Annotated in this window: 413 protein-coding genes, 5 tRNA genes, 3 rRNA genes, 1 other RNA gene, 1 pseudogene and 2 riboswitches (2 of these 425 running past the window's edge); of the genes and pseudogenes, 177 read left to right on the top strand and 246 right to left on the bottom strand. The window is 64.3% G+C overall.

Annotated elements, in window-relative coordinates:
• From ribD to glyA, 9 genes are all read right to left on the bottom strand, one after another.
• A protein-coding gene (ribD, locus tag ACEN9F_RS28245; RefSeq protein ID WP_413425566.1) for a bifunctional diaminohydroxyphosphoribosylaminopyrimidine deaminase/5-amino-6-(5-phosphoribosylamino)uracil reductase RibD crosses the window boundary here: on the bottom strand, positions 1 to 130 show its 5' end (the start). It extends 986 nt beyond the left edge of the window; only the first 130 of its 1,116 coding nucleotides appear in the window; it begins with the start codon at positions 128 to 130; its stop codon lies beyond the left edge, outside the window.
• Entirely contained in the window at positions 117 to 668 is a 552-nt protein-coding gene (locus ACEN9F_RS28240) for a GspH/FimT family pseudopilin (protein WP_413425564.1), read from the bottom strand. The genes ribD and ACEN9F_RS28240 overlap by 14 nt, the downstream gene beginning before the upstream one ends.
• Entirely contained in the window at positions 665 to 1,120 is a 456-nt protein-coding gene (locus ACEN9F_RS28235) for a type IV pilin protein (RefSeq protein WP_413425563.1), read from the bottom strand. The genes ACEN9F_RS28240 and ACEN9F_RS28235 overlap by 4 nt, the downstream gene beginning before the upstream one ends.
• Entirely contained in the window at positions 1,117 to 3,201 is a 2,085-nt protein-coding gene (locus ACEN9F_RS28230; RefSeq protein WP_413425561.1) for a pilus assembly protein, read from the bottom strand. Before ACEN9F_RS28230 ends, ACEN9F_RS28235 begins: the two co-directional genes overlap by 4 nt.
• An 11-nt stretch (positions 3,202 to 3,212) precedes the next feature.
• Positions 3,213 to 3,815 carry a pilus assembly protein gene (locus tag ACEN9F_RS28225; RefSeq protein ID WP_413427200.1) on the bottom strand — a complete coding sequence of 201 codons (603 nt, stop codon included), beginning with the start codon at positions 3,813 to 3,815 and terminating at the stop codon, positions 3,213 to 3,215.
• A 3-nt stretch (positions 3,816 to 3,818) separates the two neighbouring features.
• Positions 3,819 to 4,769, bottom strand: coding sequence for a PilW family protein (locus tag ACEN9F_RS28220; RefSeq protein WP_413425559.1), 951 nt, complete (start codon positions 4,767 to 4,769; stop codon positions 3,819 to 3,821).
• Positions 4,766 to 5,332, bottom strand: a complete 567-nt coding sequence (gene pilV / locus ACEN9F_RS28215) for a type IV pilus modification protein PilV (protein WP_413425558.1) — start codon at positions 5,330 to 5,332, stop codon at positions 4,766 to 4,768. Before pilV ends, ACEN9F_RS28220 begins: the two co-directional genes overlap by 4 nt.
• Before the next feature lie 104 nt (positions 5,333 to 5,436).
• Entirely contained in the window at positions 5,437 to 5,907 is a 471-nt protein-coding gene (gene nrdR / locus ACEN9F_RS28210) for a transcriptional regulator NrdR (RefSeq protein ID WP_413425556.1), read from the bottom strand.
• Between the two features lie 115 nt (positions 5,908 to 6,022).
• Positions 6,023 to 7,270 carry a serine hydroxymethyltransferase gene (gene glyA, locus ACEN9F_RS28205; RefSeq protein ID WP_413425554.1) on the bottom strand — a complete coding sequence of 416 codons (1,248 nt, stop codon included), beginning with the start codon at positions 7,268 to 7,270 and terminating at the stop codon, positions 6,023 to 6,025.
• Between the two features lie 97 nt (positions 7,271 to 7,367).
• Positions 7,368 to 7,491: riboswitch (ZMP/ZTP riboswitch) on the bottom strand.
• Positions 7,492 to 7,645: 154 nt separating this feature from the next.
• Between glyA and ACEN9F_RS28200 the strand changes: the two genes are divergently transcribed.
• The 10 genes from ACEN9F_RS28200 to ACEN9F_RS28155 all read left to right on the top strand — a co-directional run bounded on the left by ACEN9F_RS28200 (position 7,646) and on the right by ACEN9F_RS28155 (position 14,104).
• Positions 7,646 to 8,395 (top strand): SDR family NAD(P)-dependent oxidoreductase, encoded by a 750-nt coding sequence (locus ACEN9F_RS28200; protein WP_413425552.1) that lies wholly within the window; start codon positions 7,646 to 7,648, stop codon positions 8,393 to 8,395.
• A gap of 263 nt (positions 8,396 to 8,658) precedes the next feature.
• A complete protein-coding gene (ybgC, locus tag ACEN9F_RS28195) occupies positions 8,659 to 9,081 on the top strand; it encodes a tol-pal system-associated acyl-CoA thioesterase (RefSeq protein ID WP_413425550.1) in 423 nt (140 codons plus the stop codon).
• A gap of 12 nt (positions 9,082 to 9,093) precedes the next feature.
• Positions 9,094 to 9,786: a protein TolQ gene (tolQ, locus tag ACEN9F_RS28190; RefSeq protein WP_413425548.1), complete on the top strand. Its 693-nt coding sequence runs from the start codon at positions 9,094 to 9,096 to the stop codon at positions 9,784 to 9,786.
• A gap of 15 nt (positions 9,787 to 9,801) precedes the next feature.
• Positions 9,802 to 10,239 (top strand): ExbD/TolR family protein, encoded by a 438-nt coding sequence (locus ACEN9F_RS28185; RefSeq protein WP_413425547.1) that lies wholly within the window; start codon positions 9,802 to 9,804, stop codon positions 10,237 to 10,239.
• 14 nt (positions 10,240 to 10,253) lie between these two features.
• Positions 10,254 to 11,162, top strand: coding sequence for a cell envelope integrity protein TolA (tolA, locus tag ACEN9F_RS28180; RefSeq protein ID WP_413425545.1), 909 nt, complete (start codon positions 10,254 to 10,256; stop codon positions 11,160 to 11,162).
• A gap of 1 nt (position 11,163) precedes the next feature.
• Positions 11,164 to 12,438 carry a Tol-Pal system beta propeller repeat protein TolB gene (tolB, locus tag ACEN9F_RS28175; protein WP_413425543.1) on the top strand — a complete coding sequence of 425 codons (1,275 nt, stop codon included), beginning with the start codon at positions 11,164 to 11,166 and terminating at the stop codon, positions 12,436 to 12,438.
• 27 nt (positions 12,439 to 12,465) lie between these two features.
• Complete coding sequence (gene pal, locus ACEN9F_RS28170; RefSeq protein ID WP_413425541.1) at positions 12,466 to 12,996, top strand: peptidoglycan-associated lipoprotein Pal; 531 nt, start codon at positions 12,466 to 12,468, stop codon at positions 12,994 to 12,996.
• Positions 12,997 to 13,105: 109 nt separating this feature from the next.
• On the top strand, positions 13,106 to 13,864 hold the full coding sequence (gene ybgF / locus ACEN9F_RS28165; RefSeq protein ID WP_413425539.1) for a tol-pal system protein YbgF: 759 nt from the start codon (positions 13,106 to 13,108) through the stop codon (positions 13,862 to 13,864).
• A 58-nt stretch (positions 13,865 to 13,922) separates the two neighbouring features.
• Positions 13,923 to 13,998 (top strand) — tRNA-Lys (locus ACEN9F_RS28160).
• Positions 13,999 to 14,028: 30 nt separating this feature from the next.
• Positions 14,029 to 14,104 (top strand) — tRNA-Lys (locus ACEN9F_RS28155).
• A gap of 156 nt (positions 14,105 to 14,260) precedes the next feature.
• On the opposite strand, the gene ACEN9F_RS28150 is transcribed toward ACEN9F_RS28155, so the two are convergent.
• Complete coding sequence (locus ACEN9F_RS28150; RefSeq protein WP_413425537.1) at positions 14,261 to 14,722, bottom strand: hypothetical protein; 462 nt, start codon at positions 14,720 to 14,722, stop codon at positions 14,261 to 14,263.
• Positions 14,723 to 14,830: 108 nt separating this feature from the next.
• Here ACEN9F_RS28150 and ACEN9F_RS28145 point away from each other — a divergent pair.
• The 5 genes and pseudogenes from ACEN9F_RS28145 to ACEN9F_RS28125 form a co-directional block, all read left to right on the top strand.
• A pseudogene (locus ACEN9F_RS28145) lies at positions 14,831 to 15,157 on the top strand (helix-turn-helix domain-containing protein); the annotation flags it as partial.
• Positions 15,111 to 16,097, top strand: coding sequence for an FRG domain-containing protein (locus tag ACEN9F_RS28140; protein WP_413425536.1), 987 nt, complete (start codon positions 15,111 to 15,113; stop codon positions 16,095 to 16,097). The pseudogene ACEN9F_RS28145 and the gene ACEN9F_RS28140, both read left to right, overlap by 47 nt.
• A gap of 684 nt (positions 16,098 to 16,781) precedes the next feature.
• Positions 16,782 to 17,039, top strand: a complete 258-nt coding sequence (locus ACEN9F_RS28135; protein WP_413425534.1) for a hypothetical protein — start codon at positions 16,782 to 16,784, stop codon at positions 17,037 to 17,039.
• A 162-nt stretch (positions 17,040 to 17,201) separates the two neighbouring features.
• A complete protein-coding gene (locus ACEN9F_RS28130) occupies positions 17,202 to 17,723 on the top strand; it encodes a hypothetical protein (protein WP_413425532.1) in 522 nt (173 codons plus the stop codon).
• 76 nt (positions 17,724 to 17,799) lie between these two features.
• Entirely contained in the window at positions 17,800 to 18,309 is a 510-nt protein-coding gene (locus ACEN9F_RS28125) for a hypothetical protein (RefSeq protein ID WP_413425530.1), read from the top strand.
• On the opposite strand, the gene chrA is transcribed toward ACEN9F_RS28125, so the two are convergent.
• Positions 18,298 to 19,626, bottom strand: a complete 1,329-nt coding sequence (gene chrA / locus ACEN9F_RS28120) for a chromate efflux transporter (RefSeq protein WP_413427198.1) — start codon at positions 19,624 to 19,626, stop codon at positions 18,298 to 18,300. The two genes, ACEN9F_RS28125 and chrA, sit on opposite strands and share 12 nt — an antisense overlap.
• Positions 19,627 to 19,658: 32 nt before the next feature.
• Positions 19,659 to 20,600, bottom strand: a complete 942-nt coding sequence (locus ACEN9F_RS28115) for a chromate resistance protein ChrB domain-containing protein (protein WP_413425528.1) — start codon at positions 20,598 to 20,600, stop codon at positions 19,659 to 19,661.
• Positions 20,601 to 20,776: 176 nt separating this feature from the next.
• Between ACEN9F_RS28115 and ACEN9F_RS28110 the strand changes: the two genes are divergently transcribed.
• The 3 genes from ACEN9F_RS28110 to ACEN9F_RS28100 all read left to right on the top strand — a co-directional run bounded on the left by ACEN9F_RS28110 (position 20,777) and on the right by ACEN9F_RS28100 (position 24,135).
• Positions 20,777 to 22,240, top strand: coding sequence for an oligosaccharide flippase family protein (locus ACEN9F_RS28110; protein ID WP_413425526.1), 1,464 nt, complete (start codon positions 20,777 to 20,779; stop codon positions 22,238 to 22,240).
• Between the two features lie 8 nt (positions 22,241 to 22,248).
• The gene (locus ACEN9F_RS28105; RefSeq protein WP_413425524.1) at positions 22,249 to 23,178 is read left to right on the top strand and encodes a glycosyltransferase; all 930 of its coding nucleotides are present in this window, start codon (positions 22,249 to 22,251) and stop codon (positions 23,176 to 23,178) included.
• A 108-nt stretch (positions 23,179 to 23,286) separates the two neighbouring features.
• Positions 23,287 to 24,135 (top strand): substrate-binding periplasmic protein, encoded by an 849-nt coding sequence (locus ACEN9F_RS28100; RefSeq protein WP_413425522.1) that lies wholly within the window; start codon positions 23,287 to 23,289, stop codon positions 24,133 to 24,135.
• A gap of 71 nt (positions 24,136 to 24,206) precedes the next feature.
• Here the strand turns inward: ACEN9F_RS28100 and ACEN9F_RS28095 are convergent, their stop codons facing one another.
• Both ACEN9F_RS28095 and ACEN9F_RS28090 read right to left on the bottom strand, forming a co-directional pair.
• Complete coding sequence (locus ACEN9F_RS28095; protein WP_413425520.1) at positions 24,207 to 26,954, bottom strand: TonB-dependent receptor; 2,748 nt, start codon at positions 26,952 to 26,954, stop codon at positions 24,207 to 24,209.
• 279 nt (positions 26,955 to 27,233) lie between these two features.
• On the bottom strand, positions 27,234 to 28,328 hold the full coding sequence (locus tag ACEN9F_RS28090; RefSeq protein ID WP_413425518.1) for an acyltransferase family protein: 1,095 nt from the start codon (positions 28,326 to 28,328) through the stop codon (positions 27,234 to 27,236).
• A 314-nt stretch (positions 28,329 to 28,642) separates the two neighbouring features.
• Here ACEN9F_RS28090 and ACEN9F_RS28085 point away from each other — a divergent pair, with 314 nt between their 5' ends.
• From ACEN9F_RS28085 to ACEN9F_RS28075, 3 genes are all read left to right on the top strand, one after another.
• Positions 28,643 to 29,164, top strand: coding sequence for a hypothetical protein (locus ACEN9F_RS28085; RefSeq protein WP_413425517.1), 522 nt, complete (start codon positions 28,643 to 28,645; stop codon positions 29,162 to 29,164).
• 166 nt (positions 29,165 to 29,330) lie between these two features.
• Complete coding sequence (locus ACEN9F_RS28080) at positions 29,331 to 29,666, top strand: hypothetical protein (protein WP_413425515.1); 336 nt, start codon at positions 29,331 to 29,333, stop codon at positions 29,664 to 29,666.
• 83 nt (positions 29,667 to 29,749) lie between these two features.
• On the top strand, positions 29,750 to 31,741 hold the full coding sequence (locus ACEN9F_RS28075; protein ID WP_413425513.1) for a DUF945 family protein: 1,992 nt from the start codon (positions 29,750 to 29,752) through the stop codon (positions 31,739 to 31,741).
• A 6-nt stretch (positions 31,742 to 31,747) separates the two neighbouring features.
• On the opposite strand, the gene ACEN9F_RS28070 is transcribed toward ACEN9F_RS28075, so the two are convergent.
• Positions 31,748 to 33,268: a helicase HerA-like C-terminal domain-containing protein gene (locus ACEN9F_RS28070; protein WP_413425511.1), complete on the bottom strand. Its 1,521-nt coding sequence runs from the start codon at positions 33,266 to 33,268 to the stop codon at positions 31,748 to 31,750.
• 54 nt (positions 33,269 to 33,322) lie between these two features.
• Positions 33,323 to 35,305 carry a helicase-related protein gene (locus tag ACEN9F_RS28065; RefSeq protein WP_413425509.1) on the bottom strand — a complete coding sequence of 661 codons (1,983 nt, stop codon included), beginning with the start codon at positions 35,303 to 35,305 and terminating at the stop codon, positions 33,323 to 33,325.
• A 124-nt stretch (positions 35,306 to 35,429) separates the two neighbouring features.
• On the opposite strand from ACEN9F_RS28065, the gene ACEN9F_RS28060 reads away from it, so the two are divergent.
• Positions 35,430 to 36,026 carry an IMPACT family protein gene (locus tag ACEN9F_RS28060; RefSeq protein WP_413425507.1) on the top strand — a complete coding sequence of 199 codons (597 nt, stop codon included), beginning with the start codon at positions 35,430 to 35,432 and terminating at the stop codon, positions 36,024 to 36,026.
• A gap of 77 nt (positions 36,027 to 36,103) precedes the next feature.
• On the opposite strand, the gene ACEN9F_RS28055 is transcribed toward ACEN9F_RS28060, so the two are convergent.
• The 3 genes from ACEN9F_RS28055 to ACEN9F_RS28045 form a co-directional block, all read right to left on the bottom strand.
• A complete protein-coding gene (locus ACEN9F_RS28055) occupies positions 36,104 to 37,264 on the bottom strand; it encodes a DUF418 domain-containing protein (RefSeq protein WP_413425505.1) in 1,161 nt (386 codons plus the stop codon).
• A gap of 237 nt (positions 37,265 to 37,501) precedes the next feature.
• Positions 37,502 to 39,046: a methyl-accepting chemotaxis protein gene (locus ACEN9F_RS28050; RefSeq protein ID WP_413425503.1), complete on the bottom strand. Its 1,545-nt coding sequence runs from the start codon at positions 39,044 to 39,046 to the stop codon at positions 37,502 to 37,504.
• Positions 39,047 to 39,058: 12 nt separating this feature from the next.
• A complete protein-coding gene (locus tag ACEN9F_RS28045) occupies positions 39,059 to 39,850 on the bottom strand; it encodes a transporter (RefSeq protein WP_413425501.1) in 792 nt (263 codons plus the stop codon).
• Positions 39,851 to 39,934: 84 nt separating this feature from the next.
• Here ACEN9F_RS28045 and ACEN9F_RS28040 point away from each other — a divergent pair, with 84 nt between their 5' ends.
• The 7 genes from ACEN9F_RS28040 (at position 39,935) to ACEN9F_RS28010 (ending at position 47,826) form a co-directional block, all read left to right on the top strand.
• The gene (locus ACEN9F_RS28040) at positions 39,935 to 40,471 is read left to right on the top strand and encodes an N-acetyltransferase family protein (protein WP_413425499.1); all 537 of its coding nucleotides are present in this window, start codon (positions 39,935 to 39,937) and stop codon (positions 40,469 to 40,471) included.
• A 148-nt stretch (positions 40,472 to 40,619) separates the two neighbouring features.
• Positions 40,620 to 41,867, top strand: a complete 1,248-nt coding sequence (locus ACEN9F_RS28035; protein ID WP_413425497.1) for an efflux RND transporter periplasmic adaptor subunit — start codon at positions 40,620 to 40,622, stop codon at positions 41,865 to 41,867.
• 25 nt (positions 41,868 to 41,892) lie between these two features.
• Positions 41,893 to 42,555, top strand: a complete 663-nt coding sequence (locus tag ACEN9F_RS28030; RefSeq protein WP_413425495.1) for an ABC transporter ATP-binding protein — start codon at positions 41,893 to 41,895, stop codon at positions 42,553 to 42,555.
• A gap of 9 nt (positions 42,556 to 42,564) precedes the next feature.
• A complete protein-coding gene (locus ACEN9F_RS28025; RefSeq protein ID WP_413425493.1) occupies positions 42,565 to 43,803 on the top strand; it encodes an ABC transporter permease in 1,239 nt (412 codons plus the stop codon).
• Positions 43,803 to 44,999, top strand: coding sequence for an ABC transporter permease (locus tag ACEN9F_RS28020; protein WP_413425491.1), 1,197 nt, complete (start codon positions 43,803 to 43,805; stop codon positions 44,997 to 44,999). Before ACEN9F_RS28025 ends, ACEN9F_RS28020 begins: the two co-directional genes overlap by 1 nt.
• 14 nt (positions 45,000 to 45,013) lie before the next feature.
• Positions 45,014 to 46,474, top strand: coding sequence for a sigma-54-dependent transcriptional regulator (locus tag ACEN9F_RS28015; protein WP_413425489.1), 1,461 nt, complete (start codon positions 45,014 to 45,016; stop codon positions 46,472 to 46,474).
• Positions 46,471 to 47,826, top strand: coding sequence for a sensor histidine kinase (locus ACEN9F_RS28010; protein ID WP_413425487.1), 1,356 nt, complete (start codon positions 46,471 to 46,473; stop codon positions 47,824 to 47,826). The genes ACEN9F_RS28015 and ACEN9F_RS28010 overlap by 4 nt, the downstream gene beginning before the upstream one ends.
• Here the strand turns inward: ACEN9F_RS28010 and ACEN9F_RS28005 are convergent.
• Together ACEN9F_RS28005 and ACEN9F_RS28000 are read right to left on the bottom strand one after the other, a co-directional pair.
• Positions 47,819 to 48,268, bottom strand: a complete 450-nt coding sequence (locus ACEN9F_RS28005; protein WP_413425485.1) for a hypothetical protein — start codon at positions 48,266 to 48,268, stop codon at positions 47,819 to 47,821. The two genes, ACEN9F_RS28010 and ACEN9F_RS28005, sit on opposite strands and share 8 nt — an antisense overlap.
• 32 nt (positions 48,269 to 48,300) lie before the next feature.
• Positions 48,301 to 49,896 carry a methyl-accepting chemotaxis protein gene (locus ACEN9F_RS28000; protein WP_413425483.1) on the bottom strand — a complete coding sequence of 532 codons (1,596 nt, stop codon included), beginning with the start codon at positions 49,894 to 49,896 and terminating at the stop codon, positions 48,301 to 48,303.
• Between the two features lie 272 nt (positions 49,897 to 50,168).
• On the opposite strand from ACEN9F_RS28000, the gene ACEN9F_RS27995 reads away from it, so the two are divergent.
• Together ACEN9F_RS27995 and ACEN9F_RS27990 are read left to right on the top strand one after the other, a co-directional pair.
• Positions 50,169 to 51,569, top strand: a complete 1,401-nt coding sequence (locus tag ACEN9F_RS27995) for an L-cystine transporter (RefSeq protein WP_413425481.1) — start codon at positions 50,169 to 50,171, stop codon at positions 51,567 to 51,569.
• A gap of 68 nt (positions 51,570 to 51,637) precedes the next feature.
• Positions 51,638 to 51,886: a hypothetical protein gene (locus tag ACEN9F_RS27990; RefSeq protein WP_413425479.1), complete on the top strand. Its 249-nt coding sequence runs from the start codon at positions 51,638 to 51,640 to the stop codon at positions 51,884 to 51,886.
• Positions 51,887 to 51,934: 48 nt separating this feature from the next.
• Here ACEN9F_RS27990 and ACEN9F_RS27985 read toward each other — a convergent pair whose 3' ends face one another.
• Positions 51,935 to 53,356: an OmpP1/FadL family transporter gene (locus tag ACEN9F_RS27985; RefSeq protein ID WP_413425477.1), complete on the bottom strand. Its 1,422-nt coding sequence runs from the start codon at positions 53,354 to 53,356 to the stop codon at positions 51,935 to 51,937.
• A gap of 171 nt (positions 53,357 to 53,527) precedes the next feature.
• Positions 53,528 to 54,412: a transcriptional regulator GcvA gene (gene gcvA / locus ACEN9F_RS27980; protein ID WP_413425475.1), complete on the bottom strand. Its 885-nt coding sequence runs from the start codon at positions 54,410 to 54,412 to the stop codon at positions 53,528 to 53,530.
• Positions 54,413 to 54,540: 128 nt separating this feature from the next.
• Here gcvA and ACEN9F_RS27975 point away from each other — a divergent pair, with 128 nt between their 5' ends.
• The gene (locus tag ACEN9F_RS27975) at positions 54,541 to 55,941 is read left to right on the top strand and encodes an amidase (protein ID WP_413425473.1); all 1,401 of its coding nucleotides are present in this window, start codon (positions 54,541 to 54,543) and stop codon (positions 55,939 to 55,941) included.
• A gap of 1 nt (position 55,942) precedes the next feature.
• Complete coding sequence (locus ACEN9F_RS27970) at positions 55,943 to 57,184, top strand: MCT family MFS transporter (RefSeq protein WP_413425471.1); 1,242 nt, start codon at positions 55,943 to 55,945, stop codon at positions 57,182 to 57,184.
• Between the two features lie 92 nt (positions 57,185 to 57,276).
• Here the strand turns inward: ACEN9F_RS27970 and ACEN9F_RS27965 are convergent, their stop codons facing one another.
• The 3 genes from ACEN9F_RS27965 to ACEN9F_RS27955 all read right to left on the bottom strand — a co-directional run bounded on the left by ACEN9F_RS27965 (position 57,277) and on the right by ACEN9F_RS27955 (position 62,324).
• Complete coding sequence (locus tag ACEN9F_RS27965) at positions 57,277 to 60,495, bottom strand: efflux RND transporter permease subunit (protein WP_413425469.1); 3,219 nt, start codon at positions 60,493 to 60,495, stop codon at positions 57,277 to 57,279.
• Positions 60,496 to 60,510: 15 nt separating this feature from the next.
• Entirely contained in the window at positions 60,511 to 61,689 is a 1,179-nt protein-coding gene (locus ACEN9F_RS27960) for an efflux RND transporter periplasmic adaptor subunit (RefSeq protein WP_413425467.1), read from the bottom strand.
• A 212-nt stretch (positions 61,690 to 61,901) separates the two neighbouring features.
• On the bottom strand, positions 61,902 to 62,324 hold the full coding sequence (locus ACEN9F_RS27955) for a divergent PAP2 family protein (protein WP_413425465.1): 423 nt from the start codon (positions 62,322 to 62,324) through the stop codon (positions 61,902 to 61,904).
• Between the two features lie 108 nt (positions 62,325 to 62,432).
• Here ACEN9F_RS27955 and ACEN9F_RS27950 point away from each other — a divergent pair, with 108 nt between their 5' ends.
• From ACEN9F_RS27950 to ACEN9F_RS27940, 3 genes are all read left to right on the top strand, one after another.
• Positions 62,433 to 63,491: a DUF475 domain-containing protein gene (locus tag ACEN9F_RS27950; RefSeq protein WP_413425463.1), complete on the top strand. Its 1,059-nt coding sequence runs from the start codon at positions 62,433 to 62,435 to the stop codon at positions 63,489 to 63,491.
• A gap of 35 nt (positions 63,492 to 63,526) precedes the next feature.
• Positions 63,527 to 63,898: a hypothetical protein gene (locus tag ACEN9F_RS27945; protein WP_413425461.1), complete on the top strand. Its 372-nt coding sequence runs from the start codon at positions 63,527 to 63,529 to the stop codon at positions 63,896 to 63,898.
• An 89-nt stretch (positions 63,899 to 63,987) separates the two neighbouring features.
• The gene (locus ACEN9F_RS27940) at positions 63,988 to 64,932 is read left to right on the top strand and encodes a hypothetical protein (protein WP_413425459.1); all 945 of its coding nucleotides are present in this window, start codon (positions 63,988 to 63,990) and stop codon (positions 64,930 to 64,932) included.
• A 108-nt stretch (positions 64,933 to 65,040) separates the two neighbouring features.
• Here ACEN9F_RS27940 and ACEN9F_RS27935 read toward each other — a convergent pair whose 3' ends face one another.
• Both ACEN9F_RS27935 and ACEN9F_RS27930 read right to left on the bottom strand, forming a co-directional pair.
• A complete protein-coding gene (locus ACEN9F_RS27935; protein WP_413425458.1) occupies positions 65,041 to 67,323 on the bottom strand; it encodes a hypothetical protein in 2,283 nt (760 codons plus the stop codon).
• A gap of 115 nt (positions 67,324 to 67,438) precedes the next feature.
• On the bottom strand, positions 67,439 to 68,521 hold the full coding sequence (locus ACEN9F_RS27930; protein ID WP_413425456.1) for a serine/threonine protein kinase: 1,083 nt from the start codon (positions 68,519 to 68,521) through the stop codon (positions 67,439 to 67,441).
• A 61-nt stretch (positions 68,522 to 68,582) separates the two neighbouring features.
• Between ACEN9F_RS27930 and ACEN9F_RS27925 the strand changes: the two genes are divergently transcribed.
• The 5 genes from ACEN9F_RS27925 to ACEN9F_RS27905 all read left to right on the top strand — a co-directional run bounded on the left by ACEN9F_RS27925 (position 68,583) and on the right by ACEN9F_RS27905 (position 74,917).
• On the top strand, positions 68,583 to 69,278 hold the full coding sequence (locus ACEN9F_RS27925) for a UPF0149 family protein (protein WP_413425454.1): 696 nt from the start codon (positions 68,583 to 68,585) through the stop codon (positions 69,276 to 69,278).
• A 4-nt stretch (positions 69,279 to 69,282) separates the two neighbouring features.
• On the top strand, positions 69,283 to 70,122 hold the full coding sequence (locus tag ACEN9F_RS27920) for a dienelactone hydrolase family protein (RefSeq protein WP_413425452.1): 840 nt from the start codon (positions 69,283 to 69,285) through the stop codon (positions 70,120 to 70,122).
• A gap of 139 nt (positions 70,123 to 70,261) precedes the next feature.
• Positions 70,262 to 72,163, top strand: a complete 1,902-nt coding sequence (locus tag ACEN9F_RS27915; protein ID WP_413425450.1) for a DUF1800 domain-containing protein — start codon at positions 70,262 to 70,264, stop codon at positions 72,161 to 72,163.
• A 13-nt stretch (positions 72,164 to 72,176) separates the two neighbouring features.
• The gene (locus ACEN9F_RS27910) at positions 72,177 to 73,532 is read left to right on the top strand and encodes a DUF1501 domain-containing protein (protein ID WP_413425448.1); all 1,356 of its coding nucleotides are present in this window, start codon (positions 72,177 to 72,179) and stop codon (positions 73,530 to 73,532) included.
• A 53-nt stretch (positions 73,533 to 73,585) separates the two neighbouring features.
• The gene (locus ACEN9F_RS27905; RefSeq protein WP_413425446.1) at positions 73,586 to 74,917 is read left to right on the top strand and encodes an Nramp family divalent metal transporter; all 1,332 of its coding nucleotides are present in this window, start codon (positions 73,586 to 73,588) and stop codon (positions 74,915 to 74,917) included.
• A 104-nt stretch (positions 74,918 to 75,021) separates the two neighbouring features.
• Here the strand turns inward: ACEN9F_RS27905 and orn are convergent, their stop codons facing one another.
• Positions 75,022 to 75,618 carry an oligoribonuclease gene (gene orn / locus ACEN9F_RS27900; RefSeq protein WP_413425444.1) on the bottom strand — a complete coding sequence of 199 codons (597 nt, stop codon included), beginning with the start codon at positions 75,616 to 75,618 and terminating at the stop codon, positions 75,022 to 75,024.
• A gap of 66 nt (positions 75,619 to 75,684) precedes the next feature.
• Here orn and ACEN9F_RS27895 point away from each other — a divergent pair, with 66 nt between their 5' ends.
• The 15 genes from ACEN9F_RS27895 (at position 75,685) to ACEN9F_RS27825 (ending at position 94,447) form a co-directional block, all read left to right on the top strand.
• Positions 75,685 to 76,956, top strand: coding sequence for a M48 family metallopeptidase (locus ACEN9F_RS27895; RefSeq protein WP_413425442.1), 1,272 nt, complete (start codon positions 75,685 to 75,687; stop codon positions 76,954 to 76,956).
• Positions 76,953 to 77,297, top strand: a complete 345-nt coding sequence (locus ACEN9F_RS27890) for a 4a-hydroxytetrahydrobiopterin dehydratase (protein ID WP_413425440.1) — start codon at positions 76,953 to 76,955, stop codon at positions 77,295 to 77,297. Before ACEN9F_RS27895 ends, ACEN9F_RS27890 begins: the two co-directional genes overlap by 4 nt.
• Positions 77,294 to 78,208 (top strand): ribosome small subunit-dependent GTPase A, encoded by a 915-nt coding sequence (gene rsgA, locus ACEN9F_RS27885; protein ID WP_413425438.1) that lies wholly within the window; start codon positions 77,294 to 77,296, stop codon positions 78,206 to 78,208. The genes ACEN9F_RS27890 and rsgA overlap by 4 nt, the downstream gene beginning before the upstream one ends.
• Before the next feature lie 76 nt (positions 78,209 to 78,284).
• Positions 78,285 to 81,119, top strand: a complete 2,835-nt coding sequence (locus ACEN9F_RS27880) for an ATP-binding protein (RefSeq protein WP_413425436.1) — start codon at positions 78,285 to 78,287, stop codon at positions 81,117 to 81,119.
• 137 nt (positions 81,120 to 81,256) lie between these two features.
• Positions 81,257 to 82,183, top strand: a complete 927-nt coding sequence (gene argF / locus ACEN9F_RS27875) for an ornithine carbamoyltransferase (RefSeq protein WP_413425434.1) — start codon at positions 81,257 to 81,259, stop codon at positions 82,181 to 82,183.
• Positions 82,184 to 82,246: 63 nt separating this feature from the next.
• Positions 82,247 to 83,479 carry an argininosuccinate synthase gene (locus ACEN9F_RS27870; RefSeq protein ID WP_413425432.1) on the top strand — a complete coding sequence of 411 codons (1,233 nt, stop codon included), beginning with the start codon at positions 82,247 to 82,249 and terminating at the stop codon, positions 83,477 to 83,479.
• A gap of 103 nt (positions 83,480 to 83,582) precedes the next feature.
• Complete coding sequence (locus ACEN9F_RS27865; protein ID WP_413425431.1) at positions 83,583 to 85,397, top strand: methyl-accepting chemotaxis protein; 1,815 nt, start codon at positions 83,583 to 83,585, stop codon at positions 85,395 to 85,397.
• A 42-nt stretch (positions 85,398 to 85,439) separates the two neighbouring features.
• Positions 85,440 to 87,254, top strand: a complete 1,815-nt coding sequence (locus ACEN9F_RS27860; RefSeq protein ID WP_413425429.1) for a methyl-accepting chemotaxis protein — start codon at positions 85,440 to 85,442, stop codon at positions 87,252 to 87,254.
• A gap of 12 nt (positions 87,255 to 87,266) precedes the next feature.
• Positions 87,267 to 87,713: a chemotaxis protein CheW gene (locus ACEN9F_RS27855; protein WP_413425427.1), complete on the top strand. Its 447-nt coding sequence runs from the start codon at positions 87,267 to 87,269 to the stop codon at positions 87,711 to 87,713.
• Positions 87,710 to 88,978 carry a CheR family methyltransferase gene (locus ACEN9F_RS27850; RefSeq protein ID WP_413425425.1) on the top strand — a complete coding sequence of 423 codons (1,269 nt, stop codon included), beginning with the start codon at positions 87,710 to 87,712 and terminating at the stop codon, positions 88,976 to 88,978. The genes ACEN9F_RS27855 and ACEN9F_RS27850 overlap by 4 nt, the downstream gene beginning before the upstream one ends.
• 12 nt (positions 88,979 to 88,990) lie before the next feature.
• Positions 88,991 to 89,677, top strand: coding sequence for a chemotaxis protein CheW (locus tag ACEN9F_RS27845; RefSeq protein WP_413425423.1), 687 nt, complete (start codon positions 88,991 to 88,993; stop codon positions 89,675 to 89,677).
• On the top strand, positions 89,674 to 91,995 hold the full coding sequence (locus ACEN9F_RS27840; RefSeq protein WP_413425421.1) for a hybrid sensor histidine kinase/response regulator: 2,322 nt from the start codon (positions 89,674 to 89,676) through the stop codon (positions 91,993 to 91,995). The genes ACEN9F_RS27845 and ACEN9F_RS27840 overlap by 4 nt, the downstream gene beginning before the upstream one ends.
• Positions 91,992 to 93,038: a chemotaxis-specific protein-glutamate methyltransferase CheB gene (gene cheB, locus ACEN9F_RS27835; RefSeq protein ID WP_413425419.1), complete on the top strand. Its 1,047-nt coding sequence runs from the start codon at positions 91,992 to 91,994 to the stop codon at positions 93,036 to 93,038. The genes ACEN9F_RS27840 and cheB overlap by 4 nt, the downstream gene beginning before the upstream one ends.
• Before the next feature lie 18 nt (positions 93,039 to 93,056).
• A complete protein-coding gene (locus tag ACEN9F_RS27830) occupies positions 93,057 to 94,124 on the top strand; it encodes a diguanylate cyclase (protein ID WP_413425417.1) in 1,068 nt (355 codons plus the stop codon).
• A gap of 8 nt (positions 94,125 to 94,132) precedes the next feature.
• On the top strand, positions 94,133 to 94,447 hold the full coding sequence (locus ACEN9F_RS27825) for a pyrimidine/purine nucleoside phosphorylase (protein WP_413425415.1): 315 nt from the start codon (positions 94,133 to 94,135) through the stop codon (positions 94,445 to 94,447).
• Positions 94,448 to 94,551: 104 nt separating this feature from the next.
• On the opposite strand, the gene murB is transcribed toward ACEN9F_RS27825, so the two are convergent.
• Positions 94,552 to 95,574, bottom strand: coding sequence for a UDP-N-acetylmuramate dehydrogenase (gene murB / locus ACEN9F_RS27820; protein ID WP_413425413.1), 1,023 nt, complete (start codon positions 95,572 to 95,574; stop codon positions 94,552 to 94,554).
• A 151-nt stretch (positions 95,575 to 95,725) separates the two neighbouring features.
• Here murB and ACEN9F_RS27815 point away from each other — a divergent pair, with 151 nt between their 5' ends.
• Positions 95,726 to 96,211, top strand: a complete 486-nt coding sequence (locus tag ACEN9F_RS27815) for a YajQ family cyclic di-GMP-binding protein (RefSeq protein ID WP_413425411.1) — start codon at positions 95,726 to 95,728, stop codon at positions 96,209 to 96,211.
• A gap of 157 nt (positions 96,212 to 96,368) precedes the next feature.
• Positions 96,369 to 97,625 (top strand): nitronate monooxygenase, encoded by a 1,257-nt coding sequence (locus ACEN9F_RS27810; protein WP_413425409.1) that lies wholly within the window; start codon positions 96,369 to 96,371, stop codon positions 97,623 to 97,625.
• 32 nt (positions 97,626 to 97,657) lie between these two features.
• Here the strand turns inward: ACEN9F_RS27810 and ACEN9F_RS27805 are convergent, their stop codons facing one another.
• The 6 genes from ACEN9F_RS27805 to ACEN9F_RS27780 all read right to left on the bottom strand — a co-directional run bounded on the left by ACEN9F_RS27805 (position 97,658) and on the right by ACEN9F_RS27780 (position 103,860).
• Positions 97,658 to 98,593, bottom strand: a complete 936-nt coding sequence (locus tag ACEN9F_RS27805; RefSeq protein ID WP_413425407.1) for an exopolyphosphatase — start codon at positions 98,591 to 98,593, stop codon at positions 97,658 to 97,660.
• 162 nt (positions 98,594 to 98,755) lie between these two features.
• A 5S ribosomal RNA gene (gene rrf / locus ACEN9F_RS27800) occupies positions 98,756 to 98,868 on the bottom strand.
• Positions 98,869 to 98,994: 126 nt separating this feature from the next.
• Positions 98,995 to 101,869 (bottom strand): 23S ribosomal RNA (locus ACEN9F_RS27795).
• A gap of 216 nt (positions 101,870 to 102,085) precedes the next feature.
• A tRNA-Ala gene (locus tag ACEN9F_RS27790) sits at positions 102,086 to 102,161 on the bottom strand.
• A 12-nt stretch (positions 102,162 to 102,173) separates the two neighbouring features.
• A tRNA-Ile gene (locus ACEN9F_RS27785) sits at positions 102,174 to 102,250 on the bottom strand.
• An 81-nt stretch (positions 102,251 to 102,331) separates the two neighbouring features.
• A 16S ribosomal RNA gene (locus tag ACEN9F_RS27780) occupies positions 102,332 to 103,860 on the bottom strand.
• Together the 16S, 23S and 5S rRNA genes with 2 tRNA genes alongside form the textbook arrangement of a ribosomal RNA operon.
• A 537-nt stretch (positions 103,861 to 104,397) precedes the next feature.
• On the opposite strand from ACEN9F_RS27780, the gene ACEN9F_RS27775 reads away from it, so the two are divergent.
• The 3 genes from ACEN9F_RS27775 (at position 104,398) to ACEN9F_RS27765 (ending at position 107,776) form a co-directional block, all read left to right on the top strand.
• Positions 104,398 to 105,705, top strand: coding sequence for a sensor histidine kinase (locus ACEN9F_RS27775; RefSeq protein ID WP_413425405.1), 1,308 nt, complete (start codon positions 104,398 to 104,400; stop codon positions 105,703 to 105,705).
• A 69-nt stretch (positions 105,706 to 105,774) separates the two neighbouring features.
• Entirely contained in the window at positions 105,775 to 106,536 is a 762-nt protein-coding gene (locus ACEN9F_RS27770) for a LytR/AlgR family response regulator transcription factor (protein ID WP_413425403.1), read from the top strand.
• An 82-nt stretch (positions 106,537 to 106,618) separates the two neighbouring features.
• Positions 106,619 to 107,776 (top strand): PAS domain S-box protein, encoded by a 1,158-nt coding sequence (locus ACEN9F_RS27765; RefSeq protein ID WP_413425401.1) that lies wholly within the window; start codon positions 106,619 to 106,621, stop codon positions 107,774 to 107,776.
• Between the two features lie 6 nt (positions 107,777 to 107,782).
• On the opposite strand, the gene ACEN9F_RS27760 is transcribed toward ACEN9F_RS27765, so the two are convergent.
• The 3 genes from ACEN9F_RS27760 to ACEN9F_RS27750 form a co-directional block, all read right to left on the bottom strand.
• Complete coding sequence (locus ACEN9F_RS27760) at positions 107,783 to 108,844, bottom strand: porin (protein ID WP_413427196.1); 1,062 nt, start codon at positions 108,842 to 108,844, stop codon at positions 107,783 to 107,785.
• Between the two features lie 180 nt (positions 108,845 to 109,024).
• Entirely contained in the window at positions 109,025 to 109,678 is a 654-nt protein-coding gene (locus tag ACEN9F_RS27755; RefSeq protein ID WP_413425399.1) for a class I SAM-dependent methyltransferase, read from the bottom strand.
• Between the two features lie 17 nt (positions 109,679 to 109,695).
• Positions 109,696 to 110,637, bottom strand: a complete 942-nt coding sequence (locus ACEN9F_RS27750) for a CysB family HTH-type transcriptional regulator (protein ID WP_413425398.1) — start codon at positions 110,635 to 110,637, stop codon at positions 109,696 to 109,698.
• Between the two features lie 149 nt (positions 110,638 to 110,786).
• Between ACEN9F_RS27750 and ACEN9F_RS27745 the strand changes: the two genes are divergently transcribed.
• The 8 genes from ACEN9F_RS27745 (at position 110,787) to ACEN9F_RS27710 (ending at position 118,400) form a co-directional block, all read left to right on the top strand.
• Entirely contained in the window at positions 110,787 to 112,481 is a 1,695-nt protein-coding gene (locus ACEN9F_RS27745; protein WP_413425396.1) for a nitrite/sulfite reductase, read from the top strand.
• Positions 112,474 to 113,073 carry a DUF934 domain-containing protein gene (locus ACEN9F_RS27740; protein ID WP_413425394.1) on the top strand — a complete coding sequence of 200 codons (600 nt, stop codon included), beginning with the start codon at positions 112,474 to 112,476 and terminating at the stop codon, positions 113,071 to 113,073. The genes ACEN9F_RS27745 and ACEN9F_RS27740 overlap by 8 nt, the downstream gene beginning before the upstream one ends.
• A 10-nt stretch (positions 113,074 to 113,083) precedes the next feature.
• Entirely contained in the window at positions 113,084 to 113,800 is a 717-nt protein-coding gene (locus tag ACEN9F_RS27735; RefSeq protein WP_413425392.1) for a phosphoadenylyl-sulfate reductase, read from the top strand.
• 29 nt (positions 113,801 to 113,829) lie between these two features.
• Entirely contained in the window at positions 113,830 to 114,759 is a 930-nt protein-coding gene (gene cysD / locus ACEN9F_RS27730; RefSeq protein ID WP_413425390.1) for a sulfate adenylyltransferase subunit CysD, read from the top strand.
• Positions 114,759 to 116,066: a sulfate adenylyltransferase subunit 1 gene (locus tag ACEN9F_RS27725; RefSeq protein WP_413425388.1), complete on the top strand. Its 1,308-nt coding sequence runs from the start codon at positions 114,759 to 114,761 to the stop codon at positions 116,064 to 116,066. The genes cysD and ACEN9F_RS27725 overlap by 1 nt, the downstream gene beginning before the upstream one ends.
• A 12-nt stretch (positions 116,067 to 116,078) precedes the next feature.
• Positions 116,079 to 116,840 (top strand): uroporphyrinogen-III C-methyltransferase, encoded by a 762-nt coding sequence (gene cobA / locus ACEN9F_RS27720; protein WP_413425386.1) that lies wholly within the window; start codon positions 116,079 to 116,081, stop codon positions 116,838 to 116,840.
• A 61-nt stretch (positions 116,841 to 116,901) separates the two neighbouring features.
• Positions 116,902 to 117,633, top strand: a complete 732-nt coding sequence (locus ACEN9F_RS27715) for a hypothetical protein (protein WP_413425384.1) — start codon at positions 116,902 to 116,904, stop codon at positions 117,631 to 117,633.
• Positions 117,630 to 118,400 carry a glutaminyl-peptide cyclotransferase gene (locus ACEN9F_RS27710; RefSeq protein WP_413425382.1) on the top strand — a complete coding sequence of 257 codons (771 nt, stop codon included), beginning with the start codon at positions 117,630 to 117,632 and terminating at the stop codon, positions 118,398 to 118,400. Before ACEN9F_RS27715 ends, ACEN9F_RS27710 begins: the two co-directional genes overlap by 4 nt.
• Here ACEN9F_RS27710 and ACEN9F_RS27705 read toward each other — a convergent pair.
• Positions 118,378 to 119,244 (bottom strand): LysR family transcriptional regulator, encoded by an 867-nt coding sequence (locus ACEN9F_RS27705; RefSeq protein WP_413425380.1) that lies wholly within the window; start codon positions 119,242 to 119,244, stop codon positions 118,378 to 118,380. The genes ACEN9F_RS27710 and ACEN9F_RS27705 overlap by 23 nt on opposite strands.
• Before the next feature lie 97 nt (positions 119,245 to 119,341).
• Between ACEN9F_RS27705 and ACEN9F_RS27700 the strand changes: the two genes are divergently transcribed.
• Complete coding sequence (locus ACEN9F_RS27700) at positions 119,342 to 119,833, top strand: lipocalin-like domain-containing protein (protein ID WP_413425378.1); 492 nt, start codon at positions 119,342 to 119,344, stop codon at positions 119,831 to 119,833.
• Here ACEN9F_RS27700 and ACEN9F_RS27695 read toward each other — a convergent pair.
• Genes ACEN9F_RS27695 through lptF form a run of 3 tightly spaced genes read right to left on the bottom strand, consistent with a single transcriptional unit; the run spans position 119,810 to position 122,475 of the window.
• Positions 119,810 to 120,199, bottom strand: a complete 390-nt coding sequence (locus tag ACEN9F_RS27695) for a sirohydrochlorin chelatase (protein WP_413425377.1) — start codon at positions 120,197 to 120,199, stop codon at positions 119,810 to 119,812. The two genes, ACEN9F_RS27700 and ACEN9F_RS27695, sit on opposite strands and share 24 nt — an antisense overlap.
• Entirely contained in the window at positions 120,200 to 121,369 is a 1,170-nt protein-coding gene (gene lptG / locus ACEN9F_RS27690) for an LPS export ABC transporter permease LptG (protein ID WP_413425375.1), read from the bottom strand.
• Entirely contained in the window at positions 121,369 to 122,475 is a 1,107-nt protein-coding gene (lptF, locus tag ACEN9F_RS27685; RefSeq protein ID WP_413425373.1) for an LPS export ABC transporter permease LptF, read from the bottom strand. The genes lptG and lptF overlap by 1 nt, the downstream gene beginning before the upstream one ends.
• 153 nt (positions 122,476 to 122,628) lie before the next feature.
• Here lptF and ACEN9F_RS27680 point away from each other — a divergent pair, with 153 nt between their 5' ends.
• On the top strand, positions 122,629 to 124,122 hold the full coding sequence (locus ACEN9F_RS27680) for a leucyl aminopeptidase (protein WP_413425371.1): 1,494 nt from the start codon (positions 122,629 to 122,631) through the stop codon (positions 124,120 to 124,122).
• Here the strand turns inward: ACEN9F_RS27680 and ACEN9F_RS27675 are convergent, their stop codons facing one another.
• Genes ACEN9F_RS27675 through ACEN9F_RS27665 form a run of 3 tightly spaced genes read right to left on the bottom strand, consistent with a single transcriptional unit; the run spans position 124,123 to position 125,251 of the window.
• Positions 124,123 to 124,572 (bottom strand): hypothetical protein, encoded by a 450-nt coding sequence (locus ACEN9F_RS27675; protein WP_413425369.1) that lies wholly within the window; start codon positions 124,570 to 124,572, stop codon positions 124,123 to 124,125.
• A 60-nt stretch (positions 124,573 to 124,632) separates the two neighbouring features.
• A complete protein-coding gene (locus ACEN9F_RS27670; RefSeq protein WP_413425367.1) occupies positions 124,633 to 124,827 on the bottom strand; it encodes a DUF1653 domain-containing protein in 195 nt (64 codons plus the stop codon).
• Between the two features lie 13 nt (positions 124,828 to 124,840).
• Positions 124,841 to 125,251: a hypothetical protein gene (locus tag ACEN9F_RS27665; RefSeq protein ID WP_413425365.1), complete on the bottom strand. Its 411-nt coding sequence runs from the start codon at positions 125,249 to 125,251 to the stop codon at positions 124,841 to 124,843.
• 422 nt (positions 125,252 to 125,673) lie between these two features.
• Between ACEN9F_RS27665 and xth the strand changes: the two genes are divergently transcribed.
• Entirely contained in the window at positions 125,674 to 126,438 is a 765-nt protein-coding gene (gene xth / locus ACEN9F_RS27660; RefSeq protein WP_413425363.1) for an exodeoxyribonuclease III, read from the top strand.
• Here the strand turns inward: xth and ACEN9F_RS27655 are convergent.
• The 6 genes from ACEN9F_RS27655 to prpB form a co-directional block, all read right to left on the bottom strand.
• Entirely contained in the window at positions 126,435 to 130,064 is a 3,630-nt protein-coding gene (locus tag ACEN9F_RS27655; protein WP_413425361.1) for an EAL domain-containing protein, read from the bottom strand. The two genes, xth and ACEN9F_RS27655, sit on opposite strands and share 4 nt — an antisense overlap.
• Before the next feature lie 157 nt (positions 130,065 to 130,221).
• The gene (locus ACEN9F_RS27650) at positions 130,222 to 132,111 is read right to left on the bottom strand and encodes a propionate--CoA ligase (RefSeq protein ID WP_413425359.1); all 1,890 of its coding nucleotides are present in this window, start codon (positions 132,109 to 132,111) and stop codon (positions 130,222 to 130,224) included.
• Between the two features lie 21 nt (positions 132,112 to 132,132).
• A complete protein-coding gene (gene prpF, locus ACEN9F_RS27645) occupies positions 132,133 to 133,323 on the bottom strand; it encodes a 2-methylaconitate cis-trans isomerase PrpF (RefSeq protein WP_413425357.1) in 1,191 nt (396 codons plus the stop codon).
• A gap of 47 nt (positions 133,324 to 133,370) precedes the next feature.
• Entirely contained in the window at positions 133,371 to 135,968 is a 2,598-nt protein-coding gene (acnD, locus tag ACEN9F_RS27640) for a Fe/S-dependent 2-methylisocitrate dehydratase AcnD (protein ID WP_413425355.1), read from the bottom strand.
• The gene (gene prpC, locus ACEN9F_RS27635) at positions 135,968 to 137,113 is read right to left on the bottom strand and encodes a 2-methylcitrate synthase (protein ID WP_413425353.1); all 1,146 of its coding nucleotides are present in this window, start codon (positions 137,111 to 137,113) and stop codon (positions 135,968 to 135,970) included. Before prpC ends, acnD begins: the two co-directional genes overlap by 1 nt.
• Before the next feature lie 58 nt (positions 137,114 to 137,171).
• On the bottom strand, positions 137,172 to 138,059 hold the full coding sequence (prpB, locus tag ACEN9F_RS27630) for a methylisocitrate lyase (protein WP_413425352.1): 888 nt from the start codon (positions 138,057 to 138,059) through the stop codon (positions 137,172 to 137,174).
• Between the two features lie 154 nt (positions 138,060 to 138,213).
• Between prpB and prpR the strand changes: the two genes are divergently transcribed.
• The 3 genes from prpR to ACEN9F_RS27615 all read left to right on the top strand — a co-directional run bounded on the left by prpR (position 138,214) and on the right by ACEN9F_RS27615 (position 141,721).
• The gene (gene prpR, locus ACEN9F_RS27625) at positions 138,214 to 139,857 is read left to right on the top strand and encodes a propionate catabolism operon regulatory protein PrpR (protein ID WP_413425350.1); all 1,644 of its coding nucleotides are present in this window, start codon (positions 138,214 to 138,216) and stop codon (positions 139,855 to 139,857) included.
• Between the two features lie 122 nt (positions 139,858 to 139,979).
• Entirely contained in the window at positions 139,980 to 141,014 is a 1,035-nt protein-coding gene (locus ACEN9F_RS27620; protein ID WP_413425348.1) for a sensor histidine kinase, read from the top strand.
• Positions 141,014 to 141,721 carry a LytR/AlgR family response regulator transcription factor gene (locus ACEN9F_RS27615; RefSeq protein WP_413425347.1) on the top strand — a complete coding sequence of 236 codons (708 nt, stop codon included), beginning with the start codon at positions 141,014 to 141,016 and terminating at the stop codon, positions 141,719 to 141,721. The genes ACEN9F_RS27620 and ACEN9F_RS27615 overlap by 1 nt, the downstream gene beginning before the upstream one ends.
• A 94-nt stretch (positions 141,722 to 141,815) precedes the next feature.
• Here the strand turns inward: ACEN9F_RS27615 and ACEN9F_RS27610 are convergent, their stop codons facing one another.
• The 5 genes from ACEN9F_RS27610 to clpS form a co-directional block, all read right to left on the bottom strand.
• Positions 141,816 to 144,260 carry an FtsX-like permease family protein gene (locus ACEN9F_RS27610; RefSeq protein ID WP_413425345.1) on the bottom strand — a complete coding sequence of 815 codons (2,445 nt, stop codon included), beginning with the start codon at positions 144,258 to 144,260 and terminating at the stop codon, positions 141,816 to 141,818.
• 137 nt (positions 144,261 to 144,397) lie between these two features.
• Entirely contained in the window at positions 144,398 to 147,700 is a 3,303-nt protein-coding gene (locus tag ACEN9F_RS27605) for a S41 family peptidase (RefSeq protein ID WP_413425343.1), read from the bottom strand.
• A gap of 13 nt (positions 147,701 to 147,713) precedes the next feature.
• Positions 147,714 to 151,022: a S41 family peptidase gene (locus ACEN9F_RS27600; RefSeq protein ID WP_413425341.1), complete on the bottom strand. Its 3,309-nt coding sequence runs from the start codon at positions 151,020 to 151,022 to the stop codon at positions 147,714 to 147,716.
• Positions 151,023 to 151,177: 155 nt separating this feature from the next.
• Positions 151,178 to 153,484, bottom strand: coding sequence for an ATP-dependent Clp protease ATP-binding subunit ClpA (clpA, locus tag ACEN9F_RS27595; protein WP_413425339.1), 2,307 nt, complete (start codon positions 153,482 to 153,484; stop codon positions 151,178 to 151,180).
• Positions 153,481 to 153,783 (bottom strand): ATP-dependent Clp protease adapter ClpS, encoded by a 303-nt coding sequence (clpS, locus tag ACEN9F_RS27590; protein ID WP_008446470.1) that lies wholly within the window; start codon positions 153,781 to 153,783, stop codon positions 153,481 to 153,483. Before clpS ends, clpA begins: the two co-directional genes overlap by 4 nt.
• 324 nt (positions 153,784 to 154,107) lie before the next feature.
• Between clpS and ACEN9F_RS27585 the strand changes: the two genes are divergently transcribed.
• Positions 154,108 to 154,311, top strand: coding sequence for a cold-shock protein (locus ACEN9F_RS27585; protein WP_010395943.1), 204 nt, complete (start codon positions 154,108 to 154,110; stop codon positions 154,309 to 154,311).
• A 180-nt stretch (positions 154,312 to 154,491) separates the two neighbouring features.
• Here ACEN9F_RS27585 and icd read toward each other — a convergent pair whose 3' ends face one another.
• On the bottom strand, positions 154,492 to 155,745 hold the full coding sequence (gene icd / locus ACEN9F_RS27580; protein ID WP_413425335.1) for an NADP-dependent isocitrate dehydrogenase: 1,254 nt from the start codon (positions 155,743 to 155,745) through the stop codon (positions 154,492 to 154,494).
• A 110-nt stretch (positions 155,746 to 155,855) separates the two neighbouring features.
• Between icd and ACEN9F_RS27575 the strand changes: the two genes are divergently transcribed.
• Both ACEN9F_RS27575 and ACEN9F_RS27570 read left to right on the top strand, forming a co-directional pair.
• Complete coding sequence (locus ACEN9F_RS27575) at positions 155,856 to 156,416, top strand: pseudouridine synthase (RefSeq protein ID WP_413425333.1); 561 nt, start codon at positions 155,856 to 155,858, stop codon at positions 156,414 to 156,416.
• Positions 156,417 to 156,477: 61 nt separating this feature from the next.
• Complete coding sequence (locus ACEN9F_RS27570) at positions 156,478 to 157,800, top strand: HD-GYP domain-containing protein (protein ID WP_413425331.1); 1,323 nt, start codon at positions 156,478 to 156,480, stop codon at positions 157,798 to 157,800.
• A gap of 74 nt (positions 157,801 to 157,874) precedes the next feature.
• Here ACEN9F_RS27570 and rpsT read toward each other — a convergent pair whose 3' ends face one another.
• On the bottom strand, positions 157,875 to 158,141 hold the full coding sequence (gene rpsT / locus ACEN9F_RS27565) for a 30S ribosomal protein S20 (protein WP_413425329.1): 267 nt from the start codon (positions 158,139 to 158,141) through the stop codon (positions 157,875 to 157,877).
• Between the two features lie 191 nt (positions 158,142 to 158,332).
• Between rpsT and murJ the strand changes: the two genes are divergently transcribed.
• Positions 158,333 to 159,877: a murein biosynthesis integral membrane protein MurJ gene (gene murJ, locus ACEN9F_RS27560; RefSeq protein ID WP_413425327.1), complete on the top strand. Its 1,545-nt coding sequence runs from the start codon at positions 158,333 to 158,335 to the stop codon at positions 159,875 to 159,877.
• Positions 159,878 to 159,891: 14 nt separating this feature from the next.
• Here murJ and ACEN9F_RS27555 read toward each other — a convergent pair whose 3' ends face one another.
• The 32 genes from ACEN9F_RS27555 to ACEN9F_RS27400 form a co-directional block, all read right to left on the bottom strand.
• Entirely contained in the window at positions 159,892 to 160,602 is a 711-nt protein-coding gene (locus ACEN9F_RS27555; protein WP_413425325.1) for a type II secretion system protein, read from the bottom strand.
• Positions 160,602 to 160,982: a type II secretion system protein gene (locus ACEN9F_RS27550; protein ID WP_413425323.1), complete on the bottom strand. Its 381-nt coding sequence runs from the start codon at positions 160,980 to 160,982 to the stop codon at positions 160,602 to 160,604. Before ACEN9F_RS27550 ends, ACEN9F_RS27555 begins: the two co-directional genes overlap by 1 nt.
• A complete protein-coding gene (locus ACEN9F_RS27545) occupies positions 160,976 to 161,452 on the bottom strand; it encodes a type II secretion system protein (RefSeq protein WP_413425322.1) in 477 nt (158 codons plus the stop codon). Before ACEN9F_RS27545 ends, ACEN9F_RS27550 begins: the two co-directional genes overlap by 7 nt.
• A 4-nt stretch (positions 161,453 to 161,456) precedes the next feature.
• On the bottom strand, positions 161,457 to 163,421 hold the full coding sequence (locus tag ACEN9F_RS27540; protein WP_413425320.1) for a secretin N-terminal domain-containing protein: 1,965 nt from the start codon (positions 163,419 to 163,421) through the stop codon (positions 161,457 to 161,459).
• A complete protein-coding gene (locus ACEN9F_RS27535) occupies positions 163,421 to 163,972 on the bottom strand; it encodes a hypothetical protein (protein WP_413425318.1) in 552 nt (183 codons plus the stop codon). The genes ACEN9F_RS27540 and ACEN9F_RS27535 overlap by 1 nt, the downstream gene beginning before the upstream one ends.
• Positions 163,969 to 164,544 (bottom strand): hypothetical protein, encoded by a 576-nt coding sequence (locus ACEN9F_RS27530; protein WP_413425316.1) that lies wholly within the window; start codon positions 164,542 to 164,544, stop codon positions 163,969 to 163,971. The genes ACEN9F_RS27535 and ACEN9F_RS27530 overlap by 4 nt, the downstream gene beginning before the upstream one ends.
• The gene (locus tag ACEN9F_RS27525) at positions 164,529 to 165,074 is read right to left on the bottom strand and encodes a hypothetical protein (protein WP_413425314.1); all 546 of its coding nucleotides are present in this window, start codon (positions 165,072 to 165,074) and stop codon (positions 164,529 to 164,531) included. The genes ACEN9F_RS27530 and ACEN9F_RS27525 overlap by 16 nt, the downstream gene beginning before the upstream one ends.
• A complete protein-coding gene (locus tag ACEN9F_RS27520) occupies positions 165,071 to 165,826 on the bottom strand; it encodes a hypothetical protein (protein ID WP_413425312.1) in 756 nt (251 codons plus the stop codon). Before ACEN9F_RS27520 ends, ACEN9F_RS27525 begins: the two co-directional genes overlap by 4 nt.
• Before the next feature lie 16 nt (positions 165,827 to 165,842).
• The gene (locus ACEN9F_RS27515; RefSeq protein WP_413425310.1) at positions 165,843 to 167,519 is read right to left on the bottom strand and encodes a GspE/PulE family protein; all 1,677 of its coding nucleotides are present in this window, start codon (positions 167,517 to 167,519) and stop codon (positions 165,843 to 165,845) included.
• Positions 167,516 to 168,712 carry a type II secretion system F family protein gene (locus ACEN9F_RS27510; protein ID WP_413425308.1) on the bottom strand — a complete coding sequence of 399 codons (1,197 nt, stop codon included), beginning with the start codon at positions 168,710 to 168,712 and terminating at the stop codon, positions 167,516 to 167,518. The genes ACEN9F_RS27515 and ACEN9F_RS27510 overlap by 4 nt, the downstream gene beginning before the upstream one ends.
• 21 nt (positions 168,713 to 168,733) lie before the next feature.
• Entirely contained in the window at positions 168,734 to 169,177 is a 444-nt protein-coding gene (gene gspG, locus ACEN9F_RS27505; RefSeq protein ID WP_413425306.1) for a type II secretion system major pseudopilin GspG, read from the bottom strand.
• 78 nt (positions 169,178 to 169,255) lie between these two features.
• A complete protein-coding gene (epsA, locus tag ACEN9F_RS27500; protein WP_413425304.1) occupies positions 169,256 to 170,056 on the bottom strand; it encodes an XrtB/PEP-CTERM-associated transcriptional regulator EpsA in 801 nt (266 codons plus the stop codon).
• 2 nt (positions 170,057 to 170,058) lie between these two features.
• Positions 170,059 to 170,766: a phosphate regulon transcriptional regulator PhoB gene (phoB, locus tag ACEN9F_RS27495; RefSeq protein ID WP_413425302.1), complete on the bottom strand. Its 708-nt coding sequence runs from the start codon at positions 170,764 to 170,766 to the stop codon at positions 170,059 to 170,061.
• Between the two features lie 136 nt (positions 170,767 to 170,902).
• Positions 170,903 to 171,541 carry an NF038129 family PEP-CTERM protein gene (locus ACEN9F_RS27490; protein ID WP_413425300.1) on the bottom strand — a complete coding sequence of 213 codons (639 nt, stop codon included), beginning with the start codon at positions 171,539 to 171,541 and terminating at the stop codon, positions 170,903 to 170,905.
• 12 nt (positions 171,542 to 171,553) lie between these two features.
• On the bottom strand, positions 171,554 to 174,589 hold the full coding sequence (locus ACEN9F_RS27485) for an ExeM/NucH family extracellular endonuclease (protein WP_413425298.1): 3,036 nt from the start codon (positions 174,587 to 174,589) through the stop codon (positions 171,554 to 171,556).
• 116 nt (positions 174,590 to 174,705) lie between these two features.
• Entirely contained in the window at positions 174,706 to 175,725 is a 1,020-nt protein-coding gene (locus ACEN9F_RS27480) for a TIGR03790 family protein (protein ID WP_413425296.1), read from the bottom strand.
• 92 nt (positions 175,726 to 175,817) lie between these two features.
• Positions 175,818 to 176,309 carry an FxDxF family PEP-CTERM protein gene (locus ACEN9F_RS27475; RefSeq protein WP_413427194.1) on the bottom strand — a complete coding sequence of 164 codons (492 nt, stop codon included), beginning with the start codon at positions 176,307 to 176,309 and terminating at the stop codon, positions 175,818 to 175,820.
• A 395-nt stretch (positions 176,310 to 176,704) separates the two neighbouring features.
• On the bottom strand, positions 176,705 to 177,202 hold the full coding sequence (locus ACEN9F_RS27470) for an FxDxF family PEP-CTERM protein (protein ID WP_413425294.1): 498 nt from the start codon (positions 177,200 to 177,202) through the stop codon (positions 176,705 to 176,707).
• A 267-nt stretch (positions 177,203 to 177,469) separates the two neighbouring features.
• The gene (locus ACEN9F_RS27465) at positions 177,470 to 178,162 is read right to left on the bottom strand and encodes a hypothetical protein (protein ID WP_413425292.1); all 693 of its coding nucleotides are present in this window, start codon (positions 178,160 to 178,162) and stop codon (positions 177,470 to 177,472) included.
• Entirely contained in the window at positions 178,143 to 179,561 is a 1,419-nt protein-coding gene (locus tag ACEN9F_RS27460) for a mannose-1-phosphate guanylyltransferase/mannose-6-phosphate isomerase (protein WP_413425290.1), read from the bottom strand. Before ACEN9F_RS27460 ends, ACEN9F_RS27465 begins: the two co-directional genes overlap by 20 nt.
• A gap of 18 nt (positions 179,562 to 179,579) precedes the next feature.
• The gene (locus tag ACEN9F_RS27455) at positions 179,580 to 180,737 is read right to left on the bottom strand and encodes a sugar phosphate nucleotidyltransferase (RefSeq protein WP_413425288.1); all 1,158 of its coding nucleotides are present in this window, start codon (positions 180,735 to 180,737) and stop codon (positions 179,580 to 179,582) included.
• A 39-nt stretch (positions 180,738 to 180,776) separates the two neighbouring features.
• On the bottom strand, positions 180,777 to 182,099 hold the full coding sequence (locus ACEN9F_RS27450; protein ID WP_413425286.1) for a UDP-glucose dehydrogenase family protein: 1,323 nt from the start codon (positions 182,097 to 182,099) through the stop codon (positions 180,777 to 180,779).
• 62 nt (positions 182,100 to 182,161) lie between these two features.
• Positions 182,162 to 183,430: a lipopolysaccharide biosynthesis protein gene (locus ACEN9F_RS27445; RefSeq protein WP_413425285.1), complete on the bottom strand. Its 1,269-nt coding sequence runs from the start codon at positions 183,428 to 183,430 to the stop codon at positions 182,162 to 182,164.
• On the bottom strand, positions 183,427 to 185,397 hold the full coding sequence (locus tag ACEN9F_RS27440) for an acyltransferase family protein (protein WP_413425283.1): 1,971 nt from the start codon (positions 185,395 to 185,397) through the stop codon (positions 183,427 to 183,429). The genes ACEN9F_RS27445 and ACEN9F_RS27440 overlap by 4 nt, the downstream gene beginning before the upstream one ends.
• Positions 185,398 to 185,423: 26 nt before the next feature.
• On the bottom strand, positions 185,424 to 186,386 hold the full coding sequence (locus ACEN9F_RS27435; protein ID WP_413425281.1) for a glycosyltransferase family 2 protein: 963 nt from the start codon (positions 186,384 to 186,386) through the stop codon (positions 185,424 to 185,426).
• 29 nt (positions 186,387 to 186,415) lie between these two features.
• Positions 186,416 to 187,747: an O-antigen ligase family protein gene (locus ACEN9F_RS27430; RefSeq protein ID WP_413425279.1), complete on the bottom strand. Its 1,332-nt coding sequence runs from the start codon at positions 187,745 to 187,747 to the stop codon at positions 186,416 to 186,418.
• 49 nt (positions 187,748 to 187,796) lie between these two features.
• Positions 187,797 to 188,798 carry an NAD-dependent epimerase/dehydratase family protein gene (locus ACEN9F_RS27425; protein WP_413425277.1) on the bottom strand — a complete coding sequence of 334 codons (1,002 nt, stop codon included), beginning with the start codon at positions 188,796 to 188,798 and terminating at the stop codon, positions 187,797 to 187,799.
• 32 nt (positions 188,799 to 188,830) lie between these two features.
• The gene (locus tag ACEN9F_RS27420; RefSeq protein ID WP_413425275.1) at positions 188,831 to 189,871 is read right to left on the bottom strand and encodes a glycosyltransferase family 2 protein; all 1,041 of its coding nucleotides are present in this window, start codon (positions 189,869 to 189,871) and stop codon (positions 188,831 to 188,833) included.
• A gap of 132 nt (positions 189,872 to 190,003) precedes the next feature.
• Positions 190,004 to 191,089 carry an acyltransferase family protein gene (locus ACEN9F_RS27415; protein ID WP_413425273.1) on the bottom strand — a complete coding sequence of 362 codons (1,086 nt, stop codon included), beginning with the start codon at positions 191,087 to 191,089 and terminating at the stop codon, positions 190,004 to 190,006.
• A 97-nt stretch (positions 191,090 to 191,186) separates the two neighbouring features.
• Positions 191,187 to 192,359, bottom strand: a complete 1,173-nt coding sequence (locus ACEN9F_RS27410) for an acyltransferase family protein (protein ID WP_413425271.1) — start codon at positions 192,357 to 192,359, stop codon at positions 191,187 to 191,189.
• 63 nt (positions 192,360 to 192,422) lie between these two features.
• Positions 192,423 to 193,379: a glycosyltransferase family 2 protein gene (locus tag ACEN9F_RS27405; protein ID WP_413425269.1), complete on the bottom strand. Its 957-nt coding sequence runs from the start codon at positions 193,377 to 193,379 to the stop codon at positions 192,423 to 192,425.
• Positions 193,380 to 193,468: 89 nt separating this feature from the next.
• Entirely contained in the window at positions 193,469 to 194,560 is a 1,092-nt protein-coding gene (locus ACEN9F_RS27400) for an acyltransferase family protein (RefSeq protein WP_413425267.1), read from the bottom strand.
• A 1-nt stretch (position 194,561) separates the two neighbouring features.
• On the opposite strand from ACEN9F_RS27400, the gene ACEN9F_RS27395 reads away from it, so the two are divergent.
• On the top strand, positions 194,562 to 194,831 hold the full coding sequence (locus tag ACEN9F_RS27395) for a hypothetical protein (protein ID WP_413425265.1): 270 nt from the start codon (positions 194,562 to 194,564) through the stop codon (positions 194,829 to 194,831).
• Positions 194,832 to 194,859: 28 nt separating this feature from the next.
• Here ACEN9F_RS27395 and ACEN9F_RS27390 read toward each other — a convergent pair whose 3' ends face one another.
• From ACEN9F_RS27390 to ACEN9F_RS27330, 13 genes are all read right to left on the bottom strand, one after another.
• Positions 194,860 to 195,915 carry a family 16 glycosylhydrolase gene (locus ACEN9F_RS27390; RefSeq protein WP_413425263.1) on the bottom strand — a complete coding sequence of 352 codons (1,056 nt, stop codon included), beginning with the start codon at positions 195,913 to 195,915 and terminating at the stop codon, positions 194,860 to 194,862.
• A 375-nt stretch (positions 195,916 to 196,290) separates the two neighbouring features.
• Complete coding sequence (locus tag ACEN9F_RS27385) at positions 196,291 to 196,962, bottom strand: acyltransferase (RefSeq protein WP_413425261.1); 672 nt, start codon at positions 196,960 to 196,962, stop codon at positions 196,291 to 196,293.
• On the bottom strand, positions 196,959 to 198,146 hold the full coding sequence (locus ACEN9F_RS27380; RefSeq protein ID WP_413425259.1) for a glycosyltransferase: 1,188 nt from the start codon (positions 198,144 to 198,146) through the stop codon (positions 196,959 to 196,961). The genes ACEN9F_RS27385 and ACEN9F_RS27380 overlap by 4 nt, the downstream gene beginning before the upstream one ends.
• Positions 198,147 to 198,200: 54 nt before the next feature.
• Positions 198,201 to 198,905, bottom strand: a complete 705-nt coding sequence (gene epsI, locus ACEN9F_RS27375) for an exosortase-associated protein EpsI, B-type (protein ID WP_413425257.1) — start codon at positions 198,903 to 198,905, stop codon at positions 198,201 to 198,203.
• Positions 198,902 to 199,831, bottom strand: coding sequence for an exosortase B (xrtB, locus tag ACEN9F_RS27370; RefSeq protein WP_413425255.1), 930 nt, complete (start codon positions 199,829 to 199,831; stop codon positions 198,902 to 198,904). The genes epsI and xrtB overlap by 4 nt, the downstream gene beginning before the upstream one ends.
• Before the next feature lies 1 nt (position 199,832).
• Positions 199,833 to 200,729 carry a chain length determinant protein tyrosine kinase EpsG gene (gene epsG / locus ACEN9F_RS27365; protein ID WP_413425253.1) on the bottom strand — a complete coding sequence of 299 codons (897 nt, stop codon included), beginning with the start codon at positions 200,727 to 200,729 and terminating at the stop codon, positions 199,833 to 199,835.
• A 13-nt stretch (positions 200,730 to 200,742) separates the two neighbouring features.
• Positions 200,743 to 202,146 carry a chain length determinant protein EpsF gene (gene epsF, locus ACEN9F_RS27360; RefSeq protein ID WP_413425251.1) on the bottom strand — a complete coding sequence of 468 codons (1,404 nt, stop codon included), beginning with the start codon at positions 202,144 to 202,146 and terminating at the stop codon, positions 200,743 to 200,745.
• 34 nt (positions 202,147 to 202,180) lie between these two features.
• Complete coding sequence (gene epsE / locus ACEN9F_RS27355) at positions 202,181 to 202,969, bottom strand: polysaccharide export protein EpsE (RefSeq protein ID WP_413425249.1); 789 nt, start codon at positions 202,967 to 202,969, stop codon at positions 202,181 to 202,183.
• Positions 202,970 to 203,016: 47 nt separating this feature from the next.
• Positions 203,017 to 203,925, bottom strand: coding sequence for an EpsD family peptidyl-prolyl cis-trans isomerase (locus ACEN9F_RS27350; RefSeq protein ID WP_413425247.1), 909 nt, complete (start codon positions 203,923 to 203,925; stop codon positions 203,017 to 203,019).
• Between the two features lie 149 nt (positions 203,926 to 204,074).
• Positions 204,075 to 205,460 (bottom strand): undecaprenyl-phosphate glucose phosphotransferase, encoded by a 1,386-nt coding sequence (locus tag ACEN9F_RS27345; protein ID WP_413425245.1) that lies wholly within the window; start codon positions 205,458 to 205,460, stop codon positions 204,075 to 204,077.
• A 3-nt stretch (positions 205,461 to 205,463) separates the two neighbouring features.
• Positions 205,464 to 206,705: an XrtB/PEP-CTERM-associated polysaccharide biosynthesis outer membrane protein EpsL gene (epsL, locus tag ACEN9F_RS27340; RefSeq protein WP_413425243.1), complete on the bottom strand. Its 1,242-nt coding sequence runs from the start codon at positions 206,703 to 206,705 to the stop codon at positions 205,464 to 205,466.
• A 49-nt stretch (positions 206,706 to 206,754) separates the two neighbouring features.
• Entirely contained in the window at positions 206,755 to 207,417 is a 663-nt protein-coding gene (locus ACEN9F_RS27335; RefSeq protein ID WP_413425241.1) for a CAAX prenyl protease-related protein, read from the bottom strand.
• 4 nt (positions 207,418 to 207,421) lie between these two features.
• On the bottom strand, positions 207,422 to 209,323 hold the full coding sequence (locus tag ACEN9F_RS27330; RefSeq protein ID WP_413425239.1) for an ATP-binding cassette domain-containing protein: 1,902 nt from the start codon (positions 209,321 to 209,323) through the stop codon (positions 207,422 to 207,424).
• A 147-nt stretch (positions 209,324 to 209,470) separates the two neighbouring features.
• Here ACEN9F_RS27330 and ACEN9F_RS27325 point away from each other — a divergent pair.
• Positions 209,471 to 209,545 (top strand) — tRNA-Arg (locus tag ACEN9F_RS27325).
• Positions 209,546 to 209,567: 22 nt separating this feature from the next.
• On the opposite strand, the gene ACEN9F_RS27320 is transcribed toward ACEN9F_RS27325, so the two are convergent.
• The 18 genes from ACEN9F_RS27320 to ACEN9F_RS27235 form a co-directional block, all read right to left on the bottom strand.
• On the bottom strand, positions 209,568 to 211,484 hold the full coding sequence (locus ACEN9F_RS27320) for an acyltransferase family protein (protein WP_413425237.1): 1,917 nt from the start codon (positions 211,482 to 211,484) through the stop codon (positions 209,568 to 209,570).
• 188 nt (positions 211,485 to 211,672) lie between these two features.
• The gene (locus tag ACEN9F_RS27315) at positions 211,673 to 212,389 is read right to left on the bottom strand and encodes a PEP-CTERM sorting domain-containing protein (RefSeq protein ID WP_413425235.1); all 717 of its coding nucleotides are present in this window, start codon (positions 212,387 to 212,389) and stop codon (positions 211,673 to 211,675) included.
• Positions 212,390 to 212,586: 197 nt separating this feature from the next.
• The gene (locus ACEN9F_RS27310; RefSeq protein WP_413425233.1) at positions 212,587 to 212,982 is read right to left on the bottom strand and encodes a RidA family protein; all 396 of its coding nucleotides are present in this window, start codon (positions 212,980 to 212,982) and stop codon (positions 212,587 to 212,589) included.
• Positions 212,982 to 214,142 (bottom strand): acyl-CoA dehydrogenase family protein, encoded by a 1,161-nt coding sequence (locus ACEN9F_RS27305; RefSeq protein WP_413425231.1) that lies wholly within the window; start codon positions 214,140 to 214,142, stop codon positions 212,982 to 212,984. The genes ACEN9F_RS27310 and ACEN9F_RS27305 overlap by 1 nt, the downstream gene beginning before the upstream one ends.
• On the bottom strand, positions 214,142 to 214,996 hold the full coding sequence (locus tag ACEN9F_RS27300; protein WP_413425229.1) for an enoyl-CoA hydratase family protein: 855 nt from the start codon (positions 214,994 to 214,996) through the stop codon (positions 214,142 to 214,144). The genes ACEN9F_RS27305 and ACEN9F_RS27300 overlap by 1 nt, the downstream gene beginning before the upstream one ends.
• A 10-nt stretch (positions 214,997 to 215,006) precedes the next feature.
• Entirely contained in the window at positions 215,007 to 215,498 is a 492-nt protein-coding gene (locus ACEN9F_RS27295; protein ID WP_413425227.1) for a MarR family winged helix-turn-helix transcriptional regulator, read from the bottom strand.
• A gap of 9 nt (positions 215,499 to 215,507) precedes the next feature.
• The gene (locus ACEN9F_RS27290; RefSeq protein ID WP_413427192.1) at positions 215,508 to 216,290 is read right to left on the bottom strand and encodes an SDR family NAD(P)-dependent oxidoreductase; all 783 of its coding nucleotides are present in this window, start codon (positions 216,288 to 216,290) and stop codon (positions 215,508 to 215,510) included.
• A 94-nt stretch (positions 216,291 to 216,384) separates the two neighbouring features.
• Complete coding sequence (locus tag ACEN9F_RS27285) at positions 216,385 to 218,766, bottom strand: bifunctional salicylyl-CoA 5-hydroxylase/oxidoreductase (RefSeq protein WP_413425225.1); 2,382 nt, start codon at positions 218,764 to 218,766, stop codon at positions 216,385 to 216,387.
• On the bottom strand, positions 218,763 to 220,388 hold the full coding sequence (locus ACEN9F_RS27280; protein WP_413425223.1) for an AMP-binding protein: 1,626 nt from the start codon (positions 220,386 to 220,388) through the stop codon (positions 218,763 to 218,765). The genes ACEN9F_RS27285 and ACEN9F_RS27280 overlap by 4 nt, the downstream gene beginning before the upstream one ends.
• Before the next feature lie 100 nt (positions 220,389 to 220,488).
• Entirely contained in the window at positions 220,489 to 221,205 is a 717-nt protein-coding gene (locus tag ACEN9F_RS27275) for a response regulator (RefSeq protein WP_413425221.1), read from the bottom strand.
• A gap of 111 nt (positions 221,206 to 221,316) precedes the next feature.
• Complete coding sequence (locus ACEN9F_RS27270; RefSeq protein WP_413425219.1) at positions 221,317 to 226,269, bottom strand: two-component regulator propeller domain-containing protein; 4,953 nt, start codon at positions 226,267 to 226,269, stop codon at positions 221,317 to 221,319.
• 51 nt (positions 226,270 to 226,320) lie between these two features.
• Positions 226,321 to 227,496 carry a patatin-like phospholipase family protein gene (locus ACEN9F_RS27265; RefSeq protein ID WP_413425217.1) on the bottom strand — a complete coding sequence of 392 codons (1,176 nt, stop codon included), beginning with the start codon at positions 227,494 to 227,496 and terminating at the stop codon, positions 226,321 to 226,323.
• A gap of 49 nt (positions 227,497 to 227,545) precedes the next feature.
• Positions 227,546 to 229,324, bottom strand: a complete 1,779-nt coding sequence (gene ggt, locus ACEN9F_RS27260; RefSeq protein WP_413425215.1) for a gamma-glutamyltransferase — start codon at positions 229,322 to 229,324, stop codon at positions 227,546 to 227,548.
• Positions 229,325 to 229,418: 94 nt separating this feature from the next.
• On the bottom strand, positions 229,419 to 230,177 hold the full coding sequence (locus ACEN9F_RS27255) for an SDR family NAD(P)-dependent oxidoreductase (RefSeq protein ID WP_413425214.1): 759 nt from the start codon (positions 230,175 to 230,177) through the stop codon (positions 229,419 to 229,421).
• A 97-nt stretch (positions 230,178 to 230,274) separates the two neighbouring features.
• On the bottom strand, positions 230,275 to 230,640 hold the full coding sequence (locus ACEN9F_RS27250; protein WP_413425212.1) for a hypothetical protein: 366 nt from the start codon (positions 230,638 to 230,640) through the stop codon (positions 230,275 to 230,277).
• Between the two features lie 30 nt (positions 230,641 to 230,670).
• Positions 230,671 to 231,507 (bottom strand): lipase family protein, encoded by an 837-nt coding sequence (locus ACEN9F_RS27245; RefSeq protein WP_413425210.1) that lies wholly within the window; start codon positions 231,505 to 231,507, stop codon positions 230,671 to 230,673.
• 100 nt (positions 231,508 to 231,607) lie between these two features.
• A complete protein-coding gene (locus ACEN9F_RS27240; RefSeq protein ID WP_413425208.1) occupies positions 231,608 to 232,249 on the bottom strand; it encodes an NrsF family protein in 642 nt (213 codons plus the stop codon).
• The gene (locus ACEN9F_RS27235) at positions 232,246 to 232,830 is read right to left on the bottom strand and encodes a sigma-70 family RNA polymerase sigma factor (protein WP_413425206.1); all 585 of its coding nucleotides are present in this window, start codon (positions 232,828 to 232,830) and stop codon (positions 232,246 to 232,248) included. Before ACEN9F_RS27235 ends, ACEN9F_RS27240 begins: the two co-directional genes overlap by 4 nt.
• A gap of 122 nt (positions 232,831 to 232,952) precedes the next feature.
• Between ACEN9F_RS27235 and ACEN9F_RS27230 the strand changes: the two genes are divergently transcribed.
• From ACEN9F_RS27230 to ACEN9F_RS27220, 3 genes are all read left to right on the top strand, one after another.
• A complete protein-coding gene (locus ACEN9F_RS27230; RefSeq protein ID WP_413425204.1) occupies positions 232,953 to 233,555 on the top strand; it encodes a cytochrome b/b6 domain-containing protein in 603 nt (200 codons plus the stop codon).
• Positions 233,556 to 233,579: 24 nt separating this feature from the next.
• Positions 233,580 to 234,362, top strand: a complete 783-nt coding sequence (locus ACEN9F_RS27225; RefSeq protein ID WP_413425202.1) for a molybdopterin-binding protein — start codon at positions 233,580 to 233,582, stop codon at positions 234,360 to 234,362.
• 74 nt (positions 234,363 to 234,436) lie between these two features.
• Positions 234,437 to 234,697 (top strand): pentapeptide MXKDX repeat protein, encoded by a 261-nt coding sequence (locus ACEN9F_RS27220; protein ID WP_413425200.1) that lies wholly within the window; start codon positions 234,437 to 234,439, stop codon positions 234,695 to 234,697.
• A 111-nt stretch (positions 234,698 to 234,808) separates the two neighbouring features.
• On the opposite strand, the gene ACEN9F_RS27215 is transcribed toward ACEN9F_RS27220, so the two are convergent.
• The 12 genes from ACEN9F_RS27215 to ACEN9F_RS27160 form a co-directional block, all read right to left on the bottom strand.
• Positions 234,809 to 235,378, bottom strand: a complete 570-nt coding sequence (locus ACEN9F_RS27215; protein WP_413425198.1) for a hypothetical protein — start codon at positions 235,376 to 235,378, stop codon at positions 234,809 to 234,811.
• Between the two features lie 203 nt (positions 235,379 to 235,581).
• Positions 235,582 to 236,742 (bottom strand): IS30 family transposase, encoded by a 1,161-nt coding sequence (locus tag ACEN9F_RS27210; RefSeq protein WP_413425196.1) that lies wholly within the window; start codon positions 236,740 to 236,742, stop codon positions 235,582 to 235,584.
• 78 nt (positions 236,743 to 236,820) lie between these two features.
• On the bottom strand, positions 236,821 to 237,357 hold the full coding sequence (locus tag ACEN9F_RS27205; protein WP_413425194.1) for a hypothetical protein: 537 nt from the start codon (positions 237,355 to 237,357) through the stop codon (positions 236,821 to 236,823).
• A gap of 848 nt (positions 237,358 to 238,205) precedes the next feature.
• Positions 238,206 to 238,625 carry a hypothetical protein gene (locus tag ACEN9F_RS27200; protein WP_413425192.1) on the bottom strand — a complete coding sequence of 140 codons (420 nt, stop codon included), beginning with the start codon at positions 238,623 to 238,625 and terminating at the stop codon, positions 238,206 to 238,208.
• A 102-nt stretch (positions 238,626 to 238,727) separates the two neighbouring features.
• Positions 238,728 to 239,021: a hypothetical protein gene (locus tag ACEN9F_RS27195; RefSeq protein ID WP_413425190.1), complete on the bottom strand. Its 294-nt coding sequence runs from the start codon at positions 239,019 to 239,021 to the stop codon at positions 238,728 to 238,730.
• The gene (locus ACEN9F_RS27190; protein WP_413425188.1) at positions 239,011 to 239,316 is read right to left on the bottom strand and encodes a hypothetical protein; all 306 of its coding nucleotides are present in this window, start codon (positions 239,314 to 239,316) and stop codon (positions 239,011 to 239,013) included. Before ACEN9F_RS27190 ends, ACEN9F_RS27195 begins: the two co-directional genes overlap by 11 nt.
• A gap of 60 nt (positions 239,317 to 239,376) precedes the next feature.
• Complete coding sequence (locus tag ACEN9F_RS27185) at positions 239,377 to 239,805, bottom strand: hypothetical protein (RefSeq protein ID WP_413425186.1); 429 nt, start codon at positions 239,803 to 239,805, stop codon at positions 239,377 to 239,379.
• 54 nt (positions 239,806 to 239,859) lie between these two features.
• Complete coding sequence (locus tag ACEN9F_RS27180) at positions 239,860 to 240,105, bottom strand: hypothetical protein (protein ID WP_413425184.1); 246 nt, start codon at positions 240,103 to 240,105, stop codon at positions 239,860 to 239,862.
• Positions 240,106 to 241,616: 1,511 nt separating this feature from the next.
• Positions 241,617 to 241,982 (bottom strand): DUF4844 domain-containing protein, encoded by a 366-nt coding sequence (locus ACEN9F_RS27175; RefSeq protein ID WP_413425182.1) that lies wholly within the window; start codon positions 241,980 to 241,982, stop codon positions 241,617 to 241,619.
• A gap of 67 nt (positions 241,983 to 242,049) precedes the next feature.
• Complete coding sequence (locus ACEN9F_RS27170; protein ID WP_413425180.1) at positions 242,050 to 242,511, bottom strand: hypothetical protein; 462 nt, start codon at positions 242,509 to 242,511, stop codon at positions 242,050 to 242,052.
• A gap of 25 nt (positions 242,512 to 242,536) precedes the next feature.
• Positions 242,537 to 243,310, bottom strand: coding sequence for a hypothetical protein (locus ACEN9F_RS27165; protein WP_413425178.1), 774 nt, complete (start codon positions 243,308 to 243,310; stop codon positions 242,537 to 242,539).
• Between the two features lie 16 nt (positions 243,311 to 243,326).
• A complete protein-coding gene (locus ACEN9F_RS27160; protein WP_413425176.1) occupies positions 243,327 to 243,734 on the bottom strand; it encodes a hypothetical protein in 408 nt (135 codons plus the stop codon).
• Positions 243,735 to 243,891: 157 nt separating this feature from the next.
• On the opposite strand from ACEN9F_RS27160, the gene ACEN9F_RS27155 reads away from it, so the two are divergent.
• Positions 243,892 to 244,266, top strand: coding sequence for a nuclear transport factor 2 family protein (locus ACEN9F_RS27155; protein ID WP_413425174.1), 375 nt, complete (start codon positions 243,892 to 243,894; stop codon positions 244,264 to 244,266).
• Positions 244,267 to 244,270: 4 nt separating this feature from the next.
• Here the strand turns inward: ACEN9F_RS27155 and ACEN9F_RS27150 are convergent, their stop codons facing one another.
• Positions 244,271 to 245,221 carry a hypothetical protein gene (locus ACEN9F_RS27150; protein ID WP_413425173.1) on the bottom strand — a complete coding sequence of 317 codons (951 nt, stop codon included), beginning with the start codon at positions 245,219 to 245,221 and terminating at the stop codon, positions 244,271 to 244,273.
• A 284-nt stretch (positions 245,222 to 245,505) separates the two neighbouring features.
• Between ACEN9F_RS27150 and ACEN9F_RS27145 the strand changes: the two genes are divergently transcribed.
• Positions 245,506 to 245,973, top strand: coding sequence for an OsmC family protein (locus tag ACEN9F_RS27145; protein ID WP_413425171.1), 468 nt, complete (start codon positions 245,506 to 245,508; stop codon positions 245,971 to 245,973).
• A 3-nt stretch (positions 245,974 to 245,976) separates the two neighbouring features.
• Here ACEN9F_RS27145 and ACEN9F_RS27140 read toward each other — a convergent pair whose 3' ends face one another.
• From ACEN9F_RS27140 to ACEN9F_RS27100, 9 genes are all read right to left on the bottom strand, one after another.
• On the bottom strand, positions 245,977 to 246,423 hold the full coding sequence (locus ACEN9F_RS27140) for a hypothetical protein (RefSeq protein ID WP_413425169.1): 447 nt from the start codon (positions 246,421 to 246,423) through the stop codon (positions 245,977 to 245,979).
• A complete protein-coding gene (locus tag ACEN9F_RS27135) occupies positions 246,420 to 246,818 on the bottom strand; it encodes a hypothetical protein (RefSeq protein ID WP_413425167.1) in 399 nt (132 codons plus the stop codon). Before ACEN9F_RS27135 ends, ACEN9F_RS27140 begins: the two co-directional genes overlap by 4 nt.
• 84 nt (positions 246,819 to 246,902) lie before the next feature.
• Positions 246,903 to 249,116, bottom strand: coding sequence for a sodium-translocating pyrophosphatase (locus tag ACEN9F_RS27130; protein ID WP_413425165.1), 2,214 nt, complete (start codon positions 249,114 to 249,116; stop codon positions 246,903 to 246,905).
• Between the two features lie 188 nt (positions 249,117 to 249,304).
• Positions 249,305 to 249,961, bottom strand: a complete 657-nt coding sequence (adk, locus tag ACEN9F_RS27125) for an adenylate kinase (RefSeq protein ID WP_413425163.1) — start codon at positions 249,959 to 249,961, stop codon at positions 249,305 to 249,307.
• A gap of 186 nt (positions 249,962 to 250,147) precedes the next feature.
• Positions 250,148 to 250,897, bottom strand: a complete 750-nt coding sequence (gene kdsB / locus ACEN9F_RS27120) for a 3-deoxy-manno-octulosonate cytidylyltransferase (protein ID WP_413425161.1) — start codon at positions 250,895 to 250,897, stop codon at positions 250,148 to 250,150.
• Between the two features lie 13 nt (positions 250,898 to 250,910).
• Positions 250,911 to 251,087 carry a Trm112 family protein gene (locus ACEN9F_RS27115; protein WP_008446346.1) on the bottom strand — a complete coding sequence of 59 codons (177 nt, stop codon included), beginning with the start codon at positions 251,085 to 251,087 and terminating at the stop codon, positions 250,911 to 250,913.
• The gene (gene lpxK / locus ACEN9F_RS27110; protein ID WP_413425159.1) at positions 251,068 to 252,123 is read right to left on the bottom strand and encodes a tetraacyldisaccharide 4'-kinase; all 1,056 of its coding nucleotides are present in this window, start codon (positions 252,121 to 252,123) and stop codon (positions 251,068 to 251,070) included. Before lpxK ends, ACEN9F_RS27115 begins: the two co-directional genes overlap by 20 nt.
• Complete coding sequence (locus ACEN9F_RS27105) at positions 252,110 to 252,544, bottom strand: ExbD/TolR family protein (RefSeq protein ID WP_413425157.1); 435 nt, start codon at positions 252,542 to 252,544, stop codon at positions 252,110 to 252,112. The genes lpxK and ACEN9F_RS27105 overlap by 14 nt, the downstream gene beginning before the upstream one ends.
• Before the next feature lie 19 nt (positions 252,545 to 252,563).
• Positions 252,564 to 253,169, bottom strand: a complete 606-nt coding sequence (locus tag ACEN9F_RS27100) for a MotA/TolQ/ExbB proton channel family protein (protein WP_413425155.1) — start codon at positions 253,167 to 253,169, stop codon at positions 252,564 to 252,566.
• Positions 253,170 to 254,509: 1,340 nt separating this feature from the next.
• Between ACEN9F_RS27100 and xseA the strand changes: the two genes are divergently transcribed.
• Entirely contained in the window at positions 254,510 to 255,871 is a 1,362-nt protein-coding gene (gene xseA, locus ACEN9F_RS27095) for an exodeoxyribonuclease VII large subunit (protein WP_413425153.1), read from the top strand.
• Here xseA and ACEN9F_RS27090 read toward each other — a convergent pair.
• On the bottom strand, positions 255,868 to 256,860 hold the full coding sequence (locus tag ACEN9F_RS27090) for a glucokinase (RefSeq protein WP_413425151.1): 993 nt from the start codon (positions 256,858 to 256,860) through the stop codon (positions 255,868 to 255,870). The two genes, xseA and ACEN9F_RS27090, sit on opposite strands and share 4 nt — an antisense overlap.
• 250 nt (positions 256,861 to 257,110) lie before the next feature.
• On the opposite strand from ACEN9F_RS27090, the gene ACEN9F_RS27085 reads away from it, so the two are divergent.
• The 4 genes from ACEN9F_RS27085 (at position 257,111) to mgrA (ending at position 260,767) form a co-directional block, all read left to right on the top strand.
• On the top strand, positions 257,111 to 258,091 hold the full coding sequence (locus ACEN9F_RS27085) for a LacI family DNA-binding transcriptional regulator (protein WP_413425149.1): 981 nt from the start codon (positions 257,111 to 257,113) through the stop codon (positions 258,089 to 258,091).
• A gap of 132 nt (positions 258,092 to 258,223) precedes the next feature.
• Positions 258,224 to 258,802, top strand: coding sequence for a superoxide dismutase [Fe] (sodB, locus tag ACEN9F_RS27080; RefSeq protein ID WP_413425147.1), 579 nt, complete (start codon positions 258,224 to 258,226; stop codon positions 258,800 to 258,802).
• Between the two features lie 199 nt (positions 258,803 to 259,001).
• Positions 259,002 to 259,682: a phage tail tip lysozyme gene (locus ACEN9F_RS27075; protein ID WP_413425146.1), complete on the top strand. Its 681-nt coding sequence runs from the start codon at positions 259,002 to 259,004 to the stop codon at positions 259,680 to 259,682.
• A 44-nt stretch (positions 259,683 to 259,726) separates the two neighbouring features.
• A complete protein-coding gene (gene mgrA / locus ACEN9F_RS27070; RefSeq protein ID WP_413425144.1) occupies positions 259,727 to 260,767 on the top strand; it encodes an L-glyceraldehyde 3-phosphate reductase in 1,041 nt (346 codons plus the stop codon).
• Here the strand turns inward: mgrA and ACEN9F_RS27065 are convergent, their stop codons facing one another.
• The gene (locus ACEN9F_RS27065; RefSeq protein WP_413425142.1) at positions 260,768 to 261,268 is read right to left on the bottom strand and encodes a hypothetical protein; all 501 of its coding nucleotides are present in this window, start codon (positions 261,266 to 261,268) and stop codon (positions 260,768 to 260,770) included.
• Positions 261,269 to 261,368: 100 nt separating this feature from the next.
• Here ACEN9F_RS27065 and ACEN9F_RS27060 point away from each other — a divergent pair, with 100 nt between their 5' ends.
• Positions 261,369 to 262,271 carry a LysR substrate-binding domain-containing protein gene (locus tag ACEN9F_RS27060; RefSeq protein WP_413425141.1) on the top strand — a complete coding sequence of 301 codons (903 nt, stop codon included), beginning with the start codon at positions 261,369 to 261,371 and terminating at the stop codon, positions 262,269 to 262,271.
• Here the strand turns inward: ACEN9F_RS27060 and ACEN9F_RS27055 are convergent.
• Positions 262,243 to 262,620, bottom strand: coding sequence for a hypothetical protein (locus ACEN9F_RS27055; RefSeq protein ID WP_413425139.1), 378 nt, complete (start codon positions 262,618 to 262,620; stop codon positions 262,243 to 262,245). The genes ACEN9F_RS27060 and ACEN9F_RS27055 overlap by 29 nt on opposite strands.
• Before the next feature lie 179 nt (positions 262,621 to 262,799).
• Here ACEN9F_RS27055 and ACEN9F_RS27050 point away from each other — a divergent pair, with 179 nt between their 5' ends.
• From ACEN9F_RS27050 to ACEN9F_RS27025, 6 genes are read left to right on the top strand one after another with little or no spacing between them, the layout of a single operon-like run.
• Complete coding sequence (locus ACEN9F_RS27050; RefSeq protein ID WP_413425137.1) at positions 262,800 to 263,120, top strand: DUF4148 domain-containing protein; 321 nt, start codon at positions 262,800 to 262,802, stop codon at positions 263,118 to 263,120.
• Between the two features lie 23 nt (positions 263,121 to 263,143).
• Complete coding sequence (locus ACEN9F_RS27045; RefSeq protein ID WP_413425135.1) at positions 263,144 to 264,592, top strand: efflux transporter outer membrane subunit; 1,449 nt, start codon at positions 263,144 to 263,146, stop codon at positions 264,590 to 264,592.
• A 49-nt stretch (positions 264,593 to 264,641) separates the two neighbouring features.
• A complete protein-coding gene (locus ACEN9F_RS27040; protein ID WP_413425133.1) occupies positions 264,642 to 265,139 on the top strand; it encodes a MarR family winged helix-turn-helix transcriptional regulator in 498 nt (165 codons plus the stop codon).
• Between the two features lie 14 nt (positions 265,140 to 265,153).
• Positions 265,154 to 267,301, top strand: coding sequence for an FUSC family protein (locus ACEN9F_RS27035; protein ID WP_413425131.1), 2,148 nt, complete (start codon positions 265,154 to 265,156; stop codon positions 267,299 to 267,301).
• On the top strand, positions 267,279 to 267,491 hold the full coding sequence (locus ACEN9F_RS27030) for a DUF1656 domain-containing protein (RefSeq protein ID WP_413425129.1): 213 nt from the start codon (positions 267,279 to 267,281) through the stop codon (positions 267,489 to 267,491). The genes ACEN9F_RS27035 and ACEN9F_RS27030 overlap by 23 nt, the downstream gene beginning before the upstream one ends.
• A gap of 19 nt (positions 267,492 to 267,510) precedes the next feature.
• Entirely contained in the window at positions 267,511 to 268,371 is an 861-nt protein-coding gene (locus ACEN9F_RS27025; protein WP_413425127.1) for an efflux RND transporter periplasmic adaptor subunit, read from the top strand.
• 94 nt (positions 268,372 to 268,465) lie between these two features.
• Here the strand turns inward: ACEN9F_RS27025 and ACEN9F_RS27020 are convergent, their stop codons facing one another.
• From ACEN9F_RS27020 to ACEN9F_RS27000, 5 genes are all read right to left on the bottom strand, one after another.
• The gene (locus tag ACEN9F_RS27020; protein ID WP_413425125.1) at positions 268,466 to 269,212 is read right to left on the bottom strand and encodes an SDR family oxidoreductase; all 747 of its coding nucleotides are present in this window, start codon (positions 269,210 to 269,212) and stop codon (positions 268,466 to 268,468) included.
• 47 nt (positions 269,213 to 269,259) lie between these two features.
• Positions 269,260 to 269,592 (bottom strand): hypothetical protein, encoded by a 333-nt coding sequence (locus ACEN9F_RS27015; protein WP_413425123.1) that lies wholly within the window; start codon positions 269,590 to 269,592, stop codon positions 269,260 to 269,262.
• A gap of 25 nt (positions 269,593 to 269,617) precedes the next feature.
• A complete protein-coding gene (locus ACEN9F_RS27010) occupies positions 269,618 to 270,280 on the bottom strand; it encodes a thiol:disulfide interchange protein DsbA/DsbL (RefSeq protein WP_413425122.1) in 663 nt (220 codons plus the stop codon).
• Between the two features lie 67 nt (positions 270,281 to 270,347).
• Positions 270,348 to 271,229, bottom strand: coding sequence for a cobalamin-binding protein (locus ACEN9F_RS27005; protein WP_413425120.1), 882 nt, complete (start codon positions 271,227 to 271,229; stop codon positions 270,348 to 270,350).
• Positions 271,229 to 273,211 (bottom strand): TonB-dependent receptor family protein, encoded by a 1,983-nt coding sequence (locus tag ACEN9F_RS27000; protein WP_413425118.1) that lies wholly within the window; start codon positions 273,209 to 273,211, stop codon positions 271,229 to 271,231. The genes ACEN9F_RS27005 and ACEN9F_RS27000 overlap by 1 nt, the downstream gene beginning before the upstream one ends.
• A gap of 72 nt (positions 273,212 to 273,283) precedes the next feature.
• Positions 273,284 to 273,457, bottom strand: a riboswitch (cobalamin riboswitch).
• Between the two features lie 104 nt (positions 273,458 to 273,561).
• Between ACEN9F_RS27000 and ACEN9F_RS26995 the strand changes: the two genes are divergently transcribed.
• A complete protein-coding gene (locus ACEN9F_RS26995; protein WP_413425116.1) occupies positions 273,562 to 274,365 on the top strand; it encodes a DODA-type extradiol aromatic ring-opening family dioxygenase in 804 nt (267 codons plus the stop codon).
• Between the two features lie 99 nt (positions 274,366 to 274,464).
• On the opposite strand, the gene ylqF is transcribed toward ACEN9F_RS26995, so the two are convergent.
• A complete protein-coding gene (gene ylqF / locus ACEN9F_RS26990; RefSeq protein ID WP_413425114.1) occupies positions 274,465 to 275,415 on the bottom strand; it encodes a ribosome biogenesis GTPase YlqF in 951 nt (316 codons plus the stop codon).
• A gap of 133 nt (positions 275,416 to 275,548) precedes the next feature.
• Here ylqF and ACEN9F_RS26985 point away from each other — a divergent pair, with 133 nt between their 5' ends.
• From ACEN9F_RS26985 to ACEN9F_RS26970, 4 genes are all read left to right on the top strand, one after another.
• A complete protein-coding gene (locus tag ACEN9F_RS26985) occupies positions 275,549 to 277,534 on the top strand; it encodes an OPT family oligopeptide transporter (protein WP_413425112.1) in 1,986 nt (661 codons plus the stop codon).
• A 56-nt stretch (positions 277,535 to 277,590) separates the two neighbouring features.
• A complete protein-coding gene (locus tag ACEN9F_RS26980; protein ID WP_413425110.1) occupies positions 277,591 to 279,600 on the top strand; it encodes an alpha/beta hydrolase family protein in 2,010 nt (669 codons plus the stop codon).
• Between the two features lie 78 nt (positions 279,601 to 279,678).
• Positions 279,679 to 281,664 carry an alpha/beta hydrolase family protein gene (locus ACEN9F_RS26975; RefSeq protein ID WP_413425108.1) on the top strand — a complete coding sequence of 662 codons (1,986 nt, stop codon included), beginning with the start codon at positions 279,679 to 279,681 and terminating at the stop codon, positions 281,662 to 281,664.
• A gap of 100 nt (positions 281,665 to 281,764) precedes the next feature.
• A complete protein-coding gene (locus ACEN9F_RS26970) occupies positions 281,765 to 282,934 on the top strand; it encodes a zinc-dependent alcohol dehydrogenase (RefSeq protein WP_413425106.1) in 1,170 nt (389 codons plus the stop codon).
• A 10-nt stretch (positions 282,935 to 282,944) separates the two neighbouring features.
• Here ACEN9F_RS26970 and ACEN9F_RS26965 read toward each other — a convergent pair whose 3' ends face one another.
• Positions 282,945 to 283,871 (bottom strand): histone deacetylase family protein, encoded by a 927-nt coding sequence (locus tag ACEN9F_RS26965; RefSeq protein WP_413425104.1) that lies wholly within the window; start codon positions 283,869 to 283,871, stop codon positions 282,945 to 282,947.
• 77 nt (positions 283,872 to 283,948) lie between these two features.
• Between ACEN9F_RS26965 and ACEN9F_RS26960 the strand changes: the two genes are divergently transcribed.
• The 5 genes from ACEN9F_RS26960 (at position 283,949) to ACEN9F_RS26940 (ending at position 289,804) form a co-directional block, all read left to right on the top strand.
• Positions 283,949 to 284,869 carry an AAA family ATPase gene (locus ACEN9F_RS26960; protein WP_413425102.1) on the top strand — a complete coding sequence of 307 codons (921 nt, stop codon included), beginning with the start codon at positions 283,949 to 283,951 and terminating at the stop codon, positions 284,867 to 284,869.
• A 6-nt stretch (positions 284,870 to 284,875) separates the two neighbouring features.
• A complete protein-coding gene (locus ACEN9F_RS26955) occupies positions 284,876 to 285,871 on the top strand; it encodes a DUF58 domain-containing protein (protein WP_413425100.1) in 996 nt (331 codons plus the stop codon).
• Complete coding sequence (locus ACEN9F_RS26950) at positions 285,868 to 287,889, top strand: DUF3488 and DUF4129 domain-containing transglutaminase family protein (RefSeq protein WP_413425098.1); 2,022 nt, start codon at positions 285,868 to 285,870, stop codon at positions 287,887 to 287,889. The genes ACEN9F_RS26955 and ACEN9F_RS26950 overlap by 4 nt, the downstream gene beginning before the upstream one ends.
• Complete coding sequence (mltB, locus tag ACEN9F_RS26945) at positions 287,880 to 289,010, top strand: lytic murein transglycosylase B (protein WP_413425096.1); 1,131 nt, start codon at positions 287,880 to 287,882, stop codon at positions 289,008 to 289,010. The genes ACEN9F_RS26950 and mltB overlap by 10 nt, the downstream gene beginning before the upstream one ends.
• Before the next feature lie 455 nt (positions 289,011 to 289,465).
• On the top strand, positions 289,466 to 289,804 hold the full coding sequence (locus ACEN9F_RS26940) for a hypothetical protein (RefSeq protein ID WP_166107892.1): 339 nt from the start codon (positions 289,466 to 289,468) through the stop codon (positions 289,802 to 289,804).
• 65 nt (positions 289,805 to 289,869) lie between these two features.
• Here the strand turns inward: ACEN9F_RS26940 and cysM are convergent, their stop codons facing one another.
• Positions 289,870 to 290,772 carry a cysteine synthase CysM gene (gene cysM, locus ACEN9F_RS26935; protein ID WP_413425094.1) on the bottom strand — a complete coding sequence of 301 codons (903 nt, stop codon included), beginning with the start codon at positions 290,770 to 290,772 and terminating at the stop codon, positions 289,870 to 289,872.
• A 160-nt stretch (positions 290,773 to 290,932) separates the two neighbouring features.
• Between cysM and ACEN9F_RS26930 the strand changes: the two genes are divergently transcribed.
• On the top strand, positions 290,933 to 292,669 hold the full coding sequence (locus ACEN9F_RS26930) for an FAD-dependent oxidoreductase (protein WP_413425092.1): 1,737 nt from the start codon (positions 290,933 to 290,935) through the stop codon (positions 292,667 to 292,669).
• Here the strand turns inward: ACEN9F_RS26930 and ACEN9F_RS26925 are convergent.
• On the bottom strand, positions 292,666 to 294,054 hold the full coding sequence (locus ACEN9F_RS26925) for a carboxymuconolactone decarboxylase family protein (RefSeq protein WP_413425091.1): 1,389 nt from the start codon (positions 294,052 to 294,054) through the stop codon (positions 292,666 to 292,668). The genes ACEN9F_RS26930 and ACEN9F_RS26925 overlap by 4 nt on opposite strands.
• Before the next feature lie 11 nt (positions 294,055 to 294,065).
• Complete coding sequence (locus tag ACEN9F_RS26920; protein WP_413425089.1) at positions 294,066 to 294,917, bottom strand: aldo/keto reductase; 852 nt, start codon at positions 294,915 to 294,917, stop codon at positions 294,066 to 294,068.
• A gap of 111 nt (positions 294,918 to 295,028) precedes the next feature.
• Between ACEN9F_RS26920 and ACEN9F_RS26915 the strand changes: the two genes are divergently transcribed.
• Positions 295,029 to 295,973 (top strand): LysR substrate-binding domain-containing protein, encoded by a 945-nt coding sequence (locus ACEN9F_RS26915; protein ID WP_413425087.1) that lies wholly within the window; start codon positions 295,029 to 295,031, stop codon positions 295,971 to 295,973.
• A gap of 238 nt (positions 295,974 to 296,211) precedes the next feature.
• Here the strand turns inward: ACEN9F_RS26915 and ACEN9F_RS26910 are convergent, their stop codons facing one another.
• The 3 genes from ACEN9F_RS26910 to ACEN9F_RS26900 all read right to left on the bottom strand — a co-directional run bounded on the left by ACEN9F_RS26910 (position 296,212) and on the right by ACEN9F_RS26900 (position 300,472).
• Positions 296,212 to 297,525: an MBL fold metallo-hydrolase gene (locus ACEN9F_RS26910; RefSeq protein ID WP_413425085.1), complete on the bottom strand. Its 1,314-nt coding sequence runs from the start codon at positions 297,523 to 297,525 to the stop codon at positions 296,212 to 296,214.
• Positions 297,526 to 297,530: 5 nt separating this feature from the next.
• Positions 297,531 to 298,895, bottom strand: coding sequence for a M28 family peptidase (locus tag ACEN9F_RS26905; protein ID WP_413425083.1), 1,365 nt, complete (start codon positions 298,893 to 298,895; stop codon positions 297,531 to 297,533).
• An 80-nt stretch (positions 298,896 to 298,975) separates the two neighbouring features.
• The gene (locus tag ACEN9F_RS26900) at positions 298,976 to 300,472 is read right to left on the bottom strand and encodes an FAD-dependent monooxygenase (protein WP_413425082.1); all 1,497 of its coding nucleotides are present in this window, start codon (positions 300,470 to 300,472) and stop codon (positions 298,976 to 298,978) included.
• A 43-nt stretch (positions 300,473 to 300,515) separates the two neighbouring features.
• On the opposite strand from ACEN9F_RS26900, the gene ACEN9F_RS26895 reads away from it, so the two are divergent.
• Positions 300,516 to 301,163: a TetR/AcrR family transcriptional regulator gene (locus ACEN9F_RS26895; protein ID WP_413425080.1), complete on the top strand. Its 648-nt coding sequence runs from the start codon at positions 300,516 to 300,518 to the stop codon at positions 301,161 to 301,163.
• Positions 301,164 to 301,241: 78 nt separating this feature from the next.
• On the opposite strand, the gene ACEN9F_RS26890 is transcribed toward ACEN9F_RS26895, so the two are convergent.
• The 15 genes from ACEN9F_RS26890 to gyrA form a co-directional block, all read right to left on the bottom strand.
• On the bottom strand, positions 301,242 to 301,586 hold the full coding sequence (locus tag ACEN9F_RS26890) for a ComEA family DNA-binding protein (protein ID WP_413425078.1): 345 nt from the start codon (positions 301,584 to 301,586) through the stop codon (positions 301,242 to 301,244).
• A 101-nt stretch (positions 301,587 to 301,687) separates the two neighbouring features.
• Positions 301,688 to 302,635, bottom strand: a complete 948-nt coding sequence (gene rfaE1, locus ACEN9F_RS26885) for a D-glycero-beta-D-manno-heptose-7-phosphate kinase (protein ID WP_413425076.1) — start codon at positions 302,633 to 302,635, stop codon at positions 301,688 to 301,690.
• Between the two features lie 3 nt (positions 302,636 to 302,638).
• Positions 302,639 to 304,006 carry a UDP-glucose dehydrogenase family protein gene (locus ACEN9F_RS26880; protein WP_413425074.1) on the bottom strand — a complete coding sequence of 456 codons (1,368 nt, stop codon included), beginning with the start codon at positions 304,004 to 304,006 and terminating at the stop codon, positions 302,639 to 302,641.
• 13 nt (positions 304,007 to 304,019) lie between these two features.
• Positions 304,020 to 305,195, bottom strand: coding sequence for a lipopolysaccharide assembly protein LapB (gene lapB, locus ACEN9F_RS26875; RefSeq protein ID WP_413425072.1), 1,176 nt, complete (start codon positions 305,193 to 305,195; stop codon positions 304,020 to 304,022).
• A gap of 9 nt (positions 305,196 to 305,204) precedes the next feature.
• Positions 305,205 to 305,507 (bottom strand): LapA family protein, encoded by a 303-nt coding sequence (locus ACEN9F_RS26870; protein WP_413425070.1) that lies wholly within the window; start codon positions 305,505 to 305,507, stop codon positions 305,205 to 305,207.
• Positions 305,508 to 305,634: 127 nt separating this feature from the next.
• Positions 305,635 to 305,940, bottom strand: coding sequence for an integration host factor subunit beta (locus tag ACEN9F_RS26865; RefSeq protein ID WP_072787195.1), 306 nt, complete (start codon positions 305,938 to 305,940; stop codon positions 305,635 to 305,637).
• Positions 305,941 to 305,950: 10 nt separating this feature from the next.
• Entirely contained in the window at positions 305,951 to 307,630 is a 1,680-nt protein-coding gene (gene rpsA / locus ACEN9F_RS26860; RefSeq protein ID WP_413427190.1) for a 30S ribosomal protein S1, read from the bottom strand.
• A gap of 105 nt (positions 307,631 to 307,735) precedes the next feature.
• Positions 307,736 to 308,404 (bottom strand): (d)CMP kinase, encoded by a 669-nt coding sequence (cmk, locus tag ACEN9F_RS26855; RefSeq protein ID WP_413425068.1) that lies wholly within the window; start codon positions 308,402 to 308,404, stop codon positions 307,736 to 307,738.
• A 5-nt stretch (positions 308,405 to 308,409) separates the two neighbouring features.
• Entirely contained in the window at positions 308,410 to 309,723 is a 1,314-nt protein-coding gene (aroA, locus tag ACEN9F_RS26850; protein ID WP_413425066.1) for a 3-phosphoshikimate 1-carboxyvinyltransferase, read from the bottom strand.
• Positions 309,724 to 309,840: 117 nt separating this feature from the next.
• Positions 309,841 to 310,743: a prephenate dehydrogenase gene (locus ACEN9F_RS26845; protein ID WP_413427188.1), complete on the bottom strand. Its 903-nt coding sequence runs from the start codon at positions 310,741 to 310,743 to the stop codon at positions 309,841 to 309,843.
• A gap of 7 nt (positions 310,744 to 310,750) precedes the next feature.
• A complete protein-coding gene (hisC, locus tag ACEN9F_RS26840; RefSeq protein ID WP_413425064.1) occupies positions 310,751 to 311,860 on the bottom strand; it encodes a histidinol-phosphate transaminase in 1,110 nt (369 codons plus the stop codon).
• Positions 311,861 to 311,883: 23 nt separating this feature from the next.
• Positions 311,884 to 312,957: a prephenate dehydratase gene (pheA, locus tag ACEN9F_RS26835; RefSeq protein ID WP_413425062.1), complete on the bottom strand. Its 1,074-nt coding sequence runs from the start codon at positions 312,955 to 312,957 to the stop codon at positions 311,884 to 311,886.
• Between the two features lie 9 nt (positions 312,958 to 312,966).
• Positions 312,967 to 314,064 (bottom strand): 3-phosphoserine/phosphohydroxythreonine transaminase, encoded by a 1,098-nt coding sequence (gene serC, locus ACEN9F_RS26830; RefSeq protein ID WP_413425060.1) that lies wholly within the window; start codon positions 314,062 to 314,064, stop codon positions 312,967 to 312,969.
• A 20-nt stretch (positions 314,065 to 314,084) separates the two neighbouring features.
• The gene (locus tag ACEN9F_RS26825; RefSeq protein ID WP_413425058.1) at positions 314,085 to 314,645 is read right to left on the bottom strand and encodes a DUF2059 domain-containing protein; all 561 of its coding nucleotides are present in this window, start codon (positions 314,643 to 314,645) and stop codon (positions 314,085 to 314,087) included.
• A 113-nt stretch (positions 314,646 to 314,758) separates the two neighbouring features.
• Positions 314,759 to 317,404, bottom strand: a complete 2,646-nt coding sequence (gyrA, locus tag ACEN9F_RS26820; protein WP_413425056.1) for a DNA gyrase subunit A — start codon at positions 317,402 to 317,404, stop codon at positions 314,759 to 314,761.
• 447 nt (positions 317,405 to 317,851) lie between these two features.
• On the opposite strand from gyrA, the gene ompA reads away from it, so the two are divergent.
• The 5 genes from ompA to ACEN9F_RS26795 all read left to right on the top strand — a co-directional run bounded on the left by ompA (position 317,852) and on the right by ACEN9F_RS26795 (position 322,585).
• Complete coding sequence (ompA, locus tag ACEN9F_RS26815) at positions 317,852 to 318,565, top strand: outer membrane protein OmpA (protein ID WP_413425054.1); 714 nt, start codon at positions 317,852 to 317,854, stop codon at positions 318,563 to 318,565.
• 94 nt (positions 318,566 to 318,659) lie between these two features.
• Complete coding sequence (gene ubiG, locus ACEN9F_RS26810) at positions 318,660 to 319,355, top strand: bifunctional 2-polyprenyl-6-hydroxyphenol methylase/3-demethylubiquinol 3-O-methyltransferase UbiG (RefSeq protein ID WP_413425052.1); 696 nt, start codon at positions 318,660 to 318,662, stop codon at positions 319,353 to 319,355.
• A 12-nt stretch (positions 319,356 to 319,367) separates the two neighbouring features.
• Positions 319,368 to 320,057, top strand: a complete 690-nt coding sequence (locus ACEN9F_RS26805; protein ID WP_413425050.1) for an HAD family hydrolase — start codon at positions 319,368 to 319,370, stop codon at positions 320,055 to 320,057.
• A gap of 200 nt (positions 320,058 to 320,257) precedes the next feature.
• Positions 320,258 to 321,301, top strand: a complete 1,044-nt coding sequence (locus ACEN9F_RS26800) for a hypothetical protein (RefSeq protein WP_413425049.1) — start codon at positions 320,258 to 320,260, stop codon at positions 321,299 to 321,301.
• A gap of 126 nt (positions 321,302 to 321,427) precedes the next feature.
• Positions 321,428 to 322,585, top strand: coding sequence for a hypothetical protein (locus ACEN9F_RS26795; RefSeq protein WP_413425047.1), 1,158 nt, complete (start codon positions 321,428 to 321,430; stop codon positions 322,583 to 322,585).
• Here ACEN9F_RS26795 and ACEN9F_RS26790 read toward each other — a convergent pair.
• The 7 genes from ACEN9F_RS26790 to ACEN9F_RS26760 form a co-directional block, all read right to left on the bottom strand.
• The gene (locus ACEN9F_RS26790; RefSeq protein ID WP_413425045.1) at positions 322,575 to 325,736 is read right to left on the bottom strand and encodes an efflux RND transporter permease subunit; all 3,162 of its coding nucleotides are present in this window, start codon (positions 325,734 to 325,736) and stop codon (positions 322,575 to 322,577) included. The two genes, ACEN9F_RS26795 and ACEN9F_RS26790, sit on opposite strands and share 11 nt — an antisense overlap.
• Positions 325,733 to 326,905: an efflux RND transporter periplasmic adaptor subunit gene (locus tag ACEN9F_RS26785; RefSeq protein WP_413425043.1), complete on the bottom strand. Its 1,173-nt coding sequence runs from the start codon at positions 326,903 to 326,905 to the stop codon at positions 325,733 to 325,735. The genes ACEN9F_RS26790 and ACEN9F_RS26785 overlap by 4 nt, the downstream gene beginning before the upstream one ends.
• Complete coding sequence (locus tag ACEN9F_RS26780) at positions 326,902 to 327,312, bottom strand: ExbD/TolR family protein (RefSeq protein ID WP_413425041.1); 411 nt, start codon at positions 327,310 to 327,312, stop codon at positions 326,902 to 326,904. Before ACEN9F_RS26780 ends, ACEN9F_RS26785 begins: the two co-directional genes overlap by 4 nt.
• Positions 327,312 to 328,046 (bottom strand): MotA/TolQ/ExbB proton channel family protein, encoded by a 735-nt coding sequence (locus ACEN9F_RS26775; protein WP_413425039.1) that lies wholly within the window; start codon positions 328,044 to 328,046, stop codon positions 327,312 to 327,314. Before ACEN9F_RS26775 ends, ACEN9F_RS26780 begins: the two co-directional genes overlap by 1 nt.
• A 24-nt stretch (positions 328,047 to 328,070) precedes the next feature.
• Complete coding sequence (locus ACEN9F_RS26770; RefSeq protein WP_413425037.1) at positions 328,071 to 328,847, bottom strand: energy transducer TonB; 777 nt, start codon at positions 328,845 to 328,847, stop codon at positions 328,071 to 328,073.
• 164 nt (positions 328,848 to 329,011) lie between these two features.
• Positions 329,012 to 329,704 carry a cytochrome b/b6 domain-containing protein gene (locus ACEN9F_RS26765; protein WP_413425036.1) on the bottom strand — a complete coding sequence of 231 codons (693 nt, stop codon included), beginning with the start codon at positions 329,702 to 329,704 and terminating at the stop codon, positions 329,012 to 329,014.
• 9 nt (positions 329,705 to 329,713) lie between these two features.
• Positions 329,714 to 330,142 carry a rhodanese-like domain-containing protein gene (locus tag ACEN9F_RS26760; protein WP_413425035.1) on the bottom strand — a complete coding sequence of 143 codons (429 nt, stop codon included), beginning with the start codon at positions 330,140 to 330,142 and terminating at the stop codon, positions 329,714 to 329,716.
• Positions 330,143 to 330,445: 303 nt separating this feature from the next.
• On the opposite strand from ACEN9F_RS26760, the gene ACEN9F_RS26755 reads away from it, so the two are divergent.
• The 11 genes from ACEN9F_RS26755 (at position 330,446) to groL (ending at position 343,189) form a co-directional block, all read left to right on the top strand.
• Positions 330,446 to 333,268, top strand: coding sequence for a TonB-dependent receptor (locus ACEN9F_RS26755; protein ID WP_413425033.1), 2,823 nt, complete (start codon positions 330,446 to 330,448; stop codon positions 333,266 to 333,268).
• A 195-nt stretch (positions 333,269 to 333,463) separates the two neighbouring features.
• Positions 333,464 to 335,779 carry a DUF1549 and DUF1553 domain-containing protein gene (locus ACEN9F_RS26750; RefSeq protein WP_413425031.1) on the top strand — a complete coding sequence of 772 codons (2,316 nt, stop codon included), beginning with the start codon at positions 333,464 to 333,466 and terminating at the stop codon, positions 335,777 to 335,779.
• Positions 335,780 to 335,810: 31 nt separating this feature from the next.
• A complete protein-coding gene (locus ACEN9F_RS26745; protein WP_413425029.1) occupies positions 335,811 to 337,256 on the top strand; it encodes a DUF1501 domain-containing protein in 1,446 nt (481 codons plus the stop codon).
• 15 nt (positions 337,257 to 337,271) lie between these two features.
• Entirely contained in the window at positions 337,272 to 337,685 is a 414-nt protein-coding gene (locus ACEN9F_RS26740; RefSeq protein ID WP_413425027.1) for a CHRD domain-containing protein, read from the top strand.
• A gap of 96 nt (positions 337,686 to 337,781) precedes the next feature.
• Entirely contained in the window at positions 337,782 to 338,075 is a 294-nt protein-coding gene (locus tag ACEN9F_RS26735; RefSeq protein WP_413425025.1) for a hypothetical protein, read from the top strand.
• A gap of 33 nt (positions 338,076 to 338,108) precedes the next feature.
• The gene (locus ACEN9F_RS26730; protein ID WP_413425023.1) at positions 338,109 to 338,699 is read left to right on the top strand and encodes a c-type cytochrome; all 591 of its coding nucleotides are present in this window, start codon (positions 338,109 to 338,111) and stop codon (positions 338,697 to 338,699) included.
• A 25-nt stretch (positions 338,700 to 338,724) separates the two neighbouring features.
• Positions 338,725 to 339,306, top strand: coding sequence for a peroxiredoxin (locus ACEN9F_RS26725; protein ID WP_413425021.1), 582 nt, complete (start codon positions 338,725 to 338,727; stop codon positions 339,304 to 339,306).
• Positions 339,307 to 339,317: 11 nt separating this feature from the next.
• On the top strand, positions 339,318 to 340,322 hold the full coding sequence (locus ACEN9F_RS26720) for an SMP-30/gluconolactonase/LRE family protein (RefSeq protein ID WP_413425019.1): 1,005 nt from the start codon (positions 339,318 to 339,320) through the stop codon (positions 340,320 to 340,322).
• A gap of 38 nt (positions 340,323 to 340,360) precedes the next feature.
• Positions 340,361 to 340,828 carry a c-type cytochrome gene (locus ACEN9F_RS26715; protein ID WP_413425017.1) on the top strand — a complete coding sequence of 156 codons (468 nt, stop codon included), beginning with the start codon at positions 340,361 to 340,363 and terminating at the stop codon, positions 340,826 to 340,828.
• 2 nt (positions 340,829 to 340,830) lie between these two features.
• Entirely contained in the window at positions 340,831 to 341,559 is a 729-nt protein-coding gene (locus tag ACEN9F_RS26710) for a lectin (protein ID WP_413425015.1), read from the top strand.
• Positions 341,560 to 341,563: 4 nt separating this feature from the next.
• Positions 341,564 to 343,189: a chaperonin GroEL gene (gene groL, locus ACEN9F_RS26705; RefSeq protein ID WP_413425013.1), complete on the top strand. Its 1,626-nt coding sequence runs from the start codon at positions 341,564 to 341,566 to the stop codon at positions 343,187 to 343,189.
• On the opposite strand, the gene ACEN9F_RS26700 is transcribed toward groL, so the two are convergent.
• Genes ACEN9F_RS26700 through ACEN9F_RS26655 form a run of 10 tightly spaced genes read right to left on the bottom strand, consistent with a single transcriptional unit; the run spans position 343,190 to position 350,605 of the window.
• Positions 343,190 to 343,843 (bottom strand): tetratricopeptide repeat protein, encoded by a 654-nt coding sequence (locus ACEN9F_RS26700; RefSeq protein ID WP_413425011.1) that lies wholly within the window; start codon positions 343,841 to 343,843, stop codon positions 343,190 to 343,192.
• Positions 343,840 to 344,244, bottom strand: coding sequence for a cytochrome c-type biogenesis protein CcmH (locus tag ACEN9F_RS26695; RefSeq protein ID WP_413425009.1), 405 nt, complete (start codon positions 344,242 to 344,244; stop codon positions 343,840 to 343,842). The genes ACEN9F_RS26700 and ACEN9F_RS26695 overlap by 4 nt, the downstream gene beginning before the upstream one ends.
• The gene (locus ACEN9F_RS26690; RefSeq protein ID WP_413425007.1) at positions 344,237 to 344,764 is read right to left on the bottom strand and encodes a DsbE family thiol:disulfide interchange protein; all 528 of its coding nucleotides are present in this window, start codon (positions 344,762 to 344,764) and stop codon (positions 344,237 to 344,239) included. Before ACEN9F_RS26690 ends, ACEN9F_RS26695 begins: the two co-directional genes overlap by 8 nt.
• A 16-nt stretch (positions 344,765 to 344,780) precedes the next feature.
• A complete protein-coding gene (locus ACEN9F_RS26685; protein ID WP_413425005.1) occupies positions 344,781 to 346,760 on the bottom strand; it encodes a heme lyase CcmF/NrfE family subunit in 1,980 nt (659 codons plus the stop codon).
• Positions 346,757 to 347,200 carry a cytochrome c maturation protein CcmE gene (gene ccmE / locus ACEN9F_RS26680; RefSeq protein WP_413425003.1) on the bottom strand — a complete coding sequence of 148 codons (444 nt, stop codon included), beginning with the start codon at positions 347,198 to 347,200 and terminating at the stop codon, positions 346,757 to 346,759. Before ccmE ends, ACEN9F_RS26685 begins: the two co-directional genes overlap by 4 nt.
• Positions 347,197 to 347,355 carry a heme exporter protein CcmD gene (gene ccmD, locus ACEN9F_RS26675; RefSeq protein ID WP_413425001.1) on the bottom strand — a complete coding sequence of 53 codons (159 nt, stop codon included), beginning with the start codon at positions 347,353 to 347,355 and terminating at the stop codon, positions 347,197 to 347,199. The genes ccmE and ccmD overlap by 4 nt, the downstream gene beginning before the upstream one ends.
• Positions 347,352 to 348,134, bottom strand: a complete 783-nt coding sequence (gene ccmC, locus ACEN9F_RS26670) for a heme ABC transporter permease CcmC (RefSeq protein ID WP_413424999.1) — start codon at positions 348,132 to 348,134, stop codon at positions 347,352 to 347,354. Before ccmC ends, ccmD begins: the two co-directional genes overlap by 4 nt.
• Positions 348,135 to 348,153: 19 nt before the next feature.
• Positions 348,154 to 348,822: a heme exporter protein CcmB gene (ccmB, locus tag ACEN9F_RS26665; protein WP_413424997.1), complete on the bottom strand. Its 669-nt coding sequence runs from the start codon at positions 348,820 to 348,822 to the stop codon at positions 348,154 to 348,156.
• Positions 348,816 to 349,466: a cytochrome c biogenesis heme-transporting ATPase CcmA gene (ccmA, locus tag ACEN9F_RS26660; protein ID WP_413424995.1), complete on the bottom strand. Its 651-nt coding sequence runs from the start codon at positions 349,464 to 349,466 to the stop codon at positions 348,816 to 348,818. Before ccmA ends, ccmB begins: the two co-directional genes overlap by 7 nt.
• Positions 349,466 to 350,605, bottom strand: coding sequence for a sigma-54 interaction domain-containing protein (locus tag ACEN9F_RS26655; RefSeq protein WP_413424994.1), 1,140 nt, complete (start codon positions 350,603 to 350,605; stop codon positions 349,466 to 349,468). The genes ccmA and ACEN9F_RS26655 overlap by 1 nt, the downstream gene beginning before the upstream one ends.
• Positions 350,606 to 350,831: 226 nt before the next feature.
• On the opposite strand from ACEN9F_RS26655, the gene ACEN9F_RS26650 reads away from it, so the two are divergent.
• Positions 350,832 to 351,719: an RNA polymerase sigma-70 factor gene (locus ACEN9F_RS26650; RefSeq protein WP_413424992.1), complete on the top strand. Its 888-nt coding sequence runs from the start codon at positions 350,832 to 350,834 to the stop codon at positions 351,717 to 351,719.
• 6 nt (positions 351,720 to 351,725) lie between these two features.
• On the opposite strand, the gene ACEN9F_RS26645 is transcribed toward ACEN9F_RS26650, so the two are convergent.
• Entirely contained in the window at positions 351,726 to 352,733 is a 1,008-nt protein-coding gene (locus ACEN9F_RS26645) for a dienelactone hydrolase family protein (protein ID WP_413424991.1), read from the bottom strand.
• Between the two features lie 109 nt (positions 352,734 to 352,842).
• On the opposite strand from ACEN9F_RS26645, the gene ACEN9F_RS26640 reads away from it, so the two are divergent.
• The 3 genes from ACEN9F_RS26640 (at position 352,843) to ACEN9F_RS26630 (ending at position 354,906) form a co-directional block, all read left to right on the top strand.
• Positions 352,843 to 353,541 carry a choice-of-anchor J domain-containing protein gene (locus tag ACEN9F_RS26640; protein WP_413424989.1) on the top strand — a complete coding sequence of 233 codons (699 nt, stop codon included), beginning with the start codon at positions 352,843 to 352,845 and terminating at the stop codon, positions 353,539 to 353,541.
• A gap of 97 nt (positions 353,542 to 353,638) precedes the next feature.
• Positions 353,639 to 354,103, top strand: coding sequence for a carboxymuconolactone decarboxylase family protein (locus ACEN9F_RS26635; protein ID WP_413424987.1), 465 nt, complete (start codon positions 353,639 to 353,641; stop codon positions 354,101 to 354,103).
• 158 nt (positions 354,104 to 354,261) lie between these two features.
• Positions 354,262 to 354,906, top strand: a complete 645-nt coding sequence (locus tag ACEN9F_RS26630; protein ID WP_413424985.1) for an FxDxF family PEP-CTERM protein — start codon at positions 354,262 to 354,264, stop codon at positions 354,904 to 354,906.
• 56 nt (positions 354,907 to 354,962) lie between these two features.
• Here the strand turns inward: ACEN9F_RS26630 and ACEN9F_RS26625 are convergent, their stop codons facing one another.
• From ACEN9F_RS26625 to clpP, 6 genes are all read right to left on the bottom strand, one after another.
• A complete protein-coding gene (locus tag ACEN9F_RS26625) occupies positions 354,963 to 356,060 on the bottom strand; it encodes a HupE/UreJ family protein (protein ID WP_413424983.1) in 1,098 nt (365 codons plus the stop codon).
• A gap of 6 nt (positions 356,061 to 356,066) precedes the next feature.
• A complete protein-coding gene (locus tag ACEN9F_RS26620) occupies positions 356,067 to 358,157 on the bottom strand; it encodes a DUF3500 domain-containing protein (protein ID WP_413424981.1) in 2,091 nt (696 codons plus the stop codon).
• Between the two features lie 206 nt (positions 358,158 to 358,363).
• Positions 358,364 to 358,702 carry a PIN domain-containing protein gene (locus ACEN9F_RS26615; RefSeq protein WP_413427186.1) on the bottom strand — a complete coding sequence of 113 codons (339 nt, stop codon included), beginning with the start codon at positions 358,700 to 358,702 and terminating at the stop codon, positions 358,364 to 358,366.
• A 79-nt stretch (positions 358,703 to 358,781) separates the two neighbouring features.
• Complete coding sequence (locus tag ACEN9F_RS26610) at positions 358,782 to 359,117, bottom strand: hypothetical protein (protein WP_413424979.1); 336 nt, start codon at positions 359,115 to 359,117, stop codon at positions 358,782 to 358,784.
• A 99-nt stretch (positions 359,118 to 359,216) separates the two neighbouring features.
• On the bottom strand, positions 359,217 to 360,110 hold the full coding sequence (locus ACEN9F_RS26605) for a PEP-CTERM sorting domain-containing protein (RefSeq protein WP_413424978.1): 894 nt from the start codon (positions 360,108 to 360,110) through the stop codon (positions 359,217 to 359,219).
• Between the two features lie 130 nt (positions 360,111 to 360,240).
• Positions 360,241 to 360,855 carry an ATP-dependent Clp endopeptidase proteolytic subunit ClpP gene (gene clpP, locus ACEN9F_RS26600; protein ID WP_413424976.1) on the bottom strand — a complete coding sequence of 205 codons (615 nt, stop codon included), beginning with the start codon at positions 360,853 to 360,855 and terminating at the stop codon, positions 360,241 to 360,243.
• 162 nt (positions 360,856 to 361,017) lie between these two features.
• Between clpP and ACEN9F_RS26595 the strand changes: the two genes are divergently transcribed.
• Positions 361,018 to 361,710, top strand: a complete 693-nt coding sequence (locus ACEN9F_RS26595) for a sigma-70 family RNA polymerase sigma factor (protein WP_413424974.1) — start codon at positions 361,018 to 361,020, stop codon at positions 361,708 to 361,710.
• A 353-nt stretch (positions 361,711 to 362,063) separates the two neighbouring features.
• Here the strand turns inward: ACEN9F_RS26595 and ssrA are convergent.
• Positions 362,064 to 362,423, bottom strand: a transfer-messenger RNA (tmRNA) gene (ssrA, locus tag ACEN9F_RS26590).
• Positions 362,424 to 362,608: 185 nt separating this feature from the next.
• Positions 362,609 to 363,220 (bottom strand): hypothetical protein, encoded by a 612-nt coding sequence (locus ACEN9F_RS26585; protein ID WP_413424972.1) that lies wholly within the window; start codon positions 363,218 to 363,220, stop codon positions 362,609 to 362,611.
• 187 nt (positions 363,221 to 363,407) lie between these two features.
• On the opposite strand from ACEN9F_RS26585, the gene ACEN9F_RS26580 reads away from it, so the two are divergent.
• The 3 genes from ACEN9F_RS26580 to ACEN9F_RS26570 are packed head-to-tail and all read left to right on the top strand — an operon-like array spanning position 363,408 to position 364,719.
• On the top strand, positions 363,408 to 364,052 hold the full coding sequence (locus tag ACEN9F_RS26580) for a TetR/AcrR family transcriptional regulator (protein WP_413424970.1): 645 nt from the start codon (positions 363,408 to 363,410) through the stop codon (positions 364,050 to 364,052).
• Positions 364,053 to 364,079: 27 nt separating this feature from the next.
• On the top strand, positions 364,080 to 364,379 hold the full coding sequence (locus ACEN9F_RS26575; RefSeq protein WP_413424968.1) for an antibiotic biosynthesis monooxygenase family protein: 300 nt from the start codon (positions 364,080 to 364,082) through the stop codon (positions 364,377 to 364,379).
• A gap of 37 nt (positions 364,380 to 364,416) precedes the next feature.
• Positions 364,417 to 364,719, top strand: coding sequence for a hypothetical protein (locus ACEN9F_RS26570; protein WP_413424966.1), 303 nt, complete (start codon positions 364,417 to 364,419; stop codon positions 364,717 to 364,719).
• Here the strand turns inward: ACEN9F_RS26570 and ACEN9F_RS26565 are convergent.
• The 4 genes from ACEN9F_RS26565 to ACEN9F_RS26550 all read right to left on the bottom strand — a co-directional run bounded on the left by ACEN9F_RS26565 (position 364,716) and on the right by ACEN9F_RS26550 (position 369,800).
• Positions 364,716 to 366,995 (bottom strand): putative bifunctional diguanylate cyclase/phosphodiesterase, encoded by a 2,280-nt coding sequence (locus ACEN9F_RS26565; RefSeq protein WP_413424964.1) that lies wholly within the window; start codon positions 366,993 to 366,995, stop codon positions 364,716 to 364,718. The two genes, ACEN9F_RS26570 and ACEN9F_RS26565, sit on opposite strands and share 4 nt — an antisense overlap.
• 1 nt (position 366,996) lies before the next feature.
• Positions 366,997 to 368,190 (bottom strand): nicotinate phosphoribosyltransferase, encoded by a 1,194-nt coding sequence (gene pncB / locus ACEN9F_RS26560; protein ID WP_413424962.1) that lies wholly within the window; start codon positions 368,188 to 368,190, stop codon positions 366,997 to 366,999.
• Positions 368,187 to 369,095 carry a cysteine hydrolase gene (locus tag ACEN9F_RS26555; RefSeq protein WP_413424960.1) on the bottom strand — a complete coding sequence of 303 codons (909 nt, stop codon included), beginning with the start codon at positions 369,093 to 369,095 and terminating at the stop codon, positions 368,187 to 368,189. Before ACEN9F_RS26555 ends, pncB begins: the two co-directional genes overlap by 4 nt.
• Before the next feature lie 93 nt (positions 369,096 to 369,188).
• Positions 369,189 to 369,800: an FMN-dependent NADH-azoreductase gene (locus tag ACEN9F_RS26550; protein WP_413424958.1), complete on the bottom strand. Its 612-nt coding sequence runs from the start codon at positions 369,798 to 369,800 to the stop codon at positions 369,189 to 369,191.
• 111 nt (positions 369,801 to 369,911) lie between these two features.
• On the opposite strand from ACEN9F_RS26550, the gene ACEN9F_RS26545 reads away from it, so the two are divergent.
• A complete protein-coding gene (locus ACEN9F_RS26545) occupies positions 369,912 to 371,000 on the top strand; it encodes a LysR family transcriptional regulator (protein ID WP_413424956.1) in 1,089 nt (362 codons plus the stop codon).
• Here ACEN9F_RS26545 and ACEN9F_RS26540 read toward each other — a convergent pair.
• From ACEN9F_RS26540 to ACEN9F_RS26530, 3 genes are all read right to left on the bottom strand, one after another.
• A complete protein-coding gene (locus ACEN9F_RS26540) occupies positions 370,978 to 371,286 on the bottom strand; it encodes a MerR family transcriptional regulator (protein WP_413424954.1) in 309 nt (102 codons plus the stop codon). The genes ACEN9F_RS26545 and ACEN9F_RS26540 overlap by 23 nt on opposite strands.
• Positions 371,287 to 371,303: 17 nt before the next feature.
• Positions 371,304 to 372,239, bottom strand: a complete 936-nt coding sequence (locus tag ACEN9F_RS26535; protein WP_413424952.1) for a DnaJ C-terminal domain-containing protein — start codon at positions 372,237 to 372,239, stop codon at positions 371,304 to 371,306.
• A 73-nt stretch (positions 372,240 to 372,312) separates the two neighbouring features.
• Positions 372,313 to 372,648, bottom strand: coding sequence for a beta/gamma crystallin-related protein (locus ACEN9F_RS26530; RefSeq protein WP_413424950.1), 336 nt, complete (start codon positions 372,646 to 372,648; stop codon positions 372,313 to 372,315).
• A gap of 100 nt (positions 372,649 to 372,748) precedes the next feature.
• Between ACEN9F_RS26530 and ACEN9F_RS26525 the strand changes: the two genes are divergently transcribed.
• Together ACEN9F_RS26525 and ACEN9F_RS26520 are read left to right on the top strand one after the other, a co-directional pair.
• Positions 372,749 to 374,152 carry an MATE family efflux transporter gene (locus ACEN9F_RS26525; protein ID WP_413424948.1) on the top strand — a complete coding sequence of 468 codons (1,404 nt, stop codon included), beginning with the start codon at positions 372,749 to 372,751 and terminating at the stop codon, positions 374,150 to 374,152.
• 97 nt (positions 374,153 to 374,249) lie between these two features.
• Positions 374,250 to 376,463 carry an alpha/beta fold hydrolase gene (locus ACEN9F_RS26520; RefSeq protein ID WP_413424946.1) on the top strand — a complete coding sequence of 738 codons (2,214 nt, stop codon included), beginning with the start codon at positions 374,250 to 374,252 and terminating at the stop codon, positions 376,461 to 376,463.
• Between the two features lie 61 nt (positions 376,464 to 376,524).
• Here the strand turns inward: ACEN9F_RS26520 and ACEN9F_RS26515 are convergent, their stop codons facing one another.
• On the bottom strand, positions 376,525 to 376,716 hold the full coding sequence (locus tag ACEN9F_RS26515) for a CsbD family protein (RefSeq protein ID WP_413424945.1): 192 nt from the start codon (positions 376,714 to 376,716) through the stop codon (positions 376,525 to 376,527).
• A gap of 119 nt (positions 376,717 to 376,835) precedes the next feature.
• A complete protein-coding gene (locus ACEN9F_RS26510) occupies positions 376,836 to 377,456 on the bottom strand; it encodes a class I SAM-dependent methyltransferase (RefSeq protein ID WP_413424943.1) in 621 nt (206 codons plus the stop codon).
• 217 nt (positions 377,457 to 377,673) lie between these two features.
• Here ACEN9F_RS26510 and ACEN9F_RS26505 point away from each other — a divergent pair, with 217 nt between their 5' ends.
• Positions 377,674 to 378,501: an HDOD domain-containing protein gene (locus tag ACEN9F_RS26505; RefSeq protein WP_413424941.1), complete on the top strand. Its 828-nt coding sequence runs from the start codon at positions 377,674 to 377,676 to the stop codon at positions 378,499 to 378,501.
• 168 nt (positions 378,502 to 378,669) lie between these two features.
• On the top strand, positions 378,670 to 378,948 hold the full coding sequence (locus ACEN9F_RS26500) for a flagellar protein FliT (RefSeq protein WP_413424939.1): 279 nt from the start codon (positions 378,670 to 378,672) through the stop codon (positions 378,946 to 378,948).
• 58 nt (positions 378,949 to 379,006) lie between these two features.
• Here the strand turns inward: ACEN9F_RS26500 and ACEN9F_RS26495 are convergent, their stop codons facing one another.
• Positions 379,007 to 380,233: an aminotransferase class I/II-fold pyridoxal phosphate-dependent enzyme gene (locus ACEN9F_RS26495; protein ID WP_413424937.1), complete on the bottom strand. Its 1,227-nt coding sequence runs from the start codon at positions 380,231 to 380,233 to the stop codon at positions 379,007 to 379,009.
• An 86-nt stretch (positions 380,234 to 380,319) separates the two neighbouring features.
• A complete protein-coding gene (locus ACEN9F_RS26490) occupies positions 380,320 to 380,568 on the bottom strand; it encodes a hypothetical protein (RefSeq protein WP_413424935.1) in 249 nt (82 codons plus the stop codon).
• Positions 380,569 to 381,133: 565 nt separating this feature from the next.
• Between ACEN9F_RS26490 and ACEN9F_RS26485 the strand changes: the two genes are divergently transcribed.
• Positions 381,134 to 382,045, top strand: coding sequence for a hypothetical protein (locus ACEN9F_RS26485; protein WP_413424933.1), 912 nt, complete (start codon positions 381,134 to 381,136; stop codon positions 382,043 to 382,045).
• A gap of 124 nt (positions 382,046 to 382,169) precedes the next feature.
• Entirely contained in the window at positions 382,170 to 383,567 is a 1,398-nt protein-coding gene (gene fumC / locus ACEN9F_RS26480; protein ID WP_413424931.1) for a class II fumarate hydratase, read from the top strand.
• On the opposite strand, the gene ACEN9F_RS26475 is transcribed toward fumC, so the two are convergent.
• Entirely contained in the window at positions 383,568 to 384,482 is a 915-nt protein-coding gene (locus ACEN9F_RS26475) for a hypothetical protein (protein WP_413424929.1), read from the bottom strand. It abuts the gene before it with no gap.
• A gap of 183 nt (positions 384,483 to 384,665) precedes the next feature.
• On the opposite strand from ACEN9F_RS26475, the gene ACEN9F_RS26470 reads away from it, so the two are divergent.
• On the top strand, positions 384,666 to 384,884 hold the full coding sequence (locus ACEN9F_RS26470) for an RNA-binding S4 domain-containing protein (protein WP_413424927.1): 219 nt from the start codon (positions 384,666 to 384,668) through the stop codon (positions 384,882 to 384,884).
• 158 nt (positions 384,885 to 385,042) lie between these two features.
• Positions 385,043 to 385,336: a DUF883 family protein gene (locus ACEN9F_RS26465; protein WP_413424925.1), complete on the top strand. Its 294-nt coding sequence runs from the start codon at positions 385,043 to 385,045 to the stop codon at positions 385,334 to 385,336.
• Here ACEN9F_RS26465 and ACEN9F_RS26460 read toward each other — a convergent pair whose 3' ends face one another.
• The 6 genes from ACEN9F_RS26460 to ACEN9F_RS26435 all read right to left on the bottom strand — a co-directional run bounded on the left by ACEN9F_RS26460 (position 385,337) and on the right by ACEN9F_RS26435 (position 389,337).
• Positions 385,337 to 387,019 (bottom strand): DUF692 family multinuclear iron-containing protein, encoded by a 1,683-nt coding sequence (locus ACEN9F_RS26460; protein WP_413424923.1) that lies wholly within the window; start codon positions 387,017 to 387,019, stop codon positions 385,337 to 385,339.
• Positions 387,020 to 387,042: 23 nt separating this feature from the next.
• Positions 387,043 to 387,300 carry a DUF2282 domain-containing protein gene (locus ACEN9F_RS26455; RefSeq protein WP_413424921.1) on the bottom strand — a complete coding sequence of 86 codons (258 nt, stop codon included), beginning with the start codon at positions 387,298 to 387,300 and terminating at the stop codon, positions 387,043 to 387,045.
• A 182-nt stretch (positions 387,301 to 387,482) separates the two neighbouring features.
• Positions 387,483 to 387,683 (bottom strand): YjfB family protein, encoded by a 201-nt coding sequence (locus tag ACEN9F_RS26450; RefSeq protein ID WP_413424919.1) that lies wholly within the window; start codon positions 387,681 to 387,683, stop codon positions 387,483 to 387,485.
• A gap of 52 nt (positions 387,684 to 387,735) precedes the next feature.
• Positions 387,736 to 388,281 carry a molybdopterin-guanine dinucleotide biosynthesis protein B gene (gene mobB / locus ACEN9F_RS26445; RefSeq protein WP_413424917.1) on the bottom strand — a complete coding sequence of 182 codons (546 nt, stop codon included), beginning with the start codon at positions 388,279 to 388,281 and terminating at the stop codon, positions 387,736 to 387,738.
• Between the two features lie 71 nt (positions 388,282 to 388,352).
• Positions 388,353 to 388,547: a hypothetical protein gene (locus ACEN9F_RS26440; protein WP_413424915.1), complete on the bottom strand. Its 195-nt coding sequence runs from the start codon at positions 388,545 to 388,547 to the stop codon at positions 388,353 to 388,355.
• A 67-nt stretch (positions 388,548 to 388,614) separates the two neighbouring features.
• Positions 388,615 to 389,337: a general secretion pathway protein GspB gene (locus tag ACEN9F_RS26435; RefSeq protein ID WP_413424913.1), complete on the bottom strand. Its 723-nt coding sequence runs from the start codon at positions 389,335 to 389,337 to the stop codon at positions 388,615 to 388,617.
• A 65-nt stretch (positions 389,338 to 389,402) separates the two neighbouring features.
• On the opposite strand from ACEN9F_RS26435, the gene ACEN9F_RS26430 reads away from it, so the two are divergent.
• Positions 389,403 to 389,750, top strand: coding sequence for a GFA family protein (locus ACEN9F_RS26430; RefSeq protein WP_413424911.1), 348 nt, complete (start codon positions 389,403 to 389,405; stop codon positions 389,748 to 389,750).
• Here ACEN9F_RS26430 and ACEN9F_RS26425 read toward each other — a convergent pair.
• The 3 genes from ACEN9F_RS26425 to ACEN9F_RS26415 are packed head-to-tail and all read right to left on the bottom strand — an operon-like array spanning position 389,747 to position 392,100.
• Positions 389,747 to 391,387 carry an AAA family ATPase gene (locus ACEN9F_RS26425; RefSeq protein WP_413424909.1) on the bottom strand — a complete coding sequence of 547 codons (1,641 nt, stop codon included), beginning with the start codon at positions 391,385 to 391,387 and terminating at the stop codon, positions 389,747 to 389,749. The genes ACEN9F_RS26430 and ACEN9F_RS26425 overlap by 4 nt on opposite strands.
• Positions 391,388 to 391,411: 24 nt before the next feature.
• Complete coding sequence (locus tag ACEN9F_RS26420; RefSeq protein WP_413424907.1) at positions 391,412 to 391,915, bottom strand: hypothetical protein; 504 nt, start codon at positions 391,913 to 391,915, stop codon at positions 391,412 to 391,414.
• Positions 391,915 to 392,100, bottom strand: a complete 186-nt coding sequence (locus tag ACEN9F_RS26415; RefSeq protein ID WP_413424905.1) for a hypothetical protein — start codon at positions 392,098 to 392,100, stop codon at positions 391,915 to 391,917. Before ACEN9F_RS26415 ends, ACEN9F_RS26420 begins: the two co-directional genes overlap by 1 nt.
• Before the next feature lie 253 nt (positions 392,101 to 392,353).
• On the opposite strand from ACEN9F_RS26415, the gene ACEN9F_RS26410 reads away from it, so the two are divergent.
• A complete protein-coding gene (locus ACEN9F_RS26410; protein WP_413424903.1) occupies positions 392,354 to 393,481 on the top strand; it encodes a GIN domain-containing protein in 1,128 nt (375 codons plus the stop codon).
• Positions 393,482 to 393,532: 51 nt separating this feature from the next.
• Here the strand turns inward: ACEN9F_RS26410 and ACEN9F_RS26405 are convergent, their stop codons facing one another.
• The gene (locus ACEN9F_RS26405) at positions 393,533 to 393,802 is read right to left on the bottom strand and encodes a hypothetical protein (RefSeq protein ID WP_413424901.1); all 270 of its coding nucleotides are present in this window, start codon (positions 393,800 to 393,802) and stop codon (positions 393,533 to 393,535) included.
• Positions 393,803 to 394,077: 275 nt separating this feature from the next.
• Between ACEN9F_RS26405 and ACEN9F_RS26400 the strand changes: the two genes are divergently transcribed.
• From ACEN9F_RS26400 to ACEN9F_RS26350, 11 genes are all read left to right on the top strand, one after another.
• Positions 394,078 to 394,947, top strand: coding sequence for a BadF/BadG/BcrA/BcrD ATPase family protein (locus ACEN9F_RS26400; protein ID WP_413424899.1), 870 nt, complete (start codon positions 394,078 to 394,080; stop codon positions 394,945 to 394,947).
• A gap of 3 nt (positions 394,948 to 394,950) precedes the next feature.
• Positions 394,951 to 395,685 carry a GntR family transcriptional regulator gene (locus ACEN9F_RS26395; RefSeq protein ID WP_413424897.1) on the top strand — a complete coding sequence of 245 codons (735 nt, stop codon included), beginning with the start codon at positions 394,951 to 394,953 and terminating at the stop codon, positions 395,683 to 395,685.
• Complete coding sequence (gene nagA / locus ACEN9F_RS26390) at positions 395,682 to 396,779, top strand: N-acetylglucosamine-6-phosphate deacetylase (RefSeq protein ID WP_413424895.1); 1,098 nt, start codon at positions 395,682 to 395,684, stop codon at positions 396,777 to 396,779. The genes ACEN9F_RS26395 and nagA overlap by 4 nt, the downstream gene beginning before the upstream one ends.
• Before the next feature lie 5 nt (positions 396,780 to 396,784).
• The gene (locus ACEN9F_RS26385; protein WP_413424893.1) at positions 396,785 to 397,798 is read left to right on the top strand and encodes an SIS domain-containing protein; all 1,014 of its coding nucleotides are present in this window, start codon (positions 396,785 to 396,787) and stop codon (positions 397,796 to 397,798) included.
• An 88-nt stretch (positions 397,799 to 397,886) separates the two neighbouring features.
• Positions 397,887 to 399,119 carry an ABC transporter substrate-binding protein gene (locus tag ACEN9F_RS26380; RefSeq protein ID WP_413424891.1) on the top strand — a complete coding sequence of 411 codons (1,233 nt, stop codon included), beginning with the start codon at positions 397,887 to 397,889 and terminating at the stop codon, positions 399,117 to 399,119.
• A 1-nt stretch (position 399,120) separates the two neighbouring features.
• Positions 399,121 to 400,086 carry a carbohydrate ABC transporter permease gene (locus ACEN9F_RS26375; RefSeq protein WP_413424889.1) on the top strand — a complete coding sequence of 322 codons (966 nt, stop codon included), beginning with the start codon at positions 399,121 to 399,123 and terminating at the stop codon, positions 400,084 to 400,086.
• Positions 400,083 to 400,886 carry a carbohydrate ABC transporter permease gene (locus ACEN9F_RS26370; RefSeq protein WP_413424887.1) on the top strand — a complete coding sequence of 268 codons (804 nt, stop codon included), beginning with the start codon at positions 400,083 to 400,085 and terminating at the stop codon, positions 400,884 to 400,886. The genes ACEN9F_RS26375 and ACEN9F_RS26370 overlap by 4 nt, the downstream gene beginning before the upstream one ends.
• The gene (gene nagZ, locus ACEN9F_RS26365; RefSeq protein WP_413424885.1) at positions 400,883 to 402,379 is read left to right on the top strand and encodes a beta-N-acetylhexosaminidase; all 1,497 of its coding nucleotides are present in this window, start codon (positions 400,883 to 400,885) and stop codon (positions 402,377 to 402,379) included. Before ACEN9F_RS26370 ends, nagZ begins: the two co-directional genes overlap by 4 nt.
• Positions 402,380 to 402,418: 39 nt before the next feature.
• On the top strand, positions 402,419 to 403,741 hold the full coding sequence (locus tag ACEN9F_RS26360) for an MFS transporter (RefSeq protein ID WP_413424883.1): 1,323 nt from the start codon (positions 402,419 to 402,421) through the stop codon (positions 403,739 to 403,741).
• A gap of 6 nt (positions 403,742 to 403,747) precedes the next feature.
• On the top strand, positions 403,748 to 404,869 hold the full coding sequence (locus ACEN9F_RS26355; protein ID WP_413424881.1) for an ABC transporter ATP-binding protein: 1,122 nt from the start codon (positions 403,748 to 403,750) through the stop codon (positions 404,867 to 404,869).
• A gap of 105 nt (positions 404,870 to 404,974) precedes the next feature.
• Positions 404,975 to 406,288, top strand: coding sequence for a hypothetical protein (locus ACEN9F_RS26350; protein ID WP_413424879.1), 1,314 nt, complete (start codon positions 404,975 to 404,977; stop codon positions 406,286 to 406,288).
• A 33-nt stretch (positions 406,289 to 406,321) separates the two neighbouring features.
• Here ACEN9F_RS26350 and ACEN9F_RS26345 read toward each other — a convergent pair whose 3' ends face one another.
• On the bottom strand, positions 406,322 to 407,578 hold the full coding sequence (locus tag ACEN9F_RS26345; protein ID WP_413424877.1) for a glycoside hydrolase family 18 protein: 1,257 nt from the start codon (positions 407,576 to 407,578) through the stop codon (positions 406,322 to 406,324).
• 14 nt (positions 407,579 to 407,592) lie between these two features.
• Positions 407,593 to 408,333: a GntR family transcriptional regulator gene (locus tag ACEN9F_RS26340; RefSeq protein ID WP_413424875.1), complete on the bottom strand. Its 741-nt coding sequence runs from the start codon at positions 408,331 to 408,333 to the stop codon at positions 407,593 to 407,595.
• Between the two features lie 458 nt (positions 408,334 to 408,791).
• Here ACEN9F_RS26340 and ACEN9F_RS26335 point away from each other — a divergent pair, with 458 nt between their 5' ends.
• From ACEN9F_RS26335 to ACEN9F_RS26305, 7 genes are all read left to right on the top strand, one after another.
• Positions 408,792 to 411,533, top strand: coding sequence for a TonB-dependent receptor (locus ACEN9F_RS26335; RefSeq protein ID WP_413424873.1), 2,742 nt, complete (start codon positions 408,792 to 408,794; stop codon positions 411,531 to 411,533).
• 74 nt (positions 411,534 to 411,607) lie between these two features.
• Positions 411,608 to 412,570, top strand: coding sequence for a cupin-like domain-containing protein (locus ACEN9F_RS26330; RefSeq protein ID WP_413424871.1), 963 nt, complete (start codon positions 411,608 to 411,610; stop codon positions 412,568 to 412,570).
• A 121-nt stretch (positions 412,571 to 412,691) separates the two neighbouring features.
• Entirely contained in the window at positions 412,692 to 413,891 is a 1,200-nt protein-coding gene (locus ACEN9F_RS26325) for an efflux RND transporter periplasmic adaptor subunit (RefSeq protein WP_413424869.1), read from the top strand.
• Between the two features lie 2 nt (positions 413,892 to 413,893).
• On the top strand, positions 413,894 to 417,088 hold the full coding sequence (locus ACEN9F_RS26320; RefSeq protein WP_413424867.1) for an efflux RND transporter permease subunit: 3,195 nt from the start codon (positions 413,894 to 413,896) through the stop codon (positions 417,086 to 417,088).
• A gap of 1 nt (position 417,089) precedes the next feature.
• The gene (locus tag ACEN9F_RS26315; RefSeq protein WP_413424866.1) at positions 417,090 to 418,589 is read left to right on the top strand and encodes an efflux transporter outer membrane subunit; all 1,500 of its coding nucleotides are present in this window, start codon (positions 417,090 to 417,092) and stop codon (positions 418,587 to 418,589) included.
• 95 nt (positions 418,590 to 418,684) lie between these two features.
• Complete coding sequence (locus tag ACEN9F_RS26310; protein WP_413424864.1) at positions 418,685 to 419,116, top strand: Rrf2 family transcriptional regulator; 432 nt, start codon at positions 418,685 to 418,687, stop codon at positions 419,114 to 419,116.
• The gene (locus tag ACEN9F_RS26305; protein ID WP_413424862.1) at positions 419,113 to 419,544 is read left to right on the top strand and encodes a MarR family winged helix-turn-helix transcriptional regulator; all 432 of its coding nucleotides are present in this window, start codon (positions 419,113 to 419,115) and stop codon (positions 419,542 to 419,544) included. Before ACEN9F_RS26310 ends, ACEN9F_RS26305 begins: the two co-directional genes overlap by 4 nt.
• Before the next feature lie 4 nt (positions 419,545 to 419,548).
• On the opposite strand, the gene ACEN9F_RS26300 is transcribed toward ACEN9F_RS26305, so the two are convergent.
• On the bottom strand, positions 419,549 to 420,484 hold the full coding sequence (locus ACEN9F_RS26300) for an NAD(P)/FAD-dependent oxidoreductase (RefSeq protein ID WP_413424860.1): 936 nt from the start codon (positions 420,482 to 420,484) through the stop codon (positions 419,549 to 419,551).
• Positions 420,459 to 420,923: an Rrf2 family transcriptional regulator gene (locus ACEN9F_RS26295; RefSeq protein ID WP_413424859.1), complete on the bottom strand. Its 465-nt coding sequence runs from the start codon at positions 420,921 to 420,923 to the stop codon at positions 420,459 to 420,461. Before ACEN9F_RS26295 ends, ACEN9F_RS26300 begins: the two co-directional genes overlap by 26 nt.
• 108 nt (positions 420,924 to 421,031) lie before the next feature.
• Between ACEN9F_RS26295 and ACEN9F_RS26290 the strand changes: the two genes are divergently transcribed.
• Positions 421,032 to 422,057 carry a glycosyl hydrolase gene (locus ACEN9F_RS26290; RefSeq protein ID WP_413424857.1) on the top strand — a complete coding sequence of 342 codons (1,026 nt, stop codon included), beginning with the start codon at positions 421,032 to 421,034 and terminating at the stop codon, positions 422,055 to 422,057.
• Here the strand turns inward: ACEN9F_RS26290 and ACEN9F_RS26285 are convergent.
• Positions 422,029 to 422,991, bottom strand: a complete 963-nt coding sequence (locus ACEN9F_RS26285; protein ID WP_413424855.1) for a hypothetical protein — start codon at positions 422,989 to 422,991, stop codon at positions 422,029 to 422,031. The two genes, ACEN9F_RS26290 and ACEN9F_RS26285, sit on opposite strands and share 29 nt — an antisense overlap.
• 9 nt (positions 422,992 to 423,000) lie before the next feature.
• The gene (locus ACEN9F_RS26280) at positions 423,001 to 423,282 is read right to left on the bottom strand and encodes an acylphosphatase (protein ID WP_413427184.1); all 282 of its coding nucleotides are present in this window, start codon (positions 423,280 to 423,282) and stop codon (positions 423,001 to 423,003) included.
• A gap of 167 nt (positions 423,283 to 423,449) precedes the next feature.
• On the opposite strand from ACEN9F_RS26280, the gene ACEN9F_RS26275 reads away from it, so the two are divergent.
• Complete coding sequence (locus ACEN9F_RS26275) at positions 423,450 to 424,055, top strand: hypothetical protein (protein ID WP_413424853.1); 606 nt, start codon at positions 423,450 to 423,452, stop codon at positions 424,053 to 424,055.
• Between the two features lie 77 nt (positions 424,056 to 424,132).
• A complete protein-coding gene (locus ACEN9F_RS26270) occupies positions 424,133 to 424,756 on the top strand; it encodes a LysE family translocator (protein WP_413424852.1) in 624 nt (207 codons plus the stop codon).
• Between the two features lie 20 nt (positions 424,757 to 424,776).
• Here the strand turns inward: ACEN9F_RS26270 and ACEN9F_RS26265 are convergent, their stop codons facing one another.
• From ACEN9F_RS26265 to rpsP, 8 genes are all read right to left on the bottom strand, one after another.
• Positions 424,777 to 427,539 (bottom strand): M16 family metallopeptidase, encoded by a 2,763-nt coding sequence (locus ACEN9F_RS26265; RefSeq protein WP_413424850.1) that lies wholly within the window; start codon positions 427,537 to 427,539, stop codon positions 424,777 to 424,779.
• Positions 427,540 to 427,634: 95 nt separating this feature from the next.
• Positions 427,635 to 427,961 carry a DUF3579 domain-containing protein gene (locus ACEN9F_RS26260; RefSeq protein WP_413424848.1) on the bottom strand — a complete coding sequence of 109 codons (327 nt, stop codon included), beginning with the start codon at positions 427,959 to 427,961 and terminating at the stop codon, positions 427,635 to 427,637.
• A gap of 249 nt (positions 427,962 to 428,210) precedes the next feature.
• A complete protein-coding gene (locus ACEN9F_RS26255; protein ID WP_413424846.1) occupies positions 428,211 to 429,179 on the bottom strand; it encodes a CobD/CbiB family protein in 969 nt (322 codons plus the stop codon).
• A 53-nt stretch (positions 429,180 to 429,232) separates the two neighbouring features.
• Entirely contained in the window at positions 429,233 to 429,901 is a 669-nt protein-coding gene (locus ACEN9F_RS26250) for a CoA pyrophosphatase (RefSeq protein ID WP_413424844.1), read from the bottom strand.
• Positions 429,902 to 429,968: 67 nt separating this feature from the next.
• Positions 429,969 to 430,355: a 50S ribosomal protein L19 gene (gene rplS / locus ACEN9F_RS26245; protein WP_176654977.1), complete on the bottom strand. Its 387-nt coding sequence runs from the start codon at positions 430,353 to 430,355 to the stop codon at positions 429,969 to 429,971.
• 122 nt (positions 430,356 to 430,477) lie between these two features.
• A complete protein-coding gene (trmD, locus tag ACEN9F_RS26240) occupies positions 430,478 to 431,224 on the bottom strand; it encodes a tRNA (guanosine(37)-N1)-methyltransferase TrmD (protein ID WP_413424842.1) in 747 nt (248 codons plus the stop codon).
• Between the two features lie 20 nt (positions 431,225 to 431,244).
• On the bottom strand, positions 431,245 to 431,805 hold the full coding sequence (gene rimM / locus ACEN9F_RS26235) for a ribosome maturation factor RimM (RefSeq protein WP_413424840.1): 561 nt from the start codon (positions 431,803 to 431,805) through the stop codon (positions 431,245 to 431,247).
• 14 nt (positions 431,806 to 431,819) lie between these two features.
• Positions 431,820 to 432,065, bottom strand: coding sequence for a 30S ribosomal protein S16 (rpsP, locus tag ACEN9F_RS26230; RefSeq protein ID WP_008446017.1), 246 nt, complete (start codon positions 432,063 to 432,065; stop codon positions 431,820 to 431,822).
• Between the two features lie 219 nt (positions 432,066 to 432,284).
• On the opposite strand from rpsP, the gene ACEN9F_RS26225 reads away from it, so the two are divergent.
• From ACEN9F_RS26225 to ACEN9F_RS26210, 4 genes are all read left to right on the top strand, one after another.
• Entirely contained in the window at positions 432,285 to 432,722 is a 438-nt protein-coding gene (locus ACEN9F_RS26225; protein ID WP_413424838.1) for a hypothetical protein, read from the top strand.
• A gap of 14 nt (positions 432,723 to 432,736) precedes the next feature.
• A complete protein-coding gene (locus ACEN9F_RS26220; RefSeq protein ID WP_413424836.1) occupies positions 432,737 to 433,324 on the top strand; it encodes a glycine zipper 2TM domain-containing protein in 588 nt (195 codons plus the stop codon).
• A gap of 22 nt (positions 433,325 to 433,346) precedes the next feature.
• A complete protein-coding gene (locus tag ACEN9F_RS26215; RefSeq protein WP_413424834.1) occupies positions 433,347 to 434,132 on the top strand; it encodes a substrate-binding periplasmic protein in 786 nt (261 codons plus the stop codon).
• A 70-nt stretch (positions 434,133 to 434,202) separates the two neighbouring features.
• Positions 434,203 to 435,189: a proline dehydrogenase family protein gene (locus tag ACEN9F_RS26210; RefSeq protein WP_413424832.1), complete on the top strand. Its 987-nt coding sequence runs from the start codon at positions 434,203 to 434,205 to the stop codon at positions 435,187 to 435,189.
• On the opposite strand, the gene ACEN9F_RS26205 is transcribed toward ACEN9F_RS26210, so the two are convergent.
• Entirely contained in the window at positions 435,190 to 436,098 is a 909-nt protein-coding gene (locus ACEN9F_RS26205) for a LysR family transcriptional regulator (RefSeq protein ID WP_413424830.1), read from the bottom strand.
• A 91-nt stretch (positions 436,099 to 436,189) separates the two neighbouring features.
• Between ACEN9F_RS26205 and ACEN9F_RS26200 the strand changes: the two genes are divergently transcribed.
• The 3 genes from ACEN9F_RS26200 to leuD are packed head-to-tail and all read left to right on the top strand — an operon-like array spanning position 436,190 to position 439,100.
• On the top strand, positions 436,190 to 437,068 hold the full coding sequence (locus ACEN9F_RS26200) for an alpha/beta fold hydrolase (RefSeq protein ID WP_413424828.1): 879 nt from the start codon (positions 436,190 to 436,192) through the stop codon (positions 437,066 to 437,068).
• A gap of 12 nt (positions 437,069 to 437,080) precedes the next feature.
• Complete coding sequence (gene leuC / locus ACEN9F_RS26195; protein WP_413424827.1) at positions 437,081 to 438,502, top strand: 3-isopropylmalate dehydratase large subunit; 1,422 nt, start codon at positions 437,081 to 437,083, stop codon at positions 438,500 to 438,502.
• On the top strand, positions 438,495 to 439,100 hold the full coding sequence (gene leuD, locus ACEN9F_RS26190; RefSeq protein WP_413424825.1) for a 3-isopropylmalate dehydratase small subunit: 606 nt from the start codon (positions 438,495 to 438,497) through the stop codon (positions 439,098 to 439,100). Before leuC ends, leuD begins: the two co-directional genes overlap by 8 nt.
• Here the strand turns inward: leuD and ACEN9F_RS26185 are convergent.
• The gene (locus ACEN9F_RS26185) at positions 439,097 to 439,834 is read right to left on the bottom strand and encodes a siderophore-interacting protein (RefSeq protein WP_413424823.1); all 738 of its coding nucleotides are present in this window, start codon (positions 439,832 to 439,834) and stop codon (positions 439,097 to 439,099) included. The two genes, leuD and ACEN9F_RS26185, sit on opposite strands and share 4 nt — an antisense overlap.
• Before the next feature lie 26 nt (positions 439,835 to 439,860).
• Here ACEN9F_RS26185 and ACEN9F_RS26180 point away from each other — a divergent pair, with 26 nt between their 5' ends.
• Entirely contained in the window at positions 439,861 to 440,334 is a 474-nt protein-coding gene (locus ACEN9F_RS26180; RefSeq protein WP_413424821.1) for a MarR family winged helix-turn-helix transcriptional regulator, read from the top strand.
• A gap of 3 nt (positions 440,335 to 440,337) precedes the next feature.
• On the opposite strand, the gene ACEN9F_RS26175 is transcribed toward ACEN9F_RS26180, so the two are convergent.
• The 7 genes from ACEN9F_RS26175 to ugpQ all read right to left on the bottom strand — a co-directional run bounded on the left by ACEN9F_RS26175 (position 440,338) and on the right by ugpQ (position 448,849).
• The gene (locus tag ACEN9F_RS26175) at positions 440,338 to 441,063 is read right to left on the bottom strand and encodes a metallophosphoesterase family protein (RefSeq protein WP_413424819.1); all 726 of its coding nucleotides are present in this window, start codon (positions 441,061 to 441,063) and stop codon (positions 440,338 to 440,340) included.
• A gap of 143 nt (positions 441,064 to 441,206) precedes the next feature.
• On the bottom strand, positions 441,207 to 442,997 hold the full coding sequence (locus tag ACEN9F_RS26170) for an acyl-CoA dehydrogenase (RefSeq protein ID WP_413424817.1): 1,791 nt from the start codon (positions 442,995 to 442,997) through the stop codon (positions 441,207 to 441,209).
• A 76-nt stretch (positions 442,998 to 443,073) separates the two neighbouring features.
• Positions 443,074 to 444,006, bottom strand: coding sequence for an electron transfer flavoprotein subunit alpha/FixB family protein (locus tag ACEN9F_RS26165; protein WP_413424815.1), 933 nt, complete (start codon positions 444,004 to 444,006; stop codon positions 443,074 to 443,076).
• Between the two features lie 10 nt (positions 444,007 to 444,016).
• Positions 444,017 to 444,766 (bottom strand): electron transfer flavoprotein subunit beta/FixA family protein, encoded by a 750-nt coding sequence (locus tag ACEN9F_RS26160; RefSeq protein WP_008445986.1) that lies wholly within the window; start codon positions 444,764 to 444,766, stop codon positions 444,017 to 444,019.
• 195 nt (positions 444,767 to 444,961) lie between these two features.
• On the bottom strand, positions 444,962 to 445,189 hold the full coding sequence (locus ACEN9F_RS26155; RefSeq protein WP_036623531.1) for a sulfurtransferase TusA family protein: 228 nt from the start codon (positions 445,187 to 445,189) through the stop codon (positions 444,962 to 444,964).
• A 230-nt stretch (positions 445,190 to 445,419) separates the two neighbouring features.
• Positions 445,420 to 448,029 carry an alanine--tRNA ligase gene (gene alaS, locus ACEN9F_RS26150; protein WP_413424812.1) on the bottom strand — a complete coding sequence of 870 codons (2,610 nt, stop codon included), beginning with the start codon at positions 448,027 to 448,029 and terminating at the stop codon, positions 445,420 to 445,422.
• Between the two features lie 67 nt (positions 448,030 to 448,096).
• Complete coding sequence (gene ugpQ, locus ACEN9F_RS26145) at positions 448,097 to 448,849, bottom strand: glycerophosphodiester phosphodiesterase (protein ID WP_413424810.1); 753 nt, start codon at positions 448,847 to 448,849, stop codon at positions 448,097 to 448,099.
• Positions 448,850 to 448,871: 22 nt separating this feature from the next.
• Here ugpQ and ACEN9F_RS26140 point away from each other — a divergent pair, with 22 nt between their 5' ends.
• Both ACEN9F_RS26140 and ACEN9F_RS26135 read left to right on the top strand, forming a co-directional pair.
• On the top strand, positions 448,872 to 449,615 hold the full coding sequence (locus ACEN9F_RS26140; RefSeq protein WP_413424808.1) for a M48 family metalloprotease: 744 nt from the start codon (positions 448,872 to 448,874) through the stop codon (positions 449,613 to 449,615).
• A gap of 49 nt (positions 449,616 to 449,664) precedes the next feature.
• Positions 449,665 to 450,626: the 5' portion of a CaiB/BaiF CoA transferase family protein gene (locus ACEN9F_RS26135; protein WP_413424806.1), read on the top strand. It continues 268 nt past the right edge of the window; 962 of the gene's 1,230 nt are visible here — the first part of the coding sequence; it begins with the start codon at positions 449,665 to 449,667; the stop codon falls past the right edge of the window.

Here is a 450,626-nt window from a genome sequence, read left to right as displayed (position 1 = left end):
CGCGCACGATCACGCAACCGATGTGCGGGTTCGGCGACGTCGTGTACAACCCTTTCGCGGCCCATTCCAGCGCCAGCGTCATGCCTTCGAGATCGTTGCTGATATTCACATTGTCCTTAATCCGCACCATCGCAGTTGGCTCGGTCCTGCGCCGGGTCGCATACCCGCACCCGGCCCAGCATGTTGATCTTAATATTGCGCACATCCTCGCCCTGTGTCAGCGACAGCGTCCCCCAGCGTGCGGCCAGGCTGTTGCCGGCGCTGCAAGCACGCCCTGCAGCATTATAAGCAAGGTAGGCCGGCGCTGCACCCGAGGAAAACCTCGACGATACGATGATCCCGTCGGCGATGGGACCGTGGCGGTAGATCAGCAGTTCGCCGGCGTCGGGCCGACGGTTGCCGTTCTGGTCGACAAACACCAGCCAGCCGCGTTGCCAGTCGGCGCCGGCCGGCTCCAGCGGCGCCATCAGCACCTTGCTGCCGCGCGCGATGGCCTGCGAGCGGGTCAGGTCGATGGCCGCCAGCAAGTCGTTGGTGGCGGTGCGCAGCCGTTGCCGCCGTAGCGTCTCATGGAAGGACGACATGGCGGCGCCAGCCAGTATGACGGCCAGCACCAGCACGACCAGCAGCTCGACCATCGACACGCCCACGCTATGCCGGCGGTTCACGGCCAGCAACCTGCGGCGGGGCCGCTCGCCAGCCGCAGGCCGCTGCTAGTCAGGGTCAGCCGGCGGCAATCCTCGTCGCGGAACTGGCCGTCGACCTGCCCGGTGCCCGGCATGGCGATCAGTTGCACGCATTGCTCGATCACCTCGCCGTCGCAAGCCTTGCCTTCGATCTCGTAGGCGCTGACCGGCGGGCGGGCGCCGCTCCACCAGTGGAAGTGGCGCGCCTCGGCCTCGGTGGCGCCGGCGGCGAAAGCGATATAGCGGTTGTTCTGCGTATGAAAGCGCTCCTCCTGCATCATCAGTTTCAGCAGGGCCGACTGCGCCTCGCCGCGCTTGGTGCGGATCACGTGCTGCTGCCAGGCCGGCAAGGCGTGCGCCGCCAGCACGACCATGATGACCAGCACCACCAGCAGTTCGATCAGGCTGAAGCCGTCGTCGGCGGCGGGCTTCATCTTGCTGCCTCGTGCAGTTCGCGCCAGTTGGCCACTTCGCGCCAGCTGAGGCGTCCGGCGCGCCGCACCGACTTCATGCTGCCGGCAACGACAGGGCCGTCCGCCCCGATATTGACGACCGTCGCAGTGGCTTTGACATTGATGCGTCCCGCAGGACCGTTGTCGTCGCGGATGGCGGACTGCGGCAGCAGCGCGGGCGATGGCACGTAGTCGGGCAACAGCAGGCCGACGATGGGCTCGTCACCGGGCAGGATGGCGGTCACAACGCGGTCGTCCGCCAAGCCGGTGAGGACGTTCAGCGCATAGGTCCTGCTGCGCGGCACGGCGCAGGCATCGGCGCCGGGCAACAGCGTGTTGAACAGCACTTCGCCGTCCGCCAGCAGGCCGCTGTCGATGCTGCGCTCGCCGGATTTTTCCGTTTGCAGGAAATCGACATACCAGCCCTTGCTGCCGCTCTCCATGCGCGCGCCGCTGATGCCGAGCAGCGCATCGCCGGTGGCGCCGTCAAGGAAGCGCTGCGTCAACTGGCGCCGGCTGGTGACGATGTCCGGCGGAGTTTGCAGGCTGTCGATGATGGCGTAATAAGACTGCGGCGCAAAGCGCGCGGAGCCGCGGTCGGCCTTTTCGATCAAGCTGCCGGTGCCGAACAGCACCATATAGCCGCGCTCGCTGGCGTAGGCCAGCAAGGGCTGCTGCGTGATCGGCTGCCGTTGACCGTTGGCGTCGCGTGCGACAAACAGGGGCGCGCCGTTGGCGCCGGGACCGACCGCCTTGGCCCACGGCGCGCCGCCGCTGAAGTCGAACCGCCACAGATTGCCTTGCAGGTCGCCGGCATAGGCGTAGCGCAATGCGCCGTCGCTGCCGGCCAGCAGCACCGGCGCGCTCAGCGCGTTCGCCAATGCGGACTCCGCGACAGGCGTGATCAGCCGGTAGTAGTTGTCATTGAGTTTCCATGGCGCGTCCTGCGGCTTGTCCAGTGCCAGCAGGAATAAGGCGCCCTTGCCCTCGCCGCCGGCGTTGCCATCCGCCGCGTAGTTATTCAGGCCGCTGGCGACGATGGCGAAATGGCGGTACGTGGCGACACCGCCGCTGCCGCGCGTGCGGACCTTGGCGATTTGCGGCAGCGTGGTGACGTTGCCCATCATGGCGTCGTCACGGTCGGTGAATTCCCAGAGCACGCCCAGTCCATCGGCGAAGCGCGCCGGATCGGTGACGTCCAGCGCAAACACGCCTTGCGCGCCGCCGCCCATGCCGGAGACCAGCACCGTTTTCCTGCCGTCGCCGATCAGCGCCTCGCCGGTGGCGGCGGGGCCGTCGACATAGGCGCGGTGAACGTAGGCCGGATCGGCCAGGTGGTGCAGTTGCGCGATCAAGGCGTCCGGCACGTAGGCGAACAGCTCCTGCCCATTGCGGGCGTCGAAGGCGTGCAGCATGCCGTCGTTGGCGCCAAGATAGACGGCGGCGCGGCGGTCGACCGGACCGACATAGGCCGGCGTGCTGTGCACCGCGTCGCCCAGCACGCTGCTGCGGCGGCGGAACTGGCTGCCCTCCAGCGTGCGGTCGCCGCGCAGATAGGCCAGGCGTTGCGCGCCGGATTGGTCGGACTGGTTCAGCAGCGATTGCTGCGCGGGCGACAGCGCCTGCCAGGTAAAGGGCACCATGGCCAGCGCGCCACCGGGCTGGACGATGGCGGTGTAGATGTTGCGCTGCTCCGGCGCGGGCATGGGCGGCCGGCCGGCGGCGCCGGTCAGGACGGCGCCGGCATCCCACGCCAGGGCCGGCACCACGCCGACACCGCCCGCCGGCAAGACGTAGCGCGAGAAATGGCCGCCCCAGTCGGCCAGCGCCATCGTGGCCCGATACAGATCGCCGGCGCCCGCCGAGGGCGGTGTCGCGACCGCCGCCGCCCGCGCGGCCGGGCGCAGCAACGTCGAGCCGGTCGCCGCTCCCGCGCCGCCGGCCGGCGTGCACGCCGCCGCGACCGGCAGGCTGTCGATCTCCAGCACCGGCGGCGCAGCCTGCGCGCACGCCACCCACATCAGCGGCAGCCCCGCCACCACCCAACCATGTACGCGCCACATCGCCCACCTCCTCACTCCGGTTTGCTGAACACGCTTTGCAACACCACCTCGGTCCCCGGCTTGGCGCCGAAGCCGATCACCGTGACGCGATAGCAGTAATGCGGTGGCGCGCCGGCGGAGGCGTCGTCGCCCGGCAGGCGGCACGCCATCCGCTCGATCAGATAGCGCGGCTTCTTGAACGGCAGGAAGCCCTCCCCGGTCGGCATCGCGGCGGCGGTGTAGGTCCCATGCGTCGCGGTGCAGGCGCCGCCATCTTCCGTGCCGGACAAGTCCACCTGCTGCCAGACCGGCGGCTCGCCGGCCGCCGCCCGCGCACGCAGGCCCGCCGAGGCCGCATCGGCGCCGCCGCAAGCGGCAGCAAAGGCCGCCGCATCCGGCCCGAAGGCCGCCGCGCGCGCCGGATCCCCTTTCCCTTCCGGCCCGCCCTGGATATCCAGTTCCGCATCGGCCAACGCATCCTCCGCAGCAAGAAACGCCACATCCCGGTCGCGCTCGCCGCGCGCGGCCTTCTCACCCTGCAAGCTCAGCTGCGCCGCCGACACGCCCAGCAGCATCACCAAGATCAGCAGCATCAGGCTGATGAGCAACGCAATCCCTTGCTGCCGCGCGGCCATCATCTATACACCCCGGTTACGCAGCGCAACGGTCATGCTGAACACCCGGCGCGCCCGGTATCGCTGCGCCTGCGGAAACTGCCCTTCCTGCACCAGCACGCCCTGATCCTCGCCATGCGCATCGGAATAGGCCGGGCCGAATAAATCGAAACGGGTCTGCACCGTGTCCGCGCGCGAATTGCTGTCGCCGTGCAGCAGCAAGGCCAGCTTGACGCTGCACACGCGCTTCCAATGCGTCTTGCGATGGCGGTCGCGCGCCAGTTCGGCCGGCGTCGCGCCCTCCAGCGCCAGGGCGTCGTCCAACGCGCGCACGGCGCTGGCGTTCAGATAGGTATTGGGCACGCCGTCCATCGGCGTATCGGTATCGACGCCGTACAGCACCTGGAAGGAATCGACGCCGCGCACGATGGCGTCCGCGCCCCAGCCTTCGCCGCCGCGATACTTGCAGCGCAGCTCGGGCTCGCCGCCCGCATCGGCGGCGACATAGAAGATGCTCCAGCCGCGCGCATCGGCATCGGCCGGCGCCGCCACGCCGAAGCCCGCGCAATTGAGACTGGAGCCATCGCCATTGGCGCCGCCGCCCGAGCCGGAAAACCGCAAGGCCAGCACGTCGCTGCCGTTGGCCACCGGCGGCAGCGGCGCGCTGATGCCGTCGCTGGCCCGGCTGATGCTGCTGGCGTCGCGGCCGTCGATGGCGGCGGGCGTCTCCGGATTCAACTCGAACGGCGCGCCATCGCTCTCCCAGTTGACGGTGGCGCTCTGGCGTATCGCCTGCGCCATGCTCTGCAGCGCATAACGGCCGCCATCGCTGAGCCACATATTCTCGCTGTGATTGCGGTAGTTGCTGCCCGAGGCCAGGAACAGGCCGCTGGCCAACAGCGTAATCAGCAATCCCAGCGCCACCGCGATCATGAACTCGACCACGCTCCAGCCGCCCCTCGCTCCGCGCTTCATCGCACCGCTCCCACGGCCAGCGCCACGCCCGGCATGTACTCGCCGCTGTCGTCGGTCAGCGGCGTGCCGTCCGGATGCTTGCCGCGCCATCCGACCTTGATCACCAGCGGCGCGGCGGCGCCGCCGCCGCAGGCCCAGCGCAATTTTCCGCCGCTCCATAAGCCGCCGTCGCGGCAGATCACCACGCGCCCGGCCGGCAGGTTTTGCCGCACCAGCAGCTTGGTCTCGTACAAATCGGACAGCGCCAGCTGCGCATTGCCGCAGGCGGCGCCATAGCACAACGCCGCCGGCGCCGGCGGACGCGGCTCGTTCAAGACGTCGTAATTCAGGGTGAGATAGAGATTGTCGCCATCGGCCAGGCGCATCTGGCCGGCGTTGACGCGCATGCGCTCGGCCATCGCGGTGGCCAGCTGGGTCGCCTGCGACAGCAGCGCCGCCTGGTGCCGCGAACGCAGGGCCGCCATCTGCAAGGCCACGCCGCCCATGATGCCCAAGGCCAGCACCACCACGGCGATCAGGATTTCCAGCAAGGTGTAGCCGGAACAATATGCCCGTGTGCGCATGGCACACCTCCGCAAGTCGAGAAGACTGTGCTAGAAGGTAGCAGCGCTTACTGCAGAGAGTATGAGGTGTATCAAAAGTGCGCCAGCAGTATGCCAGCCGTGCGCTAGCTGTTGCGCGGTTTGCGTTCCTGCCCGACTTCGGCAATCGCATCCTGGAACTCGGCCAGGTCTTCGAAGTTTTTATAGACGGAGGCAAAGCGGATATACGCGATCTTGTCCAGGCGCTTGAGCTCCTGCATCACCAGTTCGCCGATGTAGCCGGTATCGACTTCGCGCTGTCCGCTGGTCAGCAGTTTTTCTTCGATCGACAGGATCGCCGCATCGACGGCGGGCGCCGCCACAGGGCGTTTGCGCAGCGCCAGCGTCAGGCTGCCGCGCAGCTTGGCGGACGCATACTCGGTACGGCTGCCGTTCTTCTTGACCACATACGGCATCACCAGCTCGATGCGCTCATACGTGGTAAACCGTTTATCGCATTTGCCGCAGCGCCGGCGCCGGCGTATGGCGTCCCCCTCCTCCGATACGCGCGTATCGAGGACCTGGGTATCTTCATGCTGGCAGAACGGACATTTCATATGGGCGAATAGCAGAGTAAATTAGCGTCGTTCCCTCGAAAGAGGGAACCCATGCCGCGCTGCCGAAGTTACTCGGCATGGATCCCCGCTTTCGCGGGGATGACGCAGTCTCGTATTACTTAGCGTAGACAGGGAACTTGTCAGCCAGCACCTTCACCGCCGCTTTGACGCGCTCGATGGTGGCCGCGTCGTGCGGGTTGTCCAGCACGTCGGCGATCAGGTTACCGACTTGTTCCGCTTCCGCTTCCTTGAAGCCGCGGGTGGTCATCGCCGGCGAACCCAGGCGGATGCCGGAAGTCACGAATGGCTTCTGCGGATCGTTCGGGATGCCGTTCTTGTTGGTGGTGATGTGCGCCGTGCCCAGGATCGCTTCGGCTTCCTTGCCGGTCAGGTTCTTCGGACGCAGGTCCACCAGCATCACGTGCGACTCGGTACCGCCGGAGACGATACGCAGGCCGCGCTTGATCAGGGTCTTGGCCAGCACGTCGGCGTTGATCACCACCTGTTGCTGGTAAGCCTTGAACTCAGGCTGCAGCGCTTCCTTGAACGCGACTGCCTTGCCGGCGATTACGTGCATCAGCGGGCCGCCCTGGATGCCTGGGAAGATGGCCGAGTTGATGATCTTCTCGTGCTCGGCCTTCATCAGGATGATGCCGCCGCGCGGGCCGCGCAGCGATTTGTGCGTGGTCGAGGTGACGAAGTCGGCGTGCGGCACCGGGTTGGGATACAGGCCGGCGGCGATCAGGCCGGCGTAGTGCGCCATGTCGACCATGAAGTAGGCGCCGACCGCTTTGGCGACGGCGGCGAAACGCTCGAAGTCGATCTTTTTCGAGAAGGCCGAGGCGCCGGCGATGATCAGCTTAGGCTTGTGTTCCTTGGCCAGCGCTTCCATCGCGACGTAGTCGATGTCTTCCGCTTCGGTCAGGCCGTAGGACACCACGTTGAACCATTTGCCGGACATATTCAGCGGCATGCCGTGGGTCAGGTGGCCGCCTTCGGCCAGCGACATGCCCATGATGGTGTCGCCTGGTTTCAGGACAGCGAAGAACACGCCCTGGTTGGCCTGCGAGCCCGAATTAGGCTGCACGTTGGCCGCTTCCGCGCCGAACAGCTGCTTGACGCGGTCGATCGCCAGTTGCTCGACGACGTCGACGTACTCGCAACCGCCGTAGTAGCGCTTGCCCGGGTAGCCTTCGGCGTATTTATTGGTCAACTGCGAACCTTGCGCTTCCATCACGGCCGGCGAGGTGTAGTTTTCCGACGCGATCAGCTCGATGTGATCGTGCTGGCGGGTGTTTTCTTTTTGAATGGCGCCGAACAATTCCGGGTCAACGCTGGCGAGGGTGTGATCTTTTGCGAACATGAAAAAACTCCAATCGAATGAGTAACTTGTTACTGGCAGGCTGGATCGAATGAGGGACGCCGATAGCGGACAGGCAGCCTCTTCGTGCTTTCCATCGATGGGCTGCCCAGGCGAACGGCTATTGAAATCTCACGTTTCCCGGTGGATGCCCACCTTTCGCCGCCTGATCAACGCACCATTTTGGGGCTGATTGCGACTTTTCGCCAGTTACGTGAGACGTAATGGAAGCCTGATTGTAATTTATGCGCCAGTTTTGAGCAAGGAAATGACTTGCCTAATAAGTAACAATGACGCCTTTTTCACGGGCGGCCGGGACAAAGCGGGCATTTCGGCTACAATTTTGGACAGCCCTCCACCTACCAGCAAGGATAGATCATGATCGTCTTCATCACCGGCGCCAGCGCCGGCTTCGGCGCCGCGATGGCGCGCACCTTCGTCCAGGGCGGCCACAAAGTGCTGATCAGCGGCCGCCGCGAAGACCGCCTGCAGGCCCTGGCCGCAGAACTGGGCGCCGCCGCCCGCCCCATCGTGCTGGACGTGACCGACAAGGCTTCGATCAAGAGCGCGCTCGACAGCCTGCCGGCCGAATGGCGGCAGATCGATGTGCTGATCAATAACGCCGGCCTGGCGCTGGGCGTGACCCCGGCCCACGAATCGTCGCTGGAAGACTGGGACACCATGATCGCCACCAACGTCAGCGGCCTGGTCGCCATGACCCGCGCCATCCTGCCCGACATGGTCAAGCGCGGCAGCGGCACCGTCATCAACCTCGGCTCGGTGGCCGGCGCCACGCCCTACCCGGGCGGCAACGTCTACGGCGCCACCAAGGCCTTCGTCGAACAGTTCACGCTCAACCTGCGCGCCGACCTGGTCGGCACCGGCGTGCGCGCCACCAACCTGGCGCCCGGCCTGTGCGGCGGCACCGAGTTCTCCAATGTGCGCCTGAAGGGCAACGACACGGCCGCGGCCAAGGTCTACGAAGGCACGGTGCCGCTGACCGCCGAGGACATCGCCAACACCGCCTACTGGGTCGCCACCCTCCCCCCGCATATCAACATCAACCGTATCGAGATGATGCCGACCTGCCAGGGCTACGGCCCGCTGGCGATCAAGCGCGATCTGTAAGCAACTGCGGTAGCAAAATAACGGCCTCCCTTGCTTAAGGGAGGCTTATCCCCAGTTTCATCTATGAAATAATTAGTAAGTGGTTGTTACAATACTTGGCAAATCGCCGGGAAAACGCTTTACTGCTGCCAGTGCATTTTTGCGCGCGAGTTGAATATCTCCGGATAAAACGCGGAAACGACGTGAATTCAACCGTCTAAGCTTCAACCAAAACAACAAAATCGCGTAGAATGTTGCTCAATCTCATTAGTAGTCAAAACAACATGCCAGCAGATTTCATCTGGAACGTGCGGGTCTATTACGAAGACACCGACGCCGGCGGTATCGTCTATTACGCAAACTACCTCAAATTCTTCGAGCGCGCCCGCACCGAGTGGTTGCGCGCCCTCAATGTGAATCAGCACACCTTGCTGCAGGAACATGACGCCATGTTCGTCGTCAAAAGCGTCAGCGCGGAGTATCATGCGCCTGCTAAGCTGGACGATGTACTAAAATTAACGCTCAGCATCGAAAAACTGGGCCGCGCCTCGATCTCCTTCATTCAGGAAGCGTGGCATGGCGAACTGCTGCTGAATACGGCGCGGGTCAAGGTGGGCTGCGTCGATTCGTCGCTGCGTCCGCGCGCCGTGCCGCCTGTCGTCGCCGACCAGATGCGCAATGCCACTGTCACCACCAAAACCGACTGATCAGATAAATACATGAACGTCACACAAGACCTCTCTTTCCTGTCCCTCATCACCAACGCGCACCTGATCGTGCAGCTGATCATGGCGCTGCTGTTCATCATCTCGCTGACCAGTTGGACCTATATCTTCAGCAAATTGTTCGCGGTGCGCTCGGCGCGCCGCCTGACCGTCGAATTTGAAAAAACCTTCTGGGCCGGCGGCAACCTGCACGCGCTGCACCAGAACGCAGGCAAGGACCGCGCCGGCAGCGGCCCGCTGGCCCGCATCTTCGAAGCCGGCATGGGCGAGTTCATCAAGAGCAAGGCATCCTACACCGCGGCCCGCGAAAGCATGGACGCCGGCGCGGTGCTGGACGGCGCCCGCCGCGCCATGCGCGCCGCCTTCCAGCGCGAGATGGACGTGCTGGAATCGCACCTCGCCTTCCTGGCCTCGGTCGGTTCGGTGTCGCCGTACATCGGCCTGCTCGGCACCGTGTGGGGCATCATGAACGCCTTCCGCGGCCTGGCCAACGTCCAGCAAGCCACCCTGGCGGCGGTCGCGCCCGGCATCGCCGAAGCGTTGATCGCCACCGCCATCGGCCTGTTCGCGGCGATTCCGGCGGTGGTTGCGTACAACCGCTTTACGCACGATATCGATCGTCTGGCGATCCGCTTCGAAAGTTTCGTCGAAGAGTTCTCCAACATCCTGCAGCGTCAATCGCGTTAAGAAGGCAGAGAGACCATGGCTTCCTCTTTCTCCAGCAGCATGCGCGGCGGCCGCGGCCGCAAGCTCAAGTCCGAGATCAACGTCGTGCCCTACATCGACGTCATGCTGGTGCTGCTGATTATCTTCATGGTGATGCCGTCGGCCAACGACCCGAGCATCGTCGACCTGCCGAAGGCTGAAAAGTCCACCAAGCCGCCGAGCGACTACGTGCAGATCACCATCAAGCCGAACGGCGCGCTGTCGATCGGCGTCAAGGGCAAGGACGAGGACGCGCCGGAAACGGCGCCCAACCGCGACGCGCTGGTCAAGAAACTGCGCACCATCCATACCGAACATCCCGACTATCCGGTGCTGATCGCCGGCGACAAGGAAAGCAAGTACGACGACGTGATCCAGCTGATCTCGGAAGCGAAGAAGATGGGCATCAACCGGGTCGGCTTGTCCACCAAATAAACATAGTGCATACGATGAAACCCGCAACCGCAGGCGGTCCGTACAAAGTACCGCGACAACACCGAGGCTGGCGCTCCGTCGCGCTGGCGGTGGCGATGCACGCCGTGTTGTTGCTGTTCCTGTGGGTCGGCGTCAGCTGGCAGAACAACGAACCGACCGAAGTCCAGGCCGAGATCTGGGACATGAAGGTGCAGGACGCCGCCCCCGTCGCGCCCGCCCCCGAACCGGAGCCGGAGCCCGAACCCGAGCCGCAACCGGTCGTCAAGGCCCCGCCGCCACCGCCGGTGGAAGCCCCGCCGACGCCGAAAGAACCCGACATCGCCCTCGAACGCCTGAAGCTGAAGAAAAAGCTGGAGGAAGAGAAGAAGCTGGACGAGATCAAGCAAGCCAGGCTGAAGAAGGAAGCCGACGAGAAGCTGGCCAAGCTGGAAGCCAAGAAACTGGCCGACAAGAAGGAAGCCGAAGACAAGCTGAAGGAAGAGAAGCTGGCCGCCGAAAAAGAGAAGAAAAAAGCCGCCGCCGAGAAACTGGCCAAGGAAAAAGCCGACAAGGCCGCCAAGGACAAAGCCTTCGCCGCCGAGATGAGCCGCATCACCGGCGCCGCCGCCAAGGGCTCGACCGGCAGCGCCGCGCAATCGACCGGCGGCAAGGTCGACGGCGGCTACCAGGCGGCGATCCGCGCCAAGATCAAGAGCAACCTGGTGTACGGCACGGTCGACGATACGCTCAAGGCAACTTACGAGATTACCCAATTGCCGTCCGGTGAAATCATCGGTGTGCGCAAGGTAAAAGGTAGCGGCTCGTCCGCCTACGACAGCGCGATTGAAAACGCGATTGCCAAATCGTCACCACTGCCCAAGAAGAAAGATGGTACGGTAGAGCGCGAATTTACCGCCGACTTCAACATGAAGGATATGCACTGATATGAAAAAACTGAACATCCTCTACGCCGGCCTGGCCATCGCCGCCACCATGGCCAGTGTGGCACCGGCCCAGGCCCAGATGCGGATTGAAATCTCCGGCGTCGGCAGCAACCAGATCCCGGTCGCCGTGGCCGGCTTCGCCAATGAAGGCGTGGCCCCGCAGCAGATCTCGGCCATCATCAAGGCCGACCTGGAGCGCAGCGGCGCCTTCAAGATCATCGACGCCGGTGTGATCAACGACGTCAACAACATCGACTACAGCGCCTGGAAAGCCAAGGGCGCCGATGCGCTGGTGGTCGGCACCGTCGACGCACTGGCCGACGGCCGCTACGACGTGCGCTACAAGCTGCTCGACACCGTCAAGCAGGCCAAGATCTCCAACCTGGACAAGGCCGTCACCGCCCAGTTCACCCGCCTGTCCGCGCACCTGATCGCCGACGACGTGTTCTTCAAGCTGACCGGCATCAAGGGCGCGTTCTCGACCCGCATCGCCTACGTCAAGGCCGAGCCGCGCAGCTACCAGCTGATGGTGGCTGACGCCGACGGCGAAAGCGAACAGCTGGCGCTGCGCTCGAACGAGCCGATCATCTCGCCATCGTGGTCGCCGGACGGCACCAAGGTCGCCTACGTCTCGTTCGAGCAGAAAAAGCCGGTGGTCTACGTGCAAAACCTGATCACCCGCGCGCGCACCGTGATCGCCAACGAAAAAGGCAGCAACTCGGCCCCGACCTGGGCGCCGAGCGGCAACAAGCTGGCGGTGGCGCTGTCGAAGGACGGCCACACCCAGGTCTACACCGTCAACGCCGACGGCAGCAACCTGCGCCGCGCCTCCAACAGCGCCGGCATCGACACCGAGCCGCAATTCTCGGCCGACGGCGAAAGCATCTACTTCACCAGCGACCGCAGCGGCGGCCCGCAGATCTACCGCATGGGCGCGGACGGCGGCGAAGCCAAGCGCATCACCTTCAGCGGCACCTACAACACCAGCCCGCGCATCTCGGCCGACGGCAAGACCCTGGCCTATATTTCCCGCCGCGACGGCAACTTCCAGCTGTACGTGCTGGACCTGGCCAGCGGCCAGGAGCAGCGCCTGTCGGACACCACCAGCGACGAATCACCAAGCTTTGCCCCCAACGGCAAATACATCATGTACGCCACCCAATCCGGCAGCCGCAAGTCGCTGGCCGTGGTCTCGGTCGACGGACGTGTAAAACAACGCCTGACATCTCAGGCGGGCAACATCAAGGAGCCCACCTGGGGTCCGTTCATGCAGTAATATCTTTTCACTACTAGGAGAATCAACATGCGCAAAATCAGCAGTTTAGCTTTCGTCATCACCACCGCCGCCATCCTGTCCGCTTGCTCGACCCCGGTCAAGGTATCGGAGCCGGCGCCGGTCGTTGAGCGTCCAGTTGAAAAAGCAGTGACCCCACAAGCCGATACCCGCACCGTCGCCCCGGTCGAAACCAAATCGCTGGATCCGCTGGACGATCCAAAAGGCGTGCTGGCCAACCGCAGCGTCTACTTCGACTTCGACAGCTATGTGGTGCGCGCCGACGGCAAGCCAGTCGTGGAAAACCACTCCGCCTACCTGACCAAGAACAAAGCCCGCTCGATCCTGATCCAAGGCAACACCGACGAACGCGGCGGTTCCGAGTACAACCTGGCGCTGGGCCAGAAGCGCGCCGAAGCCGTGCGCAAGGCCATGACCACGCTGGGCGTGCCTGAGTCGCAAATCGAAGCCGTATCGCTGGGCAAAGAAAAGCCAAAAGCGACCGGTTCGAACGAAGAAGCATGGGCGCAAAACCGTCGTGCCGACATCGTCTACAAGTAATCAAAAGCACTACCTTTTTGCCGGGTCACAGGCATAATACGGGGCGGCGCGCGGTTTCAAGACCGCGCCCTGCCCCGTTTCCTTTTTGATTTGTGTGAAAGCGCCCGACATGATGAAATTCTCTAAATCCGGCCTCACCGCCGCCGCCCTGCTGGCCGCCATGAGCTGGCTGCCGCTGCAGGCCCACGCCGGCCTGTTCGACGACGACGAAGCCCGCAAGGCCCTGCTCGACCTGCGCGCCAAGGTGGAAGCGATGCGCATCGAAATGAGCGCGCGCATCGACACCAAATCCGACAAGTCCAGCACGCTGGACCTGGTGACCCAGAACGAAAACACGCTGCAAGAGATCGCCAAGCTGCGCGGCCAGATCGAAGTGCTGGCCAACGAGCTGTCGAACGCGCAGAAGCGCCAGAAGGACTTCTACGTCGACCTGGACGCGCGCCTGCGCAAGCTGGAGCCGCGCGAGGTGACGGTGGACGGCAAGGCCGCCCAGGTCGATCCCAACGAGCAAAAGAACTACGAAGCGGCGATGCAGCTGTTCAAGTCCGGCGACTACAAGGCCGCCGCCGCCGCGCTGGGCGACTACGTGCGCCAGTTCCCGGTGTCGATCTACACGCCGAACGCGCAATACTGGCTGGGCAACGCCTACTACGCGCAGCGCGACTGCAAGAGCGCCATCGCGGCCCAGCTGCTGGTGCTGAAGAACTACCCGGACAGCCCGAAAGCGCCGGACGCCATGCTCAACATCGCCAGCTGCCAGACTGAGCTGAAAGACAAGGCTGCCAAAAAGACACTGCAGGATCTGATCAAGCAATACCCGGATTCGTCGGCCGCGGCCACGGCCAAGGAGCGCCTCGGCGGCAAATAATTACTTGGTGGTATTTGACAGTTGAGCCGATCCCCCCTATAATCTCGCTTCTTTCGAGGGGTCGTTAGCTCAGCTGGTAGAGCAGCGGACTTTTAATCCGTTGGTCGCAGGTTCGAATCCCGCACGGCCTACCATTCGAAAGATTACTAGGGTTTCAATACCTTGGGTCGTTAGCTCAGCTGGTAGAGCAGCGGACTTTTAATCCGTTGGTCGCAGGTTCGAATCCCGCACGGCCTACCAAGAATAATCAAGGAAGCCCACGAATTTCGGTTCGTGGGCTTTTTTGTTTCTGGTCGCTCTCTGGTCGCTTCGGAAAACATCCCACCACTGCATGCAGTCCTGCGCTCTAACCTGCCCATAGTGGAAGGTCTTGCTTATCGCTATATTGCTCAGCAATCATTTGGACCAGCCTTCGTACATATTACTGAACGCCTCGCCCATTCCCTTCCAAAGAGTAAGAAGCTCTACAAGTTCAGCGTCGGCCTCCACGGCAGCACTAACCTCTTCGAAAAAATCGGCATAAGCCAAGATTAACTGGGTCAGGAGAATGCAACAAAATCCGATTGTGACACGAGCCATTATTGGCGAAGTGCCATCATTCAAAGTTTCGCTTAGCTGAAATACGCTAATAGCCCCGGCATGAGAGTAATTGCAGAAATGAGTGTACATATCAGCAACATATTTTCGCGGCAATCCTGCCTGCTCAGCCAAATCAATTAATGCCTCTCCGAGGCGCACCCCATCTCCCTGCCGTACATTTTTCTGAACCCGATTGTCAAGCACAGCAAAAAACCGACTGCCTTCAATAATTGGCCGAAGTCGAGCGATCTCATCTGTTTCACGCTCAATTTGTTTCAAACGTGTTGATTTGCACCGAAAATTGACCCACTTTCCCCAGTAATTTGCAACTGAATCTGACCCACGTGAAGAGCACAATTCGACCTGTCTCATCGGCAGGAGAACGGAGTGATCAACGTGGCGTTACTAGGCATAATTCGACGCTGGCACATTCGTGACCAGATTCCCCTACGGGAGATTGCCAGAAGGCTGGGCATCTCACGTAACACCGTCCGGCGCTACTTGCGTTCGGAGACCACCGAGCCTAGCTATGCGGAACGCCGTATAGCGAGCGGGCTGGATAAATATTCCGTGCAGTTATCAGGATGGCTCAAGGCCGAGACGGGCAAGCCGCGTAAGCAGCGCCGTAGTTTGAAACAGATCCACGCGGACCTGAAGGAGCTGGGATATGAAGGATCCTACGATCGCGTGGCAGCGTTTGCCAGGCAGTGGAAGGCGGGTCAAACTGAGTGGGTCAATTCATCGAGCAAACGAACAAGTGCTCGAACGGCTAGTGCGAATGCAGCACTACGGCTTACCGACGCGGCTGCTGGATCTCACTCATAGTGCATTGGTTGCGCTATATTTCGCGTGCGAAAGCAAGAGCTCGGACATCGGAGAAGTATTATGCTTCCATCGCAAATACAAGGATGTATGCCAGCCATCGGACGTTCCGGACGCTGCGCTCGTGGGTATAGAGCAATCTTCCAAGTTCAGGGGAGTACCGGCCCAAGCCGTCTCTGCATTTCGAGATTATTTGAAGATTGAGCAGTCACGAGAAATGTGGCGTCCGGATCTTGGCACAGCCTATCTAACGCTACTGCAATCATGCATTACTTTCCTGGACCAATCTCTTACGCAAGACGACATGTTGGTCCATGTCGCCGTACTTCGAGATATAGAAGACGCCCTCATCGCTTTTATGAAGCAATGGGATGCGCCCTTGAAAGAGCTACAACAGGGACCCGTCTCAGATCAAATTGTCGCCTTAAAAGCGCAGACCTCGCTACTTGAGTTCAACAATGCTCTTTACGAGGAAAAGAGACAGCTAATCGAAATTTTCTGCAAGGGGATGCGGATACAGCACAACGCCGAGAAGAGCGAGCTGTGGAAATTCCTTCAGCAATTCACCTTTTTCTTTTTCGTTTTCCCTCCAATCAACAATGAACGCATCCGGCGACAGCAAGGCGCCTTCGTCATCTGCCCCCCTGGAACAACGACCCATTGGCCGCTGGAATCTCATCAAGGCCCCAAGCGAATTCAAATCCAATCGGCAGCAAAAGGAAAAATTCTGCAAGAACTGTCCCAGCTTGGCGTAAACCGGAGCTACATATTCCCGGAACTGCACGAGTTGGCGGCGGACGCAAAACTGCGCTATCCAGCGACAACAGACTAACGTAGGCGCCAAGCGTATTCAGGAGCATAGCCTCTGGGCATCGACCACCAGCATAAGGGGTGTGCAGATTGTGCAGACGGCAGGCGTCTAACGTCGTGTGACCTGAACGCAGGCAGTAAAGACAACAAGGATGAAATCGTGGAGAAAGTCAAGCAAGGGGTAGTCGTTCAGGCTCTTATACTTGCACCTGTCTGTGCAAACCGTGCAGAGATCTAGCCAGACCAAAAGCCTGAAGCCTAGGGCGCGGCTCGATCATTGGGACGTGAGCTCCGGTACTGTTCCGGTCAGCGTCGTGTTGAACAGCAAAGCATCAGCTCAGGCTCAATACGTAGTCCCCATCAATACCGGATGCCATTACTCCATCGCCCCTCGCTCATCGCCAATGCGATCGTCTGGTCGCTCTCTGGTCGGGGCCAGATACAATGCCGTCAAGCAGCATCTATCAGCAGCAAAGATCGGGGCAGCGGCAATAGGTGCCCCTACTCGACGATGAAACTAGCTGCGCCAAGGAAGTAGCGGATAGAACACCAGTGAGCGTGGTAAAATCTTCCACCACGATGCCTGCCGCTTCGCGTTCTTTTAATCCGTTGGTCGCAGGTTCGAATCCCGCACGGCCTACCAAGATTCATCAGAAAAGCCAACCTGCGGGTTGGCTTTTTTGTTTTCCAGAATAGGACGCAATCCATGACTTACGAAGAATTCCTCGACGAGGTAACCACGCTGCTCGCCGAACTGTACAACCTCGACGATGAAGCCGCGATCAAGCTGGTGGTAGATGCGCAGGCAAACGACTACTTTGTCACCCATGACGACAAGGAAGAGCTGCGCACCTTCGCCCAAGCCAAACTGGACGCCGCCGCGATCTATAAAGCCAAGCAGAACAAGAATGAGACCCAGCGCAAGCAACAACAGCGCCAGACCCAAAAGAAAAAAGCGCCGTGAATCTACAGGGCGACGCGGCGGCGACTCAGCGCATTTGAACGCGGCCCCTTGCGCCGCTTCAAATGCCCTCCGCCTGCAACGCAGTACTCTCGCCTGACACCTTTGGCAGGAGCCCACCATACAGTGGCCTTCGGCGCTGGCTTTATATGGTAGAGCAAGCTCGTGAGATTACTTTCGACCTCAGAATTCGCGACACGGCTGGCGTCGCCCTACACGGATACGGCGCCGGCGTCATCCGAGCTGCTGCTGAACGGCAAGCCCACCGGGCTGATCGTGACCGGAGCGGTGCTGGAAGCTGCCCTGGAATGGCAAGGCTGTCGCATCGCCTTCCTCACCGATGACATTCCCTTCGAAGACATGCTGCGGATTTATATGTTCGACGCCAAGATGGCATTGGTCGATGCGGCCGTGCTCGGCGCGATGTATTCCACCGGCACATTTACCGAGCTGAGCCTGCAGCCGCCGAATGCACTGACGTTTCGCTTCTTCGGTGCTACCGTCTGGCGCATGGTGCTGCTCACAGAGCCGGAATTGGCCCTCCCCTTCCTTTCCGATCCGAGCGGCGTGAGCCGAAAGTTCAAATTCTTCAGGCACTTCCGGATTGAAGGCAAGCCGCAACCTGAAGGAGTGCGGGTCTTAAGTCAGTCCGAAAAGGTAACGCGGACGGCGGCTGACAGAAGATAACAACGCTCGCACGCGCCGGCTATCGAGGGCGGTGCGCTGGCCGCCTTTGGCATCCATTCTCTTTGGTAGGCATGCCGTGAAGCTCGTTCAAACATCTGAATTTGCACTTCGTCCAATCGACTCGCCGTTCAGCGAAGAGATGCCGCAAAGCGAATTGATCTTGAACCGGCAGCCGACCGGACAGGTCGTCGCCGGCGCCGTGCTGGAAGTCGCCATACAATGGCATGACCTGCTGCTCGCCTTTGTCACCGACAACATCATGCACGAAGAGACATTGCGCATCTATCTGTTCGACGCCAAGTTGAACATCGTGGACTCCGCCCAGCTCGGCTGGATGTACGCCACCGGCGTGTTTTCCCTGCTGGCGCTTTGTCCACCCAACACCGTGCGCTTTCTTTTCTTCGGCGACACTGATTGGACCTTGGAGTTGTTCAATGAAGAGGTCTTCGTGATTCCGTTTTTTAAAGACCCTCGCGGCGTCAGCAGGCCGTTTCGATTTCATCGGCGGTTTCAGATTACCGGCAACCCCAAACCCGGCGGTTCCGGCCGTGGTCCCGATGTCCCCATGCAGATATCACAGGACTAGTACCCGCAGGATCAAGCCGATTACCGCGCAAGCTGCGATGACATGGATCACGTTACGCTTGAACAGGAACAGCGCGATGGCTGCGCCTATTGCTATCAATGCCGAGAGCCAATCGAAGGTGCCTACAAATCCCTTGGGCCATAACACATGGTATCCAAAGAACAACGCTAGATTGAGGATGACGCCGACGACGGCAGCAGTGATGGCCGTAAGCGGTGCAGTGAAGCTAAGATCGCCGTGCGTAGACTCCACCAGCGGCCCACCGGCAAGGATAAACAGGAAAGACGGCAGGAAGGTAAACCACGTCACCAGCACCGCAGCTACCGCGCCCGCCATGAACAACGCATCCGGCCCGAAAACGGCCTTGACGTAGCCGCCGACAAATCCCACGAAAGCGACCACCATAATGAGCGGCCCCGGCGTCGTCTCTCCCAGGGCCAGTCCATCTATCATCTGCGTGGCGTTCAACCAGCCATAGTGCCCCACCGCGCCCTGATAAACATAGGGCAGCACAGCATAGGCACCGCCAAATGTAAGCAACGCCGCCTTCGTGAAGAACCAGCTCATTTGCGTGAGCGTGTGGTTCCAGCCGTACAGAAACGCCAATAGCCCCATCGGCGCAGCCCACAGCACCGCCCCGACCAGGGCAACCTGCGCCAATTTTCCCCACCGGAATTTCGCGTGCTCCGGTATGGGCGTGTCGTCATCAATCAACGCAGGACCAAATGACTTATCGGTCTTGCCATGCCCGCCGCCGGCCTTAAATTTATCCGGGGCGATGCGGCCACCGGCATAGCCAATGAGGGCGGCTGCCGCAACAATTGCGGGGAACGGGACGTCCAGGGCGAAGATGGCAATGAAGGCGGCAGCCGCGATGCCCCACAAGCAGTTGTTCTTGAGCGCCCGCGAGCCGATGCGATGCGCCGCCTGCACTACGATGGCAGTGACGGCCGGCTTGATACCGTAAAACAGCCCAGCGACCATCGGTATTTCTCCGAAAGCGATATAGATCCATGACAATGTGATGAGTATCAATAGCGACGGCAGCACAAACAGCGCGCCAGCCACGATGCCGCCCTTCGTTCTGTGCATCATCCAGCCAATATAGGTCGCCAGCTGCTGTGCCTCAGGCCCTGGAAGCAGCATGCAGTAATTGAGCGCATGCAAAAAGCGCCGCTCCGAAATCCAACGCCTGTTTTCGACCAGCTCCTGATGCATGATCGAAATTTGCCCCGCAGGACCACCAAAGCTGATAAAGCCCAACTTAAACCAAAAGAAGAATGCCTCCCAAAAGCTGATCGAACGCGGCGTGGACATGGTGTTTGTCGCAGGTGCAACATCAGTTTGATTCATGAGCCCAGCACTCCTTTGCTGAAATTTGCCAGCAGCCCATCAAAGACAGCATGCGCGGCGGCTAGCAATTGGTCGTCATCCGCGATGGCTTCGCGCAAACCATCCAACACGCTCTCCACCCCTGCCGCCTCGGCCGGCTGAATACCTCCCACATCCAGGCAATGCACCAGCAGTCCAAGCCGGACCAGCGATGGCTGCGCCAATCCGAAACTCGCCAGCAAGACCTCAAAGGTGACCAGGCCATCGGTATGGCTGAAGGTGGCGCCATCGAAATCAAAACCCAGTGCATCAGCGGGGCAGTCCTCCGGACGAGCAAGCCATTCGATGCGGGCTTGAGCGTCGATGAAACGCTTGATCAGCCACGCGCTAGCGAGGCGGTCCACCCAAGGACGCCGGCGAGTCGCCCAGGTACGGCCTTGATAGCTAGCCGCCACCAATCGGGGAATCATGCCGGCGACAGCATGCGGCTCATCAGGCGCCAATGCGCGGGAGCATGCCAATTCCAATTCCCGCAAGGCGACATCAGCCTGGCGTTGCGCCTCGCCGGGAAAAAAATCAATTTCTGCTATGCCAGCAAAGGACTTGCGCAACTTTCGCGCCTGCTTGAGCAAGTCCCGCGCCGTATCGCTGGTCACAGCGTCCCGGGCCTGCCCTACATCGCTTAACAAAGCGGCATAGTCGTCGCGCCGATCAAACAAGGCCACAAAAGTTGCTTCAGTGGGTTCTTCGATGCGCAATACCAGTGCGGTACCGCCGCCTTCCAGTACATCCGCCGCAAGACGCTCCATCGTCACCCGGCACTGATCACGCTCAGGCATCAGATAGACGCCATCGCGAAGCACGGCCGCGCCCGACGCCTTGAGCGCGCGCCACGCACGCATTCGGACGGTGGCGTTTTCAGTAGGCAGGCTAATAATGAGAGATAACCAATATTTCATGAAATGAAGTCTACATTATTGTAGATATCATTTCAAACAAAATACATTGAGAAGCGCAATGCGCATGAAAGCACCGGAGTTCGTTCAAGGTCAAATTGATAAGGGCCGAAACCACAATAATATGCCGATGAACTCCTGTGCATACTGCCGCCGCGTTCAATGCGAAGAAACCCAAAATGAACGCGACTAAAAATTCCCTCTTGCTGTCGTTCGCCGAGAAGTACACCGTGCTGGTGATCGGCATGGCCGGCAGCATGATCATGGCGCGGCTGCTGACGCCGGGCCAGATCGGTATCTTTTCCATCGGCGCCGTGGTCGTCGGCATCACCCAGTTGGTGCGCGATTTCGGCATCGGACAATACCTGATCCAGGAACGCGACCTGAACGCCGAGCGCATCCGCGCCGCCTACGCGCTAACGATGATGATCTCCTGGAGCATGGCCGCGCTGCTGGCATTGGCCAGCTATTCGATCGCGGATTTCTACGATGAGCCCGGTGTCGGCAAGGTGCTGCGCGTACTGGCGCTGAACCTCCTCCTGATCCCCTTCGGGTCCATCACGCTGCCGGTGTTGCGCCGGCAGATGCGCTTCAGCGCGCTGTATTGCATCAACGTGGCCAATGCGCTGGCCAACCTGGCGGCCTGCCTCGTGCTGGTCAGACTGGGCTTCGGCTACCTGAGCCTGGCGTGGGCCGCGGTCGCCGGCAGCGTCGCGACGGTGCTGGCGAGCCTGCTGTTCCGTCCCGCCGACATGCCGTGGATGCCCGGTCTCAAGGGCATGCGCAAGCTGCTGGCGTTCGGCGCCTACGCGACAGGCTCGAACGTGCTCGACGAATGCGGCGTCGCCGCGCCGGACATGATCATCGGCAAGCTCATCGACGTGGCGGCGGTGGGGCTGTTCGGCAAGGCACAGGCCACGCTGAATATTTTCAACATGCTGATCACGAAAGCCGTGACGCCCGTGATCCTGCCGCTGTTTGCCGCCAATGCCCGCGACGGCCACGACATGAAGCAGCTGTACCTGCGAACCATCGCGTACATGGCTGGGCTGTCCTGGCCGTTCTTTGCCGTGCTGGCCGTACTGGCCACGCCGCTGATACGGCTGCTGTACGGGCACCAGTGGGACGCCAGTGCGCCGCTGGTGCGCATCATGTGCGTCTCGAGCGCCGTGTTCTGCCTGTTCGGCATGGCGCGCGACCTGTTTGTCGCGATGGGGCAAGTGCGGCTGCGCGCCCAGCTGGAGGCTATCAGCGTGCCGGTACGCATCGCCGGCATCGTCGCGGCGGCGCCGTTCGGGCTGGAGGCGGTGGCCTGGAGCATCGCTGCGACGACGATGTTCCGTTCGGCGCTGCTGTATCGCAGCCTGGCGGCCCTGACCGGCATGCGCACGGCGGAACTGGGCCACACCATTGCGCGATCCGCTGCCGTGACCTTGCTGACGGTAGCGGCCCCGGCGCTGGTGATGCTGTTGCCGGGATTCGATGACGCCCGGCCGGTGGTCTTGCTCGGGGTTGCCGGCCTGGCCGCACTTGCCAGCTGGGTGACGGGGATTCTATTGCTGAACCATGAGATCAAGCCGGACCTGGTTGCGCTGTCGCGCCAGCTGCTGCGGCGCTTGCTGCCGAAACCGGCTCGGCGCTAGGAGAAGAGATGCCGCTACATTCAGTCATCATGCCGGTCTACAACGGCCAGACCTATCTGGCGGCGGCGATCGACAGCGTCCTGCGGCAAACCTGCCCGGACCTCGAACTGATCGTCGTCAACGATTGCGCCACCGACGGTTCGGCCGGGATCGCGGCCGGCTATGCCGCACGGGATGCCCGCGTGCGCGTCGTTTCAACCGCCATCAATTCCGGTGGCCCCGCGCTGCCGAAGAATGTCGGCCTGTCGCTGGCGCGGGGCCGCTACATTTCCTTCTGCGACCAGGATGACGTGCTGCTGCCGGAAAAGCTGGAACATGCCACGCGCGTGCTCCAGCAACATCCCGACCTGGACATCTTGTTTGCCGACTTCGAACCGTTCGGCGACGCGCTGCAGGGCCAACGGGGCTACCTGGCGCACAAGCGGTTCACGTCGACGGCGCAAGCCTACCTGGTGCCGCTGGGCGACGAACTGTACCAATGCCGGAATTTCTGGGGCTGCATGGCGGGCGTGCACACCGGCATGAGCACGCAGACCATCGTGTGCCGGCGCGAGGTCATCATCGGCCAGCGCTTCGATATCCGCTACCGCATCCTGGACGACATCTCGCTGTGGTACCGCTTCGCGGAGACCGCGCGGATAGGTTTCCTGGACCGCACGGTGGCCCTGTACCGCCACCACGACGAGGCGCTGACGACCAACGACGAGTTGCACGCGCGGGAAACGCTGGCCTTCCACAAGGAAAACTACTTTCGCCAGTCCCACCTGTTGAATGCCGCCGAGAACAGCCGTTACCGCAGCATGCTGGCCCGCTTCTTCATCCGCGTCGCCTCGCGCCCGAACATCTCGAAACTGGAACAGCGCGCCCATCTGGCGCAGTCCCTGGTTTTCGATTTCCGCCTGCGGACGCTGCGCTGGCTGCTGCAAACCTTTGCCTGATCATGCCGATGAGTGGTGTTAAACTTACCGCCCATGCATTCAAAGTCCACGTCACACTTCGCAACCGAAACCTCGGTCAATTCGCCACGCAGGGCCGTACTGCTGACGTTGGCCGCCTTGGCACTGGGCGCGTGGAATGCGCGGGCGGCGTCCGAGGCCATGGCTTACCGCTACTGGGACTGGGGCAAGACACCGAAGCGCGACGACTACCAGGTCGCCGCGCTGACCCTGGCACTGCAAAAAACGACGCCGGCCTATGGCCCGTTCTCCGTATTGCGGGTGCTGGACAGCATGAGCACGTCGCGCGCCAGGCTGGAAGTCCATGCCGGCAAGCGCATCAACGTCCATGCCGGACCCTGGCGTGATCTGGATGCCGGCGAGCCGCTGGAGCGCAGCCACTTGATCGGCACGCCCGTGATGGGCGGTTTGCTGGGCTACCGCAGGCTGATCGTGCGCAGGGAAGACTTGCCGAAGTTCAAATCCATCACCGAGGCGCAGCTCAAGAAGCTGGTCGCTGGACAGGGGCGCGGCTGGGTGGATGTCGCGGTGCTGCGCCACAACGGCTACCAGGTCGAAGACAGCGGCAATCTGGCGACGCTGCTCGACATGCTGATCAACCAGCGCTTCGATTATCTGCCGATCAGTGTGGTCGAGGCGGACTCCCTGGTGCTGCATGCGCAAGCGGCGGACCAGCTGGCGCTGGTGCCGGAGCTGACGCTGTACTACCCGTTGCCAGTCGTATATTACGTCAGTCCTGGCGCCCCCAAGCTGGCGGAACGGCTGGAAGCCGGGCTGGCGGCGGCCAAATCGGACGGTTCGCTGGATGAACTGACGGCGCGCCATTTCAAGAAGGAAATCCAGCAGGTGAAAGCCAGCGCCCACCACTGCTTCATCCTGTCCAATCCCCTGCTGCCGAAAATCTATGCGGCGGAGCCGCCACGCTTCCTGGCCCGATAGCGCTTCTTTCCAGGCCAGACGCATCAAAAACGCCAACCTTCATTCACAGGTTGGCGTTTTTGTTTGCAGGCTTAGAAAGCCACCCTCAAGCCGACGCTCACCCGGCGGCCGACATCTTCCAGGGTCAGGAACTGGCTCTCGTTCAGGGCATACTCATGCGTTCTGGAATTGCTCAGGTTGATGGCATCGGCGTAGATGGCCATCGACGGCGTCAGGTTGTAGCGCAGGCTGGCGTCGGTCTGTCCATATGCCGCCCGGTTGCGCGGCTGGGTGCTGCCGCCGCCGCAGTCGATGGAAAAATGGTTGCGCCAGTTATAGCTCACCCGGGCCTGGAACTTGCCGTTCTCAAAGAAGACCGAACCGTTGTACGACTGCGGCGACAAGCCTGGGTAACCGCATGTCGGCGCGCCGCTATCGGTGTCGCGGGTCGCGCTGGCATCGACGTAGGTGTAGTTGGCCGCCACGCCGAATCCCTGCAGCCAGGAAATCGCCGAGTCGAACGCATATTGACCGGCGATTTCCACGCCCTTGATCTTGCCCTTCTGTCCGTTGCGCACACGGGTATCGTGCACCACCTCGTTAAACTGCGGAATCCTCATGTCCACCAGCTGCGTTTCAAGGAAGTCGGAAACATGCTTCACGAATACGGCGGCGCTGACATAGTTGGTCTTCGACAGATACCACTCATACGACACGTCGAAGTTCTTCGACTGCATCGGCTTCAGGTAGGGATTGCCGCCGCCGGTTTGCACATCGCCGAAGCGCCCGCCGTACCAGTTGTCGACGCCCATCTGGTTCAAGGTCGGGCGCGTCTCGGTCTTGGAGGCGGCCAGGCGCAGCAGCATGTCGGCCGTCAAGTCCAGCTTCAAATTGGCGGATGGCAGGACGCTGTTGTAGCTGTTGTCCACCGTGGTCACCGTGGTCGGGCCCCAGTTGGAAATGAAGGTGGTGTCGTTGGGGCTCTTCACCGCCGACAGCAGCACGCGGCTGATGCCGGTGGAGGTCGAGTTCACGTGCACCACGCGCACGCCGGCGTTGGCGGACCAACCCGCGCCCTCCCATTTCGAATCCAGGAAGAAGCTCGCCACCTTCTCCTTGACGCCCCACATCGATGGCTTGGTGTAGTCGATCGCCATCGGTCCGTTCGGATACTTCGTCAGGTCCGAGTACAAGGCCGGATCATTCGATTGCGCCAGCAACGAGGGCTGATTCAAATAGTTCATGTAGGCGTAAGGATTGAAGCTGAGATAGGCGCTCGGGACCTGTGCGCCGCTGCCCATGAAATTATCCATCGGCGTCACCGTGAACAGCGACGCCGGCAAGCCGACGTGATAGCCGCTGAAGGCATTCCAGGCATCGTTCTTCCACTCGGTCCGCTCAACGGTGCGCTGCGAATAGGCCAGGCCAGTGTCGATCCCCTTGAAATAGCCGATCTCATGGCCCCAGGACAAATTCAACCGTCCTTCGTGCAGCTTGTCCGTATTCAGGACGTCGCCATCGGAGACGGCGTGGGCGCGCACGGCGGTGGGGTCGGCGATGCCGTCGCCGAACACCACGCTGGGCGTGCCGCCGAAGGTCAGCACGTCGCCGTTCTTCGGCACCATGCCGGCTACCACCCACATATCGTTGGATTGCGAGGTCGAGCGCGAACTCGACACATCGCCTTCCAGCTTCCAATCCGGCGACAGCGCCCACTTCGAGTTCAGCCCGAACGCCTTGGTGATCGACAGCCGATCGCCGCCCTTGGCGATCATGTCGTTTGAATTGACCTCGCCCAACAGATTACCGCTGCCGGACAGCGCCGGGTTGTTCGCGTAAAACGTCGAGCCGGGACGCAGGAAGCTGGTGACCTGGTCGTTCGCGTCATACTTGACGCCGAGCTGGGCGGGATTATTCCAATCGCTGAAGGCGATCACGTCATTGCGTTGGTCGAGGCGCGAATACAAGGCGTCGGCCGTCATTTTCCACGTGGGCGACGGGTTGTATTGCGCCGTCAGATTGCCGACCAGGCGCTTGCGGCTCTCATTTTCCTGCTGGTAGCCGAAGCTCTGCGGCATGTACAGCTTCCTGGTGGTCACATCGGCCATCGTCAACCCTTTGGAATTCAGGTCGCCGTTGATCATGGCCACATCGCGGTAATTCCAGGCGTCGTTGATGGCCTTGTTTTGCTTGGAGGCGCGGTCGGTGTACGAGACCGACCCGGTCACGCCAAAGGTCCGCGCCTCGTTGGCGAATGAATACATGCCGCTGGCGTTGGGTGTGTATTTCTTTGAGTTGGAATCGTAGGATTCCGAGACATTGAAGACCGACGTGTGGCCGATTTTCCCCGACAACGGCCGCGCCGTCTGGATGTCCACCGTCGAACCGATGCCGCCCTCCGGCAAGAAAGGCTGGGAGGTCTTGTAGACCAGGGCTTTCGAAATCAGGTCCGAGGACAGCAAGTCGAAGGAAAACTCCCTGCCACCGGTGTCGCTGGTCAAGGTGCGGCCGTTGACCAGGACATTGTTAAATTCCGGCCCCAGGCCACGGACCGAAATGTAGCGCCCTTCCCCGCCGTTGCGCTGGATTTGCACGCCGGTCACGCGCTGCAATGACTCGGCGATATTGGTATCCGGGAATTTGCCGGCATCCTCGGCCGACACCGCGTCGACCACGCCGTCCTGCAGACGCTTGGTGGTCAGGGATGAGCTGAGGGATGCCCGAATGCCGCTGACCACGACTTGCGACGCCGGATCGATGGGCGCATCGGCGGTTTGCGCCGATGCGCCCACCGTCATCAGCATTTCGGCAATGAGCGCGGCCAATACCGTCTTGCGCATACTAGTTCCATGTGTTGTCATTTTGTCTCCATTATGTTTAGTTATATGACTACGGAGTTTCCAGTCTCTTGCAAGGCGATATTAGTCCTCCTAAAGAATGTCAATCTATTACTTCTTTACAAATTGACATTCCAAAAACGTATAACGCGGGAATTTGAAGATTTCGAGCAGATCCGGGCGGCAGTCGCCGCGGACGTCGATTTTATGGGGATGGCAGGGGATGAAAGACGCGCAGTGAGCTTGCGCGCCAGCGCATCGGCAGGCTGGCCGCCGACCGGTCTACGCGACCAACAGGCGCGTGGCGAATTTCCCTGCGGCGAGCTGGAGCACGCGGCCGAGCGGCACTTCCACCCAGCGGTGGAATACGGCGCCGGCCGCCAGGCTGGCGCCCCACGCGACCAGCATGCCGAACGCCTGCAATTCCGGCTCCGGCAGAACAAAGCGCGTGAACGCCGCGTTCACCAGCAGGCAGACCGGGAAGTGGATCAGGAAAACCGAATACGATATCCGGCCCATGCCGTTGACGAGCGACCATGCGCGGCCTGTGGCCATCGTCCTGGCGCGGCCCCACAGGAACAACACGCAAGCGACAGCCAGCGCCAGCGCGATGCGGCTGCGGAACTCCAGCATCAGGGCGGCCAGCACAGGCAGCAGCGTCATCACCATCAGTGATGCCACGGCGCCCGGGTTGCGGCGCTGGTCGCTGGCCCACCAAGCCATCAGGCCCAGGCCATAGCTGCCGAAGAAATACAGCGCCCAGTTGTCCCAGCCGGCATCCAGGTTGAAGTACAGCAAGGAAAACGTCACGCCAAGCGCGACCACGAGTGGCATCAGCCAAGGCAGCCTGCGCTTGCCGACCACCCGGCCGACCAGCCAGAGCAGCAAGACCATGACCGCGTACAACTGGAAATCGATGGCGACGTACCAAGCCCCGGCCGACAACGACGGATAGCCCAGCACGCCGTGCAGCAGGAGCGCATGGGCGCTCAGCTGATTCAAGGTCGCCGGCGCCGAAATGGAATCATGCGTCATCCATGTGGCAGCCAGGGCGGAGGCGACCGCGGCCACCAGCGTGGCCACCAGGAACGGCGGCGCCAGCTTGGCATAACGGCGCGATATCGCGCCCAGCGGGTCGGAATGGCCGGGATGGCCGGAAGGGGACAGCGATTTGGCGGCCAAAAAGCCGCTGATGACGAGGAAGACCTGGACGGCAATGCGCGCGCTGCCGCTGAGCCAGTCGATCAGCGCGGGCAGCAGTGGCCGCACGTGATCGGACATGGGGCCGTAGAACGCCAGATGGTGCAGCACAATCAACGGCGCCGCGCCAGCCTTCAACAGGTTAATCAAGCCGAACTGAGGCTTGACTGCTGTCATATCCATTCCAGGTGCTACCGCTGCTACGCTCATCCACATCCCTTACCAGGCAACTTTCTCTTCAACAACGCATTTCCCAGATAAGCAAATTACATTAATGAATTTGCCGACCGGGCGCTATGATAGCCGAGGTTGCACAATTAGTGGCGCGCGCATGCGTGCGCCTAACCTGCGCCAGCGCAATTTGCCCTTGGCGTGGCGCATCTATCCTGGCTTGGCGTGCGGCCCCGCCGCGCCAATTTGCGTTACAGTGGGAGCGTTCGTCGGCGGCGCGCTGGCGTCGTTCGGAACCAGCTATTTCTGGTAGAGTTCCTATGAAATTGATCCCTGCCCCGGCCTATTCCATCCGATTGGCCACGCCGCCATCGGATGACATTGCGCCACTGAGCGAGATCATGATCGGCGGCATGCCGACAGGGAAAATCATCGGCGGCGCGGTGTTGGAAGCGGTGTTGAAGTGGGATGACTTTACGTTGATGTTCCTTACCAACGACATCCCTTTCGAAGATACCTTGCATATCTATCTTCTGGACGACGCGTTAAACATCGTGGATTCGGCACGCTTGGGCGCCATGTACGCGACAGGCATATTTGGCGATCTGGACCTGGCGCAATCAGACACTGTGCGGTTCCGCTTCTTTGGCGGAATAGTTTGGACTCTTTTGCTACTTCCCAAGGAAACATTTGTGCTGCCATTCCTCTCCGATCCGAGAGGAGTCGGCCGACCATTCAGGTTTTCACGCAGGTTTCAGCTATATGGCAAACCGCTGCCCGACACGCCGCAAAAAACAGCGCGATCGCCTCAACGTCGTCCCGCCGCCACCGACAAGTTGTGACTCGGCCGGGACCAAAGCACTCTCAAGACTCTTTGCAAGACAACTGGCCATCACCCAAAAATAGTGACAATTGGATAGTTTTTGTGCTTTGTCGATACGTTACTATCCATGTGGCAACATTGATAAAATAGTTGCAATCCAAAATAAAACACTAGGGGAAATAACAGTGGCAACTCGCATCGCACTCAAGCATAAAGAAACCGGATTGGTCAAAGACGGCTTCTACGGCTTCTCATGGACCACCTTTTTCTTCGGCTTCTTCCCGGCGCTGTTCCGCGGCGACTTCATTACCTTTATCGGCGGCTTTGTCATCAGCGTCATCATCGCGATCGTCACGATGGGGATAGGTGCATTCTTTATCGGCGTCGTGTGGGCCTTCATGTACAACAAGTACTACACCCGCCGACTGCTGGAGCGCGGTTATGTTCTGGCCGGTGCTGAAGCCGACAACGCTCTGGCGGCGGCCGCCCTGGGCATCGTCCAGCCAACAGTCGCGGCTTAATTCCCGACGCAGGCAACATCCCTGAATATCTCAAGAAGCCCGCGTACTCCTGTTCGCGGGCTTCAACCTTTGTATCGGCTCCCTTGAAGAAATTTATCCTGGCTGCTATTGCAGCATCCTTCACGACGCTTGCATGTGCGGCACCCGTCTCTTACGCGCCATCGTCCGAAGTCACGCTGGCGATCAACTATCTGGCACGGGAATTCGATGCCCGCATCAACACCGCCAAGGGCGCACACCTGGACCGGCCCAGCGGAGAAAGCTACGGCGAGGCGCAACAGGCCGCCGGGCGGGCCGTATTTGGCGCAGGCGCACCGTTCGCCGTCACGCGTCTGCCGGCCAAGGAAGGCGTGGCTCAATACACCCTCCGCATTCCCGGCAACCGCTATGACGGCGATGACGCGCACAGCGTCTGGCCGGACGCCGACCTACGGATCGGCATCTCCTCAGATGGCAGCCAGGTCAATGGCGCCGGCGCATGGGACGGCATCGACATTCAAGGCAAAGACTATACGACGGCCTTGCACGGCATCGCCATCGGATTGAATCAAACGCGCCAGCCTTCCGGCGGCTGGACGGGCAAGCTCCGCTTCGATGTCGACAGCATCGTGCTTGCCGCGATCCCGGACGATAATTTGCCGCTGCGCGCGGAAAAGTCGACTTTGCTGCATGACGTCATCCGCCAGGGCAAGGCCGAGGAACATCTGTTCGATTTTCACGCCACGCGCCTGACGATGGGCAAGGCAGAGATCGGCGACCTCCATATGGCGTATCGCTTGCGGAACATAGGCACCGATCTCATCACGGTCTACGCGCGCGCGGCGAACAAGCCGGCAACGGACGGCCTGATCAAGGCGCTACTCCTGCGCGGTGCCAGCCTGGACATTGAAGACATCAGCGCCAACTTCGGCGGCGGCAGGATCCAGCTGACCGGATCCGTCGGCATGCCGGCGGCGACCGCCGCGGACTTTTCTTCCGAGCAGCGCATCCTGAACAAGGTGGTGGCGCATCTCAAGGTCCGCCTGCCGCTGTCGTCTTTGCGCGGCATCATGCACCAATTTCAGAAAAACGCGGCGGACGGCGAGGCAAGCGAGATGAACCCGGCCACAGTGGAACAAAATGTCTACGAGCTGGCGCTCGGCAAGCTGCTGGCCAACGGCTACGCCCGCATGGAGAAGGATGCGCTGGTCACGGAAATCGATATCGGTGACGGTCTGGTGCGGATCAACGGCGGCGCCAAGACACTGTCCCTGCAAGCGCTGCTGAAGGAATGGAACGAGCTGGACGACACGCCGCCGCCGAAGGACGACACCCCGCCGGCCGTGGTCGAATGGCGCGACCGCAGCCTGGAGAGTCTGCTTCTGTTCGGCGGCAACAAGCACCCGAAGGGAGTGGAAGCGCTGTGCCAGCACTACAGCGGCGGCAAGGCCAAGAATGGCGAAGAGGCATTCCGGTGGTGCAGCCTGGGGGCGAACCTGGGACGATGGAGCTCGCAGGCAGCGCTGGCGGATCTGTATCGCGACGGGATCGGCGTCCAGCAGGACAGCCAGCTCGAACGGCATTGGCGTAACAAAGCCAGTGAAGCCGACAGCGACGACGACCTCAACACGGCACCGACCGCGGCGTCGCCGACCCAGAGCATGGTGATCAAAGCGGGTTATTTCGACCAGGCATATTTCCGCTTCGACGACACCAGGACACGCTCGCTGGAACTACGCCTGGAAGCCCCCCAGCAACATCAGAAGTGGGGAGCCATGCTGTCCGTGTGCCTGAGTGCCGAGACGCCAAGCGACGTGGCTTGCGTAACGTTCTCCCCCGAGGCCAGGGACTCCGTCCAGCTCGTCGCCATGCCCCGCACGCTGTCCGCCGACAGCAAGTCCAGCGACGAAGGCGCCTACCTGGACGCCGCCCGCTTCGGCATCGGCGAGAAGATCCACCTGCAAGTCTATATGCGGGGCCAGCAAGCGGTGTTTCTGATCAATGGCGAACACCAACTGGTCCGCGACCTCCTGTTCCAGCCGCAGATACTGCAGATGGTTTGTTCCACCGCCACCTGCCATATGAAGTTCGACTAGGCCGCTTCAGCGTTTCTTCAGGATGGAGCCCAGCACGCCGCGAATAATCTCGCGGCCGACCTGGGAGCCGATGCTGCGCGCCGCCGATTTGACCATCGCCTGCACCGCCGTATCGCGCTTGCCGGTCTTGCCGAACAGACCGCCCAGCACGTCGCCGAACAGCGAGCCGCCCTCCTCGGCCGGCGCTTGCTGCGGTGCCGCCGGCACCTCGCGGCCGGCCGGCGCACTGTCCGCCGGCTGCGCGCCGGCGGCGACCCGGCCGTTTAATTTCTCGTACGCCGACTCGCGGTCGACCGTCTTGTCATACACCCCAGCCACCACCGACGCGGCCATCGCGGCCTTGCGCTCGTTGGCGTCGATCGGCCCGAGCTGGCTGCCCGGCGGCAGGATGAAGGCGCGCTGCACGATCTGCGGCGTGCCCTTCTCGTCGAGGAAGGACACCAGCGCTTCGCCCACGCCCAGCTCGCCGATCACCTGCGCCACATCCAGCGACGGATTGGCGCGGAAGGTTTCAGCGGCGGCCTTGACCGCCTTCTGGTCGCGCGGCGTGTAGGCGCGCAGCGCGTGCTGCACGCGGTTGCCCAGCTGCCCCAGCACCGTGTCCGGAATATCCAGCGGATTCTGCGTGATGAAGAACACGCCCACACCCTTGGAGCGGATCAGCCGCACCACCTGCTCTATCTTCTGCAGCAAGGCCTTGGGCGCCTCGGCAAACAGCAGGTGCGCCTCGTCGAAGAAGAACACCAGCTTGGGCTTTTCCAGGTCGCCCACTTCGGGCAGGTTTTCAAACAATTCCGACAGCATCCACAGCAGGAACACCGCGTACAGGCGCGGCGCGTTCATCAGCTTGTCGGCGCACAGGATGTTGACCACGCCCTTGCCGCCGGCATCGGTTTGCAGCAGGTCGTCGATGTTGAGCATGGGCTCGCCGAAGAACTGGTCGCCGCCCTGCTCCTCGATCGCGATCAGGCCGCGCTGGATGGCGCCGATGCTGGCGGCGCTGATGTTGCCGTAGCTGGTCTTGTAGTCGGCGGCGTTGTCGCCGACGTGCTGCAGCATGGCGCGCAGGTCCTTGGTGTCGAGCAGCAGCAGGCCGTTGTCGTCGGCGATGCGGAACACCAGCTGCAGCACGCCTTCCTGCGTATCGTTCAGATTCAGCATGCGCGCCAGCAGCAGCGGGCCGAGGTCGGACACGGTGGCCCGTACCGGATGGCCCTGCTGGCCGTAGACGTCCCAGAAGGTGACCGGGCAGCCGGCCCATTGCGGCGCCTCCAGCTTGAGCGCATCGAGCCGCTTCGCCATCTTGTCGCTCAGCGCGCCCGCCTTGGCGATGCCGGACAGGTCGCCCTTGACGTCGGCCATGAACACCGGCACGCCGATCTCCGACAGCGACTGCGCGATCTTTTGCAGCGTGACGGTCTTGCCGGTGCCGGTGGCGCCGGTGATGCAGCCGTGGCGGTTCACCAGGTTGGACAGCATGTCCAACGCCAGCTGGTCATTTTTCGCAATTGTCAACGAGGCCGGCATCGTCACTCTCCTGGAAAGATGGTTATAAAACCATCATACCTCACCCTCCGGGAACTACCTGCGGAATTTCTTCGGCTGCCGCTTGCGCGCCGCCGAGTTCTGGTCCTGCAGGATGGAATCCACGCGCTCGGACGCCGCGCGCGACAGTTCCTGCGCCTTGGCGATATCGGGGAAGTATTCCGGCTGGCGGTAGGACAGCCACGCATACGCCGAATACAGGCGGCAGGAATCCTCGACCTCCTGCAGATTCATATAGCTGAGCGGACTCTGGTGCGGGCTCAGGTTGGTGACCGTCTTGTGCGCCAGCGCCTTGGCCCATTTCTCCCAGGCGTTCTGCAGCGACGGCACCTTGGACGAAATCGGCACCAGCGACAGCGCGAATTTTTCCGCCACCGTCAATTCCAGCGTATCGAGCCACGCGGCGCGCTCGAACTGGTCCTCGGTGATGCGCGGGAAGAAAAAGCCGTCCGGCACGTCGATGTTATGCACGAAGCGCTTCAGCAGCTTGGCCAGCCCCTGTTCGCCGGTCACCGACGAAATCCGGTGCAGATGCTCCAGCGTCGGCGCCACGGCGAAGCCGGTGGTCTTCAGCGGCACCGGTTTTTCGCGCAGCAGCGAGCGCATGACGTTGTGCGTCTCGTTGTCGTAGCCGGCCACCAGCCCTTCCTCATGCACGCCGAAGCGCCCGGCGCGGCCGGCGATCTGCCGCGCCAGCGCCGCAGGAATCTCTTCCTCTTCGTAGCCGTTGTACTTGACCGAGGTGGTCATGACGATGCGCGCGATCGGCATGTTCAGGCCCATCGCGATCGCGTCGGTGCCGACCACCACGTCGGCCGCGCCTTCGCGGAAGCGCTGGGCCTGCGCGCGCCGCACTTCCGGCGACAGGTTGCCATACACGGTCGCCACCGACAGGCCCATTTCCGTCACCATGTCGCGCCACATCAGCACCTCGCGGCGCGAGAAGCAGATCACGGCGTCGCCGCGCCGCAGATTGCTCAGCTTGCGCACGGCGCTGGGCTCCATCGACAGCGGTCCCTTGCGCTTGAGGACGTGCACTTCCAGCTCGCACTCCAGGCGTTCGGCCAGCACTTCGATGGCGCGCCGCGCCTCCGGGGCCCCGACCAGGTACACGATCTGCGCCGGCGCGCCGCACACGGCGGCGGTCCAGGCCGAGCCGCGGTCGCGGTCGGACAGCATCTGGATCTCGTCGATCACGGCCACCTCGACCGGCGTGCGGGTATCCAGCATCTCCACCGTGCTGGCCACGTGCGTCGCGCCCGGCACCACGCGGCGCTCCTCGCCGGTCACCAGGCTGACGGCCAGCGGCTTGCCGCGCTGCTCCATGCCCTGCAAACGCTCGTAGTTTTCCAGCGCCAGCAGGCGCAGCGGCGCCAGGTAGACGCCGCTCGGCGCCTTGGCCAGCGCTTCGATGGCCTGGTGGGTCTTGCCGGAATTGGTCGGCCCCAGCAGCGCGATGAACTTGCGCTTCATGCGCCGCGCCACCTCGAACGAGGCCGGATACTCGGCCAGGTTGATGCTTTGCCGCGTGCGCTCGGCGTGCTGCTCTTCCATGTCGCGCTCGACCGCATGCTCCAGGCGCTGGCGGATGCGGTCGAACACCATGCCGGCCGGCTCGGCGATCTGCATCTCGGACAGGCCCAGCAGGAAAGGCGCCGGATCCAGGTCGCAATCGTCGCAGGCATCGGCCATCTCTTGCACGAACGCACTGACAAAGCCGTGCAATTCCGCCACTATTTCTTCGCCGGCACGCTCGCGCAGCAGTTGGCCGCGCGCGCCCTGGTCCATCTTGCGCCACTTGGACGGCTTGGCCAGCACGCCCTGCGCCGGCACCAGATCGTAGGGCACACGCCGGCCGGCATAGTCGACCACGCCGGTCACCCGCAGGAATACCCGGCCCTCGGCCCGCGCCAGGGCGATGCCGCGAGCGGTCAACCCCAGCTCGCGCATCAGGTCGTCATCCTCTGCCGGATCGCCGTCCGAGGCTGAAATATGAGGGGCTTGAGCGGAATTGGTCATGGCATGTCGGATGGGTGGACTCGGCCCGGATTATAACGCGCCGGCCGCTTGGGCCTTTTGTCTTTCCGAATGATTTCTGGCACCATACGGCGATTTACACCGCCGCCATGCCGAAATCCCTCCCATGCCCCAAACGATAACCTCGGCTGTTCATCATGAATTGCTGATTAAAAAAAGCCGCTTTATTGCCTGCGTCCAACCGATGACCGACCGCAGCGCAGCGCAAAAAGTCGTGGCGGAATTATGGGCGCAACACCCGGGCGCGGCGCACGTGTGCTGGGCATTATTAGCCGGAGGCCAATCCGCCGCCGTCGACGATGGCGAACCGAGTGGCACCGCCGGCCGTCCCATGCTCGATGTTTTACGTCACCAGGATCTGGAAGGTGTATTGGCCACGGTGGTCCGTTATTTTGGCGGCGTTAAATTAGGCGCCGGGGGCCTGGTGCGCGCTTATACCGACAGCGTGGCGCAGGCATTATTAACCGCCGAGAAAATCGCGATTATCAAGCTGCGTCATCTTGTTTGCACCGCGCCGTATGCGATGGAAGGCATGCTGCGCCGTGAAATAGAATTAGCCGGCGCCAGCCTGGATAATGTCTCGCATTCGGACCACGTCCAATTCGAATTCAGCCTGGCCGAGAATGCCGCGCCAGCACTGATTACCCGCCTGAATGAAGCGGGCCACGGCCGCATCGCCTGGATAGACGCCGAAGAGGAATAAGCCCGGCCGGCTCACACTGCCGCCGGCCGGGCCTCGCAAGCTCATTTTTGGTATATACGCGCCAATATCTGGCACGCCTAGCGCGGTGTGCCGATCCACGTCGCCCTGTGCCACAAGGTTTCAAGCGGTCCCTGCTTGTGACGACGCAGCCACCACACGCTGAACTGCCGCTGCAGCAGCGCCAGCACGATGCCGATGGCCAACGCGAAACTGGCGCCCGTATATCGGTACATGCCCAGTCCGAAGCCATAATAAATCGTCGTACCAATAACCGATTGAACCATATAACTGGTCAAACTCATGCGGCCCAATGGCGAGAATACCTCCAGCCAGTTCCAGGAATAAAACAGCAAAGCGAAACCGGAAACCAGCACCGCCATAAATGCCACGTTGGACCATGAAGTAATAATCACCAGCAGCGGACGCCGCACGGCCTCGCCGATATTCCACGATTCAGGATAAGTCTTCAGCAAATAAAGTGGAATAAACGCCAGCACGGCAATCAGCAGCACGCGCGCCCAGCGTTGTTTATTCTCATCGGAGATCTGGAACATGCCTTTTCTACAGGCCAGCATCCCCAACATGAATAATGCGGGAATCTGGAATATCCGGCCATTTTCCCAGCTCCAGCGAATCACGCCGATCTTTCCATTGGTCAGATTCCCCCACCAGACCTGGAATGCGGAACCATGCCCCATATATTCATTGGCGCGGCCGAAATAAGCCCAGGAAGCGGGATCGGACAGTTTCTCATTGGGATTAGGCAGGGCCTGTATCACTTCCAGCCAGACAAAAGGTTGCAGTAATAAAACGATAGCGATCAGCAATACCGCACCGCTGCGCAGCCGCGCCACCGGTATCAGCGCCAATCCCAATACGGCATAAATACTCAAGATATCGCCGTGATAAAACATGGAATTCACCAGGCCAAATCCCAGCAGCAGCACCAGCCGCCAGGCAAAGCGCGGCCGGAAGTCCTCGCCCTGCACTTCCCGGTTGTGGTGCTGGATGAAGAAGGTCATCCCGAACAGCAGCGCGAAGATCGCGTAGGACTTGCCGCCGAACAGGAAGAACATGGTGTCCCAGATGACTTTGTCCAACGCCTGCAGCCAGGCCGGCAAGCCGGTCGGGGAAAAGTAGAAATCGAAGTGCTCGATATTGTGCAGCAGCATGATCGAGACGATGGCGAAGCCGCGCAGCGCATCGATCACGTCCAACCGGGAAGCATTGGTATTCATGTATCTCTTAACCTTAGCAAAGTGAACAGAAGGTCTAGTGTAATTGGAAACGATCCCAGAATGAAACAAACCACATTACTATCTTAGATGTGTGCCACACGGGGGAAACCTTGCGTACCTTCCAGACCGACATCCTGGCCTTGAACGTGGCGCTGGAAACGGCGCGCTCTGCCGAGCAGGGGCGTGGTTTGGCGCCGGCGCAGCGTTCCATGGATTCCCGCCCGCGCGGGAATGACATCAGCGGCCCAGCTTGAAGATCTTGACCGCCTCCGCCAACCGGCCCGCCTGTTCCTGCAGCGCGCCTGCGGCGGCGGCGGCCTCCTCCACCAGCGCGGCGTTTTGCTGGGTCGCGCTGTCGATGGTGCCGATCGCCTGGTTCACCTGGTCGATCCCCATCTCCTGCTCGCGGCTGGCGCTGGCGATTTCACTGACGATGGCGCGCACCCGGCTGATGCTCTCGACGATGCCCTCCATCGTGCCGCCGGCCTGCCCGACCAGCACGCTGCCCTCGCCGACCTGCGCCACCGACGCATCGATCAGCAGCTTGACCTCCTTGGCCGCCGTGTCCGAGCGCTGCGCCAGGCTGCGCACCTCCGAGGCCACCACCGCGAAGCCGCGCCCCTGTTCGCCGGCGCGCGCCGCCTCGACCGCCGCGTTCAAGGCCAGGATATTGGTCTGGAACGCGATGCCCTCGATCACCGCGATGATATCGACGATCTTGCGCGACGAGTCATTGATGCCGCCCATCGTCTCGACCATCTGCGTCATCACCGCGCCGCCCTTGACGGCCACGTCGGTTGCCGACGAGGCCAGCTTGTTGGCCTCGCCCGCGTTATTGGAGTTCTGCTTCACCGCCGACGTCATCTGCTCCATCGACGATGCGGTTTCCTCCAGCGAGCTGGCCTGCGCCTCGGTGCGCGACGACAAATCCAGGTTGCCGGCCGCGATCTCGCCGGACGCCAGCGCGATCGCATCCGTACCGCTGCGCACCTGGCTGACGATCTTGTGCAGGCTGCCGTTCATATCGCGCAGCGAGCGCTTGAGCGCGCCGGTTTCGGTGATGTCGTCATCCTCGACCGCCATCTGGCCGGACAGGTCGCCCTGCGACACGCGCTCGGCGAAACCGACCGCCTCGTCCAGCGGCCGCATGATGGAGCGCGAAATCATCTGCCCGATGCCCAGCGCCACCACCACCGCCAGCAGCGAGAAGCCGATGATCTGGTAGCGCGACTTGACCACCGCCGCATCGCCGACCTGCTTGGTGGCGTCGGAATTTTTTTCGATCAGGTCGCTCAAGGCCGCCATGCTTTTCTCCAGCACACGGAAGCTGTCCATGAAGGCCGCGAACCTGGCCTGGGCCTTATCCTTGTCGGTCAGCGACAGCTCGACCATTTCCTCGGCGCGCTTCAGGTAGAGGTCGACATCCGGCCGCACCTTCAGCATCGCCTGCTTGACCTCGTCATCGGTACTGGCCGCGTCCATTTCCTTGATCAGCCGGCGGAACAGCGCGATGTGCTCGGCCGTATCGGCGCGCACTTCCTTGACCTCGGCCGGATCGTTCTTCTCGCTGGCCAGCCGCGCCGCCAGCACATCGGCGCGCAGCGCGTCGTGGGCCTGGTCGGCCTGCAGCTGGTCCTTCATCGCCGCGCTGTTGGTACTGATCGCGTCCATCGACACATCCAGCACATGCACCGCGAAATAGCCGACCACGCCGACCAGGCTGACAAACGCCAGCGTGACCAGATTGGACAACAGCAAGCGCCGCTTGATCGTCAAATGCATGGCATCCCCTATCTAGAACTTGATGGAAAAGCCGACCGTCCAGCTCCAGTCCGGCGTGTTCCGGTTGAGCCCGCGCGAGACGGCGGTATCGACCTGCATATTGTCGGCCACCAGGTAGGCGGCGCCGACATCGAAGGTGGTGACCGAGCCGCCGTTGCGGCCACGGGCGATCTGCGGCGCCGAGTATTCGACGAAGGTGCGGAAGCGGTCGGTCCAGCCCTTGCCCAGCACGATGCCGAAGATGGCGCTGGTGTAGCGCTCGCCATCGTCGTTGCGCTGCCACGCCAGGCCCGGCATTACGCCCAGCGAGAACTCGTCGGGCAATTCCCATTCGGCGGCAAGGCGCAGCGAGCCGCCCTTGCCGGGCGCGCGGAACTGGCTGGAGCCGGTATCCAGGTCGGCGTGCGCCAGGACGCCCAGCGAGGGGCGCATGCCGTTCTCGTCGGCCATATGCCATTTGACGCCCAGCGAGACGTCCGCATAGCCGTTCTCGGTGCTGCGGGCGCCGGTGGCGAGGTTGTCCGAGATGGCGCGCATGCGGCCGTCGGTTTCGATGCGGAATTCCAGCGTATCGCTGAGTCCGAAGCGCAGCAAGGTGGGCGTGGACCAGGTTCTGTCTTTAAAGCCGTCGGCCTTGTTGCGCTCTTGCGCGATGCTGGTTTCGATCTGGAAGCGGCCTTTGCCGACGACGTTGCTCGATTCGACAAAATCCGGCCGGTCGGTAACAATCTCGTCTTGTTCAGCGGCGCCGGCCAGCGTCGAAACGCCCAGCAGCAGCGCCAGTCCCCTGTTTTTTATACGCATGAATCCTCCGTGGTGAAGGTGCTCTGGACATTACCGTAACACATTGATATAAATCATCCGTTGGTAAATTTCCACATTGAAAAAATGATCCATATAGAACAACTGGAAGACGCCGGCTTCGCCGCCTTCCTCGCCTACCTGAACGATCACCTGTCGGACAACGGACGCGGAGAGACGGCATATTTCCAGCCGCTGTCGCGCGACGAATCGCGCTTTCCGGCGGACAAGGCGGCGGCGTTCAAGACCGGGATGCAAGCGGCAGTGGGCCATGCGGGATGGCGGCGGGCGTGGGTGGCGCGCGATGCGGATGGTGCGATCGCGGGCCACATCGATTTGCGCGCCCATGCGGAACGCTACGCGGCGCATCGCTGCCTGCTGGGGATGGGCGTGGATCGCCGCCACCGCAAAGCCGGGCTTGGTGGCCGCCTGATCGCGCATGCCGCGCAATGGGCTGTCGAAGCGGGATTTGCGTGGATAGACTTGCAGGTGCTGTCCGTGAACACGCCCGCGATCAAGCTCTACGAGCACACCGGCTTCCAGAAAACCGGCGAGGCCGCCGACATGTTCCGCATCGACGGCCAACCATTTGCCTACACCAGCATGAGCAAGCGCCTCCGCTAATCTGAAGGGTGTCCGTTTCCGGACGGTGGCGGGCGGAGACGGGCAATGCGGAATGCGGCGTGGCCCGGCCCATCCATGCCAGGTCTTTGATTTATATGGCTTTGTCCTTGTATCAAAGCGATGGCACAGTGCTTGCAATAAAGGGGACATGGACCAAGCACTCAACCCCGACATCATCCGCCGCCGCCAGCGCAAGACCGCGCTCGCTGTCGCCGCCCTGCTCGCCACGCTGTGCGTCGCCGCCTGGGGCCTCAACCGCGCCGTCGCGCCCAGCGTCGATGCCGCCAGCGTGATGCTGGCCGAAGTCCGCGTCGGCAATATCGCCAACACCATCAACGCCTCCGGCATCGTCATCCCGGTCCATGAGGAACTCGTGTCCAGCCCGATCCAGACCCGCGTCGCCAAGGTCCACGCCAAGCTCGGGCAGCAAGTACCGGCCGGCGAACTGCTGCTGGAGCTGGACAACCGCACCATCCTGCTGGCAGTCGACGGCATCAAGGAACAGCTGGCGCAACAGGAAAACCGCATCCTCGCCTTGACCTTGGAAATGGACCAGAAACGCAAGCAACTGGTCAGCGCCATCGAGCTGCTGGAACTGGACCTGGAAGCGGCCCGCGTCAAGCTCGGCCGGTATCAGACGCTGCGCAAGGCCGGCGGCGTCTCGGCCGAAGACTTGCTGACCGCCGAGCTGAACGTCAAGCGCGCCGAGATCCAGCTGCGCCAGCAGCACGAGCAGATCGACGACAGCAAGCGCGTCACCTCCAGCAATATCGAGGGCGCCCGGCTGCAAAAGAACATCCTGCAACAGCAGCTGCTGCAACAGCAGGAACTGCTGGCGCAAACCCAGGTGCGCGCGCCCTTCGCCGGCATGCTGACCTGGCTGCTGGCCGACGAAGGCGCCAGCGTCGCCACCGGCCAGCTGGTCGCCAAGGTCTCCGAGCTGAACAACTACAAGGTCGAAGCCTCGCTGTCCGACTTCCACGCCCGCGCGCTGAGCGCCGGCCAGAAGGTGCTGGTCGAGCAAGGCAACGTCAAGCTGGACGGCGAGGTGCAGACCGTGCTGCCGGAAATCCAGAACGGCACCGTCAAGCTGCTGGTCACGCTGGCCCAGCCCAGCCACCCGATGCTGCGCAACAAGCTGCGCGTCGAAGTGAACATCCTCACCGAGCAAAAGAAAAACACCCTGCTGGCCGACTACGGCCCCGCCTTCAACGGCCGCGGCCCGCAGGACGTGTTCGTGGTGCGCGGCGGCGTCGCCCGCAAGACCACGCTCGACATCGGCGCCAGCGATGGCAAGTCCGTCGAAATCCTGTCCGGCGCCCGCGCCGGCGACCGCCTCATCATTTCCAATACCAGCAGCTACAAGGAACGCGACAGCGTTCGCGTCGCTGAATAACGCCCGACAACCAAAGGAAGCCCACATGATCCGCCTGCACAAAGTCAGCAAGACCTACCAGACCGACAAGGTCGAAACCCTGGCCCTGAAGGACATCGACCTGCATGTCGAGAAATCGGAATTCGTCTGCATCATGGGCCCCAGCGGCTGCGGCAAGAGCACGCTGCTCAACCTGATCGGCCTGCTCGACCGTCCCGGCAGCGGCGCCATCCATGTGGCCGGCACGCCGGTGGCGTCGTACAAGGACAAGCATGTGGCCAAGCTGCGCAACCAGACCTTCGGCTTCATCTTCCAGAGCTTCCACCTGATCAACGACCTGCGCGTGATCGACAACGTCGAGCTGCCGCTGCTGTACCGGAATATCTCGGCCAAGAAGCGCCAGCGGCTGGCGCGCGAGGCGCTGGAAAAAGTCGGCCTGGGCGCGCGCATGGACCACTACCCGAACCAGCTGTCCGGCGGCCAGCAGCAGCGCGTGGCGATCGCCCGCGCCATCGTCGGCCAGCCGCAGGTATTACTGGCCGACGAACCGACCGGCAACCTGGACAGCAAGATGGGCCAGGAAGTGATGGACATCCTGCTCAAGCTGCACAGCGAAGGCACCACCGTCGTCATGGTCACCCACAACGAGCAGGAAGCCCGGATGGCCGGCCGCATCGTGCGCGTGTTCGACGGCCAGCTGGTCGCCTAAGGAGGCCGCATGTTCAGAAATTATCTGCTGACGGCCTGGAAGGTCTTCATGCGCCGCAAGCTGTTCACCGCGATCAACCTGCTGTGCATCGTGCTGACGCTGGTGGTGCTGATGGTGGTCACAGCGCTGCTGCAAAACACCTTCACCCCCAGCGGCGTCGAGGGCAAGAGCGAGCGCTTCGTGCAAATGATCATGATCCAGTCCAGCCACACCGGCAAGGGCGGCAAGCGCAGGGGCACGCTGGGCTACAAGCTGATCGACAAGTACCTGCGGCCGATCAAGGGCGCGGAGGCGGTATCGGCCGCCACCTTCCCGCAATCGGTATCGGTCTACCAGGAAGGCCAGGTCAGCGACGTGATGATGCGCCAGACCGATGCCGAGTACTGGAAAATCCTCGACTTCAAGCTCGTGTCCGGCCGCCTGTTCAATGCAGACGACGTCGCCCAGGGCAGCATGGTCGCGGTGCTGAACCAGTCCACGGCGCGCAAGCTGTTTCCCGGCCAAGCTTTCCTGGACCAGAAATTCAGCGCCGGCGGCCAGGTCTTCCGCGTCATCGGCGTGGTCGAGGATGAGATGCACGTGAACGCGTTCTCCGACATCTGGGTGCCGGTCACCAGCCAGCCGTCCAGCGACTACAGGAACGCCCTGTTCGGTCCCTACATGGCCATGATCCTGGCACGCAAGGCCGAAGACCTGCCCGCCATCAAGCAGGAGATCCTGCGCATCGCCAAGACGGTCCAGTATGACGACCCGGCTATGTTCAACGTCACGCGCATGTGGGGCGACTCCAAGCTGGAACTATTCGCCCGCACCTTGCTCAGCAACGAGACCGAAGAGGCCGGCGCCGGCAAGCTGCTGGCCGTCATCGTGGCGCTGATGTTGCTGTTCATGACGCTGCCGGCGCTGAACCTGATCAACCTGAATGTCGGGCGCATCATGGAGCGCAGCAGCGAGATCGGCGTGCGCAAGGCTTTCGGCGCCACCAGCCGCCAGCTGGTGGCGCAGCTGGTGCTGGAAAACGTGCTGCTGTGCCTGGCGGGCGGCGTGCTGGGCCTGGCCGGCGCGGCCGGCGTGCTGTGGTGGCTGGAGGGCTCGGGCCTGATCCCCTACCTGAAGGTCCACCTCAATCTCGCCGTGTTCGGCTACGGCCTGCTGATCACGCTGGTGTTCGGCGTGCTGTCGGGCGCCATCCCGGCCTGGAAAATGTCCCGGCTCGACCCCGTCCACGCATTGAAAGGAAACGCATAATGCTGCGCCACTTGTTAAAGCTGATCTGGAAACGCAAATCCAGGAACACGATGCTGAGCCTGGAGATCCTGCTGGCCTTCCTGATCGTGTTCGGCATCGCCGCCTTTGCCATGCGCAACTACCAGCTCTACCAAATGCCGACCGGCTTTGCCTGGCGCGACCAGTGGTCCGTCAGCATCCGCAGCGGCAACGGCGACATCGCCAACGACGCCGCCATGTACGACAGCCTGAAGCGCGGCCTGCTGGCTTTGCCGGAAGTGGAGAAAGTCGCCTTCACCTCGTTCAGTCCATATGAAATGTCGCGCTGGACCGCCGACTATGCGCTGCCGGACGGCAGCAAAAAGACGGAAAGCCACGGTCTGGCGGTCAGCGACGATTTCTTCGCCGCCATGGACATGACGCCGGCCGAGGGCCGCTGGTTCTCCACCGCCGACGACGCCGCCGACGCCGCGCCGACCGTCATCAACCGGCTCCTGGCCGACAAGCTGTTCCCGGGCAAGCCGGCCGTGGGCCAGGTGTTCATCGACGCCGAAGCCAAGGACAAGCCGCAGCGCTACCGCGTCAGCGCGGTGGTCGAGCACTTCCGCTCGCACGGCGAATACATGGATCCGGTGAACTTCATGCTGCCGCGCTTCATCCCCGGCGTCGGCAAGAATCCGGCGATGACCATCGTGCTCAAGCTCAGGCCGGGCACGCCGCGCACCTTCGAGAGCAAGCTCAACGCGCGTCTGAAACAGCTGCACAACGAATGGTCGTATGTCATCGCTCCGCTCGGTGAAGCGCGCAAGTCGATGCTGACCATGCAGATGCTGCCGCTGATGATCTTGTCGGTGATCGCCGCCTTCCTGCTGGTGATGGTCGCCTTCGGCCTGTTCGGCGTGCTGTGGCAAAACACCACGCAGCGCATCCCGGAAATCGGCCTGCGCCGCGCGCTGGGCGCCGACGCCGGCGGCATCTACCGCCAGATCATCGCCGAGCAGCTGCTGCTCAGCACCGGCGCGATCGCCGTGGCGATGGTGCTGCTGGTGCAGCTGCCGCTGACCGGCGTGTTCGGCGACAGCCTGAACTGGCCGGTGTTTTTGGCGTCGGCGGCGCTATCGGCAAGTGTGATCTATCTGCTATCCTTGCTGTGTTCGCTCTACCCCGGCTGGCGTGCCGCGCGCCTCAGTCCGACACAAGCACTGCATTATGAATAGGCCCGCCCGAATCAATGGAATCATCCCGTAAGCAACGCATCCTGATCGTCGACGACGACAGCGCGGTCCAGGTATCGCTGGCCCTGCTGCTCAAGCAGTCCGGCTTCGAGCCGCTGTGCTGTGACGATCCGGGCCAGGCCTTGGCGCTGCTGGCGCAACAGCCGGTCGACCTCGTTTTGCAGGACATGAACTTCTCGCTGCACACCAGCGGCGAGGAAGGCATGCGGCTGCTCTGCCACATCAAGCAGGCGCAGCCCGCCCTGCCGGTGCTGCTGATGACGGCCTGGGGCTCGATCGCGCTGGCGGTGCGCGGCGTGCAGGCCGGCGCCGCCAACTTTTTCACCAAGCCCTGGGACAACACGCAGCTGGCGGCGCTGATCCACGCCACGCTGGAGACGGCCGCGCCGCCGTCGGCCGCCCGCGTGTCGCGCCAGGCGCTGGACCTACAGTTCGATTTTAGCGGCATCGTCGGCGAGCATCCGCGCCTGCTCAAGGTGCTGTCCACCATCGGCCAGGTCGCTGCCACGCGGGCGCCGGTGCTGATCCTCGGCGAAAGCGGCTGCGGCAAGGAGCTGATCGCCGACGCGATCCACCGCAACAGCCCGCGCGCGGCACGCCCCATCGTCAAGATCAACATGGGCGCGATCACGCCGTCGCTGTTCGAGAGCGAAATGTTCGGCCACGTGCGCGGCGCCTTCACCGACGCCAAGGCCGACCGCAAGGGCCATGTCGCCTGCGCCCACGAGGGCACGCTGTTCCTCGACGAGATCGGCGAACTGAACCGCGCCGACCAGGTCAAGCTGCTGCGCGTGCTGCAGGACCAGTCCTACCAGCCGGTCGGCGCCAGCCGCGGCGAGCGTGCGGATTTCCGGGTGGTGTCGGCCACCAACCGCGAGCTGGCCGCGCTGGTGGCCAGCGGCGAGTTCCGCGAGGACCTGTTCTACCGCCTCAACCTGATCACGATACGCCTGCCGCCGCTGCGCGAGCGGCGCAGCGATATTCCGCTGCTGGCGCGGCACATCATCGGCGAGGTCTCGGCCAGCTATGGGCTGGAACCGGCCACCATCGCGCCGCAGGCGCTGGAGTGGCTGAGCGCGCAAGCGTGGCCGGGCAATATCCGCCAGCTCAAGCAAACGCTGGAGCGCACCCTGCTGCTGGTCGGCAGGACTGAATTGCGGCAGGCCGACTTCATCGCCGCCGAGCAGCACGAGCATGGCGGCGCGCTCGGCATGCCGGGCCAGCGACTCGGCGTCGACGGCATGACGCTGGAACAGGTCGAGCGGCATATGATCGCGCATGCGCTGGAGCAGCATCAGGGCAATATCTCGCGCGTGGCCAAGGCGCTGGGACTGAGCCGCACCGCGCTGTACCGCCGCCTGGAACGTCACGGCCTCGGCACAGCCGACGGCGACGGCGGCGACGGCAACCTCGGCCACGCGGCCGGCGGCGCCCGCATGGGCGGCCGGCGTCCATGAGCCTGCGGCGGCGCTTGTACGCCTACCTGATCGCGGCGCATCTGCTGTTCCTCGGCATCACCGTGCTGCTGTTCCGCACGGCACCGGGCGTGATGCTGGCGCTGGAGACGGTGGTGGTGCTGAGCCTGGTGCTCGGCCTGCGCCTGATCCGCCGCGCGCTGGAGCCGCTGGGCTACACGCGCCACTTCCACGACCTGCTGCAGGACCAGCACTACGCGGCCCGCCTGCAGCAAAGCGGCGACGCCGAACTCAACGAGCTGGTGCAGCTGTTCAACACCATGCTGGGCGCGCTGTACCAGGAGCGCCTGCAGATCGGCGAGCAGCAAGGCTTTCTCGACCGGCTGCTGGAAGCCACGCCCAGCGCCGTCATCGTGTTCGACTTCGACGGCCGCATCAGCCTGCTCAACGCCAGCGCGCAGGCGCTGCCCGGGCTGGCGCAGGCGAAAGGCAAGCAGCTGGCCGACTGCCAGCAGGACGCTGACGCCAGGCCCGGCCTGAACCTGCTGTCCCAGCTGGACGCGCTGCCGCTGGGCGAGAGCCAGCTGCTGACCGACGCCGACGGCCGCCGCTACCGGGGCCAGCGCGGCCACTTCTACGATCGCGGCTTCCCGCGCCATTTCCTGCTGGTCGAGGAATTGACGGCGGAACTGGAAAGCTCGGAGAAAGCCACCTACGACAAGCTGATCCGCGTACTGGCGCACGAGGTCAACAACACCGTGGCCGCCACCGGCTCGGTGCTGGACTCGCTGCTGTACTACAGCGGCCAACTGGCCGAGCGCGACAGCGAAGACTTCAGCACCGCCATCGTCGCCGTCAAGCGCCGCAATGTCAGCCTGGGCGAATTCATCGAGCGCTTCACGCGCGTGGTCAAGATGCCGGCGCCGGAACTGCGTCCCAACGCCGTGCGCGACATCATGGACGACATCCTCTACCTGTACCGCGAGCCCTGCCGCAGCCGCGGCATCCACATCGGCTGGGGGCACTGCGACGACATCGCCGCGATCCCGCTGGACCGCCACCTGATGGAACAGGCGCTGCTGAACGTGGTGAAGAATGCGATGGAAGCGGTGGAAGCCGGCGCCGCCGGCGACCGGCGGATCGAGTTTGTCTTGGCGCGGGAGGCCGAGGGCGTGCGGCTGTCGGTGATCGACAGCGGCAACCTGCTGGGCGACGTGCCGGCGCGCCAGCTGTTCACGCCCTTCTTCACCACCAAGAAAGGCGGCCAGGGCATCGGCCTGCTGTTCGTGCGCGAAGTGTTGAACCGGCACGGCTTTGCCTACCGGCTGGCCGCCACCGGCGACGGCCGGACCCGCTTCGATATCTGGCTGCGCGCGGACCGGGCGCTTATTTAGCGCGCCTGACTTTCGGCGCCGTGCGGGTGCCATCGATGTCCATGTAAAACGCCCCCATGGCGCCCCGCTCGACTTTCACTTTCGGATTGTTCAGGATAGTCAGCGTTTCTTCGCTGCTGTCGTCGGAAATCGTCCAGATCTGGCCGTTCGCCAGGCGGATGCGCTGATTGGGTACCCAGCCGTCGAATTGGCCGATGATCGTACTCTCGATCACATCAAGCCTGCCGGCCTGCGGCAATTGTTCCCGGCCAAAACGCTGCTCCAGGTCGGCCCTAGTGGGCGCCGCCGGCGCGGCTGCGACAGCGGCCGGCGCGCCCAACGGAATCGCGTCGTAGCAGGACAAACGGGCAGGGCCGTCGGTCAACTGGCGGCAGCGCAGCATGCCGCCATCATCGGCCAGTGCGGCGCTCGACACTAACATCAGGACCAGCAGTGATTTCATCGCATCGCTTCCATGAATTAAACGTACCGCGATTATATAAGCGAAACAGAAGAGGCTGTCAGGTACTTGGAACCGGCGTCCAGCCGGAACACGCTGACCACGCGCTCCAGGCTGGCCGCTTGGTTCTGCATGGCCTCGGCCGCCGCCGCGGCCTCTTCCACCAGCGCGGCGTTCTGCTGCGTCACCGTGTCCATCTCGCTGACGGCCTGGTTGATCTGTTCGATGCCGGCGCTCTGCTCGTCGCCGGCCGATGAAATATCGGCCATGATGTCGGTCACGCGCTGCACGCTGGCCACCACCTCGCTCATGGTCTGGCCGGCCTGCTCGACCAGCTTGCTGCCGATGCCCACCTTCTCCACCGAGTCGCCGATCAACTCCTTGATTTCCTTGGCCGCCGAGGCCGAGCGCTGCGCCAGGTTGCGCACCTCGGTGGCGACCACCGCGAAGCCGCGCCCCTGCTCGCCGGCGCGCGCCGCCTCCACCGCCGCGTTCAGCGCCAGGATGTTGGTCTGGAACGCGATGCCGTCGATCACCGCGATGATGTCGACGATCTTGCGCGACGAATCGTTGATCGCGCCCATGGTATCGACCACCTGCGACACCACCGCCCCGCCCTGCTGCGCCACCGCCGAGGCGGATTGCGCCAGCTGGTTGGCCTGGCGCGCGTGGTCGTTGTTCTGGCGCACCGCGCTGGTCAGCTCCTCCATCGACGACGCGGTTTCCTCCAGCGAGCTGGCCTGCTGTTCGGTGCGCGACGACAAGTCCTGGTTGCCGCTGGCGATCTGGGCCGAGGCCGAGGCGATGGTTTCGGTGCCGTTCCGCACCTCGCCGACGATCCTGGCCAGCGCCTCGCGCATCAGCTTCATCGCGTGCAGCATGCTGCTGGAGTCGTTGCCGCGGGTTTCGACGGCCACGGTCAGATCGCCGGCGGCGATGCGGGCGGCGACTTCGGCCGCGTAGTCCGGCTCGCCGCCCAGCTGGCGCAGCAAGGTGCGCGCGATCAGCACGGCCGCCACCACGCCCACCGCGATGGCCATGCCGCTCAGCAGCAGCATCAGCGCGCGGGCGCGTTCATAGGCGCCGGTGGCGGCGTCGACGTCGGCCTGGTTATTGTCCTTCTGCAGGGCCGCGTAGTCATCCATCGCCTCCTGCCACTTCTGGGTGGACGGACCGGCCTGCTTCATCAACACCTCGGTCGCTTCGGCATCCTGGTTGCCCAGCGCCAGCTCGAACACTTTATTGTTCAGCGGCCGCGCTTCCCGCGCCAATGCGGCAATGCGCTCGCGGATCGCCAGGCCCTTGGACGTGGACGCCATCCCGCCCAGCGCGCCGACCGACTTGTCGTAGGCGGCGCGCGCTTGCTCGGCCTTGGCCATTTCCGTGCGGATGAGCGCCTCGTCGCTCAGCAGCACCACCGTGCGCGCCACGCGGGCGACGATATGCACCGATTCGGACATCGTCCCCACCATCTCAATCTTGACGACATTTTCGTTCACGATACGGTCGAGCTTGGCATGAATAGTGCTCATGTTGAACACGCCAAGCAGCGCGACCATCAGCAACAACGCCAGGACCAGGCCAAAACCCAGGCTGAGCCGGGTGCCCACTTTCATGTTTGCGATTGCCATACGAGTACTCCTGAACAGGTGAATACGGAACCAGCGAAGAGATTGTACGCCAAGAAATATATGTAGTTTAACTAATTGCTCAAAACAAACATCTGATGATCCATATATGAAAACCGCATAGTTATATAGCCAAATATTCGTAAAAACGGGCATTTTCACGGCCATGATATATGCGATCGCATATAAAATGACCGATCGGTTACAAGTTACAGCGACAAACTCTGTCGATGCGTGACCATGCATGACTATTCATTCGAAGCAAAGGGCAAGCAATGGCGATCCATATCATTCTCAACCTGCTGGCGGCGCTGGTACTGCTGGGGGTGCTGTACACGCAGCAGCGCAGGCATGCGTCCTTTTCGGTGCGGGTGTTCACCGGCATGGGGCTGGGCGTGGTGCTGGGCGCCGCGCTGCAAGCGATCTACGGCGCCGGCGCGGCGGAACTGAAAACCACCGGCGACTACCTCGACATCGCCGGCTCCGGCTACGTCAAGCTGCTGCAGATGATCGTCATGCCGCTGATTATGGTGTCCATCATTTCCGCCATCCTCAAGCTGAAGGGCATCAATTCGCTGGGCAAGATCAGCGCGCTGACCATCGGCACCCTGATGGCCACCACCCTGATCGCGGCCGGCCTCGGCATCCTGATGGCCAAGGTATTCCAGTTGAGCGCGGTCGGCCTGACCGCCTCCGCCGCCGACATCGCGCGCGGCGTCTACCTGCAGGGCAAGGTCGAGACCGCGCAGGCGATCTCGCTGCCGGGCATGCTGCTCAGCTTCATCCCGGCCAATCCCTTCCTCGACCTGACCGGCGCGCGCAAGACCTCGACCATCGCGGTGGTGATCTTCTCGGTGTTCATCGGCATCGCCGCCACCGGCATCCACGGCAAGAAGCCGGACATCTTCGCCGCCTTCGAGCGCTTCATCCAGGTCGCGCACGCCATCGTCATGCGCATCGTCACGCTGGTGCTGCGCCTGACGCCGTACGGCGTGTTCGCGCTGATGGCGCAGGTGGTGTCGACCTCCAGCTACACCGACATCCTGCACCTGATCGACTTCGTGCTGGCCTCGTACAGCGCGCTGATCCTGATGTTCCTGGTGCACCTGCTGATCGTCTCCGGCGTCGGCCTCAACCCGGTACGCTACGTCAGGAAAATCCTGCCGGTGCTGACCTTCGCCTTCACCTCGCGCAGCAGCGCCGGCGCCATCCCGATGAGCGTGCAGACCCAGACCCAGCGCCTCGGCACCTCGGAAGGCATCGCCAACTTCGCCGCCTCGTTCGGCGCCACCATCGGCCAGAACGGCTGCGCCGGCATCTACCCGGCCATGCTGGCGGTGATGATCGCGCCGACCGTCGGCGTCGATCCGTTCACCCTCGGTTTCATCGCCCCGCTGCTGGCCATCATCACCATCGGTTCGGTGGGCGTGGCCGGGGTCGGCGGCGGCGCCACCTTTGCCGCGCTGATCGTGCTGTCGTCGATGAATTTGCCGGTGGCGCTGGCCGGCCTGCTGATCTCGATCGAACCGCTGATCGACATGGGCCGCACCGCGCTCAACGTCAGCGGCTCGATCACCGCCGGCGCCGTCACCAGCCGCGTGCTGGGCGAGACCGACCTCGCCGTCTTCGACAACGACGCCGAGTTCTCCATCGACAGCGAACGCAAAGCCGCCTGATCGAAAGTCGAGGGAACCGCCGGCCCGGCGGCGTTGTCTAATTTTCTCCCTTTAACGGAAAGGAAAGAATGATGACTTCCCTCAATCTCATCAAGGCCGTGCTGGGCGCGGCGGTGGCCGTAGCCCTGCTGGGCGGCTGCAACAAGCGTCCGGCGGACCAGCCGGTGACGCCGGAAACCACCACGCCGGCCACCACGCCGGCGCCGGCCGCCACACCGCCTGACGCGACCACGCCGCCGGCCACACCCACCACGCCGCCAGCCCAGAACGGCACGACGCCGCCCGCCTCCAACCCGCCGCCCACCACCAACCAGTAAGGGCGAAAAAAAAGGGCCCGAAGGCCCTTTACGCTACGTTGTCCTGAATCAGAACTTGTAGTTGTAGGAGATACCGACCAGCGACAAGTGGGTCTGGTACAGGCCACGGGTGGTTTCGCCGTTGCCGGTGCAGCCGGTGGCCAGCGGATTGCAGTTGTTGGTGTAGTTGATCCTGGCGTCCTTGAAATCCAGGAAGCTGTACGCGAAATCGATCGACGAACGCGGGCTCAGCTTCCAGTTGGCGCCGATCGAATACTGCATGCGGTCGCTGTCCGGCAGCGCCGGGTGGGTCAGTTCGGCGTTCTTGACCGGCGATTCGTCATACGCCACGCCGGCGCGCAGGGTCAGGTTGTCGTTGTAGGCATAGTTGCCGCCCAGCGAAACGCGCACCGTGTTCTGCCACTGCTGGCGGATCACTTCGTTGCCTTCGGTGGTGCCCGGGAACTGGATGTCCAGGTCGCCCATGCGGTTGTTGCGGGTGAAGGTCACGTCCGCCATGCCGGCCCACTTGGAATCGAACTGGTGGAACACATTGGCCGACAGGGTTTCCGGCGTGCGCAGGGTCACCAGCGCGGCCGAGTTGACCTTGTGCGACGCGGCGGCCAGCACCTGGTTGACGATCGGGTCGGTGGTCACTTGCGAGAAGTCCCACACGGTGCTGCCGCGCAGCTGGTGCGAGATCGACGAGCGGTATGCCAGGCCGAAGCGGGTGTTCTGGTCCAGCGTGAACATATAGCCCAGGTTGAAGCCCCAGCCCCAGTCCTGGCCGTCGTTCGAACCGTGGGCGTCGCCGGCGGTGCGCAGCAGCGCGGGATTGCCGCCCAGCGCGGCGATCTGCTTGATCAGTAGCGCGCCCTGGGCCGCGCCCGCGCCGCTCGACAGTGCGGCGATCGAACCCGGCACGTCCACCGCCTGGCCCAGCTCGGCCTTCATGAATTCCGCATCGATGCCGAAGCCGAAGGCGTGGTGTTCGTTCAGCTTGAACGCGACCGACGGGTTCAGGTTAATCGCTTCCAGCTTGATGTTGGACAGCGCGTAGCGGCCGTTCCAGGTGTTGCCGTAGTCCAGCTTGGCGCCGTAAGGCACGTACAGGCCCAGGCCGACGGCCCACTGCTGGTTCAGTTTCTTGCTGATGTACAGCGACGGCGCGGTGACGGCGTCAGGCGCGTAGTCCTTGGCGGCGCTGCCGCCGGTCGGCTGGCCGGTGAAATGGGTCGAGCCGGTGTCGTTGTAGGTCGAGTGCGGCACGACCACGGTGGCGCCGGCGCTGATCTGCGTGCCGTCCAGGCGCGACAGGCCGGCCGGGTTGTAGAAGATGGTCGAGGCATCGACGGCTTCCGCGCCGTTGGCGTCGGCCGTGCCCTGGCCCGCCACGCTCTGCGAGCCGAAACGGTAGCCAGACGCGTGGGCGCCGAAGGAGGTGGCGCCCAGGGCGGCGGCGATGATCAGGGTGAGGTATTTGGGTTGCATGTGTCGGTCTCGATTTATATTTTCTGAGGGCCCGCAGCATGCCAGACCGTCAATAGCCGGGCTTGGTGCAGGAAGGCCAGCAGCATACTACATTTATAAATCAATTTAGAAGTGCGGGCGCTAGAGGGGAAATACTAATTAAAACCTTGAAACCGAGCAATTGCTCTGCATTCAATCCACGCCCGCCAGGATCCAATCCCTGAACGCGGCGACTCCGGGACGATCATGATTTGCTTCCGGATAGACCAGATAATAGGCAAAGGTTTCCATCTGGATAGGTTCGGCAAGCATCGCCAGGCGTCCCTCGGCGATATCGGGCTCGACCATCGCCGCAGGAAGCAGCCCGACACCCTGGCCCGCCAGCACGGCCCTATGCAGCAAACCGGAATCGTCAAACGACGGCCCGCGCGGCGCACTACTTTCGTCGATCCCCTGTGCCTGGAACCACAGGCTCCAGCCTTTTCGATCGGCATCATGGATCAGCGGCCAGCGCGTCAACGCGGCTGCCGAAACTGGCGGGCCCAGGCGGGTCACCAGCGACAGCGCGGCCACCGGCACCATTTGCACCGAGACCACGAGATGGCTGTCGAGGCCGGCATATCGGCCGGCGCCGTGGCGCACGGCGAGATCGACGCCGCCGCGCGCGAAGTCGGCCAGCGCATTGCTGGTCACGATCTGCAGGTCGATATCGGGATGCGCATCGTGAAACGAGCCCAGGCGTGGAATCAGCCAGGACGCAGCGAAAAACGGGGTCACGCTGATGGTCAGCGCCCCCGTGTCCACAGCGGCGGACAGGCGTCTCGACGCGTCGGCGATCTGGCGGAAAGCGTTGCGCACCGGCGGCAGGTAGTCCCGGCCCGCCGGCGTCAAGACGATGCCCCGGTTGATACGCTCAAACAGCTTGATACCGAGATGCGCCTCCAGGACCTTAAGCATCTGGCTGACCGCGCCGGGCGTCACGCATAGTTCTTCGGCGGCACTCTTCACGGACAGGTGGCGGGCCGCTGCCTCGAACGCCCGCAACGCGTTCAACGGTGGCAGTCGTGGATTTTTCATTTAGTTTTTCTAATCAAAAAGATGAAGAAATTCTGGTTTGTCCTTCATGGCAATCCAGCTTATCGTTCAGGTGATAGATTATATATTCTAATTCCAACCGAACCACCTAATTAACTGAAGGAATGAACGTGCCCACTAGCACCGACCTGCATTACCTTGAACTCACCGAGATCGCGGCATTGATACGCAAACGCATCATCTCGTCGAGGGAGGTGACGCGCGCCCAATTTGATCGCATCGCTTTGCTGGACGGCGAATTGCACAGCTATGCCTTGCTGATGGCCGATACCGCATTCATGCAGGCCGACGCGGCGGACGCCGAGATCGCCGCAGGGAAGGTGCGCGGACCACTGCATGGCGTGCCCATCGCGGTCAAGGATCTTTGCCAGATTGAAGGCGTCCGTACCGGGGCCGGCATGACCATCGGGCGCAGCGTCGCGGATCGCGATGCCACCGTGGTACGGCGCCTAAGGGATGGCGGCGCCGTCCTGTTGGGCAAGACACAACTGACGGAAGGCGCGTACTCCGACTACCATCCGTCCATCACTCCGCCACGGAATCCATGGAATCCCGATTACTGGACGGGCATCTCGTCGAGCGGTTCGGCGGCCGCGACGGCCGCTGGACTGTGCTACGGGGCGCTGGCGTCCGATACCGGCGGCTCCATCCGCTGGCCGTCCGCGGCGAACGGCGTGACAGGCCTGAAGCCAAGCTGGGGCCGGGTCAGCCGCTACGGCGTCGTCGAACTCGCGGCCTCGCTGGATCATGTGGGCACCATTGCCCGCAGCGCGCGCGATGCCGGAACGCTGCTCGGTGCGATAGCCGGCGGCGACCCGCAAGACCCGACGTCCCTGCGCGATCCCGTCCCCGATTACCAGTGCCCCGGCGACGCAAGCTTGAGCGGGCTGCGCATCGGCATCGACCGGGCGTGGAACGGCGACGGCGTCGATGCCGGCACACAGGCCGTGCTGGCGAATGCGAGCGCGGCATTTTCCGAGCTCGGCGCCCGGATCGTCGAGGTACAGTTTCCCGATGTGCGCCAGGTCGTTGCCGATTGGGTGCCCAATTGCGCGGTGGAAGCCGCCGTGGCGCATCAGGCGACCTATCCGGCGCACAAGGAACAATATGGCCCGATCCTGGCCTCGGTGATCGACGCGGGACGCGCGATTTCCGCAATCGAATTCCAGCACATCCTCTTGCGGCGCATGGCGTTCCGTGGCCGTGTGGACGCGATATTTGGCGCCATCGATCTGTTGCTGACGCCGGTTCAACCGTTCGCGCCCCTCACGCTGGCGAAGATCAAAACCCTGGGCGAGCAGCCGGAGCTCATCGCCGCGTTGCAGCGATATACCAGTCCGTTCGACATGTCCGGCCATCCGACCCTGACCCTGCCCGGCGGCTTCAGCGCAGAAGGCATGCCGATCGGCATCCAGCTTGTTGCCGGCCGCCTGGCCGAGGCAACACTGATCCGTGCCGGCGCCGCTTTCCAGTCAGGCTCAGCGTGGCACCAGCGTCATCCGGTGGTTTAAGATGCGCTCAACAACCGCACCGGATCAACTGTTTTATGGCTGGATGGTCGTTGCCGCCGCTTTCGCCATCACCTTTGTCGGTTTCGGCAGCGCCTACACCTTCAGTGCCTTCGTGGTCCCGCTGCAACGCGAATTCGGCGCGTCGCGCGGGTCGGTGTCGCTGGTCTTTTCCCTGGCGGGCTTCCTGTATTTCGGACTTGGCGCGCTCAGCGGCCCGCTGGCCGACCGCTGGGGCGCGCGCCGCCTGGCGGTGCTCGGCATGCTGTTGGTCGGCATCGGTCTCGCGCTCGCCAGCGCGGCGCGCAGCATAGTCGAGGTCTACGCGGCCTACGGCCTTGGCATCGGGCTGGGAGTCGGCTGCGCCTATGTCCCGGCCATAGGCGCGGTGCAGCGCTGGTTCGTCAAGCGGCGCGGCTTCGCCTCCGGACTGGCGGTCAGCGGCATCGGCATCGGTACGCTGGTCATGCCGCCGGTCGCCTCATGGCTGATTGCCGCCGTAGGGTGGCGGCACGCCTATCTTGCACTGGGCGGCCTGGCCGCATGCATAGGCGTGAGCATGTCGCTCTTCATCGTGAACGATCCAGCCGACAAGGGATTGGGGCCGGACGGCGGACCTGCGCCCACCGGCCGCGCCAGCGCGGTCCGCGCCGGCGCATCTTTGCGCGACGCGCTCAGGACACCGCAATTCCTCGGTCTGTACGCGGCTTGCCTGATCTGCTCATTCGGGGTCTTCGTGCCCTTCGTCCACCTGATGCCATACGCCCTCGACCATCAACTCAGCCCATCGGCGGCCGTGCTGCTGCTTGGCGCCATCGGCGTCGGCAGCACGGCGGGGCGATTCATACTTGGCGGGCTGGCCGATCAAGTGGGGCGAAAGCACTTTCTTCTGGCGATGTTTCTCGGGATGGCGGCGGCCCTGGCACTCTGGCCGTTCACCTCGCGCTTTGGGTCGCTGGCCACGTTTGCACTGCTGTTCGGACTCTTCTACGGCGGCTGGGTGGCCATCCTTCCCACTGTGGTGATGGACCACTTTGGAGGACGCAATGTCAGCGCCATCATCGGCATCCTGTACACGAGCGTCGCGCTCGGCACGCTGGTCGGCCCGAGCGCAGCGGGCTTCATCTACGATGCCAGCCATAGCTATACACTGCCGATCATCGCGAGTGCCGTTGCGAATGTGATTGCCGCCGCCATCACGGCGCTGTCCTGGCGAAACAAAGGCAGCGTCGCCCACGGGATCTAGCAAGAAAAAAAGCCAATCGCTTTCGGCGATTGGCTTTTTTTCTTCGATGGCACCAGGCTTACATCAACCTGGTGCTGGGTTCACTTTCCGCGTCACACGACTTCGGCCGCCGGGACGACAGGGCCGCCGCGGCCGGTCAGCTTGAACACCACTTTCATGACCAGGCGGAACACCCAGCGCGCGAACACAAGGGTCAGCAGCGCTTCGACCAGGGTCACCACCAGGGCCGGCGCGGCGCTCCAGCGTTCGGTGCGGCGCTGGAACTTGGCGATCATGCGGTCCTTGCTGATCTCGATGCTGTCGTAGAAGGTCGGCACCATCAGCAAGGTCAGCAGGGTCGAGGTGATCGTGCCGCCGATGATGGAGATCGCCATCGGACGGTAGAACTCGCCGCCCTCGCCCAGGCCCAGCGCGACCGGGAACATGCCGGCGATCAGCGCCAGCGTCGTCATCAGGATCGGACGCAGGCGCATGCGGCCGGCGTACATCAGCGCATCCTCGCGGCCATAGCCCTCTTCCTCACGCTTGCGCGCCGCGTCCAGCAGCAGGATGGCGTTCTTGGCCACCAGGCCCATCAGCATGATCACGCCGATCAGGCTCATCAGGTTGATGGTGCTGCCGGTCAGCAGCAGGCCCAGCACCACGCCGATCAGCGACAGCGGCAGCGACAGCATCACCGCGATCGGCGCCGTGAAGGAACCGAACTGCATCACCAGGATCAGGTACATCAGGCCGACGCCGGCGATCAGGGCGATGCCCATCGCGCCAAACACCTCGTTCATGTCCTTGCCGGCGCCGCCCAGGTCCAGGCCGTAGCCCGGCGGGAAGTCGATGTCCTTGACCAGCTTCATGGCGTCGCTGGTCACTTCGCCCGGCGAGCGGCCTTCGACGTTGGCGGTGACCGTGATCACGCGCTTGCCGTCCTTGTGCTTGATGGTGGACGGGCCCTTGCCCATCGTCACGCGGGCGATCTGGTCCAGCGGCACCATTTGATTGGTGCCGGTGACGGCGATCGGCAGGCGCTCGATGTTCTCCGAGCTGGTGCGGTCTTCCGGCGCCAGGCGCACGGCGACGTCGCGCGACTCGCCGGTCGGGTCGACCCAGTCGCCCACTTCGATACCGGCAAACGCCACCCGCAATGCCTGCGCGGCGTCGCCGGCGGCGATGCCCATCGAATTGGCCAGGCCACGGTTCAGCTCGATCTGCAGCTCGTCCTTCGGATCCATCTCGGACAGGCCGACATCCACCGCGCCCGGCACCTTGCGCAAGCGGTCCATATAGGCGTTGGTGATCTCCATCAGCTTGCGCGACTCGGTGCCGGTGAATTCAATCTGCACCGGTTTGCGGGCGCCGTTGCTCAAGTCGTCCAGCACCGTGTACTCGGCGCCGACCAGGCCCGCCAGCTTCTGGCGCAGCTCCTTGGCCACTTCCACCACGCCGCGCTTGCGCTCGTTCTTCTTACCGATGTCCACATAGATGCGGCCGCCGCTCAGATTGACGTAGCTGTTGGTTTCCTTGGTTTCCTTGATCGAACGGGCGATCACGGCGGCCTTTTCCAGTTTCAGACGCGAGTATTCCAGGCTGCTCGACGACGGCGTACGCACGTCGATGGCGATGGTGCCCCAGTCGGACGCCGGCACGAAGCTGGCGCCGCCGAACTTGACCTGCAGGCCCAGCGCCGCCACCAGGCTGACCACGGCGATCACTACCATCGAACGGCGGTGGTGCAGCGCCCATTCGATCACGTAGCCGTAGCGGTCGGCCTGGTGGTCGAACCATTCGTTGAAGCGCTGCAAGACTTTCTCAAAGCCCTTGCGCGGCGCCGTGTGGTGATCCGGCGGGTCGCCCCAGAAGGCCGACAGCATCGGATCCAGGGTGAACGAGATCAGCAGCGACACCGCCACCGAGCAGGTCACGGTCAGCGCGAACGGACGGAACCATTCGCCGGTGATGCCCGGCATGAAGGCCACCGGGATGAACACGGCCATGATGGAGAAGGTGGTCGCGGCCACCGCCATGCCGATCTCGGCCGTGCCCTTCAGCGCGGCGGTGCGGCGGTCGGCGCCCATCTGCATGTGACGCACGATGTTTTCGCGCACCACGATGGCGTCGTCGATCAGCACACCGATCGCCAGCGACAGGCCCAGCAGCGTCATGAAGTTCAGCGTGAAGCCGCACAGCCAGACGCCGATGAAGGCCGCCAGCACCGAGGTCGGCAGGCTCAGCGCGGTGATCAGGGTCGAGCGCCACGAGTTCAGGAAGGCGTACACCACGAAGATGGTCAGGCCGGCGCCGAAGATCAGCGACTCGATCACGTTGTTCAGGCTGGACTCGGCGTTTTCGCCGTCGTCTTCCGTCACTTCCAACGTGGTGCCGGACGGCAGGTCCTTGCGCATCTCTTCGACCATCGCGCGGATTTTCTTGGCCACGGTCACGGTCGAGGCATCGCGCGAGCGGGTCACGGAAATCCCGACGTTCGGCTTGCCGGAGCGCACGCTCAGGCTGTTGACCTCGGCAAAACCGTCTTCGATCGTCGCCACCTGGGCCAGGCGCACCAGCTCGTTGCCGTTGCGCTTGACCACCACTTGCTGGAACTCTTCCGGACGCTCGATGCGGCCGACCAGGCGGATGCTCTTCTCGTCCAGGTCGCCGCGCACCTTGCCCACCGGCGCGTTGGTGTTCTGGTTGCGCAGCGCGTTGACGACGTCGCCGACGGAGACGTTGTATTCGCGCAGTTTCTCCGCCTTCAGCAGCACGCTCAGCTCGCGCTTGAGCGAACCGTCGATATTCACCGAGGCCACGCCGTCGATGCCGCGGAAGCGGTCGGCCAGCTTGTCTTCGGCCAGGCGCGAGATGACCGCGTGGCTCTGCGTGTTGGACGACAGCGCCAGCTGCATCACCGGCTGCGCCGACGGATCGATGCGCTGCAGGATGGGTTCGCGCATCTCGGTCGGCAGCTTGTAGCGCACCGCCGCGATGGCGTTGCGGATCTCGTCCGACGCCTCGATCAGGTTCTTGGTGAAGGTGAACTTGATGAAGATGCTGGCCGAGCTTTCCGAGGCGGTACTATTGACTTCGGTCACGCCGGTAATCGACTGCAGCGATTTTTCCAGGCGGTTGACGATCTCGCGCTCGACCGTCTCCGGCGACGCGCCCGGATACGGGATGTTGACCACGATGAACGGCACTTCGACGTCCGGGTTCTGGTTGACGCGCAGCTTGGTCAGCGCCATCAGGCCCAGGCACATCATGGCCACGATCAGCACGATCGTGGCGATCGGCCGTTTGATACTGAAATCCGATAAGAACATGGCTGGTTATCCTTTTTATTTGCCAGTGGCGGCAGGCGCCGACGCCGAGGCCACCGCTTTCGGCGCGCTCAGTTCGACCTTCTGGCCATCCTTGAAGCCGGACGCCGGCACGCGCACCACCATGTCGCCGGTGGCCAGGCCGGTCAGCACCTGCCAGCGGCCGCTGCGCTCGTCGCGGGTGCCGATGGTCAGCGGCACCTTGGCCAGCTGGCCGCCCTTGACGCGCCAGACATAGTTGGCGTCGCCCGCCTGCACCAGCGCCGACGGCGGGATCATCAGCGAAGACGAGGTCTGCGACTCGACGCGGCCCTCGGCATACAGGCCGGCCACGCGCGGCTGGGCCGGCTCGCTGAACTCGACCAGCACCTCGACCTGGCGGGTGACGGCGTTGGCGGCCGGATCGACGCGCTTGACCTTGCCGCTGAAATTCTGGCCAGGGTAGCCGTTGACGCGGAACAGCACCGGCTGGCCGACCTTGACCACGCCGATCTTGTCGGCCGACACCAGGCCCTCGAAGCGCATGCTGGCCGGGTCGATCACCTTGATCAACTCCTTGCCCACCTGCGCGGTGTCGCCGTTGGACACCTTGCGCTCGCTGACGATGCCGTCAAACGGCGCGCGCACCACGGTGCGGGTCAGTTGCTGGCGCGCCGAGACCGAACGCGAACGGGCGGCCGCCAGGTCGCTCTGGGCGTTGTTGCGGCGGATTTCGGCGTCTTCCTGCGCCTGGGTCGACACCATGCCGGACGCCAGCAGGGTTTTCTGGCGCTCGTACATGCGCTGGGCCTGGGCCAGCGTCTGCTCGGCGGCGCGGGTCGCCTCGTCGGCGGAATTGACGCTGTCGCGGATCGACGTCTCGTCCAGGCGCAGCAGCACGTCGCCCTTGCGCACCGGCTCGCCGTTTTCCTTAAGTACCTGAAGAACAACGGCGCCGACCTCGGCGCGCAGGTCGGCGCGGCGCTCCGGCTGGATCGAACCGGTGATCACCGGGCCCGAGGCCAGCGCGTTCGATTCGACGGTGATGGTGTCCTCAGGCGACATCAATAACGTCACCAACGGCTCTTTCTTGTCGTCTTTACCTGCGGTAGCTGAGGCCGAAGCGCTGGCTCCGGCTTTTTCAGGCTCCTTGGCTGATTTGCCGCATGCGACCAGGGCAGAGGCAATGGCGAGAGCAAGAAGGGTTTTGCGCAACATAAAGTTCTCCGAGAAATTGGCACATTGGTGCTTATTAAAATTTTAGCCAGACTACAGGCGGCAGAGTATCCCCGAGCGCCCGGCTGAGGTCAATCACAGTGCGACGGACGGTAGAATTTGTGGCTGAATTGCCAAATACGGGGATAAACGGTAAAGCGGGAAAGATGGAATGGCGGGCGCGGACGTCCCGCCGGACACACAGCCGGACAGTCTCAGCCGCGGCCGAAAATGGCGTGGATGGCATGGGCGATGGCGATGCCGGTGCACAGGCCGCCGGCGATCTCCACCAGCGTATGGCCCATGCGCTCGCGCAGCCACTTGTGTCCGGTGTCGTCCTTGGCCAGGCGGTTGATGGCGGCGGCCTGCTTGCCGACGTGCTGGCGCAGGCTGTTGGCGTCGATGATGACAATAAAGCACAAGGTCACCGCGACGCCGAAGGCAGGATGGCCGATGCCCTCGCGCAACGCGATCAGGGTCGCCATGCTGGACACCACGGCGCTGTGGTTGCTCGGGAAACCGCCGTTGCCGACCAGGTTGAACGCCCATTTGCGCGCCTTGGCGCTGTTAATCAGGAACTTGATCGGGCCGACGGTGATCCAGGTGATCAGCGGCGTGACGAGGTAAGCGATGTCCATCTGTGGTCCTTTGCATTTTTATGGTGCAATTATCGCAGATGGCCCCACAGCGGCGGAAGCAAGTATTATAAAATCCAACCCTTGATCCAAATTTCAATAAAGACAACTATGCAGCATTTCCGCATCTCTTTCGCCGTCACCTTCATCTTGATGGTCCTGGCCGGCTGGTGGGGCTACAACCACGGCGGCGTCAGCGGCCTGGCGCAAGCGCTGTGGATCACCGCCGTGCTGGGCGTGATGGAAGTGTCGCTGTCCTTCGACAACGCGGTGGTCAACGCCTCGGTGTTGCGCCACTGGAACGAATTCTGGCGCAAGCTGTTCCTGACGGTCGGCATCCTGGTCGCCGTGTTCGGCATGCGGCTGGTGTTCCCGCTGCTGATCGTCTCGATGGCCACCGGCCTGGGCCTGCTGGAAGTGTGGACCATGGCCACCACCACGCCCGAGGTCTACTCGAAGCACCTGACCGGCGCCCATGCCGAGGTGGCCGCGTTCGGCGGCGCCTTCCTGCTGCTGGTATTCCTCAACTTCCTGTTCGACGATCAGAAGGAACTGCACTGGCTGGGCTGGATGGAGAAGAAAATGGGCCAGCACGGCACCGAAAGCCTGTCGGTGCTGCTGGCGCTGGCGGCGGTGTTCGGCTGCGTCGCGCTGGTCGGCGCCGAAGAGCAATACAAGGTGCTGACGGCCGGCATGGTCGGCGTGATCGTCTACCTCGCGGTCGGCTGGATCAGCACGCTATTGGAGGAAGACCCGCCGGCCGACGACGACGACACCACCGAGGCGGGCGTCGGCCAGGTGGCGGCGACCGTGGCCAAGGGCAGCTTCGGCGGCTTCCTGTACCTGGAAGTGCTGGACGCCTCGTTCAGCTTTGACGGCGTGATCGGCGCCTTCGCCATCACCAGCGACGTCGTCATCATCATGCTGGGCCTGGCCATCGGCGCCATGTTCGTGCGCTCGCTGACAGTGTTCCTGGTGCACAAGGGCACGCTGGAAGAATACGTCTACCTGGAGCATGGCGCCCACTACGCCATCGGCATCCTGGCCATCATCATGCTGGCCAGCGTCAAATACCACATCCCCGAATGGTTCACCGGCCTGTCGGGGATCGTCTTCATCGGCTTCTCGCTCTGGTCGTCGCTGCGCCACAAGCGCAAGCACGCCGCGTGATAAGATTAAAAACATTGCATAACCCAGACTGATCCATGACCACTACCAAACGCGTCCTGCTGTATTTCATCGGCCTGCTGGCCGCCGTCCTGCTGCTGTTTGCCGGCTATACCTGGGCGATGCTGCACATCTCCTACTCGGACGGCGAACGGGCCGGCTACCTGCAGAAATTCTCCAGCCGCGGCTGGATCTGCAAGACCTGGGAAGGCGAGATCCTGTTGACCTCGATGCCGGGCGCGATCCCGGAAAAATTCGAGTTCAGCGTGCGCGACGAGGGCGTGGCCCAGGCGCTGACCGCGGCCACCGGCAAGCGCGTGGTGCTGACCTACGCCCAGCACAAGGGCGTGCCGAGCCAGTGCTTCGGCGAGACCGAGTACTACATCACCCGCGTCCAAGTGCAGCAATAGCCAAAAAACAAGGCGCGGCCGGCCCGCGATACGGCAGACAGCGTTTGATTATTTCCGGTAGACTCGGCCTTTTGCCGGAAACTTATCTTATGCAACGGACCTTGCTTGCCGCTGTCGCGCTCGCGGCCTCCGCCTCGCTGTCCGCGCAGGAACTGGCCATCCAGGCCGGCGCACTGCGCGTCAACGAGCAGCACGAAAACAGCTTCAGCGCGGGCGTCTCCTACGCCCATCCGGTCACCGAGCACCTGGGCCTGAGCCTGAGCTACCTCAACGAGGGTCACCCGACCGACCACCATCGCGACGGCGTCGCCGGCCAGGTCTGGCTGCGCAGCGGCTACAACCAGCCGGGCTGGTCTTTTGGCGCCGGCGCCGGCCAGTATTTCTATTTCGACACCACCGATCTTGGCGACGACCGCTACACCAACGATCACGGCTGGGCGGCCATCTACAGCCTGCAGGCGACCTACCACTACCGCGACAGCCGCTGGTACAACCAGGTGCAGGTCAACCGCATCACGCCGGCCGGCAAGGACTCGACCACCGCGCTGATGGTCGGTGTCGGTTACCAGTTCAATGGGGTCAAAGGCGACAAGCTGCACCTGGACGGGCCGTCGACCGACGACACGCTGACGCTGCTGGCCGGCCAGGGCATCACCAACAGCACCAGTTCGGAACGGGCCAGGACGATGGCGCTGGAATACCGGCGCGCGGTGGGGCGCTATGTGGATTGGACGGTCACGGCCATCACCGAAGGCAACTCGGCGCAATCGAACCGCGACGGCGTCGCCACGCAACTGTGGCTGATCCGCTCGTTGAGTCCGAAGGTGGAAATCGGCATGGGCGCCGGGTTTTACTTCAACGACAAGGTACCGGACGGCGAAGGCCAGCGCTCGCACAAGGCCGGGCTGGTCAGCATCGCCAGCCGCTATCACCTGGCCAAGCGCATCGTTGGCGAGATCTCGTGGAACCGCGTCGTCACCGACTACCACCGCGACGCCGACCTGCTACTGATCGGCCTCGGCTACAGCTTCTAAACTTCGGGGTCAGGTCCAAAACCCGGACACGACCTCGACTATGGAATACTGTTACACAAGAGACCGTGTCCGCATTCCAGACCTGACCCCGGAGCACAGCTTTTAAACTCAGCGGGAGCGCCAGACGGCTTTGCCGGCTTCGGCTGGCTGCGATTGGCGGGCCGCTTCCTTGCGGGCGCGGGCGGCGTCCAGCGTGGCGACGACGGCGCCCTCTTCCGCGACCACTTTCGCTTCCACCGCGGCCAGCACTTTTTGCGCGGCGCCGTAGCGGCGGGTTTCCAGTTCCAGTAATTTCTGCTTGGCCGCCGTCATCGCGACGGTGGCGTCGGCGACCTTGCGCTGCATGGCGGCGTGCGCTTGCGCGGTTTCCAGCAAGGCCTGCTGGGCGGCGGCCTTGTCGGCAATGGCTTGCGTAGCGGCTTGCTCAGCCAGTTCGCGCTGCTGCATCGCGTCGGCTTCGGCTTGCGCTTCGTCGGCGCGCTGACGGGCGCTGGCGGCGACGTTCTTTTCCGCTTCCAGGCGGCCGGCGATGGCTTTCGAGGCGCGGATTTCCGCTGCCGTGGTCAGGCGTTGCTGCGTCAGTTTCTGGTCGATCAGCGCCAGCGACTGACGCTCGGTTTCAACAAATTCACGTTCAGCCAGCAACAGCGCTTCGGCGGTCGCGGCTTTTTCCTGCTCGACGCGGGCGCGCTCTGCGTGCACCACGCCCAGCTCCACGGCCAGGCGGGCTTGCGCCGCCAGCGCTTGTGCGGCGATGGCTTTCTGTTCGGCTTCCAGCGAGACCTGCTCAGTCATCTGACGCGCGGCTTCGGCTTCCTGCTGCGCGGCGGCGGCCAGGCGCTGCTCGGCTTCCTCTTGCTGGCGATAGGCTTCGGTCTGCGCGCGCTCGGCGGCGATGCGGTGCTGGGCGGCGTCGCTGGCACGCTGCTCGGCTTCCAGTTTTTCCTTCAGCGCGGCGATGGCTTGCTGCTCGGCAGCTGCGCGTGCCCGCTCGGCTTGCAGCAGTGCCTCGGCCTGCGCGGCTTTCCGCATGGCCAGCGCATTGGCTTCATCCTGCGCTTCGACGTGCAGTGCCAGCGTGGCGATTTCCTGTTGCTCGGCGGCGTTCTGGCTGGCGGCCAGTTCGGCTGCGGCGCGCGACATGGCGGCGCGCTCATCGGCCAGGTCGGCGGCGCGTTGCTGTTCCAGGCTGTCGGCGCGGGCCGCTTCGGCGGCCGCTTCATCGGCGGCCTGGCGCAGCTTGGCTTGCTCCAGCGCGTGGGTTTCGGCTTCCACCTTGGCGTGGGTTTTCAGTTCGGCTTCCTGCTCGGCCTGCACTCGGGCCAGCGCGACGGCGCGCAACTGGCTGTCGACTTCGATGCGGGCTTCGGTCGCGGCCAGGATGCTGGCGTCGGCGTCGCGGCGCGCCTGCGCGCTGGCGGCGGCGACCATTTCCAGACGCTCGCGGTGGATCGCGGCGTCGCGGATTTCCTTTTCGGTTTGCAGACGCAGGTGCACCGATTGCGCGGCGCTGCGCTCGGATTCGGCCTTGGCCAGGGCGATCTGTTCGCGCTCCTGCTCCAGATGGGCCAGCGCGCGGGCTTCTTCCAGCGCACGCACTTCGGCGGCGGCGCGGTTGAAGGCGGATTCCAGCGCGATCTGGTCGGCGCGTTCGCGCTGGCGGGTCAGATCCAGCGCTTCGGCTTCGGCTTCGGCCAGCATCTGCGCGGTCTGGCGGGCGCCGTGGGCGTGGCGCTCGCGTTCGCGCGCCAGGGTGGCGACGCGCGCATCGGCGGAGGCGATGCCGACCACTTCTTCTTTCGCGGCCTGCACGGCGGCGACGCGCTCGACCGCCTGCAGACGGGCTTGCTCGGTTTGCGCGGCCAGTTCCTGGGCAGCGCGGGCGGCCTGTTCGGCCAGCTCGGATTCGGCGGCGATCTGTTCATGCGCGCGCTGGCGGCTTTCGTTCTCGGCCTTGGCGCGCTGCTCGGCGGCCAGGCGGATCCTGGTGTCGGCTTCGACACGGGCGCGCAGCTCGGCGGTTTCCTGCTTGACGGCGTCCAGGCGGGCGACGCTGGCCTGGGCGGCGGCGCGCAGCGATTCGAGGCGGTCGCGGTTGGCGGCGATCGCTTCTTCCGATGCCTGGGCATTTTGCTGCGCGGCGGCGGCGGCGGCGGCGTCCATGGCGGCGCGGTCTTCGGCCAAGGCGCGGGCGCGGGCTTCGGCGTGGGCGCGGTTTTCGGCGGCGCAGGCGGCCTTGGCGTCGGCTTCAACGCGGGCGATCGCTTCCTGGATCGCCTTCATTTCCATGGCGGCGCGCGGGGTGTGGGTCGATTCGTCCGGATCATGCAGCGACACCATAGGGAGCAGAGTGACGTTGTCGCTGTCTTGTTGGGCCAGTTGTGCTTGCATGAGAGTTCTCGCTAGACGATATGCCCCGGCACCAACCGGGACTTCTGAGTTCTCATTATCAAGTAGCGGGCAAGCAAGCCGAACCGCAAGAAGAGGTGGAAAACCCCGCTATTTCTCAGACTGGCAGCGGCGGCTCGTCCATCAGCGCGACCTGCTCGCGCAGTTCGAGGATGCGGTCCTGCCAGTAGCGCTGCGTATTAAACCACGGGAAAGCCACCGGGAAGGCCGGGTCGTCCCAGCGCCGCGCCAGCCAGGCCGAGTAGTGCATCAGGCGCAAGGTGCGCAGCGCCTCGACCAGGTGCAGCTGGCGCGGGTTGAACTCGCAGAAATCCTCGTAGCCGGCCAGGATGTCGCACATCTGGCGCACCTGGTCGGCGCGGTCGCCGGACAGCATCATCCACAGGTCCTGGATCGCCGGCCCCATGCGGCTGTCGTCGAAGTCGACGAAGTGCGGGCCGGCGTCGGTCCACAGAACATTGCCGCCATGGCAATCGCCGTGCAGGCGCAGCTGCGGCAGCTCGCCGGCCCGGTCGTAGCTGCGGCGCACGCCGTCCAGCGCCTGCTGCGAGATGCTGGCATAGGCCTCCTGCAGGTCGGGCGGGATGAACTGGTTGGCCTGCAGATATGCGCAAGGCTCGGTGCCGAAGGTGGCGATGTCCAGCGCCGGCCGCTCCTGGTAAGGCTTGACCGCCCCCACCGCGTGGATGCGGGCGATGAAACGCCCGGTCCACTCCAACACCGACGGATCGCTCAATTCCGGCGCTCGGCCGCCGTGGCGGGTGAACACCGCAAAGCGGAAGCCATTAAAGTGATGCAGCGTCGAGCCGCCCAGCGCCAGCGCCGGCACCACGGGGATCTCCAGCGCCGCCAGTTCCTCGGTAAAAGCGTGCTCCTCCAGGATCGCCGCGTCGCTCCAGCGCCCCGGACGGTAAAACTTGACCACCAGCGGCTTCTCATCCTCGATGCCGACCTGGTAGACGCGGTTTTCATAGCTGTTCAGCGCCAGCAGGCGGCCGTCGCCGCGCAAGCCTATGCTGTCGAGCGCGTCGAGCACGCACTCGGGATTCAGCGCGGAATACGGATGCGGCACGGTTTCCTGCGCGCCGCCGTCGGGGCCGCCATGCTGGTCGGCCATGGCTGCGGCCAGCGCCGCCGCACGGGCGTCTTCTTCTTCGTCGTCGAAATGATCTTGGTTCATCCCCGCATTGTACGGGGCCGGCGTGTATACTGTCGGCTTCAATCCAAGAAAAGAGCAAGCCATGCAACTCGATCAGCCACTGAGCGAAAAAGAATTCGACGAATTAGACGCCTTCCTGCTGGGCGACCGCAGCCCCGAAGATGCGATGACGATGGACATGCTGCACGGCTACCTGACCGCCATCGCGATCGGCCCGGAAACCATCATGCCGGCCGAATGGCTGAAGGGCGTGTGGGGCAAGGAAGCCACCGACATCCCCAAGTTCAAGCACGAGAAGGAAGAGGAACGCATCCTCAACCTGATCATGCGCTTCATGAACGAAGTGCTGGTGACGTTCGAAGTCGCGCCCAAGGAATTCGAGCCGCTGTTTGTCGAGCACGAGCACGAAGGCCAGACCCTGATCGACGCCGAAGCCTGGTGCTGGGGCTTCTGGGAAGGCATGGAGCTGCGTCCGGGTTCTTGGGACGAGATCTGGGAATCGGAAGTCGGCGAGCTGATGAAGCCGATCTATCTGCTGGGCGCCGACGAGATCGAGGAAGAGGAACTGGCGCTGGTGGAAGATCCGGTCAAGGCGCACAAGCTGGGCCAGGAACTGGAAGCGAACTTGCCGGCCATCTACAAGTTCTGGGTGCCGCGCCGCAAGGCCGCCGTCACCACCCTCGTGCGCGACGAGCCGAAAGTCGGCCGCAACGACGACTGCCCTTGCGGCAGCGGCAAGAAGTACAAGAAGTGCCACGGCGCGGATACGGCGGAATAAGCCGATGACGATGCGGCGCGCGGCGCTTTGCCTGCTGTTGGCGGCCGCCTGCGCGTCCGCCACCGCGCAGACCGAACTCGTCGCCGACCGCACCACGCCCACCGAACAGGCCGGCAACGCCGCGCAGCTGCAAAGCCTGGACCGCGAAGCCTGGAGCGCCGGCATCTTTGAAGCCGGCGCCGGCGCCCTGCCCTACCGCTTGCTGCCGCCGCCCGACATCCAGCCCGGCCAGCGCTACCCGCTGGTGATCGTGCTGCACGGTTCCGGCGCGGTCGGCACCGACAACCGCAGCCAGCTCGGCCAGTTGGCCGTGTCGTGGGGCGCGCCGGCGATCCGCGCCCGCTTCCCGGCCTACGTGCTGGCGCCGCAGTTCCCCGAGCGCAGCGCCAACTACCAGCCTTCCGAAGCCGACGGCCTGCTGGCCGCCCGGCCCGGCCCCAATATCCCGACGCTGACCGCGCTGGTCGCCCAGCTCGGCAAGCAGCACCCGATCGCCGCCGACCGCATCTACATCACCGGCTTCTCGATGGGCGCCTCGGCCGCCACACAATCGCTGCTGTTCCAGCCGGGTATGTTTGCCGCTGCTGTCGCCTTCTCCGGCATTCCGCCGGAACGCGGCGCCGCCGCGCGGCTGTCGGCGACACCGCTGCTGATCGTGCACGGCAACGCCGACACCGAAAATCCCATCGAGCCCGACCGCGCGCTGGTCGCCGCCTTGCAGCGCCAGCCCGGCGCCAGGCTCCGCTTCCTCGAATACCAGGGCATGGAACACCAGGTTCCGGCCGACATGCTGCTGTCCGCCGCCTGGCGCGACTGGCTGTTCGCGCAGCGCCGCAGCGACTGACAGTTCTTGCCGCCGGACCTGACAATTTTTGTCCCCGCGCTGCAAATTTTGTCGCATCCCCCAAAAAATCAATGACTTAGCTTCTGGCATAAATGTTGCCTAATGACATGCATTGTCCAGAATAATAAGGGAGAAGCCGATGTCATTGTCACCAACCAGCGCCTGGTCTGTCGCTTGCATACTCAGCCTGAGCGGCTCCGTCTGGGCCGCCACCGCCACCATTGAAAGCTCCGCCAAAGGCCAGGTCCGGCTGGGGAGCAAAGTCTGGTTGGTCGGCAAGGTGGACGGCAAAGGCGTCTTCATGAACTTTGCCGTCAACGGCATCCCGGGTGGCAACGCCACCTATGGCAAGCTGAATTCGCAAAATGGCGAATACACCGCGCCCGCCGTGCTGCCGGCCAATGCCGTCATTACCATCACCGGCGCCACCACGCAATATGCTGGCGCCTACGCCAATATGACCGCCAGCACCACGCTGACGCTGAAGGCTGAAGCGACGCCGGTACCTACCCCAGCACCGGCACCAGCGCCAAGCCCGACACCAACGCCGGCGCCGGCACCGGCACCAACACCAGCCCCGGCGCCCGCCCCGCCGCCGATCGGCCAGCACCCCGTGCCGGACGCCGCCCGCATCAGCGCCGTGCGCCTGCTGGAGCAAGCCACCTTCGGCGCCACCCCTGCCGACGTCGCCGCAGTCAAGGCCAACGGCCAGGCCGCCTGGCTCAAGCAGCAATTCGCGCTGCCGGCCAGCGCCATCCCGGTCACCACCGACATGCGCGTGCTGCAAAACGCCTGGTACGACAACATGGCCAGCGGCCCGGACCAGTTGCGCCAGCGCATGATCTTCGCGCTGTCGCAACTGTTCGTCGTCTCCGCCGACAAGAACCCCTACGCCAACGAAATCCAGCCCTGGCTGACCGCGCTGTCGAACCATGCCTTCGGCAACTACGGCGCGCTGCTGCGCGAGATCACGCTCAATCCGGCCATGGGCAAATACCTCGACCTCGGCAACAGCATCGCGCCATCGCCGAATGAGAACTACGCGCGCGAAGTGATGCAGCTGTTCACGCTGGGCCCGGTGATGCTGAACCAGGACGGCAGCATGCAGACCGACCGCAACGGCGATCCGGTCCCGACCTACGACCAGGCCCGCATCAGCGACTTCGCGCGCGCCCTCAGCGGCTGGACCTACCCGGGCGCCAGCGCCACCGGCATCAACTGGGAAAACTTCAGCGGCCCGCTGCAGCCGCGCGACGCATTCCACGACAAGGCCAGCAAGACCTTGCTGCTGGGCGCCGTGCTGCCGGCCGGCCAGAGCGCCGTGCAGGACCTCGACGGCGTGATGCAGAACCTGTTCCAGCATCCCAACCTGCCGCCGTTCGTCGCCACCCGGCTGATACGCGCCTTCGTCACCAGCAATCCGAGCCCGGCCTACATCACGCGTGTGGCCGACGTGTTCGCCTATGGCGCGGCCGGGCGCGGCGACCTGCAGGCGACGCTGACCGCCGTGCTGACCGATCCCGAAGCGCGCCAGGACACGGCGGCCGCCGCGCAAGGCCGCCTGAAAGATCCGATGCTGCAATCGCTGGGCCTGTTCCGCGCGCTGGGCGCCACGATCAACGATCCAGGCAACCTGTTCTGGGACTACTTGCTGCTCGGCCAGAAGATCACCGCCGCGCCGAGCGTGTTCAATTTCTACTCGCCGATGACGCGCCTGCCCGGCGCGCCGCAGTACTACGGCCCGGAATTCCAGCTGTATGCGCCCAGCATGGCCGTGGCGCGCGCCAACTTCCTCTACAAATTTATTTCCGGCGAATACAAGGGCATGGTCAATCTCGACATCGCGCCGTTCGTCAGCGCGGCCGGCGACGCCACCACGCTGCTCAACCTGGTCGACTCCACCTTGCTGGCGGGGCGCATGTCGGCCACCGCACGGCAGGCGATCGGCACCGCCGTCAACGCCTCCGCCGACCAGCGCCAGCGCGCCATCACCGCGCTCTACCTCGCCGCCATCAGCGCCGAGTTCGCCGTCGCCCAATAAGAGAGGAATGCATATGAGCCACGCCACAACCCGCCGCCGCTTCCTTGGCGCCAGCGCGCTGTCCACCCTCGGCATGCTCGGCATCGCCGCGCCGGCGCGCGCCGCCGTCACCGACTACAAGGCGCTGGTCTGCGTCTATCTGTTCGGCGGCAACGACGGCAACAACATGATCGTGCCGCTCGACGGCGCCCGCTACGCGCAATACACCGCCATTCGCGGCAACCATGGCCTGGCGCTGTCGACCGCCGCCAAGACGCTGCTGGCGCCACGCAGCGCCACCTTGCAGGCGGTCGCCGATCCGATCGCGCAGCCGTTCGGCTTCCACTACGGCATGCCGGAACTCGACGCGCTCTACGGACAGGGCCAGGTCGCCGCCGTGCTCAACGTCGGCAGCCTGCGCCAGCCGCTCACCAAGGCGCAATACGCCGCCGGCGTCGCCGTGCCGGCGCAATTGTTTTCGCATCCCGACCAGACCATCCAGAACCAGGCCGGCACGCCCTCCTCCGCCGCCAGCGGCTGGGGCGGACGCCTGGTCGACGTGCTCGGCACCGGCGGCGACCTGGATGCGATCTCGGTCGGCGCCGGCGGCCTGTTTGTCGAAGGCGCCAGTACGCACGGCAATCTGTTGCCCGGCAACGGGCAGCTGGATTTGGCCGGCATGAATTTCTGGCCGCAGAAGGAGGCCGATGCGCGCCGCGCGGCGCTGGTGCAGATCCTGTCGGCGCAACATCCCAACCTGATCGCCAACGCCGCCAACAAGGCGCTGCTGAACGGCATGGAGCTGGTGACCGACCTCAAGGCCGCCAACGCCGGCGCGCCGCTGGCGACCGCGTTCCCCGGCACCTCGCTGGGACAGCAGTTGAAGACGGTGGCGCAGCTGATCCGCATCCGCGCGCCGCAAGGGCCGGGACGGCAGGTCTATTTCGTCTCTCTGAGCGGCTTCGACACGCACGGCGGCCAGGCCTACCAGCAGTTCGACATGCTGCGCCAGGTATCGCAGGCGCTGGCCGCGTTCCAGCTGGCGCTGTCGGAAGTCCGCGCCGAGCGGCAAGTGACCAGTTTCACCATGTCCGAGTTCGGCCGCACCTTGCAGCCGGCCAGCGGCGGCACCGACCACGCCTGGGGCAACCATCACCTGGTGCTGGGCGCGGCGGTCAAGGGCGGCGTGTATGGGCGGTTCCCCGATTTCAAGCTGGGCGGCAAGGATGACGCCACCGGGCGCGGCGCGTGGATACCGCAGTTCTCCAACCAGCAATATGGCGCCACGCTGGGCCGCTGGTTCGGCGCCGATGCGGATACGCTGGAAAACCAGATCTTCAAGAACGAACTGGGCAACTTCGCGCTGAAGGACCTCGGCTTCATGGGATAGGGAGCTGCCCCGCTTTCTAAAGTAGAATTTAGGCATCATTTTCCTGGATGCCTATGTTCTCACTGCCGTTCAAGCTGCCGACCACGGCCACCGCGCCGTTCTGCCCCTCCGAAGTCGCCGGCACCGTCCAGGTGCCCGAGGGCGATCCATTCTGGAAGAAAGTAATGCGTTTCGCCGGTCCCGGCCTGCTGGTCTCGGTCGGCTACATGGACCCGGGCAACTGGGCCACCGCGATACAGGGCGGCTCGCAGTTCGGCTATCAGCTGCTGTTCATGGTGGTGCTGTCGAGTTTGGCGGCCATCGTGCTGCAATGCCTGAGCATGCGGATGGGCATCGTCACCGGCAAGGATCTGGCGGTGCATTGCCGCGAGCAGTACCGGCCGGCGGCCAGCAAGACGCTGTGGGGCTTCGCGGAGATTTCCATCATCGCCTGCGACCTGGCCGAAGTGCTGGGCTGCGCGCTGGCGTTCAAGCTGCTGCTGGGGGTGTCGTTGCCGGTCGGCGTGGCGCTGACGGCGCTCGACACCTTGATCGTGCTCGGCCTGAAAGGCAAAGGCTTCCGGCGGATCGAGGCGATTGTGCTGGGATTGATCTTGACCGTCGCCATCTGCCTGTTCAGCGAACTGGTGTTCATCAAGCCGGACTGGCATGCGGTGGCGGCGGGACTGGTGCCGTCGCTGTCGGCCTTGTCGTCGCGCGAGCCGCTGTACCTGGCCATCGGCATTCTTGGCGCGACCGTGATGCCGCACAATCTGTACCTGCACTCGTCGGTGGTGCAGACGCGCGTGGTGTCGCCAAAGGACAGCGCCAAGCGCGAAGCGATCGGCCTGTCGCGCATCGACACCGTGGTCTCGCTGCTGCTGGCCCTGCTGATCAACGGCGCGATCCTGGTGCTGGCCGCCGCCGCGTTCCACCAGCCGGGAAATGCGCGTGAGCTCGATATCGACGACGCCTACCGCTTGCTGGAACCGGTGGCCGGCACGGCGCTGGCGGCGATCCTGTTCGGGCTGGCCTTGCTGGCTTCCGGGCAAAGCTCGACCTTCACCGGCACCATCGCCGGCCAGGTCATCATGGAAGGTTTCCTGAAGTTGAAGATCCCGTGCTGGCAGCGCCGCATCATCACGCGCGGCCTGGCCTTGGTGCCGGCGATGATCGGCGTGCTGACCTTGGGCGAGCACTCGGTCGGCAAGCTGCTGGTGCTGAGCCAGGTGGTACTCAGCCTGCAACTGCCGTTCGCCATGTACCCGCTGATCAGCCTGACCTCGCAGCGCCGCATCATGGGCGGTTTCGTCAACGCCTGGTGGACCACCGCGCTGGCGTGGCTCCTGTTCGCCGTGATCTCATCGGCCAACCTCTGGCTGGTGTGGCAGGCATTCGCGGAATAAGCGAGAACAAAACCGGGGTCAGATACCGGCAATCGGACACAAACTCAGCAGCAACATGGCTGAGGCCGTGTCCGGTTGCCGGAACTGCCCCGGCGTTGTCGCGATTACAATTTAATGAAGTGCTCGCGGTAGTATTTCAGCTCTTCGATCGACTCGATGATGTCGGCCAGCGCGGTGTGCATCTGGTGTTTCTTGAAGCCGGCCACCATTTCCGGCTTCCAGCGCTTGCCCAGCTCTTTCAGCGTCGACACGTCGATATTGCGGTAATGGAAAAACGCCTCCAGCTTCGGCATGTAGCGCACCATGAAGCGGCGGTCCTGGCCGATGGTGTTGCCGCACATCGGCGCCTTGCCCTTCGGCACCCACAGCTTCAGGAACTTGATCAGCTCTTCCTCGGCTTGCGCCTCGCTCACGGTCGACGCCTTGACGCGGTCGATCAGGCCCGAGCGGCCATGCGTGCCCTTGTTCCAGTTGTCCATCTTGTCCAGCGTCTCGTCCGACTGGTGGATCACAAACACAGGCGCTTCTGCCAGCACGTTCAAATGCATGTCGGTGACGATCACGGCCACTTCGATGATGCGGTCGGTGTCGGGCTCCAGCCCGGTCATCTCCATATCAACCCAGACCAGGTTGTACTCATTCTGGCGCGGGGCGGCCGCCGCCGGTGCGGAACCTTCTGGCAAATCATTAGCTTGTGACATAATTCTCTCTTGGCCGTCTTTGGCCATCCTGTTTATCCGAATCCGCCATTTTCTCACAGGCATAGAATGTATTCACTCGCGTTTTCGATTTTGTTTGTTTCTTTCATCGTTTTGACGCTGATCGTGCGCTTCTGGCTGGCCTCGCGCCATATCCGCCATGTGCTGTCGCACCGCAGCGCCGTGCCGGCCGAATTCGCCGAGAAAATCCCCCTCGCCGCCCACCAGAAGGCGGCCGACTACACCATCGCGCGCACCAAGTTCGGCCTGCTGACCTTGCTCATCGACACCCTGGTGCTGGTCGGCTTTACGCTGCTGGGCGGCCTGCAATGGCTGTCGGTGCAGATTTTCAACGCCACCGGCCCCGGCATGGTCTACCAGCTGGCCCTGCTGGCCGCCTACGCGCTGATCGCCGGCGCCATCGCGCTGCCGTTCGACTACTACAAGCAGTTCGGCCTGGAGCAGCGTTTCGGTTTTAACAAGATGACGCCGGGCCTGTTCTTCGGCGACATGGTCAAGGGCACGCTGCTGGGCGCGGCCATCGGCCTGCCGCTGGTGTGGGTCATGCTGACCTTGATGGCCAAGTCCGGCAACCTGTGGTGGTTGTACGCCTGGCTGGTGTGGAGCGGCTTCCAGCTGCTGATGATGGTGCTGTTCCCGACCGTGATCGCGCCGATGTTCAACAAGTTCACGCCGCTGGAAGACCAGTCGCTCAAGTCGCGCATCGAGGGCCTGATGGCGCGCGTCGGCTTCGCCTCCAAGGGCCTGTTCGTGATGGACGGCTCCAAGCGCAGCGCCCACGGCAACGCCTACTTCTCCGGCTTCGGCGCCAACAAGCGCATCGTGTTCTTCGACACCCTGCTGTCGCGCCTGCAGCCGCAGGAAATCGAGGCGGTGCTGGCGCACGAGCTGGGCCACTTCAAGCTCAAGCACATCATCAAGCGCATCGCCATGATGTTCGCGCTGTCGCTGGCCTTCCTGGCCCTGCTGGGCTACCTGAAGAACCAGCTGTGGTTCTACACCGGCCTGGGCGTCGATCCGCTGGTGCTGCCGGGCCAGACCAACGACGCCATGGTGCTGCTGCTGTTCATGCTGACCCTGCCGGTGTTCACCTTCCTGTTCGGCCCGCTGACCTCGATCAGCTCGCGCAAGCACGAATTCGAGGCCGACGCCTTCGCCGCCAAGCATACCGACGCCCGCGACCTGGTCTCGGCGCTGGTCAAGATGTACGAGGACAACGCCTCGACCCTGACCCCGGATCCGCTGCACTCGGCGTTCTACGACTCGCACCCGCCGGCCAGCGTGCGCATCCGCCACCTGCACATGGCGGCGGCATCATGATCGCCACCGGCGCCGACCTGCTGGCCAGCCGCTGCCGTCCGGCCACGCACGCGCTGGACGCCGCCGAGGCCGCGCGCCTGCTGACGCTGGTGCCCGGCTGGGCGCTGGAAGACGGCAAGCTGGTGCGCACCTTTACCTTTAAAAACCACTATCGGACCATGGCCTTCGTCAACGCGCTGGCATACCTGAGCCACACTGAAGACCATCACCCTGAAATGACCGTCACCTACAACCGCTGTATCGTGCGCTACGATACCCACTCGGCCCACGGCCTGACCGACAACGACTTCATCTGCGCCGCCAAGGCCAGCGCGCTGTACGACTCGGCGGTGAGCGCATGAACAAGCCAGCCGGCCAGCAACTGACCGCCATCATCATCGCCGCCCACGGCCGCCACTACCTGGCCGAGGTCGACGGCGCCAAGCTGCAATGCGTCACGCGCGGCAAGAAGACCAACGTCGCCGTCGGCGATCTCGTGCGCATCACGCTGACCTCGCCCGACCAGGGCGTGATCGACAGGATCGAGGAACGCAAGACCCTGCTCTACCGCTCGGACCAGTACAAGTCCAAGCTGCTGGCGGCCAACCTGACGCAGCTGTTCATCGTCGTCGCGACCGAGCCCGGCTTCGCCGACGACCTGGTGTCGCGCTCGCTGGTGGCGGCCGAGGCGGCCGGCATCAAGGCCCACCTGATCCTCAACAAGACCGACGTCACCGAATCGCTGGCGCGCACCCGCGAGCGCCTGCAGCCCTACGCCGCGCTGGGCTATCCGGTGCACGAGGTGTCGGCCAAGGGCAAGCCGGAGGAAACGCTGGCCACGCTGAAGCCGCTGCTGGCCGGCCAGTCGTCGATCCTGATCGGCCAGTCCGGCATGGGCAAGTCCTCGCTGATCAACCTGCTGGTGCCGGACGCCGACATCGCCGTGCGCGAGATTTCCGCCGCGCTCGACACCGGCAAGCACACCACCACCTTCACCCGGCTGTACCAGCTGCCGGAACTGGGGCCGGACTCGTCGATCATCGACTCGCCCGGCTTCCAGGAATTCGGCCTGTACCACCTGAGCGAAGGCATGCTGGAGCGCGCCTTCGTCGATTTCGCGCCCTACCTGGGGCACTGCAAGTACTACAATTGCCGCCACCTGATCGAGCCGCAATGCGCGATCCTGGCGGCCGTGGCGGACGGCAAGGTCGCCAAGATGCGCCACACGCTGTACGGCCAGCTCTTGCACGAATCATCACAAACATTGTATTAACAAAAACAATGACGATGGCGCGCGCATAAGCTGCGTTTGAGGTCTATAATTCCTCAAGGCAAGTATTGGGGTAGCCATGGAAATTTTTGCGCTCGACGATGAGTTGGCCCGGTGGGAAGCAGCCCTGCATCCCCTGCGCGGACCTGCGCGCCTGCCGGCGCTGGTGCCGCTGGCCTGGCATCTGCGCCAGCGCGACACCGCCCGCGCCGTCGCGCTGGCCACCGAAGGCCTGCAACTGCTGCCCGCCGCCAGCCTCGCCGCCGACGCCATGGCGCTGCTCGCCGCGCGGCTGCAGCTGGTGCAGGCGGAAGCGGCCTGGCTCTCCGGCCAGCTGGACGCCGCCGACCAGCTGGCGGCGCAAGCCTATGCCCAACTGTCCCACCTCAACGACCATACCGGCTGCGCCGACGCCCACTGGCTGCGCGCCTGGATCGCCATCGACCGCGGCGACCACCTGCTGGGCGAAGCGGAACTGGAGCGCATGTCGGCCGCCGCCCGCCAGGTCGGCGACCGCCAGCGCAGCGAAATCGCCGAAGCGGCCAACGCCCGCTGGACCGTGCTGCGCGACCTGCCGACGGCCGAGCGCCGCTGGGGCCAGCACTTCGACCTCGAGGATGGCCGCCGGCCGGCCGCCGTCGCCGCCTGGATCTACGACTACTACGGCCTGGCCGCCAGCCAGCTGAGCGACTTCGGCGCCGCCGCCGCCCACTACCTGCGCTGCTACGAGGCGGCGCTGGAAACCGGCCAGCTGCGCATGGCGATCACCGCCGCCGTCAACATCGGCCTCGATTTCACCATCCTCAACGACCACCACGCGGCGCTGGAATGGATGGAGAGCGCGCTCGACCTGGCCCGTCCCACCGGCTGGCCGCGCAGCATCGGCGCCTGCCTGATGCACACCGCCGACACCATGCGCCGCCTGGGCCGGCTGGACGCCACCGAAGAAATGCTGAAGGAGGCGCTGGACATCCTGGCGCCGCTGTCGGGTGGCCGCAGCTACGCCACCGCCCTGCACTACCTGGGCGACCTGTCGCTGGACCAGGGCAAGCACGCCGCCGCGCTGGACGCCTTCCGCCAGCTGGAGCACCGCGCCGACGCCCTGCGCCAGGCAGACTTCCAGAGCATCGCCCGGCGCGGCCAGGCGCACGCGCTGTGCTTCCTCGACCGGCCGCAGGAAGCGCTGGAGATGGCCGCCCGCGCCGCCAAGCTGGCGGCCGGCCAGGCCAACCTGTACAACCACGTCGCCGCGCTGCGCGTGATGTCGGCGATCCATGTGCGCCACAAGCTGCCGCCGCCGCCCGGCATGACCGAGCCCAACGCCACGCTGCACTATCTGCACCAGGCGCTGGCGGTGGCCGCCGGCATCGACGGCTACACCCTGCCCGGCGACCTGCACGACGCGCTGGCGCGCGAGTATGCGCAGATCGGCGACTACGCCCAGGCCTACGCCGCCGCGCAATCGGCCGCCGCCGCGCGCGAGAAGACCCACAGCCAGGACGCCACCAACCGCGCCATCGCCATGCAGGTGCACCACCAGACCGAACACGCGCGCGCCGAAGGCTTCCATCACCGCGAACTGGCCGCCTCCGAAGCGCGCCGCGCCGAAGTGCTGCAGCAGACCACGGCCACGCTGGAGCGCCTGTCGGTCATCGGCCAGGAGATCACCACCCATCTCGACGCGACGGCGGTGTTCCAGGCGCTGGACCGCCACGTGCAGGCGCTGCTGCCGGCGAACACCTTCGCGATCTATATGTGCGACGCCGGCGGCGCCAGCATCACGCGCGCCTTCGGCGTCGAGAACGGCCAGCCGCTGCCGGCCAACACCATCGCGCTGGACAACCCGCGCGCCAACTCGTCCCTGAGCCTGCGCGAACGGCGCGAAGTCTACGTCGAGCAGCTCGACCCGCAGACCATCTTCCTCACGCCCGGCACGCTGCCCACCGCCAGCGCGCTGTACGTGCCGCTGCTGGTGGGCGAGCGCGCCATCGGCGTGATGACGGTGCAGGCCATGCACGCCCGCGCCTACGGCGAGCGCGAACGGCTGATCTTCCGCACGCTGTGCGCCTACGGCGCCATCGCGCTCGACAACGCCGAGGCCTACCGCCAGCTCAAGGACGCGCAAACCCAGCTGGTGTCGCAGGAAAAGCTGGCGGCCCTGGGCTCGCTGATGGCCGGCGTGGCGCACGAGCTGAATACGCCGATCGGCAACAGCCTGCTGATCGCCAGCACGCTGATGCAAAAGACCGAGGAGCTGGAGACGCAGCTGAACGGCCCAGGCCTGAAGCGCTCCGACCTGGCCAGCTACATGGCGGACGCCCGCAAGGCCCACGAGCTGGTGATGCGCGGCCTGACCAGCGCGGCGGAACTGGTCAACAGCTTCAAGCAGGTGGCGGTGGACCGCACCACCGAGCAGCGCCGCATGTTCAACCTGCAGCAGGTGTCGCACGAAGTGATCGCCACCATGATGAACCGCATCCGCGCTTCCAGCCACCGCATCGAGATCGAGGTGCCGGAGTCGATTTCGATGGACAGCTATCCCGGCCCCTTCGGCCAGGTGATCGCCAATTTCATCAACAACGCGCTGCTGCACGCCTTCGGCAAGGAGCGCAGCGGCAGCATGTGGCTGCGCGCCACCACGCCGGCCGACGGCCGCGTGCTGGTGACCTTCCGCGACAACGGCGGCGGCATCGCGCCCGAGCATATGTCGCGCATCTTCGATCCCTTCTTCACCACCAAGCTCGGCCAGGGCGGCAGCGGCCTGGGACTGTCGATCAGCTACAACATTGTCACTTCGCTACTGGGCGGCCATATCAGCGTGCACAGCGCGCTCACCGGCACCACGTTCACCCTCGACCTGCCGCTGACGGCGCCGGCGCACCAGGCCGCCGCCACGACGCAGATCTATCATTGACGCGGGAGCGCGCTAAGTACCTGTATAGACAGCATAATCTGCGGCAATTAGCCCTATCCGCCGAATTGCCTTTATAATTGTTCGGCTAAGCCGGCCAGGCACCTCGCCCCACGCCCGCTCACCTGTCAGTTGTCACTATGTCTATCCAAAAACCGATCAAGCATTACCTGCAGTTTTCCGACCTTACGTTAGCCGAATACGAGTACGTAATTGAACGCGCGCACCTGATCAAACGGAAATTCAAGAACTACGAGATCTACCACCCGCTGATCGACCGCACGCTGGTCATGGTGTTCGAGAAGAACTCGACCCGCACGCGCCTGTCCTTCGAGGCCGGCATGCACCAGTTGGGCGGCGCGGCGATCTACCTCAACACCCGCGACTCCCAGCTGGGCCGCGGCGAGCCGGTGGAAGACGCCGGCCAGGTGATGAGCCGCATGTGCGACATCATCATGGTGCGCACCTTCGGCCAGGACATCATCGAGCGTTTCGCCGCCAATTCGCGCGTGCCGGTGATCAATGGCCTGACCAACGAGCACCACCCGTGCCAGGTGTTCGCCGACATCTTCACCTACTACGAGCACCGCGGCGCCATCACCGGCAAGACGGTGGCCTGGATCGGCGACGCCAACAACATGCTGTACTCGTGGCTGCAGGCGGCCGAGGTGTTCGGCTTCCACGTCAACGTCTCGACGCCGAAGGGCTACGACATGGACATGTCGCTGGTCTCGACCGACCGCTACACCTTCTTCGAGAACCCGTCCGACGCCTGCGAAGGCGCGCACCTGGTCAACACCGACGTCTGGACCAGCATGGGCTACGAAGAGGAAAACGCCGCCCGCCTGAAAGCCTTCGACGGCTGGATCGTCGACGGCGCCAAGATGGCGCGCGCCGCGCCGGACGCGCTGTTCATGCACTGCCTGCCCGCCCACCGCGGCGAGGAAGTCTCGGCCGACGTCATCGACGGCCCGCAGTCGGTGGTCTGGGACGAGGCGGAAAACCGCCTGCACATCCAGAAGGCCCTGATCGAATACCTGCTGATCGGCCGCGTCGACAACACGTAATTCGTCATTCCCGCCCAGGCGGGAACGACGGCGGAAACAACTTTACCTAGGAATGGAATCAACATGAGCGATATTAAAAAAGTAGTCCTCGCCTACTCGGGCGGCCTCGATACCTCCGTCATCCTCAAGTGGCTGCAGGATAACTACCAGTGCGAGATCGTCACCTTCACCGCCGACCTGGGCCAGGGCGAAGAGCTGGAGCCGGCGCGCGCCAAGGCCATCAAGTTCGGCATCAAGCCTGAGAACATCTACATCGACGACGTGCGCGAAGAATTCGTGCGCGACTTCGTGTTCCCCATGTTCCGCGCCAATACCGTGTACGAAGGCGAATACCTGCTGGGCACCTCGATCGCGCGTCCGCTGATCGCCAAGCGCCTGATCGAGATCGCCAACGAGACCGGCGCCGATGCCATCTCGCACGGCGCCACCGGCAAGGGCAACGACCAGGTGCGCTTCGAGCTGGGCGCCTACGCGCTGAAGCCGGGCGTCAAAGTGATCGCGCCGTGGCGCGAGTGGGACCTGCTGTCGCGCGAAAAACTGCTGAAGTACGCGGAAGACGCCGGCATCGCCATCGACATGAAGCACAAGAACGGCGGCGCGCCGTACTCGATGGACGCCAACCTGCTGCACATCTCCTTCGAAGGCCGCCACCTGGAAAACCCGAGCGCCGAAGCCGAGGAATCGATGTGGCGCTGGAGCGTCAGCCCCGAGGCGGCGCCGGACCAGGCCGAGTACCTGGACATCGAATACGAGCGCGGCGACATCGTCGCCCTGAACGGCGTGCGCATGTCGCCAGCCACCGTGCTGACCGAACTAAATCGCCTGGGCGGCAAGCACGGCATCGGCCGCCTCGACCTGGTGGAGAACCGCTACGTCGGCATGAAGTCGCGCGGCTGCTACGAAACCCCCGGCGGCACCATCATGCTGAAGGGCCACCGCGCCATCGAATCGATCACGCTGGACCGCGAAGTGGCCCACCTGAAGGACGACCTGATGCCGCGCTACGCGTCGATGATCTACAACGGCTACTGGTGGGCGCCGGAGCGCGTCGCGATCCAGACCCTGATCGACCACACCCAGGCCACCGTCAACGGCTGGGTGCGCGTCAAGCTGTACAAGGGCAATGTGATCGTCGTCTCGCGCGATTCGAAGACCGACTCCCTGTTTGATATGAACATCGCCACCTTTGACGAAGACGGCGGCGCCTACAACCAGGCCGACGCCGGCGGTTTCATCAAGCTGAACGCGCTGCGCATGCGCATCGCCGCGAACGCCCGCCTGAAGCGCGGTCAATAAGCGACACACGAGAGCCGCTCGATGAGCGGCTCTTTTTTTTGTCCTCCGCAAAGGGCGACAAAATGATACATTGCTCCCACAGCCTGATCAGAGTGGAGCGTATATGCTTAAAGACCTCAGTATCAAGACAAAACTCGCCGGCGGCTTCGGCGCCATCGTCGCCATCATCCTGGTCCTGCTGGCGACGGCCTACACCAATTTCAGCAAGCTCTCCACCGCCAGCGAGTGGGACCGGCATACGCTGCAGGTGCTGCTGGAAGCGAACCAGATCGAGACCGCCCTGCTGCAGATCCAGACCTCGACCCGCGGCTTCATGCTGACCGGCGACGAGAGCACCACCGCGCCGATCCCCACCGAGGAAGAAGCCGTGCGCCGCCACCTGGCCAACATTCTCCAGCTCACCTCCGACAATCCGATCCAACAGGAGCGCCTGAAGCGTCTCGGCCCCATGATGGAAAACTGGATCATCAATGTGATCCATCCTTTGCTGGACAAACGGCGCGCATTGAACAAGCAGATGGGCGTGTCGCAGCAGGTGGCGACGGCGGCCGATGTGCTGAACGGCGCCAGGACAGTCGCCGAGGTGCGGCAGCTGATCCACGATATCAGCGCCGATGAAGAACGCCTGCTGGCGCTGCGCTCGCAGACCTCGAACAATCTGCAGCAGACGATGGCCACGCTGCTGATCCTGGGCGGCGGCATCTGCGTAGTGCTGGCCATCGTCGTCGGCTACCTGCTGTCGGCGGCGCTGCTGGGTCCCTTGAACAAACTGACCGCCGCCGTCGGCCGCATCGCCGGCGGCGAGCAATCGGCGCGCGCCGACGTCTTGTCCCGTGACGAGCTGGGTGAAGTCACGACCGCATTCAACCACATGGCACAGGCCATCCAGGACAACCAGGCCAACGAGCTGGCGGCCACCAACCTGCTCAAGTCCAAGGTCGATTCGCTGCTCGGCGTGGTCTCCAAGGCCGCAGCGGGCGATTTGACCGGCAAGGTCGAGGTCTCCGGCAGCGACGCCATCGGCCAGCTGGCCCATGGCCTGGACCGCATGTTCGAGAACCTGCGCGCGCTGCTCAACAACATCCAGAAGGCCGGCATCCAGGTCACCACTTCGGCCACCGAGATCGCCGCCTCGGCCAAGCAGCAGGAAGCGACCGGCATCGAGCAGGCCCAGACCAGCGTCGAGATCCTCAGCACCACCAAGGAAATCTCCGCCAACACCTCGCAGCTGCTCAAGACCATGGAGGACGCCACCGCCGTCGCCGACTACACCACCAACGCCACCGCCGACGCCCAGACCAACCTGCGCCGCATGGACAGCACCATGCAGCACATGGTCTCGGCCACCGACTCGATCAACGCCAAGCTGGCCGCGCTGTCCGAGAAAGCCTCCAACATCAACAGCGTGCTGATCACCATCACCAAGGTGGCCGACCAGACCAACATCCTCTCGCTCAACGCCGCCATCGAGGCCGAAAAGGCCGGCGAGGCCGGGCGCGGCTTCTCGGTGGTGGCCACCGAAATCCGCCGCCTGGCCGACCAGACCTCGGTCTCCACCTGGGACATCGAGCAGATGCTCAAGGAGATGCAGTCGGCCGTCTCGGCCAGCGTGATGGGCATGGACAAATTCTCCGAAGAGATACGCCGCAGCGTCGGCGAGGTGCGCCAGGTGACCGACCAGCTGTCGGGCGTGATGGACCAGGTGCAGAAGCTGGCGCCGCAGTTCGACGTGGTGCTGCAGGGGATGCAGTCGCAGGCCGTGGGCGCGCAGCAGATCTCGGAAACCATGATGCAGCTGAACGAGGCCACCCAGCAGACCGTGGAATCGCTCAAGGCCACCAGCGAAGCGGTGCACCAGCTTCAATACGCGGCGGGCGACCTGCAGACCAGTGTCGCCAACTTTGCCGTGGCGGCCTGAGCGTGGGACAATGGCGGATGAACCGTGGCACATGGAGATCAAATGTTTAAAGACCTGAGCATCAAAAAGAAGCTGTACCTGAGTTTTGGCGCCATCCTCGCCATCATCCTGGTGCTGCTGTCCATCGCGTACAACCGCTTCAACAGCCTGTCCGACGCCAACGGCTGGGACAGGCACACGATGGAGGTGATCCAGGACATCGACAGCTTGCGCAACGACCTGCTGCAAGTCCAGGTGGAGGCGCGTGGCTACTACCTGACCGGCAGCGCCGAACGCCTTGAGCGAGCGCGCAAGGAAATGCGCGACATTCCCGCCTCCATCCTGACGCTGCAAAAAATAACCAGCGATAATCCAACCCAGGTTGCTCGCTTTAAAAAGCTGGAAGCCATGATCAACGCCTGGTCCAAGGACGTCATCGAGTCGCAGCTGGCGCTGCGCGAATCGATGGGCGACAAGCCCGGTGCGGCCGATGCCATGGGCCGCACCAACCAGCTGTCGGGCACCGCCTCCGCCATCGGCGAGGTCTATAAAATCATGAACCAGGCGGCGGACGAAGAGCACAAGCTGCTGGCCGTCCGCGCCGAGGCATCCAACGCGCTGCAGGAAACCATGCGCCTGATACTGACCGCCGGCGGCGTCGCCTGCGTGCTGCTGTCGGCGGCCATCGCCTGGCTGCTGGTCCGTTCGCTGCTGACGCCCTTGAACAACCTGACCCACGCGGTCGGCCGCATCGCCGGCGGCGAGCAATCGGCGCGCGCAGCGGTGCTCTCCGGCGATGAGCTGGGCCGGGTGAGCACGGAATTCAACCGCATGGCGCAATCCATCCAGGACAGCCAGGCCAACGAGCTGGCGGCCACCAACCTGCTCAAGTCCAAGGTCGATTCGCTGCTCGGCGTGGTCTCCAAGGCCGCAGCGGGCGATTTGACCGGCAAGGTCGAGGTCTCCGGCAGCGACGCCATCGGCCAGCTGGCCCATGGCCTGGACCGCATGTTCGAGAACCTGCGCGCGCTGCTCAACAACATCCAGAAGGCCGGCATCCAGGTCACCACCTCGGCCACCGAGATCGCCGCCTCGGCCAAGCAGCAGGAAGCGACCGGCATCGAGCAGGCCCAGACCAGCGTCGAGATCCTCAGCACCACCAAGGAAATCTCCGCCAACACCTCGCAGCTGCTCAAGACCATGGAGGACGCCACCGCCGTCGCCGACTACACCACCAACGCCACCGCCGACGCCCAGACCAACCTGCGCCGCATGGACAGCACCATGCAGCACATGGTCTCGGCCACCGACTCGATCAACGCCAAGCTGGCCGCGCTGTCCGAGAAAGCCTCCAACATCAACAGCGTGCTGATCACCATCACCAAGGTGGCCGACCAGACCAACATCCTCTCGCTCAACGCCGCCATCGAGGCCGAAAAGGCCGGCGAGGCCGGGCGCGGCTTTTCGGTCGTGGCCACCGAAATCCGCCGCCTGGCCGACCAGACCTCGGTCTCCACCTGGGACATCGAGCAGATGCTCAAGGAGATGCAGTCGGCCGTCTCGGCCAGCGTGATGGGCATGGACAAATTCTCCGAAGAGATACGCCGCAGCGTCGGCGAGGTGCGCCAGGTGACCGACCAGCTGTCGGGCGTGATGGACCAGGTGCAAAAGCTGGCGCCGCAGTTCGACGTGGTGCTGCAGGGGATGCAGTCACAGGCCGTGGGCGCGCAGCAGATCTCGGAAACCATGATGCAGCTGAACGAGGCCACCCAGCAGACCGTGGAATCGCTCAAGGCCACCAGCGAAGCGGTGCACCAGCTTCAATACGCGGCGGGCGACCTGCAGACCAGCGTCGCCAACTTCGCGGTCGCGGTGTAAGCGGAGCCGCCGATGAAACTCCTCATCTTCCACATCGGCGCCGACCGCTATGGCCTGCGCCTGCGCGACGTGGTCCGCGTGCTGCCGCTGCTGGAACTCAAGCACCTGCCGCTGGCGCCGGATCCGGTGGCGGGGCTGATGGATTTCCATGGCCAGTCGGTGCCGGTGATCGACTTGTGCCGGGCCAGCGGCCTGCCATCCGGCGAGGACCATTTCGACACCCGCATCATCGTCGCCGACTACCACGCGCCGGAAGGCACGGACCACCTGCTCGGCTTGCGCGCCGAGCGCGTGCTGGGGGTGCAGGAAGTGAGCGAGGCGCAGCTGGCCGACAGCGGCGTGCAAGCGGCGCCTTTCCTCGGCCAGGTCGCCAGCGACGCGCAGGGCATGCTGCAACTGGTCGAACTTGAACAACTGTTGCCCGAGTCGCTGCGCGCGCTGCTGTTCCAGCCATCATGACGCCCGCCCAGTCCATGCTGCGCAAGGCCACCGGCTTGAGCCTGTCCAAGTCCCTGGTCGAACGCGCCATCAGGAACCGCATGGAGCAAACCGCCGTCGCCGACCAGGACCAGTACCTGGAGCAGATGACGCCGGAGGAGCTGACCGAGCTGATCGAACTGGTGGTGGTGCCGGAATCGTGGTTCTACCGCGACCAGCAGGCCTTCCACGCCGCCGCCGATTTCGTCCGCACGCGGCTGGCCGCCGACAACGGCCGCCTGGTGCGCATCCTGTCCATCCCCTGCGCCGGCGGCGAGGAACCGTACACGATCGCGATGGTGCTGTCCGACGCCGGCATCCCGCCGGGGAGCTTCATCATCGACGCCTTCGACATCAGCCCCGGCTGCGTCGAACGCGCCAAAAGCGGCATCTACGGCCGCAACGCCTTCCGCAGCCAGGAGATGGGCTTCCGCGACCGCTACTTCAGCCACCTCGGCGATGACGAGTACCGCATCGCCGACGCGATCCGCAAGCAGGTCCGCATCAAGCAGGGCAACCTGCTGGAGTTCGACCTGGGCACGCGCACCGGCTACTACGACGTGATCTTCTGCCGCAACCTGCTGATCTACTTCGACAAGCCGACCACCAAGGCCGCCATCGCCAAGCTGGAAGCCTTGCTGGCGTCCGACGGCCAGCTGTTCGCCGGCTATGCCGAGGTGCCCTCGTTCTGCCAGCACGGCTTTGCGCCGCTGAAGTACGCACAGGCGTTCGGCCTGACCAAGGAGGCCGCCGCCGCGCCGCGCAAGACGGCGCACCCCGGCGCCTCGGCCGCCAAGGCCGCGCCGCCGGCGGCGCGCCTGGCCCGGGGCACAGCGCAGCAGCAGCCCGCGCCACCGGCACCCCGCGCAGCGAAGCCGCCGGCCGCGCCGGCGCCCAAGGCCGCAGCGAAGCCGACCGCCGCGACCACGCCCGCCGTCGACCTGCTGGTCGAGGCGCGCCGCCTGGCCGACCTGGGCGACGTCAAGGCCGCCGAAAGCACATGCCGCGACCATCTGGCGCAGCAGCCCGATTCGGCCGAAGCCTATTTCATCCTCGGCCTGCTGAACGAGTTGACCAACAAAATCAAGCTCGCCGAAGACTACTGGAAGCGCTGCATCTACCTGCAGCCCGACCACTACGAAGCGCTGTGCCACCTGGCGCTGCTGGCCGAGGCCAACAACGACGCCACCGGCGCCGCCGCGCTCAAGGCCCGCGCCGCGCGCATCTACAAACGCCAGCAAGCATAAAGGCGACCACACATGACGAACACCACCTCCCCCATCGCCATTGTCGACATCGACGACTGCTGGAACCGCATCGGCGTGGTCGGCGACCAGAGTTGCGAGAAGCTGGAGCAGGCCGTCCACTGCCGCAACTGCGAGGTCTACGCCGGCGCCGCCCAGCGCAACCTGCAGCGCGTGGTCGGCGACGACTACAAGAAGGACTGGGCCGCGCACTTCCGCCAGGCCGCCTCCGGCGCCCGGCAGCTCGACGCCTCCTGCCTGGTGTTCCGCATCGGCCGCGAATGGCTGTCGCTGCCGACCAGGATGTTCGTCTCGGTGGCGCCGCAAGCCAGGCCGCACCGCCTGCCGCATCGCAACGGCCGTGGCCTGAGCGGCATCGTCAACGTCGGCGGCACGCTCTATCCCTGCATGTCGCTGGCCGACCTGCTGGGCATCGACGCCAGCGAAGGCGAAGCCGCCACCAATCGCCACACCTTCGCCCGCGTGCTGCTGACGCAATGGGAAGACCAGGCCTACGCGCTGCCGGTGGCCGACCTGCATGGCATCCTGCGCTACGCCACGGCCACGGTGCAGGCGCCGGCCGCCACCATCAACAAGGGCTTGTCCCGCTTCCTGACCGGCGTGATTTCGCATGAAGACATGCATATCGGCGTACTGGACGAAGCGCTGATCGGCTATCAACTCGCGAGGACCCTGCGATGAGCCAGGATAAAGACAAGCTCGGCAACGCAGACCTGAGCCAGTTTTCCATGCTGGACCTGTTCCGCATGGAGGCGGACAGCCAGACCCAGATCCTGACCGACGGCCTGCTGGCGATGGAGCGCCTGAAGGACGACGCCGGCGCGGTCGAATCGATGATGCGCGCGGCCCACTCGATCAAGGGCGCCGCCGCCATCGTCGGCCTGGAAGTGGTGGTGCAGCTGGCGCATGGCATGGAGGACGCCTTCATCGCCGCGCAGCACGGCAAGCTGGCGCTGACGCCGAACCGCGTCGACGTACTGCTGGCCGGGGTCGACCTGATCCTCCAGCTGTCGCGCCTGCAGGACACCGGCGTCGACGCCTGGCTGGCCGCCAACGCCGAACAGATCAAGCGCACGCTGGACGCCATCGCCACCATCGCCTTCCTGCCGGAACCCGTCAACCTGCAAGCCGAAGCGGGCCTGCCGCCGCCGGCCTCCGCGCCAGCCGCCGCCCCGGCCTTCCCGGTCGGCGAGCTGCCGATCGCCGCCCAGGCGCCGGCCGCCGCTACGGAAGAAGCGCAGGCGCCCGGCGCCCGCCTGCCCGCCGCCGCGCTGAAGACCGCGCAAAACTTCGACAAGCTGCTGTCGCTGGCCAGCGAATCGCGCATCAACGCGCACCAGATGCATCCCTTCATTCAGAACATGCAGCGCTTCAAGCGCAACCAGAGCAGCCTGTTCTCGCTGATCGAGCAGCTGCACGAGGCCATCGCCAACAGCGACGACGCCAACCTGAAAGAGAAGTCCCTGCTGGCGCTGCAAAAGACCCATCCGCTCAAGCAGTTCGTGCTGGAGCACATCGCCGACATCGAAGCCTACGAACGCCGCCTGCTGGCCGTCTCGCAAGGCATGGTGGACGAAGTGCTGACCATGCGCATGCGTCCCTTCCGCGACGGCGTGCAGGCCTTCCCGCGCATGGTGCGCGACCTGGCGCGCAACCTGGGCAAGGATGTGCAGCTGCAGATCATCGGCGAGGATACGCTGGTCGACCGCGACATCCTGGCCAGGATCGAAAGCCCGCTCAATCACATGCTGCGCAACGCCATCGACCACGGCATGCAGCCGGCCGCCGAGCGCATCGCCGCCGGCAAGCCGGGTCCCGGCACCATCGTGCTGGAAGCGAAGCACCGCGCCGGCATGCTCAGTATCGAGATCAGCGACGACGGCAACGGCGTCGACCTGGAAAAAATCCGCGCCCGCGTGATCGACCGCAAGATGGCCAGCGCGCAGATGGCGGCCTCGTTGTCGCCGGCGGAATTGCTGGAGTTCCTGTTCCTGCCCGCCTTCAGCCTCAAGGAAAGCACCACCGAGATTTCCGGGCGCGGCGTCGGCCTGGACATCGTGCACGAAACCATACGCTCGCAGAATGGCACGGTGCGCATCGAATCGGAGCTGGGCACCGGCTTCCGCACCTACATCACGCTGCCGCTGACGCAATCGATCGTGCGCGCGCTGGTGGTGGACGTCAAGGGCGAGGCCTACGCGGTGCCCATCGTACAGGTGGAGCGCGTGATCAAGGTGCCGCAGTCCGCCATCCACACCCTGGAAAGCAAGCAGTTCTTCGATTTCGGCGGCGAGCATCTGGGCCTGGTCTCGGCGGCGCAGGTGCTGGAACTGGGCGACACCGAGGCCGGCAGCACCGAACTGGCGGTGGTGGTGATCGGCAGCGGCGCGCGCCGCTATGCGCTGGTGGTGGACGCCATCCGCGGCGAGCAAAGCCTGGCGGTGCAGGCCATCGATCCGATCTTCGGCAAGATGCGCGACATCTCCGCCGCCGCCCTGCTGGACGACGGCGAGCCGGTGCTGATCCTTGACGTGCCGGACCTGCTGCTGTCGATCGACAAGCTGCTGCACGAGGGCGGCCTGCACCAGCTGACCAAGTCCGACCAGGCCGAGCGCCGCAAGACCAAGCGCATCCTGGTGGTCGACGACTCGCTCACGGTGCGCGAAATGGAGCGCAAGCTGCTGCTGGCGCGGGGCTTCCTGGTCGATATCGCCATCGACGGCATCGACGGCTGGAACGTGGTGCGCAGCGGCGACTACGATCTGGTGATCACCGACGTCGACATGCCGCGCATGGACGGCATCGAGCTGGTCACCCTTATCAAGAAGGACATACACCTGCATAAATTGCCAGTCATGATAGTCTCTTACAAAGACAGGCCTGAAGACCGCGCGCGCGGTCTTTCGGCCGGGGCCGACTATTACCTGACCAAGGGCAGCTTCCACGACGAGACGCTGCTCGACGCCGTCAGCGATTTGATTGGAGACGCACGTAGATGAAGATCGCCATCGCCAACGATGTCGCCATGGCGGCCGAAGCGCTGCGGCGCGTGGTTGCCAGCACCGCCGAGCACCAGGTGCTGTGGATCGCCCGTACCGGCCTGGAAGCCGTGCGCATGTGCGCCGACAACTGCCCGGACCTGATCCTGATGGATCTGAACATGCCGGAGATGGACGGTGTCGAGGCCACCCGCGTGATCATGGAGCAAAGCCCGTGTGCGATCCTGGTGGTGACCGGTCGTCCGCAGGACAACGTCAACCAGGTGTTCCGCGCGCTGGGCGCCGGTGCGCTGGACGTGACGGCGACGCCGGTGCTGCAAGGCCAGCCGGGCGGCGACACCGAGCTGCTGGCCAAGATCCGCACCATGGACAAGCTGATACGCCACAGCGGCGGCAGCCAGGCCATGATGCCCAAGACCGCCGCCAACGGCCATGCCGGCGCCGCGGCCGCGGCGCCGGATGCGCCGGAGCGCGTCACCTCGCTGCTGGCGATCGGCGCCTCCACCGGCGGCCCGGTGGCGGTGTCCAAGATGCTGGCCGGCTGGGTGCCGCCGCGCGGCTGCGCCATCGTGGTGGTGCAGCACATCGACCAGCACTTCGCCGACAACTTCGCGCGCTGGCTGGGCGAGCAGCTCGACATGCCGGTGCGCGCCGCCGAACAGGGCGACGAACTGGTGGCCGGCACGGTCCTGATCGCCAAGAGCAACGACCACTTAACGCTGGATCAAAACCACCGGCTGAGTTACGATGCCAATCCGAAGGACTACGCCTACCGGCCGTCGGTCGACGTGTTTTTCCACTGCGTGGCGCAGCACTGGAAGGGCGAGGCGGTCGGCGTGCTGTTGACCGGCATGGGCCGCGACGGCGCCGAAGGCTTGCTGGCGATGCGCCGCGCCGGCCAGACCACCATCGCCCAGGACCAGGCCAGCAGCGCGGTGTATGGCATGCCGCGCGCCGCCGCCGAGCTGGATGCGGCGCAAATGATTTTACCGCTGTCGAAGATCGGACCGGTCTTGCGCAGCACCCTGGGCGGACGCGCCTGACAGAAAAAGAGAACACCGATGTCCGAAGCAAATGTAATCGCAGCAGATCCGGAACACGCACTGCCCGTTTTCAAAGTGCGGGTGCTGCTGGTCGATGACCAGCTGATCATCGTCGAGGCGGTGCGCCGCATGTTGAGCGACCAGTCCGACATCGAATTCCACTACGTGACCGACGCCACCAAGGCGCTGGAATCGGCGCTGCAGCTGCAGCCGACCGTGATCCTGCAGGACCTGGTGATGCCGTCCATCGACGGCTTCGGCCTGATCGCCCAGTACCGCGACGATCCGGCGCTGCGCACCGTGCCGGTGATCGTCCTCTCGGCCAAGGAAGACCCGAAGCTCAAGGCCCACAGCTTCGCCACCGGCGCCAACGACTACATGGTCAAGCTGCCGGACAAGCTGGAACTGCTGGCGCGCGTGCGCTACCACTCGGGCGCGCACATCAGCCGCCTGCAGCGCGACCAGGCCTTCCGCTTCCTGCGCGAAAGCCAGAAGCAGCTGGCCGACGCCAACATCGAACTGCAAAAGCTGGCGGCCCTCGACGGCCTGACCGGCATCGCCAACCGCCGCCGCTTCGACGACACCATGCGCATCGAATGGCAGCGCGGCCAGCGCGACAAGAAGCCCTTGACGCTGCTGATGTGCGACGTGGATTTTTTCAAGCTGTACAACGACAGCTTCGGCCACCTGGCGGGCGACTTGTGCCTGAAGAAGGTGGCCGCCGTATTAACCGAACATCTGAAGCGCCCGGCCGATCTGGCTGCGCGCTACGGCGGCGAGGAATTCGCGATTATCCTGCCGGAGACTGAATTGACCGGGGCACTGATCGTGGCCGAGTCATGCCGCCGCCACCTGGAACAGCTCGCGATTGAAAATCCGCAAGCGAGTACGGAACTGTCCTCTGTGACCATGTCGATCGGCGTGGCCAGCGTGGTGCCGTCGCCAGCCTCCAGCATCGAGGAGCTGATCCAGCAAGCCGACCAGGCACTGTACGCCGCCAAGCGCGGCGGCCGCAACCGCGTGATGAACGCGGCCGGCCTGCCCGGTCTTACTCCAGCATCGAACCCAGCGAATAACCAAGGATAAACAGCAGCATGAGTGCTCAAATTGATCAAGTCAGCGTCGTCAAGAAATCGAATATCTACTTTGACGGCAAGTGCGTCTCGCACAGCGTCATCCTGGCGGACGGCAGCAAGAAAACCGTCGGCGTGATCTTCCCGTCCAGCCTGACCTTCAACACCGGCGCGCCGGAAATCATGGAAATCGTCGGCGGCGTGTGCAAGGTGCGCCTGGCCGGCGCCACCGAATGGAACACCTACGGCGCAGGCCAGGAATTCAAGGTCGGCGCCAACACCAGCTTCGATATCGAGACGCTCGAGACGCTCGACTACGTCTGCCACTTCGGCTAACCCAGCCTCGGTGTCCAGCCTCGGTGTCAGTGCCGACATTCGGACACGAGCTCAGCTATTACAATAGCTGAGCTCGTGTCCGAATGTCGGCACTGACACCGCTCTTAAATGAAGACCGGCTCCGGCTCCAGCAGCACGCCATAGCGCGCCTGCACGTCGGCCTGTATCGCCTTGGCCAGCGCCACCACTTCCGCGCCGGTGGCGCCGCCGTTATTCACCAGCACCAGCGCCTGTTTCGGATACACGCCCGCAGCACCGAGACTGCGTCCCTTCCAGCCGCATTGATCGATCAACCACCCGGCCGCCAGCTTCTCGCTGCCGTCCGGCTGCGCGTGATGCACCAGCGTCGGGAAGCGCTCCAGCAGGGCCGCACATTGCGCCGCGTCGACCACCGGATTCTTGAAGAAGCTGCCCGCGTTGCCGATCACGGCCGGATCCGGCAGCTTGCGGCGCCGGATCGCGATCACCGTATCGGCAACCTGCTGCGCGCTCGGCGCCGCGATGCCCTGCTCCGCCAGCGCCTGCGCCAGCTCGGCGTAGCGCAGGTTCGGCTGCCACCGCTTGGGCAGCGCGAACGTCACGTCGAGGATAATCAGATGGCGGCCGCCGTCCTGCTTGAAGATGCTGTCGCGGTAGGCGAAGCGGCACTCCGCCGCACGCATCTCGCGCGTGGTCCCGGTGGACGGATCGAAGGCCGTCAGGCTGTGGAACACATCCTTGGTCTCCAGCCCATAGGCGCCGATATTCTGGATCGGCGCCGCGCCCACCGTGCCGGGGATCAGCGAGAGATTCTCCAGTCCGCCCAAGCCCTGCGCCAGCGTCCATTGCACGAACGCATGCCAGTTCTCGCCGGCCGCCGCGCGCACGTAGCGGTGCTGCTCATCCTCGCCGACCACGTCCCTGCCCTGCAGCGCGATGTGCAAAACCAGCCCCGCGAAGTCTTGCGTCAGCAGCAAATTGCTGCCGCCGCCCAACACCAGTCGCGGCAAAGTAGCCCATGCGGCATCAGCAAAAACGCCGAGCAGCTGCTCTGTTTTTGTCACGCGCAAATAGGCTTGCGCGGTCGCCGCGATGCCGAAGGTGTTGAGGGATTGCAGGGGGAAGTGGGGAGTGGGCTGTAAGGACATGGGAAAACCGATAAATTTAGTCGATTATAGAGGCAAACCGATAAAAAACCACCGCCGATATGGCGGCGGCGGCCTCGTTGTCCGTTAAAATGTCAGACTTTGATGCAGCCGGATTCAAGTCAGCTGCATGCCACACGAAAAGGAAATAGCCATGCCGTCGTTTGATGTAGTCTCTGAAGCCGATATGATCGAAGTGAAGAATGCTGTAGAGCAATCTCAAAAGGAAATCGCCACCCGTTTTGACTTCAAGGGTACCGGCGCATCTGTCGAGCACAAGGAAAACGAACTGACCGTCGTTGCCGATTCCGAATTCCAGCTGCAACAAGTGCGCGACGTGCTGACCAACAAGCTGTCCAAGCGCAAGGTCGACGTGCGCTTCCTGGAAGACGGCGACATCAAGAAAATCGGCGGCGACAAGGTCAAGCAGATCATCAAGGTCAAGAACGGTATCGAATCCGAGGATGCCAAGAAAATCGTGCGCGTCATCAAGGATAGCAAGATGAAAGTGCAAGCCAGCATCCAGGGCGAATCCGTGCGTGTGACCGGCGCCAAGCGCGACGACCTGCAGGCCGCGATGGCCATGCTGCGCAAGGACGTGCCGGACATGCCGCTGGAATTCAACAACTTCCGCGACTGATCCCGTGCGCGCGGCCCATGCCGCGCCGTCACAAAGCTGTAGTACACATGGAGTAGAATTAACGGAGCTCCATGCAATGTACTACCGCGCGACTGCGTCACCGCATAGCGCTGGGCACCATCGCCCGGCAACCAACCTCGGTAGTCTAAGGATAGCAATGAAACGTGTTGATGATTTCCGCCTGCGATTTGGCAATAACGAGTATGTGCCCATCATGGTCGGCGGAATGGGTGTGGATATTTCGACTTCAGAATTAGCGCTGGAAGCGGCCCGCCTGGGCGGCATCGGTCATATCTCCGATGCGATGGTGGAAGATGTCTCGGACCGCAAGTTCGACACCAGTTTCGTCAAGGACAAGACCAAGCTCTACAAGTTCAACATCAACAACATGGACAAGTCGGTGGTGCAGTTCGACCTCGAACGCCTGGCCGACGCGCAGCGCCGCCACATCGGCGCCACCATGGCCGCGAAAAAGGGCCCGGGCCTGATCTTCGTGAACTGCATGGAAAAGCTGACCATGAACGGCCCGCGCGAAACCCTGCGCACCCGTTTGAACGCGGCGCTGGACGCCGGCATCGACGGCATCACCCTGTCGGCCGGCCTGCACTTCGGCTCGTTCGCGCTGATGGCCGACCACCCGCGTTTCCGCGAAGCCAAGCTGGGCATCATCGTCTCGTCGGTGCGCGCGCTGCAAATCTTCCTGCGCAAGAACGCCAAGCTGGACCGTTTGCCGGACTTCATCATCGTCGAAGGCCCGCTGGCCGGCGGCCACCTGGGCTTCGGCATGGACTGGGCCGAATACGACCTGATGACCATCACCAAGGAACTGCTGGACTACCTGAAGGCCGAGAACCTGGACATCCCGCTGATCGCGGCGGGCGGCATCTTCACCGGCAGCGACGCGGTGCGTTTCCTGGAAGCGGGCGCGGCTGGCGTGCAGGTGGCCACCCGCTTCACCGTCACCAACGAATGCGGCCTACCGGCCAAGGTCAAGCAGGAATACTACAAAGCGTCGGAAGAAGACATCATCGTCAACGGCGTCTCGCCGACCGGCTACCCGATGCGCATGCTGAAGAACACGCCGGCCATCGGCGCCGGCATCCGCCCGGGCTGCGAATCCTACGGCTACCTGTTGGACGCGACCGGCAACTGCGCCTATATCAACTCGTACAACCGCGAAGTGGCGGCGCATCCGAACGAGAAGAACATCGTGGTGATGGACAAGACCTGCCTGTGCACGCACATGCGCAACTTCAACTGCTGGACCTGCGGCCACTACACCTACCGCCTGAAGGACACCACGCACAAGAAGGCGAATGGCGAGTACCAGTTGCTGACGGCCGAACACGTGTTCAAGGACTACCAGTTCAGCGTCGACAACCAGATCGCCCTTCCTGAAAAAGAAGAGGCATAATTAAACGGCGCTCAATGAGCGCCGTTTCTTATTTAGCCTTCCGAGTTGATCCGGGATATCAGTGCTCCCAGCACCTCTTCCGACCGCTCGTTATCGACCTGGCAGGTGCCGGCATTCTCGTGCCCGCCGCCGCCATACTCCAGCATCAGCGCGCCGATATTGGTCTTGGAAGTGCGGTTCAGGATCGACTTGCCGGTGGCGAACACCGTGTTCTGGTTCTTCAAGCCCCACAGCACGTGGATCGAGATATTCGTCTGCGGGAACATCGCGTAGATGATGAAGCGGTTGCCGGCGAAGATGACTTCCTCGTTGCGCAGGTCCAGCACCACCAGGTTCTTGTGCACGGTGGCGCAGCGGCGGATCTGGTCCTTGCACTTCTCGGCGTGCTCGAAATACAGCTCCTTGCGTTCCTTCACGTCCGGCAAGGCCATGATCTGCTCGATCGTGTGGTTCTTGCAGTAATCGATCAAGTCCATCATCAGGTTGTAGTTCGAGATGCGGAACTCGCGGAAGCGGCCCAGGCCGGTACGCGCATCCATCAGGAAATTCAGCAAATCCCAGCCCTCGGGATTCAGCACTTCCTGCTCGTTGAAGCGCGCGGCGTCGCCCTTGTCGACCGCCGCCATCATGTCGTCCCACGAAGCCGGGAAGGCCTTCAGGCCGCCATAGTAGTCATACACCACGCGCGCGGCGGACGGCGCCTCAGGGTGGATGACGTGGTTCTTGCGCTCGCCGGTATTGCGGATGGTTTCCGACAAATGGTGGTCGAACGCGATGTGGACACCGGCCACGAACGGCAGGTTGGTCGTGATATCGTTATCGCTGATGGCGATCTTACCGTCTTGCATGTCCTTCGGGTGCACGAACAGGATCTCGTCGATCATATCCAGATGCTTCAACAGCACCGCACACACCAAACCATCAAAATCGCTACGCGTCACCAAGCGATATTTTTTTGCTTCTGTCATGGAGATACCTCAGGTGGGTTGGACACCGATTAATGATACAACTCAATCGCATGTCTGCACAGAAATTGTGGAGGCCCGTTGCTTTAGACGCAAAAAACCCCCACTGGCACTGAGCGCAATCTTGAGCGCGTTCAGGCTGGTGGGGGTTTTTCTATATAACTAGCTTGACGATAACCTACTTTCACACTGGTTGCAGCACTATCATCGGCGCAGAGTTGTTTCACGGTCCTGTTCGGGATGGGAAGGGGTGGGACCAACTTGCTATGGTCATCAAGCTTTGACTTGTAAGAGCGGCGCGTGGCGCCATCTCGGAATCTGGGAGAAGCAAGTAAATGGGTAATGAAGTTATATCAACGAACGTTCCAACGTACTTCTCATTCTCTATACCCTGCTAAGGTTATAGGGACAAGCCGTACGGGCAATTAGTATCAGTTAGCTTAATGCATTACTGCACTTCCACACCTGACCTATCAACGTCCTGGTCTCGAACGACCCTTCAAAGAGCTCAAGGCTCTGGGAAATCTCATCTCAAGGCAAGTTTCCCGCTTAGATGCTTTCAGCGGTTATCTCTTCCAGACTTAGCTACCCGGCAATGCCACTGGCGTGACAACCGGTACACCAGAGGTCTGTCCACTCCGGTCCTCTCGTACTAGGAGCAGCCCCCTTCAAATTTCCAACGCCCACGGCAGATAGGGACCAAACTGTCTCACGACGTTTTAAACCCAGCTCACGTACCACTTTAAATGGCGAACAGCCATACCCTTGGGACCGGCTACAGCCCCAGGATGTGATGAGCCGACATCGAGGTGCCAAACTCCCCCGTCGATATGAACTCTTGGGAGGAATCAGCCTGTTATCCCCAGAGTACCTTTTATCCGTTGAGCGATGGCCCTTCCATACAGAACCACCGGATCACTATGTCCTACTTTCGTACCTGCTCGACTTGTCAGTCTCGCAGTTAAGCACGCTTATGCCATTGCACTATTAGCACGATGTCCGACCGTACCTAGCGTACCTTCGAACTCCTCCGTTACACTTTAGGAGGAGACCGCCCCAGTCAAACTGCCTACCATGCACTGTCCCCGACCCGGATAACGGGCCAAGGTTAGAACCTCAAATGAACCAGGGTGGTATTTCAAGGTTGGCTCCACGAGAACTGGCGTCCCCGCTTCAAAGCCTCCCACCTATCCTACACAGATTGATTCAAAGTCCAATGCAAAGCTACAGTAAAGGTTCATGGGGTCTTTCCGTCTAGCCGCGGGTAGATTGCATCATCACAAACACTTCAACTTCGCTGAGTCTCGGGAGGAGACAGTGTGGCCATCGTTACGCCATTCGTGCAGGTCGGAACTTACCCGACAAGGAATTTCGCTACCTTAGGACCGTTATAGTTACGGCCGCCGTTTACTGGGACTTCAATCAAGAGCTTGCACCCCATCATTTAATCTTCCAGCACCGGGCAGGCGTCACACCCTATACGTCCACTTTCGTGTTTGCAGAGTGCTGTGTTTTTATTAAACAGTCGCAGCCACCAGTTTATTGCAACCCGTTCACCCTTCTGGCGCAAGCCAGTCAAGCTACAAGGGCGTACCTTTTCCCGAAGTTACGGTACCAATTTGCCGAGTTCCTTCTCCCGAGTTCTCTCAAGCGCCTTAGAATACTCATCTCGCCCACCTGTGTCGGTTTGCGGTACGGTCTCGTATGACTGAAGCTTAGAGGCTTTTCTTGGAACCACTTCCGATTGCTTCAGCACCTAAGTGCCTCGTCCCAGTCCCTTGAATCCTGCGCCCGGATTTGCCTAAGCGCCTTCTATGAACCAGAAACTGCCTATTCCAACAGGCAGACAACCTTCCGCGATCCGTCCCCCCATCGCATCATACGACGGTGCAGGAATATTAACCTGCTTCCCATCAGCTACGCATCTCTGCCTCGCCTTAGGGGCCGACTCACCCTGCTCCGATGAACGTTGAACAGGAAACCTTGGGCTTACGGCGTGGGGGCTTTTCACCCCCATTATCGCTACTCATGTCAGCATTCGCACTTCTGATACCTCCAGCATCCTTTACAAGACACCTTCGCAGGCTTACAGAACGCTCTCCTACCATATGCATTACTGCATATCCGCAGCTTCGGTGACTGGCTTAGCCCCGTTACATCTTCCGCGCAGGACGACTCGATCAGTGAGCTATTACGCTTTCTTTAAATGATGGCTGCTTCTAAGCCAACATCCTGACTGTTTTAGCCTTCCCACTTCGTTTTCCACTTAGCCAATCTTTGGGACCTTAGCTGGCGGTCTGGGTTGTTTCCCTCTTGACGCCGGACGTTAGCACCCGACGTCTGTCTCCCAAGCTCGCACTCATCGGTATTCGGAGTTTGCAATGGTTTGGTAAGTCGCGATGACCCCCTAGCCATAACAGTGCTCTACCCCCGATGGTGATACTTGAGGCACTACCTAAATAGTTTTCGGAGAGAACCAGCTATTTCCAAGTTTGTTTAGCCTTTCACCCCTACCCACAGCTCATCCCCTAATTTTTCAACATTAGTGGGTTCGGACCTCCAGTGCGTGTTACCGCACCTTCATCCTGGCCATGAGTAGATCACTTGGTTTCGGGTCTACACCCAGCGACTATCGCCCTGTTCGGACTCGATTTCTCTACGGCTTCCCTATATGGTTAACCTTGCCACTGAATGTAAGTCGCTGACCCATTATACAAAAGGTACGCAGTCACGGAACAAGTCCGCTCCTACTGTTTGTATGCACACGGTTTCAGGATCTATTTCACTCCCCTCCCGGGGTTCTTTTCGCCTTTCCCTCACGGTACTGGTTCACTATCGGTCGATTACGAGTATTTAGCCTTGGAGGATGGTCCCCCCATATTCAGACAGGATTTCTCGTGTCCCGCCCTACTTGTCGTACGCTTAGTTCCACACATCGCATTTCACATACGGGGCTATCACCCGCTATGGCTCCTATTTCCAGAGGATTCTGTTATGCGTCATGCTAAAACGTACAGGCTCTTCCCATTTCGCTCGCCACTACTTTGGGAATCTCGGTTGATTTATTTTCCTGCAGCTACTTAGATGTTTCAGTTCGCCGCGTTCGCTTTGCATGCCTATGTATTCAGCATGCAATGACCCAAAGGGCCGGGTTTCCCCATTCGGAAATCTGCGGATCAAAGCTTGTTTGCTAGCTCCCCGCAGCTTATCGCAAGCTACTACGTCCTTCATCGCCTGTAATCGCCAAGGCATCCACCATGTGCACTTATTCACTTGTCCCTATAACGTTAGCCCCTGCGCCGCTGACCGCGCGTCTACAAGGAGCGTTTATAGGAATAAGAAGTACTACGTTGTTGCGTTTGTTGATACATACAATCATTACCCATCGCACCACCTGTCGGTGTTGCGATCAATAAAAATTTACTTACTTCTTCCAGATTGTTAAAGAACGAGAACTGCTCTTACCTAAGTTTCTTAACTTACGTAAAAGCATTTTGGTGGAGGATGACGGGATCGAACCGACGACCCCCTGCTTGCAAAGCAGGTGCTCTCCCAGCTGAGCTAATCCCCCAATGGGTACCACTGGTAGGGCTGGTTGGACTCGAACCAACGACCCCCGCGTTATCAACACGGTGCTCTAACCAGCTGAGCTACAGCCCCAATATTGCTGTTCTCTATCTATTGACAGTCGATAAGTGTGAACGCTTGATGAGCTGGTCATTACTGACCGTGCCACTCTAGAAAGGAGGTGATCCAGCCGCACCTTCCGATACGGCTACCTTGTTACGACTTCACCCCAGTCACGAATCCTACCGTGGTAAGCGCCCTCCTTGCGGTTAAGCTACCTACTTCTGGTAAAACCCGCTCCCATGGTGTGACGGGCGGTGTGTACAAGACCCGGGAACGTATTCACCGCGACATGCTGATCCGCGATTACTAGCGATTCCAACTTCATGCAGTCGAGTTGCAGACTACAATCCGGACTACGATACACTTTCTGGGATTAGCTCCCCCTCGCGGGTTGGCGGCCCTCTGTATGTACCATTGTATGACGTGTGAAGCCCTACCCATAAGGGCCATGAGGACTTGACGTCATCCCCACCTTCCTCCGGTTTGTCACCGGCAGTCTCATTAGAGTGCCCTTTCGTAGCAACTAATGACAAGGGTTGCGCTCGTTGCGGGACTTAACCCAACATCTCACGACACGAGCTGACGACAGCCATGCAGCACCTGTGTAATGGTTCCCTTTCGGGCACTCCCCAATCTCTCGGGGATTCCATCCATGTCAAGGGTAGGTAAGGTTTTTCGCGTTGCATCGAATTAATCCACATCATCCACCGCTTGTGCGGGTCCCCGTCAATTCCTTTGAGTTTTAATCTTGCGACCGTACTCCCCAGGCGGTCTACTTCACGCGTTAGCTGCGTTACCAAGTCAATTAAGACCCGACAACTAGTAGACATCGTTTAGGGCGTGGACTACCAGGGTATCTAATCCTGTTTGCTCCCCACGCTTTCGTGCATGAGCGTCAGTTTTGACCCAGGGGGCTGCCTTCGCCATCGGTGTTCCTCCACATATCTACGCATTTCACTGCTACACGTGGAATTCTACCCCCCTCTGCCAAACTCTAGCCTTGCAGTCTCCATCGCCATTCCCAGGTTGAGCCCGGGGATTTCACGACAGACTTACAAAACCGCCTGCGCACGCTTTACGCCCAGTAATTCCGATTAACGCTTGCACCCTACGTATTACCGCGGCTGCTGGCACGTAGTTAGCCGGTGCTTATTCTTCAGGTACCGTCATTAGCAAGGGATATTAGCCCTCACCGTTTCTTCCCTGACAAAAGAGCTTTACAACCCGAAGGCCTTCTTCACTCACGCGGCATTGCTGGATCAGGCTTGCGCCCATTGTCCAAAATTCCCCACTGCTGCCTCCCGTAGGAGTCTGGACCGTGTCTCAGTTCCAGTGTGGCTGGTCGTCCTCTCAGACCAGCTACTGATCGATGCCTTGGTGGGCCTTTACCCCACCAACTAGCTAATCAGATATCGGCCGCTCCAGGAGCACAAGGCCTTGCGGTCCCCTGCTTTCATCCTTAGATCGTATGCGGTATTAGCGTAACTTTCGCTACGTTATCCCCCACTCCAGGGTACGTTCCGATATATTACTCACCCGTTCGCCACTCGCCGCCAGGTTGCCCCGCGCTGCCGTTCGACTTGCATGTGTAAGGCATGCCGCCAGCGTTCAATCTGAGCCAGGATCAAACTCTTCAGTTTAATCTCTGTTTATTTGACACTTTCGTGTCACCGTCTTTCGACGGGTCGCTCACTCAAAATACTGACAGGCCACTACTTTCGTAGCGCCTATTTCATTACTTCTTGTGAACATTTGATATTTTAAGTATCGCGGAACCGAAGCTCCGCGTGCACTCTCATCAAACGTCCACACTTATCGACTGTTAATTTTTAAAGAACCGTAATTCGGTACATCCTCTGCAGTTATCGACAAAGCGTTTTGTTTGTCATCAGCAGAGAAGGAAGAGTATGAAGCACTTCGCTTATTTCGTCAACTACCTTTTCTTACTTCCCCGTTTTTCCGCTTTGCATCAGATGCAGCGTTTTGCGGGGAGGCGAACTATAGCAAACGGCTATCGCCCTTGCAAGGGCTATTTTTCCGTTCCCTGTTCTGCGCCGTCCAATCCCCGTTTCTTGCAGACTGTCGCAATAGCATGGCGCATGTGGCCGATGATCATTACAGTTGCACCATCATAAAATTCGTTACACTTGCTTCGTATTCAAGAGTGAAAGTCTTACATGTTTCCTACGCCTAAAACGCAAGACACCCTGAAAACCGCCGCCACCTGGCTGCATCGCGGTTTTGATGCGACCGCGACCTGGGTAACGCAACTGTCCTGGTGGAAGTTCCTGGTGTTTGCAGTCTTGATGCTGATCGCCGGCTCCATCCTGCAGGATGAGCTGTTCTCGTCCAATCCGGTCGAAGAAGAAGTGAGCAGCAGCCCGAAGCGCAAGAGCGGCGATACCAATATCCTGATCGACGACAGCGGCATCCACTTCAATCCGCGCGGCAAGATCCGCAACAAGACCGAATCCACTCCGGGCGACCATGGCAATGAGCACTCGCCGGTCGCGCCGCCGGAAGCGCCCGCCGCTCCCGAAGCGCCGGAGGCGCCTGAAGCCCCGGCCGCTCCAGCCAAAAGCGGCAAGTCCGGCGCCGCGTCCATTCCCGCCCTGCCGACGCTGCCGGGCGAAGAAGTCCATATCGATCTGCCGCCACAGATCGGCGAAGAATTGTCCAACGCCATTGAAGAGGCGGTCGACAGCGCCGCCGAGCAGAAAGTGGCCCGCTACCATGGCCAGGCCTCGACCTGGTTCCGCAGCTTTATTACGCTGCTGGTCCTGGCGCTGTTCGGCACCAAGGCGCTGATGGGCGGCAAGAAGCGCGCCGAAGCGGAAACCTTGACCGCCAACGCCGCCGCCGAACGCGAATCCATGCAGCGCCAGCTCAGCGAAGCGAAGATGCAGATGATGCAGGCGCAAGTCGAGCCGCACTTCCTGTTTAATACGCTGGCCTCGGTCGAGCACCTGATTGAAACCGACCCGCCGCGCGCCTCGGCCATGCAACGCAGCCTGATCAAGTACCTGCGCGCGGTGCTGCCGCAAATGCGCGACAACGCGCTGATCACCAACCTGGGCCGCGAGGCCGACATGGTGGTGGCCTACCTGAACCTGTTGAAAATGCGCATGGAAGAGCGCCTGACGGTGGACTTCGATATCCCCGACGGCCTGCGCACCGCCGCCTTCCCGCCGATGATGCTGCAATCGATGGTGGAAAACGCCATCAAGCACGGCCTGGAGGCCAAGCCCGAGGGCGGCACGCTGAAAGTGCGCGCCGACGTGGCCCACAACAAGCTGCGCGTGATCGTCGCCGACAACGGCCTGGGCTTTGGCGCCGTGCCCAGCGACGGCACCGGCCTGGGCCTGATGACCATCCGCGAACGCCTGAAACTGCTGCACGGCGAACAGGGTCAGCTGCTGATCGCCGCCAACAGCCCGAGCGGCGTGATCGCCACCATCGAGGTGCCGTATCAGCTCGCCAAATAAGATCGATTGATTATTACGGCGATTCGTTGAATAATTGATTGAATATTTAACACTTAAACCACCCATACGATGCCTACTGCAATTATTGCCGACGACGAACGTTTGATGCGCGACCAACTGCGCATGCGCCTGGGCCAGGTCTGGCCCGAGCTGGAGATTATTGGCGAAGCCAAAAACGGCGATGAAGCGATCGAACTGGTCGACCAGCTCAAGCCCGACTTCACCTTCCTCGACATCCGCATGCCGGGCAAGACCGGCATGGAAGCCGCGACCGTGATCGGCAACAAGAGCCACATCGTGTTCGTCACCGCCTACGACGCCTACGCCGTCGAAGCCTTCGAGCGCGGCGCCGTCGACTATGTGCTGAAACCGCCCGAGCAGGAGCGCCTGCAGATCACCGTCGACCGCCTCAAGACCCGCTTGAGCAAGCCTGCCGCCGACGTCAACGCCAGCGTGACGGCGATGCTGTCGCAACTGGCGGAGAAGATCACCGCGCCGAAGCCGGCCTATCTGCAATGGATCCAGGCCAGCATCGGCCAGGACCTGCGCATGATCCCGGTCGAGGAAATCCTGTTCTTCCGCTCCGATGAAAAATACACCTGCGTGCAGACCGAGCGCTACGAAGCGCTGATCCGCAAGCCGGTGCGCGACCTGGCCGAGGAGCTCGATCCCGCGCTGTTCTGGCAAATCCACCGCGCCACGCTGGTCAACGTCAACGCCATCGAGGGCGTGACGCGCGACATCCGCGGCCGCCACCTGGTGATGATCAAGGGAAAATCGGACAAGCTGGAGGTGAGCCGCAGCTTCCTGCACCTGTTCAAGCAGATGTAGCACGCCTGCGTCACATCAACCTCCCTCTCCCGCGCTTGCTTTAGTGTGTCTCCAAGCGGTCTCCAGCCGCATGGAGACACGCATGGGCCGCACCCGATCGCTATTACTACTGGCCGCCGCGCTCGCAGCGACCAGCCGACTGTCATGGCGCACCGGCTGGCAATGCGCGCGCGCGGCCGCCAACAACAAGCGCAGCCGCGGCATCATCCAGCACGCCAGCGACGCCATCATCTCCACCGACGCCAGGCAGCACATCCTGCAGGCCAACCCTTCGGCGGCCGCCATGTTCGGCACCACGGTGCAAGCGATGGAAGGCGCGCCGCTGCACCACTTCATTCCGCGCGACCAGCGCCAGGGCATCGAGGCGGCCGCCGTGCATTACTTCGGCGAGACCGGCATCCGCCTGCGCATGAAGGGGCGGCGCACCACCGACTACGCGGTGACCGGCATGAAGGCCAGCGGCCAGCACTTCCCGCTGGAAGGCTCGATCTCCTCGCTGGCCGAGAACGGCCAGCAGATCTATACCATCATCCTGCGCGACATCACCGAGCGCAAGCAGGTGCAGGAACAGCTGGAGCAATCGTATTCGCAGCTGCGCGAACTGTCGGCGGCGCTGCAAACCATACGCGAGGAGGAGCGCAAGCACATCGCCCGCGAGCTGCATGACGACCTCGGCCAGCTGCTGGCCACGCTGCGCGTCGACCTGGCGCTGCTGCAGCAGCAGCCCGGCAACAATGCCGTGGCGCGCAAGCTGCAGGCCGGCATGGACGAGCTGCTGATGTCGGCCATCACGTCGCTGCGGCGCATCGCCAGCAATCTGCGCCCGCGCGCGCTGGATGAAGGGGGATTGTATTTTGCGCTGGAAAGCCTGCGCCAGGAATTCGTCTCGCGCTACGGCATCGCCTGCACGCTGGACGCGAATGAAGAGGACTTGATACTGGACGATGCCTACAGCACGGCCATCTTCCGCATTGCGCAGGAAGCGCTGACCAACATCACCCGCCACGCGGAAGCGGGCAAGGTCATCCTGTCGCTATACCGCACCGATTCGCTGCTGAAGATTACGATACATGACGACGGCCGCGGCATCGCCGAGCAGGACATGGACAAGGCTTCGTCGTTTGGCCTGATCGGGATGCGCGAACGCGTCTGGGCGCTGCATGGCGACATTTCCATCGTCAGCGACGGCGGCACGCGGATCATGATCCGCCTGCCGCTGCCGCCTCCGGAAGCCGCCTAGGCCAGCTTAGAACGAGTGGCGAATGCCGGCGTTGAAGGCTTTGTCGCCGGTACCAGCTTCGTTGTTGTTACCAACGGTGTAGCCAGCGCCGTTCTTGTTCTTGATCTTGGCGTATGCCACGTACAGGTTGGTACGCTTGGACAGCAAGTGCGAGTAACCCAGTGCCCACTGATCGGCGTCCTGGTTGCTGGTGGTCTTGTCGTCCTTGCGGATGTACGACGCCATGATGATGCCGTTGCCGACTGGTACTTGCGCGCCGATCAGCAGGTCGTTGCTGTCGGTACTGGCCTTAGGAGCGACAGCGTAGCCGTAGGCGTTGGCCACCGGCAGTGCGGCGCTGTTCACGCCCTTGTCCGCGCCGTAGGCGAAGAAGGCCTTGACCACTTTGAAGTCGTAGTTGACTGCCAGCAGGGTGTTGCGGCCGGTGTCGCGGTTGACCGCAGGGGTGGTGCCGACGGCGGCGGTGTCGTTGTTGCGGTTGTTGTACACCAGGCGGGCGTTCAGCGCTTCCTGGGAGAAGTTCAGGCCGAAGCCGAACTGGCGGCCGGCGTTGTTGCTGCCAGCCTGCTCACCCAGCGAGTACAGGCCTTCGGCGCTGAAACCGCTCATGCTAGGCGTGGCGTAGACAATCGCGTTGCTGGTGCGGGTGTTCGCGCCGGCGGCTGGGAACAGATTCTTGATGCTGCCTGCGTAGCCGGCGCCGAATGGGTCGGCGACCTGGCTCATGGCGTTGTACAGCATGGTGTATTGACGACCAAGGGTCAGGGTGCCGGCGTCTTTCGACTTCAGGCCCACGAATGCCTGGCGGTTGAAGATGGTGTTGGTGCTGTCCAGCGTGCCGTCGTCGGCCTTGAAGCCGGTTTCCAGTTGGAAGATAGCCGACAGGCCGTTGCCCAGGTCTTCGTTACCGCGGAAGCCCAGGCGCGACTGGCTGCCCACACCGCTGGTGACTTTGGTCACCGAGCCGGCCGAGCCACCGCGCTCGCTCACGACACCTACATCGACCAGACCGTAGATCGTGACGTTCGATTGAGCTTGGGCTTGTGCAGCGAAGCCGCCGATGATCATTGCTACCAGAGTAAGTTTTTTCACTTGATGTTCTCTACTTAAGGTTGAAAGAAATGCTGCGCGTAGTGAATCTACGGGCGAAATCATGCCTATCAATTACTTCAACAATGTGACAAGCACTATTTGTTGTAAATCAACATCAGTATGAAAAAAGCCGCGGAACGCGGCTTTGGTGGGGGCTTACTTGAGCTTGCAACTCAGCAGGTAGTAGTACTCCAGCCGCTCGACGCGGATCTGCCGCGCCGACGTCGCGAAGCGCTTGCGCAGCGTGCTGTCGGTCAGGTAGTTCTTCATGATCTCGTAGCGCTGGCCGTCGTCGGCGGTCAGGATCTGGAAGGTATTGCCTTCCAGGTCGGTGCGGGCGAACACCATGCTGTTGCCATCGACATAAGTTTCGTCCAGCAACACCAGCAGCACGTCCTTACCCAGCTTGGCGCGCAGGGTCTTCAGGTACTTTTCCTGGTCTTCGCGCTTGACGTGCGTCCACAGGCCGGCGGCGAACACGGCGGTGTACCGGCCTTCCAGGCCGTCCGGCAGGTTGAACGCATCCATCACGCCGAAGGTGACGACGTCCTCGTCCAGGCCGCGCGTTTCCGCCAGCGCGATCATTTCTGGCAGGATATCCGTGGCGTGCACAGATTCCGCCACCTCCGAAATCAGGTCGGTCCAGTAGGCGGTGCCGCAGGCCAGTTCCAGCACCTTATGGCCCTGGAACAGCTCGGCGACCATTTCCTGCAAGTCATCCAGGTCGTCGAAGCGCTCTTCCTGCGCATATACCTGGTCGTAGTTGTCCGCGTTGACGGCGTAAAATTGGGTCAACTGGTTGGTAATCATGGTCGTACTTTCTTGTTTTACAGTTCGTAATGCTCTTTTTCACCGCTCATGGCCTGCTCGATCAACTTGCGGTTGAGCGTGGGGGCCAGCAGTTCAATAAAGGTGTAGATGTAGCTGCGCAGGTAAGCGCCCTGCTTGACCGCCACCCGCGACACATTCATGCCGAACAGGTGGCCCACAGGGATCGCGCGCAGGTTCTTGTCGCGCTCGGCGTCGAAGGCCATGCCCGCTATGATACCAATCCCCATGCCCAACTCCACATAAGTCTTGATCACGTCGGCGTCGATGGCTTCCAGCAGCACGTCCAGCTTCAGGCCGCGCAGCGAAAACGCGTGGTCTATCTTGCTGCGGCCGGCGAAGGCGCTATCGTACGTGATGATCGGGAAAGCGGCAATTTCTTCCAGCGTCACCTGCTTGGATTTAAGCAGCGGATGGTCGGGCGCCACCACCACCACATGTTCCCATTGATAACATGGCAAGGTGATCAGGCCGGTCACGCCGGCGATCGATTCGGTGGCGATGGCCAGGTCGGCCTGGTCGCGCTGGACCATCTCGGCGATCTGCTGCGGATTGCCTTGCAATAAAGACAATCTTACTTTGGGGAACTTCAGCATGAAGGCCTGCACCACCTTGGGCAGCGTATAGCGCGCCTGGGTATGGGTGGTGGCGATGGTGAAGCTGCCGCTGTCCTGCGCCGCGTATTCCTTGCCGATGCGCTTCAGACTGTCGATTTCCTGCATAATAAGCTCTACCGACTCCAGCACCAGCCGCCCCGGCTCGGTCAGGCCGCGGATACGCTTGCCGTGACGGGTGAAGATATCGACGCCCAACTCTTCTTCCAGCTCGATGATGGCCTTGGACACGCCTGGCTGCGAGGTAAATAGCGCCTTGGCGGCGTCGGTCAAATTGTAGTTCTGTCGCACTGCTTCGCGCACGAAGCGCAGTTGGTGAAGGTTCATTGCAAGTCTTGACCCATCTTAAAATTATTAGCGTCCATGCTTATGCCCAATCCTTATATAAGCAAATAAAGACTAAGTCGTATGGAATAAAGACGAAGTTTATTACTATTAGCGCTAGTTTGGGGATTAAGCGACTATCTAGGAAGAATATGTATCAATACGACCAATACGACCACCTTATCGTTCGTGAACGGATTGCACAGTACCGCGACCAGGTACGGCGCCGTCTCGCCGATGAGCTGACCGAAGCCGAATTCCTGCCGCTGCGCCTGCAAAACGGCTTATATATGCAGCGGCACGCCTACATGCTGCGCATCGCCGTGCCTTACGGCCTGCTGGCATCCAAGCAAATGCGCATGTTTGCGCACATCGCCCGCAAGTACGACCGCGGCTATGGCCACTTCACCACCCGTCAAAACATCCAGTTTAACTGGATTGAGCTGGAACAGACGCCGGACATCCTGAGCGACCTGGCCTCGGTGGAGATGCACGCCATCCAGACCTCGGGCAACTGCATCCGCAACACCACCTCCGATCCGTACGCCGGCGTCGCCGCCGACGAGATCATCGATCCGCGCCCGTACGCCGAGGTGCTGCGCCAGTGGTCGACCTTCCACCCTGAATTCATCGCCCTGCCGCGCAAGTTCAAGGTCGCCATCAACGGCGCCGTCGAAGACCGCGCCGCCATCGCCGTGCACGACATCGGCCTGACCGTGGTGCGCAACGACGCCGGCGAGATCGGCTTCAAGTTCATGGCCGGCGGCGGCATGGGCCGCACGCCCATCCTGGGCAGCGTGATCCGCGAATTCCTGCCATGGCGGCACCTGCTGACCTACACCGAAGCCGTGATGCGCGTGTATAACCAGCACGGCCGCCGCGACAACAAGTACAAGGCCCGCATCAAGATCCTGCTGAAGGCCCTGGGCGTGGAAGAGTTCACCCGCCAGGTCGAAGCCGAATGGGTCGACCTGAAGGACGGTCCGGAAACGCTGACCACCGAAGAGATGCAGCGCGTGATCGACTACTTCCAGCCGCCGGCCTATAAACAGCTGGACGACGGCGACGTGGTCGCCGCGCAGGCCGGCAACAAGGCCTTCGCCAACTGGGTCAACCGCAACGTCAAGCCGCACAAGCAGCCCGGCTACGCCGCCGTGGTGCTGTCGCTGAAAAAGACCGGCGTGCCGCCGGGCGACGCCACCGCCGGGCAGATGGACTTCATGGCCGACCTGGCCGACCGCTACAGCTTCGGCGAACTGCGCGTCACGCACGAACAGAACATCGTGCTGGCCGACGTCGAGCAGTCGCTGTTGTTCACGCTGTGGCAGGAAGCCAAGGCGCACGGCCTGGCCACGCCGAACATCGGCCTGCTGACCGACATGATCTGCTGCCCCGGCGGCGACTTCTGCTCGCTGGCCAATGCGAAGTCGCTGCCGATCGCCGCCGCCATCGCCGAGCGCTTCGACAACATCGATTACCAGCACGACATCGGCGAGATCGAACTGAATATCTCCGGCTGCATCAACGCCTGCGGCCACCACCACGTCGGCAGCATCGGCGTGCTGGGCGTCGACAAGGACGGCAGCGAATGGTATCAGGTGTCGATCGGCGGCTCGCAAGGCAACAGCGCCGCCATCGGCAAGATCATCGGACCGTCATTCTCCGCGCTGCAAATGCCGGAAGTGATCGGCCGCCTGCTGCAGGTCTATGTGCGCGAACGTTTTGAAGACGAATCCTTCGCCGCCTGCGCGCAGCGACTGGGCGTCGCGCCGTTCAAGGAATTTGTGTACGCCACGCCGATCACCGAAAAGAGCGGTCGCCTGGTAGGAGAGGATGAGTATGTCTGAAGCAGTCAAGAACCTGATTATCAAGGGCCGTGAAGTGGTCGAAGACGGCTGGCAGGTGCTGCGCCTGGCCGAGCCGGTCGAAGGCGCGCCGCCGCACGATCCGGCCACCGTGTCGGTCCCGGCCGGCAAGTTCATCGTGCCGTTGAGCCTGTGGCTGGTGCAGCGCGAGCTGCTGGCCGCGCGCACCGCCGCCGGCGAGATCGGCGTCTGGCTGGCGCCGGACGAACGCGCCGAAACGCTGAAAGGCCTGCTGGACCAGTTCCCGCTGATCGCCGTCGACTTCCCTAAATTCACCGACGGCCGCGGCTACTCGACCGCCTACAACCTGCGCACCCGCCTGGGCTGGACCGGCGAACTGCGCGCCATCGGCGACGTGCTGCGCGACCAGCTGTTCTCGATGCAGCGCGTGGGCTTCGACGCCTACGCCGTGCGCGCCGACCGCGACATCCACGACGCGCTGAAAGGCTTGTCCGACTTCTCGGAAACCTACCAGGCATCGGTGGACCAGAAGGTACCGCTGTTCCGCCGTCACACCCGCAATGTCGGCGTGGGCGCGGCTGTCACCGCGAACAACGATGGCGCAGGCATTTGAAGGAGTGGTAATGAGTGACTTGAGCAAGCTGATTGCGGACACCAGCGCCACGCTGGCCCGCATCGCCAGCGAACATGCACCGGCCGTCTTCGCCTCCAGCCTGGCGGCGGAAGACATGGTGCTGACCGACTTGATCCTGAAATCCAAACTGGGTATCGGCATCTTCTCGCTCGAAACCGGCCGCCTGCACAAGGAAACGCTGGCCATGGTGGACAAGGTGAAAGAGCGCTACGGCTACGACATCGCGCTGTACAAGCCGCAGGCCGAGGCGGTCGACGCCTACGTCGCGCAAAATGGCTTGAACGCCTTCTACGACAGCGTCGAGATGCGCAAGGAATGCTGCCGCATCCGCAAGGTCGAGCCGCTGGGCCGCGCCCTGGCCGGCAATAAGTCGTGGGTCACCGGCCAGCGCCGCGCGCAGTCGGCCACCCGCACCTCGCTGATGGTGGAGGAAGACGATCCGGCGCACCTCATGACCAAGTTTAATCCGCTGGCCGATTGGTCGGAGGAGGATGTCTGGAACTACATCCGCGAGAACGACGTGCCGTACAACGCCCTGCATGACCAAGGCTATCCGTCGATCGGCTGCGAGCCTTGCACCCGCGCCATCGAGCCGGGCGAGGATGTCCGCGCCGGCCGCTGGTGGTGGGAAAACCCGGAGTCTAAAGAGTGCGGCCTGCACATGGTCGACGGCAAACTGATACGCATTAAATCCGTGGCCGCGTAAGCGCGCCGCTAAAACAATAGGCTAGTCCAATGAACGCTTTAGTTGAAAACAACGTGCACGTTAATTCGCGCCACCTTGATGCGCTGGAATCGGAAGCGATCCACATCATGCGTGAAGTCGCGGCCGAATGCAGCAACCCTGCCCTGCTGTTCTCGGGCGGCAAAGACTCGGTGGTCCTGCTGCGCATCGCGGAAAAGGCTTTCCGTCCCGGCAAGTTCCCGTTCCCGCTGGTGCACGTCGATACCGGCCACAATTTTGAGGAAGTCATCACCTTCCGCGACAAGCGCGTGGCCGAACTGGGCGAACGCCTGATCGTCGGCTCGGTCGAGGAATCGATCAAGAAAGGCACCGTGCGCCTGCGTAATCCGCTGACCGATTCGCGCAACGCCGCGCAGGCGGTGACGCTGCTGGAAACCATCGCCGAACACGGCTTCGACGCCTGCATCGGCGGCGCCCGCCGCGACGAAGAGAAGGCCCGCGCCAAGGAGCGCATCTTCTCCTTCCGCGACGAGTTCGGCCAATGGGATCCGAAGTCGCAGCGCCCGGAACTGTGGGACCTGTATAACACCCGCGTCCATCCGGGCGAAAACATGCGCGTGTTCCCGATCTCGAACTGGACCGAACTGGATGTGTGGCAGTACATCGCCCGCGAAAAACTGGAATTGCCGCCGATCTACTTCGCGCACGAGCGCCAGGTCATCCCGCGCAACGGCCTGCTGGTGCCGCTGACCGACCTGACCCCGGCCCGCGAAGGCGAGACCGTCGAGACGCAGGTGGTGCGCTTCCGCACCGTCGGCGACATCTCCTGCACCTGCCCGGTGTCCTCGGACGCGGCCACGGTCGACCAGATCATCGCCGAAACCGCGATCACGCAAATCACCGAACGCGGCGCCACCCGGATGGACGACCAGACTTCCGAAGCATCGATGGAAAAACGTAAAAAAGCAGGATACTTCTGATGAACGCACTGAACGAAAATTTAACCGAGCGCGGACTGCTGCGCTTCATCACCGCCGGTTCCGTCGACGACGGCAAGTCCACCCTGATCGGCCGCCTGCTGTTCGACAGCAAAGGCATCTTCGCCGACCAGCTGGACGCCATGTCGCGCTCCAAGCACAAGCGCACCGTCGGCGACGCCGTCGACCTGTCGCTGCTGACCGACGGCCTGGAAGCCGAACGCGAACAAGGCATCACCATCGACGTGGCCTACCGCTATTTCGCCACGCCTAAGCGCAAGTTCATCATCGCCGACACCCCGGGCCACGAGCAGTACACCCGCAACATGGTCACCGGCGCCTCGACCGCCGATGCCGTCATCATCCTGATCGACGTCTCGAAAGTGAAGCTGCACGAAGACGGCGGCGTCGACCTGCTGATCCAGACCAAGCGCCACTCGACCATCGCCCACCTGCTGCAGATCGAGCACGTGGTGGTCGCCGTCAACAAGATGGACCTGGTGAACTACGACCAGGTGATCTACGACCGCATCGTCAAGGCTTACCGCGAGTTCGCCGCGACGCTGGGCCTGAAGGACATCACGCCGATTCCGCTGTCCGCCCTGACCGGCGACAACGTGGTCGACAAGAGCGAGAAGCTGGGCTGGTACCAGGGCCCGACCCTGATCGAGCTGCTGGAATCGCTGTCGGTGTACGACGAATCGCACAACGCGCCATTCCGCTTCCCGGTGCAGCTGGTGGCGCGCCACAACGGCCACGAAGCCAACGACTTCCGCGGCTACATGGGCCGCATCGAAGCCGGCAAGGTCTCGGTCGGTGACCAGCTGGTGGTGCAGCCGTCCGGTCAGAGCGCGACCGTCAAGGACATCGTCACGCTGGAAGGTTCGCATCAATCGGCGGTGGTCGGCCAATCGGTCACGCTGCTGCTGAACGAATACCTGGACATCTCGCGCGGCGACCTGCTGGCCGGCGCCAGCCAGCCTGCGACCCTGCTGAAGACGCTGAAGGCGGATGTCTGCTGGATGTCCGACGAACCGCTGGACCAGCGCCGCAAGTACTGGATCAAGCACGGCACCAAGCAGACCTCGGCCAAGATCACCGGCATCGAGTCCCTGCTGGACATCAACACCCAGCAGCGCCACGCCGCCGAAGGCCTGAAGCTGAACGACATCGCCCGCATCGGCCTGACCGTGCAGCAACCGCTGGCGGCCGACGCCTACGCCGACATCCGCGCGACCGGCGCCTTCATCCTGATCGACGAAGTCACGCATCAAACCGTCGCGGCAGGCATGATCCGCCTCGGCGACTAAAGAGGAACAGCGATGGCATCCCTGGGAAAAGTCTACCTGATCGGCGCCGGCCCCGGCGCCCAGGACCTTATCACCCTGCGCGGCGCGCGCCTGCTGGCGCAAGCCGACGTCGTGCTGCACGACGCGCTGGTGACCGAAGAGATGCTGGAGCTGTGCCCTCAAGCGGAAAAAATCCTGGTCGGCAAACGCAGCGGCCAGCGTTCCACCGCGCAGCAGTTCATCAACAAGCAGCTGGTCGATTACGCCCACAAGGTCAAGCTGGTGGTGCGCCTCAAAGGCGGCGACCCGATGATGTTCGGCCGCGCCGACGAAGAACTGCGCGCACTGGAAGAAGCCGGCATCGAAGTGGAAGTCGTCCCCGGCATCACCACCGCGCTGGCCGCGGCGGCCGCCACCAGGCAGCCGCTGACCAAGCGCGGCGTGGCCCGCAGCGTGGCCTTCTTCACCTCCTCCACCGCGCCGGAACACAGCGAACACGACGCCATTCCAGACACCGACACGCTGGTGCAGTACATGGGCGGACGCGAAGCCATCGCCACGGCGGAACGCCTGCTGGCGCAAGGCCACCGGCCCGATACGCCGGTGGTGGTCATCGAAAACGTCAGCCGTCCGGACCAGCATATCCGTCGCATGACCATCGCCACGCTGGCGCAGGGCCTGGGCGCCGCGCACGGCCCGGTGCTGGTGATGCTGGGCGACGCGATGAAAAGCCGTCCCCACCAAAGCCTCGATACCGCGATTAGCAGCGCAATAGCGCACCAGCTCCGCGCCTGATTTCCCGCTTTCCGTAATAGAATGTCCACTCTTACCAAACGAGGCAACAACCGAGGTAACAATGGACACTGTTCACGAAGTATTGGAGCGCGCCTGGAATGCCCATTCCGCCGGCGCATTTGAAGCTGCCCTGAAGGATTACGTCTGGCTGTTCGAAGCCGCCGCCGCCGACCCGGAAACCGCGCCGCTGCGCCTGTCCTATGTGCTGGGCGGCTGGGCCAAGCTGGCGGAGGAATACCTGCCGGCGCGCCAGGCGCTGGTCCAGACCCGCGACGCCGACAGCGCCCGCCTGCTGGCCGCCGGCGGCGACGCGGTTCTGTTCAACGATATCCGCGTCATCAACGACAAGCTGGGCGACCTGCAAAACACCTACCACCTGTTCCAGCGCCTGCCCGACGCGCTGGCGCAGGAATGCGCGCGCCCGGCCCTGCCGTCCCTGATCGCCTGCGGCGACTTTGCACTGGCGCGGCGCTGGCTGCCGCAGCCGGAACAGCACCTGGCGCAGGCCGCGGCCCGACTCAATGAACTGAAGAACGGCATCAACGTCCTGACCACCGAAGGCATGGCCGAGCTGCTGGCCGACGTATTCAACTACACCACCGAAGTAGCGCTGGTGCTGGACTTGCTGAACGGCTGCGGCGATACTGCGGCTGCGGCGACGGCGCGCCAGCAGGCGGTCGCGCTGGTGCAGGCGCCGGAAGCGCGGGCCTGCGTGCAGGCGGAACTGGATGCCCCCGGCTCCACGCTCGACGCCATGGTCGAACTACAAAACTCCTCGGTGACTGAACAGTGAAAAAAAACGCTCAAGCCCTCCTCCTTGCCGCCCTGCTGCCGCTGGCGGCCGGCGCCATGGCGGCCATCCCCACCTACGATTTCAAGGTGGTGCGCAGCTACCCGCACGATGCGCAAGCCTTTACCGAAGGCCTGCTGTACCGCGACGGGTTCCTGTACGAGAGCACGGGTTTGAACGGCAAGTCGTCGATCCGCAAGGTCAACCTGGAGACCGGCAAGGTCCTGCAGAGCAAGGACATCCCGCCGCAGTATTTCGGCGAGGGCCTGACGGTGTGGGACGACACGCTGGTCGGCCTGACGTGGCAAACCCAGACCGGCTTCGTGTTCGACCTGAAGACCTTCGAGCTGCGCAACCAGTTCGCCTACCCGGGCGAAGGCTGGGGGCTGACGCAGAACGGCAAGGAGCTGATCATGAGCGACGGCACGCCCACGCTGCGCTTCCTCGATCCCAAGACCTTCCTCGAAGTGCGCCGCGTGAAGGTGACGGCGGACGGCATCGCGGTCGCGCAGATCAATGAGCTGGAAGTGGTGGACGGCGAGGTGTATGCCAACCTGTGGCACACCAACACCATCGCCCGCATCGACCCGGCCAACGGCAAGATCGTCGGCTGGATCGACCTCGGCAAGCTGTACCCGGACGCGGGCAAGGGCCGGAACGGCGAGAACGTCCTGAACGGCATCGCCTACGACGCCGACAAAAAGCGCCTGTTCGTCACCGGCAAGCTGTGGCCGAAGATTTACGAAATCAAGCTGGTTCCGCGGAAGTAAACAAGGCGACGATCTCGTCGGCCACCGCCCTCACCGGCGGCGAGCGCCGCACATCCTCATGCATCACCAGCCACAGCTTGCGCCTGACCGGGCAGGCCGGCGCCTCGATGGCGACCAGGCCGCTGCGCGCGATATCGAAGAACAGCGGCGGCAGCACCGCCACGCCGCACCCCGCAACCGCGGCATGGAACAAGGCGCCCAGGTCGTTGGACCGCAGGCAGTAACGGCGCTGGCCGCGTATCTGGTCCAGCCACAGGTGCTGCGGCGTATCCCGCAGCAGTTCATCGTAGCCCAGGAATTCCCACTGCGCCGGCTTGTGCTGCTTCAGATAGGCGGCGCTGGCGTATAGCTGGTAGCCCACCGTCGCCAGCAGCTTCACCGCCAGCCCAGGCGCGGTCGGCCGCTGGAAGCGCAGCGCGATATCCGCTTCGCGCCGCGTCAGGTCCGTCCGCCGCGCCTCGCCCCGCACATCGATTTCAATCCCGGACAGCCGCGTCAGCGCCGGCTTGAGCCGGGGCGCCAGCATGTAGGCCGCCAGCGCAGGCGGTGCGGAAACGCACACGCTGCCGCTCAGCGTGGCGGCGCCGCCGGCCGCCCGCATCAATCCATGCAGGCGGTCCTCCATCCCGCGCGCATGCGGCACCAGGTCCCTGCCGGCCGCCGTCAGCGACCAGCCCCTGGGGAAGCGGTCGAACAGGCGCACCGCCAGCGCCGCTTCCAGCGCATCGATGCGGCGCGCCACGGTGGTATGCTCGACGCCGGCCGCGCGCGCGGCGCCCGACAGGCTGCCCGCATCGTGCAGCGCCAGGAAATAACGCAGGTCGTCCCAGTCAGGTTGGTTCATTGTGCAATTATGCACAGGTTCGGCGCGAATTTCGCTAATTTTAAAGATGGCGGTTCAGCGCTATCGTTCCTCACACGATCAATCCCGAGGAAGCATCATGAAACTGTTGAACCGTCTTTTCTGCCTGGTGATGTGGGTGCCCGCCAGCCAGGCCGCATTTGCCGCCCCACCCTGCCCGCTGGCCGGTACCTGGACGCTGGTGGCCGCCGACCTGATACGGCCGGACGGCACGCGCGAGCGCGATTTCGGCGCCGCGCCGAAAGGCCTGATGATGATCGACGCCGAAGGCCGCTACTCGGTGCAGATCTACGCCTCCGAGCGGCCGCGCTTCGCCAGCGGCGAGAAGAAGACCGGCACGCCGGCGGAATTCGCGGCGGCCGTGACGGGGACAAGCACGCACTTCGGCACCGTCGCCATCGACGAGGCGGCGCGCACGCTGACCTTCAGCATCGCCAGCGCAGCCTTTCCCAACTGGGAAGGCGCGCGGCAGAAACGCAGCTATGAATTGAACGGGGATGAACTGAGCTACCGCGTACCGCCGCGGCCGGACGGGAATATTCCGCTGTCAGTCTGGCGACGCGTGCGCTGACAACGAGGCGACGCAGTAATCGGACAGTGCGTTGAGCACGGCGGCGTTCTCGCCGGCGGCTTCGACCACGTTGATCGCGGTCTGCGGATAATCGAGGCGCAGCTGGTCTATCATCAGCGGCAGGTCGCGCAGCACGTGGCCGCCCTGCCCCAGGAACACCGGCACCACGGTAACCTCCGTCACGCCGTCGGCCGACAGCTCGGCCACCAGCTCAGGCAGGCGCGGCGTCATCAGTTCCAGGAAAGCCAGCGCCACCCGCACGTCCGGCGTGCGCGCCTGCGTCAGGTCGCGCAGCCGCTCGAACGGCGCCGCCCACGACGCCGCGCGGGCGCCGTGCGCAAACAAGACCAGGGACTTCTTGCTCATCTAATGCCGCTCCACCCACCACAAGGCGCCTAGCGCCAGCAGCAGGAATAACAAGCTCGGCGCGATCGCCGTCAGGACCGCGGGCCAGGTGCTCAGCAAGCCCAAGTGGGAGAACAGCGTGTTCACCAACAGGAAGCTGACCCCCAACATTATACCGAGGAAGATCTTCAGGCTCACGCCGCCGCTGCGCGTGTGCAGGTAGCCGAACGGCAGCGCCAGCGCCATCAGCACAAAGATCGCCAGCGGGTCGAACAGCTTCTTCCAGAACGCGATCTTGAAGCGCTCGGTCTCCTGCTTGTTCTCCTGCAGGTGGCGGGTGTACACGGCCAGCTCGCTGGCCGACATGCGCTCCGGATCGGAACGCGACACCGACAAGATCTTCGGCGTGATCTCGGACAGCAAATCCTTGGTCGCGCTGCGGCGCGTCTCGACCAGGCTGGACTCCTGCGCGAAATTGTTCGCCAGGTTGGCCTCGCTGCCCGGCTTGAGCAGTTGCGGATTGGTGAACAGGTTTTCCGTCACATCGTTCAGGCGCCAGCTGTTATTGCCCTGGAAGGTGCCGGTCTTGGCCAGCGTGATCGAACGCAGGCGGAAGCTGGTGTCGAACTCGTACAGCTTCACGTCGAGCAGCGTGCCGTCCGGCCGCACTTCGCGCACGTTGAAAAAGCGCGAACCGGTCACCGTGCCCGTCATGCCGTCAGACTTGATGATGTCCTTGGTCCACAGGCCGGAGCGGAACTCCGTCGAGATGGCCGTACCGCGCGCGGTCAGCTTGAATTTCTCCGCCAGCGGCGCGGTGCGCGGCACCACCAGCTCGCCGACGATGAAGGTCAGCACCACCAGCACCAGGCCGATCTTGGCCAGCATCCACGCCACCATCCCGGTCGACATGCTCGACGCCCGCATGATGGTGAATTCCGAGGTGGCCGCGAACTGCGCCATCGTGTAGATGGTGCCGATCAGCGCCGCCAGCGGCATCACCTCGTACACGTGGCCGGGCAGCTGCACCGCCACATACAGGAACGCATACTGGATCGCATAACCGTTCTTGCCGACTTTCGGCAGTTCGCCGGTCAGGTCCATGAAGGCTTGCAGCGCCAGGAAGGCCACCAGCACGAAGGCGACCGCTTGCAGTATCGAGACTGCGAAATAGCGTTGCAGGATTTTCATTACGAGACGACTTTCTTGGCCGCGCCGGCGCGCCGGAGCTTGAGCGCCGACAGCAAGGCCAGCGGATGATAGCGGTGGTTCAGGTTCAGGCGCCAGGCAAACAGGGCGAACACGGTCAGCGCGGCGGCCAGGTGCAACGGCCACCAGGACAGCGGGAACGCCGCCTTGCCCTGCCTGACGCTGGCCTCGACCAGCTTGACCAGGTTGTTATAGCTGAAGAAGATCAGCAGCGCGATAATCAGGTTGGCCGAACTGCCGGCGCGCGGATTGACAAAGCCCAGCGGTATCGCCAGCAGGATCAGGACCAGGCAGGTCAGCGGCGACGCGATGCGCCACAGCAGCTCGGCGCGCGCGCCGTTGCTGTCGTCGCCCAGCAGCTCCATGGTCGGTATGCTGTCGGTATCGCGGCCGGCGTCCAGCTCCTGGCTCTGGCTGGTCACGCGCATGCTGTAGCTCTCGAACTCCATGGTCTGGAAGTCCGCCAGCCCCGGCGTGCCCTGGTAGCGGCGGCCGTTCTTCAGCACCAGATAGCGCTCGCCTTTCGGCCCGGTGTTGATCACCCCTTCGCGCGCGACGATGACGGCGGTGCCGCGCTCGTCGACCGTGTTGACGAACACGTTCTGCACCACCGCGGTCTTGCCGGCCACGCCTTCGACAAAGAAGATGCGGTTGGACGCCGCCGATTCCTTGAACTGGCCGGGCGAGACTTTCTGCAGGTCTTCGCGCTTTTCAAAGCGCTCCACGTATTCCGCGCTTTTCTGCTTGGCCCACGGCGTGGCCACGAAACTGAGGGCCGCCGTTATCGCCACCAGCGGCAGGCCGAAGGTCAGCACCGGGTAGATCCAGCGGGTCAGCGACATGCCGGAGGCGAACCACACCACCATCTCGGAATCGCGGTAGCTGCGCGTCACAACCATCAGCACTGAAATAAAGCTGGTGAGGATGAGGATAGTTGGCAGATAATTCAGCGTTGCGAAGACGATCAGCGCGATCACGTCGCTGGATGCCACCTTGCCGCCTGCGGCCTTGCCGAGGACTGCGATCAGGGTCCAGGTAACGCAGATACTGAACAGCACCGTGAAGGAGGCGCCGGCGGTACTGGCCATTTCACGTCGTAGGGCGCGTTGAAAGATCATTCGAAGTTTATAATTCGGTAGTTAAGGGCCCGTCACAGGGCCACAAGTTTAATCACGTTGAAGAAATGGCCCGGCCTATCAGGCCACAACGGCTGGCAATTCGTACACGACACGGAGAATCAAATGGACTTTAGCATAAAAGCATTCGACACAAAAAACACCATCGCCTCGGCCAAAACCGGCGTTGTCGCCGTCGCGGTCTTTGAGAACAAGAAGCTGTCCCAGGCCGCCAAGGCGCTGGACGGCTCCGGTGAAATCACGGCTGCGCTCAAGTCCGGCGACATTACCGGCAAAGCCGGCACCACCCTGCTGCTGCGCGGCGTCAAGGGCGCCAGCGCCGAACGCGTGCTGCTGGTCGGCCTGGGCAACGACGAAGCCGTCAGCGAAAAAAGCTTCTCCAGCGGCGTCACCGCCGCGCTGAAGGCTTTCTCCGCCCTGGGCACGAGCGACGCTATTATCGCATTGCCGATGACCGAAGTGAAAGAGCGCGATGTCAATTGGGCGATCCGCAGCGTGGTGCAAAGCGCGCACGAAGGCGTGTTCCGCACCGACGGCCAGAAAAGCAAGAAAGACCCGGCGCCCGCCGGCGTGAAGAAAATCGCCCTGGCCGTGCCGAACACCGCCGCCGCCAAGCTGGCGCTGGCGCAGTCGGTGGCGATCGCCAACGGCATGGACCTGACCAAGGAACTGGGCAACCTGTCGCCGAACGTCTGCACCCCGACCTACCTGGCCAACACCGCCAAGAAGCTGGGCAAGGACTACAAGTTCGACGTCGAAGTGCTGGACCGCAAGCAGCTGGAAGCGCTGAAGATGAACAGCTTCCTGTCGGTCACCAACGGCAGCGACCAGCCGCCGAAGTTCATCATCATCAAGCACATGGGCGGCAAGGCCAAGGATGCGCCGGTGGTGCTGGTCGGTAAAGGCATCACCTTCGACACCGGCGGCATCTCGCTGAAGGCCGGTCCCGGCATGGACGAGATGAAGTACGACATGGGCGGTGCGGCGTCGGTGCTGGGCACCTTCCGCGCCATCGGCGAAATGAATCTGAAGCTGAACGTGATCGGCGTGATCGCTTCGTGCGAGAACATGCCGTCCGGCCGCGCCACCAAGCCGGGCGACATCGTCACCTCGATGAACGGCCTGACCATCGAGATCCTGAACACCGACGCCGAAGGCCGCCTGATCCTGTGCGACGCGCTGACCTACGCCGAGCGCTTCAACCCGGCCGCCGTGATCGACATCGCCACGCTGACCGGCGCCTGCATCGTCGCCCTGGGCCACCACAAGAGCGGCCTGTTCACGCGCGACGACGAGGCCCACAACAAGCTGGCCGACGAGATCCTGGCCGCCGGCAAGAACGCCAGCGACACCGCATGGCGCCTGCCGATCGGCGAGGAGTACAACGAGCAGCTGAAGTCCAACTTCGCCGACCTGGCCAACATCGGCACGCCGGGCGGCGCGTCGTGCACCGCGGCCGCCTTCCTGGAAAACTTCACCCGCAAGTACACCTGGGCGCACCTGGACATCGCCGGCACCGCCTGGAAATCGGGCGGCGCGAAAGGTGCGACCGGCCGTCCGGTCCCGCTGCTGTCGAACTTCCTGATCAACCGCAGTTAATCAGTACAGGGTCACGCCGGCGGCCGGCGGCGGCCCTTCTTCCTTGTCCTTGGCCGGATGCATCACCACCACCAGCGTGGCCGGATAGTCGTAGCCGGCCCCGGTGTTCTTGTCGATGAAATAGCCCACGCCCGCCGTCAGCACCACATTGCCCCACAGGTTGCCGTCGGCCTTGGAGTCGACCTTCTCATAGGCCCAGCCCTTGTCTTCCTTCTGGCAATCGATGCGCAGCGGGCTGGCGCTCTTGCGCAGCGTCACCCGTCCCGGCGTGGTCACGAACCATTTGCCGACGTCGTTGTACAGCACGCAGCCGACACCGGCGATCTCGCGATGCTCGAGCACGGTTTGCACCAGCACGCTTTGTTGGGTGGATTCAGTCAGGGAAGCGCAGCCGGCCAAGGCGAGAACGGCCAGCAGCGCGGCTGCCGCTGCAGCGGGGCGGAGAATCATGGTCTGCCTCAGGAATAAAGATACAGACCAGTGTAGCAGCCCGCGAGGGCTTCTATTCGATCAATCAAGCGGCGTAAAGCGTTGCACTTTGACGCCATCGACTTCGATTACTTCAAAAAACACGTCTTTCGGCCGGCACCAGATGGTACCGTTGGCGGCGCGATACACGATCACGGTGCTCAGGTCCGATTCAAGGGTGGCCTCGCACACCAGTTCGTAGAGGCCGCCCTTGTAATGCTTGAAACGCTGCTGCATCGGTCAAACCGCATCAGGCATTGTGGCGGACCGCTACTTCGGCCACGCGACGTTCTTCCGCCTGCTCGTCCTGTTTCTTCTTCAAGCCCTGTACGACTTTCAGGATATCGTCCATGCCGCGCTCACCGCCCAGGGTGGAAAACGCGTCCAGCACTTCGTTCAGCACCTGGTTGCGCACGGCGGCTTCATCGGAATTGATCGCAGGCGCACGCTGCAAGGCCGCGACCGCACGCTTCTCAGCGGCTGCCGCCTCCTTCTGCGCGGCGGTCTTGCGGCCGCCCGGCGTTTTGCCATGTTCCAGCGCCGCTTGCCAGATGACCCAGCGGCGTTGCGTTTCAAAGACCAGATACTCTTCTGGCTTATCTTCACGGCGGCGAACGATGTGTCCGTCCCGCTGTGCCCATGCCTCAAATGCAGTTCGCATTTTTCGATTCCTTTGCAAATGCGCTACGCGCAATTCACTGTTAAAACTACAAGTAATTTCCGTATAGTACCATTTATTGCGTCACTACAACACATAAATATACGCGGTTTTTTGCTGTCGTTGGTTGCCAAACGGAAACACAAGTTTTCCACTTAATGTGTATCAGTATATTTCTCTTTTGCTTATCTTGTCTTGTGTTCCAGTTCTATTTTGACAACAAGGAGACAGGATTGGCAATTTTTTTTCGATTTCACACATTTTGCAACATTTTAGGGCCTCCAGGCGCGCACGCGAAGGGGTTTTCCATGTTTTTTTATAAAAATCGCTTATTTAACAAGCCCATGTGTTAAATCAAGTTGCGGTAAGATGCAAGTCATGCAGGGCGCACCGCCCCCACCGAACCCGCAAGGAACCTCAGCATCATGAAATTAGCCACATGGAATGTTAACTCACTGAACGTAAGACTGCCGCACGTTATGAAATGGCTAGAGGAGAACCCCACCGATGTGCTATGTATTCAAGAAACAAAATTGACGGATGACAAGTTTCCTCTGGCCGCCATCGAGGCCGCCGGCTACCACGTCGCCTACACCGGCCAGAAGACCTATAACGGCGTCGCCATCCTCTCCCGGCTGCCGATCGCGGACGTGGTCAAGAACAACCCCAAGTATGAAGATCCGCAGCAGCGCATCCTCGCCGCCACCATCGACGGCGTGCGCGTGGTGTGCGCCTACGTGCCGAACGGACAGAGCATCGATTCCGATAAATACGAATATAAATTGGGCTGGCTGGCCGCCTTCCACGATTGGATCAAGGAAGAAGCGGCGCTGCACCCGCAGCTGGCGGTGCTCGGCGACTACAACATCGCGCCGGAAGACCGCGACGTCCACGACCCGGCCGCGTGGGAGGGCCAGGTGCTGGTGTCGGACAAGGAGCGCGCCGCGCTCCAGCGCCTGCTGGACATCGGCCTGACCGATTCCTACCGCCTGTTCGAACAGCCGGAGAAATCGTTCAGCTGGTGGGATTACCGCGCGCTGGGCTTCCGCCTGAACAAGGGACTGCGCATCGACCACATCCTGCTGTCGCCGGCGCTGGTGCAGCGCTGCAGCGCCTGCGTGATCGACCGCGCGCCGCGCAAGTGGGAGCAGCCGTCCGACCACGCGCCGGTGGTCGCCACCCTGGACTAGGAACGTGGCAGCAGCAGCTGGGCCGTCGCATGCGGCACCGGCTGCGAGAACAGATAACCCTGCGCATACTGGCAGCCATGGCGCTGCAATAGCGCGTACTGCCCTTCCGTCTCCACCCCCTCCGCCACCACCGACAGCTGCAGGCTGTCCGACAACGCGATGATCGCCGCGACGATCGCCTGGTCTTCCGTGCTTTGCTCCAGCTCCTTGATGAAGGCGCGGTCGATCTTGATCTTCTTGACCGGGAAGCGCTTCAGGTAGGCCAGCGACGAATAGCCGGTGCCGAAATCGTCGATCGACAGGCGGATGCCCATCGCGTTGATCTGGCCGAGAATATCCAGCGTCTGTTCGCCGTGCTGCATCAGCGCCGTCTCCGTGATCTCGAATTCGATCAGCGACGGATCGATGCCCGTCTCGTCGAGGATACCGCGTATCGATTCGATCAGGCCGCGGTGCATGAACTGGCGCGGCGACAGGTTCACCGCCAGCGGCACCGGCGTCATGCCCTGGCGCTGCCAGGTCATGCTCTGCACGCAGGCCGCGCGTATCACCCACTCGCCGATCGGCACGATCAGGCCGTTCTCCTCGATGATCGGGATGAAGGAATCCGGCATCACCAGCTCGCCGCCGTGGCGCCAGCGCAGCAGCACCTCCATCGTATGCAGGCGGCGCGTGCCGATGTCCATGATGGGCTGGAAGTGCAGCTCGAATTCGTCCAGCGTCAGCGCGCTGCGCAGGCTGGACTCCAGCTCGAAGTGGCGCGCCGCCGTCTGGTTCATCGCCTCCCTGAAGAACTGGTAATTGTTCCTGCCGCTGGCCTTGGCGTGGTACATCGCGGCGTCGGCGTGGCGCATCAGCGTCTCGACGTCGGCCCCATCGTCCGGATACACGCAGATGCCGATCGACGGCGTGATGTGCAGGTTGCGGCCCTCCAGCGGGAAGCTCTCCGACAGCGCCTCGATGATCTTCTCGGCCACGTGGCTGGCCTCGTCCACCGAACGGATGCCGGGCACCAGCACCACGAACTCGTCGCCGCCCAGGCGCGCCACGGTATCGCTGGCGCGCACCGCGCGGCACAGGCGCGCCGCCACTTCCTTCAGCAGCTGGTCGCCCGTCATGTGGCCCAGCGAATCGTTGATGGTCTTGAAGCGATCGAGGTCGATGAACATCACCGCCAGATGACGCTCGGAACGCTGCGCCGCCAGCATCGCGCGGTCCAGCCGGTCCGACAGCAGCGCGCGGTTCGGCAGGCCGGTCAGGCTGTCGTGATAGGCCATGTGATGCACGCGCGCCTCGGCCTGGCGGCGCTCGACGATCTCGCCCTGCAGCAGCGCATTGGCGCCGGCCAGTTCGGCGGTGCGTTCCAGCACCCGCACTTCCAGTTCGTCGCGCGCGCGGCTGACCGCTTCGGCCGCCTCGCGCCGCACGGTGATGTCGTCCACCAGCCATACCGAGCGGCCGGTGGCCCGCGCCAGGTCGAACGGCCGGCCCGACAGGCGCGCCCAGAAGGTGGTGCCGTCCTTGCGCACCAGCTCGTACTCGGAAACGTTGACGCGGCCGGCGTGGAAGTCGCGCGCGGTCTCGGCACGCGCCGTCTGCCACGCATCCTTGTCGGCGTAGAAGGCCTGCACGCTGAGGTGATTCATCTCGCCCGGCTGGTAGCCGAACAGCTCTTCCATCTTGGTGTTGCAGCGCAGGTTGCGGCCGTTCTCCACCACCGAGATGCCCAGCACCGCGCTGTCGAGGATGGCCTGGTTCTCCAGCAGCGCGTTGCGCAGCGCTTCCTCGGCCTGCTTTTGCTCGGTGCGGTCCTCGATCACCCAGATCGTGCCCTGGCTAGGGTCGTCCGGATTGACCACGTAGCCGATCAGCTGCGCCCACATGCGCGTGTCGTCGGCGCGGCGCATCTCGATCTCGGTCTGGAACGGCTTGCCGATCGAGAGGAAGGGATAGGCTTCCGCGCCCAGCCTGTCGTAGGATTCCTGCGACGGATACAGCGCGCGGCCCGGCAGGCCGAGGCCCGAATCGGCGTCGTAGCGGAACATCTCGGCAAAGCCGCGGTTGTAGCGCGTGATGACGCGGTTCTTGGTGAACAGGATGCTCATCGAGGCGTTGGTCATGATGGCCTCGACCTCCATCTGCGTCTGGCGCGTGTTCGTCACGTCCTCCAGGATCCAGATGGTGCCGCCTTCGCTGTGCGCGTCGTCCACCGCCTTGGCGCGCACGCGGCACCAGAACAGGCTGCCGTCCTTGCGTTTGAACTCGTACTCCTTGCGCTCGAACGGCTGGCCTGTGCCCAGCAGCGGCGCCGCCTCGCGGCCGAACTCCTCGTACACCTCGGGCGACGGGAACACGGTGGACGCGTGCAGTCCCACCATCTCGTCGCCGGTGTAGCCGAACATCTCGGCCATGCGCGGATTACAGCTCAACATGACCTGCGATTTGCTGAACAGGATGCCGACCGAGGCGTTGTCGAGGATCGCCTTTTGCTGCAGCAGCAACTGGCGGGTTTCCTCTTCATGCTGTTTCTGCTCGCTGCGGTCATCGAAGATCCAGATCGTGTCCTGCTGCGTGCGGCCGGGATTGATCACGTAGCCGAAGGCATGCGCCCAGAAAGTCGAGCCGTCCTCGCGGCGCATTTCCATCTCGGCCTGGTACGGCTTGCCGCGCGCGAGCAGCGGGCGGGCCTTCTTCACCACCGCCTCGAACGCCTCCTGCGACGGATACAGCATGGACGTCAGCTGGCCGATGCCGCTGTCCTCGCTGAAGCCGAACGTCTCGGCGAAGCGCTGGTTGTAGCGCAGGATGCGGTTATCGCGCTGGAAGCCGATCGCCAGCGGCGCGTTGTCCATGATGGCCTGCATCTCCAGCAGCGCGCGGCGCAGCTTTTCCTCGTCGATGCGGTGCTCGTTGATGTCCTCCATGATCCATACCGTGCCCTCGGTGGTATGGATAGGATCGATCGCGCGGGCGAACGCGCGCGCCCAGAACAGCGAACCGTCCTTGCGGCGCAACTGCACTTCCGTCATGAAGGACAGGCCCTGCGACAGCGGCGGCCCGGCCTCGCGCCCCAGCTTGATGAAGTCGGCCTCGCTCGGATAGAAGATGACGCTGGGCGCGCCCTCCAGTTCCTGGCGGCTGTAGCCCATCATCTCGGCGCAGCGGATATTGCACTCCTGGATCACGCCGTCCTTGGTGAACAGGATGCCGACGGCGGCGTTTTCCAGGATCGCCTGCTGCTCCAGCAGCGTCTTGCGCAGCGCGCGCTGGTCGCGCTGGACTTCGGTGGTGTCGTGGAAAACGATGGTGACGCCTTCCGTCATCCCGCCGGCCGGCAGCGGCTTGACCCAGGCCTGCACCGACAGGTACTGGCCGCTGGCGCAGGTCAGGCAGCTGTCCCAGCGCTGGCCGGCGCCGGTGTTGTTGAGCTGATCGACGCTGGCGGCGCGCACATGGCGCGCGAACAGGTCGGCCACGGCGCGGCCGCAGGGATCGAAACCAAGCAAGGCCACCAGTTCCGCATTGGTTGCCAGCACCACGCCGTCGTTGCCGCAGGCGCAGGCCGGCACGCCGACCAGCGCCAGCGCATCGGCTACGAAATCCGGATTAGTCGAAACTCGAGTCATGTACACCAATGGCACCTAGTGAAGATGCCACCTTGCCCGTTACTTTTCGGCAGCATAGTTGGCAGATGATAAACCACATTGGGTCCATATGCCATTCTGTTGCCGGGAGATGCCCTTAAAAACGACATTACCCTAAAAACCGGCGCGATTTACATATTCATGATTGCAAGGCGCTTCGAATTTGCTGTAGCGATGCCGGGTCTTCGATCGCCGTCAGGTCGCCCGGATTGCGGCCCTCGCAGATGGCCTGGATCGAGCGGCGCAGCAGCTTGCCGGAGCGCGTCTTCGGCAGTTGCTGCACGAAGTACACGCGACTCGGCCGCGCCACCGCGCCCAGTTGGCGGTCGACCACGCCCATGATCTCGCGCTCCAGCGCCGCGCGGCCTTCGCCGGTCTCGATACGCGACGCATCCTTGACGATGGCGAAAGCCACCGCCAGCTGGGTCCTGACCTGGTCCGCCACGCCCACCACCGCCACTTCCGACACGTTGGGGTGGCTGGAGATGGACTCCTCGATCTCGCGCGTGCCGAGCCGGTGGCCGGAGACATTGATCACGTCGTCGGTGCGGCCGAGGATGAAGTAATAGCCGTCCGCATCGCGCACGCCCCAGTCGAAGGTCGAATACACCTGCTGGCCGCTGAAGGTGGACCAGTAGGTATCGACGAAACGCTGGTCGTCGCCGTACACGGTCTGCATGCAGCCCGGCGGCAGCGGGCCGTCGATCACCACCACGCCCTTCTCGTTGGCGGCGCACTCCTCGCCGGTGGATTCGTTGAGCAGCCTGACCTTGTAGCCGTACATCGCCACGCCGGGACTGCCCAGGCGCGTCGGCAGGTCCTCGACGCCCTTGGCGATGGACAGGATGGGCCAGCCGGTTTCGGTCTGCCAGTAGTTGTCGATGATGGGCACGCCCAGTTCCGTCGCGATCCATTGCGAGGTGGTTTCATCCAGCGGCTCGCCGGCCAGGTACAGCGCGCGTAGCGAGGACAGGTCGTGCTTGCGCATGAATTCCGGCGGCTGCTTGCGCAGCACGCGGATCGCCGTCGGCGCCGAGAACATGCGCGTCACCTGGTGCCTGGCGACGATGCTCCACCAGATGCCGGGGTCCGGGCAGATCGGCAGGCCTTCGTACATGATGGTCGCCATGCCGGCGATCAGCGGTCCATAGACGATGTAGGAATGGCCGACCACCCAGCCGATGTCCGAGGTGGCGAAGAAGGTCTCGCCGGCCTTGGCGCAGAAGTTGTACTTCATCGACGACGCCAGCGCCACCGCGTAGCCGCCGACGTCGCGCTGCACGCCCTTCGGCTTGCCGGTGGTGCCGGAGGTGTAGAGGATGTAGGACGGATCGTTCGATTCCAGCCAGGTCACCGGCACGCGCGCATCGAGATGCGCGGCGCGCAGGCCGGCGTAGTCCACGTCGCGGCCTTCCACGCGGTGCATGGCGGCCAGGCCGCGATCGACCAGCAGCACATGCGCCGGCTTGGCGGTGGACAGCGAGATCGCCTCGTCCAGCAGCGGTTTGTAGGGAATCGGCTTGCCGTTGCGCGAACCGGCATCGGCCGAGACGATCAGCACCGGCTTGGCGTCGTCGATGCGGGTGGCCAGGCTGTTGGCCGCAAAGCCGCCGAACACCACGGAATGAATCGCGCCGATGCGCGCGCAGGCCAGCATGGCGAAAGCCGCTTCGGCGATCATCGGCATGTAGATCAGCACGCGGTCGCCGCGCGTGACGCCCAGCGCCAGCATCATCGCCGCGCAGCGCTCCACCTCGGCCCGCAGTTCGTTGAAGGAGTAGCTGCGCTCCGTGTTGGTCTCGGTGGAGATGGCGATCAGCGCCGGCTGGTCGCCCTGCGTGGCGCACCAGCGGTCGACCGCGTTGTGGCACAGATTGGTCTGTCCGCCGACGAACCATTTGGCGAACGGAGGATGTGAATAGTCCAGCACTTGCGTGTAAGGCGTGTTCCAGTCGATGAGCGCAGCTTCGTCTTGCCAGAATTGTTCAGGCGCGACGATAGAGCGCTGATAGAAATCAGCGTAATTCATGTCTCCTCCGTTGTAGGTATCTTAGAACGTATCGCCGGGTACGCGTACCCAGCCTTCCATCAATACGCGCGCGCTGCGGCTCATTACCGCTTTTGTCACGCTCCACTCGCCGTTCTGCTGCGTCGCCTGCGCGCCGACCCGCAAGGTGCCCGACGGATGGCCGAAGCGCACCGCATCGCGCGCACCGCCGCCCGCCGCCAGGTTGACCAGCGTGCCGGGTATCGCCGCCGCCGTGCCGATGGCCACGGCCGCCGTACCCATCATTGCATGGTGCAGCTTCCCCATCGACATGGCACGCACCAGCAGGTCGACGTCGGTGGCGCCAACCTCTTTGCCTGCGGACGATGTGTACGGCGCCGGCTTGGCGACAAACGCCACCTTCGGCGTGTGCTGGCGCGTGGCCGCGTCGTCGATATGCGAGATCAGTCCCATGCGCAGCGCGCCGTGCGCGCGTATCAGCTCGAAGCGCGCCAGCGCCTTCGGATCGCTGTTGATGGCGTCCTGCAGCTCGGTGCCGGTGTAACCGATATCCTCCGCGTTGACGAAGATGGTCGGGATGCCGGCGTTGATCATGGTCGCCTTCAGCGTGCCGACGCCTGGGACTTCCAGCTCGTCGACCAGCTGGCCGGTCGGGAACATCGCGCCTCCGCCGCCCTCTTCCTCCGCCGCCGGGTCCATAAACTCCAGCACGACTTCGGCCGCCGGGAAGGTGACGCCGTCGAGTTCAAAGTCGCCGGTCTCCTGCACTTCGCCGTTGATCATCGGGACATGGGCGATGATGGTCTTGCCGATATTGGCCTGCCACACGCGCACCACGGCGACGCCGTCCTGCGGAACGCGCGCCGCGTCCACCAGCCCGCCGCCGATGGCGAAGGCGCCGACCGCCGCAGACAGGTTGCCGCAGTTGCCGCTCCAGTCGACGAAGGCCTTGTCGATGGAGACCTGGCCGAACAGGTAGTCGACGTCGTGATCCGGCCTGCTGCTCTTCGACAGGATCACCGCCTTGCTGGTACTGGAGGTCGCGCCGCCCATGCCGTCGATCTGCTTGCCGTACGGGTCCGGGCTGCCGATCACGCGCAGCAACAGCGCGTCGCGCGCGGAGCCCGGCTGCTGCGCCGCTTGCGGCAGATCCTGCAGGCGGAAGAACACGCCCTTGCTGGTGCCGCCACGCATATACGTGGCGGGGATTTTGATTTGCGGTTTATGAGCCATGATATTCATCCGTCACCGTCGCTCCCGCGCAAGCGGGAATGACGTGGTTAAGCTGCTTTAGCCGATTCGAGGAAATCCTGCGCGAAGCGTTGCAGAACGCCGCCCGCCTCATAAATGGACACTTCTTCCGCCGTATCGAGGCGGCAGGTCACCGGCACCTCGATGCGCTCGCCGTTCTTGCGATTGACCACCAGCGTCAGCGTCGAGCGCGGCGTGCGTTCGCCGATCACGTCATAGGTCTCGGTGCCGTCCAGCGCCAGCGTCAACCGGTTCACGCCCGGCAGGAACTCCAGCGGCAGCACACCCATGCCGACCAGGTTGGTGCGGTGGATACGCTCGAAGCCTTCGGCCACGATGGCTTCCACCCCCGCCAGGCGCACGCCCTTGGCCGCCCAGTCACGCGACGAGCCCTGGCCATAGTCGGCCCCGGCGATCACGATCAGCGGCTGCTTGCGCTCCATGTAGGTCTCGATGGCTTCCCACATGCGCGTAACTTTGCCTTCCGGCTCGACGCGCGCCAGCGAACCGGCTTTGACCTTGCCGTCGGCGTCGCGCACCATCTCGTTCTTCAGCGTCGGATTGGCGAAGGTGGCGCGTTGCGCAGTCAGGTGGTCGCCGCGGTGCGTGGCGTAGGAATTGAAGTCCTCCTCCGGCAGCCCCATTTTCGCCAGGTACTCGCCGGCCGCGCTGTTCAGCATGATCGCGTTCGATGGCGACAGGTGGTCGGTGGTGATGTTATCGCCCAGCACCGCCAGCGGACGCATGCCCTTCAGTGGACGCGCACCGGCCAATGCGCCCTCCCAGTACGGCGGACGGCGGATGTAGGTGGTCTGCGGACGCCAGTCGTACAGCGGGCTGACTTTCAGGCCATCGTCGGCCTGCCTGGCGAACATCGGGATGTAGACCTTGTTGTACTGCGCCGGCTTGACGCTCGACGCGACCAGCGCGTCGATCTCTTCGTCCGTCGGCCAGATGTCTTTCAGCGTGACCGGCTGGCCGTTGGCGTCATGGCCCAGCACATCCTTCTCGATATCGAAGCGGATCGTGCCGGCGATGGCGTAAGCCACCACCAGCGGTGGCGACGCCAGGAAGGCCTGCTTGGCATACGGGTGGATGCGGCCGTCGAAGTTGCGGTTGCCGGACAAGACGGCGGTCGCGTACAGGTCGCGGTCGATCACTTCCTTCTGGATCACCGGATCCAGCGCACCGGACATGCCGTTGCAGGTGGTGCAGGCGTAAGCCACCACGCCGAAGCCCAACTGTTCCAGCTCGGGCATCAGGCCCGCTTCTTCCAGATACAGCGTCACGGTCTTGGAACCGGGCGCCAGCGAGCTTTTCACCCAAGGTTTGCGGGTCAGGCCGCGCGCGTTGGCGTTACGCGCCAGCAGGCCGGCGGCGACCATATTGCGCGGGTTGTTGGTGTTGGTGCAGCTGGTGATGGCGGCGATGATGACCGCGCCATCAGGCATCAGGCCCGGCTCGTTTTCCACTACGCCGCTAATGCCGCGCGCGGCCAGCTCGGAGGTCGGCACGCGGTTGTGCGGGTTCGACGGGCCGGCGATGGTGCGCACCACCGACGACAGGTCGAACTTCAGCACGCGCTCGTACTCGGCGGTCTGCAGCGCATCGGCCCACAGGCCGGTTTCCTTCGCATAGGTCTCGACCAGCTTGACCAGCGCATCATCGCGGCCGGTCAGCTTCAGGTACTTGATGGTTTGCCCGTCGATGTAGAACATCGCGGCGGTGGAGCCGTACTCCGGCGCCATGTTGGAGATGGTCGCGCGGTCGCCCAAGGTCAGGTGCGACGCACCCTCGCCGAAGAACTCCAGGTACGACGACACCACCTTCTGCTTGCGCAGGAACTCGGTCAGCGCCAGCACCGTATCGGTGGCCGTGATGCCCGGCTGCGGCTTGCCGGTCAGCTCGACGCCGATGATGTCCGGCAGGCGCATCCACGACGCGCGACCCAGCATCACGCTCTCCGCTTCCAGGCCGCCGACGCCGATGGCGATCACGCCCAGCGCATCGACCATCGGCGTGTGCGAATCGGTGCCGACCAGCGTATCGGGAAAAGCCACGCCGTCCACTGCCTGGATCACCGGCGACATGCGCTCCAGGTTGATCTGGTGCAGGATGCCGTTACCCGGCGGGATCACGTCAACGTTCTTGAACGCCTTCTTGGTCCAGTTGATGAAATCGAAGCGGTCTTCGTTACGGCGGTCTTCGATTGCGCGGTTCTTGTCGAAGGCATCGGGATCGAAGCCGCCGCATTCCACCGCCAGCGAGTGGTCGACCACCAGCTGCGTCGGCACCACGGGATTGACCAGCGCCGGGTCGCCGCCTTGCAGCGCGATGGCGTCGCGCAGGCCGGCCAGGTCGACCAGCGCGGTCTGGCCCAGGATGTCGTGGCACACCACGCGCGCAGGGAACCAGGGAAAGTCCAGGTCGCGCTTGCGCTCGATCAGCTGCGACAGCGAGGCATTGAGCGTCGCCGGATCGCAGCGGCGCACCAGGTTTTCTGCCAGAACACGCGAAGTGTACGGCAGCTTGGACCAGGCGCCTGGCTGGATCGCGTCGACAGCGGCGCGCGCGTCGAAGTAGTCTAGCTGGGTGCCCGGCAAGGGCTTGCGGAATTGGGTGTTCATTATTGACGGTCCTTGATCGGGACGAATTTCAGGTCTTCAGGGCCGACGTAGTTGGCGCTTGGACGGATGATCTTGTTGTCGATGCGCTGCTCGATGATGTGCGCGGCCCAGCCTGAGGTGCGCGAGATGACGAACAGCGGCGTGAACATCGCGGTCGGCACGCCCATCATGTGATAGGACACGGCCGAGAACCAGTCCAGGTTCGGGAACATCTTCTTGATGTCCCACATGACGGTTTCGAGGCGCTCGGCGATGTCGAACATCTTCATCGAACCGGCTTCCTTGGACAGCTTGCGCGCCACTTCCTTGATGACCACGTTGCGCGGGTCGGAGATGGTGTACACCGGATGACCGAAGCCGATCACCACTTCCTTGTTGGCCACGCGGTTGCGGATGTCCGCTTCGGCTTCGTCGGCGTTCTCGTAGCGCTTCTGGATCTCGAAGGCGAATTCGTTGGCGCCGCCGTGCTTGGGACCGCGCAGCGCGCCGATCGCGCCGGTGATGGCGGAGTGAATGTCCGACCCGGTGCCGGCGATGACGCGGCTGGTGAAGGTCGAGGCGTTGAACTCGTGTTCCGCATACAGGATCAACGAAGTGTGCATCGCCTGCACCCAGCTCTCGGACGGCTTCTCGCCGTGCAGCAGATGCAGGAAGTGGCCGCCGATGGAGTCGTCGTCGGTTTCGACGTCGATGCGCTTGCCGTTATGGCTGAAGTGGTACCAGTACAGCAGCATCGAGCCGAAGGACGCCATCAGGCGGTCGGCGATGTCGCGCGCGCCCGGCACGTTGTGGTCGTCCTTTTCCGGCAGCGTGCAGCCCAGCACCGAAACGCCGGTGCGCATCACGTCCATCGGGTGGGCGGAGGCAGGCAGCGCTTCCAATGCGGCCTTCAGCGAGGCAGGCAGGCCACGCAGCGATTTCAGCTTGTTCTTGTAGCCTTTCAGCTCGGCGGCGTTAGGCAGTTTGCCGTGCACCAGCAGGAAGGCGATTTCTTCGAACTCGCAGGTGCCGGCGACATCGAGGATGTCGTAGCCGCGATAGTGCAGGTCGTTGCCCGTCTTGCCGACGGAGCACAGTGCGGTATTGCCAGCGGTGACGCCGGACAGGGCGACGGATTTTTTTGGCTTGAAGGTTGCTTCGGTCATTTATAGTCTCCAGTGAGACCGTCATTCCCGCGCAGGCGGGAATGACGATGGTGGTTAATTATTTTTTCTGTGCGGCGAACAGCGCATCCAGCTTCTGCTCGAAGCTGTGATAGTTGATGCGGTCATACAGCTCGGCGCGGGTTTGCATGGTATCGACCACGTTCTGCTGGGTGCCGTCGCGGCGGATCGCGCCGTAGACGTTTTCCGCCGCCTTGTTCATGGCGCGGAAGGCCGACAGCGGATACAGCACCAGGCCCACATCCGCGCCGCGCAGCTCGTCCACGGTGAACAGCGGCGTCGAACCGAATTCGGTGATGTTGGCCAGCACCGGCACCTTGACGGCGGCGGCGAACTTTTTATACATATCGAGACTGATCATCGCTTCCGGGAAGATCATGTCGGCGCCCGCTTCCACGCAAGCGACCGCGCGCTCGATGGCGGCGTCCAGTCCTTCCACGGCCAGCGCATCGGTGCGCGCCATGATCACGAATTGATCGTCGGTGCGCGCATCGACGGCGGCACTGATGCGGTCGACCATCTCTTGCCTGGTGACGATCTCCTTGCCCGGACGGTGGCCGCAGCGCTTGGCGCCGACCTGGTCTTCGATATGCATCGCGGCCGCGCCGAACTTGATCATCGACTTGACGGTGCGCGCCACATTGAAGGCGGAAGCGCCGAAACCGGTGTCCACGTCGACCAGCAGCGGCAGGTCGCAGACGTCGGTGATGCGGCGCACGTCGGTCAGCACGTCGTCCAGGTTGGAGATGCCCAGGTCCGGCAGGCCCAGCGAACCCGCCGCCACGCCGCCGCCCGACAGGTAGATCGCCTTGAAGCCGGCGCGCTTGGCCAGCAGCGCATGGTTGGCGTTGATCGCGCCGACGACCTGCAACGGAGATTCTTCCTGGACGGCTTTGCGGAAGGCGGCGCCTGCGGAGTATTGACTCATGTTAAAGACCTTTCAGTGTTGCGGTGAAGTTGGGCTCTTTAGTGCAAGGGGCATGCCAGACAGTCACACTATATAAATCAATAACTTACGTTTTCAATGTGTTTCACTATTGTTTCATTTTGAAACATCGGAACATATGAACTACAATTGAAACATGCGCCACTCCACGCCCCTGCCCTTCGACGCCAACGACAAACCGGTCATCTGGACCGTTTCAGTCTCGCGCCTGTACGACCTGTTCCGCGACATCACGCTGGAATACGACGACCTGGCCACCATCGAACCGATCAACCTCGGCTTCGACGAAGCGGCGCGCCACATCCGCGAGCGCATGGCCACCGAGCGCTGCGACGCCGTCATCGCCGCCGGTTCCAACGCCGCGTATTTGAAAGGCCGGCTGTCGGTACCGGTGGTGATCGCCAAGTTCAGCGGCTTCGACGTGATGCAGGCGTTGGCGCGCGCGCGCCGCGTGTCGGATCGCATCGGCATCATCACCTACCAGGAGCGGCTGGCGGAGCTGGCCGAGTTCTCAGCCACCTTCGGCTTCGATGTCGCGCAGCGCACCTACGCGACCGAAGAAGATGCGCGCGCGCAGATCAACGACCTGAAGGCGGCCGGCATCAAGGCCATCGTCGGCGCCGGCCTGATTACCGACCTGGCCGAGGAAGCGGGATTGACCGGCGTATTCGTCTACTCGGCAGCCTCGATCCGCCACGCCTTCGACGATGCGCTGGAGATGGCGCGCCTGACGCAGCTGGAATCGAACCGCAGCCGCGCGCGCGGCGCCGTGGTGACGGACACGCTACGTGCCAAGCACGGCATCAACGATCTGCGTGGCGAGTCCGAAGCGATGGAGTCACTGCGACAGTCCGTGGTGCTGTACGCGAAATCGCCGGCGACCGTGCTGATACAAGGCGAGACCGGCTGCGGCAAGGAGCTGGTGGCGCAGGCGATTCATCGCGAGACACCGCGCAGCCTGGGGCAGAACAGGCCTTTCGTCGCCGTCAACTGCGGTGCGATCGCGGAATCGCTGCTGGAGTCGGAACTGTTCGGTCACGAGGAAGGCGCTTTTACCGGCGCGCGGCGCGGCGGCCACGCCGGCCTGTTTGAAGCGGCCAATCGCGGCACCCTCTTCCTCGACGAAATCGGCGAAATGCCGCTGACGCTGCAAACGCGCTTGCTGCGCGTGCTGGAAGAGCGCGAGGTAGTACGCGTGGGCGGCACCCGGCCGATTCCCGTCAGTGTGCGCATCATCAGCGCCACGCACTGCGATCTTGAGCAGCGCGTGCGCGAAGGCCGCTTCCGCGCCGACCTGTTCTACCGGCTGGCCGTGCTGCGGCTATCGCTGCCGCCGCTGCGCGCGCGGCCGGACGACATCATGACGCTGGCCGAATGGTCGCTGAAGAATGCGCTGGCTTCGCTGGGCGCGCGTCCGCATCCGAACCTGCACGCCGAAATGGCCGCCTGCGCGCCGCTGCTGCAGCGCTACGACTGGCCCGGCAATGTGCGCGAGCTGCGCAACCTGACCGAGCGCCTGGCCCTGTTCCTGGCAGCCGAACCGCTACAGGCGCTAACGCCGGCCTTCGTGCTCAGCGTCGCGCCCGAGCTGGTCGCGCACTCCGCTGCGATCCTGCCGCCCCCGGCTCCGCAGCCGGGCGGCACCAGGGCCTCCACCGAAAGCGCCAGCGACGTGCTGGCCCGCTTCGGCGGCCGCCGCGACGCCGCAGCGGACTACCTCGGCATCAGCCGCACGACGCTGTGGCGCAAGCTGCGCGCCGAGAATGGCGCGACGGAATAACCGCTCATCACGGCAAAAAAACCGTTCGTCAAATAGCCGTCGCCCGCGCATCGACGGCCCGATAGCATGGCCTCCCACTTGGATGTATGATCGCATCGATAACTTTTTGAACTAAGCACATCATGAAGAACGAGCTTCCCCTGCTGGCGCGCATGAACTGGTACTGGACGTTCCAACTGGCCGGCTGGGGCTTCCTGTTCATCTTCTCGTTGTCGATGGGCGCCTGGCAGCATTCGGGCTTCCTGGCGATCACCTGCTGGGGCAGCGTGACCGGCCTGCTGGTCTCCGATCAGTGGCACCGCCTGCTCAAGCGCCGCATCCACAACGGCGTCCGCGTGAACTGGAAGTTCATGCTGTGCGCCATCCTGGCACTGGGCGTAATCCAGACCGGCGTGCAGCTCACCGGCTTCCTGATCCTCAAACCGTTCGGCGAAGTGCATGGCGCTGGCTGGCTGCCCAGTGCACTGCTGACCTGGTGGGCGATCTACCTGGTGTGGAGTATCTTTTACATGGCGGTGCTGTCACTGCGCCGCGCCAACAGGCTGGAAGCGGAATCGCTGCGACTGGAAATCAGTGCCAAGGACGCCGAGCTGCGCGCCTTGCAGGCGCAGGTCAATCCGCATTTTTTCTTCAACAGCATGAACAGCGTGCGCGCGCTGGTGTATGAAGACCAGGCCGCCGCCGCACAGATGATCGACCAGTTGGCCAGCGTGATGCGCTACGCGCTGCAATCGGGGCATCACGACACCGTGCCGCTGGCGGCGGAAATCGAAGCCGTGCAAGCCTACCTGTCGATTGAAAAAATCCGCTTCGAGGAACGCATGCGTGTCAGCGTGGACATCGGCGTCGGCCTGGAACAGGTGCGCATTCCGCCGATGGCCTTGCAAACGCTGGTGGAAAACGCCGTCAAGTATGGCGTCGAAGCCAGCGCCACCGGCAGCGAGATCCGCATCCGTGCGCAGCGCATGGACGACGGCATGATCCACATCGAGATCGCCAACCTGGGCGCGATCCTGCCGTTTGCGAATTCGACCAAGGTCGGGCTGGTCAACACCCGCAAGCGGCTGGCGCTGGCATTGGGCGCCAACGCCAATCTCGACCTCACTGAAAACAGCGGCTGGGTGCGCGCGACCATGACTTTGCCGGAGGCCGCTTGATGCGGGTACTACTGATCGATGACGAGCGCCTCGCGCGCGCGGAACTGCGCCGCCTGCTGGCGGCGCATCCTGAAGTGGAAATCGTCGGCGAAGCGGTCAACGCAGCGGATGGCGTGCAGCAGATCGCCGCGCTCAAGCCGGACCTGATTTTCCTCGACGTGCAAATGCCGGGCGGCAGCGGCTTCGACATGCTGGCCGCGCTGGAGGGTGCGCCGGAAGTGATCTTCACCACCGCCTTCGACCAGTACGCGCTGCAGGCGTTCGAAGTCAATGCCCTCGACTACCTGCAAAAGCCGATCCAGGCCACGCGCATGGCGGCCGCGCTGCAGCGTTGCGCGCTGCGCCACCAGCGCGCGCTGGCCTATGTCGCGCCCACCTCGGCCAGGAAGCTGTTCATCAAGGACGGTGAGCGCTACTGGTTCGTCGGCCTGCAGGACATTAGGCTATTTGAATCGGACGGCAACTACACGCGCATCTACTTCGACCGGCAGCAGCCGCTGATGCTGCGCTCCCTGAACCAACTCGAAGAGCGGCTCGACCCGCAGCACTTCTTCCGCGCCAGCCGCCGCCACATCGTCAACCTCGGCTACGTCGAGCAAGTCACGCCGAACGAAGCCGGCGGCCTTGACCTCGTCTTGCGCGACGGCCCGACCATCGAAGTCTCCCGCCGCCGCGCCACCCAATTCAAAACCATCACCACCCTCTAAACTCCGGGGTCAGGTCCAAAACCTGGACACGTACTCTTCCGTAGACGCCTTACAGATGTGCTTGTGTCCAGATTCTGGACCTGACCCCGGAGTGCTATGTGCGGAGTACGTCGGCGGGGGGCATGCGCATCGCGATCCAGGTGTGGCGGGCGATGGCGATCAGGGCGATGCCCAGCGTTAGCGATAGCGCGAACAGCAAGGTCCAGTAGCCGATCGGCGCGTGCTCGACGTAATTGGCGAGATAGCGGTTGATCGCTACCGCCGCCACCGGCAGGCCGATCACCGCCGACGCCAGCATCAGTAGGCCGACTTCCCGCACGACCAGCAGGCCGATGTCGGCGCGGCGCGCGCCGTGCAGCTTGCGCAGCACGATCTCCCTGGCGCGCCGCTGCACCGTGTTGGCCGACAGGACGTAGGTGCCGAAGGCGGCGATCGCCAGCGCGATGCCGGTGGCGACCGCCAATAGCCTGGCCATGCGCGCATCCTCTGCGTAGTGCGCCGCCAGCACGTCCTCCGCGCGGTAGATCTTCGGTATCGCATCCGGGAAGTAGCTGGGCCACAGCGCTTGCGCGGCGCGCTCGACGTCGGCAGGCGCGCCCGATGCCCGCACGCTGAGCGCCATCCCCTCCGTCCGCAGTTCATAGGCGGTCGCGCGCGGCTGGTCCCGCAACGAGTGGAAACGCAGTTCGGGGGCGATGCCGACGATGCGCGCCGCGCTGACCACGTTGTCGAATCCGGTGAACATCACGGACTGCCCTACCGCTTCCTCCGCGCTGGCGAAGCCCAGCTCGCGCGCGGCAACGGCGTTCAGCACCACCGCCGTTTTATCGTTGTCCTTGTCCACGCCGGACTGGAACAGGCGCCCCGCCGCCGGCGCGATGCCGTACAGTTCGAAGAAGTTGGCGCTGACCGTTTTCATCTCCATCGACGCGGCGACGCCACCGGGCCGCTTGAGCGCGCGCGTCCACGACCAGTTGAGCCGGCCCACCGGGTCTTCGGAAATCGCCACGCCGGCCACGCCGGGCTGCGCCTGCAATGCCGAGACGAAGCGCCGCGCTTTCTCGTGGTCCCTGACATGTCCCGGCATGTCGACGATCACCATCGGCGACGGTTCGAAACCCGGCGACGCATGCGTCGCATAGTCGGTCTGCCACGCCACCGCGATGGTCACGCTGGCCAGGCCCATTGCCGTGCCGATCTGCACCACCGTCAGCGCGCGCCGCCACTGCATGCTGCCGTACGATTCGGTGTCGGGTCGCCCGGCCAGCACCTGCGTCGGATGCACACGCAGCGCGATCCAGGCGGGATAGGCCGCCGTGGCGGCGCCGAGCAGCGCGCCGATGCCGAAGGCGGCCGCGATGTTCTGCGGCGAGAACAGGCCGTCCAGCTGGCGGTTGACCAGCTGCGAGAACGCAGGCAACGCCAGCCACGCCAGCAGCAGGCCGAGCGCGGTGGCCACCATCGCCACCAGCAGCGATTCAAGCAGGAATTGCAGCATGATCTGCGGTACGCCGGCGCCCAGCACCTTGCGCATCGCCACTTCACGCTGGCGCCGCAGCACCCGCACCGTGGTCAGGTTGACGTAGTTGATCGCGGCCAGCAGCAGGATCAGCATCGCCAGCAACGCCAGGCCGGCCACGATGCCCGGATTGGCGCGATCGCCCGGCAGCGCGATAAAGCTGTTCTCCACCTTGTCGTCGAAATAGGCGGCGCGCAGCGGCGATATCGCAAGTTCAATCGCCTTGCGCTTGCCGAGCCGCTCGCGCATCTCCGGCGGCCATTGATTCACACTCGGCGTGCTGTCGACCACTTGCTGCAAGCGTTCGAGGATGGCCGGCGGCGAGGCGCCGCGCCCCAGGCGCAGCAGCATCTTGGTCATCCAGCCGTTCTCGCCGGTCAGCATCTCGTGCCGGATGGCGCTTTCCACCACGGCCCCGTTCACGCCGAACAGCACTTCAAACGGTATCGTCGTGTTGGCCGCCGGTGTCGCTACGATGGCGCCGACCTGCATGCTATTCCCTTCCGCCACCATGGTCCGGCCCAGCGCATTGCGCGTGCCGAACATGCGCAATGCGGCCGCTTCGGTAATCACAAAGCGGTCGGGCCGCTCCAGCGCCGTAGCCATGTCGCCCTGCAGAGCGCGTAGTCCCAGCATCGATGGGAAGCCGGGCAGCACGATCAGGCCGCGCACCGTCATCAGGTTGCGGTCTACCCGCACCGTCAACGGCGTGATCTCCGGCCGCGCCGGTATATAGCTGGTGGCGTCGAGCACGCCCGGTATCTTCAGCGCGGTCTCGCGCAGGAACATCGGCGCCAGGTCGAACAGGGGCGACGACGGCTCGACATTGAAGTGATGCTTGACGACGTAGACCTGGTCCACGTCCGGCACGTGCGTATCGTACTCCATCGAGTAGCGCACAAACCCAAGCAGCAGCACGCACGCGCCAAGGCCCACACCGAGGCCCAGCACCGAGGCCAGCGTGTAGGCCGGTTCTTGTATCAGGGTGCGCCAGCCGATGCGAAAGTCTCGTAGCTTCATGTGGTTCCAGTCCGTGGTGGGAAAATTTCTATGGATTGCAACATCCATGCCACGGGGTTTTCAGCGCCTTGGCGGCCCGTATCCAGCACCGATGTTCGGAAGTGAACGTTGAAACTGTCCACTTCCGAACACCATGCTTACTTGGCCTTGATCGGGAAGGCCGGATGCACCGGGCGCACCGGCGGATTCTTCGCCAGTTCGGCCTTGATCACTTCAATCGCCTTTTCCAGTTGCGGATCGCGGCCGGCGATGACGTCGGCAGGATTCTGGTCGATCTCGATATCCGGCGCCACGCCTTCGTTCTCCACGCCCCAGCCGCCGTCGCGGGTCCAGAAGGCCAGGTTGGGCGCGGTGATGCTCCCGCCGTCCATCAACGTCGGGAAGCCGAGCACGCCGACCAGGCCACCCCAGGTACGCTTGCCGATCAGCGGACCCATTTGGTTTTTGCGGAACATCCACGGCAACAGGTCGCCGCCGGAACCGGCCGTCTCGTCGATCAGCATCGCGCGCGGGCCCTGGATCGACGCCGATGGCGTCTTCATGTCGGCGCCGTAGCGCATGGTCCACCAGGCGATTTCCTTCTTCTGCAAAATCTCCAGGTAGTAGTCGGCGACGCTGCCGCCGCCGTTGAAACGCTCGTCGATGATGACGGCGTCCTTGTCGGCCTGCGGGAAGAAATAGCGCTTGAAGTAGGTATGGCCCAGCGTCGCCGTATTCGGCACGTAGACGTAGGCGACCTTGCCTCCGGTGGCGGCGTTGACCTTGCGGATATTCCCTTCGATCCAGTCGCGGTTGCGCAGCGCGTCTTCGTTCGCCACCGGCACCACGGTGATGGTGCGCGACTTGCTGCCGTCCGCGTTGGGGCCGACCGTGATGTCGATGGCTTTGTTGGCGGTGTTTTCAAAAGCGCTGTACAGATTGGTCGGCGCCAGCAGCGCGCGGCCGTCCACCGCCAGCAGGTACTCGCCGGCCTTGACGTTCAGGCCAGGCTCCGTCAGCGGCGCGCGCAGCGCAGGGTTCCAGTTCAAGCCACCGTAGACTTTCTTGAAGCGGTAACGGCCTTCGCTCACCTCGTAGTCCGCGCCGAGCAGGCCGCCCGGCACCGCTTTGCCCTCGGTGAAGAAGTCGCCGCCGCCGCCGCGATGGTGGCCAACGCCCAGTTCACTGCACAGCCATTGGATCAGGCGATTCAAATCGGCGCGGCTGGACAACTCCGGCAGGAACTGCGCGTACTTGGCGCGCATCTTGTTCCAGTCGGCGCCGTGCATGCCCGGATCGTAGAAGAAGTCGCGGTTGATGCGCCAGGCTTCGTTGAAGATCTGCGCCCACTCCGCGCGCGGCTCGGCGCGCACTTCGATGGCTTCCACCTTGACCTTGCCTTCGCCCGGCGTCAGCGTCTTGGCGCCGGCGCTGCCCATCGCCCAGGCTTCCTTCAGGCGGTACAGCAGCTTCTTGCCGTCGGCGGAGACTTCAAAATCATCGACTTCGGCCAGCAGCGTCTCGGCCTTGCGGTCCTTCAGGTCGAAGCGCTGGATGGCTTTCTTGCCGTCGTTCTCGCGCAGGAAGAAGATCTGGCCCGCCTCCCCTGCCTCCAGGTCGGACAGCGATGCGGCAGGTATCGGCAGGTCGACGATGCGGGTGTCGATGCCCTCGAAGTCGATGGCGATCGGCGCGACCGGCGCCACCGTCACCTTCGGATCGTCACGGCCGGTCTTCGGATCGACCTTGGGCGGCGCGTCCGCCTTGGCTTCTTTCTTGTCGGCGGCCGGCGCCGCCGGCGCGCCCTTCTCCTCGTCGCTCTCCTTGATCAGCGGCGACGGCAGGTCGCGCCGCAGCGTCGCCATCCAGATGGTGCGCGTGACGCGGTTGTCCTCGTTCTGTTGCGAGAACCAATTGTTGCTCGGTCCCGCGTTGGTCGAGGCGAAGAAGTACAGGTACTTTCCACTCTTGTCGAACACTGGATTGACCACGTCCGACAAGCCGTCCGTCACCGGCCAGGATTTATTCTGCTCCAGCGAGTAGATGTAGGCGCTGCGCGTGTAGGTCATCGAATTCAAGGCGTAGGCGATCCAGCGCGAGTCCGGCGCCCATGCCGCCCTGAGTGTCTTGTTCACGCCGTACAGCGGCTCGGAGGCGATCTTCTTGACCGCGCCGGAAGCCACGTCCAGCACATACAGCGTCCACGAGTTGTCCGTGTAGGCGATCTTCTTGCTGTCCGGCGACCAGACCGGATTGTCGTAGAAGCCAGAGCCGGTCAGCTTGAATTTGCGCGGTTCGCTCTTGCCGTCCTGTGCGCGGATGTGCAGCGCGTATTCGCCGGATTCGTCGGAGAAGTAGGCGACGGACCGGCCATCGGGCGACCACGCCGGCGAACGCTCATTCGCCGCCGGGGTCTGCGTCAGGTTGCGCACATCGCCCTTGTCCGCGGGGATGGTGACGATCTCGCCGCGGAACTCATACGCGATGCGCGCGCCGGAGGGCGAGATCGAGGCGTTGCGGATGTACTTGGCGCCGCTGAGCCAGCGCGGACGCGACAGGCCCAGGTCGCTGTTGACGCCGATGGTGAGCTTGCGCACCTGGCCGCTGGCCAGGTCCAGCGCGTGCAGATAGCCCGCCTGCTCGTAGACGATGCCGCCGCCGGATGCCGCGGCATTCAGCACCGGGAAATCGGTGTGCCTGGTGAGCGCACGCACAGCCCTGGTCTTGACGTCGTAGGCGTACAGATTGAACTCGCCGTCGCGGTCGGAGCGGAAGTAGACCGTGTCGCCTATCCACATTGGATCGACGTCGTTGGCATGCGCAGCCGGCTGCGGAATGCTGAGCACCGATTTGTCGCCGCGATTGAACAACCACAGGATGGAGTTGGTGCCGCCGCGATAATGCTTCCACTGCATGAAGGCCGGCGAGAACGGGTTATAGACGATCTGCTTGCCATCCGGGGACCAGGCCGCGCGGGCGGCGTTCGGCACTTCCAGCTCGGTCTCCACGCCGCCGCCCACAGGCACCGTGAACAGCTTGCGGAAGCGGTTATTGAAGGCCGCGCGCGGCGAGGTGAACATCACCGACTTGCCGTCCGGCGTAAAGGCCTGCACCACATCGGCGCCCGGATGATACGTGAGCCGCTTCGGCACGCCGCCTTCGATCGGCAGCAGATACACATCGGTATTGCCATCGACCTGCGCGCTGTAGGCCAGCAGCTTCCCGTCCGGTGAAAACACCGGGTTCGATTTCTCGCCCGGATCGGACGTGAGGCGGCGCGGCGCGCTGCCGTCGGCGTTGGCCAGCCACACATCGCCCGCATAGATAAAGGCCAGGTGGCGCGCGGACAGCGCGGGCTCGGTCAGCATGCGGGTGTCGCTGGTGCTTGGCAGCGCCAGCGCCGGCGTGGCGGACATGGCGAGTGCGGCCGCTGCGGCGGCGATCGACAGCATTTTTTTCATGTACACAGTCTCCTTATTTCAGCGCAGGGATCACCTGCGGTTGATACGGCTTGATCGGCTTTTCCTTCATCGTCTTGTCCAGCAATTGCAATGCTACTTCCAGCTGGCGGTCCTGCCCCTGGAAGGTGGCGTGCGGCAGGTTGTCCACTTCCACGTCCGGCGTCACGCCGACACCTTCGATCAGCCACTGGCCGTCGGCGGTGGTGAACTGGCCCATCTCGGCCACGCGCGCCATGCCGTTGTCGCTCAGGCGGTTGTTATCGCTGAGCCAGACGCCGGCGCCCGCCGTGCGCTTGCCGACCAACGGCCCCAGTCCCAGCGCCTTGATGCCGGCCGCGAAGGTCTCGCCGTCCGAATAGGTGTATTCGTCGACCAGCACCACCAGGTGGCCACGGAAGGTGTTCTGCATATTCGGCGCGGCTTGCACGCCCGGCGGCGCCCAGAAGGCCCAGGCCTTGCGCAGCAGCTTCTCGATGATCCAGCTGTCGATATTGCCGCCATTGTTGCGGCGCACGTCGATGATCAGGCCTTCGCGGTTGACGTTGGCGTAGAAGTCGCGCGCGAACGAGGCGATGTCGCGCGCCCCCATCGCGCGCAGGTGCAGGTAGCCGATGCGGCCCTTGGACGCGGCCTCCACCTGGCGCGCGCGGCTCTGCTCCCAGTCGCTGTAGCGCAGTGCGGTTTGCTTCGTCATGTTCACCGGCGTGGCGATCACGGATTTCGTGCCGCCCTCCTTGCGCTTGACCTGCAACAGCACCTGCTTGTCGGCCTGGTTCAGCAGCAGGTCGGCGATATCGCGCGCCTCCAGCACCGGCCTGCCGTTGACGGCGGTGATGACATCGCCCTCCCTCACATCGACGTCGGCCTGCACCAGTGGGCCACGCTCGGACGGCAGCTCAGGCTCGCTGGCGTAGATATGGTCCACGCGGTAGCCATCGGCGCTGCGCGACAGCAGCGCGCCCAGACCGGCCGGCGTGCCTTCCGGCGCGGGACGGCGCACGTCGCCCGGTGCGATCTGCGAGTGCAGCGCGCCGACTTCACTGATCATCATGCCCAGCACATCGTTCAGTTCCGCGCGGTCGGTCACGCGCTCGACCAATGGCGCGTATTTTTCATGCACGCCGACCCAGTTCACGCCGCGCATTTTTGCGTCGTACAGGAAGTCGCGGTGCATGCGCCAGGCATCGTTGAACATCTGCTTCCATTCCAGGCGCGGGTTGGAGGTGAAGCTCCAGTCGTCCACTTTGACCTTGGCCTTGGAGACATCGGAAGGCGCCTTGGCCCCGGCATCGACGATGATCATCTCGCCCGGACCGTTGGCGGCAAAGGTGCGGTAGTAGACGTGCTTCTTGTCGGCGGCCAGGTCGTACTCGCGCACGTTGGCGACGAAGGTCTCCGGCTGCGGACCGTTGCTGGCGATGGCCAGCGTCTTCAGGCTGGCCTTGCCCTCGCCTTCGGCATCGAGGAAATACAGGCGCTTGTCGTCCATCTGCAGCGCGCGGTAGTTCCCAGCCGCCAGCGGCACTTCGTACAGGCGGTCCGCCAGGCCGGTGAAGACGATGGCGGGCAGCGCCTTGCCGGAGGGCTTGGCCTCCGGCGTCGTCTTGGCGACGGCCTTGGCGACAGCTTTTTCAGCCGCCTGCGCCGCCGCTTTTTCCGGCTCGCCTTCGGCCGCCTTGTCGCCCGGCTTGCTCAGCTCATCGTCCGGCTTGAAGGGGAAGCGGTTGCCCGGCTGGAGCGCTAGCGCGAATAAGCCGGTACGCTTGTCGAACACCGGCCCCATATTGCGGTCGCCCCACGGCGAACCGTTCGCCAGCTGGAAGTTGCGGGCCGAGAGGAAGTACAGCCACTTGCCGTCCGGCGAAAACACCGGCGAGCGCGAGGTATAGCGGTCGCTGGTGACGAAGGCCAGCTGCTTCGAGTCGAGGTTGTACAGGCCGATCTGCTCGCGCTGCTCGGTGCTGGCGGCGCGCACCAGCGCCAGGTTCTTGCTGTCGCCCGACCACAGGATCTCGTCGTGCTTGTCGACGCCGGCCTTGCCGGCATCGTCGATGACGACGTTGGCCTTGCTGGCCAGGTCCAGCAGCCAGAAGCGGCCCTTCTTGTCGGTGTGGCCCAGCCAGCGGCCGTCCGGCGACGGATACAGCTGCCAGCGGTGGCTGCTGCCGTCCCTGGTCAGCTGCTCGCCCTTGCCGGAACCATCGGCGGCGTAGCGCCAGATTTCATTCTCGCCCGTGGTATCGACAATCGCATAGACCCATTTGTCGTCCGGGCTGAACACCGCTTCGCGGGCCCGCGCGCCTTCCGGCACGGCGATCTCCACGCGGCGCTGGGCGCCGGTGCCGGCCACGCTGACGCGGCCGCGCGCGGTCAGCACCAGCCGTTCGGTCTTGCCGGAGATTTGCGCGTTGGTCAGGTTCTCCAGCGGCGTGCGGATCTGGCGCGTGCGCTGCTGGTCGAAGTCGGAGACGAGGCTGATCGCCAGCTGCTCATCCTTGTTCGCGGCCAGGTCCAGCAAGTGCAAGTCGGCGCCCAGCTGGTAGACGATGCGGCCGTCGCCCAGCGCGGCGTTGCGCACGTCCCAGTCGGCATGGCGGGTCAGCTGGCGCGGGTCGCTGCCGTCCGCCGCCATCGACCACAGGTTGTCCGAGCCGCCACGGTCGCTGATGAAGTAGACGCGGCCCTGCCACCACATGGGGCGCTTGTTGTTGCCGGTGTCGGCCGCCAGCAGCGGCGCGGCTTCGGCGTTTCCGGTCAAATCGTAGCGCCACAGCCGCGCGTGCGCGCCGCCGCGATAGCCCTTGACGTTGTCGTTGGTCAGCGCCAGGCCGAAGCGGGTGAAGTACAGCGTCTTGCCGGCGTCGTCGAGCACCGCGTCGTTGGCGTCGGCGACCGGGAAGATGCGGCGCTGCAGCGTGTCCGGCTTGAAGGCGGCGATGGTCACCGCGCGCCCCGGCCCCTTGTTGTCCGACATATTGACCAGCACCTCGCCCTGCGCGGTCCAGCCCAGCACGGAGACGCCGACGCTCTCGAACGTCAGCCGCTTCGGCAGGCCGCCGGCGATGGGCATCACATAGGCGTCCTGGCCGCCTTCATACGCGGCGGTGAAGGCGATCCACTTGCCGTCGTGCGAGATGGCGGCGTTGGTCTCGGCGCCCGGATGGGTGGTCAGGCGCTGCGCCGTGCCGCCATGGGCGCCGGTCTTCCACAAGTCGCCTTCGGCGGTGAAGACCACGGCGTCGCCACGGATCGCGGGGAAACGGAAGTAGGCGTCGGCGGCGTGCGCCGCCTGGCCGGCCAGCAGGCCGGCGGACATCAACATGAAAGCGAGGGGGCGGAGGCGAAGACAGGACGGGATCATGGACAGTGCTCAGAAAGGTTGTCGAATGGAACAGCGATTCTGGCACAGCTTGGCCCCGTATAGAAAAAAACCCGCGCCACTTGCGTGAGGCGGGTTCTTTTTTAGGAGTGGCGAGCTTACTCGACTTCGACGGTCTCCGGCGGCGTGGTCGGCGCCGCATCCGGCGGTTCCGGGAACTCCAGCTTGACCTGGTCCTTGTCGTCCAGGTCGACCGTCACGCGGCCGCCGGTGACCAGGCGGCCGAACAGCAGCTCGTCGGCCAGCGCCTTGCGGATCATGTCCTGGATCAGACGCGCCATCGGACGCGCGCCCATCAGCGGATCGAAGCCTTTCTTCGCCAGGAACTTGCGCAGTTTCTCGCTGAAGATCGATTCGACTTTCTTCTCGTGCAGCTGCTCTTCCAGCTGCATCAGGAACTTGTCGACCACGCGCAGGATGATTTCCTCGTCCAGCGCGCGGAAGCTGATGGTCGCATCGATACGGTTGCGGAACTCCGGCGTGAACATGCGCTTGATGTCGGCCATCTCGTCGCCCGCCTGCTTGGTGTTCGTGAAACCGATCGACGACTTCTGCAGGCTCTCGGCGCCCGCGTTGGTGGTCATGATGATGATCACGTTGCGGAAGTCGGCCTTGCGCCCGTTGTTGTCGGTCAGCGTGCCGTGGTCCATCACCTGCAGCAGGATGTTGAAAATGTCCGGATGGGCTTTTTCAATCTCGTCCAGCAGCAGCACCGCGTGCGGCTTCTTGGTGATGGCTTCGGTCAGCAGGCCGCCCTGGTCGAAACCGACGTAGCCCGGCGGCGCGCCGATCAGGCGCGACACGGCGTGACGCTCCATGTACTCGGACATGTCGAAGCGGATCAGCTCGATGCCCAGGATGAAGGCCAGCTGCTTCGCCACCTCGGTCTTGCCGACGCCGGTCGGACCGGAGAACAGGAAGGAGCCGATCGGCTTGTCGGTTTTGCCCAGGCCGGCGCGCGCCATCTTGATCGCCGAGGCCAGCGCTTCGATCGCCGGATCCTGGCCGAACACCACGTTGCGCAGGTCGCGGTCGATGGTCTGCAGCTTGCTGCGGTCGTCCTGGTTGACGGTCTGCGGTGGAATACGCGCGATCTTGGCGATGATGTCCTCGATCTCGGTCTTGCCGATGGTTTTCTTTTGCTTCGACTTCGGCAGGATGCGTTGCGCCGCGCCGGCTTCGTCGATGACGTCGATCGCCTTGTCGGGCAGATGGCGGTCGTTGATGAAGCGCGCCGCCAGCTCGGCCGCGGTCGACAGCGCCGACGACGAATATTTCACGCCGTGGTGCTCTTCGAAGCGCGACTTCAGGCCGCGCAGGATCTGCACGGTCTGCTCGACGGTAGGCTCGTTGACGTCCACCTTCTGGAAGCGGCGGCTCAGCGCGTGGTCCTTCTCGAACACGCCGCGGAACTCGGTGTAGGTGGTCGCGCCGATGCACTTCAGCTGGCCGTTGGCCAAGGCTGGCTTGAGCAGGTTGGACGCGTCCAGCGTGCCGCCCGACGCCGAACCGGCGCCGATGATGGTGTGGATCTCGTCGATGAACAGGATGCCGTTCGGGTTGTCCTTCAACTGCTTCAGGACGGCCTTCAGGCGCTGCTCGAAATCGCCGCGATACTTGGTGCCGGCCAGCAGCGCGCCCATGTCCAGCGAATACACGACGGCATTCTGCAGGATTTCCGGGACGTCGCTCTGGGTGATGCGGTAAGCCAGTCCTTCGGCGATGGCGGTCTTGCCCACGCCCGCCTCGCCCACCAGCAACGGGTTGTTCTTGCGGCGGCGGCACAGGATCTGGATCACGCGGTCCACTTCGTCCTCGCGGCCGATCAGCGGATCGATCTTGCCTTCGGCGGCCGACTTGTTCAGGTTCTGCGTGAACTGGTCGAGCGGGCTTTCCTTGGTCTGGCCTTCGCCGCCCGGGGCGCCCTCTTCCACGCCTTCCGAAGCCTTGGCGGCATCGGTCTGCTGGTCCTTGCGCACGCCGTGCGAAATGAAATTGACCACGTCCAGGCGCGTCACGCCCTGCTGGTGCAGGTAGTACACCGCATGCGAGTCTTTCTCGCCGAAGATGGCCACCAGCACGTTGGCGCCCGTGACTTCCTTCTTGCCGTTGGAAGCGGACTGCACGTGCATGATGGCGCGCTGGATCACGCGCTGGAAGCCGAGCGTCGGCTGGGTATCGACCTCGCCCGTGCCGGGCACGGTCGGAGTGTTGTCGCCAATAAAATTGGTCAGGGTCTTGCGCAGATCTTCAATGTTGACGGCGCATGCACGCAACACTTCGGCAGCCGAAGGGTTGTCCAGCAAGGCCAGCAGCAAGTGCTCCACCGTGATGAATTCGTGCCGTGCCTGTCGGGCTTCGACAAACGCCATGTGCAAACTTACTTCTAATTCCTGCGCAATCATACTTCCTCCATCACGCACTGCAGGGGGTGCCCCGCCTTGCGCGCATGCGTTAAAACGAACTCCACTTTGGTACAGGCTATATCTTTAGAGAACACGCCGCACACTCCTTTGCCGTAGCGATGAACACTGAGCATTATCTGCGTGGCTGTTTCACGGTCTTTATTGAAATACTCCTGGATGATGGCCACCACGAATTCCATCGGGGTGTAGTCATCATTGAGCAGCGCCACCTGGTACAGGGGTGGCGGCTTCAGCGTTTGCCGCTCCAAGAGGGTTTCGGTGTCATGCTTGGTTGCCATACGCTTATATTCTAATGCTTTCGGGGTTGATGCAATGCGCATTTCTCCATGCACATCTAATTGTTTTCCATCTTACGCGCTTTCTGAACTTGACGCAGATGGTGACCCGTTCGCATAAATCAAGAGTTGCTTTTTCGCCAATCAGGTTAAAAGTAGCAAAATGAATACAAATCTGCTTGACTTTCAAATTTGGTCCGCTAACAATGCGTTATCGGCTTCGTGCAGAAATGTACATGTTGATAAGAAGTGAGGCGTGAGGAGGGGGCAAGAAGCTTCTTGCTTTTATGGCTCGTGTGATCCGTTTTAATTTTGAAAGTTCTTTTTATGGCAACAGGTACAGTTAAGTGGTTCAATGATTCCAAAGGTTTTGGCTTCATCACTCCAGATGACGGCGGCGAGGATTTGTTCGCTCACTTCTCCGCAATCAACATGAACGGTTTCAAGACCCTCAAAGAAGGTCAAAAAGTTCAATTCGAAGTCACGCAAGGCCCTAAAGGCAAGCAAGCTTCCAACATCCAAGCTGCTTAAGTTTCAGCCCCAGATGTGAAAAACCTCGCGCTGCGGGGTTTTTTTTCGTCCATCGTTTGCGCCCGCCCAACGCCAAAGTGTTGTAGAAGTCCGACGGTCATCGGCGGAAATGCAACGCCGCCGCCATAAAAAAAACCCCGCGGTCCGAAGAGCGCGGGGCTTGGTCGATCCAGCGGGCTTTTACATCTGTTCGATCATCACTTCGCCGAAGCCCGAGCACGAGACCTGGGTCGCGCCTTCCATCAGGCGGGCGAAGTCGTAGGTGACCTTTTTCGAGTCGATGGCTTTTTCCATCGACTTGATGATCAGGTCGGCCGCTTCGGTCCAGCCCATGTGGCGCAGCATCATTTCGGCGGACAGGATCAGCGAGCCCGGGTTGACGTAGTCCTTGCCGGCGTACTTGGGCGCGGTGCCGTGGGTGGCTTCGAACATGGCCACCGAGTCCGACAGGTTGGCGCCCGGCGCGATGCCGATGCCGCCCACTTGCGCGGCCAGCGCGTCGGAGATGTAGTCGCCGTTCAGGTTCAGCGTGGCGATCACGCTGTACTCCGCCGGGCGCAGCAGGATCTGCTGCAGGAAGGCGTCGGCGATCGAGTCCTTGATGATGATGTCGCGGCCGGTGCGCGGGTTCTTGAACTTGCACCACGGGCCGCCGTCGATCAGCTCGGCGCCGAATTCTTTTTGCGCCAGCTCGTAGGCCCAGTCGCGGAAGCCGCCTTCGGTGTACTTCATGATGTTGCCCTTGTGGACAATGGTCACCGACGGCTTGTCGTTGTCGATGGCGTACTGGATCGCCTTGCGCACCAGGCGCTGCGTGCCTTCGATCGACACCGGCTTGATGCCCAGGCCCGAGGTTTCCGGGAAGCGGATCTTGGTCACGCCCAGTTCCTTGACCAGGAAGTCGATCAGTTTCTTGGCGCCGTCCGAACCTTGCGCGTATTCGATGCCGGCGTAGATGTCTTCCGAGTTTTCGCGGAAGATGACCATATTGGTCTTTTCAGGCTCCTTCAGCGGCGACGGCACGCCGGTGAAGTAGCGCACCGGGCGCAGGCAGACGTACAGGTCCAGCTGCTGGCGCAGGGCCACGTTGAGCGAGCGGATGCCGCCGCCGACCGGCGTCGTCAGCGGGCCCTTGATCGATACCACGTAGTCATTCACGGCGCCGAGCGTCTCTTCCGGCAGCCACACGTCCGGGCCGTAGACCTTGGTCGACTTCTCGCCCGCGTAGACTTCCATCCAGTTGATCTTGCGCTTGCCGCCGTACGATTTCGCCACGGCCGCGTCCACGACTTTCAGCATGACCGGGGTGATGTCGAGACCGGTGCCGTCACCCTCGATGTAGGGAATGATCGGGTTATCTGGTACATTCAGGGAAAAATCGGCGTTGACGGTGATTTTCTGGCCGTCGGCAGGTACTTTGATATGTTGGTACATCGTGGTTCTCCGAAGTGGGCTCTAAGTCTTCTATAAGACATAAGACATGCTGTTCGCATTATGCACGAATTGGGCCTTTAAGCCTACACCAATTTCACCTGAATATAAGCATGTCCCTGATACTATTTAATAAACCTTTTCAAGTGCTGTGCCAGTTCTCGCCGCAGGACGACAAGGCCACCCTGGCCGACTATCTGAAGCTCCCGAACATCTATCCCGCGGGCCGCCTGGACGCCGACAGCGAGGGCCTGATGCTGCTGACCGACGACGGCAAGCTGCAGCACACGATCGCCCACCCCGACCACAAGGAAGCCAAGATCTACCTGGTGCAGGTGGACGGCGTGGCGGACGCCGCCAGCCTGGCCAGGCTGCAGGCGCCGCTCGACCTGGGCGACTTCGTCACCAAGCCGTGCAAGGCGGTGCGGATCGCCGAACCGGAGTGGCTGTGGCCGCGCAATCCGCCGATCCGCCAGCGCGCCGACCAGCCCACCAGCTGGCTGGCCATCACGCTACGGGAAGGCAAAAACCGCCAGGTGCGGCGCATGACGGCGGCGGTCGGCCTGCCGACGCTGCGGCTGGTGCGCAGCGCCATCGGCCATATCTCGCTGGCGTCGCACCCGCTGATGCCCGGCGAATGGATGGAAGTGTCGCCCAAAGACCTCACCACCTAGCAAAGTAACAATGCTTGCTCTATATTAAATAGGTGGGCGCACCGAGCGCCGGGGAGATTCCATGTCCGACGCCGATGCCGCCTCCTATACAGAAAGCCCCTATTATCTGCAGGCGGTGGCCGCGCTGGCGCGCCCGCGCGCGGTGATGGCGCACCAGGACATCTACTGCAACAACGGCATGAAGCTGGTGGCCAAGGGCACTCAGCTGGGCGACGAGCAGTTCGAGCGGCTGGCCCAGCACAAGCTGTCCGAACCGCTGGACCGCATGCTGATCAGCGAGCGCGCGATCGACGCTTCCGGCCTGGCCATCGAGGCCGGCAAGATACTCGAACGCGACGCCATCTATTCCCGGCTGGGCACGCGCAGCGGCGATCCGCTGGCCGTCAAGCACGGGCTGGCCGCGCTCAAGCTGCCGGCGGCCCTGCTGATGCGGCTGACCGTGATGCGCGAGCAGCGCCCCGCCATGTTCCAGCACTCGCTGCGCACGGCGATGATCGCCCACGCGCTGGCGCAGCGGCTCAAGCTGACCGCCAATGACCGCGAACAGCTGTTGCTGGCCGCGCTGTGCCACGACATCGGCGAAATGCACACCGACCCGCTGCTGCTCGAAAGCCGCCACAACATCACGCCGGAGGAACGCCGCTTCGTCCACGTCCACCCGCTGACCAGCCACGTCCTGCTCAACGGGATCAGCGGCTTCCCGCCGGCCGCGCGGCTGGCGATCCTGCAGCATCATGAAAGGCTGGACGGCAGCGGCTATCCGAACGGCCTGCGCGCCGACAGGATCGCGCCGCTGGCCAAGCTGCTGGCGGTGGCCGACGTGGCGGAGACGGTGATACGGCGCTTCGACCTGCCGCGCCTGGACATGCTGGCGCGGCTGCACCACGGCCGCTTCGACCATGCGGCCGCCGACGCCCTGCGCGACCTGATCCATTCCACGCCGAAGGACGCCCTCCGCGCGCCGCAGGAGGAACTGGGCGCGGCCGCGCAGCTGGCGCACCTGGCCGAGGTGCTGCGGGCATGGTTCGCGCTGCGCAGCGCCTTCGAGCACCAGGTCGCGCCGAACGCGCCGGAACGCTCGCCGCTGGCCTTCCTGTTCGAGCGCATGACGTCGATCCGCCAGCTGGTGCTGCAGGCGGGCTTCGACCCCGACCACAGCGACAGCATGCTCGACATCGCCCACGACGATCCGAACGTGCTGCTGGAGCTGCGCACCATGCTGGATGAGATGGAATGGCTGCAGCTGGACCTGGCCAACGAGATCGACCGCCGCTCGGCCGAGCTATTGGGCCTGTCGTCGGCGCCGCTGCACGACCTGCTCAGGCACCTGCGGCCCGCGCTGTCGTGCGGCGAGCAGTGCGGGCTTGGCCACCCTGCGCATTAATTCGGGCCGCACAAGCGAAAAAACCCGCGCTGACCAGGTCAGGCGGGTTCTTGCTTTAATCCCAGCGAGGGGAATTAAGCGGACAGCGCTTTCAGAGCAGCTGCCAGACGGCTCTTGTGACGAGCTGCCTTGTTTTTGTGGATGATCTTCTTGTCCGCGATGCTGTCGATTTTCGACACGGAGGTTTGGAAGATTGCGGTCGCAGCAGCTTTGTCGCCGCCCTGGATCGCCTTGCGAACTGCTTTGATTGCGGTGCGCAGGGTCGAACGCTGAGCCGAGTTGTGAGCGTTTTGCTTGACTGCTTGACGAGCGCGCTTACGCGCTTGTGCGGTATTTGCCATGGAATTTCCTAAAACAGGGTAAAGGTGCGTTTGCAAACATTATTGTTTGTCAAACAGGTGCGTTCAGTGCGTCTGCCGAACCATGTGAGTCAAACTACTGCCTGCCAAACATTAGTGTCTGCGTAACAGAATTCTGTACAGCCTGCGATTATAGCGATATTTTTCGGTGGGAGCAACTATAATCATGCCCCATGAACTTGCTAAAAACTCTAGCCGCCCTCAGCAGCATGACCATGCTGTCCCGTATCACCGGATTGTTGCGTGAAATCCTCATCGCCAGGGCCTTCGGGGCCGGCGGCATGACCGACGCCTACAACGTCGCCTTCCGCATCCCCAACCTGCTGCGGCGGCTGTTCGCCGAGGGCGCGTTCTCGCAAGCCTTCGTGCCCATCTTGTCGGAATATAAAAACAAGCAAAGCGAGGAAGCCACCCGCAACCTGGCCGACCATGTCGGCACGACCCTGGTCTGGGCCACGGTGATCATTACCGCGATCGGCATTATCGCATCTCCGCTGCTGTTACTGGCGGTGGCCAGCGGCCTCAAGCCGACCGACTTCGACGCCGCGGTCTGGATGACGCGCCTGATGTTCCCCTACATCGCCTTCATGGCCTTCGTGGCGCTGGCCGGCGGCATACTGAATACCTGGAGCCAGTTCAAGATCCCGGCCTTCACGCCGGTGCTGCTGAATATCGCCTCCATCCTGGCCTCGCTGTTCCTGCAGCAGCACCTGAAGCAGCCGATCTACGCGATGGCGATCGCGGTCTTCGTCGGCGGCGTGCTGCAGGTGGCGATCCAGATCCCGGCGCTGCTGAAGATCCGCATGCTGCCGCGCCTGTCGCTCAATCCGCTGACCGGCCTGCGCGATCCCGGCGTGCGCCGCGTGCTCAAGAAAATGGGGCCGGCGGTGTTCGCCGTCTCGGCCGCGCAAATCAGCCTGCTGATCAATACCAGCATCGCCTCCAACCTGGCCGTCGGCAGCATCTCCTTCCTGACCTATGCCGACCGCCTGATGGAATTCCCGACCGCGCTGCTGGGCGTGGCGCTGGGCACCATCCTGCTGCCCAGCCTGTCCAAGGCCAGCGTCGGCGGCGACAAGGAAGAATACTCGTCGCTGCTGGACTGGGGCCTGCGCCTGACCTTCCTGCTGGCGATGCCGGCGGCGGTGGGCCTGGCCACGCTGGCCGTGCCGCTGATCGCCACCTTGTTCCAGAACGGCGCCTTCACCGCGGCGGCGGCGCATGCGTCGGCCGAGCCGCTGATCGCCTACAGCGTCGGCCTGCTCGGCATCATCCTGGTCAAGACGCTGGCGCCGGCCTTCTACGCGCAGCAGGATATCCGCACGCCGGTGCGCATCGCCATCGGCGTGATGATCGCCACCCAGCTGATGAACGTCATCTTCGTACCGCACCTGGCGGTGGCCGGACTGGCGCTGTCGATCAGCCTGGGCGCCTGCCTGAACGCCAGCTTCCTGTTCGCCGGCCTGCGCAAGCGCGGCGTCTACACCCCCAAGCCTGGCTGGCCGCTGTTCTTCGCCAAGCTGGTGATCGCCTGCGTGCTGATGGGCGCCACCGCCTGGTTCGGCGCGGCGCGGATAGACTGGACCGGCATGCACCATCAAACGCTGCTGCGCGCCGGCGCGCTGTTCCTGGTGATCGGCGTGTGCTGCGTGGTGTACTTCGGCGCGCTGCTGGCGATGGGCTTCCGCTTCCGCGACTTCAAGCGCATCGCGCGCTAAGGTCAAGCCCAGCGCTATTTGATTTCCGGCTGCGGCTCGGCCGGCGGTTCGGCAGGCGGCTCCGCCGGTGCTTCGACCGGTGCCGGGTCCACCTGGGCCGGCGGTTCCGCCGGCGGCACTTCCGGCGGCGGCACCGGCGGCGCTTCCACCACAGGCGCCTGTGGCATGGCCGGCGCCTGCGGCGCGGCCTGCTGGAACCCCGGCGTGGCGATCGGCGGCATCGTCGCCGGCGCTACGCCGCCAGGCGCGCCAGGCTTGCCGGTCGCGGCGAAACGCCATTCGGATAGCTTCTGCTTGCCCGACAAGCCCTGGAAGCGCAACGGGAAATTGCCGATCTTGACCGGCTGCGCGTCGGACAGGCTGTACACGGCCAGCACGCCGATCTTGTCGCCCAAATACGTCACGCCCCATTCCGCCTTGCCGGTCATCGGATCGACGAACACCTTGCGCAAATGGCGGCGCACGCCGGGAAAGCGCGGATCCTTCAGCAACTCCTTGAGCGACGGCGGCTGCGTCGGCATGCCGGCCGGCGTGGCGTCGGCGTAGCTTTGCAGCGCATCGCTGAAAGCCGCGCCGATCACCAGCAGCTCCTGCTCCGCCTTGCTGCGCTGGATCACGGAGCCCAGCTTCAGCGCCGACGCCGACACCAGCCCGATAATCGCCACCAGGATGATCAGGCTCAGATACGTGAAGCCGCCGTTGCGGCGCAGGCGCGGGCCGGCCATCACCAGTCGGCGTAAGGCTTGCCGCTGCGGTCGTTGCCGGGTGCGCCGCTCTTGATGTTGTAGACGCCGCCCTTGGTGCCGTCCTCCGGCGGGACAATCACCCATGCCGCATCGCTGTCGGCGACCGGATCGACCGGCATCGAGCGCAGGTATTTTTTCTCCACCAACTGCTGCAGCGAATCCGGATAGCGGCCGGTATCGCCATAGTATTGATCGATCACCTGGCGCACGCTGCGCAGGTTATCGGCCAGCACCACCTCCTTCGACTTGTCCACGCTGGGGAAATAACGCGGCACGGCGAGCGTCAGCATCAGGGCGATGATGCCCAGCACCACCAGCAGCTCGATCAGCGTAAATCCCTTGGTCTTCATGGTCACCATTTTTTATAAGGCACGCCGTTCAAGCCGCTCTTGTCGCTCTGGCTGTAGACGTCGTACACATCCTCGCCCTCTTTCGGCTGATCGGCCTCGCTGGCGTAGCTGCGCTTGCCCCACGATTGCGCTTCGCTCACCGAGGTATCGTCGTTGAACGGATCGCGCGGCACGCGGCGCAGGAAGTAGATCTTGGCGTGCTTGGGGTTCTGCAGATCCGGCACGCCCTCCACCAGCACGTCCAGCGTTTTCGGATAGCCGGTCGAGGCCAGCGATTTGGTGATGCGGCCCTGGTCGTAGGCCTGCTTGTAGGCGTCGATGCCGTCGCGGATCTGGTGCAGCGCATCGCGCAGCTCCTGCTCCTGGCGGCGCTGCACCACCACCTGCGCGGTCGGGATCACCATGGCGCTGAGCAGGCCGAGTATGGCCAGCGTCACCAGCAGCTCGATCAGCGTGAATCCCCGGGCGCGCATCGTCATGCTCTTATTGCTGAACCGGCGGCGCGGGCTCGGCGACCGGCGGCTGCACCGCTTGCGGCTGCGCACCCTGGGTCGCCGGCAGCGGCGCGGGCTGCGATTGCGACAATGGCGTGGCCTGCACCGGCGGCGGCAGCAGCGCAGGAACAGGCATGGGCGGCGGAGCCGCAGGCAAGGCACCCGGCGCGGCGGGCAAGGTCACCGGCGCGCGCGGCGTGAAGTCCGGGCGGCGGCGGAAGCTCGCCTCGGTACCGGCCGAGAATTCCGACGCACTCGCTTCCGGACGCTGCACATTGCGGATCAGGTGCGGCGTGATCGACAGCACGATCTCGGTCTTCTGGTTGTCGTCGCGCTGGCTGCCGAACAGGCGGCTGATGATGGGCAGTTCGCTGAAGCCCGGCACCTTGTTGGACGAGTTGCGCTCTTCATTGTTGATCAGGCCCGCCAGCACCTGGTTCTCGCCGTCCTTCAGCTGCAGCATGGTGGACGCCTGGCGCGTGCCCAGCTGGTAGGCCGTGGTGCCGTTCTTGGTGGTCACCGTGCTGACCAGGTTGCTGACCTCCAGCTGCATGCGGATCGCCACCTCGTTGTTGAGGTAGATGGTCGGCTCGGCGTTCAGCGTCAGGCCGACGTCCACGTAGGTGACCGAATCGCTGGCGAAGCCGCCCACGCCCGACGACACCGTGCTGGTAATCACCGGCAGCTTGTCGCCGATGACGATCTTGGCCTTTTCCTTGTTGCGCACGCGGATGCGCGGATTGGCCAGCAGGTTGGAGTCGGCGTCGTTCTTGTTGGCGTTGATCGACAACTGCGCGCCGGTGACGCCGATGGTGCGCTGGTTCAGGTTGTTCAGGTCGCGTATCGTGATGCCGGTGCCGCCCGAAGTCGACAGCGGCGAGAAACCCAGCGTGGTCGGCCAGACGACGCCCAGGTCCATCAGGCGCGAACGCTTGACCTCCAGGATCTCCACTTCCAGCATCACTTCCGCTTCCGGCGCATCCTGCAGGTTGATCAGGCGCTCGGCCAGGCGGATCGCCTCCGGGCTGTCGCGCACGATGATCAGGTTGAGTTTTTCATCGACCACCACGTCGCGCGATTTCAAGATCGTCTTCAGCGTATTGGCCACCAGCTTGGCCTCGGCGTTCGCCAGGAAGAAGGTCTTTACCGTCATTTCCTGGTATTCCTTCAGCTTGGCCGCCACGTTCGGGTAGATCAGGATGGTGTTGGCGTCCATGACCTGCTGCTCCAGCTGATTGGTCAGCAGCAGGAAGTAGATCGCCGATTCGACGGTGCTGTTCTTCAGCAGCACGGTGGTTTTCTGGTCGGTCTTGACGTCCTTGTCGAACACGAAGTTCAGGCCCGAGCGGCGCGAGATCACCTCAAACACCTGCTTCAGCGGCGCGTCGCGGAACTCGATCGAGATCGGCTGCTTGTAGGTCTTGGCCAGGCCCGACTCCACCACCGGCGGCGCGGCCTTCTCTGTCGCCTCGCGCAGCATCAGGCGCGCCTTCTCGTTGGCCGGGCTTTCGGTCAGCACGGCGTTGAGCCTTTGCCTGGCCAGTTCGTACTCGCCCTTGTTGATGTGCTGCGTGGCGGCGGCCATCAGCCTGGCCTGGCGGTCGTCGCGTTCCAGCGCGCGCATGCCGGCGCGGGCCCGCTCGTTTTGCGGATCGAGGCCCAGCACGCGGCGGTAGCCCTGCTCCGCCTGATCGGCGCGGCCTTCGGACTGGTCGCGTTCCGCCGTGTCCAGCAAGCGCTGCGTGGCGCGGTCGCGCGCCTGCAGGTAGGCGGCGCGGTATTGCGCATTGCCCGGGTCGGCCTTCACCGCCTCCTGGTATTTGGAGAGGCCGGCTTCGACCTGGTTCTTCGCGGTCAGGTCGTTGCCCTCGCGGTAGGCCAGTTGCGCGGCGCAGCCGCTGAGCAGGACCGCCAGCAACAACGGCACGCCCAAGTTCTTCAGATGACTAGCCATCAGTCGAATACTCCAATATTGATCTGTTGTAGCTGATTCAAAGGCAGGTAGGTCACGGACATCAGCGGCGGCGCGATCTTCTCCACGCGGTAAGTACCTTCGATGACGGTTTGATTGCGCACCACATAGGTTTTATCGGCGCGCGACAAATACACTTCCCACGCGCCGTCCGCCACGGCCTTGCCGATGTAGACGAAGGGCATCGGCGGCGCCATCGGCGGCGGTGGCGGCGGCATGCTCGATGCGGGCGGTGGCGGGGGCGGCGGCGGATTCCAGTTCTGGCCGAGGAACACGCCCTCGCCCGACGCGAAAGCCCCCTCGCCGGATTCGCCGATCAATTCGTCGCGCGGCAGCAGGCGCAGGATGGCCGCTTCGGCTTCCGGCCTGGCATCCTTGCCTGCGCGGGCCGGCGCGGCGGCGGCAGGTCCCTTCGGCGCGGCATTGCGCGCCACCGGTTCGGCGATGTCGGCCGACGGCGAGTTATCGCCGAACAGCACCAGGCCGGCCGCGGCCGCCAGCGCCAGCCCCATCGCGATCTGATAGGGCTTCATGGCTCGCCGTCCTTCAGGTACAGGGTGAAACGCAGGCGCGCTTCGACGTTGGCGTCGGCGATGGTGTCGCGGCGGAAGCCGACTTCGTCCAGCGACGCAAACGGCATCTCGCGCAGCGCCCGCATGGAGAACTGCCAGATCGACTGGTAGGCGCCCTTCACGGGCAGGATGATCTGGTAGGTGCTGACGCGGCTGGCCTTGTCGTAGGCGGCCTTGTACTCGCCCTGGCTGAGCGACAGGTTCGATTTGGCGGCCAGGTCGAACAGCACCTTGACCTGCTGCTCGGCATAGCGCTTCTCGCCCAGCACTTCATAGAAGCCGGCCAGGTTCTGGTTGGCCGACGGCGGCGGTGGCGGTACGACCAGCGTCGATGGCGCCGGCAGGGGCCGGGCCATCAGCTGCGCCTGCGCCGCGCGCTGCGGCAGCAGCCACGCCCACGCCGCCACGCCGGCCACGCACAAGGCGACGGCGATGCAGGCCGGCGCGCCGATGCGCTGCAAAGCCAGGCGGCCGCGCAACGCCAGGGCGGCCAGGTTGATGCCGCCCTTCACGCCGGTCATCGGGCTATCCATGTCGCCTCCAGCTGGAAACGCAAGGGACGGTTGGGATCCTGGTCGTTGATTTCGTGGCGCGTCAGTATCACGCCGCTGAAGCTCTCCTGCTGCTTCAACTCCGCCACGTAGGCCACCATGTCGTCGCTGGTCCTGGTCTCGGCGGTGATCTTCAGGACCTGCTTGCGCGGATCGGGCTCCATCGCCACCAGCGCCACGCTGCGCGGCGTGGCCGCGGCCACCGCATCCTGCAGCTCGCGCCACGGCAGGTTCAATTGCATGATGGCGCCGTTGACGAAGACGGCCTGCCCTTCCGGGATCACTGTTTTCGCCACTTCCGCCGGACGCGCCGACATCGCGCTCACGCGCTCCTGCAAATGCCGCAGCTGGCGCTCGCGCGCATGCTTCTGCTCGGCCAGCTTCCAGGCGCCGAAGGCCGCACCGGCGCACAGCAGCAGGCCGGCGGCGGCCAGCGCCAGCAGCGCCGGATGGGCATGGAACAAGGTGCGGCGCAGGCTGCGCGGCGCGAAGTCGATGTTCATCGCTCTCATGCCGCGCTCCCGTCCAGCGCCGCGCATGGGATGTGCGCCGCGCCGGCGGCCGGTGTGGTCCACACGGCAGGCATGGCGCCGCACACCTGCAGCAGGTCCGGCGCCGCCATGTCCAGCAGCAGCGCTTCGCGTTGCAGCGTTTGCGTCAGCCAGTATTGATCGGCGCCGTGCGGTATCGGCAGCGGACGGATCGCCCGCACGCCCTTGCCTTCGGCCTCGATTGCCGCCAATGTCAGCAGCTTGTCGTGCACCAGGCCGAACCATGCGCCCTGCTTCATGCCGCCACGGTTACGGTTCCACGCGCCGACGAAGCGCGGCTCGATGCCGACGATGGACAGCCTGAATTCCTGCGCCACCAGCTGCAGCAACGCCAGTAAGGCGCGCGGCACGGCGGCGGCGAAGAACGGTTTGGCGGCATCCCAGTCGGCCGACACCTGCCATGCCGACGGCGGCTCGCCATACAGCGACTGGAAGCGCAGGCCTGCGGCCGCTTCCATGTCGGCCAGGCGGGCCGCGCCCGGCGGCGGCGTCACGCGCCAGATGCGCGTCAGTTCGTCGGCCAGCGTGAAGCCGACCGGCCAGCCATTCACCTCCAGCTCGCCCAGCAGCGCGCGCAAGGCGTTGGCGATGGCGTCGAACGGATGCTCGCCCGACGGCGCGATCGCCTGCGCGGCCAGTTCCGTCAATGGCTCGCCGCGCCAGAGGCTGACGCGCTGCACGCTGACCGCATGGGCCGCGACATCGATACGCAAGGATTGTCCGATGGCTCTACGCATGCAAGGTCACCCGTTTGATTTCAGACAGCGTGGTGCCGCCGCGCTTGACCAGCTCCAGCGCCGCCAGCCGCAGGCTGCGCGTGCCGTTTTCATAGGCCGCCTGCTTGATCTGGCGGATCGGCCGCTTGTCGACGATCAGCTCGCGGATCTCGTCGTTCAAGGTCAGGATCTCGGCGATCGAGCGGCGCCCCTTGTAGCCGGTGCCGCGGCAATCGCCGCAGCCCTTGCCCTGCATGAAGCGGTAGTCGTAGACATCGGCGCGGCCCAGGCCCACGCTGGCCAGTTCGTGATCGTCCGGCGTGTATTCGGTGGCGCAGTGCGGGCAGTTGATGCGCACCAGGCGCTGCGCCCAGATGCCGTTCAGCGCCGACACGAACGCATACGGATCGATGCCCATGTGCGTGAAGCGGCCGAACACGTCGAACACGTTGTTGGCGTGCACGGTGGTCAGCACCAGGTGGCCCGTCAGCGCGGACTGCACGGCGATTTCCGCCGTCTCGCGGTCGCGGATCTCGCCGACCATGATCTTGTCCGGGTCGTGGCGCAGGATGGAGCGCAAGCCTTTCGCGAACGTCAGGCCCTTCTTTTCGTTGACCGGGATTTGCAGGATGCCGGGCAGCTGGTACTCGACCGGATCCTCGATCGTGATGATCTTCTCGCGGCCGTTGTGGATCTCGGTCAGCGCCGCATACAGCGTGGTGGTCTTGCCGGAGCCGGTCGGCCCGGTCACCAGCAGCATGCCGTAGGCCTCCTGCGCCAGCACGCGCAGCGTCGCCAGCGACGGCGCGTCGAAGCCCAGCGCTTCCAGGGTCAGCGAGCCGTAGGCTTCGATCATCGCGCGCTTGTCGAGGATACGGATCACCGCGTCCTCGCCGTGGATGCTCGGCATGATGGAGACGCGCAGGTCGATCTCGCGCGCGTTGGCCTCGACGCGGAAGCTGCCGTCCTGCGGCACGCGGCGCTCGGCGATATCCAGCTCGGCCAGCACCTTCAGGCGCGAGATGATCTGCTCGGCGACGTCGATGCCGTTGACGGAGGTGGCGTGATCGAGCACGCCGTCCACCCGGTACTTGACCGCCAGGCCGCCGGCCGTGCTTTCCAGGTGGATGTCGGAGGCGCCGGCCTTGAGCGCATCGTACAGCGTCGAGTTGACCAGGCGGACCGCCGGGCTGGCCGCTTCCGACACCGAGGCGAACGACAGCACCGCCGCCGTCTTGCCGTCGCGCCGGCCTTCGCTGGCGCCGGGCAGCAGCGTGTCGGTGGCGCGCGCCGACTCCTCCTGCTTGGACAGGTAGGCCTGGATGTCGGCCTGCAGCGCCAGCCGGGTTTGCAGCGGCGCGTGCGGCGTGGCGCGCGCCTGCGTGCCCAGCCAGGTTTGCAAATCGAGGTCGAACGGGTCGGCGATCACGCCCACCACCATGCCGTCGTGCCCGCGCAGCAGCACGCAGTGGCGCGCCATCGCCTGCGACAGCGGCAGTAGGTCGAAGGCCGGCGTGAAGGCCAGCATGTCGACCGTCTCCAGCACGGCCATGCCGAACGGCTGCGCCAGCGACTGCACCAGCAGGCGCGGCTCGGTGCCGGTCAGCGTTTCCAGTTCCTCGACCAGCGTGCGCTTGGATTGCTGGCGCAGGTGGCGCGCGCGCGCCAGCAGTACCGTATCGATGCTCATGACATATCCCCGGCCAGATCGAAGATCGGCATGTACAGCAGCACCACGATGGCGCCGACCACCAGGCCGATGGCGGCCATCAGCAGCGGTTCGAAGGTACGCGTGAAGCGCTCGATCCAGCGGCTGATTTCGCCGTCGTAGAAGGCCGCCGACTGCGTCAGCATCGGCCCCATGTCGCCGGTGCGCTCGCCCACCCGCAGCATGCGCAGCGAGATCGGCGTGGTCAATTGATTGGCCTCGAACGCGGTCGACAGCGGCAGCCCCGATTCGATGGCGCCGCGCGCGCTCTGCAGGTTGCGGCGCAGGCCGGCCGAGACCATGCCCTGCACCGTCTCGATCGCGTGCACGATAGTGATGCCGCCCTCGCTGAGCATGCCCAAGGTCAGGTACAGCCGCGACAACTCGTAGATGCGCACGCGCTCGCCGATGCCCGGCAGGCGGCCCAGCAGGCGGCCGATGCCGCCGTTGCCCATCATGTGCCGCAGGCCCAGCGCCAGCGTGGCCAGCGCGGCGGCGATGCCGCCCAACAGCAGCGTCGGATGGGCGCCGGCGAACTGGCCCCAGTTGAGCATCTGCTGCGACAGCCACGGCAGGTTGCGGCCGGCGCCCTGGTAGACCTCGGCAAAGCGCGGCACCACGTAGCCGATCAGGAACAGGCTGACGCCGCCGCCGACCAGCAGCAGGATGCAGGGATAGATCGCGGCCGACACCAGCTTGGCGCGCACCAGGTCGATGCGCTGCTGGTAGTCGATGAAACGGGACAGGGAACGCGGCAGGTCGGACGTGCCCTCGGCCGCCTTGACGATGCCGATGTACAGCGGCGGGAACAGTTCGGGCTGCTCGGCCAGCACGGCGGAAAAGCGCTGGCCTTCGCGCAGGCCGGCCAGCAGGCGCTCCAGCACGCTGCGCGTGGCGGGGCTGCTTTCCTTTTCCAGCAAGGCTTCCAGGCCTTCGACGATGCCCAGGCCGGCGGTCAGCAGCGCCAGCAACTCCTGGCTGAACAGCACCAGCGAGAGGCCCTTGCCGCGCGCCTTGCCGCCGCGCATGCCGAGGCCGCCGCGCACCGGCGCGATCGCACTGACGAACAGGCCGCGCGCCTCGACCTGACGGCGCGCGTCCGCCTCATCGCGGCCATCGATCAACAGATGGGAGATGACCATATCGGCCGACAAGGTACGGACATCGAACTGCATAGTGGAGAGACTCTGGTCGGCTTATTGCGAGCTGATGTCGGCGTCTTCGCCTTCGCCGCCGGGCACGCCGTTGCGGCCCAGCGAGATGATGTCAAATTCGCCCTTGGTGCCGGGCGACTTGTACTGGTAAGGATGGCCCCACGGGTCCGGCGGCACGCTCTTCTTCAGGTACGGGCCGTTCCATTTGGCGCCGGCCGTGGCGGGCGCCACCAGCAGCGCGTTCAAGCCTTCCTCGGTGGTCGGATAGCGGCCGACGTCGAGGCGGAAGGTGTCCAGCGATTTTTCAAAGGCTTCGATCTGCGCCTTGGCGATGGTCACTTCCGACTTGCCCAGCTGGGCGAAATACTTGGGACCGACATACGCCGCCAGCAAACCGATGATGACGATCACGACCAGCAGTTCCAGCAAGGTAAAACCAGCCGTCTTGCGGGTTCCGGTTTTACTGCCATTCTTTACAACTTCCATCCCCGCCACTCCTTCGCGCTGCACAGCCTACAAGAAGTCAAGAGGCTACCATGCGGCTTACTTCTCTGACAATCTTTTTTATGCGGCGCGCGCCAGCGGCTGCGCCGGTCGGTTGAACAGCTGCAACGCCATGCCGCGCGTGACCGCGTGGGCGCGGTTGGACACGCCCAGCAAGCGGTACAGCCGCTGCAGATGGTTCTTCACCGTCAAGCCGCTAATGCCCAGGATCAAGCCGATTTCATCGTTGCTTTTGCCCTGGCGCACCCAGTGCAGGATTTCCACCTCGCGCGCGCTGACCGGGCGGGCCAGCGTGCCGGCGCGCGCCTGCGCCTGCTGGCCGCTGATGCGTTGCAGGCTCAGATGCAGATACGGCAGCAGCAGCTCGAGGAAATACGCTTGGCGCGAACGCGGCCGGTGCGGAAGGCCGAACAGCACGAAGAAGGTGGCGCCGCCCGGCAGGCGCTCGCTGCCGTGGATCAGCAGGTTTTCCAGCCCCAGCTCGCGCAGCTCGCCCTGGAACGGCGCCAGCGCCTGGCCGGCCTTCAGGGCGTCGGCGCCGGGGCCGGCATCCAGCATGGCCGGCAGCCGCGTTTCACCGCGGCAATGACGCGCCAGGCGCAAGGCCAGGCCGTCGTCGCGGTTGCCCAGCCGGCCGCGCAGGCCGGCGTCCAGCACGGTGCTGTGCACGCATTCGACATGCTGCAGCTCGTCCTGGGCGCCGAATTGCAGGCAGACCATGATGTGATGCGGCAGAAGGGCCTGCAACGGGCCCTGGGTCCACAGGAAGAACTGGCGCGCGTCCTGCACCGGCAGCGCCGCCTCGATCGCGTGCAGCAGGTACTCCTGCTCCAGCTTGCTCAAGATGACCAGTTGCTCCATGGTCACACCTGGGCGCCGGTGAAGCGGTAGCCGCTGCCGCGCACGGTCTCGATGCGCTGCTGGTAGCCGCTCGGCTGCAAGGCGCTGCGCAGGCGGCCGACATGGGTGTCGACGGTGCGTTCGTCGAGGTAGACGGCGCTGCCCCAGACCTGGTCGAGCAGCTGGGCGCGGGTGTGCACGCGCTCCGGGTGGCTCATCAGGAAATTCAGCAGCTTGAACTCGACCCGGCCCAGCGCCAGCTCGCGCGCGCCGGCGGTGACGCGCTGGGTGCTGGGATCGAGCCGCAGGCCGGCCATCTGCACCGCCGCCTCGGCGCCGTGCTGCGTGCTGCGCGGCTGGTGGCGGCGCAGCAGCGCGTGCACGCGGGCCACCATCTCGCGCGGGCTGAAGGGCTTGGTCATGTAGTCGTCGGCGCCGCTTTCCAGCGCCATGATCTTGTCCGGCTCGCCGCAGCGGGCGGTCACCATGATGATCGGCAGGTCGCGCGTGCGGGGCTGGGCGCGCAGGCGGCGGATCAGCGACAGGCCGGACTGGCCGGGCAGCGTCCAGTCCAGCAAGACCATGTCGGGCAGGCCGTCCTCGAGCATCAGCAAGGCGCTCTCGGCGTCGGCCGCGCGGCTGACGACATGGCCGGCCATGCCCAGGTTGAGGGCGATCAGTTCCTGGATCGCGGGGGTGTTTTCAATGACAAGGATGTGGGCGGCTGGCATGGCGAATCCGTGTAAAGGAATCACTATGCAACAAGCAAGATGGCTTTACTAATATGATTTCCATGGGGGATTTAGAGCTTGGCGCTATAAATCCCGGAAAAAAAACGGCACATCGAAATGTGCCGTTTTTTTAGTCTCAGGCGGCCGCTTTGCGGCGGCGCGCCAGGCCCACCAGCGCCAGGCCGGCGCCCAGCATCAGCCAGGTCGACGGTTCCGGCACGGCGGCGGCCACTTGCACGCCCGAGGCGAAGGCCTCGGCGCCGACGTGGCCCTGCCCGCCCACCGTGACGGACGGGGTCCAGTTCAGGTGCAGCAGGCTGCCGTCGGTATTGCTGCTGGAACCCAGCAGCGTGAACTGGTCGGCGCCGTACAGCGCGACCGAGAACACCGAGCCGTACAGGCCGGTCGGGTCGGCATCGCCGCTGAAGCTGATGTTGAAGCTGATCTTGCCGCCGCTGAAATTCACCGCGTGGAACAGGTCGTTATAGCCGCCCGCGACGTTTTCCATGCGGAAGCCGCCGGCGGCCGAGCCGGTGACGTTGGACAGCTGGGCGCCGGCGCTGCTGCCGAAGCCGACGATGTTGCCCAGGTCCGCATAGGTGGTCACGGTGCTGACCGGCGAGCCGTTCAGTTGCAGGTCGATCCAGCCGTCGGCGCCGAAGCTCGACGTGTCCAGCTCGACGTGCAGCGTGCCGGCCGCCGATGCCAGGCCCGCGCAGGCGGCCAGTGCCAGCGCCATCACGGCGCGGCGGAAGGAAGAGGTATTGATGAACATATGCATGATTCCTTAGAAATTACCGCTGTAAATTTTGACTGCCGAGTAGGTGACGCTGCCGGTGCCGGTTTTGGTGAAGACGGTCGGCACGGTCAGGCTGGCGCCTGGCGCGAGGCTGGCGGCGTTCACGGTGAGGTAAGGCGCGCCGGCATGGGTGCCGTTGCCGTTGACCAGCGCCGCGCCCGCCACCAGGCCGTCGATCTGCACCTGGAACGGGCCGTTCAGGGCCGCGCCGCTGGTGTTGGTCAGCGTGATGTTGCCGCTCCACTTGGCGGTGGCGCGGTTGTACACCAGGCCGGCCGAGACGGCGCGCATGCTGCCGCTGACGTCGGCATACGGCGCTTGCAGGTTCAGGCTGATGACCACCGGGTCGTGGTCGGAGGCGCGGTACGGTGCGGCGGTGTATTTGTCCTGCACCTTGCCGTCGGTGTTGTAATCCAGCACAGGCGGTTCGTCGGCGTTGTTATGCCATTCGGCCGCGTCCATCACCTGCGGGCTCAGCGCCGCGCTGGCCAGCGCGTGGTCCAGGTAGCCGGCCTCGCCGTTGAACACGAACGAGTACGGCATGGCGCCGCTGCCGCGCACGAAGCGCTCCAGCTGGTTGACATAGCCGGTGGCGGTGATGGCGGCGATCGGATCTTCGTAGCCGTAGGAGTTGAAGTCGCCGATCAGCAGCACCTTGGCGTCGCCGGCGGCGGCCGCCACTTGCGGCACGAACACGTTGACCAGGCGCTGCGCCTGCTGGATGCGGGTGGCGTTCCAGCAGCTCTGGCTGTCGCCCAGGTCGGTGTCCGGCCCGCTGCCGCTCGGGCAGCTGCCCTTGGACTTCAGGTGATTGACCACCAGCGAGAATTTCGCGCCGTTGGCGGCGACGAAGGTCTGCGCCATCGGCGGACGGTTGTTGATGGCGTCGGCATCGCTGAGCGCGCCGCCCACCAGCGTCAGCGACGCCGGCTTGTAGATCATCGCCACGCGGATCGCGTCGGTGCCGGTGGCCGCCGGCTTCGGCACCACCGCGTAGGTCTTCAGGCCGGTGCCCGGCGAGATCGCGTCGTTCAGCGCGTCGACCAGCTTGGTGACGGTGTATTCGCCGCTGTTCTGGATTTCCATCAGGCCGTAGACGTCGGCGTTGATGGCTTTCAGTTCGCCGACGATCTTGGCGGTCTGGCGGCCGAACTCGTTCAGGTTGTCGGCGCCGCGGCAGTTGGACTTGGCGACGCTGGCGCCCAGCGCGCAACCCTGGTTGGTGTTGCCCTGGTCGTCGGTGCCGTTGGTGAAGGTGGTGAAGTAGTTCAGCACGTTGGCGCTGGCCACCTTGATGTTGCCCGCCACCAGCGCCGGCGGCGCCGTGCGCGGATTGTCCTGCGAGAACACCGGCGCGGCCGTCGGCTGCAGCTTGAAGCCGGCGCCGCCGCCGCCCTTGGCGCCGAAGTCGACCACGCCGGTCAGGTCGGACACGGTGTCGCCGGCGCGCAGCGAGCCGTCCGCGCCGAGGTAGGGAATGGTGGTCGGCGCGACGAAGATGCCGTCGTCCAGCACGATCTGGTTGAGCTGGTTGGCGGCGGCCAGCGCCAGCGCTTCCGGCGTGCCGGCGCGGTAGCGGTTGCTGGCGATTTCCAGGCGGCCCGAGGACAGCGTGACTTCGCCGCGGTCGCCCAGGAATTGCAGCTGCGACACGGTCAGCGGGTTGGTGAAGCGCACCAGCATGCCTTCGACCTGGCCCAGGTTCGGGTGCGGCAGCTGGATGTTGGTCGGCGTGACGGCGATGCCGCTGCCCAGCTTGACGATGGCGCTGATGTTGATCAGCTCGGTGTAGGCGTGGCCGCCGGCCACCGGCGCGTAGTCGCTGACGGCGCCGGTGATGCGGATCTTGTCGCCGACCTGCACGGTGCCGCTGTTGGCGGCGGTGGTGTAGACGAACATGCCGTCCGAGGTCAGCGGATTGCCGTCGCCGGCCTCGTCCTGGATGAAGAAGCCGGAGCCGACCTTGGCCGTGACCACGCCTTCGGTGGTCTGGATGGTGCCGGCGTACGGGCTGGTCTCGCCGTCGCCCTGGATCTGCGGAATCGTGTGGGTCAGCGTGGCCGGCGCGGCGACGTTGACGCTAATCGAGCACACGGTCTGCTGCGCCTGGTCGTTGCCGAAGGTGACCACCACCGGATAGGTGCCGGCCTGCACGCTGGCCGCCACGCTGAGGCTGGCGGTGGCGTTGGCGCCGATGCCCGAGGCCGCCAGGAAGTTGACCAGGCTGATGCCCGGCACGGCGGCCGAGGTGATGGCGGCGGTGTTGACGATGCCGTCGCTGTCGGTGGCGCTGAGGTCGGCGCTGCCATCGATGCCGAAGGCCAGCGACAGGTTGGCCGGGCAGGTGGCGACGATCGGCGGCGCCGACGGCGCGCCGCAGACGTTGAGCGCGGTCGCGGTGTTGCGCGGGTTGGGCGCGCCGGCGCTGAAGTCGCTGGCGTTGTTGTCGGTGTCGGTGCAGCCGGCGGCGGCGCGCAGGGCCGCGGTGGTGTTGCTCAGGCCGGGGCCGGCTGCGCCTTCGAACGCGCCGGCGGTGCCGAAGCCCAGCAGGTCGACCAGCGTGGCGCCGGACGGCGCGGCGCCCGACAGCGCGGTGCTGTTGTTGACCAGCGCCACCTTGCCGGTGGTGCCGCTCAGCGCCAGGCCGCCGCTCGCTTCGGCGGCGGGCAGCTCGACGGTGCCGCCGGTGCCGGCGCCTTCCTTGATCAGCAGGTACTGGCCGGCCTGCAGCACGGTGCCGGCCGGGATCGCGGTCAGCTGCCAGCTGGAACCGGCGGCGCTGGCGTATTGCACGCTCCAGCCGCCGACGTTGACCGGCGCGCCGCTGCGGTTGAAGATCTCGATGAAGTCGTTCTTGTAGGTGGCGCCGGAATTACCGCCGCCGCCGTAGACCTGGCTGATGACGACCGGCGAGGCGGCGAAGGCCGGCGCGGTCAAGCCCGCCATCAGGGCGGCGGCGATGATGGTGCGCCGGCCCGGCGTAGCGGCAGCCTGGGCGAACGGCGAGGTGGGGATGTTTTTCATGGACTGTCCTGGGATGTTAACAAATTGTTTTTAAATATTGCAATTTGCATATTAAGGCGCGGTGGTGACGCCTTCATGACAGCCAGTTAGTCCGAACGGATCAATCCCCTCCCCGTTCAGCGTCGATACGGCGCGGCCAGCGGGTCGCCGATGAACACGCCCTGCGCCGGCCAGGCCACGCTGCTCCAGTAGGCCTCGATGGCGGTGCTGCCGTTGCCGACATAGTTTTTCAGCAGCACCAGCGGGTTGGGAAATTTCTGCCAGTAGTTGCACGGCTCGGTCACGCTGCCGTAGCTGGCGGTGGCGCCCGCCTCCAGCCAGCGCAGGCTACTCATCTGGTAGTCGTCCAGCAGGTTGCCGCCGGTCGAGGTCAGGTGGTCGGCCAGCGCGCCGGGCAGGAAGCGCAGCGTCTCCAGCTTGGCCACGCGCGCCATGCCGGTCTGGTAGATGATGACGTCCTGGACGCCTTCCAGCACGTCGGCCTTGATGTTGCGGATGGACAGGTTCTTGGCCGCGATCTTGCCGTTCGGCGGGAAGAACTGCGCGCGCGAATTGCGCGCCACTTCGCTGGTCACCAAATAATAGGCGGTGGCCTTGGGCGGCGCCATCCAGCGCGAGGCGCCGCGCGCGATCAGCTCGCGCGCCTGCTCCACCGACTCGGTCGGCAGCAGCATGCTGATGCGGCCGCCGGCCTGGGCCGCCGGCGGCGCCGGGTTCAGCTTGTCGAAGAACGGGCTTTCCTTGCCGGGGCCGCAGGGCTTCTGGCATTGCGCGGCGTCGAAACCGTTGGTGTAGGCCGAGGTGATGGAATTGCACTCGACCGCATACGGCGCGGTCCACACCATCAGCGTGGCGCGCACCTCGGGGCCGAGCTGGCGGTCGATGTCTTTCTTGAGTTCCTCGAAGGCGGCCGCGCCGAGCTTGCGCGGGCGGTTGGGAATGCGCACGTGGGCGATGTTCTGCGCCGGGATGTCGTGCGCCGCGCGGTACAGCTCGGCGATCGCGACGCTATTCGGTTCATCATCGTTGACCACCAGTCCCAGCTGGGATGGCGCCAGGGCGGCGGCTGAGGCGGAGGCCGCCAGCAGGAGGGAGAGTGCAAACGGCAGCAAGGCGGAGCGCAAGAGGGGTTGCAAGAGAGGCCTTTAGTGGACGACAGTGCCCGATTATAAAATGAAAAGCGCCGAATGCATCGGCGCTTTTGTGCTCAGGCGGACGCCTCCACTGCTCAGGCCGGCGTCAGCTCCTTCTGGCGGCGGCGCGCGACCAAGCCAACCAGGCCCAGGCCGCCCACCAGCAAGGCAATGGTGTCCGGTTCCGGCACCACGGTCATGTTGATGGTGCCGGAGTACGAGGCGTTGGAGCCCGACGTGCCGGCCACCACCAGGGTCAGCGGGCCGCTCAGCCACAGCGGCGCGGACGTGTAGGCGAAGTCGGCCTGGCCGTCGCTGGCCAGCGTCAGCAGGTGGCCGTTCAGGGTGACGGAGGTGAAGTTGATGTCTTCGGTGGCGGTAAAGCCGATGGTCGATAGCACGCTCGACACGATGCTCGACGGCAGTTGCGGCAGGAAGTAATAGGTATCCGTGAAAGCGCCCGAGTGCGTGACGTTCCAGCCGCCCGTGTACTGGCCCGGAGGCCCCTCCGTCAGGCTGATGGTGGTCGCCGCCGAGGCGCTGGCCATGGAAAGCATCAGTGCCGCCGTAACCGCTGCCGCTCGCATTAGTTTCTTCATGATTCACCCTTTCGGTATAAGTATCTAGGCCCGTGCCTGGCAATACATGGAATTCTCTTCCGTATAAAAATAATAACTATATTTGCAAGGAATTGCATGGCTTTTTTAGCCTTGTCGAGCTCGCCAGATTCCGTATCCCGGGATGGATTTCACAATTTCCATCGGTCAATGGACATAAACTCTGCTGCAAGGCACAACGATTTCTGACAGGAAAATAAATTGTCAAATAGACTTTCCGCAGAACATATTTGGCCGGCAAATTTAGTTTTGTAACCAGAATGGAAGTGTGGCGTCAGTAATACATCAAACGAAAAATAGGGCGAAAAAAAACGCGCCCGAAGGCGCGTTTTTTCGCATGACGCCGCCGTGGCGGCGTCGCTGCATCAGGCTTGGTTTGCTGCTTTGCGGCGACGTGCGGCGAAGCCGACCAGGCCCAGGCCACCCAGCATCAGCGCGTAGGTTTCTGGTTCTGGAACGACGGCGGTCACGTTGACGGTGCCCGAGTAGCTGGCGTTGGAGCCCGACAGGCCGCTCACGCTCAGGGTCAGCGGACCGGTCAGGTTCAGCTGGGTCAGGGTGGTGGCGGTATCGACCACGCCGTTGACGATGTTCAGCGCCTGGCCGTTGATCGACACCGAGGTGAAGTTGATGTTGGTCACGGCGGTGAAACCGATCGAGGTCAGGACAGCCGACACCACGCTCGACGAGAACGTCGGCGAGAAGGTGAAGGTGTCGGTGAACGAACCCGAGTGGGTGACGTTGAAGCCGCCGGTGTAGTTCAGCGGGTTAGCCGAATCCTGCACCAGATTGATGGTGGTGGCAAAAGAGGAGCCGGCGGCCAGCATCAGTGCGGCAGCGGCGATGAACGATTTAATCTTCATGGAAATTCCTTCAGGAAAAATACTGGTGGTACAACGAATACTGTTTGTTAGAAAAAATTGCGACAAACGAATAATAACACGATGCATGAATTTTTGTTGGCTAGAATATAATATATATTTTCTGGTTAGCAACTTTTATCACCTTGTGAAATTTGCATCCGCGTGGTGCGTTCTTGCCCCAAGGAAGTGCTGGAATACGGTACTTTTCAGTGCAATTTAGATAATTATCATGTCGAAACAACATGATTGATGTAGCATATTTACTACTCAGCGTATCGATCCGGCCGCACTACTGCGTTTAATCAAGACGTCGTAGGGCACCCAGGCGACCAGGTCGTCGAACGCGCCGCCGGGTCCCTGCTCCAGGTCGCTCAACGGCCGCTGGATGAAATGGCTGGTGGCGCCGTCGTTGGCGGCCTGGTCGGCGCCGCGCGTGCCCTGATACTTGCCGCTGGCAATAAGCACCGCGGGCACGCATTCGTCGACCGGACTGCAGGGGGCGCGGCCGCGCACGGCAAGCAGCCGGTCGCCGCGGCGGGTGGCCACGGTCTTGCTGGGCAGGGCCGAGTTCAGGCGCGCGTCGGGCGCGGAAAACGCCGGGGTCACGCTGTAGCGCAGCGGCTTGCCGCGCGCATAGGTGGGGCCCAGGCCAAGCGTGGCCCAGGGCAGGAAACCGGTGCACTGTTGTTCGCTGGCGCAGGGAGCGGGGTTTTCAATGCCGGCCGACGGCGACGCCGAGGGCCGGGGCAGCCGGCCATGCAGGGCGGCGTAGCCCAGCAGGGCTTCCCGGGCCTGGCCCAGGGACTGCAGCGCCTGCGCTTCGCGGGCGCCGCCGCCGCGGAAGGCGTTGATGGCGAGGGCCGCCACGCCCAGCATCAGCATGGTCAGCAGCACCAGCAAGGCGGCGCCGCGCTGGCGCCGCGAGCCGCCGCGCCGGTGCTTATGCGCGCGAGTAGACATCCTCGAAGCGCACGATGTCGTCTTCGCCCAGGTAGCTGCCGGACTGCACTTCGATCAGGTGCAGCGGCAACTTGCCCGGGTTTTCCAGGCGGTGGTTCATGCCGATCGGGATGTAGATCGATTCATTTTCCGTCAGCAGCGTGACATTCTCGCCACAGGTCACGCGCGCCGTGCCGCTGACCACCACCCAGTGTTCCGCGCGGTGGTGGTGCATCTGCAGCGACAGCTTGCCGCCCGGATTGACGGTGATGCGCTTGACCTGGTAGCGCTCGCCGAGGTCGATGCCCTCGTAGCTGCCCCATGGACGGTAGACCTTGGTGTGGTGCATGTGCTCGGTGCGGCCGCCGGCCTTCAGGTGGTCGACCACCTGCTTGACGCGCTGCACATGATCCTTGTGCGCCACCAGCACCGCGTCGGCGGTTTCCACCACCACCAGGTCGGACACGCCGATCAGGGCGACGATGCGGCCTTCGGCGCGCACCAGCGAATTCTTCACGCCGTCCAGGTAGACGTCGCCGCGCGCGACGTTGCCGTCGGCGTCGGCCGGCAGCACGTCATGCAGCGCCGACCACGAACCGACGTCGCTCCAGCCGATGTCGGCCGGCACCACCACCGCGTGCCGGGTGTGCTCCATGACGGCGTAGTCGATCGAGTCCGACGGGCAGGCCGCGAACTGTTCTTCGTTCAGGCGGCAGAAATCGAGGTCGCGGTAGGCCTTGGTGAAGGACGCTTCGACGGCGGACGACATGGCCGGCTGGAATTCCTTCAGTTCGCGCAGGTAGTTGGCGGCGCTGAACAGGAACATGCCGCTGTTCCAGAAGTAGTCGCCCGAGGCGACAAAGCCTTCGGCCTTGGCCGCGTCCGGCTTCTCGACGAAGCTGGCCACCTGGTAGCAGCCGTCGGCGCCGTTCAGCGCGGCGCCGCGGCGGATGTAGCCGTAGCCGGTTTCCGGCGCGGTCGGCACGATGCCGAAGGTCGCCAGCGCGCCCTGCCCCACTTGCGGCAGCGCGCGCTGGACGGCGGCCTGGAACGCGGCGGCGTCTTCGATCACGTGGTCGGCCGGCAGCACCAGCATCACCGCTTCCGGGTCCAGCGCGGCCAGGTAATGGGCGGCGGCGGCCACCGCGGGCGCGGTGTTGCGGCCGACCGATTCCAGCAGGATGCCCAGCGGTTGCTGGCGGATCTCGCGCATCTGCTCAGCCACCAGGAAGCGGTGCTCGTTGCCGCACACCACCAGCGGCGCCTGCATGCCGGGCCAGCCGGCCACGCGCAGCGCGGTTTCCTGCAACATGGTCTTGTCCGATACCAGCGGCAGCAGCTGCTTCGGCAATACCGAGCGCGACAGTGGCCACAGACGGGTGCCGGCGCCGCCAGACAGGATAACTGGATAAATTTTCATGCTCACTACCTCTTCTTTTTATGCTGCATTCATTGCAGTAGGTTCTTGTTCGACACCGGCGCGGCGCTTGGTGCGGCGGTCACGCGCGTTGGTCCACTCGCCCTCCGCGTACTCGGACACATGGCGCATCTCGCCGGCGCGGTTGACACTGTAATCTTTGAAGACGATCATTTCCTCCAGGCTTACATTATGTAACACCCGGGTATACTCGAACAGCACGCTGCGCACCACGGTGGCGCCTTCGCAGATATGGCTGCCGTGGCCGATCCAGGTCGGGCCGATGATGGTGGTGCCGGCTTCGATCTTGCAGCCGGAGCCGATGTAGACCGGGCCCTCGATGGTGGTGCCTTCCCAGTCGATGCTGGTGTTCAGGCCGGCCCAGATGCCGTCGGCCAGCTGGATGCCGGGCACGTCCATGTGGGCCACCTCGCCCATCATCACGCTTTGCGACACTTCCCAGTAATCCTTGACGCTGCCGATGTCGATCCAGCTGAAGCTGCGGTTCTGCGCGTAGAACGGCACGCCCTGCTCGACCAGCAGCGGGAACAGGTCGGAACCGATGTCGAAGGTGACGCCGCTCGGGATCAGGTCCAGCACCGCCGGCTCGAAGATGTAGATGCCGGTGCTGACGAAATTCGACAGCGCCTCCTCGACCTTGGGTTTTTCCTGGAAGGCGGTGATGCGGCCTTCCTTGTCGCTGACCACCACGCCGTAGCTCTCGACCTTGTCGCGCGGCACTTCGCGGCAAATCACGCTGGCCAGCGCGCCCTTGCGGCGGTGCTCGAACAGCGCCGACTTGATGTCGAGGTTGATCACGGCGTCGCCGCACAGCACGATGGTGGTGTCGTCGAAGAAGCCGCCGAATTCCTGGATCTTCTTCATGCCGCCGGCCGAGCCGATCGGCTGCGGCACCACTTCGCCGTCGTCCTTGGTATAGCCCTCGAACGAGTAGCCGATCTGGACGTCGTACTGGTGGCCTTCGCCGAAGTACTCCTCGATCTTCTCGTGCAGGTAGGAGACGTTGACCATGATCTCCTTGACGCCGTACTTCTCCAGGTGCTCGATCAGGTAAGCCATCACCGGCTTGCCCAGGATAGGAATCATCGGCTTGGGCAAATCGTAGGTCAGCGGACGCACGCGTGTGCCTTTTCCTGCAGCCAGTATCATTGCTTTCATTTGGTATTCCTCGTCAAGAACGTTACGGGGTTGCGCCGATCAGCGGCGGCCGATGGCGAAATATTCCAGGCCGTGGCTGCGCACCTGGGCCGGCGCATACAGGTTGCGGCCGTCGAAGATCACCGGCGACTTCAGCTTGGCCTTGATGTCCTCGAACACCGGCACGCGGAATTCCTTCCACTCGGTGACGATGACCAGCGCGTCGGCGCCATCCAGCGTCTCCATGTGCGTGTCGGCGTACGCCAGGCGCGGCTCGTCGCCGTAGATGCGGCGGCACTCGTTCATCGCCACCGGATCGTAGGCGGTGACGGTGGCGCCGGCCGCCCACAGGCCCTCCATCAACACGCGGCTGGAAGCGGCGCGCATGTCGTCGGTGTTGGGCTTGAAGGCCAGCCCCCAGACGGCGAACTTCTTGCCGCTCAGGTCGCCGCCGAAGCGCGCCGTGATCTTGGACAGCAACAAATGCTTCTGCGTCTCGTTGGCGTCTTCGACCGCCGCCAACACTTTCAGCTTAATGTCGTTTTCAGCCGCCGTATTGATCAATGCCTGCACATCCTTAGGGAAGCAGGAGCCGCCGTAGCCGCAGCCCGGATACAGGAAGTGGAAACCGATGCGCGGATCGGAGCCAATGCCCAGGCGCACCTGTTCGATGTCGGCGCCCAGCTTGTCGGCCAGCACCGCCAGCTCGTTCATGAACGAGATGCGGGTGGCCAGCATGGCGTTGGCGGCGTACTTGGTCAGCTCGGCCGAGCGCAGGTCCATGACGACGATGCGGTCGTGGTTGCGGTTGAACTGCGCATACAGCTCGCGCATGAGGGCGATGGCGCGCGGGTCCTCGGTGCCGATGACGATGCGGTCGGGACGCATGAAGTCCTCGACGGCGGCGCCCTCCTTCAGGAATTCCGGATTGGAGACCACGGCGAACGGCGCCTCGACGCCGCGCGCGGCCAGCTCTTCCTGCAGCGCGGCGGCCACCTTGTCGGCGGTGCCGACCGGCACCGTCGACTTGTCGACCACCACCTTGTACTCGGTCATGTGGCGGCCGATGTTGCGCGCCGCGGCGGTCACGTATTTCAGGTCGGCCGAGCCGTCCTCGTCCGGCGGCGTGCCGACCGCGATGAACTGCACCTGGCCGAAGGCCACGCTGTGGGCGACGTCGGTGGTGAACTTCAGGCGGCCGGCGGCGACGTTGCGCCTGACCATGTCGAGCAGGCCCGGCTCATGGATGGGGATGCCGCCGCCGTTGAGGATGGCGATCTTGCTCGCGTCCAGGTCCAGGCACAGCACTTCGTTGCCGACTTCGGCCAGGCAAGTGCCGGTCACCAGGCCTACGTAGCCGGTGCCAATAACGGTAATTTTCATGAGGGCTCCAATTAAAATGCAAGATTCAAAAATTCAAAAAAACGATGGCCTGGGCGGCCTTTCTAGCGCTGTTCCGGCTGCACGTCGCGGCACAGGAAGGCGACCACCCAAAAGATCACCGCCAGCAGCAAATGTCCCAGCAGGAACGCGGCGACCACGCCGCGTATGCCGCCCAGATAAGCACCGCCCAACAAGACAAAACCAAAACCCACGGCCGAGACGCTGTAGATCAGCGCCCGCAGCGACTGGCGGCCGGCGCCGGTGAGCGCGTCGGCGGCCGGATATTGCAGCGCCATGAACGGCAGCGCGCACGCCAGGCCCATGGTCACCCCGGTCGAGCCGGCGTAGCCGGCGCCCAGCGCATACGGCGCCAGCAGGGCCGCCACCGCCACCGCCGCGCCGGACAGCAGGCCGACGCCGAACAGCAGCGGCGCCATGCGCACCGCGTAGCGGCGGCTGGCGGCGATGCCCTGCTTGCCGTGCACAAAATAATTCGGATAAATAATCCGGGTCACCACTTGCAGCGGAAACATTCCCAACTGCATGAAGCGCGACGCCGCGCCGTACAGGCCCAGCGTCGCATCGTCGGCGTAGCGGCTCAGCACCATGCGGTCCAGGTTGCTTTGCGCCGCGCGCGCCGTCTGCGTCACGCAAAACGACAGCCCCGAGCCCATCTCGTGCCGCAGCAGCCGCCACACCGGCTGGCCGTACAGGCGGCCGCCGATCACCACATACACCGCCGTCAGCAGCATCGACTGCACGCACACCACGCCGATCCAGCCATTCAAGTCATGCAAACCGATTAGCATGAAATATGCCAAGGCCAGCAGCAAGCGCACCACCACCGTGGTCATGCGCACCCAGCCGGCGCGCACCGTGTGGCCGTGCGCCACCATCACCAGCTCCAGCGAAGCCGACATGCGGGCGATCAGGATCTCCGCCACCAGCGCGGCGACCAGCGGCAGCCAGTCCACCGTGGTCTGCATCGCGCCCACCGCCACCGCCACGCCGAGCGCCACCACCAGCGGCGTGGTCAATGCGCCCAGCAGCAGCATATTGCCGTAATAGGCGCGGAACGCCGTGCGCTCGCGCGCCACCGCGCGCACCAGGATGTCGGCGCCGCCCAGGCCCACCAGCTCGACGCCGATGCCGACGATGGCCAGCAGCGCCGTGTAGCGGCCGAACTGCTCGACCCCGAGGCCGCGCGCGGTGATCGCGAAGGTCACGAACTGCAGCGCCAGCGCGCCCATCGTCGGCACCATGGTGCGGGCGAAGGTCATGACGCGGAAACGCTGCTCCAGTTTCTGTACCAGCCGTGCGACCGCGCTCAATTAGCACCCAATGCTTTTTCCCACACCGGCTCCAGCATCAGCGCGCCGCGCCGCGACAGGTGGTTGTCGTCGGCGTACAGGGCGGTGCCGTTGACCTGCACCGCGCACTGGCTGCGGTCGCACAGGCTGGCGCCGACGTCGGTCACCGAAAAGCTGCTCTCGCCCTGCAGCCGCTCCAGCACCGTGCGCAGCTGGCGCTGGCGCTGCTCGTGCTCGGCCAGCGGCAGCGCCACCACGCCGGGGATGCCGTAGGCCGAACTGAGCGCCAGCGCGCGCGGGATGTCGTAGCGCTGTTCCGGGATGTACGCCAGGATAGTAACCTGCCGGCCTTTAAATGCCTGTACGGTACGCAACAGTCCGCGCTCGAACACTTGCGCGTTCTCGGCATAGCCGGCCACGGTCGACTGGTCGTCCTCGATGAACCAGCCCTCGGCCGAGAACTGGCCGTAGCGCGTGCCCAGCAGCGCCGAAGTCCAGCGGCCGACAAACAGCACCCGCTTGATGTCCGGCTGCGACAGCACGTAGTCGAAGGTGGCGCGGTTGGCGGCGTTGCATTCGTCGTGGCCGACCTGGCGTATGCCGAGCAGCGGGAAGCAGCCGCTGTTGGTGATGACCAGGCCCTTCTCGCCCAGCTTGCGGGCGGCCTCGTCGACGCCGGGCGCGATGGCGTCGCCGAAGCTGTCGCCGATCAGCACGAAGGTCGGCTTGCCGGCGCCGCGGGCGCCGATCTCGCAAGCCTCGCCGTTGCGGATGCGCTCGGCCGACAGGCGGTCGCAGCGGTTGCGCTCCGGGTTGGTGTCCAGCGCGGCCGCCGCGTAGGCCTGGGTGGCGGCGTCGAAGCGCCACGGGAAGCCGGCGCCCAGGTGCACCACCACGGCGAACACGAGGCCGGCGGCGGTCACCGCGAAGGTCGAGGCGAACAGGCCGCGCCGGCTCATCGAGGCGCTGGTGTGGTGGCGGAACGGTTGCTCGACCCAGCGCCAGCTGGCCCAGCCGGCCAACACGCAGGCGGCCAGGTAGAGCGCGGTTTCGGCGCCGGTCAGTTCGCGGAAGCACAGGTAGCGGATCGCCACGAACAGCGGCCAGTGCCACAGGTACACCGAATATGAAATCTTGCCGATGAAGGTCATCAGCGGATTGCCCAGCAAGCCCGCCGCCAGGCGGCTGTCGCGGCCGGCGTGCAGCACCAGCGCCGCGCCCACGCACGGCAGCAAGGCGGTCTCGCCGGGGAAGATGTCGGCCGGCGACAGCAGCACCAGCGCGGCCCCCATCAGCAGCAGGCCCAGCGCGGTGAGCGCCTCGGCCGGCCAGCCCTTGCGCGCCGGCGCCACGGCGCCGTGCGCCAGCCAGGCGCCGATCAGCAATTCCCAGAAGCGGCCGAACGGCAGGTAGAAGGCGGCGTTGGGCGAGACCCGCGCCTGCCACACGGACAGCGCGAACGAGGCCAGCGCCAGCGCCGCCAGCACCAGGTTGATGCGCTTGCGGCCGTACTTCCACAGCAGCGCCACCAGCAGCGGGAACAGCAGGTAGTACTGCTCCTCCACCGCCAGCGACCAGGTGTGCAGCAGCGGCTTGGTTTCCGACATCGGGTCGAAGTAGCCGCTCTTGACGAAGAAATAGATGTTCGACGAGAAGGTCGCGGTCGCGCCCACGCTTTGCGCCAGCGACTTGTAGTCGATCGGCGTGTAGATGGCGGCGAAGCCGGCCAGCACCACCAGCACCATGGCGATCAGCGCCGGCTGGATGCGGCGGATGCGGCGCTCGTAGAAGCGCGCCAGCGAAAAGCGCGACTGCTCGAGGTCGTTGAAGATGATGCCGGAGATCAGGTAACCGGAGATCACGAAAAACACGTCGACGCCGACGAAGCCGCCGGGCAGCGCCTTCAGGCCGGCGTGGTACAGCACCACGGCGGCCACGGCGACCGCGCGCAGGCCGTCGATCTCGGTACGATAGGTCAGGGATTTCATGCGTGGTGAGTTTTCAGCGACAGGCTTCAGCGGCAGACTTTTTCGCCCGGCTTGGCCGGACGCGCGTATTCGACGAAGACGTCGCCGAAGTGCGAAGCCCAGCGGCCGCGCACCTTGTCGTATTCCAGCAGCCAGCCGACCAGCACCGATTCCGGCTCGCGGCGGAACAGCGGATAGATCGCCAGCCGCAGGCTCAGGCCGACGCTCTTGGCGATCGACTTGGGCGCGCCGCCGTCCAGGCTTTCCCAGCGCACCGCGTGGTTGCCGACGCGGAAGCGGCGCTGGCGCATCCATTTGAACGAGGCGCGCGACGGCGGCACTTCCTCGTTGATCCAGGCCGCATCCGACCAGGCCATGTCGTGGCCGCGGAAGAATAGCTTGCGGAAGAACACCGTGTCGCCGCCGCCGGACAGGCCGAATTCCTCGTCGAACAGCGGCCGCGGCTCGTCGCGCAGCGCCTGCATGTCGATCAGGAAGTTACAGGTGCAAAACACGAACGGCTTGCCGTTCAAAAATTGCTTGTCGACCGACCAGTAGCGCGCGTATTTCTTCAGCTTGGCGGCGTTGTCCGGGAACACCGGACGCACCGGCGCGCCGACCACCACGGCGGCATGGTCGCTCTGCGCCTTCAGCAGTTCGCGCAGCCAGTCCGGCGACGGCCATTCGTCGTCGTCGATCATGGCGACGAAGCGCACGCCGATCTGGCCGGCGGTGTCGAACACGGCGTTGCGGGCGGCCGAGATGCCGGGCGTTTTCTCGATGCGGTAGTGGACCGGCAGGCCGGAGCGTTCGGAGAAGGCTTGCACGGCGGCGCCGACGCTGGCGTCCTCGCCGTCGTTGTCGACCACGATCACGCTCGGCGGCGCCGGCAGCGCGCGCGCGGCGATGGCGATATGGTCGAGGCAGCGCACCAGCGAATCGCGCCGCTTGTAGGTGCACAGGCCGACGGCCAGGCCGTCGAAGATAGGAGTGGTCACAGGTTCAGACATAGTGTTGCGCTTTCATGGGGTGGACCTGCTCAGTTGTAGCGTGGCAGCTGGTAATAGCGGCTGGCCTTGCGGGCGGGCTGGGCCGGCTGGCTGGCCGCCCCGGCGCCCTCCTTGCCTTCCTTCAGCGCCAGCGCGCGCAGCAGGATCAGCAGGAACCAGCCCGGTCCCGGCGTAAACACGTCGTGCGTCTCGGCGATGCCGCTGGCGGCGATCAGGAAGCAGACGGTGCCGCTCATCAGGAACAGCGGCGTGCGGCGGTTCAGCGGTTCGATCAGGCTCAGGTACACCAGCATGCCGACAAAGGCCACCAGGCCGAACAGGCCGGCATCGCCGAAGGCGGCCAGGTAGCTGCTGTGCGGGGTGACGATGGCGCCGAGGTCGTCAAGGCGGCTGGCCAGCGCCGCGGTCAGCGGCGACAGGCCGGAATACGAGCCCGGCCCCTGGCCCAGCCACGGGCTGTCGGCCATGGCGTGGAAGAACGCGGCCCAGATGCTGGTGCGGCCCGACAGCGTGGGGTCGCGGCCCAGCAGTTCCAGCACCGGCGCGTAGGCCAGCGCGAACACCACGCCGCCCAGCACGGCAAGGAACAGCACGATGGCTGCGCCGAAGCCGGGCGTGACCGCCCGGCGCAGGCGCGACAGCACATAGCCGTAGGCGATCACCAGCACCGACGCCACCAGCGCGCCCTTGGAGCCGGAACCGATCAGGCACACCGCCGACAGCAGCGCCACCAGCAGCGGCAGGCGGCCCTCGACGCGGCCACGGCTCATCACGCCGATCACCAGCGTCAGCGAGGCGAACCAGCCCAGCTGGTTCTTATTCAGGAACAGCCCGCGCCATACGGTGCCGGAGGCGTAAGGCTGGCCGCCATAGCTCGGCAAGGCCAGAGCATACACGGCCGACACCAGCAGCAGGCCCAGCGAAATCCACAGCACCATGCGCAGCGCCTGGCGCTGCGGCAGCGCGGTACCGATCGCCACGGCGGCGCAGGCCATCACGCTCCACAGCACCAGCAGGCGCATCGACAGGAACGGGCTGTAGCCGAACACCCCGGCCACCAGGCCGATCAGCAGAAACGGGAAGAAGGGCTTGAGCACCTCGACCAGCGGGCCGAAGCCCCGCACCTTGACCAGCATGCCCACGCCCAGCAGCACCAGCGCCCAGACGCTGTACTGGAACGGCACGCCAAAACGCTTGTCCATCACCAGCGAGATCACGCCGCCGAACGACGACGATGGATAAATCCACACCCCGGTGAACTGGATGGTACACAGCAGCATCAGCACCAGGAAAAAGCGCTGGGAGCCGATGCGCGACTGATCGGGACGTGCGGCAACGCCAGCGGCGCGCTGAAGATTCATCACTATGTCTACCCCTTTAAGTCAGAGACCAGGTTGTGGCGAGGCGCCATCAATGCCACTCGTCCGGACGGTCCTTGCGCCAGTCCGACATCGCGGACTGCAGCGTGTACTGGTACGGATACTGTTCGCGCAGCAGCAGCGCCGGCTCGATATTGTTCGAGCGCACCAGCTTGCGGATGCGCACCGGGCTGACCGGCTGCTTGATGCCGAGCGGACGCGCCACGGCCTCGATCGCGTACGACATCGCCAGCAGCACCGGATACGGCACCGACAGCACGGTGCGCTTAACGGTGGCGACGTCGCACACGGTGCGCACGTATTCCTCGATGCTCGGCGGCTTCTGCATGGTGAAGTTGTACAGCGTGTGGCCGCCTCCGGCCGGCAGGCGGTCCATCGCCCACAGCATGGTGCGCACCAGTTCCTTGACGTAGCCGCCGGCCTTGCGGGTGGCGCGGTTGCCCATGTAGATGAAGTAGCGGCGCATGGTGGCCTGCACCAGGCGCGTCACGTTGCCGCGCTCGCCGGGACCGAACACCACGCCCGGACGCACGATCACCAGGCGGCGGCCGGCGGCGCCGTGCTGCCAGCGCAGGTGGATCTTTTCCGCCGCCAGCTTGGAGCCGCCGTACGGGCTCATCGGCACCGGGATCGACTGCTCGGTCTTGACCGATTCGGTCGGGCCGTAGGGCGCGATGCTGCTGGTGAACATGACGTTGGTGCAGTTGATCTGCTCGGCCCAGGCGCAGACGTTTTCCGCGCCCAGCAGATTGGTTTCGTAGTATTCGTGGGCCTCGTGGCCCGGCTCGCGGTGCACCGCCGCCAGGTTGACGATCAGGTCGACCTGGGCCGGCAGGAGGGACGCATCGATCGGCTTGCGCACGTCGATGTTCAGGTATTTGACGGCCGCGCCGTCAAACGCGAAATCGGCGCGCGGCGCCACGATGTCGGCCAGGATCACGGTCTCGGCCGCGCCAACGGCCAGCAGGTGCTGGGCCAGGTGGCTGCCGATGAAGCCGGTACCGCCGAAGATCACGCAAGTCTTGTATCTCATCTTGATTCCCACTGTTGATTCACTAAGCTTCATTATCCGGCAACCACGCGCGAAGCTGCCACACTGGACGGGTCGGGCGCCCATGCCGGCTGGCGCACCGTCGCCAGCCCCCAGAACAGGCCCAGCGCCCACGCGGTGTGCATGACGAACGCGGCCGGCCCGGCCAGCAGGCCGCACGCCGATTGCTTGTCCAGCGCGATCTTCAGCGAGCCGGCCGTCAGGATGGCCAGGTACAGCAGCGGCCACGCCAGCAGGTAGGGAAAGACCGGCGCCACCGCGATGGCGAACAGCGACAACGCCAGGTGGGCCGGCACCGCGAACTGGCGCAGGCGCATCGAGCCCGGATGGCGGCGGATGGTGCGCGAGCGGCCCTTGCCGTAATTAAAGTACTGACTCCACAGGCGCGACAGGCTGTCGCGCGGCGCGTAGCCGATGCGGATGCCGGCGTCGAGCCAGATGCGGCCGCCGTAAGCGCGCTGGCGGCAATCGAGTTCGGCGTCTTCGTTGTGGCTGAAGCTTTCATCGTAGCCGCCGGCGCGGCGGAAGCTCGACACCAGGAAGGCGGCATGGTGGCCGTGGTCGACAAAGCTGCTGGCCTTGCCGCCGCGGTGGGCCGATCCGCCCGAGCCCAGCGGCGTGTCCGAGACCCAGGCCACGGCGCGCTGCACGCAGTTGTCGCCGCCCGAATCCATCGGCACCACCACCGCCTGGGCGCCGCTGTCGGCCAGCGAGCCGATCAGTTTGTCGATGAAGCCGGCCGGATAGACCGAGTGCGCATCGCAGCGCACAAGAATATCGGCGCCGGCGCCGTGGGTGTCGAGCGCCAGGTTGATGCCGGCGCTTTGACGGCGTTTCGGATTGTCCATCAGCACCACGTCGCCGCGGGCGGCGGCGATGCGCTCGACGATGCCGCGCGTCGCGTCCGTGCTGCCGCCGTCGGCCACCACGAACAGACGGCCGTCCACCGGTCCTTGCCCGTCAAACAGCGTCGTCAGGACGCTTTCGATCATCACTTCCTCATTCAGCGTCGGAACGACGACCAGGACCTTCGGTGCGGAACTCATCTTTTGCATGGTTTCTCAATACATATCATTTAGAACAGATTGTTGACAATATTTTATGGAGTTCAACGTGCAAATTTTACACTATGGTTTGAGATATCGCATGGTGCGACGCAATATATTTACGTTTTTTTTCGTCCGCGCTCATTCGGAGACGGTCGGCACCGGACCGCCCACCGTCATTTTGCGGTTGGCATAGCCGCGCATCCAGCGCGTCGCATGCCCTTCGAGGTAGATCTGCGACAGGCGCGAGACCACCAGCGTCGGCGGCAGCGCCAGCAGCAGGAACAGCAGCTGGGACAAGGGCCCGGCCGCGTCGACCAGGCCGCTGACATACATGCCCTTCTTGATCAGTGCCATGGTGATCGCCTGCCACATGTACAGGCTGAAGCTCAGCGCGCCCAGCCACTGGAACAGCGGCGTGACCATCAGCCGGCAAAACAGCCCATGGCCGAAATACACGCCGAGCAGGCCGAAGAAGGCCAGCACGCCGCCGGCCGCATACAGCAGCGTCGCCAGCGGGCTTTCCAGCAAGACCGGCAAGGTGGCGTACTGCGAGCCCTGCGCGAGGTTGCCGAAATGCCAGCACAGCATGGAGCCGAAGATGGCCAGGCCGGCGAACTTGAATTGCGCCAGCGGCCAATCTTTCTTGCCGGCCACATAGGCCACCGCCATGCCGACCAGGAAGGGCATGGCGCGCAAATGCAGGAAGATGAAGACCGCCCCGGCCGCCAGCACGACGTACAGCGCCACGCGCTTGCCGGTGCGCAGCGCCAGCAGGCCGAACACCACGAAGAAGGCGTAGAACAGGAATTCATAGCTGATGGTCCACGCGGCTGGATGGATCAGCCTGATCGGCACCAGCGGCGGCAAGGCCAGCAAATTGCCCAGCACCACCAACGGTCCCGCTTCGATCTGGCGGCTGCGGTCCAGCATCGACAGCAGGAAAATGCACAGCACGGTGATCCACAGCACCGGATAAATCCGGGAAATGCGGTCGATCAGGAAATGCGACACGGTTTTCGACTTACGGAAGGCGAACACGATGACGATGCCGCTGACGCCGAAGAAGAGTTCGACGCCGAATTCGAACGAATGCAGCAGCGCATCCAGCACGGCATAACCCGGCAGATCGGTAAACGTGGGCAATTTGGAGTTGGCCACATGGTAGAAGAACACCGCCAGCGCCAGCGCGCCGCGCAGCCCTTGTATGTATAAATTCCTGTTCATTGTCAGCGATACCCTAGATGCTTGTTGTTTATTATTTATTATTTACTGCTTATTATTTGTTGCCTGTTATTTGCTACTTATTGCTGCTTATTGCTGCTTATATTTTTGCCTGCGCCATCGCCGGCTTGGCTTCGCTGCGCGCCAATTGCCGTATCAGGAAATTTCGTCCTGGAACTTCCACCCACTTCCACGTCATCCAGCCCAGCACCAGCGCCGCCACGATCGCCGCCAGCAGGGCGACGCCGGACAACGCCACATTTTGCGCCACCGCCGCACCAAAATGGCGCCCGATAAAGCGCATCGCCATGCTCAGCACGAATCCCTCGACCAATGCGTGCGTCATGTAAAGGCTGTAGGAGATCTTGCCCAGCCAGAGCAGCGGCGCCGAAGCGAACACCGTCTTCAGCAGCGGATGCCGCAAGGTCGCCAGCACCAGCAGCGGCACCAGCAACACCGCCAGCGGCGCCCAGCGGCTGAACCACAGGCAGGCCAGCGTGCCGGCCACAGCCAGCAGCGCCAGCGCATCGGGGACGCGCCGCACATGCGGCCACAGCATATACAAAGCCATGCCTGTAATAAACAGAGGTAGCACGCGCAGCAACACCAGCATACCATTGGTCGGGTATTGATCTTGGTCATTTGCAAACAAATAAACCAGCAATGTCACGCTGACGCCGGCCAGCATGGTCAAGACCGCGCCGCGCCAGGCGATCCGCTTGACCAGCGGCACCAGCAGCGGGAACACCAGGTAGGCGTGCCATTCGGCGCTGATCGACCATGCCGGATAGTTCCAGCTGCGGTAGCCGACCCAGGGGCTTTGCAGCATCAGCAGCGAGGACATGAAGGTGCCGAGGCTGTAGCGGCCGCCGAACGACAGGAAGATACTGTGCGCCGCCGCCATCAGCGCCGGCGCCATCAGCAACAGCGTCGCCAGCATCGCGAACAGGTGCACCGGATACAGGCGCGCCACCCGGGCCAGCATGAAGCGGCTGAACTGGCTCCAGCTCAGCCGCTGGGCGAACTGCTTGCCGTACACGTGCATCATCACGAAGCCGCTCATGACAAAGAACACATCGACCGCGTACCAGCCCTCGAACAGCAGGGGCAAGCTGTTCCGCAACCATGGATCCAGCGCCGGAACGGCCGCCAGCAGATGGTAGACCACGACAAACAGCGCCAGCACGCCGCGCAACCCGTCGAGCTGGTGAATGCGCTCGACCGGAGGGTGCGCGCCGCCGGCGGTGCCGGGTGCGGAAGAAAAACGTTGCATACGATATCAGTTCAAAAAAGAAAAAGAAGCCGGCTCAAGGCCGGCGTGGCGGACAGCCGGGCATTATGCCTCGCCGGGATTTTTCGCGGCGGGAACATAACGCGCCGACGTCGCGCCGAGCAAGCCTCCCAGCCTGCCGACGTAGTGCGAGACCTTCAACACCGAACGCGCGCAGGCGTCGCGCCGGAACGTCAGCGCCGCCAGCAGCGCGGCCAGCGCCGACATCAGCAGCCCCTTCAGCGCATTCAACCACACCTGCAGCCCGCCGTCGTAGCTGCGGTCGATCGCCACCATATACATGCCGGTCGAGGCGTAGCGGTGCAGCAGGCTGCGCACCGTCAGGCGGTCGGCCGGCGCCGGCTCCATCACCACCGCCTCGTCGCACCAGACGATGCGGCCGGAAGCGCGCGCCACCCGGCGGAACAGGTCGTAGTCTTCGCCGCCGGAGGCGCCGTACTCGTTGCGGAACAACGGTTCCGGCGCCAGCGTCAGCGCGCGGCGCGCGATCGCCAGGTTTTGCGTGGTATTGAGCAGCGGCACCAGGCCGGTCGGCCAGCGCCGGCGCGCGGCGAAAATGCTGTTGCGCGCCAGCCGGCCCGAATCGCCGGGCAGCACGCCCTGCACCGGGCCGCCGGCCAGGTCGGCGTCGTAGCGCGTGGCGGCCCCCAGCAGACTGCCGAGCCAGCCGGGCGTGACCAGGCCGTCGTCGTCCAGCATGAGCAGCCACTGCCAGTCCGGGTTGGCCTGGTGCGCCTCGGCCACCAGCGCGTTGCGCACCTGCGCCACGCCGCGCGCGGCCACAGGAATGCAGCGGATCGCCGGCCAGCGCGCACGGAAGGCCTCGACCAGCGCCGGTGCTGCGCTGCCGCAATCATTGTCGGCCACCACCACCTCGGCCGGATGCCGCTGCAATTCGGGCAGCAAACTGTCGAGCAGCGCCTGCAGCATCTCGGGTCGGCGATATGTCGGTATGCCTATCACCAGTCCGGAATACTGTCGCGCGCTCCCGCCCTGGTCCATCCCAGCGTTGTCCGTTCCACCCATCCGATTCACCATGCAGCAGCCCCATTTCCTTGTCAATTATACCTCATCAATGGAGGTACTTCAGATTAAGCGGGCTGCGCCGCACTGCCCCAGCGACTCCCCCAGCGCCGTTCGACCTGGCGGTTCAGATAGCGGGTCATCGGTTTTTCCATCCACAAATGCGCAGCCACGCCGACCAGCACCGATACCACGCAAGCGGTGCACACATACACCCAAGCATTTATCGGGCCAATGTGCTTCCACACCACGGCCACCGCGTTCAGCGAGAAGGGATGGGACAGGTAGATGGCGTAGGACGCGTCGCCCAGCAGCACCAGCAGGTTCTTCAGCGGCGTCAGCGGGCGGTCGTCGTCGAGGGCCAGCACGGTGCCGGCGCAGATGCACATGGCGGGAACGCCCATCCAGAATATGCGCAGGTGCCAGTCGTGGCCGACCATGCCGAGCGCCTTGAACAGCAGCATCAGTCCCAGCCCCAGCGCCACCAGTCCCCACGCCGCCGGCGCCGGCAGGCGCAGCTTGTTCTCGCGCAGCATGGCCAGCCCCATGCCCATCAGGAATTCCAGCACCAGCGGACTGGCCCAGAACGCGAACGGCATCGGCAACGGCAGCTGCAACAGGCCGGCCAAGCCGAAGGCGCCCATGATCGCCAGCAGGCAGAGGATGCCGGTTTTCTTGGGAAACACCATCGCCAGCGCGAATATCGCGTAGAAAAACACCTCGAAATTCAAGGTGTAGCCCAGCATCAGCACCGGGTAGGCCAAGCCGTAGGCGTTATTGTAGGGCACGAAGAAATACGAGGCGAGGATGTGGTCCCAGCCCAGCGCCGAGTGCGTGACATGACTCTGGAACACCAGCGCGGCGACAATCATCGCGGTGGTGAAGATCCAGTATGGCGGCGCCACGCGCACCAGCCGGCGCATCAGGAACTTTTGCGCCGCTCCCGGGCGCCCGAAGTTGCCCGAACCCACGGCATAGATGATGAATCCGCTGATGACAAAGAAAATATCGACGCCGCCGGCAAAGAACATAAAGTCCCACGGCGCGTAGTCGCCAACCGCGAACTTCCCTTTCAGGGCTTCGTGCTGGACATGACTGACAAGCACGATGGCTGCGGCAAAGAAGCGCAGTATCTGCAGATTGGGCATGGAGGATTTCAAGATGAGCGCCTTTCAAGTTCTGGTGCGGGCAGGATGTGGAGTACAGGAAAGAAATATTGCCGAAAATGGCTTTTTTGAAAATATTAACTTTCAAGAAAGTATCCTAGCCGACGATATCGAAACGCGCAAACGCGGTTCGTTAAATTCGTGCCAACAAAATTTCACGAAAAAAGGCGGGGATTGCTGCGCCGCAGCAGGAGGAATGGGGAAAACCGGGGGATGGCGGCAGGAAGTGGTGACAAGCAAAAAAAAAGGCCGGCTACAACAGTAGCCGGCCTTGATTCAAGAAAATCCGTGCTTTATTGCAACGGGCACTGCCGCACGCCGTTCGGCAGCAAGCCGCAGGTGGCCGGACTGCCGGTGGTATAGGCGACCACCCAGTCGATCTGGAAGTCGACCGGAATCGGCGTCGTGGAATTGGTGCGGCCTGGCCAGTCGCCGCCCAGCGCCAGGTTCAGGATCATGTACATCGGCAAATTCATGCCCAGCGGGGTCAGCATCTGCGTGACCGGCTTGCGGTCGATGTAGTAGACGATGCGGTCGGCCGTCCACAGCGCGCCATAGGTGTGGAAGGTTTGGGCGAAGCCCGGCACGGCGACGCGGCAACCGGAGGCCTTGAACGCGCCGCTGGCGTCTTTCCAGTGCGAGGTGGTCACCACGCGGTCCGGTTCCGAGCCCGGGGCCTCCATGATGTCCAGCTCGGGCGGCCAGCTCTTGTCGAACGGCACCATCCAGAAGGCCGGCACCAGGCCGGCGCCGGCCGGCACCTTGGCCTTGACTTCGAAGTAACCGTAGCGCTGCAGGTGCGAACGGCGGGTGGTCAGCACGCCCGACGAGAATTCGTAGTTGTACAGGTACTGGCGCAGGTCGGTCGGGATGCGCTGGCCGACGATGTGCAGGATGCCGTTGGTGACCGCGAACGGGTTCAGGCCCAGCGAGCGCCCGGCCGTGCCTTTGTACAGCGGATCGACATACAGTTGCTGTTCATGCTGGCTGGTCAGCGTGCGCTTGACCATCCAGTCGTAACCCAGCCAGGTCTTCAGGGTTTCATCGTAGCCGCCGTCGTAGTACGGCGTCCATTTATTGGTGCTCAGGTCGAAGGTGTCGAAGGGATCGTAAAAGGTCTGCGTCAGCAACTGGGTGGTGGTCGCGATGTCGGTCACCGGCGCGCAGGTGGCGGTGGCGGCGCTCGCCGGCAGCGGCAGCGTGACGTTCCAGGTCGGCGACAACAGCACCGGCGCCGTCGCAGTCGTGGTCACGGTCGGAATCGTGGCGGTCTGCGCCAGGATGCCGGCCGGCGCCAGCATGGCGCCGATGATCGCAAGACGGCTAACGACTTTATTGTGAGATAGCATAATTACTCCTTATAACGTATCGGATTTCGCGGAATTTCGGACAGCGGAGTTTACACACATGACGCAACGGCATCTTCGACCAGAACACGCCCAACAGGCGCTAACGGAGGCAATATAGACGATTGGTTAAGAGGCAAAACACCTTGCACTAAGGCTTACAATGATACCCTTGAACAGCTCGCCAGACCATCGCTTCAGGCGCCATCGTTGCGTTCCAGCAATCCAAAATTATGGAATAACAGGTTTTCATAGGCAATAGCTACATGGGCGCGCCGATCGCACGCGCGCGACTGTGGCTGCAATCGCACAAACGCGCGGCGGCAAAGGGGCAATCGCGCCATCAAGACGCAAGTCAGTGGCCGCCGGCGGCGGCGTTCAGTCGGTGTCGAGGCGCTGGAACACCAGCGTGTCGGCCTGCGCGCTGCGGTCGCGCAGCACCTTGGCCGGCACGCCGCCGACCACGATGTCGTCGCCGGCGATCTTGCCGGAAATAACCGCGCCGAGGCCGGCGACCACGCGGTCGCCGAGGCCGGAGCCGGGCGCGAAGCGCGCGGCCGAACCGATGTAGCAACCGGCGCCGAGCGTGATGTCGCGCTCGGTCACGCTGGCGCCGTGGGTCCAGAACTGGGTGTCGCGGCCGGCGATCCAGGTGCCCTCGCCGATCGTGATGGCGCCGTACAGGTCGAAGTAATGCGCTTCATGGATCAGCGCGTTGGCGCCAATGCTCAGGCGGCGCGCATAGTTCATCGCGGCGCGCTCGGGCGCGGCGGCGATGCCCGGCGTTTCAAAATGGTTCCAGCGGCCGATGCTGACCTTGTCGCCGATGGCGACCCGCATCGGGCCCCAGAACGTGCAGGCCCGGCCGATGACGCACTGCCGGCCGCAGCTGAAGGATTCGACGCCGATCACGGCGCGGAAACCGATGCGCGTGCCCGGCCCGATCGCATAGCCGAGCAGCGTGCGGTAGCCGAGCGCGCGCAGGCCGGAGGTCGGCAGCAGCGACACGCCCAGCGCCAGGATTTTCTTGAGCTTCAGACCCATCGTCATGCCGGCCTGGTGATGGCCGCCACCAGGGCGCTGCCGCGGTCGCGCCATTGGAACAGGTTGCGGGCCGCCTCGTAGGCGCGCTGCTGCAGGCCGTCGAGGTGCTCGACCTTGTCGATCTGCTGCACCACGGCCTCGGCCAGCGCGCTCAGCGTGTCGCTCTGGATCATCTCGTTGCGCAGCTCGGCCGGCAGGCCGGCCACGGCGTCGGCCAGGGTCGCCACCGGCATGCGGCGGAACAGGTAGTCGAGGAACTTGAGCTTGAAGCCGCCGCCGATCGCCTCCGGCACCAGCGCGATGCGGGCGCCGTCGAACAGCGGTCCCGGATCCTGCACGAAGCCGTGCAGGCGGGTGGCTTTCAAGGTCGGCGTCAGTTCCGCGCGCAGCGCGTCCGGCACGCTGCCGACGACGTCGAACACGATGTCGTGGCGGGCGAACACCGGATCGGCGATGCGCAGGAACTGGCGCAGGTTTTCCTGCTTGGCGGCCCACTGGAAGGAGCCGACCATGATCACGTGGCGCGGCATGGCGCCGGTGATCTGGCGCTCGCCGGCGACGGCGCCGTTGTAGCCCGGCGTCAGCACGATGGTCTTCAGGCCGGGACGCTGGGCCGCGAAGCTGTCGGCGTCTTCCTGCGTGATGGCGGTGACCAGGTCGACCTGGTTGACCATGTAGCGTTCCATGGCCCGCACCTTGACGTAGTTCTGCCAGAAGCCCAGGCGGCGCGCCAGCGAGGCGTCGGAGCCGGCGGCGATCGCGCGCAGCACCCGCTCCTCGTGGTTGTGGGCCAGATAGGCGATGGCCGGGCGGTTGGCCGACCTGCCCTGCGGCGTGGCCAGGAAGCGCTTCAAGGCCCAGCCCGACGCATAGTGGTCGAACACGATGACATCCCATGGCTGGGCGAACAGCGCGTCCAGGCGCGCCTTGAACGGCGCCGTCGCATGCACGGCCGACACCAGCGGCATCGTGCTGAGCAGCGAGCGCAGCAGGCCGTGGCGCTCGCCCGCCACCGGGGCCCACTGGACCATGGCGTCTTCCGGCGCCGGTCCGGTCTGGCCGTGCGCCAGGCCGACAAAGGTCAGGCCGCCATTGGCCTGGGCAAACGCGCGCGCCATCTGGCCGGAATAGATCCGGTCGCCGCTATCGGCCGGGAACGGCATTTCCCGCGCGATCCATAAACATCTCATCGACAATACCCTAGTAAATTCAAAAAAAATCCGGCCTCGCCGCCGCGCATGCGGTCAGGGCGCGGCCGCCACCAGCAGGCGCGCGGCCGGGGCCGGCATCGCCTGCACCAGTTCGGCCAGGAAGCGCTCTTGGCGCCGGTAGGCTGGAGCGGCCTCGTCGGCGTTGGCGACTATACTCGATACCCGCACCAGCACCGCGTCCGGTACGACGCCGTGCAGGCCGTGCTCGAGGATGGCCAGGCGGGCGCCGGTGCCGCTGCGCGGGTAGTCCGAGCCGATGCGTATCCAATAGCTGACCGTCTCGCGGCGGTTGCCGCTGGTCATGAAGAAGCGCTGGCCCGGGATGCCGGGGGCGTTGCCGGCCTGCGGCAAGTCCAGCTCCTGGTGCCCGGTGGCCTCGTAGCCCTGCGCCTTGTAGCAGATTTCCGGCCGGTGGATCTTCAGCTCCTGCTGCTGTTGCTTGGCATAGGCCAGCGCCAGCATCACGTGCTCGCCATGGCTGTTGCGGTAGGTGCGCATCACCACCTGGTCGTAGGGCTGCTCCTCGCTGCGCTGGCCGTCGGCCGCGACCGACAGCGCCATCTGCTGGTAGCCGGACGCCAGCGCCTTCCAGTCGCCGAAGGCCAGCGGCACCGTGTCCTCCAGCGGCGTGGTCTGCTCCATGGTGTGGCGCGGCTTGACCACCCAGGCGGCGACGCTGCTGCCGGCCATCAGCGCGCTGATGACGATGCTCATCGCCAGTGCCTTGCTCGGTTTCATCGGCTTTGCTCCGCGACAGGCTGGCCGCGCCAGCGCGGCCAGGACGCCGTGATCCAGCGCAGGAAGGTGTCGAGGCCGATGATCAGCATCAGCGCGGTCAGGAACAGCACCATGCCGGAGAAGCCGTGCAGGAAGCCCTGCCCGGCGGCGTCGCCCAGGTGGTAGGTGATCAGCGACAGCACCAGCACCCGCGTGACGTTGGAGGCGAACGAGATCGGCACGATCAGCAGCGCCAGCAGGAAGTTGCGCACCGCCGACTCGTGCCGCATGACGTTCAGGTACAGCAAGCCCAGCGCTTCGAGCGTGAACAGCGAATTCAGTCCCGAGCAGGCGTCCGCCACCAGCAGCTGGTACTGGCCGATGGTGATGATGACGCCGGCGCGCGCGACCGGATAATTGAAGTAGTACAGCAGGTTTTCCGCGCTGTAGGAGACCGCGATCTTGAGCGGCTGGGTCAGCGTGTCGACCACGGTGGTCGGCAGCGGCACCATGAACACCAGGAACACGAAGCCGAACCACAGGTGGCGCGCGACCTTGCGCCCGCACAGCAGCAGCAGCGCGCCCAGCACCACAGGGATGAAGGAGCCGACTTCGAACAGGTAAAACGATTGCGAGCGGCCCAGCACGAACATGGCGAAGCCGAAGATCAGCACGCTCCAGCCCAGCAGCGGGGCCGGCTCGACCGGGATCTGCTCCTCCACCGCGGAGCGGCCCTTGAAATACAGGAACCACAGGCCGACCGCCAGCACGATCGGGCCGTGGGCGTTGCGGTCGGTGCTCCAGACGCCGTGGAACAGCTCCACGGTGGTCTGGCCGTACATGGCGAAGACGCCGATGAAAATCACCAGCAGCGGCAGCATCAGGCGCTCGTTGCGCCGGAACCGCCGCCATTGCTCCGCCAGCTGGAGCGTGACGCTAGACGCCATGTCAGAGATCATTCAGTACGGTACCGATGACTTCGACGCCGTTGTTGGTCAACTGGTCGCTGAACGCGGCGACGTCCGCGATCGCGGTCTGGTTGTTGCGCACCACCAGCACCACGCCGCCGACGCGGGCCGCGATGGCCATCGCATCGGCGCCGTTGGCGGCGGCGGCGACGTCGTACAGCACCACGTCATAACGCGCGGCCAGCTGCTCGCTGAAGGTGGCGAACGACGCCCGGCTCAGCAGTTCCTGCGGATTCGGCGGCAGGGTGCCCGAGCTCAGCACAGACAGGTCGACGAAGGAATCGATCTTCTTGATCGCGTCCAGGCCGGCGCGGCCGGCCAGCACGTCGGACAAGCCCTGGCCGCTCTGCAGGCCGAACATTTCCTGCTGCTTGGGCGTGCGCAGGTTGCCGTCCACCAGCAGCGTGTGTTCGCCCAGCTGGGAGAACACCACCGCCAGGTTGGCCACGAACAGGCTGGCGCCGTCTTCCGGATTGATGCTGACGATGGCCAGCGACTTGCGGCCGCGGGCGAACCAGCGCAGCATCAGCTGGCTGCGGATGGCGCGCAGCGTCTCGACCTGCGGGCCGAACGGATGGTAGGCGGCGATCAGCTGTTCCGAGAAATTGCCGGTGCCGCGCTGCAGGTAGGCGTAGTCGAACTGGCGCGCCAGCACTTGCTGGATGTCTTCCTCGGTGATCAGGCCGAGGCGGATCGCCGCCTCGCCGAAGCGGATGCCCAGCTCTTTCTGGGTGCGCAGCACGCGCTCGGCGTTTTCAGGCGTGATCTTGCCCGATTCCAGCAGCAGGCCGCCGATGCTCGAATCGCGGCCGCCACGGTTGGCGTTGGGGGCTGGGGTGACGGGCACCGCAGCCGCGGTCTGTGCCGTAGGGGTCATAGTAGTTTCCATCTTAGTTTGCGCTCAAGCGTCCCAGTGGTTTGACTTTGCCGAAACGACGGCGCTTAGGTGGGTTCCAGGCGATCGCGCCCAGCACCGGAATTTGCAGCGCATCGACCAGGTCGCGCTCGGAACGCACGCGGCGGTCCAGCATCTCCGCGCCCAGGCCCAGGCCGACGCCGAGCAGCGAGCCGAAGAACAAGGCCAGCAGCACGTTCAGCAGCACTTTCGGCTGCGCCTGCTCGGTCGGCGGCGTGGCCGGGTTCAGCACCGAGATATCGGTCTGCTCGGACTGGCCTTCGATCTTGGTCTGCGCCGAACGCAGCGCGGTGGCGTCGAACGCATGCTGGGCGCTCTCGACATCCTTCATCAGCACGCCCATCTCGTCGCGGGTGCGGTTCAGTTCCAGCACCTTGGATTTTTGCGCGGCGGTGGCGGCGCGGATGGCCTGCTCGCGCTGCTGCATGATCTGGGCGTTGTTGCCGATGCTGCTGGAGATCAGGCTCTGCTGGGTGCGCAGGTCTTCGCGCAGCTTGTCCAGCTCAGCCTTGGCCGAGATGTACTGCGGGTGGTTCTGCGACAGGCGCTGCGAGACGTCGGCGAACTTGGCCTCGGCCACGCCCAGGCTGGCTTTCAGGTTCTGGATCAGCTGGTTGGACGCGACGTCGGGCGAGGCCGCGCCGTTGCTGCCCATCGCCATCTCCTGGCGCGACTTGGCTTCGGTCGACAGCCCCTGCGCCACCACCAGCTGGGTCGACAGATCGTTCAGGCGGTTCGATTCCACGTCCAGGCGGTTGTCGATGCTGACGATGCCGTGTTCCTGCTGGTACTTCGACAGGCGGCTCTGCGCCGCTTCCAGCGCGTCGCGCAGCTGCTTGGTCTGGGCGTCGAAATAGGCCGACGCCTTTTTCATCGGTTCCACGCGCAGTTGCACGCTGATCTTCTGGTATTCGTCGGCGAAGGCGTTGGCCACGGCCGAGACGAACTGCGGATCGGCGCCGGTGAAGCTGATCTCGACCACGCTCGATTCCTTGGATGGAACGATGTCGAGTTTCTTCAGCAGCAGGCCGGCCAGCCAGTCGCGCACGGTGCCCTTGCCGCCGGTGGCGTCGTTGAACTGCTGCACCACGGCCGGGCTGTCGGCCAGCTTGAGCGAATCGACCACGCGCAGCGCCACGTTCTTGCTGGTGATGATGTCGATCTGGGTCGCCATATAGCCCGGCAGCAGCTGGCCCGGCAGGGTCAGGCCGGTGACCGGATCGACGCCCTTGTAGTTCAGCAGGACCGACGAGGTGGCCTTATAAGTCTTCGGGATGACCAGGCTGACCGCCAGCGTCACCGCCACCACCGCCGCCAGCGTGATCCAGATAATGCGCTGGCGTGCACGCAGTATCAGAAAAAATTGAGCAAAATTCATAATCGTACTTTCAGGTTGAATCAGCGGGATAGCGTTAGAACAGGCTCTCTTTGACGTAGATCACGTCGTCGGTTTGCACCACGTCATCCGGCTTCGGGCTGATCGTCTGCGTCTTGCCGTCGGCGGTGCGGCGCTTGATGGTGATGCCGCGCTCGGTGCCGCGCGGGCTCAGGCCGCCGCCGGCCGACAGCGCCTGCTGCACCGTCATGTCGCGCTCCAGGCGCAGCGCGCCGGGGCGCTGCACTTCGCCGTAGATATAGAACTTGGGCGCGCGCTCGACGAAGATGACGTCGTTGCCGGCCAGGTCGAAGTCGCGGTCCATGTCGCCGGCGCGCATCATGGCCGGCACGTCGATCACTTCCTTGCTGGTCTGGCCGTTGCGCTTGCGGATCAGGGTGACCTGGTCGCTGCCGTCGGTGGTGACGCCGCCGGCCAGCGCCAGGAAGTCCAGCAGCGTGCGCTTGGCGTCCAGCGGATAGCGGCCCGGGCGGTTGACCTGGCCCAGCACCGACACCTGCTGGCTGGCCAGCACGGAGACGATCAGGTTGACCTGCGGCGACTTGACGAAGCCGCCCTTCTCCAGGCTGGCGGCGATGATCTTCTCGGCCGCCGCCACCGACTGCCCGGCCACCTGCACCTGGCCGATCAGCGGGAAGGTGATGAAGCCCGATTCGCTGACGCGGGTTTCCACCGCCAGGTCCGGGTTGCCGAACACGGAAATCTTGACCACGTCGCCGGAGCCGAGCGGAATTTCGGCCGCGTTGGCGCCGCCGGACAGCCACATCATCAGCGCGGCCAGGATCCAAAGTAGCTGTCGTTTCATAGAGGTTCTATCCTATTGGTAAGGTGAAATATACGGAAGGCGCAGGCTTACTTCAGGCCGGCGACGCCCTTTTCCAGCGATTGGTTGGGGGCGGAGGCGGCGGGCGCCGCCGCGGCAGGCTTGGGTTCGGCCGCCACGTCCTTGTTCAGGTACTCGATCTTGGCCGCGGTGCGCAGGCGGGCGATTTCCGCCGCCGCCGCTTCCTTGGCCTTGGCGTTCTGCAGGAACTGCTCGATCTGCGAGGCCGCGGTCTCCAGCGTCACCGGCGCGTCCTTGATCTCGACCACGGTGTTGAGCAGGCTGCGCTCGCCTTCCTTGATGATGAACAGCTGGCCCGACTTCATGCTGACCAGCTTGTTGCCCAGCTCAGGCGGCAGGTCGGCCGTGCTGCGGGCGATCTGGTTGCGCGCGAACTTGATGTTGTTGGCGCTGAACCACGAGGCCACGTCTTCCAGCGTCTTGGCGTTGTCGACCACGGCCTTGGCCTTGTCGTTCATGTCGGCGCTGGCGAACACCAGTTGCTGCATGGTCAGCTGCTTGCGCTGTGCAAAGAATTCAGGGTGCTTGGTGTAGTACTCGCCGATCTCGGCCTTGGTCGGCGGCGTCACCGTGCCGACTTTTTTCTGCAGATAGGCCTGGGCGATGATCTGCGCCTTGGCGCGCTCGATGGCCTGCACCACTTTCGGGTCGCGGTCGGCCTTTTCGGCGATGGCGGCGTTCTGCAGCACCTGGCGGTCGATCAGCGATTCCAGCAGCGGCTTCTTGGCGGCCGTCTGTTGTGCGGCGGGCACGTTGGCGCGCTGCATTTCCTCGCTGAGTTGCATGGCGGTAATTTCCTCGCCATTCACGCTGGCCAGCGCCTGGCCCGCCTCCTTCTTGTCCTTGGGACCGCAGGCGGCCAGACCGGCCAGCAGCAGCATGCCGGCCGCGACGCGCACTGCGCGCCCGTCTAACATTTTGATATGAGTCAACATAGATCCTTTAATTTCATCGATGGCGCTGCCGTGCCGGTCTGATGCAGCGCACCATTAACGTGAGCATTATGACACAACAAATTGCATATTACCCAATAAATCCTGCTGTGCGCCAGTCTTTTAAGGGCTTCTTAATGGGCGTTTTCACGCTTTAACACCACCTGCACGGTACGCAGGATGATCCAGATATCCAGCCACAACGACCAGTTGCGCAGGTAATCGAGGTCACATTCCACCCGCGCCTCCATCTTGTCAAGCGTTTCCGTTTCGCCGCGCAGGCCATTGACCTGGGCCAGCCCGGTGATGCCCGGCTTGACCTTGTGGCGCAACATGTAACCCTTGATCAGCTTGCGGTACTGCTCGTTGTGCGACACCGCGTGCGGGCGCGGGCCGACGATGCTCATGCGCCCCTGCAGCACGTTGATGAACTGCGGCAGTTCGTCGAGCGAGCTGCGGCGCAGGAAGCCGCCGATCGGCGTGATGCGCTGGTCGTTCTTCTTGGCCTGCACCACGTTGTCGCCGTCCTCGGCCACCGTCATCGAGCGGAACTTGTAGACGATGATTTCCTCGCCGTGCAGGCCGTAGCGGCGCTGCTTGAAGATCATCGGGCCGCGCGAGCCCAGCTTCACGGCCACGCCGATCACCGCCATGATGGGCAGCAGCAGCAGCGAGATGCAGGCGGCCAGCACGATGTCGCTGGCGCGCTTGACGAAGGCGTTGAAGCCGGTGAACGGCGATTCGCAGATGGCGATCACCGGCATGCCGCCGATGTTGTCGAAGCGCGCCTGCATCAGGTCGAACACGTAGATGTTGGGCAGGAAGTAGACCGAGGCGGTGGTGTCCTGCAGCTCGTCGAGCAGCTTGACCACGCGCGGGTCGGCCGAGATCGGCTGGCTGATGAACACCATGCGGATGTGGTGCTGGCGCACGTAGGCGCAGACGTCGGCCACCTTGCCCAGCATCGGCTGGCGCAGGTCGGCCGGCCAGCGGTCTTCCGAGCGGTCGTCGAAATAGCCGTGCACGCTCATGAACAGGTGCGGGTGGTGCTCCACCGTTTCGGCGAAGCGCTGGCTGGCCTGGTTGGCGCCGATGATGACGGCCGAGCGCACCTCGTCGATGTCGCGCTCGGGGTCGGCCATCAGGCGGCGCGCCGCCAGGTGGCTGACCACCAGCACGACCGGCGTGGCGATGAACCACACCATGACCACGTTTTGCGAATAGTGGGCGGTGAAGCCGGACAGCGACGCCAGCAGCACCAGGATCACGGCGGTGACGATCCAGCCGATCACCACGTTGCGGGCCGAGGCGAACAGGCGGCCGCCGCGCCAGGCGCTGTAGGGATCGACGTGCTCGTACACCGACGACGAGATGAAGAAGGCCATCACCGTCAGCACCAGCGCATAGCCGGTGAACGGTTCGCCCAACAACATGGAACTCAGGTACAGCATCCCCATGATGATCAGGGGGTCCAGCACGCGCTGGAAGAACGACAACAAGGGCAAATCAGTAGCCGTCATAATTTAGAAAACGATCTTGGCGCTGAACGACGCGCTATTGGATTTGTAATTACCGGTGCCGACCGAGAAATTCCCCTTGCGGTCGTTGCGCGACACGCCGGTGGTCAGTTCGATGCTAGGCAGGGGCACATAGGTCAGCGACAGGCCGGCGCTGCGGGTGATGTCGTGCGGATCGTCCAGCGTGCCCTGGGCTTCGGTCACGGTGCCGAAGTCGCGGCGCTCGCGCCGCAGCTGGCCGGTGACGGCGATCTTGGTGGTCGCCTGCCAGGTGCCGTCCAGGCTGACGCCCTTGTTCAGCGCGCTGTTGATGATGGCGCCGTCCACCGCCGAGAATTCGCGCCAGGCGCCGCCGGTGAACTTCAGCTTGGCCGCCGGCGCCCAGTACGCCAGCAGCCGGCCGTTGGTGCCGCTCTGGTCGCGCTCGGTGAAGAAGGCATGCTCGCGCCGCGCCCGCCCGCCCAGGAACTGCACCTGGGTGATGGCGCTGTAGCGCCAGTAGATGTTGATCTTGGCTTCGTCCTGGGTGTAGTCGTCGCTGACCAGCACGTCGCCGATGAAACCGTTCGGATAACGGCCCTTCAGGTGGCGCAGCTGGACACCGATGCGGCTGCCGGCCGGGGTCAGGTAATCGACCCCGAACTCGCTGGTGTCCTGGTCGCGGTTGTTGTACTTCTGGGTCGACAGGTCGTAACGGTACTCTTCGCGCGTGAAACCGCTCCGCACTTGCCAGCGCGGATGGAATTGCCAGGTGCCGTCGACGAATTCCTTGCGCTGCACGCGCAGGTTGCGTTCGCCCGCGCCGAAGTCGGAGAACGGCGCCAGGGTCTCGGAATACTCGCCGCCGAGGTGGCCCGACAGGTGGTCCGCCAGCTGCCAGGCCCACTGCGCCTGGGCTTCCTTGCCGTTGTAATCGTACTGGCTGAAACGGTCGAAGCTCACCCGGCTCACGCGCAGGTCGGCGGTCACCATCTGGCGGCCGATCGGCTGCTCGACGCTGACGCCGGCCACGGCCTGCTTGTAGGTGTCGCCGCGCTGGCCGTTGACGCTCTGGCCGTCGTCAAGACGCAACAAGTTGTCATCATGCATCAGCGAGGCCGACACATAAGGATGAATGGTATCGCTGATGGCCGCCATCGCGGGCGCGGCGTAGGCGGCGCCGACCAGCAACGCCAGCACATAGGGGGAACGGCGGTCGCTCACCGCGCGGGAGGCTGGCCTGGCCAGCATGTCAGGAAAGAAACTCAAGTTATTCTTTCGTTATTGGAAGTTAACAAGCAATCTACATTTTACAATCTTACCAGTAAGTCCACTGTTCAGTATAAATTATAAAGACGCCAAGCAGCCCGTTTGTTACCGCGTGAGCAACAATGGCGCTCCACAAGTTACCTCTGCGCATGTACAACAGGCTGTAAACTACCCCGGCAACGACGCCGGCGAACCACAGATTGTGTTCAATTCCAAATAATATCACTGAGACAACAAAGCCCCGGTATTTTATCTTCGTATGAACGGTATTCATGAAATCGGGGGCGTCGATCCAGCGCAGCAGGAAAGAGCGCCAGAACAGCTCTTCCATGACCGGCACCACCAGCGCCGCGCCGAGCAGGCGGACGATGGCCAGCGGCCAGGAAATGGCGCCGCCGGCCCCGCGCGGATCGTAGCCGGACGACTGCCCCAGCGTCATCCAGCCGGCGTCCAGATGGAGCCACAACACCAGCACCAGCACGCCGGCCGCCAGCGCCAGCGCCGCCTCGCGCAGGCCGATCGAGCCGCTCAGCTCGGTGTAACGGCGGCGCAGTAGCAGCAAGGCGGCCAGCACCACGCCGATCTTGAGCGGATACAGGTAGCGCAGCGACGCCTCGTCCAGGCCGGCCCGCGCCGCCATGTCCGCCACAAAGACGAACAACATGTACAGCGCGAACGGCAGGATGCGCGGCCAGGCGTCGCGGTCGAACATCAGGTCAGCCCTTGGCGCGGGCTTCGATCTGTTCCCATTTTTCCAGCGCGGCCAGCAGCTCGCCCTCGATTTCCTCAACGCGCTGGTTGACGCGCTTGGCTTCGGCCGCGTTCTTCTTGTAGAAGTCCGGATCGGACAGCTGCAGCGCCAGCGCGGTCTGCTCGTCCTCCAGCGCGGCGATCAGCTTCGGCAGCTCGTCGAGCTCGCGCTGCTCCTTGAAGCTGAGCTTTTTGCCCTTGGCGGCCGCTGCGGCCGGGGCCGGCTCGGCCTTGGCCGCCGGCTTGGCGGCCGGCTTGGCCGACGCCGCCACGGTGTCGCGCACGCGTTCCCAGTCGCTGTAGCCGCCGACGAATTCGCGCCAGTTGCCCTCGCCTTCGGCGACGATCACCTGGGTCACCACATTGTCCAGGAAGGTACGGTCGTGGCTGACCAGGAACACGGTGCCGGTGTACTCTTCCAGCAATTCCTCCAGCAGTTCCAGCGTCTCGATATCCAGGTCGTTGGTCGGTTCGTCCAGCACCAGGCAGTTGGCCGGCTTGGCGAACAGGCGCGCCAGCAGCAGGCGGTTGCGCTCGCCGCCGGACAGCGACTTGACCGGCGAACGCGCGCGTTCCGGCGCGAACAGGAAGTCGTTCAGGTAGCTCATCACGTGCTTGCGGGCGCCGTTGATCTCGACCCAGTCGCTGCCCGGGGCGATGGTTTCCATCAGGTTGGCTTCCTCGTTGAGCTGGGTGCGCATCTGGTCGAAGTACGCGACCTGCAGCTTGGTGCCCAGCTTGGCGGCGCCGCCGTCCGGTTCCAGCTCGCCCAGGATCATTTTCAGCAGGGTGGTCTTGCCGGCGCCGTTGGCGCCGATCAGGCCGACCTTGTCGCCGCGCAGGATGGTGCCGGTGAAGTTGTTGACGATGACGCGGTCGCCGAATTTCTTGCTGACGTTTTCCAGTTCCGCCACGATCTTGCCGGAACGCTCGCCCGACGCCACCTCCAGCTTGACCTGGCCCTGCTGCTCGCGGCGCGCGGCGCGCTGCAGGCGCAGCGCTTCCAGGCGGCGCACACGGCCCTCGTCGCGCACGCGGCGCGCCTTGACGCCCTTGCGGATCCAGATTTCCTCTTGCGCCAGCACCTTGTCGAACTTGGCGTTTTCCACTTCCTCGTTTTCCAGCTGCTCGGCCTTGCGCACCTGGTAGGCGGTGAAGTTGCCCGGGAAGGACAGCAGGCGGCCACGGTCGAGCTCGATGATGCGGGTGGCGACGTTGTCCAGGAAGGAACGATCGTGGGTAATGAACAACACGCTGCCCTTGAAGTCGCGCAGCAGGCCTTCGAGCCACATGATGGAGGTGAAGTCCAGGTGGTTGGTCGGTTCATCGAGCAGCAGCACGTCCGGCGCCGAGACCAGCGCGCGCGCCAGCGCCACGCGCTTTTGCATGCCGCCGGACAGGGTCTTCATCAGCATGTCGCCGGTCAGGTTCAGGCGGTCCAGCACGGTTTCCACCTTGTTCGGCAGGCTCCAGGCGTCGGCCGCGTCCAGCAGCACCTGGACGTCGTGCATGCGCTCCATGACGGCGTCGTCGTTGCCCTGGCCAAACTGGCCGGTCAGCGCGTCGTATTCCTTCAGCAAATCCTGCAGGTCGCCCATGCCGGAGGCGACGGCGTCGAACACGCTCATTTCCGGGTCGAACACCGGCTCCTGCTCGACGTAGGCGATCTTGATGTTCTGCTGCATGACCAGCAGGCCGTCGTCCAGCTTGAAGCGGCCGGAAATAATTTTCAGCAGCGACGACTTGCCGGTGCCGTTGCGGCCGATCAAGCCGACGCGCTCGCCGGTTTCGAGGGAGAATTCTGCGTGATCGAGCAGCGCGACGTGGCCGAACGCCAGCTGGGCGGAGGATAAGGAAATGACTGCCATAGGTAAACTTAGTGAACTTAAGGTGCTCGCCCGCTGCGCCGGATGGGCGAAAACGGCAACGATTAGATGAATGAAGCCAGCATTGTACCGATAGACGCCCTTCCATTACCAATTCTTGGCGAGTCGCGGCTATAATTGCGCCGCGTCCTCCCCGTAGCACAATGGATAGTGCACATGCCTCCTAAGCGTGGGATACTGGTTCGATTCCAGTCGGGGGGACCATCCCCCTCCCCTCATGCCGGGCTCAGGGCGCGCCGGACGCGCCGGAGCTGGCCATCTTGCCTTGTACCGGATTGAGCAGCATGGCCGCGACCACCGCCGAGCCCTGCTCGGTCAAATGGCCGTAGTCGAACTGCATCGGCACGCCGGCCGCCGCCAGGGTGCGGCACTCCTTGCCGTGGCACAACTGCTCGATCAGCGAGAAATATTGCGCGCCCGCCGCCGTCGCCGTCTTGCGCATCAGCGGATCCAGCGCGAACGGACCGCTGACCACGCTGCTGGCGATGCGCTCGGGATGGCCGTCGTTGCGTACCAGCACGCGCGGCAGGCTGCTGGCGTATTGCGGAATCGGCCCCACCACCATCACCACCTGCGCGTGGCGCTTGGCCAGCGCCACCGTCGCGGCCAGGTCGGGCAGGTCGGACGGCGCCCAGCGGCCCGCCAGGATCACCAGCTGCACCGGATGCTCGGGCAGCCAGGTTTCCAGCACCTTGCGGAACAATTGCTCGCACGGCAACCGCCTGGACGCCGGCGTGTTGGTCAGCACGGGCCGGCAACCGGTCTGTGTTGCCTGCAGGACATTGTAGTCGGTGGCGACCTGGTGCAGGCCGGGCCACAGCTGGGCGGCGTGGCTGTCGCCCACCACCAGCAGCGACTTGCTGCGCTGCGCGCTCTGGCCCAGGCAGACCTGCGGGTCGTAGCGGCCCTGGCCGTCGACGATGAAGCAGGTGCCGCCGCGGTAGACATGGTCGCCGTCGTAGGTCTCGTACTTGGCCATCGCCAGCTGCTGGTCGTTGTAGCGGGCCGGCAAGCCGCCGCTGAACGCGAAGGTCAGGCCGAACGCCATCGTCGCGGCCATCGCGGCAAACGCGCCCTGGAACACCTTCTTGTTGCTGTAGTCGTTGGCGCCGACGCGGAACGGCTGCTCGACGTAGCGCCAGGACAGCACCGCCAGCAGCAGCGACAGCGCCAGCTCGGCGATGCGCACCGGCCAGGTCGGCTCCATCATCAGGCCGATCTGGGTGAAGACGATCACCGGCCAGTGCCACAGGTAGAGCGAGAACGAAATCTGGCCGATGAACACCACCGGCTTCCACGACAGCAGGCGGCCGGCCAGCGAGGTGCCGGCCGTGCCGGCGCCGATGATGGCCGCCGCGCCCAGGCACGGCAGCAAGGCGCTGGCGCCGGGGAACGGCACGCCGCCGTTGTAGAACTTGACGCCGATCAGGATCGCCAGCACGCCGCCGCCGGCCAGCACTTCGCGCAGCGCGCGGTGGCGCGCCGGCAGCGCCGGCACCACCGCCAGCAGGGCGCCGATCATCAACTCCCAGGCGCGCGACGGAATCAGGTAGAAGGTGCCGGACGGATCGACCTTCAGCCACCAGATCGAGAACGCCAGCGAGACCACGGTGATGACGGCGGCGATCCAGCGCACGCTGGACTGGGCGCGCGCGTGCAGCACCGCCAGCACGACCGGCCAGAACAGGTAGAACTGTTCCTCCACCGCCAGCGACCAGGTGTGCAGCAAGACCTTGGAGTGCGCATCCGGCGCGAAATAGCCGCTTTCGCTGTAGAACAGGATATTCGAGACGAAGGTGGCGGTCGACAGCAGCGAGTTGCCGTAGCGCCGCAACTCCTCCGGCAGCATGGTCAGCACGGCCAGCACGGTGGTCACCGCCAGCATGGCGAACAGCGCCGGGAAGATGCGGATCGCCCGGCGGCGGTAGAAGCGGATGATGGAGAAGTCGCCGTTGCGCAGCTCGCGCGCCAGGATGCCGGTGATCAGGTAGCCGGAAATGACGAAAAATACGTCCACCCCGATGAAGCCGCCGAAAAAGCCCGGAAAGCCGATGTGGAACAGCACGACCGGCAGCACCGCCAGCGCGCGCAAGCCGTCTATGTCCGGACGATAGGTTTGATGTGAGATAAAGTTCTTGGTCATCGGTCAGGCTGGGCAGCGCGGGCGCGTTGCCATAGCAAAAGTAGTGTTTATAAACGGCAATTTGACGCGCTGCAACGTAGTTATTCTAGCGTGTAAATGCGTTTGTCTTTTGCAAAATTTTCCAAGCGTACCGGGGTGGTGCCGGAAGTGGGCCGGGAGACGGGCGTCTCCCGGCGGTCGGACAAGGACTAGGAAATGCGGCGGCGCGCCATGACGCCCAGCACGGCCATGCCAGCGAGCAACATCGCATACGTTTCCGGCTCCGGCACCGCCGGCGCGTAGACCGCGTTGCTGGTGGCGTTGACGTGGCCGAAGAACGTGTAGTTGGCGGTGGCGCCGGTGCCGTTGTAGAAGTCGACCAGGATGCTGTTGGCCTGGCCGTCGGTGCTGCCGACCACGTGGTATCGCAGGTCGCCGGTGCCGAACGTGATGTCCTGGTTGTACACCACGCTGTTGTTGAAGGTGTTTTTCACTTCAAAGAACACGTTGCCGCTGTTGACGTCGGCCAGCTGGCCGGTGTGCAGGGTGATCGAGTACGGTACGTAAAAGCTCAGGTGCGCACCGGCCGCCAGCGAAAAGTCGCTGATCAGGTCCATCGTGGCGACGGCCTTGCCGCCGCTGGAGTTCGCTTGTGCGTGCCCCAGCGTGGTCAGGGCGGCGACGCCCGGCACATCGGCATCGGAAAACGCCGTCGGCGAGACGGTCTGGGAGAAACTGCCGCCGTTGTCCGCATCGCTCAGGCTGCGGTAGGTCCAGCCGCCGAAACTCAGGGACTGGCTGCTCAGCGACGCCGTCAGCGCGGCCACGTCCAACTCGGTCACGGCCGAACTTGCCGCCGCAAAAGCGGCCGGGGCGCCCAGCATGCCGGCCACGCACGCCGCCACGGAAATCAATTTGCGTATCATGCACTACTCCTAACAATAAATTATTGTTATTAATATTAAAGTAATTTAACTTAACAAACCAGCATCTTACATTTTTTAAGAGAAAAACAGCGGGCACGCCTGGGCGGGCGAACAACAGTCGGGCTGTCGGTGCTCTGGAGCTGGTCTGCCGGCTGGCTTACTTAATATAGCAGGCATAAATACAAATTTTATCTTTTTTACACCGCCGGGATGACGGCGGTGACTTCGATCTCCACCCGCGCCCGGTCCTCGACCAGCGCCATCACCTGCACCGCCGTCATGGCCGGATAGTGCGCGCCGATCAGCTCGCGGTAGGCGGCGCCGATCTCCTTGTAGGCCGCCACATATTCCTGCTTATCGAGCACGTACCAGGTCATGCGCACGATGTGCTCCGGCCGGGCGTCGGCCTCGGCCAGCACGGCGACGATGTTCCGCAGCGCCTGCCGCACCTGGCCGGCGAAATCGTCGGTGTGGAACACGCCCTGCCCGTCCCAGCCTATCATGCCGCTGACGCAGACCGTGCGGCCGCTGGCGGCGACGCCGTTGGAATAGCCACGCGGCCGCGCCCAGCCCGGCGGTTGAAGAAAGTCCATCATTGTTCCTTGTGGTTGGCATCGCGCAGCAGCTCGCGCGCGATGATCAGTTGCTGTACCTCGGTCGCGCCTTCGTAGATGCGCAGCGCGCGGATCTCGCGGTACAGCCGCTCGACCGGCTGCTCGCTCACCACGCCCAGGCCGCCGAACATCTGCAGCGCGGCGTCGATCACCTGCTGCGCGGTCTCGGTGGCGTTCATCTTGGCCATCGCCGCCTCTTTCGTGACCTTGCGGCCCTGGTCGCGCTGCCAGGCGGCGCGGTAGGTCAGCAGCGCGGCGCCGTCGATGCCGGTCGCCATGCCGGCCAGCTTGGCCTGCGTCATCTGGAACTCGGACAGCATCTGGCCGAACATCTTGCGCTGCGTGGCGTGCGCCAGCGCCTCGTCCAGCGCGCGCCGCGCGAAGCCCAGCGCGGCGGCGGCCACCGAGGTGCGGAACACGTCGAGCGTCGCCATCGCCACCTTGAAGCCCTGCCCCGCCTCGCCCAGCCGCTTGCCGGCCGGGATGCGGCAATCCTTGAACACCAGGCGCGCCAGCGGATGCGGCGCGATCACCTGGATGCGCTCGGCGATCTCGAAGCCCGGCGTGCCCGCGTCGACGATGAAGGCGCTGATGCCGCGCGCCCCCGGCTGTTCACCGGTGCGCGCGAACACCACGTAGAAATCGGCGATGCCGCCGTTGGAGATCCAGGTCTTCTCGCCGTTGAGCAGATAGTGGTCGCCATCCGCCACCGCCGCGCACTGCATGGCGGCGACGTCGGACCCGGCCTGCGGTTCGGACAGCGCGAAGGCGGCGATCGCCTCGCCGCCCGCGACGCGCGGCAGGTACTCGTCGCGGTTGGCGGCGCTGCCGAACAGGCTGATGGCGCCGGAACCCAGCCCCTGCATGGCGAAGGCGAAATCGGCCAGGCCGTTGTGGCGCGCCAGCGTTTCACGGATCAGGCAGATGGCGCGGGTGTCGATCGCTTCGCCGGCGGCGCCGACCGCGTGCCGCAGCCAGCCGCCCTCGCCCAGCTGGCGCACCAGCCGGCGGCAGGCCGCGTCGACATCGGCCTCGTGATGCCGGGAGATATGCTGCGCGGCCCAGGCGTCCAGCGCCTGCTCCAGCGCGGCGTGGCGCGGCTCGAAGAACGGCCATTCGAGGTAAGTCTTGTCGCTCATCAGTCGCCCTCGAATTCCGGTTTTTGCTTGGCCACGAAGGCGTGATAGGCGCGATGGAAATCGTTGGTCGCCATGCAGATCGCCTGCGCCTGCGCTTCCGCCTCGATGGCTTCATCGACGCCCATGTTCCATTCCTGCTGCAGCATCTTCTTGGTCATGCCGTGGGCAAAGGTCGGACCGTCGGCCAGGCTTTGCGCGAAGTCGTACGCCGCGTCCAGCAAGCCTTCCGGTTCCTGCAGGCTGTTGAAGAAGCCCCAGCGCTCCGCCTCCGCGCCGGACATCGAGCGTCCGGTGTACAGCAGCTCGGCGGCGCGGCCCTGGCCGATCACGCGCGGCAGCAAGGCGCAGGCGCCCATGTCGCAGCCGGCCAGGCCGACCCGCGTGAACAGGAAGGCCGTCTTGCTGCGCGCCGTGCCGAGGCGGATGTCGGACGCCAGCGCCAGGATCGCGCCGGCGCCGGCGCAGATGCCGTCCACTGCGGCGACGATGGGCTGCGGGCAGGCGCGTATCGCCTTCACCAGGTCGCCCGTCATGCGCGTGAAGGCCAGCAGGCCGGGCATATCCAGCTTGGTCAGCGGACCGATGATGTCGTGGACGTCGCCGCCGGAGCAGAAGTTCTCGCCGGCGCCGGCGATCACCACAGCCTTGACGTCGTCCGCATAGGCCAGCGCGCGGAACAGGTCGCGCAGCTCGGCGTAGGAATCGAAGGTCAGCGGATTCTTGCGCTCGGGACGGTTGAGCGTCAGCGTGGCGACGCCGCCGCTGACCTCGAACAGGAAATGGCTGGCCCGGTAATCGGCCAGTGCGGCGCGGTTGCCTGGCAGTTGCTGCACTTCGCCGGGAAGGTATCGCATGGTGTATTCCTTATTTTTCGTCCGAGGCGTTCAGGTGCTGCTTCATCTGCGACAGCAGCTCGATCATCTTGCCCTTGTCGGCGCCGGACAGGTCTTGCAGCAGTTCGGCGATCCAGCTCTCGTGCACGGCGGCCATGGTGGCGAAGGCCTTGCGGCCGGCCGGCGTGAGCTTGACGCTGTAGGCGCGGCCATCCTTGGGATCGGACACGCGCACCACCAGCTTTTCCTGCTCCAGCTGGTCGGTGATGCCGGTGATGTTACCGCCGGTGACCATCATGCGCTTGGACAGTTCACCCATGCGCAGGCCTTGCGGGTAGCGCTCCAGCTGCGCCATCAGGTCAAAGCGCGGCAGCGTGATGCCGAAGGTGGCGCGCAGGCGGCTGCGGATCTCGTTCTCGATCTTGACGGTGCACGACAGCATGCGCAGCCACAGCTTGAGCGACTGGTGGTGATCCTGCGTCAGGCGGCTGGCCAGGTCCAGGTTTTCTTCTTCGTCTTGCATAGTTTCCTCTTACATGACTTCACCGCCGGCGACGGCGATGGATTGTCCATTCATTGCTGCGGATTCGGGCAGGCACAGCCAGGCGACCGTACCGGCCACCTCGTCGCTTTGCACCAGCCGTTTTTGCGGATTGCCGGCGGCCAGTTCGGCGCGCGCCTGGTCTTCGCTGCGGCCGGTCCTGGCGACGATGTTGGCGACGGCGTCGCGCACGATGTCGGTTTCGGTATAGCCGGGGCAGACCGCGTTGACGGTGACGCCCTTGGTCGCCACTTCCAGCGCCAGCGCGCGCGTCAGGCCGATCACGCCGTGCTTGGCGGCGACGTAGGCCGACACGTAACGATAGCCGATCAGGCCCGCGGTTGACGCCACGTTGACGATGCGCCCCCACTGCGCTTCCAGCATGCCGGGCAATGCCGCCTGCGTGCAATGGAAGGTGCCGGTCAGGTTCACGTCCAGCATGCGCCGCCACAGCGCGGCGTCGGTCTTGGCGAACGGCGCGGGCGCTGCCTGGCCGGCGTTGTTGATCAAAATATCGATGCGGCCGAAGCGCTGCGCGGCTTCCGCAAAACCGGCCTGCACCGAGACTTCGTCGGTGACGTCGATCACGGTCATGGCGACCTTGTCGCCGCACAGTGCGCGCATGGCGGCGACCGCAGCGGCCAGCGCCTGGGCGTCGCGGCCGGCCAGCGTCACGCGGGCGCCGCGCAGCAGCAAGGCTTGCGCGCAGGCGGCGCCGATGCCGCGCGCACCGCCGGTGACCAGCGCGTGCTTGCCGGCCAGCGGCTGCCGCATGGCGGCGGCACCGCCGCTGGGTGCGAGATAGGCGTCGCCGGGGGCGTGGTAGGCGTCGCGGGCGACGGCGGGCTTGTGCGTTTCGCTCATGCTGTCAGCCCTCCAGCAGTTTGGCGGCGACTTGCTGCGGCGTCAGGCCGTTGCTGGCGGCGGCCAACTGGCGTTCGCGCTCCAGGTTGCGCTCCAGCTGCTGCTTGCCCGCCAGGTACTGCTTGGGCCAGGCGACGGCCGTGTAGCCGATGCGTGCGGCTTCGGCCAGCGTCCAGGCCGGGTTGGCCAGGTGCGGACGGCCCACCGCGCACAAATCCGCGCGGCCGGCGGCGATGATGCCGTTGGCGTGATCGGCCTCGAAGATCGAACCGACCGCGATGGCGCCGATGCCCGCCTCGTTGCGGATGCGGTCCGCGAACGGCGTCTGGAACATGCGGCCGTACACCGGCTGCTCCCGCTTGCTGACCTGGCCCGAGGAACAATCGATCATGTCGGCGCCGGCCGCCTTGAACAGGCGGGCGATCAGCACCGCGTCGTCCGGCGTGATGCCGCCCTCGACCCAGTCGTGCGCGGAAATGCGCACGCTCATCGGCTTGTGCGCAGGCCATGCCGCGCGCATCGCGGCGAATATCCGCAACGGATAGCGGCAGCGGTTTTCCAAGCTGCCTCCATACTCGTCGCCGCGCTGGTTGGTCAGCGGCGAGATGAAGGACGACAGCAGGTAGCCATGCGCGCAGTGCAGCTCGATCCAGTCGAATCCCGCCGCGTCGGCGGCCAGCGTGGCGCGGATGAAATCGCCCTGGATGCGCGCCATGTCCGCCGCCGTCATCGCGCGCGCGGTTTGCGAAACGCCGTCCAGGTACTGCTGCGGCGAGGCGGAGAACAGCGGCCAGTTGCCGCCGTCCAGCGGCCGGTCGATGCCGTCCCACATGGCGCGGGTGGAACCCTTGGCGCCCGCGTGCCCAAGCTGCAGGGCGATCTTCGCATCCGTGTGCTGGTGGACGAAATCGACAATCCGCTTCCACGCTTGCGTATGCTCTGGCGCGTACATGCCGGGACAGACCGGCGTGATGCGCGCGTCGGCGGAGACGCAGGTCATCTCGGCGAACACCATCGCCGCGCCGCCCATGGCGCGCGCGCCGAGGTGCGCCAGGTGATAGTCGCCCACTGTGCCGTCGACGGCGCTGTACTGCGCCATCGGCGATACCAGGATACGGTTCTTCAGCGTGACGCCGCGCACCTTGAACGGCGTGAACATCGGCGGCGTGGACGCGGCCGGCGCAGGCAGGCCGGCCTGTTCGCAAGCGCGCGCGGCGAACCATTTTTCGTAGCCGGCCACGTAGGCGGCGTCGCGCAGGCGCAGGTTTTCGTGCGACAGGCGCTGGCTGCGCGTCAGCATCGAATAGGCGAATTGCGGCGCTTCCATCGCCGTGTAGCGCTCGACGTTCTCGAACCACTCCATCGAGTTGCGCGCCGCGCTTTGCAGCTTGACCACCTCCACCGCGCGCAGCGCTTCGTAGGTGGACAGCGCGGCGGCGGCATCGGCGTGGGCGCCGAAGCAGCGTGCCAGTTCGATCGCGTCCTCCAGCGCCAGCTTGGTGCCGGAGCCGATCGAATAGTGCGCCGAATGCGCGGCATCGCCCATCAGCACCACCGGCACCCGCCTGTCGCCCGCCACGTTCCAGTGCACCCAGTTGCCGCAGACGATGCGCGGAAACTTGATCCACATGCCGGAGCCGCGCAGGTGCGCCGAATTGGACATCAGCTTGTGTCCGTCCAGCTGGTCGGCAAACAGCTGCTCGCAATACGCGATCGCCTGCTCCTGGCTCATCTCCTCCAGGCCGGCGGCGCGCCAGACGCTTTCCGGCGTCTCGATGATGAAGGTCGAGGTGTCGCTGTCGTACTGGTAGATGTGGGCCTGGAACCAGCCGTGCTCCGTTTGCTTGAAGGCGAAGGTGAAGGCGTCAAACTTCTTGCGCGTGCCCAGCCACACGAAGCGGCACTGGCGCGGCTCGATCTGCGGCCGGTAGCTGTCGGCGTAGCGCGCGCGGGTGCGGCTGTTCAAACCGTCCGAGGCGATCACCAGATCGGCGTCGTAGCGCGCGGCGATCTCCTGGTCGTCCAGCACGTCGGTCTCGAACACCAGCGACACGCCCAGTTCCTCGCAGCGCTGCTGCAGGATGTTCAGCAGCCGCTTGCGGCCGATGCCGCAAAAACCGTGGCCGCCGGACGTGACCTTCCGCCCCTTGAAGAAAACATCGATATCGTCCCAGTGGTTGAACGATTGCAGGATCGCGCGCGCGGTCGGCTCGTCGGCGTTCATCAGGTTGCCCAGCGTCTGGTCGGAAAACACCACGCCCCAGCCGAAGGTATCGTAGGGACGATTGCGCTCCACCACCGTGATCCGGTGGGACGGGTCCCGCTTCTTCATCAGCAGGCTGAAATACAAACCTGCCGGGCCTCCGCCTATGCAAACAATATTCATTCGGTTCTCAGTTTAAAACGCTGCAGCTTGCCTGTCTCGGTGCGCGGCAACATGGTCAGGAACTTGATCGCGCGCGGATATTTATACGGCGCGATCTGTTCCTTGACGAACTCCTGCAGCTGCAGGGCCAGTTCCGGCGACGCTTCAAACTCCGGCTTCAGCACCACGTGCGCTTCCACGATCTGCCCACGCTCCTCGTCCGCGCGGCCGATCACGCCGCATTCCGCCACCGCCGGATGGCGCAGCAGGGCATCCTCCACCTCCGGCCCGGCGATGTTGTAGCCGGCCGAGATGATCATGTCGTCGGTGCGCGAGCGGTAATAGAAATAACCGTCCGCGTCCATCTCATACGCATCGCCGGTCAGGTTCCAGCCGTTCAGCACATAGTCGCGCTGGCGCTCGTCGGCCAGGTAGCGGCAGCCGGTCGGGCCCTTCACCGCCAGCCGTCCGATCACGCCCGGCCCCACCGGCCGGCCGTCCTGGTCGAGGATGCAGGCCTGGTAGCCGGGCACCGGCTTGCCGGTCGCGCCGGGCCGCACCTGCTCGCCCGCCGCCGAGATGAAGATGTGCAGCAGCTCGGTCGCGCCTATGCCGTCGATCATCGACAGCCCGCTCGCCTGTCGCCAGCTCTCGCGCGTCGCCAGCGGCAGCGCCTCGCCCGCCGATACGGTCTTCTGCAGGCTGGCCAGGTCGTAGCGGTCGGCCAGCGCCGCCATCTGCCGGTAGAAGGTCGGCGCGGTAAAGCACACTGTCGCGCGATACGTCTCTATCGCTTTCAGCAGGGTTTCCGGCGTCAGCTTTTCCAACAGCACGGCGGTCGCGCCCACCCGCAGCGGGAACAGCAGCAGGCCGCCAAGGCCGAAGGTGAAGGCCAGCGGCGGGGTGCCGATGAAGGTGTCGCCGGGCTGGGAACGCAGCACCGAGCGCGGGAAGCAGTCGCAGATCGCCATCACGTCTCGATGGAAATGCATCGTGCCTTTCGGGATGCCGGTGGTGCCGGAGGTGAAGCTGATCAGGCAGACGTCGTCCGCCGCCGTGTCCACCGCCTCATATGCGGCAGGCTGCGCGGCCATCAGCGCCTCCAGCGAACCCGGGATGGCATCGGCGCCGAAGTACAGCGTGTTCGCGCGCGCGGCGGCGGGCAGCGTGGCGGCGTCCAGTTCCACGCGCAGGCCGTCGGCGCACAGCACGGCGTTGACCTCCGCCTTGCCGGCGATGGCGCCCAGTTCGCGCGCGCGCAGCAGCGGCATGGTCGGCACCGCGATGCAGCCGGCCTTCATCACCGCCAGGACGCAAGCCGCCATCATCGGATTATTCGCGCCGCGCAGCAGCACGCGGTTGCCAGCCTCCAGTCCCATCGCTCCGCGCAGCACATGGGCGATGCGGTCCACCTGCTGCCCTAGTTGCGCGTAGGTCCACGTGAGCTGGGCGCCGCGAATGGCGATCCGTTCGCCGGCGCCGCCGGCCAGCGCGCCGCCCAGCAGCTCGGCCACGCAATTGATGCGCGGGCCGTACTGCAATTCCGGCAGGTCGAAGCGCAATTCCGGCCATAGTTCGGGCGGCGGCAAATGCGTGCGCGCGAAATGGTCGGTATAGGCACTGGCTGTCAATATGCTGGTCATGGTCGCCCTGAAGTTGAAAGTCGTTCGGTACCCGCTGCTCACGCAGCAGATACTTTAAACCTAAACTATCTCAACATCAAGCGAAAACCGGATCAGCGCATCAGGCGGCGGCGCTCTCGCGTACCAGGCCAGATTGCTGGACCACGGCGCGGGTCACGTCCGCCAGCACCGCTTGCACCGCCTCGTTGGACAGGTGGGCGGGAGGGAAGCTTTTCAGCGCGGTGGCGGCGCCGTGCAAGCCGAGCGTGACGCAGCCGGCGTGCAGGCGGTCGATGCGCACCTGCGCCTCCTGCTGCTCGCCCTTGCCCAGCATGACTTCCAGATCGCCGGCGGCGGCGGTCAGCTGGTTCTGGAAACCGCTCAGGTATACCAGCAGCCGCTCGCCGTTGATGCCCAGCCGGCGCAGCGTGGCGGCGGGTTCCTCCGCCAGGTGTTCGTAGCCGCTGGCCGCCTGGTCGAGGAAGTTCGCCAGGTGCACCCGCACCTGCTCCGCCTGGAAAGGCTTGACGATGTAGCCGGCCGCGCCGGCATTGGTGGCCTCCTGCACGGTGTCCTTGTCGTTGGCCGACGTCACCAGCACGAAGGGCATGCCGCTGATTTCCGCATCGGCCTTGACGCGCTGCAGCAACTGCATGCCGGACAGCCGCGGCATGCGCAGGTCGCAGAAGCAGATGGCAGGCCGCAAGCCACCCTCCAGCTGCTGCCACGCATCCGCGCCATCTTCCGCTTCCACAATGTCGAACTTGCCGCAGCTGTCGATCAAATGCATCAACACCATGCGCGAGACGACATCATCGTCGACTACCAGAACTTTCATGTGACTCCCTGTGCCATTAACGACTACCTTACGTGATTTCAGTACGGCACTTTGTAATGATCTTACATTATAAACACGGCCCGCAGCGTCCTGGACGCAATAGATTGCGCCTTACAGAATGCTAGCTGTTGCTACTTGCGCCAGAAGGCTGCGCAGCTGCGGCATGGCGGCCGCCACCCGCTCCCAATTGCCGTGATCGGCCTCAAGTTCCAGCTCGCCGCACAGCGCCTGCAGCTCCTGCTCTTCCAGATAGCCGGCGCTGCCCTTCATGCCATGCAGCAGGCGGCTGGCGGCCTCGCCGTCCCGCAGCGCCAGCGCATGCTCCAGATCCGCCAGCCGCAGCGGCGCGTCCTGGTTGAAGGCGGCCCGCAAGCGCACTTTCAGATCGCTAGCGCCACCGCTGTGCTGGACCATGCGGGCCGGCTCCAGCGCGGCCGGCGCGACGCCGAACAGCGCGTCCAGTTCGGGCGTGCCGAGCGCCGGATTGCGTCGCGGCTCCATGCGCGGCAACTGGAAGCCACGCTGCAGTTGGCGTTCGATGGCGCGGCTCAATTGGAAGTGCAGCTTGTCTTCGTCGATCGGCTTGGTGAGGAAGTCGTCCATGCCGGCGGCCAGGTAGCGGCTGCGGTCTTCCTCGCTGGCGTTGGCGGTCAGCGCGATGATCATCAGTTCCTGGTCGCGCACCGGCGCCGCTTCGGTGCCGCCGGACCGTATCATGCGGGTGGCGCTGGCGCCGTCCATTTCCGGCATGCGGCCGTCCATCAGGATCAGGTCGTAGCGCGTCAGCGAGCAGGCCTTGACGGCCAGCGCGCCGTTGGCGGCGATGTCCACCTTGTGGCCCAGGTCTTCCAGCATCATGCGGATGATGATCTGGTTGGTCGGGAAGTCCTCGGCGCACAGCACCTTGAGCTGATGGCTGTGCGGCTCGCGCGGCACGTGCGGCACCAGCGGCGGCGCGACGCCGTTCGCCAGCGGCAGCTCGAACATGAAGGTGCTGCCCTGCCCCGGCATGCTGACGGCGTTGATGCCGCCGCCCATCAGCTCCACCAGCTGGCGGCAGATCGCCAGACCCAGGCCGGTGCCGCCGTAGCGGCGCGTGGTCGAGGCGTCGGCCTGCTCGAACTTCTGGAACAGGCGCGGAATCGCGTCGGCGTCGATGCCGATGCCGGTGTCGGACACGGTGAAGCGGATGCGGTTGAGCGCTCCCTGGTACCCGGCCGGCGCCGCGCCCTCGTCTTCCTGCGGCACGCGCTCGACCCGCATCCGCACCGCACCCTGCTGGGTGAACTTGAAGGCGTTGCCGACCAGGTTGACCAGCACCTGCCGCAAGCGGGTCGGATCGCCGACCACGAACTGCGGCAAGCCTTCGCCGAACTCCAGGCTGAAGCCGACGCTGTGTGCGGCGGCCTGCTCTTCAAACAGGCTGACCACGTTTTCCACCGCCGCCGACAGCGAGAAGTCGATGTTCTCGATCGACAGCTTGCCGGCCTCGATCTTGGAGAAATCCAGCAGGTCGTTGATGATCGACAGCAGCGACTGCGCATTGGCCTGGCCGCGCAGGATCTGCTCGCGCGTGCTGTCGGCCAGCCGCGCGTCGCGCAGCGCGAAGCCCAGCATGCCGATCACGCCGGCCAGCGGGGTGCGCATCTCGTGGCTCATATTGGCCAGGAATTCGGATTTCTGGCGGGTCGCGTCTTCCGCCTTCTGCTTGGCGTAGCGCAGGCGTTCCTCGTTGTCCTGCAAGGCCCGGTTGGCCAGCGCCAGTTCCTCGGTATGCAGCCGCACCTGCTTTTCCTGCGCCACCAACTGGGCCTGGGTCTGGCGCAGCGTCTGCATCGCCTCCTCCAGCTGCTGGTAGGCGCGTGCGTTTTCCAGGCCGGCGGCGGCGTGCGAGGCCAGCGTCTGCAGCATGTCCATGTGCACGCGCTGGTAGCTGTTGCGCTCCGTGCTCTGCACGCACAGCAGGCCGACCACCTTGTCGCTGATGACCAGCGGCGCGTACATCATCGAATGTGCCTGGGCCACCGGCACGCCGTCCTCGCGCACGCACGGTGTCATGCCCTCCAGGCCCGATTCGTCCATGTAGTCGCGGTACTCGGACTGGAAGTCGTTGATGAAGACCGGCTTACGCTGCGTCAGGCACCAGACGGCCAGCTGGTTGGGTTCATCCAGGCGGCGCTGGTAAGGCAGGGTGCGCACGCCGCCTTCGATCGCGAACGGGAAATCGATCACGCCATCCTCCTCGCGCACGAAGCCGATGCCGAAGATCTGCGCGTTCATCAGATGGTGCACGTGACGGTACAGCGTGCGCATGGTGGTTTCCATGTCCAGCGTGGCGCTCATCTCGCGCCCCAGCTCGCTCAGCACCGAGATGTTGCGGTGCGCCTGCTCGACGTTTTCCTTCTGCCGTTCGACTTCCACCTTCTGCCGTTCGGTATCGATGCGGCGCTGCTCGGCCTCGGCGCGCTGCGCCTCCGCTTCCAGGCGGCGCTGCTCCAGCTCCTGCTTCTGCTGCTGCAACTGCTGGTTCTTGTGCTCGACCTCCGCCGTGCGCGAACCGACCAGCTGCTCCAGCCGCTGCTGCTGGTGGCGCAGGCTGCGCACGCGCGCATGGTAGGCCGCATAGGCGCCGCCCAGCGCCAGCAGCGCCAGCAGGCTGCGGAACCACCAGGTCTTCCAGAACGGCGGCCGGATGGTGATCTCCAGCGTGGCCGCGTTGTCGTTCCAGATGCCGTCCTTGTTGGCGGCCTTGACGCGGAACACGTACTTGCCCGCATCGAGGTTGGTGTAGGTGGCGAAGCGCTTGGTGGAATCGGTCACCACCCAGTCCTCGTCGAAGCCCTGCAGCTGGTAGGCGAAGCGGTTGCGCTGCGGCGCCGCGTAGTGCAGCGCCGCGAACTCCAGCGAGAACACCGAGTCGGCTTCCAGCAGCGTCAGCGCGCCGGTGTGCTCGATGGCGGTCTTCAGCACGTCGGCATGCTCGCCCTGCCCCGGCTTGAGCGACTTGTTGAAGATCTGGAAATCGGTGATGGCCACGGTCGGCGCCACGCTGTTCTCGCGCACCTCCGGCGGCGAGAACGCGGTGATGCCGTTGAAACCGCCGAAGTACAGCGTGCCGTCCGGCGTGCGCAACGCGGCGCCATCGAAGTAGGCGCCCTCGATGGTGCCGTCGGCGCCGCTGTAGTTGCGCACCAGCCCCGTCTCGATGTTCAGCCGCGACAGGCCGCTGTTGGTGCTCATCCACAGGTTGCCGGCATCGTCCGGCAGGATCGAGGCGACGGCGTCGTCGGCGATGCCGTCCTTGCGCAGGTAGCGGCGGAAACGCACGCCGCCGTCGGCCGCGATCTCCATCTTGTTCAGGCCCGCCGCCGTGCCGACCCAGATCGCGCCGCGCGCGTCCTCGTACAGGTAGTGCACCTCGTCGTGACTGAGGCTGAAAGGATCGGCCGCGTCGCGCCGGAAGTGGCGGAATTTTCCGGTCTTGCGGTCCAGCAGATCGAGGCCGTTGAAGGTGCCTATCCACAGCCGGCCTTGGCGGTCTTCAAGGATGGGCCGCACCACGTTGTCGGCCAGGCTGGCGGGATCGGACGGATCGTGGCGGAAGGTGCGCACCTCCATGGTCTGCGGATCGAGGCGGTGCAGGCCGCCGCGCGAGGCGATCCACAGCACGCCGCCACGGTCGCCGACGATGTTGCGGATGGTGTCGCTGGCCGGGTCGCCGCGCACGAAGGACAAGGCGCGGACCGCGCCGGTGGCCAGGTTCAGGTGGTTGACGCCGGCCCGCCCGCCGATCCACATATTGCCGCTCTTCTCGCGCCACAGCGCGGTGACCTGGTCGTCGCTCAGGCTATTGGCGCGCAGCGGATCGTGGCGCCACACCTTGCTAGTGCCGCTGACGGTGTCATACAGGTTCAAGCCGCCGCTGCTGCCCAGCCACAGCTGGCCGCGCCCGTCCGGGACGATGGCGCGGATCTTGTTGTCCGACAGCGAGTCGGGCATGTCGGCCTGGCGCACGATGCGCGCGAAGCCGCCGCTGCCCATGTCGACGCGGCTGACGCCGTCGTTCCAGGTGCCGACCCAGAAAGTGCCGACGCGGTCGCGGAACAGCGCCGAGACCTGGTTGTCGGCCACGCTGTGCGTGTCGCTGAACTGGTGGCGGTACTGCACCAGCCGGTTTTCCGCCGGCAGCCAGCGGAACAGGCCATCGGCCTGCGAGCCCACCCAGACGTTGGTCTCGGCGTCCTCGTACAGCGTGGTGATGCTGATCCCCGGCGCCAGCCCTTCGCGCGGACCGAGACGGCGGCGCTGCGGCTCGGCGCCCAGCAGGCGCCATTGTTCCAATCCGCCCAGCGTGCCGACCCACAGCGTCTGCGCGCTGTCGACCTGCAGCGCGACGACGGCGTTGGCCTTGCTGTCGCCGCGGGCGTCGATCGAATAGTGCTGGAAGCGCGATGCGCCCGGCGCCAGCATGTCCAGCCCCGTCGCGGTGCCGACCCACAGCCGGCCGGCGGCGTCGCGCGCCAGCGCGTTGACCTGGTCGTTGGCCAGGCTGCCGGCATCGGCCGGATCGTGGTGCCAGCTGGTGAAGCGCTTGCTGGACGGGTCGAAGTGATGCAGGCCGTCGGCGCTGGCGACCCACAGGCCGCCCAGCCCATCGTCGGCGATGGCGCGCACGTGGCGGTTGCCGTTGCCGCGCTGCGCCGATTCGTTCGGCAGGAAGTGGGTGAAGGTCTTGGTGGCGGCGTCGTAGCGATCCAGGCCGCCGTCGGTGCCCACCCACAGCTGGCCGGAGCGGTCCAAGTGCAGCACCCGCACCCAGTTGTCGCCCAGGCTGCGCGGGTCGGAAACGGCGCTCTTGTAGGTGATGGTGCGGTAGCCGTCGAAGCGCGTCAGGCCGGCCTGCGTGCCGAGCCAGATGAAGCCCTGCTTGTCCTGGGCAATGGCCAGCACCGATTCCTGCGCCAGGCCATGTTCGACGCTGAGCTGCTCGAAGCGCAGCGTGCGCGGCGGCGCCCCCGCCCATGCGGCGGCCATGCCCAGGCCCCACAGCAGCAGGGCCGGCATCAGCAGTCGGCGGCAAAGGCGTTTAAAACACTGCAAAGGAGATCCGTTATGTCAGGATTCGAAGAAGGCCAATACGTCGTCTTTTCGGGCCTGGGTGTCACGTTGGCCGAGTCGGATCAACTCGCAAGTATACGTCGATTCGAACAACAGGTACGAAGCGAGTGCCGCGCCGCGCGTTTCGGTGGCGCCGATGCCCGACAACATGGTGCGGATCGGCGCCGGCAGGCTGCCGATGTGGCGGCTGGCGATATCGTCGAGGCGCTCCGACGGCGCGATCACCAGCAGCTTGACCGGCTTGAGCGGGGTCTGCTCCAGCAGCTCCGGCGGCAGCATGGACAAGGTCTTGTTGACGCGCTCCAAGCGCTCGATGTCGACCGCAAGACTATCCAGGAAGATCGACGACATCGCGTGGCCGGCGATCTGCGCCAGGCTCGGATAGCGGGCCGCGCTTTTCTCGGCGGCGCTGCGCGGCGGCTCGGTCAGGCGGCCGGCGCCGACCACCAGCACCTTGGAGGCGCCCAGGTGGATGGCCGGCGAGATCGGCGCCAGCTGGCGCATCGAACCGTCGCCGCAGTATTCGCGGTGGCCGCCCATGTACAGCGGCGTGGCCGGGAAGATGAACGGGATCGCCGACGACGCCAGCAGATGCTCGACGCCGATCTGGTCCTGCAGCGCCACGCGCTGCATGCGTATCCACGGCGCGATGTCGGCGGCGGTCTGGTAGAAGGTCAGGTGGTTGCCCGCCGTGTAGGACGAGGCGGTGACGGCCAGCGCGTGCAGCAGGCCTTCGGACAGCACCGCGTCCAGGCGCGGCAGGTCCAGCATGCGGTGCAGCAGGCCGACCAGCGGCGTGTTGTCCAGCAGCGAGGCGGGCGGCGCGGCGCGCCATTTGCGCAGCAGCCAGCCGAACGACAGCAAGGACAGCCAGCGCGCGCCGGAGCGGATCACCCCCAGCGAATCGGCGCGGTAGACCTGTTCGACCTCGATATGCTGCCAGACGTCGAGCAGCTTCTGCACGCCCTCGCCGAAGTTGTCGGCGCGGCAGGCCAGGGCCGTGGCGTTGATGGCGCCGGCCGAGGTGCCGCAAATGATCTCGAAGGGATTACGCGCCGGCGGCCAGCCGGCCTCCCACAATATCGCCGAAATCGCCTGCAGTACGCCGACCTGGTAGGCGGCCCGGGCGCCTCCACCCGTCAGGATCAAGCCTGTTTTCTTTTGAATTCCCATACGACAAGATTAGCAGGGTCCGGGCGATTTGGGGGCGATTTGGCGCCGATTAGTCGCCTAATACTACACCTTCACGGCGCGGATCGGCCCCGCCAAACCACTGCTGCTTGCCGTCGACGGTGCGGCGCTGGATGCCCTGCAGGCCGGAATTCTGCTCGTATTCGCGGATATCGTGGCCGCGCGCCTTCAGCTGCGCGACCACGGCACGGCTGACGCGCCCCGCTTCCAGCTCGGTCGGGCCGTTGCGGCTGCCGAGATTGGGCAGGCTGATGGCCTGCTGCACGTCCAGCTTCCAGTCCAGCGTCCCGACCAGCACCTTGGCCACGTAGTTGATGATGGCCGAACCGCCCGGCGAGCCGGTCGCCAGCACCAGCTTGTGCGTGCCTTTGTCGAACACCAGCGTCGGCGACATCGCGCTGCGCGGACGTTTTCCGGCCTGCACGCGGTTGGCGATCGGGCCGTTCTCGTCCTGCGAATCGAAGGAGAAGTCGGTCAGCTGGTTATTCAGCATGAAGCCGTCGACCATCTGGCGCGCGCCGAAGGCGTCTTCCACCGACGTCGTCATCGACAGGCCGCCGCCGAAAGCGTCCACCGCCACCAGGTGCGAGGTGGACGGCTTGTCGATCGCGGTATCGGCGCCCCAGGCCACCTGCATGGTGTCCGGCGTGCCGTAGTTGGCGCGGCCCATCGACTGCTCGCCGATCAGCGAGGCGCGCTGCTTGAGGTAGCCCTTGTCCAGCATGGCGCTCACGCCCCTGCCCGGCAGCGGCACGAAGTCGGTATCGGCGACGTAGCGGTTGCGGTCCGCGTAGGCCAGGCGGCCGGCCTCGGTGAACAGGTGGATGCCTTCGGCCGTCAGCTGGCCGTCGACCGGCTTATAGGGGCTGATGTCCTTCACCTCCAGGATGCCCAGCATCTGCGCGATGGCGATGCCGCCGGACGAAGGCGGCGGCGCGCCGCACACGGTCCAGGCCTTGTAGTCGCTGCAGATGGGCGCGCGCTCCTTGGCCTGGTAGCCGGCGATGTCGGCGGCGGTCAGCTTGCCGGGATTGGTCGGATGGCCGGCCACCTTGGCGGCGATGTCGTTGGCGATGCGACCCTTGTAGAAAGCGTCGGCGCCGCCGTCGGCGATGTCGTGCAGCGTGCGCGCCAGCTCGGGGTTCTTCAGGATGTAGCCGACCGGGCGCGGCTTGCCGTCGGCGTCGAAGAAGTAGGCCCTGGCGACCGGGTCGCGCGCCAGGTATTTATCGTAGGAGATCAGCGCGTTCAGGCGCGGGCTGACGGCAAAACCGTTTTCGGCCAGCTTGATCGCCGGGACGAACAGCTTTTTCCAGGCCAGCTTGCCGTGCTGCTTGTGCGCCAGCTCCAGCATGCGCAGCACGCCGGGCGCGCCGACCGAGCGGCCGCCGATCACGCCGGTCTCGCGCGAGACCGGCTTGCCGTCCTTGTCCTGGAACAGGTGCTCGTCCGCCGCCGCCGGCGCGGTTTCGCGGCCGTCGTAGGATTGCACGCGCTTGCCGTCCGAGTACATCAGGAAGGAACCGCCGCCGATGCCCGACGATTGCGGCTCAACCAGGGTCAGCACCAGCTGGGTGGCGATGGCCGCGTCGATCGCGGCGCCGCCCTGCTTCAGCATCTCGTAGCCGGCTTGCGTGGCCAGCGGATTGGCCGCGGCCACCATGAATTTTTGCGAGGACTTGCCGGCTTTTTCCTTGTAGCCGGTGGCGATTTCCGGCGCGGCGTCCGGCGTGGTGCGTTGAGCATAAGCCGGCACATGCGCGGCGCCCATCAATGCGACGCAAAGCGCCAGTGTCTTCAAACGTATCATGGACTCTCCAAAATAAAAGGCGCGCGGCCTGGGCCGCGCGCCCGATCACTCTGGCATCCTACACGAAATCGTGTAAATCGTTTGCTTGGTGGTTTTACTTAGGCTGCATGCGGATCGCGCCGTCGAGGCGGATGGTTTCGCCGTTCAGCATGGTGTTCTCGATGATGGCGCGGGCCAGCTGCGCATACTCGGACGGCTTGCCCAGGCGCGGCGGGAACGGCACCATGGCGCCGAGCGCATCGCGCACCTCGGTCGGCATGCCCATCAACATCGGCGTCTCGAAGATGCCGGGGGCGATGGTCATCACGCGGATCGCGTTGCGCGACAGGTCACGCGCCATCGGTAGCGTCAGTCCGACCACGGCGGCCTTGGAGGCGGCGTAGGCGGCCTGGCCGATCTGGCCGTCGTAGGCGGCGACGGAGGCGGTATTGATAATGACGCCGCGCTCGCCGCTATCGGCTGCGGCGGTCTTGCCCATCGCATCGGCCGCCAGGCGCGCCATGTTGAAGGTGCCGACCAGGTTGATGTTGATGGTGCGCTGGAAGACATCCAGCGGGTGCGGGCCTTCCTTGCCGACGGTCTTGACGGCCGGCGCCACGCCGGCGCAGTTGACCAGGCCGCGCAGCGTGCCCAGCGCCGTCGCCGCCTCCACCACGGCCTTGCCGTCGGCTTCCGAGGTCACGTCGCACTTGACGAAAACAGCCTTGAGTTCGGCGGCCAGCGCCTCGCCGGCGTCCACCTGCACGTCGGCCAGCACCACCTTGCCGCCCGCCTCCACGATCATGCGCGCGGTCGCCGCGCCCAGCCCCGACGCGCCGCCGGTCACGATGAATACATTGTCTTGAATCTGCATGTCTTTCCTCTATTCTTTTGTTTGACGTTTACGTAAACGTCACCTAGGCGCCAATTGTAGCGATTTTTGGCCCGGAGATGAGAAAAACTGTGCGCTATCAATCGCCGATTGTGAGTTGGAAAGGGGTCTCGCCCCGGAAATCGACGCCGACAATGGCATCGATAGCGTGTTCGGTGTCGAAATAGATGCTCCACTCCTGGCCGCTGTTGATAAATACATTGGGGTCGACAAAGGAAACCGCATCAAGGCCGTAGTCTCCGCGCCGCAGGGAAATGTAGTTCATGCAGAGTGTGAGCAGTTGCTCCCAGTTGAAGCAAATCCAGCGGGCACGCTCTTCCTGGTCAAGGGAAACGGCGGTGGATTCGATATTCAATATCGATCCATTGAGCTGGATCGGCGAACATTCCCAATGTTCCGCGCCTCTCAGCAATGTTCCAACCCCACGGACGTCCAGCGTTTCCATGCAAAGATCCACTTTGAGAATCTGATGCGGCTAGAATGCGCGCACATAATTGGCCGGGGCATGGTCGGCCAGCCCCCGGCTGCCCACATTTCCATGCCGCCACGCCAGCTTCGCCAGATAGATCGCCCTGGCTTCCCAGCGATCGTCGTCAATCGGATCGTCCGGCGTCGCTTCGTTCCAATCCTGGAATTCCCCGTTCCGGTCGATATACCTGATCGCGCCGACATGCTTGTAGCCCAACAGCTCCGGCGGAACCATGGTCACGACGTCGCTGCAATCGACATAGCGGCGCACATCGCGCTGGGCGAACAACGCCGCAAACACATGGTCGCCGACGCGCGGCGAACCGAAGGTGACCAGGGTGGCACCGGGAACCAGCGACGCCGCCAACGTGGCCAGCGCGGCGCCAAGGCTATGGCCGGTGATCCAGACCTTGGATGGATCGTAGGGCTTCAGCCATTGTTCGACCGCGCCCCAGATACTGTCCAGCGCCTGCGAAAATCCGGTATGGACCTCGCCCCCGGCTTTCCATGACCGCAGGCGCAGATCCGCATCGACGCCGATGTCGGTGGGATCGTCCGCCTGGGTTCCCCGGAAGGCGATATAGATCTTGCCGTCGCTGCCGACGGCGCCAAAACCCTGCGTGCCGGTACGCTTGGTCGCAAAGGTGACAACCGCCGACATGCCGGCCGCCTCCAGCGCCTGCCTGAGCTTGCCCTCGTCCGCGTCACCGTTTTCAAAACGGGTATAGGCAAGCCGCGCAAGCTCGGCACAGATTCCTTCGGCGCTGAACGGCCGCGTGCCGAAAACTGTCGCCGACAATTCGGGTTGATACAGCGCTTGTTGAGAGGCATCGTAATTTTTCATTTTTTTCTCTTTTTAGAAAGACACGCCGCCACTTGGCAAGCCTTGACAATATAGTCCTCCCACGCGCCCAGACGATCACACATTGTCACATCGCCGCGATTTACCAGGCCAGCACGCGCGGCCCGATCAGTGCCCCGAGCGCGGCCGGCACCAGCATTCCCAACAAGTACCAAAAGCCGACAAAGACCGTGCTCATTTCCGGGCAGTGCAGGCAATACACCACGGCCGCCGCCGCGCCCGCGGCGAAGCCTGCCGCCGCGCCCGCCAGCCGCAGGCGGGTCGGCGCCAGGCCGCGCATGACGTGCAGCGTAGCGGCCAGCACCGGCAGCGACAAGACCGCGATCAGGATCGGGCAATAGCGCCAGGTGCGGCCCCAGAACAGGTCCGCGCGCACCTCTGGCGCGGCCTGCAGCAGCACCACACCTGCGGCGCACCACAGCAACAGCACCGGCCCGCCCAGCCACATCGGCAGCGCGGCGATGCGCGCGCCCGGCAAGGACAGGCGTTTCACCACCCGCCAGCCCACCCAGGCCAGCGTCGCCGCAAAGACCAGCTTCACCCAGAAGGCCGGCAGCAACGCCACGCGGGCCAGATCCGGATGCAAGCCCAGCAGGACCAGCATCAGCACCACGCTGGCGAACAAGCCGCCAAGCAGCGGCAGCGCGGTGACGCGCAACGGCCGGGCGGCGACGCCGACGTCGGGGCCGCTGGCCAGCATCGTGATCAAGTCATCTGTTTTCATGTCGCATCCCTTAAGGTGGTTGCCAATGCTTTCAAGCCGCGGTGCACCGATACCTTGACCGCCGCCTCCGACATCTGCAACATGCCGGCCGCCTCGCGCACCGACAGGCCATCCAGCTTGGTGTGGATGATGGCGTCGCGCTGCTTGTCCGGCAATGTCGCGAGCAGCTTGGCCAGATCGCGGCGCGCGTTGCCGGCCTCCTCGTCGGCGTTGGAAAACAACGCGCTCTCGCCGGCAAGCGCATCGTCCAGCGGATCGTGCAGGCTATCGCGGCGCGCATGCCGGCGCAGCCAGTCGATCAGCTTGTACCTGGCGATCGCATAGATCCACGCCGTCAACGGCACTCCGGTGTCGTAGCTCAGGCGCTGATTATGGATCGCCAACAGGGATTCCTGCACCAGGTCTTCCACCTCGTCCGGCCAGCGGCTCAGGCGCCGCCGCAGAAAGGCGCGGATATGCGTCGCCGTCGCCTGCAAGAAACGACGATACGCCAGGGCGTCGCCCTCCACGCCCTGCAGGAACAGGGCATGCAGGCGTAATTCGGTGCTGCGTAAAAGATCCACCTCAGGTATTCGTTGCATCGGCGCCTTAAGTTACAGCATTGAGCAAATAAATTTACGTCGAAAATATTCGACCTGCCGTGTAACCAATTCATGGCTCGCTGCGAATTCACTGTCACGGTCATCGACAAGCAGGCTAGCACATGAAACCCCTTGGAACAAATACACCGATACATCCAGTCTGGTTGCGTCTCACGCACTGGCTGAACGCGATCGCCGTCATGCTGCTGGTCACGAGCGGCTGGCGCATCTACAACGCCACCCGTTTTCTCGACTTCACCATCCCGCGCGGCATCACGCTGGGCGGCTGGCTCGGCGGCGCGCTGCAATGGCACTTCGCCGCGATGTGGCTATTGGTCGCCAACGGCATCCTGTATTTGCTGATCAACCTATTCTCGGGCCGGTTGCGGCGCCAGTTCTTCCCGATCACGCCGCGCCAGGTGCTGCACGACCTGGGCGCCGCGCTGAAGGGCAAGCTGGCCCATGCCGACCCGCGCAGCTACAACAGCGTGCAACGGCTGGCCTACCTGTTCGTGATGGTCGACAGCGTGGTGCTGGTGCTGTCCGGGCTGGTGCTGTGGAAATCCGTGCAATTTCCGCTGCTGCGCGAACTGATGGGTGGATACGAAGCGGCGCGCCGCGTGCACTTTTTCGCCATGGCCGGCCTGTGCGCCTTCATCGTCGTGCACCTGGCGATGGTGGCGCTGGTGCCGCGCACCCTGCTGGCCATGCTGCGCGGCCGCTAGTCATCAGAACGAGGATCAATCAATATGAAACTGTTTAAAAAACGCGAGATCATCATTCCCGGCGAAGGCGCCGCCATGCTGGCGGACGCCATCGGCCGCATCGCCCAGCCGTCGCGCCGCGCCTTCCTGCAGCGCAGCCTGACGCTGGGCGGACTGACCCTGCTCACCGGTTGCGCCACCGACGACCAGGACAGCATCGACCAGGCGCTCACCAGCATCTCGCGCTTCAACGACCGCGTCCAGGGCGTGCTGTTCGATCCGTCGCGCCTGGCGCCGACCTACCCCGAGTCCATGATCACCCAGCCGTTCCCGTTCAACGCCTATTACGGCGAAGACGAGATCCGCGAGGTCGACGGCGACGCCTGGCGCCTGGAACTGAGCGGCATGATGGCCGACCGCAAGCCGTGGACGCTGCAGCAGTTGCGCGCGTTGCCGCAGCAGTCGCAGATCACGCGGCATATCTGCGTCGAGGGCTGGAGCGCCATCGGCAAATGGGGCGGCGTGCCGTTCTCGCATTTCCTGCGTCAAGTGGGCGCCGACCTGAGCGCGAAATACGTCGGCTTCAAATGCGCCGACGACTATTTCACCAGCATCGACATGGCCACCGCGCTGCATCCGCAAACGCTGATGGCGCTGACCTATAACGACCAGCCCTTGCCGCCGCGCTATGGCTTTCCGATGAAGCTGCGCATGCCCACCAAGCTGGGCTACAAGAATCCGAAACACATACAAGCCATCTTTGTGACCAATACCTACCCTGGCGGCTATTGGGAAGACCAGGGGTATAACTGGTTCGGCGGAAGTTGATCATCGCCGTACCGGACCGCTCGTGCAGTAGCAGTACCAACGTTGTTTAACTTTACTTTCTAGAGGAAATCACCATGAACAAAATGACCACCGCGCTGATCGCCGCATGCCTGATGATGTCGGGCGCCGTTTACGCCCAGGACGCCATGAAAAAGGATGATATGTCCAAGGACGCCATGGCGAAAGATGCCATGGCCAAGGATGGCATGAAAAAAGACGCCATGAAAAAACCCGCGCACCAGGACAAAATGGCCAAGGACGAGATGAAGAAAGACAAGATGGCCAAGGACGAGATGAAAAAGGACGCCATGGCCAAGGATGAAATGAAGAAGTAACGCCCTGTCCGGCCGCGACGCCGGACGCCCGTTATCGGCACCGTCCCTGACATGGCCTGATACGTCATGTCAGATGACTGGCGGCTGCCGCTCGCGAGGACTAGAATCTGGCTAACATGACGTCTTTTCGGTAGCAACTATGCCCTCTACCATTTCCCCTTTGTTATTCCGAGACGATTTCAAAGGAGAAAGTCCACATTTCTGCGGAGTGCGTCCCCACGTGGTTTTGTAGCTGACCCCCTGTTCAGATTTGAAGACCAGAGGGATTTCACAGGATTCAACCGTTCCGAAGCCGATTGCACTGCCGCTTATCAATTCGGGATTCGATCTGACTCGAATCTTCACCTCTTGATCGACGGGAATCAAAATAGTCGCAGTGTCGGAGAGAGGGGTGGCGCCAGGCTGGGATGCGCCGTCTAACCGTTCATCCATCACAACTCTTCCGACAGAGACGAGTCCATGTCCGATGGTAGCGGCCCTCTCCCACTTTTGCTTCTCACATACTTCGACATAAATTGGTGTGGTTGTCCGCTGGGGAGCAAAAACCACTAACGAATTATTTGGATTTGGAGGATGGTAAGTTGTCTCCATAGGGGCTAAACCCGCGCATCCTGTGAGTACCAAAACCAGAGGAAGAAAAAAATACGCTGAGTCATTTTGAAATAATTTGATGTTTTTCATTTCCAAGTTCTTCTTAAATTTAAGTGCTCGTCGGTAGACCGCTACTGGCCCAGCGACGGATGTCAATTATTCAGGAGCGCTCGCCCCCATGAACTGTCTGAAGACAAATGCAAAAATAGAGTGTCGATGGTTTCCTTAGGTGCAGTGATTGCGAGATGCCCCGAGACGTCATGTCAGATGACCGGCGGCTACCGCCTGCGGATTCAACCGGTCGATGCAACGCATTGATAAAACCGTTGCGCCGGCGTTTCGTAGTCTAACGTTTTTCTTGGTCGTTCATTCAGGCGATTGGCGATGGCGTCGAGCTGGCCTTGCGAGTAACTGGATAGATCCAGCCCCTTTGGTAAATACTGTCTCAGCAAGCCATTGGTGTTTTCATTCGACCCACGTTGCCAAGGATTTCTTGGATCGCAAAAAAAGACTTGGATATCGGTCGCCAGCTTGAAGCGCTTGTGCTCGGCCAACTCTGGACCTCTATCCCACGTAAGCGACTTGTAGAGTTCTTGCGGCAGCTTCATAGCATGCTGGATTAACGCATTCACAACCGTTTCTGAATCCTTACGCGCGACCTTCACCAGCATCACATAGCGTGTTTGGCGTTCAACCAGCGTAACGATTTGGCTGTTATGGCTACCACACAAAAGATCGCCTTCCCAATGCCCAGGAACTGCCCGATCTTCTGCTGTGGCGGGACGTTCGCTAATCGATACCGCGTCACTGATTCGGCCGTGATCCTCTGTTTTCTGGGTATGGTGGCGTGAGCGGCGCATTACGCGAGTGCGCCGCAAATGCTCAGTGAGCTCCTTCTTCAATGCACCACGGGCCTGTATGTACAGGCTACGGTAAATCGTTTCGTGTGACACGTGATGAGCCTCATCGCCATGATAAGTGTGCTTGAGCCATCCAGCGATCTGTTCCGGTGACCATTCAAGTTGGAGCTTATCGGCCACGATCCCGGCCAGCGTTGGGTTCTCCATCAGTCTACAACGCTTGGGGCGTCGCGCTCGATCCCAGGCACGCGTATCAGCTTGGTTTGCTCGATAGCACGTCAGCCAGCCATTACGTTTGACTTCTCGACTGATCGTGGACGGGGCGCGACCGAGAGAAACTGCTATCGAACGAAGTGATGCTCCAGTCACCAAAGAGCGCGAAATTTCTTCGCGCTCGGCCGATGTCAGCGCCAATCTGGAGCGGCAGCGCTGAGCTGGACTTATTCCGCCAGTCTCAGCCAGAATTCTCTGAATTGATGAGTGATTTCGGTCGAACAGTTGAGCGATATGCTGCAGCGACTCACCTTTACGCCAGCGTTCCCACATCATTGCCTTTTGCTCTTCCGTGTAATAGATTCGAGGTCTGTTCTTCATCGCAACACTCCTCCTGCCTAAGCAGTATAGTATGTCGCATCGACCGGTTGAATCCGCACCCCGTTGCGGACCTTCCATTTATGGGCTCGGGCTGTAACTAATCCGAATACCACGGTATTCTTCAATTGTTTTGCCGGGTGCTCCGCCATTGATTCTTTGAGAGCTATAAACTATCAGCAAGTGCGATGAGTCAACCCACTTGATTTTCGGCTTTTCAGCGCTTTGCCGTCCCATCGAGTTTGCGTAAAATATTGCGGACCTATCATCGTCGTCATGGTCAGCGATTATTTCATCCGGGCGGTGAATGTGAATTTCGTCGTACAGCATTCCTTGACCGAAGCCTAGTCCATTGTCTAGCTCTTCCAAGGTTGCCACCAATCGATTGTCCGGCGACGAGAAGTCTTCGACCTGCCCAAGCAAAGGCTCTGCTTTTAAGTAATTCCTAAGCGTATATCCACTGACGACGAGAAGCGCAATAGTCCCTGCGATCATAAAACGTCGTCTGACTAGCCTCATCAATGGAAAACTCCTCATTTTCAAACCAAAAAAATCAATCGGCAGCTTGTGGCTATCGGTCCGTTTTGTATTGTCTCCGAATTCTGTCTGCGCGGTCACAGAATTCTGAAATGTCTTTGCAGTAGTCAGCAGACCAGTCGAACTGGTCCACAATGTGGTGGCGTAGTGCGTGAACAGCGCGCACAATTCCTGCCTCGGTAGGTGCCAATTCAACCCTGTCGAGAAACGATTTGAAATTACCGAGCGCATACCATTTTTGGCTTTGCGAAGTCGGCGATTCCTGAGAGATCAACCAAGCTCTCGATTCTCTAAGCAAATTCTCAAGGTCAGATTTCATGGATGCGCTTAACACATTGAATGACTGGTTCTGGCCGACTGTACGCGGTCAGATCGGGCTGCTCGCCTAATTCTCAACGTGTCGGAGAGGGATACCATGTTGAAGCGCCGAATCGTACACACACTTTGCCAATTCGTCATCCTCGATCACCAAAACTGAGTTTGTTATCTCGTTTGTCGGCAGGAATCGGAGGACATCGAGAATTTTTTCCAACACGATCAAACCTTCGTTGCGACAAGCGTCCGCCACTCTACGAGCATACCTGGACTCAAATCGTCCTAGAAAAAAGATCGGACATCCGCGCAACCGCTCAATTACTTGATTAAGCGGAAGAGATTTAAATTCCGACACAGAACGCCTCGCCGCCATAACTTCTCGAGGCGATGGGCCATCGGTTTGTTCAAACTTCAGCGATAGTTCGACATAATTCCCATAGAGGCGCGTCAGCACCCAGCCAGGCTGAGACCGTCCCAGAGATATTGAAAAGAAAGAATTTCCAATGAACTCATAATTCCAAAAATAGATTATTACGAAAACACTTCATAGTCCGAAACGCAATGACCGATTGAATCCATAGCCGATTGCGGCACAAGTCAAGTCTTGAAAGCGGCTACTTATTGCCATTCACTGCATCGCCAAAACCCCTTCCTAGATCATATGTAATGCGGCTTCCCCATGCGAGAAAATCATCTTCTTTGCCTGCGTAGGAGCCAAAAGTCTCGATTTCACTCTGCGCGGGATGGCGAAAATCAGCCATGCGGTGGAGCGTGATTCTTATCATGGCTGGGTGAGCAGGTTCCGCCGGAGTAGTAAAAACATAAATAAATGAATCTGCATTTGGATCTATTTTCGTGTAGCCATTTGCCGTTTCGCTCACCTTCTTCTGATAGCTTTCCAATTGAGCTAATTGGACTTCACATTTGCGTATGCTTTCAGCCGAGGAAAAACCCTCCGGGGGAAGCGTAATTTCATCTGCACCAAATGCTAGTTTAGCGATAAACAATATTGATATAAAAAATATTTTTCTCATGCTATTTTACTAGGCTGATCATTGAGGTAGTCACGTAGTACGAATCGTCTGCTTTTGGCCGAGAGACGACTGATTGCCGCCTACCTGAAATCCCCTTGGCGCTCATTCTCCTCTAAGCTCTCGACGGGCCGCTTCAAGAATCTCAAGGTAGCCAATATCAAACGGCTCGGATAATTGTTTTTCTAGAATTCCACACAATTTCCAAAGAACCTGCTCTTCTGCGGTATCGACAATCTTTAACTCATCAGTATCGCTGAACCTCTGTAGGAATTCAAACAAAACGATGGTTTCATTTTTCGCTAGAACAATCTTCACATCGTTTAATTTCGCGTTCAATTCGCAAACCTCACAAAATATTACAGCGTCAGCTTCTGGCCGGTTTGCGTCATCGGACACTGTACTTCTTATCAAGTGCCTCTTGCCAATCTTGGAGAACACTTACAACCTCAAGGGCGTTCTCTGTAGTTCCTCTCAGACCCATTCTATTCACAACGATATCTGTCAGATACTGCGCGATGATATCCGCCGCTGCCTTGTCTTTCACCATTTGGAATACGCCTGGCAAGTAGGAATAATATTCGTCGCGCGCCTGGGGAATCCCGGACACGCCAATCGGATCCCAAATGTAGTGTAGAACCTCATCCACCCTACGGTAAAGCTCCTCATCCTTTGGCTCTAGTTTTGTACCCATAACAATTCGTTTCGCTTAAATATTAACCGGCAGCTATTGGCCGAAAATCGCAGAGCGATTTTACGCTTGCACACCCGCAAATCCTTCCAATCCGTGGCTAAAGCAAAGGTAGTCAAACGAGGTCTGTTCCAACCTTTCCTCCAGCGCAGGACTTACAAAATAATACTCGTCATTCATCGTTAAAAGACGCAGGCCAGTGACGTCAAGGTCGTTGATTTGCGCTGAGGTGAAATACTGCCGGACCTGGACACGTACGTGTGTCCGAAATTCCCTGCCTGAGGGCCTGTCAAACAGTACAGCATCTGCGCAAACGATTCGTTCAACATCAAGTTCGATCAGAAACTCTGCCAGTTCTCGCTCTACAAGTAGGTAGCCATACCCGGGAAAAAAGGGACCTATTTCCGCAGCCTCCAAGAGCTGGAAGCGGCCGTCGTCTAGTTCAAACAATCGAACGGCAGGTAGGCGACTCTCGATTAAGAAGGGAAGCATCAGTTGTACCTTGATTATTGAATTTGACGGTCCGCAGCCGGTTACCGCCAATGGTTAGGGTTGGCGCTTGCCGGTGTAAAACAGACCCGCAACGAGTCCAATTCCTAAGATGAACAGTGCTGCCATGCCTTTAGTGAGCATAAAGGCGATTAGCTGAAATCCGAAGTTGTTTGCATAGAGGTCTGGAGACGGATTCATTCTTAAATCGTTCATCGTATCAGAGACATCTATCCAACCGTAAATTAAACCGCCAAACAGCCATGAAAGGAAGATAATCAGTAAAAGCGTTTTCCGCTGCATTTCAAAATCCTTCTTCGTGGCGTGGGGCCGTCTGCTTCTGGCCGATTGCAGCTTGAGCGATGGGTCTTCACTATATACAGTCATTCTATGAGGACGATTTTTCGGTTAGCGACATTTTACGGCTTACATCCTGCATGCCACGCCACACACTAACACAACAAATAGCCGCCCCTACAGCGAGCCAAGCGTACCGCCAATTCGTTTCAGAAGGATGGGACAATTCAAAAGCGAGCCGCGAGAAGGCGACCACAAATATCGCGACGAATGCAAGAGCAATGCTGATATTTCTGTGAAATGATGGTGCTATAGGCGTACCGTATCTAATTATAAGAAACGGAACAAATGCTGCGTTCAAAATATTCATGGCCCAAGAAACTATATCTTGGTTGTTTCCATTTGAAATCAGAGAAAGCACAAAGAGAAGAATTAGTTGCGAAAATAGGAAAATAGTCGCAACACTAGGAATGAGCACACACCATCTCAATAATTTTTGACTAGGGCTAGGCAATTTCACCCATGCCATGAATTCTTCTGCAGGAGTTTTTTCTTCCATTTTTTAATTAATAAATTTCAATAATAAAGTCAAAGGCAGCTATTGGCCGGTTGCGGAAAAATAATTTTACGCTCGGTCCCGGGGCCACGAGCTAAAAGCAAAGACCCATAACATGATGAAGTTTAGTACCGGAACGAAACCTAGAAGAGACCAAAATCCAGAATAGCCTGCCTTTTTAACGATTTTCCATGCTGGAATGATATAAGCGATTGGAAAAGCGAAGAACATCATAAATAGGATTATCCAATGCCATATGCTGAACGAGCCCATAGTTTCCTTTGTAAAATAGATTAATTCCGAGCATCGGTGAACTTGCTTACTTTGTATCTCAATGACCGAATTTGGCCGAACCCGGCCCAAGCGATTTAAGGATACTCATCACTTTCATATTTAGTGTAATCTATAACCATGCTTGTTATGTTCCGGCATTTTGGCCGCAAATTTACAAGATCAGGGTTCGCATCCATAAATTTTGAGACGGACGGAATACTTAATGTCGTAGCCCCGTAGCATCCGCTGTCACCCTTGCTTGCGCATGCATACGTGATTGACATGGACACATCGGAGACCTTGTGATCGTATGATGTCTCGATTGACATAAAATTATTTCCTGCAACCCAGTTGGTGGTCCTCGCAATCTCCTCGCCAGCCAAATTTCTTACGATAACCGTGGTCGAATGTGGGACTAGAGCAAATCGCTCCCCGCGTACACTCTTTGGAAAATGCCAATTCATTGTCGACCCGGAAGCGCCTTTCAGAAGCCTGTACTTAAAACCCAAGCTCTTCATTTCTGCCCTCGTTGGCTCCTTATATTCTGGCGGAACAGATGCGTTTGCACGTAATGAGCTGAAAAGTATGACTAAAATCACGAGAAGTTTAACGCATTTGTACATCAATTCTTCCTCATCGAGCGGTCACCTGATGAACGGCCGCAACTGGCCGGCTGATGCCCAAGGACTCAAAAACCGCCCAGGTAAGCGGAGAGCAAGCCATCCGAGCTTTCGATACCCAAGATGTCCATAATATTTTCCATCTCGATACCGAAATGCTCACGCCCTTCGGTATCCTCTCCTTCCACCAGTACCAGCGCTTTTTGAAATTCAGTCAGCACCCAAAGCTTGCTGGGGTGCGCCTCGACATCGTAAAGCAAGCGGTCCAGAAGACCGTTCAGTACATCCGACAACCTGGCCTTTTCAGCAGCCGTGTCGGTGCCAGGCAGATTGTCAAGTTTGTCAGCCTGGCGAAATGCCTTCAACTCTTCGAGAATCGAAGTATCTATTGAAAGCGGCTCATCAATAACTTCGGAAAGTGGGTCGTAGTCCATATGTGAATGCGATTTAATATTTAATGTTTAGTTGTTTTGACCGTCCGCAAATGGCCGGTTCCGGAAATCAAACACTTGCTTCGTACGTTTCTACAAGCTTTTGCAGAAGGGTTCGCTCGTCATCTGTAATCGCATTTCCCTGGTCAATCAGCGCAGCATTGATGAGATAGTATTCAGTTTCATTTTTGATGATCCCTCGCTTGAGGATACGCTTATAGCTCGCAGAGTATCGACGCGCAATTTCTGAAACGGTGACAATTCCGGCTGACTTGAACTCTTCGTCTATAGCGTATTTCGCTTCATTGCTCCAGTTGCTCGTGTCTTCGATAGTGTCGTTTGCAGCTTGGCGTAAGCCTACTAGAGCTTTGGATTTTCCGAACTGTTTCATCACTTTTTCAATGGTTTTTGCTGGATGAATTTCCGCTGTCGGACTAATCTTCCAAACGACGGCAGCGAAGTGGCCCACGTAAGCCAACAATTCGTCGTACTCTTTTTCACGCTCAGGCGCCATTACCATCTTAGTTTTCAAAGGTCAGCTATTGGTTGCGGCCAGCTCAATTTTTCGCCGCATCGGCTGCGGCGGCGCTAGTCGGCGCCGGGAGATCAAATTCGACCAGCGTGTCATCCGGCCAGCTTTGGTCGTGCAGCGGTGGCGCGTAGCGAGTGCGGTCCTTCGCATCCAGGCGCTCTGCCGGCAATTTTTCGCGGCGGGTGCCCGATACCAGCGTTGCGCCCGCGATCGGGGAAGCGGTCGCGTAGAAAATCCGGCTTCTCGATGTATGACAAACCCCGCCAAGGGGAACCAGGTAGGCGAGCTGAATAAACGAGGCGTCAAACTTGTCGACCGCCCAGCGCACCTCGCATTCCAGACGCAGATCACCCAGCCGGCGAGTCCCACCGGAAACACCTGGAGTACGGATGTCCGGGCGCCAGCGGAACAATCCTTTTTTGCTGTTGAGCCGCAAGTCGGCATCATCCTTGGCGGCCGACTCGTCGCGCGGCACCGAGAAGGTATAGTCGGCCGCGATCGGGACCTCGATGCTGGTGCTGTCGCCTACAATGCGCAGCTTGAGATCAGCCAGCGTCAGATTGGGCTGTTGCGGGCGCAAGATGAATTTCAGTTCCGCCTTGGGCGCCAGCGAGTGGTAGTGGTCGAACGCGTCGATACCAGCCAGCATTTTGCGGTACGGTTTCCAGTCGGGATCCCTGGTGCCTGCCACCGCCACTTGCTGGGGCGATGGTTCGGTCGGGGTTTCATCCGTGCCGGGGTCCGCCATGGCAGACCCCGATAAGGACAGCAACAGGATGATCGGGAGAGCGATACGCATCAATGGTGTATGCCTTTCAGTGTCCGAGAAACTGCGCTATTTTCTTCTTGTGCAACCAGCCGCTGTACCGTGCTCCGGTAAGACCGTCATTGAATGCGAAACCCATGGCTGTCGGCGTGACCGAAAAGGCCGGGGCGCGCCGATCATACTTGACCAGGACCTCGGCGGTCATCAAGACGCGCCGCTCATTCTTGCTCAAGCCGGCCAGTTCAGCATCATCGAGAAAGCCAGGCGGGGTGTCTTCCATCATTTTCCGATTGATGAATTTGCTGATCACGGCGCCAATCACGCCACCATAGAGCGCTGTCCACATACCAGGCTTCTCCCCGTTCTTGAGAACAAAGATCGAGCTGGGCGTCAGGATCAGATTTCCAGGCCCCTCATCGTAGCCGGAGCTGACCATGCCGTTGAGTATGAGATGCATTTTTCTTCTTTCTTCCTGGTTAATGACGGGAATCGGCCAACCTCGCCAAGGATGGCATCCTGCTCACGCTCACATCAGCCGCAGCCTATATCGGCTATGCCCTGTGCAGCGGCACAGCAAGGCCGCCGTCACGTACGATGCGCCAACAGGAGACCACATGACTACTTTCAATGACGAACAACTGGCTGCGCTGGAACCCGTGCGCAGCTACTTCCAGGGCCACGCCCAGGACAACGCCGACTTCATGCGCCAGGCGTTCCTGCCGAGCGCGCATATCGAATCGATGCGCGAAGGCGTGTTCACATCGTGGCCGCTCGACGTGTACTGCGAGCGTTTCAAGGGAACGCCCGCGGCCGACGAGCAGACGCGCAAGCGCACCATCGACTGGATCGAGGTTCACGGCAGTGCCGCCAGCGCGCGTGTCACGCTGGAGCATGGCGCCATGAAGTTCATCGATTACTTCGTGCTGCTGAAAACCGAACATGGGTGGAAGATCGCCAACAAGGCCTTCCACGGCCAGCCGTCCGCCTGACCGCTCAGCGCCCCCGCTGAACGGTGATGCCGACCGAAGTGCAGGCGTAGCCGTACAGCTCCAGCTTCAAATGGGCCGGGCCGGTGGTTGGCGTCGGCGTGGCGAACGGCGGCGTATCCACATAGCCGTCGAGGAAGTGGGCGTCCGGCGCGACGACGAATTCGTCGACCTTGTGGCCACGCCGTCTCAGTTCCGCGATCAGCGCATCCAGGTCCTTGCGGCGGTACAGGACCGTGTCGCCGCTTTCCACCGTGGTGCCGTTGGAGCTCAGGTTGAATTCGGTGGTGTGGCAGGCGATGCCGCCGATCTTCAGCGTTTTCTCGACGCTGTTGATGATGAAGTCCATTCCCAGCTTCAAGCTGCCCAGGTGCTCCAGCGCGCACGACGACCAGCAGAAATCGTAGCCCTGCACATCGTCGCCGATGTTGTTCATGTCGCATTCCTGGAAATGCACGCGCTCCAGGAAGGTTTCCTTGTCGAGGATGCCGTTGTAGGGAATGGCCTCGATCGCGTTGCTGTACTGGCCGCTGGTGCTCCAGCCCTGCGCGTTGTCCACGCTTTGCGGCGCGTCGGTGGCGGTCACCTGCATGCCGCCCTTGGCAAACAGGGCCGGCATGCGCTCGGCGCCGACGCCGAAGCCCAGCGCGCGCTTGCCCGGCGCGACCACGCCACGGCTTTGCGCGATGTGCACGATGTAGGCCCACTCCCAGAATTTACGGTGCAACATCGGTGGAATGCCCATGTCGCGGGCGATCTCCGAGAAGCGCGGATGATAGAAATCCGCCGCCGAGCAGGTCGAGTACTGCATGAACGGCAGCTCGGCCGCCGTCTGATGGACGTCGATCGGCGGCAGGTAGATCGTCGGCGACAGCCGCTTCGCCAGCAAGGCTTCGACGCGCTGGTTGACGATCTGCTCCATATTCATTTCCACGCGCTTTTCGATCAGCGCGGACAAGTGATCGCCATAGCCTGCGGCAACCCGCAAGAACAAACGACGCAATACGGATCGGGCTGAGTTGTGTGCTTTCATGCTTCCCTAGTGCCGGTTGAACCCGGTGACAACATTTGTGTAAAGTTAAGTAAAAATACTGAAGGATCATAGCTTGATAGTCAGTACTCAAAATACACACATTCTCACTTCGGCCGAAGGCAATTGTAATGAAACGTTGCGAAAGGTCCCGGAGCGCATCGGGACGGCATCGTGCAATAATTCGGCACTCACAACCACCAGGGGCGGTCATGGAGCACAAATACAAGCTGAAGGTCGAGTGGACCGGCAACCAGGGCAGCGGGACTTCCGGTTATCGCGACTATGCGCGCGATCACGTCATCAGCGCGGGCGACAAGCCGGACATTCCCGGCTCGTCGGATCCGGCGTTCCGCGGCGATGCGGCGCGCTGGAATCCGGAGGATCTGCTGCTGGCCTCCGCCTCGGCCTGCCACAAGCTGTGGTATCTGCACCTGTGCTCGGATGCGGGGATAGCCGTCAGCGCCTATGTCGATTACGCCGAAGGCACGATGCTGGACAGCCCGGAGCAAGGCCGCTTCACGCAGATCGTGCTGCGCCCGCATGTGACGATCCCGGCCGGAGCCGACCTGGCGCTGGCCGAGCGCCTGCATCACACGGCGCACGAGAAATGCTACGTGGCCAACTCGGTCAACTTCCCCATCCTGTGCGAGCCGGTGATTGAATTTGCCGCGGGCTGAATCTCAGCACTGCACCCAGGCGCCGGAGCGGCTGCAGACTTTGCCGGATGGCGTGGTGACGATACCCGGACCGGCGTTGTTCAGGCGCCTGCCGCCGGGGTCGTAGCAGCCGCCGCTATCGCAGCCGGTCACCGGCACCGGCGCGCCGGGCGGATGCATCAAGGTCTCGATCGGCTGGGAAGGCGGCATCGCCGGCATACGCACCTGCGGCGCAAGCGACACCTTGGGCATGGGCTGGATGATTTGATACACCGGACGGCGCGGCATCGGCACTTTCGCCGGCGCGGTGCGGCAGGGTTCGACCGCCAGGCGCTTGCCGTCCTTGCTCAGCGCGCAGACCGGCAGCTGGGCGTAGGCTTGCGCGTCGGCCGACGGCGGCGGCGTATCGGACTGCGCCAGCGTCTCGCCGGCGGCCAGCAACAAGCCCAGGATGATCGGGGCCATCCTCATGGCGGCGGCACCACGGTGGAGATCACTGTACGCCACGGCACGCGGCAGACCTGGACGTTCGGGTAGTAGCCTCTCGGACTATTGCAGTAGTACAGCGTTTGACCATCCCCTGGCGTGAGGTAATAGCCGGGATAATAATAGTTGTCGTAGAAGGGATCGCCGTACCAGCGGCGCGGCCAGATCAATGGCGCACCGATGATCACGCCGCCGCCAACAAAGCCGCGTCCATGGTGGTGATAGCCATGGCCATGGCCCGCATGCGGTCCGGCATGGCCATTTCCGCTCCAGTGCCCGCCATGGCCGCCGTGACCGCCTCGCCCTTGCGCCCAGGCATCTGAACTCAATAATGCGCCCAGCAGGAACGCCGCCGCCAGCGCCGGTTTCAATATGTTCATGGCTTCACCTCGCGAAGTACTACGCCTACTCTCACATTAGCAGGCATCGTGCGGGAGGGAAGCCATAGAAACAATTCGTAACGCTTACTTGGCCGGTGGCGGTTCATCCGGCGGCGGCGGGTGGCCGGCGCCTTCGGTCAGCGGCCGGTCCGGCGGCGGTGGCGGCGGCGCATCGGCCGGGGCCATGCCGGCACCCGGCGCCATCATCATCGCCGGCGGCGGTGGCGCATGGATCGCGGCCACCGGCGCCGTGACCGCCAGCCAGCCCGACGCCGGCAACAGCGGCACCAGCAGCAGCGCCACGATGTTGATGATCTTGATCAGCGGATTGACCGCCGGACCGGCCGTGTCCTTGTACGGATCGCCGACGGTGTCGCCGGTGACCGCCGCCTTGTGCGCGTCGGAGCCCTTGCCGCCGAAATGGCCGTCCTCGATATACTTCTTGGCGTTATCCCAGGCGCCGCCGCCGGTGGTCATCGAGATCGCCACGAACAGGCCGGTGACGATGGTGCCCATCAGCATGCCGCCCAGCGCGGCCGATCCCAGCAGCATGCCGACGATAATCGGCACCACCACCGGCAGCAGCGACGGCACGATCATTTCCTTGATGGCCGACGCGGTCAGCATGTCGACCGCCTTGTCGTATTCCGGCTTGCCGCTGCCGTCCATGATGCCCTTGATGTCGCGGAACTGGCGGCGCACCTCGACCACCACGGCGCCGGCCGCGCGGCCCACCGCTTCCATCGCCATCGCCGCGAACAGGTAGGGAATCAGGCCGCCGATGATCAGGCCGACGATCACCATCGGGTTCGACAGGTCGAAGGTGATGCTCTTGCCCGCCGACTCCAGCGCGTGCGTGTAGTCGGCAAACAGCACCAGCGCGGCCAGGCCGGCCGAGCCGATCGCATAGCCCTTGGTGACGGCCTTGGTGGTGTTGCCCACCGCATCCAGCGGATCGGTGATCGCGCGCACCGATTCCGGCATGCCCGACATCTCGGCGATGCCGCCGGCGTTGTCGGTGATCGGGCCGTAGGCGTCCAGCGCCACGACGATGCCGGCCATCGACAGCATGGCCGTCGCGGCGATCGCCACGCCGTACAACTGTCCCAGCTGGTAGGAGACCAGGATGGCCGCGCACACCGCCAGCACCGGGTAGGCGGTCGACTTCATCGAGACGCCCAGTCCGGCGATGATGTTGGTGCCGTGGCCGGTGGTGGACGCTTCGGCGATGTGCTTGACCGGATGGAAATCGGTGCCGGTGTAATACTCGGTGATGTAGACCATCAGCCCGGTCAGCACGATGCCGACCACGGTGCAGCCGATCATCTTGTAGCGCATGGCGTCGTCCGGCCAGACCTGCCAGGTCACCACGGCAAAGCCGATCAGCGACAGGCCGGCGGCCCACCACAGCCCGGTGTACAGCGCCGACATGATTTTCTTGCCCGGCTTGGCCTTGACCATCGAGCAGCCGATGATGGAGGCGATGATGGACACCGCGCCCAGCAGCAGCGGATACACCACCGCCGACGGCCCGGCGGCGCCCATCAGCAGCGCGCCCAGCAGCATGGTGGCGATCAGCGTCACCACATAGGTTTCAAACAGGTCGGCGGCCATGCCGGCGCAGTCGCCGACGTTGTCGCCGACGTTGTCGGCGATCACGGCCGGGTTGCGCGGATCATCCTCGGGGATGCCCGCCTCCACCTTGCCGACCAAATCCGCGCCGACGTCGGCGCCCTTGGTGAAGATGCCGCCGCCGAGGCGGGCGAAGATCGAAATCAGCGAGGCGCCGAACGCCAGCCCGATCAGCGGCTCGATCAGCTTGTGCAGATCGGCGCCCTTGTCGGCCACGCCGGCGACCAGGAACATATAGAACAGCACCACGCCGAGCAGGCCCAGTCCGACCACCAGCATGCCGGTGATGGCGCCGCCCTTGAAGGCGACGTCGAGCGCTTCGTTCATGCCCTTGGTGGCCGCCTGCGCCGTGCGCACGTTGGCGCGCACCGAGACGTTCATGCCGATGAAGCCGCAAGCCCCGGACAGCACCGCGCCGATCAGGAAGCCGATCGCGGTATTCATGTCGAGCAAGACGGCAATGAGGATGAGGAGCACCACCCCGACGATGCCGATGGTGCGGTACTGGCGCGCCAGATAGGCGGCGGCGCCCTGTTGAATCGCAAGTGCAATTTCCTGCATGCGCGGATTGCCCGCGTCTTGTCGCAAAATCCAGCTACGCGACCATAATCCATAAACCACGGCGATGATGCCGCACGCAACCGCAAACCATAGACTAGCTGCCATAGTGTCCCCTTATTTTTATTAATCAAGCCTACAAACCACACTTCAGAAAGCCGCCCCTCGTGGGCGCGGCCTGCTAACCTGCGAACTGCATAACTTCAAAAACGGGATGGCATCCAGCCTGGGTCGCGAACGGATGACGAAAATCCAGCGCAAAAAAAGCGGACACTCGGTCCGCTCTACTGTAACGCTTATTTCGCCAGCGCGGCAAACGCGCTGTCGCGAATTTGCTCTACGGGGCCGACGCCCTCGATGCGGCGGTACTTCGGCGCGCCCGGTTGGCCCGATTGTGCCCAGGTATTGTAGTAGCCCAGCAGCACTTCGGTTTGGGTGTGGTAGACGTCCAGACGCTTCTTGACGGTCTCCGCCTTGTCGTCGTCGCGCTGCACCAGGTCTTCGCCGGTGACGTCGTCCTTGCCTTCCACCTTGGGCGGGTTGAACTTGACGTGGTAGACGCGGCCCGAACCCGGATGGCAACGGCGGCCGTCCATGCGTTCGATGATCGAGGCGTCCGGCACGGCGATTTCCAGCACGTAGTCGACGATGACGCCGCTGTCCTTCATGGCGTCCGCTTGCGCGATGGTGCGCGGGAAGCCGTCGAACAGGTAGCCGTTGGCGCAATCCGGCTGGGTCAGGCGGTCCTTGACCAGGCCGATGATGATGTCATCTGACACTAAACCACCCGCATCCATCACCTTCTTGGCGGCCAAGCCCAATTCCGAACCCGCCTTGATCGCGGCGCGCAGCATGTCGCCGGTGGAGATTTGCGGGATGTTATATTTTTCTTTGATGAAATTAGCCTGGGTGCCTTTGCCGGCACCTGGTGCTCCTAAAAGAATAAGACGCATGAAAAATTCCTAAAAACAGATATGGATGTGGGTTAGTTAGTGTTGGATCGTACGAAACTTACCACAAAACGTCGCATCAACGCCAATTTGTGACGGCCCAGAGAGATATTCCGTATGAATATCGCACTTACGTCTTCGTTATATCAGTCGTAACTGACTGCTGGCTGACGTCGCTTTTGATGAAAATCAATAATGTTGCCGGACGCGGGCCAGGTCTTCCGGCGTGTCCACCCCGGCCGCCGGGGCCGAGTCGGTCACGTGGACAGCGATCGGAAAACCATGCCATAGCACCCGCAACTGTTCCAGCGCCTCGATGGATTCGAGTGGCGAAACTTCCAGCGCCGGATAGGCTTGCAGGAAGTCATTGCGGTAGGCGTACAGTCCGATGTGGCGAAGCGGTACGTAACCGGCCGGCAGTGTTTCTTTGGACTGCGAGAAAGCGTCGCGGTTCCACGGTATGGTCGCGCGCGAGAAATAAAGAGCCCTGCCCGCCTTGTCCAGCACCACCTTGACCACGTTCGGGTTGAAGGCGTCGGCGGCGTCGTGCAACGGATGGGCGCAGGTCGACATCGGCACGTCGGCGCCGATGCGGGCGGCGGCCGCCTGCAGCAGCGCCGGGTCGATCAGCGGCTCGTCGCCCTGCAGGTTGACGACCACGGCGTCGGCCGCCAGGTTCAGCGCGCGCGCCACTTCGGCGATGCGGTCGGTGCCGGACGGATGGTCGGAACGGGTCATGCAGACTTCGACGCCGTGCTGCTCGCAGGCGGCGCGGATGTCTTCATGGTCGGTGGCGACGATGATGCGGGCGGCGCCGGCCTGCGCCGCGCGCTCGGCCACGCGCACCACCATCGGCTTGCCGCCGAGGTCGGCCAGCGGCTTGTTCGGCAAACGGGTCGAGGCCAGGCGGGCCGGGATGATGACGATGAATGGGGACACTGAAGACACCGGCTTATTCCGCCTTGTCCTGCAGGGTGCGCGCCTCGTCGGCCCACATGATGGGGATGCCGTCGCGGATAGGATATGCCAGGCGGTCGCCTTTGCAGATCATTTCCTGGGCTTTCTTATCGTACTCAAGGGGGCCTTTGCAGACCGGGCATACCAGGATATCAAGCAATCGAGCGTCCACGACATTTCTCCACAATTTGGTCGGCCAGCGCGCGGTCGATGCGCGCTGTCACCGGGACGACCCATAGTCGCGGGTCGCCTCTGAGTTCTTCAAGTTGCGCACATTTTACTGCATCCTTCTCGGTCATCAAGATCAGATCCGCGTCCAGGCCGTCGAACGGGCGGTCGCGGAAGTCGTGATGGTCGGGCAAAGGCAGCTCGGTGATGCGCAGGCCGGCGGCTTTCAGCATGCCGAAAAAGCGCGCCGGATTGCCGATGCCGGCGGCGGCGGCGATGCGCAGCCCGGGCCGCGTGCCCAGTTCGACCAGGCTGGTGCGCTGGCCGCGGTCGCGCAGTTGTTCGGCGTAGCCGCCTTCCAGCGTCATCCGCACCGGCGCGGCCGACGCGCCGACCGAGGCGGCCAGCGCGGCGCCCAGCTGCGGCGTGTTGATGACGGTGAAGTCGCGGCGGCGGCTGACCGGCTCGCGCAGCGGCCCGGCCGGCAGCAGCCAGCCGTTGCCGGCGCCACGGCCGTCGAACAGGATGATTTCAATGTCGCGCTGGAGCGCGTAGTGCTGCAAGCCGTCGTCGGTCAGCAGGATATCCACCTCGGGGTGCGCGGCCAGCAACGCGCGGCCGGTGGCGGCGCGGTCGCGCCCCACCATCACCGGGCAGCCGGTGCGCTGCTTGATCAGCAGCGGCTCGTCGCCGACCTGCGCCGGGGTCGAGGCGGCAAGCACCTCGCGCGCGCCATCGGCGTCGCTGCCGTGCCCGCGCGAAATCACGCCCGGCGTCATGCCGGCCGCCTGCAGCGCCTGCACCAGCCAGATCGTCAGCGGCGTCTTGCCGGTGCCGCCGATGTAGATATTCCCCACCACGACCACCGGCACCGGCAGCCGCGACGACTTCAGCACGCCCGCGCGGAACAGCGCCGCGCGCGCGCCGCTCAATAACCGGAACAAGAGGGAGACCGGCCACAAGGCGCAGGCCAGCGGGCCGCGCCGCAACCAGTTGCGCGTCAGCGTGGCCTCGAGGGCCGACGCCTTACTTTCCGCCACCGGTCTGCGCGGCGAAGGTCAGCTTTTCATAGCCGGCGATACGTGCCGCTTCCATCACGTTGATGACCATCTGGTGCATCGCGAACTGGTCGGCGTTGACGATCACCACCGGCGACTTGCCGGCCTCGCCGCCCTTGCCGGCCGCGTTGCGCATGGCCTGGGCAAAGCCGGCCACGTCGCGGAACGACACCGGCTCGTTGTTGATCGTGTAGTTGCCCTTGGCGTCGACCGTCACGTTCAACTCGAACGGCTTGTCGGTGGCCTTCTGCGCATCGGCGGTCGGCAACGTGATCTGCAGCTCGGTGAACTTGCTGTAGGTCGTGGTCACCATCAGGAAAATCAAAATCACCAGCAGCACGTCGATGAACGGGATCAGGTTGATCTCGGGGTCCTCGCGGTGCCGGCCTTTGCGGAAATTCATGCTGCGTCCTTGGTTGCCGTTACTTGCGCTTGCTGTGCACGATATCGACAAACTTCACCGCCTGCTGTTCCATGTCGATGATGAAGCTGTCCACCAGCGCGCGGAAATGGCGGTAGAAGACCAGCGTCGGCATCGCGATCGCCAGGCCGAAGCCGGTGTTGTACAAGGCCACCGAAATGCCGTGGGCCAGCTGCGCCGGGTTGGAACCGGAGGAATTCTGCGAACCGAAGATCTCGATCATGCCGACCACCGTGCCGAACAGGCCCATCAGCGGCGCCAGCGTCGCGATCGTGCCCAGCGTGGTCAGGAACCGTTCCAGCGTGTGCGCCACGCCGTTGCCGGCCTCCTCGATGGATTCCTTCATCACCTCGCGCGGCGAATCGATATTGCGCAGCGCCGACGACAGCACCACGCCCAGCGGTGAACTGTTCTCCAGCCGGTCGATAATGTCCGGGGTGATATTGCCGCCGCGGTAGACCTGCACCACCTCGTCCAGCAGCTTCTTCGGCAGGATCTTGGCCCGGCGGAGGTACAGCAAGCGTTCGATGATCAGGGCCGTTGCGACGATCGATGCGACCAGCAACAACCAGATAGGCCAACCTGCAGCTTGGAATATGGCGAGCAAAACGAACTCCTGTATAGATAAACACCCGAAGGCGCAATGTATCTTGTTGGGCCGCGCTCGGCAAGGGGTGTATGCCTGCCGGCCCCGGCCCCTGCCGGCGCCGCTGTGGAGTTCTGCACATTTTCTGTGGACAATGATGTCCGCAATGCCCGCCAACCCTGTCCAAGCCCTTGATTTATAAGCGAATAGTTTCAAAGCTCAAAAATCGCGCAGCGGCGCGCCGGAACGCCCGCTTTTCCCCAGCAAAAGTTATGCCCACTTATGCCCATATTCTGTTGATAAGATTGTGAGCAAGGCATGCCATGCGGGGGCATGTCCTTGATTTCAATCAATTTTATTTCCGTGAGTAAAAATATGGCATATGGGCGATTACGATGCCTTATACGCCAAACTCGTTACTCCCCTTGCAACTCCAGCCACCAAAAGTGGCTAGCTGTGGAGTTCTGCACAAAAAATGTGGATAAGATTGTTAGCAAGGATGCCGGCTCCATGCAAAGCCCTTGATTCATAAGGATATTTTTTCCATGCGTAAAAAAATCGCAGGTCCGCAAGGCCAAAACCAGCGGTTTTGACGGCCTTGCAGGCTGCGCACTTCTACACACTTAATGTGGATAAGATTGTGAGCAACGCCTCCCACATCGTGAAAGATCGTTGATTTATAAGGAAATTTTTGCCGTGAGTAAAAAATTGGCAGACGGCCATTTTTGACTGTTTTCCATAGTGAAAACCAGGTTTTCCACCGGCACCAAACCGCAGCCCGGCGATAAGGCCCGGCTATCGATGGAAACAGTGCACTTCTGCACATTTTGTGTGGATAAGATTGTTAGCAAGGCTGCACATCCCGATCAAAGTCCTTGATTTATATCAGGTTTATTGCCATGCGTAAAAATGAAGCAAGCGGTTTTATTATCCCCAGGTCAGGACCGGCCGCCGGCTGCAGGATATTCACCGCGATGCCGCGCCTGGGGGCAAGTCCCGAGTTTTGCACAAATTCTGTGGATAAAAGTGTGCGCAATCCCCTCCCCCATGCCTTAAGTCATTGATTTGTAATCATATACTTTCCGTGCGTAAATTTTAAGCATGGCAAATTCAATAAGAAGAAATTAGCTATCGCTCACCAAAGTTCCACACATCTTTTGTGGATAACTTTGTGCGTAACTGCCGGTGGCTTGGGCAAAGTGCTTGATCCGTAAGGGTTTTTCCTCTTTGCACGCAAATACGGCAGAATTGTTTACTCTTTAAAATCATATATTTACCTATAATATCTGCTGCTTTAGATACTCTATGACCGCTGTGTGACCGAAATAACATAGTGTGGATAGTTTCCTTTTTTGAAATCCATGAACTTCGACGACCATACCGAAACCGCCCCCGCAGCCGCCCCCGTCATGAGTGTCAGCGCGCTCAACCAGGCGGTGGCGCGCCTGCTGGAGCGCACTTTTCCTTTGACGTGGATCTCCGGCGAGGTGTCCAACTTCACCAAGGCCAGTTCCGGCCACTGGTATTTCACGCTCAAGGACGATGCCGCCCAGGTGCGGGCGGTGATGTTCCGCGGCCGCGCGCAGTACGCCAATTTCGTCCCGCGCGAAGGCGACAAGGTCGAGGTGCGGGCGCTGGTCACGCTGTACGGCGCGCGCGGCGACTACCAGATCAATGTGGAAGCGATCCGCCGCGCCGGCGTGGGCTCGCTGTTCGAAGCCTTCCAGCGGCTGAAGGAAAAGCTCGATGCGGCCGGCCTGTTCCACGCCGAGCGCAAGCGCGCGCTGCCGGTGTTCCCGCGCACGGTCGGCATCGTCACCAGCCCGCAGGCGGCGGCGCTGCGCGACGTGCTGACGGCGCTCAAGCGGCGCGCGCCGCACGTGCATGTGGTGCTGTACCCGACGCCGGTGCAGGGCCAGGGCGCGGCCGAGAAGATCGCGGCGGCCATCGATACCGCCTCGCTGCGCAACGACTGCGACGTGCTGATCGTGTGCCGTGGCGGCGGCAGCATCGAGGACCTGTGGTCGTTCAATGACGAGGACGTCGCATATGCGGTCGCCAACTGCCGCATGCCGGTGATTTCCGGCGTCGGCCACGAGACCGATTTTACGATTTGCGATTTCGCCGCCGACTTGCGGGCGGCCACGCCGACGGCGGCGGCCGAACTGGCGGTGACGCCGCGCGCCGACTGGATCGGCTCCCTGCGCGCCGATGTGATCGACCTGCGGCGCGCGATGCGGCGCAGCTTCAGCGAAGCCTCGCAGACGCTGGACGGCTACTCGCGGCGCCTGCTCAATCCCGGCGCGCAGATCCAGCAGCAGCGTCTGAAGCTGCTGGCCTTGTCGACGGCGATGACGCACGCGAACCGCGCGCCGTTGTCGCAGGCGCGCTATCAGCTCGATCGCTTGAGCGGGCGGCTGGGCGCGCGCAAGCCGGACATGACGGCGGCGCGCTCGGCGCTGGCGGGCCTGCAGCACCGCGCCGGCATCAGCGTGGCGCGGCAGCTGGGCCAGCGGCGCGATGCGCTGGCGGCCTTGTCGTCGCAACTGGAGTTATTGAATCCGCAGCGCACCTTGGAGCGCGGCTATGCGATCGTCACCGACGCCGAGGGCGCCGTCGTGCGCACGCCGGCGCAACTGAAGCCGCGCAGCACATTGCACCTGCGCCTGGCCGAAGGCGGCGCGCAGCTCGGCGTCGATACCGTGCAGCCGGCGCTCGACTAAGCGGCCGACAGCATCGCCGACATGCCGGTCAGCACCGGGTATTTTTCGGTGATGACATAGGTCGGGATGTGCGACAGGTAGTCCGAGAAACGCCCCTTCTGCTCGAAGCGGGCGCGGAAGCCGGAGCGCTCGAAGAACTCGCTCATCTTCAGCACCACGCGGCCGCCGATGTAGATGCCGCCCTTCGCGCCCAAGGTCAGCGCGACGTTGCCCGCCACCGTGCCGAGCATCTCGCAGAACGCCACCAGCGTCTCCTCGCACACCGGGCACAGGCGATGCAGCCCGCGCTCCATGATCTCCGAGGTATTCAGGTTCTGCGGCTCGATGCGCGCTCGCTCGCACAGCGCGCGGTACACCAGCACCAGGCCGATGCCCGACACCAGCCGCTCGCTCGACACATGCTCGTGATAGCGCCGCGCATAACGCAGGATGTCGATCTCGCGCTCGTTCATCGGCGCGAAGGTGCTGTGCCCTCCTTCGCTGTCGATGGCGATCCAGCGGTCGCCGGCCGGCACCAGCCCCGACACGCCCAGCCCCGCGTCCGCGCCGACCAGGCCGATGGTGGCGTTGGCGCGCACCACGCCGCCGCCGATCTGGTGCTTGTGCTCGGCCGCCAGGTAAGGCAGCGAACTGGCCAGCGCCGTGAAGTCGTTGACCACCACCAGCGATTTGAGGCTGAACTGCGAACACACCGCCTCCACCGAGAACGACCAGTGGTGATTGGTCATCGTCACCCAGTCGCCGTCGATCGGGTTGGCGATGGCGATGCCGGCGAAACGCGCCTGGTAGCCGCCCGCCGCCACCGTCGCCGCCTGCGACAGGTACGCCACCAGCGCCGCGCCCAAGGTCGGATACGCCGCGCATTCGGTCAGCCAGATGGCTTCGATCCGGTTGGGGGCGGTTTCCAGCCCGAAGCTGGCGCTGGTGCCGCCGATGTCGGCCAGAAGGCGCGGGCCGTGCGCGAGGTGCGAAAACGAGTCGCGTTTCATGTCTCTTCCTAGTCTGTTTCTTGTTATGGCTGGCGGCTTGATTATAAGTCACACCGTTTTATGAAAACGTTTTCAAGCGCCTTTTTCATTAAATACCGACACCGGCCGAAAGTCAATGCGTCACCATCATCCAAATTGGCGGAGGCCCCCCGGATTTATGGTAATCTTCCGGCGAAAAGGTTTTCATAACATAATCACAAAGGAACCCGTCTTGGCAGATACACCACACTCCTCCGGACCATCGACACTGATGGATGTTGCACGCGAAGCGGGAGTGTCACCCAGTACGGTTTCACGCATTCTGAACGGCACCGCCCGGGTGTCGGACGACAAGCGCCAGGCCGTGCTGGCCGCCATCGCGCAGATGAATTTCGCCCCCAACCAGATGGCGCAGGGCCTGAAAAAAGGCCGCTCGATGACCATCGGCATCGTGGTGCAGGATATCTCCTCCCCTTTCTTTGACGAAACCCTGCGCGGCGTCGACGACGGCCTGAAGGGCACCGGCTACGCGTCGGTGATCGTCAGCGGCCACTGGAACGCGGAAGAGGAAGCGGAGCGCATCCGCCTGCTGCTGGCGCGCAAGGTCGACGGCATCATCCTGCTGTCGGGCCGCATGTCGGACCAGGCGGTGCTGGGCTTTTCCAGCCAGCGCCCGATCGTCTCGACCGGCCGCGCGCTGAGCACGCGCAGCGCGCTCGGCTTCAAGATGGACAATGAATACGGCGCCTACCTGGCGGTGCACCACCTGATCGAGCTGGGCCACCGCAACATCGCCTTCATTTCCGGCCCGGCCAACAACATCGACGCCGCCGAGCGCCTGGCCGGCTACACGCGGGCGCTGGCCGAGGCCCAGATCCCGCTCGACGACAACCTGATCGTCGAAGGCAATTACCACGAAGCGAGCGGCATGCTGGCCATGAACCGGCTGTTCGACACGCACCAGCAGTTCACGGCCGTGTTCGCGGCCAACGACCTGAGCGCCTATGGCGCGCGGCTGGCCTTGTACCGCAAGGGCATCCGGGTGCCGGACGATATCTCGCTGGTCGGCTTCGATGACCTGCCGGGGTCGTCATATACCACGCCGCCACTGACCACCATCCGCCAGCCGCTCTATGACATCGGCCGCATCGCCACCCATGCGCTGCTGCGGATTATCAACGGCGAAGAGGCGCGCAGCGAGGTGCCGCCGCTGGAATTGATCGTGCGCGAGACCACGCGCCGGGTGCGCTGACGGGCGGGCTGAGTAGCCACACGGAAAACGGGCCTTTTCTGCATGGACCGCGCATCCGCTTTACAATGATGGACGTTTCGGCAAAAATTCACCTCCGTTTCAGAACCAACTCAAACCAATAAAGGAAGAACAATGGAACATACTCTGCCACCACTGCCATATGCAATCGACGCCCTGGCGCCGGCCATCTCGCAAGAAACGCTGGAATACCACTACGGTAAGCATCACCAAACGTATGTCACCAACCTGAACAACCTGATCAAGGGCACCGAGTTCGAAAACCTGTCGCTCGAAGAGATCATCAAGAAGTCGTCCGGCGGCATCTTCAACAACTCGGCCCAGGTATGGAACCACACCTTCTACTGGAACAGCCTGACCCCGAACGGCAAAGGCGCGGCAGACGGCGCGCTGGCCGACGCGATCAACGCCAAGTGGGGCTCGTTCGACAAGTTCAAGGAAGAGTTCACCAAGTCGGCAGTCGGCAACTTCGGTTCGAGCTGGACCTGGCTGGTGAAAAAAGCCGACGGTACGCTGGACATCGTCAACACCTCGAACGCCGCCACCCCGCTGACCACCGACGCCAAAGCGCTGCTGACCTGCGACCTGTGGGAGCACGCTTACTACATCGACTACCGCAACGTGCGTCCTAAGTATCTGGAGACCTTCTTCAAGCTGGCCAACTGGGACTTCGCAGCCGCCAACTTCGCCTGAGCGTAGTCTGCGGTGTCAAACAGAAAGCTTGTGCCGGCCGGCGCAAGCTTTTTTTTCGCCCGTTCGCGCCGTGTGATACATCCCGCGGAACTATCGCGGGCAGAGCGCCACTCAAGAGTGCTCCATGAGGAGTGATTTCCAATGGCCGGCTTGAAGCCATGAGATCGGATTGATCGACACACCTTCTGGAGCGAACGAGATGAGTACAGAAATCGGCCGTATCGGCACCGTCTATCACTGCGGCATCGACGGCAATACCTACAAGATAACCTCGGACCATACCGCCGTGCGGGTCACCGACCCCGGCGAGATCCAGGATGGCAACCATACCTTCATCAGCAACTGGCGCGACTTTCATGTGGAGGGCGAACCCGAGACCGTACCGGCGGGCGCCAATCCGCCGCCCGCCGGCAAGACCTCGGGCACGCCGCCCGCAGCCGGTTCCGGCACCCAATTCACGGCGGAAGAACTGATTCAGCATTTCATGTCCAAGGGTTACACCCGGGCGGGCGCGATCGGCATCGTCGCCAATCTCCAGGCTGAAAACGGCCTCAAGACAACGGGCGCGCCGGCCAGCCAGGGCGAGCAAGGGCTGGCGCAATGGAAGGGCCAGCGCCTCGCCAACTTGCAGGCCTATGCCGCCGCCCATAACCTGGATTGGCAGAGCAAGTCCGCACAGCTCGGGTACCTGGACCAGGAATTGGAAAACGACTATCCGCAAGTCGCCGCCAAGCTCAAAAATGCGACCGACCCGCAGCAAGCCGCCCAGGATTTCTGCGCGGGGTTCGAAATGCCGACCATGGACGACGGCACGCCGAATTATGCGACCTACGACGTCAGGAAACAGATCGCGCGCGAGATGGCGGCCGGCCAGTTCTGAAGCAAACTCTTATAATGAGGACGGACCATCACTATGGAGAGTACATGACCTACCTCGCATCCCCGCAGCGCTACGACGAAATGCAGTACCGCACCTGCGGACGCAGCGGCCTCAAGCTGCCGCTGATGTCGCTCGGCCTGTGGCACAACTTCGGCGACAGCAACACGCTCGCCTCGCAGCGCGACATGCTGCGCACCGCCTTCGATCTCGGCATCACCCACTTCGACCTGGCCAACAACTACGGTCCGCCGTACGGCTCCGCCGAAACCAATTTCGGCCACCTGTACAAGGAAGACTTCAAGCCCTACCGCGATGAGCTGATCATCTCCACCAAGGCCGGCTGGGACATGTGGCCCGGCCCTTACGGCCAGGGCGGCGGCTCGCGCAAGTACGTGCTGGCCAGCCTCGATCAAAGCCTGCAGCGCATGGGCCTGGACTACGTCGACATCTTCTACTCGCACCGCTTCGATCCGGACACGCCGCTGGAAGAAACCATGGGCGCGCTGGCGCACGCGGTCCAGCAGGGCAAGGCGCTGTATGTCGGCGTGTCGTCTTACTCCGCCGAGAAGACCGCCGAAGCGGCGCGCTTGCTGCACGAGTGGAAGGTGCCGTGCCTGATCCACCAGCCGTCCTACAATATGCTGAACCGCTGGATCGAGGACGAAGGCCTGCTCGATACGCTGGGCAAGCAAGGCATAGGCTGCATCACCTTCACCGCGCTGGCGCAGGGCATCCTGAGCGACAAATACCTGAACGGCATTCCGTCCGACGCCCGCGTCAATCGTCCGGGCGGCGGCTCGCTGCAGCAATCGCACCTCAGCCCGGAAAACCTGGAGCGCGTGCGCGGCCTGAATGAAATCGCCAGGCGCCGCGGCCAGACGCTGGCGCAGATGGCGCTGGCCTGGGTGCTGCGCGACGCGCGCGTCACGTCGACCCTGATCGGCGCCAGCAACAGCGCGCAGATCCGCGAGAACGTCGCCGCGCTGAAGAACCTCAGCTTCACCGCGGAAGAACTGGCGGCCATCGACGAGCAGGCCAAGGAAGGCGCCATCAACCTGTGGGCGGGATCGTCGTCCCATAAGTAATCAATGCTGGCTGTAGAAGGCTTCGCCCTGCCGCAAATGCTCGGCGAAGTCGAACTGCCTGCCGAGCATCTCGTCAAAATCCGCGCGGGCGATGCGCATCACATAGCTGTGCTGATTGGCGATCAGGCGGCTGTCGGCCGGCAGCAGCGCCACGTGCCGGCCGCCATACCATTTGGCCGGATCGGCGTGGCCGGCCTTCAGTACCTGCCCGCCCTGCTCCACCTGCCAGCCGCCGTCCAGCAGCACCCAGATGTGGTCGTTGGCGTCGAGGCGGTTGCTGACCTCCATGCCGGCCTGCGCTTCCCATTCGCTTGAATGATCGATCACCCACTTCAGCTGGCGCTTGTCGAGCCTGGTGAAGAACGGCGTCTTTTTCAGCAGATGCAGATAGGTGACGGATTTTTTCATGTGGGTCTGGTCCTGCGGCTGGATGCCCATCGCGATGGCGATGGTCGCGGCGCCGGCGGCGATGGCGGCGGTCAGGTATTGGGCGACGTTCATGTGCGGCTCCCGGTTGCTTGATGGAGCCAGTATTACTTATCGCCACACATGAATAAAGGCAGTAATATTGCAAGCACTATGCAATTTACGCAAATAAACCATGGATAGATTTAACGCCATGCGGATCTTCACCCGCATCGTCGAGCTGGAGAGCTTCAGCAAGGCGGCGGAAGATTTGCAGATGCCGGCCGCCACGGCCACCTACACCATCAAGCAGCTGGAGGCGCACCTCGGCGTGCGCCTGCTGCAGCGGACCACGCGCCATGTCAGCACCACGCTGGACGGCCAGGCCTACTACCAGCGCTGCGTGCGCATCCTGGCCGACGTCGAGGAGACCGAGGCGGGCTTCGGCAACAGCGGCGTGGCGCCGCGCGGAAAACTCAGGGTGGATTTGCAGGGAACGCTGGCGCAGCACTACGTGCTGCCGCGCCTGAAGGAATTCTTTACCCGCTATCCGGATCTCGCACTGGAGATCGGCATGGGCGACCGGCTGGTGGACCTGGTGCGCGACGGCGTCGATTGCGTGCTGCGGGTCGGCGAGCTGCGCGACTCCAGCATGGTCGGCCGCCGCGTGGCCTCGCTGCAGCAGGTGACCTGCGCCAGCGCCGCCTACCTCGACCGCCAAGGCACGCCCGCCACGCTGGACGACCTGGCCGCGCAAGGCCATCGCGCGGTCAACTTCTTCTCGTCCAGCAGCGGCAAGATGTTCCCGTTCGACTTCATCGTCGACGGCGAACAGCGCAGCATCGCGCTACCCGGCACGGTCTCGGTCAGCAACGCCGAGGCCTACGTGGCCTGCTGCGCCAACGACCTCGGACTGGTGCAGCTGCCGCGCTACCACGTCGCCCACCTGCTGGACAGCGGCGCCTTCCGTGAGGTGCTGGGCGCGTGGCGGCCCCAGCCGATGCAGGTATCGGTGCTGTATCCGCACCAGCGCCAGCTGTCGCCGCGCGTGCGGGTGTTCGTCGACTGGATTACGGACGTGATGACGGCCGCGAGCTAGTCCGCGACCAGTCGCGGCGCTCCTCGCGCAGCGGCTCCCGCTCGCCCTCTTCCTGTTCCTCTTCGGCCGGCGCGGCGTCGCGGAATTCGCCGTCGACCACCGGGATCGTCTCGACATGGTCGAAGCCGATGTCCGCATCCGGCGCCACCAGTTCCAGCTCCACCTCGGCGCGCTCGCCGGTACCTTCGGCATCGGTATCGCTGTCGAAGCTGATGTCAGGATCGCCGGCGACATCGCTGCCGCTGTCGGAGTTATCGCTCGGGCCCAGCGCGCGCGTGCCGTGGCCGCGCCCCAGCGTGCGATCGGTGCCAACCGGAATGTTATCCGGGTCCAGCGTACTGTCAGACATGATCTGCTCCTTCGCGTAAAAACCTGATTTGACCACCGCTGCGGCGTCCGGTCCGTGCGCCGTCTCGCTTAGGCATGGCAAAAATCTATCGTGCTGATAGGAATCTTTTACTTTACAAATGTAATATTCATCTCTATAGTTAACCTCATCGAACACCCAACCACACAAGGAGAGATGTCATGAGCACAACTACCAAAAACCTGCTGACCGCAGCCGCTACCGTCGTATTCGCCATCGCCGCCACCGCCACCACGGTGACCAGCGCCTTCGCCCAGAGCACCACCGCGACCTCGTCGGCCACCACCGCGGCCGCCACCGGCACCGCCGCCCAGAACGCCGTCGCCAACAGCGCGCTGGTCTCGGCCAAGGCTGAAAAACCGGCCGGCCTGACCCGTGCCCAAGTGCAGGCGGAAGTCATCGAAGCCCGCAAGAACGGCACGCTGCTGGAAACCGAAGCCGACTTCGACGTCGCCCAGACCAAGAAGCACTTCGTTAAGTAAGCTGTAAAGTGAAGCCGTCGTCCATGCCGTTGCAAGGCACCGTTCGTCAAGTCGCCGCCCCCATGCTCGCATGCGCGCTGGCGGTGCTGGCCGGGTGCGCCGACATGGGCAACGTCAAGCCGCAAGCGGTCGCGCTGAAGAACGCCGCTCTCCATCCCGGCAAGGCCATCGCCGCCGCCAGCGCCGACATTTCCTGGCCCGACGAGCATTGGTGGGAAGCGCTGCACGACGAGCAGTTGAACCAGCTGGTGAAGGCCGCGCTGGACGACAGTCCGACGCTGCGCGCGACGCTGGCGCGTGTGCGCCAGGCCGAAGCGCTGGCGGGCGTCGCCAAGGCCGGCACGCTGCCGCGCGCCGACGCCTCGGCCAGCGCCGACCGCGAACTGTACTCGGCGCACAGCACCGTCCCCGCGCCCCTGGCCGGGAGCTACGCGTGGAAGAACACCGCTACGCTATCCGGTTCCTACGACCTGGACCTGTGGGGCCGCAACCGCGACGCGCTGGCCGCCGCGCTGGACGACGTGCGCATGGCCTCGGCCGAATCGCAGATGGCGCGGCTGACGCTGGAAACCGCCGTCGTGCGCAGCTACATCCAGCTGTCGCTGGAGTACGCGCTGCAGGACAGCGTGGCGGAGAACCTGGCGCAGCGCCAGCGCATCCTGGAGATCACGCGCCGCCGCCAGGCCGCCGGCCTGGCCAGCGACATCGACGTGACGAGCATAGAAACAACGCTGCCGGCCGGACGGCGCGAGCATGAGCAGATCGGCGAATCGATCGCCCTGCTGCGCAACCAGCTGGCGGCACTGATCGGCAAAGGACCGGGCGACGGAGACGCGATCGCCCGGCCGATGCTGGCCCTTGAAGCGGGCCGGGGCGGCGCGGTTCCCGCGTCGCTGCCGGCGGAACTGGTCGGCCGCCGCCCCGACATCGCGGCGCAGCGCTGGCGCATCGAAGCGGCGAACGCGCGCGTCGCCGGCGCCAGGGCCGACTTCTACCCGAACATCAACCTGGCGGCTTTTGTGGGCTTCCAGTCGCTGGGCTTCTCGCATTTTTTAGACAGCAACTCGTCCATGCGCGGCGTCACGCCGGCCATCAGCCTGCCGATTTTCGAAGGTGGCCGACTGCGCAGTCAACTGGGTAACCAGACCGCCATCCTTGATGGCGCGGTCGAGCAGTACAACGCCACAGTGGTGCAAGCGATGGCCGACGTTGCAAACGCAGTCGTCCGGATCGCCTCGGTCGGGCAGCAGGACCGGCTGGCGCGGCGCGCCCTGGATTCGGCGCGCCGGCAGCAGCAACTGGCGGAACGGGCCTATCAGGCGGGCATGACGGACTCGCTCAACGTCATCAACGCGCAGATCGTGCTCTTGAGCGAGCAGCAGCAAATGGCGCAAGTGGCGAGCAAACAACTAGATAACTATGCATTGTTGATGGCGGCGCTGGGTGGCGGCATAAAACTGGATTTACATTGACGCTTAGATAGTACAATCAAATCCTTTTAAAAATAACAGAGGAGAGGCGATGAGCAGTTTTGAAGCGACTAAAAAACGCCTGAAAAACATCCATGCCCGCATGCCGGAATTCCCAGAGGATTTGATGCGCCTGCTGCGCATGACGTACCACATCCAGAAGCGGATGAAAGATTTGAGCAACGCGGCGCTGCGCCAATACGATCTGGTCGACGCCAGCTATATGGTGCTGGCGGTGCTGTACGGTTCGGAAAACGAGACCTCGACCGCGTCCACGCTGGGCGAGGCCTGCATGGAAAAACCGGCCAACCTGACGCGCGTGTGCAACGACCTGGAAAGCCAGGGCCTGATCACCCGCGGCAACCGCCCGGGCGACCGGCGCTGCGTGATGATCTCGCTGACCGACGCCGGCCGCGCGCTGGCCGAGAAGGTGCTGCCGGAAGTATGGTCCGCGACCACCCACGCCTACGACGGCTACAGCGCGGAAGAAGTCAAAGTATTGGAATCGCTGCTGAAAAGGCAGCTGGATAATTTAGAAGCACTCACCTAGACCGACCCGACCACATGAACGTTCCCCCAGCCGCCACTCCTGATTCGGACCACAGCGCGGCAGGGGGAGCGGTCCGCTGGCTGGCGGCGCAGACCGCCGGCTGGCTCACCACCGAGGGCGAACGCTGGGTCTTCGTCGCCAAGGCCATGCTGGCCTCCTTCTGCGCGCTATGGCTGGCCTTCCGTCTCGGCCTGGACGCCCCGTACACCGCGCTCGCCACCACCATCATCCTCGCGCTGCCCAGCAGCGGCATGGTGCTGGAAAAGGCTTTCTACCGTTTCCTCGGCACGCTGGTCGGCTGCTCGGCCGCGCTGGCGCTGGTCGCGCTGTTCCCGCAATCGCCGCCGGTGCTGTTCCTCGGCGTGGCGCTGTGGGTCGCGCTGTGCACCGGTGGCGCCGCCATGCACCGCAACCAGCAGTCCTACAGCTTCGTGCTGGCCGGCTATACCGCCGTCATGATCGCCGTCCCCGCCATCGACGCGCCGGCCAACGTCTTCACGCTGGCGGTCACGCGCGTGACCGAGGTCGGGCTGGGCATCATCTGCTCGGCCGTGGTGCATGACGTTTTCTTCCCGCGCCGCCATTCGCGCGCGGTGATGCGCACGGTGCAGGCGCGCTATGCCGGCTTTGTCGGTTTCTGCCGCCAGGTGCTGGAGCAGCGCCTGACGCCGGCCGAGGCGGAGTTAAACCACTTGAAGTTCGCGGCCGATATCGCCGCGCTGGAATCGGGCCGCGCCGCCGCCTTCTTCGAGGCCGATCATCCGCGCTCGCACACGCGCCAGCTGCATGCCTTCAATGCGGCCTTCATGACGGCGCTGACCACCTTCTACACGCTGCACCGCCTGAGCCACCGCCTGCGCACCGCGGGCGCCGGCCCGGTGCTGGAACTGGTCGAGCCCATGCACGCCCATCTCGCGCAAGCCATGCGGCAGGAGCTGGCTCCCGGCCACCTGGCGCAGATGCGCGCCACGCTGGCCGCCGACATCGCCGCCGCGCGCACCCGGCTCGCCGGCGGCGCGGCGGTGGAACGCGCGCAGCAGATCGACTTCGACACGGCGGCCGAGCTGCTGGAGCGCTTCGCCCGCGACCTGTCGGATTTCGCCGCGCTGTACCACGGCCTGGCGCAGGAGAAGCGCCAGCAGGTCAGCGATCCCGGCGCCTATACGCCGAAGACGCCGCCGGCCATCATCGTCGCCAGCGGCTTCCGCGCCGGCGCCACGCTGCTGGTGACGGCCGCCGCCTGGTACTGGCTGGCGTGGCCGTTCAGCGTCAACGCCATCCTGATGGCCACCATCTTCTGCGCGCTGGCCTCGTCGTCGCCGCGGCCGACGGTGCTGGTGCAGCAGGTGCTGATGGGATTCCTGATCGCGATGCCGCTGGCCTTCGTCACCGAATTCTTCCTGGTCGCGCGGGCCGATAATTTTTCGCCGCTGGTGCTGGCGGCGCTGCCGCTGTTCATCTTCGGCGCCTACCTGAGCAGCGGCCCGCGCTGGGCCGGCGTGGGGATCGGCATCGGCATGTTCTCGGCCACGCTGGTGGTGCCGACCAACTTCATGCACTACGACGTCGAGTCCTTCATCAGCAGCGAGCTGTCGCTGACGATGGGCGTGGTGGTGGCCTACCTGATGTTCAAGGTGGTGCTGCCGGAGCATACGATGGGCCACAGGGGACACGTCGCCGCCGCGCTGTGGCGCGAGGCGCAACAAGCCTGCACCGCGTCCCTGTACCGCCTGAAGCGCCGCTTCGACAACCGCGTGCGCGATCTTCTGAGCCAGCTGAACGCCGCCTCCGGTCCGGCGCCCAACGACGCCGCGCGCGCAGTGGTGCGGCAGGGCCTGACCTTGCTGGAACTGGGCCACGCCGTGATCGAGCTGCGCCAGCTGATCGCCGCGTCGTACGACGGGCCGGCGCGCGGCAGCCTGCAACTGGTGGTGCGCCAGCTGGCGGCCTATTTGCACGCACCGTCGAACGCCAGCGGCGAAGCGGCGCTGCAATCGATACTCGACGCCGGATCGGCGGTGCGCGCCGCCCTGCCCGACGCCACGCATGAACGGCGCGCGCGCCTGCACACGGCGCTGGCCGACCTGCATTCCATCTACACGTCCTTGCTGGACCAGCTATCAACAGGAGAACCGAATCTTGCACAACCTCATGCCGCGTGAAATCGATTTTTTTGGCGTGCTGCTGCCCGGCGTGCTGCCCATCTTCCTCGGCAGCCTGGTGCTGCAGGTGGCGCTCGACAGCGTGCTGAGTCACGTCGGCGCCTACCGCCGGAGCTGGCACCCGGCGCTGGTGCGCCTGTGCCTGTTCGTCTGCATCTTCAGCGCCTTGCTGGTCACCCTGTATCAATAACCCTACCTGAGAGTCTGCTGTGAGCGCATCTAAAATCTTCCGTTTTTTCCTGACCATGCTGCTGCTGGGCGCAGCCCTGTGGACGGGACGTTCGGCCTGGGACCACTACATGGAATCCGCGTGGACCCGCGACGGCCGCATCAAGGCCGACGTGGTGACCATCAGCGCCGACGTCGCCGGCACCGTGACCGAAGTGCTGGTGCACGACAACCAGCTGGTCAGGCAGGGCGACGTGCTGTTCGTAGTCGACAAGGCGCGCTACCAGAACGCGCTGGCGCAGGCCGGCGCGCTGCTGGCGTCGCAGCAGGTAGAGAAAGGCCGGCGCAGCAAGGAAGCCAGCCGCCGCGCGGCGCTGGACAGTTCCATCGTCTCGGCCGAGAACATGGAAACGGCGGAATTCGCGGTCGGCACGGCGTCGGCCCAGTACCAGGCCGCGCTGGCCGCGCGCAACCTGGCGCAGCTCAATCTGGAACGCACCGTGGTGCGGGCGCCGGTGACCGGCTACGTCACCAACCTGAACGTGCACGCGGGCGACTTCGCCGCCGTCGGCGCGGCCAAGCTGGCGGTCATCAACAGCGCGTCGTTCTACGTGGTCGGCTATTTCGAAGAGACCAAGCTGCCGCTGCTGAAGGTGAACGACAAAGTGGAAGTGCATTTGATGAGCGGCGCGGCGCAGCTGAACGGCCATATCGAAAGCATCGCGCACGGCATCACCGACCGCGACGCGAGCCTGGGCCGCGAACTGCTGGCCGACGTCAACCCGACCTTCAACTGGGTACGCCTGGCGCAGCGCGTGCCGGTCCGCATCCACATCGACCAACAGCCGAAAGGCATGGAGCTGGTGGCCGGCACCACCTGCACGGTGGTGATCCACAGCTAACTCCGGGGTCAGGTCCAAAACCTGGACACGAACTCTACCGTAGCGGTCGCTACGGTAGAGTTCGTGTCCAGGTTTTGGACCTGACCCCGGAGTTTTATCGCGCGCCGCCGGCGTCGACGATGGCACCGCTGACGTAGGACGATTGCGGTCCCAGCAGCCACAGGATGGTCTCGGCGATTTCCTCGGGCTGGCCGCCGCGCTGCAGCGGCACCGTGGACGCCAGCTTGTCGACCCGGCCCGGATCGCCGCCGCTGGCGTGGATCTCGGTGTAGATGATCCCCGGCCGCACGCAGTTGACGCGGATGCCCTCGGCGCCGACCTCCTTGGACAAGCCCAGCGTCAGCACGTCGATCGCCCCCTTGGAGGCGGCATAGTCGATATACACGTTGCCGCCGCCATGGCGCGACGCGCCCGACCCGACGTTGACGATGCCGCCGCCCTGCCCTCCCGCCAGCGTCGACATGCGCTTGACGGCCTCGCGGCTGCACAGGAAGCAGCTGACGATATTGGTGGTGAACACGCGCTGCAGCCGCTCCGCCGACATATCGGCCAGCTTGCACTGCCGCTCCAGGATGCCGACGTTGTTGACCAGCGCCGTCAACGGCCCCAGCTCCGCATCCACGGTGGCGAACAGGCGCAGCACGTCCGCCTCCACGCCGACATCGGCCTGCACCGCGATCGCCTCGCCGCCCTCGGCGACGATCTGCGCGCGCAGCTTCTCCGCCGCCTTGGCGTCGCTGCGGTAGTTGATGCAGACCGCATAGCCGCGGCGGCTCGCCATCAGCGCCGTCGCCGCGCCTATGCCCCGGCCGCCGCCGGTCACCAGTATCACTTGTTTCATCGGATCGCCTTATGAAAAAAGCCCGCTGCCGCGGGCTTGGGGGTATCTTATTTTTCCGGGCTGGTGTGGCTCAGCGCGTAGGTCAGGTGCTGCCACCAGTGCTCGCGCGACTGCACGGTGCGCAGGCATTTCCTATCCAGTTCGCCCTTGAAGATCGGGTCGGCGCACTGCTTGGTGATCAGCGCATTGCGCTGGTTCTCCGCATTGAGCAGCGCAAGGCTCAGCCAGAATATCAGGCCCAGGAACACCACCACCAGGCTCCATGCCACGTGGTTGATGTAGGCCCACTCGAACAGGTTCTCCAGCATAGGTGAAGATTCCTTGTAGATCTTCATTACTTCGCCTTCAACGGCCTTCTTATCGTCGCTCGTAAATTTCATTGCCTTACCCGTCCTTCAAAAAAACTCATTTCTTCGCGGCGCGTTCCTGCAGCGATTTCGCAACCAGGCTATCCAATACCGCGAACATGGCGGCGTGCGCCGCCGGTGCGGAACTCAGGCCGTGACCAGCCACCGCCGGCGAGGTCGTATAGTGACCGTCAATCACCAGATTGGGCGCACTATCCAGTTTATACTGATTTGTCAGCGCCAGGCCGCGTTTCAACTTGGTTTGGACCGCGAAGGAGTTGAAAAATTCCAGGTATTTGGTCTTGTCGACGCCGTTCTTGACCACGAAGTCCAGCAACGCGGCATCGGTGTTCAGGCGGTTGCGCTCGACGTGGATGGCGCGGAAGATCTTCTCGTGCATGCCGTTGCCCAGCGCGTTCATCGCCTCCAGCGTGAAGAAGGCCTTGGCTTGCGCGTCGTCGCCCATGTGCAGGCGGCGGAACACCACCTTGTCGCTGTTCTTCTTGACCCAGTCGGCCATCAGCGGCTCCAGCGCGTTGCAATGCGGGCAATGGTAAAAGAATACTTCCAACACTTCGACCTTCTTGCCGGTGTCGGGACGCGGCGCGTCCACCGTGTTGAAATCCAGCCCATCTTTGAAGTCGGCGGCTTGGGCGCCGGCAGCGGCGGCCATGAAGGCGGCGGTGGCAATCAGGGGGCGCAGGAAACTCAGGAAACGCATAACAGTCCTTCAGCAGGGTTGGGAGGGTAAACGCCGGGAGATTACCACTTTTCACGTTAAGCCGGCCTTAAGGCCGGCGCCGGCGGGCGGTCTCCAGTTTCTCGCACAGCACGGCGATGCCGTCGGCGATGCGCGGCGTGGCGCGCACCAGCAGCTCGCTGTCGAGCATGAACAGGTTGCCGCGCCGGACCGCCAGCATGCCCTTGTACGGCTTCCAGATATTGATGCCGGACTGGCCGTCGTGCTGCTCGCCGCCGATGATCGCTTCCGGATTTTCCTGTAGAACGGCCTCGGTGCCGACCGATGGCGCGGTCACCTTCAGGCCGGCGAACACGTTGCGGCCGCCGCAGATGCGCAGCGCGTCGCTGACGACATGCTCGCCGTTGAGCGTGAACAGCGGCTTTTCCCATATCTGATAGAACACCCGCACCGGCGGGCGCCGCGCGTAGCTCGCCGTCAGCCTGGCCAGCTTCTGGCGGTAGTCGCCGGCGGCCGCCTGCGCCGCCGCCTCGGTGCCCATCAGCTGGCCCAGGCGGGTCAGGCTGGTGGCCACCTCGTCGAGCTTTTTCGGCTCGCTGTAGAAGATCGGGATGTTCAGGCTTTTCAGCTGCGACAGCTGGCGCTCGGTGTTCCCGGTTTGCCAGACCACCAGCAAATCCGGGCGCAACGCCACCACGCGCTCAAGGTCGATCTGGGCGTCGCTGCCGACCAGCGGCACGCGCTTGGCCGCTTCCGGGTAGTCGCTATAGTTCATGGCGCCGACCACGCGGTCGCCGCCGCCGGCCGCGAACAGCAGCTCGGTGATGTGCGGCGCCATCGCGATCACGCGCTGCGCCGGCCTGGCCAGCGTGACGCTGTTGCCGGCATCGTCCTTGACGGTGACGGCGGCGCACTGCGCGCTGACGGCCAGCGCCAGCAACAGCAACGCGCTCGGGACGGCGCCGCGCATCAGAACTCGTAGCGCGCCGAGACTTTCAGCTGGCGGCCGTCCGAAGGATAGATGCCGCCCTTGCAGGCAAACGCTTGCGAGTAGTAGTGCTTGTCCGCCAGGTTCAGGCCGGACAGCGCGAATTCCCACTGGCCGAACTTGCGGGCATAGCGCGCGTCCAGCGTGGTGTAGGAAGGAATCTCGCCGGCGCAGGTGTTGCTGAAGTCCGAGCCGTAGCGCTGGCTGTCGACCCATTGCGCGCCGATGTCGGCCGACTGCACGGCAGTGGCCCAGCTCAGGCGCGCGGTCAACGTGTTGTTCGGCACCAGCACCATCTCCTTGCCGTCGTTGACGCCTTCGGTGAACTTGGCCTGCACGTGCTGGTAGTGCGCGCTGACGCTCCAGTCGGCGGCGATGCGCTGTTCGGCATCGAGCTCGAAGCCCTGGCGGCGGGTCGGATCGAGGTTGGTGTTGGCGCCGAAGCCGAAGTTCAGCGTCGGGTCGTAGAAGATCTCGTTGCTCAGGTTATGACGGAACACGCGGGCGGTGATCTTGCGCGCGCTGTCGGCATAGCTCAGGCCCAGCTCCGCGTCGTGCGATTTTTGCGGCACCAGCGGCTGGTTGTTGGTCGGCGTCGCCGCGTTCTCGTCCGAGTTGGCCACGCGGTAGCTCTGGCCGGCCTTGCCGAACACGGTCAGGTGCGCGACCGGCATGTAGCTGGCCTGCAGTTCCCACGCGTTCAGGCCCTGGTTGACCTTGTAGCCGGTGGTCGAGAAGCCCAGCGGATCGGCGAAGTCCTTGTCGAACATCTCGCGGCGCACGCCGGCCGAGACGCGGCCTTCATGGGCGGCGTCGAAGCGCAGCTCGTCGCGCAGGTACACGGCTTTCGAGTGCTGGCTGGCGTCGGCGGCGGAGAACGACGACGCCGTGGTGCGGTTCCACACGATCAGGTCGACGCCGGCCACCACTTCGTTCAGCATGCCGCCGATCTCGCCCAGGCGGCGCAGGCGCGGCGAGAACTGGGTCTGCTTGCTGTCGTAGGTGGAGCTGGACGGGAAGCCGCCGAAGACGTAGGTCGATTCCACCGTCTTCTTGCGGTACGAGAGGTCGGCGGCCAGGTCGAAGCCGGCCACGCGGTACTGGCCGAAGACGGTCAGGCGATCGTAGTCGAGCGCGCCGTTGTCGTCCGGCGTCAGTGTCTGGCGCGGGTTGGCGTTGAACTGGGCCTCGCTCAGCGAACCGGCGAAGCGCATGTCCTGGCGCGCGCCTTCGTAGCGGAAGCCGATGCGGCTGTCGTTGGCGTACCATTGCGCGCCGCCGCTGAAGTGGGTTTGCTTGAATTCGTTGTTGTCGCGGTAGTTGTCGGTGCGCTGGGTGCCCAGCGTGGCATCGGCGGCAAAGCCGTTCCAGGCCTGCGCGCCGGAGACCCGCACTTCGCCGGCGTTGAACCGGCCGCCTTCGACGAACACGCTGCCGCGGCTGGCGGCCTTGCCGGGACGCTTGGTGACGATGTTGATCACGCCGCCGGTGGCGCCGTCGCCATACAGTACGCTGGCGCCGCCGCGCGTGATTTCGATGCGGTCCACGCTGTCGACCGGGATGCCCGACAGGACGGCGTTGAGCAATTCATTTTCCGACAGGCGCACGCCGTCCAGCACGATCACCATGTTCTGGCTGCTGTTGGTGCCGAAGCCGCGCAGGTCGAGGCCGAAGTCCGGGCTGCCGTCCAGGCTCTGGCGGCCGTACACGCCGCCGATCTTGCGGATCGCCGCGTTGATGTCGCTGGCGCCGGAGCGCCGGATTTCTTCCGCCGAGATGACCGTGGCGCCGATCGGGGCCAGCGCCGGGTCGGCGTCGAAGCGCGAGCCGGTGATGATGACGGGAGCGAGGATCTGGCCGGCCTGCGAGGCGTCTTCCGCCATGGCGGTCACGGGAGCGGCGGCGGTAAAGCACAGGGAAACGGCGACGGCCAGCTGGCGCGGGCGGAATGCGGAAGAAATCATGATAAATCGTTTTCAAAAAAGACATCCGCCTGCGTCCCCGCAAGCTGGAAGTGTACGGAAGCCGCCGATCAACGGCGCTTCCCCCTGTCTGGCCGATATCCGGGCTTGCAGGCGCGCGTTGGCGCTTGCGTTACCGTTGCGGGGGCAGCACACCTTGGCCGCGCGCTGGAAAGCGCCGGCGGCCTGTGTTTCCCGTTTAACCACGCATGTGAGCACAGGCGCGGCACCAGAACCCCGGCATTATACCCCTCGATCATTAACAATTTAGATAGGATCTATCTATATTTCCGGCATTGATTGCGGGGGCCGGCGTCCTTATAGTAGATGCATACTGAAACCGGAGCCTTGCCATGACCACGCAAACCTTACCCACTTATTTCCTCTCCCACGGCGGCGGCCCCTGGCCGTTCATGATGGACCAGGTCGGCCACCTGTATGGCCAGCTGGACGCGTCGCTGCGCGACATCCCGCGCCAGATCGGCGTCACGCCGAAGGCGGTGCTGGTGATTACCGCGCACTGGGAAGGGCGCGACTTCATGCTGTCGTCGTCGGCCAAGCCGCCGATGATCTACGACTACGGCGGCTTCCCGCCGCACACCTACGAGGTGCAGTACAGCGCACCGGGATCGCCGGAACTGGCAGTGCAGGTCAAGGCGCTGCTGGACGCGGGCGGCCATGCGGCGCAGCTGGACGGCCAGCGCGGTTTCGACCACGGCACCTTCAGCGCCATGTATCCGGTGTATCCGAAAGCGGACGTGCCGATCGTGCAGCTGTCGCTCAAGCACGGGCTCGATCCGAAGACGCACCTGGAAGTGGGCCGCTTGCTGGCGCCGTTGCGCAAGGAAGGCGTGCTGATTGTCGGCAGCGGCCTGAGTTACCACAACCTGCGCGCGTTCAACGCGCAGGGCGCGGCGGCCTCGCATGCGTTCGACGACTGGCTGCGCGCCGCGATGGCGCTGCCGCCGGCCGAACGCACGGCGGCCTTGATGGCATGGGACAAAGCGCCGGCCGCCCGCATGGCGCACCCGCGCGAAGAGCATCTGCTGCCGCTGATGGTGGTCGTGGGCGCGGCGGAAAACGAAACCGCCGCCGTGCCATACCATGAGGACGCGTTCATGGGATCGCTGGCTGTCACCAGCTTCCGCTTCGGCTAAAAATCCGGGGTCAGGTCCAAAACGCGGACACGAGCTCTACCTTAGCAGTAGCTAAGGTAGAGCTCGTGTCCGCGTTTTGGACCTGACCCCGGAGTTGCTTTAGGTGCCGCGCTTGCCGTTGGCGTAGGCGGCGGCTTTTTCGGCGGCGATGGCGGCTTTTTCGGCGGCCTTGGCGGCCGCTTCCACCGCGTAGACGTCGAGACGCTGTTTGCGGCTGGCCGGCGTCTCCAGCGAGATGCGGCCCAGCGCGCCGCTGCGGTAGTCGCCCAGGAAGGTGTGCGCGGCTTTTTCGTAATCGAGGTCGCCGCCCTTCTGGCGGAAACCACGCTTGGCGCCGATGCCCTCGACCACCGCGATGGCGTCGAATTTCTCGATTTCCTTGAAGCCGTAGCGCGCCACCAGCAGCGCCGGATAGTGCAGCAGCAGTTCGCCGGCCAGGAACTCGGCGACTTCTTCCTCGATCAGCGCGTTCGAGCCGATCGCGTGGCTGGCGGCCAGCATCAGGCCGTCGCTCGGCAGCGCGATCTTCGGCCACAGCATGCCCGGCGTGTCGACCAGGATGGTGTTCTTGTCCAGGTAGAGCTTCTGCTGCTGCTTGGTGACCGCCGGCTCGTCGCCGACCTTGGCCACCTTGCGCTTCAGCAGCGCGTTCATCAGGGTCGACTTGCCGACGTTGGGGATCCCCATGATCATGATGCGCAGCGGCTTGGTCGGCACGCCGCGGTGCGGCGCCAGCTGCTTGGCCAGTTCCGGCACGCGCGCGACGTCGGCCGGCTTCTTGGTCGTCATGGCGAACGCGGTCACGCCTTCCTGCGCGTTGTAGTAGTTGACCCAGGCCGCCGTGGCGGCCGGATCGGCCAGGTCGATCTTGTTGAGGATCTTCAGGCACGGACGCTGGCGGAACTTGCGCAGTTCCTCCACCATCGGATTGGTGCTGGCCTCGGGCAGGCGCGCGTCGACCACCTCGATCACCAGATCGGTGTTCTCCATCTGCTCCGCCGCCTTCTTCTTGGCGGCGTTCATGTGCCCCGGGTACCATTGTATCGACATGCTCTGGCCTTCAAAATCGTTCTGACAATCCGCTATTTTACCTGCTGGCCCGTCCGGACTTCGGATATGATGAGGCGCTTTTTCCTTTTTCTGATTATATAAACAATATTATTTTCAAACCGGAGTGCTGAAGATGAGCATAACTGCACCGTCCAACCCGAAGGAAATCACCCTTCGCGGCATTATCCTGGGCATTCTGATTACGCTGGTGTTTACGGCGGCGCAGGTCTACCTGGGCCTGAAAGTCGGCCTGACCTTCGCCACCTCGATCCCCGCCGCCGTGATCTCGATGGCCCTGCTGAGCGCCTTCAAGGACGCCACCATCCAGGAAAACAACATCGTCCAGACCATCGCCTCGGCCGCCGGCACGCTGGCCTCGGTGATCTTCGTGCTGCCCGGCCTGCTGATGGTGGGCTGGTGGGCGCACGTGCCGTTCTGGCCGACCTTCGGCGCCTGCGCCGTCGGCGGCGTGCTGGGCGTGATGTACACGGTGCCGCTGCGCCGCGCGCTGGTGTCGCAGTCCGACCTGCCGTATCCGGAGGGCGTGGCCGCCGCTGAAGTGCTGAAGGTCGGCATGGCGTCGCGCGCCGGCGCGGCCGAGGGCAAGGCCGGCCTGCGCGCCGTGGTCTGGGGCAGCGTCGCGTCGGCGCTGTTCGCCGCCGGCTCGGCCGTCAAGATCATGGCCGGCGAAGTGTCGATCTTCTTCCGCACCGGCGCCGGCGCCACCGGCATCGGCGCCTCGAGCTCGCTGGCGCTGATCGGCGCCGGCCACCTGATGGGCATCACGGTCGGCATCGCGATGCTGGCCGGCCTGGTCATCGCCTGGGGCATCATGGTGCCGCTGATGACATCCCTGACGCCGGCCGCCGCCGGCGCCGACGCCGCCGGCCAGGCGCTGTCGATCTGGTCCAAGGAAGTGCGCATGATGGGCGCCGGCGTGATCGGCACCGCCGCCATCATCACCCTGGCCGGCCTGGCCCAGCCCATCCTGGGCGGCCTGAAGTCGGCCATGGAAACCGCGCGCAAGTCCAAGCTCGAAGGCGCCGTCATCGAGCGCACCGAGCAGGACATTCCCATCTTCATCGTCGGCCTGGTGACCCTGATCGCCATGGTGCCCGCCGGCTGGCTGCTGGCCAGCTTCCTGCAGGGCGGCCCGCTGTCCGCACTGGCGCTGCCGCTGGTGGCGGTCGGCATCGGCTACATCCTGATCGCCGGCATGTTCGCCGCCGCCGTCTGCGGCTACATGGCGGGCCTGATCGGCTCCTCCAATTCGCCGGTGTCCGGCATCGCCATCCTGACCATCCTCGGCGCCGCGCTCAGCGTGGGCATGGTGGGCCGCAGCGTGATGGGCCCGGAAATCGCCCATGCGCTGATCGCCTTCGCGCTGTTCGTCACCACCGTGGTGCTGGCCGTGGCCGTGATCGGCAACGACAACCTGCAGGACTTGAAGACCGGCCAGCTGGTCAACGCCACCCCGTGGAAGCAGCAGGTCGGCCTGCTGATCGGCGTCGCCGCCGGCTCCTGCGTGGTGCCGCCGGTGCTGGAGCTGCTGAACCACGCCAACGGCTTCGTCGGCGCGCCGAATCTCGATTCGATCTCCGACCAGCCGCTGGCCGCGCCGCAGGCGCTGCTGATCTCGACGCTGGCCAAGGGCGTCATCGGCGGCAACCTGCAGTGGAACCTGCTGGGCTACGGGGCCCTGGTCGGCCTGCTGCTGGTGCTGATCAACTTCGCGCTGAAAAAATCCAGCGGCAACAAGTACAGCCTGCCGCCGCTGGGCGTGGGCCTGGCCATCTACCTGCCGAGCGCGGTGATCACGCCGGTGGTGATCGGCGCCGTGGCCGGCTACCTGTTCGACCGCGCGGTCGAGAAGCAGGCCGGCGGCGAGACCGCCAAGCGGCTGGCGGTGCTGGTGATGTCCGGCTTCATCGTCGGCGAGAGCCTGTTCAACGTCGCGCTGGCCGGCCTGATCGTGCTGTCCGGTCAAGGCGAGCCGCTGGCCATCGCCAACTCGCTGAGCGAACACCACACCATGATCGTCTCGCTGCTGGTCGGCATCGCCGTGGTCTGGGGCCTGTACCGCTGGTCGGCCAGGAACGGCCGCGCAGTCAACGCCTGATAGACAAAAAAGCAAGTCTCCTCTATGATTGCCTTATTGCAATCATAGAGGTCCAAATGAAACGTTCCGCGCTGCTCCGCCCGCTCTTCTTGTTGTGCGCCATCCCGGCCGGCCCAAGCGCCAGCGCCGCCGACGAGCTGCCCAGCGTCGCCAGCTTTTTCCAAACGCCGCAAATCGATCACGTGACCCTGTCGCCCGAGGGCGGCTATGTGGCGATGACGGTCATGCTGGCCGAAGGCAAGCAGGCGCTGGTGGTGCGCAACACCGCCGCCCCAGCCGAGGCAAGCGTGGTCAGCCAGATGGATACGGGGCTGGTGACCTTCTACGACCTGCATTGGGTCAACGAAAAGCGGATCGGCTACACGGTCAAAAACATGTTCATGGGCTCCAGCGTCAACCTCGACGAATTCGCGGCCGACCGCGACGGCGGCAACCGCCGGCATCTCATCAACGGCAACTGGGCGCACACGGAGGAACGGCCGATCGGCTCGCTGCTGGCTTCGCGCACCCTGACGGCGGACTATGCTTTTCACAGCGTCACGTATGACGGCTCCGACGACATCGTGGTCGAGAAATACACCTGGAATAACGTCGACCTCACGCCGGCATCGTCGCGCGTGCACCGCCTCAACACGCGCACCGGGCAGCTCCACGCCGCCTTCGAGGGCGCCCAGCCGGAGGCCAGCCGCACCTGGATCACGGACGGCAACGCCGTGCCGCGGGTGGTGATGTCGGTGGTCAAGGGGCGCTGCATCAGTTCGTACCGCAAGCCCGACGAACCCACCTGGACCCAGATCGACAGCGGCGAATGCTTCAAATCCAAGCGCTTCACGCCGTTGTTCTTCGACGGCGCCGACACGCTGTTCGTCCAGGCCGTTCACAAGGATCTGGCGGCGCTGTTCCGCTACGACCTGCACACCATGAAGCTGGCCAGCGAACCCATCGTTGAAACGGCCGGCTTCGATTTCTCCGGCGAGCCGGTGATCGACTATGCCTCCAAACGCCTGCTCGGCATCCACCTCAATACCGATGCCGGCGGCACCATCTGGATCCATCCCACGCTCAAGGCCGAACAGGCGAAGATCGACGCCGCCCTGCCCGGCGCCATCAATACCATCATCTGCGCCCGCCTGTGCCTGGCCTCGCCGGTGCTGCTGGTCCAATCCAGCTCCGACCGCCAGCCGGCCATGTACGCGCTGTACACGCGCGCCAGCGGCCAGTTGGTCGGCCTCGGCAGCAGCCATCCGGACATCAAGCCGGCGCAGATGGGCAGCCGCAGCTTCCACCGCTATGCCGCGCGCGACGGCCGCGCCATCCCCGCCTATGTGACCATGCCCGCCGCCAAGGCCGGCGGGCCGCGGCCGGCCGTGGTGCTGGTGCACGGCGGCCCCGGCGTGCGCGGCAGCTCCTGGGAGTGGGATCGCGAGGCGGCGTTCCTGGCCTCGCGCGGCTATGTCGTGATCCAGCCGGAGTTTCGCGGCGGCGCCGGCTTCGGCGCGGCCCATTTCGAGGCGGGCTGGAAGCAATGGGGCGGCGCCATGCAGGACGACCTGGCCGACGCCGCGCAATGGGCCGTCAAGCAGGGCTGGGCCGACCCCAAGCGCATCGGCATCATGGGCGCCAGCTACGGCGGCTACGCCACGCTGATGGGGCTGATCAAGGATCCGCAGATCTTCCGCGCCGGCGTCGAGTGGGCCGGCGTGACCGACATCAAGCTGATGTTCACCTCGCTCGAATCGGATATGTCGGAGGAGAACCTCGGCTACAGCATGCGCACGCTGGTCGGCGATCCGGACACCGACGCCGCCCTGTTCGCCAAAAACTCGCCGCTGCTGCGCGCGGCCGAGCTGAAACAGCCGCTGCTGATGGCGCACGGCAGCGACGACCGCCGCGTGCCGATGGCGCACGCCGACAAGTTCCGCTCGGCGGTCCAAGCCCACAACCGCAATGTGACCAGCATCGTCTACGACAACGAAGGCCACGGCTGGCGCAACGAGAAAAACCAGATCGATTTCTGGCAAAGGGTCGAGGCCTTCCTCGACAGGAACCTGAAGCAGGCGCCGTAGTTTCCTCGCCCAGCCGCAGCAGTAGACAAAAAAGCAAGCAACCTCTATGATTGCCTTATTGCAATCATAGAGGCTCGCATGAAACCCTCCCCGCTGTCCCGACTTGTCCTGCTGCTGGCGCTGGCCGGCAACGCCTGCGCCGCCCCGCCCGCCGAGAGTTTTTTCCAGGACCCGAGCGTCAGCCATGTGCAGCTGTCGCCGCAGGGCGGCTATGTCGCGCTGGTGAACGCGCTGCCGGGCGGCGTCGGCGTGCTGGCGGTGCGCGACACCAGCGACCCGGGCAAGGTCAACGTCATCATCAAGACCACCGACCTGGAGACCATCACCGCGGTCCACTGGATCAACGAGAACCGCATCGGCTTCACCATCAAGAACCTGCGCATCGAGTTCGAGGGCAACCTGGATGAAATGGCGGCCGACCGCGACGGCGCCAACCTGGCGCACCTGATCTCGGGCAACTGGGAGCACCAGCGCGAAATGACCGGCAGCTCCATCAAGGCCCAGATGCTGACCGCCGACTACGCGTTCTACGACGTCGCGCACGACGGCTCGGACGACATCCTGGTGGAAAAATACACCTGGAACAATATCGACCGCCAGCCCGACCATTCGCGCCTGTACCGCCTCAACACCCGCACCCGCCAGCTGCGCGCGACCTTCGAGGGCAACCAGCCGGCCGCCGCCAAGTACTGGCTGACCGACAGCAAGGACGTGCCGCGCGTGGTGACCTCGCGCATCAACGGCCGCTGCATCGCCTCCTACCGCAGGGCCGACGACAGCGCCTGGAGCGAGCTGGAAAACGGCGTCTGCTACCAGGACCTGCGCTTCACGCCGCAGTTCTTCGACGGCAGCGACACGCTGTACGTGCGCGCCAACCACCACGGCTACGCCGCGCTGTTCCGCTACGACCTGAAGAACCTGAAGATGAGCAAGGAGCCCTTCATCTCCGTGCCCGGCTTCGATTTCAGCGGCACGCCGGAGACCGACAGCACCACCGGCAAGCTGATCGGCATCCACCTGCAGACCGACGCCGGCACCACCGTCTGGCTGGAGCCGGCGATGAAGGCCGAGCAGGCCAGGATCGACGCCCTGCTGCCCGCCACCACCAACACCATCCACTGCGCCAACGCCTGCCTGGCGGCGCCGGTGCTGCTGGTGGTGGCGTCCTCGGACCGCGAGCCCGACCAGTACATCCTGTACACCCGCGCCAGCGGCAAGCTGCTCGGCCTGGGCGCCTCGCATCCGGACATCGACGCCAAGCAGATGGGCATGCGCGACTTCCACCGCTTCAAGGCGCGCGACGGCCGCGAGATCCCGGCCTATGTCACCCTGCCGCCGGGCAAGACGGCCGGTCCGCTGCCGGCCGTGGTGCTGGTGCACGGCGGCCCGAGCGTGCGCGGCGCCTACTGGGACTGGGACGACGAGGCCCAGTTCCTGGCCTCGCGCGGCTACGTGGTGATCCAGCCCGAGTACCGCGGCGGCACCGGCTTCGGCTCGCAGCACTTCCAGGCCGGCTGGAAGCAATGGGGCGGCACCATGCAGGACGACCTGGCCGACGCCGCGCAATGGGCGGTCAGCCAGGGCTGGGCCGATCCCAGGCGCATCGGCATCATCGGCGCCAGCTACGGCGGCTACGCCACGCTGATGGGTCTGATCAAGAACCCGGAGATCTTCCGCGCCGGCGTCGAATGGGCCGGCGTCACCGACATCGGCCTGATGTTCGACACGCCGTATTCGGACGCCTCGCGCGAGACGCTGAACTACAGCATGCGCACGCTGATCGGCGATCCGGACAAGGACGCCGAACTGTTCCGCAAGAACTCGCCGCTGCTGCGCGCGGCCGAGCTGAAACAGCCGCTGCTGATGGCGCACGGGCTGGAAGACCTGCGCGTGCCGGTGGTGCACGCCGACCGCTTCCGCAGCGCCGTCAAGCAGCACAACCCCGCCGTCGAATTCATCACCTACAGCAACGAAGGCCACGGCTGGCGCCACGCCGACAACCGCATCGCGTTCTGGAAGCGGGTCGACGCCTTCCTCGACCAGCACCTCAAGCAGGCGCCGTAGTCTTTTAAGCCGACTCCTACCCGGCATCGGCCTGTGTGCCGATGGTGCGCGCGCGCGCCGGGCTCCATGATGGTGCTTCACCATCTTTGGAGGCCCTGCCATGCGCGCTCTTGTCTACCATTCGGCCCACGAGGTCAAAGTCGACACGGTTCCCGATCCCATCATCCAGGAAGCCGACGACGTCATCATCCGGATCACCGCCACGGCGATCTGCGGCTCGGACCTGCACCTGTACCGCGGCAAGGTGCCGGGCATGAAAGCGGGCGACATCCTCGGCCACGAGTTCATGGGCGTGGTGGTCGAGGCCGGCTCCGGCGTCAGCCGCCTGCGCAAGGGCGACCGCGTGGTGGTGCCCTTCGTGATCGCCTGCGGCGGCTGCTATTTCTGCGACATGCGGCTGTACGCGGCCTGCGAGACCACCAATCCCGGCCGCGGCGCGATCGCCGGCAGGAACGCGCTGCGCCCGGGCGCCGCGCTGTTCGGCTACACCCACCTGTACGGCGGCGTGCCGGGCGGCCAGGCCGAGTACGCGCGGGTGCCGAAGGCGAACGTCGGCCCGATCAAGATCCCCGCGCAGCTGGCCGACGAGAAGGTGCTGTTCCTCAGCGATATCCTGCCGACCGGCTACCAGGCGGTGCTCGACGCCGGCGTCGGCGAAGGCGACAGCCTGGCCATCTTCGGCGCCGGCCCGGTCGGCCAGATGGCGGCCGCCTGCGCGCGCATGCTGGGGGTGTCGACCATCTTCATGGTCGACCACCATCCCTACCGGCTGGAGTTCGCGCGCGCCGCCTACGGCGCCATCCCGATCGACTTCGACCAGGTCGACGCGGCCGAGGTCATCATCGACAACACCGCCAACCGCGGCGTCGACGCGGTGATCGACGCGGTCGGCTTCGAGGCCAGGGGCAGCGCGCTGGAGACGGCGCTGACCAGCCTGAAACTGGAGGGCAGCAGCGGCTCGGCGCTGCGCCAGTGCATCGCCGCCGTGCGGCGCGGCGGCATCATCAGCGTGCCCGGCGTGTACGCCGGCTTCATCCACGGTTTCCTGTTCGGCGACGCCTTCGAGAAAGGCATCAGCTTCCGCACCGGGCAGACGCACGTGCAGCGCTACATGCCGGAGCTGCTGGAATTGATCGAGGACGGCAAGCTGCAGCCGGAGGCGATCATCTCGCACCGCCTGCCGCTGGAGCAGGCGGCCGAGGGCTACCGCATCTTCGACCGCAAGGAAGACAGCTGCCGCAAGGTGATCCTGCGCCCCGACGCCGCCTAGCCGGCGGCGGCTACAGGTCCGCCAGCGCCTTGACGTGCGCCACCACGCTGCGGCCCAGCGCCGACAGGTTGTAGCCGCCTTCGAGGCAGCTGACGATGCGGTCTTTCGCATACAGCCGCGCGATCTCCATCACCTGCTGCGTGATCCACGCATAATCCGCCTCCACCAGGCCCATGCCGCCGATGTCGTCCTCGCGGTGGGCGTCGAAGCCGGCCGAGATGAAGATCATCTCCGGCCGGAACGCGTGCAGCGCCGGCAGCCATTGCTCGTTGACGATGCGGCGCACCGCGTCGCCCTTGGTGTGGACCGGCACCGGCACGTTGACCAGGTTGGCGCTCACCGGCAGCGGCTCGTTGTACGGATAGAAGGGATGCTGGAAGAAGCTCACCATCAGCGCGCGCGGCTCGTTGAGGAAGGCTTCCTCGGTGCCGTTGCCGTGATGGACGTCGAAGTCGACGATGGCCACCCGCGCCAGGCCGCGCGCGTCCAGCGCGTGCTTGGCGGCGACGGCGACGTTGTTGAACAGGCAGAAGCCCATCGGCTCGACCGGCCGCGCATGGTGGCCGGGCGGACGCACCGCGCAGAAGGCATTGGCGATCTCGCCGTCGATGACGGCGTCGGTCGCGGCCACGGCGGCGCCGGCGGCGCGCTGCGCGGCGCGCCAGCTCCAGGCGTTGAGCGAGGTGTCGCCGTCGATCGGATAGGTGTCGCCTTCGGCCGGCACGTTGTCGCGGACGATGGCGATGGCGTTGCGGCTGTGGTTGCGCTCCAGGTCGGCGACGTCCACCAGCGGCGCCTCGCGGTAGTCCAGCAGGTCGCTGATGTGCGACCCGATCAACTGGTCGGAGATCGCCTGCAGGCGCGCCGGGGATTCGGGGTGCCAGTCGCCCATGTCGTGGCGCTGGCAATCTGGATGGCTGTAGATGGCTGTGGTCATGTCACTGATTTGTCTGCTACTGCGATAGAATCGCTCATTAGGCGCTAATCTACCATAGCTGATCAACCATAGACATCATGTACACAAAATTGCACGCGGCGGCACGGCAGGTCGGCGAGATCATCGTCGGCAAGGACTTACAAATCCGGCAGGCGCTGACCTGCCTGCTGGCCGGCGGCCACCTGCTGGTGGAGGACGTGCCGGGCGTGGGCAAGACCACGCTGGCGCATGCGCTGTCGATTTCGCTGGGGCTGCGCTTCAACCGCATCCAGTTCACCAGCGACCTGCTGCCGGCCGACGTCAACGGCATCTCGATCTATGAGCGCGAGAAGAACGGCTTCGTGTTCCATCCGGGGCCGGTGTTCACCCAGGTGCTGCTGGCCGACGAGATCAACCGCGCCACGCCGAAGACCCAATCGGGGCTGCTGGAGGCGATGGAGGAGCGCCAGGTCAGCGCCGACGGCGTCACGCGGCCGCTGCCGGAACCGTTCTTCGTCATCGCCACCCAGAACCCGACCCACCAGATCGGCACCTTCCCGCTGCCGGAGTCGCAGCTGGACCGCTTCCTGATGTGCCTGTCGCTGGGTTACCCGGACGCCGCCGCCGAACGCGCGCTGCTGATGGGCGAGGACCGCCGCCTGATGCTCAAGTCGCTGCCGGCGGCGATGACGCCGGCCGAGCTGGCGCAGGCGCAGCTGGCGCTGCGCCAGATCCACGCGGCGCCGTCGCTGATCGACTACGTGCAGGCGCTGGCGGCCGCCTCGCGCCAGAACGGCATGTTCGCCGAGGGCCTGAGCCCGCGCGCCGCCATCGCGCTGCTGCAGGCCGCGCGCGCCTGGGCCGCGCTGGAGGGCCGCGACCACGTGCTGCCGGAGGACGTGCAGGCGGTGCTGGTGCCGGTCTGCGCGCACCGCCTGCGGCCGCTGAAGGCGGCGCACGGCGTGGCGCTGGCCAGCCGCGACCTGGTGCTGCAGCTGCAAAAGTCGGTGCCCGTCTAAGCGGCCATGGCCTCCCCGCTGCGCACGCTGTACCGCAAAGGCCGCGACCAGTGGCTGTTCCAGCTGGGCGACAGCGAGCCCGGCACCGTCACGCTGGGCATGCGCCGCGTGTTCATCGTGCCGACCCGGCCCGGCATCGCCTTCGTCGGCCTGCTGCTGGTGATGCTGATCGGCGCCCTCAACTACAACCTGGGCCTGGGCTTCGCGCTGACCTTCTTCACCGGCGCCTGCGCGATCGCCGACATGTACCTGACCGCCAGGAACCTGGCCATGCTGCAGCTGGCGCCGGGCCGCGCGCCGCCGGTGTTCGCCGGCGAGGAGGCGCAGTTCGAGCTGCACCTGCACAACCGCACCAGGCGCGACCGCTACGCCGTGTGGCTGGGCTTCCAGGCCGACGGCGAGCCGCGCCAGGTCACCGACATCCCGGCCGGCGGCGCCAGCGCGGTGCAGCTGTCGGCGCCCACCACCCGGCGCGGCTGGCTGGCGGCGCCGCGCATCCGGCTGCTGACGCGCTTTCCGCTCGGCCTGTTCCGCGCCTGGAGCTACTGGCGGCCGGACGTCCGGCTGCTGGTGTATCCGGCGCCCGAGCTGCCGGCGCAGCCGCTGCCGTCCAGCGGCGCCGCCAGCGAGGACGGCCACGGCACGGTGGGGCTGGACAATTTCGCCGGCATCCGCAGCTACCAGGCCGGCGACCCGATGCGTCACCTGGCCTGGCGCCAGATCGCGCGCCACGATCCGGCGCTGGGCGGGCAGCTGGTCACCAAGCACTTCGAAGGCGGCGCGGTGGCCGAGCTGTGCCTCGATTTCGCCGCGCTGCCGCTGCAGATGGACCTGGAAGCGAAGCTGTCGCGCATGACGCGCTGGGTGCTGGAGGCCGAGCGGCGCGCCCTGCCCTACAGCTTCCGGCTGGCGCAGCACGACTACGGCCCGGCCCTCGGCGACGCCCACCAGGCGGCCTGCCTGCGCGCGCTGGCGCTGTTCGGCGCCGAGGGCCGCGCATGAACCGCTGGGCGCCGCGCCTGACGCGCGACAAGTCCGACACGCTGCTGCTGCTGACGGCCGCGCTGATGGTGCTGGCGCCGCACTTCGGCCACCTGCCGCTGTGGACCAGCGCCGGCGTCTGCGCCACGCTGCTGTGGCGCGCCGCGATCACTTGGCGCGGCCAGCGCATGCCGCCGATCTGGCTGCTGCTGCCGGTGTCGGTGGCGGCGATGGGCGGAGTCTACCTCAGCTACCGCACCTTGCTGGGGCGCGACGCCGGCGTCGCCATGCTGGCGCTGCTGCTGGCCTTCAAGCTGCTGGAGATGCACGCCCGGCGCGACCTGTTCGTGGTGGTCTTCCTCAGCTTCTTCGTGCTGCTGACCAGTTTCTTCTACTCGCAATCGATGCCGACCGCGCTGTTCATGATCGCCACCCTGGTGGTGCTGCTGACGGCGCAGCAATCGTTCCAGTACACCGGCGCGGTGCCGCCGCTGGGCCGGCGCCTGCGCGACGCGGCCAGGCTGGCGCTGCTGGCCGCGCCGCTGGCGCTGCTGCTGTTCGTCGGCTTCCCGCGCATCCAGGGGCCGCTGTGGGGCTTGCCGGGCGACGCCCACGGCGGCAAGACCGGCATTTCCGACAGCATGGCGCCGGGCACGCTGTCGTCGCTGGCGCAGTCGGAGGAGGTGGCGTTCCGCGTGCGCTTCCTCGACCCGGCGCCGGCGCGCAACCAGCTCTACTGGCGCAGCATCGTGCTGGGCGACTACGACGGCCGCACCTGGACCCGCGTGCCGCGCCGGCGCGGGCTGCAGCGGCTGGACGTGGCCATCGAGGCCCGCGGCCGGCCGCTGCGCCACGAGATCACGATGGAGGCGACCGGCAAGCGCTGGCTGGCGCTGCTGGAGCTGGCCGGCCCCGATTTCAGCGTGCCCGGCCACCGCGTGCGCGATTCGGACGAGATGGAGCAGTTCACCATGGACCCGGTCACGCAACGGCTGCGCTTTGCCGCCGGCGCCTACCTCGACTACCGGCTGCAGGCCGGCGAACAGCCCGAGCGCATGCGGCGCTGGCTGGAGCTGCCGGCCGGCTTCAACCCGCGCACGCTGGCGCTGGCGCGGCAGCTGCGGCAGGCGGCGCCGGGCGCCGGGCCGGACCAGCCGGGCCGGCTGGACCAGCAGTTGAGCGAGCTGGTGCTGGCCCGCTTCCGCAAGCAGGCCTACCGCTACACGCTGGAGCCGCCGCTGCTGGGCCGCGACGCGGTCGACGAGTTCCTGTTCGACAGCAAGGCCGGCTTCTGCGAACACTACGCCGGCGCCTACGTGGTGCTGATGCGGGCCATGGGCGTGCCGGCGCGCGTGGTGACCGGCTACCAGGGCGGCGAGATGAACCCGGTCGACGGCTACCTGACCGTGCGCCAGTCCGACGCCCACGCCTGGGCCGAGATCTGGAGCGCCGGCGCCGGCTGGCGCCGGGTCGACCCGACCGCCGCCGTCGCCCCCGAGCGGGTGTCGCGCAACCTGGCGCGGGCGCTGCCGCAGCCGGCCGGCTTCGGCCTCGGTGCCTTGATCGAATTGCAAAACGATCCCGATTCGTGGCTGGCGCAACTCAGATTCAGCTATGCGGCGATGAATAATTCTTGGAATCAATGGGTACTGGATTACAATCCAGAGAGGCAGCGGAGTTTCCTTGGAGAACTAGGCGCGGCCTTCGGCAACTGGCGCACGGCGCTCGGCGCGGCGCTGGTGGCGCTGCTGGCGGCGGCGCTGCGCCGGCGCCGGCGGCGCCGGCCGGCCGATGCGCTCGACGGGCTGTACCAGGCCTTTTGCCGGCAACAGGCGCGCTACGGTTATGCGCGCCGGCCGGACGAAGGCCCGGCCGGCTACGCGGCGCGCCTGCGGGCGATGCGGGCCAGCCGGGAAAAACACGCTGCGATGGACCAGTTCTTGACCTTGTACGGCGCGCTGAAGTATGGCGCGCCCAAGCCCGATACACGACCGGCGTCGCTGGCGACGCTGAAAACACTGCTACCTTTATGCCGATGAAGACCTTGATTTCCGCCCTGCTGCTGAGTGCAGCGACCCTCAGCCCGTGCAGCCACGCCGCCGTCGATCCCTACGGCTACAAGCTGCCGCCGAGCATGCAGCCGAAGAAGAAGGCCCCGGCCAGGAAGAAAGGGCCGCCGCCGGTCGACTATGTCGGCGAGTTCGTCAACTTCGGCGACTGGAAGGAGGTGCGCGTCTTCCTCGACGAGGTCGCCACGCGCGACGGTTTCGACCGCGCCGAGCTGAATACGCTGATGGGCCAGGTGCGCTATGTGGATTCGGCCGTGCAGCTGGTCAAGCCGGCGCCGCCGGGCAAGCCGAAGAACTGGCAAGCCTACAGCCGCCTGACGGTCGAGCCGGCGCGGATCGACGGCGGCGTCAAGTTCTGGAATGACAACCTCGACGCGCTCAACCGCGCCGAGGCGCTGTACGGCATCCCGGCCGAGATCCTGGTCGGCATCATCGGCGTCGAGACCGTGTACGGCCGCAACACCGGCCGCTTCCGCGTGGTCGACGCCCTGACCACGCTGGCCTTCTCCTATCCGGAAGCGCCGCAGCGGCGCGAGCGCATGGCCTTCTTCCGCGGCGAGCTGGAGGCGGTGCTGCTGTTCGCGCGCCAGAACGGCATCGATCCGCTCTCGCTCAAGGGCTCGTTCGCCGGCGCCATCGGCATGCCGCAGTTCATGCCCAGCAGCGTGATGAAATACGCGGTGGACTTCGACGGCAGCGGCAAGATCGACCTGCTCGGATCGAGCAGCGACGCCATCGGCAGCGTGGCCGCCTTCCTGTCCGGCCACGGCTGGGAGCGCGACAAGACCGGCCCGCTGGTGTACGCGGCGGCCGTGTCGCCGAGCCGCGCGTGGGAAGCGATGATCAACCAGGGCCTGGTGGCCAAGTACCACGCGCCGGAACTGAACGCGGCCGGCGTCACCACCGCCCTGCCGGTGCCGGAACTGCAGACCTACGGCCTGGTCGACCTGCAGAACGGCGCCGAGCCGACCGAGTACTGGCTGGCCAACACCAATTTCTTTGCGATCACGCAATACAACCGCAGCTATTTCTACGCAATGTCGGTGGTGGAGCTGGGCCGCGCCGTGCGGCTGGCGCGCGGCGGCATGTAGCAAAGCGTGTAGGGGGAATGTAAGCAAGCGTAAAACGCCTTGTACCGTGCGCCCCGCGCACGGTATTGTTTTGTTGACACTTGGAAATTATTTGTCCACACTGCACGTATCGGCAAGATAAAGCGGGCTGCTTTTACAACGGAATTGCTATATAATTAACTTTACCGTTTAATTAAAAGTGCGCACAAGCAGCTTATCACAAGAGTGGGTGTATAATTCTCACACAATGTTGCAGTCGGACAACAATAAACTGCGGGCAGGCCCTATTTTCTATTGCTGCCGAGTATTAGATTGCGTACTGTTGTACAATTGTGTATATATTATGAAACTTGTTATCCCGGAATCCGTGTCCGTGTGTGAATTCGTTCCTTGGTAAGGATGAACATTAACGCAGCAAAGCGAGCTCCGAGTGTTGTACTTTGCAGGACAACTTTACAGAAGGAAAAGACGAAATCATGACAAACCAAGTCGGCATAGATATGAACAACGATGCGGATGGCGATGACCTGCTGCAATACAATCCCAACCGCCTGCTCGATACCCTGATCGAGAACCTGCGTCTGAAAAACGATGCGGCGCTGTCGCGCGCGTTGGAAGTTGCACCGCCAGTGATCAGCAAGATCCGTCACCACCGTCTGCCGGTCGGCGCTTCGCTGCTGATCCGCATGCACGAGGTGAGCGATCTGAGCATCCGCGACCTGCGCTACTTGATGGGCGACCGCCGCAACAAGTTCCGCATCAGCGACAAGCAGTTCAAGCCTAAAGAAGGCGAACCAGGCGGCGGCCAGGGCTGATCCAGCCCCCGGCCCCACCTGCGGCACCACCCTCCCCCTCCCAGCGGGGGCGAGGGTTGCAGTTCTTACGCCGGGAACACCCCGGTGGACAAATAGCGGTCGCCACGATCGCAGACGATGAACACGATCGTCGCATTCTCTACCGTTTGCGAAATCCGCAACGCAATCTCGCACGCACCCGCCGCTGAAATCCCGCAGAAGATGCCTTCCTCGGCCGCCAGCCTGCGCGCCATGCGCTCGGCCGCCGCCTGCGACACCGCTTCGACCTGGTCGACCCGCGCGCGGTCGTAGATCTTCGGCAGGTAGGCTTCCGGCCATTTGCGGATGCCGGGGATAGACGAGCCCTCTTCCGGCTCGGCGCCGATCACGCGCACCTCCGGGTTTTGCTCCTTCAGGTAACGCGACACGCCCATGATGGTGCCGGTGGTGCCCATGGCGCTGACGAAGTGCGTCACACGGCCGTCGGTGTCGCGCCAGATTTCCGGGCCGGTGCCCTCGTAGTGGGCGCGGGCGTTGTCCTGGTTGCCGAACTGGTCGAGGATCAGGCCCTTGCCGTCCTTTTGCAGCTGCTCGGCCATGTCGCGCGCGTATTCCATGCCGCCGGTCTTGGGCGTGAGCATGATCTGGGCGCCGTAGGCGGCCATGCTCTGGCGCCGCTCGATGCTCAGGTTTTCCGGCATCAGCAGCAGCATCTTGTAGCCGCGCAGCGCCGCCGCCATCGCCAGCGCGATGCCGGTGTTGCCGCTGGTGGCTTCGATCAGGGTGTCGCCGGGCTTGATGTCGCCGCGCTCTTCCGCCCGCTTGAGCATGGACATCGCCGCGCGGTCCTTGACCGAGCCGGCCGGGTTGTTGCCTTCCAACTTGCCGAGAATGACATTGTTACGGGCCAGCGCATCGGCGCCGGGCAGGCGGGTCAGCTGCACCAGCGGCGTGTTGCCGATCGTATCTTCCAGGGTCTTGTAAGCCATCGTCTTTGATCTAGAGTTAAATTCGCTAAAACAAGCATTCTAATCTGAGTTGGCCTTGTGCGTATCGCCGGCCTCGCCTCCCTCCAAAGTCTTTGGACTGGCGCCGGCGCATAAGATAGACTGACCACATATCTGCAACTACTTTAACGCACCGACCACTATGGCCAACTCCCCGATTGAACTGACGTCCACGCTCGACCTCGAACAGCGCCGGCACCAGATTTTCCCGACGCTCAGCGAAGCCGACATCAAGCACATGATGCGCTTCGGCCACGTGCGCCACTTTAAGAACGGCGAGATGATCTTCGAGGCCGGCAAGACCAGCTTCGGCCTGATGCTGGTGCTGCAGGGCGGCATCAAGGTCACCCGCTACGACGGCCTGGGCAACAGCTCCTACATCACCACCCACATGCCGGGCCAGTTCAGCGGCGAGGTGGCGCAGCTGTCGGGCCGGCCGTCGCTGGGCAACGGCGAGGCCGACGGCGACGTCGAGGTGCTGGTGGTGCCGTCCGAATCGCTGCGCGCGCTGCTGGTCGCGCACGCCGACCTGGGCGAGCGCATCGTGCGCGCGCTGATCCTGCGGCGCGTCGGCCTGATCGAGCAGAATTCCGGCGGCCCGGTGATCGTCGGCCCGCGTGGCCACGGCCGCATCCACACGCTGCAAAGCTTCCTGCTGGCCAACGGCCATCCGCACAGCGTGCTCGACCCGCAGGTCGACCAGCAGGCGGCCGACCTGATGGAGCACTACCAGCCCAAGCCGGAAGACTTGCCGCTGGTGGTCTGCCCGGACGGCATCGTCAAGAAAAACCCGACCGTGGTGGAGATCGGCCGCTGCCTGGGCATGCTGCCCGAGCTCAGCGGCGACAAGGTGTGGGACGTGATCGTGGTCGGCGCCGGCCCCGCCGGGCTGGCCACGGCGGTGTACGCGGCGTCGGAGGGCTTGTCGGTGCTGGCGCTGGAGACGCGCGCCTACGGCGGCCAGGCCGGCGCCAGCGCGCGCATCGAAAACTACCTCGGCTTCCCGACCGGCATCTCCGGCGGCGCGCTGGCGGGCCGCGCCTACGTGCAGGCGCAAAAGTTCGGCGTCGAGGTCGCGATCCCGGCGCCGGCCGGCCGCCTGATCTGCGACACCTATCCGCTGCAGGTGGAAATGTGCGGCAGCCTGCAGCACCTGAAAGCCAAGACCGTGGTGCTGTCGTGCGGCGCGCGCTATCGCCGGCCATCGCTGGCCAACCTGAAGCAGTTCGAGGGCAAGGGGATTTACTACTGGGCCTCGCCGATCGAGGCCAAGCTGTGCAAGACGGAAGAGATCGTGCTGGTCGGCGGCGGCAACTCGGCCGGCCAGGCGGCGGTGTTCCTGTCCGGGCACGCGTCCAAGGTGCACATGCTGATCCGCAAGGACAGCCTGGCGTCGACCATGTCGAGCTATCTGATCGAGCGCATCCTGGCGACGCCGAATATCGAGCTGCACACGCATTCCGAGATCGTCGCGCTGGAGGGCGACGAGGATGGCTTGAAACAGGTGCGCATCCGCAACTCCAAGCGCGAGGAGGAATGCGACTACAACGTGTGCCGCGTGTTCCTGTTCATCGGCGCCGATCCGAACACGGCGTGGCTGAGCGACTGCGGCGTCGACGTCGACAGCCACGGCTTCATCCGCACCGGCTTCGACGTCACCAAGGCGCAGTGCAAGGCCAACTTCGCCAACGGCGTCTACCCGCGCGACATGCCGTCGCGCGCGGCGCTCGAGACCAGCGTGCCGGGCGTGTTCGCCATCGGCGACGTGCGCGCCAGCTCCACCAAGCGGGTCGCCGCCGCGGTCGGCGAAGGCGCGGCGGTGGTGGCGCAGATCCACCAGTTCCTGGCCAACCTGCCGGCCGACAAGGTGTTCAGCTAGTCCAGCTGCTTTTCGGCGAGGAACCTGGACATCTGGTCCGCCACCTCGACGTTGTTGAGGTCGGAGAACGGAAAGTGCGTGTTGCCACGGATGCCCACTTCCGGCAGGTGCACCAGCGTGACGTCGTCGCCGTGCCGGTTCACGGCGGCGGCCCACAGCCGCGCCATCTCAAGGCGCACGCGCCAGTTGTCCTCCCCCGGCATGGCGCTTGGCGCCGACGGGATGTTGTCGCCATAGTAGATCGCGATCGGAACCTTGGTCAGTTTTAAAAACTCCGCCAGCGGCACGCTCACGCCCTCCAGCGTGCCGGCGGCGCTGGGCATCGCCGGCGGCAGCTCTCCCGCCGGAAACACGAAGCCGCTGCCCGGCTCAAACGACACCACCGCGCGGATCCTGGGATTCTTCATGACGGCAAGCCAGCCGAAACCGCCCGCGTGCGAATGCGTCACCAGGATGCCCGGCCCTATCTTGTCGAACAATGCCGATACGGCGTCGGTGGCCACGCCGGCGTCCAGCGGGCCGGTATCGGGCACCATCTGGCGGAAGTACTGGTTCAAGGCTTCCGGGTCGCGCGAGAACTGCACGCCGGCGTAAAGGCCGGGCCAGCGGCCAAGGCGGAACTGGTTGAACCAGCGCTGCTCGTCCGGCACCGGATCGATCGCCGCCCCCTGCGTGCCGCGCGCCGCGCCGCCCCGGCGGGGCTGGTCGAGCAGGTACACCGGGAACCGCCGCCGCAGGAAGATGGTCTGGAAGCCTTCGCGCCCGTCCGGCGTGCTTTCCCACGTCTTGGAGAATTCGCCGTAGCCGTGCCACATCACCAGCGGCAGCTTGCGCGCGTTCACCGGCAACTGGTAGAACACCCGCGCGTGGTCGCCGTGCAGCGTTTGCCCTTCGGGGCCCAGCTTGACGGGATCGAAGCTGCCGCCGGCCTTGACGATCGAGCCGCCGACCGCATAGCTGCCCTGCTCCTGTATCGTCAACGGCCCACCGGACTTGCCGGCGGCCCAGGTGTCGGACTTGCCCAGGACTTCCTTGGCCACCGAGGCGGCCGTGACCGCGTTGGGCCAGCCGGCGTAAAAAGCCAGGTGCGTGATCGCCTCGCTGATCTCGGTCTGCATCAAGCCGTTCTCGCGCGCCAGCAGCAGGTGCGAACGCAGCTGGTCGGGACGGTTCATCGCGATCAGCGCGCTGACGGTGACCAGGCTGCGGTCCCGCTTTGACAGTCCGGGCCGCTGCCAGATGTCGCCATACAGCACCTGGTCCGTCAGGTCGGCCAGCTTGGGGGCGACATCGCCCATCAGCTGCTGCGCGCGCGACGGTTCCGCCGCGCCGGCCGGCAGCTGTACGCACGCCGTCAACGCGGCAATCGCGAGGTAGGTTTTCATTGGCGGTCTCCTTAGATGTCGAGCCGGCGTTCCTGCATCCACTTGACCATCGCCGGATCGCGGTGCGAGAAGAAGCTGCTGACGCCGGTTTCCAATGTGGCGATGCCGGCCATCTCGGCGTCGTCCAGCGCGAAATCGAACACGTCCAGATTCTCGGCCATCCGCTCGCGCCGCACCGACTTGGCGAGCGTGACGATGCCGCGCTGTACCAGCCAGCGCAGCACAACTTGTCCGACCGATTTGCCATGCCTGGCGCCGATGGCGGCCAGCAGTTCGTTATGGAACAGATTGTTGCGGCCTTCCGCGAATGGCGCCCAGGCCTCGGCCTGCACGCCGTTATCGCGCATGAACGACACGCTCTCCGCCTGCTGGTGAAAGGGATTCGCTTCCACCTGGTTGACCGCCGGCGGCACCTGGTTAAACCCCATCAGATCCATCAGCCGGTCAGGATGAAAATTGCTGACGCCGATGGCGCGCAGCTTGCCGCCACGGTAAGCCTCCTCCATCGCCCGCCACGCGCCAAACACGTCCCCGAACGGCTGGTGGATCAGGAACAGGTCGAGATAGTCCGACTGCAGCCGGCGCAGGGACTTGTCGATCGCGATCCTGGTGCGTTCGTAGCCGGCATCCTGCACCCATAGCTTGCTCGTGAGAAAAATGTCCTCGCGCTTGACGCCGCTGTTCCTGATCCCCTTGCCGACCGCTTCTTCATTCATGTACGACGCCGCCGTGTCGATCAGGCGGTAGCCGGTGCCGAGCGCGTCGACCACGCAGCGCTCGCACTCCTGCGGGTCGGGGATCTGGAAGACCCCGAATCCGAGGATGGGCATTGTGATGCCGTTGTTCAAGGTGACGTGCTGCATATGGGATTCCTTTCCTGAGCCGGCTGAATGGAAGCAATATACGCGCGGGATTAACATCGGAGTAGTATGGTATTACTTTAATCATTAGCAAGCATTTCGTGATAATCGACCATGGCCATCAACGAATTACGCTCCATTTCCACCTTTGTGAAAACCGCCGAACTCGGCAGCCTGCGCAAAGCGGCCGACGCGCAGGGCCTGAGCCCGCAAGCGGCCAGCCAGGCGCTCGCCCAGCTGGAACGGCACCTGGACGTCCGGCTGTTTCATCGCACCACGCGCGTGATGTCGCTGACGGACGAAGGCCAGCGCTTCTTTGAAGAGGCGCAGCCGGCCCTGCTGAGCCTTCAGCGGGCGGTCCAGAACGTCAGGCACGCCAAGGAGGAAATCGCGGGGCCGCTGCGCATCGTCGGCCCCCGGACGACTTTCCAACCCATCATCTGGAAATTGCTTGAAGAGTTTTGCGCGCTGTATCCCCGCATCCAGCCGGACGTGCAGCTGGAGGACAAGCTAGGCAACTGGGTCGAGGACCGGGTTGACGTGGGCTTCCGCCTGGGGCCTTCGCCGCACGAAGGCGTCGTCGCGCGGCGGCTGTTTCCGCTCCAGCTGGTGGTTTGCGCCACGCCTGCGTATGTGGAGCGCCATGGCGCGCCGGACACGCCGGCGGCGTTGGCCTCGCACCGCTGCACGGCGTTCCGCCACCCCGCCACCGGCAAGGTCGCGGCATGGCACCTGAAGCTCGATAACGCCTTTGTCGATATCCCGGTGGCGCCCTATATTTGCACCAATGACGAGGTACTGGAACTGCAGGCCGTGCTGTCCGGGCAATGCATTGGACAGTTGGCGGGCGTCACGGCCGGACCGTACATCCGGTCCGGGCAACTCGTGCCTTTGCTGACCGACTACATGTCGGACATCGCCAGCTATTTCGTCTACTTCGGCAGCAGGACATCCTTGCCGGTGCGGGCCCGCGCTTTCATCGATCTGGCCGTCAGCCGTTTGCTCGACAGCCCGGACTATGTACTCAGCCCGGAGGAACTGCGCTCCAGCCACCGCTAGGCCGGGAGTATGCATAGGGGGAGCCTGTTCTCTCTCCTTCGCCGAAGCGTCCTCTTTTGGCCATCTTTTTCTTCTTGAATTTTGCTCTTTTCTTCTATTTTTTTTCTTCCCATCTCAAGAGAAGAAACCAGAGACAAATAGAAGGATTCAGAAGGCCGAAAAAGGCCGGTTCCGCGAAGGTCTTGAAAAGCAGGCCGCCTGCGCGCCCAGGCTGGCAAACAGCAAACTCAAAAACAGCCTACGCGTAGTCGACCTTCAAGCGTTTCAGCTGCGCCGCCTGGTACGCGCCGAAGGCGTCGTTGAACAGGCAGCGTATCAGCGGGTCGTCGACGATGTCGGCATCGGCCGGCGCGCCAGCGATGCGCATGTACATGGATGTCAGCGATTCGCCCAGCGCCAGGCCGGCGTACAGCTTGGCGATCGGGATCTCGGTGGTCCAGGTGGGCGCGTCCTCGTCGCCGACCAGCGCGATGCTGTCGCCATGAATGCGGTAGCGGAACTGCCGCACCGCGCCCGCATGGTCGTACACCGACAACTGCCACACGCACGGCGTTTCAAAGTAGCTGTCCGGCGCCAGCTCCATTTCTTCATATCGCTCGATCAGGCCTACGCGGCAGAAATCCAGCGCCAGCGCGGTCTGCTGCGCATCGAGCGGTGCGAAGTGCCGCGCGATGTCCGCTGTCGGCGGCGGCGTGATGCCGGCGTCGTAATCGTAATCGACATCCTGCTCGCCAACCGGCAGCACCCACGGCAGCGGCGCGGCCGGCGTCAATGCCTCGGCAGTCAGCGCCACCGCGACCGATGGATTCAGCCGCACCACGCGCGCGTCCGGCAGCCAAGCACCGACCTCGTCCGCAAACTGGCGATAGCTAATCGGGAACAGCGCATGGTTGTACCATGACCATGGCTCCTGCTGGAACTGGCAGGAACTCGGCACCACGTAGCGCGGGTCCAGCGCGCGCAACTGCTCCGGCCACTCCTCCGGCAGCGCCACCGGGCCGCCCTCGGCGCGCGACGGCGCGATCACATCGATCTCGCGCATGGTCTGGAACGGCCACAGCACCATATCCCACGGCGCGAAGGGCTTGAGCTGCTCCAGCGTCTCCGGGTCCATCCACGAATCGACCACGTTGAGCACATTCAGTCCGCCGGCGCGGATGTGGAACATCGAATCCACATCCGCATCCAGCGCCCTGCGCGGAATCACTTCGATGGCGCCGACCATCACCGGCGCATCGACCTCCAGCGCCAGCACATTGACGAAGCCCAGCGCGCGTATCATCGCGAACAGTTCATCGAACAGGCAATACAGATAGATCGGCGTATCGCGGTCCAGCAGATCCAGGCTCTCCATCGAACAATGGTCGTCATGGAAGTGCGAGATGAACACCGCATCCGGCCGCAACCCGCGTATCTGCGCAAGGTCGAAGCGCACGTCCGGGAAGGCGTGGCAGTTCCTGCTGAACGGATTCTCGAACACCGGATCGAACAGGATCTGCGTGCCTTCGGACTCGAAGACATAACCGGCGTGCAGGATGCGGGAGATCTTCATGGCGATCAGCGCAAAGGCGTCGGATAGCTGGCCGGGCTGGCGTTGCCGTCGTTGTCGATGGCCTGCACGCCGAAGTAGACGTTATCCTTCGACAGCGGCACCGTGAACTCGGTCACCTTGCCGACGAACCGGCTGCCCTGCCACTCGGCGGCCGAGGTGTCGCGCCAGACGATGCGGTAGCCCGCCAGATCCGGCTCGCTGTTGGCCTGCCAAACCAGCTCGGTATCGTTCTGCAGCTTGGCGGTACGCACCTGCACCTTCTGCGGCGCGGCCGGCGCCAGCGACAGCGACGACAGCGCCGCCGCGTTCACCCGCGCCACCTGGGCGATGTAGTTGAAATCGTCGTACTGCGGCAGGTCGCCGATCAACACGCCGTTCTCGGTGCGGATGTTCTGGTGCTGGTGATTGAAATCCTCGGCCGGCTCGGTGAAGCGCAATGCCGCATAGCCGCGCTCCAGGAACGGCATGTGGTCGCCGCCGCGCAGATAACGGTCGCGGCGCTGGATCACTTTGACGGTAAACTTCGGCACATAGCGCTCGCCCGCCTCCTTCACCGCGCGCGCCAACTGGCGCGACAGCGAATCGTTCTCGCCGCCGGTCTGCACCAGCGTCTTCACGGCGTCGCTGTTTTCCTTCTGCACCGGCAAGCCTTCGGCGAACAGGCGCACCTGCTTGTCGTCGACCTTGCCGTGCTCGTCGCGCGAGCTGCCGATGATGTCATTGGTGAACATGCCGGCGATGTTCAGGTTCTTCTGCCTGGCCAGTTCCGCCCAGTGCGCGGCGCCCAGCAAGCCCTGCTCCTCCGCCGCCACGGTCATGAAGACCAGCGTGGCGTCGAATTTGTACTTGGCCATCACGCACGCCATCTCCATCACGGCGGCGGTGCCGGAAGCGTCGTCGTTGGCGCCGGGCGCGTCGCCCTTGGCGTCCATGATGTCGGTGTTGCGCGAATCATAGTGGCCGCTGACCACGTACATGCGGTCCACCGATGCCGGCTGCGTGCCGGGCAAGGTCGCCACCACGTTGACGATCTCGGTCGGACGGCTGATGCGCGCGGAGACCGGCGTGATGTGGCTGTCGAACGCCACCTGCAGGCGGCCGCCCTGCGCCGCGCCGCAGCGTTCCAGCTCGCCCTTGATCCAGCGCCGCGCGGCGCCGATGCCCTCGGTCTCGGAAACCGTGTCCGACATCGTGTGGCGGGTGCGGAAGCTCACCAGCTTGGTGATATAGCGTTCGATGCGCGCCGGCGAAATCTCTTTGACGATCTGGTCGATCTGGGCCTGATGGCGCGTCGTGTCGGGCGCGGCGGCGATGGCCGGCGCGGCGACCAGGGCGGCCAGGATGGTCAATACGAGGGGCTTGAGTTGCATCTGCGGTCTCCGTTGAAAAGATCGCGATATCTTCTCACGTCCACCGAAGAATTGGGGGCCGGAAACAATTCAGTTACAGTTCAAAACCAGGTCGCGGCGGCGCGCCCGGCGTCCGCGGGATCGGCAACCTGGCCGGAAGCCCAGGCGACAAACCCGTCGGGGCGTATCAGCAGCGCGCTCAAGCCCAACTGCTGTTTCGCCCGGCCCGCGACATATTTTATCCGGCCGCCGTATTCGCCGGCCAAGGCGGCAAGCGCGGCGTTCATATCGAAATCCAGCAGCAGCCCCCGGCCGTCGCGCATCAGCTCGCCGATCCTCGTGCCGTCTTCCAATTCAAAGTTGGGAACGCCATGGCCCGTCAGCGGATGGTCGCCGTCTAGCTTGTAGTGCATGAAAACACCCCGCACCCGCCCCGCCATGTAAGTGGCGCCATCGCGTGTCTCCATCAGGTCGCGGACGATGGCGCTCAGCGCGCGGGCATGCGGGTCCGGCCTCATCAGCGCAACCTGCGCGCGCGACCAATCCAGCACCTGGACGCCCACCGGGTGCCGTTCGCGCTGATAACTGTCCAGCAAACCTTCCGGCGCCGTCCCATGAATGGTGGCGGCGAGCTTCCAGCCCAGGTTCATGGCGTCGCCCAGGCCAAGGTTGAGCCCCTGGCCTCCCAGCGGCGCGTGGATGTGCGCGGCATCGCCGGCCAAAAGAACCCGTCCGCTGCGGTAGCTTGTGGCCTGCCGCGCCCGGTCGGTCCAGGTGCTGGCGGTATGCAATGCGCTGATGGTGACGTCGGTGTTCGAGACGCGCCGCAGCACCGCCTGAACCTGTTCCAGCGTGACAGGCTCCGCGCCGTGGCATGCGCCGCCGTCAAACTCCTGCATCACCAGGAAACCCGGCTGCGATTGGAAGTACATGCCGGTCGGCGTCAGGTTGCGGCCCGGATTGAGCTTCTCCGGATCCGCGATATCGACCTGGGCGGAATAGCCGGTAAATTCCGGCTCGGTACCGGCGAACTCGAAACCGCCGGCCTTGCGCACGGCGCTACGGCTGCCATCGCAGCCGACCAGCCATTTGCCTTGAAAAGCCAGCTCGCCTGACTGGACGGTGACCCCGTCCCCGGTTTGATGAAAGCCGGCAGCGGCGGCCCCGCGCCTGATTTCCACGCCCAGGGCTTGGGCGCGGCGGGCAAGCACCGTTTCCAGCTCCGCCATTTCGGACAGCAGGCCGGTGTCGGTGGAGCTGGGCAGGCGATGCGTCCACTGCGAGGCGTCGATGTCCTCGAAGTAAAAAGGAATGCCCGCGAAGTGCCCTGCCTGCTGGCGTGATCCCGCAACTTGATTGCCGAAAGGCGATTTGAGGCGCTGCGGTATCGCCAGTTCATCGAGCAGGCCACGGCGGTAGAACGCCTCCACCGTGGGCGCCCACAGCCCGCGTATGCCGAACGGCAGCCGCTTCAGCGGCGAATGCGGATGCTCCGCCTTTTCCAGTACCAGCACGGAGCATTCGGCCAAGGCCAGCTCGCAGGCCAGGAAAAGTCCCACGGGGCCGGCGCCCGAAATAATGACATCGTAAATTTTCATACTCAATCCAAACATGTACTCAGTACATGTAAGATATGCTATCATGGGCGCCATGTCAATCCCATCCGATCTCCGATCCCGCAAGCGTCTCGCCACGCGACAAAGCATCTCCAATGCCGCCACCCGCCTGTTCCTTGAGCGCGGCTTCGATCATGTGACGGTGGACGAGATCGCGGCGGCGGCCGACGTCGGACGGATGACGGTGTTCAACCATTTCCCCCGCAAGGAGGACATGTTCTTTGATCGCGACGAGGAAGGCCGCGAGGCGCTGCGCCTGGCGTTGCGGCAGCGCGATCCCGGCGTCACGCCGGTCGAGACCTTGCGCCTGCTCGCCCATCGGCTGGTGGCGGAACAGAGTCCTTACGTCAGGTTTTCCGCCGAGAGCCAGGGCTTCGTCGACACCATCGAAGGCAGTGAAACCCTCAAGGCCCGGGCCAGGGCGATACGCAACGAGATCTGGCAGGTGGTCGCGATCGCGCTGGCCGAATCCGCCGGCCGCGAACCCGAGGATCCGGATGCCCAGCTGGCGGCCGGTCTGCTGTTGGCGACATGGACCGTGGCGCTGATCCAGTCGCACCGGATTTTTCGGCAAAAGCGGGATACCGGGGAAGCGCAAGCCACCTTTATCGCGATTGTCGACAAGGGCACCATCGGCATCAAGGCCGCAATGGCGGGCACGCCCTACGCCTGAATAAAAAAGCCCACGCCGGCCTGGGCGCGCTCGATGTCGCGCCCGGTGCGGGCGGGGGCTTTCTTGTGGTGCTGCGGTTTATTTGACTGGTGCGGGGGCCGGCTTGGCGGCCGGCGCCGGTTTGGCGGCAGGCGCGGCTGCGGCCGGCGCGCCGTCTTTCGGCTTGCCGTTCACCAGCAGGCCGGCCTGCGACAGCTTGATGGCGTTCTTCCCGCCTATCCCTTTGACGCGCTGCTCAAAGTCGGCCCAGTCCTTGAAGTCGCCCTTCTTGCGCTCTTCCAGGATGGCCTTGGTCTTGGCCGGGCCGATGCCCTTGATCGAATCGAGCGCGGCCTGGTCGGCCTTGTTGACGTCGACTTGCGCGAAAGCGAAGCTCGTCATTGCAACCAGCGTTGCAATTGCCAGCAATATTTTCTTGAACATGTCTGTCTCCGTGGTTGAATACCAGCAAGGGCGAAAATCGCTCCTTGAACGCCCTTAACGGCGTACTTCAACCACGGTTGACAGCGCCTGCGTGATCTACATCAAGCGCCGAACAGTTCGTCACGCGTGACGGTCGCCGTGCCCAGCTTGCCGACCACGATGCCGCCGGCGCGGTTGGCCGTTTGCACCGCGTCGTTCCAGCTGGCGCCCGTGCCCAGCATGCAGGCCATGGTGGCGATGACGGTATCGCCCGCGCCGGAAACGTCGAACACTTCGCGCGCCTGCGCCGGCATGTGGAACTGCTCGTTCTCGGTGTACAGCGTCATGCCCTCCTCCGAGCGCGTCAGCAGCAGCGCGTCCAGCTTCAGGTCGGCGCGCAGCTGCTGCGCCTTGGCGGTCAGCTGCTCTTCGCTGTTCCAGCTACCGACGATGCGCTTCATCTCCGACTTGTTCGGCGTCAGCACGGTGGCGCCGGCGTAGCGCGAAAAATCGTCGCCCTTCGGATCGACCATCACCACCTTGCCGGCGGCGCGCGCGGACGCGATCATGTCGGCCACGTTGACCAGGCTGCCCTTGGCGTAGTCCGACAGCACGATCACGTCGTAGTCGGCCAGCAGCGCCTTGAACTGCACCAGCTTGTCGCGCAGCACGGTGTCGGTCGGCGCTTCCTCGAAGTCGATGCGCACCATCTGCTGCTGGCGGCCGATCACGCGCAGCTTGATGATGGTGGAGATGGCGTCGTCGCGCTTCAGGTAACTGTGGATGCCGCCGCTTTGCAGCATCTGCTCCACCTCGGTGCCCGCCTCGTCGGCGCCGACCACGCCCAGCAGGCCCGCGCTGGCGCCCAGCGCGGCGGCGTTGCGCGCCACGTTGGCGGCGCCGCCCAGGCGCGCTTCGCGCTTCTCGATGCGCACGATGGGCACCGGCGCCTCCGGCGAGATGCGGCTGACATCGCCGAACCAGTAGCGGTCCAGCATCACATCGCCCACCACCAGGATGCGCACCTTGTCCAGCGCCGGCGCCTTGTATGTCGTCACGGAAGTAGTCATGGCTTATGCCCGGGTCAGGATGGAACGGCCGATGCCGTGGTATTCAAAGCCCGCTTCAGCCATCACCTCCGGCTCGAACAGGTTGCGGCCGTCGAAGATCACGGCGTGCTTCAGCGCGGCCCTGATCTGGTCGAAGTCCGGGCTGCGGAAGGCCTTCCACTCGGTGACGATCACCAGCGCCTCGGCGCCGGCCAGCGCGTCCATCGGGCTGTCGGCGAAGCGCACGCGCGCCAGCTGCTCGGCGCTCAGGTCCAGCGCCAGCACGCGCCGCGCTTCCGCCATCGCGACCGGATCGTGGACCGCCACGCTGGCGCCGCTGTCGAGCAGCTGCTTGAGCAGCACGCGGGCCGGCGCCTCGCGCATGTCGTCGGTGTTCGGCTTGAAGGCCAGGCCCCAGACCGCGAAATGCTTGCCGCTCAAATCGTCGCCGAAGCGCTTGACGACCTTCTGCCCCAGCACCAGCTTCTGCTTGTCGTTGACCGCTTCCACCGCGCGCAGGATCAGCAGGTCCTGGCTGTACTGGCGCGCGGTGCGCTCCAGCGCCTGCACGTCTTTCGGGAAGCACGAGCCGCCATAGCCGGCGCCGGCGTACAGGAAGCTGTGGCCGATGCGCGGATCGGAGCCGATGCCGTGGCGGACCGCTTCGATGTCCACGCCGACCTGGTCGGCCAGGTTGGCCAGTTCGTTCATGAACGAGATGCGCGTGGCCAGCATGGCGTTGGCGGCGTACTTGGTGAACTCGGACGAGCGCACATCCATCCAGTGGGTGCGCTCGTGGTGGCGGTTGAACGGCGCGTACAGCTTGCGCATCAGTTCACGCGCGCGGTCGCCCTCGGGCGTGTTGTCGCAGCCGATGACGATGCGGTCCGGACGCATGAAGTCTTCCACCGCCGCGCCCTCTTTCAGGAACTCCGGGTTGGAGGCGACCGAGAACGCGAGGCGCTCGCCGCGCGCGTCCAGCTCCGCCTGCAGCGCGGCCTTGACGCGGTCCGCCGTGCCGACCGGGACGGTGGATTTGTCGACGATGACCTTGAAGCCGGCCATGTGCTTGCCGATGTTCTTCGCCGCAGCCAGCACGTATTGCAGGTCGGCCGAGCCATCTTCGTCCGGCGGCGTGCCGACGGCGATGAACTGCACCTCGCCGTGCGCGACCGAGGCCGCGACGTCGGTCGAGAACTGGATGCGGCCGGCGGCGCGGTTGCGCGCCACGACTTCTTCCAGGCCCGGTTCGTGGATCGGGATGCCGCCGCTGTTCAGCAGGTCGATTTTCTTCTGGTCGACGTCCAGGCAAAACACGTCGTTGCCCAGTTCCGCCAGGCAGGCGCCGGTCACCAGGCCTACATAGCCGGTGCCGATGATGGTGATTTTCATAGGGGTGCGCTTCTTAATTCATGACGTTGAGTTCTTCGGTGCGGCGCGGCGGGTAGCTCTCCCAGCGGCTGCAGCCGGGGCACTGCCAGTAGAACTGGCGCGCCTTGAAACCGCACTGGCCGCACTGGTAGCGGGCCAGCTTCTGCGTATAACCGTGCACCAGGTTCTTCACCAGCGACAGTTCGGACACCACCGCGGCCGGGGCGTCGATCAGGCGCGCCTCCAGCAGCTTGTCGAGGCCCATCAGCGTCGGCGTGCGGCGCAGCTCGTCGACCACCAGCTCCTTGGCCGCCTCCACGCCGTGCAATTCCATCACGGCCTTGTACACCACCTCCAGCAGGTCGATCGACGACGCCTGCTCCAGGTAGGACTTGAGCAGGTTGACGCCTTCCTGCGGGCGGCCGACCTTGCGGTAGCCATCCATCATGCGCTGCGCCACCAGCGCCACATGCGGCACGCTGAGCTGCTCGACGCGGCGCCAGGTCATCAGCGCGCCCTCGACATTGCCCTGCGCCAGCTGGGCGTCGCCGCTCAGCATGGTCGCGCGCACGTTGACGCGGTCGGCCTGCAGCGACTTCTCCAGCAGCGGCAAAGCGTCTTCCGGATGCATGTGCACCAGCGCGTCCTGCGCCAGCTCGCAGTAGAACTGCGCGATTTCCTTCTGGCGCGAACCGGCGCCCGATTCCTGCAGGCCGATGGCGGCCTCGATGGCGCGCGGCCACTCCTTCTCGCGCTGGAAGATCTCCAGCAGCGCGCGCCGCGCCTGCACCGCGTACTGGCCGCTGACCATGGAGTTGAAGGTTTCCTCGGCGCGGTCCAGCAGGCCGGCCTTCAGGTAGTCCATGCCCAGCTCATACTGCGCATGCTCCTTCTGCTCCTGCGGCAGGTCGGGACGCGACAGCAGGTTCTGGTGCACGCGGATGGCGCGCTCGGTCTCGCCGCGGCGGCGGAACAGGTTGCCCAGCGCGAAGTGCATGTCGGCCGTTTCCGGGTCCAGCCGCACGATCTCGATGAAGGCGTCGATCGCCTTGTCGGGCTGCTCGTTGAGCAGGAAGTTCAGGCCCTTGAAATAGCCGCGCGGCAGCGTGCGCGACTCGGACACCAGTTGACGAATGTCGACGCGCGCGGCGACCCAGCCCAGTCCGAAGAAGACCGGGATACCCAATAACCACCAGAGTTCGAATTCCATGCGTTGTTTTTATAAGGTGTTGACGCTGTCCGGCTGCGGCTGGGCGTTCGCCTGCAGCACCGTCGTTTGCAGCGTGTTGATGGTTGTTTTGTGCTTGTTGGTTTCGCGGCGATGGCGGAACACGGTGGGCGTCAGGGCCAGCACGCCGAGCACGGCGCCGGCCACGAAGAAGCCGAGCAGGATCAGGACCAGCGGTCCGCGCAGCTCATAGTGCAGGAAAAGATGCAGGTCGACTTCCTGCGTGTTTTTCAAGGCGAAGCCAAAAAACAAGACGAAAAGAACGAATCCAATGAGGGTGGATATGAATTTCATCAGCCTGGTTCCTGTTCTGGATTTCTAAGAGCGCCAGTATGGCATTAGAAACCGTATAGATCAAAATGCGATCAAAAAAAAGCGGCATCCAGAGGACGCCGCTTTTATTACCAACTTATCAGACGCTTCAGTCCTCGATGATCGGTTGCCCGACCATCGCGTCAACCCGCTCGCGCAATTGCTTGCCCGGCTTGAAGTGCGGCACCCGTTTTTCGGGCACCATCACTTTGTCGCCCGACTTCGGATTACGTCCGATGCGAGGTGGCCGGCTGTTCAGAGCAAAGCTGCCAAAACCGCGGATCTCGATGCGCTGGCCAGTCGACAAAGCGTTGGTCATCGCATCCAGAATGGTCTTGACGGCATACTCCGCATCTTTGGCCACCAGCTGAGAATAACGCTCAGCCAGGCGGTTGATCAACTCGGACTTAGTCATCGACTAGTTCTTAGTTCTTGTTGTCGAACTTGGCTTTCAACAGCGCGCCCAGGCTGGTGGTGCCCGAAGCTGCGTTGTTGTCGGTCGCTGCCATCTTCTGCATGGCTTCCTGGGTCTCGACATTGTCTTTCGCTTTGATCGACAGCTGGATGCTGCGAGCTTTGCGGTCGATGTTGATGACCAGGGCTTCCACGGAGTCGCCGACTTTCAGGTGGGTACCCGCATCTTCCACGCGGTCGCGGGAGATTTCGGATGCACGCAGATAGCCTTCGACTTCTTCGGACAGTTGGATCACGGCGCCTTTAGGCTCGACCGATTTCACGGTGCCGGTGACCAGCGCGCCCTTGTCGTTCATGGCGGCGAAGTTGTTGAACGGGTCGCCTTCCAGTTGCTTGACGCCCAGGGAAACGCGCTCGCGCTCAACGTCGATGGCCAGAACGATGGCTTCCAGTTCGTCACCCTTCTTGAAGCGACGCACGGCTTCTTCGCCGGTTTCGGTCCAGGACAGGTCGGACAGGTGCACCAGGCCGTCGATGTTGCCGGCCAGGCCGATGAACACGCCGAAGTCGGTGATCGACTTGATCGCGCCACGGACTTTATCGCCCTTCTTGTGGGTCACGCCGAAGTCATCCCATGGATTCGCTTTGCACTGTTTCATGCCCAGCGAAATACGGCGACGCTCTTCGTCGATTTCCAGAACCATCACTTCAACTTCGTCGCCCAGCTGGACAACTTTGTTTGGCGCGACGTTTTTGTTGGTCCAGTCCATTTCGGAAACGTGCACCAGGCCTTCGATGCCTTGCTCGACTTCCACGAACGCGCCGTAGTCGGTCAGGTTCGTCACTTTACCGAACAGGCGGGTGCCTTGCGGGTAACGACGGGACAGACCGGTCCAAGGATCGTCGCCCAGTTGCTTCACGCCCAGGGACACACGGTTCTTCTCTTGATCGTACTTCAGGACCTTGGCGGTGATTTCCTGGCCAACGGTCAGGACTTCCGACGGGTGACGCACACGGCGCCATGCCAGGTCGGTGATGTGCAGCAGGCCATCGATACCGCCCAGATCCACGAACGCGCCGTAGTCGGTGATATTTTTGACGACGCCGGTCACCACGGTGCCTTCTTTCAGCGTTTCCATCAGTTTCTGACGCTCTTCGCCCATCGAAGCTTCGATGACGGCGCGGCGGGACAGAACCACGTTGTTACGCTTGCGATCCAGCTTGATCACTTTGAATTCGAGGGTCTTGCCTTCGAATGGGGTGGTGTCTTTCACCGGACGGGTGTCGACCAGCGAACCCGGCAGGAAGGCGCGGATGCCGTTGGTCAGAACGGTCAGGCCGCCCTTGACTTTGCCGTTGACGGTACCGACGACGATCTCGCCCGATTCCATGGCTTTTTCCAGTGCCAGCCACGAAGCCAGACGCTTGGCCTTGTCGCGCGACAGGATGGTGTCGCCGAAACCGTTTTCCAGCGATTCGATCGCCACGGAAACGAAGTCGCCTACTTTGACTTCCAGTTCGCCGTGGTCGTTCTTGAATTCTTCAACAGGGATGAATGCTTCCGATTTCAGGCCGGCGTTGACGATCACGAAGTTGTGATCCAGACGAACGACTTCAGCCGAGATCACTTCGCCCGAACGCATGTCTTGACGCGACAGGGATTCTTCGAAGAGGGCTGCAAAACTTTCCATATTAGACATTGTAACTTCCAGGTTACCAACAAGGCTCGCGAATGCGACTTCAGTTGGGTTAGGGTTAATAAAAAGCCAAGGCACTCAGAGTTGCCCTAGCACGTGCTATTTACCGACGGCCGCATACCACTGCAACACCTGATCGACCGCTTCATCAGCGGTCATGTTCGAGGTATCCAGCACATGCGCCCCCTCTGCGGGGACCAGCGGTGCGATGGCCCGATGCGTATCCCGGTCGTCGCGCGCTTGCAAATCCATCAGTAGGTCTTCCATATTAGCAGAAAACCCCTTGCCAATCAATTGCTTATATCGGCGATCCGCACGCGCGGCCACCGAGGCCGTCAAAAACACCTTCAACTGGGCGTGCGGGAAGATCACCGAGCCCATGTCGCGGCCGTCCGCCACCACGCCCGGCGCCTTGCGGAAACCCAGCTGCAGCCCCACCAGCGCGTGGCGCACGGCGGGGAAGGTTGCAATTTTGGAAGCGGTATTACCCACCTCCTCGGCGCGGATGGCGTCGGTGACGTTTTCATGCGACAAGACGATGTCGCCGCCCTGGAAACTGCATTGCAGGTGCTCGGCCAGCTTGGCCAGCGCGTGCTCGTCGGCCAGGTCGGTGCCGCGGCGCAGTGCCGACAGCGCCGTCAGACGGTACAGGGCGCCAGAGTCCAGGTAGTGGAAGCCGAGCTTATCGGCAACGCGATGTGCGACCGTGCCCTTGCCGGATGCGGTGGGGCCGTCGATGGTGATGACTGGAACTTGGGATGTTGGCATTGTATTTATTTTGCTATCTTTGCAAATGCGGTGAAGTAGTCAGGGAAGGTCTTGTTCACGCACTTGGGATCGTTGATGCGCATGACGTTGCCCTTGCGCGCGGCGCCGTCCAGCGACACCAGCGAAAAGCACATCGCCATGCGGTGGTCGTCGTAGGTGTCTATGGTAGCAGGCGTGATGACGGCCGGCGGCGTCACCTTGATGTAGTCGGCGCCCTCTTCGACGACGGCGCCGACCTTGCGCAGCTCGGTCGCCATGGCCGCGATGCGGTCGGTTTCCTTGACGCGCCAGCTGGCGATGTTGCGCAGCGTGCTGGTGCCGTCGGCGTACAGCGCGGCGATGGCGATCGTCATGGCCGCGTCCGGGATGTGGTTGAAGTCGGCGTCGATGGCTTTCAGCACGCCGCTGGAGCGCGCCTCGATCCAGTTGTCGCCCATGGTGATCTGCACGCCCATCTGCTCCAGCGCGGCGGCGAAGCGCACGTCGCCCTGGATGCTGTCCTTGCCCACGCCTTCGACCCGCACCGGGCCGCCGGCGATCGCGCCGGCCGCCAGGAAGTACGACGCCGACGACGCATCGCCCTCGACGTGGATGGTGCCCGGCGACTGGTAGACCTGGCCCGGCGTGATGGTGAACGACGCCCAGCCGTTCTGCTCGACCTTCACGCCGAAGCGGCGGATCAGGTTCAGCGTGATTTCGATGTAGGGCTTGGAGATCAGCTCGCCGATCACATCGATGCTGATGGCGTGCTCGCGCGCCATCAGCGGCGCCACCATCAGCAGCGCGGTCAGGAACTGGCTGGAGACGTCGCCGCGCACCGACAGGCGCTGCGCGTGGATCTTGCCCCGCTTGATGTGCAGCGGCGGGAAGCCGGGGTTGCCGGTGTATTCGACGTCGGTGCCGGCGGCGTTCAATGCGTCGACCAGGTCGCCGATCGGACGCTCATGCATGCGCGGCACGCCGTGCAGCGTGTAGTCGCCGCCGATGACGGCCAGCGCGGCGGTCAGCGGACGGATCGCGGTGCCGGCGTTGCCCATGAAGAGGTCGGCCGATGGATTGGGGAACACGCCGGCCACGCCGGTGACGTGGTGGATGGTGCCGGTGGCGGTCCGCTCTTCGCGCCAGTCCACGCCCAGCGAGCGCAGCGCCGCCAGCATCACGGCGGTGTCGTCGGAGGCCAGCAGGTCGACGATGTCGACCTTGCCCTGCGACAGCGCCGACAACAGCAGGATGCGGTTGGAGATGGATTTCGAGCCCGGCAGGCGCACCGCGCCCTCCACGTGCGCGACCGTTTGCAGGTCAATAAATTCGTGAGTCATACAGTTTCCTTTTACGGAGGCCGGAAAACCGTCGCCCTCGCGGCAGCGGGGACCCATGGAACGCCAGCGCGGCATGGATTCCCGCTTGCGCCGGAACGACGGCTCTCAAGCCTCCTGTTAATCTGCCTTGTCTTGCGACGGCGGCGCCTCGGCCGCCTCGATCGCCGTGATCCACTGGTGGCGGGCGTGCTGGGCGTTGCTGTACACGCGCTCCAGCCCTGCCCCGTCGCCGGCGGCGAGACGCGCCCTCAGGCCCGTCAATTGTGCCAGATACGCATCCAGCTCCGTCAATAATGCCGACTGGTTGGCCAGGCTAATGTCGCGCCACATTTCGGGCGACGATCCGGCGATCCTTGTGAAATCGCGGAAGCCACTGGCCGCATACTGGAACAGCAGGTCCGCATGCGGCTTCTTCGCGATGTCGTCCACCAGCGCATACGCCAGCAAATGCGGCAGATGGCTCACGGCGGCGAACACCTTGTCATGTTCCTGCGGCGTCAAGCGATGGATGAGCGCACCGCAGGCGCGCCATGCGGCCGCCACGCGCTCGACATCGTCCGCCGCGTTTTCATCCAACGCCGTCAGCACGCACTTCTTGCCGACGTACAGATGGTCGATGGCGGCGTCGGGACCATTGGTCTCGCGGCCGGCGATCGGATGGCCCGGAACGAACTGGGCGATCTTGCCGCCCAGCGCGCGGCGCGCGGCGGCCACCACGTCGGACTTGGTGCTGCCCGCGTCGGTGACCACGGTGCCCGGCAGCAGGTGCGGCGCGATCGCCGCCAGGATCGCCTCGGTCTGCGCCACCGGCGCGGCCAGCAGCACCAGGTCGGCGCCGCGCAGCGCCTCGGCCACATCGCCGCCGACGACGTCGACGATGCCCAGCTCCAGCGCGCGCGCCATCGCGGCCGCCGAACGGCCCATGCCCACCACGCTGCCGACGGCGCCGGCCTTCTTCAGCGCCCGCGCAAACGAGCCGCCGATCAGGCCCACGCCAAAGATAACGACCTTGTTCAGCATGGGCATATCACTGCGCCAGCGCCTTGGTCAGCGCCGCGATCAGCACCGCGTTCTCCTGCGGCAGGCCGATGGAAATGCGCAGCCACTCCGGCAGGCCGTAGTTGCCGACCGGGCGCACGATCACGCCCTGCTTCAGCAGCGCCAGGTTGACGCGCGCGCCGGCCGCCAGGTCGCCGCCGACCTTGACCAGCACGAAGTTGCCGTACGACGGCACGTACTCCAGGCCCAGCTTGTCGAAGGCCTCGGTGAACTGCTGGTAGCCGGCGGCGTTGTTGGCCGCGCTGCGCTTCAGGAAATCCTTGTCGTTCAGCGCCGCGATGGCCGCCGCCTGCGCCAGCGAGTTGACGTTGAACGGCTGGCGGATGCGGTTCATCAGATCGGTCAGCGCCGGCTGGGCGATGCCGAAGCCGACGCGCAGGCCCGCCAGGCCGTAGGCCTTGGAGAAGGTGCGCGAGACCAGCAGGTTGGGATACTGCTTGACCCACTCGGCCGATTCGAACTGGTTTTCTTCGGCCAGGAATTCGTTGTAGGCCTCGTCCAGCACCACCACCACGTTGGCCGGCACCTGGTCCAGGAAGGCCTGGATGTCGGCGGCCGGGATAAACGTGCCGGTCGGGTTGTTCGGGTTGGCGATGAACACCAGGCGGGTATCCTCCTGGATCGCCGCCAGCATCGCCGGCAGGTCGTGGCCGTAGGCCTTGGCCGGCACCACGATGTGGCGCGCGCCCACGCCTTGCGTCGCCAGCGCGTACACGGCGAACGAGTACTGCGCATAGACGATCGACTGGCCGCGCTCGACGAAGGCATGGGCGGCGATTTCCAGGATGTCGTTGGAGCCGTTGCCCAGCGTGATCCACTCGGCCGGCACGGCGTAGCGCCTGGACAGCGCGCCTTTCAGGTCGAAGCCGTTGGCGTCCGGGTAGCGGCCCAGTTCCGCGACAGCGGCGGCCATCGCCTGCTTGGCCGATTCCGGCACGCCGAACGGATTCTCGTTCGACGCCAGTTTGACGATCGCCTCTTCTTCGAGGCCGAATTCACGCGCGACTTCCGCAATCGGTTTGCCGGCTTGGTATGGGGCGATGGCGCGGACGTACTCCGGGCCGTAGTTCTTGGTCATGGTCTCTCTCTGATTCTCTATAGTTAGGTCAAGCTGACCGGGTAGGACCCGAGCACCTTGAAGAAAGCGGCGTTGCCCTGCAATTCATCCAGCGCCTTGGCCACGGCCTCGTTCTGGACATGGCCTTCGACGTCGACGTAGAAGTAGTACTCCCACGTGCCGGTGCGGGCCGGGCGCGACTCGAAGCGCGTCATCGATACATTGTGCTGGGCCAGCGAGCCAAGCAGGCGGTAGATCGAGCCGGCCTTGTGCGGCGCGGCCAGCGCCAGCGAGGTGCGGTCCTCGCCCGACGGGCCGGGCTGCAGGTGGCCGATCACGGCGAAGCGCGTGCGGTTGTGCGGATCGTCCTGGATGTTGGCCTTGACCGTGCCCAGGCTGTAGCGCACGCCGGCGCGTTCGCCGGCGATCGCGGCGATGCCGTGGTCGTCGCGCGCCATGCGGGCCGCTTCGGCGTTGGACGAGACGGCGCGGCGCTCGATCTCCGGGTAGTTGTTGTTGAGCCAGATCTGGCACTGCGCCAGCGCCTGCGCGTGGGCGCAGATGGCGGTGATGCCGTCCATGTTGCCGGTGCCGGTCAGCAGGCTGTGGCGCACGGCGATCGACACCTCGCCGCTGATGGTCAGCGGCGTATGCAGCAGCAGGTCCAGCGTGCGGCCGATGGCGCCCTCGGTCGAGTTCTCGACCGGCACCACGCCGAATTCGGCGGTACCGGCTTCGGTGGCGCGGAACACCTCATCGATGGAGGCGCACGGCAGCACGTCGACGGCGGTGCCGAACTGCTGGTACACGGCTTGTTCGCTGTAGGTGCCGGCCGGGCCGAGGAAGGCGATGGTAACGCGCTTCTCCAGCGAGCGGCAGGCGGACATGATCTCGCGCCAGATGGTCTGCAGCTCGGTATTGCCCATCGGGCCGGGATTGCGGTCGGCCACGCCGCGCAGCACCTGCGCTTCGCGTTCCGGGCGGAATACCGGGGCGTTGGTCTCGGCCTTGATATGGCCGACTTCCTGCGCCACTTTGGCGCGGCGGTTCAACAGGTCGAGGATCTGCGCATCGATGGCGTCGATCTGCTCGCGCAGGGGTGTCAGTTTGTCTGTCATGATGTTTTTTTAGCGACCAGCAAATTCGTTCAAATAATCGACCAGGGCTTGCACGCCCTCGATAGGCATCGCGTTGTAGATCGATGCGCGCATCCCGCCGACGGACTTGTGGCCCTTCAATTGCAGCAGGCCGCGCGCTTTGGCGCCGGCCAGGAATGCTTCGTTCCGGCTCTCGTCCTTCAGGTAGAAGGGAACGTTCATGCGCGAACGGTTTTGTTTCGCCACGCGGGTGGTGTAGAAATCGTCGGCGTCGAGCGCCGCGTACAGCAGCCCGGCCTTGGCGATGGCGCGTCGCTCCATCTCCGCCACGCCGCCCTGCCGCTTCAGCCACTGGAACACCAGGCCGGCGATGTAGATGCCGTAGGTGGGCGGCGTGTTGTACATCGATTCGTTGTCGGCCACCAGCTTGAAGTCGAACGCCGACGGGCAGGCCGGCAGCGCCTTGCCCAGCAGGTCTTCGCGCACGATGACGATGGTGACGCCGGCCGGGCCGATGTTCTTCTGCGCGCCGGCGAAGATCAAACCGTACCTGGAGACGTCGATGCGACGCGACAGGATGTGCGAGGACATGTCCGCCACCAGCAGCGTCTCGGCCAACCGCGCATCCTGCGCATCCGGCACGCCGGCGTCGAAGTCGAACTCGACGCCGTCGATGGTCTCGTTGGTGCACATGTGCAGGTAGGCGGCGCCGGGCGTGAGCTGCCACGTCGATTGCGGCGGCACCGACGTCATCGACGACGCGGCGACGTTGACGTTGGCGTACTTGGCGGCTTCCTTGATGGATTTGCCCGACCACGAGCCGGTATGGATAAAATCGATGGTCGCTGGCTGCGGCTTGTGGCCGACGAGGTTCAGCGGGATCAGGGCGTTCTGCGACAGTCCGCCGCCCTGCATGAACAAGATCTTGTAGTTGTCCGGTACTGCCAGCAGCTCGCGCAGGTCGCGCTCGGCCGCCTTGTAAATCGACATAAACTCCGGCCCGCGGTGGCTCATCTCCATGACGGACATGCCGCTGCCATGCCAGTCCAGCATTTCGGCAGCGGCTTGCGCCAGCACTTCCTTCGGCAACACGGCGGGGCCGGCGGAGAAGTTGTAGATGTGAGTCACTATGCGGTCCTTGTAAGTTGTTACGGTTTCTGCGCTTGCTGCGACTGTTCCAGCTTTTGCATCAGCGGGCCGACGCGGCGCACGAATACCTGCTGGCCGATCTGCATGCCCTCGCCCATCAGCTTCGGCGTGGTCGCCAGCATCTTGGCGCCGACCGGGGTGCGGTAGAACGCGCTGATCTGCTTGAGCTCATCGGCGGTATAGGTGCGCGCGTACAGCGGCACGGTCTCGCTCATGATGTCGTCGACCACGGTCGGGTCGTTCATCAGCTCCTGCAGCGCGGCGATCGCGGCCGGCAGTTCTTTTTCCATTTTCGCCAGCGCCTGCTTTTTCTGCTCGTCGCTGGTCTTGGTATTGCCCTTGATCGCGGCCTCGGCGCCGGCGCGCATCGAGGCGCCTATGCCCTGCCCCATCTGGCGCATCATGCCGCCCATCAGCGTGCGGTAGTTCATGGCGTCGAACATCTCGCGCGCGGCGGCCAGCGCGGCCGGATCGGCGTCCGGCGCGTTCTGGGCGAAGACCGGAGCGCAGGCCAGCGTCAGGGCCAGCGAGGTGAAGATGCTTGCAACGATTTTTTTCATAGCTGCTTTCAAAATGAATAAGGGGCCAGTCTTATTGTCGCATCAATCCGCGCTATAAGCCCTGGCCCCGCCGGTCCCGCCAGGAACAGCGCGGAACTTCCTTTTACCGCGCCTTATTCAGGCGCGGCCTCGTCAGGCTTGGCGTCCGGGCCCGGTTCCAGCTCGACTTCGTCGATGTCGGTTTCGACCACGCGCTGCAGGCCGGACAGCTTGGTGCCGTCTTCGACCGCGATCAGGGTCACGCCTTGCGTGGCGCGGCCCATCTCGCGGATCTCGGAAACGCGGGTGCGAATCAGGACGCCGCCGGTGGTGATCAGCATGATCTCGTCGGTCGGGGTGACCAGCGTCGCCGCCACCACCTTGCCGTTACGCTCGGAGGTCTGGATCGCGATCATGCCCTTGGTGCCGCGGCCGTGGCGGGTGTACTCGATGATCGGAGTACGCTTGCCGAAGCCGTTCTCGGTCGCCGTCAGCACCGACTGCTGCTCGTTTTCCGCCACCAGCAGCGCGATCACGCGCTGGCCTTCGTCCAGGTTCATGCCGCGCACGCCGCGGGCGTTGCGGCCCATCGGACGCACGTCGTTCTCGTCGAAGCGCACCGCCTTGCCGGCGTCGGAGAACAGCATCACGTCGTGCTCGCCATCGGTCAGCGCGGCGCCGATCAGGAAGTCGCCCTCGTCCAGGTCGACCGCGATGATGCCGGCCTTGCGCGGATTGCTGAAGTCCTTCAGCGGCGTCTTCTTCACGGTGCCCAGGCTGGTCGACATGAACACGTAGTGGTCTTCCGGGAAGGTGCGGTTGTCGCCCGACAGCGGCAGGATGACCGTGATCTTCTCGTTGTCCGCCAACGGGAACATGTTGACGATAGGCTTGCCGCGCGAGTTGCGCGAGCCTTGCGGCACTTCCCACACCTTCAGCCAGTACATGCGGCCGCGGTTGGAGAAGCACAGGATGTAATCGTGCGTGTTGGCGATGAACAGCTGGTCGATCCAGTCTTCCTCTTTGGTCGCCATGGCCTGCTTGCCGCGGCCGCCGCGCTTCTGCGCGCGGTATTCGGAGATCGGCTGCGCCTTCATGTAGCCGGTGTGCGACAGGGTCACCACCATGTCCTGCGGCGTGATCAGGTCTTCGGTGCCGAGGTCGGTCGCGTTGTGCTCGATGTTCGAGCGGCGCGGGTCCTTCTGCGGGTCGCCGAATTCGTTGACCACGTGGGTCATCTCGTCGGTGATGATGGTGGTCACGCGCTCCGGCTTGGCCAGGATGTCCAGCAGGTCGGCGATTTCGGCCATCACGTCTTTGTACTCGTTGACGATCTTGTCCTGTTCCAGGCCGGTCAGGCGTTGCAGGCGCATCTGCAGGATCTCTTGCGCCTGGTCGTCGGACAGCTTGTACATGCCGTCGGACTGCATGCCGTAGTGCTTAGGCAGGTGCTCGGGACGGAAGGCGTCGATGCCGCCCACGGTATCGCCTTCGCCGGTACGGGCCAGCATCTCGCGCACCAGCGACGAATCCCACGAACGTTCCATCAGCGAGGTCTTGGCCACCGGCGGCGTCGGCGCCGCCTTGATGATGGCGATGAAGTCGTCGATGTTGGCCAGCGCCACGGCCAGGCCTTCCAGCACGTGGCCGCGTTCGCGCGCCTTGCGCAGTTCGAACACGGTGCGGCGCGTGACCACTTCGCGGCGGTGCGACAGGAAGCACTGCAGCATTTCCTTCAGGTTCAGCAGGCGCGGCTGGCCGTCGACCAGCGCCACCATGTTCATGCCGAAGGTGTCTTGCAGTTGCGTCTGTTTGTACAGGTTGTTCAGCACCACTTCCGGCACTTCGCCGCGCTTCAGCTCGATGACCACGCGCATGCCCGACTTGTCGGACTCGTCGCGGATGTCGGAAATGCCTTCGAGTTTCTTGTCGCGCACGTTTTCGGCGATGCGCTCCAGCAGCGATTTCTTGTTGACCTGGTACGGCAGCTCGTCAACGATGATGGCCGTGCGGCCGCCGTCCTTGCCGTACTCTTCGTAGTGGGTCTTGGCGCGCATCACCACGCGGCCGCGGCCGGTGCGGTAGCCGTCGCGCACGCCCGAGACGCCGTAGATCGTGCCGCCGGTCGGGAAGTCCGGCGCCGGGATCAGTTCGATCAGCTCGTCGATCGAGCACTGCGGATTGCGCAGCACGTGCAGCGCGCCGGCGATCACTTCGTGCAGGTTGTGCGGCGGGATGTTGGTCGCCATGCCGACCGCGATACCGGACGAGCCGTTGATCAGCAGGTTGGGGATGCGGGTCGGCAGGACCGTCGGTTCTTTTTCCTTGCCGTCGTAGTTGGGCTGGAAGTCGACGGTTTCCTTGTCGATATCGGCCAGCAGCTCGGCGGAGATCTTGTCGAGGCGGCACTCGGTGTAACGCATCGCCGCGGCGCCGTCGCCGTCGACCGAGCCGAAGTTGCCCTGGCCGTCGACCAGCATGTAGCGCAGCGAGAAGTCCTGCGCCATGCGCACCAGCGTGTCGTAGATCGACGCGTCGCCGTGCGGGTGGTACTTACCCATCGTCTCGCCCACCACACGGGCGCATTTGACGTAAGGGCGGTTCCACACGTTGTTCATCTCGTGCATCGCGAACAGGACCCGGCGGTGCACCGGCTTGAGGCCGTCGCGCACGTCCGGCAAGGCGCGGCCCACGATCACGCTCATGGCGTAATCGAGGTAGCTCTTGCGCATCTCTTCTTCGAGGGAAATAGGGATTGTTTCTTTTGCGAATTGATCCATTGGCGGGTCGACTGATCTTTGACTGTGGTTTATTAAGCAATGTATGCCGCACGTACTGCATTCCTGCGCCGCCCCTCCCAAGGGACAGGCAAGCTAGCGATTTTAGCATGGGCGCACGGCAACTAGCGCAAATCCGGCTGCAGCCCGCTCGCCGCAGGGGGGCGGCACGATACAACAGCTTGTAACACCTTGTAATATTCTGGACACATTACTCAATTATTATCGACAATCACGTTGCAACAAAACAACATTTTGGTCGAAATCGAAAAGGCGCCGTGTTGGCCGCTTTTTATCGGTCTCGGCCGCTTGTGGCAAAATGGACGAGAAGTCAATTGCTTGTTTCGCAAGCGGGAACCGAGCGCGACGCCCCTGCGTGGTAGAATTCGCACCACGTATCACGCGTCTCGCAGTTTCCCTGCGGATATCACCCCCGAAAGGAAGAAAAATATGAAAAAACTTATTTCGATGTTGGCCATGTCGGCTGCATTCGCCGCCTCGGCAATCGCACAAACCACCCCTACCGCGCCGCCATATGCTCCGGTCACCCAGGACATCAAGGCCGCTACGCCTAAGAGCGCCTATGTTCAGGATGCGCGCGGCGTGATCGCCCGTGATCCATTCGGCCTGTGCTGGCGCACCGGCTACTGGACCCCGGCCGATGCCGTGCCAGGTTGCGATCTGCCGATCTGCGTCGAGCCAGAGAAGCTGGAAAACGGCAAATGCGTAGCACCGCCGCCACCGCCGGTCGTTGCACCAGCCCCTGCTCCGGCACCGGCTCCAGCACCGGCCCCGGTTCCAGTACCGACCGCCCAGAAGGTCAGCTTCGCCGCTGATGCCTTCTTCGACTTCGACAAAGCCGTGCTGAAGCCAGAAGGCAAAGCCAAGCTGGACGACGTCGCATCGAAACTGGGTTCGATCAACCTGGAAGTCATCATCGCCGTCGGTCACACCGACTCGGTCGGTTCGGACGAGTACAACCAGAAGCTGTCGGTACGCCGCGCTGAAGCCGTCAAGGCCTACATCATCTCCAAAGGTGTTGAAGCCAACCGCGTGTACACCGAAGGCAAAGGCGAGAAACAGCCAGTTGCAGACAACAAAACTGCAGAAGGCCGCGCTAAAAACCGCCGCGTAGAAATCGAAGTCGTCGGCACCAGCAAGTAATTGCTTGTCGCGTAAGACAGAAACCCCGCTCCGGCGGGGTTTTTTTATGCCCGCTGCTTTAGAATAGCGGGATTAGCCTCTATCATTGCTGCCCATGAACGCCGATCCTTTAGAACTACAGAAATTCTCCGACCTGGCCCACCGCTGGTGGGATCCGACGTCCGAGTTCCGCCCGCTGCATGAAATCAACCCGCTGCGGCTGGAATGGATCAACGCGCGCGCGCCGCTGGCCGGCAAGAACGTGATCGACATCGGCTGCGGCGGCGGCATCCTGTCCGAATCGATGGCGCGCAAGGGCGCCAAGGTGACCGGCATCGACCTGTCCGAGAAAGCCCTGAAAGTGGCCGACCTGCACTCGCTGGAATCCGGCGTGCAGGTGCGCTACAAGCTGATCGCCGCCGAGGACATGGCGGCCCAGGAAGCCGGCCAGTTCGACGTCGTCACCTGCATGGAAATGCTGGAGCACGTGCCCGATCCGGGCGCCATCGTGCGCGCCGCGGCCACCCTGGTCAAGCCGGGCGGCCAGGTGTTCTTCTCGACGCTGAACCGCAATCCCAAGGCCTACCTGTTCGCCGTGATCGGCGCCGAATACCTGCTGCGCATGCTGCCCAAGGGCACCCACGACTACGACAAGTTCATCACGCCGTCCGAGCTGTCGCAATACATCCGCACCGCCGGCCTCGACGTCAAGGGCTTCAAGGGCATGGGCTACGATCCGCTGACCAAGATCTATTCGCTGAACGACGACACCAGCGTCAACTACCTGGTGGCCACCAGCCGCCCGCTTTAACTGCCGACATCCATGACCCTGCCTACCGCACCGCGCGCCATCCTGTTCGACCTCGACGGGACACTGGCCGATACCGCGCCCGACCTGGCCGCCGCCGTCAACCTGCTGCGCACCGCGCGCGGCCTGGAACCGACCGCCTACGACATCCTGCGCCCGACCGCCTCGGCCGGCGCGCGCGGCATGATAGGCGCGTCCTTCGGCATCAAGCCCGACGACGAGGGCTACCCGGAATTGCGCGACGGCTTCCTCGACAACTACGCGGCCGCCATGGCCGTGCACAGCAGCCTGTTCCCCGGCGTCGTCGAACTGCTGGCCGGCATCGAGGCGGCCGGGCTGCAATGGGGCGTGGTCACCAACAAGCCGGCCCGCTTCACCGATCCGCTGTTGCCGCAGATCGGCCTCGGCCACGCGGCCTGCGTGGTGTCTGGCGACACCACCGCCCACGCCAAGCCCCACCCGGCGCCGCTGCTGGAAGCGGCCGCGCGGCTGGGCCTGGCGCCGGAACAATGCTGGTACGTCGGCGACGACCTGCGCGACATCCAGGCCGGCAAGGCCGCGGCCATGCCGACCATCGCCGCCGGCTGGGGCTACTGCGGCCCGGTCGAGCCGCAAGGCTGGCAGGCCGATTACCTGTTCGTCCAGCCGACGGAAATATTGGCGTTGATGCACAGTTCCTTGTCGGGCAGCGCCCTGGCGGCCTGATGGTACCGCTAACCGTTGTATAGGCGACTCACTATTGAGGCTGCTCATAAATTAGGCAGTTTATTCTATTGCCGTGTGGACAAAGTAGGTATAGTCTGCGCTTGACTGCGTAGAATTACTTATTTCCTAAAAGCCACAAACCCGCTGATGGAAACGAGAGTAGCAGTCACCGACAATCTCAACTTTCCATCAGGAGCATCATGAATTTTCCTGAGCAGGCTGCCCAAACCCCGCAGCTGTACTCCGATCCGCTCGCGCTGTTGGCCGATGGCCAGGCGCAGCACACCGCCGCGCCGCAATCCTGGATGGTGCGCGTGGCCGACGCCAAGTACCAGTGGTACGACCTGGTCGCCGGCTTCACCGAAAAGGCCGACATCCGCGATCCGATCGGCCGCTACCTGCGCCGCACCCAGTTCGAGCTGGAAGCGGTGGCCGAAAAGCGCCACCTGTTCTTCGCCGTCACCCGTCCGCGCGTGCGCTTCGACGTCACGGGAGTGGTGCAATGGGGCTTCTTCTCGCTCAAGCTGACGCTGCCGCTGCTGATGGGCGCCGAGCGGACCAAGGAAAACCTCACCATCGAGCTGACGGTGCCGTTCTCGGCCACGCTGAAAAAGCCGACCGTCACGCTGACCGAAAACTTCATCACCCTCAACTGGGGCGGCTGCATCGAAGCGCTGTCGATCCATGACGTGCTGCAGACCTACGCCCACCACCTGCGCATTCCGAGCAAGGTGGTGTATGTCGGCCAGACCCGCGACGAGGACGCGCGCCTGTCCAAGGGCAGGCTGCCGGCGCTGCAAAAGCTGCGCGCCCAGTTCAGCCTGGACTACGACACGCTGCTGCTGGTGCAGCGCATGGAGTTCGACGTCAGCTGCGCCGACGGCGACCCGGCCGACCTGCCGCACAACGAGCATCCGATGGCGGCCGACGCGCTGCTGGCCGAACGCATGGATGTGATCGAGGCCGCGATGATCCGCTACTTCGAAGGCGGCAACAACCCGCGCCTGCGCAACGCGGAAGAGCGCGAGGCCCGCAGCGCGCGCCTGACCGAAGTGCAGGAAAGCAATCACCTGTCCCAGTTCACCATCGACTTCGAACTGGCGGAAGCCCGCAACTACAGCTACCTGAGCTCCGAGTTCGTGACCTCGGCCCGGCGCCACCTGCTGAGCTGCTTCATCGCCGACGGCCAGGCGACTGTCGCGCCGATGCCGATTCCGGTGCCGCTCAAGGGTGCGAAAAGCTAACTAGTGTTACATTGTGTGATTAAATAACATTCCCTTGGGTTGCCGCGTGGAAATGTCACGCGGGAAGGACTATACTGGGGGAATATAACCAGATCACCGCAATATGAGACACTTGGAGCGCGCAACATGACCAGCGATCAACCCGACCTGATCGCCGACGACGACTACCCGGACCCGTCGCCCGATGAGCTGGGCGTCGGCGCCTTGTTCGCCGAAGCGCCGGAACCTTTCCACGACCTGCTGGCACCGCCGCACGACGCGCTGGACGACCTGCTGCCGCTGCTGCCGCAGCGCACCAACGCGCCGCAGACCTGGGTGGTCACCGTGGCCGACGCCAAGTACCACTGGTACGACCTGGTGTGCGGCTTCCCCGAGATCCCCGACATCCGCGACCCGGTCGGCCGCCATCTGCGCCGCATGCAGTTCGACCTGGAGGCGACCAGCGAAAAGCGCCTGATCTATTTCGTCGTCAACCGCCCGCGCGTGCGCTTCGACGCCTCCCGCAGCACCAGCTGGGGCTTCTTCTCGCTGAAGCTGACCATTCCCATCCTGGTCGGCGCCGAGGAAAAGCGCGACACCCTGACCGTCGACCTGGAAGTGCCGTTCGCCGCCACGCTGAAGAAGCCGTCGGTGCTGCTGACCGACCGCTTCATCACGCTCAACTGGGGCGGCCTGATCGAGGCGCTGTCGATCCACGACATCCTGCAGCAATACGAGAACGACCTGAATTACCAGAGCAAGGTGCAGTACGTCGGCCAGACCAAGGACCCGGTCGGCCGCCTGGCCCGCGCGCGCCTGGCGCCGGTGCAGAAGATCCACCAGAAGAACAATGAAGACAGCGACATGCTGCTGCTGATCCAGCGCATGAGCGTGGAAGTGATGTCCGACGAAGGCGATCCGGCCGAGCTGGAGGCCAACCAGAACGCGGTGGCCACCGACATCCTGCTCAAGGACCGCATCGACGTCATCGAATGCGCGCTGATACGCTACTTCGAAGGCCCGGAGATGCACGGCCGCAGCGACAAGGAAGCCGAGGTCCGCAAGCAGCGCCTGCGCGAGGTGCAGGCCGCCAACCACCTGGACAGCTTCCGCATCGACCTGCGCCTGGAAGACGCCGGCAAGTACGACGACCTGTTCTCCAAGCACGCGGCGGTATCGCGCAGCCACATCATCGACTGCAGCATCGTCGACGGCGAAGTGATCGTCACCCGCGTGCCGCCTCCGCCGGAGGACAAGACCAAGGACAAAACCAAAGGCAAGGACAAGGACAAGGTCAAGAGCTGACGCTCTCCTTCTCCCTTTCCCTCGGCGGCGGCACCAGCGTCACGCTGGCGATGCGCGCCGCCATCTGCTGGTCGGTCATCGGACCGGTGCCGCTGTAGCGGTCCAGCAGCAGGTAGATCACCGGCGTGATGTAGAGCGTGATCACCTGCGAGAAAATCAAGCCGCCCACCACGGCCAGCCCGAGCGGCTGGCGCAGCTCGGCCCCCGCGCCCCAGCCCAGCGCCAGCGGCAAGGCGCCCATCAGCGCCGCCAGCGTCGTCATCATGATCGGCCGGAAGCGCTGGACGCAGGCCGCGCGTATCGCCTCCGCCGCCGGCAAGCCCAGCGTGCGCTGGGCGTCGAGCGCGAAGTCGATCATCATGATGGCGTTCTTCTTGACGATCCCGATCAGCATCAGGATGCCGATGGTGGCGATCAGCGTCAGGTCCATGCCGAACAGCCGCAGCGTGATCAGCGCCCCCACCGCCGCCGACGGCAGGCCGGCCAGGATGGTCAGCGGATGGATATAGCTTTCGTACAGCACCACCAGCAGCACGTAGATCACCAGCAGCGCGATCGCGATCAGCACCAGCTGGCTCGATTGCGTGTCCTGGAACACCGCCGCCTCGCCGCCGTACTTGGTGATGATGGTGGCCGGCAGCTGCACTTCCCTGCCGATGGCGGCGATACGGTCGGTGGCGTCGCCCAGCGCCACGTCCGGCGCCGTGTTGAACGACAGCGTGATCGCCTGCAGCTGGCCCTGGTGGTTGACCGCCGTCGGCCCCACCGTGCGCACCACCGTGGCGATGCTGGACAGCTGCACCAGCGCGCCGCTGTCGCTGCGCACGCCGACCTTGCCCAGCGCCTCGTCGAACTGGCGGTCGGCCGCCTCCATGATGACCTGGTAGCTGGCGCTGGGCGCGTAGATGGTGGAGATCTGGCGGTCGCCGAAGGCCAGGTACAAGGCGCTGCGCACGTCGGCCATCCGCACGCCCAAGCCGTTGGCCTTGTCGCGGTCGATGTCGAGCGTGGCCTGCAGGCCCTTGGTCTGGCTGTCGCTGGTGACGTCGCGGAACATCGGGTCGGCGCGCATGCCCTGCATGATCTTGTCGGCCCAGCCTTCCAGCGCGTCCGGCGTCACGCTTTGCAGCGTGTACTGGTAGCGGCTCTTGCTGGAGCGGCCGCCCAGTTGCAGGTTCTGCTGAGGACTGAAATACACCGTGATGCCAGGCACCGCGCGCACCGCCTTGCGCAGCGAATCCAGCGTGCCCCGCAGGTCGGCGCGCTCGCCCTTGGGCTTGAGCGTGACCACCATGCGCGCGCTGGAGGAACTGGTGCCGCCGCCCGGGCCGCCGGCGCCGGTGAACGACAGCACGCCCAGCACATTCGGATCCTCCTGGATCGCCTTGGCGACGCGGGCCTGCAATACCATCAGCGCCGGCATGGAGACATCCTCCGAGGCCTCGGTGATGACGCGCAGCCGGCCCAGGTCCTCTTCCGGGAAGAAGCCCTTGGGGATGGTCTGGTACAGCACCCCGGTCAGCACGAAGCTGCCGACGGCGGTGAGCAGCACCACGTTGCGGTGCGCGAGTCCCCAGTCCAGCGTGCGCTCGTAGGCGCCGCTGAGGCGCCGGAAGCCCGCTTCGAAGACGCGGCCTATGCCTTTATTGCCAACGCCGCCATGTGCGGCATCGTCATGCGTCAGCAAGCGGCTGGCCAGCATCGGCACCAGCGTCAGCGACACCAGCGCCGACACCAGCACCGACAACGACACCACCACCGCGAATTCATGGAACAGCAAGCCGATCACGCCGGGCATGAAAAAGATCGGAATGAACACCGCCACCAGCGACACCGAAATCGAGACGATGGTGAAGCCCATTTCCTTCGAGCCGTTGAGCGCGGCCTTCAGCGGCGGCTCGCCCTGCTCGATGTGGCGCACGATATTTTCCAGCACCACGATGGCATCGTCCACCACCAGTCCCACCGCCAGCGTGATGCCGAGCAGCGAGACGTTGTCCAGGCTATAGCCCAGCCAGTAGAACAGCACCATCGCACCCAGCAACGAGATCGGCAGCGTCAGCGCCGGGATCAAGGTCGCCGCGACGCGCCGCAGGAACAGGAAGATCACCAGCACCACCAGCACCACCGTCAGCGCCAGCGTGATGTTGACGTCGTGGAGGGCGTCGCGGATCGACAGCGAGCTGTCGCCGCTCAGCGTCACGCCAATGGAAGCCGGCAACTGCGCCTGCAACTGCGGCAGCAGCTTGCGCACGGCGTCGACGACTTGCACGGTGTTGGCGTTGGGCTGGCGCTGCACTTGCAGGGTGATCGAGCTGGCGCCGTTGTAACTGGCGCTGGTGCGGACGGATTGAAAGCTGTCCTCCAGCGTGGCCACCTCCTTGAGCCGGACCGGCAGTCCGTTGCGGTTGGCGATAATCAGTTCGGCGAACTGAGCGGCCTTCATCAGGCGCGCGTCGGCCTGGATGGTCAGCGTCTGGTCCGGGCCCTCGATGATGCCCAGAGGTGAGTTGGAGTTGGCCGCCTTGATGGCGGCGGCCAGCTCGTCGAGCGTCAGGTTGCGCGAGTGGAGCCGCTCCAGGTCGGCGCGCACGCGCACCGCGAAGCGCTTCTGGCCGTTGACGTTGACCTGCGCCACGCCCTCCAGCGTGGCGAGGCTGGGCGCCATCAGGTTCTCGGCGTAGTCGTTCAACTCGGCCAGGCCCAGCGACGGCGAATTCAGCACGATGAACAGCGTCGGGCCGTCGGCCGGATTGGTCTTGCGGTAGGACGGCAGCTCCGTCACCTCGGGCGGCAGCGAGCGCTGGGCGCGCAGCAGCGCGGCCTGGACGTCGAGCGCGGCGACGTTGATGTCGATGCTGGGATCGAATTCCAGCGTCAGCGCGGTACTGCCGGCGGTACTGCTGGAGGTGATCAGATTCAGTCCACCGATGGTGGAGAACTGCTTCTCCAGCGGCAGCGCCACCGACGACGCCATGGTCTCGGGACTGGCGCCCGGCAGGTCGGCGTTGACGTTGATGACGGGGGTGTTATAGCTGGGCAGCGCCGCTACAGGCAGCCGAAAGCAGGCCAGCACGCCGGCAGCGATCAGCGACAGCGACAGTACGAACACCAGCGCCGGACGGCGTATGCACAATTCGGAAATGTTCAACGTCCGCTCCCTCGTGCGGCAATCGCCACGCCGGCATCGGCCACCAGTTCATCCCTGGCGGCGCGCACCTTGGCGCCGGGCTTGAGATTCTGCTTGCCCTCGGTGACGATCTTCTCGCCCGCCTCCAGGCCGGAGACGGCGGCCAGGTTGCCGAAGGCGTGCAGCACGCGCACCTTGCGCGGCTGCGCCAGTTGCCCGGCGTCGACCGCGTACACCAGCGCGCCCTCGGGCCGCGTGACGATGGCGGCCAGCGGCACCACCACCGCGTCGCGCAGCGTCGACAGCGTGATCTGCGCCTGCACGAACTGGCCGGGCCACAGCCGCGTATTCGTATTGTCGAACTGCGCCTTGACGCGGATGGTGCCGGCCACCGCGTCGACGCTGCTGTCGATGAAACTGAGCTTGCCCTTGAGCGTGGCGCCTGACAGCGTGGCGCTGACGGCGACCACGCCGGCCTTCTGTGCGTCCAGCAACCCCGCCACGCCGCTTTCCGGCACGGTGAAGCTGACGGCGATGGGATGAATTTGCGTAACGCTGGCCAGCACCGCATTGGCCTGCACCAGGCTGCCCGCATAGACATTGACCGCACCGACCCGTCCGGCGGACGGTGCGCGTATCGCGGTGTAGCTGAGATCCACCTGGGCGGCGCGCACGGCGGCCTGGTCGGCCTGCACCAGCGCGCGCTGGCTTTCGGCCTGCGACTGCACGCTGTCGGCGGCGCTGGCGGAAATGAATTTTTGCTCCGAGAGATCCTGGCTGCGCTTGAACTGGCGTTCCAGGTCGGCCAGCGTGGCCTGGTCGCGCGCCAGCTGCGCCTGCGCGCGATCCAGCGCGGCGCGTTCGGCGCGGTCGTCCAGCGAGAACAGCAAGGCGCCGGCGGCGACGAACTGCCCTTCCCTGACATGCACCCGCGTCAGCAAGCGGCCGACGTGCGGGCGGATCTCCACGCTGCTCAACGGCACGACGGCACCGTTGGCGCGCAGTTCGACCGGCACGTCGCACCGCAGCGCGGGGACCACGCGCACCGACGCAATCCCGCCGCGCGCGGACGACGCGGCGGCCAGCGTTGCCGCCGCCTGTGCCGGCTGCGGGCGGTTCAGCAGCAGATAGCCGCCGCCGGCCACGCAAGCCAGCACCGCCAGCACAGCACTGGTGCGTTTCGTTTTCAACCGCCCGGCTCCGTCAGCACCGACAATTTCGTCACGCCGGAGCGCTGGATATTGGCGATCACCTTGGCCACGGCGCGGTATGGAACGCCCTGGTCCGCCTGCAGGCTCAACGCCAGCTCGGGATCCTGGGTGACCAGTTGCTTCAGCTCCGGCTCCAGCGCGGCGGCCTCCACTTCGCGCTTGTCGATGAAGATCCTGTTGCTGCCGTCGATGCTTACCGTGACCGACTTCGACGGATTCGCCGGCGTCGTGGTGGAGGTCTTGGGCAGGTTGATGCGCACCGCGTTGTTCAGCAGCGGCGCGGTCAGGATGAAGGTCACCAGCAGCACCAGCATCACGTCCACCAGAGGCGTGATATTGATCTCGCTGACGACATCGCTGCTGTCTCTACCGGTTGAGAAGGCCATTATGCAAATGCTCCCTGTTGCGGCGCCGTCACCGGACGCACAGGCTGCGGCGTGCCGCCGTTGCGCGAGGATGCCGGACGGGTGACGCGGAAGCCGTTCTTCTGCGCCAGGTTGACGAAGTCGGTGGCGTAGTTATCCAGCTCGGCCGCCGTCACCTTCAGGCGGCGCACGTAGAAGTTGAACGCCAGGACCGCGGGCACGGCCACCGCGATACCGACGCCGGTGGCGATCAACGCCTCGCCGATCGGGCCGGCCACCACGTCGATGCTGGCCGAGCCGCTCTTGCCGATCGCCCCCAGCGCATGGATGATGCCGAACACGGTGCCGAACAGGCCGACGAACGGCGCCGTGCTGCCGATCGACGCCAGTACCGCCAGGCCGCTTTCCAGCGACTGGTATTCTTTCTGGATTTGCTGGCGCAGATGACGCTCCAGCAGCTCCTGCCTGTCCCAGCTGTGTTCCAGGTCGGCGCTGGCGTCGCCCGATTCGCTGACATGCAGCGCTTCGAAGCCGATGTTGGCCAGGCGCGATTTCGGGCTGGCGTCGCTGGCCAAGGCGCTGGCGGCGTCCAGCGTGCTGGCGCTCCAGAACTGCCTGGTAAATTGTTTATCCCGTTTTCCGAGACGGTAGTGCTGCACGCCCTTGGCGATGATCAGCACCCAGGTGATGACGGAGAACAGCAGCAGCGCATACAGGGAGCCTTGAACGATAAGATCTAAGTAGTAGGTGGACATGGGTAGCTCTCGCAGTATAAAAAATTAAGAAAGTTTGAAATTGAGTGGAACCTTGACCCAGCCGTCGATCGGCGTCTGGCCGCGCTTGGCCGGGTCGAAGGACCACGCCGTCACCGCCTTGATGGCGGCGTCGTCGAGGATCTTGTGGCCGCTGGATTTGTCGACCGCCACGCTGTCCGGCTTGCCGGAAGCGAGCACGCGCACCTTCAGCACCACCTGCCCTTGCAGGCCGCGGTCCTGCGCCAGCGCCGGATAGTCCGGCGCTGGATTGTTGCGGTAGCCGGCGAAGCCGCGCGGCTCGGTCACCGGCTCCGGCGCCGGCGGCGGCGCCGGAACGGCGGCCACCGGCGCCGGCGGCGCGGCGGTCGCCACCTGCACGGTGTTCTCGCTTGGCGCGCCGTCGTCGACCGGCGCCTGCGCCACCACCGGCACTTGCGGCGCCGCCCTGGCCGGAGCGGCCTTGGCGACCTGCGGCTGCGCCTTCGGCGGCTCAGGCGGCGGTGGCGGCGGCGGCGCGAATTCAATCGCCAGCGGCTCGGCCGCTTTCGGCGGCAACGGCTCGATCTGGCCGCCCTGGTGGAAGGCGACCACCACGCCAGCATGCAGCACCACGGCCAGTGCGGCCAGCGCGGCCAAGCCGCGCTTGTTGCCACGTCCGGCGATGGTGCCGGCCTTCGGAATCGCGACGCTGACCGGCAGTGGCGCTTCCACCGCCTTCAGGTACGGCGCCGGACGCGCCTGGCGCCGTACCGCCGCGCGGCGCGGTGAATAATTGATACTCTCAAAAGTCAGTGCAGTCATGATGAGGCCCTTTCGCTGTTGTCCTTGCACGTCCTTGAGCAGAAACCGTGCCCGGACATCAAGTGACTGATTTCATTGATAAACACGGAATTCGCGGCTGCGGCGCATGCGGGAAACTGCTGCGCGATCAGCAGCGCGCCAACAGTACCGCATCACCCGCCGTGTCACCACGCGCGTCCGCTGGCGAAGTACACCGCCGTCGCGGCGGCGGCTATCGCCAGCACCAGCGCGGTCCAGCTGCCCCTGGCGGCGGATTCGCCGGAGCGCACTTCCTTCCAGCCGGTGACCATGGGCTTGACCAGGTTGTCCTTCTTGAACGCGAGATAAACCAGGATCGCCAGCACGTGCACGGCCAGCAGCGCGAACAGCACCCATGTGAGTTGCTTGTGCAGGCCGGTCAGCCGCAGCGACGTGCCCTCCTCCACCAGCGCGGCCAGCGGGCCGGTGAAGGAAATCTCGTCGGTGCCGACCAGCCCGGTCCCCAGTTGCGCCGCCAGCAGCGCCAGCAGCGCAAACACGGACACCGCGCCGAGCGGATTGTGGCCATGCCCTTTCCAGCGGCCGCGCAGGTAGGCGCGCAGCCTGGAGGGCGTCGGCGCGAAATTGAGGAAGCGCGCATGCGTGGAGCCGGCGACGCCCCACACCAGCCGGAACGTCACCAGCCCGACGATCGCCAGCCCCGCCTTGCCGTGGACTTCCATCCAGTCGCCGCCGATCTCGCCGCTGACGATGGCGACGGCGACCGCCGCCACCAGCGACCAGTGAAAGATCCGCGTCGGCAGATCCCATACCCAGATGCGCTTAGGCGCGACAGCGGCAAGCGCCGGCTGGATTTCTTCAATGACGGCGCGTTTCATGGCAATCCTTTACTGCGCGGCCGCGACCTGCTTGGCGGGCGCTTCGATGCGGACGATCTTGCCGCCTTGCGCTTCATAGTCTTCCGAACCGGTGGCGCCGGCGACCTTGAAACCCTTGGCCGTCAGCAGGTCGCCCACGGCGCCGGCGCGATGCGCGTGGTTCGATACGGTGACGATCACGCGGTCCTTGGGAATGTAGGCCAGTTGCTTCTCGATGTCCTTGGCCTGGATATTCAGGAAGACCGGGAAGCTGCCCTTGGTCGTGACTTCATCCGGACGGCGCACATCAAGCACGACCAGTTTCTCCGGCGCGGCCAGCAGCGTATCGACTTCGGCGCGCGCCAGTTGTTTGGTCTTGTACTTCCACGCATCCTGCGCAAAAGCGGAGAAGCTGGCGATCAACGACAGGGCCAAGACTGCGGTGTGGATTTTCTTCATGGTGTAAGTGCTTTCATGGTGAATGAGTGGGATGCCTCATCCACCATGTCTGCAACTATCGTGCCACGAAAGGAGGCCCGTATTTGCTGGGCTCCTGCGGATTCCGTGCTGCCTCGCCACCAGCGCGCGGAACAGGGCTGCTGAAAATTCAACACCCCTCATGGCGGTGCCTTGCGGCTGAGAAAATCGCAAAGCGCCCGCAGATGCTGATGCATAAGCTTATCCGGCATGCGCGGCGGAGCGATGGCACGTTACTTGCGGATTAGAGCTCACTACCACCGCCACTATCAGGAGAGTAAAGTAATGAGCAAATCGCATAAGGTCTTACCACCGCAATTCCGAGCGGCGCCGCTGACCGCCGCCGTCGTCGCCGCACTGGGACTGCTGTCCTCCGGCCAGCTGTACGCGGCCGACGCGCCGACCGTGGCGGACCTTCAGGCCGAAATCGCCCGCGTGCTGGCCGAGAACGCAAAGCTGAAGCAGGCGCTGGCCGCGCAGGGCGGCGCTCCCGCTGCTGGCGCGGCACCGGCCGTGGCGGAAGCAGCGCCCGCGCCAGTCGCCGCCGCGCCGGCGGACGACGAAGCGCAGGCGCTGGGTGCCATCACCGTGCGCGGCAAGAAGAAAATCGAGCTGCTGAAAGACGTGCCGCTGTCGGTCTCCGTCATCAGCGGCGCGGAGCTGGACCGCGAGCTGGCGCAGGACCTCAGCGCCATCACCAAGCGCAGCGCCGGTATCCAGTTCAACCAGAACAACACGCGCGGCGCATCGCTGTCGATACGCGGCCTTGGCAAGCGCTCCTTCACCGAAACGCAGGATCCCAGCGTCGGCATGGTGGTCGACGGCGTCAGCTACGGCCTGTCGCAGCTGGCCAACTTCGATTTCTACGACGTCGACTCGGTCGACGTCACGCGCGGCCCGCAAGGCACGCTGGGCGGCAAAGGCGCCAGCTCGGGTGTGGTCAGCGTCAATACCAGGCGCCCTTCGTTCTACCCGAGCGCCGACTACCAGGTCACCTACGGGCAGCGCGACACGCTGATCGCCAAGGCCAATCTCAGCGGCCCGATCATCGACGACCTGCTGGCCTGGCGCGGCTCCTTCGTGGTCGACCGCAGCCGCGGCTACTACACCAACAACTTCGACAGCAACTACAGCCTGTATAACAAAAACCGCGTCAGCGGCCGCACGCAGTTCCTGTTCACGCCGACCGCGGATTTCAACGCCCGCATCAGCTTCGACCTCGAACCCCATGCGCCGCAGGTGCAGAACGGCCTGACCTTCTACAAGACGCAGCCGGACCGCTTCGCCGATGGCTCGCTGACCGATCCTAGCGGCACCACCACCCGCGCCAAGCTGGCCGGCTTCACCAACGCCGCCGGCGTCTACACGGCCGGACGCGCATGGTTCGCCGGCCGCGACTTCAGCGGCACTCCCTATACCTACGAGAACAACTACATCGGCGACAACAACATCAACTTCAACGAGAACCAGGGCCAGACGGTGCACAACAAGGGCGGCCAGGTCGACCTGACCTGGAACGTCCTGAATCACACGCTGAGCTCCATCACCGCCACCCGCAAATACACCTTCGACGCGCACAACGACGAAGGCACGCCGTTCGACATCAACCGCAACGGCGGCGGCGGCGTCGACTACCAGCAGTTCAGCCAGGAGTTCAAGCTCAAGTCCAAGCCGGGCGGCGCCTTCGACTACGTGGCCGGCGTGTTCTACCTGAAGACCGACGACGACATCGCCTCCAAGACCGGCTGGGGTTCGGACGCCGGCGCCTGGTTCGCCACCACCGCGCAGTACAACACGCTGGACCGCAACGCCGGCGCCAATCGCGGCGCCGGCCTGGCGCTGCTGAAGGATGCGCTGGACGACGCCATCCTCAAGGGCGACACCGTGGTCAAGACCGAGAGCTCGGCCATCTACGGCAACGCCACCTGGCGCGCCACCGATGCGCTCAGCCTGACCGGCGGCCTGCGCCTGACCCACGAGGACCGCAGCACCACCGATACCCGCTTCCTGACCGCCAACGGCGCCGGCGCGGGCCTCAACCCGGTCGCGGTGCGCGGCGTGCAGCTGGGCGGCTTCAACTCCACTGCCGCCGGCGCGCTCGCCGCCGGCAACTCCGCCGCGCAGCTGGCACTGGCCGACGCGGTGGCCAACCGCTACTTCGGCGCCGCCTCCTACGCCGCGCTGACGACGGCGCAGCAAGCGCAGGTGGCGACCGCCAAGGCGCTGCGCGCCGGCCAGGTCGGGCAGCTGATCGGCGGCATCACCAGCTACTACGACGACAACCTGATCACCTCCACGCTGAGCCCGAGCTACCGCTTCAACGACAGCGTGACCGGCTACGTCTCCTGGCAGCACGGCGAAAAATCCGGCTCGGCGCTCAACGTCAACGGCTTGTCCGCCAATGTGCGGCCGGAGAAGACCAATGCGTTCGAGGTGGGCCTGAAAAACACCCTGCTGAACAACACGCTGGTCGTCAACGCCGACCTGTACCAGATGAACATCCGCGACTACCAGTCGACAGTGCGGGTGGTCGACGACTTCACCACCCAGACCAATATCGCCAACGGCCAGGCCAATCCAACCGCCTACGTCACGGCGCAAGGCAATGTGCCCAAGGTGCGCGCACGCGGCCTGGAGCTGGACGCGGTCTACTCCGGCATCCAGAACCTCAGCATCCGTCTTGCCGCCGCCTACACGGACGCCCGCTACATCAGCTTCCCGCAGGCGGCCAAGCCCGACGAACTGGCCTACCTGGCGCCGGCCTACATCGACCAGAGCGGCCTGACGCTGCCGGGCGTGGCCAAGTGGACCGGCAACATCGGCGCCGAGTACCGGGTGCCGGTGTGGGCCGACAAGCAGTTCCACACCAGCTTCAACACCGCCTTCACCAGCCGCTATAACAATACGGACACGCTGTCCTCGTGGGGCTACGTGCCGGGCAACGCGGTGACCGACTTCTCGATCGGCCTCGGATTCAAGAGCGGTTTCGACGTCAGCCTGATCGTCAAGAACCTGACCGACAACCGCAAGCACGAACCGGCCTGGGTCAGCTACGCGCCGAACCCGTATCCGCGCTGGTTCGGCCTGACCTTCAGCGGCAGGCTGTAACGCTGCCGCCGGCCTGCTGCGCTTTCAACAGCAGGCCGACGGCGCTGTCTGCGGCGCAGCAGCGCCGCCCCTGCCTTCCGAAAGAATATCCAGTGTAATCAAGTACATGAGCAGATTAGACGGGCTGGCACGATAGTTGCCATCTAAAGCATCAACACCGTCATCTCGTCCACGCATATTAGAAGGAGCAAGTCAGTGAACAAGCCCGCAATAAAGACGCTATCGATCGCCGTGCTGCTGAGTCTTTCCGCCGCGCTGTCGGCGGCCCCCGAGGACAAGCCGGCAGACGCCAAGCCCGCCGCCGCCGCGCCGGCCAAGGCCTGGGCCTATACCCCCGCGCAGCAGCCGGCGGTACCGAAGGTCAAGCAGAAAGCCTGGGTACGCACCCCGGTCGACGCCTTCATCCTGGCCAAGCTGGAAGAGAAAGGCCTGAAGCCCTCGCCCGACGCCGACCGCGCCACCTACATCCGCCGCGCCACGCTCGACACCTGGGGCCTGATCCCGACGCCGGAGGAAGTGCACGCCTTCGTCAACGACAAGTCGCCGGACGCCTACGAGAAGCTGGCGGACCGCCTGCTGTCGTCGCCGCACTACGGCGAACGCCAGGCGCGCCGCTGGCTGGACCTGGCGCGCTACGCCGACAGCGCCGGCTTCCAGAACGACACCACGCGCCCGAACAACTTCCGCTATCGCGACTACGTCATCAACGGCTTCAACGCCGACAAGCCGTTCGACCGTTTCATCAAGGAGCAGCTGGCCGGCGACGAACTGTGGCCCGACAGCCAGGAAGCGAAGATCGCCACCGGCTTCCTGGCCGGCTATCCGGACAACTCCAACTCGCGCGACCTGGTGCAGCGTAAATACCAAATCGCCACCGACATGACCGACCTGGTCGGCGAGACCTTCCTGGCCTCGACCATCGGTTGCGCGCGCTGCCACAACCACAAGGCGGACCGCGTCAGCCAGAAGGAATACTTCCAGCTGCAGGCGTTTTTCGCCAACACCAGCTTCGACGAGAAAGCCCCGGCGATCAAGGGCGAACAGGAACTCGCCTTCGAGAAGCAGCAGAACATCTACCGCGAGGCGACCAAGGATATCCGCGCCAAGCAGAAGGAAATCCTCGACACCGTGCGCACCGTCGGCGTCAAGTACCACAAGGAGCGCTACCTGACCGACAGCCGCGAGGCCATCTTCAAGCCCGAAGCGGAATGGACCGCGATGGACCGCTGGGTCAACTTCCGCCTGAAGACCGTCAGCACCGACCAGGACGTGGTGCAGTACCTGCGCCTGACCGCCGAAGACAAGGACAGCCCGGACTTCAATCCGGAGAACGTCGAGAAATGGAAGCAGTACCAGAAGCTGACCGCCGACATCCGCAAGTTCGACAAGCTGCGCCCTGAAAAAGGCAGCCTGACGCTGACCACCGCGACCGAGCTGGGTCACGCCGACTCGCCGCCGACCTTCGTCCGCTTCGGCGGCGTGCATGAGCGTCCGACCGACGAAGTCCAGCCTGCGCTGCCGGCCTTGTGGGCCGGCGCCAACGCCAGGCTGGAGATCAAGCCGGACGCCAACTCGTCGGGCCGCCGCACCGCGCTGGCCAATTGGCTGGCCAGCCCGGACAACCCGCTGACGGCGCGCGTCTACGTCAACCGGGTATGGAGCCAGTACTTCGCCAACGGCATCGTCTCGACGGTGGCCGACTTCGGCCGCGCCGGCCAGAAGCCGACCCACCCGGAACTGCTGGACTACCTGGCCACCGACTTCGTCAAGCAAGGCTGGAGCGTCAAGAAGCTGCATCGCCAGATCCTGCTGTCGAGCGTCTACCGCCAATCGTCGGGCCAACGCGACGACGTGCTGAAGGCCGATCCGGACAACAAGCTGCTGGCGGTCTATCCGCGCAAACGCCTGGAGGCCGAAGCGATCCGCGATTCGCTGCTGGCCGCCTCGGGCCAGCTGGAAGACAAGATCGGCGGTCCCGCGGTGTTCCCGCAAGTGCCGAGCAATTTCAACGCCGGCGCCCTGTGGACGCCGTCCAAGGATCCGAAGGAGCAGAACCGCCGCAGCGTGTATGTCTTCGTGCGCCGCAGCGTGCCGTATCCGCTGATGCAGAGCTTCGACCTGGCCGACCCATCCCACGCCCACCACAAGCGGGACGTGACCACCACGCCGCTGCAGGCCCTGACGCTGTTCAACAGCGACGTGGTGTTCGGCTGGTCGCAGGCGCTGGCCGGCCGCGTGCTGCGCGAAGCCGGCAAGGATGAAACCGCACAGCTGAACCGGCTGTACGAAATCCTGTTCTCGCGCGTGCCGACCAAGACCGAAAGAGTGGCCTTGAAGGAGTTCCTCGACAAGGAGGAAAAAATCATCCTGGCCAAGAACGCCGAAGGCAAGTTTGAAGTCGCCGTTCCGGTCGGGGCCAAAGGCCAGCAAATCAATCCAGTCCGGGCGGCGGCGTTTGTCGACCTGGTTCACGCAGTCGCCAATTCCAACGACTTCGCCTACCGCTTCTAAATCTCTTACACGAAAATAAAAGGACAGCACCATGAGCATCCATTCACGTCGCGACTTCCTGCTTAAATCCGGCCTTGGCATCAGCGCCGGCGCCCTCACCAGCCTGCTGCCTGGCGGCGGCCTGCTGCACGCGGCAACCGCCGCCGAACTGGCCGATCCGCTGGCGCCCAAGCAACCCAACTTCCCGGCCAAGGTCAAGTCGGTGATCTGGCTGCATCAGAACGGCGCCCCAAGCACGCTGGACCTGTTCGACTACAAGCCGGAGCTGATCAAGCTGGCGGGCCAGGATGTGCCGGCCTCGTTCCTGAAAGGGATCAAGACCAGCACCCAGGGCGGCGTCGGCAAGCTGTACGCCTCCAAGCGCACCTGGAAGCAGTCCGGCCAAAGCGGTTCGTGGTTCTCCGACCTGGTGCCGAACATCGCCACCCAGTCGGACAAGATCGCCTTCATCAAGTCCAGCGTGACGGTGGGCGCCACCCACGACATCTCGATCCTGAAGCTGAACACCGGCGACCTGAGTCCGGGCCGCCCGTCGCTGGGCGCCTGGGTCAGCTACGCGCTCGGCTCGGCCAATCCCGACCTGCCGCCCTATGTGGTGCTCTACAACGGCAAGAGCGAGCCTAGCGCCGGTTCGGTCAACTGGAACTCCGGCTTCCTGCCGGCGGTGTACCAGGGCACGGCCTTCCGTCCCGGCCCGTCGCCGATCCTGTACCTGGAGCGCCCTGAGCTGCGCACCGCCGAACAGCAGCGCGCCTCGCTGGACCTGCTCAAGCGCCTCAACAACGACGGCGCCGCGCGCTACTCGGCCGACACCGAACTGAAAGCCCGCGTGCGCTCCTACGAGCTGGCCGACCGCATGCAGGTCGCCGCGCCGGAAGCGGTGGACCTGAACAAGGAAAGCGACGCCACCAAGGAACTGTACGGCATCAACGACGAAACCAGCTCCAGCTACGGCACCACGCTGCTGCGCGCGCGCCGCCTGGTGGAACGGGGCGTGCGTTTCGTCCAGGTGGTCACCGGCGCGCCGGACGGCCAGACCGAGATCACCAGCTGGGACGCGCACAGCGACCTGGAAAAGAACCACAAGGTCAACGCCCGCATGATCGACAAGCCGATCGCCGGCCTGCTGGCCGACCTGGAATCGCGCGGCCTGCTGGAATCGACGCTGGTGGTGTGGACGTCGGAATTCGGCCGCACTTCCTACGGCCAGAGCGGCAATGGCCGCGACCACAACCCATGGGGCTACACGCAATGGATGGCGGGCGGCGGCGTCAAGGCCGGCTTCACCTACGGCGCCACCGACGAAATCGGCCTGCAGGTGGCCGACAAGGATACCGCGGTCGATACCTACGACCTGCACGCCACCGTGCTGCAGCTGCTGGGCCTGGACCATTTGAAAACCACCTTCCTCAACAACGGCCGTTCCGAGCGTCCGACCGTCGTCTACGGCAAGGTCATTAAAGAACTGCTGGTTTAACTTCGAGATCCCACTATGAAAAAACATACTATCGCACTGTCCCTGATCCTGTCGCTGGGCGCCGCGCTGGCGCAGGCCGGCGAAACCAAGGTCGTCCTGAGCGGCGCTGAAGAAACCCCGGCCGTCACCACCAACGCCAGCGGCAGCGGCGCCATCACCGTCGCCGAAGGCGCCGGCCACGCCGTCAGCGGCAGCATCACCACCAGGGAGGTGCAAGCCACCGCGGCCCACATCCATGCGGCCGCGCCGGGCAAGAGCGGTCCGCCGGTGATCACGCTGTCCAAGACCGGCGACAACACCTGGTCGGTGCCGGCCGGCGCCACGCTGAACGACGAGCAGTACGCCAGCTACCTGGCCGGCAACCTGTACATCAACGTGCACAGCGCCGACCACAAGCCGGGCGAGATCCGCGGCCAGCTGCGTCCATAAGAACAGGCCTCCATGCGTAAAGTTATTTTGCTCGTCGCAGCCTCGATGTTCCTGTCGACCGGTGTCCGGTCGGCAGAGGAGCTCAGTGTAGATCTGATGCAGAACATCGAGGACACCAACAAAAGCCTGTCGTCGAATATCGCGTTAAGCAACAAGGCCGGCGCCACGGCGGACGCCAAGGAGCTGACGCAGATGTTCGCCGACGTCGAGACCTTCTTCGACCACAAGGGCGATGCGAAGAACGCGGTGGACCTGGCCAGGCAAAGCAAGGAACTGTCGACCGATATCGTCGGCTTTGTGGCGGTCAATAATTTTGAATCGGCCACCACCGCCGCCACCACGCTGTCGCGCACCTGCCGCACCTGCCACACGTTTTACAAGAAGGAGTAGCTTATTTTCAGAGCATTGCAGACGGCTGCCTGGATGCTGTTGATGCTCCCCGCCTTTGCCGCGCCACCGGGCGACCCGGTGGCCGGCAGGGAGAAGGCCGACGCCGAACGATGCCTGGAGTGCCACGGCGTCGCCGGCGAAGGCCAGGGTTTCAGCAACGGCACGGAGGGCAAGTTCGCCCGCCTGGGCGGCCAGCATCCGGACTACATCATCAAACAGGTACAGGACTTCCGCAGCGGCAAGCGCAAGAACGATTTCATGAAGATGATCGCCTCCGGGATCAGCGACGCCGACCTGGCCGATATCGCCGCCTACTTCGCCGCGCAACCCGCCATGCCGTCCGGCGCGGCACCGAAGGACACCGCCGCCCACCGCTTGTACGCGAATGGCGATCCGGCCCGCAAGCTGCCCGCCTGCGCCAGCTGCCACGGCGAAGGCGGCAAGGGCGCGGCCGGTGTGGGACCGGTGATCGGCGGCCAGGGACTGCGCTACCTGGAGCAGCAACTGCAGGACTGGCGCAACGGCAGCCGCAACAACAGCGCGGGCGGCATCATGAACCAGCTGACCGCGCCGCTGACCGACGCCGAGATCGAAGCGCTGGCGCGCCATGTATCAGAGATGTAGACAACCAACCATACAAGGGGATCGAATGAAACACATAGTCATCGCAACGCTGCTGGCGGCAGCTTTCACGCTGCCGGCCAGCGCCGCGCTCAAGGAAGGCGACGCCGCACCGGCCTTCAAGGTACAAGCCTCACAGGCCGGCAAGGCCTTTTCCTTCTCGCTCAAGGACGCGCTGAAGAAAGGGCCGGTGGTGGTGTACTTCTACCCTTCCGCCTTTACCGGCGGCTGCAACATCCAGGCCCATACCTTCGCCGTCAATCACGATAAATTCAGCGCCGCCGGCGCCACCGTGGTCGGCGTCTCGCTGGACAGCATCGCGCGGCTGAACGAGTTCTCGGCCGATCCGAACTACTGCGCCGGAAAATTCCCGGTCGCGGCGGATGCCAACGGCGACATCGCCAAATCCTACGACCTGGCGATCCGCGAAATCGCGGCCGGCAAGAAGGACACGCGCGGCGTCGAGATCGACCACAACGCCGCCGAGCGCACCACCTTCGTCATCACCCCGGACGGCAAGATCGCCGCCGCCGTGGGCGGCCTGACGCCGGAAGCCAACGTCGAGAAGGCGCTGGCCACGGTGCAGCAGCTGGCGCGTAAAAAATCCTGAAGGAGCAGACCATGAAAAACTACAGCATCTGGAAGCCGCACCTGGCCGCCGCCGTCGCCGCCGGCCTGACGCTGGCGGCCGCCGACATCACCGCGCAGACCGCGCCGGACGTCGGCAAGGTCACGCCGGCCATCGCCGGCGTGGTGGCGGCGGGCACGCCGATCCAGCTGATCAAAGAAGGCTTCAGCGGAACCGAAGGTCCTGTTGGCCTGCCGGACGGCAGCCTGATTTTCACCGAGACCACGGCCAACCGCATCACGCGCATCGCCGCCGACGGCTCGACCTCGACCTACCTCGACAACAGCAACGGCTCCAACGGCTTGGGCTTCACCGCCAACGGCGACCTGTACGCGGTCCAGGTGCAGAAAACGCGGGTCGGCATCGTGTATCCCGCTTCGCATGCGCGCACGCTGGCGGATCAATACGACGGCAAGCCGTTCGGGCGCCCCAACGACCTGGTGGTGGACCGCAATGGCGGCGTGTACTTCACCGACTCCGGCGCGCCTCCGCGCCCTGCCGGTTCGCCCGCGCCGGCCGAGCAGCCGGTGGTGGCCAAGCCCGCCGTGTACCACATCACCCCGGCCGGCGAGCTGCAGCGCATCGCCGCCGACATCGAACGCCCGAACGGCATCCAGCTCAGCCCCGACGAGAAAGTGCTGTACGTGGCCAATACCGCCGGCGAACACGTGCTGGCCTACGACATCGGCGCCGACGGCAGCGTCGGCGCGCGCCGCAACTTCGCCAGGCTGGAAGGCTGGCGCAAGACGGACACCGGCACCACCAGCGGCGCCGACGGCCTGGCGGTCGACGGCGGCGGCAGGCTGTATGTGGCGTCCGCCGCGGGCATACAGATCTTCTCCAGCGAGGGCGAATCTCTGGGCGTGATCGCGTTGCCGAAAGCGCCGCAAAACCTGGCCTTCGCCGGCCCGGACAAGAAGACCCTGTACGTGGTCGGACGCGGTGCGGCCTACAAGATCGCCCTGCTGGCGGAAGGCTACGGCGGTCGCTCCAAATAGTTTTTTAACCTGACGATGGGACACAGATGAAACAAGGTATGAAGAAAATTCTCGCGCCGTCGCTGGCGGCGGTGCTGCTGGCGGCAAGCTTTGGCGCGACGGCGCAGCAAGCTCCCAAGCCTGAGCAGCTGATCAAATGGCGCCAGTCGGCATTCCAGGTGGTGGCCTGGAACACCGGCCGTATCAAGGCGTCGGTCGATGGCCAGTACAACAAGGACGAGGTGCTGCGCGCCGCCAACGCGATCGCCGCCATCGCCAACTCGGGCCTGGGCGCGCTATTCGCACCGGGCACCGAGCAAGGCAAGGGCTGGCACGACACCAGCTCCAGGCCGGAACTGTTCAAGGACCCCAAACGTTTTGGCGAACTGAGCGCGGCCTTCGGCAAGGAAGCCAGCGAACTGGCGACGGTCGCCGGCGGCGGCGACCTCGCCGCCATCAAGGCCCAATTCGGCAAACTGCAGCGCACCTGCAAATCCTGCCACGACGACTTCAAATCCAAAGACTAGCCATGACCAAGACCTTACATAAAAAACTGATCTGCGGCGCCGTCACGGCGCTGTGCCTGGCGTCCAACGCCTACGCCCAGGCTCCGGCTCCAGCCGCGCCGCAGGCGCCCAACACCGCGCGCTCGACCGATCCGGCCAAGCCGCTCAGCTTCTTCGTCACCAGCGAAGGCCTTGGCAAAGGCGCGGACCTGGGCGGCGTGGCCGGCGCCGACGCGCACTGCCAGAAGCTGGCCGATTCGGTCGGCGCCGGCAAGCAGAGCTGGCGCGCCTACCTGAGCACGCAGGCGGCGGACGGCAAGCCCGCCATCAACGCCCGCGACCGCATCGGCAACGGCCCGTGGTTCAACACGCGCGGCGGCGTGGTGGCGCGCGACGTCGCGCACCTGCATGGCGATACGGTCGACGCGGCGCGTCTCGGCAACAACCTGTCGCGCACCACCGCCCTGACCGAGAAGAATGAACCGGTGAAGGGTGCCGGCGACAAACCGAACGAGCATGACATCATCACCGGTTCGCAGCCGGACGGCCGCGCCTTCGCCGACGCCGCCGACCATACCTGCAAAAACTACACGACCAGCGCGGCGGACGGCTCTGTGCAACTGGGGCACTTCGACCGCACCGGCGGCGGCAACACCTCGTGGAACGCCGCCCACCCGAGCCGTGGCTGCGGCCAGGCCAACCTGGTCGCGACCGGCGGCGCCGGCCTGCTGTACTGCTTCGCCGCCAACTGAGCCTATGACCGCTAAAGAAGTCATATTCGGCGACAGCGCCCGCCGCCGGCTGGCGGCGGGGGTCGACCTGCTCGCCAATGCGGTCAAGACGACGCTGGGGCCGAAAGGCCGCAGCGTCGTGCTGGATCGCGGCTATGCGTCGCCGGCGCTGACCAGGGATGGCGTGACCGTGGCGCGCGAGATCGACTTCGCCGATCCGCTGCGGAACATGGGCGCGCAACTGGCGAAGCAGGCCGCCGCCCGTACCGGCGACGCCGCCGGCGACGGCACCACCACCGCCACCTTGCTGACGCAGGCCATCGTGCGCGAAGGCATGAAGCACGTCGCCTCCGGTTTCAGCCCGATGGAGCTCAAGCGCGGCATCGACCAGGCGGTGGCCGCCATCGTCGCCGAGCTGGCCGTGCTGGCGCGCCCGGTGGCGAGCAGCCAGGAAATCGCGCAGGTGGCGTCCATTTCCGCCAACGGCGACGCGGCCATCGGCGACATCATCGCGCGCGCCTTCGAGCGCGTCGGCAAGGATGGCGTGATTACCGTGGAAGACGGCCCTTCCCTGCAGGACGACCTGGTCGTCTCCGAGGGCCTGCAGTTCGAACGCGGCTACCTGTCGCCCTACTTCATCAGCGACGCCGCCCGCCAGGTGGCGGAGCTGGAGCGTCCGCTGATCCTGCTGGCCGACATCAAGATCGCCAACATCCGCGAACTGCTGCCGCTGCTGGAGCTGGTGGCCAAGGCCGCACGTCCGCTGCTGATCGTGGCGCAGGACGTCGAAGGCGACGCGCTGGCCGGGCTGGTGGTCAATCATACACGCGGGCTGCTGAAATCCGTCGCCGTCAAGGCGCCGGGATTCGGCGAGCGGCGGCGTGAAAGCCTTGAAGACCTGGCGGCGCTGACCGGCGCGCGCGTGCTGTCCGACGACAGCGGGCTGACGCTGGCGCAGGTGTCACTGGGAGACCTGGGCCAGGCACGACGTGTCGAGGCAGGCAGGGAACACACCATCGTCATCGACGGCGGCGGCACGCCTCGGCAGATCGCAACGCGCTCGGAACAGATCAAGGCGCAAATCGATGCCACGTCCGCCGGCTATGACCGCGACAAGCTGCAGGCGCGTCTTGCAGGCCTGGCAGGCGGCGTAGCCGTGATACGCGCCGGCGCCGCCACCGAGTCGGCGCTGACGGAGAAAAAGGCAAGGCTGGAAGACGCCCTGCACGCCACACGCGCAGCCATCGCCGAAGGTGTGGTGACGGGAGGCGGCGTTGCGCTGTTGCGCGCCCGGCAGGCGATAGGCCAGCTACGCGGCGCCAACGCGGACCAGGACGCCGGCATCGCCATCGTATTGCGGGCTGTCGAAGAGCCGTTGCGGCAAATCGTCGTCAATGGCGGCGGCGCGCCCTCCGTGGTGGTCGAGCGCGTGCTGCAAGGTACGGGAGGTTTCGGCCACAACGCCGCCGATGGCAGCTACGGCGACCTGGTTGAACTGGGTGTTCTCGATCCAGCCAAGGTCACGCGGACGGCGCTGCAGAACGCGGCCTCGGTCGCAGGGCTGCTGCTGACCATCGATAGCGCCGTCTACGCCATCCCGCTGCCGCCGGACGCGCATGACGATCACCATCATCACGAAGAAGCGGCTTAGTTACCGCCCTTCCGCCTTGGCGATGTTATTTGAAATCGACCGGCCGATATCCGAATCGGCCGGTACCAGCGCCAATATCTTCTTCCATGGCTTGACGGCGCCCGCCGCATCGTCCCGCTCCAATGCCGCACTGCCCGACAAGGCCAGCGCCTGTATATGATTCGGGTCGATGGCCAACGCCTTCGCCAGATACACCTCAGGCTCGCCCGCGAGCGTCGTATTCAGCGTCATGCCCAGCACCACCGCGTAATCCACCAGCATGTCGGCATTGTTCGGCTCCAGCGCAATCAGGCGCCGGTAGGCGTCGGCCGCCAGGTCGAAACGACGCAGCGTTTCATACGAACGGGCCAGCATGCGCCAGCCGTCGGCGTCATTCGGCTGGCCGGCCAGGCGCTTGGCGAGGCCAGCGACCATCTTCTCTATCTGCTCCGGTCCCACCTGCGCCGCCGCAGGCTCCGGCTGCAGGCCCTTGGGATTGCCGACGGCCGCATACAGCGTCACCGCCAACAGCGGCACCAGCAGCGCGACCGCGATCACAGGCCAGCGTTGACGCGGCACGGCGTCGCCGGCGGGAGCACGACGCCACAGCGGTGGCAGGACGAAGCCAAGACTACAAGCCAGCATCAGGCCGGCGATCAGGATAAAGCTGTTCATTCGTTTTCCTCCAATACGGGATCGTCCGCGCCAAGTCCGCGCCGGCGCAGGTTGACCAGCAGCGCAGCCAGTCCGGCCACCAGCAAGGCGAAAGGGCCGATCCACAACAGCAGGGTCGCCGCGTTGAACGGCGGCCGGTACAGCACAAAATCGCCATAGCGCTGCACCATGAAATCGATCACCTCCTGCTCGGAACGTCCCTGCGACAACTGGGTGCGCGCTTCCTTCTTCAAGTCCAGCGCCAGCTGCGCATGCGAGTCGGCGATGCTCTGGTTCTGGCACACCAGGCAGCGCAACTGCTGCGCCACGTGGTCCACGCGCTTCTCCAGCGCCGCGCCGTCGTCGGCGTGAGCGACGAGCGCCGCACCGGCCAGCAACAGCAGGGCACACCATCTACGCACGATTCAGCTCCTTGATCAGCGGCAGCAGCTTCCCGTGCACCAGATCCGGCGTGACCGGACCGATGAGCTTCAGGCGTATCAGTCCGTGCTTGTCGATCACAAAGGTCTCCGGCACGCCGTACACGCCGAACTCGATGCCGGTCTTGCCGTCGCCGTCAAAGACCGACACCTGATAAGGATTGCCGAACTCCTTCAGCCATTTCTGGCTGTCGCCGCGCGCGTCGTTGTAGTTCAGGCCCACGACCGGCGCCGCCGCCAGCCGCGAGAATTCCAGCAGCGCCGGATGCTCCACGCGGCACGGCCCGCACCAGGAGGCCCAGACATTCAGCACCCACACCTTGCCTTCCATGTCCTTGGAATGGAAAGTGAGGCGGGCATCCTCCACCTGCGGCAGCGTGAAGGCCGGTGCGCGCTTGCCGATCAGCGGCGATGGAATCTCCTGCGGCTTCAGGCGCAGGCCTATGCCCAGGAAAACCAGCAGCACCACGAAGCCGCCCAGCGGCAGTATGTATCGTTTCATCGTCATTCCTCTTTCATCAAGCCGTCGCCACGCGCCCGCCGGCAGGCTCGGCGGCGGCGGCGCGCTTGCCCAGCCGGTAGCGCCGGTCGGCGGCCGCGAGCAGGCCGCCGCCGGCAATAATCAAACAACCCGCCCAGATCCAGCCGATGAAGGGTTTGCGTTGCATGCGCACCAGCCATGTGCCATCCTTGCCTGGTTCGCCCAGCGACAGGTAGACGTCGCGCGTGAAGCCGCGATCGATGGCGGCCTCCGTCATCGGCATCTGCTGGACGGTGTAGTAGCGCTTCTCCGGCTGCAGCACCAGCACGCGGCCGCCTTCGTCGCGCACCTCGAAGGTGGCGCGCGCGGCGATGTAATTGGGGCCGTCGACTTTCTGCAGCGCCGTGAAGCTGTAGCGCCAGCCGTTGCTGACGATGCTGTCACCGACGCGCATGCTGGCGTCCTCGGAGACCTCGCCGCTTTTGACCAGCGTCACACCGGCCACAAACACCGCGATGCCGGCGTGCGCCGCCAGCATGCCCCAGTAGCTCAGCGGCTGCTTCGCCACGTGACGGCGGAACGATACGCCCTCCCCCGGCTCGGCCAGGCGCCGCACCAGATGCAGCGCGGTGCCCAGCAGTATCCACGCCGCCAGCATCAGCCCCCCGGCCGCGGCCAGCGAAAACTTCCAGGTCAGCCACGCCGCCAGTCCAAACAGCAGCGACGCCTGCGCCACGCGCGAGACGCGTTCCAGCACCGGCCGCAACGCGGCGGACTTCCATTCGACGAATGGCGCCGCCGCCATCAGCAGCAGCACCGGCAGCATCAGCGGTGCAAACACCGATTCGAAGTACGGCGCGCCGACCGAGATCTTGCCGAGGTCCAGCGCATCGAGGAACAGCGGATACAGGGTACCCAGCAGGATCGAGGCGGCGGCGGTCAGCAGCAGCACGTTGTTCAGCAACAGCAGCGATTCGCGCGAGAACAGCGCAAAGCGCCCGCCCAGTCCCACCGACGGCGCGCGCCAAGCAAACAGCACCAGCGAGCCGCCGATGACCAGCGCCAGGAACACCAGGATGAACAGGCCGCGGCTCGGATCGGTGGCAAACGCATGCACCGACGTCAGCACGCCGGAGCGCACCAGGAAAGTCCCCAGCAGCGACAGCGAGAACGCAAGGATGGCCAGCAGCACCGTCCAGTTCTTGAAGCTGCCGCGTTTTTCCACCACCGCCAGCGAATGGATCAGCGCCGTGCCCACCAGCCAGGGCATGAAGGAGGCGTTTTCCACCGCATCCCAGAACCACCAGCCGCCCCAGCCCAATTCGTAGTAGGCCCAGAAGCTGCCCATGAAGATGCCCAGTGTGAGGAAGGACCACGCCACCAATGTCCAGGGCCGAGACCAGCGCGCCCACGCGGCGTCCAGCTGGCCGCTGAGCAGTGCCGCAATCGCAAACGCGAAGGCCACGGAGAAGCCGACATAGCCCATGTACAGCAGCGGCGGGTGGATGATCATGCCGAAGTCCTGCAGCAGCGGATTGAGATCGCCGCCGTCGCGCGCCGCCGGCAGCAGCCGGTCGAATGGATTCGACGTGAACAACATGAACAGCAGGAAGCCGACGCTGATCCATGCCATCACCGCCAGCACGCGCGCCGTCAACGGCGCCGGCAGCTGACGGCTGAACAGCGCCACCGCCAATGTCCACACGGCCAGTATAAGCACCCACAGCAGCAGCGAGCCTTCGTGCCCGCCCCACACCGCCGCTACGCGGTAGTGCACCGGCAGCATGGCGTTCGAATGGGCGGCCACGTAGGCGACCGAAAAGTCGTTGCCGACAAAGGCGTACACCAGGCTGCCGAAGGCAAACACGACGAACGCGAACTGCCCCGCCGCCGCCGGCCGCGCCAGCGCGATCCAGCGTGGATTATTGCGCCATGCGCCCAGCAGCGGCAGGCTGCCCTGCACCAGCGCAAGGCAGAGCGCCAGCATCAGCGCGAAGTTACCCAGTTCCGCGATCATTTATCCACCTTTGCGGACTGCCGCCCTTTCTTGAGCGCGTAGGCGGCGTCCGGCGGCATATAGTTTTCGTCGTGCTTGGCCAGCACCTCGTCGGCGACGAAGCGATGGTCGGCACCCAGTTTTCCTTGAGCGACCACGCCCTTGCCTTCCTTGAACAGGTCCGGCAGGATGCCGCGATAGTGCACCGGCAGCCGCTGCACCGTGTCGGTGACGATGAAGCTGACGGTGACGCCGTCGGCTTCGCGCTTCAGGCTATTCAGTTCCACCATGCCTCCCATGCGGAAGCTCTTGTTGCGCGGCGCCTCGCCGGCCAGTATCTGCGTCGGCGTGAAGAAGAACACCAGGTTTTTCTGGAACGCCGACAGGATCAGCCATGCCGCCAGCGCCAGGGCGCCGAGTGCGGCGGCCACCAGCGCCAGCCGCTGCTGCCTGCGCGTCATGGGCGTGCTCCCGCCGCGCGCAAGGCGGCACGCCGGCGCAGCGCCAGCGCGGCCTGCTCGCCGCCGACCGCCAGCGCAACCACCGCGAACGAGCCCCACACATACAGGGCGTAGCCGCCCATGTCGATCAAATCGCTCCAGCTATCCCAAATCATTTCCGCTCCGTGATGTAGCGTTGTACCCATTCCGTGTGCCGTTCGCGCTCCAGCACGATGGCGCGCAACCTTTGCAGCACCGCCGCGCCGGCATAAGCCCACAACGCCAGCGCCATGATCAGCATCCCTTGCAGCATCAAGGCCGCCATGGTCGGCGCGCTGCGCAGCGAGACCGAGGATCCCTGGTGCAGCGTGTTCCACCACTGGACCGAAAAATAGATGACCGGCACATTGACCACGCCCACCAGCGCCAGCACGGCGCCGGCGCGGTCGGCGCGGCGCGGGTCGCTGATCGCCGCCTGCAGCGCCATGAAGCCGATGTAGAGGAACAGCAGGATCAGCTCCGACGTCAGGCGCGCATCCCACACCCACCAGGCGCCCCACGTCGGCTTGCCCCACAGCGCGCCGGTCCACAACGCCAGGAAGGTGAAGATCGCGCCGGTCGGCGCCAGCGCGCTGGCCATCATGGCCGACAGTCGGGTGTTCAGCACCAGGCCGACGCCGGCCCAGAAAGCCATCGCCAGATAGATCACCATCGACAGCCACGCGGCCGGCACGTGCACGAAGATGATGCGGTAGGAGTCGCCCTGTTGATGGTCGGTCGGCGCGGCGAACAGGCCGATGTACAGGCCGACGGCCCCCAGCAGCGCTGCGGCCGTGTGCAGCCACGGTATGAGCCGGTCGGCCAGCGGCAGGAAGGCCTGCGGCGACGCATAACGCAGCCAGCGCCCCGTGCGCGGCTGACCGCCTGCGGTGAGAGGTGTTCCGATGCTCAGCACTTTGATGTTCCCTTCATATTCATTCCAGTGATATGCGCAGCGCCGAGGCGGTGGCCCACGGCGCCAGCGCGGCGGCGCCGGCCAGCAGGCCTCCCAGCAGCAGCAGGTTGGCTTCCGCGGCGGTGCCGCCGGCCTCCGCCACCGCCGCGCCGGCGCCGAAGATCAGCACCGGCGCGTACAGCGGCAACACCAGCAAGGCCACCAGCACGCCGCCGCCACGCACATCCAAGGTCAATGCCGCGCCGATCGCGCCCACCAGGCTCAGTGCCGGCGTGCCGATCAGCAGGCTCAATGCCAGCGACGCCGTGGCTTGCGCGTCCAGGCCGAATTGCAGCGCCAGCAAAGGTGTCAGCAAGACCAGCGGCAGCCCGCTGATCAGCCAGTGCGCGGCCACCTTGCCGGCCACGATCAGCACCAGCGGTTCCGGCGACAGCAGCAACTGCTCCAGCGTGCCGTCCGCGTGATCCAGTCCAAACAGCCGGTTCAGGGCCAGCGTGCTGGCCAGCAGCGCCGCCACCCACAGCACGCCCGGCCCCAGTGTCCGCAGCAGTTCCGGCTCCGGCCCCACACCCAGCGGGAACAGCGTGCAGACGATGACGAAGAACACCAGGGTACTCAGCACATCGGTGCGGCGGCGGAACGCCAGCAGCAGGTCGCGCCGTATCACAAGCAGCAGCGCGTTCAGCATGGCGCCAACCGGTCGAGATCGAACTGTTCCAGCCGGCGCGCCTGCAAGGCCTGCGCCTGGTGCGTGGTGTAGACCAGCATGCCGCCCGCCGCCAGATGACGGTTCAAGGTGCGGCACAAGTTCTGCACCGCCGCCTGGTCCAGCGCGACGAACGGTTCGTCCAGCAACAGCAGGGGCGGCAGCGGTTCGACCGCCAGCCGCGCCAGCGCCACGCGGCGCCGCTGCCCCTGCGACAGCGCGCGCGCCGGCAGGTCGGCGGCGCCGCCCAGGCCGACGCTGACCAAGGCCACCACCGCCTGCTCGCGGCTGCACGCGGTGCCGGACAGGTTGCTGGCGGTGGCCACGTTCTCCCACGCCGACAGGTCGTCCTTGACCGCGCTGGCGTGGCCGCAGTAGATCAGCTGGCGGTGAAAGTCCTCGCGCAGCTGCTGGATCGGCTTGCCGTTCCAGCGCACTTCTCCCGACAGCGGACGTCCGAGGCCGCACAGCAGCCGCAGCAGACTGGTCTTGCCGCTGCCGTTGCGGCCCTTGAGCCACAGGGCTTCGCCGCTTTGCAATTCAAAATTCAGATCGCTGAACAGCTGGCGCTCGCCGCGCGCGCACGCCAGCCGGTGCGCCTGCAGGCGCATGCTTTCCGCCGCCATCAATGCTGCAGCACTTCGCCGTGGCTGGCCGCCGTGCCGCCGACCACCGCCAGCTCGCCGCCGCCCTCGAAGCCGATCAAGCCGAAGCGCTTCAGGTGCGTGCGCAGGATGTTCCGGCTGATGCCCAGCACGCGCGCGGTCTGCACCTGGTTGCGGTTGCAGTTGTCGAAGGCCGTGCGCACCACGGTCTCCTCGACGCGCTCGAACAGGTCCGGCTGGTCGGCGTCGATCATGCTGTTGACCAGCGCCGCCAGTTGCTGCTGGAAGCCGGCCGCGCTGGACGCCGGCGTCGCCGCGATCACCGCCTGCCGCGGATGATGATGCTGGGTGCGATGCGTGATGCCGGTCAGCTTCAGGTCTTCCGCCTGGATGGTTTCATCGCGGCAGACGATCAGCGCGAAGTGGATCACGTTTTCCAGTTCGCGGATATTGCCAGGCCATTCGTAGGACAGCAGCGCCACCTTCGCATCGGCGGACAGGCCGACGTTTTGCAGTTTCAGCTTGCCGCTGTAGACCTCGATGAAGTGGCGCGCCAGCGGCAGGATGTCGCCGCTGCGCTCGCACAGCGGCGGCAGGTGCACGGTCGCCACGCCGAGCCGGTAGTACAGGTCGGAGCGGAAGCGGTCGGCCGCTATCGCCTTGTGCAGGTCGACGTTGGTGGCGGCCACCAGGCGGACGTTGAGCGGGATCGGATGGCGTGCGCCCAGGCGCACCACCTGCCGCTCCTGCAGCACGCGCAGCAGCTTGACCTGCAGGGCCAGCGACAGGTCGCCGATCTCGTCGAGGAACAGGGTGCCGCCGTTGGCCGCCTCGAACCAGCCGGAGCGCGCCTGCGTGGCGCCGGTGAAGGCGCCCGCCTCATGGCCGAACAACTCGGCGTCGATCAGCGATTCGCTGAAGGCGCCGCAGTTGACCGCCACGAAAGGCCCGCGCCGCTCGCTCTGGTTGTGGATGTGGCGCGCGATCAGCTCCTTGCCGGTGCCGGTCTCGCCGATAATCAGGGTGGTGGCGTCGCTGCGCGCGATGCGCTCCACCTGCTGCAGCAACTCGGACGAACGCGGATCGTGAAACAGCATCGCCTTGGCGCGTATCGACAAGGTCATTCCGGACTGGTCAGGGAAGGTAAGCAGTTTGTCCACGGCGGATCCTGTTATTGTTAAGAAGTCATGTCAGACTAAGTGAGTTTTGTTGCGGTGCACACGAATCATTCCGAACATAGAAATTCACATTCTGGATAAAGGCGTCGCCTCCCTCTTGGCCAGTGGCGCTGCTCAAAAACCAGCACCGCATCAACAGTTGTGCAACACTGTCACAAACAACAATGCTGTCGCGTCTAAGGTACACAGCCACTACTTTTTTACAGCCATGACCGATTCCACCTCCCCCGCCGAACTGGCCAGCTTTGCCGCCCTGCGGCCGCGGCTTTTCTCCATCGCCTACCGCATGCTGGGCACGCGCGCCGACGCCGAGGATGTGGTGCAGGACGCCTGGCTGCGCTGGCACGGCAGCGAACAACAGCAGGTGCAGTCGGCCGAGGCGTGGCTGGTGACGATCACCACCCGCCTCTCGATCGACCGCCTGCGCTCGCGCATGGCCGAGCGCGAATCCTATGTGGGCTGGTGGCTGCCGGAGCCCATCGTCGAGATGGACGAGAACACGCCCGAGAGCAGCGCGGAGATGGCCAGCGAAGTGTCGGTGGCGTTTTTGTGGGTGCTGGAGCGGTTGTCGCCGGAGGAGCGCGCGGCCTTCCTGATGCGCCAGGTGTTCGATCACGACTACGCCGACATCGCCGGCATGCTGGGCAAGAGCGAAGCGGCGTGCCGGCAGATGGTGCACCGCGCGCAGGAGCGCGTGCAGCAGCAAAAGCCGCGCTTCGACGTACCCAAGGACCAGCACCGAGAGCTGCTGGGCAAATTCATGGAGGCGGCCAAGGTCGGCGACCGCGCGGCCATGAAGTCGATGATGGCCGACGACGTGCAGCTGGTGGCCGACGGCGGCGGCAAGGTCAACTCCTTCCTGCACATCCTGCATGGCGCGGGACGGGTGGCCGGCGTGTACTGGTCGCTGGAACACCAGAATCCGCTGCAGGTGGTCTACCGCCAGGTGCGCGTCAACGGCGCGCCTGGCATCGTGCGCTATGTGAACGGCAAGCTGGAGTCGGCGCAGTCCTTCCTGGTCGAGGATGGCCGCATCGTCTCCATCTTCATCGTCCGTAACCCGGACAAGCTGACCGGGGTGCCGCAAACCATTTGAGCAGGGCTACTTCGCGCCGAAGAACAGCTGCTGGACAAAGGCCGTCACGTCGCCGCGCGCCTGCCTGAGCGCCGCCTCGTTGCGGCCGACGTGCACGCCCAGCCGGGTGCATCGGTTGTAGAAGTCGGTCAGCTTGGCCGGATCCAGCGTGGCGCCGGTCAGTTCGGCGTGGATGGTCCAGGGTTCGATATCCCAGCGCACCACGCCGCACGGTATCGTGGTCGGCGCCTTGGGCAGGAAGATCGGCGCGTAGGTGGCGTCGAACGAATGGTAGGCGCCGGCGTACTGGATCGTACGGATCGGCGCTCCGGCCTCGGCATACCTGGCCGCCAGCGATACGCAAGGGGCGGCGCCGGTGTAGTCGTCGGCCGCGCCGAGCAGGTTGAGGATCGGAGCGCCGGTGATTTGCCGCGACCAGTACATCTGGTTGCAGCCGCTGTAGAGCGGTATGTGCAACGCAAACTTCAAGTCGGACTTGATCACCGCATGCCGCAGCGGTTCGATGGCGGCGCGGAACGCGGCCGCGCCACCGCGCGAGAATCCCATCACACCGATGCGCGCGGGATCGATGCGCGGGTCGTCCGCCAGCAGTTGCAGCGCCTGCAGGGCGTCCATCAGGTTGGCGGACTGCGGCACCAGCGTCTGGTCCTCGACGGTGCGGACCACGCCGCGCGGCTCGAAGCTGCTGACCACAAAGGTGGCCACGCCGATCGCATTGAGCGTGCTCACCCACATCTGCGTATTGGCTTCGATGCCCGCGCTGCCGTGCAGGATCACCATCGCCGGCACCGGCTTTTCCTTCACGCGCGGGAAGGCCAGGTCGCCCCAGACGCGCTGCGGCGCCCAGTTCTGCCGCCGCTCGCGGGCCAGATCGTACATGGTCGCCGGCGTGTAGCTGTCGAACTCGATGCGGACGCTGTTGCGGTCGGTGGTCTGGCTTTGCGCGCGTGCACCGGGCGCAACGGCGGCGGCCAACACCAGCAGCAACGTGCCTAGGAGGGTAGCTTGCTTCATCGGGTCGCCCGGTCGGTTAAATTGCCAATAATTCTACAAAAAATATCAACAAATTGGTAAAATTAATTTAATGACACTAACTTGACACCGACCAAAGGAGCCCTCCGCGATGCGACCGACCATACTCCCGGCGTTGATTGCGGCGCTGCTCTGCGGCGCCAGCGCCAGCGCCAGCGCGGCCACGATCTCGGAGGATTTCGACCACGGGCTGCCCAGCGGCTGGACGGTCGTCAACAACAGCCAGCCGGCCGGGACGACGTCCTGGTTCCAAGGCGACCAAACCATCTTTACGGCGGAGCAAGGCGCCGGCGACAGCTACCTTGCCGCCAACTTCCACTCCGGCGCCGGCGCGGCCAACCTGAGTACATGGCTGATCCTGCCCACCCAGACCTACAACAACGGCGATGTGCTGTCGTTCTCCACCCGCACCTCGGACTTTTCCTTCTTTCCCGACCGGCTGGAGGTACGCTTCAGCCGGGTCGGCGGCACCGACGTGGAAAACAGCGCCGCCGGCGTCGGCAGCTTTTCCACGCTGTTGCTGAGCATCAATCCCGCGCAGCAAGTATTTGGCTACCCCGATGTCTGGACCCGCTACAGCGTCGCCCTCAGCGGGCTGACCGGCCCCACCGGCGGCGCGCTGGCGTTCCGCTACGTGGTGGAAGACGGCGGCCCCGGCGGCCAGAACTCGAACTATATCGGCATCGACAGCCTGCGCGTGGCCGCCGTACCCGAGCCGGACAGCTGGCTGATGCTGGGGGCCGGCCTGGGGCTGGCCGGCCTGGTGCGGCGGGGACGGCAACGGCGCTGAAAATTTTTTCCGCCAGGCTGTCACAAGCGGCGAAGCCAGCCCGTCTTACAGGTATAGAGAGCGCAATCGTGCGCGATCCAACCTGAAAGGTACCATCATGACTCACGCTGCCCGTATCTCCTTCTTCCAACTCGCCCCGGCCAACCTGCAAGCCATGATCGGCCTGTCCGGCTCCGTCAAAAAAAGCTCGCTGGGCGTGCGCATCGTTGAACTGGTCAACCTGCGCGTGTCGCAGATCAACGGCTGCGGCGTCTGCGTCGACATGCATTGGCGCGACCTGATCAAGCAAGGCGCCGAGCCACGCCACCTGAACGCCATCGCCGGCTGGCGCGAAGCGCCGTTCTTCACCGAGCGCGAACGCGCCGCGCTGGGCTGGGCCGAAGCGGTCAACGCACTGCCGCAGAAAGACGACACCGACGCCGCCTACCGCGAACTGCGCGAGCATTTCAATGAGACGGAAACGGCCGAACTGGCTTACGCCATCGCCGTCATCAAGGGTTGGAACCTGATCAACCTGAGCCTGCGCAACCAGATCCCGGAAGTGCCGGCGCCAGGCTTCTAATAAAGTTGCGCCGCAGCTACTATCTAGTTACTTTGTTACAATATTTTTGTCCACAATGAAACTAAATCGTGCTATTCTTGGCACCAGGCTGCGGTACCCCAACACTTGCTATTGCTGGCCAATCATTTTCCTGCAGTATTTATCAAGGATGGCCAAACATGAAACCAGCAAAATTAATCACCTCCATCGCGGCGCTTGCGCTCGCGCTCTCCACGGGCCTGGCCTCGGCAGCCGCCGGCGGCAATGGCAAAGGCAACAACGGTAATGGCAACGGCAATGGCGGCGGCAGCGGCGGTTCGACCACGCCCGTGCTGGCGACCTGTTCCGGCACCAATATCTCGGTCGCGGGCGCCAGCTGCCTCGGCTTCTTCTCCGGCAACCTGAACGGCAACAACCCGAGCCTGAGCGCGATCAACACCGACCTGGCGTCGTGGGGCGTGAACCTGACCAGCGCGGTCGCGTCGAGTTCGATGCTGTCCAACCTGAGCAGCAACAACGCCAGCCACACCATCGATTTCACCCAGCAGCTGTACGGCACCACCATCATCGGCATCCACTACGGCAACGTGACCGGCGCCAACGGCGTCACGTCGAACAATGTCACCGCGTTCTACCGCTTCGACGCCGGCAACACCACCGGCATCGACAGCTTCACGACCTCGTTCGCGTCGCTGTCGAACGCCACGCTGTATTCCACCGGCCTGGCGCCGGTCGCCGCCGTGCCGGAACCCGGCACCTATGCGATGCTGCTGGCAGGCCTGGGCCTGATGGGCTTTGTGGCCCGCCGCCGCCAGCAGAAATAAGCCGCGCGACCGCGCAGCAAAAAGCCCCGCCCGGCACGAGCCCGGCGGGGCTTTTTTCAACTGCGCTGCGTCATCCACAGCACGGCCATCGCGCCGGCAAGCGCGGCGGCTATCGGCCGCACGCGCCGGTAGCCCGGCCGCCGCGCCAGCAGCACCAGCACGGGCGCAGCGACGGCCACGATCAGCATCTGCACGGTCTCGATGCCGAGGTTGAAGGCGAGGACGCCGGCGGCCAGCCGCGCGCCGCTCAATTGCAGCTCGCGGATCGCCGACGCGAACGCCAGCCCGTGCACCAGGCCGAAGCCGGCCGCGATCCAGCCTTCGCGGCGCGGGAAGATCGGACGCCAGGCGTGCAGCGCCGAGACCAGGATGGACGCGGCGATCGCGAACTCCACCGGCTGCTCCGGCACCTTGACGGCGCCGGCCGCGCCCAGCATCAGCGTCAACGAATGGCCGAGCGTGAACGCCGTCACCACCTTGGCCAGGTAGACGGCCAGGTGGCGCGTGCCGCCATAGCCTTCCCACTGCCCGTCCCTGGCCAGCAGGGCCGCCGGCAACAGCAGCGTCAGCAGGAACAGCAAGTGGTCGCTGCCCTCGGCGATGTGTTGCATGCCAAGCTTGAACAGGTCGGCGCAGCCGGCCCACCAGCGCGGATCGGCGCCGGCGACGTCCAGGCTGCGCTGGCCGAAACGCAGCGTGCCGAGCAGGCGCGGCTGCGCGTCCGCCCCCGCGCGCAGCGCCACCACGGTCAGGTGGCTCGGCACCCGGTGCGCGATGGCGTCGTCGGCAAAGGTGAAGCGGTCCAGCGGCGCGCCGGCCGGCGGACGCAGCGTCATCGTCGCCACCAGGTCGGCCGGCTGCCGGTCGAGCAGCCAGCGCAGGCGCTCGACCTTGACCACCCACGCGCGCCCGTCGGGGGCGACGGGACGGATGTGCGCGGCCAGGTAGGCCGCCATCTCCGCGTCCGCTGCGGGCATGGGCCGGTCGAACGCCAGCTTGAGTTCGGCTATCGGCAGGACCAGTTCGGCGGCGATGCCGCCGGCACGGCTCTCCAGCAGGACTTCCGACTGCGGCGACGGGTGGGCGCCCACCGCCGCCATCGTCAACGCCAGGCCGCACGCGGCGGCCAGGCGGCTAAGGTAGCGCTGCAGCATGGGACGTCAGAAGCTCCCGCCGTAGTCGGCCGTCTTGTCGCGCCAGATGGTGTGGTAGTGGACGTTGCTCGTGTAGAGCACGCCCGCCTGCACGACGAACTCGATCCATACGCGCGGGCCGTCGATGCGGATGTAGGAGTGTTGCGCATCGAGCGGCGACGACAGCGAGTTCGCGAAGGGACTGAAGTCGGCCTTGACGCCGTTCTGGCCGACGCCGTAGGCCACGTAGGTGGCGGCCAGCGCGTCGTCGGCCAGGTAGGCGCCCAGCAGCGTGCTGGCGACGTCGGACGCCTGGGTGTTGACCCATGCTTCAATCGCCGCCCGCACATAGGCTTTTTGCGTGGCGTTCATGGCCGGGTACTGCAGGCCGCGCGCGCTGGTCGGATAGACCAGCGTCTTGAAGTTGCCGTCGCTGTTGCCCGAGGCGCCCATCAGCACATCGGTGAAGGTGCCTGACAGCTTGGCGGCCGCCGAGGCCGCGCTGTCGGCGTAGATCGCTTCCGCCAGGTTGTAGACGGCGGCGCGCTGCTGCTCCATCGGCGCATGCGCCTTGCCGGCGCTGGCCGCGTTGCTGGTCACGGTGACGGTGCCGTCGGCTGCGACAGTCCAGTTCGGCGGTTCGACGCCGACGAAGGTTGGCGTGGCGCTGACCTTGCCGGTGTTGTAGGTGATGTTGTAGGCCAGGTGGTGGCCGGCCACTTGCAGTATCCACGGCGAGGTGGCCGACGGCGTGCCGACGAAGGCGATCGAGTACTGGTCGGAGCCATAGCCGCCGACGCCGCCTCCCCCACCGGTGCCGGTTGGCGGCGTGCCTGTGCCATCGGCAGGGAATGTCCCGGTCGGCGGCACGCCGGTGCCATCGGTCGGGACGGTGCCGGTCGGCGGTACGCCGGTGCCGTCGGTCGGCATCATCCCGCCGCCGCCCGCGCCTTGCGCGCTGGCCAGCACCTGGTCGGCCGCGCGCAGTTCGTTCAGCAGCGTGATGCCGGTGGCGCTCAAGGCCTTGGCGATGACGGTGTTGGCCGCCGCCAGCTGGGCCGCGCTCAGCGTGCTGGTGTTCAGGCGCAGGCCGTGGCGGTCGCCCGGCAGGTTGGTCCACTGGATCGCGTTGGCCAGCGCGTAGTCGAACAGCACGGTGGTCGACGCGGTGGCGGACGTGGCGACGCTCTTCTGGTCGGCCGACAGCGTGGCCAGGAAGGCGTTGGCGGCGTTGACCACGGCGGGCGTGTTGGCGCCGGCGCTGATGACGTTGACCGTCAGCGCGACGCTGTTGCTGGTGGCCGTGCCGGCGGTATTGGTCGCCACCACTTTGTAGGCGCCGGCGCTGCTGGCGTTGGCGGTGGTGATGCGGTAGATGCGCGAGGTCGCGCCCGGGATGGCGATATCGTTGCGGTACCACTGGTAAGACACGCTGACGCCGTTCACGGCGACCCAGAGCGTGGCGCCGGTGCCGCCGTTGACCGTCTGCGTCACCGGTTGCACGTTGATGACCGGCGCCGTCACGGACGACGAGACGGCGATGGTGGCGGTGGAGCTGGTGACCGAGCCTGCCGTGTTGCCGGCCACGACGGTGTAGTTGCCTGCGGCCGAGGCGGCATAGGCGGCGTGGGTGGCGCCATCGATGGCGGCGCCGTCCTTGTACCACTGGTAGCCGATTTCGCTGCCGTCGGCGGTCACCGACAGCGTCTGGCTGGTGCCGGCCAGGATGGTCGCGTCCTGCGGCTGCGCCGTGATGACAGGCGTGGTGGTCAGCGTGATCGCCGCGTTGGCGCTGGTGACGGCGCCGTCCGAGGCGGTCACCACCACATAGTAGGTGCCGGCCGCCGAGGCGGTGTAGGTGGCGGCGGTGGCGCCGGCGATGGCGCTGCCGTCCTGATACCACTGGTAGGTCAGGCTGGTGCCGCTGGCCACCACCGACAACACGCTGTTGGAGCCGGAGACGATGGCGGCAGCCGCCGGCTGGGTGGTGATCGTTGGGCCGCTGGTGGTGGTGCTGGCGGCGCTGGTGGACGACGAGTCTGAACTATTGCCGCAGCCCGACAACAGCAATGACAACGAGGCAGCATAGACGGCAACCGTCCGGTGTGAAATAGGCATGGTTCGCTTTCTCCGAATCATTAATGAGATACGGACAATAGCGAATTTGATACCGAACGTGGACAGCGTACGGGGTGCTTTGCGCGGTTTTACCTGCCCTTACAACGCGCTAACACTCCGTTGCCGTCATGCGACACGTCTAGTTGTACGCCAGACGTGCCAACAGCGCGGCCACGCTCGCACATCGCCGCGAAGCTAATAGCCGGCTACTCAGGTAAAGGCTGCACGTCAGTCACAACGCCGCCGATATTCTTGTACGGCACGCGCACCAATGGATTGGTGTTCCCGCCGAAGTCGTCAGGGTTACGAGTTACGATTGTGCGCCCCTCAATTTCCGCGGTCGCCCATATGATGCAGTCTGGTAGCTTGGGTGTCTTCGTTCCTGCGAGCAGATTGCGCCCACTTCGGATCTCGGAAGCTCTGCGCATGATGTCGGGCGTCGTCTGCAAGACAACGATACCGGCGTCAGCCAAGTCTTGGTCGAATTGGACAATTCCTGCCGGCGTGAGCGCACACGTCACCTCTATCCAATTAATAGCGCTGATGGCGGCATTGTCGTACCTTCCCGAGTCGCCTCCGCGATGCCGAGCGTGTGGTCGATCAGAATGTTCGTGTCAAAAAGTACTACTGCCATTCAGCACGCAGTTCTTTCTGATAGACGAATCCATCCTTAGGTTTATCCTTATCGCCCGCAAAGATACCATTGCTGCGCATGAGCACAGCCAGTCGGGCTTGGCGCCGCTGTTCTTTTGCTTCATCTGGAGTCACATCATTGGTTGAGATCATATGCACAAGACCCTCAATAGCAACGTTGTCCGCCATGATGTCTGTGACCACCTGCCTCAAACCTCTGATTGCCTCGACCTTGAGGACTTCAGCTGGCGCCACGCGCCGCGCTCGCGCAACCGCCTCCAAGGTTGCCATTTCCTTGTCGTCAAGCTCGACTATAACTTGCCGCATGACTCACCTCATATCAAATCATTTGGGTCAGTGTATATCATTTAAGCACCTGCACATCGGTTTCAGTCTTGGGTTGTAGTCCAGCCATGAGTGCCAAGCCTAACCAGGCAGGCAATGGTGCCGCCGGCGCCTCGACAGGCAGCCAATCAACGCCAGTCCTCCCAGGAGCATCGCATAGGTTTCCGGTTCCGGCACGGCGGCCAGCAAATGCGAGCCGATCAACTCGCTGGTCGTATTGGACTTCGGCGTGATGGTGGTGGTCCAGTCATAGTAGCTGGTGCCGATCTGCAACTGGAAGTCGTGGAGCGACACATTGTCCCCCGCGTAAATCAGGGCAGTGAACGTGAATGGGGTGTTGGCCAGCAAGGTTTGATTGCTGGTTTGCGAATAGAAGCTGTAACTGCCCGGCGTATCGTTGGGATTGGTGGTGGTGTCGGTGAAGAAGGGGCTGACGCCGGTGCCATTGGCGCTGAAATAAAAGTCCGGCAATGCGGGAATGGCTTGGCCGAACGGTGTAGTCGTCGGTAGGTAGTTGCCGTTGGCATGCGCGCCGAAGGTCACTACGGTGTCCTGGATGGCGTTGAGATGGCCGGTGACTTGAAAGTATTTTCCGCCGCCAAAGTTGATGGCTTGCGGGTCGCTGGCGGTCATGCCGACATATCCGTTTTCCGACTTCCCGACCGTGTAGGCCTCGTCGTAGGAAGTGGTCCGATCGAGATAGTCGAGCGCCAATCCCGGCGTGCCGATGCCAGGAGGTGTCTGGACGACCGAATGCGTGGACTCATGGTATTGCACATTCTGGACGGCCGTCGTGCCATAGATGAAGGTCCCGAAATCATGCGCCGTCGCGATGGTGCCGCCGATGTTAAATGCCACCGTTGAATCGAGTTCGAAGGTGGTGACGGGCCCAGCCTGGGCGTTGGCGGCACCGGCGCAGATCAGGGCGAGCGGCAGCAGCATACGCCGGCTCAGTTCGGGTTTGACGTGGGGCATGATCGTATCTCCTGGAATTTCGGACGGTGTGGGGGCAGGCAAGGCGGAATGTAAATAATGATAATATTGAATTTATAATCACTGCGATTGATGCGGCACAATCGTCCGTGGATCGCGCACTGCCCCGTGCTCACATGGCGTCGCGCGCCACCAGCACCTGGTCGATCAGGCCGTATTCCGCGCCCTGCCGCGCCGACATGTAGTTGTCGCGGTCCGAATCCTTTTCGATCTGCGCCAGCGTTTTCCCGGTGCGTTCGGCCAGGATGGTGTTGAGCCGGTGGCGCTGGTACAGCACTTCGCGCGCCTGGATTTCGATATCGGCCGCCACACCCTGCGACCCGCCGTGCGGCTGGTGGATCATGATGCGGGCATTGGGCAAGGCATAGCGCTTGCCGATCGCGCCGGCGGCGAGCAGGAAGGAGCCCATGCTGGCGGCGAAACCTGTGCACAAGGTGGAGACGTCGGGCCGGATGAATTGCATCGTGTCGTAGACCGCCATGCCGGCATACACCGAGCCGCCCGGCGAATTGATGTACAACGAGATATCCTTGTTGGGATTGTCCGATTCCAGGAACAGCAATTGCGCGACGATCAAGTTGGCCGATTGCTCGGTCACCTCGCCCACCAGGAAAATCACGCGCTCTTTCAGAAGACACGAGTAAATGTCGAAGGCGCGCTCGCCGCGTGCCGTTTGTTCGATGACGGTGGGCACCAGGCCCAGTGCCATGGGAGAGTTTGAAGTCATGATCGTCCTTTGCGGTAGAGTGTGAATCACCGGGTTGATTCACTGTCCGCTTGACGCCTGCGGCCTGGCGCCGTGTGACAGCAAAAAAATATATCGTTGGCGCGTCACATCCGGGCACCGCCGAGCGTCAAGTGGTACCACCACCGCAACAGGAGATTCACGATGCCAAGCACGACCGATACCGACTGCGCCATGTTCGAGCAACTGCGCCCGCGCCTGAAAGCGATCAGCTGCCGCATCGTCGGCAGCGAGGCGGAGGCTGAGGACATCGTGCAGGATTGTTTTCTCAAATGGCATGGCGCGGAGCAGGCAACGCTGGCGACGCCGGCGGCCTGGCTGACCACCGTCGTGCAGCACCAGTCGATCGACCGCCTGCGCAAACGCGGCCGGGATGCGGTGGCGGCGCGCATTGCGATGGAACTGGTGCCGGAGGTGCAGCCTGCCTTGCCGGAGGAACACTTGCTGCGGCGCGCTGAACTGGGCGAGGCGCTCGCCCGCTTGCTGGCATGCCTGTCGCCGTCGGAACGGCTGGCGTTGGTGCTGCATGAGGTCTTCGAATGCGAACATGCCGATATCGCGGCGGCGCTCGGCACGAAGGTGGTGAATGCGCGTCAGTATCTGGCGCGCGCCCGTCGGCGGCTGCGGGAAGACAAGGGTGAAGCGTCGCCGGACGAAAAACTGTGCCGCGAGCTGATACGCCGCTTTCAGGCGGCGATCAACGGCAGGGACGTGCCGGCGATGGTGACACTGCTTGCGGAGGAGCAGCCGGTGTCCGTGCGCGAATCCCCGCAACTGCGGATCCACACCGGCGCATGTGCCAACGATGCGTGGTATGGCCTCGCTTTGGCGGCATAGGGCTCAGGAGCGGCGAGGTTGGGTCTCTGTTGATCTCTGTACTCTGGCTAAGACGCAGTCGCTCTTTTCTGAGAATTCCTATTGGAAATTTACGGCAAAAATCGCCTACGGCGATTTTTTTATAGAGGACGCCAGCGCAAAATCGCCAAAGGCGATTTTGGAATCGGTCGAATCGGAGAGGGTTGCGCTTGCAAGCGCAACCCGCTTCGCGGGCGCCCCGCATGCGGGACGAATTCCCCGCTACGCCCCGACGTCCGTACCGGACGCGGTTTCGATTCCCGGCCAGCGCCAGCGATAGGATTAAAAACAAAGGCCCCGACGCTTTCGCGTCGGGGCCTTTGTTTTTAATCCAGTGGTGGAGACGGCGGGAATCGAACCCGCGTCCGCAAGCACTCTACAGACAGTTCTACATACTTAGCACTATCATTTAATTTAACCCATACAACACGGATGTGCACGTTTTGGACAGGCGATTCACCTTAGATTTAACGCTACTTCAAGTGACCCGTTGCAGCGCGATTCCCTGTAAATGACTCCTCAGCTTTTAACGGCCCACCCCAGGGACGAGGTGTTGAGGAGCTAACAGCAATTAAGCTGCCAGTGCGTACGAGTTATCGTTTGCAGTTATTGATTTCTGGTTGTATTTACGAGGTAGCCAGGCCTCGGTATGCCCTGTTCTGCTTTGCAACCCACGTCGAAACCAGGTCGTCCCCACAGACTTCCTATTTTACAGCACTTTGCCCCACTCCGCAGCTTTCCCCGGGGAACAAGTCAAACGCCCGTCATATTCGCACGTTATGATGGCTTCAGTTCTCACATAGAACGACTCACTAGCGCCTTTCACAGGCGGCTACTACCGGCGCCGGCGGTCGGGAAATATACCGGCACCACTTTCTCTTCAGTAAAGTTGGACTTTGCTGATCCAACCGGCAAGACCTAGCATGCCGGCCACCACCAGCCCCACCAGCCAGCGAAACTGGGTATCGCTGCGGTCCATGCGTTTTTGACTCTCCTGCCGCAGCAACTCAATATGCGCATCGGTTTCCCGGCGCCGCTGATTACCCTCATCCCACAATCGTTCAATCTTGGCTTCAACCAGCCTGAAATTATCCAGCGCCTCCTTGCGCGACTCCTGAATGAGCGAGGCTGATTCCTGGCGGGAATGCTCAATTTTGGCATCGACCAACTTGAAGTTGTCGAAGCTCTCTTTGCGAGCCTCCTGAATCTTAACTTCGATCAGTTTGAAATTATTGAAGCCGTCCTTACGCAACTCTTGAATCTGGGCGTCGACAAGCTTGAAATTCTCCGCAGTTTCCTTGCGCAGCGCGTCAATCCGCGCAGTGACTTCCAGCTGCAACGCAGCGATCCGCGCGTTGACCTCCTTGAAGCCGGCGCCTACTTCCTCTCGCAATGTGTCTATCGCGGTGTCCATGTCCTTATCCTCTGCGGCACGATGGTCGATGTCAAGCGCGCTGCTGGCATGTCGTTCATGACGGGCTCCCTGATCCATGCCCCAGCCTAACCCTGCTCAGCCACGCCTTTTTATGCCAGCGCAAACCTCGGTGTGTTGCAATGCAGCACAAAACCGCCCGGCTTCTATGCCAAAAGTGAGGATACGCATGAGAATTTTGATTGAGCAGCCGGACGCTGCATTAAAATGAAGTGACATCATCCCCGCGCTCGCCTTAACCCACGCCATGCCAGACGCCGCCGTCAACGATGCCCCTACCCCGAAGAAACGGGGGCGCCCCCATAAGGGGGAAGGTGGAGGCTTGCGCGCCGAACTGATCGAGAAGTCGGCCCAGCTGTTCCGCGCCAAGGGCTACGACAATACCACCGTGCGCGATATCGCCGCCGCCGCCGGCATCCAGGCCGGCAGCTGGTTCTACCATTTCAAGACCAAACAGGACATCCTCGAGGCCATCATGGAACAGGGCCTGCGGCGCTCGCTGGCCGAGATCGAGGCCATCGCCAGTGAGCCGCTGGCGCCGACCGATATGCTGCACCGCCTGGTCGAGGCCCATCTGCATACCTTGCTGGCGCCCGACCACCATTTCATCGCCGTGCTGCTGTACGAGTGGCGCGCGCTCGACGAGCCGTCGCGCCAGCGCCTGGTGGAACTGAAGGACCGCTACGAGGCGGTGTGGGACCGCGCCATCGCCGCGCTGCACCATTCGGGCGACTGGGCCATGCCGTCGCAGTTCGACCGCCTGCTGATCTTCGGCGCGCTGAACTGGACCGTGCAATGGTACAAGCCGGGCAGCGGCGCCGACGTGCCGGAGCTGGCGCGCCAGGCCATGCGCTTCATCCTGCGCACGCCGGCCCCAGTTGAGGCACAATAGAGCCATCTCCCGCTACCAAGGATGTCCATGATTTACGAAATCGCCGAGCTGTATATCAAGCCCGATTCCCATGCCGCCTTCCAGGCCGGCGTCGCCGAGGCCGTTCCGCTGTTCAAGGCGGCCAAGGGTTGCCTGTCGATGCGCCTGGACCGTGACATCGAGACCCCGGACACGTATCATCTGGTGGTCGGCTGGCAAACGCTGGAGAACCATACGGTCGATTTTCGCGGCAGCCCGGCATTCCAGTCATGGCGCGGCCTGGTCGGCGCCTACTTCGCGTTGCCGCCCAAAGTAGAGCATTTTGACACCGTGGTGGCCGGATTTTGAAGACCCCACGCACTATGAGTCTCACCCGGAGGCTATCATGACACGCACTATCCATCGCAACTTCGAGCAGGTGACGGACGCCGAGAGCGCCCGCAGCGCCCTGCTGTCGAACGGCTTTCCACAATCCAGCGTCAAGCTGACCAAGCATACGACGCTGCCGCCCAACGTGGCCACCAGCACCGTCGGCAACCTGCTCGACGCGCTGACGCCGGGCGGGCCGGCGGCGGCCGCGCAGGCCCGCCAGCGCAGCGGCGCCATGCTGACCGTCGATATCTACGACGAGGATGAGCAGGACAAGGCCGATTCCATCATGGGCGGCTTCGGCGCCCGTTCGGCCTAGCCCGCGACCGCTTCGGCGTCGGCGCTGAACTGCCGTTTCATCCAGTCACCGGCGTCGGCCACCGTCAGCGGCCGCGCGTAGAAGAAGCCTTGCAGCTCGTGGCAGCCGGCGTCGCGTGCGGCGATCGCCTGCTCCAGCGTTTCGATGCCTTCGGCCACCACCTGCAGGTCCAGCGCCGAGGCCAGCTGGCAGATCGCCGTGACCACCGCGACCGCGTCCGGCGCCGGCAGCGGGTCGATCAGGCCGCGGTCGATCTTCAGGGTGCTGAGCGGCAGCTTGCGCAGCATGCTGAGCGACGAGAAGCCGGTGCCGAAATCGTCCATCGCGACTTCGATCCCCAGCCCGCTCAGGTGCTGCAGCTGCATTTGCGTGTCGTCGAGGTTGTCGACCGCCGCGCTTTCGGTGATTTCCAGGGTCAGGCAATGCACCGGGATGCCGGCGTCGGCGATGATCTGTTCGACCACTTGCGGGAAGCCGCGGTTCAGCAACTGCATCGGCGAGACGTTGACCGCCACCGGCACGCAGTCGCCCAGCTCGGCGCGCCAGGCGGCGATCTGGCGGCAGGCCCGTTCCAGCAGCATGGCGCCCAGTTCCGGGATCAGGCCGGTGCGCTCGGCGATGGCGATGAAGTCGACCGGGCTGACCAGGCCGATGCCCGGCCGCTGCCAGCGCGCCAGCGCTTCAAAGCCCAGCAGCTTGCCGCTGACGGCGTCGATCTTGGGCTGGTAGTCCAGGTAGATTTCATTGTTCTTGATGCCCTTGCGCAGCGCCTGTTCGTTTTCCAGCGACTTGCCCGACATTTGCTCGAAGCTTTGCTCGGCCATCGCCAGCGCCGTGCCGGGAGTGCGCTTGGCCTGGTACATGGCGGCGTTGGCCGCGCGCAGCAGCGCTTCGGCGTTGCCGGCGTTGTCCGGGAACATGGCCATGCCCATCGAGGCGTCGATGAAGTATTCGCCGCCCGGCACCACCAGCGCCTGCACGCAGGCGCTTTGCAGGCGGCCGGCGATGTCGCGCGCGTTGCTGGCGTCGGGGTCGACGATGGCGAATTCGTCGCCGCCCAGGCGCATCAGCTCGGCCCGCGCGCCCAGCACGTCCTTGAGCTTGGCCGCGAAGGCTTTCAGCACGTGGTCGCCCGTCACATGGCCCTGGCTCTGGTTGAACAGCTTGAAGCGGTCGATGTTGAGCACCACCAGCGTGCATTGCAGCGAGCCGTCGGCCAGGTAGCAGTATTCCTTGAGGCGCTGCATCAGCACCGTGCGGTTCGGCAGGCCGGTGAGCTTGTCGTGCGTGGCCTGGTGCACCAGCTCGCGCGCGCTGGCGTTGCGTTCGGTGTCGTCGGTGATCAGGATCTGCGTGGCCGGCACGCCGTCCCATTCGACCCGCCAGGCTTCGAAGCGCAGCTCCAGCTCGCGCCCGCCGGCCACTTCGCGCCGCCCTTCCCAGCTGGCGATGTCGACCAGCCCGCTTTGCAGCTGGCCATGCTGGTGCTGCAGCATGTCGTCGCTGAAGCTTTCCGGCGGCAGGTCGGCGAACACGATGTAGTTGCCCAGGCCCAGCGGCATGCCGTAGATCTGCCGCACCGCCGGGTTGGCGTACAGGATGCGCTTGCCGTCGGTGACCACCACGCCCTGCACCGAGTGCTCGGTCAGCAGCTGGAAGCGCGCCGCCAGCTTGGCCGCGTCGCGCATCGCGCCGTCCAGCGCGGACAGGCCGAACACGGCGCCGATCGCCGAACGCAGCAGCGTGCCGCCGAGCAGGCTGGCGGCCATGCCCTGCTCGCCCCAGACCGCCAGCAGCAATTGATTCATGCCCAGCAGGATCAGCAGCGGGCCGACCAGCCGCTCCAGCCCCTTGGTGCGCCACATCCAGCGCGTGGCCAGCAGGCCCAGGCCGGTGAGCATGGCCATGTTGAACAGCGCCCAGGACAGCAGCTTGCCGCTCTCGGCCGGCGCCAGCAGCACCACCAGCGCGGCCACGAAAATCGCGACGGCGGTGGGGCGCGACAGCCGGCGCCCAGCCAGCTGCAGGACACCGGAACTGAGGAACAGCAGGTTGGGGATGGCGCCCAGCACCACCACCGCCAGGCCCAGCGGGGCGATCGCCGGCGGCGCGACGGTGTGCACCATGTAGCCGATCGGCAGCAGCGAGGCGCACAGCGTCGAGCAGCCCATGTCGCGCGCGAAGGTCTGGCTGCGGTGGCGCAGCCAGACCCGCAGCAGGCCCAGGCCGACGATCACGTACATGCCGAAGTTGACCAGGTACAGATAGATCATCATGTCAGGCCACCGGATGATGGAACACCTGGCGCAGATAGGCCAGGAAGGTTTCGTCCTTGCACAGTGTCTTGCCCGGCGAGTCCGACAGCTTGGCCACCGACTGGCCGTTGCAGCACACCAGCTTCATAACGATGTTGAGCGGCGTCAGGCCGACATCGTTGGTCAAATGCGTGCCGATGCCGAAGCCGGTCATGATGCGGTCGGCGAAGTGGCGGTACAGGCCGAAGGCGCTGTCGAGGTTGAGGCCGTCCGAGAACACCAGCCGCTTGGTCTTGGCGTCGATGCGCAGCGCGGCGTAGTGCGCCAGCGCCTTTTCGCCCCACACCAGCGGGTCGCCGGAGTCGTGGCGCAGGCCGTCGAACAGCTTGGCGAAGTACAGGTCGAAGTCGTCGAGGAAGGCGTCCATGCCGACCACGTCGGTCAGCGCGACGCCGAGGTCGCCCCGGTATTCCTGCACCCAGGCTTCCAGCGAGGCTTTCTGGAAATCGCGCAGCCGCACGCCGAAGGCCTGGAACGATTGCATGTATTCGTGCGCCATGGTGCCGATCGGCACCAGGTTGAACTTCATGGCCTGGTAGACGTTGGAGGTGCCCTTGAAATACTGCGGCACCTCGCGCGCCAGCTTTTGCACCACTTCGTCGTGCCAGGCGCCGGAGAAGCGGCGGCGCGTGCCGAAGTCGGAAAATTCGAAGGGGTTGCGGCGCGCCGGCTCGTTGCCGAAGGCGCGCAGCGCGGCGATCTTGGCGTTCAGCCGCGCACGCCCCTCGGCCAGCGCGGCGGCCTGGTCGAAGCGGCGGAAGTACAGCTCGTTGACGATGTAGAGCACGTAGATCTCAAAGCCCATCACGTGCACCTGCGGGCCGCTGGCGCGGATCACCAGGGTGTCGCCGTCGGCGCGCACCTCGATGAACTTGCGCTGGAAGCGGAACACCGTCAGGAAGTCGACGAAGTCGCTCTTCATGTAGCGCAGCGAGCGCAGGAAGTTCAGCTCGTCCTCGGCGAAGCCCATCGAGCACAAATGGTCCAGCTCGCGCTCGACCGCCTCGCGCAGCTCGGTCAGCGGATAGGCCGGCGGGTTGCGGCAGACGAATTCGTATTCGGTGTGCGAGTTCGGGTGGCCGTGCAGCAGCGCCTGCCACATGGTGAATTTGTATAAGTCCGTCTCCAGCAGGCTGCGGACGATGGGCTGGCTCATTCGGTCTCCAGCGCGTCTTCCAGCACCCGGCCGGCGTTGGCCAGCAGTTCGGGCAGCACCTCGGCCGACGCCAGCAGGCGCACGCCGCGCGCCCGCATCGCCTGCAGGAAGGCCTGGTATTGCGGTTCGAAGCTGGCCACCGGGCTGATGCAGTCGGTGATCAGGGTCAGCTTGGACAGCGAGGCGGCGCCGTAGTGCTCGGCGAAATAGTCGGCGATGTGCTCGACGGTGGCCTTGACGCAATGGCTGCCCGCTTCGCCGGCCACGTAGATGTGGTCGGCCTCGGCCAGGTTGGTGACGAATTTGGTGTTGAACTGGGTGTCCGGGTCGTCGGCGTCCGGCACTTCGGCCATCACGGCGGAATAGTGCTCGGTCCACGGGTTGGAGCCCTTGGCCAGCTTGGCGACGATGCCCAGCGAGGCTTCCTCCCAGTGGCCGTAGGCGGCGTGCACGTCGGCGTGGATGTTGTTGCCCCAGGTGCCGATCTCGCAGTGCACCGGCCAGACCATCAGCTTGTAGCGGCCGGCGGCCTCCAGCTTGTCGAGGTAGTTCAGTGCCAGCGGCAAGGCGGCCGGGTGGCGCGGCCGGAATTGCCCGGCGCGGACGGCGGCGGCGCTGATCTCGGTGAACGGCGCGACCGGCGCGTTGTCGGCGGCGATCCAGAAGGTCGGGTGGGCGATGTCGAAGCGGTGGTGCGAGTCGAGCGTGACGCTGATCGCCGTCAGGCCGGCGCGGCCGCGGTTGATCAGGCCGGCCAGGCGCAGCATGTCCTGGTGGGCGCCCGGCACCGGCAAGGCCGGCGCCAGCGGCCGGCGGCCGACGGGATCCTGCGGCCGGTAGCTGTCGGGCAGATCGCAAAAGTCGTTTTGCGGATCGATGACGAGCAGGTGCAGATTCCGTTTCATGTAAGGCTCCGTGGCGTTGTATCCCTTGCATGATACCGCAGACGACAAAAAGCCCCGCAGGCGGGGCTCTCTTTTCTGCCGCTATTGTTGCACTTAGGCAGCGATGGCGTCGATCTTGGCGCGGCTCTTGGCGATCGCGGTGGCGACGGCCTCTTCGCCCATCGCCACGCCTTCGGCGACGATGAAGGTGACGTCGGTCATGCCGAGGAAGCCCAGCACCGAGCGCAGATAGGTGGTAACGTGGTCGTAGGCGGCGGCGGGACCTTCGCTGTAGGCGCCGCCGGTGGCGACGAAGACATAGACTTTCTTGCCGCCGACCAGGCCTTCAGGGCCGTTGGCGCCATACTTGAAGGTGCGGCCGGCGCGCGCCACGTGGTCGATCCAGGCCTTCAGGCCGGAGGTGACCGAGAAGTTGTACATCGGCGCGCCGATGACGATGGTGTCGGCGGCCAGCAGTTCGTCGACCAGCGCGTCGGAGGTCTTGATGGTCTGGGCCTGCTCGGCGTTGCGCTGCTCGGCCGGGGTGAAGTAGGCGCCCATCATTTGTTCGGTCAGGTGCGGCACCGGGCTGGCGGCCAGGTCGCGGGTGACGACGCTGGTCGCGGCGTCGGCCGCTTGCAGCTTGGCGATGAATTCGCCGCCCAGCTGGCGGGTCAGGGAGCCGGCGCTGCGCACGCTGCTGTCGATGTGGAGTACTTTTGCCATGATGCTGTTTCCTTTCGGTTAGGGATTGCATGCATCATAGAACGAGTTTAATATCGACGAAATGCTGTAAATTTAAATCTTACCTATCGATAAAATCGATACCAAAACATCATGCGAGATCCCGGCCTCCCCTCCCTCGACCAGTTGCGCGTGTTCATCGCCGTCATCGACCACGGCGGCTTCGCCCACGCGGCGCGGGCGCTGCACCGCACGCAGTCGGTCATCAGTTATACGATCGCCAACCTGGAGGAACAGCTCAACGTCGAGCTGCTCGACCGCAGCAAGCGCAAGCCGACCCTGACCGAGGCCGGCAAGGCGCTGCTGGCCGACGCCCGCGCCGTGTCGCTGCGGGTCGACGGCATGCGCGCGCGCGCCAAGGCGCTGTCGGCCGGGCTGGAGGCCGAGGTGTCGATCGTGGTCGACGTGATGTTCTCGACCTGCGTGCTGGTGCGCATCCTGCACGCCTTCCAGAAGGAGTTTCCGACCGTGTCGATGCGCCTGCGCATGGAGGCGCTGGGCGCGGTGACCCAGCTGGTGATGGAGCGCACCTGCCACATCGGCATCAGCGGCTGGATGCCGGGCACGCCCGACACCATCGAGCGCCAGGCCTGCGGCTTCGTGACCATGGTGCCGGTGGCGTCGCCGCAGCATCCGCTGGCGCAGATCGAGGGCAAGATTCCGAGCGCGATCCTGCGCGAGCACACCCAGCTGGTGCTGACCGACCGCAGCACGCTGACCGCCGGCCAGGATTTCGGCGTGATGGCGCTGCGCGACTGGCGGCTGGGCGATCTCAGCTCCAAGCACGCGCTGCTGCGCAGCGGCATCGGCTGGGGCAATATGCCGATCGAGATGGTGCAGTGGGACCTGGACGCCGGGCGGCTGGTGCAGCTCGACATCCAGGAGGGCAGCTCGTTCAGCTTCCCGATCTACGTCATCCGCCGCGGCGACGACGAGCCGGGACCGGCCGCCAAGTGGCTGATGCAGCAGTTTCTCGAGCTGGAGCTGGGCGGCGCCCATGTGCCCAGCCACGATACGGAAGTGTGCAAGGGCGCGCAGCAGGCCGACGACGCCAGCGCCGCCGGGCACGCCTACGCCAGCCTGCTCGACCGCGTGCCGGCGCCGCCGGTGCCCGCGTCGGCGGTGGCGTCGGCCAACCCGGGCGTGCCGGACGCCGGCCCTATTTCACTCCGGCCGCGCTGAGCTTGCAGCGCAGGCGGTGGATCTCGTCCGACAGGTCGACCACCAGCGCGGCGACGTCGTCGTTGGCCTCGAAGTCGCGCTCGACCTGGCACAGCCGGCGCGCGCGCACCAGGTCGGCGCTGGTGAAGCGCCAGTAGACGCTGTTGTCCGGCGCGCTGTCGAGCAGGATGCCGGTGCGCACCCGCTGCACCACCCAGTCCGGCTCGACCGCGCAGGCCTGCGCCAGTTCCTCCAGGGTCAGCGCGGCTTCGTCGATCAGCACCGCCTGTACGATAGCTTGTCCCATACTCGCTCCTCCCTCTCTTAGCCTCCGGCGCGCGGATTGAACGCCATCTCGCGCGCCATGGTTTGGTACAGTTCGCGCGCCTTGTCGCTGGTGGCCGGCGGCAGCACCACCTCCATCAGCAGGTAGAGGTCGCCCGCTTCCTTGCCGGGAATGCCGCGCCCGCGCAGACGCAGCTTGCGGCCGCTTTGCGAGCCGGCCGGCACCGTGACGTTGACCTTGCCCGACGGCGTGGCCACCTCGATGTCGCCGCCCAGCGCCAGCTCCCACGGCGCCACCGGCACCGTTTCGTAGACGTCGCGGCCGTCGATGCGGTAGCGGCTGTTGGCGCGGAACTCGATTTCCAGGTACAGGTCGCCCGGCCCTGCCGCGCCCGGCTGCCCCTGGCCCGACAGGCGCAGTTGCTGGCCCGCCGTCACGCCCTTGGGAATGTTGACGCTGAGGTTGCGCTCGCGCGTGATGATGCGGTCGTGGGCGTCGCGCTCGGCCACCATCAGGCTGATGTTGCGGGTGGCGCCGGTGTAGCTGTCGGCCAGATCGATGGTGATGCTGGCGTGGCTGTCGCCGCCGCGCTGCGGCGCCTGCCGGCGGCGGCCGCCCAGGTTGGCGAACAGGTCGGCGAAGAAGTCGCTCTGGTCGGCGCCGCCGCCGAAACCGCCGTTGCCGCCCGGCCCGCCGGCGCCGCCGAAGCCGCGGCCCCAGTCCGGCGGCGGCCGGAATTCCTGGCCGGCGCGGTACTGGTGGCCGCGCCCCAGCTCGTCGTAGGCGGCGCGCTTTTCAGCGTCGCCCAGCACGCCGTAGGCTTCGTTCAGCTCCTGGGTCTTCTTTTGCGCGTCCGCCTCCTTGCTGACGTCCGGATGGTATTTCCGGACCAGCTTGCGGTACGCTTTCTTGATCTCATCCTCGGAGGCCGTCTTGGCCACACCCAGGGTCTGGTAATAATCCTTGTATTCCACGTTGCACGCTCCCGCCGCGATAGTTTTCCACCGCCAGTCTAGCGCCAAACGGCCGGGCGCGTCGTGCGCCGCCTCACTTGTGCTCGCGCTTGTCCTTGGGCTCGCGCTTGGGCTCGATCTCGCGCACCGACGACATCATGTCGTTGAAATTTTTCAGCTCGGCGTACTCCCCCACTTCCAGGATCCGGCACTTGCCCTTGTAATGCTTGCTTTCGCACACCTCCCAGGTGCCCTGGTGGACGATCACGCTGGAGGTCTTGTCGTTGAAGCCCAGCGGATCGAGGTCCGGCGCCGATTCGTGCAGCGTGATCGCCGGCCCGCCGAAATGGTCGCGGGTGTAGAGCGTGATGTCGCCGGCCTGGGCGGCGGCGGCCATGCTCAGAAATACGGCGGTCAAGACAGTTTTCATGGTGTTCGTTCTCCGAATCGGCGGTGTGGCTCGAATGATAACGCGCAAAACTGTAGACTACACAGTAAAATCGCTGGTTTCCTCCCAGCAGTCTGCAGCCATGCCCAACACCCTCACCCTGCCGAACCTCCGCCGCGAAGCGGCCGCCCTGTGGCATCTGGCCTGGCCGGTGCTGATCGGCCAGCTGGCGACGGTCGGCATGGGCGTGGCCGACGTCGCCATGACCGGCCACACCAGCGCCGACGAGCTGGCTGCCGTGTCGCTGGGAGCGTCGATCTGGTCCATCATCCTGGTCACCGTCAGCGGCACCATGATGGCGATCAACAGCGTGGTGGCGCACGACGTCGGCGCCGGCGCGCTGGCGCGGATTCCGCACGCGGTGCGGCAATCGCTGTGGAAGGCGCTGGGCGTGGGCCTGGTCGCGATGCTGCTGGCCAACCTGGCGACCTTGCTGTTCGACTACCTGTATCTGTCGCCGCACGTGCAGCGCCAGGCCTCGCTGTTCGTCCACATCATCAGCATCGGCCTGCCGCCGTTCGCCGCCTACCGCGCGCTGTACGGCTACAGCACCAGCATCAACCAGACCAAGCCGGTGATGGTGATCGCCATCCTCGGCCTGCTGTTCAACGTCTTCGTCAACTGGCTGCTGGTGTTCGGCAACTGGGGCTTGCCGGCGCTGGGCGGGGTCGGCTGCGCCGTCTCGACCGGGCTGTGCATGTGGCTGATGCTGTTCGCCATGCTGGCCTGGATGCGCATCGCGCCGGCCTACACCGCCACCTATCCGCTGACGCACTGGGAGTGGCCGCACTGGCCGGAAATCCGCTCGATGCTGCGCCTCGGGCTGCCGATCGGCGTCACCTATTTTGCCGAGGTCAGCGCCTTCGGCGCGGTCAGCCTGCTGGTGGCGCGCTATGGCGTGGTGCAGATTTCCGCGCACCAGATCGCCCTGAATTTCTCGTCGCTGACCTTCATGGTGCCGCTCAGCTTTGGCATCGCGCTGATCACCCGCGTCGGCCAGACCCTGGGCGAAGGCCATCCGGCCAAGGCCCGTTTCGTGGCCTGGACCGGGGTCTGGATGTCGCTGGCCTTCGGCGTGCTGTCGGCCATCGGCATCGTGCTGTTCCGCCAGCAGATCGCCCGCGCCTACACCTCCGATCCGGCGGTGCAGCAGCTGTGCGCGCATTTGCTGCTGTTTGCCGCGCTGTTCCAGCTGTCCGACGCGGCGCAGGTGGCCACCTCGTGCGCGATCCGCGGCTACAAGGTGACGCGCCAGCCGATGCAGATCCAGTTGCTGGCCTTCTGGGGCTTCGCGCTGCCGCTGGGCTGCTGGCTGGGCCTGGCGCCGCAATGGTTGCCCTGGGCGCCTGCCGAACCGATGGCGGCGGCCGGTTTCTGGATCGGGCTGGTGATCGGCCTGACGGTGGCGGCGGTGCTGCTCAGCTGGTCGCTGCAGCGGCTGTCGCTGGCGCGCGCGCAGGCGGGCGCACGGGCGGCGCCGAACTAAAAACGGTTTTCCAGCGCGGATTCAGAATCTTGCCGTCTCGCCACAGCTGGCGCCGTCTGGTATCGTCTTGGATTCCGCCTAACTAGAGACACCCTTCATGCGCTTCATACTCTGCTTCCTCGCCCTGCTGGCCGGCGCCAACGCTTCCGCCGAAAAACTCACCCTGGACCGCATCCATAGCGACCCGTCGCTCAGCGGCCCCGGCGTGCGCAGCCTGAAAGTGTCGCCGGACGGCGCCCGCGTGACCTTCCTGCGCGGCCGCGAAGACAACCAGTTCCAGCTCGACCTGTGGGAATACAACCTGAAGGACAAGACCACGCACCGCCTGGTCGATTCGCAGATCTTGGTGCCGAACGAGCAGCTGTCCGACGCCGAGAAGGCCCGCCGCGAGCGCGAGCGCACCGCCAGCCTGAAAGGGATCCTGAGCTACAGCTGGTCGCCGGACGGCAAGCAGCTGCTGGTGCCGATCGCCGGCAACCTGTACCTGATCGAGGTCAGCAAGCCGGACGCCGCGCGCATGGTCGCTTCCGGCAATGTGCTCGATCCGAAGATTTCGCCGAAGGGCCGCTACGTGTCCTTCGTGCGCGACCAGAACCTGTACGTCATCGACCTGACCACCGGCAAGGAAAAGCAGCTGACCGCCGACGGCGCCGGCACCATCCACAACGGCGAGGCCGAGTTCGTGGCGCAGGAAGAAATGGCGCAGACCACCGGCTACTACTGGGCGCCGGACGATTCCGCCATCGCCTACAAGCGCTACGACGAAGCGCCGGTGCCGGTGGTGCGCCGCTTCGAGATCTTTGCCGACCGCACCGAGGTGGTCGAGCAGCGCTACCCGGCGGCCGGCGATCCGAACGTGCTGGTGCAGCTGAAGATCGTTGCGCCGAACGGCGGCGAGATCCGCAACGTCGACCTCGGCGCCAACCAGGACATCTACCTGGTGCGCGCCGACTGGAGCGGCGACAGCAAGGCGTTGCTGTTCCAGCGCCAGAGCCGCGACCAGAAAACGCTGGAACTGGTGTCGGTCGACGCCGCCACGCTGGCGCAGCGCGTGCTGATCACCGAGACGTCGCCGACCTGGGTCAGCATCTTCGACGACCTGCGTTTCCTCGGCAACGGCAAGGGCTTCGTCTGGTCGTCCGAGCGCAGCGGCCGCAAGCACCTGTACCTGTACGACATGAACGGCAAGCTGGTGCACGCCATCAGCAAGGGCGAATGGGGCATCGACCGCCTGCTGGCGCTGGATGAAAAGAACGGCCGCGTGTTCGTGCAGTCGAACCGCGACGCCGTGGTCGACAGCCAGACCTACGCGCTGAAGCTGGACGGCAGCACCGCCGACAAGCCGGCCCGCATCACCCAGGGCGACGGCTGGCACGACTCGGCCTTCGCCCGCAACGGCGAAGTATTCGTCGACACCTACTCCGATCCGAACACGCCGCCGCAGGTCAGCATCCGCCGTCCGGACGGCGCGATGATCAGCTGGCTGGAGCACAACGAGCTGAACGCGTCTCACCCATATGGCAAGTACCTGGACGCGCACCTGAAGACCGAGTACGGCACGCTGAAGGCCAAGGACGGCCAGACGCTGTACTACTCGATGATCAAGCCGAGCGGCTTCAGCACGATGAAGAAATACCCGGTCTACCTGTCGACCTACGGCGGCCCGCACTCGCAGCACGTGGCGCGCAAATGGGGCAACTTCTTCGACCAGTACATGGCGCAGCAGGGCTTCGTGGTCTGGCGCCTGGACAACCGCGGCTCGTTCCGCCGCGAGCGCGCCTTCACCGACGCCAACTACAAGCAACTGGGCCGCGTGGAAGTGGAAGACCAGCTGACCGGCATCGAGTGGCTGGGCCAGCAATCCTATGTCGACGCCAAGCGCATCGGCGTGTTCGGCTGGAGCTACGGCGGCTTCATGACCTTGCGCCTGCTGGCGGAAGCGTCGGACAAGATCGCCATGGGCGTGTCGGTGGCGCCGGTGACCGACTGGTCGCTGTACGACACCCACTACACCGAGCAGTTCATGGGCATGCCGAAAGAAAACGCGGCCGGCTATGAATACAGCGGCGTCTATTCGCATCTGGATGGCTTGAAATCGCCGCTGCTGCTGATGCACGGCATGGCCGACGACAACGTGCTGTTCACCAACACCACGCGCATGATCGACGCGCTGGTCAAGCGCAATGTGCACTTCGAGCTGATGACCTATCCGGGCGGCAAGCACGGCATCGCCGGCCGCGCGCCGCAGCGCCATGTGTACGGCAACATCGAGGCCTTCTTCAAGAAGAACTTGAAGCCGGAAACGAACTAGGCAAGACCCCCCAAGTGAAAACAGCCGCTGCAAGCGGCTGTTTTTCTATGCGGGCCCGCGATTAATTGCGGTTGCCTTTGGTGATGTCTTTCACGGCTTCCTTGGCGTCGCCCAGGCCTTTTTGCAGTTTGCCTTCAGCCTGTTTGTTCAGTCCCTTGGCTTGCTGCTCCGAGCTGCCTACCAGCTCGCCAGCTTCTTGCTGGATCTTGCCGCCGATTTCTTTCGCTTTGCCTTTGATTTGGTCCTTGTTCATGATGCACTCCTTGGTGGGTGATGAAGCTACAGGACATACAGCTTTGTGCTGCATGCATGGGCCCCACTATAGGCCGGCATTCGCTGCTGTTCTGTGCGCTCGCGAACGCAGTTCGGGAATCAGGATTTGCGCCAGACGCTGGCCAGCCACGGCTGCTGATCGCGCGGCAATCCAGTTGGACGGTAGTAATGTTGGACAGCGATAAAACCTGCTGCGGTGAGGTAACGCTCCCACGTTTCGTAGTCGTAATAGCTGCCATAGCGCGGACCGTTCCAGCCTTCACGGTTGTCGCCGCGCGGATTGGAACTGAAGAGCACGCCGCCGGTTTTCAATGCGGCATGCAAGTCGCTCAGCACTTTCGGCAACGCCGCGCTCGGCACGTGGAACAGCGAGGCGTTGGCGTAGATGCCGTCAAAATAATCGGCGGGCAAATCCAGTTGCACGAAGTCCTGGTGCCACGCTTCGCAACCGCTGTAGGCGCGCGCCATCTCGACGAAGCGCGCCGCGCCGTCGATGCCGATCGGTTCATGGCCCAGGTCCTTGAAGGTCTTCAGGTCGCGCCCCGGCCCGCAGCCCAGGTCCAGCAAGCGGTACGGCGCGGTCGCCTGGATCGCATCCAGCAAGGCGGCGATGTTCTGGCTCACGTCATGGTCGATGGTGCCGGCAAAAAACTGCTCGGCCGTGCGCTCGTAGTGCTGCAGCGTGGTCTGCGTGATCTGTTCGATGTCGTGGTTTTCCATGCCGTGAGTATATAGGGAGGGCGCTGTTTTCGTGCCTTCTGGCGTTGGTAGTCGTTCGCCTGTCGCGCAAGGAGAACCAGCATGAACGCCCCAAGGTTAAATATCTCTCCCCGCCACGCGCAGAAAAGATACGTTCGCGCTGTAAATTTCTTCTGTCATGGGAGGAATCCCTATATAGTTAGCTTATAGCAACGCGCTAATTAACGAGGAGATAAATATGAAACTTGATGCCCTGTTCCAGAATCCGACTGCGTTGCCCACCGCGCCTAAAGTCGTGGAAGAGCTGATCAGCAGTTTTGACAAAGCCAGCGTCTCGACCGAAGAGATCGCGAAGAAATTGTCGACGGATCCTGTGCTGAGCGCCAAGCTGCTGCGTCTGGCCAACTCGGCCTACTATCATGTCTCGCGCAGCATCGGCACGGTGGAAGACGCCGTCCTGATGCTGGGCTTCGTCACGGTCCGCACGCTGGTCATCAGCTCCGGCCTGGTCAGCGGTTTCAAGACCGTGCCCGGCCTCGATCTCAAACAATTCTGGCGCTACAGCCTGCACACCGCGGTGTCGGCCAAATGGATCGCCAAGAAGACCAAGGAAAACACCGACCTCGCCTTCACCATCGGCATGATGCACGCCATCGGCCAGCTGGTGATCCACTCGGCAGCGGCCGAACAGGCGATCGCGCTCGACAAGGTCGCCGGCCCGATGGACTCGCGCCGCCTGGATGCGGAACAAGCATCGTTCGGCTACACCTTCGCCGACGTCGGCGCGGAACTGGCCAAGCGCTGGAAATTCCCGCAGACCTTCTCCGACACCATCGCCGCCTTCCCGGAACCGCACCACAACGGCGAGCTGAACCGCTTGGCCGCCGTGGTCTCGCTGGCCGCCTGGCGCGCCCGCGTCGAGCAGGCCCAGCTGAGCGAAGAGGAAATCGCCGCCTGCTACCCGGTCGAACTGGCCGAGGAACTGGGCCTGGAAGACAACGCGCTGATCGACGACATGCCGTCACCGGACGAGCTGAGCGCTGGCCTGGAGGAGCTGGTCAAATAAACCAGCTTACCCGGAAGACAACTAAACCGCCGTTTTTCAAGCCCGGCGGTTTTTTTTCGACTTTTTTCAATTATTTTTCAAAAAGACCCTAAAGTTCCCGTTTAAGGCGACGTTAATCTGGACATGCGGTAATCCGTTTTACTGATTAAACTTAGCCAGGGTGAGAACATGACCTCCACCGAAGTCCTCTCGATGTACGAAAACATTGCCGGTTTGACCAATCAAATGGCTGCCGCCGCGCGTATGGGTGACTGGGACGGTCTGAGCAAACTGGAAAGCCAATGCGCCGCCGAAGCGCGCGCTGTGAGCACCGGCGTACCGGCAGCGAGCGGCGCCCCGCGCCTGCGCAAGATCGACCTGCTGAAACAGATCCTGGCCAACGACCGCGAAATCCGCGACGTGACCGATCCCTGGATGAACACCGTACCAGGCATGTCGCGTCAATAAGGCGCCCGGCCCAAATGAAAAAAAGCGCCCGCAGGCGCTTTTTTTACGTCTGGCGCTTCTAGCCGGCCAGCGCCACGCGCAGCGACAAGGCAATCCCCTGCGCCGCCTTGGTGATCTCGTCCAGCGACGGGAAGCTCGGCGCGATGCGGATATGGCTATCCTTGGGATCGTTGCCATAAGGGAAAGCCGCGCCGGCCGGCGTCAGCGTGATCCCCGCATCCTTGGCCAGCGCCACGGTGCGCTTGGCAGAACCTTCCGGCGTCACCAGATCGATGAAGTAGCCGCCCTGCGGACGGGTCCACGACACGCCAGGCACGTCGCCCAGATAGTGTTCGAACTGCGCCAGCACCGCCTCGAACTTCGGCTTCAGCAACTGGCGATGCTGCTCCATCAGCGCCTCGACGGTCGGCAAATCCTTCAGCAAACGCACGTGACGCAGTTGGTTGATCTTGTCCGGGCCGATGCTGCGGATGCCCGAATGCTTGGTCCACCAAGCGATATTGGCCGGCGACGCCGCCAGCGCGGCAATCCCCGAACCCGCCCAAGTCACCTTGGACGACGACGCGAACACGATCGCGCGGTCCGGATTACCGGCCTGGGCGCAAGCATCCAGGATATTGGCCACTTCCAGTTTCTGCTCGCCCAGGTGATGGAAGCGATAGGCATCGTCCCACATCAGGCGGAAGTCCGGCGCCGCGGTTTTCATCGCCGCCAGGCGGGCCACGACTTTATCCGAATACACCACGCCGCCCGGATTGCTGTACTTCGGCACGCACCACATGCCCTTGATGCTGGCATCCTCGGCCACCAGTTTTTCCACCAGATCCATGTCCGGACCTTCCTCGGTCATCGGCACATTGATCATCTTGATGCCGCGCGCCTCGCAGATGGCGAAATGGCGGTCGTAGCCCGGCACCGGGCACAGGAAGGTCACCGGCCGCTGCACCCACGGCGCATTGCCCGGCGTGCCGTTCAGCAGCGCGTAGATGATCACGTCATGCATCAGCGACAGGCTGGCGCTGCTGTCGACCACCACTTGCGCGGCCGGCACGTCCAGCAGCTTGCCGAACAGGTCGCGCGCTTCCGGCAGGCCGATGGTGCCGCCATAGTTACGGCCGTCGGTACCGTCGGCAGCCTTGTAGCTGTCCAGCGCATCGAGCAGCGCGTTGGACAAATCCAATTGCTCCGGCGCCGGCTTGCCGCGCGACATATCGAGTTTGAGGCCAAGTTGTTTGAATGCCTGGTACTGCTCTTGATGCTGGGATGGGAGGTCTGCTGCGGTCATGGGACGCTTTCAATGGTGGGAAATTAGCGTCGAATACTATACCCCAGTTTATTGAAGCGCAGACAGAGCTTGCCGTTATAAGCTTATTACTGCATCAGCGATTCGGGCGTCACCTCGTGCAGCGGCTGGGCCTCTTCCGGCTTGGGCTCGGCGGTTTTTTTCTTGCGGAAGCCCTGCCAGATCTTCAGCGGACCGCTGCCGGCCTTCCGTTTGCGCAGGTAGATCAGGCCGGCACCGGCCAGCGCCAGCAATCCCACCCCGCCGGCCGCCAGCGGCAGCGTGTAATCGGCAGGCTTCTCGGCTGGCTTTTCTTTCTTGTACTTCAGCTTGGGCAACACGCGCACCTGTTTGGCAGGGACCGGCGCGGCCTCGGACGCGGACGCACTAGCGGCTGAGGCTGAGGCTGAGGCTGACGCCGGTACCGATGCCGACGCCGACGCCTTGGCCGCGTGCGCCTCCGGCTCCATGCGCCCGGATGCGCTGGCCGCAGCAGAAACTGCCTTCGCCGCTGCGCCGGACGGCGCCGCTACCGGCGCTGACGCCGCTGGTGCAGATGACGACGCTGCCCCTGCTGGTGCCGTTGGCGCTGACGCTGCCGACGCCGTCTTCGCCTGCGCTTTATCCGGGACCGCCACACTCGCGTGAGCTACTGCTTTAGCCGGAACGGGAGCTGCTGCCGGAGCTGCCGCGCTCGCGTGCGTTGCCGCACTTGCTGCGCTAGCCGCTACCAGCGCTGCCGGAGCCGGGGCTGGGGCCGGCAGCGAGGCCGGAGCGCGAGTCGCACGCGCCCCCGCCCCACCCACAGCGCCTTGCAACACCTTCATCCGCCCCTCCAGCTCAACCAGCTTGCTGGACAACGCCGTATTATGATTATCCAGCGCCACGCACTCCTTGGCGCTCATGCCGGTCGGCGCGCAGGCCGCAGGACTGGCCGGCCGCTTCACGCCCTTCGGCAGCGGCAACGGCGGCAGCGGCAACAACGCCTGCGCCACCGGCAACGGCACCGCCCCCTCTGCCGACACATCCTCCGGCCTGGCAGACGGTTTCACCGGCTTACCACCCGGCGTCACCAGCACCCCGGCTATACGCTCCGGCAAATCCCGCACCGACGCCGGCGGCGTCCGCCGAACCGGTTCCGGCGCGGCCGTGACCGCCGCCCGCAACGCACCCGGCGCCCCGACCTCCGACTCATGCACCGACGGCATCGGCGCCGGCCGCGTGCGATCGCGCACCGGCGGCGCAACCGGCGCCGCCGCAACAGCCGCCGCAGCCGCCTTGGCCGCCGCCTCCCGCTCCGCGCGCGCCTGCGCCGCAATCTGCTCCGCCTGCGCCGGCGTCATCGCGCTGGCCAGCGGCACCGGCGGTGCCGGCGGCGGCGCCGGATTCGGATCCGCCTGCAACCACACCGTGGCCAACCGCACGTCCTGCCGCCCCGCCGCGCCCAGCGTCACGTACAGATGCACATACTCCGCATTGACCGCGCGCGTGGTCGTCACATGCAAAAACTGCTTCTGGTCGCGCTTCACCACCTCCATCCGCACCGACGACAAGGCCGGATTCATCGTCACATTCGCGCCCCGGTACACATCGGCCTGCGCCAGCCGCACCTGCAAGCCATTGATTTCATCGGGCGCCAGCGCCACCAGCTCGATATCGGCCGCCAGCGGCTGGCCGATATACGAGCGCGGCGCGATGTCGCCCAGCTCCGCCGCCTGGGCGGCCGAAGCCAACAGCGCAGCGCAGGCCAGCGCGCGGATCGAATTGTGTAAAGGCTTGTGCCGCATGTCAGGGTCGCTTAGCTGCGAATTCTAAAGTGTAATACCTATAACGGCTGATTTTCACGATTTTGTAGCCCTAGGATAATTTTTGCAAACTGCGCTACACTAAATCGCCATTATCAAATGCACACTATTCCCCTCCCCACGAAGGAACCATCATGAGCACCCGAAGCGAACGCGACAGTTTTGGCCCGATCGACGTCCCCGACGAACAACTGTGGGGCGCGCAAACCCAGCGCTCCCTGGAACACTTCCGCATCTCCACCGAGAAAATGCCGGCTGAGCTGATCCACGCGCTCGCCAGCGTCAAGCGCGCCGCCGCCCGCGTCAATCTCGACCTCGGCCTGCTGGAAGGCCCGAAAGCCATCGCCATCACCCAGGCCGCCGACGAAGTGCTGGCCAACAAGCACACCGGCGAATTCCCGCTGGCCGTGTGGCAGACCGGCTCCGGCACCCAATCCAACATGAACATGAACGAAGTGCTGGCCAACCGCGGCTCCGAGCTGATGAACGGCGTGCGCGGCGAAAGCCGCAAGCTGCACCCGAACGACGACGTCAACAAGGGCCAGTCGTCGAACGACATCTTCCCGACCGCGATCCACGTCGCCGCCGCCCAGGCGCTGGCCGGCAACGTGCTGCCGGCGCTGCGCCAACTGCGCGACAGCCTGCACCACAAGGCCGAAGCCTTCGCCGACATCGTCAAGATCGGCCGCACCCACCTGCAGGACGCCACGCCGCTGACCTTGGGCCAGGAATTCTCCGGCTATGTCGCCCACCTCGATTTCGCCGAGCAGGCGATCAGCACCGCCCTGCCCGGCGTGCTGCAGCTGGCCGCCGGCGGCACCGCGGTGGGTACCGGCCTCAACGCGCACCCGGAATACGCGCACCGCATCGCCGCCGAGCTGGAGCACCACCTGTCGCTGCCGTTCCGCAGCGCCGACAACAAGTTTGCCGCGCTGGCCGGCCACGACGCCCTGCTGTCCGCGCACGGCGCGCTCAAAACGCTGGCCGCCGCGCTGATGAAGATCGCCAACGACGTGCGCTGGATGGCCTCCGGCCCGCGCTCCGGCCTCGGTGAAATCACCATCCCGGAAAACGAGCCGGGCAGCTCCATCATGCCGGGCAAGGTCAACCCCACCCAGTGCGAAGCGCTGACCATGCTGACCTGCCAGGTGTTCGGCAACGACGTCGCCATCACCATGGGCGGCGCCTCCGGCAACTTCGAGCTGAACGTCTACAAGCCGCTGATCGCCCACAACTTCCTGCAGAGCGCGCGCCTGCTGGCCGACGGCATGCGCAGTTTCGAGGAGCATTGTGTGCACGGCATCGAGCCGAACCGGGAGCGTATCGCGGAATTGATGGAGCGCTCGCTGATGCTGGTGACGGCGCTGGCGCCGCACATCGGCTACGACAAGGCGGCCAGCATCGCCAAGAAAGCCCAGCACGAAGGCACGACCTTGAAGGAAGCCGCGCTGGCGCTGGACTATGTCACCGCCGAGCAGTTCGAGCAGTGGATCGTGCCGCTGGCGATGACCCGGCCGGGCGCCAAGGGTTAGTCAGAAACCGTAGGAATAGCGCACCCCGGTCAGCCAGTCCGGCCGGGCGTTGGCGTCGTGGCCCGGATTGACGCGCAACATCACCGCGCCGGTCAGCTTGCCGTGCCGGCCGTCGCGGCCGAACATGGTGGTGTAGCCGAACTCCAGGTCGCGCTCGGTGGCGGTCGGCCGCAGGTTCAGGGTCGGCGCGCCGAACGCCGGGGCGCCGGGATCGCCGGCCTGCACCGGGCCGCTGTATTCGAGCGAGCCGTTGCGCACCTTGGCGGGGATCGACAAGGTCACGGCAAAGCGGTCGTTGCTGGTGAACAGCTGGCGCCGCACATAGCCGACGCTGAACGCCACCGTGCGCACCGACGTCACCTGCGACAGCAGGCTGTCCGGGCTGCCGATGCCGTCGGTCTTGCCGTAGGAAGCCATCGCCATCAGAGAACTGCGCGGCGACAGCGCATAACCCAGCGAGAGCGAGGTGAAGGTGGTGGTCGGCCGGGTGTTGAGCGCCAGCGCCGGGCTGTGCTGCGTGCCCAGCACCGAGCCGGTCTCGCGCAACACGCCGATGGTCAGGATACCGATCGCGCGGCCCATTTTCTTTTCAAATTCCGCACTGCTCAGGAAGCGCTTGCTGTGCTCGTTCAACATCGGCCCCAGCGGATCGAGCAGGCCCATGTTGTCCGGCAAGGCGCCGAAGTGCAGCCGTGGCGCGCCGGCAAACGCCGCGTAGCGCTGCGCGCCCTCGCTCTGCAGCGAATCGGCGAACGCCGCCTGGCGGTCGGCCGCGTCGAACAGCAGCGCCGCGTTGGCGCGTTTTTCAAAACCGGGGGAAGCGGGCTGAGCCCCGAAGGGGTCGGATGCGGCTGCGCCGGCCTCGCCTGCCAGCGGGGCAACCACCATCGCCAATGCCAGAGAAAGCTTGTTCATGATGCAACTCGCTACAGGGCGCTACGACCTGCTCAAAACTTCAGCAGTCACCTTTAGAATAGCAATTTCTTTGCCGTATAGCAATGTGATTCGATAGGGTAAACTGCGGGCCTGTCGGAATGTCGCTACACTAGCCACAGTGGGCGTGAACGCCGATTTCACATCATGGCAACAGAGGATAAAATGCAGAAAGTCAGTTTTGAATTGAGCGGGGAATTTGTCGAACTTAACCAGTTATTGAAGCTGGTCGGCCTGTGCGACAGCGGCGGCGCCGGCAAGATGCTGGTCGCCAGCGGCGAGGTCAAGGTCGACGGCAAGCAGGAATTGCGCAAGACCGCCAAGATCCGCGCCGGCCAGCAAGTGAGCGTGGGCGACGTCCGGATCAGCGTCGGCGCCGCGTGATTTATCTTGCATTTGGGCAATAACGAACTAAGCTGAAAGAGCAGCCGCGAGTCTGCCGGATGGCGCGTTTGACGCCTCGCAAACCGGCGGGCGGTGCCATCGCTATATTGGGATAGCCCGCCACCCGGCTTTTTCAAACCAGTTTTTAGGGGGACGTCATGGACGGTCCTGAACCAGACAGCACGACCCAGGAAAGACTGCTCGACGATTTGCGGCAAGTGATCGAAAACGCCGAGGAGCTGCTCAAGAATACCGACCAGTACAACGGCGCCACCTACCAGGCCGCCCGCGCCAAGCTGGCGCAAGCGCTGCTGACCGCCACCGAGGAACTGGCGCGCTTCGAAGACGCCCACATCGAGCGCATGATCGAACTGACCGCCGTCGCCAATCGACTGCACCGCGACCTGACCGGTGAAGCCAAGGTGCTGCGCGCCTTCAAGCCCGAGGCCTGATCAGCCGTCTATCCCGACGATCAGGGCGTGGTCCAGCCAGTGCTGCAGGTTGCCGGCCACGTCGAAGTTTTCATCGATCTCGAAGGCGGCGTCCAGCGCGGCGCCGAACTCCCCTCCCCGCCCCAATACCGTCAACGCCGCGTGACTGCCGCGCGCCAGCGGCACCACCTGCGCCTTCCAGTGCGGCCGCGTGACCAGGCCTTGGCACGGCGCGGCCATCGCTTCGGGGAAGCCAACGCCGCCGTCCGGCTGGTGCGCCTGCCACAGCGGAATCACCGCCCACTCGGACGCCAGCAATTGGCAGGCAGGATGCAGCCGCAGCCGCGCGGTTTCGACCTGCTCCGGCGCCAGCGCGGCGATCTGCCGCGCCGTCACGCCATCCGCCGCCGGCGCGTAGTGCGCGCGGTGCAGCACCCACTCCAGCCGCGCCATGTCGGGCAGGTAGGGATATTCGGCCACATGCGGGAAGTCTTGCAGGAAGGCGGCGAAGTGCGCGCCGAAGCGGTTCAAATCGCCGCTGTCGGACGGATGGGCGCGGCCATAGGCTTGCGCCAGGCCGCCAAAGAATTCTTCGCCGACCAGCGCCAGCAGTACGGGATAGGCGGCGGCCAACGTCTTGTTCCAGGTCGAGGTCAGGTTGCCGCGATACAGGTCGAAGCGCCGCGCCGCCAGCTCGCCCTTGAATTGCGCCAAAGCCGGCGCGGCCTCGCGCGCATCGAACAGCGCGCTGGCAAACAGCTGTTGGCTGGCGGCGAGCGCAGGCGCGTCTTCGCGCGCGTACAAGCCCTTGCCTGCGGCGTCGACCTCGGCCTCGACCGGCGTCCATCGCGCGGGCGACGCGACGGTCGCGCGTGCCGGCGCAAGCGCGGCGGCATGCAGCACGCACGCCTTCTCCGCCTCGCCCAGCAGCACCTCCAGCGCCGGGATATCGGTATCCCACTCGATCAAGGTCGGCAGCGGACCGAAGCGCGCCAGCGCCGCCTCGTACAAGCGCCACACCGGCTCGGCCACCACATCGCCGTGGTGATCGATGACCGCCAGCGGCGTCTCCAGATGCCCGGCCAGATGCAGCTCGCCCACCATGCCGGGCTGGATGGCTGCAAGCGCCGCCAGCGCATCCTCGCCGTGGTTGCGCTGATTAACATATAAATTATTTATATCCAATAACAGCCCACAACCGGTGCGCACCGCCAGCGCCGCCATGAACTCGGCCTCGCTCATCGCGTCGGCATCGAAGCGCACATAGGTGGAGACGTTTTCCAGCAGGATCCGGCGTTGCAGCACGTCCTGCACGCGGCTGACGCGCGCGCTCAGCACGTCCAGCGCGGCGCGGTCCAAGGTGATCGGCAACAGGTCGTTGAGCTGGCGGTCGCCGACGGCGCCCCAGCACAGATGCTCGGACACCAGCGCCGGCTCCACCCGCGCCACCAGTCCGCGCACGCGCTCCAGGTGCGATTCGGAAAACCCGCGCGCCGAGCCCAGTCCGAGGCCGACGCCATGCAGGCTGATCGGATAATCGCGCCGCAATTGCTGCAGCACGTGCCAGTCCCAGCCGGCTTGATCGAGATAATTTTCGGTATGGACTTCGAGCCAGGCGGCGCGCGGCCGCTGCTCGACAAACCGCCTGTAGTGCGGAGCCCGCAATCCCACGCCGACGCCCAAGGGCTCACGCGACACGGCCATGGCTCCGCTGGCGGCGACCGCGATTACTTGGCTGGCGGTTTGGTCTTGCCGCCGGCTTTCTCGCACGTGCCCTTGGCGACATACTTCCACTCGACGGCGCCATTGTCCGCCTTGGCCTGGCCGGCGCACGAATGCGAACCGTCGGACGCGGCGCAATCGTTCTGGCCGGCCTTGGCGACGCCGTAGCATTTTTCCTTGTCATCGGCGGCAGCGGCGGAGCCGACGCTGGCGGCGCATACGGTGGCCAGGGCGGCGGCGATCAGGGCTTGACGTTTATTCATGGTAAATCTCCAAAGGGGTCGAGGTTGATTTTATATCCAAACAAGCAGACGCAGCGTACCAGCATTAACGCCGATACGCATCTGTGTGTTGACTGGAATTAAAAATCTGCACGACCGCGCCGCGCACCGGACGGCGCGCAGTGGGCTGGTGCGGCGCCGGAACGGGCCGCGGAACAACCGCTTCAGGCGGTCGTATTGATGGTGTTGCCGAGGTGGGCGGGCAGATTCGGCGCCGATGGCACCGGCGGAATCGCCTCGATCAGGGCCGATGCGCTGGAGGCCTGGATATCCTGGGCTTTTTTCAATACGGCAATGCCGACAGCTTGCTTGGTGCCAGTGTCTGCGATCGTCGTTGCGGTTTGAGCAATACCTGTAACGTCCATGTGATCCTCCAGTAAGGCGTATCCCTTATTTACGGACGTTTCGGCAGCAACTTTAGGCGTTTAATGAATATTTTTTCAGATGGCCGCGCAGCCAGGCCAGCACCGTGTCGGGCTGGTTCAGGTCCAGCCAGGCCACGCCCGCGCGCAAGCCGGCCGGCGGCGGCTGGTCCGAGGCCACGGCGATCACATGGACATCGTGCGGATACAGCGGATCGCGGCCGGACTCGGCGCGGTACACTTCCAGCTTATCGATGGGATAGGACTTGAACCCTTCCAGCAGGGTCAGGTCGGCGGGTGACAGGCGGTCCAGCTGCTCGTCCAGCGACGGCTCGGGCGCGCCGCGCAACTCGCGGATAATTGCCACACGGAACGGCGACGCCACCATCACCTCGGCCGCGCCGGCCATGCGCAGGCGGGCGCTGTCCTTGCGCGGCGGCTCCAGCTCCAGGTCGTGGTGGCTGTGCTTGATGACATTGACCTTCAGGCCCTGCGCCGCCAGCTGGGCGATGAGAAATTCCAGCAGCGTGGTCTTGCCGCTGCCCGACGTCCCGACCACGCCCAGGACCTTGCGCGCTTGCGCGGGACTTTCTCGATGCATTGCCTGACCTCTTTACGCCACCATGTTGCCCGCCATTATACGCAGCAACATTTGGTGACGCAGCAGGCGGCTCAGATCTCGCGTTTGAAGCTCGGGCCGCGACGGCGTCCGGCGGCGGCCAGCACCACCAGGCCGATGCAGATCAACACGGCGCCATAGCTGCCCGACTCGTGCTGGGCGGCTTCGGCGGCGTGCGCCACGCGCGGCATGCAATAGGCGGCGGCGATTAACAACGGCAAGAATCTCAGGTGCTTCAGCTGTTTCATGATATTTCCCATGCATGGCATTCAATGATGGGAAAATATCATTAACACATGACGTGCAGATGACAACTTAGTACGGAACGCGGTAGCGGTAGCCTTTGAAGCTGAACACCGCCTCTTTCGGTTGCAGTTTTTCCAAGGTCAGCCCGGGCGCGACTTCCTCGCCCTCGCGGCGCAGCACCTTATCGATAAGCAGCACGCGGTCGGCGGGATTCTTGGAGTAGATGTAGCCCCCCACCGCCACTTGCGGGATCGAGCGCTGGATCGGCTCCGGCAGGTCGCGCAGGTTCATCACCGGCTCGTCCGGCGCGGCGGCCGGCTTGGCGGCGACAGCAACGGGGGCTGCCGCAGCAGAGGCGGCAGCGGCCGACGCGGGCGATGGTGCCGGCGCGGACGCCTTGGCGAGTTGCGCGACCGATGGTGGCAGGTCGGCCACAGGGGCCGGCAGCGGAGTCGGCTCCCGCAGCGGTGCCGGCGCAGGGGCGGCAACAGCAGCAGATTGCGGCGCAGGTGCGGCCATAACAGCGGCGACCGATGGCGCCGCTGCAAGGGCGCCTTGCGGCGGCAACGGCGCAACAGCCGGCGCGGCCGGCTCGGAGGTCCGCAGCACCAGCGTCAGCAGCACGCCGATCACGGCCGCCATGCCCAGCAAGGCCAGCACCACCGGCGCCTTGAAGCGGCCGCCGTCCACCGCCCGCTCCGCCGATTGCAAGGTCGGCGCGTGGATCGTGGGCGAGCTGCCAAGCTGACGTTCCGCCTGCGCCTTCTTCAGTGCTTCTAAAATATAAGACATAGCTGCAATCTAAATCGATATCGTTGTATCTTAACGTAAGCCCACCAACTTCAATGAGGCCGGAAATGAAATACATCGGAAGCTGCCACTGCGGCAACGTCAAATTTGAAGCCGAAGGCGAGATCGCCTCGGCCATGTCCTGCAACTGCTCGATGTGCCAGCGCAAGGGATCGCTGCTGTGGTTCATACCGCGCAGCGCCATGCGCTTGCTGACGCCGGACGACAACGCCGGCACCTATCAATTCAACAAGCACGTAATCAACCACCGCTTCTGCCTCACCTGCGGCATCCATCCCTACGCCGAAGGCACGGCGCCGAACGGCGACGCGACGGCGGCGATCAATATCCGCTGCCTCGAAGGCATCGACCTCGACGCCATCCCGGTACAGCACTACGACGGCCGCGCGCACTAGTCACGCAAGCGCGGCTCCTGCACGCCGCCCAGCTGGTACAGGCGGATGAACGTCTTCGGCCCGGCCACGCCGTCCGCCTTGAGATTTTGCGCACCCTGGAACTCGACCAGGCGCTTGCGCAGCGCGGCGTCAAGCGGCTGGTTTTCCTGCGGCTTCTTCAGGTCGTAGATCTGCGACAGGCGCTTGGCCAGCCAATCGACATCGGGACCGTGATCGCCGCTGGAAACCTCGTCGCGCCAGGCGCGCGGCGCGCGCCAGAAGGTGGTGAACTCGCCGTCCAGGCGCGCCGACAGCGCCTCCACGCTGACGGTCTGCGGCTTGCCGCCGGCGGCGACGATGGTGGCCTGCTTGTCGTCCAGCGCGGTCAGCAACACGTAGTTGGCCGCGACCGGATCGTCGTGCAGCTTCAGCATCGCCGGACGGTCCAGCTGGCGCAGCTCATCGATGCCGCCCTTGGTCTGCAGGCAGCGCAGGTTGGCGCGCGCGGCGCTGGCGCAAGGGTCGCCATCGACCAGCGTCAGCCCCCACATGCCGGCCAGCTGGCGCAAAGGCGCAGCCGTGTCGACCTGCGCCGGCTTGGCCTCCGCCGGCGCGAGAGCGGCCGGTGTCGGCGCGGCTTGCGCCTGCTGCAAGCGCGCAGCGGGCGCAGGTGCGGCAATCGCCGCCTGCGCATTGGCTAGCACCGGCTTGGCGTCGCGCGACGCCAGCTGCCACGCCAGCGCGCTGATCACCACGCCACCCAGCACGCCCGCCGCCACCAGCGGCCAGCGCTGGTTGGCGCCACACCGCGCCCCCCGCCCGCCCGCCGCCGCATCGGCCCCGGCAAACACCTCCGCCGCCGCCTTGCGCAAGATCGTGCGCGTGACCTGCGGCTGGTTCTCCACATACGCGCCCAGCAGCGCGCGGTCGCACAGCAGATTGATACGGCGCGGCACGCCCTTGGTCAAGCCATGCACCACGCCCATCAGGCGGCGCGGGAACGGCGCGATCGCCGTCGCCCCCGCCACCGTCAGGCGGTGCTCGATATACGTGCCGGTCTCCGCCTCCGACAGCGAACCCAGGTGGTAGCGCGCGATGACCCGCTGCGCCAGTTGCTCCAGCTCCGGCCGCGCCAGCATCGTGCGCAACTCCGGCTGGCCGATCAGGATAATCTGCAGCAGCTTGCGCTCGCTGGTCTCCAGGTTGGTCAGCAGGCGCAGCTGCTCCAGCACCTCGGCCGACAGGTTCTGTGCCTCGTCGATGATCAGCACATTGTTCTTGGCCTGCGCGTGGCTGGCCAGCAGATAGGCGTTGATCGCGTCCACATAGCCCTTGACGCTGACCGCGCCCGCGCCCTGCGGCGGCAACTCGATGCCGAACTCGTCGCAGATCGACAACAGCAATTCCTCCACCGACAGCTTGGGATTGAAGATATACGCCAGCTTGCAGTTTTCGGGGATCTGCTCCATGAAGCAGCGGCACACGGTGGTCTTGCCGGCGCCGATCTCGCCGGTCAGCAGCACGAAACCGCCGCCGCTGCCGATACCGAACAGCAGGTGCGCCAAGGCCTCGCGATGGCGCTCGCTCATGAACAGGTAGCGCGGATCAGGCGCGATGGAAAACGGCGATTGTTTCAGATTGAAAAAATGCGTGTACATGAAGACCTTGGGAGTGCGCGTGCCCTATTTTAGCCGTTGTCGGACCGCCGGCGGCTGCACCGGCGGCAGCGGCTTGAACTTCGCGCAGTAAATCTTGGATTTGGTATCGAAATACACGATGCGGCTGGCCGGCTTGGCCTCGCGCACCGGGAAGGCGGACGTATCGATGCGCACGTAGTGGATGCCGACCTGGCTGATGATGGCCTTCTCCAGCTCCTCCGGCGTGGACTCGGCCACCGCGCCGACAAAGATATAGGTGCTGGTATCGTCGCTCACCATCACTTCCGAGATGGTCGTGCCCCACAGCGTGGCGCCGCCGGTGCGGAACCAGTAGGCGCCGCCCTCGTGCTTGTACGCCGCCCCGAAGTGCTTGACGAAATAATCGTAGAAATAGAAGTTATCGGTCTGATCGCGGCACAGCAGGCCGTTGCCGACGATGGTGCCGAAGGTGGTGGGCACCGATTGCGCCGTGGCGCAGGAACAGGCCAGCGCCAGCGCGGCGCTCAGGCAGCGTCCCAGCGCGCGCATTATAGCTTCGACAGCCAGCTGCGGTTGGCGCTGATGCGCGCCTTGGCCGTGGCCGGCAAAGCCTCGTAACAGCCTGGATATTGTTTCAAGGCACTTTCCCTGATTTCCTTCTGTAAACCATTAATCAAAAATACATACAATACCGAACCGTCATTTGTATTCTTTGTCCCCATGTATTTAATCATGTGCGCTCCCTTGACTGCGCAGGTGTTTCCTGGCGACTAATTGATGCATGCATTATGACATTACGGCAGCGGTGCGGCCATACAAACAGTATCGACCGTGCGCAGGGAAAGTTGAGTTGTGGTCGAACCACCGCTCAGTACCGTTTTTTTGCAGTTGATCCCACGCATCTGCGCGTCCATCCCATTCCGCAAGCCGGCGGCGAAGTTTTGTCATATCGTTCACTCATCGCCACTTCCCACAATCGAGACCAATATGAAGCAAACGATCAAACGCACCGCCCTGGCTTGCACCTTGCTGGCCGCCGCCATGGCCGCCGGCTACAGCCAGGCCGACAGCAAGCAGGACGCCCGGCAGGACGACACCATCGGCACCGAGAACCGCACGGTGGCGCCGTTCACCGCCATCAACATCATCGGCCCGTTCCGCGTCATCGTCACCCCGCAGGGCGACAACAAGGTCGAACTGTCCGGCCTGCGCCGCCAGTTCGCCGACATCGAAACCTCGGTCAGCGGCGACACCCTCACGGTGCGCCAGCCGAACAAGAAAAAAGGCTGGACCATCAACTTCGGCTGGGGCAAGGACAGCAAGCCGCCGATGACCATCCGCATCAGCGCGGCCAACCTGAAAAGCCTGCGTAACGGCGGCAGCGGTGACGTCGATCTGCAACAATTCCAGGGCCAGGCGCTGACCATCACCTCGGACGGCTCGGGCGACCTGAACGCCAGCGGCGCCGTGCGCGACCTGACGGTGACGGCCAGCGGCAGCGGCGACCTCAACTTGCGCGCGCTGAAGACCGCCACGCTGCAACTGTGGATGAATGGTTCCGGCGACGTCGACACGGGCGCCGTCACGCAGGACCTGAACCTGCGGGTCAACGGCTCGGGCGACCTCGACGTCGGCGACGTCCAGGGCGGCCGCGTCAACGCGTCGCTGCACGGCTCGGGCTCGGTCCGGCTGCACGGCAAGGCCCAGGAAATCCTCGCGCAGGTGCACAGCTCGGGCGATCTCGACGCCTGCTCGCTGGCGGTGGAAACGGCCAGCGCCCAGCTGCACGGCTCCGGCGAAGCCTGCCTGAGCGGCAACATCAAGAAACTCGACGCCGAGGTGCACAGCTCCGGCGACCTGACGGTGCGCGGCCTGCAGGCGCAAACCGTGCGCGCCGTCCTCAGCGGTTCGGGGGATATGGATTTATCGGGCAACACCGCCACGCTGAATGCCGACCTGGGTGGATCGGGCAACCTGAACGCGCGCCAATTGTCGGCGGGCCAGGCGCAGGTCAACGTGCACGGCTCGGGCAACGCCACGGTCAACGTCAACGGCAAGGACCACGCCCGCCTCATCACCTACGAGCGCAACGGCTCCCGCGAGCGCGCCAACTAAAAGAAACCCCGGTGTCCGAATGTCGGCACTGACACCGGGGTTGTTACTACATCAATCGAAGCACAGGCGCTTCTTGGTCGCTGCGATCAGTTTCTCGTCATACGGATGGAGATTCTCGATAAACAGCAACTCCGTCTCATCCGGCTCTTCCAGGCACATCTCGATCATCATCGGACCGTCGTCGATGCGGCCCAGGAAGTGCTTCGGCCAGCGGTTCTTCTTGTGGGTCTTCATCACTTCCATGCCCAGCTTGGCCAAAGCCGGCTTCACGCCGGCCGCCAGTGCTTCGCGCTGCCAGTCGTCCCAATACTCGTTCATCATCTACTCTCATCATTGCACTAAAGCCATAGTGTACTCCTTTCGGCCTGCCCCTACCAAAACCAGACCAAAGTGGCATGCAAATACGACACCCGCCAGCGCGCCGGACAATTCCAATATACTCAATATAAACAATGACTTAAAAATACATTCCAACTCGACAACGCCAGTCCACTTCAATATTTTATAATACCAGTTAAATACCTGTTGACAAGCTGGTTTGCCAACCATATAGTGCCCTCAACACGGGGAATCCCGGCACAGCTCACTCACACTACATGATCGAATTTTTAATCGGCGTTGACGGCGGCGGTAGCGGCACCAGGGTACGCCTGGCGCGCACCGACGGCGTCGAACTGGCGGAAGGCGTCAGCGGACCATCGGGCCTGATGCACGGCATAGGCAAGGCCTGGGCGGCCGTCGAAGACGCCGCCGGCATGGCGTTCCGCGCCGCCGGGCTGGATTTCCCGGACAAAGCCGCCATCGCCATCGGCCTCGGCCTGGCCGGCGTGCATAACAAGCAGTGGGCGGCAGAATTCGTCGCCGCCAATCCCGGCTACGCCAAGGTCGCGCTGGAAAGCGACGGCCACACCACCGTGCTGGGCGCGCACCGCGGCCAACCAGGCGCCATCATCGCGCTGGGCACCGGCAGCGTCGGCGAGATCAAGCTGGCCGACGGCAGCCATGTCGAAGTGGGCGGCTGGGGCTTCCCCGCCGGCGACGAAGCCAGCGGGGCCTGGATGGGCCTGCGCGCGGTCAACCATGTACAGCAGGTGCTGGACGGCCGCATGCCGGCCAACGCCTTCGCCACCGACGTCGCCAACGCCTGCGGCGGCGAGCGTATCGCGATCCAGAACTGGCTGGCGAAAGCCACCCAGACCAACTACGCGCAACTGGCGCGCATCGTCCTGCAGCACGGCGAAACCAATGACACCGCGCGCCTGATCCTGCTCGAAGCGGGACGCGAAGTGGAGATCATGGCCAATGCGCTGGACACCACCGGCGCGCTGCCGATTGCCCTGTGCGGCGGACTGGCCGCGCCGCTGCGGCCCTACATGCCGGTCTCGATGTTGAAGCGGATCGTGACGCCGCAAGGCGATTCCGCTGCAGGCGCCTTGCGGCTGATCCAACAACGTTTGAAGGAGTAGCCAGTGCTAGCCCAGTTGAGCGATTTCCGGCCGGATGCCGACAGCGATACCCCGTTGTACATGCAGCTTGCGAACAAGCTGTCCGACGGTATCGCCGACGGCGACTGGCGCGCCAACGAGGCTTTGCCGTCCGAGCGCGTGCTGTCGGACATGCTCAACATCTCGCGCGTGACGGCGCGCAAGGCGATCGACATGCTGTGCGAGCGCGGCATGCTGACCCGCAAGCGCGGCTCCGGCACCTACATCACGCCGAAACTGGAACAGCCCCTGTCGCGCCTGACCAGCTTTTCCGAGGAGCTGCGCGAGCGCGGCTTCACCGCCGGTTCGCGCTGGCTGCAGCGCGACATCGGCATCGCCTCGCCGATCGAGCTGCTGTCGCTCGGCCTGTCGCCCAACATGCCGGTGGCGCGCCTGAAGCGCCTGCGCACCGCCGACGACGTGGTGATGGCGATCGAGACCACCACGATCCCGGCGCAGTACATGCCGAATCCGCACAGCGTCACCGATTCGCTGTACGGCTACCTGGAAGCCAACGGCACCATACCGATGCGCGCGCTGCAGCATATCCGCGCCGTCAACGCCAGCGCCGAACAAGCGCGCCTGGCCAATATACCTGCGGGTGCTGCGATGCTGCACATCACCCGCGTCAGTTATCTCGACAACGGCGCAGCGGTGGAGCTGACCCACTCGTATTGCCGCAGTGATTATTATGAATTCGTAGCGGAGTCGCGCAGATGAGCGATGCAATCAAAGGCAATATCCTGACATCGGCGGGCTGGGTCCGCGGTGAACTCACTTTCGGCGAGCGCATCGCGGCCATCAACGGCAGCAGCACCGACCCTTCGCAAAACGAAGAAGTCTATATCCTGCCTGGCTTTATCGACCTGCACGTGCACGGCGGCGGCGGCAAGGACGTGATGGAAGGCGGCGACGCCGTCCGCACCATCGCCGCGATCCACGCGCGGCACGGTACCACCAGCATGCTGGCCACCACCATGACCGCGCCGCCGGAAGACATCGACCTCGCGCTGAAGGGCATCGGCCTGGCCGCCGCCCAGCGCGGCAAAGGCGAGGCGCGCGTGCTCGGCGCCCACCTGGAAGGCCCGTTCATCAACTCCGGCAAACTCGGTGCGCAGCCGCCTTACGCGCGCTCGGCCAAGCTGGCCGACGTCGAGAAGCTGGAAGAACTGGCGCCGTTGAAGCTGATCACCGTGGCGCCGGAAATCGAAGGCCACCTGGAGCTGGTGCGCGAACTGTCGGACGCCGGCATGCGCGTGCAGATCGGCCACACGCTCGGCTCCTACGAAGACGGCGTGGCCGCGCTGGAGCACGGCGCGCACGGCTTCACCCATTTGTTCAACGCCATGACCGGACTGCATCACCGCGAGCCGGGCATGGTCGGCGCCGCGCTGGCCCATGCGCAGTATGCCGAATTCATTCCCGACCTGCTGCACGTGCACCCGGGCGCCATCAAGACCGCGCTGCGCTGCATTCCGCATCTGTACTGCGTCACCGATTCGACTTCCGCCACCGGCATGCCGGACGGCGAGTACATGCTGGGCCGCCACACCGTCATGAAATGCATGGGCGGCGTGCGCCTGCCCGACGGCACGCTGGCCGGCAGCACCCTCACCATGGACCAGGCGCTGCGCAACCTGGTCGGACTCGGCCTCGATCTGGCGGACGCCTCGGCACGGGTCTCAACGTATGCGGCCGATTATCTCGGCCTGCAAGAGCGGGGCCGCCTGGCCCCCGGCGCCTACGCCGACTTCGTGGTGCTCGACCGTGACCTGAATCTTAAAGCCGTCTATATCGAAGGAGAATTGTTGTGACCTCAATGATGTTGAAAGAAGCCCTGTCCGCAGCCGATTGCGTCGCCACGCAACTGTCGCACGACGGTGACCGTTACGCGGAGCTGGGCCGCAAATTGAGGAGCACCTCCTTCTCGACCGCGCTGACCATCGCGCGCGGCAGCTCCGACCATGCCTGTGCCTACGCCGCCTACCTGATCATGGCGCGCCTGGGCCGCGTGGTGGCGTCGCTGCCGATGTCGCTGGTGACGCTGAACAAATCGCCGCTGATCACCCGCGACACGCTGGCCATCTCGATCTCGCAATCGGGCCAGAGTCCGGACGTGGTCGAGCCGATCAGATACTTCCGCGACGGCGGCGCCACCACCATCGCGCTGGTCAACGACATCGATTCGCCGCTGGCGCAAGCCGCCGAATGGGCGATGCCGCTGCGCGCCGGCAAAGAACAAAGCGTGGCCGCGACCAAGAGCTTCATCACCAGCCTGGTCGCCGGCGCCCGCCTGGTCGCCGCATGGCAGAACGATCCGGAGCTGCTGGCCGGCCTGGAAGCTTTGCCGGAATCGCTGCGCGCGGCGACCACGGAAGACTGGTCGTCGGCGATTGAAGTGCTGGCCCCGGCCCGCAACATCATGGTGGTCGGCCGCGGCATCAGCTTCCCGGTCGCGTTGGAAGCATCGTTGAAATTCAAGGAAACCTCGGCACTGCAGGCGGAAGCCTTCAGCGGCGCGGAAATCAAGCACGGCCCGATGGCGCTGATCGAGGAAGGCTATCCGCTGGTGATCTTCGCCACCCGTGGCCCGACGCAATCGAGCCTGCTGCAACTGGCGACCGAGATGCGCGGCCGTGGCGCGCGCGTGCTGCTGGCCGCGCCGGCCGACGTCGCCGACCGCGACCTGACCCTGCCGGTTGCGGCGACGCCGGACCTGGATCCTATCGTCGCGATCCAGACCTTCTACGTGATGGCGGCAAAACTGTCGGCGGCGCGTGGCATGGACCCGGACCAGCCGCGTCACCTGAGCAAAGTCACCAAGACCAACTAAGATGTTCGAGAAGCCGTCATTCCCGCGCACGCGGGAATCCATAGGACGCCGCAATGGTCGCTCAGCATGGATTCCTGCTTTCGCGGGGATGACGGCGCTGCTGCTGGGTATGGGCTCGGCCCTCGCCACTGAAAAAATCGAGTTCTGGACCTTCAGCATGAAGCCCAAGTTCACGCCCTACTTCGAGACGCTGGTGAGGAACTACGAAGCCGGCAATCCGGGCGTGAAAGTGGAATGGGTCGACTTCCCCTGGGATATCATCCAGACCAAGCTGGTCACCCGCATCGTCGCCGGCACGCCGCCGGCGCTGGTCAACCTCAACGTGCCGTGGGCCGACGAATTCGCCCGCGACGGCTTGCTCGCCCCGGTCGACGCGCTGCTCGGCGACGCCCGCCCGCGCTACCTGGCCAGCACGCTGGAAGACCTGACCTTCAACGGCAAGACCTACGGCTTCCCGATGTACAGCAACGTCGCCGTCATCGCCTACAACACGCAGATATTCAAGGCCGCCGGCATCCCGCACGCGCCGCGCGATCTCGACGAGCAGCTGCTGTTCGCGCGCCGGATCGCCGCCCGCACCGGCAAGGCGGGCCTGTGTCCCGCGCTGTCCAAGATCGACGGCCTGATGATGCAGCAAGGGCTGGCCGTGATCAGCAACGGCAAGGCGGTCTTCAACTCGCCCGCACACGTGGCGCTGATCGCCAAGCTGGCGGAAACCTACAAGGCCGGCGGCCTGCTGAAGGACGCGCTGTTTGCCGAGGATAACTTCCCCGCCGCGATCGACGCCTACAAGGGCGGCCGCCTCGGCATGCTGCTGGCGCCGCCGACGGCGGTCAAGCGCATCCAGAGCGATGCGAAAGATATCTATGCCATCACCGATGTCGCTCCGGTGCCGCTGGGCCCGACCGGCATCGCCGACGGCGGCTGGCTGGTGCACTTCGCGGTGCCGAAGAATGTCGATGCCAAGCTGCTGCCGGCCATCGGCAAGTTCGCGCGCTACCTGACCAATGACGCCAACCAGCTGGCGTTCGCCAAACAGGCCAGCGTCTATCCGGCGATGGCGCAGGCGGCCAACGATCCGTTCTTCACCACCGTGCCGCCGGGTGCCGGTGCGGCCGAGAAGGCTGTATCGGCGGGCGCGGTGTCGATGCCGCATTCGCACACGCTGTACGTGGCCGGCATCACCGACTACGACGAATTGCGCCGCTACCTGGTGAAGGCTGTCGAAGCGGGCGTCACCGGCAAGCAGGACGTCCAGCAGGCGCTGGACCAGGCGGTCGCGATCTGGAACAAGAAGCTCGCTGTACAGCGGAGCCATTGATATGAGCGAGAACCGCGCCGCCACCGTCATTCCCGCGAACGCGGGCCCCCATGCTGAACCGGCCAGTCCAGCCGGCATGGATTCCCGCGTGCGCGGGAATGACAAGATGCGCCGCATCAACCTCACCGCATGGCTGTTCCTGGCCCCCGCGCTGATCCTGCTGGCGATCTTCTCCTTCTGGCCGGTGGCCTTCGGCTCGCTGCTGGCCTTCACCGACTACAGCCTGATACGCGAAACGCACTGGGTCGGCCTGGACAACTTCCGCTACATCTTCGACAACGAGATGTTCGTCACCGGCCTGAAAAACTCGCTGCTGTTCCTGCTCATGGTGCCCTTCGTGCAGATCGGCGCGCTGGGCCTCGCGGTCCTGGTCAACAACCAGCTGCCCGGCATCCGCTACTTCCGCGCCGCCTTCTACGTCCCGGTCGTGACCACGGTATCGGTGGTCGGCATCATGTGGGGCTTCATGTTCCACGAACAGGGCGCGCTGAACTACGTGCTCATGACGCTCAACCTCGTCGGCGCCCCGGTCGGCTGGCTCTCCAACGACAACCTCGCGCTGTTCGCCATCATGTTCGTCACGCTGTGGCGCGGCCTGGGCTGGTACATGGTGATGTACCTCGCCGCATTGCAGGCGGTCCCCGCCGACATGCAGGAAGCCGCCATCCTCGACGGCGCCAACCGCTGGCAGCGTTTCTGGAAGATCACCGTGCCGATGCTGCGCCCCACCATCATGATCTGCTCCGTCCTCTCCGTGCTGGCCGCGCTCAAGGCCTACCAGGAAGTGGACGTGCTGACGCAAGGCGGTCCGATGAACTCCACCTTCACCGGCCTGTATTACGCCTACGACCAGGGCCTCAAGCACCTGAAGCTGCCGCGCGCGCTGGCGGCCAGCTTCGTGATGTCCATTTTCTGCATCGGCATCGCCCTGCTCTGCCTGCGCTACATCAAGCCCAAGCACCGATGAAAACCCTCGGCCACTACCTCATCCTGTGCGCGCTGGCGGTCGTCTGCGTGTTCCCGTTCTGGTGGACGCTGGTCACGGCGCTGTCCACCGAAGGGAACATCTTCGCCTTCCCGCCGACGTTCTGGCCGAAGGAACCATCGTTCGAGAACTTCGTCGAAGTCTTCAACGCGATCCCGATCTGGTCCTTCTTCCGCAATTCCGTCTTCATCGCCGCCTGCACCGTGTTCTGGAAGCTGGCCCTGTGCTCGGCCGCAGCCTATCCGCTGGCGCGCATGCACTTCAAGGGCCGCAAGCTGGTGTTCGGCCTGATCCTCGCCACGCTGGTGCTGCCGTCGGAAGTCAACTTCCTGGTCAACTTCATCACGGTGACGAAACTGAGCCTGGTCGACACCTACACCGGCGTGATCCTGCCGAATGTCGTCACGGCGGTCGCCATCCTGCTGCTCAAGCAGGCGTTCGAGGAAGTCCCGCAGGACCTGATCGATGCCGCCCGCGTGGACGGCGCGTCCGAATGGACCATCTTCAGCAAGATCATGCTGCCGCTGATCGCGCCGTGGCTGGCCACGGTCGGCATCCTGACGGCGGTCGAAGCATGGAACGAATATATCTGGCCCTCGATCGTCATGAGCAAGCCGGACGAATTCCCGCTGTCGGTGGGCGTGCTGTATTTGCGCGGCACCTTCGGCAGCAGCACGCGCGTGATCGCCGCCGGGACTGTGCTAACCATCCTGCCCACGCTGGCAGCCTTCTTGTTTACCCAACGATTCTTCATGCGCGGCATGGACGGAGCAGTGAAATGACCCAGACCCAAAACGAACTCAGAAAAATAGCCGGCCAACTCATCATGATCCGCTTCCCCGGCACCGTGCTGGACGCCGCCACCGCTGAATTCCTGAAGACCAACAGCATCCGCGCCGTCTGCCTGTTCCGCGGGAACATGACCGACTCCGAGCAGCTGGCCAAGCTGACCGCCGACCTGCGCGCCGCCATGGGCCCAGAATCGTTGATCGGCATCGACCAGGAAGGCGGCGCCGTGGTGCGCTCGACCTGGGTGCCGGCGCCGCCGGCCGCCATGGGCCTGGGCGCGGCCGACGACACCGACCTGGCCCACCGCACCGGCGCCGCCGTGGCGCGCGCGGTCAAGGCGCTGGGCTTCAACTGGAACTTCGCGCCGGTGCTGGACCTGAACAACAATCCGCACAACCCGGTGATCGCCGAGCGCTCCTTCGGCGCCGAGCCGAAACGCGCCGCCGAACTGGCGATGGCGTGGATGGCCGGCAGCCATGCCGAAGGCGTGGCCTGCTGCGTCAAGCACTTCCCCGGCCATGGCGACACCAACGTCGATTCGCACCGCGACCTGCCGACCGTGAACAAGCCGGTCGAGGAACTGGACCGCCTGGAACTGGCGCCGTTCCGCATCGCCTCCGGCGCCGCGCCGGCCATGATGACCGCGCACATCGTCTACCCGACGCTGGACCCGGACAATCCGGCCACCATGTCGCGCCGCATCCTCACCGGCCTGCTGCGCGATGAATGGAAGTACAAGGGCATCGTCATCACCGACGGCATGGACATGCACGCCATCGCCGGCCGCTATGGCGTCGGCAACGCCGCCGTGCGCGCGCTGGCCGCCGGCGCCGACATGGTCATGGCGCTGGGCACCACCGAAACGCAGGAAGAAACGCTGAACGCGATCGCCGCGGCGCTGGCCTCCGGCGAGCTGTCGCAGGAAGAAGTACAGGTCCGCCTGGACCGCCTGGCCGCGCTGGCCAAGGCCTATCCATGCAAGCCGCGCTCGTACAAGGAAGACGCCGCCGACCGCGAGGTGATGGCCGAAGGCTGGCGCCGCAGCCTGACCGCCTACGGCGCGCCGCAGCGGCCCGCCAAGGGCGCGCAGGTGCGCCTGGTGGTGCGCCAGGACGTGGTCAGCGACGGTGTCTCGGAAGCCGGCGTGCCGGCCGAGAAAGTGGCCGAGTCGCTGCGCCGCCTGTACGACGTCGAGCTGGTGACCTTCGCCGACGCCGACACCTTCGACTGGACCGCGCTGCCGCGGGACGGCCGCTTCACCGTGCTGGCCTCGACCTCGCGCCTGCGTTACGGCGAGCACGCGCGCGGCACCTGGCGCCCCGACCTGCACCTGGCATTGTGGAACCCGTACCAGGCGCTCGACATCCAGGCCCCCGCGCTGATGACCTACGGCTTCGCCAAGCCGGCGCTGGACGCGGTCAACGGCTGGCTGTCCGGCGAATTACAAGCCACCGGCAACGCGCCGGTGCCCGGCTTCGCCAAGTAAACTAAATACGAACGACGGGCGGACAGGAGACGACGTACCATGGACCAGAACAAACCAACAATCCGCGACCCCAAGCTCTGGGTGCCCAGCCTGTACCTGGCGCAGGGGCTGCCCTTTTTCGCGGTGATGATCGTCGCCAACCAGATGTTGAAGAGCATGGGCGTGCCCAACGACGAGCTCAATCACTGGACCGGCTTGATCGGCTTCGCCTGGGTGTTCAAGCCGCTGTGGAGTCCCTTCCTGGAACTGGCCAGCAGCAAGAAGCTGGTGGTGGTGTCGTTCCAGATCTTCGGCGGCCTGTGCCTGGGCGGCGTCGCGCTGGCGCTGCAGGCGCCGTTCTGGTTCGCCGCCTGCATGGCGATGCTGGCGCTGGTCGCGATCTCGGCGGCCACCCACGACATCGCGTGCGACGGCTTGTACATCACCAGCCTCGATGAAAAAGGCCAGGCGGTGTACGCCGGCTGGACCGGCACCTTCTTCAACGCCGGCAAATTCTTCACCACCGGCGGCCTGCTGCTGCTGGCCGGCTACTTCGAGAAGACCATCGGCGTGGTGCCGGCATGGACCATCAGCTTCTGCATCCTGGGCGCCATCATGGTCGGCCTGGGCCTGTACAACAGCTGGGCGCTGCCGCTGGCGAAGAACGCCGTCTCCACTGACACCAACGCCGCCGCCATCGCCCGCACGCTGTGGCAGGTGATCATCGAGTTCTTCAAGAAGCCCGGCATCTGGATCTCGATCCTGTTCATCATCCTGTTCCGCGCCGGCGAGGCGCAGGTGCAGTCGATCGGCCCGCTGTTCCTGCGCGAGGCGCGCCACCTCGGCGGCCTTGGCTTGTCGACCGCCGAAGTGGGCGCCGTCTACGGCACCGTCGGCACCGTGGCCTTCGTGGTCGGCAGCATCGCCGGCGGCTACTTCACCTCGTGGCTCAGCCTCAAGCGCGCCATCCTGTGGCTGATCCTCGCGGTCAACCTGCCCAATGTGGCGTTCTACCTGCTGTCCTATTTCCAGCCGACCGACCTGTCGATCATCGGCGCCGCGCTGAGCGTGGAGATGTTCGGCTACGGCTTCGGCTTTGTCGGCCTGATCCTGTACATGATGCAGGTGGTCGCGCCGGGCAAATACCAGACCGCGCACTACGCCTTCGCCACCGGCATCATGCAGCTGGGCTTCGTGCTGTTCAAGCTGTTCAGCGGCGACATCCAGATCGCGCTCGGCTACCAGCACTTCTTCGTCTGGGTCATGCTGTGCGCGATCCCGGTCGCCATCCTGTCGCAGATCATTCCGATGACGGCGCGGCCGCAGCAGGAAGAAGAACCAGCGGCGCCGGCGCCGGTGCCCCATGCAGAACAGATAGGATAAGCGCGCATGGCCAGCGTCAGCCTCAAAGGCATCGTCAAGCACTACGATAAAACCCAGGTCATCCACGGCGTCGACCTCGATATCGCCGACGGCGAATTCATGGTCTTCGTCGGCCCGTCGGGCTGCGGCAAGTCCACGCTGCTGCGCATGATCGCCGGCCTGGAAACCATCGGCGGCGGCGCGCTGCACATCGGCGGCACGCTGGCCAACGACATCGCCCCGGCGCAGCGCAAGCTGGCGATGGTGTTCCAGTCCTACGCGCTGTATCCGCACATGACGGTGTACGAGAACATGGCGTTCGCGCTCAAGCTGGCCGGCCACAAGCCGGCCGAAGTGGCGGCTGCGGTGGAACGCGCCGCCGCCATCCTGCAGATCGCGCCGCTGCTCAAGCGGCGGCCGAAGGAGCTGTCCGGCGGCCAGCGCCAGCGCGTCGCCATCGGCCGCGCCATCGTGCGCAAGCCGGAGGTGTTCCTGTTCGACGAACCGCTGTCCAACCTGGACGCCAGCCTGCGCGTGCAGATGCGGGTCGAGATCAGCCGCCTGCACAATGAGCTCAAGACCACCATGATCTACGTCACCCACGACCAGGTCGAGGCGATGACGCTGGGCCAGCGCATCGTGGTGTTCAACGGCGGCCGCATCGAGCAGGTCGGCACGCCGCATGAACTGTACAACCATCCGGCCAACCTGTTCGTGGCCGGCTTCCTCGGCACGCCGAAGATGAACTTCATCCCCGGCGAGATCGTCGCCACGGCCGGCGACAGCGTACGCGTGCTGCTGCCCGGCGGCGCCGTGGTGGTGGTCGATGCGGCCGTCGACGTTGCCTCCGGTCCGCAGCCGGGCGACAAGGTCACGCTGGGCGTGCGCGCCGAACACCTGGCCATCGCCGCGCCGGAACAAGGCGGCAACGTCATCGACGTCGGCGTCGGCCACGTCGAGTACCTGGGCGACCTGTCCATCGTCTACGCCACGCTGGCCGGCGTGCCGGAGATGATCGCCGTCAAGCAAACCGCCGAGGCGCCGCCGCTGCACGCGGGCAACCGCGCGCGGGTGCACTTGCCGGCCTCCCGTTGCCTGTTATTTAACGCCGGGGGCCGCGCCCTCGCGCGCGGGGCGGCACACACTTGAATTCGGATTTCTAACCGGTTTTATGTAACAATACGCGGGTTTACTCTGCCCGACGTCCTGGCGCCCCTGCGCCGCCCGTCTAATTTGTTTGATTGAAGGATACCCATGTCCCATATTCGTCTTGCTCGTATTAGCCTGCTCCTGGCCGCCATCGGCCTGAACGCCGCTCCAGCCATGCTGGGCATGTCCGCCGCCCACGCCGCGGAAGAGAAAAAAGCCGCGCCGGAAGCGCCGAAAGACACTGTCCGCCCGGAAATCTACAAGCTGATCGACCCGGCACAGACCAAGGAACTGCTGGCAGCGAAGAACTACACCGAATTCCAGACCCGCATCGACACCGCGGCGGCCATGCCGAACATTACCCCGTACGAAGCCTTCATACTGAACCAGATGCGCGTGCAACTGGGCCAGGCCTCGGGCAATAACGAGCTGTCCATCAAGGGTCTGGAAGCGATGATCGAATCGGGCCGCCTGAAGCCGGAAGAAAAACTGCGCTTCATCGACGCGATCGCCGGCATCTACTACAGCAACCTGAAAGACTTCGACAAGGCCATCGTCTGGTTCAACCGCTACGGCGCCGAATCGGGCGACAACGTCAAGCAGCGCCAGTTCCTGATCCGCGCCTACTTCCTGAAGAACGATTTCGCCACCGCGAAGACCGAGGTGCTGAAGGATATCGACGCCGCGAAAAAATCCGGCGTCGCGCCGCCTAAGGACGAGCTGAACCTGCTGGGCAACATCGGCATCAAGACCAAGGACACCGCCCTGTACCTGCAAGCCGTGGAAGAGCTGACCCGCTACTATCCGAGCGAAGACTACTGGAACGACCTGCTGAACCGCACGCGCGGCAAGAAGACCTACGCCACGCGCTTCGACCTGGACCTGGTGCGCCTGAAAGCCGTCGCCGTGCCGACCAAGATGGAACCGGAAGACTACGTGGAACAGGCCGAACTGGCCGTGCTGGGCGGCTTCTTCAGCGAAGCCAAGATCGCGATGGACAAGGGCTTCCCTGGCGCCATCCCTGCCGGCAAGGACAAGGTCGCGCTGCAGAAGATCCGCGACAGCGCCAACAAGGGCGCCGCCGACGATGCCAAGAACATCGATGCCGGCGTCGCCGCCGCGCAAAAGTCGAAAGACGGCGTCGGCCTGGTCAACCTGGGTTACAACTACATCACCCTGGGCCAGTTCGACAAGGGTATCGACCTGATGAAACAAGGTATCGCCAAGGGCGTGTCCAAGAATCCTGACGACGCCAAGCTGCGCCTGGGCTACGCCCTGGCACTGGCCGGCAAGAAGGACGAATCGGTCCAGCTGCTGCAAACCATCACCGGCGCCGATGGCCGTGAAGACCTGGCCCGCTACTGGATCATGTACCAGAACCCGCCAGCGGCGGCACCTGCTGCAGCGGCAGCGAAGTAATAACCAAACGCCGGCTTCAAGCCGGCGTTTTTCTTAGCGCATCGCCTCCGACAAGGTGCGCAACAGCTGATGCTCGCCATCGGCGCTCAACTCCCAGAACATCGCCCCGCGCAAGCCCTGCTGCCTGATGTAGCGGGCTTTCTCCTTCAACGAAGCCTGGTCTTCGTAGCTGATCCAGATCTGCTCCTGCGCGTTGTACAGGTAGGGCACGCGCGCCGACGCGTTCCAGTAGCGCCGGTAACCGTTGCCGCCCTCGAAAGCCGGCGTCAATATGCCCTGCTTCAGCAGGTGGCTGAAGCCATACGAGTTGCCGCCATTGATGCCGCCTGCGGCGCCGCCGTCGCAGGCCTGGTATTGGCCGTCGCCGTCCGCGCCGCGCGCGCACCCCTTCCAGCCGTAGCCGTAGAACGGCACGCCCAACACCAGTTTACTGGCCGGCACGCCGGCCTTCAGGTAGCGTTCCACCGAACCGGCGGCGTAGAAGCCGTTGGCCGTCACCGGATCCTTCGCGTCGCCGAACAGCGCCGCGTGGTGGCCGCTGTTTTTCTCCCACGGCATATGGTAGTCGTAGGCCATGATATTGATCCAGTCCAGCGTCTGCGACAGTTCCTTGATCCACGCGCTGTTGCCCGCGTCGTTGACGTAGTTGGCGTTGCCGCCGGCCGCGATGGTGATGCTGTAATGCTTGCGGTCCTTCCTGCCGGCCGTGTCGAAGGCGATGCGCAGCTCGCGCGCCAGCTTGATGAAGTTCTGCTTGTCCTGCGGCCGCGCGCAGGTTTCGCCCGCCACGCAAGGCACGCCGGCCTCGGCCGGATATTCCCAATCGATGTCGATGCCGTCCAGGCCATAGCGCCGCATCAGCTTGACCGACGAGGCGATGAAGTTGGCGCGCGCCTCGGCCGAATCGGCGACGTTGGAGAAGCGGTTCGACCAGTCCCACCCGCCCACCGACGCCACCACCTTGAACCTGGGATGCCGCTTCTTCAGCGCCACCAGCGCGCGCAGGTTGGCGCCGTCCACCGCCTCGTCGCGGAAGGCCAGCGCGCCGTTGAGCGGCTCCTGGCACGGCGCCACGTAGTTCACCGAGGGCTCGGGATTGCCATGCCTGCCGTCCCAGCAGACATCGACGAAGGCAAACAACGCCATCGTCAGCCTGCCGGCATCGACATTGGCGGCGGTGACCGCGAAGGCATCCGACTTCCAGCCGGGGTAGTAGCCGATCACTTCGGAAGCGGCGGCGGGCAAGGTGCCGGCGACGGCAAGCGCCAGCGCCAATTTGAGTGCGTTCATAGGTCCTTGAAAGGTCAGGTGGCGTTCAGTTCAGCCACGAAGTCATACATATCGCCGCGGAAATAGGAGCGGCAAAACTCCACCGCGCGGCCGTCCCGCAGAAAGCCCAGCCGCTCGACGGAAAGGCCGGCATCGCCCTCCTTCGCCTGCAGCAGCATGGCCTGTTCGGCATTGAGCAGCAGCGCGGACAGCCGCTGCAGCGCGCGCACCGGGCGGTTGCCGGCTTTTTCCAGCGCGTCGTACATCGAGAGGTCGACCGCGTCCAGCGACGGCAGGCAGGAGGCCACGATGGTCGCGTACTCCAGGCACATCGGCACATCGTCCGCGTAGCGCATGCGGTGGAAGCGGTAGACCGCCGCGCCGGGGCTGAGCCGCAGGCGCATCGCCTCGTCCGGCGTGACCGTGCCTTCGGAGCGCTTGAGCCACACGCTGCGCGGCGAACGCCCGCGCGCCCGCATGTCCTCGGAAAAGGAGGTCAGCTTGGCGAAGTTCTTTTCGATGCGGGTGTTGATGAAATTGCCGGAGCCGGGCCGGCGCACCAGCACCCCTTCGCCCACCAGGCCATCGATCGCCTTGCGCACCGTGATGCGCGAGATCTCCAGGTCGGCGGCCAGCTGGCGCTCGGCCGGCAGCGCGTCCTCCGGCTTGAGCAGATGCTGCTCGATGGCCGAGCGCAAGGCGCGCTGCAGGCGCTGGTACAGGGGTAGGTTACTGGTCTCATTGAGGTGCTGTCGGATGTGTACCAGTGGGGTCATTTGATCGCTTTCCATAACGATGAAGACATCCTCTCTGCAATAGTCAAACGATAATACCAAAAAAAGACCAGCAGTCATCTACCGATCTGTCGCATGGCTGCAAATATTTTTTACAATCGCCCCACAACCCGCATGGATGCTCGCTTTCAGCCTGTTGCAAGCGCCCACGAACCCGTTCAATACCACCGTCTGGCCGCTTCTGGATAGTTGCCGAAAAGCCACTCTGTGTGCTGCATACAACACAACAAAAAAGAATTTCAAAGTGGTAGTGATCTGGTATTAAAAGACGGGTATATTGGCGTTGGATTGGTTTTGAACGTGGTTAGCAAAGAAGTGAAAAGCGGTGCCGGGCCGACAACCCGATCGCCGCAAAAAAAATGACACATCAACAATCGGTTGGCTCGGCGGAGCCTTCATCAACGGGAGGGAACATGCAACACAATTCGAATAACACTAAAATGTCCAAACTGACGCCTATCGCAACCGCAGCCGCCATTCTGGCGCTGAGCGTTTCGATCAACGCCCAGGCGCAGCAAGCCGCGGCCGAGAAAGAGCCGGAAGTGGTGATCGTGAGCGGCATCCGCGGCTCGCTGCAGCAATCGCTGTCGGTCAAGCGCAATGCGTCGAGCAACGTCGACGTGATCACCGCCGAAGACGTCGGCAAGATGCCGGACAAGAACGTGGCCGACTCGCTGCAGCGCGTGCCGGGCGTGAACATCTCCACCTCCGGCGCGGGCTCGGGCGGCTTCGACGAAAACGACCGCGTCTCCATGCGCGGCACCGCACCGTCGCTGACCCAGACCCTGATCAACGGCCACGCCGTATCGACCGGCGACTGGTTCGTGCTGGACCAGGTGGGCGGCGCAGTGGGCCGTTCCGCATCGTACTCGCTGCTGCCGTCGGAAATCGTCGGCCAGGTCGTGGTCTATAAAGCACCGACCGCCGACCAGGTGGAAGGCGGTTCGAGCGGCTCGATCGACATCCGCACCCGTCACCCGCTGGACTTCAAGAAGGCGATTTCGATGGAAGCGACCGTGCAGGCGGTGTATGCCACCCTGCCGGAAAAAACCGATCCGCAAATCAGCGCCCTGTTCAACTGGAAGAACGAAGCCGGCACGCTGGGCCTGATGGTCCAGGGCTTCTCCGAGAAGCGTTCGCTGCGCCGCGACGGCCAGGAGCTGCTGCAATGGACCCAGGTGGCGCCGACCAACGCCGCCGTCAAGACCAATCCCGACCTGGCCAACGTCTGGTTCCCGCGCCTGATCGGCTCCTCGCTGTTCCAGCAGGAACGCAAGCGCAAGGGCGGCTTGATCGACCTGCAATTCAAGCCTAGCCGCGACTTCAGCCTGGAAGCGACCTACTTCCGCTCGAAAATGGAAGCGTCGAACTTCAACACCAACTACATGACCGACATGAACGGCTCGGGCATGCTGGGTTCGGGCGTCGCGCCTGATCCAGGCTACGTGGTCCGCAACGGCACCCTGGTGTCGGCCGCGTTCACCAACAAGGGCACCGCGGCCGCGCCGCTGCGCTACGGTATCGTCGACGACATCGTCCGCGAAGGCGCTTACGCACAGACCGAGTTCTTCGACCTGGACGGCAAATGGCGCGTCAACGACAAGCTGGTGCTGACCGCCAAGGCCGGCGCCACCAAGGGCAAGGGCGTGACGCCTAGCCAGGGCGTGTTCGAGGGCGACGTCAACAACTCCGGCGCCAGCTACCAGCTGAACGGCCTGGGTTCGCCGGCCACCGTCAAGTTCCCGAACATCGACGTCTCCAAGTTCACCGGCACGCCGCTGGACTGGATCTTCGGCGTATCGCCCGCCACCACCGACGACAAGGAAAGCTACGGCCAGATCGACGCGGCCTTCGCGCTGGACGCCGGCGTGTTCCGCGAAATCAAATTCGGCATCCGCGCCACGCACCACACCCGTTCCAACTTCGAAGTGGCGCAAGGTCCGAACTGGTCCAACACCGACGTTGGCGGCACCAGCACCAACCCGGCCTGGAACGGCACCACCTACCCTGGCAACTTCGGCAGCGACCTGGGCGGCGACTTCCCTAAAAACGTCTGGATCCTGGATCCGAAGATCCTGAACGCATGGGGCGACCTGCACTCGAACCGCGACGTCAGCCGCACCTACTACCAGGACATGTTCGACCTGACCGAAAACACCAAGGCGGCCTACGTCCAGGGTGAGATGGAAGGCGAAGGCTGGAGCGGCAACGTCGGCGTACGCCTGGTGCGCACCGAAGGCACCTCGAACGGCTACCAGATCCTGCCTAACCAGCCGGCCGGCGAAACGCTGCCAGCGTATCCATGGGGCGGTTTCGTCAAGAAGACCGCGATCGACAACAACACCACCATCCCGCTGCCTAGCCTGAACCTGAAGTTCGACCTGCGCCAGGACCTGGTGGCGCGTCTGGGCCTGTCGCGCACCATGACCCGTCCCGACTACGGCGCACTGGGCGGCGCGGTGATCCTGACCGACGAAACCCACACCGGCAACGGCGGCAACTCGGCGCTGAAACCGGTCAAGTCCAACAACCTGGATGCAAGCCTGCAGTGGTACTTCGCTCCGCGCGCCCTGCTGTCGGCAGGCGTGTTCTTCATGGACCTGAAAGACTACGTCGGCTACGGCACCAGCACCGGCAACTTCATCGACACCCGCGCTTCGCAAGAGCAAGGCAAGCCAGTGTTCGCCAACTACACCATCACCTCGCCGATCAACGTCGGCGCCAAGGTCAAGGGTCTGGAACTGGCGGCACAGGTACCGGTGGGCATGGGCTTCGGCATCGACGGCAACGTCACGCTGGCCGATTCGCACCTGGACTTCGGCGGCTGCCCTGCCATGCAGACCTCGACCTCGGGCGATCCATGCGACATGCTGGGTGCGTCGAAGACCACCGCCAACGCCGGCCTGTACTTCGAAAACGACAAGTTCAATGCCCGCGTCAGCTACGCATGGCGCTCGTCGTTCCTGGCTGCGCAAGACCGCGGCACGCCGCTGTACCAGGACTCGACCGGTACGCTGTCGGCTTCGTTCAACTACAACATCAGCCCTAACCTGACCCTGACGGTCAGCGGCCAGAACTTGAACAATCCGATCCTGAAGAACTACATCTTCAACAAGGACCAGCCGGCGCGCTTCTACGCCAACGGCGTGCAGTACTACGCCGGCCTGCACATCAAGTACTAATCCCTGGTTTCATTGTGTAGTCTCTACCCGCCAAGGCCTAGCCCTGGCGGGTTTTTTTATGCCATCATACGATCATGAACACCATCACCGAATACCGCGACCTCGATCCGGCGCGCTTCTTCAGCGAGGTCGCCGGCAGCTACCGGCCGGCGATCCTGCGCGGCTTCGTCCAGCACTGGCCGGCCGTACACAAGGCGCGGCAGTCGCCGGAGGCGCTGTGCCAATACCTGATGGACTTCGACAGCGGCGTCGAGGTCGATGCGGTGATGACCCCGCCCGCCGAGCGCGGACGGCTGTTCTACAAGCCGGACATGGACGGTTTCAACTTTGTCCGCAACAAGGTGCCGGTATCGAAAGTGATCGAGCAGCTGGCGCGCTACTCGCAGTTCGAGGCGCCGCCGTCGGTGGCGATACAGAGCGCGCTGATCGACGAGTGCCTGCCGCGGTTCGCGCTGCACAACGTCGCGCCGGCGCTGCCGGCGTCGGTCAGGCCGCGCATCTGGCTGGGCAACACCATCACCACGCCGGCGCACTTCGACGAATCCTACAACCTGGCCTGCGTGGTCAGCGGCGAGCGGCGCTTCACGCTGTTCCCGCCCGAGCAGGCGGGCAAGCTGTATATCGGCCCGCTGGACTTCGCGCCGACGCCGACGCCGATCAGCATGGTCGACTTCCGCGCGCCGGACTACGCGCTGCATCCGCGCTTCCGGCAGGCGATGCAGGCCGCACTGGTGGCCGACCTGCTGCCGGGCGACGCGCTGTACATCCCGACGCTGTGGTGGCACCACGTGCAGTCGAACGGCATCCTGAACATGATGGTCAACTACTGGTGGAAGAACGAGCAGCCGGCGGCGGACGCCGGCACCACCTTCGACGCCCTGGTCGCCACCCTGAAAGCCATGAAGCACCAGCCGCCGGAAGTGCGCGCCGCGTGGGGCGCGATTTTCCAGCACTACGTCTTCGATGCGGCGCAGGACCCGTCGGCCCACCTCCCCGCGCACAAACAAGGCGTCCTGAAAAACGCCCGCCCGAAATAGCTTGACTTTTTAAATGAGACGATTAAAATCACATTTACTCTAAAACCACTGGGGCGCGATCCGCGCATTATTTTTTGCCCCGATGTGTGCATATGCACATTAAACCATACAGGGAGCCTTCATGAATCACTTCAACTACAAGCTACGCCCGATATTGGCGGCACTGGCGGCGGGCGGCCTGGCGGCCGCCATCCTCAGCGGCTGCGGCGACGCCAATAGCAAGGCCGCCGCCGGCCAGGAAGCCAGCCAGGGCGCGCCGATCACCGCCGCCGTGGTGATTGAAAAGCAGATCACCGAAACCCAGGAATTCTCCGGCCGGCTGGAATCGGTCGAACGGGTCGAGATCCGCTCGCGCGTCGGCGGCTACATCACCGCCCTGAATTTCCAGCCCGGCGGCAAGGTCAAAAAAGGCCAGCTGCTGTTCGTGATCGATCCCCGCCCCTTCCAGGCCGAGGCCAACCGCGCCGAAGCGGCCGCCGTCTCCGCCCGCGCCAAGGCCGACCTGGCCAAGCTGGAACTGGCGCGCGCCGAGAAGCTGCTGGCCGATAAAGCCATCGCGCAGCGCGAATACGACGAACGCGCCGCCGGCCTCAAGGAACTGGACGCCAACGCCCGCGCCGCCTCCGCGCAGTTCGAAACCGCCAAACTCAACCTCGGTTACACGCAGGTGACCGCGCCTATCGACGGCCGCGTCAGCAAGGCGGAAATCACGCTAGGCAACCTGATCGACCCATCGGCCGTGCTGACTTCCGTGGTCTCCGACGACAAGATCTACGCCAGCTTCGACGGCGACGAATCGACCTATCTGAGCGTCGGCGCCAACGCCCACAGCGGCCATCCGGTCAAGGTGCGCATCGGCCTGGCCAGCGAAACCGGCTTCCCGCACGAAGGCCAGCTGGAATTCGTCGACAACCGGCTCGACGTGCGCAGCGGCGCGGTGCGCATGCGCGCCGTCTTCGCCAACACCGACAACCTGCTGGTGCCCGGCCTGTTCGCCAGGGTGCAGCTGGAGACCAGCGCCAGCAACAAGCCGCGCGCCAACGCCATCCTGATCGACGACCAGGCCATCAGCACAGACCAAAGCCGCAAGTTCGTCTACGTGGTCGGCGCCGACAACAAGGCCGAGTACCGCCAGGTCATGCTGGGCCAGACCGCCGAAGGCCTGCGCATCGTGCGCTCCGGCCTGAAGCCCGGCGAGAAGATCGTCGTCAACGGCCTGCAGCGCGTGCACCCGGGCTCGCAGCTGTCGCCGCAGATGGTCTCCATGGACGGCAAGAACGCCGACGCCAAGGTGGCCGCCATTGATACGAAAGGACATTGATCATGAACTTCTCGCGATTCTTCGTGGACAAGCCGATCTTCGCGGCGGTCCTGTCCATCATCATCTTCGTCGGCGGCCTGATCTCGATCTTCCGCCTGCCGATATCCGAGTACCCGAACGTCGTGCCGCCTTCGGTGGTGGTCAGCGCGCAATACCCGGGCGCCAATCCGAAGGTGATCGCCGAGACGGTGGCGGCGCCGCTGGAGGAGCAGATCAACGGCGTCGAGCACATGATCTACATGTCGTCGCAGAACACCTCCGACGGCGCGCTCAAGCTGACCGTGACCTTCAAGATCGGCACCAACATCCAGCAGGCCGAAACCGAAGTGCAGAACCGCGTCCAGCGCGCGCTGCCGCGCCTGCCGGAGGAAGTGCGCCAGATCGGCGTGACGACGGTCAAGTCGTCGCCCAACCTGACCATGGTGGTGCACCTGGTCTCGCCGGACAACACCTACGACGAACTGTATCTGCGTAACTACGCGGTGCTGAACGTGAAAGACCAGCTGGCCCGCATTCCCGGCATGGGCCAGGTAAACATCCTCGGCTCGGGCGACTACGCCATGCGCATCTGGCTCGACCCGCAGAAGATCGCCGCCCGCAACATGACGGCGACCGACGTCACCAACGCCATCCGCGAGCAGAACGTGCAGGTGGCGGCCGGCGTGGTCGGCGCCTCGCCCAGCAAGGACAGCGAGTTCCAGCTGACGCTGAATACGCAAGGCCGCCTGAAGACCGAGGACGACTTCGGCAACATCATCGTGCGCACCAATGAAAACGGCGCGCTGACCCGCCTGCGCGACGTCGCCCGCATCGAACTCGGTTCCGGTTCGTATGCGCTGCGCGCGCTGCTGGACAACAAGCCGGCGGTGGCGCTGGCGATCTTCGCCTCGCCGGGCTCCAACGACCTGCAGCTGTCGGCCGACGTGCGCGCCAAGATGGCGGAACTGAGCAAGGACTTCCCGCAAGGCGTGCAATTCAGCGTCGCCTATGATCCGACCATGTTTGTGCGCGACTCGATCAAGGCCGTGATCCACACGCTGCTGGAGGCGATCGCGCTGGTGGTGCTGGTGGTGATCGTGTTCCTGCAAACCTGGCGCGCCTCCATCATTCCGTTGCTGGCCGTGCCGGTGTCGGTGGTCGGCACCTTCGCCGTGATGCTGGGCTTCGGCTTCTCGATCAACACGCTGACCCTGTTCGGCCTGGTGCTGGCGATCGGCATCGTGGTCGACGATGCGATCGTGGTGGTGGAAAACGTCGAGCGCAATATCGCCGCCGGCCTGTCGCCGCGCGCGGCGACCGTGCAGGCGATGAAGGAAGTCAGCGGCCCGATCATCGCCATCGCGCTGGTGCTGTGCGCCGTGTTCGTGCCGATCGCGTTCGTCTCCGGCCTGACCGGCCAGTTCTACCGGCAGTTCGCGCTGACCATCGCCATCTCCACCGTGATCTCGGCATTCAGCTCGCTGACGCTGGCCCCTGCCCTGGCGGCGGCGTTGCTGCGTCCCCACGATGCGCCCAAGGACGCCGTCACCCGCGTGATGGACAAGCTGTTCGGCCGCTTCTTCCACTGGTTTAACAACTTCTTCAACCGCACCTCGCATCAGTACGAAACCGGCGTCAAAGGCATGCTGGCGCGTAAATCGATGTCGGTCGGCTTCTACCTGGTGCTGGTCGCGCTGGCGGCGGTGATGTTCAAGCTGGTGCCGGCCGGCTTCGTGCCGTCGCAGGACAAGGGCTACCTGGTCGGCTTCGCGCAGTTGCCGGAAGCGGCCTCGCTGAACCGCACCGAGACCGTGATCCGCCGCACCGCCGATATCGCGCTGGGCGTGCCGGGCGCGCGCAACACCGTGGCCTTCCCCGGCCTGTCGGTCAACGACCTGACCAACGCCCCCAACTCCGGCATCGTCTTCGTCGGCGAACTGGCGCCGGAAACCCGCAACACCAAGGAAGTCAGCGGTCCCGGCATCGCGGCGGAAATCAACAAGCGCGTGGGCTCGATCCAGGATGCCTTCATCATGGTGTTCCCGCCGCCTCCGGTCAACGGCCTGGGCACCATCGGCGGCTTCAAGATGATGGTCGAAGACCGCGGCAATCTTGGCTACGATGAGCTGTACAACGCCACCCAGAAGCTGGTGACCAAAGCCCGCGCGGCGCCGGAGCTGGCGGGCGTGTTCTCCGGCTACCAGATCAATGTGCCGCAGCTGTATGCCGACATCGACCGCGACAAGGCCAAGCAGCTGGGCGTGCCGTTGGCGACCATCTATCAAACGCTGCAGATCAATCTGGGCTCGCTGTATGTGAACGACTTCAACCAGTTCGGCCGCACCTATCAGGTGCGCGTGCAAGCCGACGCGCAATTCCGCTCGCATGTGGAAGACGTGGCGCAGCTGAAGGTCCGCAGCGACAAGGGCGACATGATTCCGCTGTCGTCGTTGATGCGCATCTCCAACAGCTATGGCCCGGACCGCGTGCAGCGCTACAACGCCTATGTGGCGGCCGACGTCAACGCCGGCCCTGCGCCGGGCTACTCGTCCGGCCAGGCGCAAGCCGCGCTGGAACGCATCGCCAAGGAAGTCCTGCCGAAAGGCGTGACATATGAATGGACCGAACTGACCTACCAGGACATCATCGCCGGCAACACCATGATCTATGTGTTCCCGCTGTGCGTGCTGCTGGTGTTCCTGGTGCTGGCTGCGCAATACGAAAGCTGGACGCTGCCGCTGGCGGTGATCCTGATCGTGCCGATGTCGATCATGAGCGCGCTGGTGGGCGTCAAGCTGACCGGCGGCGACAACAACATCTTCACCCAGATCGCGCTGTTTGTGCTGGTGGGGCTGGCGTCGAAGAACGCGATCCTGATCGTCGAGTTTGCGCGTGAACTGGAACTGCATGGCCGCACCGTGGTGCAGGCCGCGTTGGAGGCGAGCCGTCTGCGCCTGCGTCCGATCCTGATGACGTCGATCGCCTTCATCATGGGCGTGCTGCCGCTGGTGTTCTCGCACGGCGCCGGCGCCGAGATGCGCCATGCGATGGGTGTCGCGGTGTTTGCCGGCATGCTGGGCGTGACCTTCTTCGGCCTGTTCCTGACGCCGGTGTTCTACGTGCTGCTGCGCACGCTCGCCAAACGCCTGGAAAAGAACAAGGCGGTGGCGCCCGCCGCCGCGCCTGTCGCTGTGCCGGTCCAACTGGAAGGAAACTGATATGAAATCCATGATCGCTTTAACGGCCCTGCTGCTGACCGCCTGCGCCGCGCCTGAATTCAAGCAGCCCGCGATCGACGTGCCGGCCGCATTCAAGGAGTCCGCAAGCCCGGTACGCACGGCCGCCGATGGCAGCACCTGGCAACCGGCGCGGGCCGCCGAAGCGCAGGCGCGCGGCGAGTGGTGGCTGACCTTCAACGATACGGCCCTGAATGCGCTGATCGCCGAAGCCACCCGGGCCAACGCCAACCTGGCGGTGGCCGCCGCCCGCGTCAAGCAGGCCCGCGCCATCGCCGGCATCGCCGAAGCCGACCGCATTCCGCAAGTGGGCGTGCGTGCAGGTGCCCAGCGCCAGCAGCAGTCCGACGTGGCGCTCGGCCTGCCGGCCGGTATGCCGGTCGCGCCGGGCAACGTCTTCACCGCGCAGCTGACGGCCAGCTACGAGGTCGACCTGTTCGGCCGCGTATCGTCCAGCGTCAGCGCCGCCCGCAGCGACGCCGCGTCCATCGAGGCGACCTATCGTTCGGTGCTGCTGGCGGTGCAGGCCGATGTGGCGCAGACCTACTTCCGTCTGCGCGCCACCGACGCCGAGCTGGAGACGCTGAACCGCACGGTGCGGACCCGCGAAGAAAACGTCAAGGTCAACCAGCGCCGCTTCGACCTTGGCGACATCGGAGAGTTCGACCTGTCGCGCGCCAAGACCGAGCTGGCCACCACCCGCGCCGAAGCCATCGGCCTGCAGCGCCAGCGCGCCACGACCGAGCATGCGCTGGCGGTCCTGCTGGGCAAGCCGGCGGCCAGCTACACTGCCGGCGCCAGCCCGCTGCTGGATACCGCGCTGATGCCGGCGATTCCCGCCGGCCTGCCGTCGTCGCTGCTGGAGCGCCGTCCCGACATCGCCGCCGCACAGCGCGCGATGGAAGCGTCGAACGCCCGCATCGGCGTGGCCCGTTCGGCCATGTTCCCGGCGCTGGCCTTGAACGCCAACGCCGGCGGCACGTCGGGCAATACCGTCGCCGACGTGTTCAAGTGGAGCAGCCGCTCGTGGGTGCTGGGCGCGCTGATGTCGATGCCGCTGATCGACGGCGGCCGCAACAAGGCCAACATCGCCCGCAGCGAAGCGGCGCTGGAAGAGTCGGTCGGCACCTATCGGCAGAACGTGCTGGTGGCGTTCGCGGAAGTGGAGGACAACCTGGCCGGCCTGCGCATCCTGTCGGGTCAGACGGAGCAGATCGACGCCGCCGTGGTATCGGCGCGCCGCTCGGCCGACCTGGCGCAAAAGCTGTACGACGCCGGCCGTTCCAGCTACCTCGAACTGCTGGACGCCCAGCGCAACCTGGCGGCGGTCGAACGCAACGCCGTACAGCTGCGCGGCAACCGCGCCGTCACCACGGTGGGGCTGATCCGCGCATTGGGCGGCGGCTGGGACAGCGCCGAGACGGCTCCCGCTGCGGCGCCTGCGGCGGCCTCCGCGCCGGCGAACGCGCTGGCCGGCCGCTAGGCGAAGGCCGGGGCGGCGTCCTGCTCACCGGACGCCGCCGGTCCGCATACGGTACACTGGCGCATGGTCATGAAAGTCTGGTTGGAAGCCTTGCTATGTCACTGAAGAACGTACAATTTACCGTCGCCGCGCACATCGCCGCCGTGCTGGGCGAGCATTACGGCGAAGACGTCACGTCGGCCATGCTGGCCGGCAGCGTCAACGCCGAGCCGACGTTTGTACGGCGCTCGGTGGCCAAGCTGTCCAAGGCCGGCATCGTCGTCGCCACGCGCGGCAAGCACGGCGCGTGCAAGCTGGCCAGGCCGCCGGCCGAGATCTCGCTGCTCGACATCTATCGCGCCAGCGAAGCGCCGGCCACCTTCTCCATCCACGGCTACCCGGTCCAGCAAGCCTGCCCCACCAGCCGCCACCTCAAGGATTCGATGACCGACATCCTGGAGGATGCGCAATCGGGCTTCGAGGCAAGGCTGGCGGCGCGCTCGCTGGCCAGCCTGGTGGACAGCATCCGCTGCCTGGAGGAACAATGAACGACACGCTCTTCGCCGATCCCTGCAACTGTCTGGCCCTGCGCCAGGCCGCCAGGGCGGTCACCGCGCTGTATGACCGGCATCTGGAAAAGGCCGGCGTGACGGCCTCGCAATACAGCCTGCTCGCGGTCATCAAGAACAATCCCGGCATCTCCATGCAAGAGCTGTCGGAGCGCATGGTGATGGACCGGACCACGCTGGTGCGCGCGCTCAAGCCGCTCTCCAGGGACAACTACGTCCAGCAGTTGCCGGACGCCGTCAACAGCCGCAAGCTGGTGTTTTCGCTGACCGATGAAGGCGCGCGCAAATACACCGAAGCATACGCTCACTGGCGGCAGGCGCAGGCGGAGTTTGACGCCAACGTCGGCAAGAGCCGCGCCGAGGCCATGCGCGCGGAACTGGCCGACCTGGCCCGCAACCAGCTATAACCGGCTAAGCCGCGGCGGCCACCGCGCCGAAGATCAGCGACTGGTGCGCCGCCACTCCGGCCATCGTGCCATCGGCCACCGCCATCGCCACATTGCCGGCCATGCGCGCCGCGTCGCCGCAGGCATATACGCCGGCCACGGTGGTCGCCTTGATCATATCGGTGCGCACGAAGGCTCCCATCGCACCGTCCTCCATGACACAGCCCAACTGCTCCGCCAGCGGACTGCCGCTATGCGTGCGGCTCACCACGAACAAACCGTCCAGCGCCAGCTCGCGCCCATCCTCCAGCGCCACCGTCGCGCGGCCGGTGATGGCTTTCACCTTGCTTCGCTCCACCGTTACGCCGCGCGCCGCCAGCGACGCCAGCTGCTCCGCATCCGGCTCGAATGCACCGTTCAGCAGCAAGGTCACCGTTCCCCAATCCGGCAGCATCATCGCGTGATGCATGGACAGCGGCCCGGTCGCCAGCACGCCGATGCGGCCCTGTTCGAGCTCATAGCCATGGCAATACGGACAGTGGAAAGCGCTGCTGCCCCAGCGTTCGGCCAGGCCCGCGACCGGCGGCAGCTCGTCGACCACGCCGGTCGCCAGCACCAGCCGGCGCGCATCGAACGCGCGGCCGTCACCCAGCGTCACGCGGAAGCCGCCGCCTTGCTGAAGCTCGCGCGGTACCGCCTGCGCCGCGCTACCCTCCAGCCAGCGCACGGTCGGATACTTCAGCAGCTGCGCGCGGCCGTCGGCGGCGATGGCCGCCGCCTCGCGCCCATCCTGCCCGAGAAAACCGTGCGAATGATGCGCATAGCGGTTGCGCCGCTGGCCGGCGTCGATCACCAGGATGCGCCGGCGCGCCCGCGCCAGCTGGGTCGCGGCGGACAGGCCGGCATAGCTGCCGCCGACGACGATAACGTCGAACTCACTTGCGGGGTGCTGGATGGTCATGATGAACTCCTTTGCGATGTGCGTATCCTTGGTTGAAGCGGTCCGACAAGTCGGCCAGCGTCACGTCCTTGAAACGTTCGATCAGCAAGGCTTCCGCCTCGTCGAAGGCACTGGCCAGCGCATCGTTGACGGCGCGCTCCACCAGGCACTGCGGCTGCTCGACGCGGTTCCCCATCGCGAACACCGTCGGCGAACCGACCGCCTCGTAGATATCGCGCAGCGTCACCTTGCGCAAGTCGCAGGTGATGCTCCAGCCGCCGCCGTGTCCCTTGTCGGAACCGACGTAGCCGCGCTCGCGCAGCCCGGCCAGCACCCGGCGCACCAGCACGGGGTTGGTGTCCAGGAAGCCCGCCAGCTCCTCGGAAGTAAACGGCCCGTCGGCGTGCGCCATGTGTAGCAGCACGTGCAGGATGGAAGATAGTTTGCTGTCTCGTCTCATGTAACTAATGATAGTACATAATCAGGAAACGTGCACGGAACACGCTAAACACGCGGCGAAATCGATGGAGCGATTGAAAGGAGTCCGCAGCGGCGTTACATTGTGTGCATGAGACATCCAACCATACGCTTACTGACCATGTTCGCCGCCCTGGCATTCACCACCTTGAACGCCGGCAGCGCACCGGTCGACGCCAGGACGCAGGCGGTCCATGACTACCTGCTCAGCATCTGGGGCAAGTCCATCATCGCCGGGCAAGCGGACCTGACGTGGAAGGACTCGGTCGACATGGCTGAACGCGTCCACGCCGATACCGGAAAATATCCGGCGCTGATGGGCTACGATTTCATGAACTACGGCCCCGGCGCCAACGAGACCGACGGCCAGCACCAGACCGAGGAAGCGATCGCCTTCGCCGGCAAGGGCGGGCTGGTGTCTTTCCACTGGCACTGGCGCATGAACAACGGCAAGTTCTACGCGCACGAAGCCGATACCAGCAAGAACACCGATTTCACCATTCCGATGGATAAGAACAGCCCGGGCTACCGGCAAATCAACGATGGCATCGACCGCATCGCGGTCGAACTGAAGCGGCTGCAGGACGCCGGCGTGCCTGTGCTGTGGCGGCCGCTGCACGAAGCCTCGGGCGGCTGGTTCTGGTGGGGCCGCGCGCGCACCGACGGCGTTTCGCCGGCCGCCGCCTACATCCAGCTATGGCGTCACATGCACGACCGGCTGGTGAACGTCCACGGCCTTCACAATCTGATCTGGGTATGGAACGGCCAGGACCCGGCGTGGTATCCGGGCGACGACGTGGTCGACATCACCGGCTACGACATCTACGACCAGGCCGACAACAAGACCTACGGCGCGCAGGTCCAGACCTACCGGAAAGCGCGGCAGCACACGAAGCCGATCGCGCTGAGCGAGACCAGCTACATCCCCGATCCGGACAAGATGGCGGCCGACGGCGCGTGGTGGCTATGGTTCATGGTCTGGAACGATGGCGACGGCGCGGCCGTCACCGATCCAAATAATTTCTGGAGCGGCGAGTACTACAACACCAGCGCGCACAAGAAGAAGGTCTACAACCATCCGAACGTGATCACGCTGGACCGCTTGCCGAAATTCTGAGCAAGGCGTCCTGTTTCATCGCTTCATATGCTTGATCATATTCGGCCCGCTTTTTCTCTGCCTGGGGACCCGCGCACCGGATGCTGCGGTCTCCCTTGCCGAGAAAGTCATACCAGTAGGAATCCGGGTCGTCGATCACACGCTCTCCATAAGGATTGATGCGGACGGACGGGTGATCCGCCTCGATGGCATCCGGTGGCAATGGAAGGTGTCGGTAAGCGTGGCGCAGCGACGGCCTCCAGGCAGCGCCAGCCACCCCGGGCAGGCCCGCTTCAAGCAGCGCATATTCATTGATTGGAAAATCTCGCCTCCCGATGCGCAATGTCCTCAGCTTTTTCAGCGACACTATCGGCATCAGCGCAGGAAACGTGGACTTGCTGGTGAGCCAGCTAAGCGACAGCACTTCCAGATTGGGCAGCCCTTTCAGAAAGCTGAAATCGGCCACCGGCTGATTCCAATCCGTCGTGCCCGACATACTCAAATACATCAGGCTTTCGATGCCTGACAGGCCGTGGAAATCCGTCACGCCCCGCAGATTTTCCAAGTGCAGCAAGCGCAGTTTTTTCAACTGCCGGAGAGGCGCCAGATCCGAGAATCCGGACACGTATTCCAGCGACAGTTCACCGAGATTGCTCATCTCGGAGACGAAGCTGAGATCTTTCGGACGGGCGCTGATGATCCTCAGGCGCGCAAGCGAGTGGAGTCTTGACATGGCGGCGAGCTGCTTTTGATCTGGTCCATGCAGCGTCAACTCCTCCAGATTGGGGAAGGTGAAAATGCGCTCCCAATGTTGATCATCTTTGGAAATGGTGACAACCCTGATGTCCGCGCTGCCGGCAGGCACATCATCGATCCTGTATGACCAGATGGTCGCGCCTGGCACCATCGCCCAAGCGCTTCCCTCAGACGCAATAGCATCGGCATGATGTGTCAAATCGCCCCCCTATGACTGCGTCGGTAAAATCTTGAAACTGCCGTCCGGCGATGCCTGGGTGCCTGACTCCTCGACGGTGACATTCGATACCCGGGCGGAGGGCGGGCCGCGTTTGGCCCAAGTGATGATTGCCTCGATTGTCCGGGCATCGCCATCCACGGCGGCTTCCACCGAGCCATCGCGGCGATTGCGCACCCAGCCGCTCAGGCCCAGCGCGACCGCCTGCTCCGCAAACGACGCGCGATAACCCACACCCTGTACGCGCCCTTCGATTTTCAATTGCTTGGACATCATCAAACTCCTTGGGCATGGGGTGCCTTGTCGCAGTCCTTCGCCGAACCATCCTGTTTTGGCCTTCTATTCTTATCTATTTTTCTCTTTTGTGAACTCTTATTTTTAGCGACGGTCCAATAGATAGAAATAGAAGAAACCCATTAAAACCAGAAAGGAGAAACAGAATGAATCCGCGAAGGACTGAAAAAGCCCTCCCCACCTCCCTCCTCCCGCCGGCCGCATACGACGAGCTGTGCGGCTTTCTGCGCGAGAGCGGCAGCACGCTGACGCCCGCCGAGGCCATCGCCAACGCCGTCAAACTGTGGATCGCGAAAAGCCGCGCCGACGCGCTCCCGGTGCGCGGCTACCAGTGGAAGCAACTGTTCCTGCCCGAAACCACGCGGGTACGCATGCGCAGCGGCGACAACTGGTACAGCGCCGAAGTCGTCGGCGACGACCTGATCTACCACGGCGAGGCGGTCTCCCCGAACCAGATGGTACATCAGGTATCCGGCGACACACGCAACGCCTGGCGCGAACTCTGGATACGCCTGCCCGGCGACAAGAACTGGACCAACGCCGCCCGACTGCGCGCGGGATTGAACCGGGAAGCGGCCAAGACGCCGCTGTCGCCGGCGGAAGCAATGGCGGCCGCCGCCAAAGCCATGAGCGACGCGCTGAGCACCGCGCTGACGCTGGTGGAACACGCCAATCATCAATCGCAAAACACGCTGGAGCGCCGCCTGCCCCGCTACCGCCGCACCCACGACCTGCTGGACGACATACATTAACGCCATCGTTGCAAAGATACCAAATGTCGAGCACACTGCCGGCTCCGACAAATTTTGGTATCAAAAAGGATCATCCGATGCATTTCCCGTCCCTGTCCGAGTTGGCGCCGCATGGCACGACCTTCATGGCGCTGACGATAGGCGCGGTGCTGTTGACGCCCGGCCCGACCAACACCTTGCTGTTCCTGGCCGGCAGCCGCGATGGCCTGCGCCGCTCGCTGCGCCTGATCGGCGCGGAATGGGTCGGCTACCTCATCGCGATCGGCATCTGGTGCGCGTTCCTGGCGCTGGCCGCCGCCGTGGCGCCGGGCGCGCCGACCGTGGCCCGCGCCTGCGCCGCCATCTACATCGCCTACTCGGCGCTGAAGCTATGGCGCACCGCGCCGCAGGCCGGCCAGGCGGGCAGCACCGGCATCGGCCCGCGCAACCTGTTCCTGGTCACGCTGCTGAACCCGAAAGCATTCTTCTTCGCCACCGTGGTATTCCCGCCGCTGGCCGCCGGCTCCGCCGCCATCCTGCAGGCCTACCTGATCTTCAGCAGCCTGCTGATCCCGATCGCCGCACTCTGGATCTCGATGGGCGCGGCGGTGCTGGCCTACCCCAGCGCCACGCCGCGCCAGCCGCTGGTGCACCGCGTCGCCTCGGTCGTGCTGTTCGCCTTCTCCGGCTCGATCTTCGTGTCGCTGCTCGCAGCGAGGTAACAACGGGGTCAGTTCCGGGTTTATTTCTTCGCCGGCGCCGCTGCGGCGCCGGCCTTGGCCTTGGCTTCGTCGCCGGCCATCACCACGCTCAGCTTGGCCGGATCGATGGCCTTGCGGAAGGCGGCGTTGACTTGCGCCAGCGTCGCCGCCTGCAGCTTGTCCTCATACTCCTTGCTCCAGTTGTAGCTACGGCCCAGGTGCAGATTGCGCACCCAGCCCGCCGCCAGCACATCGTCCTTCGAGCGGTTCTGCACGCGCTGCTGCAGCAGGCCCGATTTGGCGCCTTTCAGCTCCTCGGCCGTGAAGCCGTCCTTCAACGCGCGCTCCAGTTCCTGCTTGACCGCCGCCTCCAGCTTCTTCAGGTTCTGCGGCGCGGCGATGGCGCCGATGCTGAAGCTGCCGGCGCGGTCGATCTCGCCCGCCTGCAGCCCCGAACCGCCGCCATACGACAGCCCGTCCTTCTGGCGGATACGGTCCATCAGCCGCGATTTCAAACCGCCGTCGCCGAAGATGTAGTTGGCCAGGTCCAGCAGCGGGTAGTCGGCGTCGTTGACGTTCAGGTCGATGTTCACGCGCGCGGTGTAGAAGCCGTTCTCCTTGTCCGGCGCGTTCAGCGTCTTGTACAACGGCGCCTTGTCCGCATTGGTGCTGGTGATCGCCGCATAATCGACCTTGCTGTTCCAGCCGGTGAAGCTCTCATCGATGGTCTTGCTGATCGCGGCCTTGTCGAAGTCGCCGACGATCGCCAGCTCGCCGTGATTGGCGCCGTAGTACTGGCGATGGAAGGCCACCACGTCCTCCAGCTTGAGCGCCTTGATGGCGGCCAGTTGCTCGTCCACCGTCATCGAAGCGCGCACATCGCCCTTCGGATAATGGTCGAAGTGCTGCGCGATCTCCTGGCTGGCCAGCGCCTGCGGCTCATTGCGCGACGCCTCCACACCGACCAGCCATTGCTGGCGCAGCTGCTCGAATTCCGACGCCGGGAAGCTGGCGTCCTTCAGCACATGCGCCACCAGCCGCAGCGCCGCATCCAGGTTCGGGCCGGTGGTCTCGAAGTGATACAGGCCGCCGGAGATCTTCAGCTTGGCGAAAGCGTCGGCCAGCTGCTCGCGGTTGTACTTGCTGGTGCCGCGCATCAGCATCTCGTTGGCCGCCTCCGACACGATCGAGGTGTTGAACAGATTCTTCTCGTCGCCCCAGTTCAGCTGCATGTCCACCGACACCGCCTCGCCGCGGTTCTTCTTCGGCAGCAGCGCCACCTTCAGGCCGCCGATGGTCTTGACCTCGGTGCGGGCGTTGATGTTGGCCTGGGTCGGCTCGAACACCTCCGACGTCAGCACGCTGTCCTTGCCCTTGAAGTCCTTCATCACCTCGGCCACGGTCGGCGCGGCCGGGATGTCCACGCGCAGCGGATGGTCTTCCGGCACAAAGCTGCCGACCACGCGGTTGTCGCGCTTCAGGTAGCGCGCGGCGGCCGCGGCCACCTGCTCGGACGTCACGCTGGCCAGCTTGTCGCGGCCCTGGAACAGCAAACGCCAGTCGCCCAGCGCGATCTCCTCGGACAAGGTCACACCGACCCGCTGCGGATCGTTCAAGGACTTCTCGATGCTGTTGTTGTAGTTGCGGCGCACGCGCTCCATCTCATCCGGCGTCGGCGGCGTCTGCGCAAAGCTCTCCACCGCCGCGATCAGCGCGTCGCGCACCGGCTCCAGCGGCTCGCCCGCCTTGACCACCGCGCCGATGATCTGCAGGCCCGGCGCATAGCCGGTCTGGCCGAAGCTGAACACCTGCGCCGCCTTGCCGCTTTCCACCAGCGCCTTGTGCAGGCGGCCGGTCGGCGTGTCGCCCAGGATCTCGGACATGAAGCTCAGCGCGTCGCTGTCTTCCTGCAGCGCCGACGGGATCTTGTAGCCCAGCGCCACCACCTGCACGTCGCCCTTGCGGCGCACCACGAAACTGCGCTCGCCATCCTGGGTCGGCTCGACCGTCCAGAACGGCGGCAGGCTGCGCTTCGGCTTCGGAATCACGCCGAACGATTTGCTGATCCACGCCAGCGTCTGCGCCGGATCGAATTTGCCCGCCACCAGCAGCACCGCGTTGTCCGGCTGGTAGTAGGTGCGGTAGAAGGCCTGCAGGTTCTCGATCTTGACGTTCTCGATGTCGCTGCGGTTGCCGATGGTCGAGCGGCCGTAGGAATGCCAGTCGTAGGCCACGCTCTGCATGCGCTTCAGCAGCACCGAGAACGGGCTGTTCTCGCCGGCCTCGTACTCGTTGCGCACCACCGTCATCTCGGAGTCAAGGTCCTTGCGCGCGATGAAGGAATGGACCATGCGGTCGGCCTCCATGTCCAGCGCCCATTTCAGGTTGTCCGGGCTGGCCTGGAACACTTCGTAGTAGTTGGTGCGGTCGTAGGAGGTGGTGCCGTTGAATTCCATGCCGCGATTGGCGAATTCCTGCGGGATGCTGCGGTTCTTGGGCGCGCCCTTGAACATCAGGTGCTCCAGCAGGTGGGCCATGCCGGTCTCGCCGTAGTTTTCGTGGCGCGAGCCGACCAGGTAGGTGACGTTGACGGTGACGGTGGGCTTGGACGCGTCCGGGAACAGCAGCACCTTCAATCCGTTCGGCAGCCGGTATTCGGTGATGCCTTCAACGGCGGGTCCCTTGACCACGCCGGCCGGCAGCGCGGCGGCCGATGCGGCCCAGGCGGAACCGGTGGCGACGAAGGACAGGCCGCACAGCATCAGGCTGGCGGCGGCGGCGTGTTTCAGACGGCTGTTGTTCATGGTCTCTCGCGAAAAAAACTGAAGAACAGGCAGCATACGCCCTACCCCGCCCCCGTGGATAGGTACTTAAGTAAATTTTAATATTCGGAAAAAGATCAGTGCTTCTCGGGCACCAGGCAGGCGTCGACCATCTGCAGGTCGTTGTCCTTGGCGAAGGAGATGACGAAGTGATAGGCCAGCGGTTCGAGCTCGCGCAGCTTGCCGTTGACCACCACCGACTTGACGCCGTTGACCACGGTCGGCGTCACGTAGGGCGAGAACTGCAGGTGGGAATCGCGGCCGCCGCCGTAGCCTTCCGGCTTGAAGCAGGCCATCACGCCGCACAGGCGCTCAGCCCAGTCGCTCGGACGGAACTGCCGGCCATTGCTGGTCTGGCCAAGAATGAAGAACGAATCGACCGGTTTTTGAACTGACTCTGCCATGGGCGCGGCTGCTTATGCGTAGATACTTGTTGGTAACAAGAATGCGTGGAAGACCCCGGCGCGAAGGAGCTTGAAGCGCACCGGGCGGATATCATTCTGTAAGAATCTTACGTATTATATCTTATAGAAGACCTAAATACGTAAGTCATTGATTTCAATCCATCTTTCCGTGCAGATAACCACTTTGGTGCAGAAAATTCATCTTACCGCACCACAGCAATGCCGCTATTGTACCCGCGTTGCCCGCCCTTATGGCGATGCGCCCAGCCAGATCGCGCTCGACAACAGCAATAACAACATCATCCACAGCAGCAGCGCGCGCCACACCAGGCCGACCGTGCTCTGCAGGGCGCGCACGCCCGGCTCCTCGCCCGGCAGCACCTCCGGCTCGACGTCCGAGCTGTCCACCGTGGCGGCGTCGACCAGCAGCACCTTGGCCGCGTTTTCCACCGGCGTGCCCAGCCGCACGCCCATGGCGCCGCCGCCGGCCGACAGGATGATGCCGATCGCCTCGTTCGACCAGCGATGGGCGAAATTGCGCCAGGCGTAGATTGCATCCTCGAAGTTGCCGACCACGGCGAAGGCCACGGCGGTCAGGCGCACCGGGATCCAGTCGATCCAGTAGAACGCGCGCGCGGCGAACTGGCCGAACGCCTCGTTGCGCATGTGCTCGGGCTCGTTCCAGGCGCGCGCCAGGTGCTCGGACACGCGGTACATGACGGCGCAGGCGGGGCCCAGCGGCATCAGGAACCAGAAGAACACGCCGAACACGTTGCGGTGGGTGGTGATCAGCGCCTTTTCAACGGCGACGCGGGAAATCTCGGACACTTCCATGCCGACCGTGTCGAGCTTGGTCCATTCGGCCAGCAAGGCGCGCGCGCCGGCCTCGTCGCCGGCGTTCAGCGACAGCTGGATCGACGTGAAATAGTGGCTGTAATGGCGGAAGCCCAGGGTCAGGTAGACGATCAGCACGTTCCAGGCGAAGGCCGCCAGGAACCAGTCGTAATAGCGCAGGACCCAGTAGATCAGCGCCGTCGGCACCATCAGGATCGCCATCATCAGGAACCAGCCCATGCGGCCGTGGGTCGAGTGGCCGGCGTTGAACCAGGTCTCCATCCGCAGCGCCAGGCGCTTGATTTCGGTGTAGACCGGGTTATCCGCACGCAGCGGTTTCATTTGCTCGATCAGCAGCGCGCATAGAATGGAGATGAATGTCATTAATGGTCCTTTGAGTCGGCATTGCCTTAATGCCCGCTACGATAGCGTAGTTCTTACTCCGCGCGCAAGAAATGGAACAGATTCCGCAGCATGCCGGCCGTCGCGCCCCAGATGTAATAACCTTCATACGGCATCGCATAAAACGTGCGGCGCCCGCCCGGCAACTCGACCGACAGGCGCTGGTGGTTCGCGCCGTCCATCAGGAAGGCCAGCGGCACCTCGAAAATGGCCGCCACCTCGGACGGATCGGCGGTCACCTCGAACGGCGGCTCGATCAGCCCCACCACCGGCGTGACGCAGTAGCCGGTGCCGGTCAGGTAGCGCGGCATGCTGCCGAGGATCTCGACATGGCGGCGCGCCAGGCCGATCTCCTCTTCCGACTCGCGCAGCGCGGTGTCGACGGCGTCGCGGTCGTAGTCCTCGGCGCGGCCGCCGGGAAAGCTGATCTGGCCGGCATGGTCGGTCAGATGGTCGGTGCGCTGGGTCAGCAGCAGCGTCAGGCCGTGGGCGCGCCGCACCAGCGGCACCAGCACCGAGGCCTGCGTCGGCGCGCGCTCCGCGCGGCCGGGCAAGACGCGCTCGCCGGCTTCCGGCGTCCACAGCGGGGGCCGGGCGAAGCGGCCGCGCAGCCATGCGGGCGCCAGGCGCTCCGGCGCGACGGCGGGCTCGCCGGCGATCGCATCGATGGGAAGTTGTTGCGGGTCGAACGAGGGCTTGGCCAAGACGCTACCTCCAAGTAAAAAGGGGGCACCAGTTGGCGCCCCCTTCATCCAAACACAAGCGCGGCGATTAAGCTGCGGTTGCTTTCGCCGCTGGGCGACGGTTTGGCAGTTTTTCCTTGATACGTGCCGATTTACCGGAACGATCACGCAGGTAGTACAGTTTAGCGCGACGTACGTCACCGCGGCGTTTCACTTCGATCGAAGCGATCAGCGGGGAGTACAGCTGGAAGGTACGCTCGACGCCTTCGCCGGACGAGATCTTGCGAACGATGAAGTTCGAGTTCAGGCCACGGTTGCGACGGGAGATCACGACGCCTTCGTATGCCTGGGCGCGCTTGCGGGTGCCTTCGACGACGTTAACGTTGACGATCACGGTATCGCCAGGTGCAAAATCAGGAATGGTTTTGCCCAGGCGAGCGATTTCTTCTTGCTCGAGTTGTTGAATCAGATTCATTTTGATGACTCCATAAACCATCATGCTGGCGCGCAATGAGTTGTAAAAACTCGCCCAGTAGAGGATGGGGTTAACACAAGCGGGTATGCAACATGCGGTCCCCGCGGGCTACGACAACAGGTTTACAAACCTGCCAAAAACTTTTCGTCATGCTTGCTGAGCAATCCTGCCGCGCGCGCCTTGACGAGCAAATCCGGGCGCTTGCGCGCGGTCGCCTCCAGCATGCGCTGGCGGCGCCATTTCTCGATCTCGGCGTGGTTGCCGCCCATCAGCACCGGCGGCACGCCCACACCTTCATAGATATCGGGCCGCGTATAGTGCGGCGAATCCAGCAAGCCGTTGACGAAACTGTCCTCGATCGCCGACGCATCCGTGTTCAGCACGCCGGGAATCTGGCGGATCACGGCATCCATCAAGGCCATCGCCGGCAGCTCGCCGCCGGACAGCACGAAATCGCCCAGGCTGATTTCCTCGTCGACGCAACGGTCGAGCAAGCGCTGGTCCACCGCCTCGTAGCGGCCGCACAGGATCACCAGGCCGGGCTCCTGCTTCAGCTGCATCACGCGTTCATGCGTCAACTGCTTGCCCTGGGGCGACATGAACACCACGCGGGGCGCGGGCAGGCCGGCATCGGTCTGGCGCTGCTTCGCCGCGTTGAGCGTCGCTTCCAGGGGCTTGGCCAGCATCACCATGCCGGGGCCGCCGCCATAGGGGCGGTCATCCACGGTGCGGTGGTTGTCGGTGGTGAAATCACGCGGATTCCACAGCGACAGGCCACATTTATTCTGTTCAAACGCGCGCCGGGTGACACCCGACTGCGTCAGTGCGGCGAACATTTCGGGGAACAGGGTCACGACATCAAATTGCATGGCGGGCCGCCCTTATGTTCTTAGTAATCAAGGCCCCAGTCGACGGTGATCTTGTTCGCGGCCTTGTCCACCTTGATGACGAACGCCTCCACAAACGGGATCAGGCGCTCCTGCGCCGCAACCTCGGGATCAGCCTCCGGCAGCGCGGCTGGCGTGATGCGCAAGATCGACTGCGGACCGTTGCTCATCATGTCAGTCACCTTACCGAGGTGCTCACCTTGCAAATTCTCTACATCCAGACCGATCAACTCGGTCCAGTAAAACTCATCGTCGGACAGCGCCGGGAAACGACTGCGCGGAACCGAGACAGCGGCGCCCTTCAGCGCTTCTGCGACGTTCCGATCGGTCACTCCCACCAGCTGCGCGACCACGTCGCCGCCATGCAGTTTGCACTGCTTGACATCGACATCGTGCAGATTCGGCTTGTCGATCCACCAGGTCTTCACCGACAGGAGTGCATCCGCATCTTCCGAGAAAGGACGTATCCTCACCCAGCCAGCAACGCCGTAGGCACCGAAGACAAAGCCTACTTGTGCCAGATCGTCGGGGACTTGCACCCCGGATGCATTCTTATCGGTCAAACCAGCAACCAGACTTAAGCAGCTTTGTTCGAAGCTACCAGGCGTGCAACGGTCGGCGACAGTTGGGCGCCAACGGATTGCCAGTGAGCCAGACGGTCAGCGGTAATACGCAGTGGCACTTCGCCACCGGATGCCATCGGGTTGTAGAAACCGATGCGTTCGATGAAACGGCCATCGCGGCGATTGCGCGAGTCGGTTGCAACGATGTTGAAGAACGGACGCTTCTTGGCGCCTCCACGAGCTAAACGAATAACGACCATAATATTTCCAAAAAGTGTGCTAGGACGGAAAAAGCCGCAAATTATAGCGCGCTTTGCCGCGAAGCAGCAAGCGTTAATGAAATAATCGGGCAGATTGGGGTAATCGAAGATTATCCCCCGTTCCGGCTTGCGGGGCAATAGCCATGACAACAAAAAAGGTAGGCCGGGAGCGGTATTATGCCCGATACTGGATGTTTTCCGCCTAATTGCCGAACAACCATGACCGCTTTGACTGTTTCGCACCACAATCGCCACAAAAACAAGACCTTCGCCGCCGTGCTGGCCTTCCTGTTCGGCGGCCTCGGCCTGCAACGCCTGTATCTGCGCGGCCTGCGCGATCCCTGGCTGTGGGCGCACCTGGCCTGCCTGCCGGCCGCGCTGTTGGTGTCGACGCTGGCGCCGCAGGCGGACGGCTTCTATAAATTGCTGCCGATCACAGTCTCCGGGCTGGTCGGCTTCCTCGAAGCGCTGGTGCTGGGCCTGATGCCGGACGAAAAATGGGACGCCCGCTTCAACCCCGGCTCCGGCAAGCAATCGGACACGCACTGGCCGCTGGCCGTGGTCTTGGTCGCCAGCATGATGATCGGCGCCGGAGGCCTGATCGCGACGATTTCCCGCCTGTTTGACTTGTTGTACACTGGTGGCGCCTACGGTTAACAAGGAGAAAAAGCATGCACAACCGTTCCATCGCGATTGCCCTGATGCTGGCCGGACTGATGTCCAGCGTCCAGGCGCAACCCACCTCGAAAGAACAATACAACGCCGAAACCAAGCGCCTCGCCGCCCGCTACGCGGACGACAAGAAGCTATGCAACGAAGACAGCACCTCCGGCACCCGCATGCAATGCCTGCGCGACGCCAAATCCGAATACGACAAATCGCTGGCGCAGGCCAAGGCCGAATACGGCCCGGCCAAGCCGGGCGAATGCCATGAATGCGGCAAGGTCACCTCGGTGGTGCTGGGCGAAAAAGCCGGCGAAGGCAGCGCGCTGGGCGTGATCGCCGGCGGCGTCGCCGGCGCCCTGCTGGGCAACCAGGTCGGCAGCGGCCACGGCCGCCAGCTGGCGACGGTCGCCGGCGCGGCGGGCGGCGCCTACGCCGGCAAGAAAATCGAAGAAAAAGCCAAGTCCAGCAAGCAGTGGACCGTGCACGTCCAATACGACAACGGCCAGCACGCCAGCTTCAACTTCGACCACGACCCGAAGATGCTCAGCGGCGACCGCGTGCGCAACGCCAACGGCACCATCGTCCGCAACTAAACTCCTAAACGGCGAGGAGAGAATGATGGCTCCCGCAAACATTCAACGCCGCATCGCCGCCTGGCGGGCAGTCGCGGCCTTCTGCTGCCTGCTGCCCGCGCTGCCCGCCTTCCCGGCGGAGCACCTGCGCGTCGCCGCCCAGATCGGCACCGAACCCAAATTCCTGCGCAACGACGGCCACGTCATCGGCCTGTGCACCGACATCATGCGCGCCATCGAACGGATCGAGCCCGGCCTGACCTTCAAGGGCGACCAGCACTGGATGCCGGTGACGCGCATGATGACCGAACTGGCCGCCGGCGCCCAGGACGCCGCCTGCGGCATGCAACACACTCCCGAGCGCGACCGCCTGTTCATCTATCTGGAACCACCCTTGTTTTCGGTCGACTACGTGATGATCGCGCGCCGCGACGATCCGGTGGAAGTCCGCAGCTGGGAAGACCTGCGCCAGCTGCAACCGGCGCCCATCGTGCTGGTCAATCGCGGCTTTGCCGTCAGCGTCACGCTGGCGAGCATCCCCGGCATCCAGTTGGACGCCAGCGCCACCGACACCAAGCTCAATCTGGAGAAATTAATAGCTGGCCGAGGCCGCCTGTATTTTCATCGCGGCCCGGGCATCCAGCGCATGCTGGAACGCGCCGGCGTGGCCGCCAAGGTCCGCGTGCTGCCGGGCTCGCTGCTGCGCACCGAGTCCTACTTCATCGTCGGCAAGCACGTCGCCGCGGCCACCGTGGAAAAGCTGCGGATGGCCATCTCGCAACTGGAAAAAACCGGAGAACTGCAGGCGATACTCCGCAAGTGGAGTTGACCGGCTGTCCGGCTCGGTTTCTCGATATATGGCACCATCTGCCTGGCTGACTAACCCGACAGGAACCGCCGTGCAAGCACCGACCGTCCCAACCTTCCCCGCCCAATGGCAAGCACTGGTGGACCAGGCCGCCACCACGCTGCGCGCGCTCGCGCTTGACGAGACCGCCAAGGAAAAATTCTGCGGCGATCCGCTGCTGCGGCCGTATATGCACAAGGTCTCGCAGCGCTACGTTGCCGGCCAGACCGTGGCCGAGGCATTGCAGCGGGTCGAGCACATCATCGCCCAGGGCCACGCCGCCTCCGTCGAATACATGGGCGAGAGCGTGCGCGACGCCGCCTTCGCGATGGCCGAGACCGAAGTCTTCATGGAACTGACCAAGGCCATCGGCCAGCGCAACCTGAACTGCTCGGTCTCGCTGGACCTGTCGCACATCGGCTCGCTGGTGGACCTGGAACTGGGCTACCGCAACGCCCGCCGCATCGCGCTGGCCGCCGCCGAGATCAACCGCGAGGTGATGATCTCGATGGAAGCCCACGACCGCGCCGACGACATCTACGCCATCTACGCGCGGCTGCACCAGGAAGACGGCCTGCACAACGTCGGCATCACGGTGCCTGCCAGGCGCCACCGCACGGCGCGGGACTTGCCGGCGCTGATGAAGATTCCGGGCCGCATCCGCCTGGTCAAGGGCGCCTTCCTGGAATCGGAGGAGATCTCCCACCACCGCAACAGCCCCGAGCTGGCCGCCGCCTACCGCCGCTACGCGCACGAGTTGCTGCTGAGCGGCCACAAGTGTTCGATCGCCACGCACGACCGCGGCATCCAGGCCGACCTGAGCGCGCTGATCCTCAAGGAACGCATCGATCCGCGCTGGTATGAATTCGAATCGCTGATCGGCCTCGGCACCGAGCAGATCGCCGGCCTGAAAGCGCGCGGCTTCCCCACCCGCGAATACGCGGTATTCGGCGAAGAACATTTCCTCTACGTGCTGAACCGCATCGCCGAAGAGCCGGTGCGCGTCTACCAGGCCATCATCGACGTCATGGCGCCCTAGTTACCAGCCGCCCCCGCCCAGGTGCGGCGCGAAACGGTTGGCCAGGAAATCGACGAAGGCGCTGACCTTGGCCGACAGGTTCAAGCGCTCCGGATAGACGGCAAAGATGTCGGCGCCCGGCAGCGACCACTCCTCCAGCACCGGCACCAGCCGCCCGGAACGCAGGTAAGGCGCAGCATCCCATTGCGAGCGCATGATGATGCCGTAGCCCTCCAGCGCCCACGCCACCGCCGTCTCGCCGTCGTTGGTGCTGAGCGTGCCGCGCACCTTGACGTTCTCCTGCCGGCGGCCGTTACTCAAATGCCACACCCCATACGCCGCCTCATCCTCGCGGATGACGATGCAATCGTGCCGCTGCAAGTCGTTGGGCACGGCCGGCGCCGCCACCTTGTCCAGATACAGCGGCGAGGCACACAGCAGCCGCCGGTTGGAAGCGATCTTGCGCGCCGTGATGCGCGCGTCCGGCAGCTCGCCGATGCGGATGCCGACGTCGTAGGCCGCGTCGACCAGGTTCATCGGCCGCTCGGTCATCTGCAACTGCACCTCCACTTCCGGATAGCGCCGCGCGAACGCCGCCACCGCCGGCGCGATATGCCGCCGCCCGAAACCGAAGCTGGCGTTCACCCGCAGCAGCCCCTTCGGCTCGGCGCGGCTGCTGACCACCTTCATCTCCAGCTCCTCGATATCGGCCAGGATGCGCGCGCCGTTGCTCAGGTACACCTCGCCCTCGTGCGTCACGCTCATGCGGCGCGTGGTGCGGTTCAATAGCCGCACGCCCAGCCGCTGCTCCAGCGCCGCCAGCCGCTTGGTCACCACCGGCGGCGTCACGCCCAGCTCGCGCGCCACCGCCGCCAGGCTGCCCTGCTTGATCAGCAAGGCAAAAAACGCCAGATCGGACACCGCATCCATTATTAACTCCTGAGAAAGAATAGATTTAATTCCTACGAATTATATGCTTCATCTGTGGATATACAATCGTCTGCAACTCAGGAGGACTACGATGTTTCCCCATTTTGAACGGCACACCGTCGACGTCGGCGGCATCCACATCAACTGCATCAAGGGCGGCAGCGGCCCGGCGCTGCTGCTGCTGCACGGCCATCCGCAGACGCACGCCATCTGGCACAAGGTGGCGCCGCAACTGGCCGAGCGCTACACCGTCATCGCCGCCGACCTGCGCGGCTACGGCGACAGCGGCAAGCCGGCCGGCCTGCCCGACCACAGCAACTATGCCAAGCGCGTGATGGCCGCCGACCAGCTGAGCCTGATGCGGCACTTCGGCCACCAGCGCTTCCTGGTGCTGGCCCACGACCGCGGCGCGCGCGTGGCCTACCGCATGGCGCTCGACCATCCCGAGGCCGTCAGCCGCCTGGTCACGCTCGACATCGCGCCAACCTTGGCGATGTACGAAAAAACCTCGATGGCCTTCGCCACCGCCTACTACCACTGGTTCTTCCTGATCCGTCCGGCGCCGTTCCCGGAAACGCTGATCAACTCCCATCCCGGCGACTACCTGAAGCACACCATCGGCGGCCGCAGCGCCGGCCTGGCGCCGTTCACCGACGAAGCCTACGCCGAATACCTGCGCTGCCTGCAGGATCCGGCCACCGTGCACGGCATCTGCGAAGACTACCGCGCCAGCGCCGGCATCGACCTCGACCACGAACGCGCCGACCTCGCCGCCGGCCGCAAGATCGCCTGTCCGATGCTGGCCCTGTGGGGCGCGCATGGCGCGGTCGGCAAATGCTTCGATCCGCTGGCCGAGTGGCAGGCGCTGGCCGCCAACGTACGCGGCCACGCCCTCGACTGCGGCCACTACATCCCGGAAGAAGCGCCGCAAGCGCTGCTGGACCAGGTACTGCCCTTTTTCGACCACTAACCAGAGAATCCCATGCCATCCACCCTGTACCGCAAGCTGGTCGACTCGCACACCGTCGCCCGCATCGACGAACAGCACGTGCTGCTGTATGCCGACCTGCACATCATGAACGAATACACCAGCCCGCAAGCCTTCACCGCCCTGCGCGACCAGCAGCGCCGCGTGCTGCGTCCGCGGCAGCAACTGGCCGTGGTGTCGCACATCATCCCGACGCATCCGGTCGGCGCCGCGCAGCGCGTCATCATGGATCCGGCCTCGTCGCTGCAGGCGCGCAACCTGAAGCGCAACTGCGACGAGTTCGGCATCAGGCTGTTCGACACCACCGATGCCGACCAGGGCATCGAGCACATCGTCGCCCCCGAGCACGGCCTGATCCGTCCCGGCATGGTGGTCATGTGCGGCGACAGCCATACCACCACCTACGGCGCGCTCGGTGCGCTGGGCTTCGGCGTCGGCACCTCGGAAGTCGAGCACATCCTGGCGACGCAAACGCTGGTCTACCGGCTGGCGGCCGACATGCGCATCCGCGTCGACGGCGAGCTGCCGCTGGGCACCTCGGTCAAGGACCTGATCCTGCTCATCATCGGCAAGATCGGCGCCCAGGGCGCGCGCGGCTATGCGGTGGAATTCTGCGGCTCGACCATCGCCGCGCTGTCGGCCGAAGCGCGCATGACCATGTGCAATATGGCGGTGGAAGCCGGCGCCCGCGCCGCGCTGATCCAGCCGGACCAGATCACCGTGGACTACGTAAGCGCACACGTGCAAGACCTGCGCGGCGCGGCACTGGAGCAAGCCAAGGCCGGCTGGCGCGAACTGTATTCCGACGCGGGCGCGCGCTTCGACGTCGAGCACGTCTTCAACGCCGACGACGTCGAACCCTACGTCACCTGGGGCACCAGCCCCGACCAGGGGATGCCGGTCACCGGGCTGGTGCCCAACCCGGCCGCCAGCGCCGACCCGCAGGCGCGCGACACCATCGGCCGCGCGCTGGACTACATGGGCCTGCATGCGGCGACGCCGATCGAACGCACGCCGGTCAACCGCGTCTTCATCGGCTCCTGCACCAACGGCCGCATCGAGGACTTGCGACTGGCCGCCGCCATCGTGCGCGGCCGCAGCGTGGCCCCGGCCGTGCGCGCCATGGTGGTGCCCGGCTCCGGCAGCGTGCGCCGCCAGGCCGAGCAGGAGGGACTGGCGCAGATCTTCATCGACGCCGGTTTCGAATGGCGCCAGCCGGGCTGCTCGATGTGCCTGGCGATGAACGACGACGTGCTGGAACCGGGCGAACGCTGCGCCTCCACCACCAACCGCAATTTCGAAGGCCGCCAAGGCCGCGCCGGCCGCACACATCTGATGAGTCCGGCCATGGCGGCGGCGGCGGCCATCACCGGCTACATCGCCGACGTCCGCAAACTGGGAGTACACCATGCATAACATTGAAGGCATCGCCGCGCCGCTGCTGATCGACAACCTCGACACCGACCAGATCATGCCCAAGCAATTCCTGCGCATCATCACCAAGGAAGGTCTGGACCAGGGCGTGCTGTACGACCTGCGCTGCAATCCCGACGGCACGCCCAAACCGGATTTCGTGCTCAACCGCACGGACTACGACGGCGCCAGCATCCTGATCGGCGGCGCCAACTTCGGCTGCGGCTCCAGCCGCGAGCATGCGGTATGGGGCCTGCAGCAATTGGGAATCGAGGTCGTGATCGCCTCCAGCTTCGGCGAAATCTTTTTTGGCAACGCGCTCAACAACCGGCTGCTGCTGATCGTGCTGGGCCAGCGGCAGGTCGATGCGCTGGCCGCCGAAGTGGCGGCGCCGCCGGCCAACCGTCTCGTCGTCGATCTCGACAGCATGACGGTGCGCAGCGCCGGCGGCCTGGTATTTCCGTTCACGCTGGGCCGGCGTCACAAGCAGATGATCACCGAGGGCCTGGACATGGTCGGCGCGACGATACGGCAACTGGCCGATATCGAAGCGTTCGAGCGGCGGCATGTCGCCCGCGCGCCGTGGACGCGGGTACTTTAATCTTCCAGGTTCTCGTGGAAATTGCTGCCGCCGCGCTTCCAGTAGGCGGCGGCGCGGATCTGGTGCTTGCCCAGTCCATGCGCGCCCACCAGTTCCTTGCGCACCGCCGCCATCGTCGCGGCCTCGCCGGCGCACCACGCATAGCCCTCGCCTTCCGGCAACACCAGCGCCTGCACCGCCTCGATCAGCTCGGCATCGCTGGACACCCAGCGCACGTCCATCGTACGCCCCGTCACCAGCGCGCGCCGATCGGCCGCATCGGCAACCTTGATCATCGCCAGCACCGGCGCCTGGTCCGGCAACTCCTCCAAGCGGCGCGAAATGGCCGGCAAGGCGCTCTCGTCGCCGATCAGCAGATGCCAATCGTAGTCGGTCGGAATAATGAAGGAACCGCGCGGGCCGCCGATCAGCGCCTGCTGTCCCGGCGCCGCCTGCGCCGCCCACAGCGCAGCAGGACCGTCGCCGTGCAGCGCGAACTCGATGCACAGCTCGCCGGTCACCGGATCGAAGCTGCGCGGCGTGTAGTCGCGCCGGACCGCGTCCTCGCCCTGCCCCAGGATGAATTTCACGTGATCGTCGAAGGAAGCGCTATGGAAATCGTGCAAAGCCTCGCCACGGAAGGTGATGCGGCGGAAATGGCTGCCGATGGCGCGCACCTCCGCCACTTCCACGGCGCGGATCTTGAGTTCGTGGCGCACGCGCTGCACACGGCTGATAGGAGCGTCTATACTCATGTCTTTACCTGCCCAGATAATTGATAATGTCACCCATTATTCCCAAATCAGATGACAATGTCAACCAAAAACGCGACGCACACCTGGACGGCGTGCTGGACCTCATCCACACGATCATGCATCAGTTCCGTTCGCAGCAATTCCAGGCCCTGCGCGAAGACTCGCACGACCTGACGCCGATGGAAAGCCGGGTACTGGGATTTTTCGAGCGTCACCCGGGCGGCACGCAAAGCGACCTCGCCCGCCACAGTGGGCGTGACAAAGCCCAGGTCACGCGCCTGATCGCCGGCCTGCGCGAGCGCGGCCTGCTGCAAGGCGAAGCCGACGCGGCCGACCGCCGCAACACGCGGCTGTCGCTGACCGAAGCCGGACTTGCGGCCCAGCAGCAGATCAAGCGCCATGCCGAACAATTGAATGTGCAAGCGCTGCAAGGGCTGAGCGCCGAGCAGCGGCAAACCCTGCAAGACCTGCTGCTGCAGGTAAAAAACAACCTGGACTAGTCGCTACATATACCCGGTGAGCAAGGCGCGCACCCAATCCGGGCGGCCATTGCGCTGGGCCAGTTCGGCCATCGGGCGGAAATCGTAGGGCACGGCGATCAGCGTGCTGATCCACTCGCCGGCGATCTGCTCGACGATGGCATAGCGCGCATCGGGCGAGCCGTTCAGGGCCTGGTGGAAGACGGGATGATCGTCGTCATAGGCCTGCAGCCCGACGCTGCCCGGGTTGACGATCAGCGTCCCGTTCGACGCGCGCACCGAGCGCGGCACGTGGGTATGGCCGCACACCACCAGTTCGGCGCGGACCTCGCCCAGCCGCCGGTCCACTTCGGCGGTGGTGGCCAGGCGCATCAGGCCCGGCTCCACGCTCTCAAGAAAATACGTGACATCGCTGTCCGGCGTGCCGTGGCACAGCAGCACATCCTCGTTCAGCCACAGCGATGGCTTGAGCGACGCCATCCACGCCAACTCGGCCTCGCCCAGCTGCGATCGTGCGTACTCATCGGAAGCGCCGGGACTGCCGGCCAGCACCTGCCGCTCATGGTTGCCGGCCAACTGCACCCAATCCTGCGCCATCAGAAACTGCGCCGTTTCGCGCACCATCAGCGGCCCGGACAGGCTGTCGCCCAGGTTGACGACACGATCCACGCCGCGCCGCCCGATATCGCGCAGCACCGCCTCCAGCGCCGGCAAGTTGCCGTGTATATCCGAAACAATCGCAATCCGCATCACCACCTCCGAGAACGCAAAGTGTAACGCAAAAAAATCCGGGGTCAGGTCCAGCATCTGGACAGGAGCTCAACCGTAGAATGCAGATACGGAAGAGATCGTGTCCAGATGCCGGACCTGACCCCGGAGTTGCCGGAGGTACTTTAGAACTGGTCTTCGCTCAAGGCGAGGACGCCGGCGCTGCCGTCGATGATGGCGATGCGCAGGCCCGAGGATTGCGACAGGATGTGGTCGGCGAAGAAGCGCGCGGTGGCGATCTTGGCTTTGTAGAAGGCGGCGTCGCCCTCGCCCGCGTCCAGCTTTTGCTGCGCGATCAGCGCCGCGCGCGCCATCTGCCAGCCGCCCAGCACGATGCCGGCCAGTTTCAGGTACAGCACGCTGCCCGAGAACACGCCCTTGATGTCGCTCTTCATGTTGTTGGCGACGTAGTCCACCACCGCTTCCAGGTCCTTGCTGCCGGCCGACAGCTGCGCCAGGATGGCCTTGAAGTCGGCGTCGCCGGAAGCCGCCAGTTGCGCTTCGGTGTCGCGCACCTGGGCGATGATGCTCTTGGCCACCGCGCCGCCGTCGCGCACGGTCTTGCGGCCGACCAGGTCGTTGGCCTGGATCGCGGTCGTGCCTTCGTAGATCGTCAGGATCTTCGAGTCGCGGTAGTGCTGCGCCGCGCCGGTTTCTTCGATGAAGCCCATGCCGCCATGCACCTGCACGCCGTCGCGCGCCACGTCTTGCGACATCTCGGTCGACCAGCCCTTGATGATCGGCACCAGGTATTCATACACGGCCAGGTTGGCCTTGCGGACTTCCGCATCGGCGTGGCTGTGCGCGACATCGCTGATGCCGGCGCCGACGTAGGCCAGCGCGCGCGCCGCCTCGGTCTGCGAACGCATGGACATCAGCATGCGGCGCACGTCCGGATGATGAATGATGGCCACCGGACCGGCCGAACCGGCCAGGTCGCGCGACTGCACGCGGTCCTTGGCGAACGCCACCGCCTTCTGATAAGCGCGCTCGGCCAGGCCGATGCCCTGCAGGCCGACGCCGAAGCGGGCCGCGTTCATCATGATGAACATGTATTCCAGGCCGCGGTTCTCCTCGCCCACCAGCGTACCGATGGCGCCGCCGTGGTCGCCGAATTGCAGCACGGCGGTCGGGCTGGCCTTGATGCCCAGCTTGTGTTCGATCGAGACGCAATGCGCATCGTTGCGCGCGCCGACCGAGCCGTCCGCGTTGACCAGGAACTTCGGCACGATGAACAGCGAGATGCCTTTCACGCCAGCCGGTGCGTCCGGCGTGCGCGCCAGCACCAGGTGCACGATGTTTTCGGCGAAGTCATGCTCGCCGTAGGTGATGAAGATCTTGGTGCCGAACACCTTGTAGGTGCCGTCGCCCTGCGGCACGGCGCGGGTGCGCACGGCGGCCAGGTCGGAACCGGCTTGCGGCTCGGTCAGGTTCATGGTGCCGGTCCATTTGCCCGATACCAGGTTTTCCAGGTAGATGGCTTTCTGCGCGTCGCTGCCGGCGGTCAGCAGCGCTTCGATGGCGCCGTCCGACAGCAATGGGCACAGCGCGAACGAGATGCTGCCGGCGTTGAGCATTTCGATGCACGGCGTGGCCAGCAGCTTCGGCAGGCCCTGGCCGCCGAATTCCACCGGATGCTGCACGCCTTGCCAGCCCGCCTCGGCAAACGCCTTGAAGGCGTCCTTGAAACCCTTGGAGGTGGTGACCTGGCCGTCGTGCCAGAAGCTCGGCTCCTTGTCGCTCGGATTGTTCAACGGTGCGATCACGTTGCTGACGAATTTGGCGTTCTCTTCCAGGATGGCTTCGGCCGTGTCCGGGGTCGCGTCTTCGTTGCCCGGCAGCGCGTTGACGGCGGCCAGGTCTGCCAGTTCGTTCATCACGAACAGCATGTCTTTCAGGGGTGCTTGATATGGCATCTTATGTCTCCAAGAAAAAAGCCACGGCAATCCGGCGGGGCCGGATCAGCGTGGCTTCGTAGCGCTCTACGTGGGATTAGCCCAGTTCGGCAACCAGTTGCGGCACGATGTCGAACAGATCGCCCACGATGCCGTAGTCGGCAACGGAGAAGATCGGCGCTTCAGGATCTTTGTTGATCGCGACGATGGTCTTCGAATCCTTCATGCCGGCCAAGTGCTGGATCGCGCCGGAAATACCGACCGCGATGTACAGCGTCGGCGCGACGATCTTGCCGGTCTGGCCCACTTGCCAGTCGTTCGGCACGTAGCCGGCGTCGACCGCTGCGCGCGACGCGCCCATGGCGGCGTTCAGCTTGTCGGCCAGCGGTTCCAGGATCTTGAACGCTTCGCCCGAGCCCATGCCGCGGCCACCGGATACGATGATCTTGGCGGCGGTCAGTTCCGGACGGTCCGACTTGGCCAGCTCGCGGCCGACGAAGCTCGACTTGCCCGAATCGGCCACTGCCGCAACGGTTTCGGTGGCGGCCGAACCGCCGCTGGCGGCAGCGGCGTCGAAGCCGGTCGAGCGCACGGTGATGACCTTGATCTTGTCCGACGATTGCACGTAGGCGATCGCATTGCCGGCGTAGATAGGACGCTCGAAGGTGTCCGGCGAGTCGACCTTGGTGATTTCCGAGATCTGCGCCACGTCCAGCTTGGCGGCCACGCGCGGCAGGATGTTCTTGCCGTAGGCGGTGGCCGGCGCCAGGATGTGGCTGTACGAAGCGGCGATCGCCAGCACTTGCTCGGCGACGTTTTCAGCCAGGCCGTCCGCGAAGTGCGGCGCGTCGGCGACGATGACTTTCGATACGCCGGCGATGGCGGCGGCAGCGGCGGCGGCGGCGCCGGCGTTGGAACCGGCCACCAGCACGTGCACATCGCCGCCGCACTGAACGGCGGCGGTCACGGTGTGGAGGGTGCTGCCTTTCAGGCTGGCGTTGTCGTGTTCGGCGATTACTAATGCGACCATGGTTTTTCCTTTAGATGACTTTAGCTTCGGTGCGCAGTTTTGCGACCAGGGTGGCGACGTCCGGTACCTTGATGCCGGCCGAGCGTTTTGCAGGCTCGACGACTTTCAGGGTTTTCAGGCGCGGGGTCACATCGACGCCCAGGTCTTCAGGCTTGGTCACGTCCAGCGGCTTCTTCTTCGCTTTCATGATGTTCGGCAGCGTCACATAGCGCGGCTCGTTCAGGCGCAGGTCGGTGGTGACGATGGCCGGCAGCGTCAGCGCCAGGGTTTCCAGGCCGCCGTCGACTTCGCGGGTCACGGTGACCTTGCCGTCTTCCAGCACCACTTTCGACGCGAACGTCGCTTGCGGCCAACCCAGCAGCGCCGCCAGCATCTGGCCGGTCTGGTTGGAGTCGTCGTCGATCGCCTGCTTGCCCAGGATGATCAGTTGCGGCTGCTCTTTGTCGGCCAGCGCTTTCAGCAGCTTGGCGACCGCCAGCGGCTCCAGCTCGACGGCGGTTTCCACCAGGATGCCGCGGTCGGCGCCGATGGCCATGCCGGTGCGCAGGGTTTCCTGGCACTGGGTCACGCCGCACGACACGGCGACCACTTCGGTGACCTTGCCGGCTTCCTTGAGGCGCATCGCTTCTTCCAGCGCGATCTCATCGAACGGGTTCATCGACATTTTGACGTTGGCGATATCGACGCCTGTGCCGTCGGACTTGACGCGCACCTTGACGTTATAGTCGACCACGCGTTTGACGGGTACCAAGACTTTCATAGCTGTGCCTTTGGGAAAAATAATAAAAATACGAGAATTCGGGACAAATAATGTGGGCTAGATTATATGAGAAATCCGGCCTGCACAAGAAATTAAAGCACGATCGTGCGATTTTTCGCTAGTAGAAATCGTCTAAAAAATAAATCTTTCAGACGATGTTTCTGTAGGAAAAGTAGAAGCAGGCGAGGAACAGTCTTATTTGCGCTGCATCAAAAAGACGAATTCGCGGCCGGTCTGGACATGCGACAACAGGGCGTTGCCGGTCTGCTTGGCGAACGCCTGGAAGTCGCGCACGGAACCAGGGTCGGTCGCCATGATGCGCAGGACTTCGCCGCTCTGCAGCTCGGAGAGGGCTTTTTTGGCCTTCAGGATCGGCAACGGGCAGTTCAGGCCGCGTGCGTCGAGTTCCTTATGGAATTCCATGATTTCGTTTTCAAGTATCGTGTCGCTCATCAAGAACCCACTCGTTTGTTTAGGAGTGACGTCATACTACTCCAATTCGGGTCGAATGACGCGCTGCACCAAAATAGTTCGTTGTACGTTGCAAGTTCGCAACGGGAGCTGGAAAGTATACAACACATCAACACATACGACAACGGCCCGTGTTATACACACGGGCCGCATTGACTCTGCTTTACAGCAAGTTTTTAAGCTTAAGCGCGCTCGCCCACCCATGCCGCGACCGCCGCCAGCGCTCCCGGCAGGCCGCTTGGATCGGTACCGCCGGCCTGCGCCATATCGGGGCGTCCGCCGCCTTTTCCGCCCACTTGTTGTGCGACGAAGTTGACCAGCTCACCTGCCTTGACCTTGGACGTGGCGTCCGCGGTCACGCCGGCAATCAGGCTGACCTTGCCGTCGGCGACGCTGGCCAGCACGATGGCGGCGGTTTTCAGCTTGTCCTTCAGCTTGTCCATGGTCTCGCGCAGGCGCGCCACGTCGGCGCCGTCCAGCGTTGCCGCCAGCACCTTGATGCCGTTGACGTCGACCGCCTGCGTGACCAGCTCGTCGCCCTGGCCCGACGCCAGTTTCGATTTCAGCGCGGCCAGTTCCTTCTCCAGCGCCTTGACGTGGTCCTGCACCTGGCCGATACGCGCGGTCAGTTCCTCCGGCGTCGACTTCAGCGCGGCCGAGGCCTCCAGCAGGCGGCGGTTCATCGATTGCACCAGCGCCAGCGCGCCTTCGCCGGTGACGGCTTCAACGCGGCGGATGCCGGCCGCGACGCCGCCTTCGGCGATGATCTTGAACAGGCCGATGTCGCCGGTGCGCTGCACGTGCACGCCGCCGCACAGCTCTTTCGAGGTGCCGATGTCCAGCACGCGCACTTCGTCGCCGTACTTCTCGCCGAACAGCGCCATCGCGCCGTGCTTGACCGCGTCGTCGAAGGACATGTGCTGCGCCTTGGTCGCGTGGTTTTCCAGGATCTCCTTGTTGACCTTGGCTTCCACCTCGGCGATCTGCTCGGCCGTCAGCGGCGCGTTGTGGCTGAAGTCGAACCGGGTCTTGTCCGGATCGACCAGCGAGCCTTTTTGCGCCACGTGCGAACCCAGCACTTCACGCAGCGCCTTGTGCATCAGGTGGGTCGCCGAGTGGTTGCGGATGGTGCGCGCGCGCTTGGCTTGGTCGACATGGGCGCTGACCGCGTCGCCCACTTTCAGCGCGCCGGATTCCAGCACGCCGTGGTGGCCGAAGACGTCGGCCTGGATCTTCAGCGTATCGCTGACATTGAACGTCGCCGCGCCGGTGCCGATCACGCCCTGGTCGCCGACCTGGCCGCCCGATTCGGCGTAGAACGGCGTGGTGTCCAGCACCACGATGCCGGCCTGGCCGGCCTTGAGTTCCTGCACCGGGGTGCCGGCCGCGTACAGCGCGACGATCTTGCTGCTGTGGCTCAGGTTCTCGTAGCCGACGAATTTGTTTTTCTCGCCCGAGTATTCAACCTTGCTGTCCTTGGTCGACTTGCCGCCCTTGCGCGACAGCTCCTGGCTTTCCTTCAGCGCGGCGTCGTAGCCTTCCTGGTCGAACCTGATATCGCGTTCGCGGCAGATGTCGGCGGTCAGGTCCGGCGGGAAGCCGTAGGTCTCGTACAGCGTGAAGGCGGTGGCGCCGTCGATGCCGGTGCTGTCCTTGGCCAGCTGCGCTTCCAGCACTTTCATGCCGGTTTCCAGCGTCTCGCCGAAACGCTCTTCCTCGGCCTTCAGCATCTGCGCCACGCGGTCCTTGGCTTCCTCCAGCTCCGGATAGGCGCCGCCCATCTCGATCGCCAGGTCGGCCACCAGCTTGTAGAAGAACGGCTTGGTCTGGCCCAGCTTGTGGCCGTGGCGCAGCGCGCGGCGGATGATGCGGCGCAGGACGTAGGCGCGGCCTTCGCTGCCCGGGATCACGCCGTCGACGATCATGAACGCCGAAGCGCGGATGTGGTCGGCGATCACGCGCAGCGATTTGTTTTCCAGGTCGGTGGCGCCGGTTTCGCGCGCAGCGGCCTTGATCAGGGCCTGGAACAGGTCGATCTCGTAGTTCGAGTGCACGTGCTGCAGCACGGCGGCCAGGCGCTCCATGCCCATGCCGGTGTCGACGCACGGCTTCGGCAACTTGTGCATCACGCCCGCTTCGTCGCGGTTGAACTGCATGAACACCAGGTTCCAGATTTCGATGAAGCGGTCGCCGTCTTCGTCGGGCGAGCCTGGCGGGCCGCCCGGAATGTCGGCGCCGTGGTCGTAGAAGATCTCGGTGCACGGACCGCATGGGCCGGTGTCGGCCATCTGCCAGAAGTTGTCCGACGCGTAGCGCGCACCCTTGTTGTCGCCGATGCGGATGATGCGCTCTTTCGGCACGCCCACTTCGTTGGCCCAGATGTCGTAGGCCTCGTCGTCTTCCATGTAGACGGTGACGGTCAGCTTCTCGGCCGGCAGGCCGTAGACCTTGGTCAGCAGTTCCCAGGCGTAGTTGATGGCGTCGCGCTTGAAGTAGTCGCCGAAGCTGAAGTTGCCCAGCATTTCGAAGAAGGTGTGGTGGCGCGCGGTGTAGCCGACGTTTTCCAGGTCGTTGTGCTTGCCGCCGGCGCGCACGCAGCGCTGCACCGAGGTGGCGCGGGTGTACGGGCGGCTGTCGGTGCCGGTGAACACGTCCTTGAACTGCACCATGCCGCTGTTGGTCAGCAGCAGGGTCGGGTCGTTGCCAGGTACCAGGGAGCTGGAACGGACAATCGAGTGACCCTTGGATTCAAAAAACTTGAGAAACTTGTCGCGGATTTCAGATGATTTCATGTCGTAAGCGTTGGTAGCTGGCAAATGCAAAGGGTTGATTATATATGACCGCGCCATGGGCAGGGTCTTAGGCGAAGGTCGGCCCGATCAAATCGATACGGTCGGTGCAAAAGCCGTCCACTCCCCACGACAGGATCTCCCTGCCGCGCGCCGGATCGTTGACGGTATAGCAAAACAGGCCATAGCCGGCCGCCTTGATCTGCGCCGCCAGCTCGGGCGTCAGGTGTTTCTGGTTGGTGTGGATGGCCACGGCGCCCAGTTCCCGCGCCTGCGCCTGCCAATCGGCGGGGATCTGGTCCAGCAGGTAGCCGCGCGGCAGCTCCGGCGCCGCATCGCGGGCGGCGGCCAGCGCCGCGAAGCTGAACGAGGACAGCAGCGGGATCGCGGCCGGGTCGCCGGCGGCGAGTTCGGCCTGGTAGCTGTCGCGTGTCACTTTTGCAACCCAAGCGCCGGTTTCCGCCTCAAAACCGTCGGCCGGCTTGATTTCCACGTTCATCCAGATGTGCTGCTCCTTGCAATAATCGATGAACTGGGTGAAGAATGGTACCGGTTCATCGCGGAATTGTGGACCGAACCAGCTGCCGGCGTCCATTCCGGCCAGGTCGATGGCGTCGGTGTCCGGCACGCTGCCCTGCCCGGCCACCGTGCGGCCGAAGTCGGGATCGTGCATCACCATGCCGATGCCGTCGCGCGACAGCATCACGTCGAACTCGACGGCGCGGAAGCCGTAGGCCAGCCCGGCGCGCAGGCCGGCGACCGTATTTTCCGGCGCCAGCGTGCCGCCGCCGCGGTGTGCAACAATTTTTGGGTAGGGCCACATGGCTTTGCCTCGGAAGATAGTTATGGCAATGATATCAACACTATCACGAATGGCGCTCGCCGTGCTGCTGGCGTGGCCCGCCGCCGGCCTGGCCGAGCCGCTGACGCAGGAACTGGTGGTGGCCCGCGCCGCCATCCTGTACGCCGACCGCATGGCCAGGCTGCGGATCGACGCCGACCCGCGCTTCATCGACCGCGTGCGCGGCATCGCCCTGCCCCTGATCGCCCAGGCCAGGCGCGACTACCCCGACACCGCGCAATGGAACTGGGAAGTCCACACCACCGACGACCCGGACCAGAACGCCGACTGCATGGCCGGCGGCAAGATCCTGGTCAGCAAGGCCTACGTCGAGCGCCTGGCATTGGGCGACGCCGAAGTGGCGATGCTGCTGGCGCACGAGATCGAGCACGCCGCCCTGCACCACAACCTGAAGGAATACCAGCAGGCGATCCGGCTGCAGCCGCGCTGGGCCGGGCGCCCCTTCATCGAACTGGAAGACGCGGTGGACAACGACCGCGAGCTGATGGCCCTGCTGGCCCAGACCAATTACGAACAGGAAGAGGAAGCCGACCGCGAAGGCTTGCGGCTGGCGTGGCGCGCGGGCTGGCCGGCGGCGCGGCTGTCGGGGTATTTTAAAAAGATGGTGCGCGCCAGCGACTGGCCGCGCCGCACCAAAGCCGATTATCCATCGCCTGCCAGCCGCTGGTCGGCGGCGCGTTCATTGGCCGCCACCTTGCAAAAAAATGATGTGCAACCGACCGACTGAGCCACTACACTAGCGGCCTGATTGGATTACTCAAAAGGTTAAACACATCATGACAGCTCCAAAAGCGCTAGGCCATATCCGCGTGCTCGACCTGAGCCGCGTGCTGGCGGGACCGTGGTGCTCGCAGAACCTGGCCGACCTCGGCGCCGACGTCATCAAGATCGAACGGCCCGGCAGCGGCGACGACACCCGCGCCTGGGGCCCGCCGTACGCGCGCGACGCCGACGGCCAGGACACCACCGAAGCGGCCTACTACCTGGCCGCCAACCGCGGCAAGCGCTCGGTGACGATGGACATCGCCAGCGCCGAAGGCCAGGCCTTGCTGCGCGAACTGGTGCTGCATTGCGACGTGGTGCTGGAGAACTACAAGGTCGGCCAGCTGAAGCGCTACGGCCTCGACTACGATTCGCTGAAGGCGATCAAGCCGGACCTGGTCTACTGCTCGGTCACCGGCTTCGGCCAGGACGGCCCGTACGCGCACCGCGCCGGCTACGACTTCCTGATCCAGGGCATGGGCGGGCTGATGTCGGTGACCGGCGAGCGCGACGACCTGCCCGGCGGCGGCCCGCAAAAAGCCGGTGTCGCGCTGACCGACCTGATGACCGGCATGTACGCGACCATCGCCATCCTGGCCGCGCTGACGCACCGCGACCGCAGCGGCGAAGGCCAGTACATCGACATGGCGCTGCTGGACGTGCAGGTGGCGATGCTGGCCAATATGGGCAGCAACTACCTCAACAGCGGCAAGCCGCCCAAGCGCTGGGGCAACGCGCATCCGAACATCGTGCCGTACCAGACCTTCCAGTGCGCGGACGGCTACATCATCGTCGCCACCGGCAACGACGGCCAGTATCAGAAGTTCGTCGAAGTCGGCGGACGGGGCGAGCTGGCGTTCGACCAGCGCTACGCCACCAATCCGCAGCGCGTCAAGAACCGCGACGAGCTGGTGCCGCTGCTGGCGGCGATGGTGCTGGCGCGGCCGCGCGACTTCTGGATCGAGAAGCTGGAAGC

The organism is Duganella sp. CT11-25 (assembly GCF_047302815.1).
Taxonomy (GTDB): Bacteria; Pseudomonadota; Gammaproteobacteria; order Burkholderiales; family Burkholderiaceae_D; genus Rugamonas.
Note: the sequence above shows the minus strand (reverse complement) of the source record. Positions and strands in the feature narration are given on the sequence as shown.

Excerpts from the sequence above, each read along its gene's own strand:
- ACEN9F_RS28235 (WP_413425563.1), bottom strand. The coding sequence starts at position 1,120 with ATGAAGCCCGCCGCCGACGACGGCTTCAGCCTGATCGAACTGCTGGTG.
- ACEN9F_RS28230 (WP_413425561.1), bottom strand. The coding sequence starts at position 3,201 with ATGTGGCGCGTACATGGTTGGGTGGTGGCGGGGCTGCCGCTGATGTGG.
- ACEN9F_RS28225 (WP_413427200.1), bottom strand. The coding sequence starts at position 3,815 with ATGGCCGCGCGGCAGCAAGGGATTGCGTTGCTCATCAGCCTGATGCTG.
- ACEN9F_RS28220 (WP_413425559.1), bottom strand. The coding sequence starts at position 4,769 with ATGAAGCGCGGAGCGAGGGGCGGCTGGAGCGTGGTCGAGTTCATGATC.
- pilV (WP_413425558.1), bottom strand. The coding sequence starts at position 5,332 with ATGCGCACACGGGCATATTGTTCCGGCTACACCTTGCTGGAAATCCTG.
- nrdR (WP_413425556.1), bottom strand. The coding sequence starts at position 5,907 with ATGAAATGTCCGTTCTGCCAGCATGAAGATACCCAGGTCCTCGATACG.
- glyA (WP_413425554.1), bottom strand. The coding sequence starts at position 7,270 with ATGTTCGCAAAAGATCACACCCTCGCCAGCGTTGACCCGGAATTGTTC.
- ACEN9F_RS28200 (WP_413425552.1), top strand. The coding sequence starts at position 7,646 with ATGATCGTCTTCATCACCGGCGCCAGCGCCGGCTTCGGCGCCGCGATG.
- ybgC (WP_413425550.1), top strand. The coding sequence starts at position 8,659 with ATGCCAGCAGATTTCATCTGGAACGTGCGGGTCTATTACGAAGACACC.
- tolQ (WP_413425548.1), top strand. The coding sequence starts at position 9,094 with ATGAACGTCACACAAGACCTCTCTTTCCTGTCCCTCATCACCAACGCG.
- ACEN9F_RS28185 (WP_413425547.1), top strand. The coding sequence starts at position 9,802 with ATGGCTTCCTCTTTCTCCAGCAGCATGCGCGGCGGCCGCGGCCGCAAG.
- tolA (WP_413425545.1), top strand. The coding sequence starts at position 10,254 with ATGAAACCCGCAACCGCAGGCGGTCCGTACAAAGTACCGCGACAACAC.
- tolB (WP_413425543.1), top strand. The coding sequence starts at position 11,164 with ATGAAAAAACTGAACATCCTCTACGCCGGCCTGGCCATCGCCGCCACC.
- pal (WP_413425541.1), top strand. The coding sequence starts at position 12,466 with ATGCGCAAAATCAGCAGTTTAGCTTTCGTCATCACCACCGCCGCCATC.
- ybgF (WP_413425539.1), top strand. The coding sequence starts at position 13,106 with ATGATGAAATTCTCTAAATCCGGCCTCACCGCCGCCGCCCTGCTGGCC.
- ACEN9F_RS28140 (WP_413425536.1), top strand. The coding sequence starts at position 15,111 with ATGAAGGATCCTACGATCGCGTGGCAGCGTTTGCCAGGCAGTGGAAGG.
- ACEN9F_RS28135 (WP_413425534.1), top strand. The coding sequence starts at position 16,782 with ATGACTTACGAAGAATTCCTCGACGAGGTAACCACGCTGCTCGCCGAA.
- chrA (WP_413427198.1), bottom strand. The coding sequence starts at position 19,626 with ATGTCCACGCCGCGTTCGATCAGCTTTTGGGAGGCATTCTTCTTTTGG.
- ACEN9F_RS28115 (WP_413425528.1), bottom strand. The coding sequence starts at position 20,600 with ATGAAATATTGGTTATCTCTCATTATTAGCCTGCCTACTGAAAACGCC.
- ACEN9F_RS28110 (WP_413425526.1), top strand. The coding sequence starts at position 20,777 with ATGAACGCGACTAAAAATTCCCTCTTGCTGTCGTTCGCCGAGAAGTAC.
- ACEN9F_RS28105 (WP_413425524.1), top strand. The coding sequence starts at position 22,249 with ATGCCGCTACATTCAGTCATCATGCCGGTCTACAACGGCCAGACCTAT.
- ACEN9F_RS28095 (WP_413425520.1), bottom strand. The coding sequence starts at position 26,954 with ATGCGCAAGACGGTATTGGCCGCGCTCATTGCCGAAATGCTGATGACG.
- ACEN9F_RS28090 (WP_413425518.1), bottom strand. The coding sequence starts at position 28,328 with ATGACAGCAGTCAAGCCTCAGTTCGGCTTGATTAACCTGTTGAAGGCT.
- ACEN9F_RS28085 (WP_413425517.1), top strand. The coding sequence starts at position 28,643 with ATGAAATTGATCCCTGCCCCGGCCTATTCCATCCGATTGGCCACGCCG.
- ACEN9F_RS28070 (WP_413425511.1), bottom strand. The coding sequence starts at position 33,268 with ATGCCGGCCTCGTTGACAATTGCGAAAAATGACCAGCTGGCGTTGGAC.
- ACEN9F_RS28065 (WP_413425509.1), bottom strand. The coding sequence starts at position 35,305 with ATGACCAATTCCGCTCAAGCCCCTCATATTTCAGCCTCGGACGGCGAT.
- ACEN9F_RS28060 (WP_413425507.1), top strand. The coding sequence starts at position 35,430 with ATGCCCCAAACGATAACCTCGGCTGTTCATCATGAATTGCTGATTAAA.
- ACEN9F_RS28055 (WP_413425505.1), bottom strand. The coding sequence starts at position 37,264 with ATGAATACCAATGCTTCCCGGTTGGACGTGATCGATGCGCTGCGCGGC.
- ACEN9F_RS28050 (WP_413425503.1), bottom strand. The coding sequence starts at position 39,046 with ATGCATTTGACGATCAAGCGGCGCTTGCTGTTGTCCAATCTGGTCACG.
- ACEN9F_RS28045 (WP_413425501.1), bottom strand. The coding sequence starts at position 39,850 with ATGCGTATAAAAAACAGGGGACTGGCGCTGCTGCTGGGCGTTTCGACG.
- ACEN9F_RS28040 (WP_413425499.1), top strand. The coding sequence starts at position 39,935 with ATGATCCATATAGAACAACTGGAAGACGCCGGCTTCGCCGCCTTCCTC.
- ACEN9F_RS28035 (WP_413425497.1), top strand. The coding sequence starts at position 40,620 with ATGGACCAAGCACTCAACCCCGACATCATCCGCCGCCGCCAGCGCAAG.
- ACEN9F_RS28030 (WP_413425495.1), top strand. The coding sequence starts at position 41,893 with ATGATCCGCCTGCACAAAGTCAGCAAGACCTACCAGACCGACAAGGTC.
- ACEN9F_RS28025 (WP_413425493.1), top strand. The coding sequence starts at position 42,565 with ATGTTCAGAAATTATCTGCTGACGGCCTGGAAGGTCTTCATGCGCCGC.
- ACEN9F_RS28020 (WP_413425491.1), top strand. The coding sequence starts at position 43,803 with ATGCTGCGCCACTTGTTAAAGCTGATCTGGAAACGCAAATCCAGGAAC.
- ACEN9F_RS28015 (WP_413425489.1), top strand. The coding sequence starts at position 45,014 with ATGGAATCATCCCGTAAGCAACGCATCCTGATCGTCGACGACGACAGC.
- ACEN9F_RS28010 (WP_413425487.1), top strand. The coding sequence starts at position 46,471 with ATGAGCCTGCGGCGGCGCTTGTACGCCTACCTGATCGCGGCGCATCTG.
- ACEN9F_RS28005 (WP_413425485.1), bottom strand. The coding sequence starts at position 48,268 with ATGAAATCACTGCTGGTCCTGATGTTAGTGTCGAGCGCCGCACTGGCC.
- ACEN9F_RS28000 (WP_413425483.1), bottom strand. The coding sequence starts at position 49,896 with ATGGCAATCGCAAACATGAAAGTGGGCACCCGGCTCAGCCTGGGTTTT.
- ACEN9F_RS27995 (WP_413425481.1), top strand. The coding sequence starts at position 50,169 with ATGGCGATCCATATCATTCTCAACCTGCTGGCGGCGCTGGTACTGCTG.
- ACEN9F_RS27990 (WP_413425479.1), top strand. The coding sequence starts at position 51,638 with ATGATGACTTCCCTCAATCTCATCAAGGCCGTGCTGGGCGCGGCGGTG.
- ACEN9F_RS27985 (WP_413425477.1), bottom strand. The coding sequence starts at position 53,356 with ATGCAACCCAAATACCTCACCCTGATCATCGCCGCCGCCCTGGGCGCC.
- gcvA (WP_413425475.1), bottom strand. The coding sequence starts at position 54,412 with ATGAAAAATCCACGACTGCCACCGTTGAACGCGTTGCGGGCGTTCGAG.
- ACEN9F_RS27970 (WP_413425471.1), top strand. The coding sequence starts at position 55,943 with ATGCGCTCAACAACCGCACCGGATCAACTGTTTTATGGCTGGATGGTC.
- ACEN9F_RS27965 (WP_413425469.1), bottom strand. The coding sequence starts at position 60,495 with ATGTTCTTATCGGATTTCAGTATCAAACGGCCGATCGCCACGATCGTG.
- ACEN9F_RS27960 (WP_413425467.1), bottom strand. The coding sequence starts at position 61,689 with ATGTTGCGCAAAACCCTTCTTGCTCTCGCCATTGCCTCTGCCCTGGTC.
- ACEN9F_RS27955 (WP_413425465.1), bottom strand. The coding sequence starts at position 62,324 with ATGGACATCGCTTACCTCGTCACGCCGCTGATCACCTGGATCACCGTC.
- ACEN9F_RS27950 (WP_413425463.1), top strand. The coding sequence starts at position 62,433 with ATGCAGCATTTCCGCATCTCTTTCGCCGTCACCTTCATCTTGATGGTC.
- ACEN9F_RS27945 (WP_413425461.1), top strand. The coding sequence starts at position 63,527 with ATGACCACTACCAAACGCGTCCTGCTGTATTTCATCGGCCTGCTGGCC.
- ACEN9F_RS27940 (WP_413425459.1), top strand. The coding sequence starts at position 63,988 with ATGCAACGGACCTTGCTTGCCGCTGTCGCGCTCGCGGCCTCCGCCTCG.
- ACEN9F_RS27935 (WP_413425458.1), bottom strand. The coding sequence starts at position 67,323 with ATGCAAGCACAACTGGCCCAACAAGACAGCGACAACGTCACTCTGCTC.
- ACEN9F_RS27930 (WP_413425456.1), bottom strand. The coding sequence starts at position 68,521 with ATGAACCAAGATCATTTCGACGACGAAGAAGAAGACGCCCGTGCGGCG.
- ACEN9F_RS27925 (WP_413425454.1), top strand. The coding sequence starts at position 68,583 with ATGCAACTCGATCAGCCACTGAGCGAAAAAGAATTCGACGAATTAGAC.
- ACEN9F_RS27920 (WP_413425452.1), top strand. The coding sequence starts at position 69,283 with ATGACGATGCGGCGCGCGGCGCTTTGCCTGCTGTTGGCGGCCGCCTGC.
- ACEN9F_RS27915 (WP_413425450.1), top strand. The coding sequence starts at position 70,262 with ATGTCATTGTCACCAACCAGCGCCTGGTCTGTCGCTTGCATACTCAGC.
- ACEN9F_RS27910 (WP_413425448.1), top strand. The coding sequence starts at position 72,177 with ATGAGCCACGCCACAACCCGCCGCCGCTTCCTTGGCGCCAGCGCGCTG.
- ACEN9F_RS27905 (WP_413425446.1), top strand. The coding sequence starts at position 73,586 with ATGTTCTCACTGCCGTTCAAGCTGCCGACCACGGCCACCGCGCCGTTC.
- orn (WP_413425444.1), bottom strand. The coding sequence starts at position 75,618 with ATGTCACAAGCTAATGATTTGCCAGAAGGTTCCGCACCGGCGGCGGCC.
- ACEN9F_RS27895 (WP_413425442.1), top strand. The coding sequence starts at position 75,685 with ATGTATTCACTCGCGTTTTCGATTTTGTTTGTTTCTTTCATCGTTTTG.
- ACEN9F_RS27890 (WP_413425440.1), top strand. The coding sequence starts at position 76,953 with ATGATCGCCACCGGCGCCGACCTGCTGGCCAGCCGCTGCCGTCCGGCC.
- rsgA (WP_413425438.1), top strand. The coding sequence starts at position 77,294 with ATGAACAAGCCAGCCGGCCAGCAACTGACCGCCATCATCATCGCCGCC.
- ACEN9F_RS27880 (WP_413425436.1), top strand. The coding sequence starts at position 78,285 with ATGGAAATTTTTGCGCTCGACGATGAGTTGGCCCGGTGGGAAGCAGCC.
- argF (WP_413425434.1), top strand. The coding sequence starts at position 81,257 with ATGTCTATCCAAAAACCGATCAAGCATTACCTGCAGTTTTCCGACCTT.
- ACEN9F_RS27870 (WP_413425432.1), top strand. The coding sequence starts at position 82,247 with ATGAGCGATATTAAAAAAGTAGTCCTCGCCTACTCGGGCGGCCTCGAT.
- ACEN9F_RS27865 (WP_413425431.1), top strand. The coding sequence starts at position 83,583 with ATGCTTAAAGACCTCAGTATCAAGACAAAACTCGCCGGCGGCTTCGGC.
- ACEN9F_RS27860 (WP_413425429.1), top strand. The coding sequence starts at position 85,440 with ATGTTTAAAGACCTGAGCATCAAAAAGAAGCTGTACCTGAGTTTTGGC.
- ACEN9F_RS27855 (WP_413425427.1), top strand. The coding sequence starts at position 87,267 with ATGAAACTCCTCATCTTCCACATCGGCGCCGACCGCTATGGCCTGCGC.
- ACEN9F_RS27850 (WP_413425425.1), top strand. The coding sequence starts at position 87,710 with ATGACGCCCGCCCAGTCCATGCTGCGCAAGGCCACCGGCTTGAGCCTG.
- ACEN9F_RS27845 (WP_413425423.1), top strand. The coding sequence starts at position 88,991 with ATGACGAACACCACCTCCCCCATCGCCATTGTCGACATCGACGACTGC.
- ACEN9F_RS27840 (WP_413425421.1), top strand. The coding sequence starts at position 89,674 with ATGAGCCAGGATAAAGACAAGCTCGGCAACGCAGACCTGAGCCAGTTT.
- cheB (WP_413425419.1), top strand. The coding sequence starts at position 91,992 with ATGAAGATCGCCATCGCCAACGATGTCGCCATGGCGGCCGAAGCGCTG.
- ACEN9F_RS27830 (WP_413425417.1), top strand. The coding sequence starts at position 93,057 with ATGTCCGAAGCAAATGTAATCGCAGCAGATCCGGAACACGCACTGCCC.
- ACEN9F_RS27825 (WP_413425415.1), top strand. The coding sequence starts at position 94,133 with ATGAGTGCTCAAATTGATCAAGTCAGCGTCGTCAAGAAATCGAATATC.
- murB (WP_413425413.1), bottom strand. The coding sequence starts at position 95,574 with ATGTCCTTACAGCCCACTCCCCACTTCCCCCTGCAATCCCTCAACACC.
- ACEN9F_RS27815 (WP_413425411.1), top strand. The coding sequence starts at position 95,726 with ATGCCGTCGTTTGATGTAGTCTCTGAAGCCGATATGATCGAAGTGAAG.
- ACEN9F_RS27810 (WP_413425409.1), top strand. The coding sequence starts at position 96,369 with ATGAAACGTGTTGATGATTTCCGCCTGCGATTTGGCAATAACGAGTAT.
- ACEN9F_RS27805 (WP_413425407.1), bottom strand. The coding sequence starts at position 98,593 with ATGACAGAAGCAAAAAAATATCGCTTGGTGACGCGTAGCGATTTTGAT.
- ACEN9F_RS27775 (WP_413425405.1), top strand. The coding sequence starts at position 104,398 with ATGTTTCCTACGCCTAAAACGCAAGACACCCTGAAAACCGCCGCCACC.
- ACEN9F_RS27770 (WP_413425403.1), top strand. The coding sequence starts at position 105,775 with ATGCCTACTGCAATTATTGCCGACGACGAACGTTTGATGCGCGACCAA.
- ACEN9F_RS27765 (WP_413425401.1), top strand. The coding sequence starts at position 106,619 with ATGGGCCGCACCCGATCGCTATTACTACTGGCCGCCGCGCTCGCAGCG.
- ACEN9F_RS27760 (WP_413427196.1), bottom strand. The coding sequence starts at position 108,844 with ATGATCATCGGCGGCTTCGCTGCACAAGCCCAAGCTCAATCGAACGTC.
- ACEN9F_RS27755 (WP_413425399.1), bottom strand. The coding sequence starts at position 109,678 with ATGATTACCAACCAGTTGACCCAATTTTACGCCGTCAACGCGGACAAC.
- ACEN9F_RS27750 (WP_413425398.1), bottom strand. The coding sequence starts at position 110,637 with ATGAACCTTCACCAACTGCGCTTCGTGCGCGAAGCAGTGCGACAGAAC.
- ACEN9F_RS27745 (WP_413425396.1), top strand. The coding sequence starts at position 110,787 with ATGTATCAATACGACCAATACGACCACCTTATCGTTCGTGAACGGATT.
- ACEN9F_RS27740 (WP_413425394.1), top strand. The coding sequence starts at position 112,474 with ATGTCTGAAGCAGTCAAGAACCTGATTATCAAGGGCCGTGAAGTGGTC.
- ACEN9F_RS27735 (WP_413425392.1), top strand. The coding sequence starts at position 113,084 with ATGAGTGACTTGAGCAAGCTGATTGCGGACACCAGCGCCACGCTGGCC.
- cysD (WP_413425390.1), top strand. The coding sequence starts at position 113,830 with ATGAACGCTTTAGTTGAAAACAACGTGCACGTTAATTCGCGCCACCTT.
- ACEN9F_RS27725 (WP_413425388.1), top strand. The coding sequence starts at position 114,759 with ATGAACGCACTGAACGAAAATTTAACCGAGCGCGGACTGCTGCGCTTC.
- cobA (WP_413425386.1), top strand. The coding sequence starts at position 116,079 with ATGGCATCCCTGGGAAAAGTCTACCTGATCGGCGCCGGCCCCGGCGCC.
- ACEN9F_RS27715 (WP_413425384.1), top strand. The coding sequence starts at position 116,902 with ATGGACACTGTTCACGAAGTATTGGAGCGCGCCTGGAATGCCCATTCC.
- ACEN9F_RS27705 (WP_413425380.1), bottom strand. The coding sequence starts at position 119,244 with ATGAACCAACCTGACTGGGACGACCTGCGTTATTTCCTGGCGCTGCAC.
- ACEN9F_RS27700 (WP_413425378.1), top strand. The coding sequence starts at position 119,342 with ATGAAACTGTTGAACCGTCTTTTCTGCCTGGTGATGTGGGTGCCCGCC.
- ACEN9F_RS27695 (WP_413425377.1), bottom strand. The coding sequence starts at position 120,199 with ATGAGCAAGAAGTCCCTGGTCTTGTTTGCGCACGGCGCCCGCGCGGCG.
- lptG (WP_413425375.1), bottom strand. The coding sequence starts at position 121,369 with ATGAAAATCCTGCAACGCTATTTCGCAGTCTCGATACTGCAAGCGGTC.
- lptF (WP_413425373.1), bottom strand. The coding sequence starts at position 122,475 with ATGGCCAGTACCGCCGGCGCCTCCTTCACGGTGCTGTTCAGTATCTGC.
- ACEN9F_RS27680 (WP_413425371.1), top strand. The coding sequence starts at position 122,629 with ATGGACTTTAGCATAAAAGCATTCGACACAAAAAACACCATCGCCTCG.
- ACEN9F_RS27675 (WP_413425369.1), bottom strand. The coding sequence starts at position 124,572 with ATGATTCTCCGCCCCGCTGCAGCGGCAGCCGCGCTGCTGGCCGTTCTC.
- ACEN9F_RS27670 (WP_413425367.1), bottom strand. The coding sequence starts at position 124,827 with ATGCAGCAGCGTTTCAAGCATTACAAGGGCGGCCTCTACGAACTGGTG.
- ACEN9F_RS27665 (WP_413425365.1), bottom strand. The coding sequence starts at position 125,251 with ATGCGAACTGCATTTGAGGCATGGGCACAGCGGGACGGACACATCGTT.
- xth (WP_413425363.1), top strand. The coding sequence starts at position 125,674 with ATGAAATTAGCCACATGGAATGTTAACTCACTGAACGTAAGACTGCCG.
- ACEN9F_RS27655 (WP_413425361.1), bottom strand. The coding sequence starts at position 130,064 with ATGACTCGAGTTTCGACTAATCCGGATTTCGTAGCCGATGCGCTGGCG.
- ACEN9F_RS27650 (WP_413425359.1), bottom strand. The coding sequence starts at position 132,111 with ATGAATTACGCTGATTTCTATCAGCGCTCTATCGTCGCGCCTGAACAA.
- prpF (WP_413425357.1), bottom strand. The coding sequence starts at position 133,323 with ATGGCTCATAAACCGCAAATCAAAATCCCCGCCACGTATATGCGTGGC.
- acnD (WP_413425355.1), bottom strand. The coding sequence starts at position 135,968 with ATGAACACCCAATTCCGCAAGCCCTTGCCGGGCACCCAGCTAGACTAC.
- prpC (WP_413425353.1), bottom strand. The coding sequence starts at position 137,113 with ATGACCGAAGCAACCTTCAAGCCAAAAAAATCCGTCGCCCTGTCCGGC.
- prpB (WP_413425352.1), bottom strand. The coding sequence starts at position 138,059 with ATGAGTCAATACTCCGCAGGCGCCGCCTTCCGCAAAGCCGTCCAGGAA.
- prpR (WP_413425350.1), top strand. The coding sequence starts at position 138,214 with ATGCGCCACTCCACGCCCCTGCCCTTCGACGCCAACGACAAACCGGTC.
- ACEN9F_RS27620 (WP_413425348.1), top strand. The coding sequence starts at position 139,980 with ATGAAGAACGAGCTTCCCCTGCTGGCGCGCATGAACTGGTACTGGACG.
- ACEN9F_RS27615 (WP_413425347.1), top strand. The coding sequence starts at position 141,014 with ATGCGGGTACTACTGATCGATGACGAGCGCCTCGCGCGCGCGGAACTG.
- ACEN9F_RS27610 (WP_413425345.1), bottom strand. The coding sequence starts at position 144,260 with ATGAAGCTACGAGACTTTCGCATCGGCTGGCGCACCCTGATACAAGAA.
- ACEN9F_RS27605 (WP_413425343.1), bottom strand. The coding sequence starts at position 147,700 with ATGAAAAAAATGCTGTCGATCGCCGCCGCAGCGGCCGCACTCGCCATG.
- ACEN9F_RS27600 (WP_413425341.1), bottom strand. The coding sequence starts at position 151,022 with ATGTTGATGTCCGCCGGCCTGCTGGCCGGCCAGGCGGCGCACGCCGCC.
- clpA (WP_413425339.1), bottom strand. The coding sequence starts at position 153,484 with ATGATTGCGCAGGAATTAGAAGTAAGTTTGCACATGGCGTTTGTCGAA.
- clpS (WP_008446470.1), bottom strand. The coding sequence starts at position 153,783 with ATGGCAACCAAGCATGACACCGAAACCCTCTTGGAGCGGCAAACGCTG.
- ACEN9F_RS27585 (WP_010395943.1), top strand. The coding sequence starts at position 154,108 with ATGGCAACAGGTACAGTTAAGTGGTTCAATGATTCCAAAGGTTTTGGC.
- icd (WP_413425335.1), bottom strand. The coding sequence starts at position 155,745 with ATGTACCAACATATCAAAGTACCTGCCGACGGCCAGAAAATCACCGTC.
- ACEN9F_RS27575 (WP_413425333.1), top strand. The coding sequence starts at position 155,856 with ATGTCCCTGATACTATTTAATAAACCTTTTCAAGTGCTGTGCCAGTTC.
- ACEN9F_RS27570 (WP_413425331.1), top strand. The coding sequence starts at position 156,478 with ATGTCCGACGCCGATGCCGCCTCCTATACAGAAAGCCCCTATTATCTG.
- rpsT (WP_413425329.1), bottom strand. The coding sequence starts at position 158,141 with ATGGCAAATACCGCACAAGCGCGTAAGCGCGCTCGTCAAGCAGTCAAG.
- murJ (WP_413425327.1), top strand. The coding sequence starts at position 158,333 with ATGAACTTGCTAAAAACTCTAGCCGCCCTCAGCAGCATGACCATGCTG.
- ACEN9F_RS27555 (WP_413425325.1), bottom strand. The coding sequence starts at position 160,602 with ATGGCCGGCCCGCGCCTGCGCCGCAACGGCGGCTTCACGTATCTGAGC.
- ACEN9F_RS27550 (WP_413425323.1), bottom strand. The coding sequence starts at position 160,982 with ATGGTGACCATGAAGACCAAGGGATTTACGCTGATCGAGCTGCTGGTG.
- ACEN9F_RS27545 (WP_413425322.1), bottom strand. The coding sequence starts at position 161,452 with ATGACGATGCGCGCCCGGGGATTCACGCTGATCGAGCTGCTGGTGACG.
- ACEN9F_RS27540 (WP_413425320.1), bottom strand. The coding sequence starts at position 163,421 with ATGGCTAGTCATCTGAAGAACTTGGGCGTGCCGTTGTTGCTGGCGGTC.
- ACEN9F_RS27535 (WP_413425318.1), bottom strand. The coding sequence starts at position 163,972 with ATGAAGCCCTATCAGATCGCGATGGGGCTGGCGCTGGCGGCCGCGGCC.
- ACEN9F_RS27530 (WP_413425316.1), bottom strand. The coding sequence starts at position 164,544 with ATGGATAGCCCGATGACCGGCGTGAAGGGCGGCATCAACCTGGCCGCC.
- ACEN9F_RS27525 (WP_413425314.1), bottom strand. The coding sequence starts at position 165,074 with ATGAGAGCGATGAACATCGACTTCGCGCCGCGCAGCCTGCGCCGCACC.
- ACEN9F_RS27515 (WP_413425310.1), bottom strand. The coding sequence starts at position 167,519 with ATGAGCATCGATACGGTACTGCTGGCGCGCGCGCGCCACCTGCGCCAG.
- ACEN9F_RS27510 (WP_413425308.1), bottom strand. The coding sequence starts at position 168,712 with ATGCAGTTCGATGTCCGTACCTTGTCGGCCGATATGGTCATCTCCCAT.
- gspG (WP_413425306.1), bottom strand. The coding sequence starts at position 169,177 with ATGGAAGTTGTAAAGAATGGCAGTAAAACCGGAACCCGCAAGACGGCT.
- epsA (WP_413425304.1), bottom strand. The coding sequence starts at position 170,056 with ATGGAGCAACTGGTCATCTTGAGCAAGCTGGAGCAGGAGTACCTGCTG.
- phoB (WP_413425302.1), bottom strand. The coding sequence starts at position 170,766 with ATGCCAGCCGCCCACATCCTTGTCATTGAAAACACCCCCGCGATCCAG.
- ACEN9F_RS27490 (WP_413425300.1), bottom strand. The coding sequence starts at position 171,541 with ATGTTCATCAATACCTCTTCCTTCCGCCGCGCCGTGATGGCGCTGGCA.
- ACEN9F_RS27485 (WP_413425298.1), bottom strand. The coding sequence starts at position 174,589 with ATGAAAAACATCCCCACCTCGCCGTTCGCCCAGGCTGCCGCTACGCCG.
- ACEN9F_RS27475 (WP_413427194.1), bottom strand. The coding sequence starts at position 176,309 with ATGCGAGCGGCAGCGGTTACGGCGGCACTGATGCTTTCCATGGCCAGC.
- ACEN9F_RS27470 (WP_413425294.1), bottom strand. The coding sequence starts at position 177,202 with ATGAAGATTAAATCGTTCATCGCCGCTGCCGCACTGATGCTGGCCGCC.
- ACEN9F_RS27465 (WP_413425292.1), bottom strand. The coding sequence starts at position 178,162 with ATGTCTACTCGCGCGCATAAGCACCGGCGCGGCGGCTCGCGGCGCCAG.
- ACEN9F_RS27460 (WP_413425290.1), bottom strand. The coding sequence starts at position 179,561 with ATGAAAATTTATCCAGTTATCCTGTCTGGCGGCGCCGGCACCCGTCTG.
- ACEN9F_RS27455 (WP_413425288.1), bottom strand. The coding sequence starts at position 180,737 with ATGAAAGCAATGATACTGGCTGCAGGAAAAGGCACACGCGTGCGTCCG.
- ACEN9F_RS27450 (WP_413425286.1), bottom strand. The coding sequence starts at position 182,099 with ATGAAAATTACCGTTATTGGCACCGGCTACGTAGGCCTGGTGACCGGC.
- ACEN9F_RS27440 (WP_413425283.1), bottom strand. The coding sequence starts at position 185,397 with ATGAAATCCCTGACCTATCGTACCGAGATCGACGGCCTGCGCGCGGTC.
- ACEN9F_RS27435 (WP_413425281.1), bottom strand. The coding sequence starts at position 186,386 with ATGTCTGAACCTGTGACCACTCCTATCTTCGACGGCCTGGCCGTCGGC.
- ACEN9F_RS27430 (WP_413425279.1), bottom strand. The coding sequence starts at position 187,747 with ATGAATCTTCAGCGCGCCGCTGGCGTTGCCGCACGTCCCGATCAGTCG.
- ACEN9F_RS27425 (WP_413425277.1), bottom strand. The coding sequence starts at position 188,798 with ATGAGATACAAGACTTGCGTGATCTTCGGCGGTACCGGCTTCATCGGC.
- ACEN9F_RS27420 (WP_413425275.1), bottom strand. The coding sequence starts at position 189,871 with ATGCAAAAGATGAGTTCCGCACCGAAGGTCCTGGTCGTCGTTCCGACG.
- ACEN9F_RS27415 (WP_413425273.1), bottom strand. The coding sequence starts at position 191,089 with ATGAACAGGAATTTATACATACAAGGGCTGCGCGGCGCGCTGGCGCTG.
- ACEN9F_RS27410 (WP_413425271.1), bottom strand. The coding sequence starts at position 192,359 with ATGCAACGTTTTTCTTCCGCACCCGGCACCGCCGGCGGCGCGCACCCT.
- ACEN9F_RS27405 (WP_413425269.1), bottom strand. The coding sequence starts at position 193,379 with ATGGACCAGGGCGGGAGCGCGCGACAGTATTCCGGACTGGTGATAGGC.
- ACEN9F_RS27395 (WP_413425265.1), top strand. The coding sequence starts at position 194,562 with ATGAGCGCCTTTCAAGTTCTGGTGCGGGCAGGATGTGGAGTACAGGAA.
- ACEN9F_RS27390 (WP_413425263.1), bottom strand. The coding sequence starts at position 195,915 with ATGCTATCTCACAATAAAGTCGTTAGCCGTCTTGCGATCATCGGCGCC.
- ACEN9F_RS27385 (WP_413425261.1), bottom strand. The coding sequence starts at position 196,962 with ATGACGATGGGTCTGAAGCTCAAGAAAATCCTGGCGCTGGGCGTGTCG.
- ACEN9F_RS27380 (WP_413425259.1), bottom strand. The coding sequence starts at position 198,146 with ATGAGATGTTTATGGATCGCGCGGGAAATGCCGTTCCCGGCCGATAGC.
- epsI (WP_413425257.1), bottom strand. The coding sequence starts at position 198,905 with ATGAAACCGAGCAAGGCACTGGCGATGAGCATCGTCATCAGCGCGCTG.
- xrtB (WP_413425255.1), bottom strand. The coding sequence starts at position 199,831 with ATGGCGTCTAGCGTCACGCTCCAGCTGGCGGAGCAATGGCGGCGGTTC.
- epsG (WP_413425253.1), bottom strand. The coding sequence starts at position 200,729 with ATGACCCCTACGGCACAGACCGCGGCTGCGGTGCCCGTCACCCCAGCC.
- epsF (WP_413425251.1), bottom strand. The coding sequence starts at position 202,146 with ATGAATTTTGCTCAATTTTTTCTGATACTGCGTGCACGCCAGCGCATT.
- epsE (WP_413425249.1), bottom strand. The coding sequence starts at position 202,969 with ATGAAACGACAGCTACTTTGGATCCTGGCCGCGCTGATGATGTGGCTG.
- ACEN9F_RS27350 (WP_413425247.1), bottom strand. The coding sequence starts at position 203,925 with ATGTTAGACGGGCGCGCAGTGCGCGTCGCGGCCGGCATGCTGCTGCTG.
- ACEN9F_RS27345 (WP_413425245.1), bottom strand. The coding sequence starts at position 205,460 with ATGACGGCTACTGATTTGCCCTTGTTGTCGTTCTTCCAGCGCGTGCTG.
- ACEN9F_RS27335 (WP_413425241.1), bottom strand. The coding sequence starts at position 207,417 with ATGTTCGACCGCGACGCCTGGCCGCGCATCCTGCCGTTCGCGCTGTAC.
- ACEN9F_RS27330 (WP_413425239.1), bottom strand. The coding sequence starts at position 209,323 with ATGGCAGTCATTTCCTTATCCTCCGCCCAGCTGGCGTTCGGCCACGTC.
- ACEN9F_RS27320 (WP_413425237.1), bottom strand. The coding sequence starts at position 211,484 with ATGACCAAGAACTTTATCTCACATCAAACCTATCGTCCGGACATAGAC.
- ACEN9F_RS27315 (WP_413425235.1), bottom strand. The coding sequence starts at position 212,389 with ATGATACGCAAATTGATTTCCGTGGCGGCGTGCGTGGCCGGCATGCTG.
- ACEN9F_RS27310 (WP_413425233.1), bottom strand. The coding sequence starts at position 212,982 with ATGGACTTTCTTCAACCGCCGGGCTGGGCGCGGCCGCGTGGCTATTCC.
- ACEN9F_RS27305 (WP_413425231.1), bottom strand. The coding sequence starts at position 214,142 with ATGAGCGACAAGACTTACCTCGAATGGCCGTTCTTCGAGCCGCGCCAC.
- ACEN9F_RS27300 (WP_413425229.1), bottom strand. The coding sequence starts at position 214,996 with ATGCGATACCTTCCCGGCGAAGTGCAGCAACTGCCAGGCAACCGCGCC.
- ACEN9F_RS27295 (WP_413425227.1), bottom strand. The coding sequence starts at position 215,498 with ATGCAAGACGAAGAAGAAAACCTGGACCTGGCCAGCCGCCTGACGCAG.
- ACEN9F_RS27290 (WP_413427192.1), bottom strand. The coding sequence starts at position 216,290 with ATGCGGCAGCCGCTGGCCGGCAAGCACGCGCTGGTCACCGGCGGTGCG.
- ACEN9F_RS27285 (WP_413425225.1), bottom strand. The coding sequence starts at position 218,766 with ATGAATATTGTTTGCATAGGCGGAGGCCCGGCAGGTTTGTATTTCAGC.
- ACEN9F_RS27280 (WP_413425223.1), bottom strand. The coding sequence starts at position 220,388 with ATGACCAGCATATTGACAGCCAGTGCCTATACCGACCATTTCGCGCGC.
- ACEN9F_RS27275 (WP_413425221.1), bottom strand. The coding sequence starts at position 221,205 with ATGAAAGTTCTGGTAGTCGACGATGATGTCGTCTCGCGCATGGTGTTG.
- ACEN9F_RS27270 (WP_413425219.1), bottom strand. The coding sequence starts at position 226,269 with ATGCCGGCCCTGCTGCTGTGGGGCCTGGGCATGGCCGCCGCATGGGCG.
- ACEN9F_RS27265 (WP_413425217.1), bottom strand. The coding sequence starts at position 227,496 with ATGGGAATTCAAAAGAAAACAGGCTTGATCCTGACGGGTGGAGGCGCC.
- ggt (WP_413425215.1), bottom strand. The coding sequence starts at position 229,324 with ATGATACGTTTGAAGACACTGGCGCTTTGCGTCGCATTGATGGGCGCC.
- ACEN9F_RS27255 (WP_413425214.1), bottom strand. The coding sequence starts at position 230,177 with ATGCAGATTCAAGACAATGTATTCATCGTGACCGGCGGCGCGTCGGGG.
- ACEN9F_RS27250 (WP_413425212.1), bottom strand. The coding sequence starts at position 230,640 with ATGGAAACGCTGGACGTCCGTGGGGTTGGAACATTGCTGAGAGGCGCG.
- ACEN9F_RS27245 (WP_413425210.1), bottom strand. The coding sequence starts at position 231,507 with ATGAAAAATTACGATGCCTCTCAACAAGCGCTGTATCAACCCGAATTG.
- ACEN9F_RS27240 (WP_413425208.1), bottom strand. The coding sequence starts at position 232,249 with ATGAAAACAGATGACTTGATCACGATGCTGGCCAGCGGCCCCGACGTC.
- ACEN9F_RS27235 (WP_413425206.1), bottom strand. The coding sequence starts at position 232,830 with ATGCAACGAATACCTGAGGTGGATCTTTTACGCAGCACCGAATTACGC.
- ACEN9F_RS27230 (WP_413425204.1), top strand. The coding sequence starts at position 232,953 with ATGAAACCCCTTGGAACAAATACACCGATACATCCAGTCTGGTTGCGT.
- ACEN9F_RS27225 (WP_413425202.1), top strand. The coding sequence starts at position 233,580 with ATGAAACTGTTTAAAAAACGCGAGATCATCATTCCCGGCGAAGGCGCC.
- ACEN9F_RS27220 (WP_413425200.1), top strand. The coding sequence starts at position 234,437 with ATGAACAAAATGACCACCGCGCTGATCGCCGCATGCCTGATGATGTCG.
- ACEN9F_RS27215 (WP_413425198.1), bottom strand. The coding sequence starts at position 235,378 with ATGAAAAACATCAAATTATTTCAAAATGACTCAGCGTATTTTTTTCTT.
- ACEN9F_RS27210 (WP_413425196.1), bottom strand. The coding sequence starts at position 236,742 with ATGAAGAACAGACCTCGAATCTATTACACGGAAGAGCAAAAGGCAATG.
- ACEN9F_RS27200 (WP_413425192.1), bottom strand. The coding sequence starts at position 238,625 with ATGAGAAAAATATTTTTTATATCAATATTGTTTATCGCTAAACTAGCA.
- ACEN9F_RS27190 (WP_413425188.1), bottom strand. The coding sequence starts at position 239,316 with ATGGGTACAAAACTAGAGCCAAAGGATGAGGAGCTTTACCGTAGGGTG.
- ACEN9F_RS27185 (WP_413425186.1), bottom strand. The coding sequence starts at position 239,805 with ATGCTTCCCTTCTTAATCGAGAGTCGCCTACCTGCCGTTCGATTGTTT.
- ACEN9F_RS27180 (WP_413425184.1), bottom strand. The coding sequence starts at position 240,105 with ATGCAGCGGAAAACGCTTTTACTGATTATCTTCCTTTCATGGCTGTTT.
- ACEN9F_RS27175 (WP_413425182.1), bottom strand. The coding sequence starts at position 241,982 with ATGGACTACGACCCACTTTCCGAAGTTATTGATGAGCCGCTTTCAATA.
- ACEN9F_RS27165 (WP_413425178.1), bottom strand. The coding sequence starts at position 243,310 with ATGCGTATCGCTCTCCCGATCATCCTGTTGCTGTCCTTATCGGGGTCT.
- ACEN9F_RS27160 (WP_413425176.1), bottom strand. The coding sequence starts at position 243,734 with ATGCATCTCATACTCAACGGCATGGTCAGCTCCGGCTACGATGAGGGG.
- ACEN9F_RS27155 (WP_413425174.1), top strand. The coding sequence starts at position 243,892 with ATGACTACTTTCAATGACGAACAACTGGCTGCGCTGGAACCCGTGCGC.
- ACEN9F_RS27145 (WP_413425171.1), top strand. The coding sequence starts at position 245,506 with ATGGAGCACAAATACAAGCTGAAGGTCGAGTGGACCGGCAACCAGGGC.
- ACEN9F_RS27140 (WP_413425169.1), bottom strand. The coding sequence starts at position 246,423 with ATGAGGATGGCCCCGATCATCCTGGGCTTGTTGCTGGCCGCCGGCGAG.
- ACEN9F_RS27135 (WP_413425167.1), bottom strand. The coding sequence starts at position 246,818 with ATGAACATATTGAAACCGGCGCTGGCGGCGGCGTTCCTGCTGGGCGCA.
- ACEN9F_RS27130 (WP_413425165.1), bottom strand. The coding sequence starts at position 249,116 with ATGGCAGCTAGTCTATGGTTTGCGGTTGCGTGCGGCATCATCGCCGTG.
- adk (WP_413425163.1), bottom strand. The coding sequence starts at position 249,961 with ATGCGTCTTATTCTTTTAGGAGCACCAGGTGCCGGCAAAGGCACCCAG.
- ACEN9F_RS27105 (WP_413425157.1), bottom strand. The coding sequence starts at position 252,544 with ATGAATTTCCGCAAAGGCCGGCACCGCGAGGACCCCGAGATCAACCTG.
- xseA (WP_413425153.1), top strand. The coding sequence starts at position 254,510 with ATGAACTTCGACGACCATACCGAAACCGCCCCCGCAGCCGCCCCCGTC.
- ACEN9F_RS27090 (WP_413425151.1), bottom strand. The coding sequence starts at position 256,860 with ATGAAACGCGACTCGTTTTCGCACCTCGCGCACGGCCCGCGCCTTCTG.
- ACEN9F_RS27085 (WP_413425149.1), top strand. The coding sequence starts at position 257,111 with ATGGATGTTGCACGCGAAGCGGGAGTGTCACCCAGTACGGTTTCACGC.
- sodB (WP_413425147.1), top strand. The coding sequence starts at position 258,224 with ATGGAACATACTCTGCCACCACTGCCATATGCAATCGACGCCCTGGCG.
- ACEN9F_RS27075 (WP_413425146.1), top strand. The coding sequence starts at position 259,002 with ATGAGTACAGAAATCGGCCGTATCGGCACCGTCTATCACTGCGGCATC.
- mgrA (WP_413425144.1), top strand. The coding sequence starts at position 259,727 with ATGACCTACCTCGCATCCCCGCAGCGCTACGACGAAATGCAGTACCGC.
- ACEN9F_RS27065 (WP_413425142.1), bottom strand. The coding sequence starts at position 261,268 with ATGAACGTCGCCCAATACCTGACCGCCGCCATCGCCGCCGGCGCCGCG.
- ACEN9F_RS27060 (WP_413425141.1), top strand. The coding sequence starts at position 261,369 with ATGGATAGATTTAACGCCATGCGGATCTTCACCCGCATCGTCGAGCTG.
- ACEN9F_RS27055 (WP_413425139.1), bottom strand. The coding sequence starts at position 262,620 with ATGTCTGACAGTACGCTGGACCCGGATAACATTCCGGTTGGCACCGAT.
- ACEN9F_RS27050 (WP_413425137.1), top strand. The coding sequence starts at position 262,800 with ATGAGCACAACTACCAAAAACCTGCTGACCGCAGCCGCTACCGTCGTA.
- ACEN9F_RS27045 (WP_413425135.1), top strand. The coding sequence starts at position 263,144 with ATGCCGTTGCAAGGCACCGTTCGTCAAGTCGCCGCCCCCATGCTCGCA.
- ACEN9F_RS27040 (WP_413425133.1), top strand. The coding sequence starts at position 264,642 with ATGAGCAGTTTTGAAGCGACTAAAAAACGCCTGAAAAACATCCATGCC.
- ACEN9F_RS27035 (WP_413425131.1), top strand. The coding sequence starts at position 265,154 with ATGAACGTTCCCCCAGCCGCCACTCCTGATTCGGACCACAGCGCGGCA.
- ACEN9F_RS27020 (WP_413425125.1), bottom strand. The coding sequence starts at position 269,212 with ATGAAACAAGTGATACTGGTGACCGGCGGCGGCCGGGGCATAGGCGCG.
- ACEN9F_RS27015 (WP_413425123.1), bottom strand. The coding sequence starts at position 269,592 with ATGAAATTTACGAGCGACGATAAGAAGGCCGTTGAAGGCGAAGTAATG.
- ACEN9F_RS27010 (WP_413425122.1), bottom strand. The coding sequence starts at position 270,280 with ATGCGTTTCCTGAGTTTCCTGCGCCCCCTGATTGCCACCGCCGCCTTC.
- ACEN9F_RS27005 (WP_413425120.1), bottom strand. The coding sequence starts at position 271,229 with ATGCGCGGCGCCGTCCCGAGCGCGTTGCTGTTGCTGGCGCTGGCCGTC.
- ACEN9F_RS27000 (WP_413425118.1), bottom strand. The coding sequence starts at position 273,211 with ATGATTTCTTCCGCATTCCGCCCGCGCCAGCTGGCCGTCGCCGTTTCC.
- ACEN9F_RS26995 (WP_413425116.1), top strand. The coding sequence starts at position 273,562 with ATGACCACGCAAACCTTACCCACTTATTTCCTCTCCCACGGCGGCGGC.
- ylqF (WP_413425114.1), bottom strand. The coding sequence starts at position 275,415 with ATGTCGATACAATGGTACCCGGGGCACATGAACGCCGCCAAGAAGAAG.
- ACEN9F_RS26985 (WP_413425112.1), top strand. The coding sequence starts at position 275,549 with ATGAGCATAACTGCACCGTCCAACCCGAAGGAAATCACCCTTCGCGGC.
- ACEN9F_RS26980 (WP_413425110.1), top strand. The coding sequence starts at position 277,591 with ATGAAACGTTCCGCGCTGCTCCGCCCGCTCTTCTTGTTGTGCGCCATC.
- ACEN9F_RS26975 (WP_413425108.1), top strand. The coding sequence starts at position 279,679 with ATGAAACCCTCCCCGCTGTCCCGACTTGTCCTGCTGCTGGCGCTGGCC.
- ACEN9F_RS26970 (WP_413425106.1), top strand. The coding sequence starts at position 281,765 with ATGCGCGCTCTTGTCTACCATTCGGCCCACGAGGTCAAAGTCGACACG.
- ACEN9F_RS26965 (WP_413425104.1), bottom strand. The coding sequence starts at position 283,871 with ATGACCACAGCCATCTACAGCCATCCAGATTGCCAGCGCCACGACATG.
- ACEN9F_RS26960 (WP_413425102.1), top strand. The coding sequence starts at position 283,949 with ATGTACACAAAATTGCACGCGGCGGCACGGCAGGTCGGCGAGATCATC.
- ACEN9F_RS26955 (WP_413425100.1), top strand. The coding sequence starts at position 284,876 with ATGGCCTCCCCGCTGCGCACGCTGTACCGCAAAGGCCGCGACCAGTGG.
- ACEN9F_RS26950 (WP_413425098.1), top strand. The coding sequence starts at position 285,868 with ATGAACCGCTGGGCGCCGCGCCTGACGCGCGACAAGTCCGACACGCTG.
- mltB (WP_413425096.1), top strand. The coding sequence starts at position 287,880 with ATGCCGATGAAGACCTTGATTTCCGCCCTGCTGCTGAGTGCAGCGACC.
- ACEN9F_RS26940 (WP_166107892.1), top strand. The coding sequence starts at position 289,466 with ATGACAAACCAAGTCGGCATAGATATGAACAACGATGCGGATGGCGAT.
- cysM (WP_413425094.1), bottom strand. The coding sequence starts at position 290,772 with ATGGCTTACAAGACCCTGGAAGATACGATCGGCAACACGCCGCTGGTG.
- ACEN9F_RS26930 (WP_413425092.1), top strand. The coding sequence starts at position 290,933 with ATGGCCAACTCCCCGATTGAACTGACGTCCACGCTCGACCTCGAACAG.
- ACEN9F_RS26925 (WP_413425091.1), bottom strand. The coding sequence starts at position 294,054 with ATGAAAACCTACCTCGCGATTGCCGCGTTGACGGCGTGCGTACAGCTG.
- ACEN9F_RS26920 (WP_413425089.1), bottom strand. The coding sequence starts at position 294,917 with ATGCAGCACGTCACCTTGAACAACGGCATCACAATGCCCATCCTCGGA.
- ACEN9F_RS26915 (WP_413425087.1), top strand. The coding sequence starts at position 295,029 with ATGGCCATCAACGAATTACGCTCCATTTCCACCTTTGTGAAAACCGCC.
- ACEN9F_RS26910 (WP_413425085.1), bottom strand. The coding sequence starts at position 297,525 with ATGAAGATCTCCCGCATCCTGCACGCCGGTTATGTCTTCGAGTCCGAA.
- ACEN9F_RS26905 (WP_413425083.1), bottom strand. The coding sequence starts at position 298,895 with ATGCAACTCAAGCCCCTCGTATTGACCATCCTGGCCGCCCTGGTCGCC.
- ACEN9F_RS26900 (WP_413425082.1), bottom strand. The coding sequence starts at position 300,472 with ATGAAAATTTACGATGTCATTATTTCGGGCGCCGGCCCCGTGGGACTT.
- ACEN9F_RS26895 (WP_413425080.1), top strand. The coding sequence starts at position 300,516 with ATGGGCGCCATGTCAATCCCATCCGATCTCCGATCCCGCAAGCGTCTC.
- ACEN9F_RS26890 (WP_413425078.1), bottom strand. The coding sequence starts at position 301,586 with ATGTTCAAGAAAATATTGCTGGCAATTGCAACGCTGGTTGCAATGACG.
- rfaE1 (WP_413425076.1), bottom strand. The coding sequence starts at position 302,635 with ATGACTACTTCCGTGACGACATACAAGGCGCCGGCGCTGGACAAGGTG.
- ACEN9F_RS26880 (WP_413425074.1), bottom strand. The coding sequence starts at position 304,006 with ATGAAAATCACCATCATCGGCACCGGCTATGTAGGCCTGGTGACCGGC.
- lapB (WP_413425072.1), bottom strand. The coding sequence starts at position 305,195 with ATGGAATTCGAACTCTGGTGGTTATTGGGTATCCCGGTCTTCTTCGGA.
- ACEN9F_RS26870 (WP_413425070.1), bottom strand. The coding sequence starts at position 305,507 with ATGAAATTCATATCCACCCTCATTGGATTCGTTCTTTTCGTCTTGTTT.
- ACEN9F_RS26865 (WP_072787195.1), bottom strand. The coding sequence starts at position 305,940 with ATGACTAAGTCCGAGTTGATCAACCGCCTGGCTGAGCGTTATTCTCAG.
- rpsA (WP_413427190.1), bottom strand. The coding sequence starts at position 307,630 with ATGGAAAGTTTTGCAGCCCTCTTCGAAGAATCCCTGTCGCGTCAAGAC.
- cmk (WP_413425068.1), bottom strand. The coding sequence starts at position 308,404 with ATGCCAACATCCCAAGTTCCAGTCATCACCATCGACGGCCCCACCGCA.
- aroA (WP_413425066.1), bottom strand. The coding sequence starts at position 309,723 with ATGACTCACGAATTTATTGACCTGCAAACGGTCGCGCACGTGGAGGGC.
- ACEN9F_RS26845 (WP_413427188.1), bottom strand. The coding sequence starts at position 310,743 with ATGCTGAACAAGGTCGTTATCTTTGGCGTGGGCCTGATCGGCGGCTCG.
- hisC (WP_413425064.1), bottom strand. The coding sequence starts at position 311,860 with ATGACCAAGAACTACGGCCCGGAGTACGTCCGCGCCATCGCCCCATAC.
- pheA (WP_413425062.1), bottom strand. The coding sequence starts at position 312,957 with ATGACAGACAAACTGACACCCCTGCGCGAGCAGATCGACGCCATCGAT.
- ACEN9F_RS26825 (WP_413425058.1), bottom strand. The coding sequence starts at position 314,645 with ATGAAAAAAATCGTTGCAAGCATCTTCACCTCGCTGGCCCTGACGCTG.
- gyrA (WP_413425056.1), bottom strand. The coding sequence starts at position 317,404 with ATGGATCAATTCGCAAAAGAAACAATCCCTATTTCCCTCGAAGAAGAG.
- ompA (WP_413425054.1), top strand. The coding sequence starts at position 317,852 with ATGAAAAAACTTATTTCGATGTTGGCCATGTCGGCTGCATTCGCCGCC.
- ubiG (WP_413425052.1), top strand. The coding sequence starts at position 318,660 with ATGAACGCCGATCCTTTAGAACTACAGAAATTCTCCGACCTGGCCCAC.
- ACEN9F_RS26805 (WP_413425050.1), top strand. The coding sequence starts at position 319,368 with ATGACCCTGCCTACCGCACCGCGCGCCATCCTGTTCGACCTCGACGGG.
- ACEN9F_RS26800 (WP_413425049.1), top strand. The coding sequence starts at position 320,258 with ATGAATTTTCCTGAGCAGGCTGCCCAAACCCCGCAGCTGTACTCCGAT.
- ACEN9F_RS26795 (WP_413425047.1), top strand. The coding sequence starts at position 321,428 with ATGACCAGCGATCAACCCGACCTGATCGCCGACGACGACTACCCGGAC.
- ACEN9F_RS26780 (WP_413425041.1), bottom strand. The coding sequence starts at position 327,312 with ATGGCCTTCTCAACCGGTAGAGACAGCAGCGATGTCGTCAGCGAGATC.
- ACEN9F_RS26775 (WP_413425039.1), bottom strand. The coding sequence starts at position 328,046 with ATGTCCACCTACTACTTAGATCTTATCGTTCAAGGCTCCCTGTATGCG.
- ACEN9F_RS26770 (WP_413425037.1), bottom strand. The coding sequence starts at position 328,847 with ATGACTGCACTGACTTTTGAGAGTATCAATTATTCACCGCGCCGCGCG.
- ACEN9F_RS26765 (WP_413425036.1), bottom strand. The coding sequence starts at position 329,704 with ATGAAACGCGCCGTCATTGAAGAAATCCAGCCGGCGCTTGCCGCTGTC.
- ACEN9F_RS26760 (WP_413425035.1), bottom strand. The coding sequence starts at position 330,142 with ATGAAGAAAATCCACACCGCAGTCTTGGCCCTGTCGTTGATCGCCAGC.
- ACEN9F_RS26755 (WP_413425033.1), top strand. The coding sequence starts at position 330,446 with ATGAGCAAATCGCATAAGGTCTTACCACCGCAATTCCGAGCGGCGCCG.
- ACEN9F_RS26745 (WP_413425029.1), top strand. The coding sequence starts at position 335,811 with ATGAGCATCCATTCACGTCGCGACTTCCTGCTTAAATCCGGCCTTGGC.
- ACEN9F_RS26740 (WP_413425027.1), top strand. The coding sequence starts at position 337,272 with ATGAAAAAACATACTATCGCACTGTCCCTGATCCTGTCGCTGGGCGCC.
- ACEN9F_RS26735 (WP_413425025.1), top strand. The coding sequence starts at position 337,782 with ATGCAGAACATCGAGGACACCAACAAAAGCCTGTCGTCGAATATCGCG.
- ACEN9F_RS26730 (WP_413425023.1), top strand. The coding sequence starts at position 338,109 with ATGCTGTTGATGCTCCCCGCCTTTGCCGCGCCACCGGGCGACCCGGTG.
- ACEN9F_RS26725 (WP_413425021.1), top strand. The coding sequence starts at position 338,725 with ATGAAACACATAGTCATCGCAACGCTGCTGGCGGCAGCTTTCACGCTG.
- ACEN9F_RS26720 (WP_413425019.1), top strand. The coding sequence starts at position 339,318 with ATGAAAAACTACAGCATCTGGAAGCCGCACCTGGCCGCCGCCGTCGCC.
- ACEN9F_RS26715 (WP_413425017.1), top strand. The coding sequence starts at position 340,361 with ATGAAGAAAATTCTCGCGCCGTCGCTGGCGGCGGTGCTGCTGGCGGCA.
- ACEN9F_RS26710 (WP_413425015.1), top strand. The coding sequence starts at position 340,831 with ATGACCAAGACCTTACATAAAAAACTGATCTGCGGCGCCGTCACGGCG.
- groL (WP_413425013.1), top strand. The coding sequence starts at position 341,564 with ATGACCGCTAAAGAAGTCATATTCGGCGACAGCGCCCGCCGCCGGCTG.
- ACEN9F_RS26700 (WP_413425011.1), bottom strand. The coding sequence starts at position 343,843 with ATGAACAGCTTTATCCTGATCGCCGGCCTGATGCTGGCTTGTAGTCTT.
- ACEN9F_RS26690 (WP_413425007.1), bottom strand. The coding sequence starts at position 344,764 with ATGAAACGATACATACTGCCGCTGGGCGGCTTCGTGGTGCTGCTGGTT.
- ACEN9F_RS26685 (WP_413425005.1), bottom strand. The coding sequence starts at position 346,760 with ATGATCGCGGAACTGGGTAACTTCGCGCTGATGCTGGCGCTCTGCCTT.
- ccmE (WP_413425003.1), bottom strand. The coding sequence starts at position 347,200 with ATGACGCGCAGGCAGCAGCGGCTGGCGCTGGTGGCCGCCGCACTCGGC.
- ccmD (WP_413425001.1), bottom strand. The coding sequence starts at position 347,355 with ATGATTTGGGATAGCTGGAGCGATTTGATCGACATGGGCGGCTACGCC.
- ccmB (WP_413424997.1), bottom strand. The coding sequence starts at position 348,822 with ATGCTGAACGCGCTGCTGCTTGTGATACGGCGCGACCTGCTGCTGGCG.
- ccmA (WP_413424995.1), bottom strand. The coding sequence starts at position 349,466 with ATGGCGGCGGAAAGCATGCGCCTGCAGGCGCACCGGCTGGCGTGCGCG.
- ACEN9F_RS26650 (WP_413424992.1), top strand. The coding sequence starts at position 350,832 with ATGACCGATTCCACCTCCCCCGCCGAACTGGCCAGCTTTGCCGCCCTG.
- ACEN9F_RS26645 (WP_413424991.1), bottom strand. The coding sequence starts at position 352,733 with ATGAAGCAAGCTACCCTCCTAGGCACGTTGCTGCTGGTGTTGGCCGCC.
- ACEN9F_RS26640 (WP_413424989.1), top strand. The coding sequence starts at position 352,843 with ATGCGACCGACCATACTCCCGGCGTTGATTGCGGCGCTGCTCTGCGGC.
- ACEN9F_RS26635 (WP_413424987.1), top strand. The coding sequence starts at position 353,639 with ATGACTCACGCTGCCCGTATCTCCTTCTTCCAACTCGCCCCGGCCAAC.
- ACEN9F_RS26630 (WP_413424985.1), top strand. The coding sequence starts at position 354,262 with ATGAAACCAGCAAAATTAATCACCTCCATCGCGGCGCTTGCGCTCGCG.
- ACEN9F_RS26625 (WP_413424983.1), bottom strand. The coding sequence starts at position 356,060 with ATGCTGCAGCGCTACCTTAGCCGCCTGGCCGCCGCGTGCGGCCTGGCG.
- ACEN9F_RS26620 (WP_413424981.1), bottom strand. The coding sequence starts at position 358,157 with ATGCCTATTTCACACCGGACGGTTGCCGTCTATGCTGCCTCGTTGTCA.
- ACEN9F_RS26610 (WP_413424979.1), bottom strand. The coding sequence starts at position 359,117 with ATGCGGCAAGTTATAGTCGAGCTTGACGACAAGGAAATGGCAACCTTG.
- ACEN9F_RS26605 (WP_413424978.1), bottom strand. The coding sequence starts at position 360,110 with ATGCCCCACGTCAAACCCGAACTGAGCCGGCGTATGCTGCTGCCGCTC.
- clpP (WP_413424976.1), bottom strand. The coding sequence starts at position 360,855 with ATGACTTCAAACTCTCCCATGGCACTGGGCCTGGTGCCCACCGTCATC.
- ACEN9F_RS26595 (WP_413424974.1), top strand. The coding sequence starts at position 361,018 with ATGCCAAGCACGACCGATACCGACTGCGCCATGTTCGAGCAACTGCGC.
- ACEN9F_RS26585 (WP_413424972.1), bottom strand. The coding sequence starts at position 363,220 with ATGGATCAGGGAGCCCGTCATGAACGACATGCCAGCAGCGCGCTTGAC.
- ACEN9F_RS26580 (WP_413424970.1), top strand. The coding sequence starts at position 363,408 with ATGCCAGACGCCGCCGTCAACGATGCCCCTACCCCGAAGAAACGGGGG.
- ACEN9F_RS26575 (WP_413424968.1), top strand. The coding sequence starts at position 364,080 with ATGATTTACGAAATCGCCGAGCTGTATATCAAGCCCGATTCCCATGCC.
- ACEN9F_RS26570 (WP_413424966.1), top strand. The coding sequence starts at position 364,417 with ATGACACGCACTATCCATCGCAACTTCGAGCAGGTGACGGACGCCGAG.
- ACEN9F_RS26565 (WP_413424964.1), bottom strand. The coding sequence starts at position 366,995 with ATGATGATCTATCTGTACCTGGTCAACTTCGGCATGTACGTGATCGTC.
- pncB (WP_413424962.1), bottom strand. The coding sequence starts at position 368,190 with ATGAGCCAGCCCATCGTCCGCAGCCTGCTGGAGACGGACTTATACAAA.
- ACEN9F_RS26555 (WP_413424960.1), bottom strand. The coding sequence starts at position 369,095 with ATGAAACGGAATCTGCACCTGCTCGTCATCGATCCGCAAAACGACTTT.
- ACEN9F_RS26550 (WP_413424958.1), bottom strand. The coding sequence starts at position 369,800 with ATGGCAAAAGTACTCCACATCGACAGCAGCGTGCGCAGCGCCGGCTCC.
- ACEN9F_RS26545 (WP_413424956.1), top strand. The coding sequence starts at position 369,912 with ATGCGAGATCCCGGCCTCCCCTCCCTCGACCAGTTGCGCGTGTTCATC.
- ACEN9F_RS26540 (WP_413424954.1), bottom strand. The coding sequence starts at position 371,286 with ATGGGACAAGCTATCGTACAGGCGGTGCTGATCGACGAAGCCGCGCTG.
- ACEN9F_RS26530 (WP_413424950.1), bottom strand. The coding sequence starts at position 372,648 with ATGAAAACTGTCTTGACCGCCGTATTTCTGAGCATGGCCGCCGCCGCC.
- ACEN9F_RS26525 (WP_413424948.1), top strand. The coding sequence starts at position 372,749 with ATGCCCAACACCCTCACCCTGCCGAACCTCCGCCGCGAAGCGGCCGCC.
- ACEN9F_RS26520 (WP_413424946.1), top strand. The coding sequence starts at position 374,250 with ATGCGCTTCATACTCTGCTTCCTCGCCCTGCTGGCCGGCGCCAACGCT.
- ACEN9F_RS26515 (WP_413424945.1), bottom strand. The coding sequence starts at position 376,716 with ATGAACAAGGACCAAATCAAAGGCAAAGCGAAAGAAATCGGCGGCAAG.
- ACEN9F_RS26510 (WP_413424943.1), bottom strand. The coding sequence starts at position 377,456 with ATGGAAAACCACGACATCGAACAGATCACGCAGACCACGCTGCAGCAC.
- ACEN9F_RS26505 (WP_413424941.1), top strand. The coding sequence starts at position 377,674 with ATGAAACTTGATGCCCTGTTCCAGAATCCGACTGCGTTGCCCACCGCG.
- ACEN9F_RS26500 (WP_413424939.1), top strand. The coding sequence starts at position 378,670 with ATGACCTCCACCGAAGTCCTCTCGATGTACGAAAACATTGCCGGTTTG.
- ACEN9F_RS26495 (WP_413424937.1), bottom strand. The coding sequence starts at position 380,233 with ATGACCGCAGCAGACCTCCCATCCCAGCATCAAGAGCAGTACCAGGCA.
- ACEN9F_RS26485 (WP_413424933.1), top strand. The coding sequence starts at position 381,134 with ATGCCGGTCGGCGCGCAGGCCGCAGGACTGGCCGGCCGCTTCACGCCC.
- fumC (WP_413424931.1), top strand. The coding sequence starts at position 382,170 with ATGAGCACCCGAAGCGAACGCGACAGTTTTGGCCCGATCGACGTCCCC.
- ACEN9F_RS26475 (WP_413424929.1), bottom strand. The coding sequence starts at position 384,482 with ATGAACAAGCTTTCTCTGGCATTGGCGATGGTGGTTGCCCCGCTGGCA.
- ACEN9F_RS26470 (WP_413424927.1), top strand. The coding sequence starts at position 384,666 with ATGCAGAAAGTCAGTTTTGAATTGAGCGGGGAATTTGTCGAACTTAAC.
- ACEN9F_RS26465 (WP_413424925.1), top strand. The coding sequence starts at position 385,043 with ATGGACGGTCCTGAACCAGACAGCACGACCCAGGAAAGACTGCTCGAC.
- ACEN9F_RS26460 (WP_413424923.1), bottom strand. The coding sequence starts at position 387,019 with ATGGCCGTGTCGCGTGAGCCCTTGGGCGTCGGCGTGGGATTGCGGGCT.
- ACEN9F_RS26455 (WP_413424921.1), bottom strand. The coding sequence starts at position 387,300 with ATGAATAAACGTCAAGCCCTGATCGCCGCCGCCCTGGCCACCGTATGC.
- ACEN9F_RS26450 (WP_413424919.1), bottom strand. The coding sequence starts at position 387,683 with ATGGACGTTACAGGTATTGCTCAAACCGCAACGACGATCGCAGACACT.
- mobB (WP_413424917.1), bottom strand. The coding sequence starts at position 388,281 with ATGCATCGAGAAAGTCCCGCGCAAGCGCGCAAGGTCCTGGGCGTGGTC.
- ACEN9F_RS26440 (WP_413424915.1), bottom strand. The coding sequence starts at position 388,547 with ATGAAACAGCTGAAGCACCTGAGATTCTTGCCGTTGTTAATCGCCGCC.
- ACEN9F_RS26435 (WP_413424913.1), bottom strand. The coding sequence starts at position 389,337 with ATGTCTTATATTTTAGAAGCACTGAAGAAGGCGCAGGCGGAACGTCAG.
- ACEN9F_RS26430 (WP_413424911.1), top strand. The coding sequence starts at position 389,403 with ATGAAATACATCGGAAGCTGCCACTGCGGCAACGTCAAATTTGAAGCC.
- ACEN9F_RS26425 (WP_413424909.1), bottom strand. The coding sequence starts at position 391,387 with ATGTACACGCATTTTTTCAATCTGAAACAATCGCCGTTTTCCATCGCG.
- ACEN9F_RS26420 (WP_413424907.1), bottom strand. The coding sequence starts at position 391,915 with ATGCGCGCGCTGGGACGCTGCCTGAGCGCCGCGCTGGCGCTGGCCTGT.
- ACEN9F_RS26415 (WP_413424905.1), bottom strand. The coding sequence starts at position 392,100 with ATGATTAAATACATGGGGACAAAGAATACAAATGACGGTTCGGTATTG.
- ACEN9F_RS26410 (WP_413424903.1), top strand. The coding sequence starts at position 392,354 with ATGAAGCAAACGATCAAACGCACCGCCCTGGCTTGCACCTTGCTGGCC.
- ACEN9F_RS26405 (WP_413424901.1), bottom strand. The coding sequence starts at position 393,802 with ATGATGAACGAGTATTGGGACGACTGGCAGCGCGAAGCACTGGCGGCC.
- ACEN9F_RS26400 (WP_413424899.1), top strand. The coding sequence starts at position 394,078 with ATGATCGAATTTTTAATCGGCGTTGACGGCGGCGGTAGCGGCACCAGG.
- nagA (WP_413424895.1), top strand. The coding sequence starts at position 395,682 with ATGAGCGATGCAATCAAAGGCAATATCCTGACATCGGCGGGCTGGGTC.
- ACEN9F_RS26385 (WP_413424893.1), top strand. The coding sequence starts at position 396,785 with ATGATGTTGAAAGAAGCCCTGTCCGCAGCCGATTGCGTCGCCACGCAA.
- ACEN9F_RS26380 (WP_413424891.1), top strand. The coding sequence starts at position 397,887 with ATGACGGCGCTGCTGCTGGGTATGGGCTCGGCCCTCGCCACTGAAAAA.
- ACEN9F_RS26375 (WP_413424889.1), top strand. The coding sequence starts at position 399,121 with ATGAGCGAGAACCGCGCCGCCACCGTCATTCCCGCGAACGCGGGCCCC.
- ACEN9F_RS26370 (WP_413424887.1), top strand. The coding sequence starts at position 400,083 with ATGAAAACCCTCGGCCACTACCTCATCCTGTGCGCGCTGGCGGTCGTC.
- nagZ (WP_413424885.1), top strand. The coding sequence starts at position 400,883 with ATGACCCAGACCCAAAACGAACTCAGAAAAATAGCCGGCCAACTCATC.
- ACEN9F_RS26360 (WP_413424883.1), top strand. The coding sequence starts at position 402,419 with ATGGACCAGAACAAACCAACAATCCGCGACCCCAAGCTCTGGGTGCCC.
- ACEN9F_RS26355 (WP_413424881.1), top strand. The coding sequence starts at position 403,748 with ATGGCCAGCGTCAGCCTCAAAGGCATCGTCAAGCACTACGATAAAACC.
- ACEN9F_RS26350 (WP_413424879.1), top strand. The coding sequence starts at position 404,975 with ATGTCCCATATTCGTCTTGCTCGTATTAGCCTGCTCCTGGCCGCCATC.
- ACEN9F_RS26345 (WP_413424877.1), bottom strand. The coding sequence starts at position 407,578 with ATGAACGCACTCAAATTGGCGCTGGCGCTTGCCGTCGCCGGCACCTTG.
- ACEN9F_RS26340 (WP_413424875.1), bottom strand. The coding sequence starts at position 408,333 with ATGACCCCACTGGTACACATCCGACAGCACCTCAATGAGACCAGTAAC.
- ACEN9F_RS26335 (WP_413424873.1), top strand. The coding sequence starts at position 408,792 with ATGTCCAAACTGACGCCTATCGCAACCGCAGCCGCCATTCTGGCGCTG.
- ACEN9F_RS26330 (WP_413424871.1), top strand. The coding sequence starts at position 411,608 with ATGAACACCATCACCGAATACCGCGACCTCGATCCGGCGCGCTTCTTC.
- ACEN9F_RS26325 (WP_413424869.1), top strand. The coding sequence starts at position 412,692 with ATGAATCACTTCAACTACAAGCTACGCCCGATATTGGCGGCACTGGCG.
- ACEN9F_RS26320 (WP_413424867.1), top strand. The coding sequence starts at position 413,894 with ATGAACTTCTCGCGATTCTTCGTGGACAAGCCGATCTTCGCGGCGGTC.
- ACEN9F_RS26315 (WP_413424866.1), top strand. The coding sequence starts at position 417,090 with ATGAAATCCATGATCGCTTTAACGGCCCTGCTGCTGACCGCCTGCGCC.
- ACEN9F_RS26310 (WP_413424864.1), top strand. The coding sequence starts at position 418,685 with ATGTCACTGAAGAACGTACAATTTACCGTCGCCGCGCACATCGCCGCC.
- ACEN9F_RS26305 (WP_413424862.1), top strand. The coding sequence starts at position 419,113 with ATGAACGACACGCTCTTCGCCGATCCCTGCAACTGTCTGGCCCTGCGC.
- ACEN9F_RS26300 (WP_413424860.1), bottom strand. The coding sequence starts at position 420,484 with ATGACCATCCAGCACCCCGCAAGTGAGTTCGACGTTATCGTCGTCGGC.
- ACEN9F_RS26295 (WP_413424859.1), bottom strand. The coding sequence starts at position 420,923 with ATGAGACGAGACAGCAAACTATCTTCCATCCTGCACGTGCTGCTACAC.
- ACEN9F_RS26290 (WP_413424857.1), top strand. The coding sequence starts at position 421,032 with ATGAGACATCCAACCATACGCTTACTGACCATGTTCGCCGCCCTGGCA.
- ACEN9F_RS26280 (WP_413427184.1), bottom strand. The coding sequence starts at position 423,282 with ATGTCCAAGCAATTGAAAATCGAAGGGCGCGTACAGGGTGTGGGTTAT.
- ACEN9F_RS26275 (WP_413424853.1), top strand. The coding sequence starts at position 423,450 with ATGAATCCGCGAAGGACTGAAAAAGCCCTCCCCACCTCCCTCCTCCCG.
- ACEN9F_RS26270 (WP_413424852.1), top strand. The coding sequence starts at position 424,133 with ATGCATTTCCCGTCCCTGTCCGAGTTGGCGCCGCATGGCACGACCTTC.
- ACEN9F_RS26265 (WP_413424850.1), bottom strand. The coding sequence starts at position 427,539 with ATGAACAACAGCCGTCTGAAACACGCCGCCGCCGCCAGCCTGATGCTG.
- ACEN9F_RS26260 (WP_413424848.1), bottom strand. The coding sequence starts at position 427,961 with ATGGCAGAGTCAGTTCAAAAACCGGTCGATTCGTTCTTCATTCTTGGC.
- ACEN9F_RS26255 (WP_413424846.1), bottom strand. The coding sequence starts at position 429,179 with ATGACATTCATCTCCATTCTATGCGCGCTGCTGATCGAGCAAATGAAA.
- rplS (WP_176654977.1), bottom strand. The coding sequence starts at position 430,355 with ATGAATCTGATTCAACAACTCGAGCAAGAAGAAATCGCTCGCCTGGGC.
- trmD (WP_413424842.1), bottom strand. The coding sequence starts at position 431,224 with ATGCAATTTGATGTCGTGACCCTGTTCCCCGAAATGTTCGCCGCACTG.
- rpsP (WP_008446017.1), bottom strand. The coding sequence starts at position 432,065 with ATGGTCGTTATTCGTTTAGCTCGTGGAGGCGCCAAGAAGCGTCCGTTC.
- ACEN9F_RS26225 (WP_413424838.1), top strand. The coding sequence starts at position 432,285 with ATGACCGCTTTGACTGTTTCGCACCACAATCGCCACAAAAACAAGACC.
- ACEN9F_RS26220 (WP_413424836.1), top strand. The coding sequence starts at position 432,737 with ATGCACAACCGTTCCATCGCGATTGCCCTGATGCTGGCCGGACTGATG.
- ACEN9F_RS26215 (WP_413424834.1), top strand. The coding sequence starts at position 433,347 with ATGATGGCTCCCGCAAACATTCAACGCCGCATCGCCGCCTGGCGGGCA.
- ACEN9F_RS26205 (WP_413424830.1), bottom strand. The coding sequence starts at position 436,098 with ATGGATGCGGTGTCCGATCTGGCGTTTTTTGCCTTGCTGATCAAGCAG.
- ACEN9F_RS26200 (WP_413424828.1), top strand. The coding sequence starts at position 436,190 with ATGTTTCCCCATTTTGAACGGCACACCGTCGACGTCGGCGGCATCCAC.
- leuC (WP_413424827.1), top strand. The coding sequence starts at position 437,081 with ATGCCATCCACCCTGTACCGCAAGCTGGTCGACTCGCACACCGTCGCC.
- leuD (WP_413424825.1), top strand. The coding sequence starts at position 438,495 with ATGCATAACATTGAAGGCATCGCCGCGCCGCTGCTGATCGACAACCTC.
- ACEN9F_RS26185 (WP_413424823.1), bottom strand. The coding sequence starts at position 439,834 with ATGAGTATAGACGCTCCTATCAGCCGTGTGCAGCGCGTGCGCCACGAA.
- ACEN9F_RS26180 (WP_413424821.1), top strand. The coding sequence starts at position 439,861 with ATGTCACCCATTATTCCCAAATCAGATGACAATGTCAACCAAAAACGC.
- ACEN9F_RS26175 (WP_413424819.1), bottom strand. The coding sequence starts at position 441,063 with ATGCGGATTGCGATTGTTTCGGATATACACGGCAACTTGCCGGCGCTG.
- ACEN9F_RS26170 (WP_413424817.1), bottom strand. The coding sequence starts at position 442,997 with ATGCCATATCAAGCACCCCTGAAAGACATGCTGTTCGTGATGAACGAA.
- ACEN9F_RS26165 (WP_413424815.1), bottom strand. The coding sequence starts at position 444,006 with ATGGTCGCATTAGTAATCGCCGAACACGACAACGCCAGCCTGAAAGGC.
- ACEN9F_RS26160 (WP_008445986.1), bottom strand. The coding sequence starts at position 444,766 with ATGAAAGTCTTGGTACCCGTCAAACGCGTGGTCGACTATAACGTCAAG.
- ACEN9F_RS26155 (WP_036623531.1), bottom strand. The coding sequence starts at position 445,189 with ATGGAATTCCATAAGGAACTCGACGCACGCGGCCTGAACTGCCCGTTG.
- alaS (WP_413424812.1), bottom strand. The coding sequence starts at position 448,029 with ATGAAATCATCTGAAATCCGCGACAAGTTTCTCAAGTTTTTTGAATCC.
- ugpQ (WP_413424810.1), bottom strand. The coding sequence starts at position 448,849 with ATGTGGCCCTACCCAAAAATTGTTGCACACCGCGGCGGCGGCACGCTG.
- ACEN9F_RS26140 (WP_413424808.1), top strand. The coding sequence starts at position 448,872 with ATGGCAATGATATCAACACTATCACGAATGGCGCTCGCCGTGCTGCTG.